Raw genomic sequence first — 461,373 nt, 5'->3', positions numbered from 1 at the left:
GTAAAGAGCGCGTACTTGCCGTCAATCGAGAAGTCGGCATGGTTGATTCCCTTGCACTGCGGTACTTCAAGGCTAGATCTGAGTGCCATCGTGTGCGAATCGCGAAAATCGAGTCGCGCTTGCGCCTCCGCCACGATGATCGCTTCCTTGCCGTCCGGCATGAAGTACATGTTGTATGGATCGTCGACCCTCACCTCCTTGCCCGGCCTCCCGCTCTTTGGATCGATCGGGGTCACGCTGCCGTCGGGCCGGCCTTCGGCATTGTTGGTCACCCACAGCGTGTGAAGATCCCACGAAGGGACGACGTGCTGCGGCCGGTAGCCGACACGAAACTTGTCGACCACCTTGAACGTCGCCGGGTCGATGACATAGACGTCGTTCGAGCGCAGATTGGGCACATAAACCCGCGGCAACGCCTCAGCCACCGCCGGGCTGAGGTGGTCGGCTCCCGCCTCGCTGTAGAGATTGCTCGCGTTCACGACGGGCGGCATGCCTGCCACTGTGGCTACAGCCGGCGCGGCGAATGCGGCGCCGGCGGCGATTAAACCGGCCAACGCGCGGACAACAGACGATCCGAGGCGCGACAGACGACAGGAACACAAATGCATGGCGACTTCCTTCCGTTAGCGGGTGGAGCGGTGCAGAAAGGCGGGAGGGGAATGCTGGCGAACCCTTCAACGGCCGCGGTCTCATTCCTGATGGCAGTGATGGTACGCAACACGATCGCATCGATGCCCAGCTGACCGAGTTCGGCGCTCGCGCGATGCGGGTCGCCGCCATAGACGCCATCAGCAGGTCCGAGTTTCGCGCCATTTCTCAGTCGCTCCAGCCGAACCATCTGCGGCGCCACTGCGAGCAGCAACGATGTGTCTGCGAGTCCGGCGTGCGTGCCAATCCCGTCGTCCCGGTAGCCGTGCTCGCGCAGGATTTGGGCGTAACCATCCGAGCTGGTGCCGTAGTACTCCGGCGGGACGAACGCGCGGGCGCCCGAGTCGACCCATGTCTTGTTAAGTCGAGCCACTACCCGCTTGATGTCGTTCTGATAGCCGCCGTGATCACCAAGAAAGACGATGTTCGTGAATCCATGGAGCTTGAAGCTGTTGGCGGCGGACTCCAGTGTCTTCTCAAACGCATCGTCCGACACTGTGATGGTGCCGGGGAAACGCATATGCGCTGTTGGCGGTTGGTAGCTCTCTCTCGGGCACATAAGCGATCACTGGCGCGACGAGCGCATTGCCAAGTCCTTCCGCGATTCGTTGATAGAGCCCCCTTACCCGGGCGTTATGCTTGCCGAGCGCAACATGAGGACCGCTTTGCTCGGTCCCGCCGATGGGGATGATGATGGTGCACCTGCCCGCTTGAATCTGGTCACGCAGTTCGGTCCAGGTCAGATCCTCAAGCAACACGGTTTTCGGCGGTTGTGCAAAGGTGGATTGGAAGGCGATGAGTAAGATGACGGGAGCGAACGCCCTTCGTATGAGAAAACCCATGACAAGCCCTCGTGAACGAGCATATCCGGGCTTTGGGAGCGCGGATGCGGGTACCCATTGATACAGCATCGGAGCGACACGCCAAGATTCCGCGTCATCTGTTCGGCCGACACCCTCGCTGATCATGGGTTCCCTAGCGGAGGCAATCTTACTCCATTAACGCTTCCAGCAATTCCTGCTTCGCTTCGATTATAAATACACGGTCGTATGCCTGGTCGCTGTTTTATTGGAGGCTGTGTGCGGCGACTCAAGGTGCCGCTCCAATCTGCCTATGTAGGCTCAGCCGACAAGCGTCGTGGGCGGGTCAGCGGGGTGCCGCGCTCCCTTCTTCCCCTCTTGTCGCACCGCCCATCGCGCGCTATATTTTTGTCGTCGGAACTTCATGTGCCCTCCGCCCATGAACACCTACGTCGCACACAGCCGAGCCAACGCCATTGAGCGCATCAGTTCACGTGTCGAGGGCATGGTTGACCTCGACTACGAAACGGGGTGGGAAGACGCCCTTTAGCTCCGGAGACTGGGGAAAAAATTCGGCGTTCTCGTCCACTTCAGAAGCCTTGAGCACATCGCCGTCCGATCATCCGAAGCCCTACTACGTGGATTTAAGGAACCGAGGACTACCTTCAGACAGCATCACCTATATTGTCTGTTCGATTTGGCAATGCTGACGGAAGCGACCTTGGCAGAACTGGAGAGGGCACTGTCACGTTGGTGGGGCGGTCGCGTAGGATGGCGCGATGACGAAGACGAAATCGCTCTACCACGGCCACCGCTTCCCGGCGGTGGTCATCAGCCAGGCGGTGCGCTGGTACTTCCGGTTCAACCTGAGCCTGCGCGACATCGAGGAATTGCTGTTCGAACGCGGCGTGACGGTGACCTACGAGACGATCCGTCGCTGGTGCGACAAATTCGGCGCCCGCTTTGCCCATCGCGTCAAGGCCGCGCGCAGCAAACCGGGCGGCACATGGCACCTGGACGAGATGTTCGTGACACTGCGCGGCGAGCCGTACCTGCTGTGGCGGGCGGTCGACGAGCACGGTGCCGAACTCGATATCCTGCTGCAGAAGCGACGCGACAAGGCTGCCGCCAAACGTTCTCAAGCGCGTGCTGCGTTCCTGCCCAGTGCCGCGCAAGATCGTCACCGATCAGTTGCGCAGCTATCCGGCGGCGAAAGCCGAGATCCCGGAGCTGGCGAACGTCAAACACGTGTTCGTCAAAGCCGCCGCCCGGGTGAACAATCGGGCAGAGAACAGTCACCAGCCGACCCGCGAACGGGAGCAGCGCATGCGCGGCTTTCGCGCCCCGAAGCGCACACAGGCGTTCCTATCGAGCTTCGGCCCCATCCGGCAGCACTTCGCGCTCAAGCGACATCTGCTGCGACGCCTCGCTTTATCGCAAACAGCTTGCCGCACGCTTCGTTGCCTGGCGCGAATTGACCGAACACTCCCAAAATCCGCTGGCCCCTATCTGAACGATGCTCACACCTGCCGCCGGCACGTCTCACTCTCGGTAACCGGTGTGCGGCCTGGATGCTCGATCGATTTTCAATGAAGCGCATGGCGGAGAGCGTGGACGGCATCGTGACGAGATCATCGCGATTTCTTTTCTTCTTGTGGTTCGCTGAATAACGGGCGTGATGTTCAATGCACCAGCGAACAGGCCAACTGTTGCCGCTTGACGAACCGCTTGCTTATTATCTGGTTGACGGCCGACTCGACGAACTTTGGTGCACTGGGAAGCCGGTATGCCGGCGCAACCCGGCGCAGACCTCAAACGGCCGCCCGGCCTGCCCCCTCCCACGGCAAGCGAGCCGATTCCGCCCACTCATGCCGGGCCGTCGCCGCCGCTGGCCGTAATGGCGCGCGGAAAAGGAAGTAGGTCTTGTACAGGCCCAGGCGCGGAAGGTAATCCTGCACCACGCGGTCGGGCTCCATGCCGGGAATCTCGAAGTCGTGCGAGACGACGCGCGCGCCCGGGCGCAGCCGTTGCAGTTGCGGGATCAACCGGCCGTTGAGCTGCGGCAGCAGGTAAAGCACGACGATGTCAGCCGTGCCGAGGTCGATGCCGAACAGGTCACGTTGCTCGACCTGCACCCGGCTGCCCAGGCCCGCCGCCTCGATGCGCTCGTGGGCCTCCCGTACCCGCTGCGGGTCGACATCGTAGCCCAGTGCGATGCAGCCGTAGCGCTGCGCGGCCGCCACGAGGATGCGGCCATCGCCGCAGCCCAGGTCGACGAGTGTTTCGCCTGGGCGCGGCGATGCCAGCGCGAGTATGGCATCGACAGACTCCGGCGGCGTCGGGATGAAAACCACGTCGGGCCGCACGTCCTTGTTGTCCGCCTCGAGCGCGGCCGCCTTGACTGTGCCCTTGGCAGGGTCGGCTTTCGCCGGGTCGCCGTCCTTCTTCTTTGCGACCGGCGCCTCTTCCTTCTTCTTGGCTGCGGGATCTTCCTTCTTCGCCGCCTCCTTGCGCGCTTCCTCCGCATCCTTGACGGTGCCCCGGTCACCAGGCTTGCCGGGCGCAAGCGGCGCCGGCCCGGGCGGCAGCGCCTTGGCGATGGACTCGCCGCGCTTTGCCTCGGCCTCGCGGCTTACCCTGTCGCGCGTCGCGCGCGCATCGCTGACCGCCTTCACCTCGGCCTCCGGATTGAGCGTGTGGACCTTGATCCGTTCGATCTGCGCCCCGCCGGCCAGCCGCTCCAGCGGCAGGTAATCGGTCTTGAACACCAGTTCGACGGATGAATCGAGGTTCAGGTCGGTGTTGATCTCCTCGGTATTCTGCGAGCGCTGCGTTGACACGTAGCTGATCGTGTTCTCCACCTCCGCGCTGGCGCCCCACGGACCCACGCCGAAGCTGCCTCCCGCCTTGACGCGGTTCTGCATGCCGAACTGGCTGCCGCGGTCTTCGCTGGCGGCACTGCGCGTGTCGATATGGAAGCGCATCGAGGCATTGATGCGTCCGCTGTCGATCACGATGCGCTGCATGCCCAGCATCACCATCGTGGCGAGCATCTGCTGCCGCTGCCGCGCGATGTGGCGCCGCGCCAGCGGCACCAACTGCTCGGGGTTGCTCGCATCCACGCTCTCCTCCGGCCCCAGACCCAGCACGGCGTGCAGCTCTTCCTGGCTGGGCATGCTGGCGTTGGGCTTCAGGCACAGGCGGATATTGGCCACCTCCTCCGGGTCCGGCGGCTCCTCGCCGGGCTCGACCTCGGGCAGGTCGTACTCGATCTGCTCCGGAAAATGATCGGCCACCCATTGGCGGATCGCACCGGTGCCGAACTGCGAGCGCTCGAAGCCCTCGGCCGAGGCCGACACGTTGTTCAGCAGCTGGACATACATCTGCATCTGCTGCGCGCTCGAATCGAGCATGGACTTGAACACGCCGTTGACCAGGTCCGTCACGAAGCGCGGAAACGACACCGCGTTGAGGACGCTGTGCGTGATGCCGGCGATGCGGTCGACCGAGGTGCCGAAGGGCGGGGCGTCCTGAGCGCGCGCCAGCAGCTGCCGGGAGTGTGTCGCGGAGGCCGCCGGGGCCTCCAGCGCCGCCGCGTGCGGTGCCGGCAGCGACGCCTCGGCATCGCACTCCTCCGCAACCAGCGCGGCGGCGATCGTGCTCACCTTCACCATCGCCTGCGCCAGCAAGCGCCGCTGGTGCGCCGGCATCTGGTGGTAGCCGGGCGACCGCTCCAGCACGCCGCGCACGGCGTGCCGCAGCCAGTCCGGCGGCGAGGCGGCGGGCGTGGTGAGGTCGGGCATGGAAGGAAACACCGCCCCGCGTCAGGCGGCCGGCAGGCCAACGGCCGCGGGCAGCGGGTTCCCCGCGCTGGCCGGCATTCCGGCCTGGGAACTGCCCGGAACGCTGCCCCGGACGCGCTCCCAGGTCATCCGCCAGGCATACGCGGCGGCCATGAGCTGCCGCCCCTGCGCGCTGGCCGGGTCAAAGGCATAGCCGGCCGGTACCGCGCCGGCCAGCCAGGCCAGCACCGTCGTTCCCTGCCGGCCCAGCTCCACGTGCTGGCGGATGGCGGCAGTCCCCTGCCCTTGCGTGCTTCCCACGGTCTCGAGCAGGCCCCATAGGTCATGTACGCCGAATGCCGTCAGCAACAGCCGGTCCCGCAGGAAGTGCGTGGCCTGCGACAATGCATGCACGATGTCCTGCGCCGCGAAGGCTGCCATGCCCACGGCACGCGGCACGAGCCAGCCGCCGAGCGCTTCGGCGGCCTCGTGCAACACAACCTGCGCGTGTACGTCGCTCGCGCGCGGCGGGTTGCCGAGCTGGTCCGACAGCGCGCCGCACAGCGCCTGCATCAGCAGATAGAAGCCCTGTGGCTCGAACACCTGGGCGAAGAGCTGCTGACGCTCGGCCTCGGAAAGGCGCTCGCGCCGGCCCCGCCAGAAGTCGGCGATCAGTTGCGCGGATGGCCCCAGCGGCTGCGTGATCGCCCCGCTGGCGAACAGGCCCGCGACCAGCTCCGCGGTCCGCAGCAGCCCCGCCTGTTCCAGTTCGTGCGCCAAGTACAGCGGCGCGATGGCTTCCAGGTGCTGCGCATCCTCGGTGGTTGGCGCGGTATCGGGCAGGTCGATATCGCCCAGCTCCGTTAGCGCACCGGCGCGGGCGGCATGGCGCGCGGATAGCTGCCACACCGCGTCCATCGCCTGCGCCAGCGTGCGCAGCAGCGCCGGATCGATGCGGTGCACTGCGCGGGTGGTCGGCGGGAAGATGCGGGGAGCGGGCATGGTGTCATCCGAAGACGGGGCGTCGCGGCGCGCCCCTTATCGCGCGGCGGGCGCCGCCGGCGCGGGCGACGGTGCGCCGGCCGCGGCGCCGCGCGCCGACGGCGTGACATTGGGGTCCACCGGCAGCGAGTTGCCCTGGATCGCTGCGATCATGCCAGGCGTGGCGAGCTTCTCCATCGGGAAGTAGTCCGACTTGAAGTTCACGCGCACCTCGCCGCTCAGCTTGGCCTTCACCTCGGCCTTCGATTCAGAGGTCTCGTCCACCGCGGAGCCTACCGTGGTCACGTGGCGCTGCTCGTTGACATTGGCAGTAGCCGCGCCCCAGCCGAGGAAGCCGCCCCCGGCCACCGTGGTATTTCGGTTCGCGCTCAACTGGCTGTCGTAGAGCGAGGCCCGCGCACGGCGCTGGGCCTGGTCGCTGGCCTTCAGGTCGAACACCACCTTGGCGTTGATGGCGCCGTCGGTCACCACGATGCGGTTGATGCCCAGCACCACCATCGAGGCGAGCAACTGCTGCCGGCTGCGCGCCATCTGCAGGCGCGCGGCGGTGACCAGACGGCTCTCCTGCTCAGGGTCCGAGAGGTCGGTGATGGGCTGCGCCATGCCCATCTCGGTATTGATGCCCGCCAGCGCGGCGTCGCCGTCCTCCGCCTTCATTGTCAGGCGCGGCTGGCCGCCCTCCTCTTCGGCGCCTTGCTCATCAAGCCCGATCTGGTCGGGATACTTGTCGATCAGCCAGTCGCGCGCATTGTTCATGCTGATGTTGTCCTGCGCGAACTGGTCCACCGTCTGCGCCACCGATTTCAGCAACTGGCCGTACGCGTTCATCTGCTGGATCGAGGCGTTGACGATGGCCTGGAATACGTTCTGGATCAGGCCGCCGACGAAGTTCGGGAAATTGACCGTGCCGACGAGATTCCTGAACTGCTCCACGCCCTGGCGCAACGCGCCGGCCTGGAAGTCGGCGCCGGCGAAGGTGCCCACCTTGTCCGAAGCCTTGCCCTTGGCCGCATCGACGCCGCTGTCCTGCGCGCGCGCCAGCACCGCCCGTCCCGGCGTGAGCTCCTGCTTGGCGAGTCCATCCGGGTTCGCCATGTACGACGCCACGCGCACCATCGTGCGTGCCAGGTCGCGCTGCTGGTTGGGCGACAGCGCGCGGAACCCCGGCGAGCGCTGCAGCAGTTCGCGCACCTGCGGGCGCACGACGGCAAGCGTGTCGTCGTCGAGCCAGGCGGGCTCGTGCGGCGTGGAGGCGGCTGCGGCAGCCATGGCGTCGCCCCGCTCAACGGACCGGCGTGGCCGCGGCCGGCGCGGGAGCCTGGGCCGCAGGCGCCGCTGCAGGCGTTGGCGCGGCCGCGCCGGACTGCGGCCGTGCGGCCAGGTTCTTCACCATGCCGGGCTGCGCGTTCATCTGGATCGCCGCAATGTTCTCCGGCGTCGCGAGTTTCTCCATCGGCAGGTAATCGCTCTTGAAGTTGATCTCCACCGCGCCGGCAAGCTGGGCCTTCGTCTGCAGCGCGGAATCGTCCATGAGCTGCTTCGTGCTGGTGAGCTTGACGACCGGCTGCTCGGAGTACTTGTAATCGCCCTTCGCGTAGTAGCTGGCGTCGCGTGTGCCGCCGTCGTACTGGGAGCCGTCCTTGCTGTAGGAGTAGGAGCCGCCGCGCGCATGATCCTCGCCTTTCTGCTCGATCGTCCCCTCGCGAGTGGACGTGGTGGCGAGGCTGCCGTCGGCATTCTTCTCGTGGTCGAACTTGGTCGCGCTGAAGCGGTACCTGCGGTTGTCCTTTGCCTGGAAGTCGAACATGACCTTGGCGGAGATCTTGCCGTCGGTCACCACGATGCGGTTGATGCCCATCATCACCATCGTCGCCAGCAGCTGCTGGCGGCCGGTGGCGACACTTGTGCGCGCGGCCGGCACCAGTGCAGCCTCCACGACATCGTCATCGAGGCTCGTCAGCGGCCGCTCCAGTGGCAGCGAGCGGTTCAGCCGCTCCAGCGCGGATTTTTCGTCGACGCCCTCGCGCAACACGACGCGCGGTTGCGGCGGAGCATTTGAATCGCCGCCGAAGTCCGAGAACGGATCGTCGCCGGTGCTCAGCTGGAACAGGTCCGGGAACTGTTCGACCAGGTGGTCCCGGCCCTGGTTGTCGGTGGTGTTGTCGTCGCGGAACTGGTTCAGGCTCTTGCTGACGTCCGCCACCAGCTTGGCATACGCCTCCATCTGCTGGATCGAGCTGTCGACGATGGAATGGAACACCCCCTGGACCAGCCCGGAGACGAAACCGGGAAAATTCACTCCCTGGACCAGGCTTACCATGTTCTCCACGCCCGCCTTGACCGCCTGGCCGAACTCCTGCGGCTGCTCGGCGGCCGTGTCATCGGCCAGCGCGCGCACGGGCGGACTCTGCCGCTTCAAGCGCATGCCGTCGGGCTCGGCGAGATAGCTGCCGATCTGCACCAGGTCGTGGGCGAGCTGGCGGCGCTTGTCCTCGGGCAGCGCGTTGAACGCCTGGCTGCGTTGCAGCAGGCTGCGCACCGCGTGTCGCGCGGCCTCCACTGTTTCGCGGCTCGCCGGCAACCGGGCGGCGGGCGGTCGCGCGACGCCGGACGGGAAGATCGATGCGGGCATGGCGGGCTCCTTACTGCAAATCGCGCGATTCCTCGAGCGTGTCGCGAATCTCGAACTCGATCGGCCGCACGTACAGGCTGATGCGCGCCTGCGAATGCGGCGTCACGCGCACCGACAGCACCGAGAAATGGCCCTGCTCGCTGGCATCGTCGACGCCGAACGCCGACAGCCACCGCTCGAGCGCGGCCACCTGGCGCGGCCGCTCGGCGAGGCCCAGGCGCAGCAGGTCGACGAAACGCGCCGGCAGGTCAGGCAGCGCGGCCAGCAGCACCTCGAGCTTCATCTCCACGCCGTTCGGTGTGTCGCGCAGGCCGATCAGCACGCCGCCGTTAGGCAGCTCGAAGCGCCCGCCCAGCGCCACGCCCACGATGCGCATCAGGCTCGGCAACTGGTGCCCGATGCCCAGCCGGTTCATCAGCGGCCCGAGCGCCGCCAGCGCGAGCGGCCCGCGATGCATGAAGGTCACGCGCTGGCTGCCGGCGTCGCGCTTGCAGCCGATCGACGTGAAGATCGGCATCAGCCCCGGCATCTCCGCCATCACCAGCCGCGTGAGTCGCGCGAGGCCGGGCGCGAGCGCGTCGATCTGCGTGGGTGCGAGCTCGTAGTAGATCTTCGCGGCATACAGGCCGTCTTCGTCGAAGGCGCTGCCGAACCAGGCGCCGTAGGACATCCAGCCCAGCCCGCTCATGCCGCGCCACTCCTCGCTGCGCGCATCGAACCAGTGCAGCGCATCGCGGCCGAACAACGGGGCAATCAGCCGGCGCATCTCCCGCGTGGCCTCGTCGCGCCGGTCAACCGGCGAGGCGCCGGGGCCGAGCGGCTCGATCGTGAAGCGCAGCATGTCGGGCTCGGCCTCCGAGAACGAGGGTTCGAATGGCACGGCGCCTGGCGTCAGCCGGTTGTCGGCGTACGAGACGTCGTCGTCAGGCCGGGAGAACGTGCGATCGATCAGCGAGCCCATGATGGGCAGCGGATCGCGCACACCCAGGGCCCGCGATGCGTCCGACAGCGACCGCTTCACATGCGTGGCCATCGGACGCTTGGCAGTTTCGATATAAGGCATGGCTGTCTCCCGCACATCAGAAGGTCGGCATGCTAACGCCGCCCGCCAGGCCGTCGCCGTTCAGGCCCACACCCATGCCGCTCAGCACGTCGCGCGCCACCTGCGGCATCTCGATCGGCCGGCTGGTCATCGTTGGCGCCTCGATCGGCTGCGAGTACTGCTCGATGCTCTGCTCCTGCACGCCGCCAACCGCCAGCCACTGTTCGCAGGCGTTCACCAGGTCCCAGTCGGTCGGATCGACGGTCGGGTTGTTGCTGCCGCTGGCCGCCCGCAGCTGAGGATTGATGATCTGCTCGACGTAGATCACTGGGCCGCCCACGTTGGCGAGCCGCTGCACGTTGTTGGCGATCCAGCGGACGATCACTGCGCCGGAGCGGCTTTGCGTGCGGTACCGGTGCGTGTTGCGTGCGCCGCCGAGGTAATTGACGTTGACCTGGTCAATCACCTGCCACATGTCGCGTGCGCCAAAGGCGTTGCGCAGCTCGGCGTTCTGCAGCACGTCGCGAAACTCCAGGATCGTCTGCTGCAGCTCGGTGGCCGCAAAGTAGGCGATGCCGTAGCCGTTGCGCGAGAGATTGGCGCCGAGGTCGCGCCCGGCCTTGCGCACCTGCTCCTGCGTCACGGCCATGGGCACGGCATTGCGCAGCATGCGTTCCACCGTGAGCTGGCGTGCGAAGCTGGAAACGGCCGACACGAAGCGCAGCCACAGCTCGTTGAAGTCGCGGTTCGGCTCGTTGGACGGATTGCCGCCGGGCGCGCCGAACACGCGCATGTACAGGTCGCGGCGCTCGCCCTCGGTGATGCGCTCGCCTGCCTTCTTGTAGTAGTTGAAGAGGTAGTCGCCGGCGAAGCCCTTGCCCAGCGGCAGCAGGCCTTGGCGGAACAGGTCGACGATGCGCTCCACCACCTGGAACAGGCGCATTTCCTCGAGCTGCCACGTGAAGTAGATGGCCTGAACCGCGTGCAGGTTCTCGGTGATAATCTCGATGTCGACCTGCTCCTCGAGGTCCGGCAGCATGATTTCCATGGCCGACGGCGAGCCGCCCGACGTCGCGCCCGTCTGCATGTTGAAGGCGCTTTCCAGGCGGCTGCTGATCCACGCGTCGTCGGCCGTCACGCCATTGGCGGTGAGCTTGCGTACCACGGCGGCAATGTTGCGCGCCGACATCACATTGACGCGCTCGTTCGGCGCCGGCGCCCACGTGTAGCCTTGCGGAAGCGGGCGCAGTTGTCCCTTGCTATCGCGGCGGTAGGGTTGCTCGGGATCATTCGGGTCCGCGTAGATCCGCCACCCAGGCTCGATGCAGCCGATGATGTCCGGGTCGAGCACGCCAGTGTCGATCTGGCTCTGCACCGTGGCCTCGAAGCGCCGCGCAAAGGTCTCGTAGGCGGCATTGAACAGGGCCTCGTTCTGGCGGTACTCGCCCTGCGCCTCGCTCACCTTGCGGATGAAGCCCGGCGCGCCGGGGACCGTGGTACCGTCCAGCTCGAGCAGGCCACAGACGAAGGCAATTTCCTGCTCAATTGTGCCCAGCCCCCCGATCACGTGCGTCAGCTGCTGGGAGCCGAATAGGCCATGCTCGAGCATGTAGTCGGGGCTCGATACCAGGTCGTCCCAGTCCCGGCGGACCACCGCCGAGGCGACGGCCTGGTAGAACGGATCGACCGGCAGGTCGCTTGCCAGCTCGGCGTTGATGCGCTCAAGTTCGATTTCCTGCTCGGCGGAGAGGCCGCCGCTGGCCTCCTCCGTGCGCTTGACGGCTTCGAGCCGGTCGGCGCGTGTCCGCAGCCGTTGGCGCTCCTGCAGTTCCCGCTGGCTCAGGTCGATCACCAGGATCCGCCGCGCCCGGGCGCCTGGCACTGGCGGCCGGTTGTGGCCGGTAGTGGGGTCGTTGCGCGTGGTCGCGCTGCGGACGGCGGGCCGGACAGTCTTGTTGTTACGCGTGGTGGCCATGGCAAGGTTCCCTCCTCAAGATTCAAGCGCCGCATCGATGCGTCGATCCAGCAGCGTCAGTGCGGCATGAACGTCGAGCACACCGGCGCCGCAGCCCTCGGTGCCCCGGATGGAAGCAAACGGGCGTGCGCTCTCCACCAGGATCTCGCGCGCGCTGTGCGGATCCAGCGGCCAGGCACGCGATTCGGCGTGCGACACCAGCAGCGCGCACGCCGCGGCGACAAACGGCGCGGCAAAGCTGGTCCCGCTGACGCAGGCATAGCCATCGAGCCCGCAGGTCCAGATGTCGCGCCCCGGGGCGCACAGCGCCACGTGCGCGCCCCGTGTGGTGAAGCTGCACGGCTCGAGCGAGTCCTCGACGGCGCCCACCGCGATCACGCCGTCATGCGCGGCCGGGAAGTAGCGCTCTCCCGCGCCGGAATTGCCACTCGCCGCCACCAGCAGCACACCGCGCGCGAGCGCGTAGCGCACCACTTCCTCGTGCGGCAGTGGATCGCCGGCGGCGAGCGCGGACTCGGGCGTGCCAAAGCTCATGTTGATGACCCGCACGCCCAGGTCGATCAGCCGCTTCATGCCGGCGTCGATGTTCGCCAGTGCGCCGATCCCCACGCGCCGCCCGCCCTGCAGGGCCGCGCCGAGCACGCGCACCGGCGTCAGGCCGCACAGGCCCGCGCCGCCGCCTGGCATCCCGGTGCCGCTGGCGCGCAGGATGCCGGCGCAGGCCGAGCCGTGGCCGACCTCGTCGTCGGGCTCTTCGTCGCGTGCCGCGTTGTCGCCCACCAGCGTCAGGTCGCCGATGGTGCCCGCGTCCAGATCGACCGTGTCAAAGCCGCGCCGCATGCGGCGTGCGAGTTCGGCATGGCAGTGGGCCACGCCGGTGTCGGCGAGACCGATGACCACCGAGGGGTCGCCGCATTCCATCGCCAGGGCCTGCGGCAGACGGATCAGCGTGCGCGGGCGCCGCGATGCGGCGGGGTCCAGCCGTGCCGGTGCCTCGGCCGGCCGGTTGTCGAAGGGCGTGGTGCAGACCCGGTCCGGCGCCACGCGCTCGACCTGCGTCACCTGCGCCAGCGCCTGCACGAGCGACGGCACGGCCGCGTCGTCGGCCACCTCCACCCGCAGCACGCGCGCCACGCCGCTCAGTTGCTCGGCCTCGTCAAAGCGGCGCGCGCCCGGCGTGCCGGGGCGCTGCTGCCGCGTGACGCGGGCGCTGTGCAGGCGGGCCGCCCGGGCGGCTCCACCATGGTGCGCCAGCAACCGGTCGATGGGGCCGCCATCGATGCGCGCGGCCATCTCCACGCCCTCGCGGCGGACCTCGCGCAGGCTGGGCAGGTGCTCGGGCATCTCCCCGAGCCGCAGCGTCAGCACGAGACGCCGCGGCACGCGAGGCATGTCGATCCGGCCGGCGTTCATGGACGCTCTCCCCGATCTCCCGCCCGCGGCGCACCCGCCGCCCAGCGGCCGATGCTGCCCTCGGCCAGCGGCACGTGCGCGACCTCGCCGTCGCCGAAGTCGATCTCGGCATCGAGTCCGAGTTGCATCGCATGCGGCGCCAGCACCAGGCGCCCTTCATGCGACTCAACCACCGGCACGTCTTGCCCCGCCGCCCGCACATACGGGACGCGTCCGCTGCGCAGGCCCGGCGCCTGCAGGTGCACGCGGGAGCCAGCCTGGCCGCCGGCTGGCGCGGCCTCGATGCGCATCACGCGCGGCGCGCTGGCGCTCAACAGGGCCTGCTGGAGCCGGTTGACCGGCATGCGGGCCAGTCGCGCCACCACATCGGCGCCGGCGGTCTTGCGCAATTCGGTCAGCTGCTCAACGGTGCGCACGCCGATGCGCTCCAGACGGCGCTGGTCTTCGTCGCTCAGCTGCCCCTGCATCGCCTCGCGCAGCGAGAACTCGGGGGCTTCGGCCTTGAAGTCGACCGCGTTCTCCTCGACCATTGAGCGCGTGATCGTCGTCAGCGAGAGCCGGATCGTGCTGGCCTCGGTGTCGCCGGGGCCGGCGGGACGCACGAACACGTCGTCGTCCACCATCTGCACGAAGGCGCGCAAGTCCAACGAGACGTCCTTCACCGCGAAGGTTAGCGGCAGCTTGGCGACGCGCGCCTTGAGGGCCATGGCGGCCTGGGCCTTGTCCAGTTGCTCCGTGAGCGACTGGATGAAGACGTCGAACGGGACGCCCGACTCCTGCATCAGCGGCGGCAACGCGGCGTTCATGGCAACTCCTCGGTGGGTATCTCACCCCAGCGCAGCACGAGGCGCGAGGCGGACTCGCGCCACGACGCATCGGCCGGATTGCGCGCCACGTCGGCCAGCAGCGTGCAGCCGCTATCCGCTAGCACGAGCGCGCAGTCCATCGGCAGCGTCATCTCGGCCTGTGCGATGCGCACGCCGTGGCCGGCCCGCCGCGTCGCGGCCTGCATGCCCGCATGAAGGTCTTCGAGCACGGTGGAGAGGCTGCGCAGCATCAGGCGCCGCCTCCCGTCGGTGTGCCGGGCGTGGCCGGTGCGGTAGCGAGCTTTGCGGATGCCACGGGCGCGGCGGCAGGTGCGGCGGCGGGTGCCGATTGAGGCGCGGGCGCGCGGGCCACCGCCGCATTGCGCTGCACCAGCGCGATCTTCGCCGCATCGGCCAGCTTGTCCAGCGGCAGCGTCTCGCTGACGAAATTAAGCTTGACCTCGCCGAACAGGTCGGCGCGCAGGCTGGTGTCACTCTGGGCATTGACGCCCAGCGTCGAGATCATCGTCGAGCTGCCGCCGCTGTATGTCAGGCTGCCCCGTTCGCCCCAGTCCGCCACGCTCTTCGGATCGCTGCCGGCGGCGTAGCCAACCCGCGCCACGTCGTTAGCGGCGGCGCGGAACATGACCTTCGCGGTGATGGAACCGTCCTTCACCGCGACGCGGTTCATGCCGAGCATCACCATCGTGGCGAGGAGTTGCTGGCGCTCGGCGCCGACATGCGTGCGGACCTGCGGCAGCACACGCTCCTCGAGCAACTCGGAGGTCAGTTCCTCGCCGCCGGCGCCATAATCGGCCAGCCACGAAGGCGTGAGCCCCTCGGCCGTCGGCACGAGCTGCGGCGAAGGCTGCTCGGCAGTGGGCGGCGCCACGCGCACGTCGCCGGGATAGCGCTGCGCGAGCCAGTCGCGCGCCTGATTGGGTGAGACATTCTCCTCGGTGAACTGGTCGACCGTCTTCGCTACCGCCGCCACCAGGCCGGAGTAGCTCTCCATCTGCCGGATCGAGGCATCGACAATCGCGTCGAAGGTGCCGTGCACGAGGCCGGCGACGAAGCCTGGAAAGTCGATCTCGTTGACCAGCGCGCCCGCGCGGCCGGCCAGGGATTCGGTTGCCGGGGGTTTCGGCGCGGGCGCGGGCGCCGGCGCGGCGGGGGTTGGCGCGGCCTCGGCCAGGCCGCGCGCGTGGGCGCCGCCGCTCACGTGAGGCGGAAAGATCGAGCCGTGCGTGCGTTGTGTCATGGCCGCCCCGCCCCGTTCATTGCCAGCTGCTGTCCAGGTCGTAGCGGCCGTTGCCGATCAGCCGCAGCTTCACGCGCGCCGAGGCATCGCCGCCCGGCGCGCCGGTGAAGTCATAGTCGATCGTCACGCGCAGCGCCGCCTGCGGCGCATGCAGGCCAGGCAACGACTGCGCGTCGTCCTCGATCGTCGCGGTCACGGTGACGTCGTAGGCGGTATCGGCCGCGGTGCCGGCGCCGATGCGCACGTTGCCCACCGCGCCGCCGCCCGCATCGAAGCGCACAGTCAGCGGCAGCGGCACCGCATCCTGGCCGATGCAAGGCCATTGGGCCAGCGTGATCGTCGTCGGCACCAGCGCCGGCACCGCCATGGCGGCGGGGTCGGGCAGCTTCACGCCGTCGAGCTGATCCAGTGCCCACGTCACGCGCCCGTGGCTGCCGCGCTGGCGGCGCATGGTGGTGCCCGGCACGCGCGACGGGTCGATCGGCTCATCGGCGGGTGGCGTGTCCTCCAGGCTCATCGCGCGTACCGGCCGCGGCGGCGGCGCGAGCCTGTGCGCCGGTGAGATGGTGCGATGCGCATTTCCGCCATAGGCGAGCCCCTGTGCGCTGGCGCCCTGCGCGGGCAAATGCAGCACGCGCCAGTTGCCGTAGTCCGGCTCGGCCATGTTGCCGAAGTCGGACGTGAACTGCTGGAACGACAGCCAGTCGGCATAGCCCTGGTTGGCCGGATGGAACTCAGTGGGATCCTCGTCGAAGCTGACCCGCGTGTCCCACGGGTTCAGGATCCTCACCTGGCAGGCGTTGGCGTCGCCGGTATTGCCGCGCAGGCCGCTGACGATCACCGCGTGCGGCATGCCGACGATCACGACCCACAGCGGGCCGAAGTCTCGCAACCATTGGGCCCATTGCGCGGGCGAGAAGTACAGGCTGGTGTTCGAGGGCATCTCGATCGCCGCAAAGCCATAGCGGTCGCGCACCGCCTGCAGCAACTCCATGCCGTAGGAGGTCATCAGCGAGCTGCCGACCTCGCGCGCCAGTGTCTCGGGATCGATGGACTGGTGCCGGCGGAACGACAACAGCATCGCCATCGCGGCGGCCCAGCAGGCAAGCTTGTTTGGCTGCGGGATCAACGTGATCGGGTAGTCGGTGGTCTCGTCGGAGAGCGCGCGGGGATGGGTGGGCGGCCTGGCCGACGGCACCGCGCGCAGCACGGGCCGCACGGCGTCACGGGCTTCGCCCGGCGCGCGGATCTGCGAGGCCGCCAGCGACAGCGAGAACGGCGCGGCGGTAGCCGGCGAGCGGCCCTGGGCGCCGTCGGCATGCAGGATCTGCACGTCGACCACGCCGCCGGTCGTCGTCATGCGGCCCTCGTAGAGCTGCACGAACTCGCCGAATGCCATGCGGATGCGCCCCGGCGTACCCGGCCATGGATCGTAGAGGAACATCGTGGTGTCGGAACCGTCCTCCGCGCCGCCGCTCTCCATGCCGACCAGCACGCGGGCATGGCCGCCGCCCTGCGCGCTGGCGCGCATGCCGACATAGAGCGGCCCGTAGTTGGCGAGCATCTGGCGGAAGCCCTCGATCGAATAGGAGGCGGGTGGCTCGGCCACCAGGTTCCAGGCCTCAGCCAGCGTGATGCGGTTCGACGGCGGCAGGCCGTTGTTGAAAGCATCAAACACCGGCACCATAGCTGCGATCTCGCTGTCGGGGATGCAGACGCGATCGCGCCAGCCGACCACCATCGCGCCGGTGGCGGCCCAGCACGAGTTTTCGGTGCTCTGCGGCTGGTAGGGTGTATCGTCCCAGTGCAGCGAGAAGGACTGGCTCAGTGCGCGCGCCGCGCCCCTGCCCTGCGCCAGAGACAGCGGAATCCCGAACGGCACGTCCTCGCCCTTCAGGTGGCCCACGTACTGCAGCAGACCGCTGGTCAGGCGCACGATGTCGTCTGGCGTACTGGCTCCCGGCGCCGATGCCACCAGCGGCAGGCCACCTTGCGTGAACGACTCGAACACCAGTTCGGAGCAGTAGGCGGCGCCCGCCTGGCCAACCTCCGTTCCGAGCCGACTGGCAAGCGCGTCGATAACGCGCGCCGGCAGCGGATTGGTGATGCGATAGCCGGTGAAGGCCACGCCGGCGTAGTTGTACGGCGAGCCGACGCGCGAGCGCGCGTGGTCGACGATCTCCTGCGCATGGCTGGCATCGACCGACGGATGCCGATAGGCCACTGCCAGGATGGCGTCGCCGATCGCCGTTGCGAGCGGCACCTCCCGCACGCCGCTGCCAATCGCCTCGATGACCTTGCCGTCGCCCACGTACAGCATCGCGTGGCCGATGGCCGAGATGGTGCCGAGGCGGATCGCGTACGAAACCGGATGGCGAGCGGTCGAAACGATGATGTCAGCGGGCTGCAGCGCGTCGAGGCCGATCGAGCGGCCACCTTCGCCCGGGTCGAGCGGCACGTCCAGCGCGCGGGCCGTGCCGAGCGCGAAGGCGGTCGCACGGCCTTCGATCCAGTCGATCTTGTTCGGCGTGATGAAGCAGCCTCGGTTCAGCCCCTGCGCCGCCGGTTCGCCGGTCACATGCACCGCGCAGACCAGCGCGCGCAGCGTGCCGCTGCTGTTGTCCAGGTGGTAGACCGGCGAGCCGCTGTTGCCCTTGAGCGTCAGGATCGGGTACTCGATCACCTCACCGTTGCTCTGGCTGGCCGCATAGCCGCCGTGCAGATGCTGTTTGTCGCCGTCGATCACCTGCGTCAGCTCGGGGATCGTGACCGAGCGTTTTGCATAGCCGCAGACGACGATCGGCAGCCGGTCCGACGGCGTCGCGTTCAGGTATTCGAACCATTGCCCACCGGGCGCGGCGAGCGGCACATTGTCGATCACCGCGAGGTCGTTCTCCCAGTTGCCGTCGCCCGTATATGGCGGCCGCGCGATGCGCCACTGGTTCACCGTGCATTCGCCGAAGGGATTCTCCGCACCATTGCGTCCAGGGATGATGGTCACGCTCTGCATGCCATCGAGGTTGTGCGCGCACGTCAGGATGCGGTTGGCGCCGATGTAGAAGCCGGTGCCGATGTAGCGGCTGCCGTCCGGCGCGGTCATGCGCAACTGGCAAATCGCCGAATGCGGGAACAATGTGGTGTTGGGCACGCCGGCGAACCATTCCTCGCGCGCCTCGCTGAAGGCGTCGTTCTGGCACGTGAGCGCGCTGGCCGGGTCGGCCGGGTCGTAGTACGGCTGGATGATCTCCTGCGCACGGGCATAGGCAAGCCCGTTGGGGCGTCCCAGGCCCTGCGCGGTTGCCGGGGCGGCCGCGGCCTCGCGCACGCAGTCCATATAGTGGTCCCAATCCCACACGGCATTCGGGCAGTCCGTATGGGTGGTATGCGTGTCGGCCTCCGCGTGTCCCAGCACGTGCACGCGGTCGATCGGCAGGCCATACTGCCGGCACAGCCAGGCGGCCAGCCTCGCCGAAGCAGCGTATTGCTCTTCGGTCGGCAGCAGGCCGCGGGTGTTGGCCACGTGCTCGATGCCGATGCTGTGGGCATTGGCCACGTTGGCGTGCCAGGCGACGTCATTGTTGCGCACCATCTGCACCACCTCGCCGTCGCGGCCGACCACGTAGTGCGCGCTGACGTGAATCGGGTTGCCGCGCGCATTACGCTGGTTCGGGTTCTGGAACCAGCCGATGGTGCCGGCGATCCGGCTGCCGCCGTCTGTGATGTGAATGACGATCTGGTTGACCTCGCGCGGCGCGCTGACCGCGCGGAAGTTCGACGGATGCGCGGGAGCGAAGCGGCTCGCGCCGAGGTATTCCGGCGTCGGCGCCTCCAGCGCATGGGCCGCCTGTGCCTGGGCCTGTGCCGTGGCCTCATCGTCGGGCACCGGGCCGTCGATGCCGTGCGCGTCGTCCTCCGCCTCCAGTGCGCGGGGATGGCGCGCATATGCCTGCGCCGTGGCGTGCCCGGCGCCCGCGGGCGGGACGGGTGTGGCGGCCGGCGGGTGCTCGGCCTTGGCCGCGGGGAAGTCGCCGAAGCCGTCGTCATAGGGTGCGCTCGCAACCGACGCAACCGACGCAACCGGCGCGGCGGCCTTGCCGTTGCCGGTGGTTGCGGCGCCGTTGCCGGGCCGCGTGGCAACAGCCACCTTGTTCGTCGCGGGCGCTTGCGCCTGCACCGGGTGAGACGCAGGGGGCTGTATCTGGGGCTGCGCATCGCCGCCCCAGTCCAGGCTGGGATCATGACCGTTGACCGCGCCATAGGCGCCAGCGCCGAAGGACCGGCCGGCCACGCGGCGCAGTCCGCGCTCCGTGAGCCCGCTCAGGTCCACGTACATATGGCCCTCGGTGGGCGACTGCACCCAGTCGGGCACGCCGCCGCTGTTCTCGCGATAGGTGGCGAGGCCGAAGTACAGCCGGGACCGGCCGACGAAGTTCGCCAGCACGTCCGGCGGCACCAGGTACACGGCCTCGCCGCGGCGTGCGCGCAAGGCGCCCACGCTGCGGCTCGAGTAGAAGTTGCGCCGCGTGCGGTGCGCGCGGTTCTCGGCCTGGAACAGCGCCGGATCGGTGGCGATGCCGATCTCGAACAACGGACTCTCGGTGCGCACGGTGAAGCCGAGCACGCTGAAGCGGTCGTTGACGGACTCACGATTGACGCGAATGAGGGGCATGACCTTCTCCTGGATGCTTGGCCCGGCAAGACCCTGGCTTCAGCGCTTGCGCCGCCCCGCTGCCCGTGCAGGCCGCGGCTCGGGCGGGTTGTCTGGCGGCCCGGCGGCGTCGGACGGATCGAACAGGTCGGATGTCATCTGCTCCCAGAAGCGCATCGGCGCCTCGATCCCGAGCTGTTCGAGATGCGGTCGCATGAAACGCGCGATCGCGCCCAGGTCCCGGAAGAACGACCGCTGGCCGGATTGCACGTGCTCGATCGAGCCGCGCCACTCCTGCGACACCGCCTGCCCCTCACCCCGCTCGCGCCAGACGCGGACGATGAATGAGGCGCTGTGGTCTTCCAGCAGTGACATCGAGAGCAACTCCCTGCGACGACGGTGGACTGGAATCCAGTCTTGGCGCGCGGCGTCACCCCCCGATCACGCCGGCATCACGCCGATATCACGTGCATCACGCGCGGCCGTGACGCGACGTGATACCGGTGTGATGGAGGTGATGCGCGTGATGCCGGGGCGGCAGCAGGCAGCCGCAGGATGGCACGCGACGGCACAGGAGAGGACCAGCGCGCCGGGACAGCGCAAGGCGGGACCGCAGGTGTAGCGGAACGACAGCGCGATGACAGCGGAACGACAGTGGGATGACAGCGGGAGGACTACAGGAACGGCAGGCTCAGTTGAAGCTGCGCGTCGGCGCGCGCCAGGTGTAGCCGTGCCGACTCAATCAGCTCGCGGGGCGACAGCGTGGTGCGCTGCACGGGCGGATCGATCAGCGCCGGCAGCCTCAACACCGCCGTCGGCATGCCGTGGGCAGGCGCTCCGCACTCGGCGCTCAGCGCGCCTTGGACGATGGTCTGGTACAGCACGAACGTCTCGGGCATCGGCTGTATCGCAAGTTCCTGCCGGAGCGCGGCGCGGCATAGTTCGAACTGGCGCAGCGCCAGCGCCCGCTGGCCGCTCTGCATGAACAGCCGCATCAGCTCGCGGTGCACGTCCTCGCGCAGCGCGTCGCGGTCGAGGACCGCCTGGGCGTAGCGAATGGCCGAGGCATAGTCGCCGGCCAGCGAGCAGACCTGCATCATGCGGCCCAGCGCATTGAGATAATAGCGCCGGTGCTTCTCGCGCTCGCGCAGTGCCCACTCGTCGGCGAGGTCGGTGAGGATGTCGGCGGTGTAGAGAGCAATGGCGGCACGCAGTGCTTCCACGTCGGCTTCGGACATCCGCTCCAGCGGCCTGGACAGCACCGGCAGCACGCGTTGCGCGAACGCCTCCACGTCAAGCTGCACGGGTGCCTGCAGGTGCATCCCGACGGCACCGCGCCGGTCGCAGGCGATCAGCGATCCCGGCGACAGCGGCGGCCGTTCGATCAGCTTGCGCAGGCGCCATAGCACGGTGTTGAACGTGCCGTTGCCCACCGAATCGGCCTGCTCCGCCCACAACACAGAGACCAGTTCGCTGCGGCTGAAGTACCGGCCCCGCGCCAGCGCCAGGTAGGCCAGCAGGCAGCCAGGACGTCCGCTCACATGCGTGGGCATCACGTCGGCGGCGGCATCGCCAGGGTCGACGCTGTACGATACTACGCCGAACAAGTGCAATTGCAGCATAGTGGGGGTATGAGAAATCCGGTAGCCGGAAGCAGCGGATCAGCGCAGGAACCGGCGTGGTCGACGGTCCACTGCAGCCGGTGCCGGCCGGCTTGGTGAACGGTCTGCCAATGCTTGAGCGGGGAAGCGCGGGTAGACACTCTTGTTCATCGCGGACCTCCACGGTTGCTTCTCGGCCGACCTCGTTCGTGCAACGCCTGTGCCTGAGCGCCAGATGCCCATCGTCTTGCCGGATCTCCGGCAAGACCACGGGAAGACGGTGATTGCTCCACCTTGCATAACTCTATCGGCCAACCCATTGGCGGCAAGTAAAAAAAATACAGATCAGAATTTCGAGAGGTTTTAACTGCGAGGCGAGACTCGCGTGCCCGGGTCGGCCGGCGAACGGCTGTTATGACGCTGGACACGCATCAGCGTCGCCTCGCGCGGCCATGCGCACGCTGATCGCCACTAGCCCCGACGCCGTGGCCAGCCCCGTCACACCCATCCAGCCAAACCTCGACAGCGCGGCTCTGCCGAGCGCGGCGCCCCGGGGCCACGCCGGTGAGCATGCAGCAAACAGCACGGCGTTGAGGCGGTTGCGCGCCGCCGGTGGATGCCGCCTTGAATTGATGCGGGTCTCAGCGGTGTGCCGGGCGGCTGATTTGCCAGTGCCGAACTACACGGCTTTGATAATCATATAGCCGGCCTCCCCTCCGTTCGGGTCGAACGGCTGGCGTAGAGTCGAGATGCGAACACCGACGTGACGCACAGGAGGCCGGCATGAACAAGTTTAGTGGAATCGACCTGCACTCGAACAACAGTGTGGTTGTGGTCAGCGATGAAGCTGACCGGGTTATCTACCAGCGGCGGTTACCAAACGATCCGGTCCAGATCCGGACGGCCCTGGCGCCGCATCGTGACGAGCTGGTGGGGGTGGTAATCGAAGCCACGTTTAATTGGTACTGGCTGGTTGATGACCTGATGAAAGATGGCTACCAGGTGCATCTGGCGAACCCCGCAGCGATCAAGCAGTACGAGGGGCTGAAATATAGTGGGGACTTCGCGGATGCAGCCCATCTCGCACAACTGCTGCGTCTGGGGCTATTGCCAGAAGGCTACATTTATCCAGCAGAAGAACGTCCGGTGCGCGATCTCTCGCGCAAGCGCATGCAACTGGTGCAGTGTCGTACGGCCCAGATCCTCGCGATCGAGAACCTGTTCTCACGCCACACTGGTGGGCAGATGCGGGGTGAACAGGTCAAGCATCTGGATAAGACACAGGTCAGCGAATTCGGCTTTGCACCGGACGTAGCGCTCGCGATGAAGGCCAATCTGGCGGTGATGCAAACCTTGCAGGAGCAGATCGGAATCCTCGAGAAGCGTCTCATGGAGCGGGTGAAACTGCAACCCGACTACGTGTTGCTGAACTCGGTGCCTGGCATTGGTCCGGTTCTCGCAACCACGATCATGCTGGAAACCGGAACCATCTCGCGTTTCACCGAGGTTGGTGATTTCAGTTCGTACTGCCGCTGTGTGGACAGCCGGCGCGAAAGCAACAGCAGGAAGAAAGGCGAAGGCAACACAAAGAACGGCAACAAGTATCTGGCGTGGGCATTTGTCGAGGCGGCCAACTTCGCCATGCGTTCGTGCCCGGAAGCTAGACGCTTTTACGAGCGCAAGAAACGCGCACGTAACGGGATTGTCGCGATCAAGGCGCTGGCGCACAAGCTGGCGCGCGCCTGCTATCACATGCTTCGGGAGCACAAGCCATTTGACGTAACCCGCTGCTTTGGCTAAAAGGCGGTGCAAGGGGAACGAGCCCGGTAACGTGACTGGTGAAAAGCCATGGTTTTGATTGGGTCCTCCCTTTGCCCCGCCTCCTGTTTGCAGATAGCCGGGTCGCCTAGACAATGAGCCACGCTTGACTGGCGTTGCGCAGGCAACAGCCACGGTTTTGAAACCCATTGGACCTTGTCTGGCACCAACGTTTCTCTGGGGCGGCACCGCCGCCAGGGTGATCGACAATTCATCGCCGATCGCTTGATCCCGATGGGTGTCTGGTGCGATCCGGTTCGCAACCAGCCGCGAGAAAACGGATGCGATACCGCCCCTGCAGGCAGCCGCGACAGGATAATGGAAGGAATTTCGCCAGATTGCCATGATGATGGTTATTTTCATCATCATGGCAATCTGGCGATGGGGAGGATTTGCACCTTGACTTCGGCCGGCTAATGGGTGTCACGTTGGCATAACGAAGCCGCAATGCGTGGAGGGCGTGAACTGCCGCCTCATGCGGGGGACGGATTTTGAGTGACTTCGGTAAATTCGCGCCAGGCCAAGAATCGGGCGGTGAGGAGTTTTCGGTAAAGCGAAGCGCGCAGCAGATGTCGCTACAGGGCGAAATGCTGACGGATCGGCCCGAAGCTTGAGAGGAAGGCCTGGGTGCGCTTCGGGTCGCGGAATCCGCGCATGCGCCGCTCGCGTTCACGGGTTGGCTGGTGGCTGTTCTCGGCCCGATTGTTCACGCGTGCGGCTGCCTTCACGAACACATGTTTGACACCTGCCAGCTCTGGAATCTCCTCCTTTGCGGCCGGGTAGCTGCGCAGCTGGTCAGTGACGATCTTGCGGTGCCGGACAGGAACGCAGCACACGCGGAAAAAAGCGTTTGGCCGCGGCCTTGTCGCGCCGCTTTTGCAGCAGGATGTCGAGCTCGGCGCCGTGTTCGTCGACCGCGCGCCACAGCAGGTAGGGCTCGCCGCGCAACGACACGAACATCTCATCCAGATGCCACGTGCTGCCTGGCTTGCGACGTGCAGCCTTGACGCGATGCGCGAAGCCCGCGCCGAACTTGTAGCACCAGCGGCGGATCGTCTCGTAGCTGACGATCACGCCGCGCTCAAACAGCAGCTCCTCGACGTCGCGCAGGCTCAGGTGGAAGCGGTAATACCAGCGCACGACCCAGCTGATGACGGCCGCCGGGAAGCGGTGCCCGTGGTAGAGCGATTTCTTCTTCATCGCCTCATCTTACGCGACTACCTCACCAACGTGACAACGCCATTGCGGGGAGTCCGGCAATTGACGACACTGCCCGAAGCATCACTGCGACAGCCAGTTTTGGTGTGTTGGTTATAAATTTCGCGACGGCAGGGAAGACCGTCACCGAGAAATCCCTGTTCGCTGCCGCCGACGCCCTACTCTATGAGGCCAAGAACTCCGGGCGCAATACTAGCAGGGTTGAAGAATGGTCCGACGCGCCATCCATTCGGAGGATTCCTTTGCCTCAATCAGGATAATACGATGCAAGCGACGTGGCTTGAATATGGATGCATTTCACGACAACCTGAGTAGCAGCTTCCTCACGTTCCAGGGGTGGCAGAAAGGCTGCCATGTATCTAGTTCCATACTTTAATTGGATTTAGATGCTGTGAAACTCATACACGAAGGGTTACGGGGGAAGTAGCGCGAGGGTCCTTGGTCACGTTGGCGGCAAAGCACCGCTGACGGCCAAGGAAGCCGACAGTTGACGGGGGAGCAGCATGAAGAACAACAACGAGCCACGGACAGCGTGGCCGCACCTGCAAAGCCTTGACCAATGCATGGGGTGGAAGGACACCATTGCGGCGGCAGACCTCGCACTCGGGGAAGCCACCCGCATCCAGCATGGCGTGCGAGCCAATCTGAAACTCCACCAACAAGTGCGAGAACTAAAGGAAGAACTGCGGAAGGCATACGCCGATCTGGACCGCTATCGCCATACGCACGCCCGGGCAGTGACCAATCTTCGCCAGCTTGAAAACGAGAACGCTGATCAGGGCAGCAGGCTGGAAGCGAAGATCGAAAACCTACAGCTTCGCCATCGCGTCTACAAGCTGATGACGGAGCACTATGCACGTACGGCCTTGCGCTTGGACCCCGCGACATTCGCTCTGCATCGTGATCGCGTCGTGCAGCATGTCCTGTTACAGAAAGGCAAAGGGGTGCCGATTCCCAAAATCGGCTTGGGTGGTGTGGGGTTGCAACTGCTGTAGTTGCTTGGTTACGCTGCCGACGCTTCCTTCGCGTCATGAGGTAAGAGAGAAACCGCACGGAATGGCACATCTGCTTCTGGCACTGTCCCTATAACGAAATGGGACGTGGTCCAGCTTGTGCAACTGTGCCGCCGCTGTTCAGCGCCTTTGCCAATTGCGGACCCGAGTTTGACTGAACGCAAGGGGGCGCGGTGGATGACAATTTCAAGATGGGCTTGATGGTGTTGGCACTGCTCACGGCTGTCATCTATGCGTCAGCCAAAGCGATGGGCATGGAGATGGGCGTCGGCGATGCGGTGGTGCAAGTGGTGCAGACTGCCACCGATCTGCTGCGCCGCCTGTTCTAATAGTTGCGCGGTGCATTATGCCTATTGCATCACAGTTAGCCGCCATGATGGGTCAGCCTGATTTTGACCTCGTTGAATCGAATCGGAAGATCAACGATTCCACGATGTCGAACCCTCGCAGTTGTTCCAGCCAGCGCGCCGGAATACCGGCCAGACCGAACTTGACGCCCGCCAGTCCGCCTGCAATACAAGCAGTGGTGTCCGTGTCATGACCGAAGAGGATCGCAGTTCGAACAACATCTTCGAACGACGCTTCTTCTAGTGCCCGACGCGCCGACCATAGGCAGTCCGGTACGTATCCGGTCCCGCTTGGCTTGTCGGTCGTCGGAAAGCTGCGCAGCACGTCCAGTTCGGCGAGAAGCGCCTTCCGTTCCCGATGTTCGGGCCAGTCTTCGTAGATGTCGGCCAGACGACTGTCAGCCCATCTCCACGGTTCGTCCAGCTTCCGCAGATAGCCTCTCGCGACCAGAACGTAGAACGCACAAGCCCCCAATGAACGGGGATGTGCATGGGTTGGCAAGGACTGAAGGTGTGCGTCCTTGACAAGCTGTTCGTCGCTGCCGGTATGCCACAGGGCCAACGGCAGAACCCGCATAAGGGAACCATTGCCGTTGCTGCGTTCATCGGTCCCACCCGATTCGTGCGGCGAGACACCTTCGCGAAGGTAGCCCAACGCCTCGGCAGTCTGGATACCACAGTCAAAGACATCGCCATCGACAGCCATGTAGCCATCGTCCAGCCATTGCAGCAACCGGGCGGCGAAGTCCGTCAGTGAGAACTTGCCCTGTTCCAACAGGCTGGCAAGCAGACACAGGGCTTGGGCACCATCATCGGACCATGTTCCGGGCAGCACTCCGGCATGCGCCGGTCTGAAGCCAACCGGTGGCTGCATTTCGATCTGCTTCTGGCTTGGCAAGTCTTCGGGGGTATGAAACTCGTATGGCACGCCGAGTGCATCGCCAATCAGCAGTCCGACCAGTCCGCCGATCACTGGACTGGACGCATGGGCCTTCAATAGTAATGCGAATCCATTGTTTTTCTCCGTCAAATCGCTCTCCCCGGTTGGTTGTCCGCCAATGGAAGCAACTGGTGCGACCAATGGTGTCAATGGTACCGATCAGCCCGGTACTCACCAATGACTATTGGAACAGTTCCAGTGCCACTGTTCCGACCATTGGGACATACACAACGGTTGACGCGGCGATCCGTTTAGAGGGTCGGCGCTTCTACCCAGGCTTCATATCGCTAGGCTGAACATCGTTGAGCCCAGCACTACCACGACCAACGCACGCCGAGGTTGCCGAACCAGCCTTCGCGCGGCGGCCCGCCCAGGCTGGTCAGATATCCCGCCGTGGCATAGACGCTGCCATGCCGCCCCGACTTGCCGACGACGCCGAACTCGAAGCGCGCGGCGGTGTAGTCTTGCCCGGTCGGCACGGTGGTGGTGCCGGCAAAGATGGTCTGACCGGTGCTGTCGAACATGTGCATGACATCCGCGCGGAAGTACGGCTGCCAGGTTGCGCCCTGGTATGGGATCACCTTCTGCACCCGCACGCCGGCGCGCATCAGCGTGCTGTTCGCGTTGTCGAACGCGACCGTGGAAGCCTGATCGGTCAGGTCATTGACCGACAGGTGCTGCCACACCACCTGCACTTGCGGCTCGGCGGTCACCGTCGGCGATAGAGTAAGCGGCAGTCCCGCCTCCACCGATACACTTCCCGAGGAAGAAGCGATCGCCGCCCGGACCAAGCGGGCAAAGGAGAAGGTCGATCTTCTCGTTTATGCCCACGACGGCCACATCAGCATGTGAAATTTCTTCAGTAAGGGTCCGCGCAAGATCAAGGAGTGATGCATTTGCGCGACGCCCCACTTACTCATAAGTCAGGAATTTAGCGGACAAATGATCTATGCTTGAGCAATAGACATTGAGGGGAGCGTTCATGAAACGGGACGGTCGTAGTCTGGCTCACAATACGCTTGAAGAAATGCGCATCCTAGCGGTGCAACGCATGGCAGAGGGAGAGCATCCGGATGATGTCGCTGCATCGTTCGGGATGAATCGGTCGTGGGCATACAAGGTTCGCGCCCAGGCGCACGGCCGAGGTGTACGGGCGCTGCGCTCGACCAAAGGCACGGGTCGCCCCCGTGCGCTCACGTCTGCGCAGGAGCAGCGGGTGCTGCGATGGATCAACGGCAAGAATCCGATGCAGTATGGGTTCGATTTCGGCCTCTGGACACGCAACCTGGTTCGCGAACTGGTACAGCAAAAATTCGACGTGAAGCTGAGCCTGGCATCGATCGGTGCGATGCTGGCACGCCTAAACCTAACGCCGCAAAAGCCACTGCAGCGCGCCTACCAGCGCGATCCGGAAGCAATTGATCGCTGGCAGCACGACACGTATCCGGCTATTGCCAGGCAGGCTCGTGAGCAGAAGGCGGATATCTTCTTTTGGGATGAATCGGGCTTTCGAGCTGACTCGGTGCATGGCAAGACCTGGGCGCCGCGCGGCGAAACGCCGATTGTCGAGCGACCGGGCCAGCGGCAAAGCATGAGCGCGGCGTCCGCCGTCAATTCAAAGGGGGCCTTCTGGTTTGCTACGTACGAAGGCGGGCTCAGCGGCGAGTTGTTTGTCACGCTGCTCAAGAAGCTGATGCTCAATCGAAAGAAGGCAGTACATCTGATCGTAGACGGATTGCCAGCGCACAAGAAAGCCATCGTCAAAGCCTACGTCGCCAGTACGCAGGGCAAACTGACCTTGCATTTCCTGCCCGGTTACGCACCTGACCTAAATCCAGATGAATTGGTGTGGAGTCACGTGAAGCGCAACGGCGTCGCGCGACGTCCTTTGCAAAAAGGCGAAGAGCTGGGCCCGCGAGTTCACGAGCAGCTTGCAAAAATTCGACGCAACCCGAAGCTCGTGCGCTCGTTTTTCAGGCACCCATCTGTCCGCTATATTTCTGACCTATGAGTAAGTGGGCTTATCCGCCGCCAGACACATAAGACAATATAAGACAAGTCAAATGCGTTCACTTGTTCGGCGTTCGTGACGCCCGCTCTAAACAGCGGGCGCCTTTTTTCTCGGGTGCCAAGGAGTCTTGCAGATGCGTACGCGAATCGTTCGCATTGTGCCTGCTTATTATGGCTGGGCACTCGAAATAGAAGGTCCTACGGAAAGGCTCCAGATCTATTCATCCCTTGAGGCTGCAATAGCTGCCGGATGGCACCGAGCGAAGCGCGAAAACGCCGAGCTGCACATATACCGTCAAGACGGAACGGTTCGCTTGCGCAGCGGCCTCGCTAAGGATCCGCTCGGAGTACAGGAGTGATGCTGTGGCCGGCCGGCACCAGCCTACGCTCAGCCTGTCCAAGACAGGGCGTCGACGATGAGGTTAAGGAGATACACGTGAGCGATCCGCGCGAGATTCCTGATTGATGCACCGGTCATCGCACGCTGACGCAATACTGAGCCTTTGTAGGATCCCGCCCAATAACCTGCGCCTTCGCACCTGACCTATGACAGAGGCATAGGCACCAGCATGGAGATCATCATGCAACCCGGATTAGAGGTCACGCGCAGCATAGAGGAGGATCTTAAGGATCTGGACGAAACGGATCTGGCCATCGAGCGTTTGGGGAAACGCATCGCTGCGCAGGAACTGCGGACTGCGCAGTTGAAGAGGGATCGTATCGACAGTGACACTGCCGAGAAGATGCTGGCCAACATGCGCGACAGCCTCAAGAAACTCATCATGCACCGCGCGCTTATCGTGCATGCCATCGCCGGCTCTGTCGCAATAAGCCTCCGGTAGAATGGGCCGGTGTCGAACTCAGCAAGTGTTGGCAGCGGTCATGAACTTGGAAGTTGCGAAGGTATTGAAGCGTCTGCACTACCCGCTGGACGTGATGCTGACCTGCGTGCGGTGGTATGTGGCCTACCCGCTAAGCCTGCGTCATCTCGAGCAAATGATGGCCGAGCGTGGCATCTCGGTTGACCATTCGACCGTGCACCGCTGGGCGCTGAAATTGCTGCCGGCGCTGAACAAGATCTTTCGCTCTCGCAAGCGCCCGGTGGGAAAAAGCTGGCGCATGGACGAGACCTACATCCTGGTACGCGGTCAGTGGAAGTACCTGTACCGGGCGGTCGACAAGGCGGGCCATACCATCGACTTCCTGTTGCGTGCCCAGCGCGACAAGGCTGCGGCGCGGCGCTTTTTCGAGAAGGCCATCGCGCACAACGGCCAGCCCGACTCAGTGACCATCGACGGCAGCCCGGCCAACCTGGCGGCCCTGCGCGACATCAACGCCGAGCAGGAAGCTCCCATCGCCATTCGACAGGTCAAATATCTGAACAACCTCGTCGAGGTGCGACACGAAGTCGCTTACAGAAGTTGTTCGCCCTTCTCGCCGTATAGAAGGAGTGAACCACCGGTGTCACCCGGTGAATCCAGGAGCCTGAATCAAGAGCGGCTCTGACAACGTAACGAAGCGCCGCAAGGCGCGGGGTATCAATCGCGAGAGGCGTACCCTTCTGGCAGCCATAAGCCGGATGAGTGCCAGATAGTCGGTATGGTGAAAACATTTGAATCTGCAACAGGGTCGTTATGTTGAACGAGCGGAAATGGCTATTGCGCTCGAACCAAACGGTACTGGAGGTGGGAACAGCGTTTCTCGATTACGCGTTCGTGACCCATATACCTTCCGGCCCAGAGCAGGCACCTAACCCGACGTACTTCCGTAAGCGGAACGTGGAAACCCCGTATCGCTCCCTTCGGGGACAGCAGGCTGCGAGGCCTGCCCATGGCGGTGCGGGCACAGGATCGGGGAAAAAGCGAATGCCCGACTGTAATGGACGGGATACGGGTTGCAACATCACCCGACGCGAAAGCGGGCAGACTTCCTCATGGTCTCTCCTCACCAGAGAGTTTGCAGAATCATCTATACGGAAGGAAAGCAAATGAGTGCAGCAACACGGGCGCGTGCACCTTCTGGCGTGGCGTGGGACGGCATCAATTGGGCCGATGTTCAACGTCAGGTAAGAAGGCTGCAGTCGCGTATGGTGAAGGCGGTACAGGCCGGCCGCCATAACAGGGTGAAAGCCCTGCAATGGCTGCTGACCCACTCGTTCAGCGGCCGTGCATTAGCCGTCAAGCGGGTGACTGAAAACAAAGGCAGGAACACCCCCGGTGTGGACAAGGTAACGTGGAAAACACCGGCGGCAAAGGCCAACGCGATTGCGTCGTTGAAGAGGCGGGGTTATTCGCCCCTTCCGCTTCGGAGGGTTTTTATTCTGAAGAAAAACGGCAAGACGAGGCCCCTCGGCATCCCCGTGATGAAATGCCGCGCCATGCAGGCGCTACATCTGCTGGCGCTGGAACCCGTTGCGGAAACCACTGCGGACCTGAACTCTTATGGGTTCAGGCCGGAACGCTCAACTGCTGACGCTGGAGGACAATGCTTCATTTCTCTGGCGAAAAAGGCGAGTGCGGAATGGGTGCTGGAGGCTGACATTCAAGGCTGTTTCGACAAAATTTCCCACGACTGGATGATCGCCAATCTCCCCACGGACAAGGTGATCCTAAAGAAGTGGCTCAAAGCGGGCTACGTGTATCAAAACGAACTCTTCCCCACTGACGCCGGCACCCCGCAAGGGGGAATCATTTCACCGGTGGCAGCCAACATGACGCTCGATGGCCTCGAAGCTAGGCTAGCGGAAAAATTTCCGCGAGCCAGGCAGAGAGGACTGAAAATTAACATGGTGCGTTACGCGGACGATTTCATTATTACCGGCCACTCGAAAGAGTGGCTGGAACATGAAGTCAGGCCGGCAGTAGCTGAATTTCTGGCGGAACGCGGGCTGGTCTTATCCCCAGAAAAAACCAGGATAACGCACATCAAGGAGGGGTTTGATTTTCTCGGATGGAACATTCGCAAGTACAACGGCAAGCTACTGATGAAACCGTCGAAAGCGAACGTCAAGGCGCATCTTGACAAAATTCGTGAAATCATCAAGGCCAACAAGACGGCTAAACAGGCGAGCCTGATAAGGCTGCTCAATCCTGTTTTACGAGGATGGGCGAATTATCACAGCCATGTAGTCGCCAAGAAAACCTTCGATCGGGTTGATCACGAGGTCTGGTCAATGCTATGGCGATGGGCGGCAAGAAGGCACCCTAACAAAGGCGCCCGATGGATAAAAACGAAATACTTCAAAACCAAAGGTCTCCGGGACTGGGTATTTGCCGCCACAGAAAAAAAAGAGGATGGCACGACAAGAGAGGTCACCTTGCTGAAGGTATCGGACACGCCAATCAAACGGCATGTCAAGATCAAGGCGAGCGCCAATCCGCACGATCCGCACTGGGCGCCGTACTTCGAATCCCGATGGGGCCAGAAGATGCTGAACTCGGCGCGAGGGCACGGTAAGCTGTACCGTGTCTGGCTAAGGCAAGATGGCATGTGTTCCAACTGTCAGCAGCCCATCACAATGAACACCCGCTGGGATGTTTCGCATATTGTGAAGCAAACTGACGGCGGGACGGATGCAGCAAGCAACCTTCAAGTGCACCATCTCAATTGCCGTAGAACTCCGCAATACGCCTGAAAAGAAGTTGTGCCACCGGGTGTCGACAGATGCCTTTGTAGAGGCTTGAGCCGTATGCTCCTAAAGGCGCACGTACGGTTCTTAGGGGGCCGTACCGCAGCAATGCGGTACGGCTACCCGACCAGGACCACCGGTCCATCAAACGCCGGGTCAGGCCGATGCTGGGATTCCAGAATTTTCGTTGCGCCCGCATTATCCTGGGTGGCATCGAGACCATGCACATGATCCGCAAAGGGCAGGTGGTCACCCCAAAGGGGAGCAGTCCGTCCGCTGCCGAGCAATTTTACTCGCTGGTCGCATAAGCGCAGCACCTCGGCGATCCCCGGCTGGTACTACTCCTTATCGCGACAAAACCCGAAGTCCTTGACCGGGTCGTAGGGCATGCTCCGGAACACCGCCACATTGGTCACCATCGACGAGTTGCTGCCGACGAACAGGGTGTAGCCGTCCGGCGCGGCTTCGGCCACAGCGCGCGCGCCGATGAAGCTGTTCGCCCCTGGGCGGTTCTCCACTACGAAGGGCTGTTTGAACTTTTCGCTCAGGTGTTGGGAGATGAAGCGTGCCGTGGTGTCAGCGCCGCTGCCCGGCGGCAGCGAGACAATGACCTTGACCGGCCGGTTCGGAAAATCGGACTGCGCCGCGGCCGGCAGCCCGGTCAGCGCCAGCGATGCCGCGAGCAGGCAATGCTTCAAGGGGTGGAATGCCATGTCGTCTCCTTGCTGTCTTTCGCCCGGCCGGGCCAAGTGCCGCGGCCGGGGTACCGCCATCGTCCGGTCAGACGCGCCGCTCGAGGAAGGCGTCCAGCGCGGCGTCGTGTTCGGGCGTGTTGTGGGCCAGCGCCTGGAAGCCCGCCGACATCTCCATGATGGTGTCCAATCGTGCATGGACGGACTCGCGCAGCAGGCGCTTGGTCATGCGCAGCGCATGGCCGGAGTTGCGCGCGATGCGCTGGCCCAGCTCCATGGCTGTCGGGAGCAGGGCGTCGGGGGCCACCACTTGCGACACGAGGCCCCATTCGAGCGCCTGGCGTGCGTCGATGGCGTCACCGGTAAAGGCCAGCTCGCAGGCGCGCGACATGCCCACCGCCTGGGGCAGCAGCCATGCACCGCCGTCACCCGGGATCAGCCCGAGCTTGACGAAGGTGGCGGCAAACGTCGCGTGCTCGGACGCGATGCGGATATCGCAGGTACAGGCGAGGTCATTGCCGGCGCCCAGGGCGGGGCCGTTGACCGCGGCGATGGTCGGCACCTCGAGGTCGCACATGGCCAGCGGCACGCGCTGGATGCCGTCGCGATAGCCATAGCGGCTCAGCACGGGCTGGACCAGCCCGCTGCCGAGCTTGCTGCGCAGCGTTTTCAGGTTGCCGCCGGAAGAGAAGGTCGGCCCCGCGCCGGTGAGGATGACGGCGCGCACCGTCAGGTCCCGGTTGATGGTCTCGCACATCTGCACCAGGGCCTCGATGGCGTCGTCGTCCGAGATCGCGTTGCGCGTCTCGGGGCGGTTCATGGTGACGATGGCGACAGCGCCTTCGCGCTGGATATCCAGAAAGCTGCTCATGTCTAGGTCGAATAGAAGGACAGGGGGAGCCGGCGCGAAAACGTGCACGGCGATTTCCATTCGATGCTACGGACTGAGCGGCGCTGTGAAAAATACTTTCGGTATGTCGCGCAATACATCGGCTGTATCGCGCCATGGCACCGGGCGCGGCAGCTATGCCTTCTCCATCAGCGCATCACGCACCTCAATCAGCGCGGCCAGGTAGGCGTCGTGGTACTTCTTCATCCGATCCGCCGGGCCTGCCACGGAGATGCCCGCCGGTTGGCCGCCCAGCAGCCCGGTCACCGCCAGGCCATACACTCCCTCGCTGCCTTCTTCGCGCGCCTCATGCCAGCCACGCTTGTGGCCACGGGAAATCTGCGCCATCAGCGTGTCGACGTCGACAATGGTGTGTTGCGTGAGCGGGCGCAGGTTGCTCCTGGCCAGTGCGGCGCGTGCTTCCTCGGGCGGCAGCAGGCTTAGCAGGCCCTTGCCCAGCGCGGACGCATGCAGGGCGGCCCGCGAACCGACTTCGATGATGTAGCGCAGTGGCAGGCGGCTGGGCTGGGCGGCGACGACCTTGACCGCGGCGGTATCGAGCACGCCGAAGAAGACGCTTTCGTTTGTCTTTTCCCCTACCTGTTCCACGGCTTCCTGCGCGACGGTGCTGAGCGGATCGTTCTCTGCGATTTGGCGCGCGACCTCGAACAGGCGTCCGGTGGGGTAGAAGCGCCGGCTGCGGGTGGTGCGCATCAGGTAGCCGAGCGAATGCAGCGTATGCAGCAGGTCGGAGGTGCTGCTCTCTGGCAGGGAGAGCAGGCGCGCCATGTCGGAATTGGACAGCTCGCGCCGTTCGCGGGCGAAAACTTCGAAGACCGCCATGGCGCGGCCGGCGGCTGGGATCAGGGTAGGCATGGATTGGCAGGTGGAAATTCGGATACCGGCAGTACTATACGAAATTTCGTAAAGCACCGGAAGCCTGCCGTGCAGTGCTACCGCACCACGCCGCCCTGCCGCAAGCGGCGGATGTCTTCCCCGGCATAGCCCGCCGAGCTCAGCACCTCATCGGTATGCTCGCCGAGCAGCGGCGCCCGCCGGTGCACTCCGCCCGGGGTTTCGCTTAGCTTGATCGGCACGCCGGCGATCCGCACAGCCCTGGCCGAGCCCGGTTGCTCGACTTCCACCAGCACCTCGCGCACTGCGTAGTGCGGATCGGCGAAAATCTCGGTTGAGGTATAGACCGGCCCGAACGGCACTTTGCCGCCCAGCGCTGCCGCGATTTCCGCCTTGCTTCGCACCGCGGTAAAGGCCTCGATCGCATCGATGACCTGCTGCTGGCGCTGCACCGGGCGGCATTGGTGGCAAAGGCTTCGTCGGTGGCAGGGCGCGGCTACGGCCGCCTCCAACCCGGATGACGGCAGCGATAGCAGTGACGACAACGATGACAGCCAACCATGAGCGGGCGGCGGCGATCCGCTGGATCCAGGACCAGATGGCCGACTATGGGCTGACGATGGACGAGTTAAAGGCGGCGGGGTGCTTCGACCCACCTCCACCCCCACCCCCTCCGCCACCGGTCTGATACCGGAACGCCAAGGGAGTGAGTTGGGACGGGCAGGGCGAGATGCCCGATTGGCTGCGGCGGGCGGTCAATGCAGGGCAATCGGTGGAGTTTTTCCGGGTCGGATAGGGGCTCAGGGTTATCCCTGCTTCAACAGCGGGCCGGTCTCGGGCCGTACCCCTTGTGATAGCGGATTCCCCTATCTTGGCCTGGCCCCAGTCTGGGTCCACCAGGTTGACGATTGGCAGGTCGTGAAATGGCGCAAACTGCATGAGACCGCGCAGCATCAAGGCGCCGCCGCGCTGTGCCTGATCTTGCGCCTATCCTGGGCCGCGCCTAGATTTAGCGCATGGGGGGCAGTCCTCGGGCTGGCGTGGACAAAGGAAATCGTGAGCGCGGAAATTGCGGTGGTACTCGGGCTTGTGGTCTACAAGCTCGCCTGCCTGGCGGTTGGCACGCTGTTCGCTTGGCTCGGGTATCGCCTTTTCATGGCCGGAATCTGGGGGGCCGCCGGAAACCTGGAGGCCAATTTCAAGGATTGGAGACTGATGCTCAAGAGTGCGGCACCCGGAACCTTCTTTGTTGTCCTTGGCGCGGTCGTCATCCTCTACGCAGTATTTACCGGACTGAAACTTGGCGCCACCAAGAACATTGGCGCCGTGGAACGCGTCGTCCCATTCGACAAGGCGCCGTCTCTGCCTAAGCAAGGCAACGGCCAGGAAGCCGCGCCGGCCAAACCGGCGCGGCAATGACTTTAACGCAAGGCAGAGGGCGGACGGAGAAAGGGAATTGCCGTGAGAGTCGTCCCGAAAACTTCCTATTGCGGGGTTGCGTGCGGCCTCGTCCTGTGCGCGATGCCGGTGGTAGGGCGAGCCGATCTGAATGATTCCAACTTCGTCGCAGCCACGCACGCGTATGACATGCGAGACTGCGAGGGCACACTCAAATACTTGGCGATTTACCGACAAAGAGATGCGGCGTTTCTGGCCAGCAACCCACAGATTGATGTACGAATTCGTCAGACGGAAAGGTTCTGCGCCGAGCACCTCCGAGGGCTTCGCACCCCTTCGGAGAGCGTGACCGTCGGTGGTCAGGGCGCACCACCTCTATTTCCTGTGTTCGGCTCGTCGCTGCCCGAAGTTACTGGGGCACCGCCGCCGGTAACGCCCCCTGGCCCGCCATCCAGGCTGCCGCCGCCTCCGCCCCTTGGCCCGGCACCTTCAAAGCCTTGATTGGATCGAGCGAGCGTGATCCGCGCGCGAAAGGCGGGAAGGGGGCGGAGCCTTGCTGGAAGCGGCTCTCCAGTTGATTGCCGCCACTTTTCGCGGGCCGGACCTTGGGGGCGCTGTGCCTTATGAAGCCAGGGAATAGAACTGCTGCGCAGCCGACGGATTGCTCCCATCGTGGCACTGCATCTGGCCCTTGGCGATCATATGCGTGAGCTCGATGCCGGCCAGCAAGATGCGCGCGCAGCGGAAGTCCTTGAAGCCAAGCATTGGTCGAGTCTGGCGCTTGATGGCCCGATGGTCCTGGTCGGGTAGCCGTACCGCATTGCTGCGGTACGGCCCCCTAAGAACCGTACGTGCGCCTTTAGGAGCATACGGCTCAAGCCTCTACAGAGGCATCTGTCGACACCCGGTGGCACAACTTCTTTTCAGGCGTATTGCGGAGTTCTACGGCAATTGAGATGGTGCACTTGAAGGTTGCTTGCTGCATCCGTCCCGCCGTCAGTTTGCTTCACAATATGCGAAACATCCCAGCGGGTGTTCATTGTGATGGGCTGCTGACAGTTGGAACACATGCCATCTTGCCTTAGCCAGACACGGTACAGCTTACCGTGCCCTCGCGCCGAGTTCAGCATCTTCTGGCCCCATCGGGATTCGAAGTACGGCGCCCAGTGCGGATCGTGCGGATTGGCGCTCGCCTTGATCTTGACATGCCGTTTGATTGGCGTGTCCGATACCTTCAGCAAGGTGACCTCTCTTGTCGTGCCATCCTCTTTTTTTTCTGTGGCGGCAAATACCCAGTCCCGGAGACCTTTGGTTTTGAAGTATTTCGTTTTTATCCATCGGGCGCCTTTGTTAGGGTGCCTTCTTGCCGCCCATCGCCATAGCATTGACCAGACCTCGTGATCAACCCGATCGAAGGTTTTCTTGGCGACTACATGGCTGTGATAATTCGCCCATCCTCGTAAAACAGGATTGAGCAGCCTTATCAGGCTCGCCTGTTTAGCCGTCTTGTTGGCCTTGATGATTTCACGAATTTTGTCAAGATGCGCCTTGACGTTCGCTTTCGACGGTTTCATCAGTAGCTTGCCGTTGTACTTGCGAATGTTCCATCCGAGAAAATCAAACCCCTCCTTGATGTGCGTTATCCTGGTTTTTTCTGGGGATAAGACCAGCCCGCGTTCCGCCAGAAATTCAGCTACTGCCGGCCTGACTTCATGTTCCAGCCACTCTTTCGAGTGGCCGGTAATAATGAAATCGTCCGCGTAACGCACCATGTTAATTTTCAGTCCTCTCTGCCTGGCTCGCGGAAATTTTTCCGCTAGCCTAGCTTCGAGGCCATCGAGCGTCATGTTGGCTGCCACCGGTGAAATGATTCCCCCTTGCGGGGTGCCGGCGTCAGTGGGGAAGAGTTCGTTTTGATACACGTAGCCCGCTTTGAGCCACTTCTTTAGGATCACCTTGTCCGTGGGGAGATTGGCGATCATCCAGTCGTGGGAAATTTTGTCGAAACAGCCTTGAATGTCAGCCTCCAGCACCCATTCCGCACTCGCCTTTTTCGCCAGAGAAATGAAGCATTGTCCTCCAGCGTCAGCAGTTGAGCGTTCCGGCCTGAACCCATAAGAGTTCAGGTCCGCAGTGGTTTCCGCAACGGGTTCCAGCGCCAGCAGATGTAGCGCCTGCATGGCGCGGCATTTCATCACGGGGATGCCGAGGGGCCTCGTCTTGCCGTTTTTCTTCAGAATAAAAACCCTCCGAAGCGGAAGGGGCGAATAACCCCGCCTCTTCAACGACGCAATCGCGTTGGCCTTTGCCGCCGGTGTTTTCCACGTTACCTTGTCCACACCGGGGGTGTTCCTGCCTTTGTTTTCAGTCACCCGCTTGACGGCTAATGCACGGCCGCTGAACGAGTGGGTCAGCAGCCATTGCAGGGCTTTCACCCTGTTATGGCGGCCGGCCTGTACCGCCTTCACCATACGCGACTGCAGCCTTCTTACCTGACGTTGAACATCGGCCCAATTGATGCCGTCCCACGCCACGCCAGAAGGTGCACGCGCCCGTGTTGCTGCACTCATTTGCTTTCCTTCCGTATAGATGATTCTGCAAACTCTCTGGTGAGGAGAGACCATGAGGAAGTCTGCCCGCTTTCGCGTCGGGTGATGTTGCAACCCGTATCCCGTCCATTACAGTCGGGCATTCGCTTTTTCCCCGATCCTGTGCCCGCACCGCCATGGGCAGGCCTCGCAGCCTGCTGTCCCCGAAGGGAGCGATACGGGGTTTCCACGTTCCGCTTACGGAAGTACGTCGGGTTAGGTGCCTGCTCTGGGCCGGAAGGTATATGGGTCACGAACGCGTAATCGAGAAACGCTGTTCCCACCTCCAGTACCGTTTGGTTCGAGCGCAATAGCCATTTCCGCTCGTTCAACATAACGACCCTGTTGCAGATTCAAATGTTTTCACCATACCGACTATCTGGCACTCATCCGGCTTATGGCTGCCAGAAGGGTACGCCTCTCGCGATTGATACCCCGCGCCTTGCGGCGCTTCGTTACGTTGTCAGAGCCGCTCTTGATTCAGGCTCCTGGATTCACCGGGTGACACCGGTGGTTCACTCCTTCTATACGGCGAGAAGGGCGAACAACTTCTGTAAGCGACTTCGTGTCGCACCTCGACGAGGTTGTTCAGGTACTTGTTTTGCCGGATCTTGATGGGAGTTTCCCTTTTGGCATTGATGGCCTGCAGGGCAGCCAGATTAGCGCCACTCTTGTCCACCGTGACCGTCTGTGGAACTCCGTTGCCGGCGATGGCCTTCTCGAAGAAGCGCCGGGCAGCGGCCGTGTCACGGCGTGCACACAACAGGAAATCAATGGTCTTGCCGGCCTTGTCCACGGCCCGGTAGAGATACTTCCATTGCCCCTTGACCAAGATGTAGGTTTCGTCCATGCGCCAGCTGGCGCCCACCGAACGATGATGCCTGCGAAATGCCTTCTCGAATACCGGCAGCAGCTTGATCACCCAGCGATGCACGGTGGAATGGTCCACCGGGATGCCGCGTTCGGCCATCATTTCCTCCAGATCGCGCAGACTCAGTGAGTACGCTACGTACCACCGCACGCATAGCAGGATCACGTCCAGCGGGTAGTGCAGGCGCTTGAGCACCTTGGCAATCCCTGCCGGCAGGCTCTTCCGTGGGCGCTTGGTCTGATGGCTCATCTTCTGGCTTCGCGGTTCGAGACCCCACATTCTACGTCGACACCCTTACTGCGACGGAACCCTTGCGTTTGCCTCTCCCGCTTGTCGCGGCTCGGTCACGATCCTGGCGCCGGCGTCCTTCAGCAGCCGCTGAAAATCGGGCGATGCCAGGACGATCTTCCCTGCGGCGGCGCGCAGGCGGTCGACGGCCTCGGGCGGCAGGGAAAACGACGTGGGGAGTTCATTCAGGTAGGCCAGTTCCGCCTTGTCCTCCAACTGGGCGAACGACACATCGATGGCATAAATGGTCGCGTCCGGCGTGCGTAGCGCGGTGGCAACCGCTGCATCCTTGTTCGCGGCAAACGCGGTGGACTGGCGCACCTGGCGCATGGCTTGCCAGCGCGCCTGGCTGTCCTTCAACAACTCGGTCGCCTCGTAGGAGTAGTGGTCAATCGGCACGCCCGCGGCTTTCACCAGTATCGATATCGTGCCCGGCGAGGATTCCGACTTGTCCCATGCCGTCTTGGGAACGGACAGCGAATTGACGACAAAGACGACAATCCTGCGCAACTGATCGAGCGGTGTATGTTGCCCGATCAGGTGCAGCGCTTCCATGAGCTCCAGCGTATCCAGTACGCTACGCATGCCCAGGTTGTCCGAGACACCCCCATCCACGACATGGAGATAGGGCCGGTTGATACTGTCGCCGAATTCCGCCTCTTCCTTGATATGGCGGGTCGCGCGCGCGGCTGGCCTGGGCGGTTCGGCGGCGTCGATAAATGCCTTGATCCAGCTCGGTGGCGCGTAGCCGCAATTGCCACCGTAGTTGTTGAGCGTGATCGGCGTGAGCACCACCGGCACCGCGGACGATGCGGCCGCTGCACGCGACAGCCGCACCGCATTGAGGTCCGAGCAGAGCACATCGAACGTGGCTTGCGTAAAGGGCAGGCGCGCGCCTGTGGTGATGTCGGTAGCCGAGGCGACGATGAACGGGCCGTTCCCGCGATCGAGGTCGCCGAACGTCGCACCATGGAAAAGAATCTCGTCGTACAGATCCGCCGCCAGCTCCGAGCGGTCCCAACCGCTAGACCACAGTGATGGCCAGTAGGCCGGATTGAGCGTGCGGAAGGTAATCTCGCCCTGCACGTCGCGCTTGAGGAAGCGCTGTTCGTAGTCGTCGAACAGCTTCTCGCCGTAGAGGCCATAGGCGAGCGCCGTAAAGCTGCCGCCCGACACGCCGGTGATGACGCCCACATGATCGAGCAGGCTCGACCTGCCCCTCGGTCCCTCGACCTGGGTGTTGCGCAGGAACTCGAGGACGCCGTACGAGAAAGCGGCGGCGCGAGTGCCCCCGCCCGAGAAGGCCAGGATCACCAGGTTTTCCTTGTCCGTCGAAAATTGCGGGCGAGTAAAGAAGCGATAACCGGTATTCTGGTCGGCGTGGGCCAGCGGCGGATTGACGGGCCGGCTCGCGCAGCCGCCGAGCAGAAGCAGGAACGCAAGTACCAGCCATGCAGGCGTTGATGATCTGGCCATAGCTTTCTCAGGATTTCCGATTTAGACCGAGATCCTTCCAGGCGTCGGCGTCAACAACCAGCCGGAATCCGAGGTGCGACATCGGGTTGAACGGATCGCAACTGCGACGTGCGCTTGGCCGGTAGCTCAGGCAATAGTCAGCGTTGCACAGAAACGAGCCGCCGCGGATCACGCGTTTTGGCGCGTTCGCCGGCACGCCCGGCTCGTCCGGATCGTAGCTCGAGGATGGCCCGCGCGGATTGAGTGCCTTGCCTTCCCGTGCCTGCCCGGCCCCTGCCGGGCACGACTTGCGCTGTGAGTGCTTTTGCTGCGCCCCTCCCGAAGGTAGGGGTAACCCCATTTTGCGACCATTTTGCGCGTGGGTCATTGGCGGTTGGCCTGGTGCAGTGAAGGAATCCTGCCGCTCCGGTTTTTCCAGGCTGACGGCCTGGTCGCAAATCGGCGACCCAAAAAAAGCACCTTTTACAGGTGCTCAGCGCTTTCAGCCCTCCACACGTGGGTCCGAACCGGGTCAGCAAACTCATGATCCGGTTCGGACTTGCAGGCCTATTAGACCTACACAACCACGCTCCCATCTAGGAAGGCGTGATCGTTTTCGCTGACGTACCTTCGCTTTGCTACGGCGTGTCTCAGTCAGCACTAGAAGTATAGGGCAGCCGACGATCAGATCAACCTGGCGGCTACGCTGCTGCGCGCCCGCCCGCACTTCACGATGCAAATTTTCAGCGTAGGTTTTGGCGTAGGTCGCGCCGGAATCCCTTATTTCCATTCTCTCAAGACTTGGAGCCGGAGGCCCTGAGTCCGGAACTTGGTTCGGATGATGAGAGGTTCGTCGATAGCGGAGCCTTCTGCAAAACCCGGCCGTGCATCCTGGGCCCACTACTTCCCGCACCGGTTGACGCCACGCCGTCCCGCTCACGACCACCGTGATGGGCGATGCTGCGGCAAGTACCGTCAAGCCCACTGCGGCGAACGAGTAGATGCTTCGTCCTCCGAGACGATGGGACGAGACGGCGATATCGGCCGCGCTTTGGCAGATCGTCTTGCTCACCGAGGCCACCAGGTAGTTGGCTTGGCTCAGCTTGATCAACGCGCGCAGCTTCGACCCTGGCCCCCTACCGTTCGACATTGCTGTGCGGCCGATCCAGTTCGACGGCCTGCTGCGTCAGGTCGGACTGATACGAAGGGCCGGCTACCTATCCCCGATCGCCCAACGCGCTCAGGAAATTTTGCGCAAGGCAGCCCAGGAGTTGTAAGCCTATACGCCTTGAACCGCGACTGTCAGCTCTGGTCGAACACTTACCGTCCGAGTCGGCTGCTTGAATGTCCGTTGTACCTCGTGGACCTGCCGTCGAAGTCGCGCCCGGCCGAAGGGCGGATTAGGGTCCAGCCTTCGACCGTCTCGAAGCGGATGCTCGTCGCCCGCCTCCACCAATCTTCGCTACGCCGCGTGTCTGGGCGCGACCCGGTATGGGCTGGAGACCGCGCCAAACCGGGTGCTGACTAAGCGGCAAGGCGGTGGCCTTCTTCGCCAGCGATGGACGGATACCATCGTTCAACGTAAGACCGGAGCTGGTCACTGAGCACGGCCGGCCTGATTTGAAGCAGGTTGTGCGCGTGCCGAGGCCGCCAGGCCATCTGCTGCCGTTTGACGAACCGCTTGCTGACCACTTGGTTGACGGCTGACTCGACAAAACCTGAGGCAATGGGCTCGCCATGTCGATAGCGGTCACCGTAGTTCACGATGAAGTGCCGGTTGTTGTCCAAGTAGACAATGAACTCCTCGAGCTTGCCAAGGAGTTTGGCCTCTTCGGGGCTGGCCTCAGCGTCCAGATCCCAGCCCAGGCTTTCCAGTCGGCGCAACGCCGGATAGGGGCAACCGTGCCACAGGTGCCACTTGGCGCCATGCAGATCCTTGATCAATGCCGCGTTGGTCGGGCCGTCGCAGTGGGCCGGCCGGCCCTTGATCATCTGTTCGAGGTTCTGTACCCGCATGGCGATGTGGAACCAATCGAGAACGTACTCACCGCGGTCACCAAAGCCGAGTTGGGCAAACCGTACGGTATCCCCGCCGTCCGACAGAAAGGTCACCGGCTGACAGGGTTGCACACCCTCACGAAGAAGGAAATTCCACATACGATCGGCCGGTCGGCGCTCCAGTTTATGCACGTAGGCAAAACTATGCCCGCCATCCTGATCTCGCAGGGACTTCCCGACAATCACTTCAAACCAGCCGTCCTGGCGGCGCCGGTGTCCGGCCCGCCGAAGGAAGCCGCCGTCAATGCCAACCGCGCGGACCGGACTGGGCTCGGGGATCTCGGGCGAGCGCACGCTCGCCTCCACCTCCGCCTGCTGCCGCACGTCGGTTGCCTGCTCCGCTTCCAGCCGGCGACCGACCTTGGTGACCTGGCGCCGGATCGAGCTGGCTGCCAGTACATGATCGAGCGGCAATACTTCCTGCAGGACGTTGACGGTCAGACCATACGACATCAACGCTGCAAACTTCACCTCGAGATACTGCAGTTCTGGACTGACCCGCTCAGGCAAGCAGTTAGCGACCGGACTGAAGCTAGGGGCGTCGCCCTGGCACTGCCGGCAGGGGTACAGCCTCGGACTGTCAATCGACAGCCGTCCGAACGCGCTACGGAAAACCAAGTGATGGTGGCCCTTGCAAGCCAGCTGCGCCCCGCACGTGGGACAAACGCTGGTCCGGGCAACTGCCTCGGCCACCTGTGCCGTGACCATCGTGCGCTGCAGCCGGCCCAGCAATGATTTCGCCTCCTGCAGATGCAGCCCCAGCGAGCCCACATCAAGGCCATCTCTCTCGAACTGGGCTATCTCGGTGACGGTGGCTGGCGCGCCTCCATCGTCCTGCACGACGAGTTGCAAGCTGATACGCATGGCCGCCCTCCTTCCTTCGAAGCTGCGGCGACCAGTCTACCCCTCGAGCTCTCGCAGCCGATCATTGACGATCCGACGATCAAAGCGACGATCCAGCCAAATCAGCCACCCATCGACCTCGTCGCGCAGGTCTTCCAGCACGATTGGCCCTTCGCGCAGTGACTCGATCCAATCGACGAACTCATATTCACTGTGTTCGTCCCTGGCCTCCAGATACCTCTCGATTCCGCCAATGTCCTCGGGCGGGCATGGCCCGCAACCCGCCACGCAACGGGGCAACTGGCCAGGCCGTTGCCGCAGCATACGCCGCTCCAGGCGTATCTCGTGGCGCCACCACGCGTTGAAGTCATACACATAGACGAAGCCTTCGTGTTCGCGGAGATGAAACGCGGTCAGCGGCAGTTCGCTGGCGACTGTGCAGAACTGCAAGACGCCCTCCTGAGCTTCGCCGTAACGCCTGCCACGAATGCTGAACGTGTGCAGGTGTTCGTCGGCCCAGCCCATGACGACCTGGATGACATGGTGCAATCGCCCGAGTGTCAAGTGCTCGGGAACGAGGACGCGCCGCCAAACCGGCGGACTCAGGCCGCGCAGAGCAATTCGAAGTTGAAGGACGGAGATCGCCGGTCCAGGATCGGGAGCCATGCGCGCATTGTAGGTGCCTCATTGGCCTCTTAGTAGCGGTCCGGCCGTCAGCCCCCGTTTTGGCGCGCTTTCCTTTCTTGCCTGCTTGCCCTAGCCAATATCGATCGTGCGACTCGCGGATCGCGCCGCCTCTGATTTCGGCACGGTCAACGTGAGCACACCATTGTCAAACTTTGCCAGGGTGTGATCGGGGTCGGCGTTTTCCGGCATGGGAATCGTGCGCACGAAGTTTCCATAGGCGCGCTCTAGCCGGTAGCAGCCATCTTCCTCGCTGCGCACGTCCTGCTTTTTCTCGCCGCGCAGCACGATCGCCCCGTCCTCGACGCTCACGTTCAGGTCTTCGCGATCCATCCCTGGCAATTCGGCGGTCACGCGCAGCACCTGCCCTTCGTCGACCACGTCGATGCGCGGCTGGAAGCGCGATGAACTGAAGTCGCCAAACCATCGCTCGAGTGCACCACGGCCGGCAAACGGGTCATGAAAGAACTCCTCCACTGCGCGCCACGGTTCGCGTGAGAACAGTCGCGGAATGTCAGGCAAGGAGGCGCGCCATTGTTCGCTCGCCGGCGTGCTTTCCGGGCTGTCCCCATCGGACTTGCGGGCCGCCCCGCGAAGGAACTTGAAGAGATTCCACTTTTTCGGGTCGGTGTTCATCGTATCCTCCTCTAAGAGGTCTGGCAGGAGAACCGGATTCCAGTTGGTGTCAGCCGCATCGTCGATGATCTATTGACCGTAGGAACCCCCTGATGTGCGGTTTCCTGACGGTACATGAATAGCGCACGGGGAAAACTCCCTGAAGACATCTCGCAGATGGCAGTTGCAGAAAGCAGGACCGGTATATTTTCGGTACGTTATGACAGCCGTAGGGGTTGGTCTTCGGTTCTATGCGAAGGCGTCAGTCGTTGCTAACCGGTTTGACAAGCCCCTGGCTGTCGCAGCCACTTAGGCGTGTTCTTCGCCGTATATGCCGGCCGCGAAATCATTACAAGAAACCCCGACAGAGGCCGCAAACGTACGAAAAAAACCGTTTCTTGAAGGCACCCCAAGTTTGACGGACGTCGGCTAATTTACTGCTTGGCGCCCGCTTCTTTGAACTCAACATCCTCCACGTCCTCGCCTTTCTTCTCGGCGCTCGCCTCTTTCGCGTCCGCGGCGCGACCGGAGCCAGTGCCCGGCTGAGCCTGGATGTCCGCATAGACCTTTTCACCGAGTTTCAGCGAGGCCGTGGCCAGGGCCTGCGTCCTGGCCTCGATCTCGGTCTTGTCGGAGGTCCTCAGTGCCGCCTCAAGGTCCCTGATTGCGGATTCGATCTTCTCCTTCTCGCCCGCATCCAGCTTCTCGCCGTATTCGGCTAACGCCTTACGCGAACTGTGTGCCAGCGCGTCACCGTGGTTGCGCGCATCGACCAACTCCCGCTGTCGATGGTCTTCATCAGCATGAGCCTCGGCGTCATGTACCATGCGCTGGATCTCGCCTTCAGACAGGCCCGAGTTAGCCTTGATGGTGATCCGGTTCTCCTTGCCGGTGGCCTTGTCCTTCGCCGACACGTGCAGAATGCCATTGGCGTCGATGTCAAACGTCACCTCGATCTGCGGCATGCCCCGCGGCGCCGGCGCAATGCCCTCCAGATTGAACTCGCCCAGCATCTTATTGCCCGTAACGATCTCGCGTTCGCCTTGGTACACCTTGATGGTTACCGCCGCCTGGTTGTCGTCGGCCGTAGAGAAGACCTGAGAGAACTTGGTCGGGATGGTGGTATTCTTGGTGATCATCTTGCTCATCACGCCGCCCAGGGTCTCGATCCCGAGCGAAAGCGGGGTGACGTCGAGCAACAACACATCCTTGCGCTCACCGGTTAGTACCGCACCCTGGATCGCCGCACCCACTGCCACCGCCTCGTCGGGGTTGACGTCCTTGCGCGGCTCGCGGCCGAAGAACGCTCTGACCTTCTCCTGCACCCTGGGCATGCGGGTCATGCCGCCCACCAGAATCACGTCGTCGATTTTTTCGACCGCGATACCGGCATCCTTGATCGCGATACGGCACGGCTCCATCGTGCGCTCGATCAGGTCTTCGACCAGAGGTTCGAGCTTTGCACGTGTGAGCTTCAGGTTCAAATGCCGCGGCCCGCTGGTGTCGGCCGTGATGTACGGCAGGCTGATTCCGTCTGCTGACTCGACGAGAGCTCGATCTTGGCCTTCTCCGCGGCTTCCTTCAGACGTTGCAGCGCCAGCACGTCCTTCGACAAGTCGACCCCTTGGTCTTTCTTGAACTCGCCGATGATGTAGTCGATGATGCGCTGGTCGAAGTCTTCGCCGCCCAGGAAGGTATCACCGTTCGTCGACAGCACTTCGAACTGCTTCTCGCCTTGCACGTCAGCGATCTCGATGATGGAAATGTCGAAGGTGCCGCCGCCAAGGTCGAACACGGCGATCTTGCGGTCGCGGCTTTCCCTCTTGTCCAGGCCGAACGCGAGCGCCGCCGCGGTCGGTTCATTAATGATCCGCTTGACGTCCAGCCCGGCGATGCGCCCGGCATCCTTGGTCGCCTGGCGCTGGCTGTCGTTGAAGTAGGCGGGCACCGTGATGACGGCTTCGGTGACGGGCTCGCCGAGATAGTCTTCGGCGGTTTTCTTCATCTTGCGCAGCACCTCAGCCGAGACCTGCGGCGGGGCGAGCTTCTGGCCCTGCGCTTCGACCCATGCGTCGCCGTTGTCGGCCTTCAAGATCGTGAAGGGCATCAGGCTGATATCCTTCTGCACTTCCTTTTCCTCATAGCGGCGGCCGATCAGCCGCTTGACCGCAAACAGCGTGTTCTTTGGATTCGTGACGGCCTGTCGCTTGGCGGGTGCGCCGACGAGGATTTCCTCGTCGTTCACATAGGCGACGATGGACGGTGTCGTGCGTGAACCTTCGGAGTTCTCGATCACTTTGACCTGGTTACCTTCCATCAGCGCCACACACGAGTTCGTAGTGCCGAGGTCAATGCCGATGATCTTGCTCATGATGTCCAAGCGCCTGGGCGCTGTCTTGGTTGGAAACGTGAATCGAAAGCCGTGCGCTGCACCACCCCCGCGCGCCTATGCGTCCCTTCAATACTCCAGCTCCGGTGACGCTGCAGCGGCTTTGCCCATGTCTCTCGGTACTTCGACCACGGACGCGTCCGTGGTCAGAATCAGCCCGGCGACGGACGCGGCGTTCTGCAGCGCGGTACGGGTCACCTTGGTGGGGTCGATCACCCCCATCTCGAACAGATCGCCGTATTCACCGGTGGCCGCATTCCAGCCGAAGTTGCCGTCATGTCCGAGTACCCGGTTCAGCACCACCGACGCTTCCTCGCCGGCATTGGCGGCGATCTGCCGCAGCGGTTCCTCCAGGGCACGCAGCACGATTCGGATGCCGGCTTCCTGATCGGCGTTGGCGCCTTGAAGCGGCTCAAGCTGGGTGCGGGCGCGCAGTAGCGCGACGCCGCCGCCCGCAACGATGCCTTCCTCGACCGCGGCCCGCGTGGCATGCAGGGCGTCTTCGACGCGCGCCTTCTTCTCCTTCATTTCCACCTCGGTGGCCGCGCCAACCCGGATCACCGCCACGCCACCGGCCAGCTTGGCGACCCGCTCCTGCAACTTCTCCTTGTCGTAGTCGCTGGTGGCCTCGTCGATCTGCCGCCGTATGGCCTTGATGCGGGCCTCGATTGCTGCGGGTTCGCCCGCGCCGCCGACGAGGGTCGTGCTCTCCTTCTCAATTTCGACGCGCTTGGCGTGCCCCAGATCTTCCAGCACGACATTCTTTAGCTGCTTGCCCGTCTGTTCCTCGATCAGCGTGCCACCGGTCAGGATGGCAATGTCTTCCAGCATGGCCTTGCGCCGGTCGCCGAAGCCCGGTGCCTTCACTGCGGCGGCCTTGAAGGTGCCGCGCAGGGAGTTGACGACCAGGGTCGCAAGTGCCTCGCCTTCCACGTCTTCGGCCACGACGAGCAACGGCTTGCCGGTCTTGGCCACGGCCTCGAGCACCGGCAGCAGATCGTGAATCGCCGATATCTTCTTGTCCTGCAGCAGGATATACGGCTCTTCGAGCATGACGGATTGCTTCTCGGGCTGGTTGATGAAGTAAGAGGCCAGATAACCGCGATCGAACTGCATGCCTTCGACCACCTCCAGCTCGCTCTCCAGCGACTTGCCGTCTTCAATAGTGATGGCCCCGTCCTTGCCGACCTTGGCCATCGCGTCAGCGATGATCTTGCCGATCGTCTCATCAGCGTTGGCGGAGATCGCGCCGATCTGGCCGATCTCCTTGCTCGTAGTGCAGGGCCGGCTCAGCTTGCGCAGCGCCTCGACGACCGCGCTCACGGCCAGGTCCATGCCGCGCTTCAGATCGATCGGATTCAGGCCCGCCACCACGTCCTTCATGCCCTCCTGAACCATCGCCTGGGCCAGCACGGTGGCGGTCGTGGTGCCGTCACCGGCCACGTCGGATGTCTTGGCCGCAACCTGCTTGACCAACTGGGCCCCCATGTTCTCGAACTTGTCGCGCAGTTCGATTTCCTTGGCGACCGACACCCCATCCTTGGTGATCAGCGGGGGCCCGAACGATCGCTCGAGGACCACATTGCGCCCCTTGGGGCCGAGCGTGACCTTGATCGCGTTGGCCAGCAGGTTGACTCCCGCCACGATGCGGCGGCGCGCGGACTCCTGAAATTGGATCTCCTTGGCTGCCATGATGAGACTCCTTGCGAAACGCTAGTCTTCTGTTCCTTCCTCTATTCAACGACGCACAGAATGTCCTCGTCACGCATCACCAGCACCTCCTCGCCTTCAAGCTTGACGGTGGTGCCCGCATACTTGCCAAATAGCACGCGCTCGCCAATCTTCACGCTCGGCGCGCTGACATGGCCATCGCCCAGGCGCTTGCCGGGGCCGACAGCCAGGACCTCGCCCTGGTCCGGCTTTTCGGCGGCGGTATCGGGGATGACAATACCGCTGGCCGTCTTGTGTTCTGCGTCCAAGCGTTTGACGATGACGCGATCGTGTAGTGGACGGATGTTCATAGCCTTGCTCCTCGTCCCATCACTGTGATCATGAGTTTGTCCGGCCGATCGGGTCGTGTCCGGGCCGCCGTTCAGGACATTCACGTGTCAACGCCGGCGTGTGGATTCAAACCACAAGCATTATTGGCCAGGCACCGATCCTGGCGCTTCACTGAATGGCCGGCACGGTGCCGAGCTTCTCTGCCAGCATCCGCTCATATACGCCAAAATGCACATCCACCTCTGCCTGACTGACGACGACAATGTCAATCGTGATCTGCTCGGGCGCCAAGCCGAACATCGTGGCCAGTGCCACTTCCAGGTGGGGGGCCGCCACTCTGTCCTTTTCGAACGTCGTGCCGATGCTGATCACGTAAGCATCGCCTTGCGCCGTGACGTCGACCAAACGGGCCCGCGCGCTGAGGTTGTTATCGATCGCGACTGTGACCAACTCCGCTACGCGCCGCGTCCGCTCGGTAGGAAAGCCGCGCGTGCACTTGAGCCGCACCCGATGCCTGCCTAGCGTCACCCACTCAGAATCGAATTCCATCGAAGTCTCCATCTCGGGAAGTGTTTACCGGCGGAAATAGAGGCCATTCCGGCGATTTCAAGACCTCAGCGTCGCACGTGGATTCGCTGCGGTTGCAAGCCAGCACCGCGCGTTCCGAGCGCCGCCTATGCCAGAAAGGGCCTCGGACGCGCTACCTTGCATGGCCAGCTGGAATCTCCCAGCTGAGCGCAACAGACTCACGCGAGTCTATGCCCTTGACGCAGCTCGCCATCTTCCACTCACTTCACCTCGATCTTCCTCACCGCAGATTGCCGCGCTCCGGTCTTGGGTAGACGCAGCGTCAATACGCCTCTGTCGAACTTCGCATCGATGTGATCGAGGTCGATGCCATCGGGCAGCGGGATACTGCGCATGAAGGCGCCGTATGCCCGCTCCAGGCGGTAGCAGCCGTTTTCCTCGCTCCGAATGTCCTGCTTCTTCTCACCTCGCAATACCAGGGCGCCATCTTCGATGGTAGTCTGCAGGTCCTCGCGATCCATGCCGGGCAGCTCCGCCGTGATCCTCAGCGCCGTGCCATCATCGACTACATCGATGCGAGGTTGGAAGCGCGACGAACTGAAGTCACCGAACCATCGATCCAAGCCGCCAAAGCCCGCGAAGGGTTCATGCAGAAACTCGCCCATCGCACGCAGGGGATCGCTTGAAAACAGCCGTGAAACGTCGGGCCAGTCCGGTGTCCAGTGCCTTGGCGCGGGAACATTCGACGACTCGCCCGTCGGCTGCCTATCCTCTGTCGATTTGCGTAGGAACTTGAATGGGTTCCATTTGCCCAGGTCTGTTTTCATCTTGTCCTCACCGACGTATGTCCAGCCCATTTCCGCGGGTACTGCGGTGGCGCCCTTGCAGACGCCACCGGTACCCGGCGGCGGCAACTCACGCCACGTTGACTGCAATGCGGCGTGGACGCGCTTCGTCGCGACGCGGGATTGTCAGTTTGAGCACACCGTCCTGCAAGTTCGCCTCGATCTTCGACGCGTCAAGGTCGGCACTCAGTGAAAAAGCGCGTGCGAAGTGTGGCTGGCGAATCTCCGCGTGCTGGACCCGCAATCCGGAGGGGGTTGGCACGACCGCTTCCGCCTCGATATGGAGGTTGCCGTCGTGGACATTCACCTCGAGCTTGTCCTTCGTCACGCCCGGAAGGTCGGCCCAGAGGGTGACGCCATTGGCGTCCTCCATAATGTCAACCGCGGGGAGCAGCGTCATCGTCGGCGACGACCTGTCCTCCTGGCTCTTTGCCACCGCGTTCTGGTTGCGCTCAACCATTTGGGTAGTGTCGTTCATGGCTTTCTCCTGGCGTTACTGGACCGTGATCGCCCGGGGCTTTGAGGCTTCGCGCTTGCCAACACTGATAGACAAGCAGCCGTTGGCATAGCGCGCCTGGACTTTGTCGGGGTCGGCGCTCTGCGGCAATTCGACCACACGCCGGAACGTGCCGGTGAACCGCTCTTGCGCATACAACCGGACCTCGGGATCTTCCGCAGCTTGCGCCGCTTCGCGCTGGCCGCTGATGGTCAGCAAGCCCTTGTCGATCGACACCTCGAACTGGTCTGGCTTGAGCCCGGGTGCGAACGCGACAATCTCGATGGAATCGTCCGTGGCACCGATATTGACCGGGGGAAATGCCCCGAAGCGGCCGGAGCGGATGCTGGATGGGAAGCCGCCGAACAAACTCGCCATCTGCCTTTGCATGCGGTCGAGTTCGCTGAAGAGGTCGGTTCCAAAGAAAAGATCGCTCATGGTCGTATCCCTCCTTCGATGCAGCAAGGAGGCGAAGGGGCATACGCGCTCCCATCCACCTGCCAAGCTGCTGGCAAACAAACAGAAACACGCAGCGCGCAATGGTCGCGACTGCCTGAGCGAAAATAAAATAGTAATTGCGCAGCCAAATTTCAAGGGGTCCAGCTTGCGCCGTTCCGCGAAAGGACATCGGCCGATTCGTGCTGCCCCCGGTCACGGTTGGGCAGATACGCTTACATTGCATCACCGGGGTTGCTTCCGTTACACGGCGCCACATCTATGTGCCGCATGGAGTGTATTTGTCGCGCGCAGGGCGTTGGGGTAAGTGCCGTACCTGACGCTTGCTTTCGCAATGACGCCTTTGACGCGTTGAAGGCCAAGCCGCCTCAGCAGAGAGGCACAGTTCGACTGGGGCCTGCCTTCGTGGCGTGCCTCGCTGGACGAGAGGCAAGCCGACGCCGGGCATAGTCCAACGAGTGGCGTTCGTAACACATGATGCGGCCCGCCCAACGGGTAATCGGTGCCTATGGTGACCGTGTGGTGATGGAGAATGCGTTGGACGAAACCATCGCGGCGCTCTTCAAGGAGGCCGGCCCCATGGCTTCACCTGCCGGTGGTTCGGCGGACGCGCGCGCGAGACGCTCTCGCACACTATGGTCGCGCCATCGAGCGCCTGAAGGCAGGTGACTGGAGCGGCTTCGGCTCAGAACTCGATGCACTCAAATCGCTGCTCGAAGAGCTTGGTGCCGGCCGCCCCGAGGATCGAAGGTGACGTTCTTCTGGCAGGCCAAAGTCCCCTTCGCGGCCATGAGGGGACCGTCGTCCGCCGCGCCACTAGGAGAACTGGCCTCTGTGCGAGCGGCCTCGTTCGCGACATGACATGTTTGCGCCGGTCTCGCGTTGTAAGAGCCTCAATGTGCCCTTTTCCTCAGGCAGTGCCTTAATGAGCCGCCCGACAAAGTTAGACCTGAACGGTCGAGGTAGGAAATACCAAGCATGCTCCAGATTCAAGTGGAAACTGCCTGGTTCTCCCGGCAAAAAAGCACCTCCTTAGCACTGATCCCAATAGACTTATTTGTACTTGTCCACCTGTAGAGAATTAACCAAATGACATACAAACCGAAATTCATCAGCTTCGATTGTTACGGCACTCTCATTAACTTCGAAATGGGGCCGACAGCCAAAAAGATTTTCGAAGATCGCGTTCCGACTGATCAGATGCAGGCATTTCTTGACAGCTTCCGATTTTACCGCCTCGATGAAATATTAGGCGAGTGGAAACCTTTCTTTGACGTTATTGAAAATTCCATTCAACGGGCGTGCCAGGCACATGGCGTTGAATATCGCGCATCTGATGCGGTCGCCTTGTACGACGCGGTCCCAACTTGGCAGCCCCATCCGGACGTAGTTGAGGTGCTTGAGGCAATTGCTCCGCACATCCCGCTGGTGATTCTCTCGAATTCGATGGTCGATTTGATTCCGCATAGCGTCGCGCACCTCAAGGCGCCCTTCCACGCCGTTTACACCGCGGAGGAAGCACGCGCCTACAAACCGCGGGCCCAGATATTCGAATATATGTTCGATCAGCTCGGTTGCGGACCAGACCAGATGATGCACGTCTCGTCGAGCTTTCGTTATGACCTCATGACGGCGTCCGATCTGGGATTCATGGCCAAAGCGTTCATCGATCGGGGTCACGAGCCCACTTCCGATAGCTATGGTGTCAACAGGTTGACCGATGTTCGCCAACTTCCCGGTTTGCTTGGACTTGAAGGCCTGTTTCCGACCGCGATGGTGAAATGAGACGCATGATGCCGGAGAATCGCCCGATTACGGCAGCGGCGTTGAGCACAGCGGCGCCCAGCCTTGTTCTAGACGAAGTGGGAGCCTTGGTCAGTCGTCTCTACGGTATCGATGGCAGTGTCAAATCGCTGGCCGGTGAACGCGACCAGAATTGCTGCATAGAGACAGCGGATGGGACTCGTTACGTTGTCAAGATCAGCAATCCATCGGAGCCGGTTTCGGTGGTCGATTTCCAGATCGCTGCGCTCGACCACATCGCCCGCGTATCGCCCGACCAGCCAGTGCCCCGAGTCGTGCGGACGCTTAGCGGACGTACGCGCGACACTGTGGCATTGGCCGATGGGCTTCAAACCACCGTGCGGATGCTTACCTATCTCGACGGCGTCCAGATTCGGGAGACTCCCCGGACCGCCGCACAGCGTCGGGCCATGGGGACAGTGCTCGCCAAACTAAACCTCGCGTTGCGCGATTTCACGCATCCTTCCGCGATGCACAATCTGCTCTGGAATGTTTCGGCGGCGCACCGGCTGACAGCGAAGCTCGATGGCATCGTGGACGCCTCGCGTCGCGCGCTCGCTGAGTCGTTCATGTCGCGCTTCAGCGACCATGTCCTGCCGCGTCTCGCCTCGGTGAGGGCGCAGGTAATCCACAACGACTACCATCTCTACAACGTTCTGGTCGCACCCGACGATCATGAACGCATTTTGGGGATTATCGACTTCGGCGACATGCTGTATGCGCCGCTGGTCGGCGAGGTCGCTACAGCGGCGGCCTTTCATATGACTGGCAACGCCGATCCGTTCGAGGGGCCTGCGCAGTTCGTCGGTGCCTATCACGCGACGCTGCCGCTTACCGAAATCGAGCAGGAGATCATCACTGATCTCATGGCGACACGCCACCTGATCACAGCGCTGATTTCCGAATGGCGCGCCGCCCGCTACCCCGAGAACCGGGCCTACATCATGCGCCACAATCCCGCAGCATGGGAAGCGCTCTCTCAGATGGCCGCTCTTTCCCGCAATGAGGCGCGCGACCGACTACTAACCGAAGTACGAAAAGGATAAGTGAATGAAAAGTACCACTGACCTCAACATGGTCAACGCCTATATCCCCGGACGTGCCAACGTGGGACCTGTCACTGCGGCGATGATCGATCGGCGCGATGCATTGCTCGGGCCGGCATATAGGCTGATGTACGAACATCCGCTTCACATCGTGCGCGGCGAAGGCGTGTGGCTGATCGATCCGGAAGGTCGGCGTTATCTCGACGTTTACAACAACGTCGCGTCACTTGGACATTGTCACCCGGCGGTGACCGAGGCGATATGCAGGCAAGTGCAGACCCTCGCGACCAACACCCGCTATCTGCACGACACGATCCTCGAACTGGCCGAACGCCTGCTCGCGAGCGTGCCTGAGACTAACCTTGCCCATCTCATGTTGACCTGCACGGGCAGCGAGGCAAACGACCTTGCCTATCGCATCGCAAAGGTGCGCACCGGTAGCACGGGCGTGATCGTGACCGAAACCGCCTATCATGGCTTTACCGACGCAGTGTCGCAATTCTCGCCATCACTCGGCGTGACAGTCGATCTCGGCGCCCACGTTCGCCTGGTTCCAGCACCGCGTCTCTATCATGCTGAGGGTGCTGACCTCTCAGAACGCTTCACGCGCGATGTCGAGGCGGCGATCGCCGATCTTCGGCGTCACGGCATCAAGCCTGCGGCACTGATTGTCGATTCCCTGTTCACGAGCGACGGCATCCTTCCTGAACCAGCGGGCTTTTTGAAGGGCGCGGTCGACGCGATCAAGCGGGCTGGCGGCCTTTTTATCGCCGACGAGGTCCAGCCAGGCTTCGGCCGGACCGGCGAGCATATTTGGGGTTTTCAGCGTCACGGTGTCATCCCCGACATCGTCACCCTCGGCAAGCCGATGGGCAATGGACAGCCTGTCGCGGGGCTGCTGGCCACTGCTGACGCGCTGGCAGAATTCGGAAAGAACTCAAGATACTTCAACACATTCGCCGGCAATACCGTATCGTGTGCGGCTGCGCTGGCGGTCTTGGATACGATCGAGAAGGAAAGCCTGGTGCAGCATGCCGCCAGGGTAGGCAACATCCTGCGTGACGGCATCGCCGATCTCGCCACCCGACATGAGGCCATTGGTGACGTGCGTGGCGTGGGCCTGTTCGTCGGCGTTGAACTTGTCTCGGACCGCGCATCGCGAACGCCCGATCGCGAGCTTACCACCCGGGTAGTCAATCGAATGCGCGACAAGGGCGTCTTGCTCAGCGCCTGTGCGATGGGGCACAATGTTCTCAAGATTCGACCACCACTGGTGCTATCCTCGGAACAAGCCGGCATCGTCATCGAAACGCTCGACGAAGCGCTAACACAGTGCAATCCGCAAAGCGGAGGTAACTAGGGCCGACACTGACGGTAGTATCGACTCATGCGAGCTTCAGCTTCCCTCGACCAGTTTGACATCAAGATTCTTGTGCATCTTCAGCGCGAGGGACGCTGTTCGAATGTCGACCTGGCCGCAGCCATTGGCCTCAGTGAAAGCCCATGTCTTCTCCGCACGAAACGGCTTCAGGAAACCGGCGTTATCCGTGGCTACCGTGCGGAGGTCGCACTGGAGAAGCTGGGCAGCCACGTAATCGTGTTTTCCGAGGTTACTATCAGCAGCCATCGGCCCCAAGACTTCCGCAAATTTGAAGCAGGGGTTGAGAAGTACCACGAAATCGTCGAATGCTACAACGTCAGTGGCGGTTACGATTACCTTCTGAAAGTCATCGCACCTAATATCGCTTATTTTCAGACACTAATGGAGCAGTTGTTGAAAGACGATATCGGGATCGAAAGATTTTCCAGCCGGATCGTATTGCGCAAGCCGCTTGAACAACGGGGGTATCCGCTGCGAATTATTGCAACCGGAAGGCCGGACTGGGATTAATGAAATGCGCACTGCCCATAAAAATCTCGCGCTGGTGCCGACGTAGTGGTCGCCGGCGCGATGCGTCGTTGCGACACTGCCCCTACCAGGACCGCCCAACTATAGGGGTAATCGTCCTTTTGCAGCAGATTGATACGGTCAGGCTTGAAAAGACGTTCCAAAACAATGACTCATTGATTCTTCGTTTCGCGCTGCACCGTCCTTTCTTTGCGGATTGGTACGCGGTTGGCAGGCGCTGTCTCGCCAAAGTTTGCCTGGCCAGCCTGCGAAGCTGCTGTCGTAGCTACCGCTGCGAAGGTACTGCCGTATTTCGGTCTCAAGCCACTGCGGTGTGCCAAGCTGTGGCAGATTTTGCTCTGCGGCGTTCGATGGCAGTTATGCCATAGCCTGTCGGGTTCTTGCGCCACTTCCTTGGATCAGCGCGTCAATGTAGGAGACCGCGCCAAAACGGGGGCTGACTAAGCGGCAAGGCGGTGGCGTTCTCCTCCGGCGACGGAGGGATACCATCGCTCAATGTGCGATCGGAACTGGTCATTGAGCACGGCCATCCGGATTTGTAGCAAGTTGTGCGCGTGCCGAGGCCGCCAGGCCATCTGGGGGCGTGGCCAAGATACGGGAATCCGCTATCACAAGGGCTACGGCCGCAGTTCTATCCGCGGCCGATGCCGAGTTAACCGACATCGCTACCCGACGCGGAAAAACTCGACGCTCTGCCCCGCATGGAAGGCCCGCTTGAGCCACGACGGCATCTCGCCCTGCCCGTCCCAGGTCAGCCCCTCCGCATTGCGGTAGCAGACCACCGGCGCCGCTGGTGCGGGCGGTGGAGGTGGAGGCGGCGGCGCGAAGCACCCCGCCGCGTCGAGGTCTTCGAGGGTGAGCCCGTAGTCGGTCTCCCTTTGTTTTCGCTGCAGTTTACCGGGGTAGCCGCCCCTCGTAGCCACGCGCGTTTCCCGGCGGCCATCTAAAAAACTTCCGATAAATCAATAGGTTGCTGTCTGCCCCGTTCCAGTTTTTGAAGTGCTGTAAGCGACATATTATCGTGCTGAACGTTGCGACCATCTTTCATTGCCGCTACCCCCCGGCGTCAGAATAGTTGTCGTGTTACCTGATTTCGATTGACCCAGTCTGGGGGCGGTAGAGTCAGAGTGAATGAGAGCCTATTCAGCAGAGCGAAAGGAAGCGCTGTTGCGCCGCATGATGCCGCCCGAGAACGCGTTGGTGTCGGCGCTGGCAAAGCAGACGGGGATCACTGAGCAAACGCTGTATGCTTGGCGTCGACAGATGAAAGCGCAAGGAGTCCCGGTGCCGGGAGATGGAAAGAACCCCGAGGCCTGGTCCTCGGCAGACAAGTTTGCGGTGGTGCTGGAAACCGCGCCGCTCAATGAAGCGGAATTGGCGGAGTATTGCCGCCGCAAGGGTCTTTACGCGGAGCAGATCGCTGCCTGGCGAGAGGCCTGTCGATCGGCCAATGCCAACGCCGGTGAACAGGCGCGAGAACAACGGCTTCAGTCCAAGGGTGACAAGAAGCGCATCCAGCAGCTTGAGAAGGAATTACAGCGAAAGGAGAAGGCGCTGGCGGAAGCGGCCGCGTTGCTGATTCTGAGAAAAAAAGCCCGGGCGATTTGGGGAGAAAAAGAGGACGACTGATCAGCGTCCCAGATCGCCGGTTGTGTATATCGTTGATTCGAGAGGCAGAACGCTCAGGCTGCCGACTGGCCCAGGCTTGCGACGAGTTGGGTCTGAGCTTGCGCACCTTCCAGCGCTGGGTTCAGGAGGGCGATGAGGTGGTCGCAGATGCTCGCACCACCACTGAGCGGCCAGCGCCAGCCAACAAGTTCAGCGAGCCGGAACGCCAGCTAATTCTTGAGGTAGCCAACAGCGTGGAGTTTGCCAGTTTGCCGCCCAGCCAGATCGTCCCGACGCTGGCGGACCGCGGCCAGTACGTGGCCTCGGAGTCGAGCTTCTATCGTGTCTTGCGTAGCGCGTCGCAGCAGCATCACCGCGGTCGTGCGCGCAAGCCCTCGGCCCGGGTGGTGACCAGCCATTGCGCCACCGGGCCCAATCAGGTGTGGAGCTGGGACATCACCTGGAGTACGCCCAGCCAGCGTAGCCCGCCCGTTTGGGGGTGAAGCTGCTTGAGCATGTTTGGAATGCAGGACCCGGTGGAAGTGACATTGCAGTACCGGGGTATGCCCTTCCTCTGCTGCGAGGGGAAGTGAGCCGAAGCGGCGGTGACCTGCTGACACTGGCAGGGTGACGTAGTCCGTGGGAAACGGGGCTTGCGGCGAAGCGGTTACGCCAAGATGAGTCTCTAGGCTGAGCATGGGACGGTTGAGGAACACGAACCTGTTGAAACGCATCTGAGGGTTGAAATGTCACCCCTGCCCACACCGCTTTATGGGCAGGACGCGGGCTGTTTCCGGGCACATCCATGGTCCGGGGGCACGAGTACTGACTGGACAAGTATGCTGGTCAGCATGGAACCACGGGGAGCGCGCAGCTAGATCGTGGTGCCCGCGACGACTTGCGGCAAGCAAGGATAAAGACTGCGACAGGCAACCTCGCTCATGCGGTGAGTCCAGCATGTGAACTGGGGAAGGTTTGCACAGATGCCAAGGGAGTGTGCCCCCGATGATGTGCAAACTGGCGGAGCCTCCGTAGTAGTCCGAGGTCGGGAAAGCCGGCCACATGGCGAAGGGAGGCAGTTGAAGTGGTTTGTTTGGTTGACTAGCTGACCCTAGTGAGGTGAAGACCTTTGATAATCAGTGAAATGCAAAGCAAACTGGCGACATGGTCGACGGAGAACAAAGAACGCAAGTTCGATCGACTCCTGAGGCTGATTGCCAATCGGGATTGGCTGAGCGAAGCGGCTCGCATTACACTGGCCTCCAGTGGAGCCGGCACGCCGGGCGTGGACGGGGTCAACAAGTGCATGATGGAAGCGAATCTCCAGCATGAACTGGCGACGATACGCGACGAGTTGCTGACGGGTTCATATAGTCCGTTGCCTGCGCGACGCGTGTACATACCGAAAGCGAACGGCAAGCTCAGGCCGCTCGGCATACCGACGGTGATCTCATAATGCACCTCTCACAGTTGAGTGTGGGAATGTTGCCCCCGAAGATGCCCTGAAGTGCGCACCCAGTCCCGCAGTTGCTGTTCCTTGACGGGATCCAGCGTGATCCACCATGGGCCCCGCCCGTCGAGCTTACGAGCGTGGACCACCTGGCGCTCAATCCAGTAATACACGACGTGTGGACTGATGCCTAGTCGGTGAGCGAGTTGCTGGACCGTGAGTTCGTCGGGCCGCATGAAGTTGGTCGCCGCAATCCCGTACCGGTAGCGGATCCATTTGACCATGGAGAGCGTGAACGATTTGCCAGTTGGGCTGCGCAGGCCTTCCTGATTAAGGTGCGCAACGATTTGTGGCTCGGACAAATGTTGCGACAGTTTGCGCACGTGCTCGACGGTTGCAGTGGGATAGCGCACCGCGTCGGCGACCGGCTTGGGCAAAGTCACGGTGGTGTCGGTACATTTGCCTCCCTGCCAACGCACGTGTAGGACCACCTGTCTGGTTGCGGGCAGTTTCTCGACCGTAATGTCCCGGATGAGCAGTCGCAGCATGCGCTTGCGATCCTTCGCCGGGGTCGCCGGAGCACGCCAGAGGCGCGGCAGATTGTGCGCCAGTGCGAGGATCTGGGCCTTCTGTTCGGGTGTGGCAACGCGCGCCTTCTGGCTCTGGAACTGGGCGGCTTCCGTCTTGATCGCTTCGAGGCGAAGCATCGCGTCATTCCAGCGCCGCTCGAGGGTGCCCGTGACCAGACGGTTGGCGGGATCGCATTCCTGATAGCGACGCTCGGCAAGAGCGACTTCATACTCGGCGCGTTCGATGCGCATATGCCACTGACGCATGATGGCGTGATCCCGCTGCTCGAGTTCGTTCAGGGCGGTCACGGCGAGTTCGAATTCGGCTGGCCGCAGGGCCGCGAGCATTGCTTCGCCGATCGCGTTGTCGAGCAGGTCGCTGCGCACGCTCATGCAATCTCTGGTCGCTAAACCCTGGCGGCGCTGCGCATTGCACAAGTACATTGGGTAGATGCCACCGTTACCCTGGTAGCGCACGGTCAGCGCCCGACCGCAGCAGCCACATAGCAGCAGCCCCTGAAGCAGCGCCAATCCTTCACGCGCCGCACCGCTGAGCACGGTACCTTCGCCGTTGGTTCGGTTGCGCGCCAGGCGTGCCTGGTTGCGCTCGAATTGCTCCGGGGTGATATACCCTTCGTGATGGTCGGGCAGATGGACACGCCAGTCCGCCTTGGGTACCGGCTGCACGCGCTTTTGGACCTCTCCCTGTGGCGTGATGCGTTGCCGGTACTGGTACCGTCCAAAGACATAAATGCCCGCATACGAAGGATTCTTGATCAGGCCGATCACGCGCTCATGGCTCAGGCGCCCCCAGATGAGCCGGCCCGCCCAAGCGCCGCCATAGGCGCGCTTGGGAAAGCGCAAGCCACCTTCGGCAAAGCGCTTGACGACCGCGTATGCGCTGCCGGTCTCTCGAAAGAGATGAAACACCAACTGCACGGCGCCGCGTACCTCGTCATCGGGGTCCAGGACGATGCGGCCGTCGTCGTCATAGCACAAGCCGACTGGCAGTGGAAAGCGCAACTCACCCTTCTGCGCCTTGTTGAGCTTGCCGCCTTGGAGGCGCCCGCGCAAAAAGTGCAATTCGGCCTGTGCCATCGTGCCTTTGAGGCCCAGCAGCAGGCCGTCGTTGAAGTCGCCCGGGTCGTAGCACCCATCGGCGTCGACGACCAAGGTACCGGTGAGCGCGCACAACTCGAGCAGGCGATGCCAGTCCAGATTCGAGCGCGCCAGGCGCGAGACCTCCAGCGCAAACACGGCGCCCACGTGCCCCATCGAGACATCCGCCACCAGCGTCTTGAAATCCTCGCGGCCCGTCATCTGCGCGCCTGACTGACCGAGGTCCCGATCCAGGATCCGGATCGACGTTTGTGGCCAGCCCAATGCCAGCGCCTTGTCGCGCAACGCATACTGGCGCTCCGTGCTCTCCTGATGGTGTCGCACTTGGGCCAGCGTCGATTGGCGGATATAGATGTACGCCGGCTTGCTCTGATGTTGGGGGGTGATCTTGGTGTTCATCGACGGCCTCCTCGGTCAACTCCAGCGCGGGCTCTGCGGTGAGCCAGGCTTCGAGCATGTTGGCGATGAGTACGCCGGCCGATTGCAGGTCGATGGAGTCGGTGAGCGACAGCGGCCACTGGCTCACCGACGCCCCTTATAGCGCCTCGCGGCGGCGTAATAGTTCGCGATTGATCTCGCAGATCTCCTCGATGATCTCGCGGACACGGTGATAGCTCGCCAGGCGTTCGGTGACGTCGGCGAAATCGGCTTGTGGCACGTAGTCCATTTGTGGTCGGCGCCCGGGAAAACTCACCGACAAGTAGTACTTGGGGCCATGACCTGGGCCATCGGCGCACTTGCAGCCAGGCTTGCCACAGCGCTTGTAGCGTTCGATGAGCGAGCCCCGCAAGAGCGTGTCCAACGCCGGCATTTGCTTGAGCAATTGCGCGCGACGCCTGCGTAATGTTGACGACGGAATATCTTCCATTGGCGGACCACGTTAAAAACTGGTCTGATAGTAGGGCAATGAAATGCATTGATCAAGCTCCTTTGGTTGATGACTTCTTGGAGGACGAAGCGGCAAGCTGATCGATCAACGCGATCAGCTCCAGCAGCATGCCCAGATCGAAGCGAGACACAGGGATCTCGCAATCGTCTTCGACAGCAGGCGCGCCCCAGTCGGTCCATTCGCGGGCAATGCTGAAGCTGCCGCGCTCGACATGACCCAGCAGCAATGTGTCGACGCCCGCCACCCGGCGCGTCTTCAGGACCGGATAACGCTGGCCCCGGAGCGGATGAAACGGATGGCGGATCTCAGCCCATCCCAAATGCTCGTTGAGCGCTTGTGCAGTTCGCGCTGACCGTCCCGAGCCTGCGGGATCGGATCGTGCAACGGGCAATGTTGATGGCGATGGAGCCGATATGGGAGAGCGATTTCCACCCGGCTTCATATGGCTTTAGGCCTGCCCGTAGCGTACATCACGCGATTCGCGCGGTGAAGCTCCAACTACAAGACGGCGGTGAACAAAGTACTGCGGGACGTTGGGTTATCGAGGGCGACCTCGCCAGCTACTTTGATACGGTTCATCATCGCCTACTCATGAAGGGGATTCGCAAGCGAATCGCCGATCAGCGCTTTCTTGACCTGCTCTGGAAGTTCATCAAAGCGGGCTGTGTTGATCGCGAACTGTTTCGTGCAGCAAGCGAAGGCGTTCCTCAGGGCGGTGTCATCTCGCCCCTCTTATCCAACATCATGTTGCACGAATTCGATGCGTGGATGGAGCGGAACTACCTGAGCAAGAAAGTGCGGAAGGATCGGTGGGCGTGGAACTTCGCAATTCTTAAACAGCGGCCTATTGCTGTTCGAGAAGATCGGCAGTGGAAACCAGCGGTATCCTATTGTCGGTACGCGGATGACTTTGTGATCGTGGTCAAGGGGACGCGTGAACATGCTGAGACAGTACGTGAAGCATGCCGTGGGTTCCTCGAAGGCGAGCTGAAGCTAACGCTGAATATGGAGAAGACCCATATCACGCATGTGAACGACGGCTTTGTCTTCCTCGGTCACCGGATCATTCGCAAGCGTGGGCCACGCGGCCGCATGCGGCCTGTGACGACCATACCGTGGGAGAAGTATCGAGGCTTTGCCGGGAGGCTCGTCAAGCAACTTTCGGGCAACTACGGCATGAACCGGATGGACCTGATGGAAAGCCTGAATCGGCAGATCGCTGGCTGGGCTGCCTTCTATCAATACACCGACTACACGACTACCATGTTCACTAAGCTAGACCGAACAGTCTTCTGGAAACTCGGACACTGGCTCGCGCGCAAGTATCGGCGTGGGTTCAGGTCGCTGATGCGCGACTATATCCGAGCGCCGGAGCCGGGACAGGCTACAACATGGGTGTTACAAGGCCAGAACAGTCGAGGGTGGTATGGGGTGGTGGCGCTTCGGCGCCTGGTTACCAGCCGCAAAGGTCGTTTTACCTGGCGTACCCCGACGGAAAATCCGTACATCCTGCGCGATGAGACACGCCGTACCATCGAGTCGCGCTACCCCGTTGTCGCCTTTGCTATGAGCAACACTTGAACGGAGAGCCGGATGCGCTGAGAGGTGCAAGTCCGGTTCGGGGAGGAGAGACAGGGAAATAGTCCGACTACGCCCTGTCTCTTACTCCACTGCCAGCGGAAATCAAGGGCCAGTATTACTACTGGTACATGATGCTGGACGTGTTCAGCCGCAAGATCGTCGGTCATGAAGTGCATCGGGCGGAATCGGCGGAGTTGGCGGCGTTGCTCATGCGGCGAGCCAGTTTGGCCGAAGGTCTGGCTGGACGTCCTCTGGTTCTGCACTCGGATAACGGCAGTCCAATGAAGGGCGCGACGATGCTGGCCACCCTGGAAAACCTGGGGGTGGTCGCTTCGTTCAGCCGGCCGCGCGTGAGCAATGACAACCCCTACGCGGAGTCGCTGTTCCGGACCTGCAAATATCGGCCAGACTACCCGCGCCAGGCGTTCGACAGCGTGGACGAGGCACGCGCATGGACGCAGCGATTCGTGCGTTGGTACAACCACGAGCACAAGCATAGTGGACTGAAATTCGTGACACCGGTGCAGCGCCACGGTGGCGTAGCCGCCGCGGTCCTGGCGCACCGTGAAGCGGTCTATGCTGAGGCTAAGGCCAGAACGCCCGAGCGTTGGTCCGGGCCGACGCGGAACTGGAGATTGGACGACGAAGTCTGGCTCAATCCGGAGCGGATTGAGCCAGCAGAACTAAAGCAGGTTGCGTGAGGTGACGGTCGAGTGGCCCGAGGGAACTGCCCCCTCAGGCTCTCACAGATCCGTACGTGAATCTCTCGATTCATACGGCTCCTCTTGTCCGCCGTTCTTCGAAACAGAAATCCCAGTGCGCGAATAGCTGAGGAAAACTTTCCCGACATCGTTTGAGCCACGCCCAAGCTCGTCGTTTGTGTCCTCTCAGCTTCTTGTACTTGTTTCGCGCCCACCCGCCAAGCCGTAAGTCTATTCTGATCAGGAACCGTTTTAGCGGCTCCGGATAGAAGACACCGTAGTAATTCACCCATCCCCGTACCATTGGGTTTATGCGCCGCGCCAGTTCGGGCAGCGTCAATGAGGTACTTCGATTGAGACTCATGCTTCTGATGGCCTGAGACATTCGCGTTAGCGCCTTTTGACTTACCGCAGGTCCGAATCCCGTGAACAAGTTTCCCTCTCGGTCTTGTACCGTCCGAGCGTGAAAGCTGAATCCAAGGAAGTCGAACTTAGTGTGGGTATGTTCCTCTCGACGTCGTCCATCTTTGCAATAAACCAAGCGTGTCTTCTCCGGGTGTAGCGAAAGCCCACAAGCGGTGAGCCGTTCCCTCAGGACAGACAGGAACTTTTCCGCCTGCTGCTTCGTTTTGCAATGACAGACCACATCGTCGGCATACCGTTCAAACGGCACCTCCGGATGCTCAGTCTGGACGCATCGATCAAACGCATAGTGAAGAAAGAGGTTGGCCAACAACGGACTGATCACCCCGCCTTGCGGAGTACCTCGATCCCGACCAACCAACTCCCCGGTTTGCTTCTGTACCGGACTCTCTAGCCAGCGTCTAATGTAGAGCCGTGCCCATGGCTCCGTGACGTGCTTTTCTACCGCACGCCACAGAAGCCCGTGGTCGATTGTGTCAAAGAAGGATTTCAAGTCAATATCGACTACCCAGTCGTAGCGCCAACAGTTTCTTCTCGCTTGCGCCACAGCTTGCTTCGCCGATTTGTTAGGACGATAACCGAACGATGATGAATGAAATATCGCATCGATTCTCGGCTCAACCATTAACTTTACCGCCATCTGAGCCACGCGGTCCGTGATAGTCGGCACCCCGAGAGGGCGAAACCCGTCCCCCTTCGGAATCAGCACCTCTTTGACCGGCTGGGGAAAATAACTCCCCGAACTCATTCGATTCCACAGGGCGTATAGATTTCTCGCCAAGCGATTTCGGAATAATTCAATACTTTCCCTGTCCACGCCCGGCCCTCCTTGATTGGCGGCCACGCGCTTCCAGGCTTCCCAGATCAACCGCTTGGGTATCTCGAACGACTTGGCGTCGACCCTGGAATCCTCCCGCGACGCGGTTGTTCTATGATCTTCGCCAGACAAGGTCATGCCTTCGCTCCAGAGGTCATTACAACCCTTTCAACGCTACTACGCATGACTCCGCCCCTGTGCCTCGCATTGGTACTCTGGCTCTCACGGGTTCTCCGCTTGAGTTTCTCCCTTAGCATCGAGACGACAGGTTCCCAAGTTCCGTATCCATGCCTGCAGGAAGGTCGCGCCATCTCTATGCCGGATGCCGTCAGACCCACTTCCAGGTCGCCGTCTGACTGATCCCGAGGAGATGTCGAATCCTCGGTTTTGACATCATTGCAATTATCGACACTTCTTCGATGGTTCACTTTCGTTCGCCTCCTTCCTGCCTACCTGACGAGATTCATCTCGCCTTTTCCCTAGACGCTCACCACAACCGCTCTTAACGGAAGCAGCTCTGGGTGGTTTGGTATCACCGCCTGATCGGCGAAACCGAGGGGCCTACCCTCATCACGAATACAGCATGTACGGCGACAAACTGTCGCTTTCCTTCTTGGCACACCGACAACTACGTTGACAACCGCCGGCTCCGAGACAGCTATCTCCAAAGCGGGGCCGGAATTCAAGTCCATGGGCAGGAACTCATTCACGTTGGCCCGACAGGTGCCGGCCAAGTGCCAAGTGGCCAAGTGGCCTAGCCGGGTTGCTAGTATACTGCGTCAATTAAATGGCACCGGGCGAATTCGCCGAGTTGGGTCGTTGTACTTCCACTTGATGGGTGCCGGATTCTCGTTGTGCTGACGGATTTAGCGCATCAGCTTCCGGTCTAGGTCCTTCACGGAAGTAAAGATACCGCGACTGATTACGTCACGCTGGATACGGGAGAACCAATTCTCCACCTGGTTCAGCCACGACGAATATGTGGGCGTGAAGTGCATGTGCACGTGCCGATGGGCCCGCAGGAATTCCTGGACGCGCGACGTCTTGTGGCTGCTCACGTTGTCACAGATCACGTGGATTTCCTGACCATCTGGCTGATGGGCCACGATATCGGTCAGAAACACCACGAACTGCTCGCTGGTGTGGCGCGCCGCGGTCTTGCCTAGCACTTCTCCGGTGGCCGTGTTCAACGCGGCAAACAGGCTCAAGGTGCCGTTGCGCTTGTACTCGAATCCATGGCTTTCGGCACGCCCGGGCGACAGCGGCAACATGCGGTCTTTGCGGTCCAATGCCTGGATCGCGGTCTTCTCATCCACGCAGAACACCACCGCATGCGCCGGCGGGTTCAGGTACAAGCCAATGACGTCGGCAGCCTTGGTCTCGAAGTCCGGATCGTTGGAGATCATGTGCTGTGCCAGTCGATGGGGACGCAGACCATGTTTGCGCCAGCGAGTAATGCCAAGGGGCGGCAAAAGACATCCCGGTTGCGCCGCGCATGGATGACCACCCTGGATTGCTCTCCGGACCTCCACTAAGCCGGGTTCGGATGACGGGATCTAGGCCATCTCGTTCATCGACGATCGGAAGCCGACTGACTCAAACGGGTCGGTCTCGGTCGTCGTCCACCGCGGAGCGAGAGCCATCGTAGGATGGCTGTGGCGAATGCCGGAGTACGCCGCGGTGCTGGCGCGCTATGCCCACGGGCAGGAGAAGCTGGCCGGCTGCAAGCGGCTGGCGATGTACGCGCGGCGGTTGTGCGGCATCACAGCCGGCACGCTACTGCTGGACCTGACCGCCCGACACTACCTCCGAAGCAGCAGCGCCAGGACCTGACCAACATAGCCGCCATCGCTGCGACACTGGAAGCTGCGTGCGATCGAACGGCATGGTGGCGCCCAGATCCTCGAGCGAGCCTTCACCGGCTTCACCGCCCTACCGTCGCCCGGCGCAGCGCGCACGTGGCGCGAGGTGATCGGCGTGCCGACTGGCGAACGCGACCTGGATGCCGTCCGGGCGGCGTTCCGGCGGCGCGCTCAGGCGGCGCATCCCGACCGCGGGGGCTCGCACGATGATATGGCTGCCCTCACCGTGGCGATGCGGCAAGCGGAGCAGGAGCTGTCTTGACCGGGTTCATCATCAAACCAAAGTGTCCGACCGGCACGGGTTGGATCATGCTACCTGCCACGTTCGGCAGCTTCGCCGAGCGACACATCGACTACCCGTTTCGCGCGAGAAAGCGAGCGACCTACCACAGCTTCGACGGTGCCCGCTTCCTTTCCCGTCCAAGACGAGACGGGCAGATGCCCTTCTGCCGCACAAGCAATCTGGACGCTCAGCGAGCAATTCCCGCCCTTTTCAGTTACCGCAATTTGAATCGCATGGCCGCGATACTGGTACGTACTGACTTCGCTCATGGTGGCGCCCTCTCCGTTGCAAGGATCGTAGCATGAAGCACATGACAACCCAGACCCTCGACGGCGAGGCCGGCTGCGTCCACTCCGACTGCGAGCAATACCGCTATCGCCTCTGGCGCTACTGGGATGCCAGCCGGCCGACGCTGGGCTTCATCATGCTCAACCCATCGACGGCCGACCACCAAGTCAACGACCCGACGATCACGCGGTGCCTGCAGGGGTGGCTTTGATTTTGATCTCGCCAAACATGTGTTCGTGCGACCTGCAAGTCGCGTGAGTTTCTGTTTCACTGGAGCATTTATGACCTGATGAAACCGGTTGTTCCATCAACCGTTCCCTACCCAGACACGCGGAGCCGGTAACAGCTCGGCGTGAAGCTCTGGGGACAACGTAGCCGCCGGATACCCGGTACGCCCAGCCGCAAGGTGAAGCGGAATCTGCCAGCACGAGGGCGGAGAGGAGCAAGGGACGAGTGGGTACGACCAACATATGTGAACTTCGGTTAAACGTCGTGAGTTTGAACAAGCCAAACGTGCTGATAGGCTTGAACCAAAATGGTATGCGGTGAGGAATGGTCTCTGAATACTGGGCCATCATGGACAGCACACCGCCGGCGAAGACGAAGGGTCCGCCCCACTCGGAGACTCATGTGGAACAGGGCAAGCCCATAGCGCCGCCGGCGACGGCAGGCGAACCGCAAGGAACGCTGTTGGCACTGTGGGTAAAGGAATGCGGAAAAAGCGAACGCCCGGCTGTAATGGACGGGATACGGGACTAACCGCTTGTCGCCGCCGGCCTGGTGCTCGTCCGCATCGTGATGCCTGGACGCAACCGGCCACTGAGCATGACCGGTTCCCAGGACAGCGGCTTGCACGCATCGCCGGCGTCGTGCGGCCTCACTCAGCTGACGTTCACCCCTTTGCACACAGGGGACCTACGATGGACCAGTGCAATGTTCATCGCCATGGGAGCAAGCACGCGGCGCGGCGAACCACTCCGTTTTACCCACTGCGAACTACGGCGCAGCCTTCTGCGACGCCTGTTCGTCGGAAGGCTGGCTGGCACTGGCGACAGCGTCGGCGGATGCCTTAAGGCTACTCTCAGCAGCTTGCGTCATTTGCTTCGCGGCATTCCGCATACCTTCGAACAGCAAGTCGGTCGCCCTGATTGCGGCTTGCAATACAGCGTCTGCAGTTCCGGAGTCCCATGGCTCGGCAGCGCTTTTGACCAAGTTAGTCATCTCGTGCTTGTTCGCCTCGTATTGAGCTTCGGCCACCTTGTCGAGCGCTGCCTGTGTATCGGCCGCGATTTTGTACAGATGGCGCTGATACGATAGCGCCTTGTCAGACATCGGACGAAGCAAGTCGGTTTCAACTGCAATCAACTCCTGTGTGTCCTTAACTGACAGCGCTTTTTGTGCCCCCTCCTGTGTTTCGACGAGCGCCGTCTTCACAGTCTGCATATTCAGATCGAGCAATTTCTCGAATCCCTCGAAGGCGTTGTTGGCCAGCCCCACTAAGGCGTCAAGGTTCGCCGTCTGCACATCAGCGATTTGCTTGGAGGACGATTGATTCATTTGCAACTCCTTACTTGTCGAGCGCCCAACTCTGCCATTGACGGCACATCCGAGGAGGGCCTGGTGAACCGACTGGTGCGGCATGACCGGTGGCGGAACTTCCCAATGTGCTCGGGGTTGAACATACGGCCCCACCGTGCGTGGGGCCCCGCCATCGCACTAGGAGCCTGACAAACAGGTTCTCCTGCGGTCGGAAGACTATGAGATAAATCTAAGCTCGGACTGTGACAGAAAGGCGACGGCAGGCCTGTTCTTGCGCTACGTGACGGTTGACTTCTAAGACTCACCCCTTTCAAGGTGACGAAAATTGGGGCACCCTCCGTGTTCTCGAACAGAAACCGGAGTCAATGGCGTGGTACTGGACGCAGTGGTGGAACGCTTTATCGAACACAGCCCGATCAGCGTGATGGCGCGCCTGGGGTTGCAACGCGCCCTTGATCCGGCCTGGATCGACGAGTTGTTCGAGCAAGAGCGTGAAACGCAGTACACGCGGGAGTTATTGTTCTCGACGACGGTGGAAATCATGTCGCTGGTCGCCGTGGGGCTGCGCCCGTCGGTGCATGCGGCAGCCAAGGCCAGTCCGGCGCTGCCGGTTTCCATCACCGCGCTGTACGACAAGCTCAGCCGGACCGAGCCGGGGCTGGTTCGTGCCCTGGTGCAAGGCAGTGCGCAGCGATTGGGGCCGGTCGTGCAACCGATGTTGCGCAAGCAGCCGCCATCGGTGAATGGCTATCGCCTGCGCATCGTGGATGGCAGCCATTTGCCGGCGAGCGAAAAGCGCCTGAAACCATTGCGGGGGTTTCGGGGTGCGGCCTTGCCAGGGCAGTCATTGGTGGTCTATGACCCGGACACGGCGATGATCGTCGATCTGGTGCCCTGTGAAGATGCGCATGCCCAGGAGCGGGCCATCATGGAAACCCTGCTCGCATCGGCCCAGCCGGCCGAACTGTGGATCGCCGATCGCAACTTCAGCACCCGGGCGATTCTTGCCGGGTGGCAGCGTCGCGGCAGCGCCTTCATCGTGCGGGAGCACGGCCGCAATCCGAGCCCCAGCGAGCTGGAGCCGTTACGCGAAATGGGCCGGGTCGAAACCGGCATCGTGTACGAGCAAGCGGTCAGCATCCCAGATGAATCGAACGCGCCGCTGGTGCTGCGGCGCATCGAGCTGCATCTGGATGGCGCCACCGAGGATGGTGACACCGTCATCCGCCTGCTGACCAATGTCCCGGCCGCCCATCTGACGGCCGAGGCAGTCGCCCGGCTATACCGGCGACGCTGGAGCATAGGTGTGTCCAGATAAGGACACGTTATCCAGTCGGTGAAAGTCCGACCGAGGCAAAAGACTCAAGCCTCGTAGCTTGGGAGGCGTCATGGCGCGAAAGCAAGATGACGGAGCCCTCCGACAGTATGCTCAGAAAGGAGTATATGCAACGCACCAGGTTGCAACGTGCAGTGAACGCAGATGTAGCCTCGTCACACGAAAACCCGGTGGCTGAGACGGTCTATAACGCGCGAAAGCAGCAAGAGTTGTCCGAAACGAGTCCGATGCGGCAGCTCTCACCGGCGGGGTATCAGCGGCGACATGGTGTGAAGGATAACGTGGAAACTGGAGAAGCCCTCGGCACCCGGCGGAGAAAGCCCGTCGAGGAGATGCTCGTTATAACCGCGAGTGGGAAATGCGGGCATAGGTGTCAGGGTGACGGATCGGGTCGTAGTACTGTCGATGGACGTGCAGCAAAACGCGCCCGGAGGGAAGGGCCCGGACCGGTGAGTATTCCGTCCAACAAGGTGAGGCAGGGATGAAATGACAAAGGCATCCGGCAGTCTGCAGGAACTGAGAAGGCGGATCTATCGCAAGGCGAAGTCTGACAAGACCCATCGCTTTTGGGGGCTCTTCGTGCATATTGCGAAGAGTGAAACCCTAGACGAGGCCTACCGTATCGCCAAGAGGAACGGCGGTGCACCGGGAATCGATGGTCTGAGCTTTAATGACATCGAGGCATCGGGACGCATTGTATTCCTTGCGGAGATTCAGGCAGACCTCAAAACCGGCAGGTATGAACCCAAGCCGAACCGCAGGGTTGAGATCCCGAAGAGTAACGGCAAGGTCCGCGTTCTCCAGGTTCCTTGCATCCGCGACCGCGTGGTGCAGGGCGCGCTGAAACTGATCCTCGAAGCGGTATTCGAGGCGGACTTCTGCCCGAACTCCTACGGATTTCGACCGAAGCGGTCCCCACACCGCGCGCTGGCGGAAGTCAGACGCAGTGTGCTGCGGCGCATGTCGACGGTGGTTGACGTGGATTTGTCGCGCTACTTTGACACAATTCAACATTCAACCCTGTTGGGCAAGATCGCGAAGCGCATTCAGGATCCCCAGGTCATGCACCTGGTCAAGCAGGTTATCAAAGCAGCGGGCAAAGTTGGGGTACCGCAAGGTGGCCCATTCAGCCCACTCGCTGCGAACATCTACTTGAATGAGATTGACTGGATGTTCGACGAGATTCGACGCAAGACGGCACAGGGCCCTTACGAGGCAGTGAACTATCACCGGTTTGCTGACGACATTGTCATCACCGTCAGTGGCCACCACACCAAGCGCGGCTGGGCTGAACGTGCCCTACAGCGTCTGCGGGAACAACTCGTGCCCTTGGGCGTCGAGTTGAACACGGAGAAAACCATTGTGGTGGATACATTGACGGGGGATGCCTTTGGGTTCCTGGGGTTCGACCTGCGTCGCGCGCGCAAACGAGCGGGGAACGGGTCCTTCGTCCTAATGACCCCCAAGAAGAAGGCTCGCCAAGCCATCAAGGCGAGGATCCGCGACATCATCCGGCATGGAGGCTCGACCCCAGCCGTGAAGCTGATCGCGAAACTCAATGCTGCGGTGGCGGGATGGGTCAACTACTTTCGGGTCGGCAACGCCAGTCGCGCCTTCAGTGAGGTACGCGACTATCTGGAAATGAAGGTCCGAACTCTGCTAACGCGGCGCAAGCGACGCAAGAAGAGGAGCGTCGGGTGGCGACGGTGGAGTAACGAGTACCTCTACGGAGTCCTGGGCTTGTACTGGGACTGGAAAACGCGCCCGCTGTCTGGCGCGGAGGAGTTCGCGTGAAAGCGGCCGCCATACCGACAGGACACATAACCCTTGCGATGAATCTCCCTGGGTGAGCTGCTTGAGGGAAAACCTCACGATCAGTTCTTATGGGGAGGGGCTGGAAACGGGCCGGGGTCGCCGAGCACCGCGCCAGTCCTTTACCCGCCAGAATCTGTTTCAGCGGCTGGAATCGGTGCTCAACAGTGAGATTCGTTCGTTGAGCCAACCGCGCGCGGCGCTGCTGGCCTTCGGCGTGGCGGCGCTCGCGTATAACGTACTGAGCGTGATTGCGACTGCGGTGAGAATCCGGCATGAGCTGGATACCAGCGACATCGAGCTCTCACCGTATTACCTCGCCAGCGAAATCCGGGCAACTTATGCCGGCATGATGATCGCGGTGCCGCCCGAGGTGTGGCAGGCCTATGACCTCCTCACCCCAGCTCAGCTCGGTCGCGAGTTGATCAAGATGGCGACGCACGTTGATCCCCGCGCGATGCGCAAACATACGCGGGGACCGAAAGCGCCGAAGAAGAAAGGCTATGTGGCCGGATGCGTAGCACGGCGGCATGTTTCTACCGCCCGTGTCATCAAGGCTGGACGTGTCGTCTAATCACCTTGAAAGGGGTGCTTCTAAGCCTGCCTCATCTGGAGACCAGATGGCTTCCTCTGCCGGTCGCGAATTCACGGTGCCCCCAAGAGGCCTATGCGAGTCGGTACTTGAGAGTAAGCACTAACCGAAAAGGCCCGCCACTATCCCGCTTTACTCACAAAGCTCCCACATTTGCTCCCGAAGTTGAGTAGAGTGGTTATTCGTCCCGAGCGGCAGTGCACGGTTCAGGAGCCGTCCTCGAAGCAGTGCTAGCGCAGACGTGACGTCGACAACATGCACACGAATAGCCACCAGTGCCGTCACCCGCGCAAGAAGAGAGTGGAAAGGGGGAGCGATGAGAACAGAGGACCAAGACCACGTAGTTGCGAGGATTGCGATGGAGACTGGCTTCCCTCTTGAGGTCGTTCGGGAATTCTACCTCGCAGCATTCCGAGACCTCAGCGCAGATGCCCGTGCTCATGCCTATCTGCCGCTATTCGCCGCAAAGCGGGCAATCGCTCAGCTGCGCAGTGCAGATTCTGAGTCCGGAACTCAAACTCGCTCGCTCGACCCGGATGCTGAGCGGGATGCCCCTCAGGCGGCATTATCGACCGAAGCCCAAGACTTGCGCATACACGCCTCTTGGACACGACAACCTACGGCTATCGCGAGCCCAATCATCGGGTAGCTGCCGGGAACAGGAATTTTTGGTCTCTGCCCCCTGAGTGAGGGTGCCTTCGCCTGCCATCTACTACGAGCCTCTATGAGCCGGGAGGCTCGACGATTATGTCGACCACCAGATGACCCTTCGATGACAGCCACGCCTTGTACCAACGACCAGGCTAGCGTCCCTCTGGATGGCGCCGAGCACACGCTGGTAGTCCTGCTCTAGTGCCCTGCCCTCCCGAGTCCGAGTTGGCAGTGCCCGGCATCCACGGGTTGAATCCGCAGGCCATTGTCAGGCTCTCCTATCCGGGCGCGGATTAAAGCTCAATTCCCGCGCCATGGCTTCATAAAGCTCCCGCGCTTTGGTGGTGTTTGCCGGCGGCAACACCACCTGGATGTCCAGCAGCAGATCGCCCGGTGGATTAGCGGGAATGCCCTTGCCGCGCACACGTAGCTCGCTGCCGCTCTGGGCGCCAGGGGGAATGCGCACCTTCAGTTCGCCCCCAGGTAAATCGACGGGCACCACCGCCCCCAGCGCCGCCTCCCATGGCGCCACCTGCAGGGTGAGGTGTAGATTTCGCCCCTTCACTTTCAGTTGGTCGTGCGGTTTGAAATGCACCTCCAGAAAAAGGTCCCCCGCCGGCGCACCGCCGATCCCCGGCGCCCCCTGCCCGGCCAGACGGATGAGCTGACCTTCGCGCACGCCTTTGGGAATTTTCACGCTGAGGGTCCGGCTCCTCGACTGCGCTCCGCCCTGAGCGTCCATGCTTGGCACCCGCAGCGAAAGTTGACGGGTGGCGCCGGTAAAGGTGTCGTCCAGGTCCAGCAGCACCTTCGCGTGGTGATCCACACCGCGTGACTGGAAGCTGCCACCGTGCGTATGGAAGCCGCGGTGTCTGCCCCCCACATGGCCAAACAGCTCGGCGAAGAAGTCGCTGAAATCGGCCTCTTCCTGAGGCGAGAAGCTCCGACTCGAGAACTCGAAGCCGGTGTCCCAGCCCGGTGGCGGACGGAACTCCTGGCCGGGCTGATTGCCTCGTCCCAATTGATCGTACGCGGCGCGCTTTTCCGGGTCGGAGAGCACGGCGTAGGCCTCGTTGAGCTGCCTCATGCGCAGTTCGGCATCCGACTCCTTGGAAACGTCCGGATGGAACTTGCGCGCGAGCTTGCGGAACGCCTTCTTGATGTCCTCCGCCGTGGCATCGCGTGCCACCCCCAGCGTTTTGTAGTAGTTCTGGAACTCCATGCGTGTTCCCCTTTTCCAGTCTCGAGGGCTGCTCTTCACCTCGGAAGAATGATGTCGAATACCAGTCAAATCAAGAACTTGAAATCCCCAGGCGAAGCCTTACCATTGCAACCGGGGGCGTCCGAATATGGCGCCCGCGCGAAAGCGAATGGAGGCAAACATGATGTATCGATCGTTGTTTCCCCGTGACGTATTCTCAGAACTGGAACGGCTACAGCGCGAATGGCAGCAGCCATTCGAGCTGTCTTCCAGCATTCGTGGTCGGGTCAGTTTTCCGGCCATGAATGTAGGCGGCACACCCCACTCGGTGGAAATCTACGCTTTTGCCCCTGGCGTCGATCCGGCCAGCATCGACGTGCAGCTGGTGCAGAGCGTGCTGACCATTGTCGGCGAGCGCAAGCCCGATCTCCCCGACAAGGACGAGCAAACCTCCGTGCATATCGATGAACGCTTCGCCGGCCGCTTCCGCCGTGTGGTGAGCCTGCCAAACGACGTGAATCCCAATGCGGTGGAGGCCAAGTACCGCGACGGCGTGCTGCACATCAGCATCCAGCGCCTCGAAGCCGCGCAGCCGCGCCAAATCAGCATCCAGTGAGCGAGGAGGATCAGGCCATGAGCGAAAATACTGCTGTCACCAAGCAAGCCGACACTGACAGCACTGAAGCGGCCCTAATGCCGCCAGTGAACGTGTACGAGGACGCCGCAGGCATCACCCTGTACGCCGATCTGCCGGGTGTGCCCAAGGACAAGCTGGTTGTGCAGGTGCAAGGCGATATCCTGACCATCAAGGGCGAAGTCGTCCTGGACCTGGCGGAGGGCATGGAAGCCAGTTACGCCGAGGTTTCCCTGCCCCGTTACCGGCGCGTGTTCACGCTATCCAAGGAACTAGATGCCGAAAAGGTTGTCGCCGAGTTCAACCACGGCGTGCTCAAGCTGCGCATCCCGAAAGCCGAACACACGCAACCCACCCGCATTGAGGTCAAGGTGGTGTGATGTACGCCGAGCGGGCCGTGGGCATCACCCATGGCTGCCCACACGTAGGAGGGCTGAAATGAAACGGAATCTTGAAAGAGAGTTTCGGTATTCGCTCCTTTGAACAGCGAGAGGCCGACGATGCGACTGATCGAACCGGATGAACAACAGGACTTTCTTGCGACCTTGCAGCATAATGGTCTGGCAGCAGATGATTTCGAACTCCTGGAAACGGATACGACTGACCCAAAAGGCGACGAGAACATCGGTTTACAGGGCTACGTCACGGTAACCAGACTATCGACACAAGTTACAAGGGAATACCCGATCGGCGATGAAACCGATTGGGTTCAGCATTTCAGCAAAGATCTCGAAGCCGGCATCTTCGATAAGTCGGAATGAGATCCTGCGTGCTATTGGGGCCGCGGGTGAAAGATGACTACCTGCCTGAATGGATGCTCGCCTGGAGGCCGGCATATCCAGACGATACGCATGTAGCTGGAGGAACAGATTCTCTTGCCACATTGCTTCCAGTCTTCCTTTGGGCGAGATCCCTGTGGTGGGGTTTAAATGGTTGCTGCCGGTCGTGCCGTTCAGATGACTTCTATGTTGCGATGAAGGACGGCGGAGCTGGGATAAGAATCCACCCTTCTGCGTCACTCTGTTGCAAAGCGGCGGAAGAACCATTGTTTCATGCCCTCCACCGCCAACAGATAGAAGAGCAGCATGGCAGCGAGGATGATAAAGAAGAATGCCGGCGGCGCGACGAAACCGAGACGCACGCCAGCAGGGGTGAACGGCAGCAGCACGGCCACCGCCACCACCGCCAGTGAACAGGCAATGAGCCACGGATTCGGGTAGCTCCTGAAAGGATTCCTACGGGTGCGGATGACGAAGATAACCAGCACCTGCGTGGCCATGGACTCAATGAACCAACCGGTATGGAAGAGCCTCTCGCCGGCATGAAAGACCGTCAGCATAATGTAGAAGGTGAGGAAGTCGAAGATCGAGCTGACCGGGCCGATAATCAACATGAAATTGCGGATGAAATTCATGTCCCAGTGACGGGGATGGCTCAAGTAATCATCATCTGCCCGGTCCATTGGAATGGGCAGTTCGGATACGTCGTAGAGGAGATTGTTGAGCAGGATCTGCACCGGCAGCATCGGGAGGAAAGGGAGAACAAGCGAAGCGCCGGCCATGCTGAACATGTTGCCGAAATTGGAGCTGGTTCCCATCATGATGTATTTCATGATATTGCCGAATGTGCGCCGTCCTTCCTGGACCCCGGCATGGAGGACTACCAGGTCGCGTTCCAGCAGGATCATGTCTGCCGCCGCTTTCGCCACGTCCACGGCACTGTCCACTGAAATGCCCACATCGGCGGAATGGAGCGAAGGCGCGTCATTGATCCCGTCGCCGAGATACCCGACTACATGACCGCGCTGCTTCAGCGCCAGGATGACCCGGTTTTTCTGGGTAGGCGCCACACGGCAGAAGAGGTTCACTTGCTCCACCCGCGCTGCGAGCGCCGGGTCATCCATTTGCTGGATCTGCGCACCGGTAAGCACACCCACTACCGGGAGCCCAAGCTGTGTGACCAATTCATTATCGCCGGTGATGATCTTGACCGCGATCCCATCGGCGGCGAACTCTGCCAGGGCCGCCTTGGCGCTCTCCTTGGGGGGATCGAGGAAGGCCGCGAAGCCAGCAAAGACCAGTTCCGTTTCATCGTCCACCACGGCATGGGGGTGGCCCATCCCCACCTGCCGTGAGGCGATGCCCAGCACCCGGAAGCCCTCTTTACTGAGACCCTCAAATTGCCCGGTGATCCCCTTGAGCGCCGCTTCATTCAGGGGCCGCAGGCCGGCCTCTCCATTCAACCCGTAGCTGACCGACAGACGGAGGATGTCTTCAGGCGCCCCCTTGACCACGAGCAGTAGGGTCGTCCCATTGTCGAGGAGCACCGATACCCGGCGGCGCTCGAAATCGAACGGCACCTCATCGATCTTGCGCCAGCCGCTCACGTCGATTTCTGTGTGCTCCAGGATGGCGTCATCGAGGGGGCTTCTTAGTCCTGTTTCAAAAAAGCTGTTGAAGTAGGCCAGTTCCAGAACCCGCTGACTTTCCCTGCCAAGGGGGTCTAGGTGGCGCTCCAGGTGGATCCGGGCCTCGGTCAGCGTGCCAGTCTTGTCGGTACAGAATACGTGGTGGATCGAGGCGAGCCTCTTAACGATCACCTTGCTCGCTGCCATGCGCAGTGCGCCTCGCGACAGCGTCACGGAGACCACCATGGGGAGGAGTTCAGGCGTCAGCCCGACGGCCAGGGCCACGGCAAACAGGAACGATTCGAGCCATGGGCGATGAAAGAAGGCGTTGACGAGAAGGACGAACAGGACGAGGAGGATCGTCATGCGCATGATGAGATTCCCGAAGCGGTGGGTCCCCTGCTCGAAGGCGGTGGGCGGGGCCGTGACCAGCAGGGTGTCGGCAATCTCACCAAGCGCCGTATTCTGCCCGGTGCGGCACATCAGCACCCTGGCCGTGCCGCTGATCACCGATGTCCCCAACAGCACGGTATTGCTGGCCGAGAGTATCTCTGTCTCTCGCGGCAAGTCACCGGGGGTCTTTTCCACCGGATATGGTTCGCCGGTAGGAGGGCCTGGTTGACGAAGAAGTCCTTTGCCTCCAGCACCCTGCCGTCGCAGGGAATCAGGTCGCCGGCGGTAAGGAGCGCCACATCGCCGGGCACCAACTCCGCAAGCGGTATCTCAAGGGGCTGGCCATCCCGCAGCACCTGCCCCCGTACTGCCACCGACTGGCGTAGTCGCTCCGCCGCCTGACCAGCCCGGTATTCCTGGACGAAATCGAGGGACACGCTGATGATGACGATGGTACCGATAATGAAGAAGCTGAGGGTGTCGCCGGTGAAAGCGGAAAGGGCGCTGGCAGTGAGGAGAATGATGACCAAGGGATTGTGGAACTTGGTCAGAAATTGAAGGATCAGCGCTCTTATTCGCTCCCCATGTATCAGGTTTGGGCCGAACTGTGCCAGGCGCGCAGCCGCCACCGCGCTGCTCAGTCCGTCAGGGCCTGTGGCCACCTGTTCCAAGAGCGCCGCGACAGGGAGCTGCCAGAATGCGGAATCCGTTTTGACGGCGGGTGTAGGCATGATGGATTCCTCCGGCGAACTTACGCATCGCGGTACCAGCATAACGGGCGTGTCCATGTCAATGAAGTTGCTCCGCAGCCAGTAGCTGGTCGCGCCCTGTCACGGCGAAGCGTCAAGGACATGCGCGGGCCAGGACAGGCGATTCGTTCAAAAAGCAGCAGCAGTGTCGCCCACTAGGTGAAAAGGCTTGAATGCAAAGCGCTGCTCCACCCGATCAATCATCGTCCTGGTCGAGTTCGCCTCGTTCGTTCGATTGGCCACCGTCCTCGACATCGACGATGATTCCTGCCTGGAGGTCAATCAGACAATTTGTTGAGTAGGCGTAGAAAGCATGGCAGCCCGTGGCCGCGCTACTGTCGGAAGGCGTGACGACGGTGCTGTCAACGGGCAGCTCGCCATCGCGCATGGCAAACAGGTACGGCTGCCGACCGGCCGCTGCTGCGGAGCCATTAATCCCCATCTTTTCTCTGAGCGGTTGTCTAATGGCCTAGAACGTCGAGACGTCCTCTCGAGCCTTCGCCTCACCATAGTCGAGTGCAGCCTCGGCCGTGGAGAAGAGATCAGTGCCTACGTTGAGTTCGTACGATTGCACTGTCACGAAGCCTTCTCTAACTGGCCGCCCGTCCGTGCGAGTTATCTTGTACCGAACTGAATACCCGGCGACATTCGCCGGTCTCTGTGGATCGTGTTTGGGCTCTGCCAAGATCGAAACGCGATGGTCTCCAACGATGACATCTCGACGCATCTTCGTCTCCATGGAGTACAACCATTCCGCTGTTGCAATTTCGATACCGCACCCGCAAAAGCGGGTTGGTGCGACAAATCACTCATCCACACCCAAAATCACATCCACTGCAGCCCTGCCTGCAAGCTCCGCGATGAGATGCGCCCAGCGTCGGCTAAACGGTCCTCCGTGGACTTTCACTCGCTTGCCAATCGCAGCGACCCCAAGCGGCTTCATCGGACCTTCAATCTGAAACCAGGCGTCGAACATATCTTCGGACGTGTTCACAAGGGCAACACGGATTTCGAATCCTCGGTACTCAGTAAGCCAATCCATAGTAGAGCCGAGATCATTCACCATTCGTTTCACCCCCAAAAAAATGCGCCCCGGCTTTCGGCATAGCAAAAACACACGACCCCTGCGAACTCGCTACAGTGGATATCGACTCGGCGCGACGTAAGAGGTACCTCACCGGCGCTCATAGCCATCTGAAGTTGGATTGGCGGGCTGGTTGGCGCGAGGATCCGGCGCTTCGGTCTGGCGTGCCGCCAAACATGAGGCCACCCACGAAGGTGACAACGCTCGCAGCCGGGCCGGCGGAAACCCCGTACGCGAGTATCACCGGCACTGCCGCGATAACACCCACAACAAAGCCACCGATCGCTGTTTCTTCACGATACGTGGTCTGGCTAATTTCCGTCCTCGGCAGCCCTTCAACGGGCTGATTGTCGCCCTGGACGAACCACGGTCCTCCGACGAGTTCAGACCTGTTGAACAACTCGCCGAGCCGCACCTGTGCCAATTTTGCGGTGGCCACATCATTCAACGTGAAATATAGAAGAGTACGCATAGAGTTACCTCACTCCGGCCTGGCCGTTACTCCCCTCGATCCGTCGAAACCATGCAAGGATCTCGGCACGGGGCCCGACTCCCTGGAATTGTCGCGAGTGCAGGTCGGGCCACCCATCATTGACGGCGCGATCCCAGTCGACAACTGGCATAACTGCTGGGGGCGTCGAGTGGGTGTCAAGCGTGCAAAGCCAAATCTTTGCGCACGGTGTCGTAGCGCTTGCATGGCAAGCATGGCCCTGTGAGCCGCTTTCCCAACGGCAACCGACACGATATCCCCCTCATTGTTCATGTGGCCAGCGGTGTTAATCTATTCACCGATCGGTGCGAAGGACAAGCGCCTCTGGCTTTCCGGGTAGCTGGCAACGAAAAGGCGCGACCCGCAGCCGGCATGAATACGCCCCCCCGACGGTGAATTCATGATGCCTGGTCCAGATACGTTGACGGAGGGAAAGATCGATACGAGTGGTAACCTGACAGAAGCGCACATGTATTCATGTCGTAACTATCAGTCTAGATGTCCACAGCATCTCATTCCAGGACCTATAGGATGCTCGACAGGGGCGCGCCGTGTGGGCGGCGCCTCTGCAATCCACTTCTTCGGACGGGATCATTGCCAGTATCGCCGTTGACGCAAGGTGGGTAGTGCCAGACATCGAACGGTAGTTCGGCGACAGGCACTTCTGACAATCGATCGCTGTCGTCCAGTCGATGATCGATATCGATGAGTGCCTCATACTGGATGACAAGGCGGCCCCTTGGGGGTGCGCATTCTAAGCGGGCGGTTGCACAGCACCGGATCTGTCTAGTGAGTGGTCTGAATTGACGGGGGAGGTCAATCGCTCGGAAACGACGAACTGCCGGAAAGTCCTGGCTGCTTCAATGTTTAGCGGAAGTCCGCCATGGGATCCATGACCTCGTAGGACAGGCTCACCGAGTATTGGAGACGGTTCATCTCAAGCCTTGCGTTGACGACGATCTGAAGAAAAGGGAAGAGATCCGGACAGCAAAGATTGCTGTGGGTTGCCATTTCAGTGTAGTGCCAGCGGTGGACGACCGGTCTGCGTTTGCGGGCACCGCGGCTGCGCGGCGCAACGCCTGCCAGGCCATTTTGTAAGGCCGTTGGGCTGAGATACAACGGACACCTATACTAATAGTTGCGGCGTCCCTGAAGCTACGTGCTTCTGGTTCGCCTACCACTCGTTTCCGGGCCTTCCCCCTCGACAACGTCTTTGGACTAGTGACTCCTGAAGTCACTCACGGGGATTCCTGGAAATTTCATGCAAGATGCCACGCGGCGACCTCTGCTCGCTCACTCCTCCAGTAACCAAGGAAGCCGGTCGTTCGCCAGGATCGATGCAATCGATGTCCGGCGATTGGGATCCTTGGCCGCAATACCGATTGCCAGGTTGATTGCCGCCTTCTTTGCTGCTCTTCCGCGTTTCGGGCCGGCCGGGCCGCGATCTCATCGTGACGATGATGCCGTAAAGATCCTCGGCAATGCGGGACGGATGGAAACGATTACCCGTTCGCAATGGAAGATCGGAGCCCACAGCGGTGGCGCTTGGTCACAACGGCCCCACACAGTCAGCCCTCCAAGCAATGAAGGAAATATCGTGCCGAACAATTCTGCGAAAACCACCTACCGGGCCATTCCCGCCACGCGCCTACTGCGCGAACGCCAGGTCGGCCAGTTGCCGAAGGGAAGCATCCAAAGATTTGGATTCATACGATTGGTGGCAATCCAATGGCATCAGGCAGCCATGCTACTGATTGACTGGGATCGCGCTGTCAACGAAGGCTGGCCTAACCTGCGGTCACCATCCTGCCCCAGAGTCAAAGGGCTCTGGAGCCTAGGGCCTAGGCGGGAATCATTCCGCAAACTTCCGCCGATTCGCCGAAGTTGAAATTGAGATTGAGATTGAGTGAGGTAACACCATGCGTACGCTGCTATATTTCAGGCTGAAAGACGCCATCACGGCGAGGCTGGCGCAAGCTCGATTAGGCGAGCTGGCCGGTACATCAGCACTTGTCGCGGGACCGTGGTTTGTCCAGCGCGACAATCAGCCAGTTGACGGATTGCCGAAGATTGACCCCGGCCAGACTACGTATCGCGAAGAAGCGGCGATCACCGGGATTTTCGTGGGCGCGATCGTCGCCGCGCTGGTAATTTTCAGATACGGAGTCTCCGCCGGTACGGGCGCCACTGCCATTGCGTATGTTGGCGCTATCATGCTTGGCGCGATGATCGGCTGGTGGATCGGCGGATTGGTCGGCGCCAAGATTGGCCGTCTCGGCCTGCGGTGGCAGAAAGCGCAAATGGCACCGGGCCAGTTGCTGATGATTGCCAGTTGCGACTCGAAATCCAAGGAATCCATGAAGCAGATGATCAACGAACTGGGCGGTGTCAGTATCGACGAGCACAGCGACCTGATGCCGAACTTCAGGTGGGTATGATTGCCGGAACGGATCTGCCGATGCGGTCCCGGAAATATACGGTACCAGCTAGGAAAAGAGGGCCACTCCGAACTGGCCCCCAAGAAGTTGGACAGTTAAATCGCTAGGCGCCTAAGGGCTGAATCCTGTATTCCACGGGACTCGGCCACTTTTTTTTTGGGGCGTGGGCCGACCACAAGAGCTTTGTACGCAAGGATAGCGGCGACAATGACGATAGCGACGGCGCTAACTTCAAGGGTCGCAAGCGCAGCAACGAGACGCACGAGTCCAAGACCGATCCCGATGCCAAACTGTACCGCAAGGCCAAAATCGCCAGTGAACCGCGCTATATGGGTCATACCCTGAGTGACAACCGCCACGGCCTGGTGGTGAGCGCCATGGTGACCAATGCGGACGGGCGCGCCGAGCGCGAGGCCGCGAAGGTCATGCTCAACGACGCCAGGCAGATGACTGAAGACCTGAATGTGGAAGTCACCGTGGGCGCGAAAGGGCTACGACGCGCAGGAATTCATTCAAGCCTGCCTGAAAATGAGGGTGACGTCCCCACGTGGCACAGAACACCTCGGGGCGACGCTCGGCCGTTCCCGATGCCATTGCTTGCAGCGCCGGTTATGCCATCTCGCAGCAGAAGCGCAAGCTGATCGAACAAGGCTTTGGCTGGGCCAAGACCGTGGGCGCATGCGCCAAATGATGGTGCGCGGACTAAAAAAGGTCGACCAGATGTTTGTGCTGAGCATGGCCGCCTACAACCTCGTGCGCATGCGTTCACAGGGACAAATCCGTCCGCAGTTGCAGTAATCGCGATAATGAGGCCGGAGACGGGCGCAAAATCAACGAAAAAAGTCGATGACGTGACGCGCGACTTCCGGATTGTGAAATATCGCGAACCCACCAGCCTTGCAGGGGGAAGCTTCACCTCTTGCGCCGTGAGTACTTCAGCAGCCGGCCTGTTAGTGGTGTTCAAAACTCGTGCGTCCGCGGGCACTCATAACGAAAGCTTCCAGCGACAATAGGCGCATGAAAAACTGGCGTTGAGCTAGACCTGAGCAACCGCCATGAGATGTGGATTCGCTCCCCTCGCAACGACACATCACAAACCGTTTGCTATGCCGGCATTTAGGTAGAGGATGCGCTTTAGATAGCCTGCCTGCCAGCGAGGTTCCGCTCGACGGCTATCATCGGCCTGGCTCCTGCCCCCATCAGCTCCAACATGCGAAGTTCGGCCGTTGCAGCCGTTCCCACGCTAGGAGGATGGTCCGAAGAAGGGTCGAGGATATCAGGCATTATCCGTTTGTTAGAAATGCGACACGACCGTCCTCCCGCACATACAAGTCTGAGAACGACAGCACAACGTTCAGTTCATCCCTGCACCAATGAAATCCGTCGGGATCACGAGTGGCTTGGTTGATTAACATAATTAAATGATTACCGACCCGAAAGCGATTCTGTGCACTCGCCAGTGCCTTGAATAAACGCTTCCATTTGGTCATGGTATGGCACGGATCAGGAAGTCCGATTTCCTGAAGGAGCCTCCCTATTTGCGGTCCTGTAAGGCCGCGTTCTGCATCTCCGAGGACACGGCATGCCGCTTCGAGGTGCTGCACATTGAAGGGGACGAGGTGCGTCACGAAAATATCTCCTTGCAGTGCTATCAGCCAATCCTGGCTTCCCGCCGCAGATTTGGCCTTCCCGAAGACACCCTGGAGGATAGCTCCGCGTAATCGTGTTGAGGCGACGACTGCCGGTCAGTACGAGCAGGACGGCGCGGCCTCACCAGTTCGGGCCTGCAGGCGGCCTGGTGACCTACATAGTCTCCGCAGCAGCCATGGCGAACTATCGAACCTCGGCCACGCCCAGTCGGCGGACCCCACCGGTGGCCATTATTTTCCAGCGTACCTTCACCCGGAGAGTCCTTTGGTGACTAGTAGGCGAGCTTATCGAGCTCGCGATGCAACGGTCTTGTGATGACTCTGACTATCGGTGTGTCGACACACCTCACCGCCGATTTCCATTCATGCTCTCGCCTTCCATCGCGGCACGCCATTCCTCGTGCGCCTCGATTGGCTCCAATTCCTGGTTGACGAACGAGGTAGCGCGTTCTGCGGCAGAGGAGGCATTGAAGGGGAAGTCACCCTGGCTGTCTTCCAGTACTTGCTCCGCCGGACCGACAACGTCAGCATACGCGCTAAGGAAATGCTGATCAATTCACCCACAGGTCATCTGACGGAAAGCATGGCGCGTTGAAGGTGAAGGCGTTGAAAACAAAGACAAGGATGAAACAAACGAGCTTTGCCGATGTTGAGTTCGCGAAGAAGAAGCGCGTGACACGGCGCGAGAAGTTTCTCGGTGAGATGGATCGGATCGTGCCGTGGGCACGGTGGACCGCGTTGATTGAGCCGCTGTATCCGACGAGCGGCCGTGTTGGGCGGCAGCCGATTGGCGTGGAGAGGATGTTGCGGATGTACTGTCTGCAACAGTGGTTCAGTCTCAGTGACGAAGCCGTGGAAGACGCCCTCTACGACAGCCAGGCGTTGCGTCAATTCGTGGGTGTGGATCTGTCGCAAGAGTCGGCGCCGGATGCGACTACGCTGCTCAAGTTTCGCCGGTTGCTCGAGAAGCACGAGTTGACTGCCGCGATGTTCGATGAGGTCAAGGCCGTGCTCAGTGAGCGGGGGCTGCTGATGCGAGAGGGCACGATGGTCGATGCCACGCTGATCGCGGCACCGAGTTCGACCAAGAATAAGGACAAGTCGCGCGATCCGGAAATGCACCAGACGAAGAAGGGAAACGAGTGGCATTTTGGGATGAAGGCGCACGTCGGCGCCGACGCCGACTCGGGACTGGTGCACAGCTTACACACGACGGCGGCTAACGAAAGCGATATCGCTCACACCCATCACCTGCTGCATGGCGAGGAAAGCCAAGTGCATCTTGATGCGGGTTACACAGGTGTGGAGCGCAGGGATGAGATCAAACAAGCCCAAGGGCAAGGGACGATCCGCGCTGACATAAGCTGGCACGTAGCGGCAAAGCGCAGCAAGGTTGAAAAGATGCCGGCAGGTCGGTGGAAGGACCTGACGAAGGCAGTGGAGCGCAAGAAGGCCCAGATTCGGGCGCGGGTGGAACATCCCTTTCACGTGGTGAAGAACTTGTTTGGTCACAAGAAGACCCGCTACAAGGGCTTGGCCAAGAACACCGCACAGATGTTCAGCCTGTTCGGTCTCGCAAATCTGGTGATCGCCAAAAAGCCGTTGCTGGCGTTTCAGGGGAGCAATCCGTCTTGAACAAGCAAATCGAGCCCGAAAGGGCACGAGATGAGGGGCATGCGGCGCGAAATGAGGCTCAGATCTCTCTCTTCTTCCGCATGGTGAAAATCAGGCACCAAACATCCGTCGACCTCCAGCGCCGCTGCTATTGATCAGCAATTCCCTAAATCTCTGACAAAGGAAATATTTTTCTTGAAACACCGGTAACGACGAATTCCGAAAAAACTCAAGCTTTTCCTCGCAAATAATCCAACCACATAAAAGAAGGCTGTGCGAGGCCCGCCAAGTCGCCACCAGAGGTGCAAATACAGAACCCATGTTGAGGATAAAGAGCGCATACTTGGGTTGGCAATACCTTTCCATGAACCATTGGTTTCTATGCGGCAGTAGGGAGGGGAACTAGCTCCTGGCCGAGTTGTTTGGCCAGGTGCCTGAGTGCCCGCCGTTTGGTTTCGAGGACGCGGGCCTCGTAGTGTGCCAAGCCACTTTCGACGTACTGCATTCCCTTAACCATGACGCGCCAGAAGAGGATGGCCAGCTTGCGTGCCAACGCAATGTTGGCAATCAGTGCGCCGCGTCGTGCTGCCATGCGTCGGTAGAAGCCACCCAAGGCGATGTCCTTGCTACGCGCCAGACTCCGGGCCATCAGGCAGAACAGTCGACCGGCGCGATTGCGGTGGCGTTTGACGCTGCCGCGGCGCTTGCCGCTTTGGCGGCTTCCCGGTGCCAGGCCCATCCATGCGGTGAAGTGTTTCTCGGTAGGCCATCGAGTTAAATCGGTGCCGACCTCGGAGATCAGTTGCAGCACGCTGTATTCGGTGTGGGCTGGCAAGGTGGTCAAGTCCTGCCCGTGGCATATCTGCGTGAGGATGTGACGCAATTGCCCGATATCTGGGGCGTTGGGACCCGGACGTTTGCGTGGCTTGGTGTTGGCGGGATCGGTTGGAGGCTGTTTGTCGTTGGCCTGAGGTAATAAGGCCTGGATCTGGCGGTCGCACTCGGTGATCTGGTGTTGGTAGTGTTCCCAGCTTTGCAAGGCCTGGCGTAGCGCGAATAGGTGTTTGGCATCCCAGGTGCCGCGCAGTGACTCCTTGACCCGCTCGGCCTTGGCGCGCTGAATCTGGATGTCGCATAGCGACAGCAGTCGATCGGGATTGCGCTCACCGTCGAGGATGGCTCGCACCACGGCCAGGCCGCTAGCACCGGTGAGACTGCTGATGACGTCATGCAGCTTGACGTTCATGCGTTCTAGCGCCTTCTGCATGTGCTGGACGTGGCTGGCGGCCAAGGCAATGTGGTCGGCCCGTAGGCGCATATAGTCTTGCAGGTCGCGAATGTGGGCCGGTGGCACAAAGCCGGCGCGCAGGAGGCCGTGGGCGTGCAGCGTCGCTCCCCACTGGCAGTCGAGCATATCGGTCTTGCGGCCGGGCAGGTTCTTGGTCTGGCGGCCGTTGACCATTACCACCTCCAAACCTGCGGCTTCCAGTACGCCATACAAGGGCAACCAGTACACCCCGGTGGCCTCCATGGCGACCGAGCGCACTTGCTGCGCCAGCAGCCAGTCGCGCAGGGCATGCAATTGCGTCGTCACCGTACCGAAGACTGCTGGTGGCCCCCCTGCAATCGACACATGCATTTGTTCGCTGCCCACGTCTACGAAGGCTGCGTGTGCATCCAGAACTGGTAAATCGCTCATGAGTCACTCCTGGCAAGGTGCAAGTCATGGCGTGTCTTGCCGCCAGCCCGGCCGCGTTCAGGGCATGACAAATCTTTCCAACGGGAAGCAGGTGCTCACCAAAATGCGCAATCGTCCGCGAACGGAGCCAATCTACCCACCGGGCAGCTAGCACCAAAGGGAATGACGGCTACGCTGCTTGCGGCATTCCACGTCCTTGATAACACTACACGGTTCATGGTCCGTGCGCAGTTTTGGACGAAACAGGCAGCTACCCATGTGCACGCTTCGGTGCGCCCGGCGCATCTCAGCGCAGGATGTGGCAGCGCTATGTCAGGCCGCGTTGGTCGCCTTGGAATGCACTCCTTCGCGGATTCTGCTGATATTACTTGCCCGATATGGAGGGCTACGACGTCGCACGTTCTCTGCGAAGCAGCCCTGGAACGGCAGAGAGACTCTGAACGAGGTGCTGATTGCTGACATCGATGGATTTACGGGAAGCGCAGTAGTTCACCTCATCTGCAATAGCCTGAAGCAGCCAATGAAGCGGCGATCTTGAGCGTACGCCACCCCAACTTCGTCGGGGCTGAATCTGGCGCGTCACCTGGAACGCTTCCCGCTGGGAACCTCCCGATCGCCGGCCGGCTTATGCGGTCCGATGGCGGTCCGATGCTTCCTCGCCCAACGCCCGAACCGCTCGTCCCCGACGGCCCCTTCCCGGCCGGCCATGAGCGGCCCTTCCACTTGACTACTACGCGCACGTTTGAAGGTTGGCTCCACGCTGACAACGGACGGTTGACTTTCCACGTTGCAAGAACTGACGTCGACGATATAGTCACACAGTCTCTTTTCCTTCTACGAGAGGACCGCGTGCCCATGTTCAGTCGCCCGACGCGGCAGTGTGGACTTACGGGGGGCAAGTGCCGCTACCTCTGCGAGGAAATAAACAGGCATAGTTCCTTCGATGAGCGTAGCGATCTGGAGTGTTTCGCAAGACCTGGGATACCAGCTTGGAGCCGGTGTTCGCCTTTCAGTACCCCTGCCCCGCTTCGAATATTGTTTCCACAAGACTACGACCTGCTGTTTAGCGACGATCCTTGGGGCGAACGAGAAGGTGCAAGCGTCCAAAGCCAGAGAGGCATTGCATGTGCGTCAATGCCACAATCAAGGGCCTTATAGCGCGGACCAAAGTGAAGTGGCGAGCTAGGGTGGTCATACTTACGTCATTTTTTCAACCGCTGTTCCGGGAACAGCCTTTACAAAAGTTCCCGGATAGCCATCTAGTTACGCACCGTCGGTGTACCCGTCGCGGTTGGTGATTCGCGCCCCATCGGAAAATACATTTCGCCTGTCCGTGACCGCAGCGCCATCGGTGTAGACGTCAAACTTTGTAGCTTTCCCTCCATCGGTATAGGGGTCACGTGGCCCCACCGGTCCGGCATACGCCCCCGCGGCGCCAAGTGCGGTACCCAAGACAGCGGACAGTACGAGTTTCTTAAGCATGATTCCACCTCCTATTAGGTGGTTACATTTTTTCCCCCAGCAAGTTCAAGTTCCAGTATAGGTGCGCTTTGACGAATTTTTTGCATTGCACAAATTTATACTTGGCACGCCCCGCCCGTTTGCGAACGATGAGCGGCCCGGCACGGACAGCCAGGCGAATTTCTTCCGCTATGCACCACGGGGTCTGAAATGCTGGAAAGAAAACGTTCTTACAAGGGATTCCACGTTGGAGACCGCGCTAAAGCGGGGGCAGACTAAGCAACAAGGCGGTGGCCCTTCTCCCGGGCGATGGAGGGATACCATCGTTCAACGTGAGATCGGAACTGGTCATTGAGCACGGCAGTCCGGATTTGTAGAAGTTCGTGCGGGTGCCGCGGCCGCCCATGTCGGCAATGGCCTCGGGCATGGCCGCCCGGCCGCCGCCAAGGAAGGCCAGACCGGACAAGTCGCGCGTATCGATGCCGGAGAAGAAAACCATCGCCTTGCCGCTTAGTCAGCCCCCGGTTTGGCGCGGTCTCACAGGGACTTCCCGACGATCACTTCAAACCAGCCATTCTGGCGGCGCCGGTGGCCCGCTAGCCGAAGGTAGCCGCCGTCAATGCCGACCGCGCGGATCGGACTGGGCTCCGGGATCTCGGACGAACCGACGCTCGCGGCCACCTCCGCCTGCTGCCGGGCGTCGGTGGCCTGTTCCGCTTCCAGCCGGCGACCGAGCGTGGTGACCTGGCGCCGGATTGAGCTGGCTGCCAGCACATGATCGAGCGGCAATACCTCTTGCAGGACGTTGACGGTCAGACCATACGACATCAACGCTGCAAACTTGACCTCGAGATACTGGAGTTCGGGACTGACCCGCTCAGGCAAGCAGTTGGCGACCGGACTGAAGGTGGGGGCGTTGCCCTGGCATTGCCGACAGGGATACAGCCTGGGACTGTCAATCGACAGTCGCCCGAACGCGCTCCGGAAGACCAAGTGATGGTGGCCCTTGCAAGCCAGCTGCGCCCCGCACGTGGGACAAACGCTGGTCCGGGCAACTGCCTCGGCCCAGGATCGGAAGCCATGCGCGCATTTTAGGTGCCTCATTGGCCTCTCAGCAGTAGTCCCATCGTTTGCCCCCGATTTGGCGCGCTCTCTACGCGCGAGGATGGATTGCCGGAGGGACGCCTATTCAGCGATGCGTTCATCACTGCGGCCAGTGGCGCGAAGTACCTGTCTAGAGACTTGTCAGCGGGAGCGTCCACTGGCCATTCCGATTCTTCCGCAATGACTGCAAGCCTACCTTCGTAGACCTTCATGCCGCTCTTGCCCTACCCATACACATACGCATGTGTATGCGTATGGAGTGAGCTAACTTAGGTCAAGGCCGGTTATCGGCCAGAGTATTAGGGTTTACGCGCAACGTAGCCGACCCCACCTCCAGGTATCGTCACATTGACCGCCTCTTCTCGGGCGCGCGTTTGACGCTCAGCTCGTAAGGGCCGCCTTTGTGCGTCATGATGGAGGCACGTCTGGGGCATCAGACCGCGATACATGCGACGGTCCATCGCAGCGCCCTTGTCATTCGCCCACTGTAATTCGATGTAGCCTTCCAGGGCCGCGACTGTCTTCGGGTGGCTCAAATAGATGCAGCGCTGGCGGCACCCGTTGTGATGGCGCCCAGCAGGCTCACTTCTTCGCGGATTTGGCCTGAGGGTTGAAGCACGTCAGCCACCTTTTTCCGTTATCTAGTGCGCGAGCACCGCGCCGAGATTGAGTTCATCGGCAACTTTCTTCAATCGCTTGTCGCGCGTCCAGATGGTGATGCCTGGTTGTAGGCGCGCGGACGCCAACAGTGACGTGTCGACATATCCTATTCCACGATTGAACAAACCTTCGCGCTCGATCAAATAAAACGTCTCCTCCGGCGTTGCAACTGGCGCGCGCGGCAGATCGAGCAACGCGCCAAGCACGACGTCACGGTCACGCAGACTACCGAGCGAAATCTCGCCTATCACATATGGATGAGCCAGCACGCACTCCTCGGCAAGCAGGCTAATCAGCATAGGATCAGAAGCGTTGATGTGGTCAATCCAGACCGACGTGTCGACAAGAATCATTCGATGTCCTGCCGGCGACGCGGCGCCCCCTTGATGCCCGGTTGGCTACCGCCAAGATTCGCGAGTCGTTTCGCGGCTTCACGCTGGATCAAGGCCTTTAGCGCTTCGCGCACGAGTGCCGTTTTCTCCTCCAGGCCCGTATAGGCTTGAGCCTTGGCGATCAAGTCGTCATCAAGCGCAATAGTCGTACGCATGGGAATCTCCGTAAGTATGCACTAATGATAGCATCGTTTGATGATAAAAATAGTGCATTGCGAAGTCTCGTAATGAGCGCTTTTTGCCGCGACATTCCGATGCAGTTGCACGCGAGAACGGCGAAAACCGCCCGCGAACACAGACGAGATATCGCATCCTCGGAAAAATCCAAAGGCGGTCAGCAGAAATTCCGGCTTATAGAAGACGACCGCCCCAAGCTAATCCGCGGTCGAAGCTATCCGATCCGGAAAAACTCCACGCTCTGCCCCGCATTGACCGCCCGCCGCAGCCAATCGGGCATCTCGCCCTGCCCGTCCCAGCGCATTCCCTGGGCGTTGCGGTAGCAGACCGCGGCCGGCGGCGGGGGCTGCGGCGGCGGTTCAAAGCACCCCGCCGCCTCCAGTTCCTCCATGGTCAGCCCATAGGAGACCGCGCCAAACCGGGGGCTGACTAAGCGGCAAGGCGGTGGTCTTCTTCTCCGGCGATGGAGGGATACCAGCGTTCAACGTAAGAACGTAGCTGGTTATTGAGCACCGCGGTCCGGATTTGCAGTAGGTTGTGCGCGTACCGAGGCCGCCAAGCCATCTGCTGCCGTTTGACGAACCGCTTGCTGACCACCTGGTTGACGGCTGACTCGACAAAACCTGAGGCAATGGGCTCGCCATGCCGATAGCGGTCACCGTAGTTCACGATGAAGTACCGGTTGTTGTCCAAGTAGACAATGAACTCCTCGAGCTTGCCAAGGAGTTTGGCCTCCTCGGGGCTGGCCTCAGCGTCCAGATCCCAGCCCAGGCTTTCCAGTCGGCGCAACGCCGGATAGGGGCAGCCGTGCCACAGGTGCCACTTGGAGCTATGCAGCGCCTTGATCAATTCCGCGTTGCTGGGGCCGCCGTGGGCCGGCCGGCCCTTGATCATCTGTTCGAGGTTCTGTACCCGCATGGCGATGTGGAACCAATCGAGAACGTACTCACCGCGGTCACCAAAGCCGAGTTGGGCAAACCGTACGGTATCCCCGCCGTCCGACAGGAAGGTGACCGGCTGACTTGGTTGCACACCTTCTCGTAGCAGGAAGTTCCACATACGATCGGCCGGTCGACGCTCCAGCTTGTGCACGTAGGCAAAACTATGCCCGCCATCCTGATCCCGCAGGGACTTTCCGACGATCACTTCAAACCAGCCATCCTGGCGGCGCCGGTGGCCGGCCCAGCGAAGGTAGCCGCCGTCAATGCCGACCGCGCGGACCGGACTGGGCTCCGGGACCTCGGACGAACCGACGCTCGCGGCCACCTCCGTCTGCTGCCGGGCGTCAGTGGCCTGCTCCGCTTCCAGCCGGCGACCGAGCGTGGTGACCTGGCGCCGGATCGAGCTGGCTGCCAGTACATGATCGAGCGGCAATAATTCCTGCAGGACGTTGACGGTCAGACCATACGACATCAACGCTGCAAACTTCACCTCGAGATACTGCAGTTCTGGACTGACCCGCTCAGGCAAGCAGTTAGCGACCGGACTGAAGCTAGGTGCGTCGCCCTGGCACTGCCGGCAGGGGTACAGCCTCGGACTGTCAATCGACAGCCGTCCGAACGCGCTACGGAAAACCAAGTGATGGTGGCCCTTGCAAGCCAGCTGCGCCCCGCACGTGGGACAAACGCTGGTCCGGGCAACTGCCTCGGCAACCTGTGCCGTGACCATCGTGCGCTGCAGCCGGCCCAGCAATGATTTCGCCTCCTCCAGATGCAGCCCCAGCGAGCCCACATCAAGGCCATCTCTCTCGAACTGGGCTATCTCGGTGACGGTGGCTGGCACGCCTCCATCGTCCTGCACTACGAGTTGTAAGCTGACACGCATGGCCGCCCTCCTCCCTTGGAAGCTGCGGCGACCAGTCTACCCCTCGAGCTCTCGCAACCGATCATTGACGATCCGACGATCAAAGCGACGATCCAACCAAATCAGCCACCTATCGACCTCGTCGCGCAGGTCTTCCAGCACGATTGGCCCTTCGCGCAGCGACTCGATCCAATCGAGGAATTCATACTCACTGTGTTCGTCCCTGGCCTCCAGATACCTCTCGATTCCGCCAATGTCCTCGGACGGGCATGGCCCGCAACCCGGCACGCAACGGGGCAACTGGCCAGGCCGTTGCCGCAGCATACGCCGCTCCATGCGTATCTCGTGGCGCCACCACGCGTTGAAGTCATACACATAGACGAAGCCTTCGTGTTCTCGGAGATGAAACGCGGTCAGCGGCAGTTCGCTGGCGACTGTGCAGAACTGCAAGACGCCCTCATGAGCTTCGCCGTAACGCCTGCCACGAATACTGAACGTGTGCAGATGTTCGTCGGCCCAGCCCATGACGACCTGGATGACATGGTGCAATCGCCCGAGCGTCAAGTGCTCGGGAACGAGGACGCGTCGCCAAACCGGCGGGCTCAGGCCGCGCAGAGCAATTCGAAGTTGAAGGACGGAGATCGCCGGCCCAGGATCGGAAGCCATGCGCGCATTGTAGGTGCCTCATTGGCCTCTCAGTAGCGGTCCGGCCGTCAGCCCCCGTTTTGGCGCGCTCTCCTACACGGGCTGGTGTCAGCAGCTGCGCGTCGTGCATCTCCATACATTCGGTCGATAAGGCCTGCGTCTGAGTCTGTGGCAAAAAATTCGACATGACACACCAGCCATTGACGGCGAGCGCACTTGTCGCGATGTCGAATTCGCTGGATCGGGAATTCGTCGAGCCATCGATTGCCTGGTCCGGAGCGGCGTCGCCGATCAGGCAATCAACCAGCCGTTCGATTTCCGCTTCAGTCAGGGGGTGTTCCAGAAACGCATTCCTTCTTATTTGCTCTTCCGCTCGCGGCGAGATCGAGTACTCGCTCGAGTCTGCTACAAGCTGGTCAAAACCATCAAGCGTTGTTGGGGTCGCGTCGAACGCGGGCATTGACACGCCCCGGACCCAGGAGGAAGAGCCGGGTCGAGATAGTCGATCTGTCGGGACAACGGCGCAGTCTACACGAGTGGGACAAACCGACCGTTGATCCTCGGCTCGAGCGATGGCCTGGGCCGACGCCTATTACGTGACAACGGCCATTGGGGCAACGTCGGACCTAACGGCGGCATCGGGTCGCAAGCGGAAGTCGGCGTTGCCGGATCTCGGCCAAAGCGGCCAGTCAGCTTCCCCGAAAACAGCCGACCGCGGGTGTCCGGTTTCAGATTTCACGAAGGGGCCTCCGACACCCGCGAATCGAAACTGGATGGCGTATAGCACCTTGAGCAACGCCATCTACAGGCGGCGGCACTGCCGTTCCCCAAGGGCGGCCTCTTCTATGGTGCGCGCCAAGGCGCCTGACGGACCCCTTTGGCCGCCTTGCGCAATGAATCGAGAGGTCGCGTCGACGACTGTTTCGTCGCTGTTTTCATCGAATACGTCAAAGACTGGTGCAACGACCGACTCTACAAGGGCAAATTGCTGCTTTTCAAATCTGCCTGGGTCGATGCGGCCTTCGGCATCGAAACTGAGAATGGAAAACGTTATTCGAACGACGCCCACCGGGTCTCTGGCCACGCATTCAACGACCACGTCGGCCATTCGTAATCGTTGTCCCGCAAAAACGGGCACACAGTGACTTGCCGGATCTCGCAGCATCCGGTCGAACTTGGTGCTCGACAGCCGCCAGAGGGTATCGTCCCGAGCAATGAGAAACCTTCGGCAGGAAAAGCCCATGGCTGTGCCGCCCGTGCATCAACTATGAAGCTCACCACGCTCGGTGAGCTTCCATAATGGGCCTTGCCAGTGGAAGCTTCTCCCCAGCACCCCACTCCGCGAGCATGACCAGAAGATTGTGTCCTCGTGGTCGATGGCCGGCCCCACTGCGCCTTTCTTGCACGTGAAGTGCGTCGCAGCCATCACGCGGGTGTCGTCGAAGTCAGTGGCGTGGCCGATCACGTCGCATGAGACTCCGCCACGGGCTTGCCCGAGCCCCGCTGAGGACCAAGGGCGGCGCCTCTCATCCAGAAGGTGTCCTGCATTGGTGATGTACATGCTGAATTGGATTCAAAGAATGACGTAGGCCTGTCCGTATCTCGTCGCGCGTTCCACTTCTACTGTCGGAATCAGACATGGAAGGCCTCGGCGAGACGCAAGGGCTGGCTTTGACGCCTCACTTGATGATCTCGCCGCTCCATCGATCACGGTTGGCCCAGAACGAACACCGCGGGCATTTTTCGCCTTCCGGATAGTCAACGCCTTCCTCATGCGGGCACCCGATGATGCGATCGACGGCCACCACCGATTTGGCACCATGCTGGTCAATGAATCGAATGATTGCTTCGGTAACTGCTGGATCCGTTCTCACATCAGTGGTTTCGCAGAACCACCGCTCAAGGGGGTCGGCGTCATCACCTTCGTGCGCGATGATGCCAACGGAGACTTTCGTCGCTCTCGTGTCGTCGGGCCCGTAGAAGGCAACCGTTGCCACCGGGTAGCCGCGGAAGCCCTTGTTGCGTTTTTTCGCGAACTTGTCTCGGTACCACTGAGCCTTGAATGTCATGACCACTCCTCGCATGCACTGCTAGTGACGTAAGCGGCGCCACCCCTTAATGAAGCTTACCTACTTTTCGCGCTCTTGACCGGAGCCAGTTCCGGCATTTGCCACGCCACAGCGAAGCTGCTCGCCGCCAAAGGGGCCAAGGGCAGCGCCATATCGATAAGAGCGGTTATCGATATAGGGCACGAAATATGAGCCTGCGCCACATGGTTTCCATCCACCACTCATCGGCTAGAATGCGCACAGCCTTCGCTTTCCACCGCTTTTGCGCGCAAATCCCCCACATGGCCAGGAACAACCACCAGTCTGTCAGCATCGCGCCCGACCACAACCGACCCATCCTGTCGAAAGGGCAGAAAACGTTCAACTCGCTGATCAAGCAGATCGAGAAGCGGCGCATGCGCCTGCGTGCTTGGGAAACCGTCACGCCCTCCTTCCAGCAGCGGTACGTCAACGACCTCCTGCCCCTTGAACAAACCTTGACCGATCTGCAGATCCGGATGGTGCATCGCCTTGACCGGGCCTACGAGCAAAAGGAACTGACCAAAGCAGAACGTCGCAAGCTCGCTGCAGTGATCACTGATTTGGCGGGCCCGCTGGCAGGTGAAGACGACGGCTTGAAAGCCATTTACAACAAGTACAGCGCGACCGACTACGACAGTGAAACCGCTGCTGAAATCGACGGCATGAAATCCATGCTTGAGGCCGTGCTTGGTGTCGAATTGGGCGACGACCTGGACATAAGCTCACCAGAGGAGTTGCTCCAGCACGCCCAGGCACACATCCAGCAAAGGCAAGCGGAAGAGGCCACAGAAGCCGTCGCGCGGGAAGCGCGTCGCGCCAAGCGGAAAAAATCGCCCAGACAGCTTGCGGCAGAGGCGCGCGCCCAGGAAGAGCAGGCTCAGATTAGCCTCTCCATCCGCGAGGTCTATCGCAAGCTGGCCAGCGCCCTGCATCCTGATCGCGAGGCCGATCCGCAGGAGCGCGACCGGAAGACCAAACTGATGCAGCGCGTCAATGAGGCCTACAACAAGAACAACCTGCTGCAGTTGTTGGAGCTACAACTGGAGTTGGAACACATCGACCAGCATTCGATCAACCACATCAGTGAAGATCGGCTGAAACACTACAACAAGATCCTGAAGGAGCAAATTTGCGAACTGGATCAGGAGATCCTGCATGTCGAAACCGCGTTTCGGTATAGCTATGGAATCGAGCCTTTCGAGGCTCTATCGCCCGACACCGTCCTGCGCAACCTTGCCGCTGATATCAAAGATCTCCGGCTCAACATTCGAGCCCTTGAGCATGACCTTGCGGCGTTCGAAGACATTAAGAATCTGAAGGGCTGGCTCAAGACCTTCAAGCTCGCACCGCCTGCGTCCGCTTTCGATGAGATGATGCCTTTCTAGCGCCGGCGCTGCCACTGCTCGAGCTCTCGCTGTTGGCGGCAACGATTGCTTCGCAGGCCTGGCTTCGCGCTCACCGCGCCCGTTCCCGCGCATCACGAACGGCTGATTTTCTATCAAAATCAGTTGGTTAGCGGAGATGTGGCGGATTTTTCACGAATTGCGACCAACCCTCACTAGCCGACCCGGAAAAATTCCACACTCTGCCCCGCATTGACCGCCCGCCGCAGCCAATCGGGCATCTCGCCCTGCCCGTCCCAGCTCATTCCCTGGGCGTTGCGGTAGCAGACCGGCGGCGGAGGGGGCGGGGGTGGCGGCGGATCAAAGCACCCCGCCGCCTCCAGTTCTTCCATGGTCAGTCCGTAGTCGGCCATCTGCGCCTGGATCCAGCGGATCGCGTCCGCCCGCTCATTTTCACTTGCCTTCGTTGCCATCAATCGGGTTGAGGGAGGGCGTCGGCGCAGCCTGATCTTTGCCCTGATCTTTGCCCTGCTCTTCGCTCTGTGCTTGCTTCTCGGTCGGCGCCGGGCCCCCGGCCTTGCGCCGCCGCCCACCACCACCCTCCCGCTCGGGCGGCGCCACCCGCAATTCTGCCAGCAGCTGGCGCGCCAGCGCCGCTTCGGCTTCGGCGCGCTCGGCCCGGCGCTGCGCCGCGGCCAGCTCCGCCTGCGCCGTGTCCAGGTCGCTGGCCGACCTGCGCTGCGCCTCTCCGGCGACCGCGAGCCGATCAGTGAGCGCCGCGGCCTGGGCTTCGAGCCGGGCGCGGGCTTCGGCCTGGGCCACGGCCACATCCCGGGACTCGCTGCGCGCCGCCGCCAGTTCCGATCGCAACTCTTCGGCGGCGCGCTCGCTCTTCTGGCACGCGGTGCGCTCCGCGTCCAGTTCGCGCAACGCGCGTCGCTCGCTGGCCTCGGCGCGCTCTTGTGCGATGGCCACCTGCTCGCGGGCGCGCTCCAGCTCCGTCGAGAATTGGGTACGCAGCTCCGGCAGTTGCCGGCCGGCGGCGTCCAGCTCGGCCCGCCCCGCCTCGAGCCGCGCCTGCGTCGCGGCGTGGGTCTGACGCTCGGCGGCCAAGTCTGCCTAGCTTTCCTCTAATACTTTCCCTGCCTCGGCGAGTTGGGCCGAGAGCGCCGCCACCTCGTCCCTCGCTGCCGCGGTCTCGGCCTGCGCGGCGTCGCGCTCGGCGTCGGCGGCACTGGCCGCGTGACGGGCCTCAGCGCGCAGCGTGGCCAGCTCGCTGGTGGCCGCTTCGTTGGCGGCCTGCCAGATCGTCCGCCGCACCGCCTCGGCGGCCACCTGCTTGAGCGCTTCCGGCAGGTCCGGATGCTCGATGGTGACGCGCGTGCGTCCGCGCAGCTCCTGCCAGAACGCCTGCAGCACCTCGGCCGGCGTGCCCATGCTGCCCTTGCGCACCAGGCTGTAGAGCTTGTTGGAAGCACCCCGTAATCGAACCTTATCGCCGCACCCGGCCAACGCCGGCGTCACTAGCATCCTGACCACGCGCGCAGCGCCCCTTGTTTGCGAGTTCGGCGGAACGCAACGGCAGTAGCCGGCCACTTTGGGCCGTTCAAGAACTCCGCACCTGATGACTGCGTCGGCCGATGAAGAGTCGCTCACCGACCCCGCCTTGGATGACTGCTCATAGGCGCCCACCGGACCTCCGCAGGCAGAGCCTGGATGCCGCTTCGTCGGCCAATACCGAATTTGTGGTCCGGAGCGCAGTTTCCGAGTCCGTTTCACCGCCGATACGGCGTTTGTCAACGTACATGTCGCGTCACCTCACGCAACCTGCTTTAGTTCTGCTGGCTCAATCCGTTCCGGATTGAGCCAGACTTCGTCCGCCAAACTCCAGTTCCGTGTCGGCCCGGACCACCGCTCGGGCGTTCTGGCCTTAGCCTCAGCATAGACTGCTTCACGGCGCGCCAGCACCGCTGCGGCTATGCCACCGTGGCGCTGCGCCGGTGTCACGAATTTCAGCCCACTATGCTTGTGCTCGTGGTTGTACCAGCGCACGAATCGCTGCGTCCATGCGCGCGCCTCGTCCACGCTGTCGAACGCCTGGCGCGGGTAGTCCGGCCGATATTTGCAGGTCCGGAACAGCGACTCGGCGTAGGGGTTGTCATTGCTCACGCGCGGCCGGCTGAACGAAGCGACCACCCCCAGGTTTTCCAGGGTGGCCAGCATCGTCGCGCCCTTCATTGGCACCCGCCGTTATCCGAGTGCAGAACCAGGGGACGTCCAGCCAGACCTTCGGCCAAACTGGCTCGCCGCATGAGCAACGCCGCCAACTCCGCCGATTCCGCCCGATGCACCTCGTGACCGACGATCTTGCGGCTGAACACAGTCAGTCCACAATCCTCCAACCGTGATGCAATGTCCCGCATCACTTCTTCGGCCTGCGCCTGGCTACGGCAGTGAACCACCGCATCATCGGCATAGCGCGCCCAGGGGCATTGTGAATGGGTCCGCCTCATCCAGCTATCGAACGCATAATGCATGAACAGATTCATCAAGATCGGACTGACCACCCCGCCCTGGGGTGTCCCCCGAGTCCGAGGCAGGGCCCCATCTTCGGTCTCGAACGGCGCAGTCAGCCACCGCTCGATGTACAACAGGATCCAGTCTTCCTTGATGTGGCGTCGCACTGCCTTGAGCAACAAAGCATGATCGATTTGATCGAACGCCGCCTTGATATCAAACTCAACAACCCAGTCATTCTGCCAGCAACGCTTGCGCGTCACGGCAATCGCCTGTTTCGCCGACTTGCCGGGCCGGTAGCCATAGGAATCTTCATGGAATACCGGATCGAGTATCGGCTCGATCATGAGCTTTACGACGGTCTGCGCGGTCCGATCCGACACAGTAGGCACGCCCAGCTTTCTCGTGCCGCCCTTGGCCTTCGGAATTTCAACCTGCTTCACCGGCGGCGGGAAGTACGATCCCGATGACATCCGGTTCCACAGCTTGTACAGATTTCCCGAGAGGTTCTGCTCGAACATGGCGATGGTTTCATCATCCACGCCGGCAGCGCCGCGGTTGGCCTTCACCAGCTGGTACGCCTCCCACACTGTGCGCTTCGCAATGCGATAAGGTTTTGTTGATGTCATGTCACTCATCCCCACAGTGTGGGTTGATGACCTTCGTCAACGGGATAACGCTGCCCCTTCGCTCCACCCTCATTACAAAGGTTTCAACACTACTACGGGCAGCTCCGCCCCTTGCTCCGGCCTCGGTATTCTTCCTCATGGTGTCTGCCACTTGTTCATTTCCCTTAACATCCGAAGCAAGGTTCTCACGTTCCGTACTGAAGCCTGTATTGAGATCATGCCGCCTATACACCGGCTGCCGTCGGGTCCATAGACAGGTGTCGCCCCGACTGGTCCCGAAGCTGGGGAGCAGCCTCGGTTTTGACAGCGCCTTATCGATTTGACGATGCGTCATCGGACGGTTTGCTTGCGCTCATCTTCTCAACACGTACCTGACACCTTGACGATGCCTTTTCCACAGTCGCTCACCACCACACCTTTTGGGCGCAGCAGCACTGGGCGGTTTGAAACCTGCTCCTGCAAGCCGATTTCGGGAGGCCTACTCCCATCTTCAGTACAGCATCGCAGACTCACGCCTGCGTTCGTGACACACCTCCCCAAATCGCCTGGGCTTTTTTTCTCAGAATCAGCAACGCGGCCGCTTCCGCCAGCGCCTTCTCCTTTCGCTGTAATTCCTTCTCAAGCTGCTGGATGCGCTTCTTGTCACCCTTGGACTGAAGCCGTTGTTCTCGCGCCTGTTCACCGGCGTTGGCATTGGCCGATCGACAGGCCTCTCGCCAGGCAGCGATCTGCTCCGCGTAAAGACCCTTGCGGCGGCAATACTCCGCCAATTCCGCTTCATTGAGCGGCGCGGTTTCCAGCACCACCGCAAACTTGTCTGCCGAGGACCAGGCCTCGGGGTTCTTTCCATCTCCCGGCACCGGGACTCCTTGCGCTTTCATCTGTCGACGCCAAGCATACAGCGTTTGCTCAGTGATCCCCGTCTGCTTTGCCAGCGCCGACACCAACGCATTCTCGGGCGGCATCATGCGGCGCAACAGCGCTTCCTTTCTCTCTGCTGAATAGGCTCTCATTCACTCTGACTCTACCGCCCCCAGACTGGGTCAATCGAAATCAGGTAACACGACAACTATGCTGACACCGGGGGGATAGGAAGGCCGCCGGGAGCCCGGGCCAAAGCAAAACAGGGAAGGCGTCGATGAGCAGGACGGGCGATACAAGGGCGGGTACGTTTCCACCTTGAGCATTTAAGGTCATAGGACGTGCCCTAAAGCTCAATGCTTGTGGAATCATCGGACGCGATTCTCTCACATGCTGGAGATCCGGATATCCACTTTAGAACCCATTTCAAAAGCCGGGCCTGAGCGCTTAATGGGGCAGCCATTCAATGCTTGCAGACTTGCCCATGAGGAAATCGGCGTTTGCGTCGGCAACTCGTCGGAGGTAGTCCCATAACGCCTTGATTCGGGCGAGCTCTCTTCGTTCCTGCGGTGCGACGAGCCAAAAGGTTCTAGTGATGTCAATTTCGGCGGGAAGGATGGGAACGAGACCTTCGGTAACGGACCCTAGGAAACACGGCAAGACGGCCATACCGAGCCCGGAGCGGACGGCCTGGAGTTGAGCGATAACGCTAGTGCTACGCATGAATGGCTTTGCCGCGGGCAGCCACTTGTGCAGACTGAACTGCTGTTTTGCGAAGACCAGATCGTCCACGTAGTCGATCCATCGGTGACCGGGAAGGTCTGCCAGACCACCGATCGGCGGGTGGCGGCGTAAATAGTCGTGAGTCGCATACGGAAGCAGGCGGTACTGTGCAAGCTTGCTGGTGACAAAGGTGTCAGTGGTAGGCCGATCGACGGTAACGGAAGCATCGGCTTCGCGCTTGGACAAATTGACGTTCCTCGGCATCGGCAGCAAGTCGACAGTGATCCCAGGATGGCGTGTGCAGAAGTGCGCCAGATGCGGCGCGAGAAAGTAGCTGCCGAACCCCTCCGTGGCGCCCAACCGTATCTCGCCGCTCAGCGCCCGGGTATCGCCAAAGACTTCGGATTCGACGGTCGCGAGCGTGCTCTCCAGCTTCTCGACATGCTCCAGCAGGCGGTGACCCGCGCTCGTGAGACGATGGCCTTGCGAGCTCCGGTCAAACAGTTTCGATCCAATGTCCTCTTCGAGTCGCGCCAGCCGACGTGAAATGGTGGACTGATTCATGTCGAGCGCATGTGCCGCCTCCAACGCGGATTGCGCCCGCGCCACGCCGAGAAATACCCGCAAGTTGTCCCAGTTGAACTGATTCAAGGCGCCTCCAAATAGGCAAAAACGCATAGCTAACTTGCATATTTTGCCACACAAAATGCATAAATAGCGATGTAGCATCGGCCCCGGCGCGCGTCAAGGTAGATGTCGCCTCATTCATGCAGCCAAACGCTGGTTTTCGGCGCCTGGCTTGATACCGGTGGGCACGGCAATCTCGCGCTCCGGATTGAGCGTGACCGTGTCGATTGGCGACCAGTCTCGCGTGTGGCGTGACCAACGACGCGGGTTGCGCTCACGGGCCTGGGCGTACAGCTCATGGCGCGCGGCCAGAATCGTGTCATCTTGTCCGGCGTGGCGCTGTGCCGGGCTCACGTAGCGGATGCCGCTGTGGCGGTGCTCATGGTTGTACCAGTGGACGAAGTGGGCCGCCCACGTACGTGCCGTGGCCAGATCGGCAAAGCCTGTAGACGGGAACTCCGGCCGGTACTTGGCTGTGCGGAAGAGGCTTTCCACAAACGCGTTATCGTCGCTCACGCGGGGACGCGAATACGAGGGCTTGACGCCCAGCCAGTGCAACATCGCCAGCACCGTGGTGGCCTTAAGCGTGGCGCCGTTGTCACCGTGCAGCACCGGCTTGGCCGCCATGGCGTGAATGCCCTCGGCCAGCGCTGTGCGTTTGACCAGATGCGCCGCGTGGTCGGCGTCGTCGCGATCGTGGACCTCGAAGCCCACGATCTTGCGGCTGTAGACGTCCAGGATCAGGTACAAGTAAAACCAGCGCCCGGCGACCTGGGCCGGCAAATAGGTCATGTCCCAGCACCACAGTTGGCGCGGCCCCGTGGCCACGTGCGTGGTAGGCGGACGGCTTTGGCGCGGTGCCTTGGCGCGTCCTCGATGCCGGGTCTGCCCATGGGCGCGCAGCACCCGACCAAAGCTCGATTCGCTGGCCAGGTAGACACCCTCATCGGCCAGCATGGGCACGATGCGCGCCGGCGGCATGTCGGCGAAGCGCGGCTCGTTGGCAACGGCCAGAATGCGTTCGCGCTCCTCGATGCTCAGCGCATGCGCGGGCGTAGGCCGCTCAGCCCCGGGGCGGCGGTCGCCGACCACCAAGCCATCGTGGGCCTTCCAGCGTTGCAACGTGCGCACCGTTATGCCAGCTACCTCGCAGGCCAGGCGCAGGCGCGCCCCGGCTGCGTGAGCGGTTTCGATATGGCGGACCATCGTGTGGCGATCTTCCAGGCCGATCATGCGTCCTCGTCCTTGTCCTTCGGGAAGATCCCCTCGAGCTTTTTTGAGAGTATCAACAGGGCGGCGGCTTCGGCCAGGGCCTTCTCCTTGCGGCGCAGCTCGCGCTCGAGTTCCTTGATACGGCGCCGATCGGCCTTTGTCTCACGAGGGGTGGCGCGCGCATCCTCGGGCTCAGCCAGCGCCTGCGTGGCGGCAGTGCGCCACTGCTCCAACTCCTGCGGATACACACCGTTCTCACGGCACCAGGCGTTCTTGCTGGCCTCGTCCATCGCAGCCGTCGCCAGCACCGCCTCAAACCTGGCCGCCGCCGTCCATGCCCGCTCGCGAGCGGGCATGGACATAGCGTCCGCACGCCAGCGCTCAAGCGTGGCCACTGCCACACCCAATTCCCTTGAAACCACTTCCACCGCCGCACTCTCCGGCGGTAACAACCGTACTACCGCCCGGTCCTTGAATTCTTTTCCGTAACGAGCCACTTCTATCTCTTTTCGCCCCCAGGGTTCAAATTCTATCGGGGCGACATCTATTCTGCCGCGGGGGGCTATTTCACGTCATTACCCTGCTGCAATCAAATATCGCCCCGGCTTTTTCCCGAGCCAAGCCGGAGCTCTGCCGCGGCCAGACCACGTCTTGCCGGTCTTTGGGTCGCGGTATCTCGCCGGCAATGCAGCTTTAGATTGTTGCACGCCCGTACCGACAGAGCGGCCACGGCGAGGCTTGACCGCAATGTCGTCGATGCTTAGGTCGTACTCCCGCATCAACCGCTGAATCTTCTCGACCACACTTGGCAATTCCGCTCGCAACTTCTCAAGTTGTGCGTTGACAGTTGCCAGTTCAGCGAGCAATTCTCGAGGAGTTGCCGCCCTGAGAGCGCGTGGCTTTTCCGTAGGCATTTCGGGTGCTACGGCTGTCTTGAGCGCTTTGGGTGTCACAGCCCTCATGCGCCTTTCCGGTGCCACGGCCTGCTTGCGCGCTTTCGGCGCCACTAGCTCCTTGTGCGCTTCCGCTACTTCAATCTGTACTTCCGGCGCCGCGGCTTGCGTCGGCACTTCCGGTGCTGCGGCGACAGTTGGCGACTTCCGACGCTGCGGCTTCTGCCGGCGAAGTTCCGGCGTCGCGGCTTCTGTCGGTACCTCCGGTGCGGCGGCTTGGGTAGGCACTTCCAGTGCCGTCGCTTCAGTCGGCGATTTCCGACGCCGCTGCTTCTGTCGGCGGACTTCCGGTCCCGCGGCTTCTGTCAGTACTTCCGGTGCTGAGGCTTGGGTAGGCACTTCCTGTGCTGTCGCTTCAGTCGGCGATTTCCGATGCCGCTGCTTCTGTCGGCGAACTTCTGGTGCCGCGACTTCTCGAGGCAAGTCCGGTCCTCTGACTTCAATCGGCGCTGCCGGTGCCGCGGGCTCTGTCGGCCCGCCCGGGGACACGGTTTCAGTCGGCGCTTCCAGTGCCGCGGGTTGAGTTGGAACTTCCAGTGCCGCGACCTCCGCTGGCACTTCCGGTGCAACGGCTTCAGTCAACACTTCCGGTGCCGCCACCACAGTCGGCACTTCCCGTGCCACAGGGAGCCGCCGCCTACGCCGGTATGACACCGTCGCCGCCGGGCCGCTATCCCGGGTCAGTGACCAGAAGTCCCCGCTGCCCACCGGGCGCCGGGGACCTACGGCATCGGCATCAACTTTGCCAACACTTCCGTCGCCGTCATTCGCTTGACCGTTGACGCGATGAACGCCGGGCTTCACGTTACGGCCTGGACCTCCTGCCTGCGTAAATCCCTGCGGCGCCTCAGGCGTGACAAGGACATCAACTCGCTGCGGATTGGGGACGAGATCGGCTTCCTTTGTCGGACTCACAGCATCGGCGAATGGCGCCTCATCCGTTGGAACATGAGCCTTCGCCTCCTGCTTGACGCCAGCTTCCCCCCTGCTCCAAGCCTTCTTCAAGAATTCGCGAGCCCACTCCACACTGAACGACTCCGAATCAACCTGCTCTTGCAGGTATTCGGACAAACGCTCCGCCGCATCGTCCAGTTCATCGTCCTCGGGCTCAGGATAAAAAATCGGCTGAAACGCTTCGTCGGCTTCTCTCCTTGTCGACACGGTGTTGAAATGCGACCAGTGTTTGAACCCGATAGCTCTTGATATTGCGTCTTGCGCGCGTGTAAGGCGAACCTCGCGGTCGGTCATGTTCCGTAGCAGCTTTGCGACTCTTTGTACATCACGACGAGTAACGAAATACAAGTCTCGGGACATCGAATTTAACCCTCTTGAATTATGAATTCGGTGGCAAGCGGCAGCTGCTGGCCTTGGCGTCAGCTCTTACGCCCACGGCGCTTTCCACCTCATGTTTTCCGGCTTGACGTCGAGTAATCTCCAACGACTCTTGCGCCGCGCGAACTTCTGCTGCCACCGCGGTGGCTTGCACGGCATTCGCTCGATGAGCCTGCTCATCCGCCAGCGCCTCTCGGAGCATTGTCAACCCGTCTTCCGCCTTCGCCAAGTTTGCCTTCAGTACCGTTATGAGGAGTTGGCCGGGATGGAACAGTGACCGCTGACAACACCGGCGCCTCCAAGCCTGCAGTGAACGCCCCTGACCAAGATACGCCCCTATGCTCTGCAGTGCATAAGGGCGTATCTTGGTGGTAGGCCTGGTGCGGCCGGCTGGAAGCCGCCCCACTCACTTCAGCGTCTTCAACCGGTTGCTCGCCGCACGCGCGCCTTCGGTACTGGGATACTTGGCCACCACCTGTTCCAGCGTTTTGCGCGCGGCAGCCTTCTGGCCTGACTCGAGCTGATTATTGGCAACCGCAATCATTGCGTCCGGCACCTTGGGATGCGTCGGGTTGGCATTGATCATTTTCTGCAGAGTCCAGGTGGACCCCTTATAGTCGCGCTGCGCGTATAGCGAGTTGCCGAGCCAGTACTGCGCCAGCGGCAGGTACGAGCTCTGTGGATACTTCTTGATAAAAGACGAGAACGAATTCCCCGCGCTTTTGAAATCGCCCGCCTGGAAATGCTTGAGCGCGGCGTCGTATTCGGGCTTCTCGCCCGGCTGCGACGTGCCCTGGCGGTCTTCGACCGAAGCCTGCTGCGGCTCGAGCTTCTTCAGGCGCGCATCCAGGTCGGCGTAGTAGTCCTTCTGCTGCTTCTGCAGCGTTCCCACCGTGTTCTGCAGCACTTCGTTCTGGCCGCGTAGCCGCGCCAGTTCCTGGCGTAGGCCTTCGAGCTGGTTCTGCATGTCGAGCGTGGTGCGGCTGTTCTGCTCAATGCGCTGGGTCGCAGTCGCCTGGAAACTGTTGAACTGGTCGACGCAGGTTGATGACGGTTCTGCGCGCCTGGTCATCGTCGAACACTCCGGCATGCGCCTGCGTGGGTGGCAGCATGCCGCCGCTAGCAATGGCAGCGAGCCACAACAGGGTGAAAACGCGTACTTTCATGGATGGGTCTCGTTGGTTGTGTCGGTTAGCCCTCGTCGCATTGCGGTTGGGCAGAGGGCCGAATTTATCTGCGGGCCTATCCAACCCGGTAAAACTCCACGCTCTGCCCCGCATTGACCGCCCGCCGCAGCCAGTCGGGCATCTCGCCCTGCCCGTCCCAACTCTGCCCCGCGGCGTTGCGGTAGCAGACCACTAGCGCTGGCGCTGGTGCGGGTGGCGGCGGGGGCGGTGGCGGATCGAAGCACCCCGCCGCTTCCAGCTCCTCCATGGTCAGCCCGTAGTCGACCATCTCATTCTGGATCCAGCGGATCGCCGCCGCCCGCTCAGTTTTTGCTGTCATTGCTGTCGTCACTGCTGTCGCTGCCGTCTGCCGGGTTCAAGGCGGTGGCTGGCGCGCCCTGCTTGTCGTCTTGCTGTTCGTCCAGCTGTTGGTCCTGTTTTGCGCCTGGCGCCGCCTGCCCGGTCGGCGCCGGGGCGCCGGCCTTGCGCCGCCGCCCGCCACCACTCTCCCCCCGCCGCTCGGGCGGCCCCATCCGCAATTCTGCCAGCAGCTGGCGCGCCAGCGCCGCTTCGGCCTCGGCGCGTTCGGCCCGGCGCTGCGCCGCGCCCAACTCCGCCTGCACCGCGTCCAGGTCGTGCGCCGCTTTGCGCTGCGCCTGCTCGGCGCTGGCGAGCCGATCGGCGAGCGTTGCGGCCTGGGCTTCGAGCCGGGCCCGGACCTCGGCCTGCGCCACGGCCACGTCGCGGGCCTCGCTGCGCGCCGCCACCAGTTCGCCGCGCAACGCTTCGGCCGTGCGCTCGCTCTGCTGGCGCGCGGTACGCTCGGCGTCCAGCTCGCGCAAGGCGCGGCGCTCGGTGGCCTCGGCCCGTTCCTGGGCGAGGGTCACCTGCTCGCGGGCGCGCTCGAGCTCGGTCGAGAATTGGGTGCGCAGCTCTGCCAGCTGCCGTCCGGCGGCGTCCAGTTCTGCCCGCCCCGCCTCCAGCCGGGCCTGGGTCGCCGCGTGGGCCTGGCGCTCGGCGGCCAGCTCCGCCTGCACGGCGGCGTGCGCCTCGCGCGCCTCGGCCAGCTGCGCCGAGAGGGCGGCCACCTCCTCCCGCGCGGCCGCAGTCTCGGTCCGCGCGGCGTCGCGTTCGGCCTCGGCGACGCTGGCCGCATGGCGGGCCTCGGCGCGCAGCGTGGCCAGCTCGCCGGTAGCGGCCTCGTTGGCCGCCTGCCAGATGGTCTGGACCGCCCCGGCCGCAATGTCCTTCAACGCCTCCGGCAAGTCGGGATGGTCGATGGTCACGCGCGTGCGCCCGCGCAGTTCCTGCCAGAACGCCTGCAGCACCTCGGCGGGCGTGCCCATGCTGCCCTTGCGCACCAGGCTGTAGAGCTTGTTGGCGGTGGGCGTGACGCCGTAGCGGAAGAACAGCAGGCCGCAGACTTCGCGGTAGAGCGCGCGGGTCTCAGGGAAGCGTCCGCGCAGTTCGGCCAGGTCGGCCTGTAGCGCGGCGTCGGTCAGATCCAGGTCGGCAGCGGGCATGGGGCAAGAAGACGGAAAATTGATGATAAATATTACTACGTAATACGATCAAAATCTAATTTTCATCGCACGACTTTAGACATAACTGCGCTTATGTCTAGAGAGATGCATCGGAACGCCGGCAGGCCCGCGCGCGTTGGTTAAACTAACTTTGGGTCTCCCGCACTTTGTGTGACGGCCGCGTTGGGGGCTTGATTTCGGGCCGATCTGGCTTTACGTTGATCGTTACCATGAGCCAAGTTCTCGGTGGGATCGATCGTATTCTCGCCCGCGTGGGTAAGCGCTTCGTCTCCAGCGACGCGCGAGGGGATACCATTACCGTAGAAGCCTGCAGTACGGTTCGCGCCGCACCGTGTCCTGCCTGCCATCGTTGGAGTAACCGACGCCACGGCCGCTATGTGCGCAGGCTGGAAGAACGTCCGATGCTCGACCAGCGGGTCGTTCTCGCCGTTGAGGTGCGTCGCTTCAAGTGTGCAAACGCCGGCTGCCCGCGTCGTACGTTTGCCGAGAGCATCCACGCCCTGGCCGGTCGGCATCAACGTCGTACGCAATCGCAGGCTCGGGCGTTGCACGCGCTGGGCCATGCCCTCGGTGGTGAGGCGGCAGCTCGGCTTGCTGACGTTTTGGGCTTGCGCACCAGTGCCGACACCGTGCTGCGGGAGTTGCGCAGAGCTCCTGAGCGCAAGCGCAAACCACGACCGCGGGTCGTCGGCATCGATGACTGGGCGATCGCGCGCGGTCACCAGTATGGAACGATCATCGTCGACCTGGAGCGACGTGAGCCGATCGAAGTGTTCGCGGGCAGGGAAGGAACTGGGGTGGCCGCGTGGATGCGTGCGCACCCATCGATCGAGATCGTTGCCAGGGACCGGGCCGGGGCCTACTCCGAGGCGGTCGACATCGCGCTGCCGGCAGCCACGCAAGTCTCGGATCGCTGGCATCTACTGTGCAACTTGCGCGACAACGTCGAGAGACTGCTGTGCCGACTCGGACCGCAACTGCGCCAAGCCGCGCAGCAGGTCGAGGTCGGTGGCGTGACCCTGGGCCGGCAGCGGGAGCTGAGCCGCAACTCACTGTGGTCATGGCAGCGTCTGAGCGATCAGCGACGCGCCTCGCGGGTGGAGCTGTACGAGCGGGTTATGGCGCTACACGCCCAGGGCGGCACGATGAAAGGAATCGGGCAAGAGCTCTCAATCGACCATCGAACCGTGCGCAACTTCATCACCGCGGGGGCATTCCCCGAGCGCGCCCCCAGGGCGCGGGGGCCGACGCCTTTAGATCCTTACCTCAGCTATATAGAGGAACGAATCGCACAGGGCTGTCGCTTTCCTGAGCTGATCTGGCAGGAACTCAAGCAGCGAGGTTATACCGGCAGTCGCGCCGCCGTTCGGAATTGCGTGATTCGCCTCCTTTTTCCGCAGGGCAAGAAGCCTCTTTTCCAGGCACCCGTGCGCACGATGCCGTGCCCGTCGGCCCGGCGCGTGTTCGGATGGCTTATAGGATGGAGGAAGCTCGCGGTCGCGGAGCCCAGGAACGCGGACCACGAGCGCTTCGTGCAGGCGCTGTGCAAGATCGAACCCGTAGTGGGCGACGTCCGCAGCCTCGCGCGGGAGTTTCTCGGGCTCATGCATCGGCGATGTCCGCGGCAGTTCGATCGATGGTTGAAGCGTCTGTCGCGCTGCGACGCTGCGGAAATGCGGAGGTTCGCGCAAAGCCTGCGCGCCGACTTACCGGCTGTGCGTGCGGCCTTCAAGCTGCCATGGAGCAATGGCCAGACCGAGGGTCACGTCAACCGGCTCAAGTTCCTCAAGCGCCAGATGTATGGCCGCGCGAACATCGAGCTTCTGCGGCTGCGGGTATTGAAGCCAAGCTGAATCGGCCCGCCTTGTCCTACTGGACCCGCTAGCCCGTTCGCCATCGCAGAGGAATGAGCTCGTGGGGCGTGGGCGAGGCCGACGGGGCTCGCCCAGGTTCGCGAAAAAGCAGAAGAATGGTGGTGGGGGCGATGGAGACGACGGCCGTTCCACGCGACAAGATCCTCCACGCCAGTTCGCCGTCGTCACACAAATTGCGGAAGACCCCTAACTTTGTATCCATTTCTAAACTAATTTTGTTCCTGGCCCCCCGGAGCAAAATCCATCTGGATATTCAGACGGTTCTTGGCTGGTACGGCCGTCAAGACGCCGGGCGCCTCGATGGCGGTGCGTGCCGGCGGCAAGGACATTGCGCTGTTCAATGTCGACGGCACCGTCCATGCGATCGAGAACACGTGCCTGCACGCCGGCGCCGCACTCGCCGGCGGCAGCTTGTGCGGACGCATCGTCCAGTGCCGTGCGCACGGCTGGCGCTACGACGTGACCACCGGGGCGCTGGTCGTGGCGCCGTCGCTGTCCGTCGCAACGTTTGCGGTGAAGATTGACCAGAGGCGTGTACTAGTCGGGGTGCCGACATGAGCCGCCCTTGTTCCGATGCCGACGTCGTCACCTGTCGCCACCTGCTGGTTCCGGTCGACGACACGGACGAATCCATGGCCACCGTCATCGGGGCCATCGAACTGGCACGCATCGCGGCCGCACGGATTACGTTCGCCTTTGCGCCGCTGCTGGCCGCAATGCCTCACGGCCAGCGTAGCCGCAGCCGCGAGCTGCTCGGCAAGGCCGAGTCGGTGGCGCGGGCGCAAGGGATGCCATGTGCGTCGGCTGGCTCAATCGGCGGCGACGCGCAAGCGACCATCCCCGCAACCGCGCGCGAGGCCGGCTGTGACCTGGTCTTCATTGGCGCCCACGGACACGGCGCGATGACGGGGCCGCTGGTCCAGGCTGTGCTCGCGGCGGGCCTGCCCGTGTTCGCCGTGCCGAATCCCGCGCCGGCGACGCCGGTGCCGGCGATCCGCGGCATCCGCGACGAACACCGGGCCCTCAGTGCCGTATTGCGCGCCTGGCTGGACATGCTCATGGCCGCGAATGACGACGGCGCCCGCGCGGACGTGCCAGTGATGCGGAGCATGATCCGGTTTATCCAGACCTTCCCGGTCGCGCGCCACCATCCCCGCAAGCAGGCCTGCCTGTACGGCAGGCTGCGCCGGCGCACGGCCCGGGCCGATGCCGAACTCGACGAACTGGAGCGCCAGCATGAACGCGATGCGCAATGGGTCGGCGCACTCGCCGAAGCCGTGGAACGGTTTGCGGCGGGCGGCCCGCTGACCGAACTGCTGAGCAAGGTCGATCACTACGCGCAGTTCGCCTGGGCGCTCATGGGGCGCGAGGAAGGCGTCATCCTGCCGGCGGCGCAGCGCTTTCTGACCGACGCGGACTGGGACAAGATCAACGCCGTGTATTGCATGGCGAACATCGGTACCGCGCGCGCCGCTGGGCATGAGGATCGCCCGTTCGACATGTTGCTTGCCTATCTCGCCGATCTTCCGGATGCCGGTTGCGTCGCCCGCATTTGCTCGCACGCGGAAAGCGGATCACCACGGCTCAACTAAAAGCGCGGGCACATGCATCGAATCGTGGCCATTGGATCAAGACTGTCAAACGGGCGCGTGGACGCGCCACTCACCACCAGGAGGAGACCATGCAGTTTCTCGACGATTCCCTGCACCCGGAAAACCAGGACAAAGTGGTAATCACCGTGGCCCCGTACGGCCCCGAGTGGATGCCGCAGGACTTCCCGGAAGACATCCCGGTGACCATGGAAGAGCAGGTGCAGAAGGCCGTGGACTGCTATAACGCCGGCGCCACCGTGCTGCACCTGCACGTACGCGAACTCGACGGCAAGGGTTCCAAACGCCTGTCCAAGTTCAACGAGCTGATCGCCGGCGTGCGCGCCGCCGTGCCCGACATGATCATCCAGGTCGGCGGCTCGATCTCGTTCGCGCCGGAAGACGAAGGCGAAGCCGCCAAATGGCTGTCGGACGACACCCGCCACATGCTCGCCGAACTCACCCCGAAGCCCGACCAGGTGACGGTGGCGATCAACACCACGCAGATGAACATCATGGAGCTGCTCTATCCCGAGTACCTGAAAGGTACCTCGCTCGAGCATCCCGCCTACCAGGCTGCCTACCGCGAAATGACCGTGCCGGCCGGCCCGGGCTGGGTGGAAGAGCACCTGCGCCGCCTGAGCAACGCAGGCATCCAGCCGCACTTCCAGCTCACCGGCATCCACGCGATGGAAACGCTGGATCGCCTGGTGCGCGCAGGCCACTACAAAGGCCCGCTGAACCTGACGTGGATCGGCATCGGCGGCGGCTTCGACGGCCCTAACCCATTCAACTTCTTCAACTTCGTGCATCGCGCCCCGGACGGCTGCACGCTGACCGCCGAGTCGCTGCTGAAGAACGTGCTGCCGTTCAACATGATGGCCATGTCCATGGGCCTGCACCCGCGCTGCGGCATCGAGGACACCATCATCGACCAGCACGGCAACCGCATGACCTCGGTGCAGCAGATCGAACAGTGCGTGCGCGTGGCGAAGGAACTGGGCCGCGAGATCGCCTCGGGCAAGGAAGCGCGCGAGATCTACCGCATCGGCACGTGGTACGACAGCGTTGAAGAAACGCTGGCCGCCCACGGCATGGCGCCCAACCGCCAGGCCGGCATCAGGAACCTGCCGCTACGCGCCGCCTGATGCGGAAGGCCGCCCGGACGCAGCGACTCGACTGCGGCCAAGGCGGCCGGCCATCCTGTTCTTGACGGAGTCCAACATGTCCCATCGCCCCGCCCTCTTCGCATTCCGCAAGGTGGCCGTCGTAGTCATCCTGGCCGCAGCGATGCCCCCTGCCATGGCCTGGACCAACAAACCGGTGCGCATGCTGGTGCCCGCCCCGGCCGGCGGAACCATGGACGTTATCGCCCGCGTGCTGGCCGAGCAGCTCACGGCAGACCTCGGCCAGGCCGTGGTGGTCGACAACAAGCCGGGGGCCGGTGGTGGCATTGCCATCAATACCCTGCTGGCGGCGCCGGCTGACGGCCAGACCATCCTGGTCACCCTGACCAATGTCTTCACGGAAGTTCCCCAGGTGATGAAGGTCTCCTTTGATCCGGTGAAGGACGTGAAGCCCGTGGCCGCCGTCAGCAAGGTGACCATGGTGCTGGTTGGATCGCCTGACCTGCCGGCCAAGGATCTCCCAAACCTGATTCGCTATGTAAAGGCCAACTCCGGCAAGCTGAGTTTCGCCTCGCCCAGTGCCGGCACGGTTGGCCACTATGCCGGCATGATCATGAACCAGAAGGCCGGCATGGATCTGCAGCACGTGCCGTTTGCTGGCTCGCCGCCGGCATTGACCCAGGTAATGGGCGGGCAGATCGCCGTGATGTACGACGGCATGGTGACCTCGCTGCCCATGATCAAGGCCGGCAAGCTCCGACCCTACGCGCTGGCGGCAAAGAAGCGTTCGCCACTGTTGCCGCAGGTTCCGACTTTCGCGGAGCTGGGCTATCCGGATATCGATTTCAGCAACTGGGGCGGTGTCTTCGTATCCGCCAAGGTGCCTGCCGACGTCAGCCAGGAGATCCAGGCAGCGGTCTACAAGGCGGCATCAAAACCCCACGTGCAGGAACGGTTCGCGGCGCTCGGCATGGAGCCTGTGCCGGCGCAGGGCCTGCCGGAACTCAGCCAGGCGCTGCGCACGGAATACGAGCGCAATGCCGGCATCGTCAAGACCTACCACATCCAGCCATGAGGTCCACGGCCCTGGCGGGCACCGGACCGGCATGAACTTTCTTCAGGAGACCTGAATGGCAAAAGCAATCCGCTTCTACGAAACCGGCAGCGCCGACGTCCTCAAGCTTGAGACCGTCGAAGTCGGCGATCCCGGCCCGGGCCAGGCCCGTGTCCGCCATACCTATATCGCCGTCAATTTCATCGACATCTACTTCCGCACCGGCCACTATCCGCTTCAGCTGCCCAACGGCCTGGGCTCCGATGCGGTTGGCGTGGTCGAGGCCGTCGGTCCGGGCGTGACCGACATCCGCGTCGGTGACCGCGTCGGCTACCTGCTCGGGCCACAGGGCGCTTACTCGGACGTGCGCGTCATGCCGGCGGAAGTCCTGATCCCGCTGCCCGATGGCGTCTCCGACCGGACTGCCTCGACGCTCATCATGAAGGGCATGACGGCCCAATACCTGTTCCGCCAGGTCTACCCGCTCAAGGGTGGCGAGACCATCCTCTATCACGCGGCGGCGGGCGGCGTCGGCCTGATCGCGTGCCAGTGGGCACGCGCGCTTGGCGTGACCATGATCGGCACGGTCAGCTCCGACGAAAAGGCGGAGATCGCCAAGGCCAATGGCTGCACGCACACCATCGTCACGTCGCGCGAGGATATTGTCGAACGTGTGATGGAGATCACCGACGGCAAGAAGGTGCCGGTCGTCTTCGACTCGATCGGCAAGTCGACGCTAGATGCCTCGCTGTCCTGCCTGCAGGTACGCGGCACCCTCGTCAGCAACGGCACGACTTCCGGGCCGGTGGAAATCGACAGCCGCACGCTCGCCGCCAAGGGTTCGCTGTGGGTCACGCGTCCGGCCATGGTGCACTACGCCACGCCGCGTTCGCACATGCTCGACATGGCCAGGGAGGTGTTCGAGATGGTGCTCGCCGGCAAGATCACAAGCGAGCCCAGGCAGAGCTTCGCACTGGCCGATGCCGCCGAGGCCCATCGCGCGCTCGAATCGAGGAAGACCAGCGGCGCCACCGTACTGGTGCCGTAACCGCTGCGTCCTGGCGCGCGGGCAACACCGCCTGTACGCCTTGGCGCATGAGCATCACGGGGCGACGTGTTCATGGCACGATCGCCCCGAACCCATTGCTGGAACATTGCTGGAAATCGGAGAAATCATGGACCTGAGGTTAGAAGGCAAGCGCGCAATCGTGACAGGCGGCAGCCGCGGCATTGGCAAGACGATTGCCCTGCAGCTCGCACAGGAAGGCGTTGATGTCGTGCTCGCCGCGCGCGGGAAAGAGGCGCTGGATGCGACAGCCGCGGAGCTCGCGGCGCTGACCGGCCGCCGCATTGTGCCGCTGACGGTCGATACCGCCGACAAGGCTTCCGTCGACGCCATGGTGGAGCAAGCGATCGAAGCTCTGGGTGGCATCGATATCCTGGTCAATGCCGCGGCTCTGCCGGGTGGCATCTCGCCGGCCACGCAACTGGACCAGATCGTCGATGCGCAAGCACTCGAAGATATCGACATCAAGGTCATCGGCTATCTTCGCACCGCACGGGCGCTGGCACCGCATCTGGTCGCAAATGGCTGGGGACGTATCATCAATATCGGCGGTCTGGCGATCTACCATACGGGCCGGCCCATCGCCACGCTTCGTAACGTCGGCGTGGCGGCAATCACCAAGAACCTCGCGGATGAACTTGGCCCGAAGGGCATCAATGTCACGGCGGTCCATCCCGGACCCACGCGCACCGAGAAGACCGATGCGACAACCGAGGCGTGGGCGGCGACCAAGAGTAGCCTCGGCCGCATGGTCGATGCCAGCGAGGTCGCCTGCGTGGTGACCTTCCTCGCTTCACCGCTGAGCGTGGCAATCAATGGCGAAGCCATCCCGGTCGGCGGCGGAACCCCAGGCATCATCCACTATTGAACTCACCCTGAACTGCCGACGGCAGCCTCGCCTTGCTGGCCCGCTTCAGGTTGGGCCAGGCCAGCAGGTTGCCAGTTGCGACGAAGTCAATGGCCCTGTTCTTCCTGGAGCCGCTGGCGCAGCACCGCGCGGAGATCCTCGCCATATCCGGTGAGGGTGCCGCCATCCACGGCCAGCATCTGGCCCGTGATCATGTCGGCACGGTCGCTGGCAAGGAACGATACCGCTTCCCCGATCTCCTCGGGCTTGCAGAACCGGCCCAGCGGCACCGTCCGCCTGATCAGCGCATCGCGCTTTTCCGGACTTGCATACGCTTCAATGGCAGGCGTCAGGATGCCGCCGGGGCACACGGCATTGACATTGATGCGCTGGTCCGCCAACTCCCATGCGAGGTGTTGTGTCAGTCCCGTGACCGCATGCTTTGACGCGGTGTAATCCACACTGCTGAAGTAAGCCATGCGAATGCCGGCGATGGGGTCGATATTGACGATCTTGCCCTTGCCCCGCGCCTTCATGGCAGGAATGACCGCCTGGCAGCAGAACAGGATGCCCTTGGCGTTCACCCCCATCACGCGGTCCCAGTTCTCTTCCGTGACATCGCACACCAATGCGGAGGCGCCGCCGACGCCGGCGTTATTGACCAGGATGTCGATGGCGGCAAACGCCTCCAGCATCTGGCGGGCCATGGCCTCCGTGTCGGCCTTCTTGCTGATGTCGGCGCGGATGGCGATAGCATGCTTGCCGTCCGGATCAATGCTGGAAGCGACGCGTCTGGCGGCGTCAAGGTTCAGGTCTACCACGGCAATCCTGGCCCCTTCACGTGCCAGCACGCGCGCGATGCCTTCGCCGCCGCCCTGCCCGCCGCCCGTAATGATTGCGACCTTGTCCTTAAGCTCCATTCCCATCTCCTTGCGATCTTGCGTCGGATGTCGATACCGTGGGCCTTTGCGGCCAACCTCACCAAGTATCTAGCAACAAAGCGGAGCGTTTTGACAATTTGGGGCACCAAATTGACATTTCGGGGTAACTAGGGAAACCACGAAGCCCGACCCATCAACGCACTTTGTCCCCCGCCTCCCTCCCACAAAACGCCGCAATGGCGTCAGCATGAAACATGCGTAGCCGAAGCCAACCTCTGCGCCCGAGTCTCGAGTTCAATCATCGTTTCATACGACGTCTCGAACGATCGATTCAGCGTAATCGGCCCGCCGTCCCACCTTGCAGGTCGAGAGCGATTGTGAGAGCGCAGACGCACTCAGCGTGCGGGATGCCAGTTGTGGGGAAGCAGCTCGTCGATGCGGCTGTCGTATACCGCAGCAAAACTGGGGCTTCCGCACTTTGTGTGACGAGGGCGTTGGCGTGGAGGATGTTGTCGCGTGGAACGGCCGTCGTCTCCACCGCCCACCACCACCATTCTTCTTATTGACGAACGTGGGCGAGCCCGCCAGCCTCGTCCTGACCGTACGCGAGCTCACCCGCCTGCGATGGCGATCGGACTAGCGGGTCCAGCAGGACAAGGCAGGCCGGTCGTTCAGTTTGGCTTCAGTACCCGCAGCCGCAGAAGCTCGATGTTCGCGCGGCCATACATCTGGCGCTTGAGGAACTTGAGCCGGTTGACGTGACCCTCGGTCTGGCCATTGCTCCATGGCAGCCTGAAGGCCGCCCGCACAGCCGGTAAGTCGGCGTGCAGGCTTTGCGCGAAGCTACGGATTTCCGCAGCGTCGCAGCGCGACAGACGCTTCAACCATCGATCGAACTGCCGCGGACTTCGCCGGTGCATGAGCCCGAGAAATTCCCGCGCGAGGCTGCGAACCTCGCCCACCACGGGTTCGATCTTGCACAGCGCCTGCACGAAGCGCTCGTGGTCCGCGCTCCTGGGCTCGGCCTCTGACCAAGATAAGGCCGAATTGCTATCATAAGCCGTGGGGTTATGATAGAGGCCTGAAAGGCAGGTATCGGAATGCACCCGCCGGTTCGGTCGAGTCGTCCGGCCGGGCTGCAGAACTATGGCCATATTCGAGGCGGAGTAGTCGAGCCCGTCGCCCGATCGCCTCAGTAATGGATGTCGCCGGGTATCCCACCTCCGACCGGTATGGCATCGCCGTTGATAGCGACACTCAGCGGCGAGGCGAGGAAGGTTATGACGCTCGCCAGTTTTGCAGCGGGCATCCGTCCGAGACCGGCCATAAAGGGTCATTCGCCTTCACCGACGCGTGGACGTTTGTGCGTCCGCTTCGCTCAAGCAACAGACCCTTGTTCGCAATCGCTTCTGTCGCCTCTGTGGCGCTACGACACGCTGACGTCCGCGACAATCCGCGAGGAGCGCGAGCTGCGCCGCCTCCGACACATATACACAAAAAGTGTCAATGACGTACCAATAATATATTGGACGTGATCTAGTTACGGCCATATTCTCCAGCAGACCCCCAACAACGGGCGCGGAAATTATCATGGCAAGCAATCTCATTCTTGAAACCGTCGGACTGCGGAAGGAATTCAAGGGATTCGTCGCCGTAAACGACGTCAGTCTCAAGATCAGGCGTGGGCACATCCACGCGCTGATTGGTCCGAACGGTGCAGGCAAGACCACCTGCTTCAACCTCCTTACTAAGTTCCTCGATCCCACGCGCGGCACCATACGGTTCAACGGTTACGAGATCACCGGCGAAAAGCCAGCGCAGATCGCACGCAGGGGTGTGGTGCGCTCCTTCCAGATCTCGGCGGTGTTTCCGCACCTGACCGTGCTCGAGAACGTACGTATCCCGCTGCAGCGCAGGCTCGGGATTTCCTTCCAGTTTTGGCGCTCGCCGAAAGTCCTCGCATCGCTCGATGACAGGGCCATGGCATTGCTCGCCGACGTCGGACTGGAGGACTTCGCCGACATGACGACCGCCGAGATGCCCTACGGTCGCAAGCGCGCGCTGGAAATCGCCACCACGCTGGCCCTCGATCCCGAGCTGATGCTGCTCGACGAGCCTACGCAGGGCATGGGCCACGAAGACGTTGACCGCGTCATGCAGCTCATCAAGAAGGTCTCGGCCAATCGCAGCATCCTGATGGTGGAGCACAACATGAAAGTGGTGTCCGGCATCTGCGACGCCATCACGGTGCTGGCGCGCGGCAGCGTGCTGGCCGAGGGCACATACGCGGAAGTCTCCGCCAACCCGCAGGTCATCGAGGCCTATATGGGCAGCGCTGATGCCGCGCTCGCTGCGCCGGGAGGGCATTGATCATGGCGACGGAATACCTGCGGGTCACCGACCTCCATGCCTTCTACGGCGAATCGCACATCCTCCACGGCATCGACTTGCTGGTGAACGAGGGAGAGTGCGTGACCCTGCTCGGCCGCAACGGGGCAGGCCGTACCACTACCCTGCGCGCCATCATGGGCCTAACGGGGCGTCGCGCCGGCTCGGTCATGATCGACGGCCGCGAGGCAATCGGCATGCCGGCCCATCGCATCGCGCGTCTCGGCGTCGGCTTCTGCCCGGAGGAGCGGGCGATTTATTCCAGCCTCTCGTGCGAGGAGAACCTCCTGCTCCCGCCGCAGGTGGGTGGCGGCGGGATGAGCCTCGACGAGATCTACGCGATGTTCCCCAACCTCCACGAGCGGCGGCATAGCCAGGGCACGCGGCTATCGGGCGGCGAGCAACAGATGCTGGCGATGGCGCGCATCCTGCGCACTGGAGCGCGGTTGCTGCTGCTGGACGAAATCTCCGAGGGACTGGCGCCGGTGATTGTGCAGAAGCTCGCCCAAGTCATCCGCGACCTCAAGGCGAAGGGCTACACGATCGTGCTGGTGGAGCAGAACTTCCGGTTCGCCGCGCCGCTGGCCGACCGCATGTACGTGGTGGAGCACGGCCAAATCGCCGCGGAGATCCATCAGCACGAGATTCACGAGAAGCAGCACCTGCTCCAGGAACTCCTGGGTGTCTGAGACCGCTGCGGAGGAGACAACATGACAACGATTCTGGGAGTCCCGCTACAGGGGCTGTTGGGGCAACTCGTGCTCGGGCTGGTAAACGGCTCGTTCTACGCGATTCTCAGCCTCGGGCTTGCCGTGATCTTCGGCATGCTCAACATCATAAATTTTGCCCACGGCGCGATGTTCATGGTGGGCGCATTTGTCGCCTGGGCGGGCCTGGAGTATCTCGGCATCAGCTACTGGTGGTCGCTGCTGGCGGCGCCGGTGCTGGTAGGGCTGGCGGGTATCGCCATCGAGCGCGGCCTGCTGCGGTGGCTGTACAAGCTCGACCACCTGTACGGGCTGCTGCTCACCTTCGGGCTGGCGCTCATTATCGAAGGCCTGTTTCGCTTCCAATTCGGCGTCTCGGGGCAGCCCTATTCGATTCCCGACGAGGTGGCGGGCGCCTTCAACCTCGGCTTCATGATCCTGCCGAAATACCGCGCGTGGGTCATCGGCGCCTCGCTCACAGTGTGCCTGCTGACCTGGTTCACGATCGAGAAGACCCGCCTCGGCGCCTACCTGCGCGCCGCCACCGAGAACCCAAGCATTACCCAAGCTTTCGGCATCAACGTGCCGGTGATGGTGATGATGACCTATGCCTTCGGCGTGGGCCTGGCCGGGCTGGCCGGCGTGCTGGCAGCACCGACGGGGCAACTAAGTCCGCTGATGGGGTCGAACCTGATCATCGTCGTGTTCGCGGTGGTGGTGATCGGCGGCATGGGTTCCATCTTTGGCGCGATCGTCGCCGGGCTGGGGCTGGGCGTGGTGGAAGGACTGACCAAGGTGTTTTATCCAGAGGCGTCGGCCACGGTGGTTTTCGTGATCATGGTCATCGTGCTGATGGTTCGGCCGGCAGGCCTGTTTGGCAAGGAAAAGTGAGGTCGCGTATGAAAATGAGAAATCTTGGCTACGGTGTCCTGCTGCTGGGCACGCTGGCGGCCCCGGCCGTGCTCTATCCGGTGATGCTAATGAAGGTGCTGTGCTTCGCCTTGTTCGCCTGCGCCTTCAACCTGCTGCTCGGCTATACCGGCCTGCTCTCGTTCGGCCATGCGGCATTCCTCGGCACGGCGGCCTATATATCGGGCTATGGCATGAAGACCTGGGGGCTCACCCCGGAACTCGGCCTGCTGCTCGGCACAGCCGTCTCGGCTGCCGCGGGCTTTGTCGTCGGGGCGCTCGCTATTCGCCGGCAAGGCATCTACTTCGCGATGATCACGCTTGCCTTGGCACAGATGTTCTACTTCTTGTTCCTGCAGACGCCGTTCACCGGCGGCGAGGATGGCATGCAGGCCATTCCGCGAGGCAGGCTGTTCGGCCTGTTCGACCTAGCGTCGGACTTGCGCATGTACTACTTCGTGCTGGCGATCTTCCTGTTCACCTTCTGGCTGATCCACCGCATCATCCATTCGCCTTTCGGCCAGATCCTGAAGGCGATCCGTGAGAACGAGGCGCGCACCACCTCGCTGGGCTACGACGTCGCGCGCTACAAGCTGCTGGCCTTCGTCCTCTCGGCGGGCCTGGCTGGCCTTGCCGGGGCCACCAAGACCCTGGTCTTTCAGTTTGCCACGCTGACCGACGCGCACTGGCACACCTCCGGCGAAGTCGTGCTGATGACGCTGTTGGGCGGCCTTGGCACTGCCTTCGGCCCGGTGGTGGGCGCGGGCATCGTGGTTGCCATCCAGAACGCCTTGGCGGACAAGGTCGGTTCCATGATCACCGTGATCATGGGGAGCATCTTCGTCGTGTGCGTGCTGACGTTCCGCCGCGGCATCGTCGGCGAATTGAATGCGTTGTGCCAGAGCATCGTGGGCAACCGCCGCGGCCGGCCCGCACCGCGCCACGCTGCCGTGCCGGCACCAAGTTATGAGGAAGCGCCCGCTGGAGCAGGCGTGCATGCCCGGCGCGTGGAAGGAAAGGCATGAAATCGACCGCTGAACGGAACACCCCATTTATATCCCCACAGTAGAGGAGACACAGGATGAACAATCGCATCAAGCTACTTGCGCTCGCCGCGCTGCTGGCGGCCTCGACGGCGCAGGCCGAGATTACGGACGGCGTGGTCCGGATCGGTGTGCTCAACGATCAGACCGGCGTTTATGCTGGGCTGGCCGGTCCCGGTTCGGTCTGGGCCGCGAAGAAGGCGGTCCAGGACTTTGCACCTGAAAAGCATGGTCTGAAGGTGGAGATCGTGGCCGCCGATCACCAGAATAAGCCGGACGTCGGGGCGAGCATCGCCCGCCGCTGGTTCGACGTGGACAAAGTGGACGCTATTGTCGACGTGCCGACCTCTTCAGTCATCCTGGCGGTCAACCAGGTGGTCAAGGAGAAGAACAAGGTGATGATTGTTACCGGCGGCGGCACCTCTGACCTCACCGGCAAGGCCTGCACGCCCAATGCGATCCACTGGGCCTACGACACGTGGGCACTGGCGAATGGGACGGGTAAGGCGGTTGTCAAGGCGGGTGGCAAGAGTTGGTTCTTCGTGACTGCCGACTACGCCTTCGGTCACTCGCTCGAACGCGACACCGAGGCCGTTGTCGTCAAGAACGGTGGCAGGGTCCTCGGCAAGGTCCGGCATCCTTTCCCGGGCAACGATTTCTCCTCCTACCTGCTGCAGGCTCAAGCCTCAAAGGCGCAGGTGGTGGGCCTGGCCAACGCCGGGGGCGACACCATCGGCGCGGTCAAGCAGGCCGCCGAGTTCGGCGTGACCGCCGGCGGTCAGAAGCTGGCAGGCCTGCTCGTCTTCAGCAGCGACGTCCAGGCGCTCGGTCTCAAGGCTGCGCAGGGCCTGTTGCTGAGCGAGACCTGGTATTGGGATATGACCGACGAGAACCGTAAGTTTGGCAAGGAATTCGCCGCTGCCAACAACGGTAAGTTCCCGACCATGGCGCAGGCGGGCACGTACTCGGCTGTGATCCACTACCTGAAGGCAGTGACGGCGATGAAGGCGGATGGCGACGGCAGCGCCGTGGTAGCGAAGATGAAGGCGATGCCCACCGACGACAAGCTGTTCGGCAAGGGCAGCATTCGCGAAGACGGCCGGAAGATCCACCCGCTCTATCTGTTCGAGGTGAAGAAGCCGTCGGAATCGAAGTATGCGGGCGACTTCTACAAGCTCATCGCCTCCATTCCCGCCAACGAGGCGTTCCGGCCGATGGACGAAGGTGGCTGCCCGCTGGTTGGGAAGAAGACGTCATGAAGATCACCTGACGCATGCTGATCGGGCAGGAGGGGCAGCGGCACCACCCGCGCGTTCAACGCCTTTTCTCCGGCGGCTTGCCGCGGACATCGAACCCGCGTTGGGTCGGCGCCGCCCGACGACACCGACCTGGCCTGCCGCCTCGCTGTTAGCTAGCGGATTTGCGAGGTATCGCGAGCGATGCCCGAGGCGAGCGCCATCTTCCTGGAGGCCATTGATCTCGGCATCGAAGGGCTGGGCGGCACCCTCACCGAGCGCCATGGACGAGACCGCCCTGTTATCAGAGCTTGCTCTCACGCCTGTTGCGGGCCGCTCTGGCCGACGGCAACTCGCTGGCGCTCGACCGCCACGTACGGCTGCTGCCTATTGCCGGGCGCGACTGAACGTCCGCGCCATTCTCCGGCCCTCGCCAACGTTACAGCGAGGCCCGGGGAACCTTCACAGCACGCTTTTCGCCGTCTCGATGAAAGCCGTCATCAGCGGCGTTGGGGTACGCTGGCTATAGCCGAGCATGATCTCGACTGTTGGTTGCCGGCCTTTGATCGGCTTGTAGACGACGTGGTCGAACTTCATCTGCCGGACCGATGCCGGTACGAAGCCAATGCCCGCACCGGAGCTGACCAACCCGACCAGCGTGTAGACCTGCCCCACTTCAGACACGACCTTCGGCACGAAACCCGCCGACGCGCACATGCGCATGTTCATGGCGTGGAAGTCCGGCGCCGCCTCGGGCATGTACATGATGAAGGGCTCCTGCGCGCAATCCTTCAGCGAGATCGACTCCGCGTTCGCGAATGGGTGCCTTGCCGGCACTGCCAGCACGAACGGCTCTTCGAGGATGGTTTCCCACGTCACGTCCTCAAGGTCGGGCACGGGCCGCATGAAGGAGATATCCGCGTCACCCCGCCGCAGCGCTTCTGCCTGCTCTACGACCGGAAACCAGCGCAGCAGGATTTCCACGGAGGGAAAACGCTCCCGATAGGCGCGCAGGATGGGCGGCAGTAGCGTATAGGACGTGTGCTCGAAGAAGCCGATCGTCAGCCGGCCAGTCTCACCGCGATGCGCGCGCTGCGTCTGGATGACCGCACTCTCGGTAGCGCGCAGGATCTGCCGCGCCTGCTCCAGGAAAATCCGCCCCGCCTCGGTCAGCTCCACGTGCCGACGCGAGCGGTTCAGCAGTGTCACATCCATCTCCTCCTCGAGTTGGCGGATCTGCAGGCTCAGCGGCGGCTGGGCGATGTGCAGGCGCTCTGCCGCCCGCGTGAAGTTGAGTTCCTCGGCGACGGCGATGAAGTACCGGAGGTGGCGAAGGTCCATCGTTATATCCAGAGGGTATAAAAGAGCTATCAATTATATATTGGACACTAGTTTGCGCAATCCCTACGATTCCATGCATACCCCGCTCCGCGCTCCACCCCTGTCGGTCCGCAAGGCTGGCACCGAGCCCGGACAAGCCAATGTACGCATGGAGACAAACATATGGATTCCAGACTGATTGAAGATGCGCTAGATCGCATTCTGCAACGCATCGATGCAACGATCGCGCAGGACGAGGCGGGCTTTCCGCACTATGGCAATCCGGCCGACGGCACCTGGACACGCTCCCCCGCCGGCGACTGGACTGGCGGCTTCTGGGTCGGGATGCTGTGGCTGGCTGCCTTGCGCACTGGCGAGCAGAAGTACCGCGACAGCGCCCGCATGTGGTCCGCACGGCTGGCGCCGCGGGTGGTGTCGAAGTCGGTGTTTAAAGGATTCCTCTTCTGGTACGGCGCGCAACTCGGCGGCTCGCTGCTGGCCGATCCCCAGGCCGCGGGGCTCGCCCTCGACGGCACGCGTGGCCTCGCGGAAATGTACAGCGAAGCAGCCCGCCTTATCCCGCTCGGCACCGAGGCCGAGGAGGCCTCCAGCGTGGGGACGAGCGAGGCCAACATCGATGCGATTCCGGGCACAGTGGCGCTGCTGTTGCGGCACCACGCCGCCCTCGGCACGGGAGAGATCGGCCGCCAGCACCTGCGCCAGCACATTGCCCTGTGCGTGCGGGAGGATGGCTCGGTTTGCCAGTCCGCCACATTCAACGCCGCCGATGGGTCGCTCGTGAAGCGCTACACGCACAAGGGCATACATGACAGCAGCACCTGGGCCCGCGCCCAGGCGTGGGGCATGCTCGGGCTCGCGCAGGCGCTGTCGTGCGGCGAGCAGGCGTTCAAATCCGACGCGATCCGCGTGGCGGATTGGTGGGTCGCGCACGTGCCCGCCGACCACGTGGCCTTCTGGGATTTCGACGATCCCGCCATCCCGCACACTAACCGCGACACCTCGGCCACCGCCATCGCCGCCGCCAGCCTGCTCAAACTGGCCGCGCTTGCCCCGGAGCGCGCGGCGGTCTACCGCCAGGCCGCCGTCGACAGCATCGAGCAACTCGTGACCCGCTTCCTGACCCCGGTCGGCCCAGGCGATGTACGGCAGCCTGGCATCCTTACCGGCGGCTGCTTCAACAAGCGCAATAACGTCGCCATAGACAACGAACTGGTTTGGGGCGACTACTTTCTCCTCGAATCCCTGCTCATCCTCGCGAGCAGGATCGACGCCACCCAGGTCTGAACCCCAACCCACTTCCGGAGAACCCAAATGTCCGACATCAAGATCCCGCACGAAGGCAACGTATCCACCCTTATTGGCACGCACACCAGCTACACCCGCACCCTCGGCGAGTACGACATCTATGCCTTCGCCGGCATCAGCGGTGACAACCACCCCAACCACATGGACGACGAGTACTGCAAGCGCATGGGCTTCGGCGGCCGCATCGCGCAGGGCGCCATGATGGTCGGTTTCATCGCCGGCGCCGTGACCAAGTATCTCGACATGATCCAGCGCCCGGCGGTCTCCTACGGCTACGACAACGTCCGCTTCACCAAGCCCGTGCGCATCGGCGACACCCTCACCGTGAACTACCGTATCGCCCGCGCCGACGACGAGAAGAAGCGTCTGTGGGCCGAGGCGACGCTACTCAACCAGCGGGGCGAGACGGTCTGCGTCGGCACCCACATCATCCATTTCCAGGCCTGAGCCCGGGCTGCGAGCGGGTGAGAAAGGTGAGAGATCGCATGAGCAAGATCTGTACTGCGGCGCAGGCCGTTTCGGATATCCGGCCCGGTCAGAGCGTGGGCAGCGTCGGCGTGATCGGCTGGCTGACGCCGGACGCGTTGTTCCAGGCGCTGGCGCAACGCTTCCACGAGACTGGGTCGCCTCGTGACCTGACCTTCTTCTTCCCGGTCAGTGTCGGCGACGGCATGGGCATCCGCGGCATGGATCACGTGGCCGTCGAAGGGCTGATGAAGCGGATCGTGTCGGGCAACTTTACCAATGCGGTGAATCCGGCTACCGGCAAGCGCCCCGAGTTCATGCGCCTGATCCGCGAGAATCGGGTGGAGGCCTACTGCTGGCCGATCGGCGCCACCATGCACTGGCTGCGCGAAGTCGCCCGGCGCAGCCCAGGCTACCTGACCCGCATCGGCCTCGGCTCCTACATCGACCCGCGCCAGCAGGGCGGCAAGTACACGGCGCGCGCCACCGACGACCTGGTGCGGATGCAGGAGCTGGACGGAAAGGAATACCTTTTCTATCCGAGCTGGCCGCTCGACGTGGGGTTCCTGCGTGCCACCAGTGCCGACGAGGACGGCAACCTGAGCTTCGAGGACGAGCCGATCACGTCGTGCGCGCTGGCCATGGCGCTGGCGGTGAAGGCGTCAGGCGGCACCGTGATCGCACAGGTGCGCAAGCTGGTGCCGCGCCACGCCCGGCCTGCGCACGCGGTGCGGATTCCCGGAGTGCTGGTGGATCGCGTCGTGGTGGAACCCGACGCCATGATGACCACCGACATCCGGTACGACGATGCCTATCTCGGCGGCCAGCTTTTCGACGGCCGCGCCTCGGACCGCCTGCCGCCCGGCGCCGACAAGGTGATCGCCCGGCGGGCAGCCCGGGAGGTCAGGCCCGGCGAGGTCAGCATCTTTGGTTTCGGCGCTTCGTCCGACGTGCCCACGGTGATGATGGAAGACGGCCTGTTCGCCGACGGCGGCCTGCATCGCTACAGCTTTACCACCGAGCACGGCCCCTTCGGCGGCGTCGTGATGAGCGGCTGGCAATTTTCCGCCAACAAATATCCGGAGGCCTTGATCGACGGCCCTTCGCAGTTCGACTTCATCGACGGCGGCAACTGCCCGATGGCGGCGCTGGCCTTTGCCCAATTCGACCGGGCCGGGAACATCAACGTCAGCCGCTTCGGCGCGGCCAATCCGGGGCCGGGCGGCTTCATCGACATCGCCTACAACGCGCGCAAGCTGCTGTTCACCGGCACCTTCACCACGGGTGGCCTCGCCGCCGACGCTACCGACGGCTTCCTCTCGGTCGGGCGTGAGGGGAGCGTGCGCAAGTTCGTCGAGCGCGTGGACGAGATCACCTATCCGCTCGGGCGCAACCTGGCCGAGCGCGGCCAGGAGGCCAAGGTCATCACCGAGCGCGCAGTCTTCTCGGTGGTGCCAGACGGACTGGTGCTGGAGGAGGTTGCGCCCGGCATCGACGTTAGGTCGCAGGTGCTGGACCTGATGGCCTTCCCTCCGGTGCGCGTGGCGGAGCCGCTTCCGCGCATGGACCCGACGCTGTTCCGCGCCTGACGCATCGACATATCTACGAGGAAAACATGGCTGTCATCAACTACCTGACTACCGTCCACATCGACTTCGGCGCCATCCGGATGCTGGGGGCCGAGCTGCAGCGCCTGGGCATCCAGCGACCGCTGATCGTCACCGACCGCGGCATCCGCGCCGCCGGGATCGCCGACAAGGTACTCGACGCCCTGGGCCCGGATTGCTCTCCCACCGTCTTCGAGGACACCCCACCCAACCCGACGGAAGCCGCCGTGTCCGCCGCGACCGGCCGTTACCTCGGCAATGGCTGCGACGGCATCGTGGCCGTGGGCGGCGGGTCGCCCATCGACCTGGGCAAGGCCACTGCGCTGCTGGCGACCCACCCGGCACCGCTGCAGACCTACGCGGCGGTGGAGGGCGGCGCGAGCCGGATCACCAGCCGGGTCGCCCCGCTGGTGGCCATCCCGACAACTGCGGGTACCGGCAGCGAAGTGGGCCGGGGCGCGGTCATCGTCATGGAGTCCGGCCGCAAGCTCGGCCTCCTTAGTCCGTTCCTGCTGCCGAAGCTCGCCATCTGCGACCCGGAACTGACGCTGGGCCTGCCGCCGGCCCTGACCGCCGCGACCGGCATGGACGCCATCGCCCACTGCATCGAGACCTTCCTGTCGCCGGCCATCAACCCGCCCGCCGAAGCGATCGCCCTGGACGGTCTGCGCCGCGGCATAGCCAATATTGGCAAGGCCACCGCGGACGGCTGCGACCGTGACGCGCGCTGGAACATGATGATGGCCGCCATGGAAGGCGCGTTGGCCTTCCAGAAGGGGCTGGGTGCGGTGCATGCCCTGTCGCACCCGCTGGGCGCGGTGCCCGGCGTCTCGTTGCACCACGGCACGCTGAATGCCGTGCTGCTGCCGGCCGTGCTGCGCTTCAACAAGCCGGCGATCCAAGCCAAGCAGGCCGCACTGGTACAGGCCATGGGCCTGCCCGCCGGCGGGGACCCGGCTCAGGCCATCAGCGAACTCAACGCCCGTCTCGGCTTGCCGGCTGGTCTCAGAGCCATGGGCGTGCCGCGCGACGTGTTGGAGGACATCGCGGTCGCCGCCACGAAGGACCACTGCCACGCCACCAATCCCCGCACTGCCACGGTCGACGACTACTTGGCGATGCTGCAGGAATCGTATTGAGGAGAAAGACGATGTCATACATCGCAGAACACCACGAGATTATCCGGCAGGCGGTGCGCCGCTTCGCCGAGGAAGAGATCGCACCGGTCGCCCTCCGGTTGTGGGAGGAGGAGAGTTTTCCCTACGAGATCTGGCGCCGGGCCGGCGAACTGGGCTATATCGGGCTGCCGTACCCCGAGGCCTGGGGAGGCAGCGGCGGCGACTGGCTTGGCTTCGCCATTGCGCTGGAAGAGATCGCCCGCGTCGATTGCGCCGTGGCGGTAGCAATCATGGCCAATTCGACGGCGGCCAGCCTGCTCAACAACTACGGCACCGATGACCAGAAGGCGCGCTTCCTGCGACCGATCCTGGCGGGCACGCAGGTCGGCTGCATTGGCCTGACAGAGCCGAACGCCGGCTCCGATGCCGCCAATATCCAGACCCGCGCAGTGCTGAAGGATGGCTGCTGGGTTATCAATGGCGCCAAGACTTTCATCAGCAACTCGGGTTCCGATATCACCGGCCCGATCGTCATCGCGGCGGTGACGGGAATCCGGCCCGACGGGCGCAAGGAGATATCGAACTTCATCGTGCCGAACGGTACGCCCGGCTTCAGCCATGGCAAGAAGCTGCACAAGATCGGCTGGCGCGGATCGACCACATTCGAGCTGTTCTTCGAGGACTGCGCCATTCCTGCCAACCACCTGCTCGGCGAGGTCGGGGCCGGTCTCCGGCAGACCTTGTCACAGGTGAGCACCGGCCGCATCCTCATCGGAACGCTGGGCTTGGGCATCCTGCAGGGCTCGCTGGAACGCTCTGTCCGCTACATGAGCGAGCGCACAGCGTTCGGCAAGACCCTCGACCAGTTCCAGTCGCTGCAGTTCAAGCTGGCCGACATGGCGACCCACGCGCACGCTGCCCGCCTGATGCTCTACGACTCTGCGGTGGCCAAGGACGAGGGGCGGCCCTACGATCGGCAGGCCTCGATGGCAAAGCTCTTCGCAACCGAGAAGGCCATGGAGGCGGCCCACCAGGCCGTGCAGATCCACGGCGGCAACGGGATCATGACGGAGTACGCGGTATCCCGCGCGTTCGGGGATGCCAAGGTGCTCGAGATCGTTGAGGGGACCTCCGAGATCCAGCGGATGATCATCTCCCGCGACGTAACGCGCTGACGCACAGCTCCAGCCAGTGAGGCAATCCATGGAACACGTCGTACACAGCGGGGATGGGCTGGAGCGCAGCCCGGTCAACTTCGTGCCCCTGACACCGATCTCCTTCCTGCGCAGGACGGCCGAGGTCTACCCTGAGCGTACAGCCATCGTCTACGGCGAGCGCCGCACGAGCTGGCGGGCAATGCTGGACCGCAGCAGCCGCCTCGCGTCGGCGCTGGTGGCCGCCGGCGTCAGGACTGGCGATACGGTGGCAGTGATGGCCGCCAACACGCCGGAGATGCTGGAGATGCATTTCGGCGTGCCCATGAGCGGCGCCATGCTGAACACGCTTAACGTGCGCCTGGACGCGGCCGCCATCGCCTTCATGCTCAGGCACGCGGATGCGAAGGTGCTGGTCACCGACACGGAGTACGCGGACGTAGTTGAAGCCGCACTGGCGCTGCTCGACTACAAGCCGCTGATGATCGATATCGTCGATCCTGCCGTCGAAGGGGGCCGCAGGCTGGCGGAGATCGAATACGAGGGCTTCCTGGCCGGGGGCGATCCGCATTGGGAGGGCGGCGAGCCCGCCGACGAATGGCAGGCCATCGCCCTCAACTACACCTCCGGCACCACGGGCAACCCAAAGGGCGTGATCTACCACCATCGCGGCGCCTATCTGGCTGCGCTGTCGAACATGCTCGACTGGGGCATGCCCCGGCACGCCGTCTTCCTGTGGACGCTACCGCTGTTCCACTGCAATGGCTGGTGCTTCGCCTGGACGCTGGCGGCCAACGCCGGTACCAGCGTCTGCCTGCGGCGGGTGGATGCTGCCGCCGTGCTCGATGCGATTCGCGAGCACCAGGTCACGCATTACTGCGGGGCGCCGATCGTGCATGCGATGCTTGCCCACGCACCCGAAGCGTGGAAGGCGGGCATCGACCATCCGGTCCACGGACTCATCGGCGGCGCCCCCCCGCCGATCCCGGTGATCGAAGGCCTGATGCGCATGGGGATCAGGATCACCCAGATCTACGGGCTGACCGAGGTCTACGGCCCCGCGGCGGTTTGCGTGGAGCAGCCCGAATGGGAGGAACTCGGCATCGGTGCGCTGGCGGAACGAAAAGGACGGCAAGGCGTCCGCTACACCGCACAGGAAGGCATGGCCGTGCTGCATCCCGAAACCCTTGTGCCGGTGCCGGGGGACGGGAAGACCATCGGCGAAGTCATGTTCCGCGGCAACATGACGATGAAGGGCTACCTGAAGAACCCCGAGGCCACGGCGGAAGCTTTTGCCGGCGGCTGGTTCCACTCGGGTGACCTCGCAGTCGTCTGCCCGGATGGCTATGTACAGATCCGGGACCGTTCCAAGGACGTCATCATTTCGGGCGGAGAGAATATCAACTCACTGGAGGTTGAAGAGGTGCTCTACCGGCACCCTGCGGTGCGCGTGGCAGCCGTCGTCGCCCAGCCGGACGAGCGTTGGGGGGAGACGCCATGCGCCTTTGTCGAAGTCGTCGATGGCGCTAGGATCGGCGAGCGCGAACTGATCGAACATTGCCGCGCCCATTTGGCGCACTTCAAGGCGCCGAAGAAAGTAGTCATCGGCCACCTTCCCAGGACGTCGACCGGCAAGATCCAGAAGTTCCTCCTCAGGCAACGAGCAAGCTCCGGCGCTCCCTGGCCCGGCCACGTACAGGCGTGAGTTCCCCCGTGAATGTGTTTCGGTGGCCGGCCGAGCCTGCTCTCCACATTCGGGATATCCGAGAGCGCCCGGTCGTGGCGGAGCAGAAGACTTGTGTCCGGCATCGCATTGGGAGCGAAGACCGGTTGATCGACCGCCTTGGCGACATCTTGCGCGAGATGCATGACTGGCGCGGTGCTACAGCACGGCAGGCACGGCACCTGTCCAGGCGTCACGGTATCGGCTACCAGGCCGCGCTGCTCTTCCTCTATCGCGCGGAGATGCGTTCAGCGTGCCCGAGGCGCATGGTGATCTGTCTAGCTGCGGCGGTGGAACTTGGCATTGACTTGAGCGGCTTCCCACCTGGATGCAGGATCGAAGAGGCGGAGTTGTCTTCGGAACTTCGGGTCATGTATTGGGCGGCCTTACGGAGGGGCGCAGGGCGGAAATGGAGGCAGTGGCCGGGTGATGGCGCCGGACAAGTATGAGTACAGGGTAATTTCGGATAGTGGTCGGCTGAATCCGCGGTGGTAGGCGGCCGTAGTCATGGCAACCTGTGAAGTTGCTCCGATCCTTTTCTGCCGTTGACGCGCTGATTGCCGAACGACTGAAATGGCGACCGTCTACCGAAGCAGCATTAGGGCGGATGACCGTTGGACTCGGATAGCCGTCATCGTGTTGAGGAAGATTCGAATGGCGCAGAAGGGTCGCTCTGAGACCCTCGCCTCAGGATCAGGAGCGCCGACACTGGCTCCCACGTATTGGCGTGGCCCGCCTTTGGCTCCGCCCCGCCCGCGATTGTCGTCGGGGCTCCGGGGGCTGGAGTGAACGCCAGAACCGGTGCTGTCTATCCCGACGTTGGAACAGGCTACATCGTGCCTAGCACCGGCCAATTCGTTCGGAAGGTCGAGCAATAGCCCCGTGCACCGTCGCCCGGCCATAAGACGAGCGGGTCATCGCGTCGGTACTTAGGACGTGAGTTAGCCGCCAGCTTTCCGGCGCTGTGCGCTCCAGCGCCGGAAATTCGTCTCGCACGCCTCCTAAACGAACCATGCCCGTGCCACCGACGGCGGCTGGCGCGATCGGGCTAGGCCCTGGGCGGGCACGATGGACAAACTGGTGTGGCCGCCTACGCTGGTCATCAGGATGCGGCGCGCGCGGCGAAGGTGATACGAGGTGCGAGGCGGTTGATGAGCCAATCTCCACGGTCACTGCATGCCAGTTCGCATTCCACGTCAGCCAACAGGGCTGGCACTACTTTGTCCAAGGGGAGCGTTGGCGCTGCACCCTGGTCGGAGCGATAGACCGTCAGACCGAAGGCCACTTTAGCCACGGATCCGCCATGCTCCAGGACAACAAAATGCTGACATAGTGTCGAGTGAACAGCGTTGCGGACCGCTTGCTCAGGGAAGCAAGGATCTGTTCTTGCCCGAGCAGTGCATGACTGCCATGATCCCAAATGCCATCTGGCATGAAGCACTCGGATACGCCAGGATAGTCTTGTCGGTCGAGGGCGTGATACATGCGGATCACCGTTTGCTCGCCGCCAATGACAAGGGAAAGATTCTCTGGGTCGTTCATGGTTCCATTACCTGAAATGCCACGCCGAAGCCGAACGGCGCCAGCATGACCCGTCCGGAAGAACGCACGACTGGCGCGCAAGAACTGTGCTTTGGGGAGGCGAAGCCCCCCAGGACTGACGCTTGGTTAGGCCACCTTCTTCAGGAAGCCTTGTTGCGCGCCCTTGCGATTGGGCGCGAAGCCGTTTTCCTGCAGTGTTTCCTCCACCGTGTCATAGAACACGCCGATCTTGCACATTTCGCGCGCTTGCTGGGCGGTCGCGATCGGGCGACTCATCTCTCGCGAGATACGCACCAGTTGCTCGATCTGGGCCACCGTACCCATTTTCTCGGTACGGGTCTGGTTCCAGAGCGTGTCTTCCGTGCCGCAGCGAACATGCAGCCCCATCGCAATACCAATCGTGTTCACCGGGAGTACATTGAGTACCGAGCTTTCCACCGTCAACACAGCGCCATCCGGCACGGCGCGCACGAAGTTGGCCAAGCTATAGATACTCGGCGAGTCCATGCCCCCGCCGATTGCTACCCAGTTCATGACCAACGGGCCCTTGTAGATCCCGCGGCGCATCAGTCGTTCGACCGACTCGAAGCTGTTGATGTTGTAGCACTGGAACGCACTCTGGATGCCCGCCGCGCTCAGGCGGCGGATGTGCTCCTCCGCCCAGCCCGGCTGCGCCGGCACGGTCATCTCTTTGTAGGCATTGAAGACCGCCGGGTCTTCCATTGAACTGCCCACGATGTCGCGATGATCAAACTGCTCGAGGATGTTCATCTGTGACGTATTTACGGTCACCGTAACCTGGTCGGGCGTCGGGTCGAGTTCGGCCAGCATGTGGCGCGTATCGTCCGACAGCCACTTTGCCGCCGCGCCTTCCGTTTCCGGAGCGAAGCTGATCGAGCCGCCGACCTGGATGACCCTGCGCTACAGCGTCTCCGAAATTATCCGAACTGCCAACGACGTGGAGAGCAGCAGGCCGAGGTAGATTCCTCGGCCCCTCTTCAAGCGAGTAGGGATATGCGCGCCAACGCGCGTCACCAGGTCCATGTAGGCACCGATATTTACCTTGTGCCGGCCATCACTGGTGGCTTCCATTTGCAACTCCACTGAAGACACAATTCACCCCCATCCTCTGATTGCTTCACGCTCGGACTTTTTAGGCCTCGACCTCTGACACATTCGATAGCGAATATATGCGAAAATAAACCTAATTCATTGTGAACCACTTAATAACGCATCTTTTATTCAGAAGTAGCCGTTCTTCGCGGGCAACATTACCTGCCCTATTTCCGAGCATTGCGACTGCACCACTTGCCAATATCGTCCTCTGAAAATTCGCCTGGCGGAGTTGTGTCGCGCTTCTGGACGTTGGTTCGGTGCTTGGCTTTATTAAAGATTGATCTTCAGAGACAAGGCGGCCTTATATTCCCCCATGGATTCTCCATTTCAAATGCTGATGCCGCTCGGAAAATGTCAGTCTCAGAATTGATCCTCGATACCAATTGAAGTCCCACTGGCAAGCCTGCCGATGTGAACCCTACTGGTAGTGACGCGGCTGGTTGCCCGGTGAGGTTGAACGGGTATGTGTAGTACTGCCAGGTGCAGGGATTTCGTCCCGCAAACTGAGGCGGTACGTCCACATTCACCGGGAACGCCGGCACGGGCGCTGTAGGCGTGAGGAGCAAATCGAACGACTCGAACATCGCGCGGATCCTTTCGCGAAACTCGTAGCGCGCGAACACTTTCGTGTAGTACTGCAGTAGCGTCTGGTCGAGCGCCTTGTCGAGAAGTGATGCCACGGCCGGATCGAGGATCTCCCGCGACTCGCTCAGTGTGCCGTTCAACCGTGTCCCCACTCCCGCATAGAATTCCGCCATCCAGAGCTGGTCCGGGTCTGGGCCAATTCCTTCCGGCAGTTCGACAACCTCGCATCCCAACTTCTCAAAAACCCTCACCGCGGATTCGCAGAGACTCAAGACCTCTTGGTCGGGCTTCGCGTAACCGAGCGTGGGGCTCCATGCCAATCGCATGCCTTTGACTGGGAGATCGCAGGCTTGAAGCCACGCCGGCACGGGAGCGGCGACCGAGAACGGATCGCGCCCATCTTGCCCAGCGATTGCCGACAATAGGAGAGCCGCGTCTCTAACGGTACGCGCCAGAGGACCGACATGCGCCAGCGTTGGTGTGGCTGAGGCGGGGAACACCGGCACGCGCCCAAACTGAGCCTTGATGCCAAACAGGCCGGTAAGTGCCGCAGGCTCGCGGATCGATCCACCGCCATCGGTACCCAGTGCGAATGGTGTAACGCCAGCCGCCACGCTGGCAGCCGCACCGCAACTTGATCCGCCCGGCGTACACTCAGTATTCCACGGATTTCGCGTCACGCCCGTGAGCGGAGAATCCCCGACAGCCTTGCACCCGAATTCGCTCGTAGTCGTGGTTCCCACTATGCACGCGCCCGCCTGCTTGATGCGCCCTACGGCCGGCGCATCCGTCTTCGCAATGTTGCTGGCCATCGAGCGCGAGCCGAACGTCTGCCTCACACCGCCCACGGAGATGAGATCCTTGACCGAGATGGGCAATCCGTGGAGCAGGCCCACGGGCTCCCCGGCCATCAGAGCCCTTTCTGCCGACCTGGCAGCGTCCATAGCCAGGTCAGGCGTTCTGGTCACGAAGCAGTTCAACAGCGGCTCGACCGCTTCCAGGCGTGTCAGACACTCCTTCATGACCTCGACCGGTGAAACAGCCTTGCTCAGGATTGCCTCGCGCAGATGAAGTGCCGAGGAATATGCGTAGTCCTGCATGGTTAGCTTTCTCTTCGACTTAAATCAGACCCAGCGCTCGATCAAGCTGAGGCTCCGTACTCGCGACGCACTGTTCGAATTGCGCCAGGATCTGGTCCTTTGCAAGGCTGCGACCGATGAGCACGACACGGGTTTCCGCCTCGCTACGCGGCCAATCCTCTGCATAGGTCAGCGGACTGAATACACTTTGAACTCCCTGCAGAATGACCGGCTTGTCGATCTCAAAGAAATTTAGCAATCCCTTTACCCGATACAGGTTGCTGCCGTACGTCTCTACCTGATGAGCGAGGAACCTCATCACCTTGTCATAGGAGAGTGGACGCGGCTCTCGAATACTGATTGAGGCAATATCGGCAAGGTGAGATAGACTCGGATCATGCTCATGCACATGCCCGGTTACGCACTCTGTGCAGGAGGCGTCGTGCTGATGCTCATGGCCGCCATGACTGGCGTGGTGGGCACGCTCTGCGCCAATCCATGTTGCGATCGCGGACTGCTTGGTATTCGGATCAAACAAGTCGAGGCCAAGGAGCGCGTTCGCCCGCAGGTTTCCAAAGGAAGCGACCTCCTTAGGCGACAACGGATTCAGGCGATTGACAATCTCATGGGCGCGCTTTCGCTGACGATCAGTAGCCAGGTCGCTCTTGGTGAGCACCAGCTTATCGGCGAGAGCAACCTGCCTCATCGCTTCCTGCGAGCCTTCGACCTGGCTCTCGATGTGCACCACATCCACCAGCGTCACGATTGCGTCCAGACGGTAGGTCAGACTTAGCGACATATCCGTGTAGAAGGCCTGCGCAAGCGGGGTCGGGTCTGCAAGGCCCGTGGTCTCAATGATAATGCGCTCGAAGTCGACTTTTGGTTCTACGAGGCCCGCCTTACGCATATAGAGCTTGTACAAGGCTCCGATGAGATCGTCCTTACTGGAGCAGCAGATACAGCCGTTGCTGAGTTCCAGCATATCGTCTGACGACCTGGCGATCAGGTCCCCATCGATTCCAATCTCGCCAAACTCGTTGACAATGACGGCGATGCGACCGCTCGAGGGATCTGACAGGATGCGATTGAGCAGCGTTGTCTTGCCTGCACCTAGAAATCCTGTCAGCAGCGTGATGGGAATCCGCTGGTCGTTGTTGCTCGCTTCGGTCATGGTCTTGTATCTCCGCTGCTTGGGAGGCAGCAAGCGATTTGCTGCCTCCCCTGTCATTTAGACTGTGTTCCTATGCTCAGGCATCGAGAACGGCCCAGGCCCGGACCGGCGAACCGCTGCCCTGATGGATCTTGAGAGGCGGGCCATAGAACATGAATTCCTTCTTTCCGACCAGTTCCTCGAGATTCACGAGCCACTCGTAGTGGGTAATGCCACGATCTCGGCAAACGCGATGGCTAGGGAACAGGTTATGAGAGGGCTTGTCGGTGGACGGCCCCTCGACGCCGTGCAGCTTGGATCCCCGGTCAGCCAGCCAGTGCGTAGCTTCCGCGGTCAGGCCAGGATTGGTCCAGACCACCTCAACATTCGGGTAGTGGCGCTTATGGAGGCCGGTGTTCATCAGTACGATATGACCGTCTACCTTCACCCCTGCCTTCTCTTCCGCTTCCTCCAAATCCTTAACGTCAATATCGCCAAGGTCCGGGATGTGGGTCAGATCGAAGCAGACTGCCTTCCCCATGAACATATCCAGAGGCATTTCGTCCACGGGCAAGCCGTCCGGATTGGTGTGATAGAACGCATCCACGTGCGTCGCGATATGATCGATCGTAGCGATGAACGTCGTGGCGAACGTCATCTTGTCTTCCGGCACGCCCAAGCCAAAGGACTGTGTCTTTTGATGCGTCAGATGCGGCGTGACGATCGGACGCTGGAACAGCTTGTGCGCCGGCATGTTGTCAGACAGCGTCAGCGTCAGGTCAACGATACGTTGTGGCATTTCCCTTCTCCTTTCTTACTCTCAGTGAAAACACGTGAATTCCTCTTACCGACCGGTCGGCCGATACAGCGGTGATTCGACAATCCAATAGGACCAATAGGGCGGCAGACTTCAAGCTGCCTTTCCCAGGTATGCCTCCATCACCGCCGGGTTTCCGGCGAGTTGTGCCGACGGACCACTCATGGTGATGCGACCGTTCTCCATCACGTAAGCACGAGTGGTTACGGAAAGTGCCTGCACGGCCAGTTGTTCGACGAGCAGAATTGCCAAGCCCTGCCGGTTCAACTCTTTCAAGACCGGAAATAGAAAGTCGAGGACCTTGGGCGCTAGACCGAGAGATACTTCGTCGATCATCAACAACCTGGGCTTGGACAATAGCCCCCGACCAATCGCAAGCATTTGCTGCTCGCCACCCGAGAGGGAACCTGCAGCTTGCAATCGCCGTTCCTTCAAGCGTGGAAAGAGGTCGTAGATCCTGTCGATATCTCCCCGCAGGGACGCGACGCCCTTTCGCTGAGCGTGTATGTAGCCACCGAGGATGAGATTGTCTTCCACGGTCTGATCCGCGAAAACGTAACGCCCCTCTGGTACCATCGCGATTCCGCACGCAACCATTTCGTGCGGACCACGGCCATGCACCTGCTTCCCTGCAAAAGTAATGGCGCCGGCAACCGGCTTCACGACCCCCGCGATGGCCTTGAGAGTTGAGCTCTTGCCAGCGCCATTTGATCCGATGATGCCGACGAACTCGCCCTCGTGAACTTCGAGGGAAACCGCACGTGCCGCTTCGATCCGTCCATAGTTCACGGATACGCTATCAAGTTTCAATAAGGGGTTGCTCATGACCGCACCTCCAGCGCAGGCTCAGGATCTTCCTGTGACTTGCTTGAGCCAAAATAGGCTTCAATCACGGCAGGATTGTTTCGGACTTCGGCCACCGGCCCCGACGCGATTACTTTTCCGTAATCCAGGACGGTCACATGGTCCGAAACAGCCATGATCATGTCCACATGGTGCTCGACAAGAATCATCGTCATGTGACGTGCGGCAAGGTCCCGGATCAGTCCACTGAGGCTTTCGATTTCGCCGTGCGTAAGGCCCGCTGCAGGCTCGTCAAGCAAGAGAAGCTTGGGTGATAGAGCAAGCGCTCGCGCAATCTCCAGCCGTCTCTGGTGACCAAACGGGAGGTTCTTGGCCAGTTCATCTGCAAAGCCCGCGAGTCCGACGTACTCAAGTAGAACCTGCGCCTCGTCCTGGAACCGCTTCTCATCACGAAAGAAGCTAGGCATCCTGAACAAGGTCGAGAGCAATCCGCTTTCAAAGCGCGTGTGATAGCCGACCAAAACATTCTCGAGAACTGTCATGTTGCCGAATAGCTCCGTGTTCTGGAAGGTTCGTGCCAGCCCCATTCTTGCGAGTTCGTGGCTCACCTTTCTAGTGGCTGAGACACCCAGGAATTCAATCTCCCCGCCGGTTGGTGCGTAGAATCCGGATACACAGTTGATGAACGTCGACTTACCTGCACCATTGGGGCCAATGACGGCGTGAACCTGCCCTGCCCTGAGAACTTCACTGACGTTATCGTTGGCAACCAGGCCGCCAAATGCCATCGTCAGTCCCTTTGTCTTCAGGCAGACCGCGCCTCGTTGCGCATCGACCTGCAGCATTGTGTTGATACGCGTGCCGAGCCGCGGCCACTCCTCGGATGCACGGCTAACGGAAGCGCGAAACCGACCGCGAAGATTGGAGAGGGTACCGACGACGCCCAACGGGAGACAGAACATGACCAGCGCGAGAAGCGCGCCGTAGGCGAAACGTTGCCACTCCCCGAAAGCCTGCAGGTACTCCGGAAGGAACGTCAGAACGCTCGCGCCCAGTACCGGCCCAACGATGGTTCCCGAGCCACCGAGAATAACCATCAGGAGGAATCGGACCGAGTCGTCAAATCTGAACGTGTCGGGGTTGACGTACAGATTCAGATAGGCATACAGACCGCCAGCCATTCCGGCAAAAGCTGCAGCAATGACAAACGAGAACGTTCGAATGGCAATGGGATTGATGCCCATCGATCGAGCCGCAATTTCGCTCTGACTGACCGCACGCATCGCTCGCCCGAAGCGCGACTTCATAATGTTGTAATGCAGTACGTACGCCGCGAGGAACAGCACTGCAAGTAGATAGAAGTATCCCGTATCGTCCAGCGCTTTACCCAGAAAGGCTGGCCCCGGAATTGCCGAAATCCCGTTTGTTCCACCTGTTACGCCCTGCCACTCAATGGCAACGTTCTCAACAATAATGCCGAATGCGATTGTGATGACGGCAAGATAAACGCCCTTGACACGTACCGTTGGGTAGGCGAGTAATGCGCCGAACAGGGCGGCTACTATCGTCGCAATTACGATTGTGGCGGCGAATCCGACGCCAAGCTTGGCGGCCAGAATCGCGGCTACATAGGCACCGATGGCAAAGAGTCCTGCCTGCCCCAGACTCACCAGTCCCGTGAGGCCTACCAGGATGTTTAGACCAAGTGCGACAAGCGCGTAAATGGTTAGAAGCATCCATATACGCAGCTCATAGGTGTTCGACACAAACTGGGGCAACAAAGCCATCCCTACGCCGAGCGCGCCTACGAGCGAGGGAAACAACAAGGATCTGAGTTTTTCGGCTTTCATACCTTCATGGCCTCCTTCTTGCCAAACACGCCTTGAGGGAACGCGAGCAGCACGAGAATCATGATTGAGAATCCGATGACTTCCCGTGCCGCTGTGCTGATGTAGCCCTCCACGAATTTCTCCATGACGCCGTAGAGCAGACCCGTAATCACTACGCCACGTGCACTCGTGATGCTTGCCATGATCGCAACGGCGAAGCCCTTGAGGCCAATGAGCACGCCCATCGTCGTAGAGACCTGTATGATTGGTCCGACGAGAACCCCTGCGGCACCCCCGAGACCTGCGGCCAAGCCGAAGGAAATGGCAGTGATGCGATTTACGTTGATGCCCATCAGACCCGCTGCCACTCGATTAAATGCAACTGCCCGCATGGCACGACCTAGCACGGTCCGTCGATAGAAAATGTCCAATGCAAGCATGAACAAGACGGCAAAGGCCGGAATGAAGAGCTCTTGAGCGTAGATGCCGGCGCCGAGAATTGAGATGGGCTTGTCTACCCCGGGGGAAGGCAAGGCTCTCGCGAACGATCCGAACTTGATCGTGGCATACGACTCCACCATGATGCCGATCGCAATCGTGGTTAGCATCCAGCCGATCGCCGTACCGTCCTTGTTGAACGGACGAACGGCAAATCGCTCGATTAGCACGCCATAGCCGATGCATACAAGGATTGCTGCAGGGATCCCAAGCACTATTGGGATATTCGCGTCCATAGAGACTACGGCGATCACAGCTCCGACCATTAGGACGTCGCCGTGGGCGAAGTTCACCGATCGACAAGCTGACCACATGATGCAGAACCCCAACCCGATCAGGCTGTAGATCGCCCCGATGGACAGTCCGCTGAGGATGTATTGCACAAAGGAGCTCATTGCAGATCCCTCCTCTTATCCTTTCGGATATACGTTTTAGGAAACTCGGGCAAAAAGAGATCCAGCAGAAGCATCCGAATCAATGCTTCTGTTATGGATAGTTAATGCGCGATTACTTGTAGGGAGTCTGGTCTACCGGCAACAGTGAACCGTTGTACCAAGCAGTGAGCTTGTAGTATTTCTGCTTGATCGCATCGTGCTGCTCTTGCGCCTGTCCGAACGCCGGATCGTAATTCGCCACCAAGCCCTCATATTTGACTCGGTAGAGTGCGTCGCGGACCTTCACACGGTCATAGCTTCCGGCTCCTGCAATAGCCTTTGCGAGGATATGTACGGCGTCGTATGCATTCGCGGTGCCACTCCCCATTTTCAGGTCAGCAGGGCTCTTGACCTTGTATTTGTCGGCGATCTTTTGATACACGGCGGCCGTCCTGGGCTCTTGCTTGCCCATCCAGGAAAAAGTCTGGAAGACCAGCACTCCATTCGCCAACGGGCCGGCGAGTTCGCCCAGGTTCCCGGCCAGTCCCCAGGCGCTGGCGATTACCGGCTTGTACTTGAGCTTGTCCATCCCCCGGAGAATTTGGTTGCCTTCCCGGTCCAACGCAAACATGACGATCGCATCGGCGCCTGCATCCCGCGCCCGGATGAGTTGCGCCGTCATATCCTGGTCGCCCCAGTTGAACGTCTCCATGGCAACGGGACTGATGCCCTTAGCCTGCAAGGCCGCCTTCACGTCGGGAGCGGCCCCATTTCCCCAGCCTGTGTTTTCATAGAAGACAGCAATTTTCTTGCTCGCGGATTTTCGCAGCGCAACATCTGCGAGGTATTGCGCAACCCAACGGTCCTTGGCCGAGACCCGGAACATCCAAGCATTTTTGCCCGAATCGTGCTCGATGATTTTCGTTCCCGCCGCCATGACGCCGACGTAAGGGATGCCGATCTGTTCAATAGGCTCACGCATTGCTAGGGCAACGCCACTATGGTATCCGCCGAGTATGGCGATGCAGTTGTCGGCCATGGCGATGCGCCTGACGTTGTCGACGCCTTTGGGCGGTTGACCGCCGTCGTCATACACCTTGAGCACGAACTTCTTGCCGAGCACACCGCCGCTTGCGTTGATCTCGTCGATCGCGATCTCGGCCCCCATCCGAGCCGCCAGTCCAGTAAAGGCCTGCGGGCCCGTCAGTGCGCCCGACAAGCCAATGCAGGGCTGGCGCTCCTGCGCATGGCCGATTTGGGCGGCCGTCGTACAGATTACAGCGCATGCAACTGCTGTCACTTTGCGAAACGAACTTTTGAATATCGACTTCATTGCAGACTCCCCATTTGTCTCATAACGGTGCAGGAAACTTTCTTTACGCACTCTTTTAAGGCGGTTATTAATGAAACAGTATCTTGTATCCCCGGTTTGGGGCGTCCATGTTGTGGACTCTTTTTAATTGCCACAAAGTTGTTAAAAAGATATCCTTAGGATCAAAGAGTTACAACGCTTCTTGGTAAAAATAGAAGTCCACGATATGGACCATGTGGTTGCGAAAGCATCGAAGGAGACTCTTTAGATGAAAAAGGTGGCCCCTACCCCAGCATTTTCTGAACGTAGTAAAACGTCCGGCACGCAGAGCATCGAACGCGCGGCAAGGATCCTTCGCGAGATCGCTTCCTATAGCGTTCATGGTTTACGCTTAGTTGATTTGTCCAAACAACTCGGTATCGAACGCCCTACCGTCCATCGGATGCTCAACTGCCTGATTCGGGAGGGGTTGGTGATGCAACATGCGACGTCTCGGCGGTACCTGCTGGGATATGGTCTCTTCGAGTTGGGTCTGACCGCGGCCTCTCACTTCAAGCTCTGGCAGCTTTGCGAGCCATCGCTGAAGCGTTTGGCAGACGAGACTGGCGGCATTGCCTTCATGACGATCCGGAGCGGGGCGGACGCCATCTCCGTCGCTCGTGCGGAAGGACGGAACGCCATCAATATCCCGAGTCTGGAGATCGGCGTGCACCGGCCACTGGGAGTCGGGGCGGGAAGCCTTGCGCTGCTCATGTCCCTGCCGGACGATGAAATCGAGCGGATCGTGTGCGCCAACGCGAGGCGTTTGTTCGGCTACGGCAAGCTAAGCGTTCCGCTAATGCTCGAGATTGTCAGAGCCTCCCAGGAGGTTGGGTATGCCGTGCACGATAGCCGCCTCATCGAAGGCGTGAGCGGAGTCGGGATCGTTGTGCATGACAGCCATGGCGCGCCACTCGGAGCAATCAGTATCACGGCCTTGGAAGAACACCTACCTGTCAGCCGCCAGATTGAATTTCTTGCCCTGCTCCGGAAGGAGTCGCGCAAGATTCAGAATCTTGTTCATCAATCGAACTTTGACATGGCCCAATATGCTCATTTGCTCGCAGAAGGTGAGCTTTACAGTACTCGCGCGTTAGAGGTGGAATCCACCATAGCCCACCGCTGAGCGACCGTCTGGTTTTGGAATGGCAACCCGCTACCGTCGGTGCGTCCCACCTGGCCGCCAAGCAGATCGGTGACCATCGGGGCGCTGCCCTTGTAGGGCACCTGCGTAAGGTCGATGCCTGCCAGGCTCTTGAAGTACTCCATGGTCAGGTGATTCGACGTGCCATTGCCCGCCGACGCGTAGTCGAGCTTGCCCGGCTTTGACCTGGCCAACGCCACGAAGTCCTTGAGCGAGCGGATCGGCGAATCCTCGCGAACTGCCAGAAGGTTCGGCGAATAGGCGCCCAGCGCCACCGGCACCAGGTCCCAGGCCGTGTCGTAAGGCAGCTTCTTGTAGAGGTTCCCTTTGACGCGCCGGCCGCGCGGCGCCGCAGCGCCTTGCGGCCCAGCCACCTTCACTCGCCGCGGAAGGCCGGCGTGCGTTTGCCGTGGAACGCCTCGACGCCCTCGCGGAAGTCCGCCGAGCTGCGCAGCCGGCTGTAGCAATGGCCTTCCAGTTCGATGGCGATCGACAGCGGCGCGTCCTCGGTGTCGTTGAGCAGCTTCTTGGCGGTGCGCTGCGCCAGCGGCGAGAAGCCGCGCAGCTCGTCGACCAGCGCATCGGTAGCGGCGGCCAGTTCACTGTCAGCCACGCAGTCGACAGCAAGGCCCCAGTCATAGGCCTGCTTGCCCGGGATGCGCCGCGAACGCATGACGATGTCCTTGGTGCGACCAATGCCAACCATCTTCTGCAGGCGTGCCGAGCCGCCCGAACCGGGGATCTGGCCCAGCTTCTGCTCGGGCAACGCATATTCGGTGCTTTCCGTCGCGATGCGGAAATCGCACGCCAGCGACAACTCGAAGCCCACGCCGAAGCAGTAGCCCTGGGTGGCGGCGATCACCGGCTTGCTGCACCGCGCCGGCGCCGCAACGTTCCATGCCAGCTTCGACACATGCTCGGGCGAAGCTTCGAGGAAGCCCTTGATATCGCCGCCGCTGGAAAAGTGCTTGCCCTGGGCGCGCACCACGATCACGCGCACGCGCTCGTCGTCGTCAAGCGCCTCGAAGGCCATGCGCAGCTGGTCGCGGGCATGCATCGAGATGACGTTGTACGGCGGGCGATGCAGCACGATGTCGGCGCGCTCGCGCGCGGCGTCGACATCGACGGAAAAGCCGTCGAGATCCTTCAGCAGGTCCTGGCCGCGGTGGGTCAGTTGGGTCATGTCTTTGCTCCTGGTTTGGTTTTGCTCGGGAATTCACGCCGCGCCGTCCGGCGGCAGCAGCACGTCGCAGGTGTACTCGCCCGCGGACAGCTTGCGCCGCAGGATCTTGCCCACCGGCGACTTCGGGATATCGGCGACGAAGACGTAGTCGCGTGGTCGCTTGAAGTTGACCAGATCCGACGCGCGGCAATGGCCGTCGAGCCCGTCGGCGCTGACGAAGGCCTTGCGCTTGACAAAGGCCACCACGCGCTGGCCCCAGCGTGGATCGGACACGCCTGCCACGGCCACTTCATCGACCGCAGGATGCAGCGACAGCACCGACTCGATCTCTACCGGCGAGATATTTTCACCGCCGCTGATAATCATGTCGTCGACCCGCCCGGTCACGTAGAGGTCGCCATCGGAATCGAAGTACCCGGTGTCCCCGGTGAAGTACCACCCGTCGCGCAGCGACTTCCTGTTGGCGTCGTCGCGGTTCCAGTAGCCCTCGAAGGCCTCGTCGCCAAGCAGGTCGGCGATGATCTGCCCTTCCTCGCCCGGCGTGGCCAGCGCATCGGGCGAACTGGCATCGAGCCGCACCACCCGCAGCCGCGTGTTGAGCCCAGCGCGGCCCGCGCTGCCCGGCTTGTGGGTGGCATGCTGGTCGACGCTGAAGGTGTATACCTCCGACGAGCCGTAGTGGTTGACGAACAACTCCGGCCTGAAGGCCTCGGCCAGGCGTTGCAGCAAGGCATCGCTCATCGGTGCGCCGGCAAACCCCAGTTTGGTGACTGAACTGCTGTCCACGGCATCGAACTGCGGGTCGCCGAGCAGGTCGTGGTATAGCGTCGGCACCAGGTAGAGGCAGGTAAGCCGGAGGCGGGCGATCTCAGACAGCGCCTGGGCGGCATGCCAGCGGCGCAGGCAGACGAACAGCCCGTCAACGAGCGCCATGGCCAGGAGCGAGCGCACCCCCATGGTGTGGTACAGCGGCATCACGCCCAGCGTGCGCTCGCCGTGCCGGTACAGGTTTTGCGCCACGTGCGCCAGCGCCGCGGCGCGTTCCTGCCGGTGCCTGCGCGGCACGCCCTTGGGCTTGCCGGTGGTGCCGGAGGTGTAGAGCATCAGCGAGACATCCTCGGCGCCGGCCTGGGGGATGCCGCTGTGCGGCACACTTTCCAGCAGCGTGTCGAAGGCGAGCGTTGCACCGGCAACGTTGTCCAGGCCGATCCGCGGCATGGCCTGCGCGGCCGCGCTTGCGGCCACGGCCTCGGCGCTCACGGGTTCGTACACCAGCGCACGAATCTCCGCATCGCCAATGCAATAGTCGATCTCGTCGGCCTTGGCACGCCAGTTGAGCGGCACCATCACCACGCCGGTGAACTGGCAGGCCCAGTGGAGCGTGGCCATCTCCCAGCGGTTCTGCAGCACGGCAAGGATCCGCTGGCCACGCCGCAGGCCCTGCGCTTCCAAACCCGCGGCCACCCGCAGGATGCGTTCGTGCCATTGGAGATAGGTCAACCCCAGGTCCCCATCGACGATAGCGAGCGCGTGCGGGCTGCGCTCCACGCTTTGCAGGAAAGTGCGTCCCAGGTCAAGCATGGCTTGCCTCCTTCGCGGGCTGCGCGCCGGCCCGGCGTGCCTGTGCGCGCGCGGCCGCCACGTCCAGCACGGCAGCCACGATCGGCGTGTAGCCGGTACAGCGGCAGATATGGCCGGACAGCATCTCGCGCACCTGGGCTTCGGTGGGGTCCGGCACGCGCTGCAGGTAGTCCGCGCATGACATCAGGATGCCCGCGGTACAGAAGCCGCACTGCAGCGCATGGTGGCGACGGAACGCCAGCTGCAGGTCGCCAAGCTGGTGGTCCGGCGCCAGTCCTTCGACCGTGTCGATGCGGCGGTCTTCGGCCTGCACAGCGAGCATCAGGCAGGAGCGCGCGGCCACGCCGTCGACCTGTACGGTGCAGGCGCCGCAGACGCCATGCTCGCAGCCCACGTGGGTGCCGGTGGCGCCCAGTTCATGGCGCAGGAAGTCCGACAGCAGTTCGCGCGATTCGCACCAGCCGCTGCGCTGCCGGCCGTTCAGGGTTACCGAGATACAGCGCCGCTCGTCGCGACGCATCACGGCAGCGGGCAACTCACCCGCGGCGATGGTTCCTTTGTGTTTCACTTTGCCTCCTCGATCACCCGCATGCCCAGCTGCCTGACCAGGTGGCGGCGATACTGCGCACTGACATGGGCGTCATCCTGTGCGCCCAGCTTCCAACTGAAATCGTTGATGGCCTCCGCCAGCGCGCGGCCTTCCAGGCGCGGCCAGGTCTCCAGCACCGGCCGGTCGGCCACGCCGCCCACGGCGAGCGCGATGGCGTCGTCGGTCACGATGGCGGCGCACGCGACCAGCGCGAAGTCGCCATGCCGTGCCGAGAACTCCGTGAAGCCGTAGCGCGCACCCGCGCGGCGCAGCGGAAAGCGCACCGCTTCCACCAGTTCATCCGGCTCGCGCGCCGTCATCAACATGCCCTGGAAGAACCGCGCTGCGGGCAGCACGCGGCGCCGGCGCGAGGAGCGCAGCACCACTTCGCCGCCCAGCGCGAGCAGCACCAGCGGCAGTTCCGCACTGGGGTCGGCGTGGGCGATCGAACCGCACACGGTACCGCGGTTGCGGATCTGGAAATGCGAGATGTACGGAAACGCCAGTGCCAGCAAGGGAACCTCGTCGGCCAGCGACGGGCGCCACTCGACGCTCCCCTGCGTGGCGGCGGCGCCGACCACGAGGTGGCCCTGCTCGACCCGTACGGTATTGAGCTCGTCAGTGCGCGAGATATCGACCAGCAGCTGGGGCTGCGCCAGCCGCATGTTGAGCACCGCCATCAGCGACTGCCCCCCGGCCAGTACGCGGGCCCCCTCTCCGCCGCGCGCGAGCGCCTCCAGTGCTTCCTGCGTGGTCCGCGCACGCACGTAATCGAATGCCGCGGGTTTCATCGGCGGACTCCCAGGCGGGCAAGCAGGCGCGCCAACCAGCCCGGCGCCTGCGCGGGCTCGCCGGCGGCCTGCCGCCCCAGCGATTCGAACAATTGGCGCAGCACCACCTTGGCCGCGCCCTCCAGCATCCGCCCGCCGACCGCGGCGACCTTGCCGGACACCTCTGCCTCATAGTCGTAGGTCAGGCGGGTACCGCTGCCGTGCGGCACGAGCTCGACCACGCCGTTGCCGCTTGCACTGCCCAGCGACGAAATGCCGGCGCCGGCCAGCCGCAAACGGTGCGGCGGGTCAAGATCGGACAGCGAGATCTCGGCGGCGTAGCGGGCCTTGATCATGCCCACGCCAACGGTCACGTCGGCGCGGTACTGGTTCTCGGCCGTGCGCTCCAGCGCATGGCATCCGGGCACCACCCGGGCCAGCGCCTCGGGATCCAGCAGCACCGCGAAGATGGCTTCCGGGCTGGCCGCCAGATCGACCGTGCCGCGCGCGGTGAGCGCCTTGCCCCCGCGCCCGCCGGCAGCCGGCTGGCTTGCGCGCGCCGCCTCCAGCAGTTCCGGGCGGGAGGGTGGCGGGTCGTCGATGCCCAGCAGCGCCATCACCCGGGCGGGCGTCAGCGGCAGCCTGATGTCGGGGATCCCGAGCGCGTCGGCCACGGCATTGGCGATGCACGGCGGCGTGCTCATGTTGTTGCCTTCGCCCAGGCCCTTGGCCCCCAGCGGCGTGAACGGGCTCGGCGTCTCCAGGTGGACGATGACCGGGTCCGGCACTTCACAGGTGGTCGGCATCAGGTAGTCGGCCAGCGTGCCGGACTGGAAGCTGCCGTCCGCCCCGTAACGGAACTCTTCCATCAACGCCGCGCCCAGCCCCTGCGCAAAAGCGCCCCGGATCTGCCCGTCGGCCAATGCCGGATTGAGCAGCGTGCCGGCGTCGTGCGCGGTGACATAGTGGTCGATGCGCACGCGCCCGGTGGCGCGGTCGACCTCTACCCCGCACATGTCGAAGGCAAAACCGTACGTGGCGGAGGTATTGATGCGGTCGGCCTCGTCCGGCGCCTCCAGGTTGGGCGGCGACCAGAACACGGTCTCGCGCAGGCCCGGCTCCTCGCCCGCGGGCAACAACTGCGGCGACCAGTGCGGCGCATTGCTGGCCGCGCGTCCAAACGGCAAACCCGCGTCGGCGGCGCCTTGCACGAAGACGCGACCATCCCCGAACACCAGCGACTCGGGTGCGCAGCCAAGCTGCGGTGCGACAATGCGCGCCAGCTTGTCGCGCACCCGCATAGCGGCCAGGTGGACCGTACCGGCCACGGCGCCCGCGAAACGGCTGGAGTAGTTGCCGGAAGCTACCGACCAGGCATCCTTGTGCGTATCGAACTCGACGTTCACGACCACGTCGGCCGGCTCGATGCCCAGTACGTCGGCAACCACCTGCGCGCAGACGGTCATATGGCCCTGGCCCGCGGGCGTCGACGCGATCGTCACCACCACGCCGCCCAGCAGGTCCACGCTGACCGTCGCACTGGCGATCGCCCCGTTCTTTGGACCCGACTTCTTGCGGGCCTCGGCTGGCATCGCCGTGGTGATATACCCCATGTTCGACACCGACGGCTCGACGATGGCCGCAAAGCCGATACCGTACAGCCGCCCTTCACTGCGCGCCTGGTCACGGCGCCGCACCAGCGCTTCGTAGCCACCCTCGGCCTGCGCGCGCGCCAGCGCCAGCTGGTAGTTGCCGGAATCGAGCAGCGCGCCGGACGGCGTGCGGTAGGGGAAGGCATCGGCGGCGACGAAGTTGCGCCGGTAGACATCGAGCGGGTCCAGGCCCAGTTCGACCGCGATCCGCTGCACCAGCCGTTCCAGCGCAAAGTACACCTGCGGACCGCCAAAACCGCGCACCAGCCCGGTGGGCGTCTTGTTGGTGAGCACGACGCGGTTGCGCACCAGCAGGTTCGGGATCGCGTAGGCACCCGTCAGGCAGCCATGCATGCGGTAAAAGGTGGCCGGTTCCGGCGCCCGCAGGTAGCCGCCGCAGTCCTCCACCTGGTCATAGGCAAGTGCGACGATGCGGCCATCGGCCTCGACCGCGGCTTCCAGCGTGGTCAGGCGGGCGGTCGCGGAGGTGGCCGCGCTCAGGTGCTCGAGCCGGTCCTCCACCCACTTCACCGGTGCGCCGGCCTTGCGTGCGGCCAGGCACATCAGCACCACGTAGGGAAACACGGCCTGCTTGACGCCGAAGCTGCCGCCCGAGTCGCGTGGCGCCTTGTGGCGCAGCCGATTCGCCGGCACCTTGAGCGCCATGGCCATCACCGCATGAAGCGAAAACGGCCCCATGAAATTGGAGGTGACGTCGTAGCCTTCCTCGCCAGCCAGGTATTCGGCGATCACTACGCCGCACTCGATTGGCGCGCAGGTATTGCGCGGGTAGTGCGCGGTCAGGCTGACCTTGTGCGGCGCCGCCGCGAACGCGGCTTCCGGCTCGCCATAGCGAAAACTGCGGTCACTGACCACGTTGGTGCCGACTGCCGGATGCAGCACGGGCGCGCCGGCTTCCAGCGCGCCCTCGATGGAGACCACCGGTGGCAGCACACGGTACGACACCTTGACCAGGTCCAGCGCGTCCTCGGCCAGCGCCCGGCTTTCGGCCACCACCACCGCAACCGGCTCGCCGACGTAGCGCACTCGATCGACGGCAAGCGCCCACTGCTCCATCGGCGACTTCACGCCGACCACGAACGGGCGCGACCACGCGGCAAGGTCCGCACCGGTCAGCACCGCATGCACACCGGGCGCAGCCAGCGCGGCGGCGGCATCGATCTCGCCCAGTTCCGCATGAGCATGCGGCGCACGCAGCACGGCTGCATGCAGCGTACCGGGCTTGATCGCAAGGTCGTCTCCATAGCGGCCGCGGCCGCACAGGATCGCCGCGTCTTCTAGCCGCTCCATCGAGCGGCCCACATGCGGCTTGCGGACCGGCGCGGTGTCGCCAGGCGCGACGCGGGGCGGCTCGGCCCGGCCCTGGCGCAGCGCATGCTGGTCGCCGCTGCCGGTGCGCGCCGCCGGGGCGCCATTAAGCAGCGCTGTATCGCTCATTGCGGCGGGATCCTTGCGTCCCGGACGACCTTCTGCCACTTGCCCAGTTCCTTGCCGATAAAGGTTGTGAAGTCCGTGGCACTGCCGCCCGCGGGCGCGACCCCCTGCTCCTGGAAGGTCTTGCGCACGTCCTCCATCTTTAGGATCTTGTTGATCTCGGCGTTGAGCCTGCTGACGATGGCCGGTGGCGTACCGGCCGGCGCGACAAAGCCGTGCCAGGACGAAACCTCGTAGCCCGGCACGCCCGCCTCCGATACCGTGGGCAACTCCGGCGCGGACGCCGCGCGATGGTGGTCGGCAACGGCAATGGCGCGGATCTTCCCTGCGCGCACCAGCGGCAGCACATGCGGCAGCGCGTCGAACGCCACCTCCACCTGCCCGCCGCCCAGGTCGGTCAGCATCGGCGTGCTGCCCTTGTAGGGGACCTGCGACAGGCTGATGCCCGCGGTGCGCTCGAACAGCGCCATCGCCAGGTGGTTCGACGAGCCGCTGCCGGAGGAGCCGTAGTTGATGCTGCCCGGCGCGGCCTTGGCCGCGCGCACCAGGTCCTGCACCGAGCGGATCGACGAACCGCGCGAGACCACCAGCGTCATCGGCGACTGGCCGGCCAGGATAATCGGGGCGAAGTCCTTGCTGGTGTCGTAGGGCAGCGATTTGTACAGCCAGGGATTGGCGGCAAACGGGAACTGCACCACCAGCAGCGTGTAGCCGTCGGCAGCGGCCTTGGCGACGAAAGAGGTGCCGATGATGGTGCCGGCACCCGGCTTGTTGTCGACGATCACCGGCTGGCCCCAGGCTGCGCTCAGCTTGCTGGCAACCACGCGGCCGAGGGTGTCGTTGAACCCGCCGGGCGGATAAGGGACCACCAGGCGGATCGGCTTGGCCGGATAGGTCTCGGCCGCCACCGCCGTACCGGCCAGCAGCGATGCGAAGGCGAGGCCGAAGGCCACGCGAAGCGTTTTGCGAATCATCCCTGTCTCCATGCTTGTATTGGTATTTACCGCGATCCGGGGCCGCCGCACCGGCTATGTCGTAGTCAGTCGGCTGCTATCCGCTTCTGGCGGCTCGGCGTTGTCGGCCCGTGCACTGCGTGCAAAATCGTCCGCCAAGCCGCTCCACCGCTGCGGCAACTGGTCGTGTTCGATTGAGAACAGGTCGAGGATGCGGCCAACCGTGTGATTAACGATGTCATCCACGCTCTGCGGGTGCGCGTAGAAGGCTGGCACCGGCGGCATGACGATGGCCCCCATCTCGGTGACCGCCGTCATATTGCGCAGGTGCGCCAGATTTAGCGGCGTTTCGCGCGCGACCAGCACGAGGCGCCGCCGCTCCTTCAGCACTACATCAGCGGCGCGCGTCAGCAGGTTGTCTGCAAACCCGTTGGCGATGCTGGCCAACGTTTTCATCGAACACGGCGCGATCACCATGCCCTGCGTCACGAACGACCCACTCGCCACCGCGGCACCGATGTCGCGCACGCTGTGCGCCACATCCGCCAGCGACTCGACCTCGCTGCGCCGGATGCCGAGTTCCTGCGCGGCGGTCAGCGCACCGGACGACGACACCACCAGATGGGATTCGACCGCGTCGATACGTGCCAACGCCTGCAACAGGCGCACGCCGATGACCGCGCCGCTCGCGCCGGAGATGCCAACGATGATCCGCTGCCTTGCAGTCATGATGCTAGGCCTCCTGGCCAAGGTAGGCCTGCCATGACGGCGTGCCGGAATCGGCCAGCAGCGATTCGAGATGCACCGCGTCCTCACCGGGAATGCGCACGCGGGTGAACACGTGCGAGTCGTAGGTGACCGGCCGCGTGGCGTCGATGCCCATCTTGGCGCTGATGCCCTGCAGGTGCGGGGGAGCTTCAATGCCGGCCTGGCTGGCCGCCACCGTGGTGGACGGATCGAGCACCGAGCCCTGAGCCCCGGGTACGACCACCAGGTCCCGGTCGGCCTGGAAGCGCGTGGCGACGGCCCATTCCACCTCGGCCGGATCGTGCACATCCACGTCGGTATCGACCACGGTGACCTGCTTCAGGTCGTAGTGGGCCCCGAACGCACAGAGGATCACGTTCTTCGCCTCGCCTTCGCGCTTCTTGCTGAACTTGACGTACAGGTGGTAACGGCACACGCCGCCTACCGACAGATGCACGTCCAGCACGCCCGGATGGCTGCGCCGCAGGTGCGACAGCAGCGTCGCCTCGCGCGGGATCGCTCCGAGCAACAGGTGCTCCATTTCGGCAGGCACGATAGTGTGGAAGATCGGATTGCGACGATGGGTCACGGCATCGACCGCGATGACCTCACGCGGCTCGCGCGCGCTGTAGTACTTCGGAAACTCGCCGAACGGGCCCTCGGGTTCGCGCACGCCGGGAAGGATGCGCCCCTCGATGACGATCTCTGCATCCGCGGGCACCACTACGCCATTGGTCAGGCACTTGGTGGCGCGCAAACCGCTGCCGTGCAGAGCGCCGGCGATCTCGAGTTCATCGCAGTCGATTGGCGTGATCGCTTGTGAAGCCAGCATCGTCAGCGGGTCCACGCCGATCACCACCGCCACGGGGAGGGCGTCGCCCGCTTCTTCTGCCGCCTGATAGAAGGCGTGCAGGTGGCGCGGCAGCATCAGGATCGCCATGCGGTCCGGCCCATGCACCTGGATCCGGTTGATCGACACGTTCTGGATGCCGGTGCGCGGGTTGCGCGCGATCACCAGTCCGGCGGTGATATAGGGGCCGTTGTCGTGTTCGCTGTGCGTCGGGATCGGCAGCAGCCGGTGCAGGTCAAGGTTGCCATCTTCGCGGCGGTGGACCACCTGCTGGCAGGGTGCCTCGCCCGGGCCAAGTTCGGCCACCGGCAAGGGATTGTCCACGGCATCGCTGAAACGCGACAGCAGCGCGGTTTCCGGCACGCCCATGGCTTCGGCCAGCCACGCACGCCGCGACATGAAGCCGCTGACCACGGGGATCTGGTGCCCACTCGGCCGGGAGAAGAACGCGGCCTGTCGGCCATCCAGCCGCTTGGCGATGGCAGCGAGCTGGTGCTCGAGCGACACCGGGACATCGATGGAAGCCAGCCGCCCGGTATCGGCAAGGTGCCGCAGCCAGCTGCGCAGCGTCAACGGCCCGTGTTGCTGGCCGGCCGCTTTGGAGTCGGCGCCGCGTGCGATGTCGGCCTCGAATTCATACATGGAGATGCTCCTGTGGATCCCGCTTGTCGCCTGCCGCGTTCCGCACGGGCGAGGCGTAACGGTGTGAAGTTGTGACAAGCGTAGCGGCTCTATCCCATAAGCTCTAATATTGTTTTCTGATGCAAAAAATCAGTTTTTATGATGTCCGTGCTTGTACGGATTCGTGGCGTGTGGGAATGATCTTTTCACGGCGACGCAATGCCAGGCGCACATGACCGCTGCCGCGGGGAGCCAAATGATCCGTGGCCTATCATCCGGTGTTATAAGGTCCCGTATATCATCATCAGTTATGATCCATAGGGACCCATCAAGCACATGGACTTGCGCCAGGTTCAATACTTCATCGCCTTGTTCGAGGACGGCTCCGTCACGCGTGCCGCCAAGCGCCTGAACATCGTCCAGCCGGCACTCAGCATGCAGATCGCCAAGCTGGAGGATGAACTGCGCCAGCAATTGTTCGAGCGCACTGCTTATGGCATGTCGCCGACCGCGGCGGGGCGGCTGATGTACCGCCTGTTCCTGCCGGTCATGCGGGACTTCACTGCGGCGCGCGAGCAACTGGTGCAACGCGACGAAGTGGTCACGGGCAGCGTGGCGATCGGGCTGATCGCGTCGGTCACCGAGGGGGTGCTGGTGGAATCCCTGTCACGCTTCAATGCCCGCTATCCGCAGGTCGAGGTGACCGTTGCGGATGGCTACAGCACGACACTGATCGACTGGGTGGCCGGCGGCCGGCTGGATGCGGCGATCGTCAACAAGCCGCGCGAGCGCATCTCACTGGAGGCGAAACCGCTGCATGACGAGGAGATGGTGCTAGTAACCAGCGCACTGCACGGCCCGGAACTGCCCCCGACCATCGAGCTGTCGCGGCTTCCCAACCTGGAGCTGGTGCTGCCAAGCAAGCACCACGGCTTACGAAGCGTGCTGGATACGGCGGCGCAGCACGAGGAGATCGTGCTCACCCCGACATTTGAGATCGATGTCCTTGGGACGCTCGTCAACTTTGTCAAAGCGACGCGGTTTGCAACGATCCTGCCCCACATCGTCGTGCGCCGCGCCGTCGAGCAGGGCGCGCTGCGCGCGTATCCAATCCTGGCCCCCCGGATCGTACGGCACATCATCGCCGTCACCCATCCACGCCGCCCGTTGAGCAAGGCGGGCGAGTTACTGGTCGGCATCATCGCGGACGAGATTCGCCGCTTGTCGACCAACAGCGAGGCGACAGGTCCGACGCAAACTCAATGATTCGAACCGCGGGCGTCTGTGAGCGCCCGGGCCGCTGTCCTGGGCGCCAGCGTCTCGGCCCACTGACTGCGCCACACTGCGGGCTCGCGCATAACGGACCAGCAGGTCGACTTGCGTTTTGACAACTTTGGCCGTGCCTCGACCGCCGCCACCAGCCCTCCTCGCTGTGCAGGCTGGGGTACGAAGAAATAGCGGGGCGGGAAGGTTATTTCATGATCGTGAATCAATGAGGGACTCTGTTCTTTGCAAGCTATTGGTTTGGTTTTCCATCTCGGCGGGTGGTTAATCGTGAACTGTAGTAAACGCGGTACGTTTACGTAGGAATGTTGCTCCGCGCCATGGGCTGTGCAGGTTTCGTCTCTCACGACTCAAGTTTTTTCACTGCAGCAATTCGGGCAGCAATGCGACGACTTTCCTATCGGCCCTCATCACAGCGACGAGCCGGCGGCTTTTCCGTTCGACCCACCCCACCCTCTCCGCGAGCTTCTTCAGAATCTCTGGCGAATGCTCATGCTGTTCGACAACGTCAAAGCTGCTGAGCCAGCGCACTACGCCGGTTAGAGGATGCAGTGGCTTGCACCACAGGGCGTTGGGATGCCGACAACCGTTCCAGTGCATCGCCGCGAGCAGCCACGCCGCAGCGTTGATCTGCGTTGCTGCCACCTTGATGGCAGGCTTATTTGGATCGAAACCTCGAACCGCGCGACGAATCAGCCGCCGTTGGCGACGCGGCAGGTTTGCCCACGCGCGGCGCAGCAATAATCTCGTCAGTTGCTCACCATCGTGCAGCAATTCACTCGAGTCGCCGCCAGCCATCACCTTAGAGGTCCAGATGTTAAAGGCAGGGGCCTTACAGCGCCTCCGATTGGCATTTGGCGCTAAGAGGCCCAGGAGCTCGCGCCAGGAGCGGATGAGTTCATCGCGCTTGCTCGTTGGCAGCGGCTGCGAAACTGCCTCGCGTTTGCGCGGTATCGGCACGTACACGGCATCGGGCTCAGACAGCTCCAACACAAGGATCGGCAAGACCATGGTCTATACTTCCAATCGCCCCTCTGCTACGTGGCGACGTACGCGGACTCTGGCACTGCTCTCGGCCTCCGCTTGCCGATGGGCGGCCCAGCGTCGCGAAATGGTGGCCCTGCTTGGAGGACTAACATTTGCCCCTGCGCATCGCTTCCGGATTTCAATGCAGAGCTCGGAACGCGGATGCGCGAGATGACCCTGTCGCGGCAGCCAATCGGTAAGCACCTCTCCCACGATTTCCTCGACCATCGCGGCGAGGCGCAGTTTTCCCACTTTGGGGCCTCGATCATAGGGTATCAATGCACTCGCCACAGGATCCGCGAGGAAGCGCCGGCGCAAGTGATAAACCGTAGCCCAATGGATTCCCAGCAATTTTCCAGCCTTCTCAGCCTGCTGACGCGAGAGAGGACCAGTCCCCAGCGGACGTAAGACCCTCACGATCGCCCGTTCGCGCTCCGTTGCAATCCTCCCGGTCTTGCACGTCCGAGACAATTTACTGGGCGGAGGTTGGACTCTAGCACTGCTCGTCGCCGCTTTCCTATGGGCAGCCCAGCGTCGCGAAATGGTGGTCCTGCTTGGCGGACTAACATTTGCCCCTGCGCATCGCTTCCGGATTTCGACAACGATCTCGAAAAGCGGATGCGCGAACCGACCCTGCCGCAGCAGCCAATCGGTAAGCACCTCTCTCACGATTTCCTCGACCGTTGCTTCCAGGCGCGGACCCGCTTTGGGACCTCGGTCATAGGGTATCAACGCGCTCGCCACAGGATTCGCGAGGAAGCGCCGGCGCAAGTGATAAACCGTAGCCCAATGGATTCCAAGGGATTTGCCGGCGTGCTCTGCCTGTTTACGCGTAAGCGGGGCTGTCCCAAGCGGGGTTAAGACCCTCGCAATCGCCAATTCGCGCTTCGTGACAATCCTCGTGTTCAAGACCGTAGTCGTACGCACACGAGGTTTACTGAACGGAGGACTCTGCTCGGCGGAACTTGCGAACGCGCTCGGCATCCGCCCGTTCGCCTGGGTGGGCTCAGTCGTCTCCGGCACAAGGATCGGCAAGACCATGGTCTACACCTCCGGTTGGACGGTCTGTTGCGCGGCGACGTAGCCGGACTCCCGCACTGCTCGCTCCCAATGCGCCGAATCTAGTACCAATCCTGCACTGTCCCACTGAGGACCGTTCAGTAGCACCGACTCAACGGCACGGGTGAAGTAGTCCATATGCAACTCTACCGGTCCAGCCAGTTGCGCGACCGTGTGGGCGTTCACGAAGCCATTCCACAGCGCCGCGGCCGATTGCTCCAGTCTTAAGCCGGCGGCGTACGCGTCGGGATAGAAAAAGGCCGTGAAGGTGCTCCCGGTGTCCTCTGGATAGCGAGTCATATCGTAACTAGCCAGGCAGGTTGCTGCTTCAACGGCGCCTGTAATGCCTCTGAAGTGCATTTGCTCGATCATGAAGCGAGCGACGATTTGCTCGTCACCGGACAGCTGATATTGCGCCTTCTGCTCCATCAGCTGCGGCTGCCCTACCAGAAAGGTGATCAGGCGCACGCCGTGGTGGGCAAGCTGATCATGGACATCGCGCAGCCATTCCAGTGCATGCTTGGACAGTCGCTGTGCTTCGTCGCAAAAGAGCACCACAATGTGACCCGAGCGCTTTTGTAGTTGCTCGTTAATCCGACGCATCAAGGCGAAGCGCTTGTCGGCAATGCCCCTGGGCTGTGGGTCCCTGATACCAGCGGCGCTCAACAATGCACTGAAGAACGCCCCCTCGTAGTCGCTGCGATGATATTCGCAAGACATCCTCATCACGAGAATGTCACCCCGATTCCTGCCAAGATGCAATGCCAAGTAATCAATGGCGTGAGTCTTGCCCATACGAGGACGGGCGTAGATTAGCGCGCCCGGGATCAATACGCGCACGCAGTGTTCGACGAGGTCGACGAAACCTTCGATCGCTGCCGTCGCCACCCGATAGTGACGGCGAGCGAGCGGGTGATTGTGTACCGTCAGGTCTGCCGGATTCACCGTCGTTGCGTGAGGCGTGCGGCTGGCTGAGCGGACTCGGGTCGCCCTGACGCGTGCACGCGGTGCGCCTTTCGGAGCCGTGGTGGTCTTCTCGTTCATGCCTGCTCCTTGCCGGCGAGATCAGTTCCTCCTCGCCCTTCATGGCCGGCAATAGTCGGGCCCGGCCAGCGCCCGTTTTCGCGCGTGCCCCAACGATCAGCGGGTGTACCCCCTGGTAATGCGCAACGCCTTGCCTTTAACGGGACCCTTGGCCAGCAGCGAAGATGGCTGTGCCGTTGTCACCGTTTCATTTTCGGCAGATGAGGGAGGAGGCTTTGCTGTCCGGCGCTCGCGCTGCACCTGCGCGATATCACTGGCCGCCCTCCTGCGCTTTGCGGCCTGCTTGCGTCTGAGGGCAAGGAAGACCTCGATGGGATTGTCGCCTGGGCCGAAGTCGAGCTCGCGCGCCCGCTTGGCCTTGAAGATTTGCTGGCGCACCCGCAGCGAATGCGGTTCGTCACGCCACTTGCCGCTAGCGAACAGACTGCCCAACATGTGGCCGTCTTCAGTACTGGCCCACAGCTGCCGCAAGTCTGACGGATCATAGTGGATGCGCAGCCGCTGGCCGATCAAGCCACTGCTTCGGGCAAGCTTCTCGCTCGTGTAGCGCACGTGATAGAAGGTTATGTATGGTCGTTCACCGCGGCCGAGGTTTCCATGGACGCGGCACAGTACCGGGTCATGCAGCTGTTCAGGATGTTCCCGTAGCGGCTTGGGGATCAGACGCAATCGGATCGCGTCGCGACCGATGCCAAGCACGTGCCGGTGCATCATCTCCAATGGGGTGAGCCCCCCCAGACCAGCGTGAGGCGAGCCGTGGTAGTTCCACACCGTCACATGCAGCAGCTCCTCCAGTTCCTGCGTGGTGACGAGCAGCCGCAGAGTGTCGTCCGGGTCGCGCAGACGTTTCAGCATGGCCTTTGCCGCATCCTTTCCTCGTATCGCCCCCGGGAGCCGCCGCGAAAGTGTTGCGGTGACCGTGCCAAAGTAGCGCTCGATGAATGGTCGGTCATCGGGCTGATACGCCGGACCGAAATCGGCCACGCAACCCAACGCCTCACAGACGACATCGAGGCTGGTGGCCGCCAAGTGCGCTCGCGCATTGTCTAGCCGGATCTGTCGCCAGCAGGCGTAGCTGGTTTGCTCCAAGGCCTGCGAGACGAACCCACCGGTAGGCAGCAGGCGTAGGCCCGGCAACGTGAGTTCGGGGACCTTCGCCGGTGTCACGGCGCGCTTGAAGGTTTCGATGGCGTCAAAGCGATTACATTCCCGACCCAACGACATGGTGTAGCCCAGGAGACAGCGCGTGGCAACGTCGATGATGGCCAGCAACCAGACGCGCTCGATCTCATAGCTTTGTTCGCCGCCCAGAGGATCGTTATCGATTACCTTCAGGCGCACGTCCATCTTATGGGCGTCAAATTCGACGGTATCGAACGCGTCTGCGCTACCCCGCTCAGGCAGCTGCCGCAGCGCCGATGCGGGCTTGATCCTTTGGCCGGCAGCGCGCGCAGCTAAGTCGAAATCATCCTGAAGCCACTCCCTGAGTGTGCGGGCCAGTGAACGAACAGCTTTGTCATGCTGGTTCAGCGGATAGTCGCCAGCGCCGAGACCCAATTCACGGCAGGACTGGTGGAAGCGTTGTATCACTGCCTTGAGGCCAACCAGACGGCCTTTCTCACCGGGCTGCAAATGGACCTTTCTCGTTTCGATCTCTTTCCGCAACTGCGTGGCCAGATTACGGTGACGCCGCAGCAACTGTCCGAAGGCCCCTGCGTTTCCCGCTTTGCCGTGCGCAATCGCATGAGGCGCCTTGCTTCGTTCATAGGCCTGTACGTGGACATGCGGCACCAATGCGCGATAGCCCCACAGGCGACCGTCCGGGTGTGCGCTCAGTGCTCGACGGACCAAACGATGTAGCGTGGAACGGTGGATGCCCCAGGTCTTGTAGATATGCAGAAGGGAGCTACCGCTGGTATAGGCCTCAATCGCGTCGCGACGCTGTCCAAACGTCGTCCGCGCTTCGTCGTTGAGAGCTCGGTCGTCCAATTGGGGCCAATCCGACAAACGAATTGCGTTCGGATCGATTCGGCGAGACGGCTCGACCATTTGCACTCCCCTATGCCCTTTGAAACGAAGTCGCTCCGCTCAGTGCCGCTACCACCAAGTCAGGACTGACTACGCGGCCGGATGCCAACAAGGCAAAAAGTGAAGCCTCCACGCTCCCCGGGTCGTGTTCGGGGAAGCGCTCAAGGATCGCATCCAACTCCCTCGGCTTATTCAGGTAGACCACGATGGCCTGCTCGAGCACAGGGGCGCGAAATTGCCGGTAGCTGACGAGGTACGGGACAATGCGCGACCAGTTGGCGATCGGCACAGACAAGGTTTGCAGTTCAGATTGATGAATGACGCGGACAGGGAGACCATGCAAGGTATTGGTTTCAAACAAGAGTTCATCAGGTTCTGGCTCGCTACCATCCTCGGCACGACGGCGCTCTATCAGCCAGAACTCCCCAGCCGTCGCGTCTCGGGATCGAACCCAGAAAGCAATCACTGCGCTACCGTCATCGCCGACCCAGGCCGGACGTTCCGTGAACGTTTCGATTGCAGGATTGGCTTCGATCATCAGCCAGGTCCGATAAGCGTCATAGCTGCCGAGGCTCAACCGACGCCCAAGCTTTGGGCTGAACACCTCAATGCGCCGCCGCCATCCATTGCGGGCGAAGGCTAGTGGACGGCTGTACTGGCGTGAGGGATCCGGGTCGACATCAGACACAGTAGTAAAGATGCTACGAAGCAAGCGACAAGCGAGAGTTTCAACATTACTTCGCGCAGTCATAGAGTAGCAAGATTGCTACTCGTAAAATCGTCGCAATGTTGGTACGGACGCCCACACAAGAAACTCTAACTTATTGATCTAATTGGCCTTGTGGGTCAGTCCCTGAGTTACCACTGTTATTACACTTCACGTGTGGTACCAGAAGATGCTCAAGATGGATTTCGTTTTGGCCATCGCCGAGGACCAAGTGCCCTCGACCAAGGCCTTGGACCCCTACATGCACATCTTTCTCGACGCGGGACAGGGTAACGTCCTGGCCTTCTTCGAGCTGCCGTCGCAGCCGGCGATGGGGCGTGACCCGAACACGCCAGAGTGGGTCCAGCACATCGCGTTTCGAGTCAAGGATCGAGCCGAATTGCTGGAGTTTCGTGGGCACCTGGAGTCCAACGGCGTTCCCGTGCTAGGCGTAACCGATCATGGTGCCTTCCATTCCATCTACTTCTTCGACCCGAATGGCCATCGGATCGAACTCGCGTGTCCGGATTCCGACGAAGAGGCGATGATCCGCCGTCTTGATGCCGTAAAGTGGGACATGCTTGAAGAGTGGTCGAAGACCAAGCGCGCGCCCAAGCACGCCGCCTTCCTCCACGCAAGGGAGTTTGCGCACTGAGTCGTGCGCTGGGCGACTCGCTGGGGCAGGCAGCCGGGAAGCGAGACTCATCGCGCAAGACCAGGCATGAGCCTTTTTGCTCCCGATTGCCAGAAAAAGAACCGCGCGACCGCCGGATCGTGGCGTCGGCGCGCCGTTCAGAGGTAGTTTCAGGCCGGTTCGGATTTGCGCTGGCTGATTTTTGTTGTACTTCAAGCACTTAGCTCTACCTTTCCCCATGGCTCAAGACCTCGAAAAGCTTGCCGCCACCAAGCTCACACGCACAGAATTTGCCGTGGTGCGTGCTTACGCTCAGGGTATGCGGCCCGTGGACATCGCCAACCGCTATCTGCTGGACCCAGATGTCGACGAAGGCTTAAGCGAACCGGAAGCGATCCAGCGCATCCTGTTGCTGCGCGACCGGTTGGTGCAGTTCGCCCTGCAGCATAACCGGCCCGAGATCGCAGCCATGTTCGAGGCGCTGCGCGCGCGCTCGGACGTGGGTATGACCCGGCGCGTTGACGCCCTGTCCTCGCTCGAGCAGCTTGGTCAAGGCTACCCGCAAGCCCACCATGAGGTTTCACTGTGGTTCAAACCAAGCTTGGCGCGCCGACTGAAGGCGGCCAACCTCCGGCAGATCTCCGATCTGACGGCGTTGGCAAACCAGCGCGGCAGCAGCTGGTGGCGCACGGTGCCGCGTATTGGGGCACAGTCGGCGGAGATCATCACCAATTGGCTGATGCGGCAACGCCAACCATTGGGCGAGGTGGCCATCCGCGCCTACGTCCTCCCCCCTTCGGCGCACGCGCAGCGGGAGGCGCTCTTGCCGCTGACCTTGGGCCCGCGCATGCCCTATCCGGTGCCGCTTGAGCGCATGCTTGCGCCGGATCCGGATACGGTGGTCAAGCGTGCGCTGACGGCTGACCTGGTGTTTGTGCAAGGTTGGCTACAAGCCCGCGCGCCGCATACGCGCAGCAGCTATCGGCGCGAGGCTGAGAGGCTACTGTTGTGGAGTGCCGGGCGTGGCAAAGACTTGGAAATGCTGGAAGCGGAAGATTTTGATGCGTATGAAGCATTTCTAGCGGATCCCCAGCCCTCTAGCTTCTGGTGCGGACCCAGTGGGCCGCGCGACAAAATGCACTGGCGGCCATTTGAAGGCCCCTTGGGCACCGGTTCGGTCGCTGCTGCATTGCGCGTCATTCGCGCGTTGTTGCGGGCGATGGGCAAGGCCGGACGGCGGGTGCGCCTGCCAGCAGTGGCTGAGCGTGCTACGCGGGCGCAAACTGCCCGGGAGCGGCCTTCGCTTGCCGCTCCCGACATTGCAGCTTTCCTGGACTGGCTGGGAAATACTGGACAAAGCGCGCAACACCGGGCTGCGCGGGCCGTGGCGCTGCTCCTGCATGTTGCAGACATGCAGCTGACAGACTTGGTTGGGCTTCGCTGCGCTTGTCTGGAAGTCACAGAGCAGGCGAAGAAGCTCAAACTTCCCGGTTCGCGCCGGCGCCCGTTGACGCTAGACGGAGCGACTTGGAAGGCTTTGCAGGCGCATTGGGCTGATCGCGGCTGGACGACGACAACTCCCCCCGCACAGGCCGCCCTGCTTGCTCCCGTTGTACTTCCCGCCACCACGCGCGGGCTTGATAAGCGCTTGGCCGGAGACACGGCAGGCTACTCGGCCAGCGGGCTGGATCAGTTGATACGGCGCGTATGGCGAGGCTTTTGCGAAGCACGCAGCATGACGTCGGAGGGTTTCACACCAACCCAGCTGCGCGTTCGCACGACCGATGAGGACTGATTTACTTCAAAGTGTTCCGGAGCAAGCTGCTTTTTTGTTCTGGTCTTAAAGCCTGTTGTCTTCGTTCCCGCCCACCCAAGCTCAACCAGCGGCTTCCGGACAAGATTGTTGCTGCAGACGAAATTTGTTAAGAATCAGTATCTTATCGTGACGACGGAGGGGTGCCCTCCGCGCAACGTCAATGCGTGCAACGGCTGTCTCGGCCTTCAGCTGTTGAAGATCGAGGTTGATGCGACCCGCGCTCCAAGGTTCATGTTGCAGAGCGCTATTTCCGCCAATGGCGGTCACAATTTCCGCCAATATCGGGATCTCAACCCTCTTGCCTACCTCTTGCGCTGTCGCTTGCCGATCGCACGGAGCACCGCAGTGAGGTTGCGGCAGATGCGCAGCGTGCATGGCGGAAGCGTATTCAGTCTGTGGCCAGGGACTTGGCAGACAGCCGTGTGCGGATCCAGCCAATCCCGCTTCCAGCGAGGCGAGAAAACGTCGACGGGATTCAGAACCAGGCAGTCGAAGCAGTATGGGAGCTGATCTCGGTCTGACACCCACGCCATAGGTGTTTGAAGTGCCTCGAGCCTTGGCATACCAATATGAGTCAGCATCGCAAGGCGGCACAGTGCCTGCTCGTCCATCGGGGGAAATAGCAGCCAGCCAGAATTGGTCAACGCCGGAAACGCACCAAGGTCGCCAATCTGCCACAACTGGTCAACACTGATCTGATACCTTGCGGCCAGGCGACCGAGCCAACCGCCAAACGCTTCGTCATCGAATGGACGCGGAGCAACGGGCCAAGGCCTGACACCCTCAGGAGAGCAGGGTTCGCGCTGCATTCTCTATGTGACCCAGGTCGATGGCCTCCTTCCCATCCCGGATCGCGAGTTCTGCGGAAACAGTCAAGACACGCGACACTTCCCCGGTTAGCCCTCCACTTGCAGTCAGAATGGCATGTACGATCTCTCGCCGTGCGAGATTCGACGGACGTCGAAGCGGCAAAATCATCTCGAAGGCTGCGAGAAGAGAACGAAATGCCTCCGTCTCCTGCCATCTCGGCACCTCGAAACGGGCGAATCGACTGACCATCTGAGGATCCGTTTGGAGCGCCAAGACGGCGTCTTGAGTGCCAACGAGGACAACCGCGATTTTCAAGTCATTGGCGAGGAACTTCAGCAGATTCAGGGATGCACGCTGCTCCCGATAGTTGCCTGCCAACAAGTGATGAACCTCGTCGACGATCAGCATGCGCGCCGAGACTTTTCGAAGCAAGGCACGACTCAGGTTCTCAAGCGCTGATAGCCTTGCCGCCGCGTTGAAGGGAGCACCCAGTTCGAAGAGCAACGAAGAATAGAACCTCGGCTGCTCCGGTGTCGGTGGCATCTGCATGGCAACAATACTTCGCAACTCGACGCCCTTCCCTTCGTCGTACTCGGGTGGATGACGACGCTGGAACTTGGAGACAATCTGCGTCTTACCGATGTTGGAATCTCCGTGCAGCAACAGACACGGCATACGCTCCCGCTGAGGTGTTTGGAGGAGACGCTCGAGAATCTCCAGTGCCTGGGTTGCGCGCGGGTAATCTATCCAATGGCTACGTGCCAAGCCTTTAATTCTGACACCATCGTCGCACATAGCCAGCTCTCTCGCGGCCGGGAGCAGATGTGTTAGCAGCGGGCGCATTGCAATTACAGCGGCTCGACATTGAACACTGGGGGCGGCTTGTTGTAGTCCACTGCCGGCTCAGATTGCTTGTCCAATGTGTTTGCACGTACCGAGTTTGGCGCCTCGCCAAGGCTCTGTGGCGACAGTTCCTTCAGAGCTTCGCCTTGACGATTTGCTCCTAACGTTTGCGATCTAGCGTGGGAGACAATCCGACGTTGCTCATCAATCGCGTCAAATACCTTCGCTTCTGTGACATACTCTTTGCCTTGGGATCGTAAGCGCCGTAACGCACTGCGCTGCTCCCACAATGACACCCGGCCACGACGCAAGTCCGCAAATGTTGCTTCAACGTAGTGCTTTCCGTCGACACTGACAAAGATTCTGGAGAGATCCTCAGGGTGGTATCTTGTAATGACTTTCTGCTTGGTCGCCCGCCAGGCGGCAAATATTGGATGCCAGTACCGCAGGTAGAACAGCGTCAGCCCATCTGACTGCACGGTCCGATAAGTCATCGGCAAGAACTGGATTAGAAAGCGCAATGGTTCAGGCGCCGCATTGGGCAGTAAGCGTGGAGGCGTCTTTTGGCCCGCCGTCGCCCACTCCGAAAATGGAGTGGCGCCCTGCAGCCCGCGGTGAGCGTTGTGGTGATAGCGTTCGGCAATCTCGAGAACTAGCCACCGCTCAAACTCCCGGATCGTCAAGGAAGCTTCTTTCTCTGGCGGTCTGGCCTTGCGGCCCTTGGGTGACGAGCCAGTCGACCCTGGCAAACTGTGGACACGTTCCATGATGGTCCTCATCAAACGTTCGATATGGCCCCCGAAGTACGGTCTCCCCGCAGGTCGGTACATCAGTTCGACACCGTATTCCCGACACCCCGTTCGCAATGCCCTGCTTTTGAATTCCGCCGCGTTATCGAGGTGAAGTAGCTGTGGAATGCCGTGCATCGGCCAATCGACGCTCACATCGAGGCTGGCGAGCCAGCCATCCTTCGGCAAGACAACGCGGGTCAATAGCAATGCAACCGTTGCCGCGTTGGGGCGGTCCATCCCAACGTATACTCCGACGACGCATCTTGTCGAAACATCAAGGGCTATGCTTAGCCATGGCCGGCCTATTGGGCGTCGGCTCGCGTCATCCACCAGCATCAAATCGGCCAGCGTGTGATCAATTTGCACAATATCCATCGGACAGCGCGCCACCAGATGACCTGGCGGAATCTCAGAACCCGGCAGCGTTGCGAGCCGAAGGGCCTCTTCTTTTCGATGGGTGGCCCAGCGTCGCGAAATGGTAGATCTGCTTGGCGGACAAACGCTTGCCGCTGCGCATCGCTTCCGAATTTCGACGACGAGCTCGAAGAGCGGATGAGCGAGATGACGCTGTCGCGGCAGCCAATCGGTCAGGACCTCACTCACGATTTCCTCGACAGTCGCTGCTAGACGCGACTTTCCTACTTTGGGTCCCCGGTCATAAGGTATCAACGCGCTCGCCACAGGATCCGCGAGGAAGCGCCGGCGCAAGTGATAAACCGTCGCCCAATGGATTCTAAGCAATTTGCCAGCCTTCTCAGCTTGCTTAAGCGAGAGGGGAGCAGTTCCAAGTGAACGTAAGACCCTCGCAATCGCAAGTTCGCGCTTCGTTGCAATCCTCATCGCCATGTTCAAGACCGTGGTCTTACACACATTAGGCGATTTACTGAACGGTCGACCTGGGTTGGCGGTATTAGTGGACGCCGCGCCCCAAAACGCGTTGCCTACGAGCAACAGCGGTAGACGTCACAAACGCGGTAGAAATCGATTATGAATCAATCAGTTAGATCGATTTGATCATTGGCGGATATAGCGGTCACCCTTGGCCGATTTAGCGATCGGCAACATCAGCATCCCGAACTCGGCTTCCAGGAACATCGCACCAGCGACGCTGTCGCGAAATGCCTGGTGGAATGGGGCTACCAAGTCGAGCGCGGCCTGGGCGGCACTGGCGTGGTCGGCAGGCTGCAGCGCGGCAACGGCAAGCGCCGGCTTGGCCTGCGGGCCGACATGGATGCCCTGCCGATCGACGAGGCGAACGGGCTGCCCCATGCCAGCCGCCACGCCGGCGTGATGCATGCCTGCGGACACGATGGCCATACCGCCATGCTGCTGTGCGCCGCCGAATACCTGGCGCGCGAGGCGGCGTTCTCGGGCACGCTCAACCTGATCTTCCAGCCGGCCGAGGAAGGCCTGGGCGGCGCGCTGCGCATGATCGAGGAAGGACTGTTCGAGAAATACCCCTGCGACGCCGTGTTCGCCATGCACAATATGCCGGGCATGCCGCAGGGCAAGCTGGTGCTGCGCGAGGGGCCAATGATGGCCTCGTCGGACTACGCGACCGTCACCCTCCGGGGCGTGGGCGGCCACGGCGCCCTGCCCCACCGCGCGGCCGATCCGCTGGTAGCAGCGGCCGGCGTCGTGCTGGCCTTGCAGACCGTGGTCGCGCGCAACGTCGATCCTCTGCAGATGGCGGTGGTAACCGTCGGCGCCATGCACGCCGGCCGCGCCAACAACGTGATTCCGCAGGAGGCCACACTGGAGATCAGCGTGCGTGCGCTGGACCGGGAGGTGCGCGCCATGCTGGAGCGGCGCATCAAGGCCCTGGTGCAAGCGCAGGCGGAAAGCTATGGCGTGCGCGCAGAGATCGACTACCGGCAAGGCTACGCGGTGCTCGTCAATACGGCGCAGGAGACCGAATTCGCACGCCGCACGGCGCTCGAACTGCTGGGAGCGGACGGTGTCGTGCCGCAAGGTCCCGCTCTGCCGGGCAGCGAGGACTTCGCCTTCATGTTGGAACGCTGCCCGGGTAGCTACCTGCTCATCGGCAATGGCGATGGCCACAGCGCAGGCGCCTGCATGGTGCACAACCCCGGCTACGACTTCAACGACGACAACATCGCCATCGGCGCCGCCTACTGGGCACTGCTCGCGCAGCGTTTCCTGACGGACTGAAGCAGCAACCGGAGCCGACCGGCTGTCTGCACGCGGAAGTCATGCCGATGCCGCGCCCTGTCGAGAAGAAAAGCGACGCACCTGCGCTTGCAATTCCGGCCATACCGAAGGAGCTGGGCCGCAGGCACTGCCGGTGATCGGCACAGTGCTGTACGCCGTTGGCTGGAGCACTTGCATAAGACCACCCGTTCAATCGTCAGCGGCGCTGCTTAGCACGTGGAGGCCGCCGGGCTCCCACGACACGTGCTTAAAGGCCTCCACCAGATAATCCACCAGCCGCCGTACCTTCAGCGGCAGCTGCTTGCGCGTGGGATAAACCGCGTACACGCCGATCTCGGCAGCGCGAAACTGAGGCATCACCTCCACCAGCGCGCCACTGCGCAAGTCCTCGTACAGCATGAAGCTGGGCTGCAGCATGATGCCCCCATGCCCGAGGGCAATGCCACGGCAGGTGTCGCCGTTGTTGGTGTGCACGCGCGCACGCGTGCGCACGCTGACCTTGCCGTGCGGGCCGTCGAAATGCCATTCGTCGCGATCGGACCAGTTCGTGTAGGCCAGCACGCGGTGGTGCGCGAGGTCGTGTGGATGCAGCGGCGTGCCGTGCCGCTCCAGATAGCGCGGCGTGGCGCATAGCAGCATGCGCGTGCTGACCAGCTTGCGGCTGATCAGGGCGGAACTGGGCATGTCGCCGATGCGCACCGCGAGGTCGTAACCTTCGTCGACGAGGTCGACCACGCGATCGTTCAGTGTGATGTCGAGGTCCACTTGCGGATGTGCCTCCATGAACGCGGCCCACAGCGGCGCGAGGTGCAGGATGCCGAAGGTCAGCGGCACGTTGATGCGCACCAGTCCACTGGGCTCCAGTGTGCGCGAGCTGACCTCGGACTCGGCGTCGTCCAGCGCCCCTAGCACTTCCTTGGCGCGCTCGTAGAAGATGCGTCCCTCCTCGGTCAGCGACAACCGGCGGGTGGTGCGCTGAAGCAGCCGCACGCCCAGGCGCTGCTCGAGCGCATCCACATGGCGCGACACCGCCGCCTTGGACATGCGCAGTCCCTCCACGGCGCCGACGAAGCTGCCCGCATCGACCACGGCGGTGAACACAGTCATTTCCAGGGCTCTATCCATCACGTTTTCATAGATTGTCTCGATTATCGGGATGATAAATCACAGAATAGGCGGTTTATCGGCCGATGTGAAACTAATAAACTGCCTGCGATCTTTCTCGCCGGCTGGGCGCGCTGTCGCGCGCCTCGCGTCGCGACGATCCAGGAGATACCGTCATGTCCGCTACCGCCACCGCCCCCCGCACCACTCTGCCCGTGCTGTTCATCTCGCACGGCGCGCCCACCTTCGCCATCGATCCGGGCATGGCCGGCCCACAGCTCACTGAACTGGGGCGCGCGCTGCCGCCCGCGAAAGCGGTGCTGGTGGTGTCACCGCACTGGATGACGCCGCGCGAAGTGCACGTGAGCACCAACGCGCAGCCCGATACCATCCACGATTTCGGCGGCTTCCCGCGCGCGCTGTATGCGCTCCAATACCCGGTGGCCGGCCATCCGGCACTAGCCGCGCGCACAGCCGAACTGCTGAAGGCATCCGGCTTCCCCACGCGGCTGGACCCGCAGCGCGGATTGGACCACGGCGCCTGGGTGCCGCTGCGCCACCTGCTACCCGATGCGCACGTGCCGGTGTTTCAGGTGTCGCTGCCGCATCCGCTGGACCCTGCCGGCGCGCTGGCGCTGGGTCGCGCGCTCGCGCCGCTGCGTGACGAGGGCGTGCTGATCGTCGCCTCCGGCAGCATGACGCACAACCTCAACGAGTTCCGCGGTCATGGCGGCGGCGAGGCGCCCTATGTGGCCGAGTTCACCCGCTGGGTGCGCGGTGCGGTGCAGGCCGCCACGCGGCACGGTAACGTGCAGCCGCTGATCGACTACCGCAGCCTCGCGCCGCATGCCGTGCGCGCGCACCCCAGCGACGAGCACTTCCTGCCGCTGCTGGTGGCCGTGGGCGCGGCCAGCACGGGCGAGCCGCTGCAGGTGATCGACGGCGGCATCACCTATGGCGTCCTGTCGATGGAGTCGTATGCGATCGGCGCGAGCGCGGCGGCCTGAGCAACGGCTTCGCCCCCAAGCCTTGAACACAGGAATCGAGATGAACACCACCCCACAAGACATCGGCCCGCTGCAGCAGGATGCTGCCTCCGGCCTGCGCTATCGCTTGCGTGATACGGATGGCGTCCCCGCCGGGCGTCTTCTGCTGCTGCACGGCGTCGGCAGCAACGAGACCGGCCTCGCTCCCCTGGCGAGCTACATCGACCCGCGCGTGCAGATAGCGTTGGTACAAGGCCCGCTGGCCTTCGGCCCGCGCCAGCATGGCTTCTTCGAAGTCAGCTTCCAGAGCGGCGCACCGGCCATCAACGCAGCGCAGGCCGAGCGCAGCCGCCAGCAACTGATCACGCTGGTGCGCAGCTTCCACGCGCAGGATGCCAAGGCTGCAGCGCAGCGCGTGCCCACGGTGATCGCCGGCTTCAGCCAGGGCGGCATCCTCAGCGCCAGCGTGTCGCTAACCGCGCCGCAAGAGGTGGTCGGCTTCGCAGTGCTGAGCGGCCGTATCTTGCCCGAGATCGAACCGCATCTCGCGCCGCGCGAGGCACTGTCCAAACTGTCGGCGCTGATCGCCCACGGTGAGTTCGACGACAAGCTGCCAGTGGCCTGGGCCGAGCGCGCCAAAGAGTGGCTGACTGCGCTGGGCGTGCCCAACCAGAACCGCCGCTATCCGATCGGCCACACCCTGAACCAGCAGGTCGTCAGCGACTTCGCGCGATGGCTGGCCGGCCCGCTCGCGCTGGCCTGATCGACGCAACCCACCGCCTCAGGCTAACCCCACACCGACCTCTCGCCCTTCGACTTTGGGCCTGTCGCCGTGCTTGGCCTGCTCGCCTCCGTCGTACTGACGATGCACCGCTGAGCCGGAGCGCGGTGCTTCCATTCGCCCACTGTGCCGGCGCGGCCCACGGCAGCCGCCGGCAGACACCAGATTCCATCATCCCTGTCGCATGTATAAAAAAGGCACCGCAGTAGAAATCCAGTTTTCCCCCCAACGCTTGAACAATGGCGCCGGCGATCCTTATTGGATCGACCTGACCACCGAAGAAGCTCACGCCCTGTACACGCACTTGCAGGCGCGCCTGCGCAACAGCGAGCAGACGCCGTCGTCGCCGCTGGTGTTCAGTCTGGAAGAGCAGGAAGACGCGGTGACCAAGTCCGCCAGTGCCGCCGACGCCAAGCCCGCAGCAGAAGCCGCCAGCAACGAGTTCAAGCAATGGGTCTGCATCATCTGTGGCTGGGTCTATGACGAAGCCTCCGGCTGGCCTGAAGACGGCATCGCGCCGGGCACTCGCTGGGAAGACATTCCGGCTGATTGGCGTTGTCCCGAGTGCGATGTGGGGAAGGAGGATTTTGCGATGGTGGAGTTTTGAGGGTGGGCAACAGTTGTCAGGTGCCTGGCGCATTCGAATCTTTTGAATGATTCGGGAACGAGTCGCGCCCGTCAAGACCCTGCCGACGGATGCCCGCTGCTGCCATGCTGGCGCTGCGAAAATTGATGCACCAGCTACGCTTTATGCAGGCCACGCTTCAACCGGTGAGGAATCGTTATCTTGGAACTCGGCATTTACACCTTCGGCGACTTGAGCGCCAATGCGCGCGGCCCGCAAGGAGCACAGCAGCGTCTCAAGGAAATTGTGGCCGCCGCCAAGCTGGCCGATGAAGCCGGCCTGCACGTCTTTGGCGTGGGCGAACACCACCGCTCCGACTACGCCGTATCGGCCCACACCGTGGTGCTGGGTGCCATTGCTGCGGTTACCCGCAACATCCGCCTGACCAGTGCGGTCACCATCCTCAGCTCTGCGGACCCGGTGCGCGTGTTTGAGGACTTTGCGACATTGGATTTGTTGTCATCAGGACGTGCGGAACTGATGGCAGGCCGCGGCGCGTTCATTGAGTCGTTCCCGCTCTTCGGATTTGCGTTAGACGACTACGAAGCGCTGTACAACGAAAAGCTGGATCTGCTGCTCAAGTTGCGCCAAAACGAGCGCGTCACCTGGGAAGGCAAATTCCGCCCTTCCTTAGATGGCGTGGAAGTGGCTCCTCGCCCCGCCTCGCAGCATTTCCCCATCTGGATCGGAGCCGGTGGCACGCCCCAAAGCGCAGTGCGCGCGGGTCAGGCGGGGCTGCCTTTGAATCTGGCCAATATCGGCGGCGAGCCCGCACGCTTCAAACCCTTTATTGACCTTTATCGTCACACGGGCCTCGCAGCCGGGCATGCACCTGGCGAGTTGAAGGTGGCGATCTCCGGGCACTTGCATGTGCAAAAAGACTCACAACGCGCCCGCGACGACTTCTTCCACCACTATACGCATTACATGCGGCACAACCTGCCGCAGCGTGACCGGGGGTGGGAGATTTCTCGGCGGGATTACGAGCAGCTGGCCAGCCCGCGCGGCTCGCTGTTTGTGGGCAGCCCGCAGGAGATTGCGGACAAGATTCTCTATGAACACGAGTTGTTTGGCCACCAGCGCTTTCTGGCGCAGATTGACATTGGCGGTTTGCCCTATGCGAAGGTGGCGCAGGTGATAGAGCTGCTGGCGTCTGACGTACTGCCCATTGTGAAGCGGGCGTTGGATGGACAGGGGAATTCGGGATTGGTCGATACATCGCACAATCGTTGATGGAATTCCCCGTCTACATTAGAAGGAAGCGAAAACATGTCAATTGCACCTGCCAAGACGACTGAAAGAATGCCCGCCTGGTATATCCCACCTCATTACACACAAGTCATGCCCCATGGGGTGCCGCGAAAAGTCGTTTACGGTCAATGACATAGCGGGTGGGGTTGTAAACTCCTTCGGATTGTCGTTCACTCTTGCATTTTGGGCGGCACATGCAGCGAGAGGCAACGAGTTGGGCAGCGGCAGAATTCAAGGACATTGACTTGGGCGACCAGCGCCTGAACAAACGGGCGGTGCTGCTAGCGGAGCGGCTCGCAGAGAAGCCGACGGCAAGCATACCCAGCGCATGCGGCGGGTGGGCGGAAACGGCTGCGGCGTACCGCTTCCTGGCTCAGGATGAACTGGACTGGCGCGATATTCTGGCGCCCCACTGGCAGAGTTCGGCCGAGCGGATGCGAGCTTGCGAAGTGGTGCTATGCATCCAAGACACCACGGAGTTGGACTTTAACGGCCAGACCATCACAGGCTTGGGGCCGCTGTCGTATGAGGCGCAACGCGGGCTGTATCTGCACCCGACTTACGCGGTAACGCCATCGCGCGAACCGCTGGGCGTGCTTGACGCCTACATGTGGGCGCGCGAGCCAAAGGGTGCGGATGGCGTGCGCCCCGGCATCAAGGAAAGTACCCGCTGGACCGAAGGATATGAGCGAGTCGCCGAACAGGCGGCCGCACTGCCTGCCACGCGACTCGTCTATGTGGCTGACCGGGAGTCGGACATCATGGCGCTGATGGTCAAAGCGAAGGAGTTGGGCCACCCGGCGGATTGGCTACTGCGCTCGCAGCACAATCGCACCTTGCCTGGCGGCGGCAAGCTGTGGGACCAAGTAACTGCGGGTGAGCCAGTGGGCAGGATTCACTTTACGCTGGCAGCCCGTCAGGCTCAGCCAGCGCGCGCGGTACGGCAGCAGGTGTGGGCACAACGTGTCGCGTTGCCTGATGCTGCAGGCGGCGTGGTGAGTGCCACGTGTATCGTAGCCCGGGAGGTCGACCCGCCGGCCGGCGTCAAACCGATTGAATGGCGACTGCTGAGTAATCGCGAGGTGGACGACCTTGACGAAGCAGCACAGCTTATTGACTGGTACCGCGCGCGCTGGGAAGTGGAACTATTCTGTCACGTGCTCAAGAACGGCTGTCGGGTCGAGGCGCTGCAACTCGCATCGATGGCACGGCTTGAGCGTGCCTTGGCGCTGTTCATGGTGGTGGCATGGCGCATCGCTCGGTTGATGCGACTGGGCCGAACTTGCCCGGACCTGGATGCAGGGCTGTTGTTCGAGCGCGATGAATGGCGCGCGGCATTCATTCTCAACAAGAAGAAGCCGCCGAAGACGTCACCGCGTCTGAACGAGGTCGTGCGCTTGGTCGCTATGCTCGGCGGCTTCCTGGCGCGCAAAGGCGACGGCGAACCCGGAGTCAAGACCATCTGGCAAGGCCTGCAGCGAGTGGTGGATTTCGCCGCAGGCCTCAGGTACGCCCGTGAACTTGACGACTGAGATGTGTGTAATCAAATGGATTGAACCAGGCTACCCATTCCAGCGTGGCCAGTTCAACGGATTCACGCGTCTTCCAGGCAGTACGACGATGGATCAGCTCAGCCTTGTACAGGCCGTTAATCGTCTCAGCCAATGCGTTGTCGTAGCTGTCGCCGCGGCTACCAACCGATGGTTCGATGGCCGCCTCGGCCAGGCGCTCGCTATAGCGAATGCTGACGTGCTGCGAACCCCGATCGGAGTGGTGGATGAGAGATCCATCATTGCCAGGCTGGCTAGCGTAAAGCGCCTGCTCAAGTGCGTCCAGAACGAAATCCGTGGTCATCGACGAGCTGACACGCCAGCCGACGATGCGTCGGGCGAACACGTCAATCACAAACGCAACGTACAGCCAGCCCTGCCATGTCGAAACATAGGTGAAGTCCGAAACCCAGAGCTGGTTCGGCCGCTCGGCCCTGAACTGACGATTGACCAGGTCCAGCGGGCGCGCTGCTGTCGTATCTGGAGTTGTCGTGCGAACCCGCCTGCCGCGAATCACGCCGCGCAAACTCTGCTGCTTCATCAGCCTCTCGACCGTGCAGCGCGCCACCGTGATGCTCTCGCGGTTCAACTGCTTCCAAACCTTATCGGCCCCGTACACCTGCATGTTGGCCTGCCAGACTCGCTTGACCTCGGGTCGCAGCAATTCATCTCGTTTGGATCTTGCAGAGCGCCGCGACGGATCACGAAGCTGCGCAGCATGGCGCCGATAGCCCGACGGGGAAATCCGCAAGACTTTGCAGATCGGCTCGACCCCGAAGACGTCGCGATGCTGATCGACAAAGGCCTTCAGGACTTCAGACGGCGGTCGAGCTCCGCCTGGGCGAAAAACGCGCTCGCCAACTTCAAGATCTCGTTGGCTCGGCGCAGTTCCTTTACCTCGCGCTCCAGCGCCTTGAGGCGTTCACGCTCCGACGTGGTCACGCCGTCGCGCTCGCCGCTCTCGACTTGCTCTTGCTTGACCCACCCTAGCAGCGTCTGGCTCGTGCAACCGATCATCGGTGCAATGGATTCGACTGCCGCCCACAGCGACGGATGCTCGCTACGCTGCTCTCGAACCAGACGTACGGCCCGCTCTCGGACCTCGGGGGAATACTTGGTTTGCTTGCTCATAGGCTCCATTCTCTCAAGAGTTGGAGCCTCCACTAAACCCGGGGCGGTTCAGCATCGAGTTGATGCATATGATCGCCAAGGGACAGATGCAGTACCCCGATGGGAGCACTCCGACCGCTGCAGAGCAATTCTATTCCTTGGCCGCTTGAGCGACTTTTTGACTCGCCCACTTCGCTCGTCACCACGCCCTTATTGCGACAGAGACACACCTTACGTCGCCGCAGACCTCTCACTGACTGACATGTTCCGCCGCCTGCGTGCCACAAGCCATTTCCCTGAGGCAATGACCAGCAGTGCAATGACGATTTCTACAGTCAATTTGAGCATTGAACTGGGCTGACCCAAGTGCTCGACAACAACGACGTCAGTTATCAGCATGCCACCGGCAATCCAGCCCAGCAATCCTGCACCCAATGTCACGACCACCGGGAAACGATCTATCAGTTTCAGTACCAGCGTGCTGCCCCACACAATGATCGGTACACTCACACACAGGCCAAAAATCACGTAATACAGATGATGATCCGCGTGGGTATTCTGGGCTGCGCCTGCAATGGCAATAACGTTGTCCAGACTCATCGCAAAGTCGGCAACAATAATGGTTTTGACGGCAGACAAAACCGATGTACCACCGGTTGTTATCTTCCCGTGCTCATCTTCCTCAGGCGCAAGTAGCTTGATTCCTATCCACACCAACAGGACACAACCCACCACCTTAAGGAAAGGAATTTCCAGCAGCGTGAGTGCAAACGCGATGAGCAAGACTCGAAGCAAGATGGCACCGACCGTGCCCCAAAGTATGCCTTTAATCCTTTGCCTGACTGGCAAGTTGCGACAGGCCAAGGCGATGACAACAGCGTTGTCGCCACCGAGCAAAATATCAATCAGAACGATCTGGAATACGGCGCCCCAATGGAGCGTCTCGATGGATTCGAGCATAAACGTCCAGTCCAAAAATGAAATCCAACATCGGCATAACCCGGAGAGACCGCCCGTGGAGAGGGCCAAAACAGCTTCCACAATGCGGTCACAGCGCTCTTCTGCAAATGAGAATGCATCTTCAAGCGCGACATCCATTTGCACGGGACAGCGCTTCGCGCAAGAGTTCGCGCGCACGGAAGAAAAGCAGGTACGCACCGTGGCCTTGGGAATTTCGACACATTGCGCAACCTCTTCGACGCTCGACTCATCAAGTGCCCGCAACGAGAACACTTGCAATGGGGCTCGACTATCTTGTAGCGTTTGGCCTTCTGCCCGCTTCCATGCCCAGCAAATCCGCGGAAGGTCCTAGCGATAGACGAGGACCGGAATCGTGCAATGCGTGAGGACCTTCTGCGTTTCACTTCCGACCAGCAGACCGGCAAGGCCCCGTCGGCCGTGGAATGCCATGAAAATTACATCGCAACCGTGTCGGGTGGCTGCCGTCACGATGTCCCTATATGGTGTGGTCGAGGTCGTCAAATCGGTGCCACAGGCGACACCCTCCGCCTCTGCAACCGCGACGATCTGGTTCAGGCGAGCACGCGCGTCCGCCGCAGCGTGCTCCTCGAATGTCTTGCGTGTCTGGTGACTCGCATCGCTCGATTGCAGGAAGGGATATTCATCCATGCAAGTGAAGGCGGTGATCTTCGCGCCGCTTGACTTCGCAAATTCGATGGCAGCCGCCGCAGCTTTCCTGGAGAGATCGGATCCATCGGTGGGTAGCAGGACGTGCTTGAACATCTTATAGCTCCTTCTATTGAATGCCGCGGGTGGCTATCTCTAAAGGATAGACTTGTTTCTCCGCGGGACATCGTTTGAGATCTCGGCATTGCCCATGCATCGCAAGCAAATGCGTCCATCCGGCCAAAAGAGGCTAGGGTATCGACAGTTTTGCTATCTTGAAAACCGAACCCAATGACTTGAGCTCGATTTTGTGAAGCGCTGCCAGATGCATCAGGCAACGCTCACCTCGCGCCACCAAATGCACTTCCACCTGGCGGTGATCCGCGTCACTCTGCAAGCGGGTCACCAACCCTGCCGCCTCGCAGCGCGACACCAAGGCGACGACGCCGTTTGGGGCGGCTTGCAAGCGTTCTGCCAATTCCCCAATCGTTGCCCAATCGCGATCGCGGAAGCCTTTGATATGTAGCAGCAGCAGATACTGTAAGAGCGTGATGCCCTCCGCGCGCGCCGCTACTTCGGAAAATCGCAAATAGCGGCGCAGTTCGTACCGAAACTCGGACAGCGCTTCGAAGTTCTGCTTTGTTACGTCGTATCGCGTGTCAGGATTCATACTCTGCTCCCTGGACATCGCCGGTGATTCTTGGTCGGCCCAACATTGGACTGCTATTGCAGCGAAGCATGTGCCTTGACCAACCAAGTCCCTGTCAAGCTGGCGTCACCTCTTGGCAGGCGTCGTGACACGGTTGTCGAGCTTACGCTCTAGTTTCATATAGGTAATGGCAACCACCAGTCCGAACACGAGATGTGTAACGAGGCTAGCAGCGCCGCGCGCATCCCCGAACCACGGAAAAACTCGAGTCATGCCGTAGAAGTCCAAGCCGAGCTAACGTCAAGAGTGGTGTATGGGCATTTGATGGCGGTCGATTTCAAGCGGCGAGTTTCTGCTGAGCCGGTCGATCGTCTTGTACCGGTTCGCCGTCCTTGAAGGCAATGCCTTCCAGCAACGGCTTGATCTGTTCAGCGCCGTTGATGCGGCGCCAGGTCTTCTCCGCTTCCTCGATCAGCTTGAACGCCAGGCCGAGGAAGGTCGCTCGGGACACGCAGTTGCGCGTGCGCGTCGTACGGTGGCGCACCGTCGCGAACGTCGACTCAATCGCATTCGTGGTTCGGATGTGCTGCCAGTGCTCGGCTGGGAAGTCGTAGAATGCCAGCAGACTATCTCGATCCTTGCTGAGCACACCCACAGCCTTGGGGTACTTGGCACCGTAAATCGTCGCAAAGCGGTCAAACGCCACATAGGCATCCGCCCGGGTAGCCGCCATCCAGATCGCCTGCAGATCCGCTTTCGCGCGCCCCTGTTGCGACTTCGGCAGCACGTTGAGGACGTTGCCCATCTTGTGGAACCAGCAACGCTGAGGCAGCGTGGCAGGGAACACTTCCGAGAGCGCCGCCCAGAAGCCCATCGCGCCATCGCCGACCGCCAGCAGCGGGCCCGCTTGCAGACCGCGCGCTTTCAGATCCAGCAGCACTTCCTTCCAGGAATCCTTCGATTCCCGATAGCCGTCACCGATCGCAATGCGCTCCTTCTTGCCTTCCGGCGTGACCCCGATGATGACCAGCAGGCATTGCCCATCCGAGCCCTCGCTACGCAGACCCGTGTGGATGCCGTCGGCCCACCAGTACACGTAGCGCGACTGCGCCAGGCTTCGCTGCCCCCAGCGCGTATGCTCGTCTGCCCACTGCGCCTTCAGCCGGCTCACCACATTGGCCGACAGTCCCTTGGCTTCCTCACCCAGCAGCACCGACAGCGCCTCGCTCATGTCGCCTGTCGAGATTCCCTTCAGATACAGCCAAGGCAACGCCGCGCTCACCCGCGGCGACTTCCTCACATACGGCGGCACGATCGATGAGTTGAATTTCACGCCAGACCCGGATCGGTCGCGCACCTTGGGCACCTTCACCGCAATCGGTCCGGCTGCCGTCAGCACCTCCCGTTCCGGGAGGTAGCCATTGCGCACCACAGCCCGCTGCCCACGCAACGTCCTGACGTTACCGAATCGCTCAAGCAATTCCCCAAGCTCCAACTCGATCGCCTCCTGGATGACCTGCCGGGCCCCGCGCCTGATCAGCTCGTCGAGCCCCAGACCGATTTCCGATAGACCGACAGCCTGCTTTTCCTTATCCTTACTCATGGTGGAGCGTTTCCTTGTGCTGGTTTCTGACTTCGACAATCAGATTCTCAGTTGAAACCTTCACCGCCTTCAACTCCCTGCCTCAACTCCCCGCCCGTACACCACTTTCAACTCTAGCTCATAGACAACCAGTCCAAAGATGACACCCGCTAGAGCGGCCATACCGATACTCGAGACAAAACTAAACGACGCCATGATTGCTGCCAGGACCAGTCCGAAAATGACGGACAGCGCAAAGTGAACCACTAACGCCACCAGCGAAAGGTAGGCTGTAGCGAAACAACACTATGCCCCATGACTATGGCTGCCGTCATTTGCAACGGTACCCACGGGCTTGTTCCAAAGATCCACGTCGCCAGCACTTCCAGTAGCAGAAAGATCACCCCCGCAGCAAGTCCGGCGATGACGGCGACGCGCCAGTCTGGCGTTCGACGCGCTAAGTGATGCGATTGCGTGCGAAGTTCCATGATGTCCTCCTGCAGTGAGCGAGGCCTGGTGACACCGTCTCCGACGACAAACTTGGCAAGAAGCACGGCAAACCCAGCCTAGGCAGACAGATGCAGCCGGACCGAACGCGAACAGCGTGTTTCCTGGACCCGGTAGAGCATGTCCTCATACCTAAATTTATATCATACTATGATATATTCAAGCCGATAGCACTCGATGAACCACGCCGGGAACCCCTTGTGGTCCACGCAGAATATTCGTGGAAGTGCGGCACCACCCGCAGATACGGCTTTAAGGTCTTGCCTGCGGATATCGGACGATATGTTTCTGGTCATAGACCCGATCAGCATGGGTCCGAGATGGCTTGCGCAGTGGGCGGCCCGACATCCCAGGACCGTAGGCGAACAGGACAGGGTCATTTGCGATGGCCTTCCCCATCGTTCCAAAGGCCATCTGGAAATCGACGTGCACGTGTAGGGCGGCATCGCCCTCCTGAACCTACTCTCACGACAGCGACCTGATCGGCGCCCAGGCTTGTTCCTCGAGCGAGCGCGATCTCATTGCGGCGCGCATCCCTCTATGCTGGCAATGCCAGGGGCGAGCGGTGCTGATGATGAAACGCATGCCTTCCTTCAATTGAGCAGGACCTGGTGGCGAGCGTAGCGGCGCGCTGTGGCGCGCCTGCGATTGGTGTAAGGCCGGCAGTGCGCGCTGGTTCTCGAAAGTGCCGTGTCCGGTGATCGATCCTGATGCGAACGAGTCATGGAACACCGACCATGGTCACAACGATTTCAGGTACTCGATACCTACGTGCCTTCTTCAATCACGGCTGCCTGGCTCGATGCCCGACTGCCCCCACCGTCTCCCGAAGAGCTGCCACAGGCTGCAGCAGTCAGCACCGCGACGGCGGCCGTTATCGTATTGAGCAAGCCTCGCCACGCCGTCGCTGGATGCGGCTGCGGTGCAGGCAGGGATTACGGTTCAGGCATGAGCACCGGCAGTATCTTGTTCATGGTTCATATCCTTGCTGACGGGTGAACGGACGGCAACGGACGAACGGCAGGCAATCTATCGCCGGTGGCAACGGTCTGTGCTTCCGGCGACAAACCACCGAAGCCAGAAGGAATGCCGATGTAGGCGCGACGACGGGCTCGCCCACGAGTTGTCTGATCAGACGCTCAGACATAAGGAAGCTGTCTGCTCGCTTGCCGATGGCCGTTAGACGTGCACAGCAATGAAAAGGTGACAAGCCGCACGAACTCACTGCACGGTGTGAGGCAGTAGGAGCCATCGACTATGATGGAAAGATCCGGATATGTGACCAAACCTTGAGCCGCGCCAAGGTAGGGGCTGCCATGAAAATCGCACTACTGTCGGACCTGCACCTGTCCCTCCATCCGATGGAGCCGCCCAGAACGGGCGCCGATGTGACCGTGCTCGCGGGCGATATCTGCCGCCCAGAGGCGGCGATCAACTGGGCGAAGCAGCTCCGCCAGCCCGCGCTGTTCGTAGCCGGCAATCACGAGTTCTACGGGACGGACCTAATGACGACCATGACACAGCTGCGGGCTCACGCTGATGGCAGTTCAGTGCGCGTGCTGGAGCGCGCCGAAGCGCTCTGTGGCAACGTGCGTTTCCTAGGTTGCACGCTCTGGTCCGACTACCGGCTCTACCGGCGTGCGGATGAGAGGGAGCTTGGCCTGCGACAGGCCACCGAACTTGTGCGCGATTTCTCTCATATTCAGGTTGCCCCCGACTTTGAGCAGAAATTTACCCCAGCGCTATCGCAGTTGCTGTTCGACGGCTCGGTCGCATGGCTGGAGCAGAAGTTTCGCGAGCGGCACGACGGCCCAACCGTGGTGATCACGCACTTTGCTCCGTCGCGCGACAGCATTCACCCCAGGTTCTCCCACTCGCTGCTCAACGCGTGTTTCGTTTCGGATCTCAAGGCCCGCATCCTGCGATGGCAGCCTCAGCTCTGGATGCACGGCCATACCCACGACAGCTTTGACTATCGAATAGGCGACACGCGCGTCATTGCCAATCCTAGAGGCTACGTACGCAATGGGGTGGCCGAAAACCCGTCGTTCGACCCCGAACTTTTGGTCGAAGTGACCTAGATTGCTGGCCGTGCTCCCCCCTCCTCTGTCACCTTCATGCAACTGCATGCGTCGAATGACCAGAAGCCGGAAAAGGAGCCTCACGCCAATGGACCTGGCCGAACAGATGAAGCCCCATTTGCACAACAAGTTCAGTTTTGCCGGCCAGCTCTGCGACGCGGTAGTCAGCCATGTTCTCGGCGAGCTCCACCAGCGAGGACTGATCCGGTCCCACGGTTTGACCTTCGCCCATCGCGTCAAGTCGGCATGCGGCAGGGATGCGCAAATCATTCGCTTGGCTGCCGCGATGAACTTTGCCGAGCCAAAGCCGCAAGTGTGGTTGCAAGATGATCCAGACCGACAACCGGATCGCGTCGCCATGCGCTCGGAAATCCGCCAGCTGATGGAGGCGCGCATCGACCTGCTTCCAGACACCTTTCGCAGCATCTTTGTGCTGCGCGCGGTCGAGGAATTGAGCGTCGAGGAGGTTACCCAAGCGCTGGAGATCTCAGAGGCGACGGTGCGCCCACACTTTTTTCGCGCTCGCAACCTGCTGCGCGAGGGCTTGTCGAGTGACATCGACGCGTTCATTGGCAATGCGTTCGCCTTTGACGGAGAGCGGTGCTATCGCATCGTTGTGGCCGTGCTGACACGGGTTGCAGCGGATCGGGAATCCCCCATGGGGTCACCCCTCTGCTCAAGAGGGCGCGAATGAACGCGCTGCTCGCGTTCATTGGAGCGCACCTGGCGGAATACCTTGGCGCGCCGAAGCGACAGGGCTCGCTGGTGGCGACCGTCGCGCCGGGGTTGCTTGCCGCGGCACTGCGTCCTGGCGACGTGCTTCTGGTCGAAGGCAATACGCGCATCAGCGTGGCGATCAAGTACCTGACGCAATCCACCTGGTCGCACGCGGCGCTGTTTGTGGGCGATGCGCTACCGCCTCCGGCCAGCGGCGGGGAGCGCCCAACCTTCGTCGAAGCAGATCTGCGAGGCGGCGTGCGCGCGGTGGGCCTGAGCGTGTTCGCCGGCTTGCACACGCGCATTTGCAGGCCCGTCGGGCTGTCGACGCAAGACGTGCAGAAGCTCGTCGCGCATACGATCGGACGCATCGGCCAGCAGTACGATCTGAGGAATGTGATCGATCTCGCGCGCTACCTCATTCCGACGCCGCCCGTGCCGGCGCGATGGCGGCGGCGCTTGCTTGCCCTGGGCAGCGGCGAGCCAACGCGAGCGATCTGCTCCACCCTGATCGCTCAGGCATTCCAGACGCTGCGCTATCCGATTCTGCCCGATGTGACCCGGTCGGGCTCCGCCGATCCCGCCTGCCAGCACTGTCATCGCGAAATTCTGCACATCCGTCACCACAGCCTGTACACACCACGGGACTTCGACCTCTCGCCCTACTTCGATGTGGTGAAGCCGAACCTGCTCGCTGACTTCGACTACCGCGCGCTGGCCTGGGCCGACGATACACCCGCCGTGCAGGATGCTGGTAGTAGCCGGCGCGCCAGCGCTTAGCCTGCCCATCTATCCCATCACCCGGGAACCCAACAATTGGACAGCGACGTGTGTCTCGGCCCCTGGCAACGAGCATCCCGGGCTGTTGCAAAGGGCGCGGTGGGTTACACTCGGGTGGCCTGTATATATCACGATATGATGTATTATTAATAGTGTAAAGTTTTCGCTGGGGCCACCTCACACCATTGGACGGACCTCCCGGCCTTCACCCGGCCGGGTGGAAAACTTGTAGTCCAACGCAGCAGGCAGCTCATTCGCCAAGGCACGAAATTCAAATTTCGAATTCTGCTGTAGGAGGGCCTAACAAACTGACTTCCTGAGGTGGCGCCAGCAGATGATGCAGCAGGCAGGCGAACTTCAAGAAGGCTTCGTCGATGACGGCGAGGCACTCGAATTGGACGCGCAAGCGCTTGAAGTTGGGCAGCCAGGCAATCGTTGACAGACCAGCCGCTCACGGCGTGGAGTTCCCTCTGCCGAAGAGTGAGGTCTTGATCCGACCCGGCAAGCCGCCTATCGTGACACAGGGATGGTGTGTGTCACGCCTCAAACCTTCAAAGGAGCGCACGATGAGTCAGGATAAGGAAATTCCCGGCTACCTCTACGGTTCGTCCGACATCCCAAGTTCCCCCATCACGATGACTGAGTTCGAGTTGATGAAGAAGAGCGTGTTGTTCGGCGACGAGGATGCTAAGTTCCTTCGGCTATCGCATGATGTGCTCAAAGAGCAAGTCGAGGCAATTCTAGATGTCTGGTACGGCTTCGTCGCCTCGAACCCGCATCTGGTCTCGACCTTCGCGAGTCAACTTGACGGAAGTCCGCTCGGTGACTATCTTGCTGCGGTGCGCAAACGCTTTGGCCAGTGGATTCTCGATACGGCGCGTGCCGAGTATGACCAGGCATGGCTTGACTACCAGTACGAGATTGGCCGGCGGCACCATTGGATTGCGAAGAACCGTACCGACGGCGTGGCCGCGACTAGCATTGTTCCATTCAGGGACCTGTTCTTGCTGATCTATCCCATTACGCATACGCTCTGGCCATTTCTAGCCAAGCACGGCCATAGCCGTGAGGATGTAGAAGCTATGCATGCCGCATGGGTCAAGACTTGTTTGCTCCAGGCGACGCTCTGGAGTTACTCCTATGTCATTACCGGGGACTTTTGAGTCCTTCCTGGCTGACATCGCCAGCTCGAGCACGCGGAAAGTTGGAAAGAGGTGAGGAATTCCGGAGGCTGTTTTGTTTGAGCCACGCCGCCATGCGGGGCTCGGGGGCGCTTCTGATTTGATAGCGCGCTTCAGCAAAACGCAGTGGCCGTAGATCTGAGATCACGACGTTGCACCGACGAGGCACGCTATTGGAGGGCAGTCATGTTCCTGAGTACACAACGCTCTGTCCACTTCGGCCCGTGATCCAGTACAAGGCCGAGTCTGTCGCCGAGCGGATCAGGGAGCTTACCGCCGGCCGCCATTGTCGACATGGACTTCTCGGTCGTGTCCTCAGGCAGCGCTACGGCCTGCGCCAAAGGCAGCACGATATATTTCGCGGCGGTGCCCATCGGGCGCTGCCGCTGACATGGTTTTGTTAGCCGCTCTTTTACTCCCGTCGGCGCCGGCCTACGCCGTCTGCTGGGCTATGTCGATGGTTGGCAGGATCACGTCCTCCTGCTGATCGGTCAGCACAAGTTCGTACGCTGCGATCCCGCTGACGTCCAATACTAGGCAAAACTGTTAGATGTCCAAGATTGTTTCCACGCTCAAGAAACTCTATGACGTGATCGACGGCTTTGTTCTGATCATGCTGGCCGCCATCGGCATTGCCCTGCTGGCCTCCGAGGTGGGCAGCAGCAAGGGCCCGCTCCACCTGGGCGTGGTGACCAGCCTGGGCGTGGCGCTGGTGTTCTTCCTGCACGGCGCGGCGCTGTCGCGTGACCAACTGGTGGCCGGCGCCCGCAACTGGCAGCTGCATGTGTTCGTGCAGGCCTTCACCTATGTCGTCTTCCCGATGATCGGCCTGCTGCTGTTTCTGTCACTGCGCAACGCGCTGCCGGCGGATCTGCTGCTGGGCGTGTTCTTCCTGTGTGCGCTGCCGTCAACGGTATCGTCGTCGGTGGCCATGACCTCGATGGCGCGCGGCAACGTACCAGGCGCCATCTTCAATGCCACCATCTCCGGTCTGATCGGCATGGCAGTGACGCCAGTGCTGATGGGCCTGGTAATCAGCGCCAGCGGCGCCGCGATGCCGCTGGGCAAGGCCCTGACCGGCGTGGCGCTGCAGCTGCTGCTGCCGTTCGCACTGGGCCAGCTGCTGCGCCCGCTGATCGGTGGCTGGCTGGCCCGGCGCAAGCAGATCACCAACAAGTTCGACCGCGGCGTGATCGTGCTGATCGTCTATTCATCCTTCTGTGACGCCACCGCCGCTGGCCTGTGGCACCAGTACCGGTGGCAAACCATCGCCGCGGTAATGGCGCTGGCCGCCGTGCTGCTGTTCGTGGTGCTGGGCACCACCACCGTCGTGGCGCGCCGCCTGGGCTTTCCCGTGGAGGACGAGATCCCCGCTGTCTTCTGCGGCTCCAAGAAGAGCCTGGCCAACGGCATCCCGATGGCCAAGATCCTGTTCGTCGGCCACCCGGCGCTGGGCCTGCTGGTGCTGCCGCTGCTGGTGTACCACCAGCTGCAGCTGATAGTCTGTTCGGTAATGGCCTCGCGCTATGCCATGCGCGAATCGGTGCAGCGGCAGGACCCACGCGCGCGCGCCTGACACCAGCGTCGTGGCGAAAGCCCAGCCCGTGCCGCCACGGCGCAAGCCAGAGCCGGGGCCGGCGCAGCGGCCGGTTCAGACCGAAGGGTTCCTCGCCGGCGGCGGGTTGCACGCGAAATAGCTGCGGGGAGCGATGATAACCACGAACGAGCATGGACTCATTAGGAGAATCTCGCAGAGACAGGAGTGCCTTTGGCGGTCGTCACACAAATCTATATGGAAGCTCAGTCTCCGGGATTCCCGGCGCGGTTCATACCTTGTGACGAGCTGACAACAGTCTCGCCGATGAACTCTTCGCATACTGACCGCGCTCGGTAAGCTACGGCTGCACGGTAAGGCACGCCTCGATCCACCGGGCTGCTTCGCGAGTCTAGTGGAACTGATGAAATCAGAATGACGCCGGCTCGGGCAACATTTCACTTTGAGGTCTTTCTTTGCTAAGAAGACGATAATGCTAAAAAAGATCACAATGGCCGTCCTGATACTTGGGACCTCCGCCTACACGCTCGCCGTCGACGCTGTGGAATACTCCGTGGGTCAGCATGTCGAAGTTCGCGGACGATTGTCGTTACGTGGCAACGCACCGTTCACCTATTGGGTGATCCATACACGCAGTGGAGTTGTTTGGGTTCTGGACGGTGTTGATCCAGACGCAGTCAAACCTATGCTTGGGGAACAGGTTCAGGTAGGGGGTGTGGTGTCCAGAGCGGACGAGGATCAAACAAGGCTCCCGGTAATTGAGGTCGACACGATGCGCTCGGCGCAACGGACCTGTCAGAAATTTTGTGTTTAGGGCATAACATGTCGCCAAGGAGCATGTATGCCACGCAAGACGAAGACCAGCCAAGCCGCAGACCGTGAACTGCCGGCCATTCCCGAGGACCTGATCGCTCATTTCGTTAAGGGTCCGATGACTGCCGAAGCGGTTCAGGACGCCTCGATGGCATTCAAGAAGGCCCTGATCGAGCGGGCCTTAGGCGCCGAGCTAGGTCATCACCTGGGCTACCAGCCGGGCGCGGAGCGCCCGGCCGGCACGGCCAACCAGCGCAACGGCAAGAGCGCCAAGACCGTTCTAACCGAGGATGGCCCGCTGCGGGTCGACATCCCGCGCGACCGCGACGGCAGCTTCGATCCGATCCTGATTCCCAAGCACGAACGGCGCTTCACCGGTTTCGACGACAAGATCATCGCCATGTACGCCCGTGGCATGACCGTGCGCGAGATCCAGGCGTTTCTAGCCGAACAGTACGGCACCGAAGTCTCGCCCGAGTTCATCAGTTCGGTGACCGATGCAGTGATGGACGAGGTCACCGCTTGGCAGGCCCGCCCGCTTGAGGTGCTGTATCCGGTCGTGTTCTTCGACGCGCTGCGGGTCAAGATGCGTGAGGACGGCGTGGTGCGCAACAAGGCTGTCTACCTGGCCTTGGGCGTGCTGCCAGACGGCACGCGCGACATCCTGGGCCTGTGGATCGAGACCACCGAGGGCGCCAAGTTCTGGATGAAGGTGTTCAATGACCTGAAGACCCGCGGCACCCAGGACATCCTGATTGCGGTAACTGATGGGCTCAGGGGCATGGAGCAGGCTCTGAACGCCGTGTTCCCGAACACGACGCTGCAGACCTGCATCGTGCACCTGATCCGGAACAGCCTGGAATACGCCAGTTGGAAGGAGCGCCGGGCCGTGGCAGCGGCGCTCAAGCCCGTGTACACCGCACCCAACGTGGAGGCGGCGCTGGCTGAGTTGGAGACCTTCGAGCAAGGGGAATGGGGTGAGCGGTACCCCCCGATCGCCGCGTCGTGGCGCCGCGCCTGGGATCAGGTGATCCCATTCTTTACGTTCCCGCCGGCGATCCGCAAGATCATCTACACGACCAACGCGATCGAGAGCATCAATGCGCAACTGCGCAAGATCATCAAGACGCGGGGCCACTTCCCCAGCGATGAGGCGGCGACCAAGCTGATATGACTCCCCGTGTCAATCGAGATTGTTTTGATTCAGTTTCACAGTTGCATGTTGTTCTCCCCCCCCCCCCGGCCAATTTCCTGAAGGCGACGTAGCAGTAAGTCTCGACGGTGGATCACGCTGATATCCGCGGGTTGGTTACCGCATTACAGAGGTCCGCCCAATGAGCCTTCTATGAGGGCGAGGGTGTCAACCCCCCTCCAATATTGGATTTCAGCATCGAGGATGTCTGACGCGATACTCTCTCCTTGCAAGCCATTTCTTTTCGGTGACGGAACTGAAGCGGCGTGAAATCGAGGTCGGGGGTTCGGGTCAATGCCGGGCTTGCTGCCCCGGGCTACCTTCTATCCGTGCCCGGCGAGGCCGGGCACCACATACCACATGCGCAAAGCGCTGGAACTACCCTGTTACCCGCGCGCCCCATCTGCACGGACGGCTACCCGAGGGGGTAGCCCGGCTCATTGTCGGGCGCGCTGACCTGCTTTCGTTACCGCTTCACTTTTCCACGTTTAGATCTGGGCATCACGTCGCTACTGGTTTAAGGTTTGCGCCAGTGGGAATCTCGCCGTCCTCGAGATAGCGCCACAGGGCAATGGCTAATCGCCGGGCAAGTGCGACAATGCCGACGCGACGCGTGCGCTTGCTGCCTGGCGCGAAGCGCGCATTGAACCATTGCGTGAGCTGACTGGTTGGCTGGTGGCGTAGCCAGCCCCATGCCAGTTCAATCATCAACGAGCGCGCTCGTTTGTTGCCCGCCTTACTGATGCCTTGTTCGACCTCACTTTCACCACTGCTATAGGGGGTCGGTGCCAGTCCCAGGCAACCTGCGACTTCGCGCCGATTGTGAAAACGGCGCCAGCCAAACAGTTCCTTAACCAGAAGCCAAGAGCTGCCCACGCCGATCCCGCTGAGCCGGGCGAGCAAGGCGATGGCTGGCTGCGTGCCAGCCTTCACGGCCTTGCACTGCTGGGCTTCGATGGTCTTGATCTGCGCTTTGACCAGCGCCAGTCGCATGACTTCACGTTCGATCTCGGCACCCAAGCCAGCAGGCAGTTGCGAGCCATGAGCGTTCCACCATTGCTTCCACGAGCGGTCACCAATGTGGGCGACCCGCAGATTGTGCAATACCAGCAGCGAGCGAACACGGTTGCTGTGGGCGGTGCGTTCCTGTTTGAGTCGGCCGAGCTCGCGGTGCAAACGCCGCTCATCTTCCTGCTCTTCAGTTGGTACCCGTGCGACTGCCCACACCCGCCGCTCGCCGGCGTGGTAGCGCATCAACATCGACAGTAGCTTGTCACAATCGAGGCGGTCGCTCTTGGCGTGCCTTGCGCGGCGGTTGACTTCGATACTGGCCGAATCCACCACGAGGTTATGGATTCCTTGCTCGGCCAACCAGCGATGCAGCCAGAAGCCGTCGCGCCCAGCTTCGTAGCAACTGCGCACCGGAGCTTGCGGCGGCAGAGCGAAGCGTGCCTTGGCTTTGGCGATGGCTTGCAGGACTGCATTCAGGTCGCTAGCTGCCAGCGTATGCCGGCTCGGTCCATGCACGCCGTCCCCCAGCGACAGCTTCCAGCTCTTGTCGCCCAGTTCGAAGGCTATGTACAGCCAGCCGGTGATCGGCGTATTCTGCCCATGAAGGGCTGTGTCAGGCGCGTCCATTTGCGTGCTCCTTTTCGGAAAACGAGACTCCGAATCCTCGTTTTACTCCAGGGGGCTTGCCTCCGCAGCCCTTCATAGTATCTGCCGCTATCTACGGCCGGAAGTCGGATGAAATCCGTTGCCTAGCTTGGTCGCGGGTTGCTCGTGTGCCGGGCTACGCCGCCTTCAGGGAAACTGGCTCAGCAGTGGTGTCAGATAGGTTGGTACCTAAAGTGTCCCGTTACGTTGTCTGGGCCGCGTTCGGTACGGCGAGCGACATCGCGAGCTGGCTGATGTCCCAGATGAACCCGCTCAGTTCGCGGGCGACCGCGACTACCGCAATGTTCGGGTTCTTGCCACGTGCGGCAAGTCTCCGATAGCGCCGGCACAGTCGAACCTGGGCGTCCCAGGACCGGTCAACGATGGCCTTGGGGATGCCTTCGTGCCGGCGCTGAATCTCGGGGCTCACGCGTGCCGGGTGCCGGTAACTCCAGGCGGCCTCGATCAGTAGCTTTCTTGCGTAGCTATTGCCGTTCTTGGTGATGCTGCCCTGCCGCCGTTTTTCTCCCGATGAGTGTTCAGCGGGCGTCACCCCGAGCCAGGCCATCAGTTGGCGCGGATGGACAAAGCGCGAGAGATCGCCCAACTCGGCGAGCATGCCTATCGCCGTGGTGAACTGCACCCCGCGCATAGTCTGCAAGCCCAGTACAGCCGGGTAGAAGCGCCAGTTGATCACGGCCTCGCGCAGGGCTGCTTCGAGACGGCTGCATTGCGCGAGCCGGTCCTCGATAGCACGTCGATATTCGTCAAAAGCAAGTTGCTGCCACGCGCTATCGAAGGCAAAGGCACTGATCCAGCGCCGGTGTGCCGGCCCCCAGTCCGCTCTGCCGCTGTAGCGGACACCGTGCGAAAGCAGAAAGGCCTTCAGCCGTTGGCGGGCGCGCTTCAGATCGTCCTTGGCGCTGACCCAGGCGCGTGACAGATCCCGGAATGCTTCGTCTTCGACGCTGGGCACGAACACGGCCGAGAGGTCACCGGCGCGCAGCGATCGCACCAGTTTGACCGCATCGCGCCGATCGGTCTTGACGCGCTCACCGGGCTTCTTCGGGATCAGCGACGGCGCGCACACCATGCAGTCGAATCCCTTCCCTGCAAGCTGCCGGTAAAGGCCATAGCCACAAGGGCCTGCCTCGTAGACGATGCGGATGTGGCGCGCTTTGGACTGCAGGCGCTTGCACAGGCGATCAATATCGGTCTTCGAGGTACCGATCTTGCCAAGCAGCTCGACCTCACCCATGCCGATTGCATAGGCGACCGTGATCGAGTCCTTATGGACATCCAAACCGACATACAAAGTGCTATCGTGTTCCATGCTGGCCTCCGCGCTGGAAATCGCCGGGTGTGGCACTGTCCACACCATGCGGCTCTGGCAGTCATGCTAACCCGCGTTTGATTCCTCACGGCGGGCCAGCCTTTGCCCCAGGGGAGTCATACTGACTACTGTGGCTGGCCCTGCGCAACATTACCGGGAAGTGGGGCAGTTCAACGCATGACTGGAAGGCTGCCATGAACCAGTTTGCGATCCTCTACGAGGAACGCTTCACCCATCCGCATCGTTGAGATAATGCTGGCTCACCAGTCGAATTGACGGTGAGCCTTTACCTGCCCTGCACACAAAAAAACTGACAGGCCCGGCGCAACCCTAGCCTGACGCCCGCTTGCCTCGTATCCAACGCCGAACCGACGCGACAGGTCATTCTCTCTGGCCGGCTCCAACTCCACAATGCTGCCACTGGGAAGGCAGCAACCACTCGCATCCAGCAGTACTCAGTCAAGGCGACGGCACATACAGTACGTTCTTGCACTGAAGCGCCGCTGTAGGGGTTTTTGAGGCCGTTCGTCGTCCCCAAGACGTATCATTGAGGCCCCACCTCTCGGGTGCCGGCCAACAACTAGAATCTGCCCCTCATGCTTTGCCCCACCTGCAAGAAGATCCCCTTGTCTCCCGTCTGCCTTGAGATTGATTCGCCGGAGTCTGGCTCGTCCATCGTACTGAATTTGTTGAAGTGCCCTCATATAAGAACCAAAAAAAATGGCCCTCAGCCAGAAGGCAGAGAGCCCAGGAAAGTCCACGAAGAAAGTGTCGGGCAACGCTCGCAAGTTACCCACCATCAGTATCTACCACCCCTACGTAGTCCGCAACTCATTCGCCAGTGCTCCCTCCGAGGTTGAACCGAAAATACCAGCCCACTGCGCAACTGATGACGGCGGCGGGAAGGCGATGACCGTGATAGAGCGTTCTTGTGTTCTTCATCGCTCCATCTGGCGCGACGGGATCGGCAACCTGGCGCTGCCGATCCGGCCGACAAGGTGGGCAATCCCCACCGCATATGGTATAAGTGAACACAGTCTCCACGTTCGGGCCGGGCAAGCCGAGTGGCAAGACTGATATAGGGGCACTTAGCCCCAGCGGAAGCCGGCCAACCGTGGTTCGGCACACCAGCCCACCCTCCCACAAACATAGCGACCGAATGCACTCTGTACAGATCCGCACCGCCAACCGCCAGCATGCCACGCATGTTGCGGCTGCGCGCGCCTGTGCACAGCAACGCGGCCTCGCCACCCTGCAAGTCAGCGTCGCCCAACAGTTCCATCTTCCCGCCGTGCTTTTCTTAGCCGTGCGGGGAATCAGGGACTAGCCCACAGTCCGGATCTGATCTTCCTGCACGGCACATTGCCCGGGGGCCGCAAGCATCGATGGCGGCCCACTGTTCAACGTGCAAATGGGAGAGCGCATGCCGACGATCCGCCGCAAGACCTTAGTCATCTATCGCAGGGCACTTTGCGCGATGGGGGCCATGGCCGTCCTCTACCTCGCCCTCAATCTCGACTAATCCGACCCCGATCAGATTCCGATCGGACGGGATCGGATCTAGGTGCGCGCCGGGCCGCTCCGGCGCGAAGCCGCGTTGCACGATTTCCTGCCGGCTAGCGCCGGGTCGGGCTGCAGCACAGCGGGGAAACCAGCCTACAGGCTACGTCTTCATGGTCATGGAACTCACTCAGAATTTTGTCAAAGCCAAGCGTCCCTGTGCGGATGGCTACAGATGGTTCTTGCGCAACCGCCACGACGGCACCGACTACCAGCGTCTGCTTGACGCCCTGGTCCAAGCCAACCGCGTGAACGATGCCTGCTGGCTGCTCAACCAGTTCGGCCCGACCGACGCCGTGCTCACGCTCGATAAGCTCGACGCCAAGGCGCTGGTCTTTGCCGGCGCCGTGATCGTGCGCGGCTGCATCGATGTCGAGTCGGTGGTCCGGGCCGGGCGCAGCATCCGCGTCGGCGCGGGCATCCGGGCCGGCACCGCCATCGTCGCCGGCGAGAACATCGACAGCGCGGGGAATCTCTACAGCGGCGGCACCATCCAAGCCGGCGGCGACGTCAAGGCCAACTGGGGTATAGAAGCCGAGACCGAGATCGAGTGCAAGGGCAATATCCGCGCCGACTGGGATGTCACCGCCGGTGGGCGCATATCGGTGAGCGGCAACCTGCAGGCCGGGCAGAACATCGTGGCGCAAGGCGCTATCCGCTGCGGCCATGGTATCAAGGCAGGTGGGAATATCGAAGGCCAGCACGATATCGTCGCCGGCTGCGGCATCGAGGCTGGCGGCGCGATCCGTGCCGGCCAGCATCTGGAGGCGGGCTGGGGCATCAAGGCCAGAGAGACCATCGCCGCCGAAGGCGCCATCAAGGCGGGCGAAGGCGTGCAGACCGAGGAAGACATCCTGACCGGGCCGGGCTACGGCATCTATGCCGGCCTGAACGTGCGCGTCGACATCTGGGAAGATAGCGCCCGCGTCGTCGCCAGACAGAAGCCCGCCAAGCTGGTGAGCGGAAGCTGGCAGCCGCGCTGAGGCGCGGCTGCTGACCCAGGGGCGTGGCGTGCGCTTGCAGGGCATGGTGGTCGAGCACGACGGTGTGCTGGCCGCACTGGGCGACTTCCGTGAGCGGAACCTACGCCTGTCCGTCAGCAGTAAGCGCCATGTGCAACTGACGTTCACTGAGAAAGTGGGTCCTGATCCGGTCACCCTTGGACCGCGATCGCAGTAGCCGCGGGATTTTGCAGAATCATAGGAGCAAGTAATCGTTATGGTAGGTATAGAGTGTGTATTGGCCGGAATGGGCCTCGCTGCACTCGTCGCGGCGGTACAGGCAAGGCGAGCGGGCGAGGCGTTCCGAGATGTGCGACTGTTGGCTGGCGTGTCGGCAACCTGTGCTTTGGCGGGGCTGGTGCTCGCGCTGGACCTGATGGTGTGGAACGCGTAGCTGGCGTTCAGTCCGCGGCATAGACCTCCCTGCCGACAAAGCTTGTGGACAGCGCTCTGTTGTAGCCCATCTCGGCCTCGGTGACCTGGAACAGTCCAACATCCCCATTTCCGCATGCCTGCCGAGCTATTGCCGCCGAAACGGCCAGCCAAGTTCAGCACGCGCGCGGCGTGGATGGTGATTGCATCGATGGCATCCTTCCGCGGGATCCGCTGCTCCTTGCCACGTGCTTTGGCCCCTACGAACACGTGCTCGACCATCGTGAACTCCCGGATCTCTGGCTTGACAGCCGGGTGGCTGCACAACTGTCCCGTGATGATCCTGCTTGGCGCCTTGGAGCAAGCGGCCCGCACGCGCTTGAGGAACCACTTACTCAGCAGTCCGAAATATAGGCGACAGATGGCGCCTCAAAGAATGAGCGCACGAGCCGACGGTTCTTTTTCACATCATGCAGATGCTGCTCAACGCGGATCTCCAATTTCTCGCCCGCTCGCAACGGGTTGCGCGCCACGCCAGTGCGCTTGAGATGACTCCACACGAGTTCATCGGGATTCAGATCCGGCGCATAGCCCGGCAGCACGTGCATCGTTAGTTTCCCCTTGGTCGATTCGATGTAATCGCGCACATTGGCCTTCTTGTGCGCTGGCAGTCCATCGACGATCAGATGCACTGGGCGGCTGCGGCCTTTCATCATCTTCTTGAGCAATTCAATGAACAACTCCGCGGTCAAGGCTCCTTGGTAGGTCGCAAACCAGAAGGCACCTTTTGCGTTCACCGCGGACGCGGCGGAAATCGACTGGCGCTGTCCGGGGCGTTCAATAACTGGTGTCTTGCCTTTGACCGCCCAAGTCTTGCCATGGACCGCGTCGGCCCGAAATCCCGATTCGTCCCAGAAGTAGATGTCCGCACCGCTTTGCTTGGCCGCAGCCGCGATGCCCGGATACGTTTCACGCTGCCAGCGCTCGACGGCCTGCGGGTCGCGTTGGTAGGCCCGCTGCAATGGCTTTTGCGGACTCAACCCCAGTCCCGCCAGCAGCCTGCCTACCGCCGTGACACCCAGCTTCACACCAAATTTCTGCTCGATGAGCGTGGCCACAATCTGGCGTGTCCACAGCCCAAAGTCCAGGCCGTACTGCCGAGGATCCCGGCCATTGATCCAGCGAAAGACCTGAGCCTGTTGCGCTGGTGTGAGCTTGCATGGCCTCCCTGTCGCTGTACGCGAGGCCAGCGCCCGCTCGCCTTTGCCTCGGCCCGAGGCCGCCTTGAGCCAACGGTAGATCGATGTTCGGTTCATGCCCAGCGACTTCACCACCATCGAAGGCTTCTCGCCTTCGCGCACTCGGCGTAAGGCAAGCCGCCGAAATTCCTCCTGCGTCGCGCGGTCCAGTGTACGGCCATCTCGTTTCATGCTGAATGAGACCAAACAATCGCCACCAGGTTCCATCTTTTGTCGCTTTATTTACGGACTTATGAGTAACTGTTGTACCCTTGTCCCGGCTGCTTCTACAGAAGGATGTCGAGTTCGGATACCGTGCTGAGCGATCGCGCTCCACAGCACAACACATAGGGCTCGTCGCGTAGCGTGACGAACATTTCGTCCCTGATGGCAGTTGGAACTGGGCTTGCGACGTTCGGCTTCGACGCAAGTGGGCGAACGTTGCCCAGCACCTGTCACATCAGTGGCGGATCGTTTCGTAGCTGACGACCACGCCGCGCTCGAATAGCAGCGCCTCAACATAGCGTGGTTCAACTAAAAACGACCAGCAGATCGCATGAGATGATTGCCGCCGAGAATCGGTGGCCCGCGAAAGCGCAGTGCGGCCTCATCACTGCGCCATTTAATCCCTCCCGCCCCCTAACTCGACAATGCTCCCCTTCTGCGCCACGCCTGCACTGGTGCCGAGTGCGATCTCCTCTGACGGTCAAGTCCCCACCTGCGCAGGGACCCAAGCCAGAGGGGCGCTATCCTGATCGTAGGAACGTTCAATGGATGCGTTCAGACTCCAGGATTTTCTCGACCGTGATTTCGAGAACGTTCAGGCTCTCCGGTACCGCGACACGGACATGCTGGCCCTCGTGCAAACCAAACAGCGCCATACCCGCCGGCGACAGGATCGACAGCTTGCCTTGGCGATAGTCGGCGTCTTCAGGGTACACAATGCGCCAAAGCAGATGCTCACGATGGTGCGCTTCGATGCATAAAAAGGGGGTATGCAGCGTTATGGCCTTGGCCGGCAGGCTGGTGTGCGTGCAGATGATCGCATGCTCGATCATGTCACGCAGGCACTGCCGCTTATGCGTCGGCAACCCCTGATCCAGCACAAGAGAACTGAGCCGCTCGATATGGGCCGTTGTAAGGAAAATCGTCTTTCGCATCGCAATCTCCGCGCATCACTTTGAATCCATTCACCAGGCAGGCTGTCCATGGCGTCAGGGAAACGAGTTTCGGCCCGGTGCTCTGCAGACGGTCCAAACGAGGTCAGGCAGAGCGCCGGGCGGCAGGGAGCATTGCGGCAGTCGCCGCGCGATGGAGCGGGAAGGTGCGTTTCACGGGAATTCAGATGCGAGAATGACAATCCTCACAGTCATCATTTAAACAGGGTTCGCGTCTCAAGGGAAGCCTGGGCGACCGGCCGACTGCCGCACCAAGGCTAGGATACCGGCCGCCGGTTTGCCTTTTCCTGGAAATTGGATAAGATGATCAAATAGTCAACAGACTCGTTTTCAGTTTTCTGCTTGAGGAACTAGGCAATGGATACGATGGAGAAGTATTTTTGCCAATTCGGGTTATCAGGCGTGAAGCGACAGCCGGTATCGCAGATAGTAGCCTTACCGTCACAAGTTGACGCTGCAACGAAGGTTTCGCACTTCTACAGCACGAAGCAGCCGCGATATGGAGTGAGTCGCGCCTGCCTCTAATTTTTCCGGAGCTCGTTGGGCACGCGACTGAAGCGCCCAACAAGCTCCGGATTCCCCCTCACCTTGCACTTCTTTTCCGTATTGGTCATCCAATCAATGGGGTCGCCCTGTTGAACTTCGATTGACCATTGGCTTGCGGTCAGAGATGCGCGTTGCTGCCATGCAGCGGGCACATGTGCGAGCGTTCAGCTTTTTCCCTGGCAATCGGGCAGCAAGCCGGCTGAATCCGGCTTTCGCATGGCGGGCTCGCATGCGGCCCCATCCCCCTCAGCACGCAGAAAAATCGCGTGTGCTTACAGGAGTGTGATCATGAATTCTCTAGCCATACACCATATTTCCGTAGCGCAGCGGACGAACCTTGAAGTCTTGCGGGGCATGGCGGACATGGTAGGCCTCATGGGGCACGCTTTTGCTCACTTTGAGAAGCTGCTCGAATGGAATCTTCAATTGGTCCCTATTTCGATGCAAGGATCCGGTGAGTGCACGAAACGGATGTTCGCAATGGGCAGGCCTCAGGATCTCCTGGCAATGCAGATCGTTCTGATGCAGTTGGCAAGCGGGCAAGCTTTCTCATTCCAGCATGATCCAAGACCGGCATCGTGAAGCACCAGGGTCGAAGCTACGAAGCCGCAGCGCCGCATGTGCCTGCATCCGACCTACGCCGTCACGCCGCAACGCGAGCCAATTGCCTTCACCATGGGATCGCGCCATGACGGCAAGGCGCGTACCGTGCGTCAGCAACTGTGAGGACAACGAGTTGATCTGCCGGCAGGTAAGGGCAAGACGCCTGGCTGGCCCTACACGAATCGACCGAGACCGAGCGCGCCTGCCGCAGGGAAGCCGAGCGCCAGGCGCCGCATCATCGCGCCTACCCGGGCTAACAAAGGCCGAACCCGCCCATCATGCGTTGATGCATCACGAGCATGCCTACCGCGCCAAGGGATGCGAGCACGCCGATCACGGCGAACACGATCAGGAGGACTCTCCATATCAACGATTTGTTCACGCGCAACCTCTCATCTTCGCTGGCGGCCTGGGCACGCATCTGCTGCGCGTGCCCTACGACCTCCGACCGTCCAGTTACTCCTTGATGCGAAACGGATCGGGCTTCTGCGCTGGCAGGTGCTCGGTCATCGCGCTCACTTGATCATCGTGCGCGCTCATGCTCGTCATCATCAGCCACATCGACAGCGGGCAGAGCAAGAGCAGAAAATACGGTGTCCAGGACAAGCGCATGGACCGGCGGCTATACAGCATAGGCGGCGGCAGCCAGCATCGCCAGCAGGCCGATGCCCGCTGTGATCAGCGTCTTCGTATTGCATTTCATTTGCGGTACTCCTATCGGGAAGGTTTGAATCGGAACGGCGTCCTTACTTCGTTGGTGGCGTCTGGATCTTGTCCGCGTACTTGCGCATGATTTCGCCCATCGCTTGCATCATGTCCGCGTGCATCTGCATCGAAAGCTTCTCGTTTCCAGGAGGCAGCCCCATCATGGGACAACTGCCCATCATGCCGCCACCCATCATGCGGCCCATCATCATGTCGTGCCCTTTGTCCTGCGCACCGGACTTGGGGCCTTCGCCACCATGGCTTGAGCTGGCCGCCACGGACCAGCCGCTCGCACCAAGCATCACAAAGGCTAGAGTTGTAGCGATTAGCGACTTCCTATTCATTTCGATCTCCATGTCGATGGTGGTGCAATAGTCCCGCACCAATCCTGCGCCAGACGCGCTGGCAAAGACGGTCAGCCCGGCTCCACCCCGTCGATTCCGCGGTCGGATCGCGCGGATGCGTGCGCCTCGCCTGGTCGGCGGCCGAAGCGCACTCGATCATTTGGACTCTGGCGAACCTTTTGGGCTGCCGCTGCCTGTCTCGCCGGAATCCATCTGCTTCATCATTTCGTCGCAGCGCGCCAGTTGTGCCTCCTTTTCGGCAGAGGCGCTCGCGGTTGCATGTTGCGCGACAATCCATCGCTTCCTCCATACCCATTTCTGCGACGGCCAGCAGGAATAAGGTATCAAAGATTGGTCCCGGCTTGCGATGCCCACTGACAGTCAGTGGCAACACAGAAATAGACACTGTGAAACAAGCTATGAAACACCACAGAAAACAAGTATTCTAGATGCATGTTATGCTGTGCCGGGGAGATTGGCAATCGTGTCTTGCAGACGAAGACACACAGCCGCGACAACCAGCCAGTGAAGATGCAGATGAGACTGACGGAGTACACTGACTACAGCAGCCTGCGCGTGCTTCTTTATGTTGCCGTGCACCCGGATGAATTGGTGACGGGCCAGCGCAATGCCGAAACCTTTGGTATCCCCAAGAATCATCTGACAAAGATTGTCGCGCACCTGGGCCAACTCGGATTTCTCAAGACCGCCCGCGGACGATCCGGCGGCATTACGCTTGGTATGACATCGCAGCAAATCAATCTCGGCGCGGTGGTACGCGCCACCGAGCCCGACTTCCGGCTCGTCGAATGCTTCGCGTCGGAAGGGAACCAGTGCATCATCACCAGTGCCTGTGGCTTGCGTCATGTCCTGGCTTCCGCGCTGGCTACCTACTTTGCCGTCCTGGATTCGTACACGCTGAAAGACCTGGCCAAGCGACCTGGGGCGCTTCAGCGTGCGTTGTCCGGCGCCAGCACGCTCCCGGTCACGATCGAACGGCGCGCGGCGCAGGCTCACTGAACCCTAGTAACGACGGTCATTGACGCCGCCTGGCAGACCTAACACTAAAAGTCAGTATGACTCCCCCTGGTGAAGCAAGAGGCTGGCCCGCCGCGAGGAATCAAACGCGGGTTAGCATGACTGCCAGAGCCGCATGGTGTGGACAGTGCCACACCCGGCGATTTCCAGCGCGGAGGCCAGCATGGAACACGATAGCACTTTGTATGTCGGGTTGGATGTCCATAAGGACTCGATCACGGTCGCCTATGCAATCGGCATGGGTGAGGTCGAGCTGCTTGGCAAGATCGGTACCTCGAAGACCGATATTGATCGCCTGTGCAAGCGCTTGCAGTCCAAAGCGCGCCGCATCCGCATCGTCTACGAGGCAGGCCCTTGTGGCTATGGCCTTTACCGGCAGCTTGCAGGGAAGGGATTCGACTGCATGGTGTGCGCGCCCTCGCTGATCCCGAAGAAGCCTGGTGAGCGCGTCAAGACCGATCGGCGCGATGCGGTCAAGCTCGTGCGATCGCTACGCGCTGGCGACCTCTCGCCGGTGTATGTGCCCAGCGTGGAGGACGAAGCATTCCGGGATCTGTCACGCGCGTGGGTCAGCGCCAAAGACGATCTGAAGCGCGCCCGGCAACGCCTGAAGGCCTTTCTGCTCTCGCACGGTGTCCGCTACAGCGGCAGAGCTGACTGGGGACCAGCGCACCGGCGCTGGATCAGTTCCTTTGCGTTCGACGCCGTTTGGCAACAACTTGCCTTTGATGAATATCGACGTGCCATCGAGGATCGGCTCGTGCAATGCAGCCGTCTCGAAGCGGCCTTGCGCGAAGCCGTGGTCAACTGGCGCTTCTATCCGGCTGTACTCGGCTTGCAGGCCATGCGCGGCGTGCAGTTCACCACGGCGATAGGCATGCTCGCCGAGTTGGGCGATCTCTCGCGCTTTGTCCATCCGCGCCAACTGATGGCTTGGCTCGGCGTGACGCCTGCCGAACACTCGTCCGGTGAGAAGCGGCGACAGGGCAGCATCACCAAGAACGGCAATAGCTATGCAAGAAAACTGCTAATCGAAGCCGCCTGGAGTTACCGGCACCCGCCACGTGTGAGCCCCGAGATTCAGCGCCGGCACGAAGGCATCCCGAAGGCCATCGTTGACCGCTCCTGGGACGCCCAGCTTCGACTGTGCCGGCGCTATCGGAGACTTGCCGCGCGCGGCAAGAACCCGAACATTGCGGTGGTTGCAGTGGCTCGCGAACTGAGCGGGTTCATCTGGGACATCAGCCAGCTCGCGATGTCGCTTGCCGTACCGAACGCGGCCCAGGCAGCGTAACCCACCCCCCCCCCCCGGAATCAGTCTATCTGTCACTACTATGAGACCAGTTTCCTGAAGGCGGCGTAGCCCGGCACACGAGCAACCCGCGACCTAGCTAGGCAACGGATTTCATCCGACTTGCGGCAAAAGATAGCGGCAGGCTCATTGGGCGGACCTCTGTAATGCGGTAACCAACCCGCGGATATCAGCATGATCCACCGTCGAGACTTACTGCTACGTCGCCCTCAGGAAATTGGGGGGGGAACAACATGCAACTGTGAAACTAAATCAAACCAAATCTCGATTGACATGGGGGAGTCATATCAGCTAGGTGACAAGAATGCTACTAACCTTACTGAAAGGAATGTCACATAGCGGCATACTTGCATTCGGGCTGGCAAAAGAACGATTTGACCAGGCTCGGCAATTTCTGGATGCGACGCAAAGCGCCGAGCGCCAGTTTCTTCATGTCGTTCTTGTCCTGCACCAGTCGCTTCGATACCTGTCGTTTCACGTGCGCCCAGACCTGCTCGTCTGGATTCAGGTGCGGCGAGTACGGCGGTAAGTAGAACAGCTTGAGCTGCCCCTTCAGGCTCGCGATATACGCCTTGACCAGCTTGGCCTTGTGGATCGGATGCCCGTCCACGACCACGAAGACCGGCTTATCGGCACCAACCATCAGCCGCTGGAGGAACTCGCAAAAGACCGTGCCAGTTACCGCACCGTCATGCAGCATGAAGCGGAATTCGCCTTGCGGGCTTACAGCCGAGATCATGTTCAGCGAAAAACGCCGCCCGGTCGCCTCGACCACCGGGGTCTGGCCGCGCGGCGCCCAGGTCGTCCCGGTGTGGTAATCGGAGCGGATTCCCGATTCGTCGGCGAAGTAGATCCTGGCTCACACTTCGCGCGCTTCGGCGCGGATCGCAGGATAGACCTCCGCCTCCCAGCGGCGCACCAGCTTGGCATCCTGCTGCCACGCCTGATACAGCGGCTTCTGCGCACTGAAACCCAGCAACTTCATGACCCGGCTCACCGCCGAGAGCGACAGCTCCTTGCCAAACTGCCGATGGATCAGTGCACGGATCAGCGACAGTGTCCACAGCCCAAACTCGAACTTGTATTGCTGCGGTGTGTTGTCTCGCACCGCTTGGGCAAGCCAGCGCATCTCGTCGCCGCTGACTTTGGACGGACGCCCCGGGATCGGTTTGGCGAGCAGCGCACGCTGGCCACCGCTAGCATAATCGGCAAGCCACCTGAAGACGCTTCGCACATTCACGCCCAGCGCCGCCGCCACGCTTTGCGCCGTTTGACCCTCACGAACTGCTTTGATCGCCTGTTGGCGCATCACCTGAAGGGCATGATGATCGATCGCTCGACCGTCCGAGTTCCGTTTGCATTTCATTCCCGTATTGTCTCATGACATGACAATACTTTCGAGAAGGTTAGTAAGTCATCATGAAGTGGCAACCCTCATGCTGATCAAGGACGACCCACATCGCACCGAACTGGATCGCGCGGATCTTGACTCGCTCGTCGAACGCCAACTTGTCAAACTGGAGGATGTCGTCTGCGGTCACCGACGTCCCCGTATCACGGCCAGGGGTAACGCCGTCCTCAACGCCATCGCGCGCATCCGCTGAAGGCCGGAGGTGCAAGCGCGTCTCATGTGACGCGGCAATCGGGTGTCGCTTTAGCGTTATTCCTGGGGAGGCTAAGTGCTTGCGATTCGCGCGAATTTGCATTGCATAGGCGATTCCCATCCTAGTCCATCAACACAACCTGTCGCATGAGCATAGACGTCCGGTTCGCCGAACACGCGTCGGGTTGAAATTCAGGAGATCCACGATGACTCCGTTTCCACCCGAGCAAATTGCAGTTGTTCAGCAAGCCAACCTTGCCATCCTCTTCGAATCGGCAGACCGCGCCTGCGCAGGGTTCGGGAAGCTGGTCGCGTTGAATCTGCGGGTGATGAGGTCGGCGCTGATGCACACGCAGGCCAACACGCAGAAAGCATTAGCAGTCAAAAGCCCGCAAGACTTACTCGTGCTCCAAGCCAGTCGGCTGCAACAGCTCGGCGAGCAGGCATTGTCGTACCGCCGCCATCTGTACGACATTGGGTCGGCCGCCCAAGCCGAATTCGCCAAGATCGCAGAGCCGCAATGCCAAGCGCACAACCGCACGTTGCAAGGGCTTGCGGACAACCTGGCGAACAGCGCGCCGGCGGGGTCCGAAGGTGCCGTGAGCGCACTGACCTCGGTGATTACTGCCACTAACTGTGTGCAAGCGTGTACCAGACTGCGAAACAAGCGGTAGCTGTTGCCGATAGCAATTTCCACAGAGCAAGCACGGTGGCATCGAAGGCGACCACGCAAGCCGCCGAGCAGGCGTCGCGCACTGCCAGGACGTAGCAGTAGGGGTCTGCCGCGGTGCGCGCCCTCCCAACGCGGCGCGGTGGGCAAGTCATCCTGTCGGCGTCGCCGTGAGATATTGTCAAATCTGCGTACGAGGGCTGATCGCGGCCGAAAAGTTCTTTGTTTCTCTTAAATTGGAGAATGACATGACGACTGGCCTTGTGAAGTGGTTCAACAGCGAGAAAGACTACGGGTTAATTACCTCACATGACGGGGGGAAAGACTTGTTTGTACATCACAAGGAGATTCAGGGTGCAGGGTTCAAATCCCTCGAGGAAGGTACCAGGGTCGAGTTCAAGGTCACTCAAGGGCAAAAAGGACCGCAGGCTTCGCAGGTTCGCGTGCTTCGATAGTGCTTGCAAGCGCCCAGTCTGTGTACTCACTAGAGCTCGTCGTCGCCGCAGACAACTTTGTGTTGGGCGCGCCCGGCGACCCAAGCTTGGCCAGCATGGGCGGCGGCGTCCCCCGCCGGCGCGTCAGTGCAGCGAGATGTGTGCTGATGCCAACCTCCACCAGTGGATTCGATCGGTCAATGCACAAGCGGTACGCGTTCCGGCAGCATCCGGTCAATGGCATTGAAGAAGCATGGTTGACAGGATCAGCAATCAGGAGATCGGCTTTGATCACGTCGGACATCATGAACTGGGTGCGGTTGACGACGGACTCCGACATGCCCCGCCCGGCAACAGCTAATGTAGCGTTCTGTTCTTGACGGAACTTATATGAATCCGGCGCCTCCCATGCTCTACTGCGACACAGTGTGGAGAGAGCGAGTGCGAGTTGCCCCCGAGATCATGTTGACCGACGAGGAGCGAACCAAGTTGACGACGCTGGTTCGGTCGAAGCTCACGAGCGTAAGGCTGGCGCAGCGCGCGCGCATCGTGCTGCTGGCCGCCAACGGAATGCAGAACAAGGACATCGCTGAGCAGTTGGGAGTCGGACGCGTGCAGGTCTCGCGTTGGCGTGAGCGGTATGCGCAATCGCGGCTGGCCGGTATCGAACGCGACTTGCCGCGCGGTGCGCCGCCAGTGAAGGTGGACACGGCGCGGTTGGTGGAGCTGACCACTCAAGCCAAGCCCGTGGCGGCCACCCACTGGAGCACACGCAAGATGGCCGCCGAGTTGGGCGTGAGCGCCAGCACCGTCATGCGCCATTGGCACGCCCACGGGTTGAAGCCGCACATCGTGCGCGGCTTCAAGGTCTCGCGCGATCCGAAGTTCGCCGAGAAGCTTGAAGACATCGTTGGCCTGTACATGTCGCCACCCGAGCACGCGCTGGTGCTGTGCTGCGATGAGAAGAGCCCGGTGCAGGCGCTGGATCGCACACAGCCCGGACTGCCACTGAAGAAGGGGCGCGCGGCCACCATGACCCACGACTACAAGCGCAACGGCACGACCACGCTGTTTGCCGCGCTCAACGTGCTCGATGGCCAGGTCATTGCCCAGTGCCAGCAGCGCCACCGCCATACCGAGTGGTTGAAGTTCCTGCGCAAGATCGACCGCGAGACGCCCAAGGATAAAACGCTGCATCTGATCGCCGACAACTACGCCACCCACAAGCATCCTGCGGTGCAGGACTGGCTGACCAAGCATCCGCAATTCAACATGCACTTCACGCCCACCTCGGCATCATGGCTGAACATGGTCGAGCGGTTCTTTCGCGACATCACGACCGAGCGACTTCGCCGCGGCGTATTCACCAGCGTGCCGGAACTGATCATCGCCATCAATGAGTACATCGCTCACCACAACACCAACCTCAAGTCGTTCATCTGCACCAAGAGCGCTCGCGACATCTTGCAAAAGGTCATTCGCCCCAACCGCCGCTTAAGTTCAAAACAGAATGGAACACTGCACTAACATCACGCCGGCGCAAAACCCGGTAATGGCCGCGGCGAACGGCGCCCTCCGTCGCGCGTTCGCGCGGACGGATAGAGGTATTCTGAAAATGGGGGAAACGGGCCAACCCATCCGACTACCTGCATCCGAGGCCGTAATAAGCCGGCCGATAGACGACGTCGATGTCAGGATCCCCGTTGCCATGGCCAGCGCGAACGCTCGCGCGGCCATACCGTTTTTTACTATCGGCCACTCAACGCGCCCAGTCACCGATTTCGTCGGCCTGCTCCGAGTCGCCGATGTCGACGTACTCGTCGACGTCAGAACGGTTCCCCGATCGCGCACCGATCCCCAATACAACCAAGAGGCGTTATCTGCCGCTCTTTCGGAATTTCGGATTGATTACGTGCACATTGCTGAGCTCGGAGGGCTACGGGGAAAGCAACGCAACATCGCAACCCATATGAACGCCTTCTGGGTTAATGCCAGTTTTCACAACTACGCAGACTACGCGATGACAGAACCGTTTCAACGGGGCCTGACACGCCTTCGCAAGCTTGGCCATACGCGGCGCTGCGCCATCATGTGCGCCGAGGCCCTATGGTGGCGTTGCCACCGGCGAATCATTGCGGATTACCTGCTCAATGCTGGAGAGCGCGTCTTCCACATCCTTGGGGAGAACCAGATTGAAGTGGCTCGGCTCACCTGCACTGCGCGGCGCACGTCCTTCTCCACGCTGGCCTATCCAGCGTAGCATCGGCAATGAGCCACTCTACTGCTGGTGCATGGGGCGCCGCTGCTGCCGGCACCGCGCCAGATCACGCACTCAATCCGGAATATGGCCGGAACGCTCCAGCTTGGCTTGATGCCGTACGTCTTCCCACAGGCGAGCAAGGCGGCCGAAGTGTCTAGTCCAGGCTGCAGGGTCAGCGAGAGACATTTGCCCACCCAACACGGCCAACCTGAGGCGCTTGTCCGCCGGGGTCGGGTGTGACCTCCACATGCGATCGGGCAAAGGTGATTATTCACCGACTACGCCCCGACCGTCGACATCCGACCCTATGTGGAATGCCTGATGGCCGCCGAGGCCGCGCTGTCGCAGGTCTGCCATATTCAGTTTGCATGCGCTCAATGACCGTGGACATGCGGCATCTCTTCCGAATTTGAATTTGCATTCGCATTCGCCGCGATCGTGTCGAGCGCCAGGGCCGAATGGGCATATGCAGCGCCTGCACGCATCTCCGCCGCAACCCAGATGGCCTCCATGATTTCCTGCCCTGTCGCGCCGCTTTTTAGAGCGGCCGCCGTGTGGCCGCGTATGCAATAGGGGCACTGAGTAACATGAGCGACTGCTACCGCAATCAACTGCTTCGTCTTCATAGGCAGCGCGCCGTCGACGAAAACGCTGTCGCTGAATGCCTTGAACGCCGCGAGCGGTCCGGGCGCGAGCTCCTTGCGCCTTGCCGTGACTCCCGCGTCCGACGGCGGATACATTGCTTTTTCCATGGCATTGCTCCTGACTGTTTCATTTGACGGCGCCATACGTAACGCCGAACACACCCGGCGACAGAATGCAGGCGACACTGGAAAGCAGTTGGCCAACAGCCCTTGCCCGTCGAGCGCCGGGATAACATACAAGCGATCAAGCTGAAGCCACTGCCACCTATCCGGATGGCGACATTTTCACAATTGAATTAAAACTATATCACAACATGATATATGCTGAGATGCAGGAGAGCAGTTGCTTTTGCTGTTGAATGCGTGACGTGTCTGCGCGATTCGCGGCATCACTGCACTTGGCATCGAACAGGGGCATCTATGATGACAACAAGGCTCAAGGTTGGCGATCACGTGACCTGGAACTCGGAGGCTGGTCATGTCAGCGGCAAGATCATCAAGGTGCATACGAAAGACATCGATTACAAGGGGCACACTCATCACGCCAGCGTGGAGGATCCGCAGTACGAGATCAGGAGTGACAAGACCGACCATATCGCGATGCACAAAGGTGGCGCGCTGAAAAAGATGCATTCCTGAGTGGCGTTGACTGCAACGAGCCGCTGACGAATGTGAAACCTGGCCCTGCGCGGAGCGCATTGGCCATCTGGGGATCGCTCCCGTGAGGTTTGCATGTGCGTACAAGGAGCGGGTACAACAGACTTGGCGCTGGGCGTGACAGGACATCAGATGCCGTAATCCGTTTCGCCCGGCTACGCGGAATCCCACACTGGCGGCTGCGGCCGCGCTACTTTCCGGCCTGGTCGCCGCGGCGCCCGCGCTCGCCGGGCCGCTGAACAAAAAGCCGGAGGCAGGGCCGCAAGCACGGCCAGCCTGACGGTACATGCGGGAGCAAGGGCCTACAAGTCCGGTTCGGACCATTTTCAGTGCCGGGCATCACGCCGGCAGTTCAGCAAGAGGGCGGGCAGGAGACATGAACCAGCAGGAAACCATCCTGGAAACGCGGAACCTCACCAAGGAGTTCAAGGGGTTCACGGCGGTGAGCGACGTCAATCTGCGGGTGCGCCGCGGATCGATCCATGCGTTGATCGGTCCCAACGGCGCCGGCAAGACGACCTGCTTCAACCTGCTCACCAAGTTCCTGGAGCCGACCACCGGCACCATCCTTTTCAACGGCATCGACATCACCCGTGAAAAGCCCGCGCAGATCGCGCGGCGCGGCGTGATCCGTTCGTTCCAGATCTCGGCGGTGTTTCCGCACCTGACGGTGATGGAGAACGTGCGCATCGGGCTGCAGCGGCAACTCGGCACGGCATACCAGTTCTGGCGCAGCGAGCGCTCGCTGGACGTGCTCAATGACCGCGCCATGGAGCTGCTCGAACAGGTCGGCCTGACCGAGTTCGCGCAGACGCTGACGGTGAACCTGCCGTACGGCCGCAAGCGCGCGCTGGAGATCGCCACCACGCTGGCAATGGAGCCCGAGCTGATGCTGCTCGACGAACCCACCCAGGGCATGGGCCACGAAGACGTGGACCGCGTCACGCAGCTGATCAAGAAGGTCTCGGCGGGCCGCACCATCCTGATGGTGGAGCACAACATGAGCGTGGTCTCGTCGATCGCTGACAAGATCACCGTGCTGCAGCGTGGCGCGATCCTGGCCGAAGGGCCGTATGCGGAAGTGTCCAAGGACCCGCGCGTGATGGAGGCCTACATGGGCACCGTCGACGCGGAACTGCAGGGCGCGCACTGAGACGGCCGGGGGAACGACACATGACGACATCCAACACACCCGCGCTCGAGATCAAGGACCTGCACGCCTGGTACGGCGAATCGCACATCCTGCACGGCGTGGACCTGACCGTGAACCGCGGCGAAGTGGTCACGCTGCTGGGCCGCAACGGCGCTGGCCGCACCACCACGCTGCGCGCGATCATGGGACTGACCGGCGCGCGCAAGGGCTCGATCAAGGTCAATGGCCACGAGACCATCAGCCTGCCCACGCACAAGATTGCGCACTACGGCATTGGCTATTGCCCCGAGGAGCGGGCGATCTTCTCCAGCCTCTCATGCGAAGAGAACCTGATGCTGCCGCCGGTGCTGAAGGGCGCCGACACCAGCAAGGGCATGAGCGAGACCGATATCTACGAGATGTTCCCGAACCTGAAGGAGCGCCGCCAGAGCCAGGGCACGCGTCTTTCCGGCGGCGAGCAGCAGATGCTGGCGGTCGGGCGCATCCTGCGCACCGGCGCCAACCTGCTGCTGCTCGATGAAATCTCGGAAGGATTGGCACCGGTGATCGTGCAGGCGCTTGCGCGCATGATCCTGATGCTCAAGCAGAAGGGGTACACGGTGGTGATGGTGGAGCAGAACTTCCGCTTCGCCGCGCCGCTGGCGGACCGCTTCTACGTGATGGAGCACGGCAGCATCGTCGAGCGCTTCGCGGCCAATGAGCTGCAGGCCAAGATGCCGGTGCTGCACGAACTGCTCGGGGTCTGATCCGCACGGATCATGGGTTGATGTTTGGCAGGAACGGGTGGCGCGCACGCCGCCGCAAATCAGGAGACATAGAGATGAAAAAGACTCGGCTCGCGGCCGCGATGGCGGCCATTGCCATGGGTGCGGTTTCCTTCAGCGCCGTTGCCCAGGTGTCGGGCGACACCGTGAAGATCGGCTATATCACCGACATGTCGGGCCTGTACGCCGACATCGACGGCCCCGGCGGCCTGGAAGCCATCAAGATGGCGGTCGAGGACCGCGGCGGCAAGGTGCTGGGCAAGTCCATCGAAATCGTCTCGGCCGACCACCAGAACAAGGCCGACATCGCCGCCTCGAAGGCGCGCGAATGGATGGACCAGCAGGGCCTGGACCTGCTGCTGGGCGGCACCAACTCCGGCACCGCGCTGGCGATGAACAAGGTGGCTACGGAGAAGAAGCGCGTCTACATCAATATCGGCGCCGGCACCGCGCGCCTCACCAACGAAGAGTGCTCGCCGTACACGGTGCACTACGCCTATGACACGGTGGCGCTGGCCAAGGGCACCGGCAGCGCGGTGGTCAAGCAGGGCGGCAAGTCGTGGTTCTTCCTGACCGCCGACTACGCCTTCGGCCATTCGCTGGAAAACGACACCGCGGCGGTGGTCAAGGCCAGCGGTGGCACGGTGGCGGGTCAGGTGCGCCATCCGCTGTCGGCATCGGATTTCTCTTCGTTCCTGCTGCAGGCACAGTCGTCCAAGGCGCAGATCCTGGGCCTGGCCAACGCCGGCGGCGACACCATCAACGCGATCAAGGCGGCCAAGGAATTCGGCATCACCAAGTCGATGAAGATCGCCGGCCTGCTGATGTTCATCAACGACGTGCACAGCCTCGGGCTGAAGAACACCGAAGGCCTGCTGATGACCGACAGCTGGTACTGGGACATGAACGACGACACCCGCAAGTTCGCTAACCGCTTCTTCGGCAAGATGAAGAAGATGCCGAGCAGCTTGCAGGCGGCGGACTACTCGGCGGCCAGCACCTACCTGAAGGCGGTGGAAGCAGCCAAGACCGACGATCCGGACAAGGTCATGGCCGAGTTGAAGAAGATGAAGATCAACGACTTCTACACCAAGGGCTATATCCGCCAGGACGGCCGTGGCATCCACGACATGTACCTGATGCAGGTGAAGAGCGCGGCAGAGTCGAAGAAGCCGTGGGACTACCTGAAGGTGGTCGCGACCATCCCGGGCGACCAGGCCTTCACGACGGTGGCCGAGTCGAAGTGCGCAATGCTGAAGAAATAAGCTGATGTGAGATCTGCCGGCGGCGCGCCACCTGCGTGCCGCCGGCATCGGACGCGGTTCTTTGCTGCGGTGTTCGCCAACGGTGTTCGCCGCAGCGTTCGCATTACCTGGCACCAACCGCAGCAATCCCCGCCATACAACGGCGGTATCAACGGCACTCCGCGATGGACATCTTCGGAATCCCCTTGCCGGCCATGCTTTCCCAGCTATTGCTGGGGCTGGTCAACGGCGCCTTCTATGCGATGCTGAGCCTGGGCCTGGCGGTCATCTTCGGCCTGCTCAACGTCATCAATTTTGCGCACGGCGCGCTCTTCATGCTGGGCGCGGTGCTGGCCTGGATGGGCATGGAGTACGCCGGGCTGAACTACTGGATCATGCTGCTGCTGTCGCCGCTGGTCGTCGCCGCCTTGGGTGTGGTGATCGAAAAGACCATGCTGCGCTGGATCTACAAGCTCGACCATATCTACGGCCTGCTGCTGACGCTGGGCATCACGCTGGTGATCGAGGGCATCTTTCGCTCCATCTACGGCGTCTCCGGGCTGCCGTACTCGGCGCCGGACGCGCTGCAGGGCGCGACCGACCTGGGCTTCATGATCCTGCCCAACTACCGCGCGTGGGTCGTGGTGGCGTCGCTGGCGGTGTGCTTTGCCACCTGGTACGTGATCGAGAAGACCAAGCTGGGCGCCTACCTGCGCGCCGGCACCGAGAACCCCAAGATGGTCGAGGCCTTCGGCGTCAACGTGCCACTGATGGTGACCCTGACCTACGGCTTCGGCGTGGCGCTGGCCGCGTTTGCCGGGGTGCTGGCCGCTCCGGTGATCCAGATCTCTCCGCTGATGGGGCAGAACCTGATCATCGTCGTGTTCGCGGTGGTGGTGATCGGCGGCATGGGTTCGATCATGGGTTCGATCCTGACCGGCCTGGGGCTGGGCGTGGTCGAGGGGCTGACCAAGGTGTTCTATCCGGAAGCGTCGTCGACCGTGGTGTTCTTCATCATGGTGATCGTGCTGCTGCTGCGCCCGGCCGGGCTGTTCGGGAAGGAGAAGTGATGAGCGCACCCTCCACATCATCGACGCCATCCACGGTGGCGGCCAACGCGGGCAACGCAGGAAAGGGACAAGGCGTGCAGAAGAAACTGTTGTACGGATTGCTGCTGCTGGCACTGGTGGCCGCGCCGCTGGCCGGTGCATATCCGGTGTTCGTGCTCAAGGTGATGTGCTTCGCGCTGTTTGCGTGCGCCTTCAACCTGCTGATCGGCTATACCGGGCTGCTGTCGTTCGGCCATGCGGCCTTCTTCGGCGGCGCTGGCTATGCCGCCGGCCATGCCATGAAGGTCTGGGGCGTGACCCCGGAAATCGGCCTGATCCTGGGTACCGCTGCGGGCGCGCTGATCGGCTACGTGGTGGGCTCGCTGGCCATCCGCCGGCAGGGCATCTACTTCTCGATGATCACGCTGGCGCTGGCGCAGATGCTGTTCTTTATCTGCCTGCAGGCGCCGTTCACCGGCGGCGAGGACGGCCTGCAGGGCATTCCGCGCGGCAAGCTGTTCGGGGTGCTGCCGCTGTCGGACGACCTGACGCTGTACTACGTGGCGCTGGCGATCATCGTGGCCGCCTTTGCGCTGATCGTGCGCACGGTGCATTCGCCGTTCGGCCAGATCCTGAAGGCGATCAAGGAGAACGAGCCGCGCGCGGTGTCGCTGGGCTATGACGTCGACCGCTTCAAGCTGACCGCCTTCGTGCTGTCGGCGGCGCTGTCGGGGCTGGCCGGCTCGATCAAGGCGCTGGTGCTGGGCTTCGAGACGCTGACCGACGTGCACTGGTCGATGTCGGGCTCGGTCATCCTGATGACGCTGGTCGGCGGCCTGGGCACATTGTCGGGCCCGATCGTCGGTGCCTTCGTGGTGGTCGCGCTGGAGAACAAGCTGGGCGACATCGGCAACTTCCTGGCGTCGGTCACCGGCATCTCCTGGTTCGGCACGCTGGGCGAGTCGGTGACGATGGTGACCGGCGTGATCTTCGTGATCTGCGTGCTGACTTTCCGCCGTGGCATCATGGGCGAGCTGCTGGCGCGCTTCGGGGGCCACGCGGGACGCAAGCAGGAGTGACCGCGGCAGGGCGCTGTCACGTTGCTGATGCAGTCGCGTAAGATTGCGCGATGAAGAAATCGAAATCGCTCTATCACGGCCATCGTTTCCCGCCGGTAGTCATCAGCCATGCGGTGCGCTGGTACTTCCGGTTCAACCTGAGCCTGCGCGACATCGAGGAGCTGCTGTTCGAGCGCGGGGTGATCGTCAGCTACGAGACGATCCGCCGCTGGTGCGACAAGTTTGGCGCGGGCTTCGCGCATCGCGTCAAGGCTGCGCGTCGCAAGCCAGGCAGCACGTGGCATCTGGATGAGATGTTCGTGACGTTGCGCGGCGAGCCCTACCTGCTATGGCGGGCGGTCGATGAGCATGGCGCCGAACTCGACATCCTGCTGCAGAAGCGGCGCGACAAGGCCGCGGCCAAACGCTTCTTTCAGCGTGTCCTGCGTTCCTGCCCGGTACCGCGCAGGATCGTCACCGATCAACTGCGCAGCTACCCAGCCGCAAAGGCCGAAATCCCGGAGCTGGCCGGCGTCAAGCACGTGTTCGTGAAGGCCGGCGCCCGCGTGAACAATCGCGCCGAGAACAGTCATCAGCCGACCCGCGAACGGGAGCGGCGCATGCGCGGATTCCGCGACCCAAAGCGCACGCAGGCCTTCCTGTCGAACTTCGGCCCGATCCGGCAGCATTTCGCGCTCAAACGGCATTTGCTGCGCGCTTCGCTTTATCGCAAACACCTCGCTATGAGACTCTACCTGGCACGAATTCACCGAAGTGGCCCAGAATCCGTCAACCGCCTCCTGACCAGGGGGCACGCTCGCCACGGCCTTGTCTCGCTATCGGCAAGTTGACAGTGCCTATCGCGATGCACAAAGGTGGCGCGCTGAAAAAGATGCATCCCTGAGTGGCGTTGACTGCAACGAGCCGCTGACGAATATGAAACCTGGCCCTGCGCGGAGCGCATTGGCCAGCTGGGGATCGCTCCCGTGAGGTTTGCATGTGCGTACAAGGAGCGGGTACAACAGACTTGGCGCTGGGCGTGACAGGACATCAGATGCCATAGTTCGTTTCGCCCGGCTACGCGGAATCCCACGAGCATGAGTCCGGGCATGAGCACGCCGGCTCCGCTTTCGATCGCCGGTGTCAATCTTTGTTTCAGACTGGCTTGGCGGCCAGATGATGCCCTCTACAGTGTCATCAACGTGCGCGGAAATCGCTGCAAGATATACCGGACCGCCCCCTCCGCTGGCAAGCGAGATCGCAGGCCTTTCGGCACTGCTGCGGCCCGCCTTATCGATTCGATTGTGATTTGCTAGTAGCCGAAAAATTCTTCACTGCGGATCGCATCCTCATTGACGCCAAGATCAATCAGGACGTCCCGTATCGCTTCCACCATGCCCGGTGGCCCAGCCACATAGTAGACCGGTGCGTCAAGTTCGCTGCAGGCCCTTCTGAGCATATCCTCGTCAATCTGGCCAGCTCTGCCGTCCCACGGAAGCGCGGACTTTGTTGCCTGCGTCATTGTCGCAATCAGGTGGAAGTACTTGTATCTCTGCTCAAGCTGCCTGAGTTCGACGAGGAATGCAGCATCATCCGGGCGGCGATTGGCGTAAAGCAGCAGAATGCGTTGCGGCAACTGCTCCCGCGCCGCCTGCCGCAGCATGCTGACAAAGGGCGTGACACCAATGCCCCCCGCAACCAGGACCGCGGGCCGTGCGCGATCGCCGTGCAGGGTCAGGGACCCGAACGGCCCTTCCAGCCTAACGATGGCACCGGCTGACAAGGACTTGAGTGCCCGCTTGAACGGGCTGTCGCGCATTCGCGTCGCAATGACCAGTTCATCCTGGAACGGTGCACTAACAAGGGAGAACGTGTGTCGCGCGAGGTACCGCCCCGAGGGCGGCGCAGGATCGGGGAGGACCAGGTCGATCGCCTGGCCGGGCTTGAAATGGAAACCGGACGGCTTTTCAAAATGGAAGGCGAAGGTGCCAGCCGCGACTTCTTCGCATCCTTTCAGCCTTACTTCATAGGAATTCATCATATGCCCTCGAGAGTGGGTTGCCCGGTCCGGATACTTGCGCCTTCCCCTACCGCCTGGTCAGCCTCACGTGACCCGGATGCGTGATGCGTGCGAAAGCCGAGTGATTGTGAATCGATTCAAAGTTCTCCGCCTCGACCTCGAATTCCATCACGCGCGCATCGCTACCCAGCGCAAGCGCGACATCGCGCACCAGGTCTTCGACAAACCTCGGGTTGTCGTATGCATGCTCAGTGACGTATTTCTCGTCTGCGCGCTTCAGCAGGCCATACACTTCACAGGAGGCGTTGCGTTCGGCGATGGCAATCAGCTCCTCGACGGCCATCTCTTCCGCGAGCCTGACCCCGATGCAGATGTGCGAGCGCTGATTATGTGCGCCGTATGCGGCGATCTCTTTCGAGCATGGGCACAGGCTGGTAGCTGGTACCGTAACGGACATCCAGAATCCATACTGCCTGTCTTCCGCCACGGTACCTAGCCAACGCACTTCATAGTCGAGCAGGCTCTGCACGCCCGAGACCGGAGCGGATTTCCTGACGAAGTATGGAAACCGCATCTCAAGTTCCCCGCTAGGTGCATCCAATCGCTGCAGCATGGCGAACAGGAATGCCTTGAACCCGGCCTGGTCGAGCGCTTCTTTCTCAGCCTCCAGCACCTCGATGAAGCGGGACATATGCGTACCCCTGGCGGTGGCCGGCAGCCCCACGGTCATCGACAATGTTGCGATGGTCGACAACAGTCTCTTGCCCGCACGCAAGGTAACCGGATACCGCAACCCCTTGACGCCAACGCCGTCGATGGCCAGCTTCCGCTGATCTTCAGTCGCCTGCACGTCCGGAAGGAAAGCGGTTCTCTCTGGGGCGTTCATATTCGTCCTTTGTTTGTTTGCGCAGGGTAGATACCCGGGCTTGCCAGCGGTATTGGCATCAGTGCGGCCTGATCAGGCCGCGCCGGTTCAGTTCGCTCAGCACATGGTTGACCACAGCGTCGCAGCGCGATCCGGCAAACGCGAAGGTGGCATGCAAGTATGGCGTTGCCTGCTCAGCCAGGATGGCGCGCAGCATCGTGCGCGCCCGCAGGAAACGCGTCTTGACAACATCATTGCTGACGTCAAGGCAGAATGCCGTTTCCTCGACGCTCATGTCTTCGACCGCGCGCAGAATGAAAACGCTGCGGTAGATGGCCGGCAACCGCTCGATCGCCCCTTGCAAGATCTCGCGCATCTGGCCCCGTTCGGCCAGGGCATCGGGCGATTCGCTGTCCGCGGTGCGCAATGACATCAAATTCTCCTGCGAAGGTTCGGCCCCCTGTTCCTCACTGTCTTCCATCTGGATGAGCCGCCCTCTCTTTCGTTGCGTGCTCATCGCGACATTGATTGCGATGCGCACCAGCCAGGTACTCAAGGCAGCGTCGCCGCGGAACGAATCCAGGCTGATAAAGGCGCGCAGATAGGTCTCCTGTACCACGTCCTGAGCCTCGGCATCATCAGACACCACACCCCGCGCTGCACGGAACAACAGACGGTTGTTGCGGCGCATGATGATCTCGAATGCACTTGCATCTCCGGTTCTGGCGCCCGTCACAAGGTCGGCATCCGGGCGGGCGTCAAGGGTCGGCGGTGGCTGCTGGGCACTCACTGTATTAGGCATTCTGGATACCGCTCCTTTGTCCGGCTTCTGGCAATTAGACGCGTGACGTCCCACAAAGGTGACAGGCAATTTGACTACGGGGCAAGCAATTGACGCCAGTTGGTCCGCGTCGATTTCCACCACAGATTTCACGCGTGTGCTCGCGGCCATGCCGTCCTGACGATAACTGCCCGTTGGCGAGGAAACGCTGAGCCGATCTTCGGCATTAGGATTGTCAGGGGCGTGGCCATGCATCCACGGGCGGTGGCCACAATTCCAGGCGCATGCCTTCACATTCTGGGAAAAAGCGCGCCTTCATCCATGCATCCGGAAACCTGCGATGGATCTTGCGGCAGCGGAACGGGAAACGATCGACGACCGCATCCGGTTCATCCTGTGGCTCGCCAGCATCTTCCTCCGGCCCTGCCATCAAGTGGTGGAGGCATCTTTTTGCTTCGCAGCCGGCTTGAGCCTTCTCTCGAAGCAGGGCCATATCTTTTTTTATGTCCGCTTTCATCATAGGCGATCTGTCCGGCGAGTTCATGGGCAGTGCTCCGGTGCTGCGCCATTTGCCAAACCTCGGATGGAACCTTGCAGCTCATGGGTAGCGCGTGGTCTGTCACCTTTCGGCGACTTGGTGCGTCTAATGTCCAGACCAGTAGAACGGGTGGATGTCATGTCAGAGCGCCCCCTCAGCCGCACGCCCACGAGGCCAATCGACCCGCCGTCGGAACGATGCCCCGATCGTGCTCGCGCGCCGGCGAGCCCGCGCGGCGTCCCGCCCGTCATGCATTGACACCATCGCCTACCACCCTGCGCTGCTGCGCCGCGGCTCAATCGCAGCGGTTTCATCCACAACGAAGGAGACTGATCATGAAACAGGTTCCGCACGTACATCCACCCGCGACCCAACCAATGCGCAGGCGGCAGGTGCGCTCAATGATCACCTGCCGGCGCTTGCTGACCACCATGACGACAGGCGCCGCCGTGGCGGCTGCCGCGGCTTGCGGCGGCTCGTCGGGCGAGACTGTGGCAGTCAACGAGGATGCCACAGCGAAGCAGGCAGCGCTGGTCGAACAGGGCAAGCAGATCTTCCGGTTCGACACATTTGGCGATGAAGCACATTGGACCGATACACTGAAGATGCACGAGGTCATCGCCACGGCAGTCGACCCCGTGACCGCCCTGTCGGTCGGTCTGAAAGTGGATGCTGAAGCCTTGCCCGCGGCAGTCGTGGACGGCATCAGGAATGGCACCGTCGACCTGAAGAGCCCGGCCACCACCGTGGCTCTGCTGAAACTGAACGCGGTCGTCGGCGTCAAAGGCACTGTCGAAACCATTAACGGAGTGGACAAGCTGGTCCGGGTCGGGGTCACCTGCGCGCTATGCCATTCGACTGTCGACAACTCGTTCGCGCCCGGCATTGGCAAGCGCCTGGATGGATGGGCCAATCGCGACCTCAACCCGGGCGCAATCATTGCGTTGTCGCCGGCAGTGGATGCCGCCATGAAGAAAGTCCTCAATGCGTGGGGCGCCGGCAAGTTTGATCCCCGGCACAATATCGACGGACTCAGCAAGCCGGTTGTGATCCCGCCCGCCTACGGCTTGGCCGGCATTCATCGCATTACCGTTACCGGCGACGGCGAAGACATCGCCTACTGGAACCGGTATGTCGCCGTGGCAGAAATGGGCGGTCTTGGCTCCGTGTCCGAACCGCGGCTGAACCTGTCCATCACGCATGGCACGGAGGATCTTGTCACCAGCAAGCTCCCCGCCCTGCAGGCCTACCAGCTATCCCTGAAGGCCCCGCCGGCACAGGCCGGCAGTTTCGACGAAATCGCGGCGCAGCGGGGAAAGCTCGTTTTCGAAGGCGCCGGGAGATGCGCCACTTGTCATAGCGGAACGACCTTCACGGACGCCAATTCGCGACTACATCCGCCCGCCGATTCGATGGCCGAACCCGAATCGCCAAGCTATGCATCCCGCTCGGCGACCAAGCAGTATCGGACCTCGCCGCTGAGCGGAGTATGGCAGCACCCGCCCTACTTCCACGACGGGTCGGCTGCGACGCTGACGGATGTCGTGCAGACCTACAACACGAAGCAGGCACTTGGCCTGACCAGCCAGGAGATCGCCGACCTGGCCGAGTACCTAAAATCCTTGTAGCGTCGCTTGAGCCAAGATCGTGTGTGAACGCACAATCCGTGACCGTGACAGAGCGAATCCCGATCCCCAACCTATCCGCGGCATGGTCGTGTAATTCGCGGATTCTATGCGTGAGTTTTGCCCCTACAAAGATGCTCACGCAACGAATGCAAATTTCGGTTCAAACAATCGAGGTGACTCCTATACTGATCGGACGTATTGCAAACCAATGAGGACACGAAGCCATGAAAATCACAAACATCATCCTTGCCAGCGCTATGTTTCTCTCAACCGGCGCAGCAGTGGCCGAGGAGGCCGCACCAAACGACGCGCAAATTGCCGCCATTGTCGTCACGGCGAATCAAGTTGACATCGACGCCGGAAAACTCGCCAAATCACGGGCATCCAGCAAAGACGTAAAGGCATTCGCACAGCAGATGATTACCGATCATACCGGCGTCAATAAGTCTGCAAGCGCACTCGTGAAAAAACTTAAGGTCAAACCCGAAGACAGCGCGACGAGCACGGGCCTCAAGACGGGCGGCGACCAGAACTTACAGAAACTCAAAGGCCTAAAGGGAGCCGAGTTCGACAGCGCCTACATCGACCACGAGATCACCTATCATCAGACCGTGATCGATGCCATGGATAAGACGTTGATACCAAATGCCAAGAACGAAGAACTGAAAGCGCTGCTGGTAAAGGTTCGGCCTGCCTTCGTGGCGCACCTGGAGCATGCCAAGGGAATCCAGGCTTCGCTCGGCAAGAAGAAATGATGACGCGTATGGCGATTCTTGCCACCCGATATCTGGCTGCGGCGGCGCTGTGGGCGACGGCAGGATTGCTATTGGTGCAGCCGATCGTGACGGCGAGCGCTAGGCCAGTCGTGCACACGGTGGTGATTGAGGGTACCCGTTACGAACCGGAAGCCCTCACCATACGGGCGGGCGACACCGTTGTGTGGATCAACCGGGACTTCTTCCCACACACAGTGACGGCGCAAGCCGGCGGATTCGACTCGAAGACCATCGCAAGTGGGAAGTCGTGGAAATACGTGGCCAGGAAGGCCGGCGTATTTCCCTATATCTGCACATTTCATCCGACCATGAAAGCCACCCTTCGCGTCGAATGAAACCGGGCTTCGTTTGGACCATTGCGGCGTGTGGTCGAGCTCAGGAAGCCTGCCCCGCCGCCGCGCCACGTCCTTGTCGTATCGTTATGCATTCCTCCATGGCAAGGAGCATGACGGGTTCGGTGATGCCGACTACCGATGGGTCCAAAAGCATGCCTTGGTCAAGCGACGCCGTTGGGGAAGCGGCACGATGAACTTGAGCACGTCATTGCCCGTATCCGCGCCGAGGTCGAGCATTTGTTTCGCACCTGATCAAGTGCCCGTTCTCCTACCTCCGGGTGCGTTACCGTGGCTGGGTGAAGAACAAGCGGCAACTGCCGACGCTGTTTGCGTTGAGCGATTTTTCAATGATGCGCCTTCGGCGGGAGCCGGCAGCCAAGAAATGAGTGCCCGGACGTGGGCCAACGAGGCAAAACACGGGTGAGACTGCCTGTTGCCAACGCCGAACCTGGCCGAATTCTGGCGAAAGACTTCATCGAGTTCATCTGGCAATGCTTACATGATCGGCTCGTTCGCGCTACCGTTGTTTTGAACACCCCGGGCTACAACCTGCTCGAAGTCCCCAAAGCAACGATGAGCCAGAGCGGCACCGACAAGCCCGACTCGTAGTCTCGCAGCGAACGACCGGCGGCAAGGCCGGTCAGGTCTTCGTGGACGGGGCGCAGTTACTGCAGGTGCTGGCCGCCGTTGATGGCTAGGTTGGCCCCGGTCACGAAGGCAGCCTCGCAGGAACACAAGTAGGCGACCAGCGCTGCCACTTCTTCGGGTTTCCCCAGGCGACCCACCGGGATCTGCGGAATGATCTTGGTATCCAGAATATCCTTGGGCACCGCCGTGACCATCGCGGTGGCAATATATCCCGGCGAGATGGTATTGACGGTCACGCCCCGCTTCGCAACTTCAAGCGCAAGCGATTTGGTGAAGCCATGTATGCCGGCCTTGGCGGCCGCGTAGTTGGTTTGACCGAAGCCACCCTTGGAGCCGATGATGGAAGAGATGTTGATGATGCGACCCCAACCCCGCTCCACCATGCCGTCGCATACCGGCTTCGTCATATTGAACACCGAGTCCAGATTGGTGCGGATGACCGCATCCCAATTGACCTTGTCCAACTTTTTGAAGCTGGCATCCCGTGTGATGCCGGCATTGTTGACAAGGATGTCGACCGGACCGACTTCAGATTGGATCTTGCCAATGCAAGCCTGGCACGAGTCGTAGTCGGCAACATCGACCGCATAGGCCTGAAACTGACGCCCGTCCGCCGCCATCCGGGTTAGCCAGCCCGCCACACCAGCATTGCTAGGGGAATGGGTAACCACCACCGTATATCCCGCGTCATGGAGCTTGGCACTAATGGCTTCGCCCAGCCCACCCATGCCTCCAGTCACCACTGCAATCTGCTTTGTCATTGCACTCAACTCCTTGTGATCGAGTTTAGGTCACTACGCTTGCTTGGTGGCGCGCGCCCCCCAGTTATTGCCCGCCGATCGCAGGTGCTTATTCAGTCCCGCCGCAGATCAGTTGCTTGATACGCACGCGAGATGTCATCCTTGCATTTCGTTCCAGGCCGAGGCCGCAACGCAACCGACCGGCTAAGTATGGCAGGCGGTTCGATCTGACCGCGGGGGCCGACCCGCTCCTCGGGATCGGAGTTTCTGTGGGGAGCCCGTCCTTTGCCAGCCGACGGGTGGCCATAGTCCAGCACCAGAGGCAGGCGGACGGCGGCCCCGACAGGACGACTGGCCCACCGCGCCGCGTTGGGAGCGCGCGCACCGCGGCGGACTCCTACCGTTACGTCCTGGCAGCGCGCGAGGTGTGCTCGGCGACCTGCTTAGCTGTTTTCGACGCCGCAGTGCTTGCCCTATTGAAGTTGCTCTCGGTGACTTCGACCACTTGTTTCGCGGTCTGGTACATGCTCTCGCACAGGTTGTTGGTGGCAGTAATCACCGACGTCAGTGCGGTGACGGCGCCCTCGGACCCCGACGGCGCACTGGTCGCCAAGTTTTCCATGAGCCCGTGCAGCCGGCGGTTGTTTGCTTCATATTGCGCCTCCGCGGCCTTGGCAACTTCCGCTTGGGCAGCCGACCCGATCTCATACAAATTGCGGCAGTACGCCACTACCTGCTCGCCAAGCGGTTGCATCAGACTGGCTTGTAGGGCGAGTAACTCGTGCGGGGTTTTGGCCTCCAACGCTTTCTGCGTGTTTGCCTGCATCGCCGTCAGAGTCGACCTCATCACCCGCAGATTCAACTCGACCAATTTCTCGAAGGCGGAGAAGGCGTGGTTCGCCAATTCGAACGAGCTGGCGAGATTGGCTTGTTGAGCGGCCGCGATTTGCTCGGGGGGAAACGGATTCATTGTGAAGTTCCTGAGAGATTAACCCGACGCGTGTCAGCGGATATCGGACGATTACGTTTTCGCGACAGGTAGTGTTGACGGACTACTGCGGGCACTACATAGGCAATGCGAACTCACACGAGTTGCAGGCGCTTCGACACCCACCAGCAATCGCGCTCAAATGAACCACCTGCTTGCTGCGTCATCGAGGGGCGTTCGCGCCTTCGGCCTTCAGCGGATGCGCGCGATGGCGTTGAGGACGGCGTTACCCCTGGCCGTGATACGGGGACGTCGGTGACCGCAGACGACGTCCTCCAGGTTGACAAGCTGGCGCTCGACGAGGGAGTCAAGATCCGCGCGATCCAGTTCGGTATGATGTGGGTCGTCCTTGATCAGCATGAGGGTTGCCACTTCATGAGGACTCAGCATTCTTGTCACCTAGCTGATATGACTCCCCCATGTCAATCGAGATTTGGTTTGATTTAGTTTCACAGTTGCATGTTGTTCCCCCCCAATTTCCTGAGGGCGACGTAGCAGTAAGTCTCGACGGTGGATCATGCTGATATCCGCGGGTTGGTTACCGCATTACAGAGGTCCGCCCAATGAGCCTGCCGCTATCTTTTGCCGCAAGTCGGATGAAATCCGTTGCCTAGCTAGGTCGCGGGTTGCTCGTGTGCCGGGCTACGCCGCCTTCAGGAAACTGGTCTCATAGTAGTGACAGATAGACTGATTCCGGGGGGGGGGGTGGGTTACGCTGCCTGGGCCGCGTTCGGTACGGCAAGCGACATCGCGAGCTGGCTGATGTCCCAGATGAACCCGCTCAGTTCGCGAGCCACTGCAACCACCGCAATGTTCGGGTTCTTGCCGCGCGCGGCAAGTCTCCGATAGCGCCGGCACAGTCGAAGCTGGGCGTCCCAGGAGCGGTCAACGATGGCCTTCGGGATGCCTTCGTGCCGGCGCTGAATCTCGGGGCTCACACGTGGCGGGTGCCGGTAACTCCAGGCGGCTTCGATTAGCAGTTTTCTTGCATAGCTATTGCCGTTCTTGGTGATGCTGCCCTGTCGCCGCTTCTCACCGGACGAGTGTTCGGCAGGCGTCACGCCGAGCCAAGCCATCAGTTGGCGCGGATGGACAAAGCGCGAGAGATCGCCCAACTCGGCGAGCATGCCTATCGCCGTGGTGAACTGCACGCCGCGCATGGCCTGCAAGCCGAGTACAGCCGGATAGAAGCGCCAGTTGACCACGGCTTCGCGCAAGGCCGCTTCGAGACGGCTGCATTGCACGAGCCGATCCTCGATGGCACGTCGATATTCATCAAAGGCAAGTTGTTGCCAAACGGCGTCGAACGCAAAGGAACTGATCCAGCGCCGGTGCGCTGGTCCCCAGTCAGCTCTGCCGCTGTAGCGGACACCGTGCGAGAGCAGAAAGGCCTTCAGGCGTTGCCGGGCGCGCTTCAGATCGTCTTTGGCGCTGACCCACGCGCGTGACAGATCCCGGAATGCTTCGTCCTCCACGCTGGGCACATACACCGGCGAGAGGTCGCCAGCGCGTAGCGATCGCACGAGCTTGACCGCATCGCGCCGATCGGTCTTGACGCGCTCACCAGGCTTCTTCGGGATCAGCGAGGGCGCGCACACCATGCAGTCGAATCCCTTCCCTGCAAGCTGCCGGTAAAGGCCATAGCCACAAGGGCCTGCCTCGTAGACGATGCGGATGCGGCGCGCTTTGGACTGCAAGCGCTTGCACAGGCGATCAATATCGGTCTTCGAGGTACCGATCTTGCCAAGCAGCTCGACCTCACCCATGCCGATTGCATAGGCGACCGTGATCGAGTCCTTATGGACATCCAACCCGACATACAAAGTGCTATCGTGTTCCATGCTGGCCTCCGCGCTGGAAATCGCCGGGTGTGGCACTGTCCACACCATGCGGCTCTGGCAGTCATGCTAACCCGCGTTTGATTCCTCGCGGCGGGCCAGCCTCTTGCTTCACCAGGGGGAGTCATACTGACTTTTAGTGTTAGGTCTGTCAGGCGGCGTCAACGACAGTCTTCACAAGGTTCAGTGAGTCCGCGCCGCGTGCCGTTCGATCTTAGCCGGGAGCATGCTGGCGCCGGACATCACGCGCTGAAGCGCCCCAGGCCGCTTGACCAGGTCTTTCAGCGTGTACGAATCCAGGACGGCAAAGTAGGCAGCCAGCGCGGAAGCCAGGACATGGCGCAAGCCACAGGCACTGGTGATGATGCACTGGTTCCCTTCCGACGCGAAGCATTCGACCAGCCGGAAGTCGGGCTCGGTGGCGCGTACCACCGCGCCGAGATTGATTTGCTGCGGTGCCATACCAAGCGTAATGCCGCCGGATCGTCCGCGGACGGTCTTGAGAAATCCGAGTTGGCCCAGGTGCGCGACAATCTTTGTCAGATGATTCTTGGAGATACCAAAGGTTTCGGCAATGCGCTGGCCCGTCACCAATTCATCCGGGTGCACGGCAACATAGAGAAGCACGCGCAGGCTGTAGTCGGTGTATTCAGTCAGTCTCATTTGTGCGTCTCCACTTGCTTGTCGTCGCGACTGCAAGACTTCGGCTGCAACCTGCGTTTGCCAATTTGGCAGTGACCGCATAACATGCATTCAATATACTTCTTTTTCTGCGCCATTTCACACCTTTTCGCTGCCCCCTCCTTGGGGCTTTTCCCCTATTGTCATGGCGCGGGAAGCCAGAACGCAATTTCTAGCAGTCTCCGGCGTCGGAAATTTTGAGCGCTGGTTCGCCAAGATGCGTATTGGCATGCATCGCTTATTGCGTCGCGCCCGCTCGGAATGAGCCAGTTCGCATCGCCGGACGGATCCGTTCTCTAACGTTGAAATCAGCCACCTAACCGCTTGAGAATTGCGATGTCCTAGGACCAATCGACAAACCGTGATTGGTGGCGATGGTCATCGATTCCTCCACTGACGCCGATTGTCCGCCGGCGCCTGCCGCCGGGTCGCTCAATGCGCCACGATCGACTCATACATACAGCGCTCCCGCAGATCACGCGCGGCGTCTCGCCTGATGCGTTGGGTCTGGCAGGATTGGACTGGGCGTGGCATCTGGCCGCACCTGGCAAGCAGATGGCGCTGCGCCAGCAAACTCCATGGCGAGACCAAGTCGCTAGACTTGCCTCTTCCTCACGGAAGTCGGCGACCCGCGCTTTGCTGGCCGGCGTGGGAGCGGTGGCCGTATGCCCTTCTGCGTGATATGTTTCTTCACACAGAGGGCTGCTTGCAGGCCGCCACCACCGATCTGCGGGGGTTTCTCCATATCATGAGCAGCAGCTCGGCAATGGATGATTAACCCTCGCCGAGCAACTGTTTGTAGCTGAACCCTGAGGTGCTAAGGGTGACGTTTAAGACGGGGGGGACGAAACTTACTCGCTGGCGGAACCTGCGTGAGGAGACCCACCGTCGGTCGATTTCGTTGGCCGATCCCAAGTTGCCCATCTTTGTGGTCGGCAAAAAACGCGACCCCGTGTCGCCCTGGCGTTCGGTCAACAAACTTCACCTGCAGACACTTAGGGCAGCTTCCTGCTCACGTCTGGGGGGGCGGGCATCGTCTCGGAGCCAGGCAATGCCGGGCGGCACTATCGTCTTGGCCTGCAGGCCAAGAACAATCCCCTATCTCAGCCCGAACGAATGGTTTCGCCAACACGCCGGTATGTGAAGGATCGTGGTGGCCGCGGTGGCAACGATGGCTCGCACATCATCCCAGCGAGAAGACGATGCCGCCTGCCTTGGGTGCTTGTGTGTCGTATTGGCCAATGCGCCCGGCTCTTACGTACTCGAAGCCTAAGCGCGCGCCGGTGGCGCATCCAAATGGAGTGGGTTGGGGAGAGCCCGTCCGCGGTCGTAACCGTCGCGGACGCTCTCACTGCAGGTGCTGATCGCCATTGATGGCAATAGTTCGCATGCGTCTGCAACGCCTCGGCTGCAATATGCGTTGCCAATCTCGCAGTTACGGCATAACATGCATCTTAGATGCTTATTTAGCAACCAACACCGAGCTCGGCAAACTTTGCGAATCGAATCAGCGCGGCACGATGCTATGGTGGGCCAACGACGGCAAACGTGTGACGAGCTCCGTGCGGGCCAAACTGAAGCCGTATGGCTTTTAAAGTTGGAACGCCCTCGCCAGTCCCCGATTTCTTCGCATGCATTGGACCCTGTTTCATAAGTTCTTCATTTTGTGGCCCACATGGATAGGGCTGCCGATTCACACTACTTTACACCCGACCATCCTCAAGCGTGGTCGCAGTGCTTCGGCAATCCCGATTCCCTGTGACGTCGGGCCGGAAGAAAGAACCGTCGAGGGACGTCGAATGTCCTGGCATTGAGGAGGTGACGGTGCGTACGCGCTTCTAACGGACGCGAAGTCTCTTGCGCGAAGTGCGCGGAAGATTTTCCACATGAAGTTGCTTTTTTTGCGGGAAAGCGCTCCGATCGCATCGTCGAAGTCCTTGCTCCGCTTGCAGTGCAGGCGAAAAGCAGTTCGTCGTGAAGTTAGGTAAGACACCTGTCAAGGAGGCAGCCATGTCATCGATTCAACGTCTAACTACTCCTTTTGCGCAAGCCGACACGCGCCGCACTTTCCTCCACCAGTCCGGTCTCTTGCTCTCAGGCACGGCGATTGCGTTGCTAACAGGTAGGAGAGCGCTTGCAGCCGCAGGGGAAGGCTCGCCGGAGAACGACGTCCGCGTTCTGAATACCGCGCTCGGAGCGGAATTTGAAGCCATCGCAGCTTACCAGGTCGGGGCGCAAAGCGGATTACTGAAAAAGCCAATACTTGATGTCGCTGTGACGTTTCAGGGCCATCACAAAGAGCATGCGACCGTGCTTTCTCAAACCATTGCGAAACTGGGCGGTAAGCCAGTTTCAGCAAAGGAAAAGTACACGTTCCCGACCGACTCGCTCAAGACCCAGAACGATGTCCTCCGCTTTGCGGCATCCCTGGAGAAGGGAGCGGTCAGTGCCTATCTTGGAGCGGTGCCGATCTTCCACGACCGTGACCTCGCCAAAGCGGCCGCCAGTATCCTTGGCGATGAGGCCATGCACTGGGCCGTACTGCGCCATGTTTTGGGCGAAACGCCGGTGCCGTCGGCGTTCGTCTCGTAAATGTACAGAAGCCTCGTGGTGAGTTTCGGCCTCATCACGGCCTTGGCCGGGGCGCCCGCGTCCGGCGGCGGCGTCTTGCGCGGTAACCCGGCCGCCGGCGTAGCAATCTATGATCGCTGTGTGGCCTGCCACACGTTCACCTACGACCGCACAGGGCCCAGGCATTGCGGCCTCCTTGGACGACGTGCTGGTAGCGAGCCCGGCTTCGCTTACTCCGACGCGATGAAGCAATCGAAGCTAGTATGGGATGAACGCACTCTGGATCGTTTTCTGGCCGATCCGCTGAAGGTGGTCCCGGGTACAAACATGGGGTACGCGGGAGTGAAGGACGACCAAGAACGCGCAGACCTGATCGCTTACCTGATGCAGAGGAGCGAGGCTCCCGAGTGCAAGTAATTATCGATTGCCTCTGTCGGAGACCTATTCCGCTACCAGTGGCGGCTCATACCTGTTGGATGGCAGCGGAGCGTGAGCCGTCATTGCATGCAGGTGCTCCAACACTTCGAGCCGGCATGCGGGCACGGTCGGCCTGTATCGTACTCATGGCCGGGGCCACGTCAGCGGCAACCACGGGGCCAACTCGCGGTGCTAATTGACACATGTCCCGCTTCATTGAAGTGCTTGAGGCGCAGCGAGGACCTCGGACGGATTCTGTCCGGAGATATTCCAACTTTTCATTCGTGCGTTGAAGACCTTGTAGTTGCTTCATACAGCGGAGTTGGTGCGGGAACGGCAGGCGGAAACGCAATTGCTGGCTGTCCTCGACAATGCCGAGATGAAGTCCTTGAAGTGAAGTCTACCGCCCATCCTTATCCAGGAATGGACTCTCCCAGTTGCGAGGCGTCGTCCCTCACAGCGCTCACCGAATAGAGGCAAACCATGGGAAAAAGTGTCGCCCAAAAGCTGATTGACGCACACCTCCTCAGTGGTCGTACGCAGCCTGGCGAGGAGATTGCTCTGCGCATCGACCAGACGCTGACCCAGGACGCCACCGGTACGATGGTCATGCTCGAGCTTGAGGCGATGCAGCTGGACCGCGTCAAGACCGAGCTTTCCGCCCAGTACGTGGACCACAATCTGCTGCAGGAGGACTTCAGAAATCCGGACGATCACCTGTTTCTGCTCAGCGCCTGCAAGCGCTTCGGCGTCTGGTACAGCCGGGCTGGCAATGGCGTCAGCCACCCCACCCACATGCAGCGGTTCGGTTGTCCGGGCAAGACGCTTCTCGGCTCGGACAGCCATACCTGCGCGGCCGGCTCACTAGGCATGCTGGCGATCGGAGCCGGCGGAGTGGAGGTTGCCATGGCGATGGCCGGTGAGCCGTTCTACCTGAAGATGCCGGAAATCTGGGGCATCAAGTTGACCGGGGAGTTGCCGGACTGGGTCAGCGCCAAGGATGTGATTTTGGAAATGTTGCGGCGATACGGGGTCGACGGCGGCATCGGCCGCATCATCGAGTACCACGGACCGGGCCTGGACAAGCTGTCGGCCATGGATCGACATGTGATCGCCAACATGGGTGCCGAGCTCGGCGCGACAACCAGCGTCTTTCCCGCCGATGAAGCGGTGCGGCGTTTTCTCGCGTCCGAGGGTCGCGAGGATGCTTTCACCAGCCTGCTGGCCGATGCTGACTGCCGCTATGACATGGAGGCAGAAATTGCCCTGTCGCTGCTCGAACCATTGATTGCCAAACCGTCCAGTCCGGGCAACGTCGTCCCGGTGCGAGAAGTGGCCGGCGAAGAAATTTATCAGGCCTATATCGGGTCCTCTGCCAATCCAGGCTACCGTGACTTCGCAGTGGCGGCCCAGATCGTCCGGAACGGCACGGTGGCGCCACATGTCTCGTTCGACGTGAATCCGACCTCTCGCAGTATGCTGGAAACCTTGATGCGCGACGGCCACGTGCTTCACCTGCTACACGCCGGTGCGCGCCTGCATCAGGCCGGCTGCAACGGCTGCATCGGCATGGGCCAGGCTCCGGCCACCGGGAAAAACAGCCTGCGCACCGTGCCGCGCAATTTCGCGGGCCGCTCAGGCACGCACGAGGATCACGTCTGGTTGTGTAGTCCGGAGACAGCTGCGGCCTCGGCCCTGACTGGGAGAATCACGGATCCGCGCGCGTTGGACATGGACTACCCGCGTATCAAAGAACCAGACGATCCAGTAATTAACACGCAGAACCTCGTGGCGCCGTTGTCATACGAACAAGCCCGCGAGCAGACCCTACTGAAGGGCCCGAATATCCATTCGCTACCGGATTTCCAGCCGTTACCGAACAAGCTCAGCTTGCCGGTACTGCTAAAGGTCGGTGACAACATCTCCACCGATGACATCATGCCGGCCGGTGCTCGCGTGCTGCCCTACCGCAGCAACATTCCCGCGATCAGCGAGTTCGTCTACGAGCAGCTCGACGAACACTACGTGCAGCGCGCTAAGACCGCTGGCGACCACGCCATCGCGGGCGGGCTGAACTACGGCCAGGGCTCAAGCCGCGAACACGCGGCTATCGCGCCGCGATATCTGGGGCTGCGCGTCGTCATCGCCAAAGGTTTCGCACGCATCCACTGGCAAAACCTGATCAACTTTGGGGTGCTGCCACTGACGTTTAAGCACGCCGGCGACTATGACAAACTGGCGCAGGGCGACGTGCTGATGCTCGAGCAACTCGACGTCGCCCTGGCCGCAGGATCCGAGATCGAGGCCAGCATCGACGGCGCCGGCGAGCGCCTGACACTGACCCACCAACTCTCGCCGCGTCAGGTCGCGGTGCTGCGCGCCGGCGGCCTGATCAATTGGATGCGTCTGCGGCACTGAACGCAGGGGAAATCGTCCGCTCGCGTTGAAAACAAGTCGTGCAGCTGATGCTACAGCGCCAGTTCGGTGAGGACGCGCCAGTCGATCCCGCAAACGCGCCACTCCACCTTTGGGGTGTCGTACCTTTCGTTCACTCTGGCGGGCATAGCCTTGAAAGTCGCCGACTTTTCGGAAATCTCACCGCCGAAACGCATGTCACCTGACGCATCGCGCGGCCTAACCCTTGCTTTGACACACTCTCCTTGAGGGAGTCGTGACAATCGGTTATCCCGTAGCGTTCGGCCTCGGGTCCGTTCCATGCCCAACTACTGGCGGAGAAGCCCTAGCGGTAGACTAGGACCGGAATTGTGCAATGCGTGAGGACCTTCTGTGTTTCACTTCCGACCAACAGGCCTGCGAGGCCGCGACGGCCGTGGGATGCCATGAATATCACATCACAGCCGTGCCGGGTGGCAGCCTCCACGATGTCCTTGTACGGCGTGGCAGAGATCGTCATATCGGTGCCACAGGTGACACTTTCCGCCTTTGCCTCCGCGACAATCTGGTTCAGACGGGAACTCGCTTCCGCTGCTGCGTGCTCCTCGAATGCCTTGCGTGTCTGGTGGCCGGCATCGCTCGATTGCAAGAACGGATATTCATCCATGCAAGTGAAGGCGGTAATCTTCGCGCCGCTTGACTTCGCAAATTCGATGGCTGCAGCCGTAGCTTTCCTGGAGAGATCGGAACCGTCAGTGGGGAGCAGGACGTGCTTGAACATATTATGTCTCCTTTATTCAAATGGGGTAGGCGGCTGTCTTTAATAATAGGTTTATTTCTCAATATTTTCGAATAAAAATACTGCATCCGGCCTTGATTTCAAGGGGCGTTAATGGGATGGACGCTCCCGTGAAGGTACACGAGTGCCAAACTGGTGAGCCTGGCAACCTCTCAAACAGGAGCATCCCACATGAAGGTCACGACCTTCGGCATCGACTTGGCGAAGAATGTGTTTGTGCGACCTGCAAGTCGCCTGAATTTCTGTTTCACAGGAGAACGTATGGCCTGACGAAACCGGTTGTTCCATCAACCGTTCCCTACCCAGACATGCGGAGCCGGTAACAGCTCGGTGTGAAGCTCTGGGGACAACGTAGCCGCCGGATAACCGGTACGCCCAGCCGCGAGGCGAAGCGGAATCTGCCAGCACGAAGGCGGAGAGGAGCAAGGGATGAGTGGGTACGACCAACATATGTGAACTTCTGATAAACGTCGTGATCTTTGACAAGCCAAACGTGCTGACAGGCTTGAACCAAAACGGTATGCGGTGAGGAGTGGTCTTTGAATACTGGGCCACCATGGACAACCAGCCGCCGGCGAAGAGGAAGGGTCCGCCCCGCTCGGAGATTCATGCGGAACAGGGTAAGCCCATCATGCTGCCGGTGACGGCAGGCGAACCGCAAGGAACGCTGTTGGCGTGGTGGGTAAAGGAACGCGGAGAAAGCGAACGCCCGGCTGTAATGGCCGGGATACGGGCTGCAACATTGCCCGACACGAAAGTGGGCAGACTTCCGCAGGGTCATTCATGGCGAGAGAACCTTGACCAACCGTTATACGAGGGAAAGCAGATGACGGCGTACGATGCGAAAGTGTCGGGAGCTGGTGCGTCCTCGCACGCTGCACAGATGTGGGATCAGGCGAACTGGCCCCACATTGAGGCAGAGGTGAAACGGCTTCAGGTGCGTATCGCCAAGGTGGTCCGGGAAGGCCGATGGGGCAAGGTGAAAGCCCTGCAACGTCTGCTGACCCGCTCGCATAGCGGCAAGATGTTGGCCGTGAAGCGTGTGACGGAAAATCGCGGTAAGAGGACGCCGGGGGTGGACGGCAGGATATGGTCGTCCCCGGCGGCCAGATGGAGCGGAATGGTGTCGCTACGTCATCGCGGCTATCGGGCGATGCCGCTGCGGCGGGTTTACATTCCCAAGAGTAACGGCAAGAAGCGTCCGTTAGGAATTCCTTGTATGCGGTGCCGGGCGATGCAGGCTTTATGGAAGCTCGCTCTGGAACCCGTCGCGGAGACTCTGGCGGATGCCAATTCCTACGGCTTTCGGTCCGGACGCTCGACCGCCGATGCCATCGAGCAGTGCTTCAACGTTCTGGCTAAGCGTGCCTCGCCAGAATGGGTTCTGGAGGGTGACATTCGAGGCTGTTTCGACAACTTCAGTCATTCCTGGTTCCTGGAGAACGTACCGATGGATAAGGGGGTTCTGCGAAAGTGGCTTCAGGCCGGATATATCGATGAGGGAACTCTGTTCGAGTCGCGGGCGGGTACACCCCAAGGGGGTGTCATCTCGCCCGTAATCGCGAATATGGCGCTGGATGGGCTTGAAGCGGCAGTCCATGCAAGTGTAGGAACATCCAAACTTGCTCGCAGCAAGGCTCAGCTCAACGTCGTCCGTTATGCCGATGACTTTTTGGTGACTGGCGTGTCGAGAGATGTGCTGGAATCCCGGGTGCTTCCCGCGGTCAGGCAGTTTATGGCCGCCCGAGGTCTGGAACTCTCGGAAGAGAAGACCAGGATCACCAACATAGCGGAGGGTTTCGATTTCCTTGGCCAAAACGTGCGCAAGTACGGCGGCAAACTGCTGATCAAGCCAGCGAAGAAAAGTATCAAATCGCTGCTCGACAAGGTCAGGGAAGTCATCAAGGACAACGCGAGTGTCACCCAAGAGGCGTTGATCCGTAGGCTGACCCCGATCATTCGGGGTTGGGCTATGTATCATCGCCACGTCGTGGCAAAAGCGACCTTCTCAACGATCGACTCGCACATCTGGCACCTGCTCTGGAAGTGGGCAAGACGTAGGCACCCCACGAAAGGAGCCCGGTGGGTCTGGAAACGTTACTTCCGGTGTGACGGACATCGGTCCTGGGATTTTGCAACGAAGGGTTCGACCGAGGATGACACCTGCGGCCTGCAACTCTTCCGCGCAGCGACGGTCGCCATCCAGCGCCACATCAAAATCCGGGGACTGGCCAATCCATTTGATCCGGCATGGGACATCTACCTTGCCCGCCGTCGAACCGCGAAACGTTCCGCCGGGCTGTCCGGTGCCACCCAATGGCGCTGAAGAAATGGCTTGAGCCGGATGCGGGGCGACCTGCACGTCCGGTTCTGAGGGGGCGGCGGCGCAGTAATGCGTCGCTGCTACCCGACCAGATCCACGGTGTGAATGAGCCTGGCAAAGCGACGTTGAGGAAGCAGCTCAAGCGTGCCGAGGTGGCCGAGTTCTTTGCGACTCTGCCGCCGAGTGTGATTGGGATGGAGGCGGGTGGCAGCGCTCACCACTGGGCCCGTAAGCTGCAAAGCTTTGGGCACACGGTGCGGCTGATGGCGCCGCAATTCGTCAAACCGTACGTCAAGCCCAACAAGAACGATGCGGCCGATGCTGAGGCGATCTGCCAAGCGGTAGCACGACCGAACATGAGATTCGTGCCGATCAAGAATGTTGAGCAGCAGGCGGTGCTGGCATTGCACCGTGCGCGTCAGGGCTTCGTGAAAGCGCGTATCTCGCAGGCCGACCAGATCCGCGGATTGTTGGCTGAGTTTGGGTTGGTTGTTCCCCAGGGCATTGGGAACATTGCCAGGCAGGTGCCGGAGTTGATCGAGGATGCGACCAATGATCTGCACGGCTCGTTCCGTATGCTCATCCAGCGGCTGCTGGAGCATCTGAAGGAACTGGACCGTCAGGCCGATGAAATTGGCGCGCAGATCGAGGCATGGCATCGGGATAACGAGTTGAGCCGCAAGCCGATTACCGCCTCTTAAGTCCCCAGGTAGGCGCGCCGAACCTCCGGGTCGTCAATCAGCGCCTTCGCCGGGCCGCTGCGCACAATGCGCCCCGCTTCCAACACGTAGCCCCGGTCAGCCAACGATAACGCGAGGTGGACGTCCTGCTCCACCAATAGCAACGTCACGCCTTCGCGCCGTATCGCGGCGAGTACGCCAACCAACTGCTCGATCACCACGGGCGCCAGTCCGAGGCTCATTTCGTCGACCATCATCAGGACCGGCGCGGCCATCAGCGCGCGTGCCATGGCACACATCTGCTGCTCACCGCCGGACATGCTCCCGGCCAACTGATGCCGCCGCTCGGCCATCCGGGGAAACAGCGCGTAGACCCGGTCCAGGCCGCGCGCCACGGCCGCCTTATCGCGGCGGCGGTATGCGCCCATCAGCAGATTGTCCTGTACGGTCATGCGCTCGAATAGCTGGCGCCCTTCCGGTACCTGCACCAGGCCTAGGGCAAACGCCTGGTCAGGCGTCATGCCGGCCAGGTCGCGGCCGTCCAGCACGACCTGTCCCCTGCAGGGCAGGACGCGCGACAGCGCCCGCAGCAACGTGGTCTTGCCCGCACCGTTGCTGCCGATCAGTGCGACGATCTCGCCCGCGCGAATGGCGAGCGCCACGTCATGCAGGACCAGCATTTCACCATAGCCGGCACTGAGTGCTTCGACTTCGAGCAACCAGGCCGGTCCATGGGCATCGTTCATACACGCCGCTTGCCCAGATAGGCCAGGATGACCCCGGGATCCGCCAGCACCGCGTCCGGGGTGCCATCGGCGATCTTCTCGCCGTGGTGCAGCACAAGCAAGCGGTCCGATAGACTCTTGATGGCCTTGATCACATGCTCGATCACCAGGATGCTGATGCCCTGGTCGCGCACCTTGCGAATGACATCGATCAGCGCCTCGATCTCCACCAGGTTCAGGCCCGCCATGACTTCATCGCAAAGCAGCACCGCGGGCCGCATGGCAAGCGCCTTGGCCAGCTCAAGGCGCTTGCGGCCAGGCCCGCTCAGCTCGTCGGCGAGCCGGCCGGCGTCGCCGCCGAGTCCGACGAAATCCAGGCTGGCCCGGGCTTGCTCCCGGGCCTGGGCCAGGCTGGCGACGCCGCCGTGGCCAAACAGCGCGCCCACCGAGACGTTATCCAGCACCGACATCCCGGGAAAAGGCCGCATGACCTGGAAGGTGCGTCCTATCCCCAATCGTGCGCGACGGTAGGCCGGCAGACGGGTGACCGGCACCCCGCGGAACAGTACCTCACCTGTGCTCATCGCCAGGGTGCCACTGATGATGCTGACCAGCGTGGTCTTGCCCGCCCCATTGGGTCCGATCAGGCCCAGGATCTCGCCGGGCGCCAGTGTCAGGCTGACATCGTTGACGGCGACCAGGCCATTAAAGCGGCGGCTTGCATGGCGGACTTCCAGGATCGGGCTCATATCCGGTGCGTGAGTATGTTTTCGATGAAATAGCGCCAGCCCGTCTTCCGGAGCCGCCGCAGCAGGTCGGCAAGGCCGCGTGGCATCAGTACCACCGCTGCGATAATGACCACACCAAAGAACAAGCCAGCAACGCTGGTGACTTCGCTGGACAGCATTTCGGCGATCACCGACAGCGCGAACGCGCCCACGATCGGACCCAGCACAGTACCCGGACCGCCGAACACTGCCATGATGATCATCATGACGTTGAGGCTGATATCGAATGCACTTTCCGGATCCAGAAACGTGATCCAATAGGCATGGATGCCGCCGGCCAGCGCGCAGTACGCACCGGACAACGCAAACGCCAGCACCTTGTATAGCGTCGTGTTCACGCCCATGACGGCAGCGCCCTCCTCGTTCTCGCGGATGGCGATCAGCCCGAAGCCGAAGCGGCTGCGGGTAAGCCAGAACACCGTCAGCGTCGCCAGCACCAACAGACCCAGGGACAGTTCATAGAAAAGCGGGTCGTTGTTCAACGGTGGCAGTACCAGCCCGATATTCTGTCCGGCCAGCGGCACGTTCGAGACGATGGCCGTCATGACCTGTGCCAGCGCCAGCGTGGCGATAGCGAAGTAGTGGCCCTTGAGGCGCAATACCGGCAAGCCCAGCAGGATGGCAAAGACCACCGCCAGCGCCATGCCGAAAGCCAGGCCCGCGGCAAACGGCCAGCCCCACTGCACCATGCCGATGGCAACGCCATAGCTGCCCAGCCCGTAGAAAACGGAATTGCCGAACGAAGCGTAGCCGGTATAGCCGCCAATGATGTTCCACCCTTGCGCCAGCACGGCCAGCAACAACGCATTGATGCCGAACTGGACCAGAATGTCCGAGCCGTACCACGGCACACCCGCTGCCACGGCCAGCACAAGCAGGATCAGCACCGCGCGCGCCATCGTCATGCAGTCCTCCCCAACAAGCCGCCAGGCCGCAGGACCAGTACCAGCACCAGGATGCTAAAGCTCGCCACGTTGGCAAAGGTCGCGCCGATGTAGAGCGTGGTCAGCGCTTCGATCACGCCGAGGAACAAGCCGCCCACGATGACGCCAAGCGGATTGTCGAGACCGCCGATGATCGAGATGGCGAACGACTTGGCCGTCAGCGCCGCCCCAATGTAAGGATTGATCTGCGAGACCGTGCCATAGAGGCCGCCGGCGGCGCCGGCCAGCGCAACACCGAGGCCGAAGGTCACGGCGTACAGGTGACGCGGTTCCACGCCATACAGGCGTGCTGCGACCAGGTTCTGCGCGGTCGCGCGGATGGCGCGTCCCAGGCGCGAATGCAACAGGAACAGCCACAGGCCGACGGTCAGCACGATCGCCACCGCGAACGCCGCTAGCCGCGCCAGCGGCACCACCACGGGCCCGAGTGCGAGGCTGCTGCCGGCGTACGAGGGGTTGATGGCGCGGAAGTCTGCCGAGAAAAACAGTTGCGCCAGATAGGTCAGCACCACCTCAAGCCCGAAGGTAATCAGCAAGGTGTTGAACATGGGCGCGCGCACGACTAGGTTGAGCAAGCCGCGCTGCAGCGCATAACCCAGGCAGAACATGCCAGCGCCGGTGAGCGGCAATCCCAGAAACGGATCAATATGCAGGTAGGTGTATAGATACCACGATGCGTAGGCGCCCAGCATGATGAAGGCGCCGTGCGCAAGATTGACGATGTTGAGCACGCCCCAGACCAGGGCCAGCCCGAGCGCCATGACAGCGTACAGCCCGCCCAGCAACACGCCGTTCAAAAGGATCTGCGCGAGCAAGTCCATGCCGCCTCCCGATCAGCGCGCGGTCCAGGCAGGCATGGGATACTTCGGCGGCCTGACGAACCGGTTCGCCTCATAAACCTTCGCAAGTACGTCGCCCTGCACCTGGATCACCACCTGGGGCAGATCGATCTGGCCATGCGCATTGAAGGCGACGGGGCCATACAAACTGTCGAATCTGATGCTCGCTAGTGCGTCGCGCACCTTCCGCGGATCGGCCGATCCGGCGTTTTCCATAGCTTGCACCAGCGCCTCCACATCAGCCACGCCAGAGGCGGCGTGATAGTCAGGCTCGTAGCCGAACCTGGCCTTGTACTCCTGCGCGAACCGCTCGGCGTCGCCGAACCAGCGGTCCTTCAGTTGCGCAGACGGCAACCAGGCCGTCATGCCGAAGGCGAAGTCGGCATCCTTGCCCAGGGCCTTGCGGAAATCCTCGCTGGGCACGCCCACGGTGAACGAGTACATGGCCGGCGATACGCCTAGGCTCCTGGCCTGCCGCACGAAGTTCAGGATCTCGGTCTCATGCCCCGCCATCAGCACAGCGTCAACCCCTTTGCTTTTGATCTGCGAGAGCAGCGAACTGAAGTCGCTGGCATTGGTGCTGTAGCGCTCGTCCATTACCAACGACAGCCCCGCCTGCTTCAGCTTCGGGCGGGTACCCTCGGCAACCGACACGTCGAACGCGTCATCAGCGTAGAGCAGCGCAACGGCCTTCGGCACCGGCTTGAGTGCCCTGAGCATCTCGATGGTGCTCCCAAAGTAGTTGCTGGCCGGCGCCAATGTCCCGAAGATATAGCGGAATCCGCGCGAGAAAATCTGATCGGAGGCGCCGCCGCCCTGCACCATGGGTATTTTGTACTTTTCCGCGACGGCGGAATCGGCCAGCGCAAAGTTGCTGGCGAACGGACCCAGCAGCAGATTGACCTTGTCCTGCGTAACCAGCTGCGTGTACTGCCGCACGCTCAGATTCACATCGGACTGGTTGTCGTAAAGCTTGAGTGCCAGTTTGTGCGACTGCGCACCCAGCTTCACGCCGCCAGCGGCGTTGATCTTGTCGACTGCCAACTGGTAGGCATCACGGTAATACCTGCCGGTGTTGGCCAACGGTCCGGTTAACTGGATCGATGCGCCCAGCACAACGTCCTGGGCCACGGCCATGTGCCAAGGCGACGATACAGCAAGCGAGGTCAAGGCGGCCAGAAAACCCGGGCGCAGGCGGGACCAGAGTTCCGACATTATTCGGCCTCCAATTATTACTCTCTACTTCTCGATAGTAGCTTCTTCCCAGAGAATGGCAACTTCCATTGGCTTCACTCCACCCGATCTTTTCATTCCACGACAGAATTCCACAGAACGGCATTTCTGTCGCGAAAAAAATATATCACGATGTGATATATTGCTCACGTAGCTTTGCCTATTCAGATCGGCAGGGTCCGTCTTTTTGACTAGGGATCTTCGACACCTATACTTCCTTCGAGTGCAGGGTACCGGAGGATCAGTACGGTGCATCGGCAGCACGGTTGACTGTGCCGGCCGGGTGCATGAGGAGTCAGGCTCATGTCATGACCATTCACCCAACCAGTGGACCCAACCGCCGAATCAGCTACCGGCTGGCGGGGCTTGGTGGCAGACTGGTCCACCGACCAGCAGGCGTTCAAGATATCGTGGGGGAAGGTCATGATGTGGATCTTCCTGGTATCCGATACCTTCATCTTCAGTTGCTTCCTGATTGGCTACATGACGGTACGGAGGATATCGACCACAGCGAACTGGCCGAATAGCGCTCATGTCTTCGCGCCCGACATGGCTCGACCGGTCATTCAAGACGTTCTTTCGCACAAGTTCGACATTTGGGGATCAGCACGAAATATGCGGGTTAGCGACTATATCGTGAGCCGGAGTTGCATCGGTCACAGGCGTCGGCCGCCTAGGGCTTGTGTAGATATAGCAGCGTGACCATGGCAGCGTGGACGCTACCTTTCCTGCCTTGTGGCACACCACCTGGAACAGCGCCATTCGATCGGTTTCAAAAGCGTGCGCGCAGCCGACCAGGTAGACACGCCAAATGCGGTACTTCCCTGAATACTGCCAGCATGATGCCGGTGTACTGGGGATGGCGGACTATCGCGTAAGGCCCCTCCTGGGCCATACGCCCTTGCCGGCTAGCCCAGTAAACTGCCGTCCACCCCCGGACCAGCAGAACGATGCCGACGAGAATGAAGATGGCACCGAGCATCATCTCGATGATGGCGCCAGTGAGACCATAACCAAGTAGTTTTGCCCACAGGTGCCCACGGTAGGCGGTGCGCGGGATGTCGAGCCCGAGGAACCCCGACAACAGGTAGATCGTAAGAGGAAATCCATACATCTCGGCGTACAGCGCGATGATGAATGCCTGAACCAGACCAGCCCCGGCCCATTCTCGCCAGCTTCGCGGTGCCACATATCAATACAATAGCCATGACACCACCCCGACCACGACCGCTACGAGGTCCCAATGGCCGTAGTGCGCCCTGAAACTCCCCATGTCGCTCACGAGACGTCTCCCAAGGTAGCGTGGTTAGCAGAGCTTGCAGTCTTTGCACCTGGGCATGCATCCCTATGCGACTTGTCTTCCCGGGTCGGCGGCTTGCGCTCGTCGCGCGAGTTCATTTCCCTCATCCCGAAGAACATCGCCAACGGGCATGCCAGGATCAGCAGGATCGGCGCGAAGGCGCGAATGGCGGCCTGGTACTGCGGGAAAGCCACGTACACGACGACAAGCAGCACGGCGAATCCAATGGCAATCTTGATCATCGTCTTGACGCTGCACATGATCGTTTCCCTCCTTGCATCAATGTTCCACACGGTTGTGAGCCCCCTTTGCTCACCATGGCAGGGGGGCACGCTCTTGCCCGCGTACTTAGGCGCTGCTCCAAAGCTTCGGGCTTAACAAAGGCTGAGCCCGCCCATCATGCGTTGATGCATCACGAGCATGCCGACCGCGCCAAGGGTTGCGAGCACGCCGATGATGGCGAACACGATCAAGAGGACTCTCCATATCAATGATTTGTTCACGCACACCTCTCGTCTTCGTTGGCCGCCTGGGCACGCATCCGCCACGCGTGCCCTACGATCTGCCGTCCAGTCACTCCTTGATTCGAAATCGAGGGGGCTTCTGCTCTGGCGCTTGCTCGGTCATCCCGCCCACTTGATCGTCGTGCGCGCTCATGCTCTTCATCATCAGCCACATCGACAATGGGCAGACCAAGAGCAGGAGATAGGGCCCAATACCCAGGACAAGCGCTCGGACCGGTGGTAATAGGGCATAGGCGGCAGCCAGCATCGCCAGCGTCGCCAGCAGGGCGATGCCTGCGGTGAACATCGCTTTCATATTGCATTTCATATGCGGTACTCCCATTGGAAAGGTTCGAATCGGAACGGCACCCTTACTTCGTCGGCGGCGTCTGGATCTTGTCCGCGTACTTGCGCATGATCTCGCCCATCGCCTGCATCATGTCCGCGTGCATCTGCATCGAAAGCTTCTCGTTGCCAGGTGGCAGGCCCATCATCGGACAGCTTCCCATCATGCCGCCGCCCATCATGTGGTCCATGTTCATGTCGTGCCCTTTGTCCTGGGCACCCGCCTTGGCGCTTTCGGCGCCACGGGTTGCAGCGGCCGCTGCGGACCAGCCGCTGGCGCCAAGCATCACAACGGCTAGGGTCGCGGCCATGAGTGATTTCGTATTCATGTCGATCTCCTTATCGATCGCAATTCAATGACCCACGTCAATCCAGCACCAGACGAGTGGGCGGACAGACAGTCAGTCCGGCTCCCCCAAGCTCGGATGCCAGAGGCCGGATCGCACGGAGGCATGCGCTTAGCCTGGTCGGCCGAAGCGCCCTCAATCACTTGGACTCGGCAGCCCCCTTCTGGCTGCCACTGTCGGTCGACTGGGAGTCCACTTGTTTCATCATTTCATCGCAGCGCGCCAGCATCGCTGCCTGAGAGGCGAACGTACTGGAGGTCGCCCCGGGGTGTTGCGCTGCAGTGCGCGCGCGATTGATGACGTCCCAGTCCGGGCCGGCGAGCGCCTGCGCGGTCGCGACGCCGAGTGAAACGAGAACGAGAGTCTTGAGAGTGGAGTGCATGATGGTCTTCCCCAGAATTCGGCTTTGTTTGGCTCACGCAACGGGGTCAGAGCACCCACGCTCGGGTAGAGCCACCAAAGTCAAGCACGCGGCCGAGGTGGGCCACGCGTGGGGATAGATCAGATTCGCAAGCGGGCGGTTGCGAGATAGACCGGACCAAGCGAGTTGTTCGCGCTGTCCGCTGTGTGGAAGATTCGGAAGGTGTACGGCGTGGGCGGGAGAACGTGTTCAAGCCCAGCCGTAGCCGGCAAGACACCGAGATCGGGACCGTGACCGTTGCTATCGGCCCAGTGCCGACCGTCCTGCTGATGGTCCGCGCACAAGGCCGGCTGCGCGCGGTCCATCTCCAGGCAGCTTGTCATGGTGGCCATTGCCGCCGGCCCCATTGTCGCCTCGGTCTCTTGCGGGCATAGGTATCCGGCCACCGCGAGGCGCGCAAAGAGTACCGTCGCCAACAACAGCAGCGCAAGCAAGCGAGTGAAGGGGCTGTGGCTATGCTTCATGAATCACGCCAAGCATTTTTCCTAGTCTAGCGCCGCCCGATCTGGGCAGCAAGGCGAGGAGACACGGGTTGGTAGAGTCGAATCCACACATGACAATAGCTACGCCACGCGGAGTCTGAGCCGTAGCGCATTGGAGATAACTGAAACCGAACTCAAGCTCATGGCCAAGGCCGCGATCATCGGCGACAGCAACCAGCCGGTGAACGGGTACAGCAACCCCGCCGCCAGCGGGATACCCAGCGCGTTATAGACAAAGGCGAAGCCCAGGTTCTGCCGCATGTTGGCGATGGTGGCTTCGGAGAGCTCGCGTGCGCGAGCGATACCGCGCAGATCGCCCTTGACGAGGGTCATCTGGGCGCTGTGCATCGCCACATCGGTACCGGTTCCCATAGCAACGCCCACGTCGGCTTTCGCCAACGCCGGCGCGTCGTTGATGCCGTCGCCGGCCATCGCGACCACGTGTCCTTCCGCTTGTAGTTTGTCAACGAGCGCAAGCTTGTTGGCCGGCGTGACCTCGCCGTGAAACTCGTCGATGCCCAGGCGCCCGGCCACCGCCCTGGCCGTGACAACGCCATCACCCGTCGCCATCACCACGCGCACTCCGGTTTGCCTGAGCGTCGCCAGTGCTTCGGGCGTACTGGCCTTGACGGGGTCGGAAACGGCAAGCACCCCGGCCAATTTCTGGCCCACCGCCAGATACATGACACTGGCGCCTTGCTGCCGGAGCGTATCGGCCTGAGCCGCCAGGGCTTCGACATTGATCTGGTCCTGGTGCATCAGGGCTGTATTGCCCAGCACGAGCTGATAGCCATCGACGCGGCCGCGTACGCCCATGCCCGTGTCCGAGGCGAACTCCTCCGCCTTCGCCAGGGCCAGGCCGCGCTCACGCGCGGCGCTGACGAGGGCTGCTGCCAGTGGATGCTCGCTGCCCTGGTCGAGGCTCGCGGCCAGACGGAGCACTTCGGTCTCATCAAACGGATCGACGCCATAGGCCCGTTCGAAGCTCGGACGGCCTTCCGTCAGCGTGCCGGTCTTGTCCACGATCAGGGTGTCGACCTTGCGGAATTGCTCGATGGCCGCCGCGTCCCGGAACAGAATGCCCTTGGTCGCGCCATTCCCACTGGCCACCATGATGGACATCGGGGTAGCCAACCCCAGCGCGCAGGGACAGGCAATGATCAGTACAGCCACCGCATTGACCAGGCCAAAGACCCAGCTCGGCTCGGGGCCGAAGACGCCCCAGGCGAAGAAGGTGAGCAACGCGATGGTTACGACCACCACCACGAACACGCCGGCGACCCGGTCCGCCATCCGCTGCATGGGCGCCTTGGAACGCTGCGCCTGGGCCACCATCTGCACGATCTGCGACAGCACCGTCTGGGCGCCGACCTTTTCCGAGCGCATCACAAGGCTGCCCGAGGTGTTGATGGTGGCGCCGATCACATGATCGCCGACGCGCTTGGAGACTGGCAGAGGCTCACCGGTGATCATCGATTCGTCGATGGCGCTGGCCCCTTCGGTCACGACGCCATCCGTGGGCACCTTCTCGCCGGGCCGAATCCGCAGCAGATCGCCGACATGCACGTGCGTCAGCGGAATATCGGCCTCGCTGCCGTCCGGATTGAGGCGGCGCGCCGTCTTGGGGGCCAGGCCGAGCAGCGACTTGATGGCTGCCGAGGTCTGCGAGCGTGCCCGCAACTCAAAGATCTGGCCCAGCAACGTCAGCGAAATGATGACGGCCGCGGCTTCGAAATAGACAGCGATCCGGCCGTGCATGAGAAAGGCGCGGGGAAAGAGCTCCGGGGCGACGGTGGCCGCGACGCTATAGACGAATGCCGTGCCCGTACCCAGACCGATCAGCGTCCACATGTTCGGGCTGCGGTTTCGGAACGACTGCAGGCAGCGGACGTAGATCGGGAAGCCTGCCCACAGGACCACCGGTGTGGACAAGACGAGTTCCACCCAGCTTTGCGTCGCAGGTTCGAGTGCCTCCAGACGGCCCCCAAGCATCACGAGCGACACGACGGCGATCGTCAGCGGCAAGGTCCACCAGAAGCGATGGCGAAACGCCGTGAGTTCGGGATTCTGGTCCTCTTCGAGGCTTGGCATGACCGGTTCCAGTGCCATGCCGCACTTTGGGCACGTCCCGGGATGATTCTGGCGGATTTCGGGGTGCATCGGGCACGTGTAGGTCGTGCCCGGCGCCGTCTCGCCTTCATCGGGCGCCGATACGCTTGGTGTCTCGACATAGCGCGTCGGCTCGGCCTCGAACCGCTGCTGGCAACCGGCACTGCAGAAGAAATACTGTGCCCCGGCATAGCTTGCCTGGTATGGCACATCGCGCTTGACCGTCATGCCGCACACCGGATCACGCGCACTGGCCTCAGACATTGGGGCGCCGTAGGTGGGGACACTCCGGTCCCGTTGATCTGACACGTGCTCGTTCGCAGTGCCGTGCCCACTGTGAGCGTGCATGTCGTCCCGCGCTGCTGCCATGGCCGCGGCGTGCCGCTGTCGATCGCTCGTATTCATCGCGGTCAATGCCTCGTTGCATTCGCCAGCCGTTGTTGCTGGGCTGCGCCACTGATTTCATCCAGAATCGGACAGGCAGGACGATCATCCCCTTCGCAAGGCCGCGACAAATACAGCAGTGTGTCACGCATGCCGGTGAGCGCGGAGATCCGTCCGTCCAATTCCTGAATCCGCTGTTCCGCGATCGCCTTCACCGTGCCGCTCGCGCGCCGCTTGTTTTGCCATAGCCCGATGAGCTCTCGAATCTGAGCCATGGAGAACCCCATGGCCAGGGCCCGTCCGATGAAGCGCAGCGTATGAATATCTGCTTCGCCATACATCCGGTAATTCGCGCCGCTGCGCCCCACCGAAGTCACAAGGCCGATACTTTCGTAGTAGCGGATCATCTTGGCCGAGACGCCGGATGCGCTGGCCGCTTCTCCTATGTTCATGCTGTGCCCCTTGCTTCTCATCGAGCCACCTTCCCGTCGGCGCGGCTTACCGTGGGCCGCTTGGTGGTCGCGCTTACCGGGATTCGATGACTTGACGATAGACCTTGCCCCAGTGGGAAGGTCAAGGACGCAATACATGCGGGTCGGGTGCTATCAGTCGTTGCGAGAATGCCTGCGCGGAATAGTCGGGTTGCATTACATGCAAAAAAAAGAGGCACAAATATGATGACGGTAAGAATCCATACCAGCCCCATCCGGTCTGTCATCCACCACGTGTCTGTGATCATCTCTACATCCTAGATTCGCCGGTCTCACGTATTCGCCCTTGCAAGCGCCGCCTTCAAGCTACTCGGTTTGAACGGTACCGAGCGCAGGCGCACTCCGGTCGCATCGAAGATGGCATTACCGATTGCTGACGGCACAACGGCACATGCCGGTTCGCCAGCGCCCCAGGGAACCTCGTGGGGCCGATCGATCAAGTCGACGACCACATCCGGCATATCCGGAAACGTCAAGATGGGGTAGCTAGCCCAATCCAGGCTTGTCACGCGAGAGCGATTGAACTTCAGTTCTTCGAATAGACTGCGGCTTACTGTCTGAATGACACCGCCTTCGATCTGATTGCGAACACCATCCGGATTGATGATCTGACCGCAATCATGTACGACCGAGGCGCGAAGGACCTTAGTCTTGCCGCTCGTACGATTGACTTCGACATCGACAACAACGCCAACGTAGGTGCGCGACAACTCGTAATGAACGTAGCTTAGACCACGCCCTCGTAGGACGTCGCCTCCGTGCCCACGGTTTCCGATCTTGTGCGGCTCCCATTTCGCCAACTGCCCCAGCCTTCTCAACAGCTCAGCGCCGCGAGCATCATCAATATGCTTGAGGCGAAACTCCAGCGGATCGGCGTCGATCGTTGCGGTGATCTCATCCAGGAAACACTCATTCGCGAACGTATTTTGCATGCGCCCCGGAGAACGGATCCACGACGGGCGCAGCGGCGTATTGGCCAATCGGTGACAGATTGTGTGTCTGTTCGGGAAACCGTACGGAATCGCCGAGTTCCGGAAAATACTGCCCGTCTCCAGGTCCTCGCGATGTGGCCGGCCGGCGAGCTGGGCAGCCAGTAGCCATACGGCAGCAGGTCCTCCGATCGGAATGTAAAAGTCGCCCTTCCACGCAACCACGTTGTCGCGCGCGTCGAGCCCCGCCTCGAGATCGATCAGCGTTGGCGGTCCCTTTGGATCCCACCCGTGCTCGTCCCAACGCATCCATTGAACGCGGACAGGACGGCCGACAGCGCGCGCCATCAGCGCCGCGTCGGCCGCGGCGTCCTCGTGGCCGTTGCGTCCGTAGCACCCTGAGCCCTCGAGGTATATGCACCTAACATCATCTTCGGCCATCGAAAACATTTGTGCGAACTGCTTGCGCAATGCATGGGTCGCCTGCGAAGCCGTCCAGCATGTGAGATTGCCGTCCTTGAACTCGGCGACGGCCGCTGAGGGGCCGATCGAGCCATGGGTCTGCAACGCGAAGTCGTAAGTGGCCTTCAGCCGCCGCGACGCCTTCTTAAGCGCGCCAGCGGCATCGCCGGCGTTGCTGGTGGTCTCGTCCTTCGCGACTTGGGTGGCGCGCACGTACGACCAGAGTTCATCCTGCGCCGGAAGAGCAGCCCACGACGTCCAAGTCGCTTTCAGCTGCCGCGCCGCCTTGATCGCGCCCCATTCGGTTTCGGCAACGACCCCACAAAAATCGCCTTCGCGCACGACCTTTACGATGCCCGGGATGCCGCGGAGGGAACTAGCATCGATGCTAAGGAGTCTGGCCCCCATCGCAGGCGGGCGGACCGGACGACCATGGAGCATCCCAGGAACCGCAAAATCTTGTACATACGTGAACTGCCCGGTCACCTTGGCTGGGATGTCAATTCGGGCTATTGGCTTTCCGACGATTGTATAGTCGCCCGGTGCCTTGAGCCGCGCGCTCTTGTCCACTGTGAGCGACAGCGTTTGGTCGGCGACCAGCTCTCCGTATCCAACGTGCTTGCCGCTGCTTTTGGAACGGACGACACCGTTCGCTATTGCGAGTCCTTCGATGGGCGCTTTCAAGCGTTCCGCAGCCATCAGATACAAGGCTTGGCGCGCGGTTGCGGCAGCCTGGCGGATTTGCATTCCCGCACCCTGGATCGAAAAGCTCCCGGAGGTGATACCTTGATCCGCTGTCAAGGCGGTGTCACCTTGAATGACAGTGACACGCTCGAACGGGACATCGAGTTCCTCGGCCGCGATCTGCGCTATCGCGGTCTGAACACCCGTTCCCAGGTCGACGTGACCGCAGTAAACCGTCACCTTGCCGTCACGGTCGATCGCGATGAATGACTCGACGTCAGTAAGCGATACCGGCTTCGCCGCCACTGCTGCATGCGCGGGCATTGCATCGAAGATGCCCTCGAGCGAAAACGCGACTACAAGAGTTCCGCTCACCTTCAAGAAGTTGCGTCGATCGATCTTGCAATTTTCCATGGCCCCGTCTCCTAGGACGTCGCGCTGGCGGCACGTCTGATCGCGCGAATGACGCGCAAGTGACTTCCACAACGACAGAGGTTGCCGGCGAGTGCCGATTTGATCTCCTCGTCGCTGGGATCCTTGTTCACTTGCAAGAGCGCAGCAGCTTGCATAATCATGCCGTTCATGCAATAGCCACACTGCATCGCTTGCTCGTCGATAAATGCCTGTTGCAGTGGGTGCAAGGTTTCCTTCGCAGCCAAGCCTTCGAGCGTTACCACACGCCGATGCGCTACCGTTGACACCGGTGTCACGCAGGAGCGAACGGCCTTGCCGTCGAGATGCACCGTGCACGCGCCACACTGACTTAGACCACATCCGAACCGCGGCCCATGCAAGCCAAGGTCGTTGCGCAGGGCATAGAGCAACGGCATTCGTGGATCATCGATTTGTACGGTTACGGGCCGTCCGTTCAGATTGAACGATATCGCTTGCGCCATGAATGGTCTCCGTTGCCCTCATTGATGAAAACAGTGAGCAGTAAATCCGCCACGCCAGTGACCTGAAGACCTGGTTTGGAACCGGCCGCTCGAGCCAACGGATCAAGTTATATCAAAGCGATCGTCATACAGCCGTCGGGGAATCTTGACACCCGCTGTGCGGAATTCGCGACCTGCGATGCGTGATGGGACTAGCCCGTTCACAACCGGCATTGAGATTATCGGACGTCACTTGTCAAGGTTTGCCTCTATTGGGTTCCCTCACGTCGAGCTAGTGTGTCACTGCAGCGAAGGAGCAGTAGTCCTTGATTGACGCGCGGAGACGAGAAAACCTCCTTGGCTAAACGTGCGTTGGTTCCCGTTGCGTCATTTTTCACGCTAAGGAGCTTCGAATGGAGAGCAAAGTACCGCTTAACCTGGTGTCGAGGAGCGATTGTCGGACTCGCGCTGATGTCGCCCCTGACCTTGCTCACCCGGCAACTTCGGCTGCTGACATCGCCCCTTCCCCACCCGCCACCGTCAAGAAGGTCAGCTCGCTGGTCACGCTTCCCGACTTCGTACCGGGATTGGGAACGCTCTATGTCGATCCGGCGTCCACGGCGGGGAGTTGTTGTACAAGCGAGGTTTGATCATGATCGAGCTCCAACGGGTATACGAGCATCGCACGACACACGGAACGCACTTTCTGGTAGAGCGGCTATGGCCGCGCGGTATCAGGAAGGACTCCCTGCACCTCAGCGATTGGCTCAAAGACGTCGCGCCCAGCGATTCGCTGCGCCGCTGGTTCCAGCACGACGTAGCCAAATGGGCGGAGTTCCAGCGCCGCTACCGAAAGGAATTGGATGCGCACCCGGACGCGTGGGCACCGATCGTGACTGCCGCGCACGGGGGCGACGTGGTTCTGCTATACAGCTCGCACGACACCGAGCACAACAACGCGGTGGTCCTGCGCGACTATGTCAACGAGAGACTTGCTCAGCGATGACCGGACACGCATTTCTAGCTGCTGGTGGGTAACGTCGGTCGGCAACCCCGCATCGATGAATGGTGCCGGGTTGTCATGCAGCTAAACACGAACGCGTGGCGTGCGTTTGTAGCGTGGGCAGTGTGGTACGCGGCCATAGGCGGTGGCGTTCGCCGTCGAGAACAGGAAGGCTACAGCCATCACCAGCGCGCCGATACCGGCACACAGCCAGCCTGCGCATTTCGCACGCCAAGACAACGCCAGTACCGCGCAGACAAGGAGCATCGGGCCAAGGTTGCCGGTAAAGTCGAAATATACGAGCAGAGGATCACGCTGGCAATGCGTGAGCCAAACGCGTTGCGAAACTTGCATAGTGCCAGCTCGACCGCGGCATCAGACGTGAAGTCGGCCTCCAACACCGGGAAGTCGGCGCCTTCTGACTTAAGGTCGAGCCCGACGATCCGATAGTCGAGACAGAGACCTCGCCGAGCAAACGGTTTAGCAACATCCACCAGCGACGCATCGGCGCTGATCGTCGCCAGTCGCGAACGCGCAACCGCTTCGATGCCGCTGACAAGCTTCATATTCATACTTTGTGCTCCTGCGGTGCAAGGTAGGCGCCAAGCGGCTCGTGGCTCGGCGCGATCCGAGCTGCGGCGCAATTGTCTGCAGAATTCCGAATGCGGAGACTCGTCTTAGGTCTCGACAAGCAGATCCTCACCCGCCACTGGCACCAGCCGGGAGCGCACCGGACGCTGGGCGGGGCCCCGAAGGACGGCGCCGGAGGTCACGTCGAATTGGCTGCCGTGGCCCGCACACGTCACCGCCGTGCGATCCAGCTTGCCTGTCGCGAGCGAGCACCCCGCGTGCGTACAGGTGTCATCGAATGCATGCAGATGCCCGCAGGCATTCGCCACGTTCACCTTGCTTTCCCTAACACAAAGACGTGCATCTCTTCCCCGCGACCACATCCTTCGCGTTACCAACTCGTATCATCATGGCTCTCACCGCCGAATTACCCCGGAATCGCGGGGCTCGCGGCTTCATTGCCGGGTTGTGCGGCTAAACCTTGCGGAGCTGCGTTTCAAATCGCTTCAAGCACTCGATCAGCTTCTGCATTTGAGTGCCTGACTGGGGCAGCTTGAGGAATCCGTTGTGAGGCTTTGGCTGAAGCGTTGCAGCGTCCCGACAGAGATTACGCTACGCTTGGATAGAAGAGAATGGAATACAAAAACCTCGATAGCGTGTGTCAAGCTTTCTTGACACTCCTCGAGGTGATCATCGAGGCCGCCCAGCGAGAATACAATGTAGGGAATCATTGGCAGTCGTCCCAGACCACGGAGCGGAGCTGTTGGTGCAAGGAGGCCCAGAATGTCCACGAATGTTGCAGTCAGCGAAAGGGTCGCGCTCGACCTGCATGATTTGTACGAGAACGCGCCCTGTGGGTATCACAGCGTCGGTTCCGACAGGACTATCCTACGGATGAACCAGACGGAACTGGCGTGGCTTGGATTCACGCAGCAGGAACTCGTCGGCAGGAGAAAGTTCACCGAACTCATTTCCACGCGTTTCCACAACGAGTACAAACGCGCGATTGAAGCGCTAATTGTCAGACGAGAAGTTTCTGAGATCGAGATCGAGCTGGTCCGGAAGGACGGGTCGATGTTTGACGCATTCCTGCGGATTGCGGCTGTGCGAGATAGTGAGGAGAGGTTTCTACACACACGCGCCACCGTGCTCGATATTACGGCGCGCAAACGTGCTGACGCCGAAGCAAGGCATCACGCCGAACAGTTGCAGGCAATCTCGCGCCGCGTCGTCGAGATCCAGGAAACCGAACGGCGCAACCTCGCGGCAGAATTGCACGATCGTCTCGGCCAGGATCTGGCTGCCATCAACCTTAATCTGCATCTCATCAAGGATCAACTGTCGGCGAGCTCGCGGACCAAAGTGGGCCCGCGACTGGACGATTCCATCGCGCTGGTGGACCGCTCGGTGGAAGTGGTGCGGGACGTGGCCGGCACGCTGCGCCCGTTGGCGCTCGACGATTACGGGCTGGCGGTCACTCTTCAATCGTACGGCGAGCAGTTCGCGGCGCGCACCGGCATCCGCGTCATTGTCACAGCGAAGGCCTCGGTTCCGCGCCTGCCGCAAGACGCGGAAATGGCCTTGTTCCGGATCAGCCAGGAGGCACTCACCAATGTGCTGAAGCACGCCAAGGCGACCGCGGTGCATTTGACACTTGTGGTCGATGCGGACAGCGTCGCGTTGACCATCGCGGACGACGGCTGCGGGTTTGATCCGCAATCCCGGCTTCGCCATGCCAGCCAAGGATTGGGGTTGCTGATCATGCAGGAACGTTTGTGCGCGGTGGCAGGATCTCTGCGGATCGAGTCGCAGCCCAGCGCCGGTACGCGGGTGCTGGCGAGAGTCAGGAGAGTGTCATGACGATCAGGGTGCTGCTGGCCGACGATCATTCGGTGCTGCGGGACGGCCTGGCGGCGTTGCTCGCGGCCTAAGAGGGCATGACGGTACGACGGACCTGCGCACGGGCGAGCTGATAGTCTTGGATCGAAGCGATCTGGGTCGTGCGGACCAGGCTTCAAGAAGTCTGCCGGGACTCATGGAACCTGTCCGCAGCAACGGCCGAATTTGCATTGATGGCAACCTCAACTCGCCGTGGCGCGACGGCTCGGCGCTCGAAGCGTCATTGGCGTCGACGTCACATTTTCGCCAGACCAGGCTGACCTAGACGATCTATTCGACGCGCTGTTTCAGGGGTTTTCGATCCTGACACGCCGGCTCGCACTCGTCGACCGTGTGGAGGCCGATATGATGATCGAGCCGCCGATACCCGTGCACAACGAAATGTCCGCGGCGACGCTCAGGACGCTGATGTATGTCGGTGAGCAGGCTGCGCTCGCTGCTATGCCGCCATCTCGAGGCTTTTCGCTCAAACCGGGTAGGTGCGAGCACGAGCCAGAGGAGAACCGCCACGACGTCGTTGAGTGTCTCATCACCCAGAAGGCTGAGCGGAGAGCAACCCTCCGGCTGACCCACCCCTGGCCGCGGAAACCGATTTCCAGAACATCGATGTCCAAGTTTCGTGAAGCGCGCGTTCATGCCAAATGCCGTATCCGGCATCGGAAATCCGGGGCGCGGGCAAAAGACGTGAGCGACCGGTCGAAGAAATATTCACACAGCATGTCATTCGCCTGCGCAAACGCCGTCAATTTCGTAATATTTCGGCTCGATCGCGATCGACAATCATCACCACCATATGGGCCAGACCTCGCCGGGGCGGTTCGAGTCAAGAATGCCTTACCTTAGCTGTCGAGGTTTTCCTATTCCTTTCTCATTGACCAATGCTTATCGTCCAAGACGAGGCGTTGCCACGGGCTGAACACAAGGAAACGAAGTAACACTGCGAAAGAGCCAGCGATGCCAAGCTGGACTATCGCAGAGGAAAATAGGCACTTCCTGGCAATCAATAGAGGATAACAAATGCGAACTCCCGCGAGCAACTTTGGGCACCACATCCATCCCATGTTGGTCGCCTTTCCGCTCGGCCTTTGGATATTTTCCTTGGCCTGCGATTTGATACGTCTTGCCGGCCCTCTGGCGACGCGTGGTCCACCGTCGCGTTTTACAGCATGGTTGGCGGCTTCATCGGCGCTCATCTGCGCGGCCGTACCAGGATTCATCGACTTGGTCTTTCACAAGTGGGACGCTCCGTCAGTCAAACAGATAGCACTAATCCACATTGCGATAAATCTCACCGTCGTCGCGCTGTACGCGATCAATATCTGGCTGCCCGCCACCGGTCCCAGCGGTAAAAGTACAAGCATGAGCATTCCCGTTGTGCTTTCGATTGTCGCCGTAGGGCTCCTCTTTGTATCGGGCTGGCTTGGCGGCAAGATGGTCCACGTTCACGGCGTAGGCGCCGAGGCGCGGGAGTAATGGCGCGCTGCAGTGCCAGCCTCCCATAGCCCGGTTCCGTGCAATGCCGCAACGCGCTTTAGATCAGATGTTCAACCCCATCGATGTCAGGAAGATCGTATGAACGAAGCAACGAACAGTCTCAGCGGACCTGATCTCGCCAAGGGCGTGGCGCTCGCGAAAGTCGCCGACGGCGCCATGCTGCTCGGCCACGCGCACGGCGAACCGGTATTGCTCAGGCGGCGCGGCGACGAGGTGTTCGCGATCGGCGCCTTTTGCACGCATTATGGCGCGCCATTAGCAGACGGGCTGCTGGTCGACGATACGGTCCGTTGTCCCTGGCATCATGCCTGCTTCAGTCTGCGTACGGGCGAGGCGCTCCGCGCCCCGGCGATGGACCCGATCTCCTGCTGGCGCGTCGAGCAGCGGGATGGCATCGTGTATGTTCGCGACAAGCTCGCGCGCGCAGAACAGAAACCACCTGCACCGGTGGCCGGCACACCGCAATCGGTGGTTATCGTGGGCGGAGGCGCCGCAGGCAACGCCGCCGCCGAGACGCTCCGACGCGAGGGTTACGTCGGCCGCATCACGATGCTGAGCGCCGATGCCTCGGGGCCGTGTGATCGCCCCAACCTTTCGAAGGGCTACCTCGCTGGCACAGCGCTCGCGGAGTCGAATCCGCTGCGCCCGCCCGCGTTCTACGTGGAGCATGCCATCGACCTGAAGCTGGATGCGTCCGTCGCCACGCTCGACACCAAAAACCGGTTCGTTCAGCTCGTTGACGGCAGTCGCCATGTCTATGATGTGCTGCTGCTTGCGACCGGGGCGGAGCCGGTCCGCCTTGATATCCCCGGGGCGACGCTGCGGCATGTGCATTATCTACGCACGCTGGCTGACAGCCGCGCTCTGGTCGCCAAGGCCCTCACTTCACAGCGAGCGGTGGTGATCGGTGCGAGCTTCATCGGCCTCGAGGTTGCGGCGTCGCTACGCGCACGCAATGTCGGCGTGCATGTGGTCGCCCCGGAGAGAGTTCCCATGGCGAAAATCCTGGGAGCAGACGTTGGAACGTTCATTCGCGGGCTCCACGAGCGCCACGGTGTAACGTTCCATCTCGGCACCACAGTCGCTTCCATAGAAAAGCAAAGCGTCTGTTTGAAGAACGGCGAGATCCTGCAAGCCGATCTCGTCGTCGTCGGCGTCGGCGTGCGGCCGGCGATCGCATTGGCGGAACAGGCGGGCCTCGCCATCGATCGCGGCATTACGGTGAACGAGTACCTGGAGACGAGCGTTCCGGGCATCTTCGCGGCCGGCGACATCGCGCGCTGGCCGGATGCGCTCACCGGGGATCGCATTCGCGTCGAACACTGGGTGGTGGCGGAACGCCAAGGACAGACTGCCGCGCGCAACATACTGGGACGGCGCGAGCGTTTTGACGCCGTACCGTTCTTCTGGACCGAGCAGTACGATTTCGGCCTCGCTTACGTGGGTTACGCCGAGCGCTGGGACCAAGCCGAGATCAACGGACAGCTCGACACCGAGACGCGAGACTGCACGATCACGTATCGCCGCGGTGGCAAGAAGCTGGCAGTGGCTGTCGTTCACCGCGATCTCGAAGGCCTGCGCACGGAGGTGGAATTCGAGAGGATGATCACTGCGGCAGGGTGATTAAGGTCGCATTGCATCGAGATGCCCAAGCCGCAATTACCAAAGGCACCCCCATCATGGCCCCGAAATTCAAAGTTGGCGATTACGTGACCTAGAACTCCGAGGCCGGCCGGGTCAGCGGCAAGATCATCAAGGTTCGTGCGAAAGACACCGATTACAAGGGATACACGCCTCACGCGAGCCCGGAAGATCCACACTATGAGATCAAGAGCGACAAGACCGACCACATCGCGATGGACAAAGGCGCGGTGCTGAAGAAGATACGGAGGCTCCGGCGCACATGAGCAACAGAAGATCGCCTGGTCGGTTATTGGCAGCAAATGCGCACCTGACAATTGCGTCAATGTTTACGCGGCTGGCGGGGGCGCCTTGGGCATCGTCGCTTGCGGCGTGCGTGGGTCTTCTGCAACGGGCGGGTCCGACTCCGCATATGCCCAAGCGAGAACTGCCACATGGGGATTCGCAGCGGACGTATTGGCCGTTCTTCTCGCAGCCATCGAGGTGCACTTCGACTGGGCCACGCCGATTGAGATCAACGTATCCATCGTCTCTGCTTCGAGCTCAACCTTCTTATCGTTTAGCAGCCGGCGCTGCTCGTGTATCGCATTGACGGCGACTATTCTGGCGTGGAGCAAGCAAGCCATAATTAGCAACGTCATCGCAGAAAGTCCGCAGGTAAGTATCCGCGAGGCTGTCGGCTGGTCGGCCCAAACGCCTGCGGCGACGCCGAAGATCCTCGCGCTGACAGGGTTTGCCCGAGCCGGTGCCACGCGTCGCGTTCAAATCCGAAGGCCGGCTGCTGTCGCCGGTCCCGCGCAACTGGCACGTGGCTGGGCGAAGCGACTGCAGGGTCGGCTCGCCGTCTCCATCTTGATCACCGGCGGCGGCGCGCCCACCGAATTGCCGCAGGCGCGCAACTACCCTATCTATTCGGGCAAGCTCGAGCGCATCGGTGTCCGGAGCAGGCGATCGGCTGGACGTATCAGGTCGATCTTGATCGTTGCAAGGATCATCGCCGATGCGTCGCCGCGTGCGGTGCGAACCGAACCGCACTTTCTCATGCACCAGCCGCCACAAGGTTACTGGCGACCCGGTCGCGATGCGTCCGCGCAAGCCGACGCGGTGACCTGAGATTTCCGCGGCTGTCGGTGATTTCGCGAAGCCGAAGTACTTCAACTACAAAGCGCCCATCTGTGCACACAGCCGCTCGCAGCAGCCCGCGAGGCAAGGGGCTGCCCTCGCACGTAATGCCGATCGAGTTGCACCACATGGCCGCCGCCGGCGTCGACCTCTGGCTCGGCGCGCTCGCGTATGACGCGAGCGCGATTGCAGTTCTGGCGACCGGCGTTGAAGCACCGCAGTACCAAGAGTCCATTGCTCAGCAGATGAGCTATGCCGAAGCGATTGTGGAGGCACTAGGCTATCAGGGACGACACTTGCATCTCCTCCGCGCCGCCGACGTTGCGGCACTCGAGTCGCTCGTCTGGACGCTCCAGCCCGCACTGGCGGTGCGCGCTCCCGGCCGGCTCACCTTTCGGCGCCCTCGCCGTTAATCGCGACGCCTTCACCATGTGCCTGGCTTGCGTCGGAGCGTGTCCGGAAGGGGCGCTCCTCGACACCGTGGAGACTCCGCAGCTGCGCTTCATCGAGGCCAAGTGCGTGCAATGCGGTATTTGCGCGGCGACATGTCCAGAGCAATCGATCACGCTCGCGCCGCGCCTATCGCTTAGGCCCGAGGCCAGGCAGCCGCGTGATCCAGGCACGCCAAGCCGGATAGGAATCCGGTGGATCGACAATGGAATGGGCCAGAAAAAGCACGATGAACAAGAGCATGCAAACGGCGGGAACTCGCTGTGCCAGCCACGCACGCAATCCTGCTATAGTTCGCCTTACAGCAACGCTCCGGCGGCCAGCACGGCCACGCCAATTCCACCGAGGTTTACGATCCAGGCGCTGCGGCGGGTGGCCGTCAGCTGCGAGCCGATGTCGATGTCGCTCAACAGATGACGAACTCCAGCGAACAGATGGTGCGCCAGCGCCCAGGTGTGCACGATCGCCAAGTCGTATTGCAATGGCGCCGATACCGCAGCTTCTGGTACCGGTTCGCTTCGGCACTCCGCTGTACAGCAGTAATGAGAGAGGTAGAGATGAGCGATAACGCACCTGGGTCCGAAACTACTTATCGCACATTGAAATCGTTGCTGGCGGCGGTGCGTGGCTGCCGAGCGTGCGAAACCCATCTTCCCCTCGGTCCGCGTCCCGTCGTAAGTGCGACCGCAACCGCTCGGGTGCTCATTGTTGGGCAGGCACCCGGGCTTCGCGTGCATTCTTCGGGTATTCCTTGGGATGATCCGAGCGGCGAGCGTCTGCGCAGCTGGATGGGAGTGGACAAGGATGTCTTTTACGATGAATCCCGTATCGCAATTATCCCGATGGGCTACTGTTATCCCGGCCGAGGCAAAAGCGGTGATATGCCGCCACGTCGCGAGTGCGCGGAACTTTGGCTCGACCACTTACTGGCCAAGCTTCCGCGAATTGAATTGACCTTGCTCATCGGCCAGCATGCACAGCGCCACTATCTTGGCAACCGACGCAAATCGTCACTAGCAGATACAACCAAGGCGTGGCGGGAATACGCGCCGCGATACATCCCGATGCCACATCCGTCGCCGCGCAATACTCCGTGGTTCCAACGCAATTCCTGGTTTGAACAGCAACTCCTGCCGGAACTACGCACGCGGATCGGAGCGCTTCTTGCTTCTGGGTGATCACTGCTTCATTGACAACCTAGCTTGCCCCCGGCGATATTTGAACATGATGCTGGCATGGACGAATCCGCCCATTCGGTGCTCCGTCAGGGCTTCCCGAAGTAGACGAAACCCCCGAGGATGCGACGACGAAGAAGAAGCCGGTTCCCGTTGGTTCTACATCTACCCGGTGATGCAAGTCGCCAACATGCTCACGTTCCGTGCGCATCTCGTACCGGTGGGCGAGGACCAGGTGCCTCTTCTCCCGCCGTTTCAGCGATCCGCCGAGCGCTCCCATCGCGGTGTCGGAGACGATCGCGAATGCGGCCGAGAAACGCGAGAGGTGCTGAAAGTAACGCGCGGCGCATTCGGTGCGCGGCATACCTGCCAGGCGGCTGCCCCTTACTGAGAGTTCCAGCTTTGTCATCGAGAGCACCATACCGGAGCACACAGAATTAATGACATAGTTGGCGTGGTTCATGCCGGTCGGCATGCTCGAACGCAATCCCACGCTTAAGGCAGAAATGGAGGCGCTCGATTTCGGGACGCCTGGCCGATGGCTCGCCTACCTTTACCTTTACCTTTACCTCGCCTCCGCCGCCCTCCAGCGCTATCACGACGAACCCAAGACGGCGGGTGTGGCGGTCATCGGGCCTGAGTTAGCGTCGGGGGATTCGCCGATTGTGCGGCGTCGACAACTCAATTGCACGATCGCGGAGACCACCGGCTGCGCTGAGGCAACGCCGAGGCGTTCGAGACGGTGGTCGTTGATTGATCCGCAAGGCCTTGGCAAGCTTCGACGATCGAGGCACGAATCTATCAGGATCGCGATTTTTCCTTTTCCTCCAACTCCGCGACGCGCGCCCGCAGTGCTCGCTCCGAAAGATAGCGCGCTGTGCAATCGCGACCTACTGCCAACGCGCCTGTCACGACGCCAGCTCTGTCCTTCACCAAACCGAAGCTCAGGTCCACATACAATTTGCTCCTATTCTTGTGAACCGACCGGGTGGTCATCACACGGGTTCCGTATTTCGTCTGACCCGCGTCGATCGCTCGGCGAAAGCCCTCCCAATGGGCAGCACGGAGCCGCTCCGGAATGATTACATCGAGGCTCTCGCCAAGAACCTCGGCAGCAGCAAATCCGAAGACAGTCTCGGCGCCGCGATTCCAGACCCGGATTGTTCCGTCGCGGTCGGCAAAGATGATGGCATCGGGGGCCTGGTCAACGATCGCCTGAGACAGGCTCGATTCTGCATGGTCGAACTCGTTTGACGGTTGCATTCTCAGTCTCTCTTCCGTCCGCTTACAAGCACAGTGAGGCAATTCTGATTTCCAAAAGGCTCTTGGCGCGACTGAACGCAGTCAGATCAGGTACCGTAAATTTGCCCCGCAATGACAGGAGCTGGGCGTTCTATGCAGTCCGTTATTGGCCGGTCTTGTCGCGGGCGCGAGTCGACGGCAAAGCAGGGTGGATTCGCTTCATTCAGTTGTTTCGGATCGCCAGCCCGAGCCTTGGGGGGCTCGCCGAGCTACCTGGATGCGCCATTAAAGTTTCGCTAAGAGCCTTTCTTGGCGCTACTGCATGAACCACCCGTGGCTTACCACGAGTGACTGACCGGTAAGTGCATTCGTCGGGAACGCCGCGAAGAGAAGCGCCACTTCGGCAACATCGTCGACGGTAGTGAACTCCCCGTCGACCGTGTCCTTAAGCAGGATTTTCTTAACGACGTCGTCCTCGGAGACTCCAAGCGCTTTCGCCTGCTCAGGGATCTGCTTCTCTACGAGCGGCGTGCGCACAAAGCCGGGACAGATCACGTTCGCGCGAACGCCATGCGCGGCGCCTTCTTTCGAGACGACCTTCGCCAACCCGATCAGACCGTGCTTCGCGGTCACATACGGTGCCTTGAGAAGCGACGCTTCTTTCGAGTGTACCGAGCCCATGTAAATGATGCTCCCGCCGCGCTTCGCGCCATACATGTGCTTCAGGCACGCCTTTGTGGTAAGGAAAGCGCCGTCGAGGTGTATCGCGAGCAGCTTCCGCCATTGCTCAAACTCCAATTGCTCGACCGGCTTGACGATTTGGATGCCGGCATTGGATACCAGGATGTCGACCGCCCCGAGTTCCTCGACGGTCTTTGCAACGGCCCTTTCGACCTGTGCTTCGCTCGTCACATCGACGGCGACAGCAATAGCAGTGCCGCCGTTTGCAGTGATATCGTGCGCCGCTGCAAGAGCACCGGTCTCGTTGAGGTCGGCAATGGCGATGCTGGCGCCTTCGCGGGCGTAGACTTCGGCAATGCGTCGGCCGATGCCGCTCGCCGCGCCAGTGACGAATGCTACTTTTCCTTTGAGTTTCATATCGAGCTCCTTGTTCGTTGTGATTCGAAGCGCGTGATCGGCGCCCCAGGGAGGGCGCCTAGGTCAGCGATTCGCCGTTCGCAATTCGTGCTCGGCTCCTGTCCGCTTCTCGGGCAGGTGAACGTCGTAGACTCGCACCCCGAGTTCGGGGCTCGAGTCAACAAACCAGTCGCGATGCTCATTGATGCGCATAACATCTGCGTAGCCGGTGCGCCAGCGCTCCTCAATGGAGGCGCGCGAGAACTCATAATCTATCGATACCCGCTCCGCCGCATTGCCGTGGTAGATCAAATGCACGATGTCTATCGTGGGAGTGCTGCAAAGCTTCCGAAGCTGCCGGACAACGGCATCGTCCTGAAGCTTCGCGGGCAGCTTCGCCACGAGTCGGTCGATTTCCTGCGTGAGCTGCTTCGAGGTGACCTCCGAATCGGTGTTATAGCGGGTACGGCTTGATAACACGATTTCCTTATGCCGCTTCATGACGCCCAAGAGGTCTGAAGGCACGGCGCCCCGGGCGCTGAATAGATCGACCTGGAATACCAGTGTGTTCGCACGAGGCTTGTCGTCAAGCACATATTGCAGCGGCGTATTGCTGACGATACCGCCGTCCCAGTACAGCACGCCGTCGATCTCGACTGGGGGAAGCCAGGGTGGCAGCGCACTGCTTGCGAGCACATGTTCAGGGCGAATGGTATGCCGCGAATTGTCAAAATACATGGAGTTCCCGGTGGCGACGTTGACCGCCCCCACGGAGAAGCGCATTTCGCGCGCGTTGATACGGTCGAAGTCAACCAGCCGCTCTAGGGTTGCGCGCAACGGGCTCGCGTCGTAGACGGAGAGCACATCTGCTAGCCCCGCCATCGAAAGCTCCAGCGACGTGTGGGGTGTGAACAGGCCAGGCACGCCGTAGAACACCGCGCGAACGGCGCTGGCGCGGTTGAAATCGCCGCGCAAAGCCTCGAATGGTGGCGGTGGGATCTCGCCAAGCCCCGAGGAAGCTAGCTCCCAGAAATCGTGGAGCCGCTCAATGCGCCGCGCCGGCGGGTTGCCCGCGATCAGGGCGGCGTTGATCGCTCCAATGGAGACGCCAGCGACCCAGTTGGGCGGGTAGCGGAGTTCGACAAGCGCCTCGTAAGCGCCCGCCTGATAGGCGCCGAGCGCTCCGCCACCTTGTAGGACGAGAGCGATGCGCTCGCAACGCGTATCACGAAATAGTTCGTTCTTCATTTTCCACTCTCAAAGCTCAAGTAGGAGCATGCTGATCTTTGGTGAACCACATCCACCGTTTCGTCTTGACAACTCCGCCCTCTGGGCTAAAGACACGTGCGTACTGGTTGAACCGGCGACCACGGCGATGATTATTTCCGGCACTGAGCAGATTCGTTCGCCTGCTTGAGGTACGCGATCAGATCGGTGCGCTGCTTACTATCCGTCTGAGAATGGATCTGGCTTTGACACTACACGAGCATGTAGGAGCGCGGAATAGGCAAATCTCGACAGCACGAGTCAGGCATTCTTGACTCGATGCCCCGCAATTCGTCAAGGAGGCGTCAATCCGCAGGCGATCGCGAACTTGACCAGGCCGGCGAGGTTGTCGATGCCGAGCTTCTGCATGAGGCGGCTTCGGTAGGTGTCGACGGTCTTGGGCGACAGAAACAGCGCCTGGGCGATGTCGGCCGTGCTCTTGCCTTCGGCGACCAGTTGCAGAATCTGGCGCTCGCGGTTGCTCAGCGTGCCGAGCGGGTCGGTCGAGTGATGCTCGCGGATGTAGTCGTCGACCACCGTTTCGGTGATCTTCTGGCTCAGATAGCGCCGGCCGCCGTGCACGCTCCTGATCGCCGCCACCAGCTCGACGCCTGCCGACTCCTTGAGCAGATAGCCTTTGGCCCCCGCCTGCAGGGCCCGGAAGATGTGCTCAATGGTCGAATACATGGACAGGATCACCACTTGCGTCTGCGGCGATGACCGCTGCAGCAGACGCGTGGCTTCGATCCCGTCCAGCTCCGGCATGACGATGTCCATGATCGCCACGTCAGGCTTGAGCTCGGTCACCTTGCGCACCGCTTCCCGGCCATCTTGCGCATGCGCCACCACCGTCATGCCCTCTTGGGCCGCGAGCAACGCCGCCAGGCCGTCCCGCAGCACTGAATGATCGTCGGCCAGCAGCACCCTGATCGTCATGACACTCTCCTGACTCTCGCCAGCACCCGCGTACCGGCGCTGGGCTGCGACTCGATCCGCAGAAATCTTGCCACCGCCCACAAACGTTCCTGCATGATCAGCAACCCCAATCCGTGGCTGGCATGGCGAAGCCGGGATTGCCGATCAAACCCGCTGCCGTCGTCCGCGCTGGTCAACGCGACGCTGTCCGCATCGACCGCAAGTGTCAAATGCACCGCGGTCGCCTTGGCGCGCGTGTTGCACCCGCCTATTGCGTTCCCTCTAGCTCACCATCGCGCCGTTAGCCTATAGTCGCGATCGTCTTCTCAAACTCGACCTCCAACGCAGTCCCTCCAGATCCCGGTGCACGATGGCCACTGCCAGCTGCTTGCCACCGCGCCGATAGGTGACCGGACAGGGCGACTGGCCCACCGCGCCGCGCTAGTACCTGCTTGCCAAGCGGTTGCATCAGACTAGCTTGTAGGGCGAGTAACTCGCGCGAGGTATTTGCCTCCAAGGCTTGATTTGCTGCGGTGCCATACCAAACGTGACACCGCCGGATCGCCCTCGTACGGCTTTGAGAAATCCGAGTTGGCCCAGGTGCGCCACAATCTTTGTCAGATCATTCTTGGGGATACTGAAGGCTTCTCGCTGGCCCGTCACCAATTCATCCGGGTGCACCGCAACATAGCGAAGCACGCACAGGCTGTAGTCAGTGCACTCGGTCAGTCTCATCTGCATCTCCGCTGGCGTAGTTCTCGCGTCTGTGAGTCTTCGTCTGCAAGACACGATTGCCAATCTCATCGGCACAGCATAACATGCATCTAGAATACCTTTTTTTCTGTGGTGTTTCATAGCTAATTTCATAGTGTCTATTTCGGTGTTGCCACTGACTTTCGGTGGGCATCGCAAGCCGGGACCGATCTTTGATGCCTCATTCCTGCTGGCCGTCGCAGAAATGGGTACGGCGGAAGCGATGGATTGTCCTTTTAGTCTTCCGCGCTGGAGAATCGAGTACTGGTTCGCCAAGATGCCTCTTGCTTGTATCGGACTCTATGTCGCGCGGCCGGGTCGGTCATTGTCTCGTTCCGCGAACAGCACTCGCGTGGGGGATTCTGGCAGACAGGCCTGGCGACCGCGTGCCAGAGGTCCACGCCGAGTGGAAGCTCAGCCTTCTCGCGCACGGTCGTCTCGACTGTCGCTTCAATTGGTTGTATGGCGTCCAAGCTGTTCCGGAGTTGGCGCGGCGGCTGCCGCACGAGCCGAGGCCGCTCGAGATAACCGGACGATACGGCGATGCGCACGCTGAACCACGCCGGACACCTTCTTCACTCGACTGACCGAGCACCGCATTGTCGGTGCCATCAAACCACCCCGTCGCCGTCCGAGACACCACGAGACGGCGATCGAGCAGACTGGCATCCGAGCCATCCGGCGCAGACACGGGAAGCCGCGGAGCTTCGGTGCCAAGCGGAATGCGTAAGTGGCGCGCCTTGCTGCCCCCTGGGCCGGCACGCCTGCCTCCGAAGCGCGTGCCGAACCCGTGGTGGCGTTGGTTCAGCGGGCATTGATGCGAGGTCCTATGGTGGGCCACATCGGATCGTGGCTGCATGTCACCGTAGCCATCGTCGCACTGATGGCCGACCTAGCTCTCCAATGCTGACATGCGTGACAGTCATAACCCTGTTGGGGAATTGCGATGACCGAGACTGCGTTAGCACCTTCCGACTACCCGACATCGGTGGCGATTGCCGCCGATTTCTCCACTGGCCACGATTGTCCGCAGGCACCTGCCGACGGGGCGTCCAGCGCGCCAGCCGAGCGCGTCGATCGACTCCTGCACGCGGCGCTGGCGCAGATCACACGCGGTGTCTCGCCTGCCGCGTTGGGATTAGCGTGGCTGGACTGGGCGTGGCATCTGGCCAGTTCACCTGGCAAGCAGGTGGCGCTGGCCCAGCAAATGCTGCAACCATGGCGAGACCGTTCTCCCGACTTGCCTACCCCTCGCATTGAAAATAGTGACCCGCGATTTGCCGGTCCGGACTGGGAGCGGTGGCCGTATGACCTGCTGCGTGATGGGTTTCTGCACGCAGAGGCCTTCTGGCAAGCCGCCACCACCGGTTTGTGCGGCGTTTCTCCACACCATGAGCAGGTAGTCAGCTTCGCAGCTCGGCAATGGACGGACTCGCTCTCGCCGAGCAACTGTTGGTGGCTGAACCCTGAGGTGCTGCGGGTGACGATAGAGACGGGCGGACGAAACTTTCTCGCCGGCGGCGCCCACTGGCTGGAGCATCAGCGAGAGATCTGGTCTGGATACGTCCCCGGCACTTCGCGCCGGCGTTGCGCCCCGTCATGTGTTGGCAAGCATGTAGCAATCACGCCCGGCAAGGTGGTCTATCGCAATGCACTGATGGAATTGCTCCAGTACACGCCGCAAACGCCGGCGGTCTGGCAGGAGCCGGTGCTGGTCGTGCCCTCCTGGATCCTGAAGTATTACGTCCTGGACCTGTCGCCACACAACTCGCTCGTGCGTTATCTGGTGGAACGTGGGCACACTGTCTTCATGATCTCCTGGAAGAACCCACGTGAGGAGGCACGCGACCTAGGCCTGAACGACTACCTTGAGTCTGGTCTGTTTGACGCGCTCGCGCAGGTGCGTCATATTGCCGGCCCGAGCCCGGTCCATGCCGCCGGCTATTGCCTTGGCGGCACGTTGCTGGCAATTGGTGCCGCCGCGCTCGAGCGGGGCGCCGGGCGAGAGCCAGCCCCGCTCCAATCGGTCACGCTGTTCGCGGCGCAGACCGATTTCAGCGAGCCGGGCGAACTTGGCCTGTTCATCGATGCGAGCGAACTTGGCTATCTCGACGCCTTGATGTGGGAACAAGGCTATCTGGATGGCGCACAGATGGCCGGCGCCTTTCAGTTGCTGCATTCGCGCGATCTGGTCTGGTCTCGACTGATGCGCGAGTATTTACTCGGCGAGCACCCTGAGACAACCGATCTGATGGCGTGGAACGCCGATATGACGCGCCTGCCCTATCGCATGCATAGCGAGAATCTGCATCGGCTCTTCTTGCGTAACGATCTGGCCGAGGGCCGGTACTGCGTCCAAGGCCGGCCGGTCGCACTGGCCGATCTCAAGTTGCCCATGTTTGTGGTCGGGACCGAAAGCGACCACGTGTCGCCCTGGCGTTCCGTCTACAAGATTCACCTGCTGACCAGCACCGAAATCAGCTTCCTGCTCACCTCGGGCGGGCACAATGCAGGCATCATCTCGGAGCCAAGCCATGCCGGGCGACACTATCGATTCGGCAAACGGCCAAAAGACGATTCGTATCTGAGTCCGAACGCCTGGCTCGCCAGCAAACCTGCATGTGAAGGATCGTGGTGGCCGCAGTGGCAACAGTGGCTCGCCGACCATTCCAGCATAAAGACAGCGCCACCGGCCTTGGGTGCTGGTACCATCCTGGCCGACGCCCCCGGATCATATGTACTCGCGCCCTGAGCGCGCCCCCGGTCCCTGGCACCCACTCGCCCCTTGCGACCGGAGCGATCGCGCGATGCGGTGGCGCACCCGAATCGGGTGCCCCCGGATATCACTGACTGCGTTCGCAGCGTTTCGGAGACGTGCTCACAGCAAGTGCCGGCCGCCATTGATGGCAATCCCCGTCCAGGTGCCCCACCGGTACGCATTCATAGCAGTCGGTACCTGTCAGAAAGAACAATCATCCCGCTTGCGGATACAGAGGGGAACAGCCCAGCGCACCATCAAGATCAATTGGAATGCCGGCTATATCGCATCACTTCAGATGCGGCGAGCCACGTAAGCGCGACATGCGGCCCTCGATAGCCCAATCCCTTTGATCGGACAGCGCCCCGATATGCGCTGAACTGCGTTAGCCTTTGAGCGGTCTTTATCCCGCCCGCGTCGGGGAACTTGTCAGGCCAATGCTGCCGTCCCGATTGCGTGCGAACTCGTGGATCACGATGCCGGTATTGGGGGGCAAGGGCTTAAGCCAGGCTTTGTGGCTGAGGGCAGCGCGCATGTCTTCGTAGCCATTCCGCCAGCGCCGCTCGATCGTCTGGGCGGAGAAATCGATATCGCTTGTCGGCAGCGGCTGGTCATCGGCCGGCGCGACTAGATGAACGATGTTGATCGTGATCCCTGTGCCTTGCGCGATCAGACGCTGGATCTCCGCGTCTTCCTTGACCGCTGGCGGCAGGCGTTCGGCGAGCGCGCGCACCGCGTGGCGCAGATCATGAATAGTCTTGTGGGTCTTGATCCAGCGCTTGGAGCGGCTGGCGTACTGAATGTCTTTGAGACGCGCGACGGCCTCCAAGATCGTGCTGGGGAGCGTGCCGGCGGTGTTCCACAGGTCGACCGCGAAGCAAACCTTGGCTGGGTACGTGGTGTCGTCGACGACATATTCGAGTGGCGTGTTCGAATACACGCCGCCATCCCAAAATTCGGCACTCTCGACTGGCACTGCTGGGAAGCCAGGGGGCAAGGCGCCGCTCGCCATGATGTGCTCTGCAGTCAGCGCCTGTGCGGCACTGTCAAAATAGCGCAGTTCGCCGCTCGCCACGTCAACAGCGCCGATGCTGAGGCGCGTAGACTTGCTTCGGCGCAGGAGTTCGAAGTCGACCAGGCGCACGAGCGTGCTGCGCAGCGGCGCAGTGTCATAGAAACCGACGCTCCTCTGGTCCCAATTCAACGTCAATGGGATGTTCCATGGAGCCTTGCGGGTGAAAAAACCTGGCACGCCTGCTACGAGACTGCTCGTCATGCTCCAGACTGAGGCGATCGTTTGCAGGGATGGCGGGAGGGGCGGTGCAAAATCGGTAACGCCGTGCCAGAATGCGCGCAGTTGCGCCAGGCGGCGCTCCGGCGGATTGCCTGCTATCAGTGCACCATTGATGGCGCCAATTGACGTGCCAACGATCCAATCGGGCGGCACCCCGGCTTCCTCCATCGCCTGGAAAGTGCCAGCCTGATAGGCGCCGCGGGCGCCACCGCCTTGCAGGACAAGGACGTGAAGCGGAGATGGGATTTCGCCAGAGGCGGGGAACTTGGCGCCCGCGGCGGAGATTATGTTATCCATGTACTCCAATTAAAAGATGATTATCACGACCCTAGCCACTGATCCTCGGACAGTCGCGACGCTCGGGGCAGTCAGCTTTGAGACCTTGAAGACCGAATCTAATGACTTGAGTTCGGTCTTGTGCTGCGCTGCGAGACGCATCATGCAGATCATGTAGGCGTTCTCCCTGCACCCGTAGATGCAGTTCTACCTGCCGTGATCCGCTTCCAGCAATTCTCCGAAGTAGCAGCGCACGCAAAAGGCACATCACCTCTTCGGTGACGTCGCGCTACGGCCGCCCACCTTCCCTTCAAGTTTCATGTAGGTATCGGCAACCACCAACCCGAACACAAGGTGTGTGACGAGGCTAGCTGCACCGCGCGCTTCACCGAACCACGGAAAAACCCGAGTCATGCCATAGAAGTCAAACCAATACACCAAGAGGCCGAAAATGGCCCCCGCAAGCGACGCCATCCCGATACTCGAGTCAAATCTGAACGACGCCATGACCCCCGCCAGGATGAGAGCGAATAGGATGGACAGCGCAAAGTGAACCACCGCTGCCACCACGATGATTCCCAGGGAAAAGGTGGTCGCTTGTGTTGCCACTCCATGCCCCATGACAATGGCCGCCGTCTCGCGCAGCGGCGCCCATGGGCTAGCCCCCATCACCCACGTCGCCGACACTTCCAGTAGCAGGAAGATCACCCCAGCGGCGAGCCCCGCGATGACGGCAGCACGCCAGTCTGGCGTGCGGCGCGTGAAGTGGTGTGAATGCATGTGCAGTTCCATAGCGTCCTCCAACAGTCAGTGTGGCCTCGCGGCAACGAATTCCAGCAAGCGTGATGGGATGTCCGTCGAAACCATCCTGTACAAACGGTTTCAGCCAGCGAACCCGGGACAGCACAACTATTTCCGCCCAAAGCTTGCTCCTTCTTCACATTCGAATTTATATCATGCTGTGACATATTCAAGCTGAGATCACCACGCATCGGCCCAGCGCGATGATGAAGGTCGCTTGGCGTAGCATGCGTGGGGTTCGTCGTAAGCCGCACCCTTTCATGGTGATGGAGGCGATCAAGGCCGATCCCCTGGTTTCTGCCCCTGCGTTCTCAATGTCATTGTCCGTAGCCTGACGATGGGGGCCGTACCGGTCCGATCCTTAGATCTACCACAGAAAGAATTCACGGACGTGGCCGCTTGGCGACACCCTAACCGAACGATGTTCTGTCTGCCCCGCCTAGGTTGCGGCGACCCTATAGTGCCCTTCCGTTAGTGAGACCAACAGGAACGGGCCGCGCGCGCTGGTCTCGAGCACGGTCTTCCCGTGCGCATTGATGATCTTGACTGCCCCCCGCAAGGTACTCGATCCGTAGATGGGTCTCGAGTACCAGCGGGTTGTTTGTAGTGCTTCCTCAGCGACTCACCTCCTCTTATCTACTTTCTTGGCGCAATAGTGGCGTTGATTATTGCGCGATCAGCCTCGACTCAAGCTTTCGATTGAACTCACTTTTTGGGAGGCCTATTCGCGATTGTGTTGTACTTCGGACCTCTACGGGACGACCAACGCCTTCCGTTGGTTTGCGGAGACTCGCGGCGGAGTAACTTTCGCACTACATCTTGTGTTTCGCCTGGTAGTCGCGGATACATATTTCGAACTGGAGTCGAAGGCGGCATCTTGGGGTCGCTCAGGCGCCGTAGGATAGCGCCGCACGACGCTATGTGCGCTGACTGCGAGCGCGACTGGTCGGCCCATGCCTACCCGATCTGAGCCAAAATGCTGCCGCTGATCGCGTAAACTACCCTGCTCGCCAGAATCCCCGCCTCGGGCGGGCTGATGCCACCAGGTAACCCATCATGCTGGGTATTTACCACCCCGTGTCTCCCCCGCGATTATTGCTTCTGTTTATCAGCGGGTATGTCATGAGCTGACCTATTCGTAGGCCGCACTCCAGAATTCACTGATCCTTGCGAAGCGGGGTTTTCGACAACGCTGAGACATTGAAGATCGCCCGGAGGGTTTTCAATTCTGCCTTGTGCAGTGTCGCAAGACGCACCAGACAACGCTCCCCGCGCTGGCGGAGGTGAACTTCCACGCGGCGATGATCAAGAGCGTTTTGCTGACGGCTTACCAACCCGGCTTCCTCACAGCGAGAAACCAATGCGACGACACCGTTTGGCGCTGCCTGAAGACGTGCCGCCAACTCGCCGATCGTCGCCCAGTCGCGCCCCGGAAAGCCTTTGATGTGCAAGAGCAGCAGGTATTGCAGTGGCGTGATTCCTTCGGCTCTTATTACCTCCTCGGAGAACCGCAGGAATCGATGCAGCTGGTGACGAAATTCCGACAACTCCTCGAAACTTCGTTTTGTTACAGCGCGAGAGTTTGCTGAAGTCATGGTATGAACGGATGCTTCGCGTGTGGATATGTCTCACCTAGTTTATGCACTCGCAGTGAGGAATTGCAGGTCGGGCTGCTGCCTCCACCGCAGACACCTTGTCAGAAGCTCACGGCAAAGATGGGCTTGCCGCCCGAAGCTTGGACAAGGCCCGTCGACGAGCCAGGCAAGGGGCAACGATAGAACGCGGCCTGGCAAGCACAGCGCTTAAACGACGTGCTTTCCGGCGTCGACGACCAGTTCATGAAACTGTTACAACGACTTGACAGGCATGCCATTGAGCGACAGGAGGACACCTCCCGCTTGAATGCCGCCCTGAGCCGCCGCTCCGTTGGTATCTTGCACGATCAGTCCCCATGCGAGACCACGGGCACCACACTCAGCCTCGTTGAGCCGGCGCCGCACTAGGCCGAGGCGGCCCCCGTAGCGCCCTCGTCCTGAGAGCGGCCGTGGACGGGTCGTCGAAGCTATCCGTCTTGATTGACACCGTCTGCGGCTTCCGATCCCTTACCACATGGAGCAGCGCTTCCGCGCCTGGCTTGAGACCGGCGCCATATTCTGCCAGTTCTGCCGACCGCTCAATCTCTCTGTTTTCGATATGCGTAACGACATCGCCAGGCTTGAGCCCGGCGGTCGGGGCCGGCGTGCCAGGCTCAACGGTATCGATCAGTGCTCCGGCAACTCGGGGCAATCCGAAAGCTGCCGCCATGCCCTGATCAACATCCTGTATGCCGACTCCAAGTCTGCCCCTGATGATGCGGCGGTGCGCCAGCAGTTGCGCTTCCACCTTGGTCGCCACATTGATTGGGATGACGAAGGAAGGAGGACCCCGGTACCCGCCCGTTCCCGTTAATGCCAGCCACTTCACCATCTCGGTCGAATAAGGGCCCGCCGGAATTTCTGGGATTGACTGCGACATCGGTTTGTATGAAGGGAACGAAGTTGTCCTCCGGCAACGATAGAGCAGTGGCGCTGACAAGACCTGCGGTGGCGCTATTCTCGAAACCATAGGGAGCCAAGCGCCAAGAAGGGCTCGCCTGCGAGTACGCGGGACGAATCACCAACCTTCACGGTCGGCTGATTGCTCGCTTCGATGCGGATCACCGCCACGTCGCTTCGCCGGCCCATACCCAAGACTTTGGCTCTGAACTAACGCGGGTCAGTGAGCTTCACCGTGACCTCGCGAGCGTTGTCGACGACGTGAGCATTTGTCAGCACGCCCTCGTTCTGGTTCGCGATAAATCCCGAGCCTACGCCCCGTATCACATGCGGCAGATCCGATCCGACCAAGGCGGCCATTCTGTACAGGCAGATTGCCCGGAAGGATTTAAGCCTATTTTAAGTTTCCCCCTCTACGCTGAGGGAGGATGGTTCGTTGCCGGAGAACTAGAATGCCAGCAAGCGAGCCGCTGGCTCGCCACAGTCAAGGTTTGTCGCTCGGCAAGCGCCTTGCGCTGCCACTGTCGCGACAGTACCGGCTCTACCTCTTACTCCGGGAGCGCCTCGACATCAGAGTTTTCAAAGAAGGAGTGCGTAATGTTGCCGCAAATCTCGCCGCCGCCCGCTATACACGAGTCGCGTCGTACCAAACCTGGCCAAATGGTGCCAGCTTCCCAGCAGCGGCGGAGGCTGTGCCCTTGCACGGCTTAAGCTCACTGGCATCGCAAGAATCCATTGCGTAGAAGTATCTCCTGGCACCATTCGGTGCGAACTAAGCCCGGATAATCCGACTCCAAGGGACACCGTATCCTTACACCCGCATATGTCACAGTGCGATGTACTGAGTCTTAGAAGAGCTGGAGCCAGGTGGCGACCTAAACTGTATCGCCATGCAAAGGGCGCGTCTTCGCGTGCATGACGAAGGCGCGACTCTCAAACAGCCTTCTCAGGACTGCAGGGAGAACCGTCAGGCCTTGGCACTGCGCCACATAGATACTTTCACGAGACCTTTGTGCACGCGGACCGCGACGATGCGTTATTAGATATACGGGCCGATCATCTGATGACTGGTCACGCTTCCCTGCAACGCAGGGTTACCTTTCAAGGAGAGCATCATGAAACATGCCCCTCTGTTTCTCGCGGCGCTGCTTCCGCTTTCGATGGCAGCATCGGCCTTCGCCGCCGATGCTGCCACTAAGCCTGCACCAGCTCCCTCCGTGCCCCTCGCATCTGCAACGCATGATCACGCAGCCAAGTCCTCGAAGCATGGAAGGCATCACCATGCCAAAGCTATCAGCAAGAGCACTGCTGCAGCGTCATCCATCAAGGCATCCATGAGCGCACCCACTGTCAAACACTAGTCCACAACTAACCCCGCACGGCGGGCTCAGACCGTGATGTGACGCTTCCGTATATAGACTGGTCCGCCGTGCTCGACGTTTAGAAACTGCGCCATCTGCCTGCTTAGGTTGGCTTTGATTAACAGCGAGAACGTCTGGAGGATTTCTTATGCTTGTCACTCTTCACTGCCGGGCCACGCAGGACATCACCATGCTTCGCGATCAAGCACAGTATCTGCTTGGCATTGTCGGAAAGCGAATTGGCATACGCGGCGTGATTGGCTACGACGAATTGCCCGAAGCCATCCGCAAGCTTGAGACGGCCATCCTGATCGATGGATGGGCTGAAAAGAGAGGTGGCAATGCCACCGGCCTAGCGTCGCGGACAAACGGGCATGCGCCTGGTGTCCTCGCACAGCGCGCCTACCCCCTCTTGGATATGATGCGTGAGGCGCGCCGCCGGCATGCGGACATCCTTTGGGGAGTCTGACCGGCCCTGGCGTATTTTTCCGGGACGACCAATGTGCACACACTTGGCACCATTGGGCGAGGCCGGCCCGTGCCCGATCTGAAAACCGGCACGACATCATGCATGCAGGGCAAGTCCATGATGCGAAATTTCTCTATGGAAGGTGTAAAGGCGAGCATGCCGGCTGCCCCAAGCGAATCAGGCTTCTCCGCGCTTGTCCCGCCGATCACCAGTAAGGTCGGCGATGCGAACATGTACCGCGGCACACCCAGGTTCTGCGGTGCGGGCTTGTTCCTGAATACGCGGCCAGCCAGATTGTAGGTGGAACCGTGGCACGGACAGAAGAAGCCTCCGGGCCAATTGTCTGGCAAATTGGCTTGAGCCCCGGGCTGAAAGCGCGCGACACGGGTGCAGCCCAAATGGGTGCAGATGCCCCCCACCACCACCACCACCACCACCACCACCACCACCACCACCACCAGCAGATTCTGATGCTCCTTGCGTGAGCGGTAGTGGTTCCGGCAATAGGTGGGCAAGGCCATCGAGAATGGGCGCCTGCCGCCGGTGTCCGCCACTAAAGGATTGGCTTTTACCACCTCGGCCAGCATGAGACTGGTGCGGTTGACAATGAACACTGGCATGCCGCGCTAGGCAACCGTCATCATCTCTCCGGCACGAAGACTCTCAATGTTCGCCGTGACCGCCCCCTTCAGCACGTGCAAGTGCTGATGGTTCAATGTACTCCACAAAGGAAATGGCGGTGGCAATGCATCCGATGCCACCCTTGACCGAAATCGCGATCAGCCAGCGCCGGCGGCTGGCGTCGATGGTTGGGTTCGGCTTGCTGCTCATCTGAACACCCGCTGTCCGAGCTGCCAGTAGCTCAGATTCCAGGAAGTTTGACCGTGCGACGCCGAAATTGGTTCAGCGCGCATATTAGCCTTGCATATGTCACATCATGATATAAATTCAAAATATAAACACGGGACTCCGCGTGGAGCGAAACTTGGTCGATACAGGCACGCAATCATCGGGCTGATGCTGCATGGCTGGGCCGAGACCGCCGCGCTGCCGTCACGCTTGCCGGACACGGTGCAGCCGGGGCTGCACCCGCGCTTCGGAGGCATACGCGGCGCAACGGGTCTGGTCAAACACCGGGTGTTGGGACCGGTGGTTGCGGATACCCGCATGAAACACGAGGCGAAGGCAGGCGGGTCGTGACGCGACATCCCAATGAGGTGACAAAGTCTGGCTGAGCGTTGGTTCGTCAAGGAACGTGCTCTGCCTTGCAGCAGGGCAACGTTTGAGCGACCAAGGATCGCTGGACGCACTGGGAGCAGATATGAATCCTGCAATTCGAGACAACGAAACGAAGCAGCGCTTTGAAACATTGTCCGAGTTCCGCTATGAACTGCGCCGCTTCTTGCGATTCTCCGAAGTCGCCGCGCGCGCGGAAGGTATCACGCTCGTGCAGTATTTGCTGCTGCTACATATCAAGGGGTTCCGAGGCCGTGAATGGGCCACGATCGGTGAGTTGGCGGAACGCCTGCAGGCGGCCCCGACTGGCGTTGCGGCGCTGGTGTCGCGTTGCGAGGCTGCCGGGCTGGTTGCACGCATGCCAAGCCAGGCGAACCACTACGAGGTGGAAGTGCATCTTGAAGTGCGGGGAGAACGCTGCCTGACGCGTCTGGCAGCCCTGCACAAGAACGAACTCGAGTCATTGGGTTCGGTCTTCAAGGTCTCCAAGCTGGCGCGGCCATAGCCGTATGCTCATGGAGCGTCATGTTGAATTTTTTTCTGCCTCAACCTCTGCGCGTATCAGACAGCCGTTCCTGCTTCACAATGTATTCTGGAAGCGCCTTGGGATCGCGGGCACGCGCGGATTACAGACGAGGAGAATAACGATGGCGCTGTTTGCTCGAATCCTGCTGTGTTACGACGGAACACGAGAAGGACGCAGGGCGCTCCTCTATGGCGCGGAGTTGGCGCGGGAACGTCAGGCGGAAACGCATCTGCTCGCGGTGCTCGACAATGCCTACTGGATCCGTGGCTTCGATGCCGTGGCGGCAGACGCGTCTTCGATCGAGGACGAGTCGGCAACGTTCGCGAACGCGCAGGCCAGGCCCACCAACCCGGCATCGCCCCAGTAAAGGCAGAGGCGAAGAATCGCCGGCGCGGAAGCGTCGAGGTGAGAATGGTTTCACTCATTCTGCGTAAACCTGGTGCTTTACGGTGAAAGCGGCGTGCTCATGAGGAGTCAGGCTCAGCTGTTCAATTTTGTCCACAAGCGAGGGACCGTGGACCGCCAACGTTCGAGCTCGCCACCTTCGGCTCGACTGTGATGTGTGCAGCAGGGCGAGGGGGCCTTGTGCCAGCCGCTGCAAAGACAGGAGTCTGGTGCATGCTATGCAGTTCCCTCCTCAAGCGAAGGCATGCCGATGACGTCGCGCCACCAACCGCGCCTGTGCAAACGGTTTCCGCCAGCGAACCCGGGACAGCACAACTGCTTCCGCCCAAAGCTTGCTCCTTCTTCTTTTAATTTATGTCATGCTGTGACATATTCAAGAATGGGAACTGACACCATCAAGCGCTTCCGGTAGCGTCTATAAAGGGACCGAGCATTGCCGCACCTACCCGAGAACGCCGCTCGAATGAGCCGGCCGGTTGCCTGTAACGATTCCTCCTTTGCAGTCGAGGATACACCTGCCTGGCACGGCCTGTCGGCCAGTGATGCGGCGATACGTCTGCAGAGCGATGTTCGCACCGGACTGAGTGCCGACCAGGTACGGCTTTGCGCCCAACGCTGGGGCCCCAATCGGTTTTCCGGTAAACCGCCACGTTCGCCATGGTCGGTGTTTTTCGCTCAGTTCAAAAGCCTGCTGATCATGGTTCTGATCGCCGCTGCGGCGCTGGCGGCAAGCATCGGCCATGTGAGGGATGCGGTGGTCATTCTCACCGTCATCCTGCTCAACGCCACCCTTGGCTTCTATCAGGAATACCGCGCCGAGCAAAGCCTTGCGGCACTGCGCAACATGTTGCCGGCAATGGCACGCGTGCGGCGCGACGGCAAGGCAATGACGGTGGCCGCGGAACAACTAGTGCCGGGCGACATTGTTCTGCTGGAGGCGGGCGACCGCGTACCGGCGGACGGCCGGCTTGTCGCTTCCTTTAGCGTGGAGGTCGACGAATCAGCTCTGACGGGTGAATCCGTGCCGGCTGGCAAGCATATTGACGCCTTGGCAGAGGATGTGCCGCTGGCTGAACGGATCAACATGGGGTACATGAATACGATGGTGACACATGGGCGCGCCGAACTGCTCGTCACCGCAACCGGCATGCGCACTGAGATGGGGCGGATCTCCAGTGAGCTGGCCAACACTGAAGACGGCCCCAGTCCTTTACAGATGCAACTGGACCGGTTTGGCAAACGCCTGGCGATGATTGCTGGCTTGCTTGTGACGTTGTTGTTCTCGCTACAATTGCTGCGCGGCGAGGCGCTCACCACAGTGATTCTGGACGCCATTGCCTTGGCAGTAGCGGCTCTCCCGGAAGGGCTCCCGGCCGTGGTGACCGTGACATTGGCGCTCGGTATGCGCAAGCTGGCCAGGCAACATGCCATCGTCAAGCGGCTTGCGGGTGTAGAAACGCTGGGCTGCACCACGGTCATCTGCTCCGACAAGACCGGCACGCTGACGCTGAACCAGATGACCGCCCGAGCGCTCTTCTACCGAGGACAACGCTACATCATCACGGGTGAGGGCTACCATACGGACGGAGAGGTTCGCCACGCGAGCGGTGACATGGCGGCGATACCGGACCTCGCTCCTTTGCTGTGGCCGGCTACCGCATGCAATGACAGCCAACTGAAGGACGGTAAAGTCATGGGCGACCCAACTGAAGGTGCCTTGCTAGCGCTCGCCGCAAAGGGTGGAATCGAAATCGAGCATGTACAACGCACGATGCCACGTATTGCCGAACTTCCCTTCGATTCCGCCCACAAATATATGGCAACCTTCCATCGCGAGGGCGAACATGTGCGGATTTTTCTCAAGGGTGCTCCCGATGTGTTGTTGGCTCATTGCAGCCGTTTCGCGGGGCCACAGAACGAGACGGCACTGAACAGCAGCCTGACAGCTGAAATCGAAGCGGAGTACCACACCCTCGCCGGGCAGGGACTTCGTGGTCTCATGATTGCGACCCGCACAGTACCGGCCGCCGACTTCAATCCAGCGTGCGACCTTTTCGTCTATGTCAACGAGCTGACTTTCCTTGGGCTGATAGGACTGGTGGATCCGCCACGTCCAGAGGTGAAGGAGGCCATCGCGCTATGCAGGCACGCGGGTATCGAGGTCAAGATGATCACGGGCGATCACAGGGACACGGCAGCCGCTGTCGCGAAAGAGCTGGGACTGACAGGCAGAGTGGTCACTGGCGTGGAACTGAACGCCATGCAAGCGCACGAACTCGCCGAGATCGTCGAGGACATCGTCGTTTTTGCCCGCGTGGTACCCGAGCATAAGGTAAAGATCGTACGGGCGCTCAAGGAAAAAGGGCACGTGGTGGCCATGACGGGCGATGGAGTCAACGATGCGCCGGCGCTCAAGGCGGCCGATATTGGCGTGGCAATGGGCATTACAGGAACCGAGGTGGCGAAAGAAGCCGCTGCCATGGTGCTGACAGATGACAATTTCGCCACCATCGTCGGCGCGGTAAGGCAGGGCCGAACTCTCTACGAAAATATCATCAGCTTCGTCCGCTTCCAACTCTCTACCACCACCGGTGCAGTGATGACCCTGCTGGTGGCCCCGCTGGCCGGTCTGCCGGAGCCCTTCAATGCCATCCAGGTGCTGTGGGTGGCCATGATCATGGACGGCCCGCCGGCGGTTGCGCTGGCGCTCGATCGGCCAAGGCCAGGCGCCATGCACGAAAGGCCGCGCCGGCGTGGCGATGACATTCTCAGCCGGCGCCGCTTCGGCAAGCTCATGGCGCTGGGCGCGACCATGATGGCTGGTACAGTGGGCGTGCTGTATTACGGGATGCAGAACGGCTCCGAAGCACGTGCGCTGACCCTGGCGTTCACCACCTTCGTGCTGTTCCAGTTCTTCAACGTCTTTAATGCCCGCGCCGAGAAGGGATCGACGTTCAATAGCCGCTTCTTCGATAACCCCATGTTGTGGGCATCGCTCACTGCGGTCCTTGTTTTGCAGGCGGTGGCGGTGCACTGGGGGCCGGTTCAAAGCATTTTCCATACCGCCGACCTGACGGGCAGCGACTGGCTCATTGCGGTCGGCGTCGCCTCCTTGGTGCTGCTGCTCGAGGAGATGCGCAAGTTGCTCGCTCGCCTCCGAATTTTTCGTGGCAGCACGCAGGCGGCACGAGCATCGGTCTGAACCCGAGGGCGGCCGCATGCACCGGCGTAGAACAAAGGAAAGTCGTCCTGCAGGCTTCGACAGTAATGGTCTCCCCTCGCGCGTCGCTGGAGACGAAAGGGTGACGAAGCGCTTACCCACACGTAGAACAAAGGAAAGTCGGGTCTTCCGCAATTTGTGTGACGACGGCGAACTGGGGTGGAGGATCTTGTCGCATGAAACGGCCGTCGTCTCCATCGCCCCCCCCCACCATTCTTCTGCTTTTTTCGCGAACCTGGGCGAGCCCCGTCGGCCTCGCCCTGGCCCCACGAGCTCATTCCTCTGCGATGGCGAACGGGCTAGCGGGTCCAGTAGGACAAGGCGGGCCGATTCAGCTTGGCTTCAATACCCGCAGCCGCAGAAGCTCGATGTTCGCGCGGCCATACATCTGGCGCTTGAGGAACTTGAGCCGGTTGACGTGACCCTCGGTCTGGCCATTGCTCCATGGCAGCTTGAAGGCCGCTCGCACAGCCGGTAAGTCGGCGCGCAGGCTTTGCGCGAACCTCCGCATTTCCGCAGCGTCGCAGCGCGACAGACGCTTCAACCATCGATCGAACTGCCGCGGACTTCGCCGGTGCATGAGCCCGAGAAACTCCCGCGCGAGGCTGCGGACGTCGCCCACCACGGGTTCGATCTTGCACAGCGCCTGCACGAAGCGCTCGTGGTCCGCGTTCCTGGGCTCCGCAACCGCGAGCTTCCTCCATCCTATAAGCCATCCGAACACGCGCCGGGCCGACGGGCACGGCATCGTGCGCACGGGTGCCTGGAAAAGAGGCTTCTTGCCCTGCGGAAAAAGGAGGCGAATCACGCAATTCCGAACGCGGCGCGACTGCCGGTATAACCTCGCTGCTTGAGTTCCTGCCAGATCAGTTCAGGAAAGCGACAGCCCTGTGCGATTCGTTCCTCGATATAGCTGAGATAAGGATCTAAAGGCGTCGGACCCCGCGCCCTGGGGGCGCGCTCGGGGAATGCCCCCGCGGTGATGAAGTTGCGCACGGTTCGATGGTCGATTGAGAGCTCTTGCCCGATTCCTTTCATCGTGCCGCCCTGGGCGTGTAGCGCCATAACCCGCTCGTACAGCTCCACCCGCGAGGCGCGCCGCTGATCGCTCAGACGCTGCCATGACCACAGTGAGTTGCGGCTCAGCTCCCGCTGCCGGCCCAGGGTCACGCCACGGACCTCGACTTGCTGCGCGGCTTGGCGCAGTTGCGGTCCGAGTCGGCACAGCAGTCTCTCGACATTGTCGCGCAGGTTGCACAGCAGATGCCAGCGATCCGAGACCTGCGTGGCTGCCGGCAGCGCGATGTCGACCGCCTCGGAGTAGGCCCCGGCCCGGTCCCTGGCGACGATCTCGATCGATGGGTGCGCACGCATCCACGCGGCCACCGCAGTTCCGTCCCTGCCGGCGAACACTTCGATCGGCTCACGTCGCTCCAGGTCGACGATGATCGTTCCGTACTAGTGACCGCGCGCGATCGCCCAGTCATCGATGCCGACGACCCGCGGTCGTGGTTTGCGCTTGCGCTCAGGAGCTCTGCGCAACTCCCGCAGCACGGTGTCGGCACTGGTCCACACAGGAGCGGCACCGGATCGGCTGGACCAGCAAGACGTAGGCGCGCGAGCATGCCAATCCATGGCCTTTGCCCACGGATATGCGCCGCACCTGCGGCTCAGCGCAGGATACGCGGCTGCTAAAATCGCTCCACGCGATCCACCACTAAATACAATGGGCTTCGAACAACTGGCGGCACTCAAAGCACAACTGGCAGCACAGGCAAAGGCTGAAAAGGCCGCAAAGGCTGCCGAGGTTCCGAAGCGGGCCACGCCGCCCCGCGCACGGGACGCTGCGCCGGCCAATCCGGCAAAGCCGGTCGATCCGGTGGTCCACACTATCGCCAGACTGCAACGGCATTTTCCGCTAGCCTTTCCGAAGCACCCGGCGCCCAAGGTGCCGCTCAAGATCGGCATCTTCGAGGATCTCCTGCCGCATGCCCAAAAGCTTGCCCTCACGGAGGCCGAATTGCGCGAGGCGATCAAGACCTGGTGCCGCGGCGCCCGCTACTGGGCCTGCCTGATCGAAGGCGCATCACGGATGGATCTGGCCGGCCAGGAGGCGGGGCAGGACGTGAACTGTAGTAAAGATGGGTCTCCCGCACTTTGTGTGACGGCCGAGTCAAGGCCTTGATTTCCAGCCGAATTGGTCTACGTTGATCGTTACCATGAGGCAAGTTCTCGGTGGGATCGAACCTATTCTCGCCCGTGTGGGCAAGCGCTTCGTCTCCAGCGAAGTGCAAGGGGAGACCATTACTGTCGAAGCCCGCAGTACAGTTCGCAGGGCACCGTGCCCGGCCTGCCATCGCTGGAGTCACCGACTCCACGGCCGCTATGTGCGCAAGCTGGAAGAACGTCCAATGCTCGAGCAGCGGGTCGTTCTCGCTATTGAGGTACGTCGCTTCAAGTGTATGAACGCCAACTGCCCTCGTCGTACGTTTGCCGAGAACATCCACGCCTTGGCCGGTCGGTATCAACGTCGTACGCGATCGCAGGCTCGGGCGTTGTACGCGCTGGGCCACGCCCTCGGTGGTGAGGCAGCAGCCCGGCTTGCCGACGCCTTGGGCTTGCGCACCAGTGCTGACACCGTGCTGCGAGAATTGCGCAGAGTACCTGAGCGCAAGCGCAAACCACAACCGCGGGTCGTCGGCATCGATGACTGGGCGATCGCGCGCGGTCACCAGTACGGAACGATCATCGTCGACTTGGAGCGACGTGAGCCGATCGAAGTGTTCGCAGGTAGGGACGCCATTGCAGTAGCTGCGTGGATGCGTGCGCACCCATCGATCGAGATCGTCGCCAGGGACCGGGCCGGGGCCTATTCCGAAGCGGTCGACCTCGCGCTGCCGGCAGCCAAGCAAGTCTCGGATCGCTGGCATTTGCTGAGCAACCTGCGCGACAACGTCGAGCGGCTGCTATACCGACTCGGGCCACAATTGCGCCAAGCCGCCCAGCAAGTAAACGTCAGTAGGGTGACCCTGGGCCGGCAGGGTCTGCGCCGAAGCTCACAACGGTCATGGGAGCGTCTGAGCGCTCAGCGACGCGCCAAGCGGCTAGCGTTGTATAAGGAGGTGATGGCGCTACGCGCCCAGGGCGGCACGATCAGAGGAATCGCGCGCGAACTCTCAATCAGCGCAGCAACCGTGCAGAAGTACGTCAAGGCCGAAGCATTCCCCGAGCGCGCACCCAGGGCGCGGGGTCCGACGCCTCTGGACCGCCAGGGGATTCCGCGCCGAAACTCACAACGGTCATGGGAGCGTCTGAGCGATCAGCGACGCGCCACACGGCTGGCGTTGTACAAGCAGTTGATGGCGCTACGCGCCCAGGGCGGCACGATCAGAGGAATCGCGCGCGAACTCTCAATCAGCAAAGCAACCGTGCGGAAGTTCGTCCATGCTGGGGCATTCCCCGAGCGCGCACCCAAGGCGCGGGGTCCGACGCCTTTGGATCCCTATCGCGACTATATCGAGGAACGAATCATCCAGGGCTGTCGCTTTCCTGAACTGATCTGGCAAGAACTCAAGCAGCGCGGCTATAAGGGCAGTCCCGCCTGCGTGCAGAGTTGCGTGACCCGCCTCCTCTTTCCGCTGGGCAAGACCCCGCTTGTCCTGAAGCCCACGATGCCGATGCCGTCGGCCCGACGCGTGTTCGGATGGCTAGTCGGATGGAGGAACCTCGCCATCGAGGAGCCAAAAAGCACGGACCACGAGCGGTTCGTGAAGGCGCTGTGCAAGATCGAACCCGTGGTGGGCGAGGTCCGCAGTCTCGCGCGGGAGTTTCTCGGACTCATGCACCGGCGAAGTGTGCTGCATTTCGATCGATGGTTGAAACGTTTGTCGTGCTGCGACGCTGAGGAAATGCGTCGGTTCGCGCAAAGCCTGAGCTCCGACTTACCGGCTGTGCGGGCGGCCTTCAGGCTGCAATGGAGCAATGGCCAGACGGAGGGTCATGTCAACCGGCTCAAGCTCCTCAAGCGCCAAATGTATGGCCGCGCCAATATCGAGCTTCTGCGGCTGCGGGTGTTGAAGCCAAACTAAACCGGCCTGCCTTGTCCTACTGGACCCGCTAGTCCGGTCGCTATCGTCGGCGCGTGAGTTCGTGCGGCCAGGACGAGGCTGGCGTGCTCGCTTACGTTAGTCAGTAAGAAGAACGGTGGTAGTGGGGCGAAAAAGACGCCGGCAAGGGTCCTCCACGCGAATTCGCCGTCGTCACACAAATTGCGGAAGACCCATCTTTACTACACTTCACGCGTGGAGAAGGCAAGCCAGCGTGGAGGCTGCCTGGTCAGATTATTTCATGATAGTGAAACTATAATCCGAACTGACGAACGAAACGAGGCGTAGGCCTGCCGCTCGGAGCGATGCTGGAATGGCATGCCGGACAATTTTTTTGCCTGCCGTTGTAAAAGTGGCCGAACAGATTTCCAGGGGCAACGCAGGCCCCCGCCAAGGGTCGGGCTGTCAAGCGTTATCCATTTTCCAAGTACGCGACCCGACCGTCCTTGCGCACATACAAGCCTGAACACGCCAGCACAACGTTCAGTTTATCCGGGCACCAACGAAATCCGCCGGGGTCACGAGCGGCGTTACTGATCAGCATGACCAAATGATTGCCCACCCGATAGCGAACCTGTGCACTCGCCAGTGCCTTGAATAAGCGCTTCCACTTGGTCATGGTCTGGCACGGATCGGAGAGTCCGATTTCCTTGAGCAGCCTCCCTATTTGTGGTCCTGTAAGGCCGCGTTCTGTGTCGCCAAGAACCCGGCATGCCGCTTCGAGATGCTGCATAGTGAAAGGCACGAAGTGCGTCATCGAAACTCCCGCTAGTAAATCGGAAACAAAACCACCGTCTCGCCAAATCTAGTCATCCCCGCCCAAAATCACATCAATTGCAGCCCTTCCGGCCAACTCGCCGACAAGATAGGCCCAACGCCGGCTGTACGGCCCCCCGTGGACTTTGACAAGCTTTCCAAGCACGGAAACTCCCGGCAGCTTCATGGGCCCCACTATCTTGAACCACGCTTCGAACATGTCCTTAGCGCTGGCAATAAGGGCAACGTGAATTTCATATCCACGGTACTGGCTCAACCGCTTGTCATCGATATCCATGTCCCGGGCCCGTAAGGCCATCCCAAATGCGCAAAGTCGTTAATGCAGTCTAACCTCTGTCGGGCAGGGTATTACCCGCTCGTGGAGGCATCTTCCGTCAGATTGGCCGCGTTAGCTGACAACGATGAAGGCGTGAAAGTGAGCCATAGCATGGACGACGCAAAAGAAAATCATGCAGCCAAGGCCCGAGCCCGCCATGCCGTCAGAGACGGAGAGACGCCCTAAAAAAATTCTCGCAGCGCTCGCAACGCGGTTCGGCAAAAGTGTGGCCAGCCCCTATCGCGACGGACAGGCTCTCCAAAAGTCATGAACCGGGTCTGGGACCCATACGGCCAACAAGGTCGTCAGAGCGCAGCAGGCATGCAAGCGTAATGGCGTCGCGGTGATCGTTCTTGACGCGGCCCTTGATGTCCGGCAGCCGAGACGGAGCGACTACGATACAGTGAATGCCGGCAGCCAAGAGTTTGCGATACAACGTATAGACGCACGGCCCGGCCTCGTAGGCACATTCGATGGCCCGTGACGTACCTCGAGACGCCGCAACTGTTCAATGATTGCCGAGCGGCGACGAACGCGCGGCTGCGATGAACACGCTCATCGGGACGGCCAAGCTGAACGGCATCAACCCTGAAGCCTGCCTGCGCCACGTGTTGGACCGCATTGCCGATCACCCCGTCAACCGCATCGCAGAACTCCTGCCTTGGGCCGTAGCCTCTCAACTGCCGCCTCTCCCCCGTACTCATCCTGAACTCAGCACGGTCGGTCGCCTGCTCAGTCAAGACGGCATTGATCGGGCCGTTACGGAAGGCGTGCGCGGCTTCTCGCCTCAGATTCACACCGAAGTGACTCAGGCCATTGGCGATTCTGCAGTCAGAATGAATCGCATCCCGGTTTCAGGGTAACTAGCGCATACTATGATTGACACCACTGTTTGGATGCCTACAAGCAAACAGCGCCGCGGTGCCATCTCACGTGGGCTAGGCGATTCCGCCAGTACCGAAGCGAGTACTTCGCTTTGTGAAGCACCGGCTTACCGTGAATTTCCACACGAATGATAAAGGCGTAAAACGCGATCAACACCACCAGGAAAGCAAGCGGCCAGATGATCATTAAAACTCCTTGCTACGAGCTAAGCCCGTGTGGGCGCGCCTTCAAGCGCCGCCCGACTGCGAAACTACCGGTGTGCCGACACACCTCACCGCCCTTTCATACTCTCGCCTTCCATCGCGGCGCGCCATTCCTCGTACGCCTCGATTGGCTCCATATCCTGGTCGACAAACACAGTAGCCCGTTCCGCGGCGGAGGATGCATTGAGGGGAAAGTCACCCTGGCTGTCCTCCTCGTCAGTACTTGGAGGCAACAGCATGTCCTCGAGCATCCCGTCCAGCTCGGGTGTATTCCATGGCTGGCCCAGCCTAGCCTTCCTTTTAAAATAGTGACGGATCTCCGAGTTTTGTTCGGCGGTCAGTGGAAGCCCTCGGAACGAAGTGGTCGCGTTGTAATGAGTCATATGCATCTCCCAAAGCAGTCTGCGCTCCAATGTAGGTGTTTCGAATCCGAGTGGAACGTCACTGGCTGCCAGGTGACAAGATCCTTCATTTAGGTACCCAAGCTCTCACTTCCTCTTCTTAGCGCCAGCATCGCTTCCAGCACGAGACTGAAGAGTGCTGAACGTGGTAGCAGGCACCGACGGCTTCTTTGGTTGCTTTGGTTTCTTAGCTTCGCGGTTGCCGCGTAGTTGACTTTTGGCCATCTTTGTACTCCTGTTGGCTTGCTCCGCCAGACTGGCAACCCCAGCATACGCGCTAATTCCCTGACACGGAAAAATCTTTTCCGGGACCCGGGTAGCGGCGAGTGCCGGAAAAATTTTTTTCCAGTTGTCCTTAAAAAGGCCGACAAAACAGGAGGTTTGTGACGCCCGCCAACGCCGGCCGAGGAGCGAATACGCAACCTATGCTCGAGAAAACGAGCGCATACTGGGGTTGGCAATGCCTATTGCTGTGAACGCTTCGCTGCGCCCGGCGCACCTACGCGCGGGTATTAGCAGCGCTCCATCAGGTCGCGTTGGAACGTGGTATATCGGGGACGTGCCTGAAGGATTGAAACGACTTGCTTTTCCGGCATCTCTGCCAGTTCCCATACTCTCGGAGTCTTGGATGTTCAGGAAGGCGCGCGCAGGCACGGGGAGGGATAAAGCGGCGTCGCACATGGACGGCATGGCAGCGGCTCCATTTCTGAGCTTCGTGGTGCCGTCGGTTGGTTTGGAACGCATTTTTCCCGGCTTCTGCTATGAAGTGGCTATCTGAATACCGCATCCCCCCGGGCGCAACCTCGGTGCAGCGCGCTATATCTTGCCCATCAACCACAGTACGAGCAGGATTACCAACACCAGCCCAAGACCACCGCTGGGACCATAGCCCCACCCCCGGCTGTGCGGCCAGGCTGGAATCGCGCCAATCAACAGTAGGATGATCACGATCAACAGTATCGTTCCCAATGTCATTCGATGTCTCCCAACGGTCAGGCGTAGCAGCGGAGTTTCCAGGAAAACTCCTGCAGCGCATCGATGCCGCTCTCATCGGCGCGCCGGCACCAGTCTTCCAGTTGTTTGACCCACTGCTCCTTCGAGGTGGCGGAATTGCTCCACAACGCGGTGAGATCCTGGCCCATCGCATAGATGGTGCGCAGCAACTTGCTGGAATGCAGTGCCTGGTGCAGGACTACGCGTTCACACTCCGGTAGCGCCCCCACCTCCCTTTGCAGCCAGTGCTTGAGCGCTCTTCCTGCGCCTTGGCCTCATTCAGACCCGGTAGCGCACGCGCCCGCAGGGTTCGGATTTCCTCCAATGCGGTTTTCCGCAGGATGCTGGCGAATCTGGCCAGTACGTCGTAGCGATGCGTGCTGATGGCCTGCAGGATCTGCGCATCGTAGCCTGCCCTGGCCGGATTGAAGCGGATCTTTGGCGCCACCCTGCGTACGCTGGCTAAACGGAGCGTCACCAGCAGACGGATGTACACCCAACCAAGGTCAAGTTCCCACCACTTGCTGGACAGCCTGGCTGAGCTGACGTAGGCATGATGGTTGTTATGCAGCTCCTCGCCACCGATCGAGATAAAGTCAAATCTGGTGTATGAAGGTTGATCGTGGCCGGTCGTCAGGCGGCGAGTTTCTGCTGAACCGGCGGATTGTCTTGCGCCGGGGCACCGTCCTTGAAGGGGACGCCCTTCAAGAGCAGTTCGATGTGTTCGGCACCTTTGATGCGGCGCCATGTTTTCTCGGCTTCCTCGATCAGCTTGAAGGCCAGGCCAAGGAAAGTCGCTCGTGACACGCAATTGCGCGTGCGCGTCGTGCGGTGACGCACGGTCGCGAAGGTCGACTCAATCGCGTTGGTCGTGCGGATGTGCTGCCAGTGCTCGGCCGGGAAGTCGTAGAAGGTCAGCAGGCTGTCTCGGTCCTTGGTGAGCACGCCGGTGGCCTTGGGGTACTTGGCGCCGTAGATCGTCGCAAAGCGATCGAAGGCAGCATAGGCATCTGCCCTGGTGGCCGCCATCCAAATCGCCTGCAGATCTGCCTTGGCGCGGCCGTGCTGGGACTTGGGCAAGGCGTTCAGGACATTGCCCATCTTGTGGAACCAGCAACGCTGGGCGCGCGTGGCCGGGAACACCTCCTCCAGGGCAGCCCAGAATCCCATGGCGCCATCGCCGACCGCCGCCAGCGGGCCAGCCTGCAGGCCGCGGGATTTCAGGTCCAACAGTACTTCCACCCACGATGCCTTCGATTCCCGATAGCCGTCACCGATCGCCACGCGCTCCTTCCTGCCGTCTGGCGTAACGCCGATGATGACCAGCAGGCATTGCCCGTCCGATCCCTCGCTACGCAGACCCGTGTGGATGCCGTCCACCCACCAATACACATGGCGCGCCGCCGACAGATCACGCTGATTCCAGCTCGCATGCTCGTCTGCCCACTGCGCCTTCAATCGGCTCACCACGTTGGCCGATAGCCCTTTGGCATCCTCACCAAGCAGCACCGACAACGCCTCGCTCATGTCGCCTGTCGATACTCCCTTCAGATACAGCCAGGGCAGCGCTGCACTCACCCGCGGCGACTTCCTCACATACGGCGGCACGATCGCCGAGTTGAACTTCACGCCAGACCCGGACCGATCGCGCACCTTGGGCACCTTCACGGCAATCGGGCCGGCCCCCGTCAGCACCTCGCGCTCCGGGAGGTAGCCATTGCGAACCACGGCGCGCTGCCCGCTCAACGTCTTGACATTACTGAACTGCTCAAGCAGCTCTGCCAGCTCCACTTCAATCGCCTCCTGGATGACCCGCCGAGCCCCGCGCCTGATCAGCTCCTCGAGCCCAAGCCCGATTTCCGATAGACCGACTGCTTCTTTCCCTTTATCCTTGCTCATGGTGGACCTTTCTTGTGCTGGTTTCCGATCTCGACAATCAGATTCTCAGCGGAAAGCTCCACCGCCCTCTACTCCGCGCCTCAAATTCCCCGCCCGTACACCAGTTTCGACTTTAGCTCCCACCGATCAGAATGCCCCATGGCACGATATTCTTGGAGGTGTCATTTGGAGCGTACGTGCGGTAGCCCCAGTAGTGGCCGATGCCGTTGATCACGCCCGCGGCGAAAAGCGGGACCCACAGCATCTGCACTGCCCAGATGCTCAGTCCGATCGGACCGAACAGCACCAGGTCGATCGCCAGCATGAAGCCAATCCCTAGCCCGACGTGCTTCGCATAGAGATTGCGCTCAATCCAGTCGTCCGGGGTGCCGTGTCCATACCTCTCCAGCGTTGCGGCGTTCCTGGCCTCGCTGCGATAGAGTTCCCCACCTTCCAGCAGCACTTGCCTGATGCCGTAGAACTGCGGGCTGTGCGGGTCTTCCGGGGTTTCGCGCTTGGCGTGGTGCTTGCGATGGATCGCCACCCATTCCCTGGTCACCATCCCGGTGGTCAGCCACAGCCAGAAGCGCAGGAAATGGCTGGCGATGGGATGCAGATCGAGGGCGCGGTGGGCCTGGTGACGGTGCAGGAAGATGGTGACCGACGCGATGGTGACGTGGGTCAAGCCCAGCGTCACAAGTGCGTAACCCCACCAGGGGAGACTAAGCAGGCCAAGGTGCATCGCCGGCTCCTTCGCAAGATCAGAATGCGTAAGAGACAGATACGCCTAATATCTTCAGTACGCTGCCGGACACGCGCGGTTACGCCGCAAGGCCGGCAAACGGCTACTGGGCAATACGGTGATTGATATCCATCACGATCTGCCCGTTCAAAACGCCCCCTCACATGAGAAGACTCCTGAGCTTCACCCCGGTAGAAGTCGCACGCACTGTTTCTGGTCGGATCTGGGCGCAATCAAATAAATAACACGGACTGTGCGCTGGCGGACGGCGCTCTGGCCAAGTGTGAACTATATATAAAGGGCGACGCGTGACCGCTGTCGACTGGACGCACTGGAAATCTGCAGGAGTCTCTCGGTCGGCGACATTCCGCTATTCCACTTCCGGATTAAGCGGTCCGACTTATTTGCTAGCCTTTCCTTGCGATGTGAAGGGATGTTTGCTTCCGGGGTTGCCGGGGTATCGCACCGGCTTCATTGAAAGGCGAGGAAAATGCCAGCAGATTATCCCACCACCGTCATTGTCATTTATCACGGCAGCCCCAGCAATTGGTATTTTGCGGAGGTTGATCCGGCGGGATGCATCTGTCGCTTTGGCCCGTTTGGCAGCGAACAAGCGGTCCATGAAATTCTTCCTGTCATCTATCCCGCCGATCTGCCCCGTGAAACCTTCGACGCGCCGGCCGACTGCGACGACGTCACGCTCCTGCGCGCAGCAAGAGGGGCAAAGGATGCACCGCTAGTCAGCCTTTGCCCGACTGGAGACGCAGGGTCAGGGACATCATCTTCGTGGTGGAAACTTTTCTTCGGCCGCAACGCTCCCGCGCGTGGTTCTCTGCGTGCACTAGGATCGAATAACTAGAACCCATCAGGACCGTTTTCCAGGCATTGAGGTAATGGCGGCTGGCTTGCCGAGTGGCGAGGTCGCCTGAGGCCGCCCTGCCTGAAAACTCAAATCGATGACATGTCCGGCAACAACCGGTCGAACTCCCGCTTCACGACCGAGTAGCACTCGCACACCCGCTTTTCCAGCCCCGCCCGATCGAGTACCGCAATGTGCCCATGGCTGTAGCGGATCAGGCCCGCGGCCTGGAGCTTCAGGGCGGCCTCGGTCACGCCGGAGCGCCGCACCCCGAGCATGTTGGCAATGAGTTCCTGCGTCATCGTCAGGTCGTTGGAGGGCAGCCGGTCGATGCTCAGCAGCAGCCATCGGCACAGTTGCTGGTCGATGGAGTGATGGCGGTTGCATACCGCGGTTTGCGCCATCTGCGTAATGAGCGCCTGCGTGTAGCGAAGCAACAGGCGCTGCAGAGGTCCGCCCCGCACGAACTCCTGCTTCAGGATCGCTGCGCTCAGACGGTATCCCTGCCCGGCGCTTTGTACGATGGCGCGGCTCGGCGTCGTTTCGCCCCCCATGAAGATCGCAATCCCGACCATCCCCTCATTGCCCACGATTGCGATCTCGGCGGACGCGCCATCTTCCATCACGTACAGGAGCGAAATGATTGAATTTGTCGGGAAATAGACGTTGCCCTGTTGATCTCCTGACTCGTACACGACATGGCCCAGCGGCAGCTCCACCAGCGTCAGGTGTGGTGCGAGACGCTCCCAGTCGACCGCCGGCAGCGCGGCGAGAAGGTGGTTGGACTTCGGATCATGCGTGACGCTCATGACTGCATCTCACCGGTCAGAACAGGTTGAATCAGCGACGTCGACCTTGCCAGGGCCCCTGGAAGCAGACCACGGGACGGTAGGGGATCACTTGCCTTCCTAAATATAGGTCGGCGGGTCGACTAGGCAAATGCCGGGAAACAGTGCGCCGAAGTCACGCGCACTTCATCGGATACGCGCGCTCGGGTTCCGCCCTGCCCGCTCGGGAAATCTGACTGCAATGGAATAAATGTCCCGATCCGTACGCCTGCGGACGGCAATCGTCCCGTCTCTGGCTCATATTTCGCAGTGGTGCGCCCCTTTCCACCATCGTGAAGTCAAATAAGGGATGACGAGCGTGCCCACGGGAACAATGATGCCATGGCACTTTTCGCTTCCCTGACCGCTGAATGGGCCTGTCCATGAACCTGAATCTCACATTCCCGCTGCGCGCATTCGGCGCGCCCTCCGTGCCGTCACCCTGGGACAGCATGGCGCCGGTACGGGAGGAGTTGTTCGGCATCGAACGGCTGGAGCAGCACGCGCAAAGCCTCGCCGCAGCCCAGCCGGTGACAGCATCGCCGCCACGCGTGCCATCCCTGCGCAGCCGGCTCAGCGACAATGCGACTGTCCTGCTGGCCGCCTATCGGGCGAGCGCCGCCGAGGTGGAGAGCGGCGCCGAGGTGGCGCCGGCGGCGGAATGGCTACTCGACAACTATCACATCGTCGAGGAGCAAATCCGCGAGATCCGGGACGACCTGTCCCCCGGCTACTATCGCCAGTTGCCCAAGCTCGCCGACGGTCCATTCGCTGGCTATCCGCGCGTTTTCGGGGTGGCGTGGGCCTTTGTCGCCCACACTGACAGCTACCTCGACCCCGACATCCTGCGCCGCTTTATCGCCGCCTATCAGCGCGTCCAGCCGCTGACGATCGGCGAGTTGTGGGCGGTTGCGATCACGCTGCGTATTGTACTGGTCGAGAACCTGCGCAGGCTCACCGGCCAGATCACCGCCGGCCGGGTTGCCCGTGCCGATGCGGATGCGCTGGCCGTGCGGCTGCTGGCCACAGGGGGCGCCCGCACGGCACTCGAAACAGATATTGCCGCACGCCCCGCTGCGCCGCTGTCCGAGTTGTTCGCCGCGCAACTTGCCAGGCGCCTGCGCGACCAGGACCCGAGAACCATGCCGGCACTGGGCTGGCTGGAGAAGCGCCTCGGGCTGCAGGGCACTTCGGTCGATGAGGTGGTGCTGCACGCGCAGCAGCGGCAAGGCGCCTCCAACGTGACGGTGCGCAACATCATCACGAGCATGCGGCTGATGTCCGATATCGACTGGGCCGAGTGGTTCGAGAGTGTCAGCCTGGTCGACGCGCGGCTGCGCGCGGGCAGCGCCTTTGCCGGGATGGATTTCCCGACCCGCAACCTGTACCGCAACGCAATCGAGGAGCTCGCGCGCGGCGCCTCGTGCCCGGAACTCAGGGTTGCCGAGCTGGCGCTCGGCGCCACGCCAATACCGGCGTCCACCTCGCCCTCACCGGTCCAGGTGGACGACATGACCGACGCGACCGAGGCCGGTCGCCGGGTCGATCCGGGCTATCACCTGGTCGGCCCGGGCCGCTGCGCGCTCGAACGAGCCATCCGGTTTCGCCCCCCGCCCCGCCTGTGGATCAGCCGCTTCAGCAAGCACCTGGGCATCGGCGGCTACGTCGGCGCACTCCTGCTCGTCACGGCCGGCCTGCTGGCGTTCGCGCTATGGATCTTGCCGGCTGCCAGCCTGACGCCCGGCTGGCTTGCCCTGCTTGCGCTGATCTGGATTGTACCGGCCAGCGAGGTCGCAGCAACGCTGGTCAACCGCGCGCTTGCAGGGCGACTGGGTGCGACGATCCTGCCCGGCCTGGAGCTCAAGGCGGGCGTTCCGCCCTCGCTGCGCACGCTGGTGGTCGTGCCGACCCTGCTGACCGGCGAGGCCGACCTGAGCGAGCAGATCGACCGGCTGGAGGTGCATCACCTCGCCGGCGCAGGCGGCGACCTGAGCTTTGCCTTGCTGACCGATGGCGTCGACGCGGACCAGGAGGAGCTGCCTGGCGACGCGCACCTGCTTGCCGTCGCCAGCGCGGCGATCGCCCGCCTGAACCAGCGCCATGGCCCGGGTCCGGCCGGCGACCGCTTCCTGCTGCTTCACCGACGGCGCGTATTCAACGCGGCGCAAGGCCAGTGGATGGGATGGGAACGCAAACGCGGCAAGCTGCTCGAGCTGAACCGGCTGCTGCGCGGCGCGACCGACACCAGCTACGTCGCCGTCGACGGTCAGGCGCCGCAGGTGCCGGCCGGCGTGCGCTACGTCATCACCCTCGACGCCGACACGCGGCTGCCACGCGACGCCGCGCTGCGGCTCATCGGCAAGATGGCCCATCCGCTGAACCGGCCATGGTTCGATGCGGCCCGGCAGCGCGTCGTGGGCGGCTACGGCATTCTCCAGCCGCGTGTTACGCCTTCGCTGCCGATCGGCCGTGAGGGGTCGCTCTTCCAGCGGGTCTTCTCCGGGCCGGGCGGCATCGACCCCTACGCGGCGGCCGCCTCCGACGTCTACCAGGATCTCTTTGGCGAAGGCTCCTTTACGGGCAAGGGCATCTATGATGTCGATGCTTTTGAAGCCGCGCTCAGCGGCCGGGTCCCGGAGAACGCGCTGCTCAGCCATGACCTGTTCGAAGGCGTGTTCGCCCGTGCCGGGCTGGCCTCCGACGTTGAGGTGGTCGAGGAGTTTCCCCCGCGCTACGACGTGGCGGCCAGGCGGCAGCACCGGTGGACGCGTGGCGACTGGCAACTGCTAGGCTGGATCTTCAGGCACCACAAAGGCATACACGCGGTGCCGGCCATCGGCCGCTGGAAGATGCTGGACAACCTGCGCCGCTCGCTGCTCGCGCCCCTGTTGCTCCTGAGCCTTGTGCTGTGCTGGTTCCTCCCCTGGCCGGCGGGGCCGCTGGCGACTATCTTGCCGCTGGCTGCGATTGCCATTCCGGCCGTCCTGCCGGGCATCTTGTCCGGTCTGCGGCACCGCAGCGGCATGCGCCTGCGCAACCATGTGCAGGCGCTGTTCGCAGACCTGCGGCTAGCCGCCACGCAGATCTTGCTGGGGCTGGCCTTCGTGCCCGACCAGGCCTGGCGCACGGGTGACGCCATCGCCAGGACGCTGGCGCGGCTGTTTTACACGCACCGCCATCTGCTCGACTGGACCACGGCCGCGCAGTCCGCCACGCGCCCGCGGCTGGACCTGGCCGGCTTTTACCGGCTGATGGCCGGCGGCACGCTGCTCGCGCTGTCGATGGCCGCCGCCGGGGTGGGCCTGGTGCCATCGTCATGGCCGCTCGTGCTGCCCTTTGCCCTGCTATGGCTGACGGCGCCAGCCCTTGCCCTGTGGACCAGCCGTGCGCCGGCCGTTGCGCGCCGGCTCGCGCTGCCGGCGACCGACGCGCTTGCGCTGCGCCTCACCGCGCGCCGCACCTGGCGCTTCTTCGAGACCTTCGTCACGCCAGTGGACAACATGCTGCCGCCCGACAACTTCCAGGAGACGCCAAAGCCCGTGGTGGCGCACCGGACCTCGCCGACCAATATCGGGCTCTACCTGCTGTCGGCCATCGCCGCGCGCGACTTCGGCTGGGCCGGGACCACCGAAACTGTCGAGCGCATGGAAGCGGCGTTCGCAGCGATGCGCAAGCTGCCGCGCTACCGGGGCCACTTCCACAACTGGTACGAGACGCTGGGCCTGCAGCCGCTGCATCCCGCCTACGTCTCGTCAGTCGACAGCGGCAACCTCGCCGCGCACCTGATCGTGGTCGCCAATGCCTGCGAAGAATGGACCAGCACCGCCGCGCCAGATCCGTGTCGCGGCCTGGCGGACACTGCGCGGCTGGCAAACGAGGCCCTGGCTGCGCTGCCCTTCGCACACAGCGAACCCGGACGGCAGCTTGGCGGACTACTGGCCGAGATCGACACCATGCTCGCTGGCTCACTCGACATGGCAACAGGGGCACCAGTGCTCAGGCGCCAGACGGAGAAGGTCGCCACGCTGGTGCAGGACATCCCGCCCGCGGCTGGCGACGACAATATTGCCGACCTGGTCTTCTGGACCGGGGCGCTGCAGCGCGCCGTCACCGAGCACGAGCGTGACCAGCTGCAGCAGGCTGAAGCCCCGCAGGCGCTGGCCGCCAGGCTGACGGCGCTCGCCCACACTGCGCGCGAACTGGCGCTGGCGATGGACTTTGCCTTCCTGCTCGATCCGGCGCGCAAGCTGTTGTCGATCGGCTATTCGCTTGCCGACAACCGGCCCGATGCCAGCTGCTACGACCTGCTCGCCTCCGAAGCGCGGCTCGCCAGCCTGTTCGCGATTGCCAAGGGAGACGTGTCGACCCCGCACTGGTTCCGGCTGGGGCGCATGGCGACGCCACTTGGCAGGGGCTCGGCACTGATCTCGTGGTCGGGCTCGATGTTCGAGTACCTGATGCCGTCACTGGTGATGCGCGCCCCCGCCGGCAGCCTGCTTGAACAGACCGCGCGCCTGGTGGTGGCGCGCCAGCGGGGCTACGGGCAGTCGCTGGGGATTCCCTGGGGCGTATCCGAATCGGCGTACAACGCCCGCGACAGGGAGTTCACCTACCAGTACTCGAACTTTGGCGTCCCCGGCCTGGGGCTCAAGCGGGGCCTGTCCGAGAACGCGGTGATCGCCCCCTATGCCACCGGGCTGGCGGCCATGGTCGATCCGCAGGCCGCACGCGACAACTACCGTCGCCTTGCCGAAGCCGGCGCCCTTGGACGCTACGGTTTCTACGAGGCGCTGGACTATACGCGCGCGCGCCTGGCCGAGAGCGAGACGGTCGCCATCGTACGCAGCTTCATGGCGCACCACCAGGGCATGACCATCGTTGCCATCGCCAACGCCCTCGACGGGGGGCGCATGCGTGAGCGCTTCCATCGCGAGCCGATGATCCAGGCCTGCGAACTGCTGCTGCAGGAACGCATGCCGCGCAACGTCGCCGTGGCGCACCCCCGCGCCGAGGAAGTGAAGGTCTCGGCAACGGCGGTACAGCCGCAGGACGCTGCGGTGCGGCGGTTCACGGCGCCGGCAACTGGCAATCCGGTCACCCATCTGCTGTCCAACGGACGCTACACCGTGATGCTGACCACCACGGGAATGGGCTACAGCCGCTGGCGGGACCTGGCCGTGACGCGCTGGCGGGAAGATGCCACTCGCGACGATTCGGGCTCCTTCATCTTCCTGCGTGATACGCAAAGCGGCACCACCTGGTCTGCCAGCACGCAGATGGCAGCCGATGGCGAGCGCGGCGGCGAAGTGGTGTTCGCCGAAGATTGCGCCGAGTTCGTCCGGCACGACGGCGGCCTGACAACCATCCTGGAAGTCCTGGTTTCCGGCGAGGACGACGGCGAGGTCCGCCGCGTGTCGCTGGTCAACAACGGGCGCCGCCCACGCGAGATCGAGCTCACTTCCTATGCCGAAGTCGTGCTCGCCGCGCGCGCGTCCTATGACGCGCATCCGGCCTTCTCCAGGATCTTCATCCAGACCGCACACCTGCCCGAGTCCGGCGCGCTGACCGCGACACGCCGCCTGCGCTCGCCCGAGGAGTCGCCGGTGTGGGCTGCCCACTTCTGCGTGGTGGAAGGCGAGCTTGTCGCCGATCCGCAGTACGAGTCCGACCGCGCGCGCTTCCTGAAAGACGGTCGCACGCCGGCTGCGTGCGCAGTCGTCACAGCCGGGCTGCCGCTCTCGAACACGGTCGGCACGGTCCTCGACCCGATCTTCTCGCTCAGGCAGCGCGTGCGGATTGCGCCTGGCGGCAGCGCGCGGGTGGCGTTCTGGACCGTCATTGCGTCGTCGCGCGCCGACCTGCTCGACCTGATCGACAAGCACCAGGACCGCAACGCCTTCGACCGGGCCAAGACCCTGGCCTGGACGCAAGCCCAGGTCGAGCTTCGCCACCTTGACGTCGACGCGGCGGAAGCGGCCGACTTCCAGCGCCTCGCGGCTCCGCTGCTCTACGCCGATGCCCGCTTCCGGGCCCCGCCCGACGCCATCCTGCGCGGCGCGGGTCCGCAGTCAGGACTATGGCCGATGGCGATTTCCGGCGACTTGCCTGTTGTCCTCCTGCGCATCGACGAGATCGAGGATATCGTCCAGGTGCGCCAGTTGTTGCGCGCCCACGAATACTGGCGCATGAAGGGGCTTGGCGTCGATCTGGTCATCGTCAACGAGCGCGCCTCGTCCTATATCCAGGACTTGCAGATGGCGATCGAGACCGCGGTTCGCAGCAGCCATGCGCAAAGCCAGACGGGCGAAGAAGCGGTGCGCGGATCGGTCTATACCTTGCGTGCCGACATGATGACTCCCGAAGCCCGCGCCCTGCTCCAGTCGGTCGCGCGCGTCGCGCTGATGGCCCGACGCGGTTCCATCGCGGACCAGCTCGCCCGACTGCCCGGCGCGGCGGCCCCGCTTGCCGTACCGGCCCGGCGCCGCCAGCGCGCGGCACCGTCAGTGCCGCCGGTGCCGGCGCAGCCCGGGCTCGAGTTCTTCAACGGCCTGGGTGGCTTCGATCAGGACGGCAGGGAATATGTCGTGGTGCAGAACGCAGAGCGGTCGACCCCTGCCCCATGGATCAATGTGATCGCGAATCCCTGCTTTGGCTTCCAGGCGTCGGCCAGCGGCAGCGGCTGCACCTGGGCGGAGAACAGTCGCGACAACCAGCTGACGCCCTGGTCCAATGACGCTGTCGCGGACCCGTGCGGCGAGGCAATCTATATCCGCGACGAGGACAGTCTCCAGGTCTGGAGCGCCACCGCGCAGCCGATCCGGGACCAAGGCACCTACACCGCACGCCATGGCCACGGCTACAGCTGCTTCACGCATGAGGTCGACGACATCGCGCTGGCGTTGCTGCAGTACGTTGCGCTGGACGATCCGATCAAGATTTCGCGCCTGACGCTGCGCAATCTCTCCGGCACCCCGCGCCGGCTTTCCGTGACGGCCTATACGGAATGGGTGCTCGGCACCTCCCGGGGTGCTTCGGCGCCGTTTATCACGACGGCGCCGGACCAGGCCACCGGCGCCATCCTGATCCGCAATCCGTGGAGCACGGCGTTTGCGGGTCGCGCGGCCTTTGCCGATCTGGGCGGCAGGCAGACTGCCTGGACCGCCGATCGTACCGAGTTCCTTGGCCGGAATGGCGGCCCGGACGCGCCCGCGGCGCTGCTCGGCAAGGCACCCTTGTCCGGCACGACCGGGGCCGGGCTCGACCCCTGTACGGCCTTGCAGTGCAAGGTCGAGCTGGCAGCCGGCGAAACCGTCGAAGTCGTTTCGTTCATCGGACAATGCGCCTCGGCCGCCGAGGCCAGCGCGCTGATTGCGCGCTATCGCCAGACGGATCTCGACGCCACGCTGGCGACCGTCACCCGGCACTGGCAGCGCCTGCTTGGCGCGGTACAGGTCAGGACACCGGACCGCGCCATGGACATCATGCTCAACGGCTGGCTTCTCTATCAGACGCTAGCCTGCCGCATCTGGGCGCGCGCGGCCTTCTACCAGGCAAGCGGCGCCTACGGATTCCGCGACCAGTTGCAGGACCATATGGCGCTCACCCTTGCCAGTCCCGACGCCACGCGGCGGCACCTGCTGCGCGCCGCCGGGCGGCAGTTTGTCGAAGGCGACGTCCAGCACTGGTGGTTGCCGCATTCCGGGCAAGGCGTGCGAACCAGGATTTCCGACGACCGCGTGTGGCTGGCGTTCGCTACCGCCAGCTATATCGCCAGCGCCGATGACACCGGCGTGCTGGACGAGATGGTGCCGTTCCTGGATGGCCAGCTGCTGGGCCCCACCGAGGCGGATGCCTTCTTCCAGCCAATGGTCTCGGATGTGTCAGCCTCGCTGTTTGAACATTGCGCGCGCGGGATCGACGGCTGCATCGCGCATACCGGCGAGCACGGGCTGCCGCTGATCAGCAGCGGCGACTGGAACGATGGCATGAACCTTGTCGGCGCCGGCGGCAAGGGCGAGAGCGTCTGGCTGGGCTGGCTGCTGGCACGCACCCTCGACATGTTTACACCGTTGGCGCAGACCCGCGATGCCGGGCGCGCCAACCGCTGGCGCGCGCATGCGGCCTTGCTGCGCGAGGCGCTGGAACGAGTGGCCTGGGACGGCGACTGGTATTGCCGTGCGACCTTCGACAACGGCACCTGGCTCGGCTCGAAAGACCGTGAGGAATGCTATATCGACGCCATCGCGCAGTCATGGGCCGTGCTGTCGGGCGCGGCCGATCCCACCCGTGCCCGTGCCGCGATGGCGTCGCTGGAAAAGTATTTGGTGCGCCGCGAAGACGGGCTGGCATTGCTGTTCACCCCACCCTTCGACAAAGGCGCCCTCGACCCCGGCTACATCAAGGGCTACCCGCCCGGCCTGCGCGAGAACGGCGGGCAATACAGCCATGCCGCGATGTGGGCAGTCCTCGCATTCGCCAGGCTGGGCGAGGCCGGCAAGGCCGTCGAACTGTTCTCCCTGCTCAACCCGATCAACCATGCGCTGACACCCGTAGCCGTCGAGCGCTACAAGGTCGAGCCCTATGTGGTGGCGGGCGACGTCTACTCGGTAGAGCCCCACATCGGCCGCGGCGGCTGGACCTGGTACACGGGTGCCGCGGGATTGATGTATCGCGCCGGTGTAGAGGGCATCCTGGGGATCCGGATCGAGGGAGGCCAGTTGGTCGTTGCCCCTTGTATTCCTGCCTCGTGGCCAGGCTTCCAGGCCACAGTGACCGTGGCGTCTACCCGCTATGAGATCAACGTGGAAACGTCATTGCACCGTGCCGGCGGTGTCTCGCAGGCGATCCTTGACGGCGTCAGCATCCCCTGTAAGGACGGCCAGGCCAGCATCCCTCTTGATGGGGGCGAGCACACGCTGCTGGTCCAGGTCTAGCTCCCCCGTATCCGGGCAGTCAATCCATGCCGGTGCCCCGTCAAGCGTACGGCACCGGACTGAAACGACATCCCATCCGGACTAGGCTCTGATCAGGATAGAGCTGTCTCTATCGATACGACGTACCGGCGACAAGTACTTCAGCGAATCCCCCGAATCGGTGCTCTGGATTCCATGGCATGGCCATCGACAACGCGATCCGCTAGAACGGCCGCCACCCGCCTGGCAGCATCGGCGGAGGGCATGTTTTTGCAGAATCAGGAGCGCATCATGTCAATTGGTCTCTTGCTGTTGATTGTCCTGGCTATCTTCTTCGTTGGGGCAATTCCCACCTGGTCGTACAGCAGCGGTTGGGGCTACGCTCCGTCCGGCGCACTCGGGGCGATTCTTGTTGTGGTCCTTGTCCTGTTGCTGCTAGGCAGACTCTAGGGCAGGCATCGGGAATACTCCCGACATCGCAAGCACGCTGTGCCGCGGCCGAATTGCCTCAGCATCCGGCACGCAACACCAATGAAGAGGAATACATCATGAACAAGGATCAAGTGAAGGGCCGGGTCACGGCGGCCGCCGGGAAAGTCAAGGAAGCCTTTGGCAGGATGACTGGAAACAGACAAACGCAAGTGGCGGGAATCCTGAAGAAGGATATCGGCAAGACGCAGGCAGCGTATGGCGACGTCAAGGCGGATATCAAGAAGGCGGAATAAAGCGATACGGAGTGAGGGCGAGCACCCGAGCCAGCGCACCGCCGGCGGGATGGGATAGGCGACCAGTCGGCTGGTCGCCTTCTCCCGATTCGGCTTTTCCTCGTTACATGCCGGCGCCAGGAGACACCCATGCTGGACACGATGCTGAATCAATTCCCTCCCATCGAGCAGGAGGCTTTCCGCGAGACCTGCCTGCGCAATGGAGTCGCCCCCGACGGATTTACCGTGACAGCGGTTGAAGACGCGGCAGGCGCTGTGCCGGCTCACGGCCGCACCATCTCGGTAGGCTTCGGCAGGGAAATCCGCCAGTACGACGGAAACCTGGGTGCGCAATGGACTGTCGATTTCGAGGACGACCTGAGATCGCGCGTCTTCGGCTGAGGTTCTCGCCGAGGCAGGTACCGCGGCGCTGCTGATGTCAGGTTTCAAGTCGAGGCAAGAGCAGCGGCACGCTGTTCGCTGCCTCCGTACGCTGTCGTACCGCTTTCCCACCCGCTTTGGCGTACGCTGAATCATTGCCAGATCAGCAGGCTGACCAGCCTGTAGCCACCGGCAGGAATACCGCCCGAGCACGCCAATCAGATGGAGCCATCGTGAACATCATCACCAGCGCCGGCCCTCTCATATCGCTGATCGCTGGCATCCTGATTCTTGTCATGCCGCGACTGCTCAATTACATCGTCGCCATCTACCTTATCGTCATCGGCCTGCTCGGACTGTTTGGCGGACATCTGCGCTGAGCGGACGGGGTGGCCTGCTTCGTTCCAGCTGTCCCTCAGGAGGCATTTCCGCAATCCAGAGTTTCTCCCCGTGGCGCCTCATCTCCATATGCGGCCGCCCGGTTTAGTCCTCGCCGCCCCATGAAAACTGACGTCGCGGTAAGGATCCACCTTCCGGGCACCAGCACGCCCGGGCAGTCGAGTACATCATGCGTACCCTGCTCTGTCTTCGCTTCAAGAATGCCGCTGCCGCCCGCAACGGCTGGGCAAAACTGCTTCCCCTAGTGCGCGCGCCGGCCTATGTGACCGGCCCGTGGTTCATTGGCCGGGGCCTGCGGCCGGTCGAGGGTTTTCCGGGCGCAGACCCCACGCACACCACCTTCCGGCATGAAGGCTCGATCGCAGGCTATGCCGCCTTTGCGATACTTGGCCTAGTGCTGGCGGGCTATTACGGCGACCATTCCGCCCCCCTGAGTGGCCTCACCACCTTTGGCCTTGGCTTCGTAGCCTTCGGCGTTTGTGGCTGGCTCCTTGGTGCGTTGTTCGGCGCCACGTTGCCGCGACAGCGGCTGGCGCGGGCTGCCGCACTCTTGTCGCAGGGCGAACTCATCATGATCGTCGGATGCAGATCCTCCGAGAAGGAAACGATCAAGACGCTGCTATACGAGCTGGGCGGGGTAGGCATTGACGAGCACGGCGACTTCTTGCCACATCTGCGCTGGACCTAAGCGTGACCGTCCCGCGGCACCAGGCGGTGCCGCCGGTGAAAGATAGGCCTGGTGAAAGCCAGATGTCCGCTTTCAGAGATTGATCAGACCTGCTGCCACGTTTACGCACAGTCCCAGTACAGCGATATTGAAGTAGAACGAGAGCACGGACTGCGCAAGTACCGCTTTGCGGATGGGCCGCGATCTCAGTGCCACGTCCGACGTTTGCGAGGTCAACGCGATCGTGAACGAGAAGTACAGGAAGTCCCAATAATTCGGCTCAAGCGCGCTATCCGGAAAGCTGAGTGCCGATTCATCGGTACTCTCCTGCGCTGAGCCGTAGAAGAGCCGCGCATAGTGCAACGCGAACATTGCCGGAATCAGGAACCAGGCGCCGAACAGCGTCGCCACGGTGAAGGCAAGATGCCCCAGCCCCGCGCCGAGCCCCAAATCTTTCACCGTGGCCAGCTGGCGACCGCAGCAATGCAAACGACTAGCAGAAACGTAGTGGCCGTCTCGTCCTCGCGAATGGCAATTTCCCTGACCATGTCTTGTGGCGCCCTGGCCATCAGCCACCAGATCAGCACGAGATACGACCAAACGGCGATGTCCCAACCGAAGATGACGCGCACTAGCGGGCGCAGCGACACCGGCGCCATGGATGCAGCGATGATGCCGATCACTAGCGCGATGGCGGCGCGCGGCCGGAATCGAATGAGCTTCGGGACAGGGAGAACGGGGAGCATGAGCATCAGATGGTGGGTGGAATGGCCGCTTGCGCAGGCCGCCCGATCTGGCGCCGACGCGCGTTCCAACGAAGCTCCTCGACCATCAACGGCTCGCCAGGCTAGGCTCGCGCTCCGGGCCGCGCCGACCCTTTGCACGAGGGTGGCCTATGCCTGACAGCAGCTATGCGGTGAGAACCTATGCCAGCGTAGCGCGTTCCAGTCGCCCGCTCAAGCTGCCTTCACCGGTCTATCGAGTTGGCTTTCATGCCTCAATGAATGCCTTGAGCGCTGTCGTGAATGCAGCGTTCCCGATGCTCTCGTGAACATCGCGGAAGTCGTCCAGTTGGAAGCGAGGGATGATCAGCGCTTTGGATCAATCTTGTGAGACGGCAATATGCTGAGGAGCATTGGTGTGCATCCACGGGTTGAATCCGCAGGCCAATCCGGCGGTTCGGCGTCTGTCACCAAACCGCCGAGATTGCTCAAGAGAAGCCATCTCGGGCTAGCCTGATATTTCCCAGAGTCAATTCACGCGGTTGCTAGTGGATGGCAAAGGCAACTGCAAACTGCTGGGCTCGTTGCCATTTCGGCCTCGCGGTAGCCGCCCGAACATCCAGCGTGAACTAGTTCAAAGCGAGGGCTTTGTTGTTGACGCAAGCATCATCAACGCATCCGCGCTTGCAGATCATCCATTTCTTCCAGCAGGTCGGCCACCAAAGCGGCCAGTTCGGGTATGGCGTCAAAGTCACGCTCCAACTGACGCATGCGCCGCGCCCGTCGAAGGCTGGCGCTGGAAAACCGCCAGACGCCAGCGACACTTACAGCATGGGGGAACAAGCCCTCATTTACATGCCGCCTGAGCCACTCTGGTTCTACCATGCAGGCTGCCGCCACTTGCTCCAGAGTCAGCCAGGCATCTTCCATCAGGCAGCCGATCAGAACGTCATTATCCGGCATGGGTCAGGCTCTCCTATCCGGGCGCGGATTAAAGCTCAATTCCCGCGCCATGGTTTCATAAAGCTCCCGCGCCTTGGGGGTGTTTGCCGGCGGCAACACCACCTGGATGTCCAGCAGCAGATCGCCCGGTGGATTAGCGGGAATGCCCTTGCCGCGCACACGTAGCTCGCTGCCGCTCTGGGCGCCAGGGGGAATGCGCACCTGCAGTTCGCCCCCAGGTAAATCGACGGGCACCACCGCCCCCAGCGCCGCCTCCCATGGCGCCACCTGCAGCGTGAGGTGTAGATTTCGCCCCTTCACTTTCAGTTGGTCGTGCGGTTTGAAATGCACCTCCAGAAAAAGATCCCCGGCCGGCGCACCGCCGATCCCCGGCGCTCCCTGCCCGGCCAGACGGATGAGCTGACCTTCGCGCACGCCTTTGGGAATTTTCACGCTGAGGGTCCGGCTCCTCGACTGCGCTCCGCCCTGAGCGTCCATGCTTGGCACCCGCAGCGAAAGTTGACGGGTGGCGCCGGTAAAGGTGTCGTCCAGGTCCAGCAGCACCTTCGCGTGGTGATCCACACCGCGTGACTGGAAGCTGCCACCGTGCGTATGGAAGCCGCGGTGTCTGCCCCCCACATGGCCAAACAGCTCGGCGAAGAAGTCGCTGAAATCGGCCTCTTCCTGAGGCGAGAAGCTCCGACTCGAGAACTCGAAGCCGGTGTCCCAGCCCGGTGGCGGACGGAACTCCTGGCCGGGCTGATTGCCTCGTCCCAATTGATCGTAAGCGGCGCGCTTTTCCGGGTCGGAGAGCACGGCGTAGGCCTCGTTGAGCTGCCTCATGCGCAGTTCGGCATCCGACTCCTTGGAAACGTCAGGATGGAACTTGCGCGCGAGCTTGCGGAACGCCTTCTTGATGTCCTCCGCCGTGGCATCGCGTGCCACCCCCAGCGTTTTGTAGTAGTTCTGGAACTCCATGCGTGTTCCCCTTTTCCGGTCTCGAGGGCTGCTCTTCACCTCGGAAGAATGATGTCGAATACCAGTCAAATCAAGAACTTGAAATCCCCAGGCGAAGCCTTACCATTGCAACCGGGGGCGTCCGAATATGGCGCCCGCGCGAAAGCGAATGGAGGCAAACATGATGTATCGATCGTTGTTTCCCCGTGACGTATTCTCAGAACTGGAACGGCTACAGCGCGAATGGCAGCAGCCATTCGAGCTGTCTTCCAGCATTCGTGGTCGGGTCAGTTTTCCGGCCATGAATGTAGGCGGCACCCCCCACTCGGTGGAAATCTACGCTTTTGCCCCTGGCGTCGATCCGGCCAGCATCGACGTGCAGCTGGTGCAGAGCGTGCTGACCATTGTCGGCGAGCGCAAGCCCGATCTCCCCAACAAGGACGAGCAAACCTCCATGCATATCGATGAACGCTTCGCCGGCCGCTTCCGCCGTGTGGTAAGCCTACCAAACGACGTGAATCCCAATGCGGTGGAGGCCAAGTACCGCGACGGCGTGCTGCACATCAGCATCCAGCGCCTCGAAGCCGCGCAGCCGCGCCAAATCAGCATCCAGTGAGCGAGGAGGATCAGGCCATGAGCGAAACTACTGCTGTCACCAAGCAAGCCGACACTGCCAGCACTGAAGCAGCCCTGATGCCGCCAGTGAATGTGTACGAGGACGCCGCAGGCATCACCCTGTACGCCGATCTGCCGGGTGTGCCCAAGGACAAGCTGGCCGTGCAGGTGCAAGGCGATATCCTGACCATCAAGGGCGAAGTCGCCCTGGATCTGCCGGAGGGCATGGAAGCCAGTTACGCGGAGGTTTCTCTGCCCCGTTACCGGCGCGTGTTCACGCTATCCAAGGAACTAGATGCCGAAAAGGTTGTCGCCGAGTTCAACCACGGCGTGCTCAAGCTGCGCATCCCGAAAGCCGAACACACGCAACCCAGCCGCATTGAGGTCAAGGTGGTGTGATGTAAGCCGGGCGGCCGTGGGCATCACCCATGGCTGCCCACACGTAGGAGGGCTGACATGAAGCTGGAATCGTTGAAAGAGAGTTTCGGTATTCGCCCCTTTGAACAGCGAGAGGCCGACGATGCGACTGATCGAACCGGATGAACAACAGGACTTTCTTGCGACCTTGCAGCATAATGGTCTGGCAGCAGATGATTTCGAACTCCTGGAAACGGATACGACTGACCCAAAAGGCGACGAGAACATCGGTTTACAGGGCTACGTCACGGTAACCAGACTATCGACACAAGTTACAAGGGAATACCCCATCGGCGATGAAACCGATTGGGTTCAGCATTTCAGCAAAGATCTCGAAGCCGGCATCTTCGATAAGTCGGAATGAGATCCCGCGTGCTATTGGGGCGGCGGGTGAAAGATGACTACCTACCCGATTGGATACTCACTTGGAAACTCGAGCTGGACGGCCTGAGCGATCAGGCCTGGCGCGAGCGCATAAGAATCTGTTCCTCCAGATACATGCGCATCGTCTGGATATGCCAGATATTCCTCGGGCTCAACGAGGGACTGCAGGCGGGCCAGTTCCAGCGGCAACGCTGTGCCGCAGGACACGGCGCGCGCGATCGCGGAGGTGATGGGCACCAGCCTGCTGCGGGCCGAGTCAGGCGAGACGTTGATGCCGTCAGCCACACCGGTGTGGGTACGGCCGGTGGCAGTGGCGCTGTCGGTGGCACAGCCTGCGGAGGTTATGTAATGGCCTATTTTCCGACCAAACCGGCCACGGCCACAAATGCGGAAACGATAGCTATACCGAGAGCCCATTTCGAAATGCGGAGCGCTTGTCGCGCAGTCTCGACTTGGTCCTGCGGCGCCCCCGCTGCCTGCTCCGTCGCCAGAAGCGCTCGTTCCTTGCGTATCTCCGCTCGCTGGCTGTCGATCCTATCGAGATATGCACGAGCGTTCTCTAAACGCCTGTCGCCGAACGTGTGGCGCTCTACGTGTTGCCGGAATTCGTCCTCGCTGTGTTTAGCAATCCACTCGAGTATTTCGGCATCGGTTTCGAAGTTCGCCATGGCTTGCCCCTATCGTTCCAGAGGATCGTAGCACGCGAAGGAAGCGAGGCGGATGGGGATGGGGATGGCGGGGTGAGCCTGTTCCTCCACGCCAAGAATTACATCCACCGCGGCTCTGCCTGCTACCTCGGCGACGAGATATGCCCAGCGACGAGAGAACGGGCCGCCGTGGACTTTGATTCGCTTGCCGAGTGCAGCAACTCCCGGGGGTCTCATCGGGCCCTCGATCTGGAACCAGACATCGAACATGTCATCGGATGTGCTCGCAAGGTCAATATGGATCTCGAATCCTCGATATTCGGTAACGCGGTCCATGGCTATCTCCCAATGCTGCCAAGGATCCTAGCATGGCCAATGAACGCCCCATCCTCTTCAGCGGCGCCATGGTGCGCGCCATCCTGGACGGCCGGAAGACGCAGACGAGGCGCGTGGTGACCGGCGCCGGGCTCGGCATGTTGAACGACGGCTTCACGCCTGACTATGTTGCACTTGGGAGCGTTAAAAACCTTGGGGTTCGGCTTCAGCAATTCGCCCTAATGGTCGAGGAACTCCGCCACCTCAGCGGGTAGCTCCTCCATGCGCCGCCTGGATTCGCCCCAATCGGTAATGGTCTCCAGGCGAATGATGACTTTCGTCTCGCACCTCGGCTGGCGGTCAACTGTTGCAGATCGCTAATTCCGGGAGTGGAACGAAGTTGGGGGATGCGCCCGTCTACGTGCTCAGTTGGATCTACGGCGACCGAAAGTGCGGGTACTTGTAGATGAATTGCTCCTCCAGCTTGCCATCCAGCAGTTCGACTCGCGCCTGGAGAAGGTAGTGCGCACCGTTGATAGACCACCGCATCTGCTGTCGTTTGGACAGGCGACGGTTTATCAAATGATTCATCACTGATTCTGCCGGAGCGGTAGAGATTCGCCTCCCCGCCCGCCGTGCGCGCGCATAGTCAACAAGGATGGCTGCGTTGTGTTGGAGAAAGTCGAGGAGTCGATTGGCAGCACCGAAGGTAGTCGCTGCGGTAGGGCCATAGAAGCTTTCACGCTTCAACGCCTCCTCTTTCATGGAAGCAGCCAACGTCCTAGTCAACTCTATACCTATTGCCGCTCAGCCTCTCCACAGTGCCCCTCGTATTTTGCGCCATATTTTTTCGCACCGTGAGAAGATCTCTGGGCGCGGTAGGAAGTAGTGGTGCGAGAACAGCGATGATCGTATCGCGTGAAGTTTCATCGCAAGGTGGAACCAGTCGAGCATTGGTGACGCTACTCGAGGCGCGATTTGGGTCACCAGGCTTCGCATCCCGCTTGCACCGTCGTTAACGACGTCCACGAACGTCGACGGAGACCAACCGCACTGCTTCAAGGCTGCGCTCACTAAAACACGCGCCAGGGTTCGGCGAGGAATTGCGCAGGCGAATCGCCTTGCCATCCTACCCTCTCGTTCGATTCGGCCTGCGATCATCTCAAACTTCGAGATCTCCTCGAATGGATAGGCTGTAAGCACAGTACTGTCAATTGCCATCGAGAGTGATTTCGCCCGTTCCTCGCACTGAGGATCCGAACCCCATCCCAGAGCGAACTGGCGGTCTTCAATGTACTCACCGATCTTGATTGTCTCGCGTCGGACACGCATATGAGACAGGCAAGAAACCGATGTCAGCGCAGAAACGACGGCCGCACAGACCTGTATGATCCTGTTGCTCCGTGACGCGCACACAGGTAGGCCAGCTCAGGGGTAGTTCGTGAGGGAAGAAGCCGTTCGATGGGGCACAACGTTTCCCTGTAGTCTTCTATATCGCCGTTCTCATCAAGCGGCTCCGGCAGGCACATGCAAGCCACAACCCGTGGAACGCGAATGTGAATTGTGCCTAGTGCAGTATCGAACGTGCGTGGTCGCCAATCTTTGATGCGGCGATACGCTCCGCAATGCGGGCACCTTCTCTTGGCGCGATCGTAAGCGTAGATCTGCTGCTGTGCCACAGTCTGTTGAAGCGCGAGAGCCAGCAGCCGCAGTTCTCACAGCGAAAGACCGAAGTCTGCAGGCTCCGCGTTACACGTTGGTCGCTCTACTGTCCCGAGTTGGATAGTTTCGACGCTCCCATCGTCCGCATGGGATTGTAGGCAAAGAGTCCAGCGTAGTGACATGGTGGCCCCCGATACTCATCTGGAAACATCATCACTTTAGTCGCAATGTGACACCCTCCCCCAGTTTCTTTCCACTCCCTGGCTCGCACGAACCTCGTTCTTCTACACGTGTCGGACCGGCTGCATTCGCTGACGCAGGACGGCTTCGATGTCGCAATCCGCCACACGACCACCGCGCGCCGCAGACGCATGTGGCGTGGACGCTGTGCCAGACGCGTTCGCTGCTGGTGGCCAGCTGCGACTACCTTGAGCGGCGCGGAACGCCGCCGCACCCGCCTCAGCCATTGACAGCGATAACGCTGTGGTACGGTAGAGGGAACAGCGCAAGACCGCCTACACCCCGCCCCTTACGGTGCGCAGCACGCGCAGCCCCCCGGGGCTCGAGTACATGAAGGATCGAACCCGAAGGGGCGAGAATTGGAATGATGCAGGGGCAACGCCTGAGGTGACGTTGCCCCTTGTCGGTTACAGCTCAGCTCTCAAAAGCGACTATCCACCGGGATACCGGAAGTCGCTCCCCAGAAGTTGCAATGATGTGCCGTCTCGTAATCAGTTTGCCTCTGGGACTTGGGGCCGATTAGACGAATGTACCTGTCTTGCGCGGTGAGGCTCTGCCATTCTTTGCTTCCGCCAACATTGGGATCCCCACTTCGCGCGAACTGCCCAAAGATCTGGCGAATACTTTTTCCTACATCCGTTTCCGCCTTCTTGGACCATGACACGTCAAAGAGATACTCGACGTCAGCGTAATGACCGGACGCGTACGTTTCGTCAGTAGCCTCATCGAACTCGTAAGCATAGACTGGTGTGCGCGAAGCCATCGCCAAGTCGCTCTGCAAAGCGGGGCAATTGAAGGCAGCATCCGTCACAATGGCACTTGCGGCCTCGAAAGGCGTGGGAAAACTGGCCAAGGGGTACACCGCAATAACGTCCTCGGCGCTCTTTGAAGCGGCCGTGGCATAAGCCCGGGCCACAACCTCATATTGGCTAGGGGGTGAGTCAGGACTCTGCGAAGGAATGGCGCGCCCCTCATACCGCGTGACTCCCTGCATGACGGGCATTTTCTGAAATTTTCCTTCTAGAAGAGCCATTCGCTGTGCTTGGGGAATCGTTGTTCCGTCTATGGTTGACTGATTGAATGCACTCGATGCCGTGTTGGTTTTGCCCTGACTTGCAAGGACATCCGCCAACGCCTTCCCTCGCAGGCATGTAGTCGATTGGTCCGTGCACCCCAATCTCTCAGCAAAGCTAGTACCCCGTGTCTGAGAAACGCCCAACGTGGGTGTAAACGGTTGGTATGCGCCGCTTTGAACGATCGCCTTCTGGAACAAACCTGAAGACGATCGTGCAATCAGATGATTGAGGATGTTCAGCCCACCCGAGGACGCGCCGAATACGGTGACGTTGTTGGGATCCCCGCCAAAGGACTGGATGTTATTCTGTACCCAGGCGAGGGACACCTGTTGGTCGAGAAGTCCATAGTTTGCGGCCGGATGGCCCTCCTTGTCGATTGCGGGATGAGAGAGAAAGCCCAGAACTCCAACCCGGTAGTTGGTCGAGACGACGATGACTCCTTGCTCCTTCACAAGGCGACCAGGATCATAATCACTTGCACTGCCGCTCGCGTTTGCACCGCCGTGGATCCAGAACATCACCGGCAGATTGCTTGCCCCCGCCGCTACGTTATCGGGAACGTAGATGTTCAAAAACAGGCAATCTTCACTCGTCGACCTTTGAACGCCTTCAGGCGTTTCGTTGATTACTGGAATCTGCGGTGACGTCCACACTGGGCCTCTCAGCAGCTCGACCTACGAGCAGTTGAGCAAGTTTGAGATTTGCGCGATCACCCAGGGCGCATGCGGCGCGCTGTCGCTGGGTGCTGACGGCGCTCTATCTGGGTGGGTTGCGCGCGTCGGAACTCACGGGCACGCCCATGGGGGCGTTCTTCTGCCGGCGCGACGCCCAGAGCATCGAGCGCTGGTGGCTGGAAGTGAGCGGCAAGGGCAACAAGACCCGGCTGGTACCGGCCACCGATGAGCTGATCGCCGAACTGGCGCGCTACCGCCGCGCCCACGGACTGCCGCCCACGCCACAGCTGGGGGAAACGCGCCCGCTGCTGCTGCCGGTGACCGGCCGTGAGGCGGGTCGCGACAAGGCCCTGTCACGCGGGGCGCTGCACTTGATCCTGAAGGAGGTGTTCGGCCTGGCGGCCGGGCGCCTGCGGGCGCGCGGGCCCGAGTGGGAAGCCCAGGCCGATGTCCTGGCCAGCGCCTCGGCCCACTGGCTGCGCCACACCGCCGGCTCGCACATGACCGACCAGCAGGTCGACCTGCGTTTTGTGTGCGACAACTTTGGCCATGCCTCGATCGCCACCACCAGCGCTTACCTGCACAGCGAAGAGGATGCGCGGCACGAGGCCACCCAGGAGCGACATCGTATTGGGTGGACCGGGAAGACGTAAGGCGCACCCCGCGTGGCAAGCCCCGAAGGGGACGCGGCTGCTAAAATCGCTCCACGCGATCCACCACTGAATTCAATGGGCTTCGAACAACTGCCGACACTCAAAGCACAACTGGCAGCACAAGCAAAGGCTGAAAAGGCCGCAAAGTCCGCAAAGGCTGCCGAGGTTCCGAAGCGGGCCACGCCGCCCCGCGCACGGGACGCTGCGCCGGCCAATCCGGCAAAGCCGCCCGTCGATCCGGTGGTCCACGCGATCGCCAGGCTGCAACGGCGTTTTCCGCTAGCCTTTCCGAAGAACCCGGCGCCCAAGGTGCCGCTCAAGATCGGCATCTTCGAGGATCTCCTCCCGCATGCCCAGGCGCTTGCCCCTCACGGAGGCCGAATTGCGCGAGGCGATCAAGACCTGGTGCCGCGGCGCCCGCTACTGGGCCTGCCTCCTCGAAGGCGCATCACGGATGGATCTGGCCGGCCAGGAGGCCGGGGCAGGTTCGCCCGGAGGATGCAAAACGGGCGCAGCAACTGCAAGCGAGGCGTTCGCGGGGGGCACCATCCAAATCGGCGAAGGCGTCGCACCCCGTTGATGCGGCTCGATAGGTTGAGGTTTTGGCATGGACAGCCGGCTCAGGGAAGGCGCACAGCAATCCATCTCCGCGCCGCGGCGCCAGGATGGCAGCCTCGCTTAGGACGCTAATCCCACGCTGCCGGTTCGCCAGGCTTGGCCGCATGGGCCGCAGCCTGTTCGAGCCAAAGTGCATGCTCCTTGGGCACGACCAGCATCGTCAAACCCAGTCCGTCCAGCACGCGCAGGGCGTGCTCGAGATTGACGCCCTTGCCGTTCTCCAGCTTGGACAGCATGCCGACAGAGACCCCGCAATGCCTCGCCGCCTGGTCAATGGGCACCCCGCCCCCTGCCCGGGTGGCTCGAATGCGGCCGCCCAGTTGCTGAATGGTGCGAATTGTCGCGCGCGAAGGAGGCGTCGGATCAGGTAGTGGTCGCGGCATGGAGGCCCGTCCCGTGAAGAAGGCAAGCCAGCGTGGAGGCTGCTCGCCAAATTATTTCATGATCGTGAAATTATACTAGACACGGAAAGATGGCCCCCTTCTAGGTCGGGCCGTCAAAGCCGGTCAAGCTGAACCGCTGAAAGTAGTGACGGCCGACGACTGCCCCACCCCTTGTAAGCCAGCATGTCTGAGCTTGTAGTTTGAGCCAGGCGATTAATTGCGTTTTATCCCATAGCAAGCCTACCAAGAGACTTGGCAATGCGAGCGCCCTCCAAGGGGGCAAAACGTGCTTTGACCTTGGCGATCACAGTCAACGCCGCCTCCTTGTCACCCGCTGCCACGGTATAACGGCTCGGCCCTTGCACGGCGTCACTCAGCGATAGCTACGGCCTTGCGATAGACGGCAATGGGGCATCTAATGGACTGAAGGAGGTCCGAAGGAGGCTCCCATGGCGCAGTGCACAAAATGCGCGTTCGAAAATGCCGTTGGCGCCAATTTCTGTCAGCAGTGCGGCAACAGGCTGGTGCGCGTTTGCCTGCGTTGTGGCCATGCACTCGATCCGACGGCACGCTTTTGCAATGCGTGCGGCGAGCCCGTCAGCGAATTACCGCAAGCATTACCTGTTGCCCCTATTCACTACACCCCTCCCTACCTGGCCGAGCGCATTTGGGCCGAACAAGCCGCCCTGGAGGCCCGAGGCAAGACAGCCGGCGAACGCAAGACCATTACCGTTCTGTTTGCCGACATGGCGGGCTCGACTGCGCTTATTCACGACCGGGACCCTGAAGAGGCCTACGGCCTGATCGCCCCCGTTATCGAGATGATGATGGAGGCCGTACATTACTATGAGGGCTACGTCGCAAAGTCATTGGGCGACGGAATACTAGCGCTGTTCGGCGCGCCCATTGCCCACGAGGACCACCCGCAGCGGGCGCTGTATGCGGCGCTGCGCATGCAGGCGGCGATGCACCGGCACAGTGACCGGCTTCGCCTGGAGCAAGGCATCTCACTGCAGATCCGGGTGGGCGTCCACACGGGCGAAGTAGTGGTGCGCTCGATCCGCAAGGACGACTTGCACACTGACTATGACCCGGTAGGACACACGATCCACATTGCCTCGCGGATGGAGACCATGGCCGCGCCCGCGTCCATCCTCGTCAGCGAAGCGACGCACAAACTCGCCGAAGGGTATTTCGAGTTCAAGGCGCTGGGCGAGGCTCAGGTCAAAGGTATCCCCAAGCCACTGGCGGTCTACGAAATGCTGGGACTGGGCGCGGTGCGCACGCGCTTGCAAGTGGCGGCGCGCCGCGGCCTGGCCCATTTCGTGGGCCGCCAGGCCGAACTGCAGGCACTGCACCGAGCGCTAGATCTGTGCACGGCCGGACACGGGCAGATCGTTGCGGTGGCGGGGGAAGCGGGGGTTGGCAAATCGCGGCTATTTCACGAGTTCAAGGCGCGCTCGCAGAGCTGCCTGGTGCTGGAGACCTTCTCGGTGTCGCACGGCAAAGCCTTTGCGTATTTGCCGCTCATCGAACTCTTGAGGAACTATTTTCAGATTACCGCCCAGGACAGCGAGAAACAGTGTCGCGAAAAGGTTACGGGTAAGGTGCTCACTCTAGAGCGCAGCCTGGAAGACCTTTTGCCCTACCTGCTTCAACTGCTGGGTATCAGCGAAGGCGACTCTGAACTGGCGGACATGGGTGCCGCTCTCCGGCGAGAGCGGACGTTCCACGCCATCACGCGCCTGCTAGTGCGCGAGAGCTGCAATCAACCTGTCGAAGTCCTATTTGAGGACCTGCAATGGCTGGATAGCGAGACCGAAGCATTCCTCGCTTTCCTCATTGATCGGGTAGCGGACGCCCGAATCCTCCTTCTCGTAAACTACCGGCCCGAGTATTGGCTCGCCTGGAGGCACAGGGACAATTGCACTGAAGTCAGGCTCATTCCTTTGGGTTCAGGCGAGGCGCAGGACTTGCTCAGTGTCTTGTTGGGCGATGACTCCGGCCTCGGGCCGCTCAAGCAGCTCATCATGGAAAAGACCGAGGGGAATCCCTTTTTTATGGAGGAGGTCGTCCAGACGCTGGCCGAGCAAAATGCGCTGCTCGGTACACCGGGCCATTACCGCATCGAAGAAACCCCAGCCGCGCTGCATATTCCGACCACAGTACAGGGCGTGCTCGCCGCACGCATAGATCGGCTGCCACGCGCGCAGAAGGAACTGCTGCAAACCTTGGCCGTGATCGGCAAGGAGTTCCCTTTGAGCTTGATCCGGCAAGTTGCCGGACAGTCGGAAGAGTGCCTGTATCCTCTGCTGACCGGCCTGCAGGCCGCGGAGTTTATCTACGGGCGACCTGCCTTCCCCGAGGTCGAGTATGCGTTTAAGCACGCCCTCACACAGGAAGTCGCCGGCAACTCCTTGCTCTTGGAACAGCGCTCTGCGTTGCACGAACGCACTGGCCGGGCCATCGAAGCCCTTTTCCATTCTCAGCTGAAAGACCACTGCAGCGAACTGGCCCATCACTACAGCCTCAGCCGCAACATCCCCAAAGCCGTGGAGTATCTGCATTGCGCCGGGCGCCAAGCCGTCGACCGGTCAGCTAATCTTGACGCTGTCCGTCACCTAAGTACAGCTCTGGATCTGCTCAATTGCCTGCCTGACACGTCTGAACGAGCGCCCTTAGAGCTGAATTTACGCTTCACGCTCGGGCAGGCCTTAATTGCCGTGCGGGGCTATGCAGCGTCTGAGGTAAAGTCCAACTATACCCGTGCTCTTACTCTGTGCGACTCAAGTAGTGAATCCCAGCAGCTCTTCAAGGTAAAGTCGGGATTGCGCATGTTTTTTCTATCTCACGGACAGCATGAAACAGCATACAAACTAGCCCAGGAACTGCTTGACCTTGCTGTGCCCACACAGGATCCGGTGTTGCTCGCGCAAGCACATATAGCATTGGGAGCATCCTCGTTTTTTTTGAGCGAGCTTCCCATGGCACGCACTCACTTGGAGCAAGGGCTTGCTTATTATGACACCGAACAACATCCCACTCATGTCGCATTATATGGGACCGATCCCGGGGTGCGCGGCCTTAGCTTGTTGGCATGGACATTGTGGCTCTTGGGCTTCCCGGCTCACGCCAGCAAACAAGCACAAGAGGCGCAGGCACTAGCGAATCGGCTTGCTCACCCATTTAGCCTCGCAAGCGCCCTCATTTTCGCAGCTGGCATTCATCAATGGCGACATGAGGTAAATCTGGTCCGAGAGTGCGCTGATGCGGCCCTCGCGCTCTCCGCCGAACAAGGATTTCCGTTCTGGAACGCATGGGGAACCATCCTAAAAGGCTGGGCGGTTGCTGAGATGGGAGGGCGTAAGCAGGGCATCGCGCAAATACGCCAAGGTTTGTCCGCATACCAAGCAAATGGCGCCGAGTTGGCGCGGCCATATCTCCTAGCCCTATTGGCCCAAACGTATGGGAATGCGAGGCAGCCACAGCCAGGACTAAAAGTGTTGACCGAGGCATTTGAAATCGCTGATAGAAATGGGGAACGCTACTACGAAGCGGAGCTATATCGCCTGAGAGGCAAATTGCTTCTCGATCAATCTAATCAGCGCCACTTGTCCATCGATCCCGAAGCGGAAGCCTGTTTTCATCAAGCAATAGAGATAGCTCGCCGGGACAGTGCTAAGACGCTTGAGGTTCGCGCAGCTCGGAGCTTGGCACGCTTATGGCGGCAAATAGGCAAAAATGAAGCTCACTAGAATGATGCTCGACGGGCTCGACTGACGATTTCCGACGGAGAGCACTCCGCTGACAGTCAGGCGCGTCTTCACCAGGGCATCGGCGTCGTAACCCTTGTCGGCGATAACCGCTCCGGTGCGCCAACTGCACGACCTTCTCCGGCACACGAGATGTGGCAACCAATCCTTCGGGGATGATCAGCCGCAGTGGACGGCCTGCGCCGTCAACTGCCAGGTGCGTGCAGCACGGGACTCAGTCCGCCACGGGAACTGCGAAGCGAGCGCGGGCGGCAGGTCACGTCGCAACTCCAGAAGGAATCAACCTAAGGCACCGAACAGGCCCTGGTGCAAATCGGCGATCCTATGACATCGAGCGGGAGATCCGTGGACAACTGCCAAACGCATCGGAAGATCCTGCAACCGCGAGGCTGTGTTGCGACTGACGATGGCCTGGCGATCCACTACGCAATCGTGTACGGGCCCAGGTTGTTGCCAATGATCTTGTAGGAGACCATCAAAATGCGCGTGCTCTCGTCCGTCGAATGCGCATCGAGGCTCGCGCTCGGCGGGTCGGTTTCCGACGCGGTTTCGAGTCGTGGTGGAGTCGAATGCCTCCATATCCCTTACCGAGGCGAAAAAGAGCCCGACATCCCGGGTACGATGCCGGACCGGTGAAATCCCGCGCTGGGGGTCTATCAGCGCAGGCGAGAAAGGTCTTTACAGAGCGTCCGTATCGCTCATCGGCCACGGCGCCGAGGCGCACTCGGCGGGAGTAGCGAACGGACTGCCACGATGTACACCGTTCACCTCACCTGCGTCAATACCAACGCCTATTCGTTACTGCACGGAGATGTGCGGCAGACTACGCGCGAGTCTCGGAATCAACTCCAGCACCGGTACGTTGAACGCCTCAGCTAGTTCATCAATGGTGATTTCCTGGCCTCCATCCGCCCCGAGGAACGTGACAATGCTTCCGATGCCGGCCTGCGGAATGTCGGTGAGATCGACGACGGTATGCTGCAGCGAGCGGCGCCCCATCACAGGCGCCTCCCGACCTTGGACCAATACTCGTCCCAATGGCGGGACGTGATTGAGTCCATCACCGAAGCCGATCGGCACGACGCCCACTCGCACAGTTCGTTCCAGGCGGATAGGCGCTGAATACCCGATGCCTAGCACTGATCCAGCGGGGTGCTCCTGTACATGAATGACGCGACCCCGAATGGCGTGCATCATCGGTGTAAGATCCGCGCGGCTCATCCATTCATGGTCAAGGGCACCGTACAGGAGACGGCCGGGATCCACCGCCCGATAACTCAGTTGAGGATGCGCGATCATGACTCGCGAACTCGCCAGCATCGTCACCACATCGTTGAAGCCGGCCGCACTCGCGTCCGCCAGCGCAGCGTTGAAGACGCCGGCCTGCCTCTCCGTTACGACTTCATCGCCCGGCGAACTCAAATGGGTGTAGATGCCCTTGAGCCGTACGGTCGACTGCGCGGCAAGCGCCCTGAGCGCTACACCCCATTGCGACGGAAGGAAGCCAAAGCGACCGAATCCAGGATCGATCTCAAGAAAAGCATCTACCGGGACCCCAGCGGAGATGAAAGCTCGCAGGCTCTCCATGCTCTGGATCGTTACCGTCAGCCCCAGCGACGCTACGCGAGCGGCATCCTCGGGAAGCGTAGACGCAAAGAGCAGGATTTCCTTCTCAATACCGGCCTTGCGGATCGCAAGGCCCTCCTCCGGACTTCCGACACAAAGCGCGTCAACACCCGCCTCCGCAGCCAGCTTTGCTACACGAGCTGCGCCAAAACCGAAGCCATCGCCCTTGCAAACAAAGTAAATCTCTACGTCGTTGCCTACCAGCTTACGGGCGACCGCCAAATTGGAACGCAATGCTCCCCAGTTGATCTCAGCCCAGGCAGGCCGTAACAGCTGCACCTCGCGTTCACTCAACTCAAACTCTCGCATGGTCACCCTATTCAAAGCTGGGACGAGATAGACGGAGGAATGCCATTCGCCTCGAAAAACTGCTCGTCCTGTCGATCAATTAGCGCATCCGTCGACAGCGTCTGCAACGAGGCCCGCAGGGCAGCCGTCTGTGCCAAGTTGACCTCCTTCAGGCCGCTGTCGACCACAACGCCATAGACGTCCTGAGCCATGCGCACGGAGATCCGATCGTCCAGAACATCCTCAAGGACCGCTTCCGCGTCCCGCTCCAGGGGATTGCCATACCCAGCACCGCCAGCGGCGATGTGACACACCTGGTCCCCGAGGTCGAGTTTCGAAACAGAGTTCGGCATGCTTGGCAGCAGGGTCGAGTTTCCATTTCGCGTCAGAATATTGAGCGAGGGGGTACCGTTGAGTCCCCCCTTGGCGCCAAGTGGTCGATGAATGCGACGGTCAGACCGCAATCCGAGCTGTACATCGTCAGCAAGCATTTCATAGGTTCGCCGCATAGCAAGGCCGCCGCGGTGCTTACCGGCGCCACCCGAATCATTCACGAAGCTGTAGTCAGTAATCTTGATCGGCAGTCTGGCCTCGATCAGTTCGATCGGTTGGTTCGACAGGTTGCCAAGGGGATTGGCGATCCCTTCGATGCCATCGCGACGCCCGCCGCCGCCCCAGCTTCCGAGGACGCCGTCCGTAATGAGCCAGTTACCGTCGGTACCCCGTCCCGAGATCGAGATCACGGATGGACCGCCCTCGCCCGGTGCTGGAATGATGTCGGGAACAATTTGCGCAAACGCACCCTGCAAGACATCGAACATGCGGTAAGCCATGATACCTCGCGCCGCACAAGCTGCCGGTTCAACCGGGTTGACGATGGAACCTTCCTCCGCATATACCTTGACAGCCCGTGAGAAACCCTCGCAGTTCGGAACATCCACACCGATCGCCGTCCGAACCGCCGCATAGGCAACGGATTGGGTGGTGGCGAAGGGACCGTTGATCGCACCCTGAACCTGGCCCGCCGTACCGGTCCAATCGATCGTGACTTCATCCCCCGCCACTGTGATCTTGACACGGAACAGGATAGGATCGGGATGGTTTCCGAGCCCATCGATGTAGTCCTCGTAATAATAGTCACCGTCCGGCATGGCAGAAATCGCTTGCCGCGTAAGGCGATCCGCGTAGCTATGCAGCGCCTCCACGAGCTCATTGAAGCCGTCGTAGCCGTACTTCTCCAACAACTGCTGCAGCCCACGCGACCCTGCCCTGCACGAAGCAATCTGGGCGCGAATGTCCCCACGAAGCTGGTCGGGCATACGCGAATTGGTTTCCAGCAGGGTCATGAGTGTCTCATTCACCTCCCCGCCATCGACAAGCTTCATCAACGGGATACGCAGGCCTTCCTGGAAGATCTCGGTCGCGCCGATCGCCATGCTGCCGGGAGCCATGCCACCGATATCGGTATGGTGGACGATCGTAGCAGCGTAGCCACCGATCCTTCCATCATGAAACACCGGCTGAATCAGATACACATCCGGCAAATGCATACCACCGGAGGTGTACGGATCATTCATGATGTAGACGTCGTTCGGCTTGCCGGACTTTCCATAGCGTTCCACGACGTTTCGCATCGCCGCCGGGAATGCGCCCAAATGGATAGGCAGCGTCAGGCCCTGGGCGATTGCCCGGCCAGCGTGGTCGAACACCGCCGTCGAGAAGTCCATGGAATCACGTACGATCGGCGAATAGGCGGATCGCAGCACTACGAGAGCCATTTCGTCGGCAATCGAGCTGAGCGCGTTCTTGACGATCTCAAGGGTGATCGCGCTGTCGGCCGAAGTAGAGTTGTCGGCGGTCTTCATGCTTTTTGCTCCGGGAGGGTGATGACAATGTTTTCGTTCTCGTCGACGAACGCGGTCGCGCCTGGCGGAATCACACAGGTCGAGTCGTATTCCTCAACGATGAGCGGGCCGACGCTGACACCACTTCGCAGCACGGTGCGCGAGATGACCGGCGTATCAATAAAACCGTCCTTCTTCCCGAAGTACGCGCGACGCGAGCGACGTTTTGCATCGGGGGCCCGGCTGCCGCCCGCTCGCCGTGCGTCATAAGAGCGGGCCTTCTCTGAAAGAAGACTCGCCGCGGCGCGCAGATTCACCAACTCGACAGCGTCTTCCTTCGACGCATGCCCGTAGGTACGCTCATGCTCGGCGTGGAAAGCGGCTGTGATCTCGCTGACATTGACCTTGTCGCCCGGCCACCAGCTAATCGGAACAGTCAGTTCGTATGCCTGCCCTGCGTAGCGTAGATCCAGGGAGCAGGCCACTTCAATATCGCTTCGTGCCTTGCCTTTCGCGACCAGATCATTCGTAGCCACGGCGACCAGATCTTCCAGGGCGTTGCCGATCTGCGCACCTGCGGCCTCGCCAAGCCGGCAGAACATCGTCTGGGTGAACTCATGCTGGGTGGTGGAGAAGAGAAGCCCCAGTGCACTAAACACGCCCGGGCTGGGAGGCACGATCACAGTACGCATGTCAAGCAACTCGGCAATCGCGTGGACGATGATTGGGCCATTGCCACCGAAGGCGAACAGTGCAAACTCACGCGGGTCGCGACCGCGATATGTCGAAACGGCTTTCACCGCACGTGTCATCGTCGACGCTGCAATCGAGAAGACTCCGTAGGCGGCCTCATGCAGTTCGGTGTTTGTCGGCTGCGCAATCTGCGTCAGTAGAGCGTCCCGGGCCTTCTGCTGGTTTACCGGAAGTTCACCGCCCGCCAAGTACTCGGGATTGAGATAGCCCAGGGTAAGCACCGCATCGGTGAGCGTCGGTGTCGTGCCGCCTGCGTCGTAGGCCACCGGACCAGGAACCGAGCCTGCCGAGTCCGGTCCGACCTTCACCAGACCGCCCGCATCGATACGGACCATGCTGCCGCCGCCCGCCCCGATCTCGGACACATCGATGAACGGCAGCTTCACTGCGTGGCCACCACCCTTCACGAGCTTGCTGCTGACATTGATACCGGCCCCCACTTCGTACTCGGTGGTACGAGCTGGCTCACCTTGTTCAATGATTGCTGCCTTCGCCGTGGTGCCGCCCATATCCACCGTGATGCAGTCAGCATAGCCGGACGCCTTGGCGACCGACGCACCCGCAATGACGCCAGCTGCTGGGCCCGACTCGATGATCGCCGCCGGCTTTTGCATCACGCTTTCCGCACTCATCACGCCGCCGTTGGAGTGCATGATCTGGACCGGCCCCTTCATCCCGATCGCGCGCAGCTTGTCGATCAGCGAATTCAGATAGCTCACCACCACCGGCCCGAGGTACGCATTGACGACAGTCGTGCTGGTCCGCTCGTACTCACGAATCTCAGGCAGAATCTCGTGCGAGCATGTCAGATAGACCTTGTCCTCCAAGGTGCTACGCAGAAGATCGCGCACGCGGATCTCATGCTGCGGATTGGCATACGCGTGAATGAGGCTGATGGCAACCGCTTCGATTCCTTCGCTCGCGATCTGGAGTCCGATTTCCAGTACAGCCGCTTCGTCCAGAGGCGTCTCGACCGAGCCATCGGCACGCAGGCGTTCATCCACCTCGTAGCGGTGCCTGCGCTTGGCCAAGGGCGTGGGCTTCTTGTACGCGAGGTTGTAGAGCATCGGTACCCGCAGTCGACCAATCTCCACCACATCACGGAAGCCACGCGTCGTCACCAATGCGGTTTTTGCGCCTTTTCCTTCCAACACTGTGTTGGTCGCTACCGTCGTCGCGTGCACAAGTTCTGTCACTTGACCAGGGTGCGCACCCAGGGACGCCAGAAGAGCCTGTAGGCCCGTCACGATCGCGAGACCGTAGTCGCTCGGTGTCGAAGACACCTTCTTCGTATGAACTACGCCGTCGTCGCTGATTAGCACGATATCCGTGAACGTCCCGCCGATATCGACACCTGCCCGAAACTGTCTTTCAGCCATTACACACCTTGCTCAGTAGTTAATGCAGTACCCCGTTGACAAGTAGCTGCGTCGCTCTAACCCACACTCCATACACCTCACCATAGCATCGGTGAATCGATTCATCAACTGAATTTTTTAAAGCGCCGTGATGGCGCTTTGGGATTTTCCTGATCGCCTGCATGCCCCACCCGGCGCGTCAGAAGGCCTCGGTCTTGAGGGCTCCGCGCGTCTAATCCAGTCCGCGCAAAGCCTGTGCTGCATATGTCCTTACCGCCTAAAAAATCACCGTCAGCCTGCACGCCTCTCTTCCAGGGCGTGAATGCCTCGCGGGATGGCCGACAACAACTCAGCCGTATAACGATCCTTCGGCGCCGACAGGATATCTGCTGCATTGCCCTCCTCAACAATGCGTCCATGCTGCATGACGACAACGCGGTCACAGAGCTCGCCCACCATCGCCAGGTCATGGCTGATGACGACAAGCGTCACACCTGCACTTTGATGCAAGTCCCGCAGCAGCCGGATGATTTCCGATTGAATCGACACGTCGAGCGCCGATGTCGGCTCATCTGCCACCACGAGTTCTGGGCGTCGTGCCAATGCTCGGGCAATCCCGACACGTTGGCGTTGCCCCCCCGAAAGCTGATGGGGCAATCTTCCAAGTACCGTACGCGGCAGACACACCATATCCAACAGTTCATCGACCGGGACACCATTCTTCCCGATTGCCTCACGTAGGGAGGTCAAGATCGACTTGCGTGGATTCAGCGAATTCATCGTGCTCTGGAACACCATCTGCACGTGCTGCCGATAGTTGTGCCGTTGACCGGACGACATCTTTGGCAGAGGAACGTCTCGATAGGAAATGCTACCGCCGGTTGCCTCCGTCAGCCCCACCATCAGACGCGCCACGGTCGATTTCCCGCTGCCGCTTTCGCCAACGATCGCCAGGGAATCACCCTTTGCGACCTCGAGACTCAGGTCAGACACGGCAAAGAAGCGCTTTCTGTTGAAAAGCCCTTCGAGATGGGATCGTGCCATCGGGTAGGACTTCTCAACATGCTCGAGTCGAAAAAGGACTTCTTCAGTCGACTTCATAGTGGTCACCGCCACCCTCCGTAGTTAGCTCAAACGTGCCGTGCTGACGCTGGGCAGCCGCGGAATGCTCGCAATAAGCTGGCGCGTATACTCATGTGACGGACGCAGAAAAATGTCACTCACATCCCCTTCCTCGACCACGCTCCCGTGTCGCAATACCACCGCTCGGGAACACAACTCAGCCATCAGATCGAGATTGTGGGTGATGAACACAAGCCCAAGGTTCAAGTCCGAGACGAGAGTTCTTAGCAAGTCTACGATCTGCTTCTGAACGGTCACGTCAAGTGCCGTCGTGGGCTCGTCCGCGATGAGCAGAGCTGGCTTGCACACGATCGCGGCAGCGATCATCGCTCTTTGCTTCATCCCTCCACTCAGCTCATGGGGATACGCCTTCATCGCTCGCCGTGGATCTCTGAATCCGACCTGCTCGAGAATTGACTCCACTTCCCTGTCGATTGCCGAGCCTCGCAACTGCCGATGGGCACGCACGACATCAGACAGCTGCGTGCCAATGGTAAACACAGGATTCAGCGCTGTTGCGGGATCCTGAAAGATCATCGACAGCCGACTGCCACGAAGCGTCCGCATACGCAGTTCATTGACCTGAGCTAGATCCTCTCCCTCGAAAGAAATCCTTCCGCCATTGATCCAGCCGGCATTGCCAAGCAGCTTCATCACTGCCAGGGATGCGACACTCTTTCCGGATCCAGATTCGCCGACAAGACCAATAGCTTCGCCGGCTCGGACGCTAAGATTCAGACCGTGCAGCACTTCCGTTGCATCTCGGCCTCGGCCATACGTCACCCGCAGATCTTCAATAGACAGAAGCGTCTTGCTCATTGTGCCCTCCCCGGTGCGTCGAAACCACGCTGGCGGCGACGCGGGTCCAGGATCGTCCGCAAGGAATCACCGACCAAATTGAACGCAAACACGCTCAGGAAGACTGCGGTGCCTGGAAAGATAAAAACCCACCACGCGTCAGAGAAAATCTGTGCGCGAGCGTCGGACAGCATCGCTCCCCAACTCGGCGTCGGCGGTTGTACGCCAAGGCCAATAAAGCTGAGAGACGCCTCAACGATGATCGTGACGCCAAGCAGTAGCGTCGCCTGGATCAGTACCGGTGAGATGACGTTTGGCAGAATGTCAGTCGCCATGATTCGCAGAGAACTCGCCCCTTGCAGCTGACGCGCAGCGACGTACTCTGCCTGGGCTTCAGCCTTGGCCAGGCTAAACGTCAGCCGCGCAAGGCCTGGCGCATACAGGACGCCGATCAGGAGCACGAGCTTTGCTTCATTCGTCAACGAAATGTTGCCTAGCTCCAGCGTGCCTGTTCCCGTGATACCAACCAGCGCGATCGCCCAGATCAACAGTGGAATGGATGCGAATACTTCCATCAGCTTCATCAGCAACTCTTCTACCCAAGTCCCTGCCTTGTAGCCCGCGATAATTCCAACCATTGCTCCCAGGACCAGTCCGATGGAGACTGCACAGACACCGATCGACAACGACGCCCGCGCCCCCCAGATTGTGCGGCTCAATATATCACGGCCTACATGGTCCGTTCCGAACCAAAACTGAGCACTTGGCGCCTGCAAGCGATGCTCGACGTAAAGTTGCAGCGGGTCCTGGAGCGGCAGAATGGGTGCGCAGATCGCCAACGCGAGCAGCAGCATAATCAAGACCAGTCCCGCGAGCCCAGATGGCTCTCGTGCGAGCGTACGGGCTGCGTTGGTGACCCGCCGGACGATGCCAGGGGTAGCCCGGGGGCTTTCCGATGTCGTGGAGCAAGACGAATTGGCCATCATTTTCTATTTGTCCTCGGATCCAGATAACCTTGGAGAACGTCGGCGCAAGTGTTCGATACGATGAAGATGGTCGTGATGACGAGCACGATGGCTTGTACCGTTGGATAGTCGCGCTGAAAAATTGCCGTCAGCAGGGCCCGTGAAACGCCAGGGAGGTTAAAGATCTGCTCGACGATCAGCGCCCAACCAAACATGTAGCCGTAGCTCATCGCAGCGGTACTGACCAACGAGGGGAGCGCGTTCTTCAGTGCATAGGAGCGGATTCGGGATTGAGAAATCCCAAGCGCCCGTGCCGTTCTCACGTAGTCCTGTGAAAGGACATCGACCATGTTGGCCCGAACCAGCCTGCTGAGTACCGAGATATAGTAGACGGAAATTGTCAGCATTGGCAGAACAAGCGCAATCATGTGCTCAACTGCCCCATCGCTCCATGGGCCAATGCCTCCTACAGGAAACAGGGACGTTTTCAATGCGACATAGCGAATCAATATCAGGCCGAGCCAAAATGACGGTATCGATAGTCCGACGATCGCGACAATGCGCAAGATATGATCCGTCAAACTCTCCTCTTTCAATGCCGCGATAGTGCCGAGCGTAACGGATACGAGAACCGTGAATATGAATGATATCGTTACCAGCTCGACCGTCCGCGGAAGTGTTTCGGCGATCTGCGGCCCGATGTTCTCATTGGAAACATAGGACTTTCCAAAGTCGAGCTGCAATGCGCTGCCCAGCCAATTGGTAAACTGGACCACCACGGGCTTGTCAAGGCCATACTGCTGATTGAAGGCCGCAATTTGCTCGGAGGTGGCATCGCTGCCAAGCGTCAGTCGCGCCGGTGAAACAGGCGTTGCGCGACACATTGCAAAGAGCAAGGCGCTTACAATAAGCAGTAGCGCCGCGGACGAAAATAGTCGTGAAAGCACTCTCATTTTTTAGCCCCGCACTTCTGCGTCCCGTAGAGCCAGCGAGAAGCCGGTATTGACCTTGAAGTTCTTCACCTCCCTGCGCAAGAGATTCTGGACCTCTAGCACACCAATCCAAACGGCGGGGCAGTCGCGAGCGATCACCTGCTGCAACTTCGCGAAGATTGACTTGAGCTCGTTCGGATCGTCGGCCAGGTAGCTTTCATCGATCAAGTCAAGGAACTGCTTGCTCTCGTATCCGCTTGACTTCCATAGGCTTTCCGTAGGGCGGAACAGCGCGTTGATAAGATAACTGGGTTCCGGAGGAGCGATGTAAGCGCTCAGAACAGCCTGGTGATTGCCCACCATCATTTGCGAAATCATCTGACCAAAATCAAGCGGTTTCAGATTCGCACGAACACCGATGGAAGCCAACTGCGCCTGTACAAACAATGCGGTCGATGATGTGTCAATCAGGTACGCCGGCTGAACATACATCAGATCGAACGAAGCCCCACTTGAGTACTTGGATGCCTTGACCGCGGCGCGGGCCTTTTCCATGTCGAAGTTGATGCTTGCCGCTGAGCCGGCGTCAAACCACGGTGAGTCCGAGGAGAACGGCATACTGCTGGGCTTAACCGCGTTGTAACAAAGGTCGCGGCAGATTTTTGTACGGTCGAGAACGTGCGCGATTGCCCGGCGGAACGAAGGATCGTCAAACGGCGCCTTGCGTGTATTCAGCGAGATCATCAAGGGACTTGTCGGCGAAGGACGGCTTTCCCCGACGATCCCTGGAGCGTTCCTGACCTGCTGGAAAGTTTGGGGCGGCGGTGCGGTGATGATCTGTGTCTGCGAAGACATCAGCGAAGCGAGCCGTGACGACTCTTCTGGGATGATGCGGAAAATGACCCTTTCCCAGTTCGGGAATCGCTTGTCCCAATACGCGGGATTGCGACGGAGCTCGACAAAATCGTTTGCCTTAGCCTGCACGAAGATTCCAGGCCCCGTGCCCACACCCACGGGCGACTGCTTGAAGTGCTCGGGGGAAAGCTTGTCACGACTACCCACCGGGAAGATCCCCATGTACTTCGACATATAGTCCAGCAAGGGCCGGTATGGGCGTTTGAGCTTGATGACCGCGGTTTCGGCGTTCGGGGTCGACACCGACTCGATGACCGTCCAGAAAGGGCGCCGAAAAGCCTTGTTTGCGGGGTCCCGCACGTAATCGAAGCTGTACTTCACATCTGCCGATGTGAATGGCTGGCCATTGTGGAAGGTAACCTCGCGTCGCAAGTCGAAAGTGTAGGTCAGCTTGTCAGGCGACGTTGACCACGCCCGGGCTAGCTGCGGAATACGCTGGCCGTTCACGTCTACGCCAACCAGATTCTCGAAGATGAGTTGGTTGATACCCATCACATCGTGGTTCGGCTGATTGATGGGGTCAAAGGTCTGAGGGTTGCTCGGAATCCCAACCGTCAGCACGCCACCCTTGGCGGCGATGGCCTGGTCTAGAAACGCAAACGGTAACGAGAGGCCTGCGGCGCTCGCGACGCCCGCACGTAAAACGTCTCGTCTCTTCTTGTCGATACTCATGGGGGATTTTCCTTAGCCATCGCGGTGAATCGATTCACCTAGAATAGTTGGACCGGCTGCGCGAGTCAACGGAGCGGGCGGTAGCGAAAACCCTAAGCTCCCCCGGATTTCTGGTGATCGCGGGGTCTCACCTATCCTTCATGCATTGTTTTGATGCATGTACACGCTCGAAAACGTTCTCCAACGTGCCTAGCTAGTTCCTTTCGTGCATCGGACAACATCGCGCTGATCTAACCCCACTCTAGGTGCGCGCGCAGGAGGGCGAAAGGTCAAGGTCGACACGGTACGGCTATAATTTGGTGCATCGATTCACGCGCGTCGGGCGCTACGAAATCCTTCCCTCTGTCACATGACCAACACAAAAAGAACGAAATCCGAGCCTGCTGCTGTACGAAGCCGCAAGTCTCCGCAAGGTGCTCCTACAGTGCAGGACGTCGCAAGGCTAGCCAAAGTCTCGGTCGGTTCGGTGTCCCGTGTGCTGAACAGCCGAGACAATGTGGCGCCGGAGATTCAGGAAGCGGTGCGGGCTGCGATGGCACAGCTGAACTTCGTGCCTAACGTTGTCGCCCGCAGTATGCGCAAGGGAAGCTCAAGCACCATTGGGTGTCTGATCTCTGACATCGGCCAATACACGGCTGCGCAGATGGTGAGTGCGGCGGAGGAACGGCTACGGGAGCGTGGCTTCGAAGTGCTTATCGCGAACTCTCACTTCGACCTGCAGCGCGAAGGAGCGATTCTTGCTGGCCTGAAGCAACGGCGCCTCGATGGCTTCATTGCCGCAATCTCTGATGACGAAACGCCTGAGTATTACGGCATTCTCCATAAGCTGAATATTCCGGTTGTGCTATGGGAGCGCGATGCACACGGGGAGTTCAACTGTGTCTTGACGGATCATGCTGATGGCTGTCGCCAAGCCACTCGCTTCCTTGCATCCCTTGGACACCGACGAATCGCCCTTGTAGCTGGCCATACTAATACATGGGTGGGACGTGAGATGGTTCGCGGATTTTCGCGTGAGTGCGCCAACCATGGCATTGCCGCAGATCCTTCGCTGATACTGCGGACCGGGAAGTTCGATGCACAGGCATGTCACGATTTGCTAACCAGCTCCACTCGACCGACTGCGGTGATAGCGCCGCTCAACGACGCGGCTACCCTGCTCGCGGTAGCGCATGAGCTTGGGATATCTGTACCTGGCGATCTCTCTGTCATCTCGATTGGTGACCATCAGTACGCTAGAATTTCCTCACCCGCGCTGACAGTGGTTACGCAGGATCCGCGAGCGATTGGTCGGGAAGCTGCTGACATGCTCCTTTACCAACTCGACGGCACACCTCTTTCTGGAATTAAACGATCCATACATCCCATGCACATGATCGTGCGTGAATCATGCGGAGCCCCCCGCACCTCTCTACGGCGAAACCAAACGCATGCGGCATAGCCTTGCTCTTTTCCCGAATAGTTTCCCAATCAGGATTAAGGTCGGCGTAATCAACGCCATCCCGGAACAATGAGGTAAGCGGCGGTGAGTCTTGAGCCAGGTGCGGCTCTTGCGCATCCGCGTGCAGCGCCACTGCCGGCGCTCTCGTCGTGTGCAACGACCGCAAGCTCGTTCGCCTGTTGCAGCGTACCTGCCTCAAGTGCCCCCACGCCGCCGTCGAAGATCTCGATGCCCTCGCCAGATGAGGCATTGATCACAAGCAGATCACCAACTTTGCCCCGTCGGACTGGATCGCAACCGGACACCCCTTAATCGGTTCGCCGACCGGCGTCGGCGAGACCTGCTGGCCTGCAGACTAGCGCAGTACGCCGGCCGCCGCGGGCATTCGGTCGCCTACGTGGCCGGCAGTGTGGGCTGAGCAAACCAGCACTCCTGTGTACGTATTCCGTGCAGATCATCAAAGTTGTCCGATGGACGATGCGTAGCGGTGGCGAGGTATTCACGCTCTTGGCTCTGGCGCATCACCACTGAAAAAAGGCCCGTACCGCGCGGCAGGGCCATGAATTCCCGGTGAGGTCACGATTGCGCCCCTCAGGGATGGAGACTCATCGGCACTCAGAACTTATGTCGAAGGCCAGCGGCTACGCCGACTTGGCTATTGTGCCCCGGCGACAGGAAGTAACCGTTCGCGAAGCCTGTTGCTGAGGTGTCGAAATTCAGCCCCGAATTCTTCACATAAGCCATTGTCAGATAAACATCCGTGCGTTTGGACAGGTTATAGTCCATCACGAAACTGACTTGCCACGGATTGGCGGGATTGACTGCCGGCGCGGCAGAACTGACCCGTAGTGTCTTCAAGTTGTCGTAGTAGTACCCCAGATTCAGAACTAGTGTCGAGGTCGCCTGGTAGCTCGCGCCAACCCAGTAATAGTCGTCCCTCACTAGCGTGGTGTCCGCTGAATTCTTGGTGTCGCCCCAGCGGTAACCTGCCATGAGCTTTGTCGGGCCAAGTGTATAGCTGATAGCGGCGCCAGCCTTTTTGGCTTTCCCCGCATTGCCGGTCGTCACCGCGGGATTCCATTGGTCATACGCAACAGTTACGCCGAATGGGCCTGAAAAGTACGACACACCCGCACCATAGCCGGTGTTATCGCGGAAATGTCCGGGGACTTCACCCCCGCCTCCTCCTGCCAGAGGGGTTGAAGCAATGGCACCGACACCGGTACCGAAGCTCCAGTGCGCTTCGGCAGTAAGGCCACCGAAGACACCGACATACTTGAGCATATTGTCTTCCCGGAACGCTGGGCCCAACTGCGCCACCGAGGGTTCATACAAGTTCGCGTAAGTGAGTGGTCCGAAATTCGCGAAAACGTCGAACATCGGCGTATATTGGCGGCCAAAGGTCAGAGTGCCGAAACCAGTTTTCTTAAATCCAACATAGGCCGCACGCCCGAACAGTCTTCCCCCTTGTTGCGAGACGCCGTTGTCAACACCGAAACCGCTCTCCAAAGTGAACAGCGCCTGCAGCCCGTTACCCAGATCCTCCACACCACGAAGGCCCCAACGCGGGCCAGCCATTGCGCCGCCGCTCACTATCGAAAAGCGATTGCCACCAGGTTGCTGCGTGACAGCTCCCGTCACGGCATTGACTGTCGGCGGGCTACTCGCCATGTGATTGACATACTCAATTGGTGTATCAAGCACACCATACAGTGTCACACTCGACTGCGCCTGTGCAGTCGCCGCGGAAACGGTACACAGCGCCGTCAGCGCGATCTTTGTTTTACTCATCTCTATGTTTCCTCCAGTGAAATGCCTTCACCGGACAAGACACTGACGTGTCATTCCGGTCCAGCCGCCGTCTTCGAGATTCCCCTCTTGCCCCCTCCTATCGCAGGGAATGGCGGCGGGACAGCGCCCTAGTCGCCGCCCTGGCGACAGGCGAGGCACCAGCCTCATAGAGGCTGGGCGGGGCGCAATTGGGGACTTAAGGGCTCGGCGCCCACGTCGGCCCTCCCTACCTGACTCCTAGTAAGAATTTCCATGAATCGATTCATCGCCGGAAAGATAGGAGGAAGCCGATCCCATGTCAAACGGTATTTTTCCTTAGGAAAGCGAAGTTGCGCGCTGGCACCCATGTCTTGCCCTGTCAATCGCGGCGGCAAGCCGCCCGATGAATGGCGATGGCCGATGGGGTGATGGTGTGAGCGTTTGGGGTGCACGCGGCTCCTTTTCTGTTGCCGTTTACCCGAATAGCTCCCTTGGACCTTCGCAGCTATAGTTTCGTGAATCGATTCACTGCGACGAATCTGATCTACCAGTCCTTGGGCGGTGCACGTCCAGGCGCGCGCAGTTGATTCCGTTCGAGAGCCTCTGACACCCCAGCGTTCCCGGACTCAACCACGAGTCCGGGAACGGAAGCGAAGGGCTGGGTGACGAGTTCCAAGATGTTTCGATCGTATTGCACACACTGGCAGTGTCGCTGCATTTACGACGCGCAGTACGATCATCCAGTCGAGTGAGCTTGATCGCTATTTCCGACAACAGCAGATGAGGACACAATCCACTCTACTACCGTCCCTCATCCGACTTGCTGCGTCTTTCGAGAGCGCTAAGGACGATGTGTAAGCGGTGATTGACATCCAATCCCACGGAAGAGGCGATCGGGATCGTTGGATGACGAATCTGGGTTTTTCCTCGAGGCCAACTTCGCAGTACGGAACTACTGTCTCTGCCTCAGGATATCTCGCAATTGGCACTTGCCGTACGACCGCGACTAACGGAGAAAAAATGAGTAATGATGGCGGGTCGAAATTCTCGATCGAAAGAAGTCTGACCCCAGTGGCGGCTGGTGAGCGTGCGCAGCTACTTAAAAACCCGATCTTCGGTCGGGTGTTCACGGACCACATGGCTACCGCGCGGTACAGCGCTGAGCGCGGCTGGCATGACGCCAAGATCGGGCCGCGTGGTCAATTCAGTCTTGATCCTGCGACGCTTGTGTTCCACTACGCACAAGAGATCTTTGAAGGCATGAAGGCCTATCGTCTGCCTGGTGGAGGTGCGGCGCTGTTTCGCCCGCACGCCAATGCAAGCCGCTTTCGCAATTCCGCGAATCGCCTCGCGATGACTCCGCTGCCTGAAGAACTCTTTCTCGACTCCGTCCGCGAGTTGGTCCGTCTTGACCGAGAGTGGATTCCTACTACGGAAGGCGCGGCCCTCTACCTGAGGCCATTCATGATCGCTACGGAAGTGCTCGTGGGCATGAAGCCCTCGGCCGACTACCTTTACTGTGTTGTGGCATCGCCTGTGGGCTCCTACTTCAAGGGCGGCGCGCCGGGAGTGACCCTGTGGGTATCTGAGCACTTCACGCGAGCAGCGCCTGGCGGTACCGGTGATGCCAAATGCGGCGGCAACTACGCGGCGAGCCTGGCCGCTCAGGCTGAAGCGGCCCGAGAAGACTGCGACCAGGCAATTTTCCTCGACGCTGTGGAGCGACGCTGGGTCGAGGAACTGGGTGGAATGAACGTGTTCTTTGTCTTCCAGGACGGATCGCTCCAGACCCCACCGCTGACAGGCACAATTCTGCCCGGCATCACGCGTGAGTCCCTGATCCTTCTCGCTCGAGACATGGGGTTAACTGTGCGCGAAGAACCGTACGCGATTGACCAATGGCAAGCCGACGCCGCGAGCGGGCGCTTGCGTGAGGCCTTTGCCTGCGGAACCGCTGCCGTTGTCGCTCCCGTTGGAAAAGTGAAAGGGCGAAACTACAACTTTACTGTTGGGGATGGGGGGGCTGGTCCTATCACTGATCGGTTGAAGGCGGCGCTACTGGATATTCAGCAAGGGCGGTCGCCGGACACTCGCGGCTGGATGGACCGGCTGTTCTGACGGCTTTGCCATTCTCCAACAGGTCGCAGCTTGTGCGTGAAGGAGAGCGTGCAAATGTTGGGGAGGCGAATTTAGTCAGGCACCCGGACTCTCCGCAAGCATGTCACGGCTTGCTTTGTTCGGCGACCGGTGCGAGTTCGGCGATGGTGGCCTGGTGGATTGGCTGTGACGCGAGACAGCGAGCTCAAGCGCCGAGATGCGGTTGGGTGAGAGTTCCCCGTTCAAAACCGCGACCCTGACCTGCACCAGGCAATGCGCTCCTTGGTCCGTCCAGCGCATCTGTCGCTTCTTAGCCATGCGATGGCTCACGACTTGGTTCACCGCGGACTCCGCGATGCTACTGATGATTGGCAGGCCCTTTCGATGCCGTGCGCCGTAGTTGACCAACGTAGTTGAGTTGTTCCTCAGGTAGTAGGAGATTTTATGTAGGTGCTCACACAGAGTGCTGGACTCATACCCTGTCCGCGTCAGCAGCTGAGCGTCCAGTGCCTTGATGCGCTCCAAGGCTTTGCGGCCCTTGCCATGCCAGACTAGAAACTTGGCGTGAGTTATTTCAGTCTCTATCGATTCTCGTTCCTCTCGCTCCAGTGCGTCCATCATCTTGCTGCCGAAGACGGAACGCTGCGCTGCGTTGAACTGCATGGCGATGTGGAACCAATCGAGAATCCTGCCGCGAGCAAGTCGACTACCCTGTACGGTCTTCTCAAATTCACCGGCGTCGTCGCTGATCACGGTCACGCATTCATCGGCCGCCACACCGTTTCGACTGAGGAAATGATCGAGTCGCGCTGCAGCCGAGGTGACTTCCCGATGCACATAGGCCTCGCCCTCGCTCGCCGCCGGCGCGCCCCCGCCCAGACGCGCATCACGCGCTATCTAAGCCACGACCTGTGGGAGTCAAAGACACGGTCGCAGCAATGCCGACCGAGACGGCGCGGGAACGCCTGCACGCGGCGCGCTGCCGCTGGGTGCTGACCGTGCTATATCTCGGCTAATTGCGGGCGTCTGAGCTGACGGCCAACCACCATGGGCGCGTTCTTCTGGCGGCGCGATGCCCAGGGAACCGAGCGCTGGTGGCTCGAGGTGACCGGCAAGGGCAACAAGACCCGGCTGGTGCCGGCAACCCGAATTGATCGCCGAACTGGCACGCTACCGCCGCGCCCAAGAGCTGCCGCCGACCCCGCAGTTCGGGGAGGCGCGTTCCCTGGTACTGCCAGTGACCGGAAGAGCGGGCAGCGAGAAACCGCTGTCACGCGGCGCGCTGCACCTGATCCTGAAAGAAGTCTTCGGCAAGGCGGCCGAGCGCCTGCGCGCGCGCGGCCCGAATGGGAAGCACAGGCCGCGATGCTGGCCAGTGCCTCGGCCCATTGGCTGCGCCACACCGCTGGCTCGCACATGACCGACCGGCAGGTTGACCTGCGCTTCGTGCGCGACAACTTCGGGCACAGCTCGCTGTCGACGACGAGCGGTTACCTGCACAGCGAGGCAAAAATCTTTGCGGCTCTGAGCTAGCGCTGCCGCCCGTCGCACGCCTCTTTCGTTCGTTGTTCGATTATAGAAGAATTGCCAACTAAATTCTTGAAATTGCGGCCGTCTCACGCTACTCGTAACATAATAGCTAATATACAGAATGATTACAGAAAACAACACGAAAACTCATTGAGATATAGGAATCCATATCCTATGCTCGAATCTCCGAGTGGGGCGGTGTATATGGAACAAAATTCTTCGATTAAGAACGGCGGAAATACGATCAAACGCCTCATCCGTACGCGAGACAGACAATGCTCGCTGGAAGATCTGGTCGTAAAGCTGCAAATCGAGGTGAGAGATCTGCAAGGTCGATTGCGTGCTGAGCGGAGGCTGATCCAAGAAATGGCCACGCGGTGCCGGACTTTACCTTCCATATTCCAAGGGAGAAGAGGCGAGTATCTAATTGCCGATACCACAAAAGTGTCCCTTATGCCATATGCCGCGAAGTTTGATGTGCGAACGCCGGAAAGGGCTAGAATCGAAGTTAAATTTAGCCCAGCATATGATAAATCAAATGAAGATTACTCTGAATGCCGTGAGCGTTATAGTAAGACATTTGTATGGCTATGGCCCAACGTGCTCGGGTCAGCTGCGAGGCCGAAGAGGTATGACTTTCTCGTTCTGATTGGGGAAATGCCCGGCTCTGCCGGCGAAGACCTCCCCCCGCTAGTCTATTTCTTGCTGCATCGCAGTGAAGTTGAGCCCCTAACTACCGTCATTGGCGCAGGCGGGCGCTTGGGGATTCAACTAGGGACGAAATTCGATAAGGTGAAGTCAACAGCTCGCCCTCTCATCCAGCGTCAGGTGAAACTAACTGATTTGGAAGGCTTTGACTGGAAGAAGCTTCGCAGCTAAATGACCGCCGCACCACCACCAATTCGACGGTTTATTTGGCGCTAATGGGAACCGCAAGCGCAGTGCTGGCCAGCCGCCTCGGCGCACTGACTGCGCCACGCGGCTGGCTCGCACATGACCGACCGGCAGGTTGACCTGCGCTTCGTGCGCGACAACTTTGGCCACAGCTCGCTGTCGACAACGGGGCGGCTACCTGCAAAGTGAGATGGATACACGCCCATGAAGCCACGCTGGAGCGGCGCTGGAGCGGCTTGGGCAGCGAAAAAATCGCGAGCCGGCGGCTTATTTCACTATCGTGAAACTATGGAGGCCCCCATAGTTGGAAGCAATGTGTTCATGTTTGGGAACTGCTGGAATGAAAAGCGCAAACCGCGGTACTGGCCAGCGCCTCGGCGCACTGGCTGCGCCACACCGCTGGCTGCATGACCGACCAGCAGGTCGACCTGCGCTTCGTGCGCGACAACCTCGGCCACAGTTCGCTGTCGACGACGAGCGGTTGGGATCCGGCAGAACGGGCCGCCCGTCACTGGCGCGCCGATGCGCCCCACCTCCTTTGACGGCCGCCGCAACCGCCCGCGCCGCACCGCGTACTGACCAGGAACTCCATCTGTCTGACGGTGCGCGAAAGCCACACGATTTTCAGTCTCGCTCTCGTCGGTCATTTGCAAACCTCGGCGCGTCATATCCACGGATAGACTACGAAATCACACCGAGTAGTCGGGCCGCGATCTCGCTTACGCTACCAAGCCCCGCAACTCTCCGAAAAATGGGCGCCGACGTTTTGGACTGCACATCCCCGCTAGCTGCCCATTGCGAGTAGTAGTCGACCAACGGACGGGTCTGCTGCGAGTAGATGTCCAGGCGCTTGCGGACCGTGTCTTCCTGGTCGTCATCGCGCTGGATCAGCGCCTCGCCGGTTTCGTCATCAACGTTCTCCACCTTCGGCGGGTTGTACTTGACGTGGTAGGTGCGGCCCGACACCACGTGCACGCGGCGGCCGCTCATGCGCTCGATGATGGCATCGAACGGCACGTCAATCTCCACCACGTAGTCGATGGCCACGCCGGCTTCCTTCATGGCCTCGGCTTGGGGAAGCGTGCGCGGAAAACCGTCGAACAAGTACCCCTTCTCGCAGTCTGGCTGCTTAAGACGGTCCTTTACTAGGTCAATAATGATGTCATCCGACACCAGTCCGCCCGCGTCCATCACCTTTTTGGCTTCGATGCCCAGAGGCGTGCCGGCTTTCACTGCGGCGCGCAGCATGTCGCCTGTGGAAATCTGCGGAATGCCGAAACTTTCGCAGAGGAACTTGGCTTGCGTGCCCTTACCAGCGCCAGGCGCTCCCAACAAAACAAAACGCATCACGGGTCCTTTTTATCGTCAAAAATGCGGGGCGGACTCCAAACTCGGTTGGCTCCGTGTCCTCAGCACATCGATGTCAAGCCGTCCATTGATCCACTCCCGCGGGCCTGTCAGTTTTGCCCCTTACTGAAGGGCAGTCGGACGCGGATCACTGGCTGTCGCAGTGACCGAGTCCGAATCGATCTCCCGATCGGCCGCCGATGCCGATCGGCCATGATTCACAAACGCGGTCGCCACCATTGCGATAATGGCAGGCACGGCAATCACCAGGAAGTTCTGTTGGAGGGGCAGCTTCATACTAACCAGTGTGCCGATCACGATCGGGGCGAGAATGGCGCCACTCCGTCCAATGCCGGAGGCCCAGCCAATCCCCGTGGAACGTACAGCCATCGGGTAGAACTGGCCAACGTATGCGTACGCCAGGATTTGAGTACCAATGGTGGTCGCGCCCGCCATCCCGACCAGGAAATAGAGGACCGTCGTTGGCACCGGTTGGCCAAGCATGGAAATGGACACAGCTGCCAGCGCAAAGAAGCCCATCAACACATATTTGATGGGGAAGCGATCAGACAGCCAACCACCACTGATCGCACCGATCACGGCACCGAAATTTAGCACCAGTACAAAGGTAAGAGCGGAACCGAGGCTGTAACCAGCGCTTGCCATCAGTTTAGCCAGCCATGAACTCAATGCGTAGATCATGAACAGGCACATGAAGAACGCAACCCAGAACATGAGAGTGCTGATGCTGCGTCCGTCCTGAAACAGGTGGCGGATAGGGGCATCGTCGGCGTTGTCTGCAACCGGCAACGCAAAGCGATCATCGGCCAGCGGCCGGTACGACGGCTCAAGCCTCGCGACCGTATGACGCAGCTCCTCAATCCGTCCCGATTTGATGAGGAACGGCATCGATTCTGGCATGGCCTTCGCGATCATCGGAATCAACACCACAGGCAAGCCGGCGGCGATAAAGACCGATTGCCACCCATACGATTCGATCAACCCTTTCCCAAGGATTGCCGCCAACATGCCCCCTACGGCGTAGCCACTGAACATCAACGTTACCATTGTGCTGCGGATACGCTTCGGGGAGAACTCTGTCATTTGGGCAACCACGTTCGGCATCACCCCTCCGATACCAAGGCCCGCCATGAACCTCGTCATGCTGAATAGAATCGGATCCTGGGTGAACCCTGCCATCGCTGTGAACACGCTGAACAGCCCGATACAAATCGCAATCGCCTTGCGACGTCCGATCCGATCCGCAATCGTCCCAAGGAAGATTGCCCCGATCATCATCCCGAACAGCGCGGAGCTAACCATGAAGCCGGCGCTTGTGGCGTCGACGCCCATTTCCTTCATGATCGAGGGCAGCGCGATGCCCGCCACGGCCAGGTCATAGCCATCGAACACGATAATGAGTGCGCACCAGAACAGTACGACCGCATGAAATCTATTGAAGCGGGCGTCATCCGCCAGCTTGTGAACATCGATGTGACGCATTGCGTGTCTCCTATGTATGTATGTTATGTATCGACCCGTGAGTCGAGCAAATTTCTCAAAACGATGAAGGGCTGATCGGAAGGACTCGCCACCCTCGGCATGATGGCAAGCAGCTCTCTCGCCAGGCGTGACCGCTTGCTCGACTTCACTGATCGCAGTGCACTGTCCCTGCGACCGCCTCCTCGGCAGACCTCAGGTATGCGGCTATCTGCCTGTGCTGCATGCCGGATCATCCTGATACAACCAAGGCATGAAACACTCCGCGACAGCGAGCCTTGCTCCTTTGCGACAGAAGACTGAGCGTCGCGCCCAGAGGCGCGAGGCGTGCATCTCTGGAACGATGCGACGCGCAAGTCGGAACAGGCGATGTTCACGACCAAGCAGCCCGTACTCAAAAGGCGAACGCTGTACGTTCACGTCGTGGTACAAGAGTGTTGCAAGAGGGCAGTCCCGTAGGCCCTTGATTGCCCGCCACACCCTTACACTGTCCTTGGCTTCAACCAAGGTCCGCGCCACAATGGCGGGTCGACCATCAACGCAAAGCGTGACATCCCGCGCCCACATCGTCGTTGCAATATGCCGGCCCATGACGCTCGCGCTTGCACCAAGTTCGATAAAGTCCTCGAAAAGGACCTCAACCCGGACATCTCCCAGTGTTCGAAGGTGAGCCGTGAGCGAACCCGGACGTCGCAACCAATGCCACGCCGCTCCGCGCCCGTGCCATGCACGCTCAGTACGCCATGCATGTGTTCGTTCCCTGCAGACTTCCAGCATTTGCTCTATTCCTATTCAACCACTGGGACGTTGCGCTCGACACGCGTACTTCCTCGCCTCCGTGTTGATGGCTCATCCCACGAGCAGCAAAGATCGATGACAGTCGGCCGCCAGCACCTGGTAGCGGCGTGTCGCCGCCGCCTTACTTTTAATCTCGACGTCGCTGAGTGCTCGGATCACCGTCGCAGGAAGTCCCCCTACTAGCGAATTCGGCGGAATCAGCATGCCAGCTTTGACAAATGCGGATGCAGCGACAATCGAGTTTTCACCAATGGCGACATCGTCCATCACCACGGCGTTCATCCCAATCAGGCAGTTCTGCTCAACCTTCGCGCCGTGAACGATCGCCCCATGACCGACGTGTGAGTTCGCGGCGAGCCGACAAGCTTCTCCAGGCTTTGCGTGCAAGGTGCACGATTCCTGAATATTGCTGCCCTCTCCCACTTCGATTCCACCAAAATCGCCACGTAGCGACGCAAACGGTGCGATGTAACAATTCGCCCCGACGATGACCTGACCGATCAAGCACGCCAACGGATGAACGAATGCTGTCAGGTGGACCTGCGGCCTGACGCCGTTAAACTCGTAGATCGCCACGTGCGGCTCCCAAGAACACTTACGGTGCGTCTGGAAGGGTTCAGCAGACGTGCGCGCGGAAAGGTCGTCATTGCAATATGGCGACCAATCCACCGGCCGGACGGTACCCAGACAGGCCATCGAGGACCTGCCTGGGACGGCCGTTAGACCCCGCCCATGCAGACGTACTTCACTTCGAGATAGTCTTCGATCCCATACTTGGACCCTTCTCGCCCGAGGCCGCTTTCCTTCACCCCGCCAAACGGAGCGACTTCTGTCGAGATCAAGCCTTCGTTGACGCCGACGATGCCGTATTCGAGCGCCTCGGCGACCCGCCAGACACGACCGATGTCACGGCCGTAGAAGTATGATGCGAGACCGAATGGCGTGTCGTTCGCCATTTCAATTGCCTCCTCCTCAGTCTCGAACCGAAAGATTGGAGCAACCGGCCCAAATGTCTCCTCGGCAAAGATGCGCATATCGCGAGTCGCATTGGCCAGCACAGTAGGAACGAAGAAACTACCGCCGCGCGCATGGTAGTCACCACCAACTACGACGCTCGCGCCGCGTGAGACGGCATCGGCGACGTGCTCCTTGACCTTCTGCGCTGCGGCGACGTCGATGAGTGGACCGATCGTTGTCTCGGAATCCCTTCCGTCGCCGACCACCATCTTGCTTACCTCTTCGGCCAGCCGAGCTACAAAGCGGTCATAGATGCCGTCCTGAACAAGAAGCCGGTTCGCACACACGCAGGTCTGGCCAGCGTTCCGGAACTTGGAGGCCAGCGCTCCCTTCACTGCGGCCTCAATGTCTGCGTCATCGAAGACGATGAACGGCGCATTGCCGCCCAACTCCATTGACGCCTTCTTGACAGTCGCCGCGCATTGCGCGAGCAAAACCTTGCCGATTTCGGTGGACCCGGTAAAGGACAGTTTCCGAACTATCGGGTTTCCCGTGAGCTCCCCGCCGATGGCACTCGCCGATCCGGTGATGCAGGACAGGACCCCGGGAGGCAAACCTGCTCGTTCGGCCAGTACGCAAAGGGCTAGCGCAGAGAACGGAGTCTGACTGGCAGGTTTCAGCACCATCGTGCAGCCGGCGGCAAGCGCTGGACCCACCTTGCGCGTAATCATCGCCGCGGGGAAGTTCCACGGAGTGATCGCTGCGCAGACGCCGATCGGCTGCTTCAGCACCACAATACGCTTGTCGGCCTGATGCCCGGGGATGGTGTCTCCATAAACGCGCTTTGCCTCTTCGGCAAACCACTCAAGAAAGCTCGCCGCATAGGCAATCTCGCCACGGCTTTCGGCCAGTGGTTTGCCTTGCTCCAAGGTCATCAGAAGGGCCAGATCGTCCTGGTGAGCCACCATGAGTTCATACCACCGACGCAGAATCTGCGCCCTTTCCTTGGCGGTCTTTCTGGACCAGGAGCGCAACGCCCGATTGGCTGATTGAATTGCCCGGGCGGTTTCGGCAGCCAACATCCGGGGCACGGTACCGACCAACTCGCCGGTCGCCGGATTGTTGACGCTGAGCACCGTGGCATCATCGGCATCGACCCACTCTCCGTTGAGATAGCACTGCTGCCGGAACAGATCCGGATCTCTTAGCCCCAGCACTTCGCCGGTAATGCTCTGTTGCATGCGTGACTCCTAACTGAAGTTGTTCGCTGGCATTTACACGCCAGCTCTCTTGCAATGCTTACTTGGCGGCACCCATAACAAGGTCCCGCAGCTTGAAGCGCATAATCTTTCCTGAGCCGGTGCGCGGAATGCCCTCAACGACCTGGATGCTAGCTGGCAGCTTGTATGCCGACAGACGACCGGCGCAGTGGTCTTTAAGCGCTTCGGCGTCAACGCGTTCCCCGGCACGGACAACGACGAACGCAACTGGCACCTCTCCAAGCATGGTGTGCGGGATTCCGACAACCGCGCAGTCCGCCACCCCGTCGTACCCCATGATCGCCTCCTCCACTTCCGCTGGTGCAATGTTTTGCCCTCCGCGGATGATGACCTCCTTGAGTCGACCGGTGATGATCAAGTAGCCGGCGGCATCGTGTTTTGCGAGGTCACCGGTGTGGTACCAACCGTCCTTCAGCGCCGCGGCGGTCTCTTCCGGCTTGTTCAGGTAACCCTTCATGACGTTGGGTCCTCGGACAATCAGTTCGCCCTCCTTGCCAACATCCACGTCCTTCCCATCCACCGGATCGACGATGCGCGTCTCCACCCCGGGGATGGGTAAGCCACAAGATCCCATGACACGCGTCCCAGAGTTCCAGTTCATCGTGACCATTGTGGAAGTCTCCGTGATGCCATATCCGTCGAGCAGTGGAGCGCCAAAGCGACGTTCAAATTGCTCGTTCACCGCACCAGGCAGGATGGCGCCCGCACTAAGGCAGACACGCAGACCTTCGAATCGCAAAGTGGGAAGTTCGCGGGTCGCCTCCAGAAGGTAATGGAACATCGTTGGCACACCTGGGAATACGGTGTACTCGCCCGTCTGGAGTAGCCGCAAGGCTTCCGCTGTGGAGTACTTCTCCCCGATGTATTCAGTGGCTCCCACCGCCAGGATGCCTAGGACGGTCAGATTGAGTGCGTACGAGTGAAACAGCGGCAGGAAGGATAGAACCTTGTCATTCTCGTTCAGACCCGCGATAGGGGCCCAGCAAGCAGCTACCACCCATAGCATGCTGCGCGAGGTCAGAAGTACGCCCTTGGCCTTCCCAGTCGTTCCGGACGTATAAACCACGAAAGCTGGCCCATCAATATCGACGGGGTCACGCGGCGCATATCCTGTCCCTTCATGAAGCAATTGCACAAAGGAATTCTCGGACGGTTGCTCGTTGGCGTCCTGCACTTCGATGATCAGTGGCCGAGTGGCGAGATCGCGGGACAGCGCCTCGAGTTGCCCCACCTTTGCAGATATTGCGATTGTCAAGACACATTGTGCGTCCGTCAGGCGATATCCGACCTCCGCGTCCGTGGCCTCAATGCTAATTGGCACTGCTACTGCGCCGGCCCGGAGAATCGCCAACACGCTCACCACCCAGTTGACCGAGTTGGGCAGCATGACCGCAATGCGATCTCCCTGGCTGACGCCGAGGCGTTCGAGGTGGCTCGCCAGATTGGCCGTAGCCGCGTTCAGTTCCGCGTAAGTTATCGCGCTTGCGGCGTCCTGAAACGCGATCTTGTTGCCCCGTTGGGCGGCATGCCGGCGCAGAAGTTCCGATACCGGAACAATCAGTTCTGTATGAATCATGGTTGTCTCCCCAATACTGGGACGGCCCAGCCAGCTTGCCAGCCGCTGAGCCACCCTCCGTCAGACCATGCTGAAGCCACCACTGACACTGACGACCTGGCCGGTGATCCAACTGCCACGTCCAGAAGCGAGCAGGACTACCAGGGGAGCCACATCTGCTGGCTGACCGAGACGACGCAGCGGATAGAGCTTCGTGAGTTTTTCCCGGTTCGCCTCGACGAACTCCGGATCATGAGCTGTCTCGATCAGACCAAGGGCAATCGAATTCGCCGTGGTCCCGGCTCGGGTCTCCCGAGCGACGGACTTCATGAGTGCAATGTTTGCAGCCCGGGCAGCCGCGCCGATAGCCAGGCCGGACTCGCCCACGCGAGAAGAATCTCCCATGATGCTGATAATCCGGCCTGCGCCCTTCTGCTCTTCGAGGTAAGGAAGCGCTGCATGCGTGCAGTTCAACGTCCCATACAGGCAGACGTCAATCTGCTTGCGCCATTCATCGGGATTGGTGTCGGCAAACCGCTTCCGAATCACGAGTCCCGCATTGTTGACGAGAATATTGAGCGCCCCAAAAGCGTCGACAGTCTGGGACACCATCGCATCCACTTGCTTCCGATCGGAGATGTCACAGCCAATTGCCAGTGCGCGGCCGCCAAATTCTTCGATTTCCTTTACCACTGCCTCAGCCGCGGCCTTCGAGCCGTGGTAGTTCACCACGACGCTAGCGCCTTCCTTCGCCAACCCCAAAGCGATCTCGCGACCAACGTCGCGGGCACCGCCCGTGACGAGGGCTACCTTTCCTTCTAGTTCGAACTGCATTTCTCTACTCCTCGTTGGATTCAAACCGGGATTGATGGATCAGCCGAAACATCCGCTCCGGCGTTATTGGTAATTCGGAAATCTCGATGCCGAGTGGGCTCAATGCGTCGGCAACTGCATTTGCAATTGCCGCCGGCGAGCCGATCGTGCCCCCCTCGCCCATGCCACGAAAGCCGCCCAGAGTATTGGGTGCCTCTGTCTTGAGGTGGACCATCTCAAGCGTCGGAACCTCGGGCGCGGAAGGCAACAGGTAATCGACAAGGCTAGCGGTGAGGAGCTGCCCATCGTCGTCATAGACCACCTCTTCGAGCAGTGCGGCACCCACACCTTGCGCGAGCGCGCCACGGGTCTGTCCCGTAACAATTAGCGGATTGATAATGCGACCGCAGTCCTCAGCAATGACGTATTTCTGGATATGAATCGCATAGGTCTGGGGGTCGACTTCAACCTGCACCAGATGCGTCGCCGAGCTGGTTGTTCCCACTACTGGGTCATACACGCGGCTCACACACATCTCTTCTCTTACGTCTGGGGGTACCCGCCCCATCTGTGAGTACAAGGCCCGCGCCAGCTCCACAAAGGACAGCTTGCCATCGCCCAGTCGGACCCGAACGATGCTATCGACAACTTCCAGCTCGTCCACCGTGACATCCAACAGATACGCTGCTACCCGGAGCATGCGCTGCCGCAACTCCCTGGCGGCCAGGATGCCGGCGCCGCTGCTGATCACAGCAGTACGGCTGGCGTAGCTGCCGGTACTATGGGGGACCGCTGCACTGTTGCCGGTCACCACGCGGAGGTCTTCGAGCTTCGCACCCAACTCGTCGGCAAGTACCTGCGCCAGCGTGGTTTCGTGTCCCTGCCCATGCGAAGCGCAGCCGAAAGACGCCGTGATCGCACCCGTGGAATCAAGCTGGATCACGCAGGTGTCGGTTCCCGTGTTGATCGGCATTCCAGGCGAAGCCGAGATGCGCGAGCCGATCCCAGAGAGCTCGGCATAACACGCCACACCGATGCCGACCCAGCGTCCTTCCGCGCGGGCCTGTGCCTGCGCTTGCCTGGCCTCAACGTACCCGAATCGCTCCATCGCCGAGGCCAAGCCTTCGGTAAACGCCGATTGGTCCCAGACAATGCCGACTGCCGTCTTATAGGGGAACTGGTCCGGTTGAACCAGATTCTTGCGCCGGATCTCGGCAGGGTCCATCGCAAGACGCCGGGCAGCCATGTCCATCAGGCGCTCCATGGCAAACGTGGACGTCGGCCGGCCCACACCTCGGTAGGGGCCGGTGGGCGACTTCGGCGTCGTCACCCCTCGGACATGACCGTGATAACAGGGGACTTGATAGGGCCCAGGCATGAAGCTGATGACCTGTACTGGCTCGATCCCGGCTGTCCATGGGTAGATCGAGTACGCCCCTACGTCGCCAATCACGTTGGCGCGCAGGCCCAGGATCGCTCCGTCAGCATCGAGCGCCAGCTCGGCTTCCACACGCTCGTCAAACGCCTGGCTGGTGGAAAGCAGGTCCTCCAGCCGATCGCCAGTCCACTTCACGGCGCGACCAATCTTCCGCGCCAGCGTGCAGACCAGGATCTCCTCCTGGTAGAGCGAGGTCTTTCCGCCAAATCCACCACCAACATCGGGGGCGATGACTGTCAGGCGGTTGCCAGGCATCCCCAGCAGATCTGCCATGGCATCGCGCACAATTCCCGGCACTTGACTCGACGTGTATAACGTCAACGCATCGCGCCCCGCGTCCACCTCCGCGAGATAGCAGCGTGGCTCCATGGCCGCGGACGTCTTGCGATGGAATCGGAATTTCCCTGAAACGACCAGCGCTGCGCTGTCGAAAGCGTTGTCAACTTCACCACGTACGAAGGCTCGCTCGACAAGTACATTGCTCGCGAATCCCTCATGCAGGAGCGGGGCGTCGGCCTGCGCGGCAGCCTCAGGATCGGTCTCGACAGGAAGAGGTTCATAGACAATTTCGATTCCGTCAATGGCGTCCTCGGCCTCATAGCGACTGCGCGCGAGAATCGCCACAACCGGCTCACCGACAAAGTGAACGACACCATTGGCCAGCGCATGGATCGGTGTCGGCTGGTAGCCGCTCATGCGTGAGGTTGCCACTGCGGGCTTGACCAGGGTCGCCAGGTCCGCCCATGTATAGACGCCATGAACGCCCGGCATGGCCCGGGCCGCATCTGCCCGGATCTCCACGATGCGCGCATGTGGTTGGTCGCTTCGGACAAGCGCCATGTGAAGGGCATGCCCTGCCGGCAAATCGTCGACGTAGCGCCCGAGTCCTGTCAGCAGCCGCGCATCCTCGACGCGACGCACAGGCTGCCCCACCAGCTTGCGCCCGGGTCTCTCGTCGATATCCGTGCCGGGCACTTCCGGTTGAACGATGCTGCTGTCTTGGTCATTCATACGCGTCAACTCCCTTGCGGAGTTCCTCCCACTGGGCAGCATCATGGCCAAAAAGTACGGTGCTCCCTGCGCGCTCCAAGCGCTGGATTTCCCGAATCGAGCCCATGGCCAAATCCGGATCCCAGGTGTTGCGCGGCATCACTTCGCGATCGAGGTTCTCTCGCAGCGCGACCGCGTCGGCGGCCAGGAGGAAGCTTCCGTCGCGCGCCAGGTTCACCACGGCGCCGAGCGTACCTGGCGTATGGCCTGGCAAGGGCAGCAGCGTCAGCCGGCCGTCACCGAAAAAGTCGCGCTCCGTGTCAATCGTCACCGTGGGCATTGCGTGCTGCCAGTCCGCCGGGATGTAGCCCCTCTGTAGCGCATCACTGCCTTGCGCTGTTTCAAGCTCCTTGCTATGGCAGAAGATGGTTGCTCGTTTGAAGAACTCGTTGCAGCCACAATGATCGGAGTGGAAATGCGAGTTAACGACAACGTCGATGTCCTCTGGTACCAGGCCAAGTGTCGCGAGGCCTGATACGACGTTTTCCTGGGGCCCTCCGATCGGCACCATGGCCTTGGCCATTGCGCCCCAGCGGGCCGCGCTGTCTTCGATCGTGCTAGGGTGACAACCTGTGTCGAACAGAACATTGCCCTGGCTATGACGCAGCAGCACACATGACACCGGTAGATCGATGGTGTCACCGCGCTCCGCCTCAGGCAGGTATACGTTTTTCCTCATGCGCAGCCGACCGCCGCTCAGAATATGCATCTTCATGGGTGGTCTCTTCACGTTTCCTGATTGGTATCTGCTGCCGCATCGCGCAGTGCATTGCGGGCAGCAACGCACACCCGTACTGCGTCAACAATCCCCTGGTAGCCGGTACAGCGACAGAGGTTGCCGGAGAGGACATCACGGATCTCCTCGTCCGATTCGAGGGGGTACTTTCCAAGCGCATCGGCACAGGTGGCCAGCATTCCAGGCGTGCAGAACCCACACTGCAGGCCATGGTGTTCCCGGAAGGCTTCCTGCAATGGGCTCAAGGCATCGACACTGCCCATGCACTCCACCGTGCGCACGTCGCACCCGTTTGCCCGCACCGCCAGCATCAGGCAGGAGCGCACGCTGTCGCCGTCGACGATCACGGTGCAGGCCCCACACACGCCGTGCTCGCAGCCTACATGCGTGCCCGTCAGACCCAAGTTGTGCCGCAGGAAGTCGGATAGCAGCAGCCGTGGCTCGACCTGACGCTCGCAGACTTCGCCGTTGACCACCATCCAGACCGGCTTGAGGGGAATGTTCGATTCGCTCATGCTTTCACTCCAACTGCACGCTGCCACGCCTTGCGCAGCACGCGTTCCATGAGTACACCGGCAAGATGCCGGCGGAATTCCGGGGATGCATGCAAGTCGACGCTGGGCTCGAGCGTTGCGCAAGCGGCGCGCACGGCCTCGGCGATGACCTGATCAGACAAGGACTTCCCCGCCAGCACTGCCTCAGCCTCGGACCGCCGCAAAGGTGTGTCGCCGACCCCCATCATTGCCACGCGGGCTTCATGAATCGTGCCGTTGCGCACGTCCAGCAGAATGCCCACAGCGGCGAGTGCGAAATCCCCGGCGCGGCGGGCGAACTCTTGAAAGCACCAGCCCATGCCAGGAGACAGGCCCGGTAACTCGACGCGTATCACCATTTCGTCTTCCTCGAGTACGCTGGTTAGCGGTGCCAGGAAGAAGTCATTGGAAGCGATCGTTCGTTCGCCCCGCACGGATCGCGCGACGATCTGCGCGTCCAGCAATCGGGTGAGCATTGGGAGTTCCGCCGCCGGATCGGCATGCGACAGGCTGCCGCCAATCGTTCCGCGATTGCGTATCGCTAGGTGCGCCACATGCACCATCGTCTCTGGGACGATCGGAAACCTGCTCGCGACCAGCGCCGAGGTCTCCAACTCCCGATGGCGGGTCAACGCCCCGATGGTCAGGCCGCCATCCGCGCGCGCCCGCACATAGTCGAGCTCGATCAGCCTGCTGATATCCACGATCAGGCTCGGGCGCACCACCCGGAAATTGAGCATCGGGGTCAGGCTCTGCCCGCCGGCCATGATCTTGGCGTCGCCGCCGTGGGCGGCGAGCAGTTCAACTGCCTCGTCTATGGAGTCCGGCGCGCAATAGTCGAAGGGAGCAGGTTTCATCTCAGTTCTCGTCAGCGGCCCTGGAACTTCGGCTCGCGCCGCGCCGCAAATGCCTCACGGCCTTCACGGTAGTCATCACTGGCGGCGGCCGCTGCAATCAATGCCTCGGCCCGCCCAAGATCGAGTCCTCCGGTGCCCGTAACCATGCCGTTGAGCAGGTACTTGGCACCAGCGATGCTCAGCGGTGCATTTCCGGCCAGCGACGCGGCAAATGCCCTGGCCTCGGCCATCGGGTCACCGCCCTGGACCGGCCGTGCCTTGGCACCCAGCAGTCTTTCCCAGATGGAAAGGGCCGCTTGTTGATTCGCCAATCCAGCAACCCTGTCGACAAAGCCAATGCTCAGGGCCTTGGCAGCGTCGAAGCGCTGAGCGCCGTACAGGATCGTCTTCGCCTCTGAGACCCCAACGAGCGAAAGCAGCTTGCGTGTGCCCTTGACCCCATAGATGATTGACAGCTTGGCTGCCGGGATCCCGAACACGGCATCCGCAGCGGAAAAGCGAAAGTCGCAGGACATTGCGAGATGGGCCCCACCTCCCAGGCAATACCCGCGGAGCACTGCGATCGTCGGCTTAGACAGCCTGGTGATCGCATCGCAGCATGCATCCACGGCAACCTCGTAGGCCGTTGCCTGCGCGGCATCCGCGCGCACTTTCTCGAACTCAGCGATGTCGGCTCCAGCACAGAAATCTTTATCTGCTCCCGTCAGCAATACCGCTCTTACATCCGGATTCCGGTCCAGGGCAGCCAGGATCGCGGGAATCGCCAGCCACATCGCATAGGTCATCGCGTTGCGGCTGGCGGGCCGGTTCAGCGTAACCACGGCGATCTCGTCCGAGATCCAGACCTTGATCTTTTCGGACATCAGCACGTCCATGACTTCGGCCTGCTGCGTAGTGGGACTTGGCGCTGTCTGTGGCGGCGCAGGGGGCGTATCCGTGTGGACTCCGTGCACCGGTTCTGCCGCTGCCTGTCTGGCAGGCTCGGCCTTTTCGGTAGCGCTGCCCGACCCCAGCGGGTGGCTCGCGCCAGCGTGGGCGGTCTCCACCGTCTCCTTCGGCGCGGTGAGCGCTAGTGCGCTGAGATCGAACGTCGCTCCATTGGACACGGGCGCAGCCTTCTCCGCGCGATCATTGACCTGCTTGCCGAACAGTTCGAAGAAGTCATCTGCCGACTTGCGTGCCGCAGCGTCGATCATGCGCGAGCCGAGCTGGGCGAGCTTCCCGCCCACATTGGCTTTGACGCCATACCGCAACATTGTCACGGTAGGCTCCAGCGCATCAAGGGATACCTCGATATCAGCCTTGGCGAACCCTGCCGCTCCGCCGGAGCCTTCACCGGTCAAGGTATAGCTCCTGGGCGGCACCATGTTTGACAGAGTGACCTTGCCGGCAAACCGCGCCTTGATCGGCCCGACCTTTGACACCACTGTCGCTGTAAACTCATTGTCCGCAGTCCGCTCGAGCGATTCGCACCCAGGAATACTCGCCTGCAGCACATCCGGATCGTTGAGCGCCTCCCATACCAACTCGCGCGACGCTGTTAGGCGAGCCTCGCCAACCATTTCCATCTGTTGTCCCTCCTAGGGTTGCCTGTTCTTTCGCAATCAATCCGCCAATGACTGAAGCACCGCACGGACCGCCTCTGGTATCGGAGCCGGCCGGTTCGTGGCGCGGTCGACGTAGACATGGATAAACTGCCCGAACGCCGAGCATTCCTTCTCATCGTTCCGAAAGAGAGCGATCTCATAGCGGACACTGCTCTTTCCCAGGTGCGCGACCTTGAGGCCGACATTGACCATGTCGGGAAACCCCATCGACGAGAAAAAGGTGCAGCGCGTCTCAACGACCAGGCCAACGGTCTCGCTCTTGGCGATATCGAGGACACCATGCTCAATAAGATGCCGATTTACCGCGCTGTCAAAGAACGCGTAGTACACGACGTTATTGACATGCCCGTACGAATCGTTGTCACCCCAACGCGTAGGCATTGCGCAGAAGTGCCGGTACGATTCACGGCCAGTAGGTGCGGGCTTCTCGCTCACAGCGCCTCCTGATACAGGGAGACCGCATCGTCAAAACTGACTTCACGCGGATTGTTGATAAGCAGTCGTGTTTGTTTCATCGCGTCGTCCGCAAGCAGCGCCACATCCGAGGCGGCGATCCCCACATCGCGCAAGCGTGTAGGTAGTCCCAGATCCCCAGCCAGGTCGCCGAGGTACTTGGCGAGGGTGAGCGCCTTCCCCTGCTCCCCGCCCGTCGCGCCAGGTACGACGACAGATGCCAGTTCCGCGTACAAGCTAGCCGCATTCGGCAAGTTGAATCGGACTACCGGCGCAAGAACGAGTGAATTCGAGAGGCCGTGAGGCACGTGGAACCGTGCCCCGATCGGATACGCGAGTGCATGCACCGCGGCCACCGGCGCGTTTGCGAAGGCCATTCCCGCCAGACTAGCGCCGATCAGCATGTTTTCACGCGCCTGCAGGTTAGTCCCCTCGGCACACGCCCGGCTGATAGATCCTGAGAGCAGTCGAAGCGCTTCTCGCGCGAGACAGTCCGAGATTGGATTCTTCAGCCGCTTGCTTGTGTACGCCTCTACCGCATGGACCATGGCGTCGATACCGGTTGCCGCGGTGACATGCGATGGAAGACCCAGCGTCAGTTCAGCGTCAAGCAACGCGATATCCGGAAGCAGTAGCGGTGAAACCACCCCTTTCTTCTCGCCGACACCGGTGGTCACGATCGAGATCGGTGTGACCTCCGAGCCGGTCCCGGCAGTCGTCGGTACCAGAATCAGCGGAAGGCGCGGGCCTTTCGCCTGGTTGATGCCGTAAACCTCCTCGATCGCCTCGCCGCTGCAACCCAGCAAGGCAGCAAGCTTCGCGGCATCCATCGAGCTACCCCCGCCAAAGCCCACCACGCATTCCGCCGAGCAAGCTTGCGCAGCGGCCACGGCCGCCAGGATCACGGCCTCCGGCGGATCGGCCTGCACATCCGAGAACACCGTCGCACGCAGTCCGTGTTTCGCGAATCCATCCAAGGTCTTCTGAAGCATCCCGGCAGCAAGCAGGCCCGGGTCGGTAACGATCAGCACGCTTCTGCAGCCCAGCGCTGCAACGCGCTCATGCAGCTTTGCTGCGCCGCCACATTCAACGACCACTGACCGGGTGTTGTGAAATTCGAAGTTCTTCATGGTGGGATTAAGGTGCGAGTCAGATGCTTTTGTAACTTGCATTATTAGACTATTCGAGTCGGTATGCAAGAAATTTTGTCGCCTGCAGGCTGAGTCATGACCGAAGGTGCACTTGCATTACTACTGAATTCTGAAGTTGGTGCCGGGTCTGTCCCGCCTCACTTCATGGACGTAGGACCGCCCACGCATAGGGGGTACCGAGCATCTTGAGTGAGCGATCCGAGCGCCAGAAGTGAAATGCCGTGGCTAGACGGAGTTGCAGTGCGACCCGGACGTTCTTCAGCACGGTGAGATGCGGAAACACCGCGGATATTTGTAGGGACCGTATCAGGTCGCGCCGGGCAACCCTGGCCGGCGCGACCTGCGTGATATCGACGCCATCGAAGACAATGCTTCCCGCCCTGGGATCGAGGAACTTCGTCAGCAGATTGAAACATGTGGTTATTCCTGTGCCATTGGGGCCGATCAGCGCATGGATCGAACCGCGTTGCTCGAAGCTGACATTGTCGACAGCGGTGGAGCGCTTGAAGGTTCTGCTCAGGTTTCGCACCACCAGGATGGATGAGGACATCATGAATTGACGAAAAATGGGTGACTGGAGTCCCCGCCCGATTGCACATAAGCAATCAGCGTATGGGTCGGGAGCGGCAATTGCGCCGCTCTTGATCGGACAGCTAGGGAGTCGTTACTTCCGAACCAGCGGGCACTTGCTTTCAGCAAGCGGTCGAAAGGCTTGGTCGGCGGGAATGGTCTTCAGCAAGCTCAGGTAGTCCCATGCGTACTTGGACTCACCGGGCCTCTTGACCTGGTAGACATACATGTCATGAACCATGCGCCCATCCGCACGAATGCGGCCATTCGTCGCAAAGAAGTCGTTGATGGGCGTATCCCTCATTTTCGCCATGACAGCGCTTGCCTGGTCAGTACCCGCTGCCTGCACTGCCTTGAGATAGTGCATGGTCGAGGAATAGTCCCCGGCGTCGCCCATATGCGGCATGCGCTTCATTTTGTCGTAAAAGCGCTTCGACCAGGCACGCGTTGCCTCGTTGTAATCCCAATAGAACGCGGTGGTCAGGACAAGTCCCTGCGCTTGTTTCAGGCCAAGCGCGTGCACGTCCGTGTCCCATACCAGCAGCCCGGCAATCGTCTGCTTGCCTTGCGTCAGGCCAAACTCCGATGCCGCCTTCATCGCATTGACAAAGCCCTTGCCCGACCCCGCCAGCGCGACAACCTTTGCCTTGGAAGCCTGCGCCTGAAGCAGAAATGACGAATGATCGCTAGCGTCGACGGGGTAACGAATGGCACCGACAACGTTGCCGCCATCGGCTTTGACGACCTGCACCGCATCGGCCTCGAGCGAATGACCGAAGGCATAGTCCGCGGTGAGGAAATACCAGGAGTCGAGCTTCTGGCCAATCAAGGCCTTTGCCGTACCTGTTGCCAGCGCATAGGTGTCATATGCATAGTGGATGCTGTTTGGCGTGCACGCATCACCGGTAAGGCGGGACGATCCTGAGCCATTTATGATTGCGATTCGGTTCTTCTCCTTCGCGACACTCACAACAGACAAGGCGACGGCGGAATTGATCAGGTTCGCAACCATGTCGACGCCACGCGTATCAAACCATTCACGCGCGCGCGTAGCAGCCACGTCGGGCTTGTTCTGGTGATCGGCAACGACGACTTCGATAGGCTTTCCAAGCACTTTCCCCCCGAAATCCTGCACCGCCATCTTTACCGCGCTCACCGAACCGTCTCCAGATTCGTGCGAGAACTGGCCCGACATGTCCGTCAACACACCGATCCGCACGACGTCGTCTGACAGCTTGGCTTGGCCCAACGCATTGCCGCTTAACGCGCAGACGCACAATGGCACGATAGCGCCTCTAAAAGCACTTTTAATCACTGTTGTCCCCTCTTCTGAAATCCCTCAATGCAAGTAACTAACCTCTCGCAGATACCTATACGGGCCTATCTGTTGGCGTAGCGTAGTCATTTACATCCAGTTATGCAAGTAACATTTGCCCTAGACTCAAGGCCGGGGTGAAGGGTGACGAGGAGCCGTCGCACAGGGGGATTGGAGATCGAATCGTCTCGCTGCCCACGAAGTGGATTGGTTCTTCGGGGCCGGGAAGTCGAATGCGGGCGATTAGTGGTCGCGCGCTCTTCTGAGCGGACAAGTCCGGCAGGGGTGCCGGTGTTACGCAGCAGCGGGGACAGCGGTCTCCAGTTGATAGCGCAGCGTATAGGATGTGTCGCGAGGATCCAGTTCTTCGCCACACTGGTCGCAGACCACCTTCGCGTGGAAATCATGGTCGCAGTTGCCATGGCGCAGGGTCAGCGGAGGCTTACCCCCAGATAGCCATTTGTCCCCCCAATGCATCATCACCAGCATGGACCCGTAGAGGTCGAGCCCCATCTCGGTCATAACGTACTCGAATCGGGCAGGACGCTCCTGGTATTGGCGCTTGGTCGCGATGCCCTCTTCAGTCAGGCGTTGGAGCCTGTCCGCGAGGATATTCGTGGCGATCCCCAGGCGAGACTGAAATTCGTCAAAGCGCCGGACGCCGTAGAAAAATTCACGAATCACTAGGAAAGACCATCTGTCACCGATGATCTGCAACGTGCGGGCAACGGAGCACGGGCGCACACGCTCCAAGACGCCAGGATCCGAGGCCCGCCGCGAACGCTTCCGGGCTTCCGCGCGTACTTCGCTGCCAGCGCCAGGGCCATCGCGGTAACGTACACGCTTGGCTTCGATGTCCTGATTACAGTGGGAACACGCAATGCGTGGAGAGCATGCGGACCCGCAGGTCCTGTGTATGAGTTGCAGCGGCGGCGGCTCTCCGCCAGCGAGCCATTTGTCTCCGAACGCAAGCAGCGCAAGCATGGTCGGATACAGGTCACGGCCCTTGTCCGTAAAGCGGTACTCATGCCGTCCACCGACCGGTACCTTTCTCAGGATATCCAATTCAGTAAGCTTCGTAAGGCGCTGCACGAGCGTAGTGCGAGGGACCTGGAGCAGCGACTGAAACTGCTCGAACCTGCGAACGCCGAAGAAGCACTCCCGCAAAACCAGGAAGCCCCAGGCATCCGATAGGATTTCCACAGTGCGCGCAACCGAGGAATAACGCTCGATCGATGCAAACCTCTTATCACCTGCATGGTGCTCGCCACGCGTTTTTGCCGGTTTCGCCAGTTCCATGATCCTTTCCGCAATTCGCCGCCCAGACAAAGGCAGCAAGCCATCCTGCCATCATGGAAATTATAGTTCAGTTCTGCAAGTGTCTCTCAAGCATCGTGAACGCTACTCTTTTTGGCCTGCTGCCTCATGGCTCGCGATACGCGTCGTCTGACCGAAATGTCGGCAGTGCAGCCATTCGACCTGCCCAAGCCGAATAGCCGAGGGTCGGAAAATGCCGACGATGGCATACCAGGCGAAGGTTCCCCGGCCAGTTACAGCCGGTCGAGCGGCCGGCCCCGACCGGGGTTCGGCAAAAAGCAGAAGCTGAAAGCCTAACAGCGAGAGCGGCGCACGCGTGACTGGCTGCATGGGAAACGGGCTGCGCCACACCGCCGGTTCACACATGACCGACCAGCAGGTCGACCTAGACTATGTGCGGGACAATTTTGTCATGCCGCGATCGCGACCACCCGCGGTGCCTGCACAGCGAAGAGGATGCGCGACACGAGGCAACACAGGAGCGCCTCCTGCAAGCCGACTTCGAGGGGCCGTCCCTCATCTTCAGTAAAGCATCGCGAACATCGGTCATCTGATGCTCACGTTCTTGGCACACATTTCATGTTCGTGAAACTATATTCGGGTCTGTTGATAGTCGCCTGCCGGCAGGACCGGAGGGCACTGGCGAGCATTCCACTGGCCGCGGCCCCATTGCTAACGCCCAAGGTTGTTGGCTTATGGCTCTGGCGATTAATTGCATTTAATTAAGCGTGTATGGCACGGCGGGGCAAGCAGTTTGGCAACTACAGCTCGATTTGAAGCGACTCCGGAGCCACGGCCCAAGAAATTCTGCGGTGCTGGGTGAAGCCAAATTACCGCATTCATCATCAATTTTCTCGCTTTGTCGCGCTTTTGTCCGCATTCTGCCGCCTATTTGCCCCCTGAGCACTAACTTGCCGGACATGAGAAGGCCTCACTAACATCCACACTCCTATTCATACAGTGCTGGCCTTCCCATGAGGCGACCGAGCCGAGGATGATCGAAACAGGAGTTGACGTGGGAAATGCATCCACTTGGGGCCCGAGTGCCAGCATGCTGAAATGCACGCGACGTGCTGGCTGTGCTAACCGCGTAGCGCAGGAGTTCGGGAATTGCTAATTGACCAACTGAACCAGGCCGCGACCGAGCGCGCCGCAGGTGCATTGACGCGCAACCGCCGCACCGCGCACACCGGTTGCGCACCTCACCAGACGGTTAGCGTCAAAGACGGTGAAGCACGTCCTCTGCTGGGCTTTTGCAGCAACGACTACCTCGGGCTGGCAAGCCACCCGGCGGTGATCGCGGCTTTCGCGGAGGGGGCCCAGCGCTACGGCGCGGGTAGCGGCGCTTCCTCCCTCGTCAATGCGCCTTCGCTCGCCCACCACCAACTGGAAACCGAGCTGGCCCGGTGGTTCACGCCAAATATTCCCAAAGTGCAGGCGCTCTACTTCTGCACCGGATACATGGCCAACCTGGCGGTGCTGAGCGCGCTGGGAACGGCCGACGCCACCCTATTTTGCGACAAGCTCATCCATGCCTCGTTGATCGATGGCGCACTGCTGGCTCGCGCTACGATGAAAAGGTACCCACACTGCGACATCACCGCCCTCGCCAGGCAGCTTGCTGCCTGCAACAGCCCGCTAAAGCTGATCGTGACCGACAGCGTGTTCAGCATGGATGGCGACATGGCTCCGCTCGCCGAAATGCTGGCGTTGGCCGAGCACCATGACGCCTGGATCGTGGTGGACGATGCCCACGGCTTTGGCGTGCTGGGGGAGCGAGGCCGCGGTGCCCTGGAGCACCTGGGGCTGACCTCCGAGCGCCTGATCTATGTCGGCACGCTGGGCAAGGCAGCGGGCGTGGCGGGAGCGTTTGTCGCTGCGCACCGGACGATTGTGGAGCATCTGGCCGACGAGGCCCGTCCTTACCTCCACAGCGCGGCTGCGCCGCCGGCCATCGTCCATGCGCTCCTGAGCAGCCTGGCGCTGATCGCAGGCCATGAAGGACGCGAGCGCCGCTGCCATTTGGTGCAATTGATCGGGCAGTTGCGCAACGGCCTTCAAACCCTTCAGGTCCGGCATCCGCATGCCGGCTGGCAACTCGCCGACAGCAGTACACCCATCCAGCCCCTGATCGTCGGCGACAACGAGGCCGCGCTGTCGCTGTCTCAAGCACTTGAGAACGACGGCATCCGCGTTACCGCGATCCGCCCGCCCACCGTGCCCAATGGGACGTCGCGCCTGCGCATCACACTGTCGGCGTCGCATACCGCAGCCGACGTGACACGCTTCCTGGACAGCCTGTCCGCCATCATGGCCCGGCGGGGAGAGGCATGAAAAATCTCTCGCCTCATTGCCAGCGCTTCCGAACTGAGCCAGACCGAAACCCGACAGTGTTTGGCTGCCAAGACAAGATCCCACGATGACCAGCATTGCCGATAGCACGACTGCTACCAAGCAGACCACCACTCTCACCTCGAGGTCTCTACACCGGTCCAATAGCCAGGCATCGATGGCCGGAGCGTTGAGCACCTGCGACCGCCTGGTCGACAGCGCCTTCCTGCGTGACCCCTACCCGACCTACCACGCGCTGCGCGCGCTTGGCCCTATTCATTGGAGTGAAGAGTTTTTCGGTGGTGCCTGGCTACTGACCCGGCACGAAGACGTAGAAGCCGTGCTGCGCGACCCCCGGTATTCGGCGCGGCGCACGGGAGGCTGGGTGATGCGTGGCAGCGAAGGCGAGCGCCAGGAGCTTTGCCCCTTCCAGCGCTTGTTCAGCCGGGCCATGCTGTTCCTGGACGCGCCCGATCATACGAGGCTGCGACAGGTGCTCAATGCCGGCTTCCGTCCGGCTGCCCTACGCGCTTTCGCCGGCACCATCGAGCAAATGACCGCCGGGCTGGTAGAGCGGCTGGCAGAGTTGGAGGCGTTCGATTTCATGGAATCGGTCGCCAGGCCGCTGCCGGCGATGGTCATTGCGAGGCTGCTCGGCATGGACGCCGAGAACCAGCCGGACTTCCTTGCCTGGTCCGAAGACCTGGCCGCCTTCATCGGCGCACCGGATCCGAACGCTGCGCTGAAACGACGCGCCCAGGTCAGCTTGCTCAAAATGGCGGCAGCATTTGAATCGATGCTGGCACGGCGCAAGGCACAGGACACGGATCTCTCGCAGCCACAACAGCGGGACCTGATCGGGCATCTGCTGTACGCCGAGGCCGAAGGCAAAATCGAGGCTGGTGCCGAATTACTTGCGCAATGCGCGATGCTGCTGTTTGCCGGTCATGAAACGACGCGCAATCTGCTCGGCAACGGACTTCATGCACTGCTGAGCCATCCCGAGCAATGGCAGCGCCTGCAGCAGACCCCGGAACTGCTGCCCAATGCCCTGCGCGAGTTGCTGCGCTACGAGAGCCCGGTCCAGTACACAGGACGTCGGGTTGCCATAGACATGATGCTGCACGGGCGGCAGCTGCGACGCGGCGATCTGGTCGTTGCCCTGATCGGCGCCGCCAATCGTGACCCGGCGCGCTTCCGCAACCCTGACGAGTTGGACATCACTCGACGCGACGGCTCCCACCTTTCGTTCGGGCATGGCCCACATGTCTGCATCGGCGCCGCGCTGACACTGATGGAGGCAGAGATCGTATTCCGGGCGATTCTGCGCCATTTGCCCGCGCTTTCGCTCATAGACGCCGAACCGCACTGGAACGGTAACCCGGTCTACCGGGGTTTGGCCAGACTTACGGTACAAGGGCGGAGCCAGCCTGCCCAACGGACGTAGGCAGCGTGCGCCAGGCGACGGTGATCCTGAACGCTCTGTTCGTTGGGCTGACCGAGGCGGGCTACCTGGCCGGCAACCCGCTCGCCCTCGCGCGCCGCAGGCGCGCCCCCAGCCAGGCGCACATCAGCCGCAATCTGAGCCTGGGAGACGGTCAAGAACGCCGTCGCGGCGATACCGGCCGAGGCGGGCCGGGAAAGGTTGCACACGGCCCGCTGACCTGACCCTGAAAGACCGATTTGGCATTGCGACGGCGCCGTTGGCGCCCCGAGGAAATCGTCGACACGCAGCCGTCGGCCCCGACCGCGACGCCCACCTCGCCTTGCATGGCGGTCAGCAAGCCGACGTAAGTGTTTTCTTTGGCTTTCGGGTTACGTACCGAAGCCGCTGGGTCCCACCGCGAACGGCTTCATGACATGCAGGCCGGCCCGTCAAACCCTGGCGGCCTTTGCCGCTTCCCCTAGCACGTCAGCCGCCGCGCGAATGAACTCGCCGGTGCGTTCGGTGCTCAGCTGGCCGCCGTTCCAGTTCAGCGTGAGGCAGAATGTCACCGGCACTGCGGCCACCAGCATCTGCCCGGCGAAGCACAGGCAATGGAAATTTTCCCAGTCAATGCTGCCGCCTTTGCCGAAGCCCTGCACACCGGCCGGGACAGCCATCCACACAGCATCGGCCATGGCCTGGATGCGCCTGTATTCAGTCAGCGTTGCCGGCTGCGTGAAGTACTTGCCCGCCAGCGACTGCCGGTACCAGTTCACCATCTCGGTCGCGGTGCTCAGCATCGCCTGCTTGTCGTTGATGACATCGGTGCGGGACTTCAGGCCTAGATCCTCGCCGTTGTCTATCCTGACCATACCGTCCCAGCCGAGGTCGACGCCGGATTCAGCCCCGGCCAGGTAGGAAAACAGCTTGCGGGTCGAATCCGGAATACGAGTCTGTGCCAGGCCCGCTTCGGCGATCAGCGTGCGCACACGATCAGGGCCGACGGCCGCGAGCGCGATATCGGTACCGGTGTTGTCGCTGTGCGCGATCATGGCTTCGAGCGCATTGCGGTACGGTGTCTTGCCTGTCAGGCCCACGAACACCGGACTGCCGGGAGAGCGGAACGTATCGCTAACGTCGCAGGCGAGGCTCTCACTCAGTCCGTCGCGGCCGGCTTCGGCGTCGCGCAGGAACTGCGCCAGGATGAAGGTCTTGACGGCACTGCCGACGAACAGCTGCCGGTCCGGATGATAGCCGGCCGACCACGCATTGGCGCCGCTTCCGGCCGGTTCGGCGCGCACCAGGCAGCTAGCCGTATCCGGGGCCAACGCAGCAAAGCGCGCAATCGCGGCCTCAACGTCCGCCGGCACCGCGGCTTCAGCGCTGCCACCGCAGGCGGCGATGGCAGGTAATACCAGGGACGTGGCGGCGAGCTTGAGCGTGCGCCGCTTAGCGAGGTGGAAGGCAGACATGCGAAGGTTCCCGTTCAAAAGACTGGCTGGCAACGCCGGCACGTTGATATGGCCTGTAGCGGCACGAAGTTCCCGCACCAGCACAGGCTGGATGATTTTGAATCAGCCATCCAAAGTAATCAACAGGTCTCGTATACCGAAGCAAGAGTGTCAACCAGTTCGCAAGCAAAAGTGCCACCTCAGTCCGGGAGCGTTAAGAACTTGGGGGGTTGGCTTCAGCCATCCGTCCCAACCGGTCGATCGATACTGCACCGCACCATCGAGTTACACTTCAGCCCATGCACCGGATGGGAGGGAAGCGTTCGGCCTTACCGCCACTTGTCTCCTTTTATCCCGGGACTGTCTTGCATGTATTGCATCGGACATCTGGAATCACTAGCCGAAGACGAAGAGACACAGAAACATGAGCGCCGACAAACAATTGCAGTTCACTGTGGAGCGTCACCCCAACCCCACGCCGGCCGACAAGATCGCGGCCGCGCTGGTCGACCCCACCTTCGGACGCGTGTTCACCGACCACATGGTCACAATCCGCTGGACCGAGGGGCGCGGCTGGCATGACGCCAAGGTGGAAGCGCGCCGTCCGTTCCAGATCGACCCGGCCTGCGCCGTCCTGCACTATGCGCAGGAAATCTTCGAAGGCATGAAGGCCTATCGCGACGCAGACGGCAAGATTTCGCTGTTCCGCCCGCAGGAAAACGCCAAGCGCTTCCGCGCCTCCGCCGCCCGCATGTCGATGGCCGACCTGCCGGAAGCCGATTTCCTCCGCGCCGTCGAAGCGCTCGTAGACATCGACCGCGACTGGATCCCGGGCGGCGGCGACGGCAGCCTGTACCTGCGCCCGTTTATGTTTGCTACGGAGACCTTCCTGGGCGTGCGCGCCGCGGCCGAGTATGTGTTCTGCGTGATCGCCTGCCCGGTCGGCCCGTACTTCAAGGGCGGCAAGTCGGCGGTCACGGTGTGGGTGTCGGACCAGTACACTCGCGCTGCGCCTGGCGGCACCGGCGCAGCGAAGTGCGGCGGCAACTATGCGGCCAGCCTGATCGCGCAGACCGAGGCATCGCAGAAAGGCTGCGACCAGGTGGTCTTCCTTGACGCCGCTGAACACCGCTGGATCGAGGAACTAGGCGGCATGAACGTGTTCTTCGTCATGGAGGACGGCTCGCTGCTGACGCCGCCGCTGTCCGGCACGATCCTGCCCGGCATCACGCGCGCATCCATCATCGAACTGGCCCGCCGCGAAGGCCTCAAGGTGTCGGAAACCCCATACGCGTTCGACGCATGGCAGGCTGATGCCAACAGCGGCCGCGTCAAGGAAACGTTCGCCTGCGGCACCGCCGCCGTGGTGACCGCCATCGGCAACGTACGCCATGCCGGCGGTGAATTCACGATCGGCAACGGCGGTGAAGGCGAAGTTACCCGCCGCCTCCGCACGCTGCTGACCGGCATCCAGCGCGGCAAGGAGCCAGACACCCTCGGCTGGGTCCACTACGTCGCCTGAGCCCGGCGCCCTGCCCCGGACTGACCGGGGCAGGGCCGGCCCGGCAGCGAGGACACCAGCAAGACCAGGCCTGACGGGCGCTATCATCAGCGAGGTGTTGCGATGGAGCGAAGCGTGCAGCAGATGCCGTTTCAGCGGGAAGTGTTGCCGAATCGCTTGAGGGCTTACTAGGCGCGCCCTGCATCCAAATGGATAGTCACCCCTTCGGGAGTCCGATCATTTCCAGAGACCCTCTGGGTGGTGACCGCTCTGCAGGCGCGGCATCCGCTCTGATCGCATAAAAGCTTCGTTCTTTACTACTTTCCGGCTTATGTGTCATTTCCGGCCTTATCCCGGCATGACCTCGGCTGAGCCCGTGCAATACGGAACTCAGCCCTCCGCTTTCTAGCTCGCCGAATAAATGTGCGACTTTCTGGGGTCACGAAGGCGGCCTAGCAATGAGCGGGAACGCCTCACAGGTCAGCGGGCTGCCGCGGGCGGATGATAAGCTCGCTGCCGCCGCGGATGACGTCGAAAAACTTGTCGGCGCCGGTGTCCGTGAAGATGCGCTTACGGCCATCAAAGGTCGAGACCTCAAGCTGGAGCGACTTGAAATCTTGCGGGATGGGCAAGCGCAGGTCCTCCGTCCAGGTCATCAGACCGGCTTGTGCAGGCAGCTTAGCCTTCACAGTAACCATTCGATAGATGGGCCCCGTCACCGCGCAGTTTTGCCATCCAGGACCCCATTTGATCTCAGGCGGGAAGCCTTTGACAGACTTGATCTCGTCCAGGTGAGCTGAGTGGACAATGCCATCTGCGGTGGATTCACTCTCTTTTACCCCATTGCAGCTGCCGGCCTCACCACCGCCACCGACTTGTTTGAAGGCGGCGACGCCCTGCTCCCAATCCCAACGCCAGCCGGCCTTCGGTGTGGCGACTTTCCTGACATTCTTATTCTTTCCTTCGAACTTCTGCTGCTGTGCGGTCCATATCGCGACTTCCTTCTGTTGCGCTTCAGTTTCGACTACGAAGGTAAATTTCCCTAAGTTTGAAGGCAATGTCACGATGGGTAGTTGCCGCTCCACGGCTTCGCGGGCACCCACGAGCTGATTCCAGAAGCCTTCCTTGGGCGCGGTATAGGTGAGCTTCAGCGGCACAATGGCCAGCTTGTCTGCGTCCCCCTGCAAAGCAGTGACAGGAACGGTGTACAGAACCTCCATCGGCCCCACCACCATGCGGGTTGCGGACCCTTGATTGAGCGCCAGCACTGGGTCTGCCTTGTCCAGATTGACGCCATTTACCCGCAACGTCACGGCATTCTTGGACTGAGCCGGTTTTACGCGTGGGGAATAGCGGGTGACGTAAGTATTGTTACTGAAGGGGATGCTCTCGACCAGTTGGTTAGCCTGATTGACCAGTAACTGGGTCGTTTCCAGGCGGTTCGCTACGTCCTGGTTGGCACGCTCAGTCAGTTGCCGGGCATTATTGAAGGTCTGGCGTTGGGTCTCGCTAAGCTCCGAGAACGCTTTGTCCAGGAGTTCTTTGTTTGCCTCTTTCCAGGTTTCAATGACACCTTTCGCTTCAATGGCGGCGCGCATGGTTAGGTAGTCGCCGGCGTCCTGAGCGGAACTGATGAGCTGATCCAAACCACTGAAAATCTGGGAAATGGTTGCGCTCGTTGTCAGCCCCCCCACTGCTGCGGCGACCTGGGCATGAGCTGCCGGCATGGCCGTCAGTGCAAGCGCCAACGATACTGCGGCGCCAATTCGTTGATACCTCAAAATACCCGTCATGATTCTCCCTTCTTATTGATGTTTGAAAAATGCGCGCCTAATGTACCAAGGAGTTCTTTGAGTTGGGTAGCCGAGTGCGTTCTTACAACAATGCCGGTAATTGGAAAAGCGGGCAGCGAGAAAGCGCTGTCACGCGGCGCGCTGCACCTGGTCCTGAAAGAAGTATTCGGCATGGCCGCGGAGCGCTTGCGGGCGCGCGGGCCGAAATGGGAGCCGCAAGCCGCGGTGCTGGCCAGCGCCTCGGCCCATTGACTGCGCCACACCGCCGGCTCGCACATGACCGACCAGCAGGTCGACCTGCGTTTTGTGCGCGACAACTTTGGGCACAGCTCGCTGTCGACGACAAGCGGCTACCTGCACAGCGAAGAGGATGCGCGGCATGAAGCCACGCAGGAGCGGCACCGGATCGGCTGGACTGACAAGACGTGAGGCGCATTCGCCTGCTACGCCTCAGATTGACTTGCCGACCCAACCTCTAAGCGGAAGCACTTTGGGCTGCTAGCGTTGTACACTGCAAGTCCCGTAAGTTCGGCGTTTGAGCGGGATGCGAGCGCACCGGCAGGAACTCCCGCGGCGCGCGAGCACCATGCAGCTTATTCGACGAGCCTTTGCCCGTCCTGATAAGATTTACTTGTGATTCTTGCTGGCCGGAAACGGGGTTAAGCCCTATGCGCTGTGCAAGCTGTGGGTTCGAAAATCCGACAGGCGCCAAATTCTGCGAGGAATGTGGCGCCAAGCTTGTTCGCGTCTGCGCGGCCTGCGGGCAAGAGGCGGCGGCGAACGCCAAGTTCTGCAGCGAATGCGGCGCGGCGTTGAGCGCAACGCCGCCCGTCACGGCACCTGCACCCAGCACCCCCATCGACTACACACCGCCTTATCTGGCAGAGCGCATCCGCGCGGCGCAGGCGGAGATGGAAGCCCGCGGCGCTGCGGACGGCGAGCGCAAAATGATCACGGCACTGTTCGCCGACATGGCCGGCTCGACCGCGCTGATCCATGATCTTGATCCCGAAGACGCGCGCCGCCTGATCGACCCGGTGCTGGCGTTGATGATGGAGGCCGTGCATCACTATGAAGGCTATGTGGCCAAGTCGATGGGCGACGGCATCCTGGCGCTGTTCGGCGCGCCCATCGCCAACGAAGACCATCCGCAGCGGGCCTTGTTGGCGGCGCTGCGCATGCAGGAGGCCATGCGCCAATACGCTGACGGCGTGCGTACCGCCCAGGGCATCGCACTGCAGATCCGCGTCGGCATCAACTCCGGCGAAGTGGTGGTGCGCACGATCCACATCAAGGATTTGCACACCGACTACGATCCGGTGGGCAATTCGATCCACATTGCTGCGCGCATGGAGGGCATCGCCGTGCCCGGCTCGATTATCGCGAGCGTACATACCCACAACCTGGCCGAAGGCTATTTCGCGTTCAGGCCGCTCGGCGCAATGCCGATCAAGGGGCTGCCCGAGCCGCTGGCGGTATTCGAAGTCTTCGGTCTCGGCCCGCTGCGGCACCCGGCTGCAGGTGTCAGCCAGCCGCGGGCTGGCGCGCTTTGTCGGCCGCGCCAGTGAACTAGAGTTGTTGCGCGAAGCGCGGGCGCGGGCGCAGGCTGGACGTGGCCAGATCGTCGGCCTGGTCGGCGAGCCAGGGGTCGGCAAGTCGCGGCTATGCCACGAGTTTAAGCTGCTCGCGTCGCGCGATTGCCTGGTGCTCGAAACCTTCTCGGTTTCGCACGGCAAGGCCTATCCGTATCTACCGCTGATTGAGTTGCTACGGAACTACTGCCAGATCACGGCGCAGGACGATGAGCGCCGGCGGCGCGAGAAGCTTACCGGCAAGGTGCTAACCCTGGACCGCGCGCTGGAAGACAGCCTGCCTTATCTGTTCCACCTGCTGGGGGCCGCCGAACCGAGCTCGGCGCTGGCGCAGATGGACGCCCAAGTCCGCCGGCAACGCACGTTCGAGGCGATCAAGCGGCTGCTGGTGCGCGAGAGCCTGGCACAGCCGCTGGAATTGATCGTTGAGGATCTGCAGTGGCTCGACAGTGAGACCGAGGCCTTCCTCGGCGTTCTCGGCGAGAGCGTGGCCAGCGCCCGAATCCTGCTGCTGGTCAATTACCGGCCCGAGTACCGGCACGACTGGAGCCGCAAGAGCTACTATACCCAGCTGCGGCTGGACCCTCTGGGCGAAGCCGAAGCTCGGGAACTGCTGCGCGCCCTGCTGGGCGACGCCGCCGGACTCGCCCCGCTCGCGCACCGGATCCTGGCGCAGACCGAAGGCAATCCTTTCTTCATCGAGGAAGTGGTTCAGGAACTGGTCGAGGGGCAGGTGCTGCGCGGCGAGCGCGGGCATTACCGGCTCGAACAGGTCCCGGGCAAGCTGCACATCCCGGCCACCGTGCAGGGGGTTCTCGCCGCCCGCATCGACCGCCTGCAGCCGGCCGAGAAAGTCCTGCTGCAGACCCTGGCGGTGATCGGCAAGGTATTTCCCTGGAGCCTGCTCGCGCGCGTCGTCGAGCAGCCAGAGGACACGACGAAGAGCCTGCTGGCGCGGCTGCAAGCCGGGGAATTCATCTACGAGCAGCCGGCGTTTCCGGAGGTGGAGTACAGCTTCAAGCATGCGCTGACCCAGGAGGTGACCTACGGCTCGTTGCTAAGCGAGCGGCGTCGTGCGCTGCATGAGCGCACGGCCCAGGCGATCGAGGCCCTGTTTGGCACCCAGATCGAGGAGCACTGCAGCGAGCTGGCGTATCACTTCAGCCGCAGCGGCAACGCGCCCAAGGCAGTGGAATACCTGCACTGCGCCGGCCGCCAGGCGGTGCAGCGCTCCGCCAATGCCGAAGCGGTCACCCACCTGACCACGGCCCTGGCCTTGCTCAAGACCTTGCCCGATGGTCCCGAGCGCACACGGCAGGAACTCGCACTGCAGATCACCCTCGGCCCGGCCTGGATGGTCGCCAAGGGATTTGCTGCCCCGGAAGTGGAGGCGACCTACACCCGCGCCCTGACGCTGTGTCGGCAGCTCGGGGAGGAGACGATCCAGGTTTTCCCCGCCTTGATGGGGCTGCGCAATTCTTTCTTAGCCCGTGGGGAGCTGCAGACCGCACGCGAGCTGGGGGAGCAACTCCTGACGATGGCCCAAAAGGCGCAGGACCCTGCGTTGCTGGTACAAGCGCATCGGGTGTTGGGAACCAGCTTGCTCGCTCTCGGCGAGCTGGGCGCTGCCCGTACGCAGCTGGAGCAGGCCTTGGTGCTCTATGCCCCTGGGCAGTACCAGTCGCCAGCCGTCTTCCTGGAGCCCAGCGTGCTGGCGCTGGCCATCGTAACCATGGATCTGTGGCTGCTCGGCTATCCGGATCAAGCTCTTAAGCGCAGCCAGGAGGCGCTCGCCCTAGCGCAGACCGTGTCCCACCCTCCTGCCTCGGCCACTGCCCTGATCTACGCCACCGAGCTTCGTCTGCACCGTGGCGAAACCCAACCAATGCGTGAGTTGGCGGAAGCGCTCCTCGCCCTCGCGACCGAGCACGGCTTCCCGTTCTGGCTAGCAAACGGAACCATCCTCTCGGGCTGGGCGCTGGTCGCGCAGGGACGCACGGCGGAAGGCATCGAACGGATGCAACAGGGCTTGAGCGCCTTCCGGGCCACCGGGGCGGAGATTTGGCGAACGCATTTCCTCGCGCTGCTGGCCGAAGCCTACGGGAAAGCTGGACAGGCCGACGCAGGGCTGCAGATGCTGGCCGAGGCGCTGGCCGTGGTAGAGCGAACGCAGGAGCGCGTGTTCGAGGCGGAGCTGAATCGGCTCAAGGGGGAACTGATGCTGCTGCAGCCGGGCGGCGGGGGCGAGGCGGGCGCTGGCCGGGACGAGGCAGAGGCCTGCTTCCAGCGGGCGATTGCGATCGCTCGCCGCCAGGACTCCCGATCGCTGGAGCTGCGCGCGGTGATGGCCTTAAGCCGACTGGGGTTACCCCGTTTCATCGGACAGATTCGCATTGGAATTTTATGTCGATGGGTTTCCTCCTTGTGATGGGGCAGTGTAGGCCCGGTGTAGCGCCGGATTCATGCCATTGACAGGCAGCTTTTCAAATTCCTGCGGGGAACGATAGCCCAGGGCGCTGTGCAAGCGGTGCGAGTTGTACCAGCCCTCAATCCAAGTGAACAACGCCTGTCGGGCGTCGTCGTGGGTGGCGAAGTGCGAGCGGTTCAGCAATTCGCACTCGAGCGTGGCAAAGAAGGCCTCACACATGGCGTTGTCGTAGGCATCGCCCACTGAACCCATGGAGGGGCGTACGCCCGCATCCCGACAGCGTTGGCCAAAGGCCACCGACGTGTACTGGGCACCCCTGGTCCGAATGGTGGATCACCGACGTGGGATGTCGCTGCGCGAGCGCCATGTCCAGCGCCTGCAACATCAGCGCGGTGCGCAGGTGGTTGTCCATGGCCCAGCCCACGATGCGTCGGCTGTATACGTCGAGGACGACAGCCAGATAGTAAAAGCCGGCCTTGGTCGGAATGTACGTCGCATCGGCAACCCAAAGCTGGTTGGGGGCCTCAGCACGGAAGTGCCGCTGCACCAGATCGGCAGCGGGTCTGGCCCGCGCTGCGCGGTGCGTCGTGCAGATGAAGTGTGGCCGGCATGCCCCGCGCAGCCCGGCCTCACGCATCAGTCTCGCCACGCGCTTGCGCCCCACCCGGATGCCCTGACGCAGCAGAGCCGCGTGTACCCGGGGCACGCCATAGGTGCCGCAGGAGTGCGAGTGAATTGCTCGGATCTGCACCAGCAGCAGCTTGTCACGCACGACACGGGGGCTCGGGCTACGCCCGTTCCACGCATGGAACCCACTGCGCGAGACCTTAAGCAGCCGGGCCATGGTGGACAGCGGATAACGAGCTTGGTTCGCCTTCATGAATTCGTACCCTTGTCGGGCAGCGAGTCGGTCTCCCGGGCGAACCAAGCCGCGGCTTTTGCAAGTATCTCCCTCTCCATTTTGAGCTGCCGGTTCTCACGGCGTAGCCGTGTGAGCTCCTGGTGCTCGGCACTGGTCAGGCCATCATGACGTGTGCCTGCGTCACGCTCGGCCTGTGCAACCCAGTTGTAAATGGTCTGAGCCGTGGGTTCGAATTCTTTGGCCAGATCTTCGGGGCGGCGACCTGCATGGACCAAGTCAACCATTTGCTGACGGAAGACAGTGCTGTACGGTGGGCGCGTTTTCGGCATAGTGCACCTCCTGTTTACTCAAGATAGGCACTGTCCGAAAAAGCGGGTCACTTCCAGACTATGGCGGCAGCAGGGCAAGGGGGCCGATGCCCGCAAGCTGCTGGCCAAGAGCTACGGCCGGTTCACCGAAGGCTTCGACACTGCGGATCTACAGGAGGCTAAAGCGCTGCTCGCCGAGCTCGACTGAAGTGGTCCCAGCTGTGCAGGAGGTGTAGAGGATCGTTAATTCTGGGAGTGGAAAGAAGTTTGGGGGAGTCGGATGCAGAGGTCTAAGGTGACGGTACCGCCGAGGCCGCACGCGCGGTGGAAGAAGCGGTGGCAGGACTTGGCGGCATCGACATTCTGCTGACCTCCGCCGGCGCGGCCAAGCGCCGGCCGCCGGACGAACTGACCCCACAACTGTGGCAGGAAGCCATGACCGCCAAGTACTTCAGCTACATCAATGTGATTGACCCGGTGGTCAAGCGCATGGCGCAGCAAGGGCGCGGCGCCATCGTCAACATCGTGGGCATGGGTGGCAAGATGGCCAACCCTGCCCACCTGGCAGGTGGCGCAGCTAACGCTGCACTGATGCTGGCCAGCGCCGGGCTGGCCAATGCCTACGGCAAGCAGGGGGGTGCGCGTTAACGCTGTCAATCCGTCGGCTACGCATACCGAGCGCCTGCAGCAAGGCATGGAAGTGGATGCGCGTATCGGCAGCATGACAGTGGAGCAGGCGCTCGCGCGCGCCCACGCGCGCACCGGCCTGGGCCGCCTGGCCACGCCGGAAGAGGTGGCGGACGCCGTGCTGTTCCTCGCCTCGCCACGCGCCAGCTATATTTCGGGCTCCATCCTGTCGATCGATGGCGCTACCACGCCGATGGTAGTCTGAGGCTGCCACCCTATCGCGTAGGGGCGCGTGGCCGCGCAGGCCACGCAGGAGCGGCACCGGATCGGCTTGGGAACGCATCGCTAATTCAGGCTACCGCCTTCGATCGGAGCCTGCTCCATCCCAGAAACCCGCCTGATTTCCTCGGTCACGATGGCGATAAACGCCTCAGTGGCCGTGCTTAACGGCCGTTGCGGATGGCTCACGCAGACCAGATGCCGGACGATACGCGGCGCGACGATGGTATGCATGCGCAGCCGGCCATCTTCCACTGCGCGCTGCACCACGATGCGCGGCAGCACCGTGACAAAGCGCGTGGCTTGCACGAACCGCACGATGGTGCCGAGGATGTCGATCTCGAACTTCGGCGCAAGCGTTACGTCCTGCGCCTGCGTGGCCGTGTCCAGCACGACGCGCAGGCCATGGCGCTTGGTCGGCAGCACCAACTCCAGTGCCGGTAGCTTTGCCATCTCCACGGATTCCGGCAGGTCCGGGCCGTGCTCTGCGCTGGTCACCAGCACCATTTCCTCGTCGTGCATCGGCTGCACCTGCAGCGCCAGCCGGCCGCGCTGGCGATGGACCACCGCCGCGTCAAGCTGGCCGGCAGAAACCAGATCGATCAGAGCCGTACTGAAGCCGTCCGCGACCGATACCTCTACGTTCGGATAGCGCGCGTTGAAACGCGCCAGCGAATCCACCAGCACGCTCTCCGTCTCGGACGCCACCATGCCAAGCGTGATGCGGCCGGCCATCTGCTCTTCTCGCTGCATCATCTGCTGCCGAGCGCCGGCGATGTCACGCACGATGGGCAGGAACAGACGGTACATCATGCGACCTGCAGCAGTCGGCACCATGCCGTGCGGGATGCGCTCGAACAGCTTCTGACCGAATTCTTCTTCCAGCCGTGCGATCTGCATGCTGAGCGCCGGCTGCACGATGTTCAGCCGCTTGGCGGCGCGCGTGACGGAGCCGTCCTCGAACAGCGCGATGAAGTATTGGATTTGCTTGAGGTCCATGTGCAGGCAGATATCAATAGAAGTACGGCAACCACATCAATTTCCATGATGGCAGACGCAACCGTGGCGCTGCGCGAAATCAGTTCATTTTCTCGCTCTCCGGGGTCATCAGGCGGAAGTCTATTTATCTAGACATCATAATATTTGATTACGCGGATCAAAAAACAATATTAGTCGTTATATCGGAATCTCTCTAATCTCCGTTTGACGTTGAACGGTTCCGCTGGCCTCCCGGCCCGAGACCGTCTCGCAACACGGAGTCGCAAATGAAGAGATTCGATGCTGGCGAAACGACCGGCACGGTTCAGGAGACACAGGAGATCCGGCGTGCGCCCCACGTTGGCCGCCCGATGCAGCGCGTCGAGGACGCCGCCATCCTGACCGGTCGTGGACGCTATGCCGACGACCTGGGCGTGAGGCCCGGCACCCTGCACGCCGCCATCCTGCGCTCGCCGCACGCGCACGCTGAACTTGGCGCCATCGACTACGCCGCCGCGTTGAAGGCGCCGGGCGTGCATGCCGTGCTGACCGGGGCCGATCTGCCCGGCTGGTCGAGGCCCTTCGTGGTAGGCGTGAAGGCGCCGATGGAGCAGTGGGCACTGGCCATGGAGCGCGTGCGCTATGTGGGCGAGCCGGTAGCCGTGCTGGTGGCCGAGAGCCGCGCGCTGGCGGAGGATGCGCTCGACCTCGTGCGGGTGGAGTACCGCGTGTTGCCGCCGGTGGTGTCGATCGAAGCCGCCGTTGCCGACGACGCGAGCGTGCTGCATTCCGGCCTCGGCAGCAACGTGGCCAGCGACCGCCATTTCCGCTATGGCGACCCCGAGGCCGCCTTTGCCGCCGCGCCGCACCGCGTGGCGCTGACCGCCCATTACCCGCGCAACACCTGCACGCCGATCGAGTGCGGCGTGGTGATTGCCGAACACTTGCCGGCCAACGAGGGCTACCAGGTCACTTCCAACTTCATGGGGCCGTTCTCGCTGCACGCCGTCATGGCAATGGCGCTGCAGGTCCCGGCCAACCGCCTGCGCCATGTCGCGCCGCGCGACTCGGGCGGCAGCTTCGGCGTCAAGCAGGCGGTGTTTCCCTACGTGGTGCTGATGTGCCTCGCCTCGCGCAAGGCGGGCGCGCCGGTTAAGTGGGTGGAAGACCGGCTCGAGCACCTGAGCGCCGCCACTTCTGCTACCGCGCGGCTTTCTACCCTGGAAGCCGCGGTCGAGGCGGACGGTCGGATTGTCGCTCTCTCATATGACCAGCTTGAGGACTGCGGCGGCTACCTTCGTGCCCCGGAGCCCGCCACCTTCTACCGCATGCATGGCCTGCTGACCGGTGCCTACGCGATTCCGAACCTGCTGGTGCGCAACCGCGTGGTGCTGACCAACAAGACGCCTACCGGGCTCGTGCGCGGTTTCGGCGGGCCGCAGGTGTACTTCGCGCTGGAGCGGCTGGTGCAACGGATCGCGGTGGAGCTGGGCCTGGATCCGCTCGACGTCTACCGCCGCAACTTCGTGCCCGCCGATGCCTTTCCTTATCGCGCCGCGGCGGGCGCGCTGCTCGACTCCGGCAACTACCAGCTGGCGATGTCGCGTGCGCTGGACGCGGGTGGCTACGGCGAGCTGAAGCGCCGTCGCGACGCCGCGCGTGCCGAGGGACGGCTGTACGGCATCGGCTTTGCGGCCATCGTCGAGCCCTCGGTGTCAAACATGGGCTATATCACCACCGCCACGCCGGCCGAGGCGCGCCGCAGGGCGGGCCCGAAGAACGGCGCCATCGCCAGCGCCACGGTCAGCGTGGACCTGCTCGGCGGCGTGGTGGTGACCATCGCTTCCACGCCGGCGGGACAGGGCCACATGACCGTGTCGGCGCAGGTCGTAGCCGACGTGCTCGGCATCGATCCGGGCGAAGTCGTGGTCAACGTCGAATTCGACACGCACAAGGATGCCTGGTCCGTGGCCGCCGGCAACTATTCCAGCCGTTTCGCCGGTGCCGTGGCCGGCACCGTGCACCTGGCGGCCACGCGCGTACGCGACAAGCTGGCGCGCATCGTGGCCTCGCACCTGGGCTGCGACCCCGCCGAACTGGCCTTCGCGGATGGCCGCATCCAGCGCCGGGGCGCGCCCGATACCGCCCTGCCCTTTGCACGCGCGGCCAGCAATGCGCCGCACTGGTCGCCGCAGCTGCTGCCGGCCGGCGAGGAGCCCGGCCTGCGCGAAACCGTGTTCTGGTCGCCCCCCAACCTCGACGCCCCGGACGAACAGGACCGCGTCAACACCTCCGCCTGCTACGGCTTTGCTTTCGACCTGTGCGGCGTGGAGATCGACCGCGCTACCGGCCGCGTGCGCATCGACCGCTACGTGACCGCGCACGATGCCGGCAAGCTGCTCAACCCGGCGCTTGCCGACGGCCAGATCCGCGGCGCCTTCGCGCAGGGACTGGGCGCGGCGCTGATGGAGGAATTCCGCTACGGCCCGGACGGCAGCTTCCAGTCCGGCACGCTGGCGGACTACCTGATGCCGACTACGTGCGAGGTGCCCGACCCGCTCATCGTCCATCTGGAGACGCCGAGCCCGTTCACACCGCTCGGCGCCAAGGGGCTGGGCGAGGGCAACAACATGAGCACGCCGCCATGCGTCGCCAACGCGGTGGCCGATGCGCTCGGCGTGCGCGACATCCGCCTGCCGCTCACGCCCGCCAGGGTGATGGCGATGATCGGCTTCGACGACCCGCCGCCGTCGCGTCCTGAACTGGCCGAGGCAGCAAGTGCAGCCTCGGCGAGCGGTAAGGGTGGGGGCAAGAGCGGCAAGGCCCTGAGCGCGCGTGGCACGGTCGACCTGGACGCCACGCCCGCGGCCGTCTTCGCCGTCCTGCTCGACCCGCAGGCGCTGGCCAATGTCGTGCCGGGCTGCCACGCGCTCGTGCCCATCGGCGACAACCGCTACCGCGCCGATGTAACCGTGGGCGTGGGCATGATCAAGGCCCGCTACGAAGCCGAGATCGCGCTGTCCGACCTGGAGCCGCCGCACCGGCTGCGGCTGGCGGGCGCCGGCCTGTCGTCGCTCGGCAGCGCGCGCGGCGCGGGCCTGGTCGAGCTGGCCCCGCACGGCGCCGGCACCCGTCTCACGTACGACTACGAGGCCGAGGTGTCCGGCAAGGTCGCCGCGGTCGGCGGCCGCATGCTCGAAGGCGCGGCCAAGGTGGTGTTGCGCCAGTTGTTCGAATCGCTCGGCCGGCAGGCCGGGGGCAAGCCCGTGCGCAAGCCGGGGTGGATCGCGCGCCTGCTGGCGCTGCTGGGAGTCCGTCATTGAAACCCGCCGCCTTTGACTACCTGCGCGCCGAATCCGCGCAGCATGCGCTGGAAGCGCTGGCCCGTGCCGGCGAGGATGCCCGCGTGCTGGCCGGCGGCCAGTCGCTGATGGCCGTGCTGAACATGCGGCTCGCGCAGCCGCAATTGCTGGTCGACATCTCGCGCACCCGTGACCTGGATACCGTGCGCATGGAAGGCGGCCATCTGGTGGTGGGCGCCGCCGCCACGCAGGGCAGTGTGGAATGGCGCCCGTCATTGGCCGACGAGGTGCCGCTGCTCGCGCTCGCCTTCCCGCACATCTCGCATTTCCAGATCCGCAACCGCGGCACCGTGTGCGGCTCCATCGCCCACGCCGACCCCAGCGCCGAGCTGCCGCTGGTGCTGACCGCGCTCAGCGGCGAGGTGGTGCTGCGCTCGCTGCGCCGCCGCCGCGTGCTGCCGGCCGCCGAATTCTTCCGCGGCATGCTGATGACGGCGCGCGAGCCCGACGAGCTGGTGGAAGCTGTGCGCTTCCCCCTGAGCCGGCCCGGCGCGCGCTACGGCTTTACGGAGTTCTCCGCCCGCCATGGCGACTTCGCGCTGGTGGCCTGCGCCGCCATCGTCACGGACGACGCCATTGCGCTGGCCGTGGGCGGCGTGGCCGACCGGCCGGTGCTGGAGACCTGGCCACGCCTGAAGGGCAAGGCGCTGGCCGAGGCGATCAACGATTACAGCTGGAAGCTGGGCGCGCAGGACGACGCCCATGTCAGCGCGCAGTACCGCCGCCACCTGGTGCGGCAACTGGGCATGCGCGCAATCGAGGAGGCAAGATGAGCAAGACCCCCAATGGCGCACCTCAGGGTGCGCGCCCCGTGATGCAGCGCGACGAGCGCCACTGCATCACCCTGACCCTGAACGGCACCGAACGCAACGGCCTGTGCGCCCCCCGCGAGCTGCTGTCCGACTTCCTGCGCCATGAACTCGGCGCCACCGGCACCCACGTCGGCTGTGAGCACGGCGTCTGCGGCGCGTGTACGGTGCGTGTGGACGGCGTGGCTGCGCGTTCCTGCCTGATGCTGGCAGTGCAGGCCGATGGCCGCGCCATCAATACCGTCGAAGGCCTGGCCCCGCGCGAAGGCCTGGGCGACCTGCAGGAAGCCTTCCGCCGCCACCATGCGCTGCAGTGCGGCTTCTGCACGGCTGGCATCCTGATGTCGTGCGCGGACTACCTGGAGCGGGTGCCCGAGCCGACCGAGGCGCAGGTGCGCGACATGCTGTCCGGCCACCTGTGCCGCTGCACGGGCTACACGCCGATCGTCGCTGCCGTGCTCGACGTGGCTGCCAGCCGCGCGCGGACGCGCCGGCTCGCCGCCCCGGTTGCCGAGGAGCGCTGCCATGCTTGACCTCGGCCGCACCTTCCTGCAGAGCGTGGAGCGCAGCCCCCACGCCCCCGCCATCGTCGACGGTGACTTGCTGCTGACCTACGAGCAATGGCTCGCGCGCATCCGCAGCGTGGCCGCAGGCTTGCTCGACCTGGGCCTGCGGCCGGGCGACCGCGTGCTCGCCATCCTGCAGAACCGCTGGGAGATGGCCACACTGCACTGGGCCTGCCAGTTCGCCGGCGTGGTCATCGTCCCACTGAACTGGCGCGCCAAGCCGGACGAGCTGGACTACTGCGTGCGCGACGGTGGCGTGAAAGTGCTGGTGTTCGAGCCCGTCAGCGCCGACGCCGTGCTGGACAGCCCCGCCGCGCAGGACATCCCCTGCATCGCACTGGACGGCGCGCCGGGCGGCTCGCTCTCGTTCGACACCCTGCTCCACGCCACGCCCCGCCGGGACAGCACGCAGGCCGAAGCCGGCGACATCTCGCTCATGCTGTACACCTCCGGCACCACCGGCAGGCCGAAAGGTGTGCCACGCCGCCACCGGCAAGAACGCGCGGCCGCGCTGGCGCATGTCGCGCAGAACCTGTACCGGCGCGGCGAGCGGACGCTGGGGGTGATGCCGCTGTACCACACCATGGGCGTGCGGTCCCTGCTGGCCATGGCCCTGGTGGATGGCCTGTTCGTCTGCGTGCGGCGCTGGAGCGCGCCGCAGGCGCTGCAGGCCATCGTCAACCATCGCGTGAGCTGCCTCTATCTCGTGCCCACGCTCTACCATGACCTGCTGGCCGAGCCGGGTTTCGACAGCATGCACGTGCGCACCGTCACCAAGCTCGGCTTTGCCGGGGCCGCCATGAACGACGGGCTGCTCACCCGGCTCGAGCAGGCGTTCCGCCCGGAGCTGTTCGTCAACCACTACGGCTCGTCCGAGGTGTACACCTTCAGCGTCGACCAGCACGCGGCGCGCAAACCCGGCAGTGCGGGCCGCGCCGGCCTCAACACGCGGCTGCGCGTGGCGCGGCTTGACGCGGCCTCACCCGACGAGCTGGCCGCGCCCGGCGAGGAAGGCCAGATCATCGCCGACCTGCGCGGCGACGAGGCCTTCGAGGGCTACTGGAACCGCGACGACGCCAATGCCAGGTCTCTGCGCGACGGCTGGTACTTCACCGGCGACATCGGCTACCTCGACGCCGACGGCGACCTGTTTGTCACCGGGCGGGTCGACGACATGATCATCAGCGGCGGCGAAAACATCTCGCCCGCCGATATCGAATCGGTGCTGTCCCTGCACCCCGCCGTGGATGAGGTGGCCGTGGCCGGCGTGCCCGACCCCCGCTGGGGCCAGAAGGTGGTGGCCTTCGTCAAGCCGCGCGGCTGCGTCGATGCCGGGGCGCTGGACGATTACTGCCGCGGCTCCGACCTCGTCAACTTCAAACGCCCGCGCGACTACGTATTCGTCGCCGACATCCCGAAATCGCCGGTCGGCAAGATCCTGCGCCGGAAGCTGTCGGCGGGCGAATACGACGCGCTTTCCTCTCTTCCCCACAGCGACCCCATCAAGGAGTAACGACATGACCCAGCCCTTCGCATTGACCCATCCCGACCAGCAGCGTCTGCAGGATCTCGACGGCTTTTCCGTGGAGATTGATCCGGCCCGCGAGCGCGCGGACATCATCCTGCATCGTCCGCCCTACAACGTGATCTCGATGGCGGCCCGCGACCAGTTGCGCGCCGTGTTCGAGGCACTGGACGCCGATGACCGCGTGCGTGTCATCGTGCTGCGCGCGCAGGGCAAGCATTTCTCCAGCGGCGGCGACATCCGCGGCTTCCTGGAGGCGTCGCCGGAGCATGTGTCGAACCTGGCGTGGAACGTGGCAGCGCCGGCGCGCTGCAGCAAGCCGGTGATCGCGGCCAACCGGGGCTACTGCTTCGGCGTGGGCTTCGAACTGTCGCTGGCGTGCGACTTCCGCATCGCCACTGCCACCACGGAATACGCCCTGCCCGAGCAGAAGCTCGGCCAGATTCCAGGCTCGGGCGGCTCGGCGCGGCTGCAGAAGATGGTGGGCGTGGGCCGCACCAAGGACATCGTCATGCGCTCGCGCCGCATCGCCGGCCGCCAGGCCTACGAGTGGGGCATCGCCGTGGACTGCGTGGCCGACGCCGAGCTGGAAGCCGCCACCGACGCGCTGGCCGACGAGCTGCGCGCCTTCTCCCCGCTGGCCCAGCGCACCGCCAAGAAGCTGCTCAACGATACCGAGGACGCACCGCTGTCGATCGCCATCGAACTCGAGGGGCACTGCTACAGCCGCCTGCGCAGCTCAGATGACTTCCGCGAGGGCGTGGAAGCGTTCCACGCGAAGCGTAATCCCGAATTCCGCGGCAGCTGACCGCGGGCGCAGGCGGGGCTGACCCGCCTGCCGAGCCCGAGAGACGGACGCGTCGACGATGCCCCCGGTGGGCATCGCGGGGAGCCGTTCACTCAAAAAGATAAGGAGACAACGATGGAAGTGCTGGCAAATGACAAGGTGCCGACCAGCGGCGCCCCCGTGGCCGCGAACAACCGGCAGGTGCTGGGCGCGGTGACCGCTTCGTGCATGGGATGGGCGCTCGACCTGTTCGACCTGTTTATCCTGCTGTTCGTGGCGCCGGTGATCGGCAAGCTGTTCTTTCCGTCCAAGCATGCGATGCTGTCGCTGGCGGCGGTGTACGCGTCGTTCGCGGTGACGCTGCTGATGCGGCCGCTCGGCTCGGCGATCTTCGGGGCCTACGCGGACCGGCACGGGCGCAAGGGTGCCATGGTGGTGGCCGTGACCGGCGTCGGCCTGTCGACGGCGGCGTTCGGGCTGCTGCCGACGGTCGCCCAGATCGGCCTCTTCGCGCCGGCGCTGTTCATCCTGCTGCGGCTGGTGCAGGGCGTGTTCGTCGGCGGCGTGGTCGCTTCGACGCATACAATCGGCACGGAATCGGTGCCGCCGTCGTGGCGCGGCGCGGTGTCCGGCCTGGTGGGCGGCGGCGGCGCGGGCATCGGCGCGCTGCTGGCGTCGATCACGTACATGGCAATGACGGCGCTGTTCCCCGGCGACGCCTTCGAGGTCTGGGGATGGCGATGCATGTTCTTCGCCGGCATTGTCAGCTCGGTGCTGGGGCTGGTCATCTTCAACTCGCTGGAAGAGTCGCCGCTGTGGAAGCAGCTGCAGGCGGAAAAGGCCGCCAGCGGCCACGCCAAACCGCAAGCGCATCCGCTGCGCACGCTGTTCTCGCGCGAGTATCGTGGCATCCTGCTGGTCAACATCCTGCTGACCGTGGGCGCAGGCAGCACCTACTACCTGACTTCCGGCTACCTTCCCACCTTCCTCAAGGTCGTGGTCAAGGCGTCCCCCGGCGAGTCCTCGGCCATCCTGATGCTGAGCAGCCTCGGTGTGATCGTCGCGTCGGTGGCAGCAGGGCATTTCAGCACGCTGGTCGGCCGCAAGCGGGCCTTCCTGCTAATCGGCGCGGTCAGCCTGGTGCTGATGCCGTTGCTCTACCAATGGATGCCCGCCGCGCCAACCGCCACCCTGCGCGGCGTCTACGCGGTGGCGCTCAGCATGCTCGGGTGCGCCGGCTTCGCCCCGATCCTCATCTTCCTGAACGAGCGGTTTCCCACCAGCATCCGCGCCTCCGGCACGGGCTTGTCGTGGAACATCGGCTTCGCCATCGGCGGAATGATGCCGACGCTCGCCTCGCTCGCCGCAGGCACGCCCGCCGACCTTCCGGTGATCCTTGGTGTTTTCCTTGCGGTCGTCACGCTGGCCTATCTGGCAGGCGCCGCAATCGTGCCGGAGACACTGGGCCGTCTCGGCGAAAAGTAGACATGCCACGCTTGAGCGGGAATCTATGACGGCCGTGCTGGTGGTCTAGGCAACGCTGGACCGAAACCCGTTGGGGCGCTCGCGGGCGGTCGATCAAGGGATTGGCCGCGGAGTCAACCATCAACGTCAAATCCGCCACGTTGGGATCAGCAAACTGCCGAACGGTGCCGTAGAACAAAGGAAAGTTGGGTCTTCCGCAATTTGTGTGACGACGGCGAACTCGCGTGGAGGACCTTGCCGTCGTCCCCTCACTACCACCATTCTTCTGCTTGTTGAAAACGTCGGCGAGCCCGCCAGGGTTCGTCCTAGCCGTACGAGCTCACCCGCCCGCGATGGCGACCGGACTAGCGTGTCATGCAGGACAAGGCAGGTCTATCAGTTTGGCTTCAATACCCGCAGCCGCAGAAGCTCGATGTTCGCGCGCCCATACATCTGGCGCTTGAGGAACTTGAGCCGGTTGACGTGACCCTCGGTCTGGCCATTGCTGCCATGGCAGCTTGAAGGCCGCCCGCATAGCCGGTAAGTCGGCGCGCAGGCTTTGCGCGAACCTACGCATTTCCGCAGCGTCGCAGCACGACAGACGCTTCAACCATCGATCGAACTGCCGCGGACTTCGCCGGCGCATGAGCCCGAGAAACTCCCGCGCGAGGCTGCGGACCTCGCCCACCACGGGTTCGATCTTGCACAGCGCCTGCACGAAGCGCTCGGGTCCGCGCTCCTGGGCTCCGCGACCGCGAGCTCCTCCATCCTATAAGCCATCCGAATACGCGCCTGGCCGACGGGCACGGCATCGTGCGCACGGGTGCTGGGAAAAGAGCTTCTTGCCCTGCGGAAAAAGGAGGCGAATCACGCAATTCCGAACGGCGGCGCGACTGCCCGTATAGCCCCGCTGCTTGAGTTCCTGCCAGATCAGTTCAGGAAAGCGACAGCCCTGTGCGATTCGCTCCTCGATATAGCTGCGATAGGGATTTAAAGGCGTCGGACCCCGCGCCCTGGGTGCGCGCTCGGGGAATGCCCCCGCGGTGATGAAGTTGCGCACGGTTCGATGGTCGATTGAGAGCTCGTGCCCGATTCCTTTCATCGTGCCGCCCTGGGCGTGTAGCGCCATAACCCGCTCGTACAGCGCCACCCGCGAGGCGCGTCGCTGATCGCTCAGACGCTGCCATGACCACAGTGAGTTGCGGCTCAGCTCCCGCTGCCGTCCCAGGGTCACGCCACCGACCTCGACTTGCTGCGCGGCTTGGCGCAGTTGCGGTCCGAGTCGGCACAGCAGTCTCTCAACGTTGTCGCGCAAGTTGCACAGTAGATGCCAGCGATCCGAGATTTGCGTGGCTGCCGGCAGCGCGATGTCGACCGCCTCGCAGTAGGCCCCAGCCCGGTCCCTGGCGACGATCTCGATCGATGGGTGCGCACGCATCCACGCGGCCACCGCAGTTCCTTCCCTGCCGGCGAACACTTCGATAGGCTCACGCCGCTCCAGGTCGACGATGATCGTTCCGTACTGGTGACCGCGCGCGATCGCCCAGTCATCGATGCCGACGACCCGCGGTCGTGGTTTGCGCTTGCGCTCAGGAGCTCTGCGCAACTCCCACAGCACGGTGTCGGCACTGGTGCGCAAGCCCAGGACGTTAGCAAGCCTGGCTGCCGCCTCACCACCGAGGGCATGGCCCAGCGCGTGCAACGCCCGAGCCTGCGATCGCGTACGACGTTGATGCGGACCGGCTAAGGCGTGGATGTTCTCGGCAAAGGTACGACGCGGGCAGCCGGCGTTTGCACACTTGAAGCGACGCACCTCAACGGCGAGAACGACCCGCTGCTCGAGCATCGGACGTTCTTCCAGCCTGCGCACATAGCTGCCGTGGCGTCGATTACTCCAACGATGGCAGGCAGGACAAGGTGCCGCGCGAACCGTACTGCAGGCTTCGACGGTAATGGTCTCCCCTCGCGCATCGCTGGAGATGACGCGCTTACCCACACGGGCGAGAATACGATCGATCCCACCGAGAACGTGGCTCATGGTAACGATCAACGTAAAGCCAGATCGGCCCGAAATCAAGCCCTTGACGCGGTCGTCACACAAAGTGCGGGAGACCCATCTTTACTACACTTCACGGCAACACGACGGGAGTCAATTGCAAGGCGACCGTCGCCGCATTCGGGCGAGCTATCCCCACCTACACTCCCACGACGCATCGTGTAGTAACGTCGATCGCCGACTTAGCCATGGCCGACCGATTGGGCGCCGATATACGTCATCCACCACGATCGCATCGGCCTGAATGATCGACCTGGATGATGCCCATCGGACAACGCGCCACGACGTTGCCGGGAGGAATGCGCTGTTCCGCCTGCCGAAGCGCTTCCTCCTCTCAAAGAGATGCCCAGCGTCGCGAAATCGTGTCCTACGTCGGTGGCGCTAACGCCGGCCTCCGCACAGCGTTTATGAGGCATGCCACCGGCTGCGACATCCCGCCGGCTTGCACGTGAGCGACCAGCATGTCGACCTGCGCTATGTGTACGACAACTTTGGCCATGCCTCGATCGCCACCACCAGCGCCAACCTGCACAGCAAGAAGGGGTTGGAACCAGGGTTGATTTTGGCTTCCCGCTTACAAACGCGCTGTGCGGTCAAGCACGGAAGTCACTCCGCGATCGCGATAATCTGGTTTAGCTGCTCGCAAACGGCAGCAAAAACCTCCAAGGGCGCCTGCTTCCAGGGGTGAGCCCTTGCGTTTCGGGCTCGCCAGTCAAACGACTTGGGTTGATGGGCCAGAACGTAGCTGTCCTTTCCCTTCGGGCCCTGAAACTTGATCGCAAACGGATTGGTCTCATTGTAGGCTGCCGTAGTCATCGGCAAGCCAATCACGATACTAGTCCTTTCATTAAACGGCCGCGGTGAAAGAACAAGCATCGGATGCATATCCTTCATCTCGCGGCCGGCTTGCGGATTGCAGTCGATCCAAATAATGTCTCGTCGTTCAGGCGCCCATAGCTTGCCCGCCATTACATGGCCTCCGCGCCGACACGCCGCGTGGCCATGGCTTCGCCGCCGTGCTTGATGGGGTCAAACAGGGCAAGCTTTTCCGCGAGAGTGAGGGCACGACGACCAACTGGTCGAACAGTTACGCCAATCTCATCGACGGATACCTCCACTTCCTGACCCTCGGCGAAATGTGCAGAACGAGCCACCGCAGTGGGGATTCGAACGGCCAAGCTGTTGCCCCACTTCTGAATCGTCAGGGTTGCGCTTTTTCGCATGAAGATGCCTCCAAACAATGTTGATACAAGTATAAACATAACATATCTATGTTTCAACGCGTATCTACTTCTCTCCCTCGACGTTGCTCGCCATCGCTGCCAACCAATGATTTTCTCCGCCCTAAAATACACTTGGGCGGCGCCATACCGATGCTGCACTTACACTGCGATAGGCTGCGCGAGCCCCCGGTTTCACCCCAGGCCACGTCTGTATCCAGTATGCGCCCGGCCTGTCGAAGCAACCCACGAGCGCAGCACGCACCCCCTGCAATACGTCGACATGGGCGCCGAGCCGGTCGGCTCCGCAGGAGCGGCATCGAATCGGTTGGGGCACCCCGAAGAAGGAAGAACCGTGATTCAACGCAGATCTCGTTCGCGCTATTCCGGGCAGCGCCGGCTATGGCAGCATCCACGGCGACATCGTAGCCCCGCTGGAAGCCACCGGGCGCGCTGATGACTGCCACGACAGGGAAATCGGTCGCCGCATTGTCGAGTTTGAGCAAGGCAGGCCAGGACCGCACGGCATGGGCAAGCCTTGCTCAAGCGACGATCACTGATCTTTCGAGGAGGTTCCGGCGCGGCGCCTCTTGGTCCGTCGACCACATTCCGCAGACACCGCCTGCGAAATTGCCTAGCCACGTGACTTCGCAGACATGCCGGTAACGAAAATTTCGAAGCCCCCCCCCGGAACACCGTCCACCGGTCCGCCCTAGGCAAAGCCTTCTCAGTGCCCTAGTCGGCTTTCGGCTGTCTGCGCTCCCAGTGCGCAACGAGATGGCGCGCAAGCAAACAGACAGGATTCGTGCCCTTCTTGATTAGATGCTATATTTGGTGCAAAATTACATCAATTTTGAGGCAAGGAACATGTTATGCGCACCACCGTCACCATCGACGACGCCCTCTATGAACAAGCGCTAGAGGTGGCCGACCCCGGCATGGACAAATCCGACCTTTTTCGTGAGGCCATCAAGACTTTCGTCCGGGTACAAGCGGCCAAGCGCCTCGCGGCACTGGGTGGCGCCGCTCCAGGCATGCAAGATGTGCCACGTCGCCGTATGGAGCCTGAAGCGAAATGAGCGTCCTCGTCGATACCTCTGTATGGGTCGATCATTTTAAGAACCGCAATGACGCACTGGTCAATTTGATCGTGTCGGATCAAGCACTGACCCACCCTATGGTCTTGGTTGAATTGGCTTGCGGGACGCCCCCAGCCCCACGTGCCCGGACACTCGGCGACATCGGACTGCTGCAGCCAGCCAAGCAGGCGAGCCTGGCAGAGGTAATGGCGTTCATCGAGCACGAGAAATTGTATGGGCTGGGTTGCGGCCTGGTGGACGTCTCATTGCTGGCTTCCACTTTGATCACACCAGGCGCACAGCTATGGACCCTCGACAAGCGTCTCGGCGATTTGTCAGTGCGTTTTGGTGTGGCGCATCGACCCAAGCTTCACTAGGACGCGTGAAGCGCCACCACATGCAGCAACGAGGCCCACTCCGCGCGGGAGGGCCTGCCAACAAGGTGCTGGCCACGGAACTGACAGGACACGTGCGCGAACCGGTGTCCGTTCGCGCTACAACTGACGACGCTGGAGAGGGGGCCACAGTGGAGACATTCCGATGCATGTAATGAAGCCAAAAGCCGCGCGCAAAGCCTCGCCGTCTTGGAGCCATGTCAAAGCCAGGCTGACCGACTTCGAGCGTGCCGGCCTGCTGGGGCTAGTGCAGGCCCTGTACGAGGCAAGCAAAGATAACCAGGCCTTCCTGCACGCCCGGTTTGCGTTGGGCGGCGATGTACTCAAGCCATACAAGGTGACCATCGACCGCTGGCTGTGGCCGGATGTATTCAAGAACCAGGACACGTCGGTGGCCAAGGCGAAGAAGGCGATCTCGGACTACAAGTGGGCCATTGGCCGGCCTGATGGGTTAGCCGAACTGATGGTGTTCTATTGCGAACGGGCGTCCGGCTTCAGTGCTGACATTGGTTTCCAGGACGATGGCTATTTCGACGCCTTGGTACGGATGTTCGAGCAGTCGCTGAAAATGATCACTGCCTTGCCAACTACACAGCAGCCGGCACTTTGGGCACGCCTGACCAAGGTGCGATGCATCAGTGACGATTTCGGCTATGGTGTGAGCAATGACATGGACGAATTGCTGGCCGAGTATGGAGTCGATGGCTGACGATGCGCTCGCCGCGCTGCAAGTCGAAAACGCCCGCCTGATCGCGCTGCTGGAAGCGCATGGCATCGAATGGCGCATGCCACCGAAGCCGGCGTCTTGCGTTCAGGAGGCGGAACAGCGCCATCTTTCCACGGGCGAGAAGGTCGCGCTGTTCCGCCGGCTGTTTAGCGGGCGCACGGATGTCTACCCGATCCGCTGGGAGAGTAAATCCACGGGTAAGTCTGGTTACGCGCCAGCTTGCGCCAACGAATGGCACGCCGACGTTTGCGAGAAGCCGCGCATCAAGTGCGGCGACTGCGGCAACCGATTGCTGATTCCGCTCTCTGATCAGGTCATCTACGACCATTTGGCCGGTGAGCATACTGTGGGCGTCTATCCGCTGCTCGAAGACGACACCTGCTATTTCCTCGCCGTCGATTTCGACGAGGCCGAGTGGCAGGACGATGCCCGTGCCTTCGTGAAGTCCTGCGGTGAGCTGGGTGTGCCGGTCGCGCTGGAAATTTCTCGTTCCGGCCAGGGCGCGCATGCTTGGGTCTTCTTCGCGGGCAAGGTCTCGGCGCGCGATGCGCGCCGCCTGGGCACGGCCATCATCAGCCACACCTGCTCGCGTACCCGGCAACTCAAGCTGGCCTCCTATGACCGTCTGTTTCCCAACCAGGACACGATGCCAAAGGGCGGCTTCGGCAATCTGATTGCCCTGCCACTGCAGAAGCGATCGCGTGAGCACGGCTGCAGCGTGTTCGTCGATGCCGATCTTCATCCCTATCCCGACCAGTGGGCCTTCCTGGCCTCAATCCAGCCGATGGCGCCGCACGACATCGAGCCAACCATCTTTCGTGCCACGGGTAGCGTCCACCCGTTGGATGTCACCTTCATCGGCGATGAGGATTTGGTCACGCCATGGAAGCACGAAGCTTCGGCGGCAAAGAAGCTCACAGGCAAGATGCCGGAGTCGCTGACCGTGACGCTGGCCAACCTGATCTATTTTGAGAAGGCGCAACTGCCACAGCCGCTGGCCAACCGCCTGATTCGTCTGGCGGCATTCCAGAACCCCGAGTTCTATAAGGCGCAAGCGATGCGGATGTCGGTGTGGGACAAGCCACGCGTGATCGGCAATGCAGAAAACTATCCGCAGCACATCGCCCTGCCGCGCGGCTGTCTCGATGCCGCGCTGGAACTGCTGCGCGACCATGGCATCCGCTGTGATCTACGCGACGAGCGCTACTCGGGTGAGCCCATCGATGTTGGCTTCGTCGGCACGCTTCGCCTCGACCAGGAGGCCGCCATTGCCGGGATGTTGCAGCACGATGCCGGCGTGCTATGCGCACCGACCGCCTTCGGCAAAACGGTGACGGCGGCCGCCATGATCGCCCGTCGCGGGGTCAATACCTTGGTGCTGGTGCATCGCACGGAACTGCTCAAGCAATGGCAGGAGCGCCTGCAAGCCTTTCTGGGCGTCGGCAAAGGCGTGGTTGGCACCATCGGCGGCGGCAAGGCCAAGCCTTCCGGCCAGATCGACATCGCAGTGATGCAATCTCTGTCGCGGCAGGGCGAAGTCAACCCGCTGGTCGAGCACTACGGTCATGTCATCGTCGACGAATGCCACCATATCGGCGCCGTGTCGTTCGACGCGATCCTGAAACGGACCAAGGCAAAGTACGTGCTCGGCCTGACCGCCACGCCGCTTCGCCGGGATGGCCAGCAGCCCATCATCTTCATGCAGTGCGGGCCGATCCGGTACACGGCGGCGAAGCCGGCCAGCTCACCTCACGCCCTGGCTGTCGTACCGCACACCTGCCTTTCACCAATTGAGCTGCCGACAGAGTCGGGAATTCAGGACGTATTTCGGCATCTGGTCCACAACCAGGCCCGCACTGACGCCATCGCCGCGGAAGTGCTCGAGGCCTTCAGGCAAGGCCGTAAGATTTTGGTGCTGACAGAACGCACCGAACATCTCAACGCCATCCAGGCTGCGTTGGACGGGAAAATTTCCCCACTCTTCGTGCTGCACGGACGGATGTCGAAGCCGCAACGTACCGCAATGATCACGGCGCTCGACGCCCTGCCAGCCGACGCGCCTCGCGTCTTGCTGGCGATCGGCAAGCTAGTTGGTGAAGGCTTCGACCACCCGCCACTCGACACCCTGGTGCTGGCGATGCCTGTGTCGTGGCGGGGAACCCTGCAACAGTATGCGGGCCGGCTGCACCGGGAACATGCCGATAAGACCGACGTACGGATCATCGATTTTGTCGACACTGGTCACGCGGCCTTGCTGCGGATGTGGGACAAGCGCCAACGAGGGTACCGGGCAATGGGGTATCGGATGGTGGGAGGGGCCGGGACAGAGTGATTGTTTCCCAGCTGGGTTCCTACGAGCGCTTCTTCGCCGATTCCCCCACACGCATGGGTTGCCGCCCACGCCACAGCCTGGGGAAAGCCGGCCGCAGGAGCGGCACCGCTTCGTATGGACCAGCAAGCCATAAGGCGCGTCCGCACGCCAAGCGAATGGCATTGCCGCACCGATCAAGGACCGCATCCGAGAATGACGCCCGTCCTGATCGCGCCTCTACGCTTCCAGCCAGGCATGCTGTTCCCTGGCCGTATCCTCGCCGATCTTGGCCGCATGGGCCGCTGCCTGTTCGAGCCAAGGCGCATGCGCCTTGGGAACGACCAGCATCGTCAAACCCAGCCCGTCCATCACTCGCAGGGCGTGCTCAAGGTTGACGCCCTTCCCGTTCTCGAGCTTGGACAGTATGCCGACAGAGACACCGCAATGCCTCGCCGCCTGGTCAATTGGCATCCGTTCCCCTGCCCGGGTTGCTCGAATGCGGTCGCCCAGTTGGTGAATGGTGCGAATCGTCGCGCGCGTCGGTGGCGTCGGATCAGGTAGTGGTCGCGGCATGGAGGCCCGTCCCGTGAAGAAGGCAAGCCAGCGTCCAGGCTGCTGGCCAGATTATTTCATGATAGTGAAATAATATCCGAAACGGAATTGGTTGCCCTCTATGCCGAGGGAAACTGCCTCATGCCAGCCAGCGATTGACGGTTGTAGGCGAAGCTTGGCGATTAATTGCATTTAAACTCCGGCGTAACGGCTTCGGTTGAATCACCGATTGAGATTGCATCGCCGAGGAAGCCAAACATCGCCCTAGAGGGATCGGCAAGGCGCCCACTAGGCAAGCCGGATACATGCATGCAGGGCGTTTCGACATCACCGACAAGAAGCTTGCAAAAGGCGTCGAGTCGATACACGCACCAAAAGTGCGATCACCCCATAGCCGGTGCAGCGACTAAGGCAAGGCCTGTGAGGTTTGCTCGAGCGGATCTGCAGCAGTCGTGTCGATGCGCTGCATCTTGTTGCCCTCAGTGATGTCCTGACGCATCACCGCGCCAGTGACCGGGCAGAACCAGTCGGTGACTTCCATGTGCGAAGGCTCGGACAAGACTTGCTCGCCTGCGATGATCATCGGACCGATCGAAGCCACGCGTATGTAGTGAATCGGCACGCATTCCGAAGGGCCTAGTGCGGTCTGAATCACCTGGCGTTTGCCCACTCGGCGCGAGGCTACTGTGACAGTCGCATGTGGGGCAACTAGCTTGCCGACTTCAACGCCCGAGTCACGGGCATAGATAGTGAAGGAAACGCTGGATTCGACTGTGGCCCCACTAATGACGTCGCCCTCTTGTAGCGGCAAACCGCGGTATTGATAGTCCAGCAGGCCAAGACCATCAATGGTAGTCGTGCCATACAGGCGCGTGTAACGCGCCCAGGCGTTGACCGTGCCGCTGCCAGTTATACCCGGCGGTGCCCCATCTTCAGCTGGCCGCAAGAGTAAGCGCTGCCTCTGCTCCGTGATGACAGGCGGGCCCATCAGCGCCGCCAGTGCCGTCTTGGATTGGATTTCCAGGTCGGTCTGGCATCCTGAAGCTGTGGGCAAGGGAGCCATCTGCGTGGATCGGCGTGACATGGGCATTTCGCCATCGGCTTCCATTTGCAGTCGCATTCCTCGCGGGAACCAGCTCGAGCTACAGACGTTTGCATCCCCTGCCGCCTCCGGCTGGTCGCCCGATGCTGCCATGGCCGCAGTCGCCACGCCCAAAAAGAGACAGGCGATGAGCCAGCTAGCTCGCCACTGCCAATAGAAGGGATCGCGGACTAGCGAGCGACGTCCGCGCCCGGCGGCGCAAACAAGGCATGCAGGCTCTTTGGAACCCAACACGTAACGCAAGCCATGCTCGGACTGCATTGCCGCTCCAGAATGTCGAGATCTGGTGAAAAGCAGCAACGTTGGCTTGGCTGCTTTTCTCCTGGCACTATATCTTGTCAGTCTAGTCCGTCGTGGTCCTCTCGTTGACGACTTGGAGTGTAAAGCCAAGGTCCGGGCTCAGTTCCGTATAGAGATCAAAAACGGAAAGTGCGAAGTCCGTCGGAGTATGGATTGAACTTCTCGGGCGCGCCATCGGCACATGGGTTGAACTGGCCGCGGGCTCCGTCGGCGTAAGGGTCGGCAGGTAGATCGCAAGGGCCAATCCGCCCATGCCGCGCTGGAAATGGCGGCGGCTCTCGTTCTCAATATGAGACCCGTTATCTGAGCCACGACCTGTGGGAGACGGAACATCTAGCCAACGTGGCCCGTCCTTCCATCCACAGCGCGGCTGCGCCGCCGGCCATCGTCCATGCGCTCCTGAGCAGCCTGGCGCTGATCGCAGGCCGTGAAGGACGCGAGCGCCGCGACCACCTGATGCAATTAATCGGGCAGTTGCGCAACGGCCTTCAAACCCTGCAAGGCCGGCATCCGCATGCCCTTTGGCAGCTCGCCGACAGCAGTACACCCTGCAACTGGAAACGGCGAGGATCTCCTCGCCGTTTTTATGCTGCCTTGCCTTCCGCGCCGCGCCGGATGTCCTTCTCCAGCGCCGGACTCGCAATGTCCGAGAGGCTTCGGATGGCCTGCTCGAGCGTGCGGATCAGATCCGGCGTGGCTCCCAGGCCTTCAAAAATGTTCTTCCAGCCCCGTACGGCACCCCATACCCGGCGAATCACGTCGAGCGCCGTAGGCCGGTCCGCCACGAAGGCAGAGAACTCGCTCATCGCATTATCGAGGGTTGCAAGCTTCCCCTGCGTGCCCACGCTCAGGTGCAGGCGGCGCTCCATGGAAACGGACGCCCGCGGCACGACGTCATACAGCGGGCTCAGGCGCCAGCCCTGCAGCTGCGTGTCGTAGGCAAACGCGTGGTTGCGCAGGTGGTCATCGTCGTTGGTCAGGAAGATGTTGAGCACCATGCGGGCAAACAGCTCCTCGTTGTCGGCTCTCACGCACGACGCCACGACCTGCTCGCGAATCGTCTGGGCCAGATCCTTGTAGCCCTTGGCCATCGACTCCATCTCCGGGCATCCCATGAGGGTCAAGGCGCTGACCTGCGCAATGCGGCCCTCCGTATAGCCAGACATGGGCTCAGTGTCGTAGCCGCGCGCCATGGCCGCGAGCGGTTGCCCGGCCGGCGCCCAGTACCGGTCGAACCGACGGATCATCAGCACCGGCTTGCCCCCGACCGCGATCACCTTCACCGGCGGAACGGAAAACCCAGCGGCACGCGCGATCTCCAGGGCGCCAGCCTCGAGGACTGCCATGTTGAGCGTGTCGGTCTTGGACGGGAACTTGGCCAGCCACAGGACGCCGTCGGCCTCCCGCACGGAAGCTTTCGGGCGGGCGCCGCCGGCCGACGGCACGCCGCCGAGGTATGGCAGCAGGTTCGCCGGAATGGGCTCGCCGTTCTCGACCGCGTCAGCCACCTGCAAGAGGTATGGCAGATCGATCAGACCCCCGGCCCCCTTGTGAGCGAGGCTCTTGGTGTCCTCCCGCACGTCCAGCGCACCAACGCGGTCGCTGCCGGCCTCCAGCAGGTAGGTGAATTCGTCGAGCGAGTTCGGCGCGGCGTTGAGCCCGGCCTCGATGACGCGGCGGCCCCAGGCGTCGGGCGCAGCATCGCGGATCCCCCCAAATTCGTTCACCTCGGGCAGCGGGTACCACACCGTGCCGGGCTCGGCCTGCCGCGCCTGCGCCAAGGTGAGCGCGCGAGGGTCTACCTCAATGGCGTTCGGCCGCTGCAGGTAACGCGTGCCATAGGCGAAGCTGACGGTTTCCCGACCCGCGGACGTCTCGCGACTGAGCAGTCCCGCGGGCACGAAGTGATGCCCTTCCGCCTGATCGGCGATGTGGGCGAATACCGCTACCTTGTTGGGAGCGCGACGAGGGGCCAAGGCTTTTCCTTAGAAATCGAGTTCACGCAGTTCCGCCTTGCTTGCCGAGCGAATGCGCTGTGGCAGCTTGCGCGCATGCAAGGCGATCAATGCCGGCACATCCCCTGCCAGGAGCGCCTGCAGGGTGACTTCCGGCGCCAGGGCATGAACATAGCGCAGGATCTGCGTAAGAGTCCGTCCCGGATCACCTTTTTCGATCAGGATCGCTGTTCCCCGGGAGACCCCGGCGCGCGCAGCTACATCCGCCTGGCGTAGCCTCAGGCCTTGGCGCAGCTGGGTGATACGCGCACCGAGTTGCTCGGCTTCGGTGAACCGGGAAAGAGGCAGAAGTGGAGATTCGTCTCGTTTCATGATGTCCGTAATCCTGAACTATAAGACGATGTAGGTCTGTGATTACGAACATGTTAGCGGTGGTGGCGCTGGTGGTCAAGACCGGCATATGTTCCCAAACTTAGACTTTATCCCGCTTAACGTCCATGATTGTAAACATCTTAGATCGTTTCGATCCTTCCGCCTCACTCAGCTTGACGGATATGACGCAAAAGGCATAAACCTTCTCATCGAGTTGGACCCGGGGAAGGCTTCCTGGACGGCGCTTGCCGAGGAAGTCATGCAGGGCGTTGAAGATGGCCATGCCCTTGCCTGCGTCGGGGAAGCGCGCCTGTTGGCGGTGTAGCCCATACGCCATCCCACCGGCATAGCGCTGGGGGGTTTCGGGTTCCTCAGTGGGCAACAAGACCTGGCTGGTGCCGGCGACCGACGAGCTGATCGCCGAACTGGCGCGCTACCGTCGCGCCCACGAGTTGCCACCTACCCCGCAGTTCGGGGAGACGCGCCCGCTGGTGCTGCCGGTGATTGGAAGCGAGGGTCGCGAGAAACCCCTGTCACGCGGCGCGCTGCACCGATCCTGAAAGAGGTATTCGGCATGGCCGCGGAGCGCCTGCGGGGCTTGCTCGAATGCGGTCGCCCAGTTGGTGAATGGTGCGAATCGTCGCGCGCGACGGTGGCGTCGGATCAGGTCGTGGTCGCGGCATGGAGGCCCGTCCCGTGAAGAAGGCAAGCCAGCGTGGAGGCAGCTGGTCCGACGGTTCAAGCGGCGGCCCTAGCCCCTCCCGCTGGCTACAGGCTGCCACACAGAGCAGTGGGGCCAGCCAGGGGAACACCGGCGCCCCTGCTCACCCGAGACCCAGTATCTCCGAGAATTTGGCCCTCTCGGTACCGTGAATGCGCCAACCGCCGAACTACTTTGCAGCTGCCGGAGACGCCTGCGCTGTACGATGCCGCGCGCCTTTCGAGGCTGCCGCCGCAGCCGTATTGAAACTGTTCTCGGCGACTTCCACGGCCTGCTTTGCCGTCGACTGCATCGACTCATAGAGCGTAGTGGTCGCCTTTACGGCCTCCTGCCAGGCGGCCAGCGGAGCCGTCGAGCCTGATGGGGCGTTGCTCACCGCGCTATCAATGAGACTCTGCAGTTGGCCCTTGCCTGTTGTGTATTGGACCTCGACGACCTTCTCGAACTCCGCCCGCGTTGCAGCAAGGATGTCCTGCAGTTGACGCCGATACGCCAAAACGTTGTCGGCTGCAGGTTGAAATAATTCGATTTGCAGTTCGACGAGCTCTTGTGGGTTCTGGACTGAGAGGGCTTTCATTACGCCCTCCCGGGTCTGCTCCATGGTCGTCTTCATTGTTTGGAGGTTCAACTCCATCACTCTTTCGAAGCCCTCAACCGCCTTGTTGGTTAGTCCGACCAGGGCTTCAAGGCCCGCCAATTGCGTTTTCGTGCATTGTTCTGCTGTCCACTGAGTCATTTTGCATCTCCTAAGTGCGGCCCGTCCCCCGAACTAACCGGTGGCAGGGCGTTATGGTGGGAATCGAGTGAATGACAATTGCAACGTCGCGACCCTTGCGGCGGAGGCCGACAGGGAAGCCCGTGAGAGCGCCAGCGCCGGCAGTCTCTACGGGTTAAAGGAATGAACTCATTGCGAGGCCCGGCATGGCCAAGAATCGCTTGCGCGAACACGCCCGACGGCTCGGAGAAAAGCGTAGCCTTCGATTGTGACCTGAGGTCGGCTGTGGTTGGACCCAAAGCTCTCAAGCCTAATCAGATGATGCGCGAGCAGCGCCTCCACATCCGCGCGGTCTAGCTCCGTTGGGCCAGAGTTGTCGTCTACCAGCATCAGCGTGGCAAACTCATGATGGCTCAGCACAGTCGTGTCGTCTCCTAAGCTGTAGGTCTATTTTTGCTACGGGACATTTCACTGCCATCCGTGACAGCTGGCCTGGCGCATACAGACCGCTTCTTTCCTCTCGGACGCGAGGTTCTGGCTGGTGAGCGCTTGTATTCGCGCTCCGAAAGAACATCCTAGCTCCTCGCCACCGACAGTTCAATACGAATAGCGGTTATGTTCGGGATAATCCCTAGTGCTCTTTTTGTTCGCCTACCACGTGCGAATTGGTTCGAAATTGATATATCACAACTTGATATGAATTCAAATTTCATGTCGGATGTTTTTCCGACCGACCGGACGGCATGTTTTAGCGCGATGGGCGAAGTCCAGAGAGCGATTGCGCTACGAAATTCGTCGCAGCGGTTAGCCATGCCAATAGGCTACGGCGACCACTCGAGCTTCTGTAAAAAAAGCAGCTTCAAGGCCGCCAGGCCTCTACGAATCACTAGGACGCAGAGACGGTTTGCAGCTGTGGCCGCCGGGGAGAGAGCCCGCGTTGCCGGGTAGTCACGCGCAGGACTTCAGGGCCAACCCATATTGACTTAGAATTTTCTTACGTCAGAATTAAGAGACACTTTGACCAAAATCTTGGGCGAGACTGAACGCTCCCTGTGGTTGCATACGGGGTGGGCGAGGCTGGCATGGGCAACGGGCCTTGCCATTGGTCCAAGTGACCAGAATAACAATGAGTTGAACTCAGTGCGACATAGAAGCGAGCTGGCGGGCCGTGCGCCGGTAGACTTGAACTTGAACGGGGACAAAAATGACGACGGCTCGAGCTGGAACCAAAGGCGAAGCGATTAGACTCCTGGAATCAGCTGGGATAGCACTAGTCGAACTAGACTACGAATCAGGTTGGCAGGATGCCATCGAACTCGGGCGCTTGGGCCAGAAGGCAGGCATCCGCGTGGAGTATCGCGGACATGAGAGTATCGCCGTTAAGTCGCACGCGGCGCTCATCGCCGGGCTCAGTCGACCGAAGGTGTCCTTCAGGCAAAGGAATCTTTACTGCCAGTTCGCATTGGTCGAGCTGCCAGCCGAGGAATTGGCAACCTTGGAGACAAGGGCGTTGAAGCTTGGAGACTACATCCTGGCCGGGCATCTACTGCGGAACGTCGATACAGTGTGGGGCTGACTAGCGCGCTCATCATCGGCGCGACCTTACGGCTTTCAGCTACTTATCGCCAATCTTCACTGAGGTGACGGGCTTTTCGGTCAAGGCCATTCCCTGGCTGCTAATGGCTATGGCCTAGCCAACGTCGTCGGCAACCTCATCGTCGGGCGTCTGGCCGACCACGGTCCGCCAACTCATTGAGCTTGCGCTGCTCCTGGGCGATCGCCCCTTGTACGACACCCGCAAAGCCAGCATTAACGGCAGGATGGCAACGATGATGCCCGCTGCTACGGCACTTGCTATCAGTGTCTTCGTCGCATGTACGGAATCTTAGGGCGATAGTGACCGGCAGCGGAATTTCGCTCTATCCTCCCTGTTGGAACGCCCGCCTGCAGGCCGCCATCTTGGCATTACTGCGTGCGTCGTGGGGTACATAATCTGACAACGGCGACACGCCACTAAAGCAAAACCGGACCTCGGCGGGTGTCGAGATCCGGCTCCAGCGCACCGAACGCCAAACCACGCAGCAATCCGCTTCGATTCTGTACTTCGGGATTGTTTAACTACTGCGCTTCCCGGACAATTTCGTCCGCCCGCGCGCAATGAAACACTGCAGTACATCCCCGTGGTAAATCCCCAAACAGTGCTCGCGGGAGCCCCTCTTTTCTGCCCTCTTTGAGCATCTACTCCAATCCGTCGAACCTGCCCTCCTCCCGTGCGTACCTCACCGCGATGGCACCAACAGAACAATTGTGGTAACGACCCTGCCGATGGCGCAAATGCAGGGTGGTGGATAGCGCAACCACAGCGGCGATTTGTGTGCGCCAAAAAGGACGTTATCTTGCGCAAAGGACACACGCCACAAACCCGCACAAATGCTTCCAGAAGCGCTGGCATGAGTCGACGCTTGGCTTAGCCGAAGCGCCCCCCGCTCACATGCAGTACCTCGCCAGTGATAAAGCCCGCACGCTCCGAGGCTAGGAAAGCGACCGCGTCGGCGATATCTTCCGGACGACCCACGCGCTTGACCGGCTGCATCTGCACTGCACGCTCCTTGATGGTCTCGTACGTCGGCAACGCCTGCACCATCTCCGTCTCGATGAAACCTGGTGCAACGCAGTTCACTGTGACACCATAGCGCCCTTCCTCGATTGCCAGCGCCTTCGCCATTCCGATAAGCCCCGCCTTGGCAGCTGAGTAGTTGGCCTGCGTAGGATTGCCCAGGTGCGCGCGCGAGCTGATGTTGATGACGCGGCCCCAGCCCTGTTCGATGAAATGCGGCATCACTGCCCGGGTCGCCAAGAACGCCCCTTTGAGCATAACCTCCATGACGAGGTCCCAATCTTCCTCGCTCATCTTCACCAGAAACTTGTCCCGCGGGAAACCGGCGTTGTTGACCAGGATATGTACCCCGCCGAACTGCGCAATCGTTTCTTTCACCAGACGCTCCACCTCTTCAGCCTTGGTGATGTCAGCGATCACGCAATGGGCTTGCAGGCCATCGGCACGCAGCGCCGCGGTGGTCTCTTCCGCCCGCTCGCGCAGTACGTCTGTCACTACCACTCGCGCGCCCTCTTCAGCCAGCCGGCGAGCCGTTGCTGCACCAAGGCCTCGCGCCGACCCGGTGACGATCGCGACGCGATCTTTGATTAGCAGATCCATTTCCATTCCTCTCGTTAAGCCGTAGCGGCGGATGCCGTCGCGGCGGGGTCCTTTTCTAACCAACGGCTGTGCTGCTGTCTGCAACGCATTGATGGATCAAGTCCATCATGCAACGTCGATTGATTTTTTGAAGCAGTGGTGTATCGGCCGCGAGACTATGATCACAATGAAATTCGCAAGATTGCGAGAGGCCCGATGCGGATGCCGCCATGACGGTACGCGCTGCCTGGGACAGAGCTCCTCATCCGATCACGCCCAGCCGATACGGGTGGAAAAAACACCAGCACCTGCCGGCCTTCGCCAGTCGCCTGTCAGAACGACCGCGGCAGGCCCAGGACGTGTTCGGCGACGAAGGAGTAGATCAGGTTGGTGGAGATCGGCGCCACCTGGTAAAGGCGCGTCTCCCGGAACTTGCGCTCCACGTCATATTCGCAGGCAAAGCCAAAGCCGCCGTGGAATTGGAGACACGCATTTCCGGCCTCCCAGCTCGCCTTGGCCGCAAGGTATTTGGCCATGTTGGCCTGGGCGCCCATGGGCTCGTGCTGGTCGAACAGCTCACAGGCCTTCCAGCGCATCAGGTTTGCCGCCTCCAGCTCGATGAAGGACTCGGCGATCGGGAACTGCACGCCCTGGTTCTGGCCGATGGGGCGCCCGAATACCTCGCGCTCCTTGACGTACTTGGTCACCCGGTCCATGAACCAGTAGCCGTCGCCGATGCACTCCGCCGCAATCAGCGTGCGCTCGGCGTTCAGGCCATCGAGGATGTACTTGAAGCCCTTGCCCTCTTCACCAATCAAGTTCTCCTCGGGGATCTCGAGGTCCTCGAAGAACAGTTCATTGGTCTCGTGGTTGACCATGTTGGGGATCGGTCGCACGGTCAGGCCTTTCTTCTGCGCCTCGTGCAGGTCCACCATGAAGATGGACATCCCCTCGCTCTTCTTCTTCACCTCGGCCAGCGGTGTGGTGCGCGCCAGCAGGATCATGAAGTCGCTGTGCTGGACGCGGCTGATCCACACTTTCTGGCCGTTGACGACGTAGCGGCCGTCTTTCTTGATCGCAGAGGTCTTGATCTTGGTGGTGTCGGTGCCGGTGGTAGGTTCGGTCACGCCCATGGACTGCAGGCGCCATTCGCCCGAGGCGATCTTCGGCAGGTACTTGTCCTTCTGCGCCTTGGAGCCGTGCCGCAGCAGCGTGCCCATGTTGTACATCTGGCCGTGGCAGGCACCGGAATTGCCGCCGCAGCGGTTGATTTCCTCCATGATGACTGAGGCCTCGGTCAGGCCCAGCCCGGAACCGCCGTACTCCTGCGGGATCAGCGCCGCGAGCCAGCCAGCGTCGGTGAGCGCATTGACGAACGCCTCGGGATAGGCGCGCTGCTCGTCCACCTTGCGGAAGTATTCGTCCGGAAACTCGGCGCAAAGCGCGCGCACGGCATCACGGATTTCCTGGAAGTTGTTCGATTGGGTCTGTTCGATCATCGGCGTCGTTGGCGGTCAATGTCATCAGCGCTTGCCGGCAGCAGCAGCGCTCGGTCGGCTATTGGACGGTGTTGCGGCGCAGTGGAATGCGGGTCCTCGCGCCGATCGGTGAGAAGCGCCCCCCGGCAATGTGGAACGGCCGCCTCCTTGTCATGGCCGCAATGGTCGCTGCGTCCGCCCCGCTCGGCAATCAGCCTTTTCCAAAGCGCGCCTTCGATTGCGGTTAAGCCCCCGCTTTCGCAATCGCTAAAGCCCTCCATTAGCATTGTCAAATAGCGCAAAACCTGCTTTGGAGCCATGCTTTGCGCAATTTCCTGACGATGACATTGGGACAAAGGACATGGCAGTCAGCTACCACCACCTCAAGCAGCGTCCGTTCTCCCCGGTTCGCCAGCACTACACTGAGCGCGACACCATGCTGTATGCACTCAGCCTGGGGCTGGGCAACGATCCGCTGGACGCGGCTGCCCTGCCCTTTGTCTTCGAAGGCGCTGCCGGGGGGCTGCGCACCCTGCCTGCGCAAGCCGTAGTGCTGGGCTATCCAGGCTTCTGGGCGCGCGAGGCCGACACCGGCATCGACTGGGTCAAGCTGCTGCACGGCGAGCAGCGCATGCGCCTGCGCCGCCCCCTGCCGGCCAGCGCCGACATCGTCGGTCACAATCGCATCACCCACCTGACCGACAAGGGCGAAGGCAAAGGCGCCATCATGGTCACCGAGCGACGCCTGGAAACGGGGCAAGGCGAGCTGCTGGCGACGGTGCAGCAGGTAACGTTCCTGCGCGGCGACGGCGGCTACAGCCAGCTGGATGGCGGCCAGCCCAGCGATGCGCCGCTGCCGGCGTTGCGCCCGACGCCGGAGGACCGTGCGCCCGACTTCACCGACACCCAGGCGATCCGCCCCGAGGCCGCGTTGCTGTATCGCCTGATGGGCGACTTCAACCCGCTCCACGCTGACCCGGCGGTGGCGAAGGCGGCGGAGTTCGAGCGCCCCATCCTGCACGGGCTGGCGAGCTACGGCCTGGTGGCGCACGCACTGGTACGCCAATGCGCGGGTTACGACCCGGCCAGGCTGCGCGCGCTGGACATCCGCTTTGCCGCGCCTGTGTTTCCCGGCGAAACCCTGGTCACCGAGATCTGGCGCATGCCGGAGAACCCGTCCCACTATCAGCTGCGCGCCAGGGTGCTGGAGCGCGACAAGATCGTGCTCAGCCACGGCTGGGCCGAAATCGCCTGAAACAAGAAAGCGCCGCCTGCTTGCCGACTGACTTTTGCCCCGTGGATATGCCCACCCTCTCCTCCCGTCTGCAAACCCTGATCCGCCCCGGAGACCACCTCTGGTGGGGGCAAGCAACCGCCGAGCCGCTGACGCTGACGCGCGCGCTGGTGGAACACCGTCACGCGATCGCGCAGGGAGGACGGCTCAGTGTCTTTGTCGGCATCGGGCAGTCGGAGACATTGCAGCCGGGCCAGGCCGACGTGCTCGACTTCTTCGGCTACGCCGCCAGCGGCCCGCACCGGCTGCTGGCCAAGGCCGGCGTGCTGGACATCGTGCCCAGCCACTATTCCCACCTGCCAGGGCTGATTCGCCAGGGCAGCCTGCGCGCGGACGTGGTGCTGGTGCAGGTTTCGCCCGCCGACGAACAGGGGCGCCACAGCCTGGGCCTGGTGCATGAATACATACCCGCGGCACTCGACCGGGCCCGTATCGTCATCGCCGAAGTGAACCCGGAGGTGCCATGGACCCACGGCAGCCGCTACCTCACCGCGGACGATATCGACCTGCAGGTCGAAGCGCTGCACGCCCCGATCAGCCTTGACCGGAGTGCGCCCGGCCCGGCCGAACAGGCCATCGCCAGCCACATCGCCCGCTGGGTGGAGGACGGCGCCACCTTGCAGATGGGCATCGGCAACCTCCCGGAGGCCGTGGTGGCGGCGCTGCATGACCGCCGCGACCTGGGCCTGCACAGTGGCGCGGTCGGCGACGGCATTGCGGCGCTGGCTGAAGCCGGCGTGCTGACCAACGCGCGCAAGAGCATCGATACCGGCGTCGGCATCGCCGGCATCCTGATGGGCAGCAAACGGCTGCGGCGCTGGGCGCACCGCAATCCGCAGCTGCAGCTGCGCGAGACCAGCTATACCCATCACCCCGAGGTGCTCGCCAGCATCGACAAGCTGACCGCCATCAACTCCGCCATCGAGGTCGACCTCACCGGCCAGGTGAACGCCGAAGTCGCCGCTGGGGTCTATGTCGGCGCCGTGGGCGGCGCAGTGGACTTCTTGCGCGGCGCGGCGCGCAGCCGCGGGGGCTTGCCCATCGTCGCCCTGCCGGCGACCGCCAAGGGTGCGAGCCGCATCGTCGCGCAGTTGTCCGGGCCGGTGAGCACGCCCCGTAGCGACGCGGGCCTGATCGTCACCGAGCACGACGTGGCCGATCTGCGCGGCCAGACGCTGTCGCAGCGCGTGCGCCGCATGCTGGATATCGCCGCCCCCGAACACCGCGAGGACCTGGAGCGCCAGGCCCACGCCTTGCTGCGCCAGTGCGGCGCCGCTTTTGTTGCCCTTCCGGGCACGCATTGACCAATTGCCCTTCGTCGCCTACCCAAGACAGATTTCCAAGGAGACTTACATGCGCCGAGCCGCTATCGTCACCCCCCTTCGCACCCCCGTCGGCACCTTCGGCGGCAGCCTGCGCCCCGTGCCTGTCGAGGAACTGGCCGCCACCGCAGTACGCGCCGTCGTGCAGCGCAGCGGCATCGACCCCGCGCGCATCGATGACGTGGTCTTTGCCCAGTCCTACGCCAACAGCGAAACACCCTGCGTGGGCCGCTGGGCCGCGCTGCAGGCCGGCCTGCCTGTGGAAGTGCCGGGCATGCAGCTGGACCGCCGCTGCGGCGGCGGCCTGCAGGCCATCGTCACGGCCTCGATGATGGTGCAAAGCGGCGCTGCCGATGTGGTCATCGCAGGCGGCGTCGAGAGCATGAGCAACATCGAGTACTACACCACCGACATGCGTTGGGGCGCGCGCTCGGGCAATGTGCGTTTCTACGACCGCCTTGACCGCGGCCGCGAACGTTCCCAGCCGGTCGAACGCTTTGGCAAGATCTCCGGGATGATCGAGACGGCCGAGAACCTGGCCCGCGACTACGGCATTACCCGCGAGCAGGCCGATGCCTTCTCCGTGCGCAGTCACGAACGCGCTGCGGCAGCGTGGGAAGGCGGCCGCTTCGACGCCGAGATCGTGACGGTGCAGGTGCCGCAGCGCAAGGGCGACCCCGTGACGTTCGCACGCGACGAAGGCTTCCGCCCCGGCACGTCGTTGGAAAGCCTCGGCAAGCTGCGCGCCCTGATGCCCAACGGCACCGTCACCGCCGGCAACGCAAGTCAGCAGAACGACGCCTCGGCGGCCTGCCTGATCGTGGCCGAGGACAAGCTGGCCGAGCTGGGCCTGACCCCCATGGCCACGCTGGTGGGCTGGGCCGCCGCCGGCTGCGAGCCGTCGCACATGGGCATCGGCCCGGTACCCGCGGTGAAGAAGCTGCTGGCGCGCCTGAACCTGACGCTCGACCAGATGGACCTGGTGGAACTGAACGAAGCCTTCGCCTGTCAGGTACTGGCCGTGCTCAAGGGCTGGGATTGGAACGACCAGGATGCCATCGAACAAAAGCTCAACGTGAACGGCTCGGGCATCTCGCTGGGCCACCCGATCGGCGCCACTGGCGTGCGCATCCTGGCTACGCTACTGCACGAACTGCAGCGCCGTGGCGGTCGTTATGGCCTGGAAACCATGTGTATTGGCGGCGGCCAAGGCATTGCCGCAGTATTTGAGCGCTGCTGATCCGGGCACTGCTGTCAAGCAACCGTCGTCCCCGCGAAAGCGGGCATCCGGTGACTTCTAATGACGCCTGGCTCCGGCTCACGTGCCCCAAAGGGGTATTCGTGAGAATGAAGGTAGCGATTGAGCTACCGAACTGTAATTGGGCTGTGCCTGCATTTTCGCATTACGTAGGAGAGTATTATGATTTCCACCTCACGCCGCCACCTATTCTTGTCCGGACTGGCTCTGTGCGCCACAACGCTGGCCAGCGCTCCTGCCACCGCGCAGGGCAACGGCCAGCCGGTCCGCCTCGTGGTCGGCTACGCCGCGGGCGGCCCCGCCGACCAAGCCGCGCGGCTGTTCGCGGTGGCGCTGGGCAAGACGCTGAACGCCAATGTCATCGTCGACAACAAACCTGGTGCCAATGCCACGCTGGCCGGCTATGAAGTGGTACGCGCCAAGCCCGACGGCGCTACGTTGTGGTTCGCCGCCAGCGCGGCGCTGACGGTTGCGCCCAACATCATGAAAAGCTTGCCGTACGACCCGGCCAAGGACCTCACACCAGTGGCACCGGTGGCGCGCTACTACAACATGCTGGTGGCCAACAACAAGGAACCCTTCAAGAGTACGCAGGAACTGGTCGCCTACGCCAAGGCACACCCCGGCAAGCTCAGCTACGGCTCCTCCGGCGTGGGCAGCTCCAATCACGTCGCCATGGCGCTGTTCGCGCGGCAGGCGCAAGTGGAGTTGAACCACATTCCCTACAAGGGCAATGCGCCGGCCATGACCGACACCATCGGCGGCCAGATCGACATGATGTTCGACATCATCAGCACCGCCAGCGGCTATGTACAGAGCGGCAAGGTCAAGCCTATCGCCGTAGGTTCACCCAAGCGCAACCCGTCGCTTCCCAACGTGCCGACCTTCCGCGAAGCGGGCATTCCTGCCCTGAAGGACTATGAGGCCGGCGGCTGGTACGCCATCTACGCGCCCAAGGGCGTGGCGCCGGAGCTGACGCAGAAGCTGGCGGCGGCGGTGCGAAAGGCCGTGGAAGACGCCGGGCTCAAGAAGCGCTATGCCGAACTCGGCTACGAACAGTGGAGCGGGACCACGCAGGACGTAGTGAACACCGCAGCGCGCGAGCGCACGCAGTGGGCTAGCGTGCTCAAGGGCGTCACGCTGGACTGAGCCCCTTCCCCGGACACCGACCCGACATTTAGGAAGACCTGACATGATCCGCGATAACGACACCCTGGAAGCCTTGCTCGACAGCGTGCGCCGCTTTGTGCGCGAGCGCCTGGTGCCCGCCGAGGCACTGGTCGCAGAAACCGACGATATCCCGCAGGATATTGTGCAAGACATGCGCGAGATGGGACTGTTCGGCATGACCATCCCCGAGCGCTTTGGCGGCCTGGAACTGACGATGGAGGAAGAGGTACGCGTGGTCATGGAACTGTGCCAGACCTCGCCGGCCTTCCGCTCGCTGCTCGGCACGACCGTGGGCATTGGCTCGCAGGGCATCCTGATGGATGGCACGCCGGAACAGCAGGCCGCCTGGCTGCCGCGTCTGGCCACGGGCGAAATCCTGGCTTCGTTTGCGCTGACCGAACCCGACGCCGGCTCGGACGCCGGCTCGCTGCGCACCACCGCCATCAAGGATGGCGACCACTACGTGGTCAACGGTACCAAGCGCTTTATCACCAACGCGCCTCAGGCCGGCATGTTCACACTGATGGCGCGCACGAACCCCGACATCAAGGGCTCGGCGGGGGTCTCCGCATTCATCGTCGACGCCAAAACGCCGGGCATCAGCTTCGGCAAGCGCGACGCGAAGATGGGCCAGAAAGGCGCGCACACCTGTGACGTGATCTTCGAGAACGTACGCGTCCCGGCCGCCAACCTGATCGGCCTGAAGGAAGGCCAGGGATTCAAGACGGCAATGAAGGTGCTCGACAAGGGCCGCTTGCATATCGCGGCGGTCAGCGTCGGGGTGGCCAAGCGCGTCCTTCGCGACGCGCTGAACTACGCGCTGGAGCGCCAGCAGTTCGGCCAGCCGATCTGCGAGTTTCAGTTGATCCAAGCCATGCTGGCCGACAGCCAAGCCGAGCTCTATGCGGCCGAATGCATGGTGATCGACGCCGCGCGCCGCCGCGACGACGGCAGGAACGTCTCCACCGAAGCCTCGTGCTGCAAGATGTTCGCCACCGAGATGGTGGGCCGCGTGGCCGACCGCGCGGTGCAGATCCTGGGCGGCTCTGGCTATATCTCCGAGTACGGCATCGAGCGTTTCTACCGCGACGTGCGCCTGTTCCGCCTGTATGAAGGCACCACCCAGATCCAGCAGGTCATCATCGCCCGCAACATGATCCGCGAGGCGCGCGGCGCCTAAGGGCCGCGCCAACATTCAGCAGTACCGCTACCCGTCCTCGTGACAGGGCAGCTAGAAGGAAACACCAGCATTCTCATGACCGATTCCGCCGCTACCCCCATCCCAGACCTGCCGTCCCCTTCGCCGCGCACCGGCGCGCTGAGCCACCTCCGGGTGCTCGATCTCTCGCGCGTGCTGGCCGGGCCATGGGCCACACAGAATCTCGCGGACATGGGCGCCGACGTGATCAAGATCGAGAAGCCCGGCGAAGGCGACGACACCCGCCACTGGGGTCCTCCGTTCTTGAAAGGCGAGGATGGCGCGCCCACCCGGCAAGCGAGCTATTTCACCGCGGCCAACCGCAACAAGCGCTCGGTCACCGTGGACATTTCCAAGCCCGAGGGGCAGGAACTGATCCGCGAACTGGCCCGCCACAGCGACGTGGTGGTGGAAAACTTCAAGACCGGCGGGCTCAAGCGCTACGGGCTGGACTATGACAGCCTGAGCGCGATCAACCCGCGCCTGATCTACTGCTCGGTCACCGGCTTCGGCCATACCGGCCCCTACGCGGCCCGCCCCGGCTACGACCTGCTGATCCAGGCCATGAGCGGCCTAATGAGCATCACCGGCCAGGCCGACGGCGAATTGGGCGGTGGCCCGATGAAGGTGGGCGTGGCCGTGATCGATCTGTTCACCGGCATGTATGCCACCACCGCGATCCTGAGCGCACTCGAAGCGCGCCACTTCACCGGACGCGGTCAGCATATCGACATCGCGCTGCTGGATGTGGCCATGGCGGTGCTGGCCAACCAGGGTGCGGGCTTTCTCAACGCTGGCGACGTGCCCCAGCGCCAGGGCAATATCCACCCGAGCGTGGTGCCCTATCAGGACTTCCCCACAGCCGATGGCAATATGCTGCTGGCCATCGGCAACGACGGGCAGTTCGCGCGGTTCTGCGACGCAGCGGGGGTGAATTGGGCTGGCGACGAGCGCTATGCCACCAACACCGGCCGCGTCAACAATCGCAAGGTGCTGATCCCGATGCTGACCGAACTCACGCGCACCCGGCCCACAGCGGAATGGATCACGCTGCTGGAATCCAATTCCGTGCCTTGCGGCCCGATCAACGACGTCGCCCAGGCCTATGCCGATCCGCATGTGCACTCCCGCGGGCTGCGCATCGAGCAGTCGCGCTATCCGGGCGCACAGCCGCCCACAGGCCAAAGCGTCAACAAGGTGATCACCGCGGCCAGCCCGCTGCGCCTGTCGGAGACGCCTCCCACGCTGCGCTACGCACCGCCGGCGCTGGGCCAGCACACCGAAGAGGTGCTGCGCGACTACCTGAAGCTCGACCCGCAGCAACTGGAAGCGCTGCGCGCCAAGGGCGTGGTCTAAGGCGCCACGCCGCCGCCCCGGGATGCCACAAGCCATGCGCGTCCAACTGCAAGCCGCCTCGCACGTCCACCTGTCATGCCTGCTGCCGGCCTTCCCGCTGGTGATCGCGGCGACTCGCGGCAAGACCCTGGTGCGGCGGCGGGGATTCGAGCGTTTGGTCGTTCCCGGACAACCAGTGGTGGTGGCGCCGTTCGAGGCGGTCGACCTGCACTTGGACGGCGGCGCGGTGCAGCCGGCCTGTTGCAGCCTGGAAATCCAGCTGCAGCCCGCGGGCGCACCCAGCGTGTCTCTGCATCACCGACTATCGCAGCGTGTCTTTGTGCAGCCGCAGCACACGTGGAGCGCGGCCTTTATCGCCGACTTGCTGCGAGCTTCGCCCACCCAGGTGCGCCGCACGCTGTTCTCGGAAGGCGCGGCCCTGAACGAGCTATGCCGGACCCAGCGGCTGATGCGGGCGCTGTTCGAGGCCCTGCACGACGGTGCCGGCGCTGGCGAACTGAAGCGCCGCATCGGCTGGCCGCAGCGCAGCGACCTGGAGGCCGCGTTCTACGACTGCGTCGGCCTGTCATTGCACACCCTCAGGCGCTTGGGCTCGGGGCGGACGACCCTCGCCAGCGCACGGGCCGACGCGTTCGTGCCGCAGTGGCCCGAGCAGCAGCTGGCCTGACCCCGCTGGCACAGCCGCCGGCGCGTTCGGCAATCGAGAAATCTCCTTTGCCGATAAGCGATTGCAGCGCACCAGCGGCGCACATAAACTGGCGTCGTTCGGCTTGCCGAACGGCTTTCTACCCCGCACAAGGATTTCCGCGAGATGCCCCCGGACCGAGACACCACCAAACGGATCAGCGACATCCCACGCCACTGGGCCGCCCAGACCCCCGACCATGCGGCCGTGTTCGAGGACGGCCGCACCGTTACCTTCGCGCAGTTGTGGGCAGGGATCGAGGACGCGCAACGCTATCTTGAAGCGCAGGGCGTCGGCACCGGCGACCGGGTGCTGGTCGCGGCCGAGAACTGCCTGGCCGTGATCACGCTGGTGTTCGCCTTGTCGGAGCTGGGCGCGTGGCCGGTGGTGGTCAACGCCCGCGTGTCGGAACGCGAGATCGAGGTGATCCGGGCGCATTGCCGACCGCGCCTGATGCTGTTTACCCATGCCGCCTCGCCTGACGCGCTGCGGCACGGCGTGCGCTACCGGGCTCGGGAAATCGCCCCCGCCGGCCTTGGCCCGCTGATGGCCGGCGCCGTCGACGCGGCCAGCGAGCGTGAGCCGGAAGCGCTGGCGCGCGAGGTGGCCGCGCTGATCTACACCTCCGGCACCACCGGTCAGCCCAAGGGCGTGATGGTCACGCACCGGGGCCTGCTGCACTTTGCCCGCGTCACGGTGGAATCCCGCCGCATGCAGGCCGACGACTGCGCCTATGCGGTCATGCCGATGTCGCACGTGTTCGGGCTGGGCACGCTGCTGGTCTCGACCTTCCAGGCCGGTGCCAGCCTGTACCTGAGCGCGCGTTTCAATGCGGCCGACGTCACCGCGGCGATCCGCCAAGGTGCGATCACGCTGCTGCAGGGCGTGCCGACCATGTTCAACCGCATCGTCGCGCACGTACGCGCGAGCGGCTTGCCGCTGGCGCCGTCGCCAAGGCTGCGCTACCTGTACACCGGTGGCGGGCCGCTCGACCCGACGCTCAAGCAGGAAGTCGAGGCCATGTTCGGCCAGCCGCTGCACCATGGCTACGGCATGACCGAGTATGCCGGCTCGCTGTTCGTGACGCGCATGGACCGGCCGCGCAGCGATTGCTCGGCGGGAGAGATCGTCGAAGGCGCCCAACTTCAGGTGGTCGGCCCTGACGGCATGCCGGTGCCGGAGGGCGAACCGGGCGAACTGTGGGTCAGGGGACCGGGCGTGATGCGCGGCTACTATCGCGCACCGGAACTGACCGCCGAGGCGCTACGCCCCGACGGCTGGCTCAACACTGGCGACCTTGGCCGGCTGGGTCCTGACGGCGCGCTGTTTATCGTCGGCCGCACCAAGGACCTAATCATCCGTTCCGGCTTCAACGTCTATCCGATCGAGATCGAATCGGTCATCAACACCCATCCGTCCGTGCGCCTGTCCGCCGTGGTCGGCCAGCCGACCCCAGACGGCAACGAGGAAGTGATTGCCTTCGTCGAAATCCAGGATGGTGAGAAGTTTGACGCGGCGGCGCTGCACGAATATCTGATCGATCGCCTGTCGCCATACAAGCGTCCGGAGAAGATCCTGCGCGTGGCCACCATCCCCACCACGGCCAGCGGCAAGCTGCTCAAGCAACAGCTCAGGCAGCTGGTCGCGGAACAGAAGTAGCGGCTGCGGCTGAGGGGGCGCCGTCAGTCCTGGCGCCCGAGGCCGTCCTCGACCAACAGGTCGACCAGCTTGCGCGCAAACAGCGGCAAGGCGCCGAGTTCGGCCACGCAGATCTGCAGCTTGCGCTCGGCCCATTCGTCGTTGAGCTTGACGATGCGCAGCGCCATCGTATTGGCGTGGCGCGCGGCGGTGCTCTCGGGCAGAACGCCGACACCGACATTTGCCTCGACCATCCGGCACGCGGTCTCGAAGTTGCTGACCTGGACGCGCCAACGCAGTTCGCGCTGCAGGTCCGCCGCAGCGCGCTTGAGGAAGTTGTGGATCGCGCTGGCTTCCGGCAGGCCGATGAAGTCATAGTCCAGCGTATCGATAAAATCGACGCCATTGCTCTCGGCCAGCGGATTGCTCAATGCGGTGGCAAGCACTAGACGGTCGCGCCGGTAAGGCATCGCTTCCAGCCCTTCGGTACGCACATTGCCAGCAATGATGCCGATGTCGACCATCCCCTCCTGGACGGCGCGCACGATGTCCGGGCTCAGCCGTTCATGCATGTCGATGGTCACGTCGGGATGGTTGACAAGGTAGGTACGCAGCACGGCAGGCAGGAACTCGCTCATCGCGGTCGTGTTGGCAAAAACGCGCACATGGCCCTTCACCCGCCACAAGGGGAATCCCTAATATGGCACTCATCGAATGCCGCGGTGCAACAAGCACTGAACCAAAGGAATGGCATTCACCAGTTTGAAGAAAGGGGTGAGCCATGAATACCAATCGCCGTGCCCTAGTCGCTGTCGCCGCACTCGCTGCCACCCTAGCGGCCGCTCCGGTGTTTGCCAAGAGTGGCAAATTCGATACTTACACTGACGGCGCGCGGTCTGGGAAGTACGATGTTTATACTGACGGCTCGGGGACACCTCCCCCAACCCGCTTCCGCTCTCCCGAACCCTACACTTCCCCAGAGTGTGGGGATTTTACTTTTCGGGAACCAGAACTTTCAGACACCCGACACGGGGGCGTGCCGGGAGAAAGCCTGGAAATGACACATATTCCCAGAAGTAATAAAGAACGTGGCTTTTATGCACGCGACGGCAGCTGCTCGGGCGCGCGCTTGGCGCAGCTAGCCGTACTGTCCCGGCTGCTGAAGCAATCGGAGTGACAGCGAGGCGCGCCCTGCATCCATCAATGGATACTCACCCCCTTGAGGCGTGCGATCATCTCCAGAGACCCACTGGTATTGGGTGCTGGTGCTGACCGCTCCGCAGGGCGCCCAATAGAGAAGGCGATTGATGGTCATCAACGGGCAGCGGCGACGTCGCCAAACGTGTCGGTCGGGGCCCTCGGCCAATCCGCATCCGTCCGATCCGGCATAATGCCCGGCGCACCATGGCGCTAAGGGATTGAACTGGGTGATGCAAATGAAGCCGGACAGCTCTCGCGAAGAGTCCTCAAAAAGCACGGACGGGGGCGACGACTGCCCCTTGCGCTGGTTCGACGCGGATCGGGGTGCATTCGAATCGCTCGAGCGATTGATCGCCGAGCATCCGGCGGATTTCTTTGCGGGCGAGCGTTTTGATCCGGTTGGCGCGTGCGGCACACGCGAGGCGGTGTTCGCGTCGGTTGAGCTGCCCGAGACTCCGACATCGCCGCAAGCGCATGCCGATCATCTGCTCAACGACGTGTTTCGGCACGTGATGCCCGTGGCATCTCCAACTTTCGTCGGACACATGACGTCGTCGCTGCCGTCGTTCATGCCCTCGCTCGCCAAGGTGGTGGCAGCGCTCAACCAGAACGTCGTGAAGCTCGAGACTTCGGGCGCGCTGACAGGGCTCGAGCGCCAGGTCATCGGCATGCTGCACAAGCTGGTGTTTGGGCAGGACAGCGCGTTCTATGCGAGATGGCTGCACGATGCCGACCACGCGCTCGGCGCGATCTGTTCTGGCGGCACGGTCGCCAACCTCACCGCGCTATGGGCGAGCCGCAACAACTTGCTGGGCGCGCGTGATGGCTTCGCCGGCATCCATCGCGCCGGACTGATGGCTGCACTACGCCATTACGGCCATGACGGGCTTGCAATCGTCGTCTCGGAGCGCGGACACTACTCGTTGCGAAAGGCAGCCGATGTCCTTGGCATCGGGCGCGACAATCTCGTGCCGGTCGGGGTCGATGCAGACGGTCGCATGCGCATCGACCTGCTGCGCGACACCCTGCGTGACCTGCAGCAGCGCAACATCCGGCCGATGGCGATCGTTGGCATAGCGGGGACGACGGAGACGGGCGCGGTCGATCCGCTCGATGCGATTGCGGATGTTGCTCATGAGGCCGGCTGCCATTTCCACGTGGATGCCGCATGGGGCGGCGCAACACTGCTGTCGGAGCGCGAGCGCTGGCGCTTCGCGGGCATCGAGCGCGCCGATTCCGTCGTCATCGATGCGCACAAACAGTTCTACGTGCCGATGGGTGCCGGCATGGTGCTGTTCCGGAGCCCGGCGTGGACGCAGGAAATCATCCAGCATGCGAACTACATCGTGCGCAAGGGCTCGGTGGACCTGGGGCGCCATACGCTCGAAGGATCGCGCGGGGCGGCGGCAGTCATGCTCTATGCGAACCTTCATCTGCTCGGTCGCAAGGGGTTGGCGCAGTTGATCGATCGTAGCATCGATAACGCCCACTACTTTGCATCCCTGATTGCGCAGCAGCCGGATTTCGAGCTCGACAGCCACCCGCAGCTTTGCATCCTGACCTATCGCCATGTGCCCGAGACCGTGCGTGCCGCGCTGGCAACGGCTTCGGCCGACAGGCGCGAGAAGATCCTGGACGCGCTGGATGCGCTGACCATCAACATTCAGGAAATGCAGCGCGATGCCGGCCGCTCGTTCGTATCGCGCACGCAGTTGATGTCGACACAGTGGGGTGGCCGCCCGATTGCCGTTTTCCGCGTGGTGCTGGCCAACCCGGATACGACGCATGCCATCCTGCAGGGCATCCTCGACGAACAGCGCGCGCTGGCGGCGGCCAGCCCTTGCATGGCGCCGCTGATTGCGCTGATGGGGGCGCCGGACGCCGCGTGAGGCATTTGCAGCTGGCGGGCGCCATTCGTCGACCGTGTGTCGCTGGTAACGGTCCGCCGAGTACCGTCATCGACTGACTCGTAGATTCGGTGGGCTCTTCGGTAGTTAGGCGAATGCAGTGTCAATGGGCGGCTGCAGTTCTGTAGCGACCGGCCAAGGCAGGAGTTCGTTGATCCGGTTGATGGGTGAGCGGCGATTCGCACCAGAAATAGCATTCTGGGTTGAACCCGTTGAGTGTTGCCGTACCAATGACCGTGTACATGACCATCATGACCACGCTCACCTTCACTATAAGCGTGAAGTGTAGATGGAATGGTCGCCTCCCGTCGCGCGTCGCTGGGGACGACGCGCTTACCCACACGGGCGAGAATACGTTGGTCCCACCGAGAACCTGGCTCATGGTAACGATCAACGTAAAGCCAGATCGGCCCGAAATCAAGCCCTCGACGCGGCCGTCACACAAAGTGCGGGAGACCCATTTTTACTTTTACTACACCTCACGTCAGCGATGCGGGAATGGGTGGTTCAGCACAAATTCAGGATCTCGCGAGCCTGGGCTGCGGTCGCGACGGGGCGACCGTACTCCTCGCAAAGCTCGGCAACCTGGCGCACAAGCGCGGCGTTGGACGGGGCGAGCGTATTCTTGTCCATCCGCACATTGTCCTCGAGCCCGGTGCGGCAGTGCCCCCCTAGTTCGAGAGACCAGCGAGCCATCGTCAGTTGATTTCGACCGATGCCTGCGCCGGTCCATGTCGCATCGGGCGAAAGGCGCTTAAGGGTACGAACGTAGAATTCAAGCACTTCGCGATCAACAGGCATTGCGTTCTTGATGCCCATGACAAATTGGATATGCAGGGGACCGACGATCGCGCCGGCTGCCTGCATAGCTGCGGCCTGGAAGATCATCGACAGGTCAAACGCCTCGACTTCGGGCTTGATGCCGTAGGTTTTCATTTCGGCGGCGAGCCAGTCGACCAGGTCGGGCGAATTGTCATAGACCCGGGTCGGGAAGTTGACGGAGCCGGTGGCCAAGGATGCCATGTCCGGTCGCAGGGATAGCATAGCACCTCTTTCATTGCCGGCCCCGGAGCGGCCACCGGTGGACACTTGGGTGATCATGCCCGGCGCGTGCTTGCGAATGCCTTCTAGCACAAGGGCGAAACGATCGGGATTTGACGTGGGAGTTTCGTCATCGTTGCGTACGTGGAGATGAACCAGAGTCGCCCCGGCTTCGAATGCCGCCTGGGTCGACTCCACCTGCTCGCTTACCGTGATTGGTACAGCCGGATTGTCTTTTTTGCGAGGCAGTGATCCCGTGATCGCAACAGAAATGATGCAAGGCTTGCTCATGCTTGATCTCAGTAGATTAGGTAGCGCGGACGCAGTATTTTTAGGTGCCTTCAGGGTCACCGATAAGGCGACCTCTGCACTGGTTTGGCGCCGTCTAGAACGACCGTCCGTTCTGAATCCGCTGCGCCCTGGCTCGACCTGCTGTCGATCAGAGATGCCGACCGATTATGGTCGATCAGGAGCACAGCCAGCACGGCGATGACAGCAGGCACTGCCATTGCGGCGAAATTCTGCTGGAGTGGCAGGGACATGCTTACCAGCACGCCGATGACAATGGGCGCCAGGATTGCGCCGCTTCTGCCGACTCCGGATGCCCAGCCAATGCCCGTGCCCCGGACGGTAGCTGGGTAGAACTGCCCTGCATATGCGTACGTCACGATTTGCGTGCCGATCGTGGAGGCTCCGGCAAGCGCGACCACGAAGAACAAGGCCCCGGTCGGCATCTTGTAGCCAAGCAGCGTGATCGATATCGCGGCGAGTGCGTACATGCCAACCAGCACGTATTTGATATTGAACTTGTCTGCCAGCCAACCACCTCCGATTGCGCCGGCCATCGCGCCAAAGTTCAACACCAGGACGAACGTCAATGCCGAGCCGAGGCTATAGCCCGCGCCAGCCATGAGTTTCGCGAGCCAGGAGCTCAATGCATAGACCATGAACAGGCACATGAAGAAGGCGACCCATAGCATCACGGTGCTGAAGCCCCGGCCATCACGGAACAGCATACTGATGGGAGCGCTGGCCCCTTTCTCGGCCTGCGGCAAGTCGAACCGGTCTGTCATCTGAGCGCGGTAGGTGGGGTCCATCTGGACCAGTACCGCTTTGAGAGTGTCCAGACGATTGCGCTGGATCAGGAAGGGCAGTGACTCCGGCATCAGCTTTAACACAGCAGGGATGATAAGTACGGGAACGCTCGCAGCCAGGAATACCGATTGCCAACCGTACGTCTCGATCAGTGATTTGCCCATGATTGCTGCGAGCATCCCCCCTACGGAATACCCGCTAAACATCAGCGTGACCATGGTTCCGCGGGTCTTGCGCGGAGAGAACTCTGTCATCTGAGCGACGACATTGGGCATCACACCGCCGATTCCCAATCCGGCAAGGAAGCGTGTAATGCTGAACGTGATCGGATCATGCGTCATTCCCGCCGCAGCAGTAAAGACGCTGAAGAGTCCGATACAGACTGCGATGGCCTTGGGCCGGCCAATGCGATCGGCAATGGTTCCCATGATGACTGCGCCGAACATCATGCCGAACAGCGCGGAACTGATCATGAAGCCGGCGCTGGTCGCATCGACGCCCATGTCTTTCATGATGGATGGGAGCGCGATGCCCACGACGGCCAGGTCATAGCCATCAAAGATGATGATGAGCGCGCACCAGAACAACAGGCCAGCATGGAATCTTTTGAAGCGCGCGTCGTCGGCGAACTTGTGAACATCAATATGACGCATGATTTGTCTCCTCCCTTATTCTAGGAATGGTCGCGGCATCCCTGCGGCGTCTGCGGTTCCCACAGGGTTGGCCTCCAGCTCTCTGAGCCTGAAGCGTTGAATCCTGCCGGTCGCCGTCTTGGGCAGCGTGAGCAGAATGTGAATGTGATGGTGCGCGGATACTTGTAGGGAGCGAGACGGTTCTTTACGAAAGCCTTTATGCTCGGATTAGCGCCACGATCAATCTGGCCAGAGACGGACACAGCGCTCCCGACCTTCACAGCAGGCGCGTACCGAATCTCTTTGTGAACCGCTTCCATCCCAGCAGGAACAATGGCTCTACGTTCGTTCACTGTCGCGTCCCCTACCGTCACCTCTTCGACGAGTTCTAGCCGTTGTCGCCGCCCGCAACCGGCAGCACGGCGCCTGTGATGTAGCCTGCTTCGTCAGACGCAAGAAAGAGAATCGGCGCGATTTGTTCGTCGAGTGTGCCGTAGCGTTTGAAGAAGGTGGACTCAGTAACTTGTGCCACCGCCTCGCTCATCCACGTCTTCTCCTGCTCGCTATCTCCAGCCGCGTTGCGAGGCACGCGCCGGGGAGGCGCCTCGGTTCCACCGGGTGCCGCAGCGACCACACGGATGTTGTGCTCGCCATACTCCATCGCAAGCGACTGGGTTAGCGCGTTGACGCCGCCCTTTGCAGCCGAATACGGCACGCGACGGATGCCGCGCGTTGCATTCGAGGAAACGTTGACGATGGTTCCGCGTCCTTGAGCGAGCATGTGCGGAAGCACCGCGTGGCAGCCGTACAAGGTCGGCATGAGCGAACGGCGGATTTCTGCATCAATCTGAGCCGGTTCGAACTCGGCATAAGGCCGCATACGAATGGCCCCGCCGACGCCGTTTATCAGAATGTCAATTCGACCAAACTTCTCCACAGCGAAGGCCATCGTGGAGGCTGCGCCTTCATAGGTCTCGAGGTCGGCAATGAAGCCGGCAGTGTCGGCCCCAACTGCTTCCGCTGCGACCTCGGAGACGAAATCGGCGCGGTCGACAAACAGAACCTTCGCACCTTCAGCCGCAGCGCGTAGAGCGACGCCGCGCCCGATACCTTGGGCGGCACCGGTGACCACCATCACCTTGCCTTCGAATCGCTTGGCGCTCATGGGGTCACCGGGGCTGCGTTGGGCGTGAACTTCTCGTAATGGAAGCTGTTGGGCTTCACACCGTTGTCGTCGAAATACTTGCGCACCGCGTCGACCATCGGCGGAGGTCCGCACAGGTACACGTCAACATCACCATCGTTCAGACATTCAGCCGGCATATGCTGGGTCACCCAGCCCTTGCGGGGATGGCTCGATTCCGCTTCTGCGACCACGGTGCTGAACGTAAAGTTCGGCAACTTCGCGACGTACGCCTCGATAGCCTCAACCTGGACAAGATCGAGGTCTCGTGTCACGCCGTAGATGAGATGCACCTTCTGCTCGGAGTTCGCGCGAACCAGGACTTCCAGCATCGACAGAAATGGGGCCAAGCCCGTGCCGCCAGCCAGGAACAACAAGGGACGCTCCACTGCCCGGAGGTAGAAGCTGCCCAGGGGGCCCGTCAGTTGCACCTTGTGGCCTGGCTGCGCCGATTCGAGCCAGGTGCTCATCACGCCGCCAGGGATTTTCTTGATCAGGAAACTGATTTTCGATGCGCCCGGCGCGGACGAAAATGAGTATGACCGATGCTTTCCGCTGCCGGGGACGTCGATGTTTACATACTGGCCAGCGAGGAAGACCGGAGGGATGCTGTCCACGTCCAACTCAAGGACCACCGCCGCATCATTGTGCTGTGCGACTTTCGTGACCGTCGCAGTGAATTTGCTTTGCTCGGTTTTGCACATCGTCGACGATGCCGGAACTGCGATGACGCAGTCACTCTGGGGAACCATCTGGCACGTGAGCACGAGACCGCCAGCTTTCTCGTCGTCGCTCAACGCGTCCTCAATGAAGTCGTCGCCCAAGTCGTAGCTGCCACTCTCGGCGCGGCACTTGCAGGTGCCACACACGCCGTCGGAGCAATCCATCGGCAGGTTAATCTTGGCGCGAAAAGCGGCATCGAGAACCTTTTCGCCGGCCTTACATTCGACAAAGCGGGTCACGCCGTCTTCAAAGTTCAGTGCGATGTTGTAGCTGGACATGTTACCTCCTGCGTCCTTTCTCATTCCAACCCGTGGCATCAGACGTGGTAGACGTCCAGCACCTGGCGGATATAGTCGTTCTTGAGCGCAATCTTCTTGCTCGAAATCAGCAAACGGTCGTCAACTTTGCGGAAGGTGACGTAGGCGGTGCCGAAATACTGATCCGTGACCTTGTAACGATGGCTCAACGTGTTGAAGTTGTATCGAACGTCGACTTCGTTATCCCGCTCCGCCAGCACTTCGATATTGGTAACGTGGTGGCTGGTGCGCGGCTCCGGCATCGACGCGCTGCTGCGCTCGGTTCTGATACGGAACACCCGGTCTTCCAGGCCGCCGCGGTCCGAGTAGTACATCAGAGAAATTTCGCTTTGCGGGTCTTCGGTGAGCTTGTCATCGTCATCCCAGGCCGGCATCCAGTAGGTGACGTCTTCGGTGTAGCAGGCCAACCACTCGTCCCACTGACGATCATCCAGAAAGCGTGCCTCGTGAAAGAGCGCGCTACAGATCTTTTGATAGTCGATGCTCATACGGCTGCCTCCGCCTGTTCTTTCCGCAGGGCTTCGCGCATCACCTGCATCCAGTATTCGTGTTGAACCACAAAGAGACCTTCATCTTCGCTGCGCTCGCCCGAGATAAGCGGGTTCAAGCCCATGCCCTTCGCATTCGCGTCAGGTCCATGGACCCACAACGGCGCCCCGCGCGACATGTCGTTCCACATCGACGTCGTGCTGGCGTAACCTGCCTGGCACGCACGGAACTCTTCGAGGTCGTCGCTGGTGCCCATGCCCGAGACGTTGAAGAAGTCTTCGTATTGACGAATGCGGATCGCGCGGCTTTCTGCGCTTTCGCCCTTCGGTGCGAAGCAGAAGATGCTAACTTCCGTCTTGTCAACACTGATCGGACGGACGACGCGAATCTGGGTACTGAACTGATCCATCAGGAACACGTTCGGATACAAGCACAGGTTTCGTGTCTGATTCACGATGTACTTAGCCTTGTCTTCGCCGACACGAGCAGCGATTTCGTCGCGATTCTGATAGACAGGACGCACTTCAGGATTCATCGTGTTGGTCCAAAGCAGGATATGGCCATGCTCGAAGCCATACACGCCCGCAACCGACTTGCTCCAACCATTTGCATCGACGGCCTTGGTGCCTTCGACATGGCGGCGGCCCATCGTTGCGGCATAGTTCCAGTGCACGGTGCTGACGTGATAGCCGTCACAACCGTTTTCCATCTGCATCTTCCAGTTGCCGTCGTAGATGTACGAAGAGTTGCCTCGCAACACTTCGAGACCATCCGGCGCCTGCGAGACGATTTGATCAATGATGACCTTCGTCTCGCCGAGATAGTCCTCGAGCGGCATCACGTCTTCGCTCAGGCTGCCAAACAGGAAACCGCGATAGTTCTGGAAACGCGCGACCTTCTTCAGGTCGTGCGAGCCCTGCTTGTTGAACTGCACCGGATACTCGGTGGTCTTCTCGTCCTTTACCTTCAGAAGCTTGCCGGCGTTCGAGAACGTCCAGCCGTGGAACGGGCAAGTGAAGCTGCCCTTGTTGCCGTGCTTGCGACGGCACAGCATGGCGCCCTTGTGAGCACATGCGTTGATGACCGCGTGCAACTCACCGGTCTTGTCACGCGTGATGACAATCGGCTGACGACCAATCCACGTCGTGTAGTAATCGTTATTGTTCGGTACCTGGCTTTCGTGCGCGAGATAGACCCAGTTGCTCTCGAAGATGTGCTTCATCTCGAGTTCGTACAAATCGGCGTTCGTGAAGATGTCGCGGCGACAACGGAAGACGCCATTTTCCTTGTCATCCTGAACGGCGTTGCTCAGCAAGTCGTCCAGTTTCCGTGCTTTATCGATAGTTGCGGACATGAGTCGTCTCCCTATGCGAGCTTCGTGGTCAAGCCCTTTGGCCTCGGTTCAGATAGTTCGTGCGGAGAAGTCGGCGGCCTGGCGAGAGAGGCCGCCGCGTGAGAGGTTATGCCGTGGCGGATGCGCGAGGGCGATTCACAAGCTGGTTGTCCTTGCCTTGCACCAGTGGAGTCAGCTCGATGTTGAATTCGATTTCCTTGTACGCGTTGCCCTTGAGGCCGAGCGCAGCGCCGCCCGTCTTCTCGACAACGTGCGGCACAAGCTCTTCGCGAGTCGCATAAGCGAAGTCGTCCCAGATCAGCGGATCGCCTTCGATGTTGATCTGCGTCGTGAGCTTGCGAGTCTTGTCGCTCGTTACGAAGAAGTGTACGTGCGCCGGGCGGTTGCCGTGGCGGGCAATCACGTCAAGCAACTGCTGCGTGGCGCCGTGCGGCGGACAGCCGTAGCCAACGGGCATCAGCGTGCGGAACTCGTACTTGCCGTCAGCCCCGGTCTTCACCGCGCCGCGAAGGTTGAAATCGTCTTGCGCGCCGGTCGGATCAAAGTGCGAGTAAAAGCCCTTGGAGTTGGCGTGCCAGCATTCGACGACCGCATCGGCCACGGGCTTGCCGTCCGGTCCGGTCACCGTGCCACGGATGATGAGCGGACCCGCGTCTTCGTCGGCATTGAGATCAATCTTAGAGACGCCATCGCGCACCGGGGCGCCAGCAACATACAGCGGGCCTTCGATAGTGCGCGGCGTGCCACCGTGGATGTCAGCTTCACGGTCCTCTGCATCCATGCGGATGTCGAGATACTTCTCGAGACCAAGGCCAGCGGCCAAGAGGGCCGCCTCACCATCTTGTCCGAGCTTGTTGAAGTAATTCACACCGTCCCAAATCTCGTCGGGCGTCATGTCCAAGTCGTCGATGGCCTTGAAGAGGTCGCTCAGCAGACGATGAGTAATCTGCTTGGTACGAGCGTTGCCATCCTGGCTTCCCAGATTAGCAGCGGCCTTCAGCAGGTCCTGCACTTCCTTCGAGTCGAACACTTTGACACTCATGTCTGCTCCTAAACTTTCTGTGTTTTGGTGGGGTAAACCCTTGTTTCAGGCCGGTCTGAGTGTACTCAGAAGGTATAATGCGGCGACGAAACAGAGCGTGATGGCAGAATAGAGGATGGCAAACAGGTCAGTCCAACACCGTTTTAGTATCGGATCATATCTCGGAGGTATTGTATGGAGCTGCGACATCTCCGCTATTTTGTAGCGGTTGCCGAAGAGCGAAACTTCACGCGCGCAGCAAAGCGGCTCCACATTGCGCAGCCGCCGTTAAGCCGCCAAATACAGCAGCTCGAAGAATCGCTGGGGGTGCAGCTATTCGAACGAAGCTCTCGTCCGCTCAAGCTCACCGAGACAGGCAAGTTTTTTTACTCGCACGCAGTGCATCTCATTGCGCAGACGAACGAGTTGGAATCAATGACAAGGCGCGTTGGCAGCATCGAGCGCAGTCTGTCCGTCGGCTTTGTGGGGTCCACGCTCTACGGCATGCTTCCAAAGATCATTCGGCGATTCCGGGACGAGAACAAGTCGGTCGAGCTCAGCCTCCACGAGATGTCGACGATGGACCAGATTCGCGCCCTCAAGGACGGACGCATCGATGTAGGGTTTGGTCGGATTCGACACGAGGATGCGAACATCCGCCGGGTGATTCTCCGCGAGGAGAAAATGATCGTTGCACTTCCCGTCGGTCATCCGCTCTCAACGTCGAAGCCGGTGCTCGCGCTTCGGGACCTCATCTACGAAACACTCATTGTTTTCCCCAAGGCACCGAGGCCAAGCTACGCGGACCAGGTTCTGTCGGCTTTCCAGGAGCGAGCCCTTACGCCTCGGCGCATCTATGACGTGCGCGAGTTGCAGATTGCATTGGGGCTTGTCGCGGCGGGAGAAGGGATTTCAGTCGTCCCCAGCAGCGTCTATGGGCTGAAGCGCGACGACGTGAGCTACATGGAACTGGACGACCCAACCCTCACCTCGCCCATTATCATGAGTATGCGTGCGATGGATGAGTCGCGTGACATCAAGGAAATGCTGGAACTGATTTATCAACTCTACGAGGAAGAGGCGATTCCCTATGTGCCTCGCACGGACAAGGGGTCATAGAAGGGTCATACCTCCGGGAGGTATGATGGTTTTGGACTGCCAAATATTGCCGGCGCAATACTGCAACCTTCAAATTCGTCGTTCCAGGCACGAACGCCTGAATCACCTCCGTCGAAGCACAGTTCTAGTCGACTTCATGGCGACAATGCAGCAACTAACCATTGGTCAACATCCGCCTGCTTTCGAGCAACGGCTTTGAGGGCATTTGCGAAGACCGGTCGAACAGCCTTTTTAGACCGATCGCGAGGATGCACGCGCCGGCCACGTAGAGGGCCCAACTGCGTCGCTGACATGCATCCCCGGGAAAGAGCGTCACAAGTAACGCCGTTCCCGGGTAGACCAAGCCGTGATGATGAGTTGCTTCTGCCCAGCTAAGCGTCAGGTTGCGCAAAAAGTCGACCTGTTCCCTGCAAGCAGCCGTATGATGAGGCGGCATTCCTATCTGCCGCCGACCCAGAACTAGGACACTATGCTTGAGGGGGCTCCGCGTGCTGCAACACCCATTCCACCGCCGTAGAACAAAGGAAAGTCGGGTCTTCCGCAATTTGTGTGACGACGGCGAACTCGCGTGGAGGACCTTGCCGTCGTCTCCCCCGCCCCACTACCACCATTCTCCTGCTTGTGACAAACGTGGGCGAGCCCGCCAGGCTCGTCCTGGCCGTACGAGCTCACCCGCCTGCGATGGCGACCGGACTAGCGGGTCCAGCAGGACAAGGCAGGCCGGTTTAGCGGTATAGCTTGGCTTCAATACCCGCAGCCGCAGAAGCTCGATGTTCGCGCGGCCATACATCTGGCGCTTGAGGAACTTGAGCCGGTTGACGTGACCCTCGGTCTGGCCGTTGCTCCATGACAGCTTGAAGGCCGCCCGCACAGCCGGTAAGTCGGCGCGCAGGCTTTGCGCGAACCTGCGCATTTCCGCAGCGTCGCAGCGCGACAGACGCTTCAACCATCGATCGAACTGCCGCGGACTTCGCCGGTGCATGAGCCCGAGAAACTCTCGCGCGAGGCTGCGGACCTCGCCCACCACGGGTTCGATCTTGCACAGCGCCTGCACGAAGCGCTCGTGGTCCGCGCTCCTGGGTTCCTCGACGGCGAGCTTCCTCCAACCGACAAGCCATCCGAACAAGCGCCGGGCCGACGGGCACGGCATCGTCCGCACGGGTGCCTGGAGGAGCGGTACCTTGCTCTGCGGAAAGAGGAGGCGAACCACGCAATTCCGCACGGCGGCGCGACTGCCCGTATAGCCTTGCTGCTTGAGTTCTTTCCAGATCAGTTCAGGAAAGCGACAGCCTTGGGCGATTCGTTCCTCGATATAGCTGCGATAGGGATCCAAAGGCGTCGGACTCCGCGCTCTGAGTGCGCGCTCGGGGAATGCCACCGCGGTGACGAAGTTGCGCACGGTTCGTTGGTCAATTGAGAGCTCGCGCGCGATTCCTTTCATCGGGCCGCCCTGGGCGCGTAGCGCCATCACCCGCTCGTACAGCGCCAGCCGCGTGGCGCGTCGCTGATCGCTCAGGCGCTGCCATGACCACAGTGACTGCGGCTCAGCACTCGCTGCCGGCCCAGGGTCACGCCACCGACCTCGACTTGCTGCGCGGCTTGGCGCAGTTGCGGCCCGAGTCGGTATAGCAGCCTCTCGACGTTGTCGCGCTGGTTGCACAGCAGATGCCAGCGATCGGAGACTTGCTTGGCTGCCGGCAGCGCAATGTCGACCGCCTCGGAGTAGGCCCCGGACCGATCCCTGGCGACGATCTCGATCGATGGGTGCGCACGCATCCACGCGGTCACCGCAGTTGCTTCCCTGCCGGCAAACACTGCGATCGGCTCACGTCGCTCCAGGTCGACGATGATCGTTCCGTACTGGTGACCACGCGCGATCGCCCAGTCATCGATGCCGACGACCCGCGGTCGTGGTTTGCGCTTGCGCCCAGGAGCTCTTCGCAACTCCCGCAGCACGGTGTCGGCACTGGTGCGCAAGCCCAAGACGTTAGCAAGCCGGGCCGCCGCTTCACCACCGAGGGCGTGGCCCAGCGCGTGCAACGCCCGAGCCTGCGATTGCGTACGACGTTGGTGCCGACCGGCCAAGGCGTGGATGTTCTCGGCAAACGTACGACGCGGGCAGCCGGCGTTCGCACACTTGAAGCGACGCACCTCAACGGCGAGAACAACCCGCTGCTCGAGCATCTGACGTTCTTCCAGCCTGCACACATAGCTGCCGTGGCGTCGGTTACTCCAACAGCGGCAAGCAGGACAAGTTGCCGCACGAACCTTACTGCAGGCTTCGACAGTGATGGTTTCCCCTCGCGCGTCGCTGGAGACGACGCGCTTACCCACACGGGCGAGAATACGATCGATCCCACCGAGAACTTGGCTCAGGGTAACGATTAACGTAGGGCCAGATCGGCCCGAAATCAAGCCCTCGACGCGGCCGTCACACAAAGTGCTGGAGAGCCATCTTTACTACACTTCACGACAGAAGGCCAGCTCTCAGCAGCGTCCGGGACTTAATCTGCACGAGTGCGAGGCGGCACGATGGGCGGAGCGATAGGGTTGGCCGTCTGGCTGCCGTTTGCTCCGGCGACCAGAACAGGCTGTGCTGCCCTCTTCTTCCCCAATCAGCCAGACGTAGATTGTCGCCGGCACCGAAAGATCGCCGAGAGCCACGGAAAGGTTGGACTGTCTTCCATGCGGCGCTGAAATATGTCGATCTGGGCCGCGGTCGTCTTGAATCAGACTGAAATAGAGTATGCAAGTTCGCTCCAACACACGCGCCTCCAGCTTGGCCGCCGGGCGCTTGGGCGCCCTGCCAAGATGGAACGACACCAGACCGGCCAGCCCTTGCGCCTCTTACGCCGACGTCCATCGCGAGATGAATCCGTCGTTGCAAGCAAGCTTGGAGCGAGTATTACCCGGCGTTCTCCATCGGCCCAAAGCAACACACAGAGTGCGCGTCACGCAAGGGCCGCATTGCCGTGGCGCTCGCGCATGACGGCCTCCAGGTCAGTACGTTGTCCGCTCGTCCGCATCGTTGTTTGCATGCCCAAGCATGTGGTCACGATACATCCAGTGATTCAATGGACTAGAAGATGCACGCCGCCAGCGCGATGCGCCGCGCTGCCCTCCGAGGTCTTCAGCGTCGGCGTCTGCCTCCGGGCATGAAGCTTCCTTGTAAATGAGCGGTTCATTTGATGGGCGACAGCATGACTGCGCCGAATGAGACCGGCAGCAAGAAAGCCGGACGGCATGGATACCGATTTATGATCGATGGAAAACGGTTGCCGCAGTGGTATGCGTCGATGGCGGCAGCCTGCGGGGCGGGAAACTCGTCTCGGGAGGGCGGGTGGAACCCCGTGGACCGCAGTGGAACTATCCCCAGGGGATAGCCCAGGATACGCCGCAGGTGAATCGCCTCGGCCTGTGCCATGTTGCTAGCGCATTCCTTGGCGTGGCGGGCGATGCTGTGGGTCAGGCTGATCTGCATGTTCAGCGCGATGCGCTGCAGCTCCATCGCGTACAGGTCGTCGATCAGCGAGGCCGGTATTGCGGGGTGGCCGAGCAGCGATTCCCACAAGGCCACGCCCGAGGATGAGCGGTCAATATTGCGCCAGCGCAGGACGGTCGTCCCTGCGCCAGTGGTTTGCAGGGCCAGTTGCACATCGAGCAGGTTGAAGGGGTAGGCCCTCGCCTGGGGCAGCACGCGCCGCTGTGCCAGGACGATCAAGCTGTCGCGCAGCGCCAGGTACTGGCTGGCCCAATGCCTCCAGACTCCCCTTACCTTTAAAAGGTTGTAAAAGGCCTTTTAGGTAGGCTGCGTGTTCCAGTCGCTGGAAGTCCGCCTGTTCCAGCGCCGTGAAGCGTGTCGGCTGGACGGGCATGGAAGGCTTGGTGTGCCAGCTATCCCGTGGGGATAGCACGGCATTGTTCGGCTAGTTCATGTAGGGCTGTGGGCGCCATACCCTCTCGAGCTCTGTACGTGGCGGCCCGCTTACCATCCACGTTTCGGCAGCGAAGCTCGAACAGTCGAGCATCATGTACCGCCTGCCCGCTGGCTGCCGCATCCGTACTTGGCGGCAGTTGCGCGGGATGCCGTTTGGAGATTCAACTTACGGCCGCGGCAATGGGCGTCCATCCATCGTACGGCGAATCGCCAGGGCGGCTTAGAGCGGCGCTGGCAAGCGTGAATCTTGGCCCTTCAGCCTACAGACGAATATCAACGGAAGTTGGCGTGGCGAATAGCTTGGGTTCCTTGCCGAGCGGAAACCCGATCACGTACAGGACGTTAGCTGGCATTGGCCTGTCCGGGTCCGAGCCCCCCTTCAGCAGCACTTTGCGCTCGGCATAGCATAGCGAAACGCCAAGGGTCTTGAGCACATCGATGTTGGCTTGCATCGTGTCAGACGCCTCGCGCTTCTGCGCTTCGCTGTAGGCGTCCAGGCCATCCCGGTAGTTGCGGAAATATTCCATCAGCGCGGCGAAGCGTTTATCCGCTTCGCCGCCCATCTCGAAGGCCAGCTGCGACATGTCCATCGTGCTGGTCTGCGCCAGCTCCGTCAACTGCTTACCCGTGGTCAGCGGAATCGCCGCGAAGGTGACGTGCTCTTGGTCGAACTGTTCCTGCGCAGCCTTGAGTTCGTCTTCCGGTGGAATCGCGAATGGCTTGTTGAGCGCGTCGATGTCCAGGAAATCGAACGCGCTGGCCAGCGCCCGGCAGGTGTCGGGGCCGGCGGGCCAGCCTTGTTCGACGCGCTGAACGGTTCGCACGTTGAGCCCGGCGATCACGGCCAACTGCTCGTGAGTCCATTGCCGGGCGTCGCGGAACACCTTGATGCAGACAGCCAGCTCGGCGGGGGTCAGCAGGCGTACTGGTGGCGTGTTTTCCGTCGCGTTCATATCGTTTCTCCTTCGTTATCGACCGGCGTGGCCAGCTGTGCTGGCCACGCCATTGCGCATGGCATGGCCGCACCTGGCGAGGGGCCAGAGCGCAAGCGAAAACCCGAAAGCGGCCAGTACTGCCACATAGTGAGCAGGCGCCATGGTGTCGTGCTGTAGCCAGAGCGTGAGGATCATCGGCGTGAGGCCGCCAAAGACTGCGTAAGACATGTTGTAAGCAAACGAGAGACCCGTGAAGCGCACCGGTGCGGGAAAGGCGCGCACGCCGGCAATCGGCACGGTGGCGATGGTGCCGACGAACAGGCCCAGCAGCCCGTAATGCCAGAACAGCGTGGCAGGCGTGCCGGGCAGGCTGCCGTAGAAGAGGTAAGCGGTCATGAAGAGTCCGCCCCAGCCGATCAGCATGACGGCACGGATGCCGATGCGGTCGCATGCCCACCCGACAATCATGCAGCCGATGGTCAGCGTGAGGGTGGCGAACGCATTGGTCTCGAGCGCAAGCGCGGCGGGTATGTGGTGGACCTTCTGCAGGTAGGCGGGTGTATACAGCACGACCACGACGATCGAGGTGGAAAGTACCCAGGTCAGCAGTGCGACGAACAGACTGGCCGAGCGGTGATCGCGCAGCACGGTGCGGATCGGCAGTTCGCGCGCCAGATTGCTGCGCTCAGCCAACTCGCGGAACACGGGGGTCTCATGCAGGAACCGGCGCAGGTACACGGACACAAGCCCGAAGACACCGCCCAGGAGGAAGGGAATGCGCCAGGCGAAATCGCTCACCTGCTCAGGCGAGTAATGGCGATTGATGGCGACAGCAACGAGCGACCCCAGCAGGATGCCGCCCGTGATGCCAGCGGTCAGCGTGCCGATGCCGAAACCGTAATGCCGGCTCGGCACGTGTTCGCCGACAAACACCCAGGCTCCGGGCATCTCGCCACCGATGGCCGCGCCCTGCAGCACCCGCATCGCCAGCAGCAGCAGCGGCGCCGCTACGCCGATGCTGGCGTAGGTGGGCAGCAGGCCGATCATCAGCGTGGGCGCGGCCATCAGCAAGATCGAGAGCGTGAACATGCGCTTGCGGCCAAGCCGGTCACCAAAGTGCGCGATCACGATGCCGCCCAGCGGGCGTGCCAGGTAGCCCGCGGCGAAAATGCCGAAGGTCTGCAGTTGTCGCAGCCAGTCAGGCATGTTGGCCGGGAAGAATAGCGCCCCCAGCACCGTGACGAAGAAGACGTAGATGACGAAGTCGTAGAATTCGAGCGTGCCGCCAAGGGCAGCCAGGGCCAAGGTCTTGTAGTCGCGAGCAGCCAGCGTGCGTGCCGGAACGGGAAAGACGCCGCCCGGTGCGTTCAGGGGTTTCAACTGCGGTTCTTGTTGTGGATTCACGTTCAGTCCTCGTCGGGTAGTGATCAAACGGACTTCGATTAGGGCTCGCCTTCTGAGGCCAAGACCCGGACGGTCGCCCGAGAGCGATGCCGCCCCGGCATCGTCCGATGCGCCACGCCTGCATGGAAACGGCCAGCCGCTGAGTCATCAAGCCGTATCTCAGGCGGGGGCTCTTCTCACAGCAGCTCTACCAGCTCGTCAACGAGATATCGCCTAGAGGCGTCAGGCTTTGGATCTTCCGGGGCTAGAGCAAGCGCCTCAGGTCCCGCCTTATCGGTCTTTCCATGTTCTTTGCTCTGAGCAGCAGCGGCGGCCCATGGTGCAACCAATGAGGCGGCGCAGGGCCTCTCGGGCCGGCCTACCAGGGTGTGCCAGCCGGTTCGGTCAGTCGGGGATCGAACCGTCGAGCTGCGCCAGCTGCGCATACGCCGATAGCGGTCGCGTAGGCCGGAAGTACCGGTCGCGAAGAATCGGCCTTTTAAGCGGCCCAACGATGGATGCGAGGTCGGACAGCTTCACATGGCTCAGTTCGGGCATGCCGATACCCACGTCGCACAGACCGTAGGCGGTGTCACCGTCGGCCGCGTCGAGCGCGGCCAGTAGCCAGCTCGCATGCGCGTCCGGCGTGAACAGCCGCACCACCGGCAGGTGGTCGACAGCGTAGCCGTTGTGGCCGTTGGCGAGCAGCTGCACACGTTGCTCCTCGGTGATTAGGGTTGGGTTCATTGATGCTCCTGAAAAATTCACGCCACTGCCGGGGCAAGGCGATACAAGGGCTGGGCGCTCGTCACTCTGAACTTGGCGCACCGTAGTTCGCGTATAGGGACCGTGAGGGCCACGGCCGCAACAGGTTCGTTTTTTGGGTATCCTATCCCGTGGTATCGGATCCGTCAAATTGCGACCATTGGCGCATGGCGAGACCCTCACCGAAACACTCTGGCAATCCCGTGCTTGCATCCATTGGCAAGACGGTCCGTGCTATTCGGAAGGTCCAAGGGTTTTCCCAAGAGGAATTGGCGCTCGCGACAGATATGGACCGCTCTTACATCGGCGGCATTGAGCGGGGTGAACACAATCTGACAGTGCTCAACTTGGCTAGGATCGCGAGCGTGCTCGGCACATCTGCCGGAGAGCTGCTGACTCGGTCAGGCGTGTAAGGAAGAAGGCAAGCCAACCGCAATTGGGAAGGGCCCTCCACTGTTTCCCGGGAGCGTTAAAAACCTTGGGGTTGTAGCTCCGAGGTAAGGCCCAATTGCTCCAAGAACTCAATTGTTTCCCTTGTCAAGGGTTCCGTTGGTGGCTCATACCTTGAAAGTCTAAAAGTCTCTCGACGTGGTCACCGCTGATCACGCCACATCGTAACTGGGCGAGCAAATCGACACCGTTCTGCGACCAGCGCATTTGTTGACGCTTGCCCATACGCTGGTTCAGTACTTGATTGACCGCAGACCCGGAAGTGCCGACATGCCGGGAAAGGCTGCACGCGGCGCGCTGCCGGTGGGTGCTGACGGTGCTCTACCTGGGCGGCTTGCGTGCCTCCGAATTGACGGCCACCACCATGGGCGCGTTGCTCTGCCGCCGCGATGCCCTGGGGATCGAGCGCTGGTGGCTGGAGGTGACCGGCAAGGGCAACCACGAACGCCTATCTGCACAGCGAAGAGGATGCGCGACACGAGGCCACGCAGGAGCGGCACCGGATCGGCTGGACCAGTAAGTCGTAGGCGCGCTAGGGAGTCAGGTCGCAGTTCATCACCACGATGTAGGATATTGTAGAAAGCTCGACCAAGATCGCCGACAGCATCACAACGATCGAAAGCTTCGGTGGACTCGGCGAGTGTCGCGGAGTTATCGGCGTTCTGTTTGACCGTATCGCTGAGTCGCTTAAAGGCGTAAACGTGGGCCAGGCGACCGATCCATTGCCTGGCGCTCTGGCCCTACACGGCCGTTGCCGCTCGGCCTTGCCTCACTTTCGCCCCGATCAAAGGCGGTGCGGTCACGATAGACGTTAGCGCAGGCACGGCCGGCTCGAGCATGGCCAGGTCCGGCAGCGGTCGGCGCAGCGTGGGAATGCCAGCGAATGCCTGCTCCATCGCGTAGGAAATGCCGAGCGTCTCGCGATCCTTGCGGAAGCCGCCTACGATCTGCAGGCCGAACGGCATGCCCGCATGGTCTCGGCCGCACGGCAGCGACAGCGCCGGATGCGTGGTCAGCGTGACCACATAGGTCAGCGACAGCCAGCGGTAGTAGTTCTCCTGCTTCACGCCGTTGATCGATTCTGCATAGAGCGACGTCCACGGGAACGGCGACAGAGGCGTGGTCGGCGACAGGATCACGTCGTAGTCGCGATACAGTTTCTGGAAGCGCTGCAGGATGCGCGTCTGTTCGGCCTGGGCCCAGGCGCTGTCCACCAGCGACATGCGCGCGCCCATTTCGTAGTTGGCGCGCGTATTGGGGCCGAGCTTCGACGGATCGCGTTCATAGGCATCGCGCATGCCGGCAACGAAGCTCTCCGCGCGCAGCACGTCGAAGCAGCGGTGCGTATCGCCAAGATCGATGTCGATGGCATCGCAGCTGCGGAACAGGTGGCGCATTGCGGCGATCTTCTCGCGGAACGTGCGCCGGATGCCGTCGTCGACATCGCAGCAGCCGAAGTCCTCCGTATAAGCCACGCGCAGGCTGCCCAGGTCCACCGGCATCGGCGTCAGGAACGACAGCGGGTCCAGCGGGTACGTCAGCGGGTCGCCGGCCGAGACACCGGCCGATGCGGCAAGCTGCAGGCAGGCATCGGCAACCGTACGGCCCATCGGGCCAACTACCGAGATCGGCGTCCAGCCCAGGGGCTTGCGCGAACTCGGCACCACGCCTGGTGACGGGCGGAATCCCACAACGCCGCACTTGGCCGCGGGAATGCGCAGCGAACCGCCAGTATCCGATCCGGTACACACGGGCAACAGATCGGCCGCAAGCGCGGCGGCGGAGCCGCCCGACGATCCACCCGCATTGAGATTCGGGTTGAACGGATTGCCCGTGGCGCCCCAGACATCGTTGCGCGAATTGGCGCCTGCGCCCATCTCGGGGATATTGGTCTTGCCCGTGACAATGGCGCCGGCGGCGCGCAGGCGCGCCACCAGTACATTGTCTTCGTCCGGCACGTTGTCGCGATACAGCGGCGATCCGTATGTGGTCAGTAGACCGGTCGTGGCCTCGAGGTCTTTCACGCCCAATGGCAGGCCGTGCAACAGCCCGAGCGGCTGACCATCGAGCACCGCGCGTTCGGCGGCACGCGCTTCCTCGCGCGCGCGATCGAAACACGTAGCCGTGACCGCGTTCAGGAACGGATTCACCTGTTCGATCTGTGCGATGCACGCATCGAGTAGTTCAACCGGAGAGATTTCCTTGCTCCCGATCATGCGCCGCAGCTCGGTGGCCGGGCGCGCTACCAGCTTCCTTTGTTCTTCCATGCCGCTGTCTCCAGGTAAGACGATGGAAACCATTAATTCGCCGTGATGCTCGCACGCTGTGCGGTGGCGCGCATCAGCGGCAGTTCCTTGCTGATCATGGCGCTGACCTGCCCCGGGCCCGCGTAGTTCGGCTCCAGCCCGTTAGCCAGCAGCTTTTGCTGGACCTCGTGGTCTTTCATCGCCTGCGCTACCGCTTTTTCCAGCCGGGCCTTGACGTCGGCCGGCAAGCCGCGCGGCGCCGCGATGGCTACCCACGAGTCGGCGTCGAAGCCGGGATAGCCAGCTTCCGCGACAGTGGGCACGTCAGGCAGCAGCGTGGCGCGGCGGGCGCCCGTGACCGCGATCGGCTTGATCTTGCCGCTGCGGATATGGGGCAACCGACGCGGCGACCGTATCGACCGAGAACGGAATCTGCCCGCCGATCAGGTCGGCCACAGCCGGCGCACTGCCCTTGTACGGGATGTGCTGCAGCTTCATGCCCGTGGCGCCCAGCAGCATCTCGCCTGCGAAATGCCCGGTGGTGCCGGTACCGAAAGACCCATAGACATACTTGCCCGGCGCAGCGTTGACCGCTGCAACCATCTGCGGCAGCGTATCCACCGGCACCGCCTTGTTCGCCAGCACAATCAGCGGTACGCGCGCCACCAGCCCGACGGGCTCGAAGCTCTTCACGGGGTCATACGGCAGGCTCGCGTTGATGGCCGGATTGACGGTGAATGTCGAGCCCGAACTGATAAGCAGCGTGTAGCCATCGGCCGCGGCCTTGGCCACGTAGCCGGCACCTACGATGGTGCCGGCACCGGCGCGGTTCTCGATCACCACCGGCTGGCCCAGCGCATCGCCGAGGCTCTTGCCGACGAGCCGGCCGATCATGTCGACCGCCCCGCCGGCCGGGAACGGCACCACGAGCGTGACGGGCCGGACCGGATACGCCGATGCCGCGTGGGCCCCGACGGCGGCAACCGCCAGCGCTGGCAGCGCCAGCGCCCGGGCCGCCACGAAGGCTCGGCGCAGGGACGAATGTAGAGTGGGATTCATCGCAGCACCTCCGTGCGTCGGTCAGCCGTTGCGGAACAGGAAGCTGTAGGCGTTCAGCGCCGGTGCGCCGCCGAGATGGGCATACAGCACGCGCGAGCCTTCGGGGAATTCGCCGCGCCGGACCATGTCGATCATGCCCTGCATCGATTTCCCCTCGTAGACCGGGTCGGTCATCATGCCTTCGTACTTGGCGCTCAGGCGGATGGCCTCGAGCGTGCCTTCGGACGGCAGGCCATATTCGGGGCCGCCATAGCGCTCGTCGAGCACCACGTCGGCGTCGACGATGTCGCGGCCCAGCTCCACCAGCCCCGCCGTGTGCTTGGCGATGCGCAGGATCTGCGCGCGGGTCTGGGCGGGCTTGGCGGAGGCATCGATGCCGATCACGCGATCAGCCCGGCCGTCGGCGGCAAACCCCACCACCATGCCCGCCTGCGTGCTGCCCGTGACCGAGCATACGACGATGTAGTCGAACTTGAAGCCCAGTTCGGCCTCCTGCGCGCGCACTTCCTCGGCAAAGCCGACGAAGCCCAGGCCGCCCAGCGGATGCTCCGAGCAGCCGGCCGGGATCGGATACGGCTTGCCACCCTCCTTGTGCACGCTCTCCATGGCCTCTTCCCAGCTCTTGCGGATGCCGATGTCGAAGCCGTCAGCCACCAGGCGCACGTCGGCGCCCATCATCCGGGACATCTGGATGTTGCCGACCCGGTCATAGACCGCATCGGAGTAATTGACCCAGTTTTCCTGGACGAGCACGCACTTGAGTCCCAGGTGCGCGGCCACGGCGGCCACCTGGCGCGTCTGGTTCGACTGGATGCCGCCGATCGAGACCAGCGTGTCGCAGCCTTGCGCGAGCGCGTCCGGGATCAGGTATTCGAGCTTGCGGGTCTTGTTGCCACCGAAGGCCAGGCCACTGTTGCAGTCCTCACGCTTGGCGTACAGCTCGACTTTGCCGCCAAGGTGGGCAGAGAGGCGCTTTAGCGGCTGGATGGGCGTGGGGCCGAATGTCAGGGGGTAACGCGCGAAACGCTTGAGATTCATGGTGGCAACTCCAGGGTTAGGGTGTTATCCCGTCATCGGTGTGCCTCTCAGCAAGGCCAAACGATGCGGCGACGGACTCTATCCTAGGAAAAAAGCCACGAAACGTGCTTGCAAAGAAGCGTGCTTTTGAACACTATTAATAAGTCTCCAAAAATGAAAGCCGTCTAAAATTCTTTCGTAGACCAAATGAAAGAAATAAAATTTCGCACCAAATCCGCCCGCGATGCACCAGTTCAGGCCGCGTCGCAAACGCTGCCATCCACACCCCATGTGGAATCGCTCGATCGCGCCGACAAGGCGATCCTGCGAGCCCTGCAGCAGGACGCATCGATCTCCAACGTGGCCTTGGCCGCAAAGGTCAACCTGAGCCCGCCCGCCTGTCTGCGGCGCGTGGAACGGCTCAAGGAATTGGGGCTGATCCGCGGCATCGTGGCGCTGCTCAACCCCTCAGCGCTGGATGCGGGAATGCTTGTGATGATCGGCGTGGTGCTGGATCGCTCCACGCCAGAATCCTTCGCGCTGTTCGAGTCTGCCGCGCAAAAGGTATCCGGCTGCATGGAGTGCCATGTCGTGACCGGCGAATTCGATTACTTCATGCTGGTGCGCACAAGAGATAGCGAGAGCTTCAACCGCCTCCACGCGGAATAATTGCTCTACCTGCCGGGTGTCAGGCAGATTGTTCATGGTGCTCAAGCAGGTGCTATCGACGACGCAGTTTCCAATCTGATGGACTTGCCGCAGCGGAGTGGCAAGTCAACGACATGTCGGTAGTCCCGCTGGCACGACCCGAGCCCGTGGTCGAAATCAAGGTCACCGCAGCCACGCGCCACGCGTAAGCCTCGCGCGTGAGCGCGAGGCCTTCCGCAACGACTGATCAAGCGGCAACGCGTTGGTCGTAGAACGGATAGTCGACATAGCCGATGTCCGTACCGCCGAAGAACGTCTCACGATCGTACGGATTCAGCGGCGCCTTGCGGCGCAGTCGTTCGGGCAGGTCAGGGTTCGAGATAAAGTCGCGGCCAAATGCAACCAGGTTGGCGTCGCCTGCCGCGATGATCGCTTCCGCGGTGTCGCCCTTGAAACCGCCTGCAGCGATGATCGTGCCGGGGTAAACCGAGCGGATCAGCTTCGCGGCCACAGGGTTCGGGTCCCTGGTGTCGTCCTCGACATTGCCCCGCACGCGCGGTTCGATCAGATGCAGGTAGGCGAGATCGAGCTTGCCCAGCTCAGTGGCAACGTAGGTGAACAGGCCTTCCGGATTGCTGTCGGCCATGTCCCCGAACGAACCGCTCGGGCCCAGGCGCACCGCAACCTTGTCGCTTCCCCAGACAGAAATCACCGCGCGTGTGGCTTCAAGCAGGAAGCGCGCGCGGTTCTCGAACGAACCTCCGTAGCTGTCCGTGCGCTTGTTGCTGCCGTCCTGCAGGAACTGGTCGAACAGGTAGCCATTGGCAGCGTGCAGTTCGACGCCGTCGAATCCGGCTGCAAGGCCACGTTCGGCGGCACGGCGGAAGCTCTCAACCAGTTCCGCGATTTCCTGGGTCTCCAGTGCGCGATTCGGCGTGTTGGCAACCCAGCCCGCCTTCGTATATGCCACACCGCCGTGGGCAATCGCCGACGGGCCTACCGGCTGGCTGCCCTCTGGCTGAACTTCCGAATTCGACTGGCGACCGGCGTGGTACAGCTGCAGGAAAATCCTGCCGCCCCTTGCATGCACGGCATCGGTGACCAGACGCCAGCCCGCGATCTGACTGTCGTCATAAAGCCCGGGTGCGCCAAGGTAGCCATTGCCATTGGGCGCAGCGATGGTGGCTTCACTGATCAGCAGCGCACCAGGCGAGGTGCGCTGTGCGTAGTACTCGGCCATCAGCGGGCCGGGGATCGCACCTTCACCGGCACGCATGCGTGTCAGCGGCGCCAGCACAACACGGTGCATGAACTCGTAGGCGCCAACCTTGATCGGTGTGAACAACGTGGACATCAATAACTCCTGCTTATGATTGAATTGACGTGCGCACCATGGAGTGCGCGACAAGGACAAGGTACGAAAGGATGGGATCGCCCGACTCCGGGCGATCCCGTGATCAACCGGCAGCCATCGAGTCGTTGAACTCGTTGACCCCGGCGTGCTCGTTTGGTCCCGGATTGGCGCGCATGTCCACGGCCGGACCCACCAGGATCTCGTTGGCGTCCGTGCCCAGTTGCTCGATCGCGCCCGCGATGAATGTTTCGAGAGGCATCGCGCGCTCCTCCTCGCTGCTGTTCAACAGCTCGGTGCGGACCCATGGTGGCGCGATCTCGAAGACGGAGACCTTGCTGTCGCGAAGCAGAAAGCGCTGGGACAGCGTGTATGAGTGCAAGGCCGCCTTGGTCGCGCTGTACACGGCCGTGATGGCCAGGGGCACGAAGCCAAGTACCGAGCTGACATTGGCCACGACGGCGCCTTCCCGCGTCTTCAGGTGCTCGATCAGCGCCGAGGTCATGCGGATCGGCCCGAGCAGATTGGTCTCGACGGTGGAGGTCAGCAGCTCGTCGTCGACCGGGCCGGCAGCGCCATCCGGCAACATGATGCCCGCGTTGTTGATCAGCACATTGAGCCCGGGATGCTCGGCAATCAGCCTGGCGGCGACCTTCTGGATATCCGCCGGATCGGTGATGTCGAGCGCTTCCGCCTGCATGCCGGGATTAGCATCGATCGTCGCTTGCAAACGCTCCGCGCGGCGGCCGGAGATGATGACCTGGTTGCCAAGCTTGTGCAGCGCTTCGGCAAGACCGCGGCCGATGCCAGAACCGCCGCCCGTGATGAATATGGTGTTACCGGTGAGTTTCATGATGACCCCGATGGAAACAAGGGGGTGGAATCAGCGCGGAAAGCTGTTACCGAACATGGGCAGGCCGCTCTGCGAATCGGCCTCGGTGGCCTCGTCCTGCAGCACGTCCCAGTGCTCGGCGAGCACGCCGTCCGCAATGCGCAGGATGTCGGCAGCGATCCATGCCGCGGGACGCCCATGGCCTGAAAAGCGCCCGTGCACGATCACGTAATCGCCATCCGCCACGATCACGCCGGGCTCATAGCGCAAGGTCGGCGGCAGCGTCTTGATGAGGTTGAACAGGCCGTCGCGCCCCGGTGCGATATGCGCGCTGTGCTGGAGGTAGTCAGGCGACCAGAAGCGCTCGGCGGCGGCGTAGTCGCGTTGATTGAAGAGCGTGTCGAACGCTTCGAGCACGAGGGTTTTGTTCGCGGCTTCGGTGGGGGTGGTCAAGTTGATGCTCTGGACGGGTGACTTCCGATGTACTTGCCTGGCTTCTGCGAGATGGGCGCGGCCAAATCACGATGGTGATTGACATTGAGTTTTGGCGATCGGCGCCGGAAAGTCAAGGTCGATCACCATCGTGTTTGCGGGGGGCAGCTATAATTGCACTGTCAACGGCTGGGAGGAGTGAGCGATGGGCGTCTCAAAGCAGCAGGCGGAAGAGAATCGGAAGGCCATCCTTGCCGCCTCGGAAAAGCTGTTCCGCGAGCACGGAATCGATGGTGTCGGGCTGAGTGCACTAATGAAGGCCGCCGGCTTTACCCAGGGTGGCTTCTATAACCATTTCGAATCGAAGGAGGCGCTCGCCGCTGAAGTCGTGGCCACCGCGATGGACAAGGTCAACCACGACCTGAAGGAAGCCATCGCGGCGCCGATTGCACCGGGTGGCAACCGCATGAAGCGGCAGGTCGACTATTACCTGTCCGGCGTGCACTGCAGCGATATCGAGCAAGGCTGCGCCGTGGCCGGCCTCACGGCGGACGTGCGGCGGCTTGGCAATGCGGCGCAGTCGCACTTCGCAAGCGGCCTGGAGGTGATGATCGAAACCCTGACAGCGCTGGTTGCGCAACAGCGCCCCGATGCCGACCAGGATGAGGCACGCCGCGCGGCAATTGCGTTCTACAACCAAATGGTGGGGGCGCTCATGCTGTCCCGGGCGATAGCCGGCGCCGATCGCCGGCTGGCGGAAGAAATCCTGGACGCGAGCCGCAAGATGCTGATCAGTAATTTCGCGCTGGACGAGGGGCCGGCGTGAAGTGTAGGCCCAGTTTTACACTTCACGCCAGGCGCACGCCCGCGAAAGTGCGCATCACCCGGTATCTGAGCCACGACCTGTGGGAGACGGTCAAGGACGCCGTCGCGGCATGCCGGCGGAGGCGGCCCGGGAATGGCTGCACGCGGCGCGCTGCCGGTGGGTGCTGACCGTGCTCTATCTGGGCGGCTTGCGGGCGTCGGAGTTGACGGCCACCACGATGGGCGCGTTCCTCTGCCGACGGGATGTCCAGGGCATCGAGCGCTGGAGGCTGGAGGTGACCGGCAAGGGCAACAAGACCCGGCTGTTGCCGGCGACCGACGAACTGATTGCCGAACTGGCGCGCTACCGCCACGCCCACGAATTGCCGCCTACCCCGCAGTTCGGGGAGACGCGTCCCCTGGTGCTGCCAGTGATTGGCAGCGAGGGTCGCGAGAAGCCGCTGTCACGCGGCGCGCTGCACCTGATCCTGAAAGAGGTGTTCGGCATGGCCGCGGCGCGCCTGCGGGGGCGCGGGCCGGAATGGGAGGCGCAAGCCGCGGTGCTGGCGAGCGCCTCGGCGCACTGGCTGCGCCACACCGCCGGCTCGCACATGACCGACCGACAGGTCGACCTGCGCTTTGTGCGCGACAACTTTGGGCACAGCTCGCTGTCGACGACAAGCGGCTATCTGCATAGCGAGGAGGATGCGCGCCACGAGGCCACCCAGGCGCGGCATCGGATCGGCTGGACCAGCAAGCCGTAGGCGCGCGGAGCATGCCAATCCATGGCCTTTGCACCCGGATATGAGCCGCACCTGCGGCTCAGCGCAGGATACGCGGTTGCTAAAATCGCTCCACGCGATCCACCACTAAATACAATGGGCTTCGAACAACTTGCGGCTCCTAGATCTCGCACACTCTCCTTCACGGTCGACGATTCGCCGAGGCGGGAGGCGACCATTCGATCGACACTTTACGCCAAGCAAGCGCACCTCCTACGACAACGACGCCAACAACTCTTCTGCCTGACGCGCATCCACGGTATCTGCCCCGTCCGTGAATGCTGCCCGGATCTCGAGGAGTAATTGCCGCGCAGCGGCATCCTTGCCTTGGCGTAGCCATAGCCGCACGAGGCTCAGCACGCATTGCAACTCGATAGACTTGGCTTCGTGGCGACGTGCGAGCGCAATGGCCGTCTGGAACCGCGCCTCGGCATTCTCGTCTACGGCGGACGCGGCCGAAGTGCCCGCATTCTGGCCAGGCAACTGCAGCATCAATTCGCCTTGTAGGCGAATCAGCGTCGCTTCATCGAAGCGCTCTTCCGTCTTGCCCACTAGCGCCAGCGCGTCATCCAGGACGCGAAGCGCGGCTTCAGGCTGCTCTGCCCTGCCATAGGCGTCGGCGAGTAGTCCCAAGAGGGATGGTCGTCCCAATGCGGCACCGGTCGCTTCATGTGCGCCAAGTCCTTGGTGGATATGTGCGATGCCCTCCGCGTGGCTGCCTTGCCTGGCCAGTGCCCAACCCCTCAGGATCGTTGCCCATGCCAAGTACATTGAGAACCCCTGCTCGCTCGATAGTTGGAGCGCGGCATTGGCGAACTCCAGCGTCGCTTCAGGCTCGCCGCGTCGCTGATGCAGTTCGGCCGCAAAGATCAGGGCTAGCGCAAGGCCGAACGGGTCGGACGCATTTCTGGCCATCTCCAGTGCCTCTTCGCTTCTGGACAGCGACTGATCGGGCAAGCCCAGATACCAGAGGACCCAGCTCAGGCTGCTACGCATATGAACCGCGGGATTTCGCACATAGCGCAGCAGATGCCCGTAAGACTGTCGCTCAGGGCGGTGCAAGGTCAGCGCCTGCTCCATGTGGGTACGGGCCTGCCGGAACTCGCCCAGGCGGAATACAGTAGAGCCAAGCACGCGGTGCGCCTCTGCAAGCTGTTCCGGATCCTGTGCATCCTGCGCGAGTCCGAGCAGCCGCTCGGCCAGCGTCTGCGCCGTCTCGAGTTCGGAGCGCAACAGATAGAACGACCACAAGCCGAGCTGTGCAGAGAAGAGCTGCGAGGTTTCCCCGCCTTGCTCGCTGAGGACTAGGGCCCGGGTATAGTTCGCTTGCACCTCCGGTGAACCATAGCCTCGCACGGCCATCCAGGCCGGACCAAGGGTCAGCCGCAACGTGAGTTCCTCGCGACTGCGTTCGGGGGTATCAGGCTGGTTTTTCAGGAGATTGAGGGCGGCGCTGAGATGTGTAATAGCCTCGGACTGGGCGGAGCGCTGCAGCGCCTGCTTTCCCGCCAGTTGCAGGTACTCGACCGCCTTCGGCACATTGCCGCTCTGACTGTAGTGGTGCGCCAGCTCGCTGCAATATTCGCTCAGCCTGTCGGGAAACAGCGCCTCAATAGCTTGGGCGGTACGCTCATGTAAAAAGCTTCGCTGTTCCGAGAGCAAGGAGTTGCTCGCTACCTCTTGGGTCAGCGCATGCTTGAACGCGTACTCCACCTCAGGGAAGGTGGGGCGCTCATAGATAAAATCGCCGATCTGTAGGTCAGCCAGCAGCGGGTGAAGCGATGCTTCAGACTGGCCCGTGACATGCCGGATCAAACTGGACGGGAACTCCGCGCCGATGACCGCCAGCGTCTGCAGCAGTTCCTTCTGTGGCAGCGGCAGCCGGTCAATACGCGCCGCCAACACGCCTTGCACGGTCGTCGGAATATGGAGTGCCAACGGCGCGTTCTCGACCCTGTAGTTTCCGGGCGGGCCGAGCAGCGCGTTTTCCTCGGCCAGGGTATGGACAACTTCCTCCATGAAGAACGGGTTCCCCTCGGTCTTTGACAGGATCAGCTGCTTCAGTGGCGCAAGGGACGGGTCTGCGCCCAGCAGTGCAGTAAGCAAGCCCTGCGCCTCCGTCTGGCCCAGCGGTTCCAGATGCAACTGGGTGTAGAAGGTGTGTTGAGCCCAGTCATGCCGGTACTCGGGGCGGTAGTTGACCAGCAGCAGGATCTTGGCGCGCGGCACCTCGGCGATGAGCACATTCAGGAAAGCTTCCGTCTCGCTATCCAGCCATTGGAGATCCTCGAATAGGACCATGAGCGGCTGGTTCTGGCTCTCGCGCACCAGCAAGCGCGCGATCGCCTCGAAGGTGCGCTGACGCCGGATGGCCGGATCCATCGTCGGCAATGCCGAGCCCGGCTCAACGATACCCAGCAGGTAGAGCAAGTAAGGCAGTTGATCCTCCAGGGCGCGGTCCAGAATTAGGAGTCTGCCAGTGGCCTTCTCGCGATAGCGGCGCTCGTCATCCTGTGCCGTAATCTGGAAATAGTTGCGCAGCAAGTCGATTAGCGGCAAGTAAGGAAACGCCTTGCCATGCGACACCGAGAAGGTCTCGAGCACCATGCAGCCTTGCTGCGCGCGTGCCTTGAATTCATGGAACAGGCGCGACTTGCCCACGCCCGCCTCGCCCACCACGCCGACGATTTGCCCCTGTCCCGCCCGGGCCAGTTCGAGCGCCTCGCCCAGGCGCTTCAGTTCGGCCTCGCGACCGACAAACCGGGCCAGGCCACGTTGCGCGCCCACCTGCAGCCGCGTGCGCAAGGCGCCCAGCCCGAGCACCTCATACACGGCCAGCGGCTCGCGCAGGCCCTTGATCTGTGTGCGCCCCAAGGCCTTGAACTCGAAATACCCCTCGGCCAGTTTGTGGGTCGATTCGCTCACGAGGATCGATGACGGGGTCGCGACCCCTTCCATCCGCGCGGCGATATGGATTGTGTGGCCGACCGGGTCGTAGTCCGTGCGCAAGTCATCCTTGCGGATCGAGCGCACCACCACTTCGCCGGTATGGACGCCAACCCGGATCTGTAGCGGGATGCCCTGCTCCAACCGGATCTTGTCGCTATGGTGGCGCATGGCCTGCTGCATGCGCAGCGCCGCAAACAGCGCCCGCAGCGCATGGTCCTCGTGGGCGATTGGCGCGCCAAACAGGGCGAGGATTCCGTCGCCGAGGGATTTGGCCACGTATCCCTCATAGTGATGCACGGCTTCCATCATCAGCGCCACGACCGGATCGATCAGGCTGCGGGCTTCCTCAGGGTCCAGGTCTTGGATCAATGCCGTCGAGCCGGCCATGTCCGCGAACAGGGCGGTGATGGTCTTGCGCTCGCCACCAGCCTCCCCGCCCTTCGCCTCCATGGCGGCCTGCTCGGCGCGGATCCGTTCGGCCAGATGGGGCGGTGTGTAGAGAATCGGTGCCGGCAAAGGCGACACCGTGGGCGACAGGCGCGGGGAGGCTGCCGCCGTGTCCGCCAGCAGCGCGCCGCACGCGCCGCAGAATTTTTCAGTGGGACTGGATGCGTGGCCGCATTGCGAGCAGATTAGCGCAAGCCTTTGCCCGCACTCCTGGCAGAACTTGGCTGCCGAGGGGTTCTCGAACTGACAATTTGTGCAGCGCATCTCGTCTCCCAACTGCCTGTGCCTGCCACGCAGCCATTACAGGCGCATTCCCGGCGGTTGGCAAGGCGGCGGGCAGCCGAAACTGCCCTCTAAGAAGATCATCACCGATTGGGGCGAATACGACACCCAGGATAGACAATACCCGCTGAATTGGCCGACGGTTCGAGCATCCCCTGGTGGCACATTCGCTTCGCTCTATGGCAACCGGCTGAGCGCTGGGTGCTGGCCGGGGACAAGAAGCTCGGACTGGCGCCCGTTTGCCGGGCCGCGCCGCTGTCACCCGGCAGCGTCCGCCAGGCGCTCGTGATCCTGAATGCATTGTTCGCCGGGTTGACGAGGCGGGCTACCTGGCCGGCAACCCGCTCGCCCGCCGCCGGCGCGCCCCCACCCAAGCGCGCATCACCCGCTATCTGAGCCACGACCTGTGGGAGACGGTCAAAGACACCGTCGCGGCAATGCCGACCGAGACGGCCCGGGAACGCCTGCATGCGGCCCGCTGCCGCTGGGTGCTGACGGTGCTCTATCTGGGCGGCTTGCGCGCCGCCGAATGGACGGCCACCACCATGGGCGCGTTTTTCTGCCGGCGCGATGCCGAAGGATCGAGCGTTGGTGGCTGGAGGTGACCGGCAAGGGCAACAAGACCCGACTGGTGCCGGCGACCGACGAACTGATTGCCGAACTGGCGCGCTCCGCCGCGCCCACGCGTTGCCCCTGGCTCGACGCCTTTGCGATCGTCGATGACTTGATCTGGAATGAGCGCGGCACTTACAACCTGCTGCCCCCGAATCCAAGGCTGGAACAGAACGGCGGCACGGTGTATCGCGCTGACACGCTCGAGGAGTTGGCCACCAAAGCGGGATTGGACCCTGCGGGCTTCGTGGCCCAGGTACAGGCGTACAACGCCGCGGTAAAGGCCGGCACGCTGTCGGACCTGGTGCCGGCGCGCTCGACGCACAAGTTCCGCGCCTATCCGATCGAGAAGCGGCCGTTCTACGTATTTCCAGCCGTGGCGGGCATCACCTACACGATGGGCGGCATTGCCATCGATGCCGACGCGCGCGTGCTCAAGCCCGATGGCGACGTCTTCCCTGGACTGTACGCGGTGGGCTGCGCAACCGGTGGACTCGAAGGGGGCCCCAACAAGGGCTACGTCGGCGGTCTGGTCAAGTCCAGCGTCAAAGGCCTGCGCGCGGCCGAAGCTATTCTGGCCTCTGCGTAGCCTGAAGCGGCGAAGCCGGTCCCGTCGGACCGGCCTTATTTGCGCTTGCACAAGGCGATACGTATTTCCGGAATCCGTTAAAAAGCCTTGGACGCCGGCGTGGGTCGGACCGTCCCGGGCTTTTTAACGGCTTACCTCAACACAAGCTGATCGAACGTAAGCGCGAAATTAAGCGCACCTGACTTTTGCGGCTGAGAGTGGGCAGGCTTGCGTCCGCAACCACTATTTGCGGACGCAAGCATGATCGAAGCCGAATGTGAAGTTCCGCCGCTGAGAGTGATCCGTGTTCGCTCCAACGGGAAGCGCGACTTTGACGCCAGGGATAAGCGCCAACTGGTCGAGGCGTGTCTACGGCCAGGGGTATCGGTAGCTGGGATGGCACTTAGGGTCGGCATCAATACGAACCAGTTGCGCAAGTGGATTCGGCTGCACCAAGTGGCAACTGAAGCCGCTGCGGCCGACAGTGCGGAGCCTGCATTGCCCGCGTTCGTACCGGTCGTCGAGGTTAGCGGCGCAACGCGCGTTCCGGAATCGCCGGTGGCGCTGGAATGTCTGCCGGCCCAAGCGCCTGCTTGCACCCAACCATCGCCGCGTCCATCTCTGACGCCTGCTGTACTCACGGCGCGGTTGCCCAACGGCGTGACGGTCGAACTCAAATGCGGCGGGCAGGACGTTGCCCTGGTGAAGGCGATGATCGAAGCGTTGGGAGCGCGTTGATGTTCCGGCTCGACGCTGACCTGCGGGTCTACCTGCACCGCAACGCGGTGGATTTCCGCCTCGGGATCAATGGGTTGGTTGCCCTGGTCGAGCAGTCGATGCAGCTTGATCCGTTTGCCAGCGCCGTCTACGCCTTTCATAACCGTCGGCGCAACCGCATCAAACTGTTACTGTGGGACCGAAACGGGTTCTGGATGCTTTTGAAGCGATTGGAGGAAGACCGTTTTGTGTGGCCGCGGCGTGAGCACGCGGTGATCGAGCTCACGACCGAGCAGCTGCACTGGCTACTGGACGGTATCGACGTGGACGCCGTGAAGCGGCACCCGTCGCGCAAATATCAGCACACGGCTTGACGGTCGTTCGGTGTGACGTATACCCGATTGAGCGGTGGCTGCACTATCGTGTTCAGCATGAACGAACACGACCTCTCGCAATTGCCGCCGGCCGCCCAGGCCTATATCCGCGAACTCGAAGCGCGGGCAGCTGCCAACGCTCAGCACATTGCAGAGTTGAACGATCGCATCAAGCTCCTTGAGGAACAGTTCCGGCTTGCGCAATCCAAACGCTTCGCGCCAAGCAGCGAGAAGATCAAGGACCGCGTGTTCGACGAAGCCGAACAAATGGCCGCTGCGGAGCCGGCCAACGACGATGAGGATGAAGCGCTCGCGCCGCCGGACACGGGGCTGCCAGAGCCCGATAAGCCCGCAGGCCGCAAACGTGGCCGCAAGCCGCTGCCGGCGGAGTTGCCGCGCCAGCGCATCGAGTATGACCTGACCGAAGACCAGAAGATCTGCCCGTGCTGCCAGGGCTCGATGCACCGCTTGGGCGAGGAAGTCAGCGAGCAGTTGCACATCGAAGCAAAGGTCTCCGTACTGCAGCACGTCCGCTTCAAATACGCGTGTCGGCACTGCGAGCGCAATGCCGAACGCACGCCGGTGGTGACCGCGCCGATGCCAGCGCAACCACTGCCGGGCAGCAACGCAAGCCCGGCAATGCTGGCGACGGTGACCATCGGCAAGTACGTTGACGGCACGCCGCTGTATCGCATGGAAGATGCGCTCGGGCGCGCTGGCATTGAAGTTGGCCGTGGCACGCTGGCCAACTGGATCATCCGGCCTGCCGAGTTGCATTACAGCCGGCTGTATGAGGCGCTGCGCCGCACGCTGCTATCGCAGCCACTGATCCATGCGGACGAGACAACGGTGCAGGTGCTCAAGGAGCAGGGCAAGGCCGCGCAGAGCAAATCATATATGTGGGTCTACCGCAGCGCGGAGGACTGCGGGGAACCCGTGGTGCTGTTCGATTACCAGCCAGGGCGCGGACAGGAGTACCCGCAGGCGTTTCTCGCCGGCTACGAGGGCATGCTGATGACCGACGGCTACAGCGCGTGGCGCACGCTTGAGGGCGTGACCCACTTCGGCTGCCTGGCGCATGCGAGACGCGCGTTTGTCGATGCGCTCAAGGGGCAGAAGAAGCTTGGCGGGCACGCCGCGCAGGCGCTCGAATACTTCAAGGCCCTCTACCAGGTCGAGGCGCTCGCCAAGGCTGAGTTGCCCGAAGGACAATCGCGCGCTGACTACACGTATCGGCTGCGCCAGCAGCATAGCGTACCGCTCCTGACGGCGTTCAAGGCGTGGCTGGACGAGCAGGCCCCGCGGGTGTTGCCAGAGAGCCTGCTGGGCAAGGCGATCGTCTACACGCGGAACCAGTGGGAATACTTGAGCCGCTATGTTGTCGATGGGCGTGCGCCCGTGGACAACAACGTCATCGAACGAGACGTTAGGCCGTTTGCAACCGCGAGAAGCTATCGCTACTTTAAAATTATGGAAGGTACGTCATGGCCCAGTCTCATAGACATCTCAGGATCGACGTCGCCGCCATTCGCTCGCTGGACGACGACATCGATTTGGAGGCGTGAGCTGCAGCACACCCAGCTGCGAACAATCCATAATCATAGAGTCTGCAGAAAGCGAAGGACGTCATCCTTGGGCCGATATCGAAGCGGCTTGCGTGACGGCGCCTGCAGAGCCTTCAATGCTCGTTCCTTCATTTGTAGGTCGGCCTCAACATAACGATGTGTTGTGACGGGGCTTTCGTGCCCCAGCCACAGCGCGATGACGGTAATGTCAACTCCGGATTGCAGCATATGCATGGCAACCGAATGGCGGATAGTGTGCGGAGAAACTCGACGATGCGCAAGTTCCGGAAACTGTTGCGATGCCCGATGAACTGCGAGCTTTAACCGTTCGGTGAAGCCGATGCGCGTGAGCGAAGCGCCGGATCGGCCAGGAAACAATGACTCCTCAGGCGCGCGTGGATATTGCCGCAGCCAGCGTCTGAGCTCTTTGGCGGTATCGGGCCACAGCGGGACTGAGCGATCCTTGCGCCCTTTACCGTGGATACGCACCCACGATGTGGACCCTAGCACGAGATCGGAGACGCGCATTTCGGTGAGTTCCGAAACGCGGGCGCCCGTGTTGTAGAGCGTTTCCAACATGACGTGATCGCGCTGTCCGGTCCATGTGTCGGTATCAGGAGCGGCGAGGATGGCCTCGATATGCTCGCGCGACAGAAATCCGATGAGTGGCTGCTCAAACCGCTTCGTGGGGATTGCCCGTACAGCCTGTGTCAATGCGAGGGCTGACGGTTCCTCGAATGAAACGTACTCCATGAAGGACCGGATGGCGGCGAACCTCGCGTTCCGGCTGCGGATGGAATTGTGCCGGCCATGTTCGAGATACCCGAGGAAATCGAGGATGAACGGGGCATTCAGGTCTTCGATCGCGATATCGCTGGGGCGTTTGTGCAAGTGCTGATGGGCAAAGGCCAGCAGCAGCCGGAAGCTGTCACGGTAGGCCTCCACCGTGCGAGGGCTTGCGTGCCGCTGCTGAACGAGACGTTGCGTAAAGAACTTCTGCAGCAGGACTGGAAACGACTGCACAGCTGACTTGCTCATGGCGAACCTCCACGGCAGCGCACAAAGCGGCGGGCTGCGATTGCTAGCAGCTCGGGCGTGGCTGTCTCATACCAATACGTGTCCGTGACCTTGGCGTGCCCAAGATAAGTCGACAGGGAAAGAATGCTACGGTCGACGTCCAGCCCGCGGGCGTACCAGTCCTGCAATCGGTGGCAGACGAACGAATGTCGAAGATCATGTAGCCGGGGAGCAGGATGGTCGCCGCGAGCGTGCCACTTCAAGGCCGCGCAAAGTACCTTGAAGGCGTACTCGACGCTTCTGGTAGAAGCGGGTCGACCGTAGTCGAACACAAAGAATGCGCTGGTGTTGCCAGCGAAGGGATCGTGGTCGCGCTTCCTGACATAGCGCCGCAGAGCTTCAGCCGTAGTGAGGTGTATCGGCACCCAGCGCGATTTGCCATGCTTGGCGCATCGGATATGGAGCAGTCGTTGCTCAAGATCGACGTCCAAACGGGTCAAGCCCGTCGCTTCCGAAATGCGAAGGCCTGTAGCTGCGATTAATCCAAAGATCGTCTTGCAGCTCGCACCACGAAGGCCGCCGGGCGGATATAGGTCATCGCAGGCGGCTAACAGATCCAAAACCTCTTCGTCTGTGAAAATATGCGGCGTCAGCCGACGATGGGAATCTCCGAAGAGCCATCGCGGCGGAATCTCGGCCGCGGGATCGAACTGCCGGCAGTAAGCGGCAAAGGGCCGGAGTACCTCGATCCGGCGTGCAGCCGTCAGCTGCCGCCCACTGCTGGTGGCCCACTGAACGGCAAGTTGGACCGTCAGCGTGCCATGGTGGCCGGCCTGTTCCGCAAAGCGTGCAAGCTGTCTGAGCTGCGCGCCTTCTGCTTTAAGCGCAAAGCCGGCCCGACGACGAACCGCTAGGTAATCGTCGATCCAGGTTGAGAAGGAGGTGTGAGTGCTCATGAGCGCCTCCCTGGCCATGGGAGAGCCACGCGCCGGAGCGAGGGAAGATCGACCTTTGCGTATATCGTCGTCGTGTCGAGGCTACGGTGGCGTAGCATGTCGGCGATCTCTTTGAATGGAGCCCCACCTTGTGCCATCCGACATGCCATGGTGTGCCGGAAAATATGCGTGCCGCGCACACGCTGCTGCAGACCGCAGCGTTCGGCCGCATAGCGAATCGCGTTCCGAACGATGTCCGGACCGGCCGCAGCATTGAGTGGCGGTCGATGGCGAACGAAGACCTCTCGCCGTGTGGTCTGGGGACGTCCGCACTGAAGATACTTTGCGATCGCCCGGCCGGTCAACCGTGGAAGAGGTACGACATCAACCCGATTGCCCTTGCCGTGAATCCTCAACATTCCACCCCGCCAATCGATGTCATCCAGGCGCAGCTGTGCTACTTCCGTGCGTCGCAGGCCCAGGTCCAACAGACAGCGCATGATTGCGTAGTCGCGTAGACCAGTAGCACTGTCGCGATCGAATGCGTTGAGCAACTGCCTGATCTCCGCCGGCGAGAGCATCTCAGGCAGCCTGGCGAGACGCCACACGGCGACCCGCGGCAGTGCCGCGATGAGAGCCGTGGTTGGGATTCCGCTACTGGCCTTAAACAAGAAGTAGCTGCGCAGTGAGATGCCGAGGCTCTTGACCGCGCCGGGTACAAGGCCGCTCGTTCGGCGCATGACAAAATGAACTACATTAGCCGGAGTGAGCTTCGAAATGCGCACTGCGCTCTTGCCGAATCGATCGACAAGAAATTCCAGTACGTGCCGCCGCCGAATGGTGCACGTACTATCGGAAAGTCCTCGAACTTCAACCAAGTGATGATTAAACTCGTCCAGTTCCTTTGTGATTGCTTGGGGAATGCCTGGCGTCTGTCGTGATGTCGTTTGGCCGAGCATGGCAAAAAAGTGCTTCAGTGCCGCATGGACGTCAGCTCTCGTGCGACGGCATCGTGGAGCGCATCGGCAATGAGGCAGATGCCCGTCGAGAAACCGGTTGATCACCGCCTCGTCCATCTCGCGAAGAACGACGCCTCGCAGCGAGTTCCAGTGAACGAAGTGGGCAACACTCCTGAAATAACACTCCACAGTCTCCCGAGCATAACCACGCTCGGTCAGGTAGTGAACGTACGCATCTGCGTGCGCTCCCAACGCAGCCTTGGCAAACCACCTCTCGCTGAGCAGATGGCCAGGTTTGATACGCGAGTATGTGGGCATGGCAACTCTCCTCGAAAACACGAACAGCACGAGGAAAGTACTGCAAATTATGGAAGGTTGCTCAGTTCCCCACGGAGCTAGCGGAACCTGGAAATGGCTGCTGTTTGCTATCGTCAGCGGCGCTGAGCTTCCATAATTTCAAAGTAGCGATAGCTTCTATTATGAAAGTGCTTCCATAAGAGAAGGTCCTGGCTGTTCAGCGACACGGTCGCCGGCGCGAAGGCCAGCGCGATGGTCTATAGCCTGATGCTCACGTGCCGGGCCTGCGGCGTTGAGCCGTACGCCTATCTGCTGCACGTACTAACCGAATTGCCGCAGCGCGCCCCGGACGCGGACGTCATCGACCTGCTGCCGTTCAGCTTCGTCGCAGCGTCTGCCGCCTGAACGACGACCGACCGCACCCGAGGCGCCGATCGGCCATATGGGAGCACTCGCCCGTTACCCGGTAACTGGCAAGCCTACCGGCTCGCCTTGAAATAGTGATCCCATTGCTCCGAATCCGGATCGAGCCGACGCACGATGGCGTCGTCGGCTCGCGCGATCAGCCGCTCCAGCATCTCTCGCTTCGTTACGGCGTAACGGCGTGCCAGCCGCGCGAGCGCGAGATCCGCTTCGCTACCACTTACCCACATGTCCAGCCGACGTTCTCCGTTGCCGTCCTTGCCCGCCGTCGCGCGCCTTGCCCGATAGGCCGCCTGCCGCTGAGCTGTCGTCTGCGCCATCCCATCCACCCGTACCCGCGCCCGACGCGGGGTGCGTGAGGGTGCCATGCCGCACGGAATTGCACCGGCCAGCGGTGGTCTTGGCCCAGCCAGCCTTGTTCGATCGTAAGCGCTAAATTCAGCGCACCTTGTTGAGTCGAACCGTTTCCCGGTAACGTATGCAAGACGGGAACGCGTTACCGGGTAACCATGACGATGGGAGTGCAGGGAACGAAGGCTGTGATCTGGATTTTCCCTCCAGACGCAGTTTGGCGAGAGTTCTGGTGAGCCGCAGATTTCTTAAGGGCAGCAACCGGGGCCGAGAGATCCGCGAACTCTGCGAGACAAGGCCCCTCTAGCTAGCCAACTCGGCAACCGCCCGATTGAACGCGCCTGGGTTGGCAATATTCATGCCGTGAGAGGCTCCGGCAATTGTCTGACGCTTAGCTTGCACGATCCATTCTTGTAGCTTCTCGACCGTGCTACGGAACATGCGCGGACTCTTTTGCCCATCGATCAGCAACGTTCGACACTGGATTTCACCGGCAGCTTCGCGTGTATAGGCGGGCAACGGGTCACGCAGCTGCTTCGGCAGTGTGAGCGCATTATCGAGCGCCATCCTGCGGAAGCTCTGGGAACTCTTGCTCCAAAAACCAGGCATGGTTACCGAGTCTACAAACAGATTCAGACCGGCATCAAATTCGCCTTGCTCAATCAGTGCAGCGGCCTTCTCTCTCAACGCATGGGTGGCCGGCGGCAATTTGCCGGCCTCTGCTTGCGGCGTTGCCTGAAGTGGGCCGCCTGGATCAGCGAGCGTGAGCGTGTTCACCAAGTGAGGGTATTCACACGCCAGATGAAACGCAATGCAACCGCCACGCGAGTGGCCGACCAGATGGACCGGCCCCAGACCTAGCGCGTCGATGAACTCCGCAATCTCCGCGACGTGCGCCTCCCAACTGAAGTCGCCGCGTCCGAACGCACTGGTTTGCGGCCAATAGTGGCCCAGGCTCGGAGCGAAGCAGTGGAAGTTCTTCGACAGAGAAGCGAGCTGCGGCTCCCAATAGCGGTAGTCGCACAGCGACCCGTGCACGAATACCATTGGCTCGCCGCTCCCAGCTTCCACATATGGAACGGAGGTGCCGGAGGCAGTGGAAACAATAGAAGGTTGTGGCCAGGCACCGGCAAGAGCCAGCGTAGTCAGGGGCGCTCGTGCATTCATGTTTAACTCCTTGCCCAGACTTTGCTGCACCGCACTCAAAAAGAAAATCGAATAATATTGATGGAATCTTTCAGATTTTCTGATAGCTCTACATGTCGCGGGGGCACACAGTCTCATGCAAGTGCGCGTCGCCCTCTTTTTTCACAAACTCGCTCAACGAGATTTTCCCCTTGGATCGGCCAGCGACCTGTGTCATGGCCCCTGGCAGAAACCGTTTCGGGCTTGTTAACGGCTTCCATGGAAGAGGAGGTGCGCGAGATTTTGCGGCGCGCGCTCAGCAAACCGTCTGGCCGTGGCGGCCTGGGCAGCCGTTTGCAACAGCGCTTTGCCACGCTGGCCGATCCGGGGCTGGATCTGCCCTCGCGCGCCGAGCGACCGCGGTCCGCGGATTTGCCCGAATGATCGTGCTCGACACCAAAGTCTTGTCGGAGTTGATGCGGGGCCAGCCTGAGCCGGCCGTCGTCGACTGGCTCGATCGACAGGCACAGGATTCCCTGGTCATCACCGCCGTGACGGTTGCCGAGCTGTTGTATGGCATTGCCCGTCTGCCCGACGGGCGCCGCAAAACCGGGTTACAGGAAGCCGCGCTACAGATGCTCGACCAGGAATTCGAGGACCGGGTGCTGCCTTTCGACGAGGATGCCGCCGTGCACTACGCCGCGTTAGTGGCCCAGCGCGAACGCGCGGGCTGCCCGATTAGCATGGCGGACGCGCAGATTGCAGCCATCTGTCGGCACCACGCCGCCGCTCTGGCCACGCGCAACACAAAGGACTTCGAAGGGGTCGGCATCGTGTTGGCCAATCCCTGGCTGGATTGATACCCGCTGCCTTTGACAGGTATGGCGTTGTCACGCTGGCGAACCCCTCGGATCTGACATGGCGGGACAACGCGGGCCAAGGCTCATATGTTTCGGATCGGCCGGGAAGCGCTGCTGATTCGCAAATCCCAACATTGCCGAACTTGCGCGGCGGCAAAATTATGCTATTGCCACCGTTTCGCCGTTGTCCCACGCCCGCCGGCACGCAGATCGCTGCAGTCGACGATGTCAAGAACCGAGTCGCTCGGGCGCATAGGCGACCAGCCCGCGAAATTGGAAGTAAGAGGAGGGGCTGCCCCCTCTCCGGGGCGCCTTCGTGCATGTGCACTCAGAAGAAGTGGCGAATCGCTGCTCTGATAAGGAGTTGATTCCGATTCGAGGAGACATTGGCCGCCCCGGGGACAAATGCAACGTCAAGCACCGAGCCGGTGGAATCCCCGGCGACGCGTTGGTAGAGGGTCTGAATATAGACATCAGTCCTCTTGGAAAAAGCATAGTCAGCCATCATCCCGAACGAGTGGTAGACAGGATGCTGTTTTCCGGCCGTGGAGTCGAAGCGACCGCGCGTGTAGGTGTACATGGCACCAAGCCAGAATGCTGAGGTGAACTTGTACTTCCCGTTGACCTCGAAGTTCTGGAACCGGAGAGATGACAGCGTACCGGTTGGCGGCACAATCGGCCCTACGTAGCCTGAACTCTGCGGATCATTAACGTTGGTGTTCGAGTAAGTGAATCCCACATCCACCGGACCTGCTTCGTAAATGACCCCCGCGCCGAAGATTCGCAGCTTGCTGCCCAGGAGGTTCTGGTCACCACTGTTGTTGATGGCGCCATACGACGTCGACGATGGATTGTCGGCCTGCAGGTAGGCCGTCGAAACTAGGACGCTACCGGCCTTGTACTGCGCGCCGAAGCTGAACTGCCGATTCTTCGCAAAGTTCGTATCGTCGCTGAAGCTGTACGTCCCGCCAAACTTGAAGCCGCCCAGAGCGGGACTCGCATACTTCACGGTGTTGTTGACGCGGAAAGTGTTGATCAGGTTGTCATTGTCGTACGGGTGAGCAAACGCATATCCCCCCCATGTTCCCCCGACCGACGTCTGCGCCAGGAAATCAACCACCGCGTCATACTGGCGGCCCATCGTAAGCGAGCCCACTGCTTGGTCCGAGAGACCAATATACGCCTGACGTCCGAACAACAGACCGCCTTGAAACGCCCGGCCCGTATCCACGTCGAAGCCGTTCTCCAGCTGGAACAAGGCCTTGACGCCGCCGCCGAGGTCCTCCGTACCCTTCAGCCCCCAACGACTACCGTGCGGAAAACCACTCGCCATCTCGACTTGCCGGTGCCCGCCAACATTGTTGGTGTAGTTGATGCCCTCATCAAGCACGCCATACAGCGTCACCGTGCTCTGTGCAGATGCGGTACCGGACATCGCCACGAGAGCAGCCACCAGCGATAAACGAACTTTCATGTCTCTCTCCTGAATCCTTGTCGCGCTCGACCGTGGCAAGAAGGCGAGCGCGTGCCAGCTGGCCAGTCGAATCTGGCCAGGCTGACCTTTTCAGTGTTGGAATTGGAGCACTGCCGCGGGCAGCGCCGGCCTACTGTTTTTGCAAGCGCTCGTCCGGTTGAGACTGTTTCGACAATGGCGACGGTCTCGTACCCTGCCCTCGTGTTGCAAACCAGCAAAGAATGGAGCCTGCGCAAACCATGGCAGCCCCCTTCCAGAAGGCAAACGAAAGCGGTGCTTGCAGCAGCGCAGCCGCCAAGGCTGCGGAGAACACGGGAATGAAGTACGAGGCGCCCGCAAGGATAGTCACGTTCCCGTGCAGAATGCCGACATTCCATGCGGCGTAGCCGAATCCCATGGCTGCCGCCGCCATCGCGAGGTAGAAAATCCCGTGGTAGGTAACCTCTATCCCGCCGCTTTCTGTCGTGAAGTACTTCAGCCACAACGCCAGCGCCGTCAGCGCGAAAAACAGCGTGATGCCATTTTTTCCACCAGCCATCCTGCTTGTCACGGTGCAATAGGCCGCCCAGATCAGCGCACCAGAAAATGCCAGCCCATAGCTGAGGGGATTGGTCTTGATGTTCTCGACCATGCCAACGATGTCCAGCCCCTGATCTCCGCCCAGTACCAGGCAGATGCCGAGAATCGCTACAGCGAAGCCTGGCACGATCAGCCAATTGGACTTCTGTTTGTTGAACGCAATGGCGGCCAGCATCGTGAAGCTCGGCCAGAGATAGTTGACCATCCCGACCTCGATGGCTTGTCTACCGCTGTTTGCATAGCCGATAGACAGCGACAGGCAAAGCTCGTACGCAACGAAAAGGATGCTGCCCCAGAACAGATATCGCCCGGAGAATTGCCGGACCTTTGTGATTCCGACAGTGAAAGACAGCAATATGGCGCCGACTGTATAGATGAGAGCAGCACCGCCGGTAGCGCCGAAGCTTTCACTCACGCCACGAATCAAACCAACAATCGAGCTCCATAGCAGAACTGCGATCAGCCCAATCAACGTTGCTTTTCTCTTACCTTGCATGACAGCACTTACGGTTGTTCATCGAACGAGAACGCAACATCTGCTTCCTCGACGAGGATAGTTGACGACTGATTAACAAGTCTCGACCAGTATTGCGCCCTGGTTGCCCAGCGTGGCGTCGAGGGCAGCGCCATGGCATTGGTCCATAACGCCCTCCTCCGACTGCCGCCACCTACTATGCCGGCACATCGATCCAGATGGTTTTCATCTCGGTGTATTGGTCATGAGCCCAAATCGACTTGTCCCGCCCGCCGAATCCCGACTCCTTGTAGCCGCCAAAAGGCGTGGTGATATCGCCTTCCCCAAAACAGTTCACCGTTACAACGCCGGCGCGGATTTCCCGCGACAGTCGAATGGCACTGTTCAGATTGCTCGTGTAGACCGAGGCAGCCAGGCCGTAGACCGAATCGTTCGCCAGCGCAATGGCTTCCTCAGTGTTGTCAAACGTCGTCACAGACAGGATCGGCCCGAAGATTTCCTCCTTGAACAGGCGACTATCCTTGCCCACGCCATCCACCACCGTCGGCTCGACGAAGTTTCCTGCTTGCGTACTTCCGCCAAATGCAACAGACAGTTTTTCGTCTGCAGCCTGCTCGATGTAGGAGCGAACCTTCTCGAAGTGCGCTTCGCTTACCAGCGAACCGATGCGGAATTCCGGATCGAGCGGATTGCCCATCTTCCATTCGCGCATATGAACGCCAATGCGGGTCAGCAGTTCGTCCTTGATATCGGCATGAACAATCAGGCGCGAGGAAGCCGAGCAGTTCTCGCCCATGTTCCAGAACGCACCGTTGACGACATGCTGTGCCACGACATCGATGTCCTCGATGTCCTTCATCACGACCGCGGGATTCTTCCCCCCGCATTCGAGAACAATGCGCTTCAGGTTCGATTCCGCGGCATACTTGAGGAAGAGCCGGCCGGTGGCCGTCGAACCCGTAAAGCTGACCATGGAAACGTCCATGTGCATGCCCAACGGTTCCCCTACTTCCTTCCCACCGCCTGGCAGGACGTTGAACACGCCTGCAGGGACGCCAGCCTCATAGGCGAGCTCTGCCACCCGAAGGGCCGTCAACGTGGTTTCCTTGGCCGGTTTGACAACAATGGAGCATCCGGCCGCCAGGGAAGGACCAATCTTCCAGGCGAGCATCAGCAGCGGAAAATTCCACGGCAAAACGAGACCGACTACGCCAATAGGTTCGCGCACGACCAGTGACAGCGCATTCGAACCGACAGGCGCCGTGCTGTCATAGATCTTGTCGATGAGTTCGGCATGCCACCGGACGGTATGGATGGTCTCCGGGACGTCGGTGTTCTGGCACTCTCGGATCGGCTTACCACTGTCCAGGCTTTCCATGACCGCCAATTCGTGCGCGTGCGCCTCGAGCAGGTCGGCGAACCGCAGCAGCACGGCCTTGCGCTCGCCCGGCGAGCGGCGGTGCCAGCGACCATCCTCGAACGCAGCCTTGGCCTTCGCTACAGCGATGTCGACGTCGCGCGCATCGCAGGCGGAGATTTCCGTCAGGACTTCTCCGGTTGCCGGATTGGTGGTCTGGAACGTTTTACCCGACACCGAACGAACAAAGGCTCCGTCGACAAATGCCTGCGTCGGCAATTTCAACTTCTCCGCCAGCGCGGCATATTCGGAAGCAGTGAGAAGTTTTGCCATCAGAACTTCTCCCCGACGATCGCGGCGACTTGCCGCTTGAGTTCGACGACGATTGCCTGCAGCCGGCGCTTCTCGGCATCATCGAGGTCCTGCAGCGGGGCCCTCACCCCACCCGGGCGCAGGCCTGTCAGCGCGCAGCCATGCTTGATCGACTGCACGAATTTTCCACCTTCCAGGAAGTCCATGAGCGGCATCAGGGCAGACATGATGCGGCGCCCCTTGTCGAAGTTCTTTTCAATTACACAGGCTTCGTACAACGCAATATGCTCACGGGGAATGAAGTTCGAGCCGGCGCAAACCCAGCTGCTCGCGCCCCAGGCAAAGAACTCCAGAGCCTGGTCGTCCCAGCCGCACGAGATATCGATGTCGTGGAACTCCGTAGCCAGCATGTGCAGTTGCGACGTCTGGCCGGAGCTTTCCTTGATGGCCACAAAGTTCTTCGACGCAGACGTAACGGTACGGAAGTACGCGCGCCCCATCGACACGCTCATTCGCCCGGGGTAGTTGTAGAGCATGATGGGCAAACCTGCGGCTTTGTCGATAGCGAGTGCGTGGGCGGCATTCTCCGCTTCGGTAGGCAGCGCATAGGGCGGCGAGCCAACGAGAATGGCGTCGGCCTTGATGGCCTTGGCTGCGGTGGCGTATTGAATCGACTCTTCCGTACGCACAGCACCGGTCCCGACGATGAGTTGGGCCCGCGAACCGATGACCTCCTTGGCGTGCGCGGCGAGCGCCAGGCGCTCTTCCGTCGTGTGCGCATAGTACTCGCCCGTCGAGCCGGCAACGATGATGCCGTGCACGCCTGCCTCGATCAGCGATTCCAGCACTTCTGCGTAGGCAGTATGGTCGATATTGCCTTCGGAAGTCAGCGGCGCGATAGCCGGGGTGTAGATGCCTTGAAATTTCATGGTTGCTCCGTAAAACGGGAAGATGTGTGATGGAATGTTCGGACTAGCGGCTCAGGGAGGCGGCTTCCTGAAGACTCAGCGAGCGGGTCTCGGGAGCAAGTGCCACGGACACGAGCAAGCCAACCAGCGTGACGCCTGCAGCGGCGTACATCGTGAAGCCGATGCCGTAGCTTTGCAGCGCGATGGGTACCAGCCAGGTCCCGATGGCGGCGCCGATCCGAGACAGCGATGCCCCCAAACCTACGGCGGCGGAACGGATTTCAGTGGGGAAGAGTTCGTTGGGATAGACCAGTTGCAGCACCTGCGCTCCACCAATGAAGACGGCGTAGGCACCGAACAGGACCAGCACGAGCATTTCCGTGCCATCGGAGAAGGCTCCGAGCCCCAGCAGTGCCAGACCGGACCACAGGAAGCTGTGAATCAACATGCTGCGCCGGCCGATGACATTGATGAGCTTCGTAGCGATATAGCAGCCGACAACGAAGAGCATGGTGATGGCGACTGATCCGTAGGAAGCCCAGGCACCTTTGAGATGCAGCGCTGCCAGCACCGTCGGTGCGAATGCATACACCGCAAACACCGGAATCACGGAGCAGCTCCAGAAGACTGAAACGAAGAGCATGCGTTTGCCGTATCCGGAATGCAGCAGACTGAGAAGAGGTACTTTTTTCTCCGCGGGCTGCTCGGGAAGGTTCTTCAGCGAGAACGAGGACCCATAGACCTTCTTGATGACCCGCTCCGCCTCCGCAGTACGGCCCTTGCTGAGGAGCCAGCGCGGCGACTCAGGTGTACCGAGGCGAACCAAGAGCAGGACAACCCCAATGGCCGCCGGGCTAGCCAGGACCAGGCGCCAGGCGTCGGCTCGGCCGGTATCCAGAAGCGCATTACCGACAACGTAAGCCAATGCCGCTCCTGCGAACCACAAGATAGTCAGCATGGCCAGCCGAGGACCCCGATACTTCTTGGGCATGAACTCCACCAGCAGGGAGCCGGCGACGGGATATTCGAATCCCACGCCAATCCCGATCAGGAACCTAAGCGCGAAAAGCTCGATCCCGGAACTTGCCCAGAATTGCGCCAACGAGCACAGGACGAAAATCGTCGGGCCGAAGAAATACAGCTTCTGGCGTCCAAGGCGACCGGTCAGAAGCCCGCCGAGAAAGCCACCGAAGAAGATGCCGATGAGCGCTGACGCCGCAATCATGCCCTGCCAGAAACTTGTCAATTCCAGGGCGGCGGCCAGCGGCACCATGGCGACACCAATGATGCTCAGCACGTAGCCGTCCAGGACCCAACCACCGCCTGAGCGCACGCAGAGCAACTGATGAAAAGCATTGAGAGGAACGTCCTCGACCGACTGATGATTCGCCACGCTTTGTCTCCTGCTAGTGCCCGGAAATCGCGTTGCGCGCGAATCCGAGTCTCGTCAATGAAATAACTGGTTATCCGGTTCCATGAACCGAACGCTATGCGGCTTGATTTCAAGCCTAGTGAGCCTGGTGCTAGACCTCCCTCCCTGCTCGATGCTGGCCGAGCCAAAGATTGGCGTTCACCCCCAAGGAAAGGAGTGGCTCGGGAGGGTTCTTGTTAGGTTTCGGTGAGGCAAGAAGGAAGTCGATCAGCGGGTCTCGCTTCCCAGCCAGGTGGTCAGCCAGCAGCTTGCCCGTTACGGTTCCGCGGGTCACTCCCAGACCGTTGCAGCAGAGCGCGCCATAGACATTCGGGGCGAGCTGGCCAAAGTGGCCCATGTGATTGCGCGACATCGCCAGTGAACCGCCCCACGTGTACTCAAATGCGACATCCGGCAGCCTCGGAAAGCGCCGTTCAAACGAAGTCCGATGGCATTGGACAAACCGGTCCAGGTACTCCTGTTTGCTACGCCCGTCGCGATTGAAGCTGAAGCTGTTGCGGACCAGGATGCGGTTGTCGTGGGTGCGGCGCAGCGTGGTCCCGAACGGGTCGGCAGGAATCAGCCCCCAGAATTCCTTCCCCCCCAGGCGTTCCTGCTCGGCCGTCGTCAGCGGACGGGTAAGGCTGGCGTAGGTGAAGATGGGCAGCATCGTGCCCTGCAAGAAGCCGAAGCGCTGGCCAAAAGCATTGTTTGCGAGCACCAGTGTGTCAGCAATGATGCGGCCATTCGCATGGGACAGAGCGATCTTGTCGCCGTACTCCACGTCCGTGATGGGCGTGTGTTCGTACAGGCTGACATTCGGAGGCAGGCAGTTCGCCAGTCCTTTCACCAGCGCCGACGGCTGGACGAGCGCCGTTCCCGGCGTGAACAAGGCCTTCTTGTAGAACGAAATCCCAATGTGGTCGGGCAAGTCTGCGCCCTCGATCATCTCGTAGGGCTGACCCAGCTTGTCCAGGCCTCGGCGATACGCGTCCAACACCGCGATACCCCTGTCTTCGACCGCTGCCTGGTACTTGCCGGACGGCCGGAGATGGCAATCGATCTGGAATTCCTCGACCAGCGACTTCAGGATCTTCTGCCCAGTCAGATTGAGGCTCAGGCTCTTCTGCGCGGTTGCGATGTCGCCGATGTAGTCGTCAGCCCCAATGTCGTGGGGCAGGTCAATTGCAAAGCCTGCGTTTCGTCCGGACGCGCCATATCCGACCTCTTGCGCTTCCACCAGGACGATTTCGTCGTGCGGGAAGTTGAGGGCCAGCTGCCGGGCCGACGCGAGCCCCGTGAACCCTGCACCGACCACCACCCATCGCGCCTCGGTCGTCCCGGTATGGGACGGCATGGGCTTGCGCGGAGGGCTCAAATGAAACCAACCGCAGGTCGAATCGTCGGCTGGAAGGGCTGTAACTCGCATGGTCTTTCGTCTCGCTCGGATCGCCTTGATGCCCGTAGACATCCCATCGGCGGTGTGTCTATCATTTGTAGACAGAGAATAGTTCAACGATAGACCAACTCATATCCGGGTTTACGCGCGCAATCTCGCTTCAAATAGTGATGCATTAGCTACTAATTAGATGAATTGCCGGTGAATGCGTGAGGCAGCAGGCAGGTAGCGAAAAGGGCAGCAAGCGCGGCCGGCCACACGGGAGGGACACGGAAGCGGCGTATGGGCCGGGCCGGGCCGCCGCCTAGAATTTGGGTCAGGAGTTGGCCGTCACCCGAACAACCCCGGATTTTTTATATACTGTCTACGATTGATAGACATTGAGCCTCGAATGCCCAAGATCCGAGAACCCTCAGAAGGCGACCCGCAAACGGCGGATAGCTCTGTTGACCGTAAAGCGCTCCTAAGCGAAGCGCTGCGGCGGCGCATTGTCAGCATGGAGCTGGCGCCCGGCGCCGTTGTGGACGAACTGGCACTAAGCGAGGAATTCGGACTATCCAGGCCGCCGGTACGCGAACTCATGCGGCAGATGGCGGCCGAGGGATACATTGAGCTCGAAGCCAATCGGGCTGCTCGCGTGTCCTCGATGAACCATCAGTCGCTGCGGAATTTCTTTCTCGCTGCACCGCTGATCTACGTTGCGACAACGCAGCTCGCGGCCTCAAATGCCACGGCCAAGGAAATCGACGAGCTGAAAGCTATCCAGGCCAAGTTCCGCGAAGCCATTGAGAACAACGATGTCGACAATCGCGTCTTATTCAACGACCAGTTTCACCTGCAGATCGGGAAGATGGCGCACAACCCCTATCTGATGCCCAGCTTGCGCCGCGTCCTGATAGACCACGCCCGGCTGGGGAAACTCTTCTATCGGCATCCAACTTCGACAGACCTGCACCCGGAGATGAACAAGGCTGCGGACCAGCATGACGAAATCATCAGCGCCATCGAACGACATGATGCCGGGGCAGCGGGGGAAATCGTGCGAGCTCATATGGATTTGTCGCGCCGACGAATGACTGAATATGTCGCACCGCCCGCCATGGACGTACCGTTGACGGTCTAGCTCAGGTGTAGTGCTGTTGCAGATCGCCATTTCCGCCAATGGCGGTCACAATTCCCGCCAGTATCGAGATCTGAACGCTTTTACCTACCCGTTGCGCTGACGCTTGCTAATCGCACGTGAGCACCGCAGTGAGGTGGCGGCAGAACCGTAGCGTGCATGGCGGGAGCGTATTCAGTCTATGGCCAGGGACATGGCAGGCAGCCGGGAGTGTGTTAAAAACCTTGCCATCCGGAATGGCGCCTGTTTGCCGGGCCACTGTCGCCCGGCAGCGTGCGTCAGGCGATGGTGATCCTGAACGCGCTGTTCGCCTGGCTGACCGAGGCGGGCTACCTGGCCGGCTACCCACTCGCCCTCGCCCGCCGCCGGCGCGCGCGCCAAGGCGCGCATCACCCGCTATCTGAGCCACGCCCTGTGGGAGACGGTCAAGGACGGGCGATGCCGACCGAGACGGGCCGGCAAAGGCTGCACGCGGCCCGCTGCCGCTGGGTGCTGACCGTGCTCTATCTGGGCGGCCTGTGTGCCTCCGAGTCGACAGCCACCACGATAGGCGCGCTCTTCTGCCGACGCGATGCCCCCGGGCATCGAGCGCTGGTGGCTGGAGGTGACTGGCAAAGGCAACAAGACCCGGCTGGTGCCAGCGACCGACAAGCTGATTGCCGAACTCGCGCGCTACCGCCGCGCCCACGCGTTGCCGCCGACCCCGCAGTTCGGGGAGACGCGTCCACTGGTGCTGCCGGTGATTGGAAGAGAGGGCAGCGAGAAACCGCTGTCACGCTGCGCGCTGCACCTGATCCTGAAAGAGGTGTTTGGCATGGCCGCGGCGCGCCTACGGGGGCGCGGGCCGGAATGGGAGGCGCAAGCCGCGGTGCTGGCCAGCGCCTCGGCGCACTGGCTGCGCCACACCGCTGGCTCGCACATGACCGACCAGCAGGTCGACCTGCGCTTCGTGCGCGACAACTTTGAACACAGTTCGCTGTCGACGACGAGCGGCTACCTGCACAGTGAAGAGGATGCGCGGCATGGGGCCACGCAGGATCGGCACCGGATCGGCTGGACCCGCAAGACGTAAGGCGCATCAGCATGGCATTCCCGCACCAATCGAAGATCGCATCCGAGAATGGCGCACTTCCTGATCAGGCCCAACTCCCCCTACCAGGTAAGTTGTCCGCCGGCCACACCCTCGCAGATTTTAGCCGCATGGGCCGCTGCCTGTTCGAGCCAAGATGCATGCGACTTGGGAACGCCTAGCATCGTCAAACCCAGCCGTCCATTGCACGCAGGGCGTGCTCGAGATTGACGCCCTTACCGTACTCTAGTTTGGAAAGCATGCCGATGGCGACACCGCAGTGCCTCGCCGCCTGGTCAATGGGCATCCCGTCCCCTGCGCGGGTTGTGCGGTCGTCCAGTTGATGAATAGTGCGAATCGTGGCGCGCGATGGCGGCGTCGTTGATCAAAGACCTTGGAAAATGTGCCGCTTTGCAGACCTTAAGGGTTCTGCTAGCAAAATTGCTCAGCACAGACGATGGCAGAGCATATTCTCCTCAAGAGTCCCTCCAGGATGCGCGGTGTGGTTAGCCCATCCGACAAACCTGAGGCAAGGATCCTGATCGCCGACGATCTGGAGGCCGATGTCCGTTTGCTCGCGCAGATACTGCGCGGGCCGGCTACGTTTGCGTCGTCTTAAAATGGATCTGCGTGTGGTTTGCGAGCTTTGAAGCCAGAACCGCTACGATCTGATCGAGCTAGATCTCCCGATGTCCGGCAGGGATGGGGTTCAGGTGATGGAAGACTTAAAGGAAGTCGAGGCAGACCGCTACCTTGCTGTGATCGTGCTCACCGCCCTACTTGATCGCAAGTTGCCCGCACTACCAGGTGCGAAGGACATTTTCCCCTTGGTACGTCATGTCATGCCGATGCACCAGGCCCGCAAGGAATTCGTGCGGATCGTCGAACCGGCCGCCTTGGCGGTATTCCTCGCCTCCGACCACTCGGCCTCGATGACCGCGACGGCGCTGGCCATGAACGGCGGCTGGATCTGGCACTGAGGGAACGAGACATGTCTACCAACCCCGGAACACGCCACGCAGGCGGCGCCAAGGCCCCCGTAAAGCCCATCACGCTCGCATTGCAGGGCGGGGGTGCCCATGGCGCCTTTGCCTGGGGCGTACTTGACCGCCTGCTCGAGGACGAACGGCTCGCCATTGAAGGCATCAGCGCCACCAGCGCCGGTGCAATGAATGCCGCGGTACTCGCCTACGGTTTGCTCAAGGGTGGGCCGCCTTGCGCTCGCACCGCGCTGCACAACTTCTGGCGAGACGTTTCCAGCACCGCGCAGATCTGCAGCCCGTTCCGCAAACTGCCGTGGGAGACTTGGCTGCGTAGTGGTTACGGGCTCGACAGCTCGCCGATGTACCTGCTGACGGACCTGTTGCTGCGCGTACTCTCACCCTACGATTTCAATCCTTTCAACTTCAACCCACTGCGCGACGTTCTTGCCCGCCATGTCGATTTCGACGCCCTGAGCCGACATTGCCCGATCCAGCTCTATCTGTGCGCGACCAATGTCGAAACCGGCAGTTTGCGCGTGTTCTCGCGCGAGGAAGTCTGTCTGAAGGCGGTGCTGGCCTCGGCTTGCCTGCCGTCCCTGTTCCGGGCCGTGGAGATTGACGGCCAACACTATTGGGACGGGGGCTACGTCGGCAACCCCGCCATCTTCCCGCTGATCTATAACTGCGGCACGCGGGATGTGGTGATCGTCCATATCAACCCGATCGTTCGCAAGGGCGTCCCGAAGACCGCGATGGAGATTCTCAATCGCATTAACGAAGTCAGCTTCAATTCCTCGTTGATCCGCGAGCTGCGTGCGATCAGCTTCATCACCACCCTGATCCAGGACGGCAAGGT

At 61.7% G+C, this 461,373-nt stretch carries 368 protein-coding genes, 76 pseudogenes and 1 other annotated feature (2 of these 445 running past the window's edge); of the genes and pseudogenes, 188 read left to right on the top strand and 256 right to left on the bottom strand.

Annotated features, from left to right (window positions below):
- Both AC10V3_RS37335 and AC10V3_RS37330 read right to left on the bottom strand, forming a co-directional pair.
- Positions 1-608 carry the 5' portion of a YncE family protein gene (locus AC10V3_RS37335; protein WP_490924649.1) on the bottom strand. 565 nt of this gene lie to the left of the window's left edge, so the window shows 608 of its 1,173 coding nt (coding positions 1-608); it begins with the start codon at positions 606-608; its stop codon lies beyond the left edge, outside the window.
- Positions 609-682: 74 nt separating this feature from the next.
- Positions 683-1,490, bottom strand: a pseudogene (locus AC10V3_RS37330) (creatininase family protein); the annotation flags it as partial.
- A 737-nt stretch (positions 1,491-2,227) separates the two neighbouring features.
- On the opposite strand from AC10V3_RS37330, the pseudogene AC10V3_RS37325 reads away from it, so the two are divergent.
- A pseudogene (locus tag AC10V3_RS37325) lies at positions 2,228-2,961 on the top strand (IS6 family transposase).
- A 298-nt stretch (positions 2,962-3,259) separates the two neighbouring features.
- On the opposite strand, the gene AC10V3_RS37320 reads toward AC10V3_RS37325, so the two are convergent.
- The 13 genes from AC10V3_RS37320 to AC10V3_RS37260 all read right to left on the bottom strand — a co-directional run bounded on the left by AC10V3_RS37320 (position 3,260) and on the right by AC10V3_RS37260 (position 21,616).
- A complete protein-coding gene (locus AC10V3_RS37320) occupies positions 3,260-5,251 on the bottom strand; it encodes an SAM-dependent methyltransferase (protein ID WP_490924648.1) in 1,992 nt (663 codons plus the stop codon).
- Between the two features lie 21 nt (positions 5,252-5,272).
- The gene (locus AC10V3_RS37315; RefSeq protein WP_490924647.1) at positions 5,273-6,232 is read right to left on the bottom strand and encodes a hypothetical protein; all 960 of its coding nucleotides are present in this window, start codon (positions 6,230-6,232) and stop codon (positions 5,273-5,275) included.
- 36 nt (positions 6,233-6,268) lie between these two features.
- Positions 6,269-7,501 carry a hypothetical protein gene (locus AC10V3_RS37310; RefSeq protein ID WP_490924646.1) on the bottom strand — a complete coding sequence of 411 codons (1,233 nt, stop codon included), beginning with the start codon at positions 7,499-7,501 and terminating at the stop codon, positions 6,269-6,271.
- Positions 7,502-7,514: 13 nt separating this feature from the next.
- On the bottom strand, positions 7,515-8,864 hold the full coding sequence (locus tag AC10V3_RS37305) for a hypothetical protein (protein ID WP_349604988.1): 1,350 nt from the start codon (positions 8,862-8,864) through the stop codon (positions 7,515-7,517).
- Positions 8,865-8,874: 10 nt separating this feature from the next.
- Entirely contained in the window at positions 8,875-9,927 is a 1,053-nt protein-coding gene (locus tag AC10V3_RS37300) for a hypothetical protein (protein ID WP_490924645.1), read from the bottom strand.
- 16 nt (positions 9,928-9,943) lie between these two features.
- The gene (locus AC10V3_RS37295; RefSeq protein ID WP_490924644.1) at positions 9,944-11,881 is read right to left on the bottom strand and encodes a hypothetical protein; all 1,938 of its coding nucleotides are present in this window, start codon (positions 11,879-11,881) and stop codon (positions 9,944-9,946) included.
- 15 nt (positions 11,882-11,896) lie between these two features.
- Positions 11,897-13,294 (bottom strand): S8 family peptidase, encoded by a 1,398-nt coding sequence (locus AC10V3_RS37290; RefSeq protein ID WP_490924643.1) that lies wholly within the window; start codon positions 13,292-13,294, stop codon positions 11,897-11,899.
- Positions 13,291-14,100 carry a hypothetical protein gene (locus AC10V3_RS37285; protein WP_490924642.1) on the bottom strand — a complete coding sequence of 270 codons (810 nt, stop codon included), beginning with the start codon at positions 14,098-14,100 and terminating at the stop codon, positions 13,291-13,293. The genes AC10V3_RS37290 and AC10V3_RS37285 overlap by 4 nt, the downstream gene beginning before the upstream one ends.
- The gene (locus AC10V3_RS37280) at positions 14,097-14,351 is read right to left on the bottom strand and encodes a hypothetical protein (RefSeq protein ID WP_349604997.1); all 255 of its coding nucleotides are present in this window, start codon (positions 14,349-14,351) and stop codon (positions 14,097-14,099) included. Before AC10V3_RS37280 ends, AC10V3_RS37285 begins: the two co-directional genes overlap by 4 nt.
- On the bottom strand, positions 14,351-15,361 hold the full coding sequence (locus tag AC10V3_RS37275; protein ID WP_349604999.1) for a hypothetical protein: 1,011 nt from the start codon (positions 15,359-15,361) through the stop codon (positions 14,351-14,353). Before AC10V3_RS37275 ends, AC10V3_RS37280 begins: the two co-directional genes overlap by 1 nt.
- Before the next feature lie 16 nt (positions 15,362-15,377).
- Complete coding sequence (locus AC10V3_RS37270; protein ID WP_490924641.1) at positions 15,378-20,030, bottom strand: papain-like cysteine protease family protein; 4,653 nt, start codon at positions 20,028-20,030, stop codon at positions 15,378-15,380.
- Positions 20,031-20,069: 39 nt separating this feature from the next.
- A complete protein-coding gene (locus AC10V3_RS37265; RefSeq protein WP_490924640.1) occupies positions 20,070-20,384 on the bottom strand; it encodes a hypothetical protein in 315 nt (104 codons plus the stop codon).
- Positions 20,385-20,683: 299 nt separating this feature from the next.
- Complete coding sequence (locus tag AC10V3_RS37260) at positions 20,684-21,616, bottom strand: AfsR/SARP family transcriptional regulator (RefSeq protein ID WP_490924639.1); 933 nt, start codon at positions 21,614-21,616, stop codon at positions 20,684-20,686.
- Between the two features lie 777 nt (positions 21,617-22,393).
- On the opposite strand from AC10V3_RS37260, the gene AC10V3_RS37255 reads away from it, so the two are divergent.
- Together AC10V3_RS37255 and AC10V3_RS37250 are read left to right on the top strand one after the other, a co-directional pair.
- Entirely contained in the window at positions 22,394-23,410 is a 1,017-nt protein-coding gene (locus AC10V3_RS37255) for an IS110 family RNA-guided transposase (protein WP_374063765.1), read from the top strand.
- Between the two features lie 174 nt (positions 23,411-23,584).
- The gene (locus tag AC10V3_RS37250; protein WP_374063722.1) at positions 23,585-23,845 is read left to right on the top strand and encodes a hypothetical protein; all 261 of its coding nucleotides are present in this window, start codon (positions 23,585-23,587) and stop codon (positions 23,843-23,845) included.
- 56 nt (positions 23,846-23,901) lie between these two features.
- Here AC10V3_RS37250 and AC10V3_RS37245 read toward each other — a convergent pair.
- Positions 23,902-24,628 (bottom strand): annotated as a pseudogene (locus tag AC10V3_RS37245) (IS6 family transposase).
- 521 nt (positions 24,629-25,149) lie between these two features.
- On the opposite strand from AC10V3_RS37245, the gene AC10V3_RS37240 reads away from it, so the two are divergent.
- Together AC10V3_RS37240 and AC10V3_RS37235 are read left to right on the top strand one after the other, a co-directional pair.
- The gene (locus AC10V3_RS37240) at positions 25,150-25,641 is read left to right on the top strand and encodes a hypothetical protein (RefSeq protein ID WP_490924638.1); all 492 of its coding nucleotides are present in this window, start codon (positions 25,150-25,152) and stop codon (positions 25,639-25,641) included.
- Positions 25,642-25,832: 191 nt separating this feature from the next.
- A complete protein-coding gene (locus AC10V3_RS37235) occupies positions 25,833-25,988 on the top strand; it encodes a hypothetical protein (RefSeq protein WP_349604776.1) in 156 nt (51 codons plus the stop codon).
- Between the two features lie 52 nt (positions 25,989-26,040).
- Here the strand turns inward: AC10V3_RS37235 and AC10V3_RS37230 are convergent, their stop codons facing one another.
- Together AC10V3_RS37230 and AC10V3_RS37225 are read right to left on the bottom strand one after the other, a co-directional pair.
- Entirely contained in the window at positions 26,041-26,979 is a 939-nt protein-coding gene (locus AC10V3_RS37230; protein WP_490924678.1) for an ADP-ribosylglycohydrolase family protein, read from the bottom strand.
- Between the two features lie 281 nt (positions 26,980-27,260).
- Positions 27,261-27,749: pseudogene (locus tag AC10V3_RS37225) on the bottom strand (autotransporter domain-containing protein); the annotation flags it as partial.
- Between the two features lie 179 nt (positions 27,750-27,928).
- Here AC10V3_RS37225 and AC10V3_RS37220 point away from each other — a divergent pair.
- From AC10V3_RS37220 to AC10V3_RS37195, 6 genes and pseudogenes are all read left to right on the top strand, one after another.
- The gene (locus AC10V3_RS37220) at positions 27,929-28,957 is read left to right on the top strand and encodes an IS630 family transposase (protein ID WP_374063751.1); all 1,029 of its coding nucleotides are present in this window, start codon (positions 27,929-27,931) and stop codon (positions 28,955-28,957) included.
- Positions 28,958-29,090: 133 nt separating this feature from the next.
- Positions 29,091-29,315, top strand: coding sequence for a DUF2188 domain-containing protein (locus AC10V3_RS37215; RefSeq protein ID WP_349604779.1), 225 nt, complete (start codon positions 29,091-29,093; stop codon positions 29,313-29,315).
- Positions 29,316-29,525: 210 nt separating this feature from the next.
- Positions 29,526-29,798 carry a hypothetical protein gene (locus tag AC10V3_RS37210; RefSeq protein WP_349604780.1) on the top strand — a complete coding sequence of 91 codons (273 nt, stop codon included), beginning with the start codon at positions 29,526-29,528 and terminating at the stop codon, positions 29,796-29,798.
- Between the two features lie 40 nt (positions 29,799-29,838).
- Positions 29,839-30,402: pseudogene (locus tag AC10V3_RS37205) on the top strand (IS6 family transposase); the annotation flags it as partial.
- A gap of 541 nt (positions 30,403-30,943) precedes the next feature.
- A complete protein-coding gene (gene ltrA / locus AC10V3_RS37200; RefSeq protein WP_490924637.1) occupies positions 30,944-32,590 on the top strand; it encodes a group II intron reverse transcriptase/maturase in 1,647 nt (548 codons plus the stop codon).
- 92 nt (positions 32,591-32,682) lie between these two features.
- Positions 32,683-32,892: pseudogene (locus AC10V3_RS37195) on the top strand (DDE-type integrase/transposase/recombinase); the annotation flags it as partial.
- A 54-nt stretch (positions 32,893-32,946) separates the two neighbouring features.
- Here the strand turns inward: AC10V3_RS37195 and AC10V3_RS37190 are convergent.
- The 4 genes and pseudogenes from AC10V3_RS37190 to AC10V3_RS37175 all read right to left on the bottom strand — a co-directional run.
- A pseudogene (locus AC10V3_RS37190) lies at positions 32,947-33,297 on the bottom strand (Bug family tripartite tricarboxylate transporter substrate binding protein); the annotation flags it as partial.
- Between the two features lie 67 nt (positions 33,298-33,364).
- Positions 33,365-34,147 carry a crotonase/enoyl-CoA hydratase family protein gene (locus AC10V3_RS37185; RefSeq protein WP_349604789.1) on the bottom strand — a complete coding sequence of 261 codons (783 nt, stop codon included), beginning with the start codon at positions 34,145-34,147 and terminating at the stop codon, positions 33,365-33,367.
- A 153-nt stretch (positions 34,148-34,300) separates the two neighbouring features.
- Positions 34,301-35,041: an IclR family transcriptional regulator gene (locus tag AC10V3_RS37180; RefSeq protein WP_349604788.1), complete on the bottom strand. Its 741-nt coding sequence runs from the start codon at positions 35,039-35,041 to the stop codon at positions 34,301-34,303.
- Between the two features lie 77 nt (positions 35,042-35,118).
- A complete protein-coding gene (locus AC10V3_RS37175) occupies positions 35,119-35,472 on the bottom strand; it encodes a CoA transferase (protein WP_349604787.1) in 354 nt (117 codons plus the stop codon).
- 95 nt (positions 35,473-35,567) lie between these two features.
- Between AC10V3_RS37175 and AC10V3_RS37170 the strand changes: the two are divergent.
- Positions 35,568-35,816 (top strand): annotated as a pseudogene (locus AC10V3_RS37170) (H-NS family nucleoid-associated regulatory protein).
- Positions 35,817-35,938: 122 nt separating this feature from the next.
- Positions 35,939-36,439: a hypothetical protein gene (locus tag AC10V3_RS37165; RefSeq protein ID WP_349604785.1), complete on the top strand. Its 501-nt coding sequence runs from the start codon at positions 35,939-35,941 to the stop codon at positions 36,437-36,439.
- A 600-nt stretch (positions 36,440-37,039) separates the two neighbouring features.
- On the opposite strand, the pseudogene AC10V3_RS37160 reads toward AC10V3_RS37165, so the two are convergent.
- The 15 genes and pseudogenes from AC10V3_RS37160 to AC10V3_RS37090 form a co-directional block, all read right to left on the bottom strand.
- Positions 37,040-37,222: pseudogene (locus AC10V3_RS37160) on the bottom strand (IS6 family transposase); the annotation flags it as partial.
- Positions 37,223-37,341: 119 nt separating this feature from the next.
- Entirely contained in the window at positions 37,342-38,988 is a 1,647-nt protein-coding gene (ltrA, locus tag AC10V3_RS37155; RefSeq protein WP_490924637.1) for a group II intron reverse transcriptase/maturase, read from the bottom strand.
- A 541-nt stretch (positions 38,989-39,529) separates the two neighbouring features.
- Positions 39,530-40,126, bottom strand: a pseudogene (locus AC10V3_RS37150) (IS6 family transposase); the annotation flags it as partial.
- A gap of 45 nt (positions 40,127-40,171) precedes the next feature.
- Complete coding sequence (locus tag AC10V3_RS37145) at positions 40,172-41,479, bottom strand: patatin-like phospholipase family protein (RefSeq protein ID WP_490924636.1); 1,308 nt, start codon at positions 41,477-41,479, stop codon at positions 40,172-40,174.
- Between the two features lie 169 nt (positions 41,480-41,648).
- Positions 41,649-41,882 (bottom strand): annotated as a pseudogene (locus tag AC10V3_RS37140) (SUMF1/EgtB/PvdO family nonheme iron enzyme); the annotation flags it as partial.
- Positions 41,883-43,144: 1,262 nt separating this feature from the next.
- Positions 43,145-44,542, bottom strand: a complete 1,398-nt coding sequence (locus AC10V3_RS37135; RefSeq protein WP_490924635.1) for an ISKra4 family transposase — start codon at positions 44,540-44,542, stop codon at positions 43,145-43,147.
- Between the two features lie 36 nt (positions 44,543-44,578).
- Positions 44,579-45,187, bottom strand: coding sequence for a plasmid pRiA4b ORF-3 family protein (locus AC10V3_RS37130; protein ID WP_022540314.1), 609 nt, complete (start codon positions 45,185-45,187; stop codon positions 44,579-44,581).
- A gap of 90 nt (positions 45,188-45,277) precedes the next feature.
- On the bottom strand, positions 45,278-45,841 hold the full coding sequence (locus tag AC10V3_RS37125; RefSeq protein WP_490924634.1) for an Hsp20/alpha crystallin family protein: 564 nt from the start codon (positions 45,839-45,841) through the stop codon (positions 45,278-45,280).
- Between the two features lie 413 nt (positions 45,842-46,254).
- Positions 46,255-48,191: pseudogene (gene dnaK / locus AC10V3_RS37120) on the bottom strand (molecular chaperone DnaK).
- A gap of 87 nt (positions 48,192-48,278) precedes the next feature.
- Positions 48,279-49,901 carry a chaperonin GroEL gene (gene groL / locus AC10V3_RS37115; protein WP_490924633.1) on the bottom strand — a complete coding sequence of 541 codons (1,623 nt, stop codon included), beginning with the start codon at positions 49,899-49,901 and terminating at the stop codon, positions 48,279-48,281.
- Positions 49,902-49,942: 41 nt separating this feature from the next.
- A complete protein-coding gene (locus tag AC10V3_RS37110) occupies positions 49,943-50,230 on the bottom strand; it encodes a co-chaperone GroES (protein ID WP_022540319.1) in 288 nt (95 codons plus the stop codon).
- Positions 50,231-50,378: 148 nt separating this feature from the next.
- Positions 50,379-50,759 (bottom strand): hypothetical protein, encoded by a 381-nt coding sequence (locus AC10V3_RS37105; protein WP_020201309.1) that lies wholly within the window; start codon positions 50,757-50,759, stop codon positions 50,379-50,381.
- A 239-nt stretch (positions 50,760-50,998) separates the two neighbouring features.
- A complete protein-coding gene (locus tag AC10V3_RS37100; RefSeq protein WP_041682411.1) occupies positions 50,999-51,565 on the bottom strand; it encodes an Hsp20/alpha crystallin family protein in 567 nt (188 codons plus the stop codon).
- A gap of 88 nt (positions 51,566-51,653) precedes the next feature.
- A complete protein-coding gene (locus AC10V3_RS37095) occupies positions 51,654-52,061 on the bottom strand; it encodes an Hsp20/alpha crystallin family protein (protein WP_022540321.1) in 408 nt (135 codons plus the stop codon).
- Positions 52,062-52,076: 15 nt separating this feature from the next.
- Complete coding sequence (locus tag AC10V3_RS37090; protein ID WP_022540322.1) at positions 52,077-52,517, bottom strand: Hsp20/alpha crystallin family protein; 441 nt, start codon at positions 52,515-52,517, stop codon at positions 52,077-52,079.
- A gap of 507 nt (positions 52,518-53,024) precedes the next feature.
- Between AC10V3_RS37090 and AC10V3_RS37085 the strand changes: the two are divergent.
- The 5 genes and pseudogenes from AC10V3_RS37085 to AC10V3_RS37065 form a co-directional block, all read left to right on the top strand.
- Positions 53,025-53,289: pseudogene (locus tag AC10V3_RS37085) on the top strand (hypothetical protein); the annotation flags it as partial.
- A 335-nt stretch (positions 53,290-53,624) separates the two neighbouring features.
- Positions 53,625-54,320, top strand: coding sequence for a haloacid dehalogenase type II (locus AC10V3_RS37080; protein WP_022540323.1), 696 nt, complete (start codon positions 53,625-53,627; stop codon positions 54,318-54,320).
- 8 nt (positions 54,321-54,328) lie between these two features.
- Positions 54,329-55,384, top strand: a complete 1,056-nt coding sequence (locus AC10V3_RS37075) for a phosphotransferase (RefSeq protein WP_041682412.1) — start codon at positions 54,329-54,331, stop codon at positions 55,382-55,384.
- A 4-nt stretch (positions 55,385-55,388) separates the two neighbouring features.
- Positions 55,389-56,744: an aspartate aminotransferase family protein gene (locus AC10V3_RS37070; RefSeq protein ID WP_022540325.1), complete on the top strand. Its 1,356-nt coding sequence runs from the start codon at positions 55,389-55,391 to the stop codon at positions 56,742-56,744.
- Positions 56,745-56,771: 27 nt separating this feature from the next.
- Positions 56,772-57,275 carry an Lrp/AsnC family transcriptional regulator gene (locus AC10V3_RS37065; RefSeq protein WP_022540326.1) on the top strand — a complete coding sequence of 168 codons (504 nt, stop codon included), beginning with the start codon at positions 56,772-56,774 and terminating at the stop codon, positions 57,273-57,275.
- A gap of 683 nt (positions 57,276-57,958) precedes the next feature.
- Here the strand turns inward: AC10V3_RS37065 and AC10V3_RS37060 are convergent.
- On the bottom strand, positions 57,959-58,216 hold the full coding sequence (locus AC10V3_RS37060) for an H-NS family nucleoid-associated regulatory protein (RefSeq protein WP_490924632.1): 258 nt from the start codon (positions 58,214-58,216) through the stop codon (positions 57,959-57,961).
- A gap of 208 nt (positions 58,217-58,424) precedes the next feature.
- On the opposite strand from AC10V3_RS37060, the pseudogene AC10V3_RS37055 reads away from it, so the two are divergent.
- Positions 58,425-59,365 (top strand): annotated as a pseudogene (locus AC10V3_RS37055) (transposase); the annotation flags it as partial.
- A gap of 680 nt (positions 59,366-60,045) precedes the next feature.
- Positions 60,046-60,348, top strand: a pseudogene (locus AC10V3_RS37050) (group II intron reverse transcriptase/maturase); the annotation flags it as partial.
- A gap of 17 nt (positions 60,349-60,365) precedes the next feature.
- Here the strand turns inward: AC10V3_RS37050 and AC10V3_RS37045 are convergent.
- The 3 genes from AC10V3_RS37045 to AC10V3_RS37035 form a co-directional block, all read right to left on the bottom strand.
- Positions 60,366-62,438 (bottom strand): recombinase family protein, encoded by a 2,073-nt coding sequence (locus AC10V3_RS37045; RefSeq protein WP_490924334.1) that lies wholly within the window; start codon positions 62,436-62,438, stop codon positions 60,366-60,368.
- Between the two features lie 136 nt (positions 62,439-62,574).
- Positions 62,575-62,907, bottom strand: coding sequence for a DUF6788 family protein (locus AC10V3_RS37040; protein WP_349609875.1), 333 nt, complete (start codon positions 62,905-62,907; stop codon positions 62,575-62,577).
- A 52-nt stretch (positions 62,908-62,959) separates the two neighbouring features.
- Positions 62,960-63,247, bottom strand: coding sequence for a DUF5372 family protein (locus AC10V3_RS37035; protein WP_035828052.1), 288 nt, complete (start codon positions 63,245-63,247; stop codon positions 62,960-62,962).
- A gap of 29 nt (positions 63,248-63,276) precedes the next feature.
- On the opposite strand from AC10V3_RS37035, the pseudogene AC10V3_RS37030 reads away from it, so the two are divergent.
- Together AC10V3_RS37030 and AC10V3_RS37025 are read left to right on the top strand one after the other, a co-directional pair.
- Positions 63,277-64,509: pseudogene (locus AC10V3_RS37030) on the top strand (reverse transcriptase domain-containing protein); the annotation flags it as partial.
- 83 nt (positions 64,510-64,592) lie between these two features.
- Positions 64,593-65,210: pseudogene (locus AC10V3_RS37025) on the top strand (transposase); the annotation flags it as partial.
- A gap of 70 nt (positions 65,211-65,280) precedes the next feature.
- Here AC10V3_RS37025 and ltrA (AC10V3_RS37020) read toward each other — a convergent pair.
- Positions 65,281-66,588: a group II intron reverse transcriptase/maturase gene (gene ltrA / locus AC10V3_RS37020; protein ID WP_490924631.1), complete on the bottom strand. Its 1,308-nt coding sequence runs from the start codon at positions 66,586-66,588 to the stop codon at positions 65,281-65,283.
- 641 nt (positions 66,589-67,229) lie between these two features.
- Positions 67,230-67,898: pseudogene (locus AC10V3_RS37015) on the bottom strand (IS630 family transposase); the annotation flags it as partial.
- A 214-nt stretch (positions 67,899-68,112) separates the two neighbouring features.
- On the opposite strand from AC10V3_RS37015, the gene AC10V3_RS37010 reads away from it, so the two are divergent.
- On the top strand, positions 68,113-68,283 hold the full coding sequence (locus AC10V3_RS37010; RefSeq protein ID WP_022540274.1) for a hypothetical protein: 171 nt from the start codon (positions 68,113-68,115) through the stop codon (positions 68,281-68,283).
- 341 nt (positions 68,284-68,624) lie between these two features.
- Here the strand turns inward: AC10V3_RS37010 and AC10V3_RS37005 are convergent, their stop codons facing one another.
- On the bottom strand, positions 68,625-68,864 hold the full coding sequence (locus tag AC10V3_RS37005; protein ID WP_349605987.1) for a hypothetical protein: 240 nt from the start codon (positions 68,862-68,864) through the stop codon (positions 68,625-68,627).
- Positions 68,865-68,896: 32 nt separating this feature from the next.
- On the opposite strand from AC10V3_RS37005, the gene AC10V3_RS37000 reads away from it, so the two are divergent.
- Positions 68,897-69,094 (top strand): DUF1643 domain-containing protein, encoded by a 198-nt coding sequence (locus tag AC10V3_RS37000; RefSeq protein ID WP_022540272.1) that lies wholly within the window; start codon positions 68,897-68,899, stop codon positions 69,092-69,094.
- A 785-nt stretch (positions 69,095-69,879) separates the two neighbouring features.
- On the opposite strand, the gene AC10V3_RS36995 is transcribed toward AC10V3_RS37000, so the two are convergent.
- Positions 69,880-70,440, bottom strand: a complete 561-nt coding sequence (locus tag AC10V3_RS36995) for a phasin family protein (protein WP_349605986.1) — start codon at positions 70,438-70,440, stop codon at positions 69,880-69,882.
- 352 nt (positions 70,441-70,792) lie between these two features.
- On the opposite strand from AC10V3_RS36995, the gene AC10V3_RS36990 reads away from it, so the two are divergent.
- The 4 genes from AC10V3_RS36990 (at position 70,793) to AC10V3_RS36975 (ending at position 74,811) form a co-directional block, all read left to right on the top strand.
- Entirely contained in the window at positions 70,793-71,740 is a 948-nt protein-coding gene (locus tag AC10V3_RS36990; protein WP_490924630.1) for an IS4 family transposase, read from the top strand.
- Between the two features lie 504 nt (positions 71,741-72,244).
- Positions 72,245-73,552 (top strand): group II intron reverse transcriptase/maturase, encoded by a 1,308-nt coding sequence (gene ltrA, locus AC10V3_RS36985; protein ID WP_490924629.1) that lies wholly within the window; start codon positions 72,245-72,247, stop codon positions 73,550-73,552.
- 61 nt (positions 73,553-73,613) lie between these two features.
- Positions 73,614-74,144 (top strand): hypothetical protein, encoded by a 531-nt coding sequence (locus AC10V3_RS36980; protein WP_490924628.1) that lies wholly within the window; start codon positions 73,614-73,616, stop codon positions 74,142-74,144.
- A 334-nt stretch (positions 74,145-74,478) separates the two neighbouring features.
- A complete protein-coding gene (locus AC10V3_RS36975) occupies positions 74,479-74,811 on the top strand; it encodes a DUF3562 domain-containing protein (RefSeq protein WP_490924627.1) in 333 nt (110 codons plus the stop codon).
- A 270-nt stretch (positions 74,812-75,081) separates the two neighbouring features.
- Here the strand turns inward: AC10V3_RS36975 and AC10V3_RS36970 are convergent, their stop codons facing one another.
- The gene (locus tag AC10V3_RS36970; protein WP_490924626.1) at positions 75,082-76,035 is read right to left on the bottom strand and encodes a DnaJ C-terminal domain-containing protein; all 954 of its coding nucleotides are present in this window, start codon (positions 76,033-76,035) and stop codon (positions 75,082-75,084) included.
- A 160-nt stretch (positions 76,036-76,195) separates the two neighbouring features.
- Between AC10V3_RS36970 and AC10V3_RS36965 the strand changes: the two genes are divergently transcribed.
- The 3 genes from AC10V3_RS36965 (at position 76,196) to AC10V3_RS36955 (ending at position 77,409) form a co-directional block, all read left to right on the top strand.
- Positions 76,196-76,630 (top strand): Hsp20/alpha crystallin family protein, encoded by a 435-nt coding sequence (locus tag AC10V3_RS36965; RefSeq protein WP_490924625.1) that lies wholly within the window; start codon positions 76,196-76,198, stop codon positions 76,628-76,630.
- A gap of 17 nt (positions 76,631-76,647) precedes the next feature.
- On the top strand, positions 76,648-77,028 hold the full coding sequence (locus AC10V3_RS36960) for an Hsp20/alpha crystallin family protein (protein WP_490924624.1): 381 nt from the start codon (positions 76,648-76,650) through the stop codon (positions 77,026-77,028).
- A 120-nt stretch (positions 77,029-77,148) separates the two neighbouring features.
- The gene (locus AC10V3_RS36955; RefSeq protein ID WP_022540297.1) at positions 77,149-77,409 is read left to right on the top strand and encodes a hypothetical protein; all 261 of its coding nucleotides are present in this window, start codon (positions 77,149-77,151) and stop codon (positions 77,407-77,409) included.
- 254 nt (positions 77,410-77,663) lie between these two features.
- Here AC10V3_RS36955 and mgtA read toward each other — a convergent pair.
- The 4 genes and pseudogenes from mgtA to AC10V3_RS36935 all read right to left on the bottom strand — a co-directional run bounded on the left by mgtA (position 77,664) and on the right by AC10V3_RS36935 (position 81,753).
- A pseudogene (gene mgtA, locus AC10V3_RS36950) lies at positions 77,664-80,179 on the bottom strand (magnesium-translocating P-type ATPase).
- Between the two features lie 214 nt (positions 80,180-80,393).
- Positions 80,394-80,639 carry a hypothetical protein gene (locus AC10V3_RS36945; protein ID WP_022540298.1) on the bottom strand — a complete coding sequence of 82 codons (246 nt, stop codon included), beginning with the start codon at positions 80,637-80,639 and terminating at the stop codon, positions 80,394-80,396.
- A 363-nt stretch (positions 80,640-81,002) separates the two neighbouring features.
- Positions 81,003-81,263, bottom strand: a complete 261-nt coding sequence (locus tag AC10V3_RS36940) for a hypothetical protein (RefSeq protein ID WP_022540300.1) — start codon at positions 81,261-81,263, stop codon at positions 81,003-81,005.
- A gap of 118 nt (positions 81,264-81,381) precedes the next feature.
- Positions 81,382-81,753: a hypothetical protein gene (locus AC10V3_RS36935; protein WP_022540301.1), complete on the bottom strand. Its 372-nt coding sequence runs from the start codon at positions 81,751-81,753 to the stop codon at positions 81,382-81,384.
- 1,937 nt (positions 81,754-83,690) lie between these two features.
- Here AC10V3_RS36935 and AC10V3_RS36930 point away from each other — a divergent pair.
- Positions 83,691-84,209 carry a hypothetical protein gene (locus AC10V3_RS36930; protein WP_022540303.1) on the top strand — a complete coding sequence of 173 codons (519 nt, stop codon included), beginning with the start codon at positions 83,691-83,693 and terminating at the stop codon, positions 84,207-84,209.
- Positions 84,210-84,370: 161 nt separating this feature from the next.
- Positions 84,371-85,007 (top strand): annotated as a pseudogene (locus AC10V3_RS36925) (transposase); the annotation flags it as partial.
- Positions 85,008-85,492: 485 nt separating this feature from the next.
- Here the strand turns inward: AC10V3_RS36925 and AC10V3_RS36920 are convergent.
- Positions 85,493-85,837 carry a hypothetical protein gene (locus AC10V3_RS36920; RefSeq protein ID WP_349608176.1) on the bottom strand — a complete coding sequence of 115 codons (345 nt, stop codon included), beginning with the start codon at positions 85,835-85,837 and terminating at the stop codon, positions 85,493-85,495.
- Positions 85,838-86,482: 645 nt separating this feature from the next.
- Here AC10V3_RS36920 and AC10V3_RS36915 point away from each other — a divergent pair.
- Positions 86,483-87,493, top strand: a complete 1,011-nt coding sequence (locus tag AC10V3_RS36915; RefSeq protein ID WP_349605742.1) for an IS5 family transposase — start codon at positions 86,483-86,485, stop codon at positions 87,491-87,493.
- 358 nt (positions 87,494-87,851) lie between these two features.
- Here AC10V3_RS36915 and AC10V3_RS36910 read toward each other — a convergent pair whose 3' ends face one another.
- The 10 genes and pseudogenes from AC10V3_RS36910 to AC10V3_RS36865 form a co-directional block, all read right to left on the bottom strand.
- A complete protein-coding gene (locus AC10V3_RS36910) occupies positions 87,852-89,171 on the bottom strand; it encodes an IS110 family RNA-guided transposase (RefSeq protein ID WP_454752418.1) in 1,320 nt (439 codons plus the stop codon).
- Positions 89,172-90,891: 1,720 nt separating this feature from the next.
- Positions 90,892-91,131, bottom strand: coding sequence for a hypothetical protein (locus AC10V3_RS36905; protein ID WP_022540308.1), 240 nt, complete (start codon positions 91,129-91,131; stop codon positions 90,892-90,894).
- A 41-nt stretch (positions 91,132-91,172) separates the two neighbouring features.
- Positions 91,173-91,697, bottom strand: a pseudogene (locus AC10V3_RS36900) (ISKra4-like element ISBte1 family transposase); the annotation flags it as partial.
- Positions 91,698-92,377: 680 nt separating this feature from the next.
- A complete protein-coding gene (locus AC10V3_RS36895) occupies positions 92,378-92,749 on the bottom strand; it encodes a type II toxin-antitoxin system VapC family toxin (RefSeq protein WP_022540310.1) in 372 nt (123 codons plus the stop codon).
- Positions 92,746-92,943: a type II toxin-antitoxin system VapB family antitoxin gene (locus AC10V3_RS36890; protein WP_022540311.1), complete on the bottom strand. Its 198-nt coding sequence runs from the start codon at positions 92,941-92,943 to the stop codon at positions 92,746-92,748. Before AC10V3_RS36890 ends, AC10V3_RS36895 begins: the two co-directional genes overlap by 4 nt.
- A gap of 236 nt (positions 92,944-93,179) precedes the next feature.
- Positions 93,180-93,368: pseudogene (locus AC10V3_RS36885) on the bottom strand (H-NS family nucleoid-associated regulatory protein); the annotation flags it as partial.
- A 26-nt stretch (positions 93,369-93,394) separates the two neighbouring features.
- A complete protein-coding gene (locus tag AC10V3_RS36880; RefSeq protein WP_374063813.1) occupies positions 93,395-94,789 on the bottom strand; it encodes an ISKra4 family transposase in 1,395 nt (464 codons plus the stop codon).
- A gap of 36 nt (positions 94,790-94,825) precedes the next feature.
- Positions 94,826-95,434: a plasmid pRiA4b ORF-3 family protein gene (locus AC10V3_RS36875; protein WP_349608094.1), complete on the bottom strand. Its 609-nt coding sequence runs from the start codon at positions 95,432-95,434 to the stop codon at positions 94,826-94,828.
- 781 nt (positions 95,435-96,215) lie between these two features.
- The gene (locus AC10V3_RS36870) at positions 96,216-96,521 is read right to left on the bottom strand and encodes a hypothetical protein (protein WP_349608092.1); all 306 of its coding nucleotides are present in this window, start codon (positions 96,519-96,521) and stop codon (positions 96,216-96,218) included.
- Between the two features lie 571 nt (positions 96,522-97,092).
- A complete protein-coding gene (locus AC10V3_RS36865) occupies positions 97,093-97,482 on the bottom strand; it encodes a hypothetical protein (protein ID WP_349608090.1) in 390 nt (129 codons plus the stop codon).
- Between the two features lie 281 nt (positions 97,483-97,763).
- On the opposite strand from AC10V3_RS36865, the gene AC10V3_RS36860 reads away from it, so the two are divergent.
- On the top strand, positions 97,764-98,888 hold the full coding sequence (locus AC10V3_RS36860) for a molecular chaperone DnaJ (RefSeq protein WP_454753775.1): 1,125 nt from the start codon (positions 97,764-97,766) through the stop codon (positions 98,886-98,888).
- A 173-nt stretch (positions 98,889-99,061) separates the two neighbouring features.
- Here AC10V3_RS36860 and AC10V3_RS36855 read toward each other — a convergent pair whose 3' ends face one another.
- From AC10V3_RS36855 to AC10V3_RS36810, 10 genes and pseudogenes are all read right to left on the bottom strand, one after another.
- A complete protein-coding gene (locus tag AC10V3_RS36855) occupies positions 99,062-99,319 on the bottom strand; it encodes an H-NS family nucleoid-associated regulatory protein (RefSeq protein WP_349608902.1) in 258 nt (85 codons plus the stop codon).
- Positions 99,300-100,319 (bottom strand): annotated as a pseudogene (locus tag AC10V3_RS36850) (DNA-binding protein); the annotation flags it as partial. The gene AC10V3_RS36855 and the pseudogene AC10V3_RS36850, both read right to left, overlap by 20 nt.
- 345 nt (positions 100,320-100,664) lie before the next feature.
- Positions 100,665-101,992: pseudogene (gene ltrA, locus AC10V3_RS36845) on the bottom strand (group II intron reverse transcriptase/maturase).
- Between the two features lie 531 nt (positions 101,993-102,523).
- Positions 102,524-103,005, bottom strand: a pseudogene (locus AC10V3_RS36840) (transposase); the annotation flags it as partial.
- A gap of 295 nt (positions 103,006-103,300) precedes the next feature.
- Positions 103,301-104,227, bottom strand: coding sequence for a LysR family transcriptional regulator (locus tag AC10V3_RS36835; RefSeq protein WP_490924623.1), 927 nt, complete (start codon positions 104,225-104,227; stop codon positions 103,301-103,303).
- 114 nt (positions 104,228-104,341) lie between these two features.
- A protein-coding gene (locus AC10V3_RS36830; protein WP_490924622.1) for an IS3 family transposase occupies positions 104,342-105,912 on the bottom strand; the annotation gives its coding sequence in 2 pieces (ribosomal slippage) (positions 104,342-105,483 and positions 105,483-105,912; 1,572 coding nt in all).
- A gap of 78 nt (positions 105,913-105,990) precedes the next feature.
- Entirely contained in the window at positions 105,991-107,616 is a 1,626-nt protein-coding gene (locus AC10V3_RS36825) for an H-NS histone family protein (protein WP_490924621.1), read from the bottom strand.
- 490 nt (positions 107,617-108,106) lie between these two features.
- Positions 108,107-108,866 (bottom strand): annotated as a pseudogene (gene ybgF / locus AC10V3_RS36820) (tol-pal system protein YbgF).
- A gap of 76 nt (positions 108,867-108,942) precedes the next feature.
- Positions 108,943-109,206 (bottom strand): H-NS histone family protein, encoded by a 264-nt coding sequence (locus tag AC10V3_RS36815; protein ID WP_490924620.1) that lies wholly within the window; start codon positions 109,204-109,206, stop codon positions 108,943-108,945.
- A complete protein-coding gene (locus AC10V3_RS36810; RefSeq protein WP_490924619.1) occupies positions 109,190-110,389 on the bottom strand; it encodes a DNA-binding protein in 1,200 nt (399 codons plus the stop codon). The genes AC10V3_RS36815 and AC10V3_RS36810 overlap by 17 nt, the downstream gene beginning before the upstream one ends.
- A gap of 230 nt (positions 110,390-110,619) precedes the next feature.
- Here AC10V3_RS36810 and AC10V3_RS36805 point away from each other — a divergent pair, with 230 nt between their 5' ends.
- The 7 genes from AC10V3_RS36805 to AC10V3_RS36775 all read left to right on the top strand — a co-directional run bounded on the left by AC10V3_RS36805 (position 110,620) and on the right by AC10V3_RS36775 (position 117,988).
- Positions 110,620-112,263: an ISL3 family transposase gene (locus tag AC10V3_RS36805; RefSeq protein WP_490924618.1), complete on the top strand. Its 1,644-nt coding sequence runs from the start codon at positions 110,620-110,622 to the stop codon at positions 112,261-112,263.
- Positions 112,264-112,548: 285 nt separating this feature from the next.
- Entirely contained in the window at positions 112,549-112,842 is a 294-nt protein-coding gene (locus AC10V3_RS36800) for a Rieske (2Fe-2S) protein (RefSeq protein WP_490924617.1), read from the top strand.
- On the top strand, positions 112,839-113,876 hold the full coding sequence (locus tag AC10V3_RS36795; RefSeq protein ID WP_490924616.1) for a hemerythrin domain-containing protein: 1,038 nt from the start codon (positions 112,839-112,841) through the stop codon (positions 113,874-113,876). The genes AC10V3_RS36800 and AC10V3_RS36795 overlap by 4 nt, the downstream gene beginning before the upstream one ends.
- Positions 113,877-113,965: 89 nt before the next feature.
- Positions 113,966-115,021 carry a beta-keto acid cleavage family enzyme gene (locus AC10V3_RS36790; RefSeq protein ID WP_490924615.1) on the top strand — a complete coding sequence of 352 codons (1,056 nt, stop codon included), beginning with the start codon at positions 113,966-113,968 and terminating at the stop codon, positions 115,019-115,021.
- Positions 115,022-115,097: 76 nt separating this feature from the next.
- A complete protein-coding gene (locus AC10V3_RS36785) occupies positions 115,098-116,075 on the top strand; it encodes a tripartite tricarboxylate transporter substrate binding protein (RefSeq protein ID WP_490924614.1) in 978 nt (325 codons plus the stop codon).
- Positions 116,076-116,130: 55 nt separating this feature from the next.
- Positions 116,131-117,102, top strand: a complete 972-nt coding sequence (locus AC10V3_RS36780) for a quinone oxidoreductase family protein (protein ID WP_490924613.1) — start codon at positions 116,131-116,133, stop codon at positions 117,100-117,102.
- A 127-nt stretch (positions 117,103-117,229) separates the two neighbouring features.
- Complete coding sequence (locus AC10V3_RS36775) at positions 117,230-117,988, top strand: SDR family NAD(P)-dependent oxidoreductase (protein ID WP_490924677.1); 759 nt, start codon at positions 117,230-117,232, stop codon at positions 117,986-117,988.
- Positions 117,989-118,074: 86 nt separating this feature from the next.
- On the opposite strand, the gene AC10V3_RS36770 is transcribed toward AC10V3_RS36775, so the two are convergent.
- The 3 genes and pseudogenes from AC10V3_RS36770 to AC10V3_RS36760 form a co-directional block, all read right to left on the bottom strand.
- Positions 118,075-118,887 (bottom strand): SDR family NAD(P)-dependent oxidoreductase, encoded by an 813-nt coding sequence (locus tag AC10V3_RS36770; protein WP_490924612.1) that lies wholly within the window; start codon positions 118,885-118,887, stop codon positions 118,075-118,077.
- Positions 118,888-119,519: 632 nt separating this feature from the next.
- Positions 119,520-119,873: pseudogene (locus AC10V3_RS36765) on the bottom strand (transposase); the annotation flags it as partial.
- A gap of 167 nt (positions 119,874-120,040) precedes the next feature.
- Positions 120,041-120,166 (bottom strand): annotated as a pseudogene (locus AC10V3_RS36760) (short-chain dehydrogenase); the annotation flags it as partial.
- A gap of 272 nt (positions 120,167-120,438) precedes the next feature.
- Between AC10V3_RS36760 and AC10V3_RS36755 the strand changes: the two are divergent.
- The 5 genes from AC10V3_RS36755 to AC10V3_RS36735 are packed head-to-tail and all read left to right on the top strand — an operon-like array spanning position 120,439 to position 125,154.
- Positions 120,439-121,218, top strand: coding sequence for an ABC transporter ATP-binding protein (locus AC10V3_RS36755; RefSeq protein ID WP_022538182.1), 780 nt, complete (start codon positions 120,439-120,441; stop codon positions 121,216-121,218).
- A 2-nt stretch (positions 121,219-121,220) separates the two neighbouring features.
- Positions 121,221-121,925: an ABC transporter ATP-binding protein gene (locus tag AC10V3_RS36750; protein WP_029043246.1), complete on the top strand. Its 705-nt coding sequence runs from the start codon at positions 121,221-121,223 to the stop codon at positions 121,923-121,925.
- A 21-nt stretch (positions 121,926-121,946) separates the two neighbouring features.
- Positions 121,947-122,834 carry a branched-chain amino acid ABC transporter permease gene (locus AC10V3_RS36745; protein ID WP_022538181.1) on the top strand — a complete coding sequence of 296 codons (888 nt, stop codon included), beginning with the start codon at positions 121,947-121,949 and terminating at the stop codon, positions 122,832-122,834.
- 14 nt (positions 122,835-122,848) lie between these two features.
- Positions 122,849-123,877, top strand: a complete 1,029-nt coding sequence (locus AC10V3_RS36740) for a branched-chain amino acid ABC transporter permease (protein WP_041681735.1) — start codon at positions 122,849-122,851, stop codon at positions 123,875-123,877.
- Between the two features lie 56 nt (positions 123,878-123,933).
- Entirely contained in the window at positions 123,934-125,154 is a 1,221-nt protein-coding gene (locus AC10V3_RS36735) for an ABC transporter substrate-binding protein (RefSeq protein ID WP_022538179.1), read from the top strand.
- 438 nt (positions 125,155-125,592) lie between these two features.
- On the opposite strand, the gene AC10V3_RS36730 is transcribed toward AC10V3_RS36735, so the two are convergent.
- Complete coding sequence (locus AC10V3_RS36730) at positions 125,593-126,471, bottom strand: LysR family transcriptional regulator (RefSeq protein WP_022538178.1); 879 nt, start codon at positions 126,469-126,471, stop codon at positions 125,593-125,595.
- Between the two features lie 162 nt (positions 126,472-126,633).
- On the opposite strand from AC10V3_RS36730, the gene AC10V3_RS36725 reads away from it, so the two are divergent.
- Genes AC10V3_RS36725 through AC10V3_RS36700 form a run of 6 tightly spaced genes read left to right on the top strand, consistent with a single transcriptional unit; the run spans position 126,634 to position 133,825 of the window.
- Complete coding sequence (locus AC10V3_RS36725) at positions 126,634-127,755, top strand: glycoside hydrolase family 88 protein (RefSeq protein ID WP_022538177.1); 1,122 nt, start codon at positions 126,634-126,636, stop codon at positions 127,753-127,755.
- Positions 127,756-127,782: 27 nt separating this feature from the next.
- Positions 127,783-128,223, top strand: a complete 441-nt coding sequence (locus AC10V3_RS36720; RefSeq protein WP_022538176.1) for a MaoC family dehydratase — start codon at positions 127,783-127,785, stop codon at positions 128,221-128,223.
- Between the two features lie 38 nt (positions 128,224-128,261).
- Positions 128,262-129,830: an acyl CoA:acetate/3-ketoacid CoA transferase gene (locus tag AC10V3_RS36715; RefSeq protein WP_022538175.1), complete on the top strand. Its 1,569-nt coding sequence runs from the start codon at positions 128,262-128,264 to the stop codon at positions 129,828-129,830.
- A gap of 26 nt (positions 129,831-129,856) precedes the next feature.
- Positions 129,857-130,987 carry an iron-containing alcohol dehydrogenase gene (locus AC10V3_RS36710; protein ID WP_022538174.1) on the top strand — a complete coding sequence of 377 codons (1,131 nt, stop codon included), beginning with the start codon at positions 129,857-129,859 and terminating at the stop codon, positions 130,985-130,987.
- 11 nt (positions 130,988-130,998) lie between these two features.
- The gene (locus tag AC10V3_RS36705) at positions 130,999-132,141 is read left to right on the top strand and encodes an acyl-CoA dehydrogenase family protein (RefSeq protein WP_022538173.1); all 1,143 of its coding nucleotides are present in this window, start codon (positions 130,999-131,001) and stop codon (positions 132,139-132,141) included.
- A gap of 28 nt (positions 132,142-132,169) precedes the next feature.
- A complete protein-coding gene (locus AC10V3_RS36700; RefSeq protein ID WP_022538172.1) occupies positions 132,170-133,825 on the top strand; it encodes an acyl-CoA synthetase in 1,656 nt (551 codons plus the stop codon).
- Between the two features lie 1,287 nt (positions 133,826-135,112).
- Here the strand turns inward: AC10V3_RS36700 and AC10V3_RS36695 are convergent.
- The 10 genes and pseudogenes from AC10V3_RS36695 to AC10V3_RS36650 all read right to left on the bottom strand — a co-directional run bounded on the left by AC10V3_RS36695 (position 135,113) and on the right by AC10V3_RS36650 (position 144,970).
- Entirely contained in the window at positions 135,113-135,385 is a 273-nt protein-coding gene (locus tag AC10V3_RS36695) for a nuclear transport factor 2 family protein (RefSeq protein ID WP_490924611.1), read from the bottom strand.
- Between the two features lie 126 nt (positions 135,386-135,511).
- Positions 135,512-136,300, bottom strand: a pseudogene (locus tag AC10V3_RS36690) (beta-keto acid cleavage family enzyme); the annotation flags it as partial.
- A 6-nt stretch (positions 136,301-136,306) separates the two neighbouring features.
- The gene (locus AC10V3_RS36685; protein ID WP_490924610.1) at positions 136,307-136,477 is read right to left on the bottom strand and encodes a hypothetical protein; all 171 of its coding nucleotides are present in this window, start codon (positions 136,475-136,477) and stop codon (positions 136,307-136,309) included.
- A gap of 308 nt (positions 136,478-136,785) precedes the next feature.
- Positions 136,786-138,186: an amidase gene (locus tag AC10V3_RS36680; protein WP_490924609.1), complete on the bottom strand. Its 1,401-nt coding sequence runs from the start codon at positions 138,184-138,186 to the stop codon at positions 136,786-136,788.
- Positions 138,187-138,205: 19 nt separating this feature from the next.
- Positions 138,206-139,336 carry a CobW family GTP-binding protein gene (locus AC10V3_RS36675; protein ID WP_490924608.1) on the bottom strand — a complete coding sequence of 377 codons (1,131 nt, stop codon included), beginning with the start codon at positions 139,334-139,336 and terminating at the stop codon, positions 138,206-138,208.
- Positions 139,337-139,412: 76 nt separating this feature from the next.
- Positions 139,413-140,114: a cyclase family protein gene (locus AC10V3_RS36670; protein WP_135706913.1), complete on the bottom strand. Its 702-nt coding sequence runs from the start codon at positions 140,112-140,114 to the stop codon at positions 139,413-139,415.
- A gap of 111 nt (positions 140,115-140,225) precedes the next feature.
- The gene (locus AC10V3_RS36665) at positions 140,226-140,957 is read right to left on the bottom strand and encodes an ABC transporter ATP-binding protein (protein ID WP_135706914.1); all 732 of its coding nucleotides are present in this window, start codon (positions 140,955-140,957) and stop codon (positions 140,226-140,228) included.
- The gene (locus tag AC10V3_RS36660; RefSeq protein ID WP_135706915.1) at positions 140,954-142,786 is read right to left on the bottom strand and encodes a branched-chain amino acid ABC transporter ATP-binding protein/permease; all 1,833 of its coding nucleotides are present in this window, start codon (positions 142,784-142,786) and stop codon (positions 140,954-140,956) included. The genes AC10V3_RS36665 and AC10V3_RS36660 overlap by 4 nt, the downstream gene beginning before the upstream one ends.
- Complete coding sequence (locus AC10V3_RS36655; protein ID WP_490924607.1) at positions 142,783-143,658, bottom strand: branched-chain amino acid ABC transporter permease; 876 nt, start codon at positions 143,656-143,658, stop codon at positions 142,783-142,785. The genes AC10V3_RS36660 and AC10V3_RS36655 overlap by 4 nt, the downstream gene beginning before the upstream one ends.
- A 112-nt stretch (positions 143,659-143,770) precedes the next feature.
- A complete protein-coding gene (locus AC10V3_RS36650; protein WP_490924606.1) occupies positions 143,771-144,970 on the bottom strand; it encodes an ABC transporter substrate-binding protein in 1,200 nt (399 codons plus the stop codon).
- Positions 144,971-145,217: 247 nt separating this feature from the next.
- Between AC10V3_RS36650 and AC10V3_RS36645 the strand changes: the two genes are divergently transcribed.
- Positions 145,218-146,114, top strand: coding sequence for an IclR family transcriptional regulator (locus AC10V3_RS36645; RefSeq protein ID WP_133092735.1), 897 nt, complete (start codon positions 145,218-145,220; stop codon positions 146,112-146,114).
- Here the strand turns inward: AC10V3_RS36645 and AC10V3_RS36640 are convergent.
- Genes AC10V3_RS36640 through AC10V3_RS36600 form a run of 9 tightly spaced genes read right to left on the bottom strand, consistent with a single transcriptional unit; the run spans position 146,066 to position 156,554 of the window.
- Positions 146,066-146,506 carry a tripartite tricarboxylate transporter substrate-binding protein gene (locus AC10V3_RS36640; protein ID WP_490924605.1) on the bottom strand — a complete coding sequence of 147 codons (441 nt, stop codon included), beginning with the start codon at positions 146,504-146,506 and terminating at the stop codon, positions 146,066-146,068. The genes AC10V3_RS36645 and AC10V3_RS36640 overlap by 49 nt on opposite strands.
- 2 nt (positions 146,507-146,508) lie before the next feature.
- Positions 146,509-147,315 carry an enoyl-CoA hydratase/isomerase family protein gene (locus tag AC10V3_RS36635; RefSeq protein WP_133092737.1) on the bottom strand — a complete coding sequence of 269 codons (807 nt, stop codon included), beginning with the start codon at positions 147,313-147,315 and terminating at the stop codon, positions 146,509-146,511.
- 33 nt (positions 147,316-147,348) lie between these two features.
- Complete coding sequence (locus AC10V3_RS36630; RefSeq protein WP_135706919.1) at positions 147,349-148,896, bottom strand: AMP-binding protein; 1,548 nt, start codon at positions 148,894-148,896, stop codon at positions 147,349-147,351.
- Complete coding sequence (locus AC10V3_RS36625; protein ID WP_133092984.1) at positions 148,889-149,416, bottom strand: (2Fe-2S)-binding protein; 528 nt, start codon at positions 149,414-149,416, stop codon at positions 148,889-148,891. The genes AC10V3_RS36630 and AC10V3_RS36625 overlap by 8 nt, the downstream gene beginning before the upstream one ends.
- Positions 149,417-149,460: 44 nt before the next feature.
- Positions 149,461-150,276 carry an FAD binding domain-containing protein gene (locus AC10V3_RS36620; RefSeq protein ID WP_133092739.1) on the bottom strand — a complete coding sequence of 272 codons (816 nt, stop codon included), beginning with the start codon at positions 150,274-150,276 and terminating at the stop codon, positions 149,461-149,463.
- Positions 150,273-153,365, bottom strand: coding sequence for a xanthine dehydrogenase family protein molybdopterin-binding subunit (locus AC10V3_RS36615; RefSeq protein WP_490924604.1), 3,093 nt, complete (start codon positions 153,363-153,365; stop codon positions 150,273-150,275). Before AC10V3_RS36615 ends, AC10V3_RS36620 begins: the two co-directional genes overlap by 4 nt.
- Positions 153,362-154,336: a tripartite tricarboxylate transporter substrate binding protein gene (locus tag AC10V3_RS36610; RefSeq protein WP_490924603.1), complete on the bottom strand. Its 975-nt coding sequence runs from the start codon at positions 154,334-154,336 to the stop codon at positions 153,362-153,364. Before AC10V3_RS36610 ends, AC10V3_RS36615 begins: the two co-directional genes overlap by 4 nt.
- 54 nt (positions 154,337-154,390) lie before the next feature.
- The gene (locus tag AC10V3_RS36605; protein WP_490924602.1) at positions 154,391-155,044 is read right to left on the bottom strand and encodes a UbiX family flavin prenyltransferase; all 654 of its coding nucleotides are present in this window, start codon (positions 155,042-155,044) and stop codon (positions 154,391-154,393) included.
- A gap of 4 nt (positions 155,045-155,048) precedes the next feature.
- Complete coding sequence (locus tag AC10V3_RS36600; protein WP_490924601.1) at positions 155,049-156,554, bottom strand: UbiD family decarboxylase; 1,506 nt, start codon at positions 156,552-156,554, stop codon at positions 155,049-155,051.
- 315 nt (positions 156,555-156,869) lie between these two features.
- On the opposite strand from AC10V3_RS36600, the gene AC10V3_RS36595 reads away from it, so the two are divergent.
- Positions 156,870-157,799 carry a LysR family transcriptional regulator gene (locus AC10V3_RS36595; RefSeq protein ID WP_490924600.1) on the top strand — a complete coding sequence of 310 codons (930 nt, stop codon included), beginning with the start codon at positions 156,870-156,872 and terminating at the stop codon, positions 157,797-157,799.
- A 378-nt stretch (positions 157,800-158,177) separates the two neighbouring features.
- Here the strand turns inward: AC10V3_RS36595 and AC10V3_RS36590 are convergent, their stop codons facing one another.
- The 4 genes from AC10V3_RS36590 to AC10V3_RS36575 all read right to left on the bottom strand — a co-directional run bounded on the left by AC10V3_RS36590 (position 158,178) and on the right by AC10V3_RS36575 (position 163,512).
- Positions 158,178-158,828, bottom strand: a complete 651-nt coding sequence (locus AC10V3_RS36590; RefSeq protein WP_490924599.1) for a hypothetical protein — start codon at positions 158,826-158,828, stop codon at positions 158,178-158,180.
- A 1,059-nt stretch (positions 158,829-159,887) separates the two neighbouring features.
- Positions 159,888-160,946, bottom strand: coding sequence for an AAA family ATPase (locus AC10V3_RS36585; RefSeq protein WP_490924598.1), 1,059 nt, complete (start codon positions 160,944-160,946; stop codon positions 159,888-159,890).
- A 96-nt stretch (positions 160,947-161,042) separates the two neighbouring features.
- The gene (locus AC10V3_RS36580) at positions 161,043-162,995 is read right to left on the bottom strand and encodes a TnsB C-terminal domain-containing protein (RefSeq protein ID WP_490924597.1); all 1,953 of its coding nucleotides are present in this window, start codon (positions 162,993-162,995) and stop codon (positions 161,043-161,045) included.
- 10 nt (positions 162,996-163,005) lie between these two features.
- Entirely contained in the window at positions 163,006-163,512 is a 507-nt protein-coding gene (locus AC10V3_RS36575; protein ID WP_490924596.1) for a hypothetical protein, read from the bottom strand.
- A gap of 331 nt (positions 163,513-163,843) precedes the next feature.
- On the opposite strand from AC10V3_RS36575, the gene AC10V3_RS36570 reads away from it, so the two are divergent.
- Together AC10V3_RS36570 and AC10V3_RS36565 are read left to right on the top strand one after the other, a co-directional pair.
- Entirely contained in the window at positions 163,844-164,335 is a 492-nt protein-coding gene (locus tag AC10V3_RS36570) for a VOC family protein (protein ID WP_490924676.1), read from the top strand.
- A gap of 217 nt (positions 164,336-164,552) precedes the next feature.
- Positions 164,553-166,109 carry a phage integrase family protein gene (locus AC10V3_RS36565; protein ID WP_490924595.1) on the top strand — a complete coding sequence of 519 codons (1,557 nt, stop codon included), beginning with the start codon at positions 164,553-164,555 and terminating at the stop codon, positions 166,107-166,109.
- A gap of 323 nt (positions 166,110-166,432) precedes the next feature.
- On the opposite strand, the gene AC10V3_RS36560 is transcribed toward AC10V3_RS36565, so the two are convergent.
- The 3 genes from AC10V3_RS36560 to AC10V3_RS36550 are packed head-to-tail and all read right to left on the bottom strand — an operon-like array spanning position 166,433 to position 169,177.
- Positions 166,433-166,939 (bottom strand): TniQ family protein, encoded by a 507-nt coding sequence (locus AC10V3_RS36560; protein WP_490924594.1) that lies wholly within the window; start codon positions 166,937-166,939, stop codon positions 166,433-166,435.
- Positions 166,914-167,783 carry a TniB family NTP-binding protein gene (locus AC10V3_RS36555; RefSeq protein ID WP_011154320.1) on the bottom strand — a complete coding sequence of 290 codons (870 nt, stop codon included), beginning with the start codon at positions 167,781-167,783 and terminating at the stop codon, positions 166,914-166,916. The genes AC10V3_RS36560 and AC10V3_RS36555 overlap by 26 nt, the downstream gene beginning before the upstream one ends.
- A 5-nt stretch (positions 167,784-167,788) precedes the next feature.
- Positions 167,789-169,177: a transposase gene (locus tag AC10V3_RS36550; protein ID WP_490924593.1), complete on the bottom strand. Its 1,389-nt coding sequence runs from the start codon at positions 169,175-169,177 to the stop codon at positions 167,789-167,791.
- A 459-nt stretch (positions 169,178-169,636) separates the two neighbouring features.
- On the opposite strand from AC10V3_RS36550, the pseudogene AC10V3_RS36545 reads away from it, so the two are divergent.
- A pseudogene (locus tag AC10V3_RS36545) lies at positions 169,637-170,746 on the top strand (M20 aminoacylase family protein); the annotation flags it as partial.
- Positions 170,747-170,935: 189 nt separating this feature from the next.
- Here the strand turns inward: AC10V3_RS36545 and AC10V3_RS36540 are convergent.
- Positions 170,936-171,871 (bottom strand): LysR family transcriptional regulator, encoded by a 936-nt coding sequence (locus tag AC10V3_RS36540; protein WP_490924592.1) that lies wholly within the window; start codon positions 171,869-171,871, stop codon positions 170,936-170,938.
- Between the two features lie 155 nt (positions 171,872-172,026).
- On the opposite strand from AC10V3_RS36540, the gene AC10V3_RS36535 reads away from it, so the two are divergent.
- From AC10V3_RS36535 to AC10V3_RS36515, 5 genes are all read left to right on the top strand, one after another.
- Positions 172,027-172,857, top strand: a complete 831-nt coding sequence (locus AC10V3_RS36535; protein WP_490924591.1) for a dioxygenase family protein — start codon at positions 172,027-172,029, stop codon at positions 172,855-172,857.
- A 40-nt stretch (positions 172,858-172,897) separates the two neighbouring features.
- The gene (locus AC10V3_RS36530; protein ID WP_490924590.1) at positions 172,898-173,599 is read left to right on the top strand and encodes an alpha/beta hydrolase; all 702 of its coding nucleotides are present in this window, start codon (positions 172,898-172,900) and stop codon (positions 173,597-173,599) included.
- A 202-nt stretch (positions 173,600-173,801) separates the two neighbouring features.
- The gene (locus tag AC10V3_RS36525; RefSeq protein ID WP_490924589.1) at positions 173,802-174,224 is read left to right on the top strand and encodes a rubredoxin; all 423 of its coding nucleotides are present in this window, start codon (positions 173,802-173,804) and stop codon (positions 174,222-174,224) included.
- 180 nt (positions 174,225-174,404) lie between these two features.
- Positions 174,405-175,475, top strand: a complete 1,071-nt coding sequence (locus tag AC10V3_RS36520) for an LLM class flavin-dependent oxidoreductase (protein WP_490924588.1) — start codon at positions 174,405-174,407, stop codon at positions 175,473-175,475.
- A 212-nt stretch (positions 175,476-175,687) separates the two neighbouring features.
- Positions 175,688-177,025, top strand: a complete 1,338-nt coding sequence (locus AC10V3_RS36515) for an IS4 family transposase (protein ID WP_490924587.1) — start codon at positions 175,688-175,690, stop codon at positions 177,023-177,025.
- Here the strand turns inward: AC10V3_RS36515 and AC10V3_RS36510 are convergent.
- Positions 176,997-178,174 (bottom strand): IS3 family transposase gene (locus AC10V3_RS36510; protein ID WP_490924586.1). Its coding sequence is split into 2 segments (ribosomal slippage): positions 176,997-177,886 and positions 177,886-178,174, totalling 1,179 coding nucleotides; the frame shifts between segments, so codons are not numbered across the junction. The genes AC10V3_RS36515 and AC10V3_RS36510 overlap by 29 nt on opposite strands.
- Positions 177,780-177,896: a sequence feature (AL1L pseudoknot), on the bottom strand. It overlaps the preceding gene by 117 nt.
- Positions 178,175-178,227: 53 nt before the next feature.
- Here AC10V3_RS36510 and AC10V3_RS36505 point away from each other — a divergent pair.
- Positions 178,228-178,323 (top strand): annotated as a pseudogene (locus AC10V3_RS36505) (IS6 family transposase); the annotation flags it as partial.
- Positions 178,324-178,384: 61 nt separating this feature from the next.
- Here AC10V3_RS36505 and AC10V3_RS36500 read toward each other — a convergent pair.
- From AC10V3_RS36500 to AC10V3_RS36480, 5 genes are all read right to left on the bottom strand, one after another.
- Positions 178,385-179,113 (bottom strand): TerC family protein, encoded by a 729-nt coding sequence (locus AC10V3_RS36500; protein ID WP_490924675.1) that lies wholly within the window; start codon positions 179,111-179,113, stop codon positions 178,385-178,387.
- Between the two features lie 348 nt (positions 179,114-179,461).
- A complete protein-coding gene (locus AC10V3_RS36495; RefSeq protein ID WP_490924585.1) occupies positions 179,462-179,896 on the bottom strand; it encodes a universal stress protein in 435 nt (144 codons plus the stop codon).
- A 133-nt stretch (positions 179,897-180,029) separates the two neighbouring features.
- On the bottom strand, positions 180,030-180,449 hold the full coding sequence (locus AC10V3_RS36490) for a MarR family winged helix-turn-helix transcriptional regulator (RefSeq protein ID WP_490924584.1): 420 nt from the start codon (positions 180,447-180,449) through the stop codon (positions 180,030-180,032).
- Between the two features lie 316 nt (positions 180,450-180,765).
- The gene (locus AC10V3_RS36485; protein WP_490924583.1) at positions 180,766-182,031 is read right to left on the bottom strand and encodes an IS256 family transposase; all 1,266 of its coding nucleotides are present in this window, start codon (positions 182,029-182,031) and stop codon (positions 180,766-180,768) included.
- Positions 182,032-182,276: 245 nt separating this feature from the next.
- The gene (locus AC10V3_RS36480; RefSeq protein ID WP_490924582.1) at positions 182,277-182,498 is read right to left on the bottom strand and encodes a hypothetical protein; all 222 of its coding nucleotides are present in this window, start codon (positions 182,496-182,498) and stop codon (positions 182,277-182,279) included.
- 1,335 nt (positions 182,499-183,833) lie between these two features.
- Between AC10V3_RS36480 and AC10V3_RS36475 the strand changes: the two genes are divergently transcribed.
- The 3 genes from AC10V3_RS36475 (at position 183,834) to AC10V3_RS36465 (ending at position 186,095) form a co-directional block, all read left to right on the top strand.
- The gene (locus tag AC10V3_RS36475; RefSeq protein ID WP_490924581.1) at positions 183,834-184,598 is read left to right on the top strand and encodes a metallophosphoesterase; all 765 of its coding nucleotides are present in this window, start codon (positions 183,834-183,836) and stop codon (positions 184,596-184,598) included.
- Between the two features lie 88 nt (positions 184,599-184,686).
- A complete protein-coding gene (locus AC10V3_RS36470) occupies positions 184,687-185,292 on the top strand; it encodes a sigma factor-like helix-turn-helix DNA-binding protein (RefSeq protein ID WP_490924580.1) in 606 nt (201 codons plus the stop codon).
- Complete coding sequence (locus AC10V3_RS36465) at positions 185,289-186,095, top strand: C40 family peptidase (RefSeq protein WP_490924579.1); 807 nt, start codon at positions 185,289-185,291, stop codon at positions 186,093-186,095. Before AC10V3_RS36470 ends, AC10V3_RS36465 begins: the two co-directional genes overlap by 4 nt.
- A 300-nt stretch (positions 186,096-186,395) precedes the next feature.
- On the opposite strand, the pseudogene AC10V3_RS36460 reads toward AC10V3_RS36465, so the two are convergent.
- A pseudogene (locus tag AC10V3_RS36460) lies at positions 186,396-186,531 on the bottom strand (IS5/IS1182 family transposase); the annotation flags it as partial.
- A 130-nt stretch (positions 186,532-186,661) separates the two neighbouring features.
- Between AC10V3_RS36460 and AC10V3_RS36455 the strand changes: the two are divergent.
- The 3 genes and pseudogenes from AC10V3_RS36455 to AC10V3_RS36445 all read left to right on the top strand — a co-directional run.
- Positions 186,662-187,258 (top strand): protoglobin domain-containing protein, encoded by a 597-nt coding sequence (locus AC10V3_RS36455; RefSeq protein ID WP_490924674.1) that lies wholly within the window; start codon positions 186,662-186,664, stop codon positions 187,256-187,258.
- A gap of 568 nt (positions 187,259-187,826) precedes the next feature.
- Positions 187,827-188,852 (top strand): bile acid:sodium symporter family protein, encoded by a 1,026-nt coding sequence (locus AC10V3_RS36450; protein ID WP_490924578.1) that lies wholly within the window; start codon positions 187,827-187,829, stop codon positions 188,850-188,852.
- A gap of 820 nt (positions 188,853-189,672) precedes the next feature.
- Positions 189,673-190,815: pseudogene (locus tag AC10V3_RS36445) on the top strand (IS256 family transposase); the annotation flags it as partial.
- Between the two features lie 522 nt (positions 190,816-191,337).
- On the opposite strand, the gene AC10V3_RS36440 reads toward AC10V3_RS36445, so the two are convergent.
- The 3 genes and pseudogenes from AC10V3_RS36440 to AC10V3_RS36430 form a co-directional block, all read right to left on the bottom strand.
- On the bottom strand, positions 191,338-192,474 hold the full coding sequence (locus AC10V3_RS36440; protein ID WP_490924577.1) for an IS110 family RNA-guided transposase: 1,137 nt from the start codon (positions 192,472-192,474) through the stop codon (positions 191,338-191,340).
- A 220-nt stretch (positions 192,475-192,694) separates the two neighbouring features.
- Positions 192,695-193,825: an IS110 family RNA-guided transposase gene (locus tag AC10V3_RS36435; protein ID WP_490924576.1), complete on the bottom strand. Its 1,131-nt coding sequence runs from the start codon at positions 193,823-193,825 to the stop codon at positions 192,695-192,697.
- Between the two features lie 852 nt (positions 193,826-194,677).
- Positions 194,678-194,767, bottom strand: a pseudogene (locus AC10V3_RS36430) (IS6 family transposase); the annotation flags it as partial.
- A gap of 737 nt (positions 194,768-195,504) precedes the next feature.
- Between AC10V3_RS36430 and AC10V3_RS36425 the strand changes: the two are divergent.
- Positions 195,505-196,368, top strand: a complete 864-nt coding sequence (locus tag AC10V3_RS36425) for a hypothetical protein (protein WP_490924575.1) — start codon at positions 195,505-195,507, stop codon at positions 196,366-196,368.
- A gap of 785 nt (positions 196,369-197,153) precedes the next feature.
- On the opposite strand, the gene AC10V3_RS36420 is transcribed toward AC10V3_RS36425, so the two are convergent.
- Both AC10V3_RS36420 and AC10V3_RS36415 read right to left on the bottom strand, forming a co-directional pair.
- A complete protein-coding gene (locus tag AC10V3_RS36420; protein ID WP_490924574.1) occupies positions 197,154-198,188 on the bottom strand; it encodes an IS630 family transposase in 1,035 nt (344 codons plus the stop codon).
- Between the two features lie 575 nt (positions 198,189-198,763).
- The gene (locus AC10V3_RS36415; RefSeq protein ID WP_490924573.1) at positions 198,764-199,156 is read right to left on the bottom strand and encodes a GreA/GreB family elongation factor; all 393 of its coding nucleotides are present in this window, start codon (positions 199,154-199,156) and stop codon (positions 198,764-198,766) included.
- 852 nt (positions 199,157-200,008) lie between these two features.
- On the opposite strand from AC10V3_RS36415, the gene AC10V3_RS36410 reads away from it, so the two are divergent.
- Positions 200,009-200,302 (top strand): hypothetical protein, encoded by a 294-nt coding sequence (locus AC10V3_RS36410; RefSeq protein ID WP_490924572.1) that lies wholly within the window; start codon positions 200,009-200,011, stop codon positions 200,300-200,302.
- A 274-nt stretch (positions 200,303-200,576) separates the two neighbouring features.
- On the opposite strand, the gene AC10V3_RS36405 is transcribed toward AC10V3_RS36410, so the two are convergent.
- The 3 genes from AC10V3_RS36405 to AC10V3_RS36395 form a co-directional block, all read right to left on the bottom strand.
- Complete coding sequence (locus AC10V3_RS36405; protein ID WP_490924571.1) at positions 200,577-200,744, bottom strand: hypothetical protein; 168 nt, start codon at positions 200,742-200,744, stop codon at positions 200,577-200,579.
- A gap of 35 nt (positions 200,745-200,779) precedes the next feature.
- Positions 200,780-200,935 (bottom strand): DUF2933 domain-containing protein, encoded by a 156-nt coding sequence (locus AC10V3_RS36400; protein WP_490924570.1) that lies wholly within the window; start codon positions 200,933-200,935, stop codon positions 200,780-200,782.
- A 134-nt stretch (positions 200,936-201,069) separates the two neighbouring features.
- Positions 201,070-201,372 carry a hypothetical protein gene (locus AC10V3_RS36395; RefSeq protein WP_490924569.1) on the bottom strand — a complete coding sequence of 101 codons (303 nt, stop codon included), beginning with the start codon at positions 201,370-201,372 and terminating at the stop codon, positions 201,070-201,072.
- A gap of 537 nt (positions 201,373-201,909) precedes the next feature.
- Between AC10V3_RS36395 and AC10V3_RS36390 the strand changes: the two genes are divergently transcribed.
- A complete protein-coding gene (locus AC10V3_RS36390; RefSeq protein ID WP_490924673.1) occupies positions 201,910-202,392 on the top strand; it encodes an RrF2 family transcriptional regulator in 483 nt (160 codons plus the stop codon).
- Positions 202,393-202,573: 181 nt separating this feature from the next.
- Positions 202,574-203,704, top strand: coding sequence for an IS110 family RNA-guided transposase (locus AC10V3_RS36385; RefSeq protein ID WP_454751913.1), 1,131 nt, complete (start codon positions 202,574-202,576; stop codon positions 203,702-203,704).
- Between the two features lie 349 nt (positions 203,705-204,053).
- On the opposite strand, the pseudogene AC10V3_RS36380 reads toward AC10V3_RS36385, so the two are convergent.
- A pseudogene (locus AC10V3_RS36380) lies at positions 204,054-205,088 on the bottom strand (IS630-like element IS885 family transposase).
- A gap of 70 nt (positions 205,089-205,158) precedes the next feature.
- On the opposite strand from AC10V3_RS36380, the gene AC10V3_RS36375 reads away from it, so the two are divergent.
- The 5 genes and pseudogenes from AC10V3_RS36375 to AC10V3_RS36355 all read left to right on the top strand — a co-directional run bounded on the left by AC10V3_RS36375 (position 205,159) and on the right by AC10V3_RS36355 (position 208,689).
- Positions 205,159-205,326 (top strand): hypothetical protein, encoded by a 168-nt coding sequence (locus tag AC10V3_RS36375; RefSeq protein ID WP_490924568.1) that lies wholly within the window; start codon positions 205,159-205,161, stop codon positions 205,324-205,326.
- Between the two features lie 205 nt (positions 205,327-205,531).
- Positions 205,532-206,094: pseudogene (locus AC10V3_RS36370) on the top strand (phasin family protein).
- Between the two features lie 149 nt (positions 206,095-206,243).
- Positions 206,244-206,450, top strand: a complete 207-nt coding sequence (locus AC10V3_RS36365) for a cold-shock protein (RefSeq protein ID WP_490924567.1) — start codon at positions 206,244-206,246, stop codon at positions 206,448-206,450.
- Between the two features lie 420 nt (positions 206,451-206,870).
- Positions 206,871-207,956: an IS630 family transposase gene (locus tag AC10V3_RS36360; RefSeq protein WP_490924566.1), complete on the top strand. Its 1,086-nt coding sequence runs from the start codon at positions 206,871-206,873 to the stop codon at positions 207,954-207,956.
- Positions 207,957-208,137: 181 nt separating this feature from the next.
- Positions 208,138-208,689: a DUF488 domain-containing protein gene (locus tag AC10V3_RS36355; protein WP_490924565.1), complete on the top strand. Its 552-nt coding sequence runs from the start codon at positions 208,138-208,140 to the stop codon at positions 208,687-208,689.
- A gap of 374 nt (positions 208,690-209,063) precedes the next feature.
- Here the strand turns inward: AC10V3_RS36355 and AC10V3_RS36350 are convergent, their stop codons facing one another.
- Entirely contained in the window at positions 209,064-209,441 is a 378-nt protein-coding gene (locus tag AC10V3_RS36350) for a carboxymuconolactone decarboxylase family protein (protein WP_490924564.1), read from the bottom strand.
- Between the two features lie 315 nt (positions 209,442-209,756).
- On the opposite strand from AC10V3_RS36350, the gene AC10V3_RS36345 reads away from it, so the two are divergent.
- The 7 genes and pseudogenes from AC10V3_RS36345 (at position 209,757) to AC10V3_RS36315 (ending at position 216,062) form a co-directional block, all read left to right on the top strand.
- Positions 209,757-209,972: a hypervirulence associated TUDOR domain-containing protein gene (locus tag AC10V3_RS36345; RefSeq protein WP_490924672.1), complete on the top strand. Its 216-nt coding sequence runs from the start codon at positions 209,757-209,759 to the stop codon at positions 209,970-209,972.
- 394 nt (positions 209,973-210,366) lie between these two features.
- Positions 210,367-211,143 (top strand): ABC transporter ATP-binding protein, encoded by a 777-nt coding sequence (locus AC10V3_RS36340; RefSeq protein WP_013958408.1) that lies wholly within the window; start codon positions 210,367-210,369, stop codon positions 211,141-211,143.
- 20 nt (positions 211,144-211,163) lie between these two features.
- Complete coding sequence (locus AC10V3_RS36335) at positions 211,164-211,889, top strand: ABC transporter ATP-binding protein (protein WP_211980434.1); 726 nt, start codon at positions 211,164-211,166, stop codon at positions 211,887-211,889.
- 74 nt (positions 211,890-211,963) lie between these two features.
- Complete coding sequence (locus AC10V3_RS36330) at positions 211,964-213,172, top strand: ABC transporter substrate-binding protein (protein ID WP_490924563.1); 1,209 nt, start codon at positions 211,964-211,966, stop codon at positions 213,170-213,172.
- A 164-nt stretch (positions 213,173-213,336) separates the two neighbouring features.
- Complete coding sequence (locus tag AC10V3_RS36325; protein WP_490924562.1) at positions 213,337-214,221, top strand: branched-chain amino acid ABC transporter permease; 885 nt, start codon at positions 213,337-213,339, stop codon at positions 214,219-214,221.
- Positions 214,221-215,279 (top strand): branched-chain amino acid ABC transporter permease, encoded by a 1,059-nt coding sequence (locus AC10V3_RS36320; protein ID WP_490924561.1) that lies wholly within the window; start codon positions 214,221-214,223, stop codon positions 215,277-215,279. Before AC10V3_RS36325 ends, AC10V3_RS36320 begins: the two co-directional genes overlap by 1 nt.
- Before the next feature lie 50 nt (positions 215,280-215,329).
- A pseudogene (locus tag AC10V3_RS36315) lies at positions 215,330-216,062 on the top strand (IS6 family transposase).
- A 508-nt stretch (positions 216,063-216,570) separates the two neighbouring features.
- Here the strand turns inward: AC10V3_RS36315 and AC10V3_RS36310 are convergent.
- The 4 genes from AC10V3_RS36310 to AC10V3_RS36295 form a co-directional block, all read right to left on the bottom strand.
- Positions 216,571-217,296 carry a ferredoxin--NADP reductase gene (locus AC10V3_RS36310; RefSeq protein WP_490924671.1) on the bottom strand — a complete coding sequence of 242 codons (726 nt, stop codon included), beginning with the start codon at positions 217,294-217,296 and terminating at the stop codon, positions 216,571-216,573.
- Between the two features lie 49 nt (positions 217,297-217,345).
- Positions 217,346-218,164 carry a GTP cyclohydrolase FolE2 gene (gene folE2 / locus AC10V3_RS36305; RefSeq protein WP_490924560.1) on the bottom strand — a complete coding sequence of 273 codons (819 nt, stop codon included), beginning with the start codon at positions 218,162-218,164 and terminating at the stop codon, positions 217,346-217,348.
- A 58-nt stretch (positions 218,165-218,222) separates the two neighbouring features.
- Positions 218,223-218,945: an RNA polymerase sigma factor gene (locus AC10V3_RS36300; protein WP_490924670.1), complete on the bottom strand. Its 723-nt coding sequence runs from the start codon at positions 218,943-218,945 to the stop codon at positions 218,223-218,225.
- A gap of 214 nt (positions 218,946-219,159) precedes the next feature.
- A complete protein-coding gene (locus tag AC10V3_RS36295) occupies positions 219,160-219,468 on the bottom strand; it encodes a hypothetical protein (RefSeq protein WP_490924559.1) in 309 nt (102 codons plus the stop codon).
- 329 nt (positions 219,469-219,797) lie between these two features.
- On the opposite strand from AC10V3_RS36295, the gene AC10V3_RS36290 reads away from it, so the two are divergent.
- From AC10V3_RS36290 to AC10V3_RS36280, 3 genes are all read left to right on the top strand, one after another.
- Entirely contained in the window at positions 219,798-221,090 is a 1,293-nt protein-coding gene (locus AC10V3_RS36290) for a c-type cytochrome (protein ID WP_490924558.1), read from the top strand.
- Between the two features lie 224 nt (positions 221,091-221,314).
- Complete coding sequence (locus AC10V3_RS36285) at positions 221,315-221,845, top strand: DUF4142 domain-containing protein (RefSeq protein WP_490924557.1); 531 nt, start codon at positions 221,315-221,317, stop codon at positions 221,843-221,845.
- On the top strand, positions 221,842-222,201 hold the full coding sequence (locus AC10V3_RS36280) for a cupredoxin domain-containing protein (protein WP_490924556.1): 360 nt from the start codon (positions 221,842-221,844) through the stop codon (positions 222,199-222,201). Before AC10V3_RS36285 ends, AC10V3_RS36280 begins: the two co-directional genes overlap by 4 nt.
- 665 nt (positions 222,202-222,866) lie before the next feature.
- On the opposite strand, the gene phbB is transcribed toward AC10V3_RS36280, so the two are convergent.
- From phbB to AC10V3_RS36255, 5 genes are all read right to left on the bottom strand, one after another.
- Positions 222,867-223,610 carry an acetoacetyl-CoA reductase gene (phbB, locus tag AC10V3_RS36275; protein ID WP_490924555.1) on the bottom strand — a complete coding sequence of 248 codons (744 nt, stop codon included), beginning with the start codon at positions 223,608-223,610 and terminating at the stop codon, positions 222,867-222,869.
- 382 nt (positions 223,611-223,992) lie between these two features.
- Positions 223,993-224,559 carry a phasin family protein gene (locus AC10V3_RS36270; RefSeq protein ID WP_490924554.1) on the bottom strand — a complete coding sequence of 189 codons (567 nt, stop codon included), beginning with the start codon at positions 224,557-224,559 and terminating at the stop codon, positions 223,993-223,995.
- Between the two features lie 210 nt (positions 224,560-224,769).
- Positions 224,770-224,937: a hypothetical protein gene (locus AC10V3_RS36265; protein WP_490924553.1), complete on the bottom strand. Its 168-nt coding sequence runs from the start codon at positions 224,935-224,937 to the stop codon at positions 224,770-224,772.
- Positions 224,938-225,287: 350 nt separating this feature from the next.
- Complete coding sequence (locus AC10V3_RS36260; protein ID WP_454751913.1) at positions 225,288-226,418, bottom strand: IS110 family RNA-guided transposase; 1,131 nt, start codon at positions 226,416-226,418, stop codon at positions 225,288-225,290.
- A gap of 180 nt (positions 226,419-226,598) precedes the next feature.
- Positions 226,599-227,078: an RrF2 family transcriptional regulator gene (locus AC10V3_RS36255; RefSeq protein WP_490924552.1), complete on the bottom strand. Its 480-nt coding sequence runs from the start codon at positions 227,076-227,078 to the stop codon at positions 226,599-226,601.
- Positions 227,079-227,531: 453 nt separating this feature from the next.
- Between AC10V3_RS36255 and AC10V3_RS36250 the strand changes: the two genes are divergently transcribed.
- The 4 genes from AC10V3_RS36250 (at position 227,532) to AC10V3_RS36235 (ending at position 232,502) form a co-directional block, all read left to right on the top strand.
- Positions 227,532-227,777: a poly-beta-hydroxybutyrate polymerase N-terminal domain-containing protein gene (locus tag AC10V3_RS36250; RefSeq protein ID WP_490924551.1), complete on the top strand. Its 246-nt coding sequence runs from the start codon at positions 227,532-227,534 to the stop codon at positions 227,775-227,777.
- 1,329 nt (positions 227,778-229,106) lie between these two features.
- Positions 229,107-229,688 (top strand): ferritin-like domain-containing protein, encoded by a 582-nt coding sequence (locus tag AC10V3_RS36245; protein WP_490924550.1) that lies wholly within the window; start codon positions 229,107-229,109, stop codon positions 229,686-229,688.
- On the top strand, positions 229,689-230,084 hold the full coding sequence (locus AC10V3_RS36240; protein WP_490924549.1) for a c-type cytochrome: 396 nt from the start codon (positions 229,689-229,691) through the stop codon (positions 230,082-230,084).
- Between the two features lie 483 nt (positions 230,085-230,567).
- The gene (locus tag AC10V3_RS36235) at positions 230,568-232,502 is read left to right on the top strand and encodes an aconitate hydratase (RefSeq protein WP_490924548.1); all 1,935 of its coding nucleotides are present in this window, start codon (positions 230,568-230,570) and stop codon (positions 232,500-232,502) included.
- A 322-nt stretch (positions 232,503-232,824) separates the two neighbouring features.
- Here the strand turns inward: AC10V3_RS36235 and AC10V3_RS36230 are convergent, their stop codons facing one another.
- Positions 232,825-233,259 (bottom strand): universal stress protein, encoded by a 435-nt coding sequence (locus tag AC10V3_RS36230; protein ID WP_490924547.1) that lies wholly within the window; start codon positions 233,257-233,259, stop codon positions 232,825-232,827.
- 844 nt (positions 233,260-234,103) lie between these two features.
- Between AC10V3_RS36230 and ltrA (AC10V3_RS36225) the strand changes: the two genes are divergently transcribed.
- Positions 234,104-235,603 (top strand): group II intron reverse transcriptase/maturase, encoded by a 1,500-nt coding sequence (gene ltrA, locus AC10V3_RS36225; protein ID WP_490924669.1) that lies wholly within the window; start codon positions 234,104-234,106, stop codon positions 235,601-235,603.
- 44 nt (positions 235,604-235,647) lie between these two features.
- Positions 235,648-236,298 (top strand): annotated as a pseudogene (locus AC10V3_RS36220) (IS110 family RNA-guided transposase); the annotation flags it as partial.
- On the opposite strand, the gene AC10V3_RS36215 reads toward AC10V3_RS36220, so the two are convergent.
- Genes AC10V3_RS36215 through AC10V3_RS36195 form a run of 5 tightly spaced genes read right to left on the bottom strand, consistent with a single transcriptional unit; the run spans position 236,298 to position 240,809 of the window.
- Positions 236,298-237,026 (bottom strand): ABC transporter ATP-binding protein, encoded by a 729-nt coding sequence (locus AC10V3_RS36215; protein ID WP_490924546.1) that lies wholly within the window; start codon positions 237,024-237,026, stop codon positions 236,298-236,300. The pseudogene AC10V3_RS36220 and the gene AC10V3_RS36215 overlap by 1 nt on opposite strands.
- Positions 237,023-237,754, bottom strand: coding sequence for an ABC transporter ATP-binding protein (locus tag AC10V3_RS36210; protein WP_490924545.1), 732 nt, complete (start codon positions 237,752-237,754; stop codon positions 237,023-237,025). Before AC10V3_RS36210 ends, AC10V3_RS36215 begins: the two co-directional genes overlap by 4 nt.
- Complete coding sequence (locus AC10V3_RS36205; RefSeq protein WP_490924544.1) at positions 237,751-238,698, bottom strand: branched-chain amino acid ABC transporter permease; 948 nt, start codon at positions 238,696-238,698, stop codon at positions 237,751-237,753. Before AC10V3_RS36205 ends, AC10V3_RS36210 begins: the two co-directional genes overlap by 4 nt.
- Positions 238,695-239,558, bottom strand: coding sequence for a branched-chain amino acid ABC transporter permease (locus AC10V3_RS36200; protein ID WP_490924543.1), 864 nt, complete (start codon positions 239,556-239,558; stop codon positions 238,695-238,697). The genes AC10V3_RS36205 and AC10V3_RS36200 overlap by 4 nt, the downstream gene beginning before the upstream one ends.
- A 12-nt stretch (positions 239,559-239,570) precedes the next feature.
- Positions 239,571-240,809, bottom strand: coding sequence for an amino acid ABC transporter substrate-binding protein (locus tag AC10V3_RS36195; protein ID WP_490924668.1), 1,239 nt, complete (start codon positions 240,807-240,809; stop codon positions 239,571-239,573).
- Between the two features lie 327 nt (positions 240,810-241,136).
- On the opposite strand from AC10V3_RS36195, the pseudogene AC10V3_RS36190 reads away from it, so the two are divergent.
- Positions 241,137-241,352: pseudogene (locus AC10V3_RS36190) on the top strand (bb3-type cytochrome oxidase subunit IV); the annotation flags it as partial.
- 60 nt (positions 241,353-241,412) lie between these two features.
- On the opposite strand, the pseudogene AC10V3_RS36185 reads toward AC10V3_RS36190, so the two are convergent.
- The 11 genes and pseudogenes from AC10V3_RS36185 to AC10V3_RS36135 form a co-directional block, all read right to left on the bottom strand.
- Positions 241,413-241,631 (bottom strand): annotated as a pseudogene (locus tag AC10V3_RS36185) (hypothetical protein); the annotation flags it as partial.
- Positions 241,582-241,791, bottom strand: coding sequence for an isoprenylcysteine carboxylmethyltransferase family protein (locus AC10V3_RS36180; RefSeq protein WP_490924667.1), 210 nt, complete (start codon positions 241,789-241,791; stop codon positions 241,582-241,584). The pseudogene AC10V3_RS36185 and the gene AC10V3_RS36180, both read right to left, overlap by 50 nt.
- Before the next feature lie 296 nt (positions 241,792-242,087).
- Positions 242,088-242,369: a DUF2933 domain-containing protein gene (locus tag AC10V3_RS36175; RefSeq protein ID WP_490924542.1), complete on the bottom strand. Its 282-nt coding sequence runs from the start codon at positions 242,367-242,369 to the stop codon at positions 242,088-242,090.
- 313 nt (positions 242,370-242,682) lie between these two features.
- Positions 242,683-242,928, bottom strand: coding sequence for a DUF2933 domain-containing protein (locus AC10V3_RS36170; protein ID WP_490924541.1), 246 nt, complete (start codon positions 242,926-242,928; stop codon positions 242,683-242,685).
- A gap of 55 nt (positions 242,929-242,983) precedes the next feature.
- Positions 242,984-243,286, bottom strand: coding sequence for a hypothetical protein (locus AC10V3_RS36165; RefSeq protein ID WP_490924540.1), 303 nt, complete (start codon positions 243,284-243,286; stop codon positions 242,984-242,986).
- Positions 243,287-243,443: 157 nt separating this feature from the next.
- Positions 243,444-243,686 carry a hypothetical protein gene (locus tag AC10V3_RS36160; RefSeq protein ID WP_490924539.1) on the bottom strand — a complete coding sequence of 81 codons (243 nt, stop codon included), beginning with the start codon at positions 243,684-243,686 and terminating at the stop codon, positions 243,444-243,446.
- A gap of 119 nt (positions 243,687-243,805) precedes the next feature.
- Positions 243,806-244,189 carry a hypothetical protein gene (locus AC10V3_RS36155; RefSeq protein WP_490924538.1) on the bottom strand — a complete coding sequence of 128 codons (384 nt, stop codon included), beginning with the start codon at positions 244,187-244,189 and terminating at the stop codon, positions 243,806-243,808.
- Positions 244,190-244,288: 99 nt separating this feature from the next.
- Positions 244,289-246,580, bottom strand: a complete 2,292-nt coding sequence (locus AC10V3_RS36150; RefSeq protein WP_490924537.1) for a heavy metal translocating P-type ATPase — start codon at positions 246,578-246,580, stop codon at positions 244,289-244,291.
- A gap of 146 nt (positions 246,581-246,726) precedes the next feature.
- Positions 246,727-247,152 (bottom strand): Cu(I)-responsive transcriptional regulator, encoded by a 426-nt coding sequence (cueR, locus tag AC10V3_RS36145; RefSeq protein ID WP_490924536.1) that lies wholly within the window; start codon positions 247,150-247,152, stop codon positions 246,727-246,729.
- A gap of 311 nt (positions 247,153-247,463) precedes the next feature.
- Positions 247,464-249,680 carry a xanthine dehydrogenase family protein molybdopterin-binding subunit gene (locus AC10V3_RS36140; protein WP_490924535.1) on the bottom strand — a complete coding sequence of 739 codons (2,217 nt, stop codon included), beginning with the start codon at positions 249,678-249,680 and terminating at the stop codon, positions 247,464-247,466.
- 11 nt (positions 249,681-249,691) lie between these two features.
- Entirely contained in the window at positions 249,692-250,162 is a 471-nt protein-coding gene (locus tag AC10V3_RS36135) for a (2Fe-2S)-binding protein (protein ID WP_490924534.1), read from the bottom strand.
- 631 nt (positions 250,163-250,793) lie between these two features.
- Here AC10V3_RS36135 and AC10V3_RS36130 point away from each other — a divergent pair.
- Positions 250,794-251,147 (top strand): DUF488 domain-containing protein, encoded by a 354-nt coding sequence (locus tag AC10V3_RS36130; RefSeq protein WP_490924533.1) that lies wholly within the window; start codon positions 250,794-250,796, stop codon positions 251,145-251,147.
- A gap of 179 nt (positions 251,148-251,326) precedes the next feature.
- Here the strand turns inward: AC10V3_RS36130 and AC10V3_RS36125 are convergent, their stop codons facing one another.
- The gene (locus tag AC10V3_RS36125; RefSeq protein ID WP_490924532.1) at positions 251,327-251,716 is read right to left on the bottom strand and encodes a hypothetical protein; all 390 of its coding nucleotides are present in this window, start codon (positions 251,714-251,716) and stop codon (positions 251,327-251,329) included.
- Positions 251,717-251,821: 105 nt separating this feature from the next.
- Positions 251,822-252,097 (bottom strand): Rieske (2Fe-2S) protein, encoded by a 276-nt coding sequence (locus AC10V3_RS36120; protein ID WP_490924531.1) that lies wholly within the window; start codon positions 252,095-252,097, stop codon positions 251,822-251,824.
- Positions 252,098-252,497: 400 nt separating this feature from the next.
- On the opposite strand from AC10V3_RS36120, the gene AC10V3_RS36115 reads away from it, so the two are divergent.
- The 8 genes and pseudogenes from AC10V3_RS36115 to AC10V3_RS36080 form a co-directional block, all read left to right on the top strand.
- The gene (locus AC10V3_RS36115) at positions 252,498-253,574 is read left to right on the top strand and encodes a PAS domain-containing sensor histidine kinase (protein WP_490924530.1); all 1,077 of its coding nucleotides are present in this window, start codon (positions 252,498-252,500) and stop codon (positions 253,572-253,574) included.
- A gap of 231 nt (positions 253,575-253,805) precedes the next feature.
- Entirely contained in the window at positions 253,806-254,456 is a 651-nt protein-coding gene (locus AC10V3_RS36110) for a hypothetical protein (RefSeq protein ID WP_490924529.1), read from the top strand.
- A gap of 174 nt (positions 254,457-254,630) precedes the next feature.
- Positions 254,631-255,086, top strand: a complete 456-nt coding sequence (locus tag AC10V3_RS36105; RefSeq protein ID WP_490924528.1) for a DUF2231 domain-containing protein — start codon at positions 254,631-254,633, stop codon at positions 255,084-255,086.
- Between the two features lie 99 nt (positions 255,087-255,185).
- Positions 255,186-256,730 (top strand): FAD-dependent oxidoreductase, encoded by a 1,545-nt coding sequence (locus tag AC10V3_RS36100; protein ID WP_490924527.1) that lies wholly within the window; start codon positions 255,186-255,188, stop codon positions 256,728-256,730.
- 56 nt (positions 256,731-256,786) lie between these two features.
- Positions 256,787-257,014: pseudogene (locus AC10V3_RS36095) on the top strand (hypervirulence associated TUDOR domain-containing protein).
- 190 nt (positions 257,015-257,204) lie between these two features.
- A complete protein-coding gene (locus tag AC10V3_RS36090; protein WP_490924526.1) occupies positions 257,205-257,861 on the top strand; it encodes a hypothetical protein in 657 nt (218 codons plus the stop codon).
- Positions 257,862-257,977: 116 nt separating this feature from the next.
- On the top strand, positions 257,978-258,283 hold the full coding sequence (locus tag AC10V3_RS36085; protein ID WP_490924525.1) for a hypothetical protein: 306 nt from the start codon (positions 257,978-257,980) through the stop codon (positions 258,281-258,283).
- A gap of 16 nt (positions 258,284-258,299) precedes the next feature.
- Positions 258,300-258,407 (top strand): annotated as a pseudogene (locus tag AC10V3_RS36080) (hypothetical protein); the annotation flags it as partial.
- 212 nt (positions 258,408-258,619) lie between these two features.
- Here AC10V3_RS36080 and AC10V3_RS36075 read toward each other — a convergent pair.
- Entirely contained in the window at positions 258,620-258,781 is a 162-nt protein-coding gene (locus tag AC10V3_RS36075; RefSeq protein WP_490924666.1) for a succinate dehydrogenase, cytochrome b556 subunit, read from the bottom strand.
- Between the two features lie 96 nt (positions 258,782-258,877).
- On the opposite strand from AC10V3_RS36075, the gene AC10V3_RS36070 reads away from it, so the two are divergent.
- Positions 258,878-259,498 (top strand): uracil-DNA glycosylase family protein, encoded by a 621-nt coding sequence (locus AC10V3_RS36070; RefSeq protein WP_490924524.1) that lies wholly within the window; start codon positions 258,878-258,880, stop codon positions 259,496-259,498.
- 19 nt (positions 259,499-259,517) lie between these two features.
- Here AC10V3_RS36070 and AC10V3_RS36065 read toward each other — a convergent pair whose 3' ends face one another.
- From AC10V3_RS36065 to AC10V3_RS36035, 7 genes are all read right to left on the bottom strand, one after another.
- Positions 259,518-259,958, bottom strand: a complete 441-nt coding sequence (locus AC10V3_RS36065; RefSeq protein WP_490924523.1) for an acyl-CoA dehydrogenase domain-containing protein — start codon at positions 259,956-259,958, stop codon at positions 259,518-259,520.
- 338 nt (positions 259,959-260,296) lie between these two features.
- Positions 260,297-260,758 carry a PAS domain-containing protein gene (locus tag AC10V3_RS36060; RefSeq protein ID WP_490924522.1) on the bottom strand — a complete coding sequence of 154 codons (462 nt, stop codon included), beginning with the start codon at positions 260,756-260,758 and terminating at the stop codon, positions 260,297-260,299.
- Positions 260,759-261,052: 294 nt separating this feature from the next.
- Entirely contained in the window at positions 261,053-261,835 is a 783-nt protein-coding gene (locus AC10V3_RS36055) for a 3-hydroxybutyrate dehydrogenase (RefSeq protein ID WP_490924521.1), read from the bottom strand.
- A 63-nt stretch (positions 261,836-261,898) separates the two neighbouring features.
- Positions 261,899-263,062 (bottom strand): patatin-like phospholipase family protein, encoded by a 1,164-nt coding sequence (locus AC10V3_RS36050; RefSeq protein ID WP_490924520.1) that lies wholly within the window; start codon positions 263,060-263,062, stop codon positions 261,899-261,901.
- 312 nt (positions 263,063-263,374) lie between these two features.
- Positions 263,375-264,097: a response regulator gene (locus AC10V3_RS36045; protein WP_490924519.1), complete on the bottom strand. Its 723-nt coding sequence runs from the start codon at positions 264,095-264,097 to the stop codon at positions 263,375-263,377.
- Positions 264,013-264,231: an ATP-binding protein gene (locus AC10V3_RS36040; RefSeq protein ID WP_490924518.1), complete on the bottom strand. Its 219-nt coding sequence runs from the start codon at positions 264,229-264,231 to the stop codon at positions 264,013-264,015. The genes AC10V3_RS36045 and AC10V3_RS36040 overlap by 85 nt, the downstream gene beginning before the upstream one ends.
- Before the next feature lie 232 nt (positions 264,232-264,463).
- Positions 264,464-264,730 carry an Rrf2 family transcriptional regulator gene (locus AC10V3_RS36035; RefSeq protein WP_490924517.1) on the bottom strand — a complete coding sequence of 89 codons (267 nt, stop codon included), beginning with the start codon at positions 264,728-264,730 and terminating at the stop codon, positions 264,464-264,466.
- Between the two features lie 964 nt (positions 264,731-265,694).
- On the opposite strand from AC10V3_RS36035, the gene AC10V3_RS36030 reads away from it, so the two are divergent.
- Positions 265,695-267,500: a PHA/PHB synthase family protein gene (locus AC10V3_RS36030; protein WP_490924516.1), complete on the top strand. Its 1,806-nt coding sequence runs from the start codon at positions 265,695-265,697 to the stop codon at positions 267,498-267,500.
- Between the two features lie 409 nt (positions 267,501-267,909).
- Here AC10V3_RS36030 and AC10V3_RS36025 read toward each other — a convergent pair whose 3' ends face one another.
- The 5 genes from AC10V3_RS36025 to AC10V3_RS36005 all read right to left on the bottom strand — a co-directional run bounded on the left by AC10V3_RS36025 (position 267,910) and on the right by AC10V3_RS36005 (position 272,533).
- Positions 267,910-269,097 carry a patatin-like phospholipase family protein gene (locus tag AC10V3_RS36025; protein WP_490924515.1) on the bottom strand — a complete coding sequence of 396 codons (1,188 nt, stop codon included), beginning with the start codon at positions 269,095-269,097 and terminating at the stop codon, positions 267,910-267,912.
- Positions 269,098-269,343: 246 nt separating this feature from the next.
- Positions 269,344-269,868: a hypothetical protein gene (locus AC10V3_RS36020; protein WP_490924514.1), complete on the bottom strand. Its 525-nt coding sequence runs from the start codon at positions 269,866-269,868 to the stop codon at positions 269,344-269,346.
- 1,166 nt (positions 269,869-271,034) lie between these two features.
- On the bottom strand, positions 271,035-271,472 hold the full coding sequence (locus AC10V3_RS36015) for a MarR family winged helix-turn-helix transcriptional regulator (RefSeq protein ID WP_490924513.1): 438 nt from the start codon (positions 271,470-271,472) through the stop codon (positions 271,035-271,037).
- Between the two features lie 379 nt (positions 271,473-271,851).
- Positions 271,852-272,181, bottom strand: a complete 330-nt coding sequence (locus tag AC10V3_RS36010) for a PDZ domain-containing protein (protein WP_490924665.1) — start codon at positions 272,179-272,181, stop codon at positions 271,852-271,854.
- 7 nt (positions 272,182-272,188) lie between these two features.
- Entirely contained in the window at positions 272,189-272,533 is a 345-nt protein-coding gene (locus AC10V3_RS36005) for a trypsin-like peptidase domain-containing protein (protein WP_490924664.1), read from the bottom strand.
- A 330-nt stretch (positions 272,534-272,863) separates the two neighbouring features.
- Here AC10V3_RS36005 and AC10V3_RS36000 point away from each other — a divergent pair, with 330 nt between their 5' ends.
- From AC10V3_RS36000 to AC10V3_RS35990, 3 genes are all read left to right on the top strand, one after another.
- Positions 272,864-273,154 (top strand): hypothetical protein, encoded by a 291-nt coding sequence (locus AC10V3_RS36000; RefSeq protein ID WP_490924512.1) that lies wholly within the window; start codon positions 272,864-272,866, stop codon positions 273,152-273,154.
- 372 nt (positions 273,155-273,526) lie between these two features.
- Positions 273,527-273,772: a hypothetical protein gene (locus AC10V3_RS35995; RefSeq protein WP_490924511.1), complete on the top strand. Its 246-nt coding sequence runs from the start codon at positions 273,527-273,529 to the stop codon at positions 273,770-273,772.
- A gap of 190 nt (positions 273,773-273,962) precedes the next feature.
- Complete coding sequence (locus AC10V3_RS35990) at positions 273,963-274,241, top strand: DUF1840 family protein (protein ID WP_490924510.1); 279 nt, start codon at positions 273,963-273,965, stop codon at positions 274,239-274,241.
- Between the two features lie 177 nt (positions 274,242-274,418).
- On the opposite strand, the pseudogene petA reads toward AC10V3_RS35990, so the two are convergent.
- Positions 274,419-275,072 (bottom strand): annotated as a pseudogene (gene petA / locus AC10V3_RS35985) (ubiquinol-cytochrome c reductase iron-sulfur subunit).
- Between the two features lie 490 nt (positions 275,073-275,562).
- On the opposite strand from petA, the gene AC10V3_RS35980 reads away from it, so the two are divergent.
- From AC10V3_RS35980 to AC10V3_RS35970, 3 genes are all read left to right on the top strand, one after another.
- Positions 275,563-275,982, top strand: a complete 420-nt coding sequence (locus AC10V3_RS35980; RefSeq protein WP_490924509.1) for a MarR family winged helix-turn-helix transcriptional regulator — start codon at positions 275,563-275,565, stop codon at positions 275,980-275,982.
- 142 nt (positions 275,983-276,124) lie between these two features.
- Entirely contained in the window at positions 276,125-276,370 is a 246-nt protein-coding gene (locus tag AC10V3_RS35975) for a universal stress protein (protein WP_490924508.1), read from the top strand.
- A 501-nt stretch (positions 276,371-276,871) separates the two neighbouring features.
- The gene (locus AC10V3_RS35970; RefSeq protein ID WP_490924507.1) at positions 276,872-279,610 is read left to right on the top strand and encodes a calcium-translocating P-type ATPase, PMCA-type; all 2,739 of its coding nucleotides are present in this window, start codon (positions 276,872-276,874) and stop codon (positions 279,608-279,610) included.
- Between the two features lie 349 nt (positions 279,611-279,959).
- Here the strand turns inward: AC10V3_RS35970 and AC10V3_RS35965 are convergent.
- Positions 279,960-281,197 (bottom strand): annotated as a pseudogene (locus AC10V3_RS35965) (ISL3 family transposase); the annotation flags it as partial.
- A 157-nt stretch (positions 281,198-281,354) separates the two neighbouring features.
- Here AC10V3_RS35965 and AC10V3_RS35960 point away from each other — a divergent pair.
- The gene (locus tag AC10V3_RS35960) at positions 281,355-281,813 is read left to right on the top strand and encodes a ProQ/FinO family protein (protein WP_490924663.1); all 459 of its coding nucleotides are present in this window, start codon (positions 281,355-281,357) and stop codon (positions 281,811-281,813) included.
- A 34-nt stretch (positions 281,814-281,847) separates the two neighbouring features.
- Positions 281,848-283,716 (top strand): ISL3 family transposase, encoded by a 1,869-nt coding sequence (locus tag AC10V3_RS35955; RefSeq protein ID WP_490924506.1) that lies wholly within the window; start codon positions 281,848-281,850, stop codon positions 283,714-283,716.
- 430 nt (positions 283,717-284,146) lie between these two features.
- On the opposite strand, the gene AC10V3_RS35950 is transcribed toward AC10V3_RS35955, so the two are convergent.
- Both AC10V3_RS35950 and AC10V3_RS35945 read right to left on the bottom strand, forming a co-directional pair.
- The gene (locus AC10V3_RS35950) at positions 284,147-284,491 is read right to left on the bottom strand and encodes a hypothetical protein (protein ID WP_349606655.1); all 345 of its coding nucleotides are present in this window, start codon (positions 284,489-284,491) and stop codon (positions 284,147-284,149) included.
- A gap of 48 nt (positions 284,492-284,539) precedes the next feature.
- Positions 284,540-284,788: a hypothetical protein gene (locus AC10V3_RS35945; protein ID WP_349606653.1), complete on the bottom strand. Its 249-nt coding sequence runs from the start codon at positions 284,786-284,788 to the stop codon at positions 284,540-284,542.
- Between the two features lie 563 nt (positions 284,789-285,351).
- Here AC10V3_RS35945 and AC10V3_RS35940 point away from each other — a divergent pair.
- Positions 285,352-285,501: pseudogene (locus AC10V3_RS35940) on the top strand (transposase domain-containing protein); the annotation flags it as partial.
- A gap of 482 nt (positions 285,502-285,983) precedes the next feature.
- Here AC10V3_RS35940 and AC10V3_RS35935 read toward each other — a convergent pair.
- Positions 285,984-286,298, bottom strand: a complete 315-nt coding sequence (locus AC10V3_RS35935; RefSeq protein ID WP_349606649.1) for a hypothetical protein — start codon at positions 286,296-286,298, stop codon at positions 285,984-285,986.
- A 646-nt stretch (positions 286,299-286,944) separates the two neighbouring features.
- Between AC10V3_RS35935 and AC10V3_RS35930 the strand changes: the two genes are divergently transcribed.
- The gene (locus AC10V3_RS35930; RefSeq protein WP_490924505.1) at positions 286,945-287,094 is read left to right on the top strand and encodes a hypothetical protein; all 150 of its coding nucleotides are present in this window, start codon (positions 286,945-286,947) and stop codon (positions 287,092-287,094) included.
- A 38-nt stretch (positions 287,095-287,132) separates the two neighbouring features.
- Here AC10V3_RS35930 and AC10V3_RS35925 read toward each other — a convergent pair whose 3' ends face one another.
- The 5 genes and pseudogenes from AC10V3_RS35925 to AC10V3_RS35905 all read right to left on the bottom strand — a co-directional run.
- Complete coding sequence (locus tag AC10V3_RS35925; protein WP_490924504.1) at positions 287,133-287,291, bottom strand: DUF3309 family protein; 159 nt, start codon at positions 287,289-287,291, stop codon at positions 287,133-287,135.
- Between the two features lie 17 nt (positions 287,292-287,308).
- The gene (locus AC10V3_RS35920) at positions 287,309-287,539 is read right to left on the bottom strand and encodes a DesA/ISL3 alpha bundle tail domain-containing protein (RefSeq protein ID WP_490924503.1); all 231 of its coding nucleotides are present in this window, start codon (positions 287,537-287,539) and stop codon (positions 287,309-287,311) included.
- Entirely contained in the window at positions 287,509-287,805 is a 297-nt protein-coding gene (locus tag AC10V3_RS35915) for a hypothetical protein (protein WP_490924691.1), read from the bottom strand. Before AC10V3_RS35915 ends, AC10V3_RS35920 begins: the two co-directional genes overlap by 31 nt.
- A 137-nt stretch (positions 287,806-287,942) precedes the next feature.
- A complete protein-coding gene (locus tag AC10V3_RS35910; protein WP_022540107.1) occupies positions 287,943-289,208 on the bottom strand; it encodes an IS256 family transposase in 1,266 nt (421 codons plus the stop codon).
- A gap of 118 nt (positions 289,209-289,326) precedes the next feature.
- Positions 289,327-289,929 (bottom strand): annotated as a pseudogene (locus tag AC10V3_RS35905) (fatty acid desaturase); the annotation flags it as partial.
- Positions 289,930-290,419: 490 nt separating this feature from the next.
- On the opposite strand from AC10V3_RS35905, the gene AC10V3_RS35900 reads away from it, so the two are divergent.
- Positions 290,420-290,788, top strand: a complete 369-nt coding sequence (locus AC10V3_RS35900; protein WP_349606640.1) for a hypothetical protein — start codon at positions 290,420-290,422, stop codon at positions 290,786-290,788.
- Positions 290,789-290,877: 89 nt separating this feature from the next.
- On the opposite strand, the gene AC10V3_RS35895 is transcribed toward AC10V3_RS35900, so the two are convergent.
- The gene (locus AC10V3_RS35895; protein WP_349606638.1) at positions 290,878-291,597 is read right to left on the bottom strand and encodes a Crp/Fnr family transcriptional regulator; all 720 of its coding nucleotides are present in this window, start codon (positions 291,595-291,597) and stop codon (positions 290,878-290,880) included.
- Between the two features lie 401 nt (positions 291,598-291,998).
- On the opposite strand from AC10V3_RS35895, the gene AC10V3_RS35890 reads away from it, so the two are divergent.
- The 6 genes from AC10V3_RS35890 to AC10V3_RS35865 all read left to right on the top strand — a co-directional run bounded on the left by AC10V3_RS35890 (position 291,999) and on the right by AC10V3_RS35865 (position 302,699).
- On the top strand, positions 291,999-300,548 hold the full coding sequence (locus AC10V3_RS35890; protein ID WP_349606636.1) for a glycoside hydrolase family 94 protein: 8,550 nt from the start codon (positions 291,999-292,001) through the stop codon (positions 300,546-300,548).
- A gap of 270 nt (positions 300,549-300,818) precedes the next feature.
- Positions 300,819-300,977 carry a DUF3309 family protein gene (locus AC10V3_RS35885; protein WP_349606659.1) on the top strand — a complete coding sequence of 53 codons (159 nt, stop codon included), beginning with the start codon at positions 300,819-300,821 and terminating at the stop codon, positions 300,975-300,977.
- 98 nt (positions 300,978-301,075) lie between these two features.
- Positions 301,076-301,252, top strand: a complete 177-nt coding sequence (locus AC10V3_RS35880) for a CsbD family protein (protein WP_349606633.1) — start codon at positions 301,076-301,078, stop codon at positions 301,250-301,252.
- A 129-nt stretch (positions 301,253-301,381) separates the two neighbouring features.
- Entirely contained in the window at positions 301,382-301,633 is a 252-nt protein-coding gene (locus AC10V3_RS35875; RefSeq protein WP_349606631.1) for a hypothetical protein, read from the top strand.
- Positions 301,634-301,845: 212 nt separating this feature from the next.
- Complete coding sequence (locus tag AC10V3_RS35870; RefSeq protein ID WP_013952956.1) at positions 301,846-301,992, top strand: DUF3096 domain-containing protein; 147 nt, start codon at positions 301,846-301,848, stop codon at positions 301,990-301,992.
- 188 nt (positions 301,993-302,180) lie between these two features.
- Positions 302,181-302,699 (top strand): hypothetical protein, encoded by a 519-nt coding sequence (locus tag AC10V3_RS35865; protein WP_349606629.1) that lies wholly within the window; start codon positions 302,181-302,183, stop codon positions 302,697-302,699.
- Between the two features lie 72 nt (positions 302,700-302,771).
- On the opposite strand, the pseudogene AC10V3_RS35860 reads toward AC10V3_RS35865, so the two are convergent.
- The 3 genes and pseudogenes from AC10V3_RS35860 to AC10V3_RS35850 all read right to left on the bottom strand — a co-directional run bounded on the left by AC10V3_RS35860 (position 302,772) and on the right by AC10V3_RS35850 (position 305,320).
- Positions 302,772-303,424: pseudogene (locus tag AC10V3_RS35860) on the bottom strand (DUF1345 domain-containing protein).
- A 645-nt stretch (positions 303,425-304,069) separates the two neighbouring features.
- Complete coding sequence (locus AC10V3_RS35855; protein WP_349606627.1) at positions 304,070-304,363, bottom strand: chaperone modulator CbpM; 294 nt, start codon at positions 304,361-304,363, stop codon at positions 304,070-304,072.
- A 3-nt stretch (positions 304,364-304,366) separates the two neighbouring features.
- On the bottom strand, positions 304,367-305,320 hold the full coding sequence (locus AC10V3_RS35850; protein ID WP_349606625.1) for a DnaJ C-terminal domain-containing protein: 954 nt from the start codon (positions 305,318-305,320) through the stop codon (positions 304,367-304,369).
- 160 nt (positions 305,321-305,480) lie between these two features.
- Here AC10V3_RS35850 and AC10V3_RS35845 point away from each other — a divergent pair, with 160 nt between their 5' ends.
- The 4 genes from AC10V3_RS35845 (at position 305,481) to AC10V3_RS35830 (ending at position 307,064) form a co-directional block, all read left to right on the top strand.
- Entirely contained in the window at positions 305,481-305,915 is a 435-nt protein-coding gene (locus AC10V3_RS35845; RefSeq protein WP_349606623.1) for an Hsp20/alpha crystallin family protein, read from the top strand.
- Between the two features lie 17 nt (positions 305,916-305,932).
- On the top strand, positions 305,933-306,313 hold the full coding sequence (locus tag AC10V3_RS35840; protein WP_349606657.1) for an Hsp20/alpha crystallin family protein: 381 nt from the start codon (positions 305,933-305,935) through the stop codon (positions 306,311-306,313).
- A gap of 121 nt (positions 306,314-306,434) precedes the next feature.
- Positions 306,435-306,695 (top strand): hypothetical protein, encoded by a 261-nt coding sequence (locus tag AC10V3_RS35835; protein ID WP_022540297.1) that lies wholly within the window; start codon positions 306,435-306,437, stop codon positions 306,693-306,695.
- A 213-nt stretch (positions 306,696-306,908) separates the two neighbouring features.
- On the top strand, positions 306,909-307,064 hold the full coding sequence (locus AC10V3_RS35830; protein WP_349606622.1) for a hypothetical protein: 156 nt from the start codon (positions 306,909-306,911) through the stop codon (positions 307,062-307,064).
- A 4-nt stretch (positions 307,065-307,068) separates the two neighbouring features.
- Here the strand turns inward: AC10V3_RS35830 and AC10V3_RS35825 are convergent, their stop codons facing one another.
- A complete protein-coding gene (locus AC10V3_RS35825) occupies positions 307,069-307,383 on the bottom strand; it encodes a hypothetical protein (protein ID WP_349606620.1) in 315 nt (104 codons plus the stop codon).
- A gap of 9 nt (positions 307,384-307,392) precedes the next feature.
- Positions 307,393-307,698 (bottom strand): hypothetical protein, encoded by a 306-nt coding sequence (locus tag AC10V3_RS35820; RefSeq protein ID WP_349606618.1) that lies wholly within the window; start codon positions 307,696-307,698, stop codon positions 307,393-307,395.
- A gap of 32 nt (positions 307,699-307,730) precedes the next feature.
- Here AC10V3_RS35820 and AC10V3_RS35815 point away from each other — a divergent pair, with 32 nt between their 5' ends.
- Complete coding sequence (locus AC10V3_RS35815) at positions 307,731-307,952, top strand: hypothetical protein (protein WP_349606661.1); 222 nt, start codon at positions 307,731-307,733, stop codon at positions 307,950-307,952.
- A gap of 160 nt (positions 307,953-308,112) precedes the next feature.
- Here AC10V3_RS35815 and AC10V3_RS35810 read toward each other — a convergent pair.
- Positions 308,113-309,521, bottom strand: a pseudogene (locus AC10V3_RS35810) (ISKra4 family transposase).
- A gap of 102 nt (positions 309,522-309,623) precedes the next feature.
- On the opposite strand from AC10V3_RS35810, the pseudogene AC10V3_RS35805 reads away from it, so the two are divergent.
- Positions 309,624-309,841, top strand: a pseudogene (locus AC10V3_RS35805) (LysR family transcriptional regulator); the annotation flags it as partial.
- Between the two features lie 159 nt (positions 309,842-310,000).
- Here AC10V3_RS35805 and AC10V3_RS35800 read toward each other — a convergent pair.
- A complete protein-coding gene (locus AC10V3_RS35800; RefSeq protein ID WP_349606616.1) occupies positions 310,001-311,308 on the bottom strand; it encodes a carboxylesterase/lipase family protein in 1,308 nt (435 codons plus the stop codon).
- A gap of 62 nt (positions 311,309-311,370) precedes the next feature.
- On the opposite strand from AC10V3_RS35800, the pseudogene AC10V3_RS35795 reads away from it, so the two are divergent.
- Together AC10V3_RS35795 and AC10V3_RS35790 are read left to right on the top strand one after the other, a co-directional pair.
- Positions 311,371-311,982, top strand: a pseudogene (locus tag AC10V3_RS35795) (tyrosine-type recombinase/integrase); the annotation flags it as partial.
- A gap of 75 nt (positions 311,983-312,057) precedes the next feature.
- Positions 312,058-312,575: pseudogene (locus AC10V3_RS35790) on the top strand (ProQ/FinO family protein).
- 93 nt (positions 312,576-312,668) lie between these two features.
- On the opposite strand, the gene AC10V3_RS35785 reads toward AC10V3_RS35790, so the two are convergent.
- Positions 312,669-312,983 (bottom strand): helix-turn-helix domain-containing protein, encoded by a 315-nt coding sequence (locus tag AC10V3_RS35785; protein WP_349608165.1) that lies wholly within the window; start codon positions 312,981-312,983, stop codon positions 312,669-312,671.
- A 449-nt stretch (positions 312,984-313,432) separates the two neighbouring features.
- On the opposite strand from AC10V3_RS35785, the gene AC10V3_RS35780 reads away from it, so the two are divergent.
- On the top strand, positions 313,433-316,738 hold the full coding sequence (locus tag AC10V3_RS35780) for an adenylate/guanylate cyclase domain-containing protein (protein WP_490924502.1): 3,306 nt from the start codon (positions 313,433-313,435) through the stop codon (positions 316,736-316,738).
- Positions 316,739-317,554: 816 nt separating this feature from the next.
- Here the strand turns inward: AC10V3_RS35780 and alr are convergent.
- From alr to AC10V3_RS35740, 8 genes are all read right to left on the bottom strand, one after another.
- A complete protein-coding gene (gene alr / locus AC10V3_RS35775) occupies positions 317,555-318,691 on the bottom strand; it encodes an alanine racemase (RefSeq protein ID WP_349606463.1) in 1,137 nt (378 codons plus the stop codon).
- Between the two features lie 11 nt (positions 318,692-318,702).
- Positions 318,703-320,535, bottom strand: a complete 1,833-nt coding sequence (locus tag AC10V3_RS35770) for a hydantoinase B/oxoprolinase family protein (protein WP_349606465.1) — start codon at positions 320,533-320,535, stop codon at positions 318,703-318,705.
- The gene (locus tag AC10V3_RS35765; protein ID WP_490924501.1) at positions 320,532-322,646 is read right to left on the bottom strand and encodes a hydantoinase/oxoprolinase family protein; all 2,115 of its coding nucleotides are present in this window, start codon (positions 322,644-322,646) and stop codon (positions 320,532-320,534) included. Before AC10V3_RS35765 ends, AC10V3_RS35770 begins: the two co-directional genes overlap by 4 nt.
- A gap of 270 nt (positions 322,647-322,916) precedes the next feature.
- The gene (locus AC10V3_RS35760) at positions 322,917-323,726 is read right to left on the bottom strand and encodes an ABC transporter ATP-binding protein (protein ID WP_349606469.1); all 810 of its coding nucleotides are present in this window, start codon (positions 323,724-323,726) and stop codon (positions 322,917-322,919) included.
- A gap of 24 nt (positions 323,727-323,750) precedes the next feature.
- The gene (locus AC10V3_RS35755) at positions 323,751-324,566 is read right to left on the bottom strand and encodes an ATP-binding cassette domain-containing protein (RefSeq protein WP_490924500.1); all 816 of its coding nucleotides are present in this window, start codon (positions 324,564-324,566) and stop codon (positions 323,751-323,753) included.
- A complete protein-coding gene (locus AC10V3_RS35750) occupies positions 324,563-325,399 on the bottom strand; it encodes an ABC transporter permease (RefSeq protein ID WP_490924662.1) in 837 nt (278 codons plus the stop codon). Before AC10V3_RS35750 ends, AC10V3_RS35755 begins: the two co-directional genes overlap by 4 nt.
- Positions 325,400-325,527: 128 nt before the next feature.
- Positions 325,528-326,463: an ABC transporter permease gene (locus AC10V3_RS35745; RefSeq protein WP_490924499.1), complete on the bottom strand. Its 936-nt coding sequence runs from the start codon at positions 326,461-326,463 to the stop codon at positions 325,528-325,530.
- Between the two features lie 3 nt (positions 326,464-326,466).
- Positions 326,467-328,029: an ABC transporter substrate-binding protein gene (locus tag AC10V3_RS35740; protein WP_349606477.1), complete on the bottom strand. Its 1,563-nt coding sequence runs from the start codon at positions 328,027-328,029 to the stop codon at positions 326,467-326,469.
- A gap of 424 nt (positions 328,030-328,453) precedes the next feature.
- On the opposite strand from AC10V3_RS35740, the gene AC10V3_RS35735 reads away from it, so the two are divergent.
- Positions 328,454-329,470: a LacI family DNA-binding transcriptional regulator gene (locus tag AC10V3_RS35735; RefSeq protein ID WP_349606479.1), complete on the top strand. Its 1,017-nt coding sequence runs from the start codon at positions 328,454-328,456 to the stop codon at positions 329,468-329,470.
- A 615-nt stretch (positions 329,471-330,085) separates the two neighbouring features.
- On the opposite strand, the gene AC10V3_RS35730 is transcribed toward AC10V3_RS35735, so the two are convergent.
- Positions 330,086-331,261, bottom strand: coding sequence for a porin (locus AC10V3_RS35730; RefSeq protein WP_349606481.1), 1,176 nt, complete (start codon positions 331,259-331,261; stop codon positions 330,086-330,088).
- Between the two features lie 999 nt (positions 331,262-332,260).
- Between AC10V3_RS35730 and AC10V3_RS35725 the strand changes: the two genes are divergently transcribed.
- Positions 332,261-333,358: a branched-chain amino acid aminotransferase gene (locus AC10V3_RS35725; RefSeq protein ID WP_349606483.1), complete on the top strand. Its 1,098-nt coding sequence runs from the start codon at positions 332,261-332,263 to the stop codon at positions 333,356-333,358.
- A gap of 75 nt (positions 333,359-333,433) precedes the next feature.
- Here AC10V3_RS35725 and AC10V3_RS35720 read toward each other — a convergent pair whose 3' ends face one another.
- Positions 333,434-334,174: a hypothetical protein gene (locus tag AC10V3_RS35720; protein ID WP_349606580.1), complete on the bottom strand. Its 741-nt coding sequence runs from the start codon at positions 334,172-334,174 to the stop codon at positions 333,434-333,436.
- Positions 334,175-334,180: 6 nt separating this feature from the next.
- On the opposite strand from AC10V3_RS35720, the pseudogene AC10V3_RS35715 reads away from it, so the two are divergent.
- From AC10V3_RS35715 to AC10V3_RS35700, 4 genes and pseudogenes are all read left to right on the top strand, one after another.
- Positions 334,181-334,870: pseudogene (locus AC10V3_RS35715) on the top strand (tyrosine-type recombinase/integrase); the annotation flags it as partial.
- Between the two features lie 171 nt (positions 334,871-335,041).
- On the top strand, positions 335,042-335,746 hold the full coding sequence (locus AC10V3_RS35710) for a hypothetical protein (RefSeq protein WP_490924498.1): 705 nt from the start codon (positions 335,042-335,044) through the stop codon (positions 335,744-335,746).
- A 72-nt stretch (positions 335,747-335,818) separates the two neighbouring features.
- Positions 335,819-336,045: pseudogene (locus AC10V3_RS35705) on the top strand (tyrosine-type recombinase/integrase); the annotation flags it as partial.
- Positions 336,046-336,105: 60 nt separating this feature from the next.
- Positions 336,106-336,303 (top strand): annotated as a pseudogene (locus tag AC10V3_RS35700) (tyrosine-type recombinase/integrase); the annotation flags it as partial.
- Positions 336,304-336,442: 139 nt separating this feature from the next.
- On the opposite strand, the gene adk reads toward AC10V3_RS35700, so the two are convergent.
- The 17 genes and pseudogenes from adk to AC10V3_RS35615 form a co-directional block, all read right to left on the bottom strand.
- Positions 336,443-337,108: an adenylate kinase gene (gene adk / locus AC10V3_RS35695; RefSeq protein WP_490924497.1), complete on the bottom strand. Its 666-nt coding sequence runs from the start codon at positions 337,106-337,108 to the stop codon at positions 336,443-336,445.
- A 123-nt stretch (positions 337,109-337,231) separates the two neighbouring features.
- Positions 337,232-338,611 carry an MFS transporter gene (locus AC10V3_RS35690; protein WP_490924496.1) on the bottom strand — a complete coding sequence of 460 codons (1,380 nt, stop codon included), beginning with the start codon at positions 338,609-338,611 and terminating at the stop codon, positions 337,232-337,234.
- A gap of 204 nt (positions 338,612-338,815) precedes the next feature.
- Positions 338,816-339,385: a chorismate--pyruvate lyase family protein gene (locus AC10V3_RS35685; protein ID WP_367576169.1), complete on the bottom strand. Its 570-nt coding sequence runs from the start codon at positions 339,383-339,385 to the stop codon at positions 338,816-338,818.
- Between the two features lie 72 nt (positions 339,386-339,457).
- Positions 339,458-339,982, bottom strand: a complete 525-nt coding sequence (locus tag AC10V3_RS35680) for a DapH/DapD/GlmU-related protein (protein ID WP_490924495.1) — start codon at positions 339,980-339,982, stop codon at positions 339,458-339,460.
- A gap of 143 nt (positions 339,983-340,125) precedes the next feature.
- Positions 340,126-341,604 carry an NADP-dependent succinate-semialdehyde dehydrogenase gene (gabD, locus tag AC10V3_RS35675; RefSeq protein WP_490924494.1) on the bottom strand — a complete coding sequence of 493 codons (1,479 nt, stop codon included), beginning with the start codon at positions 341,602-341,604 and terminating at the stop codon, positions 340,126-340,128.
- Between the two features lie 58 nt (positions 341,605-341,662).
- Complete coding sequence (locus tag AC10V3_RS35670; RefSeq protein ID WP_349606495.1) at positions 341,663-343,219, bottom strand: class I adenylate-forming enzyme family protein; 1,557 nt, start codon at positions 343,217-343,219, stop codon at positions 341,663-341,665.
- Between the two features lie 60 nt (positions 343,220-343,279).
- Entirely contained in the window at positions 343,280-344,032 is a 753-nt protein-coding gene (locus tag AC10V3_RS35665; RefSeq protein ID WP_349606496.1) for an SDR family NAD(P)-dependent oxidoreductase, read from the bottom strand.
- Between the two features lie 4 nt (positions 344,033-344,036).
- Positions 344,037-346,460 (bottom strand): xanthine dehydrogenase family protein molybdopterin-binding subunit, encoded by a 2,424-nt coding sequence (locus AC10V3_RS35660; RefSeq protein ID WP_490924493.1) that lies wholly within the window; start codon positions 346,458-346,460, stop codon positions 344,037-344,039.
- A complete protein-coding gene (locus AC10V3_RS35655; RefSeq protein WP_490924492.1) occupies positions 346,453-347,214 on the bottom strand; it encodes an N-acyl homoserine lactonase family protein in 762 nt (253 codons plus the stop codon). The genes AC10V3_RS35660 and AC10V3_RS35655 overlap by 8 nt, the downstream gene beginning before the upstream one ends.
- 11 nt (positions 347,215-347,225) lie before the next feature.
- Positions 347,226-347,750 (bottom strand): (2Fe-2S)-binding protein, encoded by a 525-nt coding sequence (locus tag AC10V3_RS35650; protein WP_349606501.1) that lies wholly within the window; start codon positions 347,748-347,750, stop codon positions 347,226-347,228.
- Positions 347,747-348,625, bottom strand: coding sequence for an FAD binding domain-containing protein (locus AC10V3_RS35645; protein WP_454754032.1), 879 nt, complete (start codon positions 348,623-348,625; stop codon positions 347,747-347,749). Before AC10V3_RS35645 ends, AC10V3_RS35650 begins: the two co-directional genes overlap by 4 nt.
- Before the next feature lie 11 nt (positions 348,626-348,636).
- Complete coding sequence (locus AC10V3_RS35640; protein WP_349606505.1) at positions 348,637-350,193, bottom strand: enoyl-CoA hydratase-related protein; 1,557 nt, start codon at positions 350,191-350,193, stop codon at positions 348,637-348,639.
- A 36-nt stretch (positions 350,194-350,229) separates the two neighbouring features.
- Positions 350,230-350,667 (bottom strand): acyl-CoA thioesterase, encoded by a 438-nt coding sequence (locus tag AC10V3_RS35635; RefSeq protein ID WP_490924491.1) that lies wholly within the window; start codon positions 350,665-350,667, stop codon positions 350,230-350,232.
- Positions 350,664-351,815 carry an iron-containing alcohol dehydrogenase gene (locus tag AC10V3_RS35630; RefSeq protein ID WP_349606507.1) on the bottom strand — a complete coding sequence of 384 codons (1,152 nt, stop codon included), beginning with the start codon at positions 351,813-351,815 and terminating at the stop codon, positions 350,664-350,666. Before AC10V3_RS35630 ends, AC10V3_RS35635 begins: the two co-directional genes overlap by 4 nt.
- Positions 351,816-352,014: 199 nt before the next feature.
- Positions 352,015-352,389: pseudogene (locus AC10V3_RS35625) on the bottom strand (ATP-binding cassette domain-containing protein); the annotation flags it as partial.
- Positions 352,390-352,500: 111 nt separating this feature from the next.
- Positions 352,501-353,685 carry an ABC transporter substrate-binding protein gene (locus AC10V3_RS35620; RefSeq protein ID WP_349606576.1) on the bottom strand — a complete coding sequence of 395 codons (1,185 nt, stop codon included), beginning with the start codon at positions 353,683-353,685 and terminating at the stop codon, positions 352,501-352,503.
- A 330-nt stretch (positions 353,686-354,015) separates the two neighbouring features.
- The gene (locus AC10V3_RS35615; RefSeq protein WP_349606509.1) at positions 354,016-355,020 is read right to left on the bottom strand and encodes a winged helix-turn-helix transcriptional regulator; all 1,005 of its coding nucleotides are present in this window, start codon (positions 355,018-355,020) and stop codon (positions 354,016-354,018) included.
- A 358-nt stretch (positions 355,021-355,378) separates the two neighbouring features.
- Between AC10V3_RS35615 and AC10V3_RS35610 the strand changes: the two are divergent.
- The 4 genes and pseudogenes from AC10V3_RS35610 to AC10V3_RS35595 all read left to right on the top strand — a co-directional run.
- Positions 355,379-355,592: pseudogene (locus tag AC10V3_RS35610) on the top strand (hypothetical protein); the annotation flags it as partial.
- Positions 355,593-356,148: 556 nt separating this feature from the next.
- Entirely contained in the window at positions 356,149-357,372 is a 1,224-nt protein-coding gene (gene bioF, locus AC10V3_RS35605; protein WP_454754034.1) for an 8-amino-7-oxononanoate synthase, read from the top strand.
- Positions 357,373-357,547: 175 nt separating this feature from the next.
- Positions 357,548-358,816, top strand: a complete 1,269-nt coding sequence (locus AC10V3_RS35600; RefSeq protein WP_349606578.1) for a cytochrome P450 — start codon at positions 357,548-357,550, stop codon at positions 358,814-358,816.
- Positions 358,817-358,821: 5 nt separating this feature from the next.
- Positions 358,822-359,037, top strand: coding sequence for a hypothetical protein (locus tag AC10V3_RS35595; RefSeq protein WP_349606513.1), 216 nt, complete (start codon positions 358,822-358,824; stop codon positions 359,035-359,037).
- Between the two features lie 207 nt (positions 359,038-359,244).
- Here AC10V3_RS35595 and AC10V3_RS35590 read toward each other — a convergent pair whose 3' ends face one another.
- Positions 359,245-360,351, bottom strand: a complete 1,107-nt coding sequence (locus tag AC10V3_RS35590) for a serine hydrolase (RefSeq protein WP_490924490.1) — start codon at positions 360,349-360,351, stop codon at positions 359,245-359,247.
- Positions 360,352-360,670: 319 nt separating this feature from the next.
- On the opposite strand from AC10V3_RS35590, the gene AC10V3_RS35585 reads away from it, so the two are divergent.
- Complete coding sequence (locus tag AC10V3_RS35585) at positions 360,671-361,768, top strand: branched-chain amino acid aminotransferase (protein WP_490924489.1); 1,098 nt, start codon at positions 360,671-360,673, stop codon at positions 361,766-361,768.
- Between the two features lie 452 nt (positions 361,769-362,220).
- Here AC10V3_RS35585 and AC10V3_RS35580 read toward each other — a convergent pair whose 3' ends face one another.
- The gene (locus AC10V3_RS35580; protein WP_490924488.1) at positions 362,221-363,540 is read right to left on the bottom strand and encodes a hypothetical protein; all 1,320 of its coding nucleotides are present in this window, start codon (positions 363,538-363,540) and stop codon (positions 362,221-362,223) included.
- Between the two features lie 90 nt (positions 363,541-363,630).
- Here AC10V3_RS35580 and AC10V3_RS35575 point away from each other — a divergent pair.
- Both AC10V3_RS35575 and AC10V3_RS35570 read left to right on the top strand, forming a co-directional pair.
- Positions 363,631-363,969: pseudogene (locus AC10V3_RS35575) on the top strand (tyrosine-type recombinase/integrase); the annotation flags it as partial.
- 239 nt (positions 363,970-364,208) lie between these two features.
- Positions 364,209-367,494: pseudogene (locus AC10V3_RS35570) on the top strand (adenylate/guanylate cyclase domain-containing protein); the annotation flags it as partial.
- 117 nt (positions 367,495-367,611) lie between these two features.
- Here AC10V3_RS35570 and AC10V3_RS35565 read toward each other — a convergent pair.
- Positions 367,612-368,751, bottom strand: a pseudogene (locus tag AC10V3_RS35565) (IS3 family transposase); the annotation flags it as partial.
- 315 nt (positions 368,752-369,066) lie between these two features.
- Between AC10V3_RS35565 and AC10V3_RS35560 the strand changes: the two are divergent.
- Both AC10V3_RS35560 and AC10V3_RS35555 read left to right on the top strand, forming a co-directional pair.
- Positions 369,067-369,378 (top strand): SDR family NAD(P)-dependent oxidoreductase, encoded by a 312-nt coding sequence (locus AC10V3_RS35560; RefSeq protein WP_490924487.1) that lies wholly within the window; start codon positions 369,067-369,069, stop codon positions 369,376-369,378.
- Positions 369,368-369,622 (top strand): SDR family oxidoreductase, encoded by a 255-nt coding sequence (locus AC10V3_RS35555; protein WP_490924486.1) that lies wholly within the window; start codon positions 369,368-369,370, stop codon positions 369,620-369,622. The genes AC10V3_RS35560 and AC10V3_RS35555 overlap by 11 nt, the downstream gene beginning before the upstream one ends.
- A gap of 80 nt (positions 369,623-369,702) precedes the next feature.
- Here AC10V3_RS35555 and AC10V3_RS35550 read toward each other — a convergent pair whose 3' ends face one another.
- The gene (locus AC10V3_RS35550; protein ID WP_022540364.1) at positions 369,703-370,635 is read right to left on the bottom strand and encodes a LysR family transcriptional regulator; all 933 of its coding nucleotides are present in this window, start codon (positions 370,633-370,635) and stop codon (positions 369,703-369,705) included.
- Positions 370,636-370,901: 266 nt separating this feature from the next.
- Between AC10V3_RS35550 and AC10V3_RS35545 the strand changes: the two genes are divergently transcribed.
- From AC10V3_RS35545 to AC10V3_RS35520, 6 genes are all read left to right on the top strand, one after another.
- Positions 370,902-373,937, top strand: coding sequence for a xanthine dehydrogenase family protein molybdopterin-binding subunit (locus tag AC10V3_RS35545; RefSeq protein ID WP_022540365.1), 3,036 nt, complete (start codon positions 370,902-370,904; stop codon positions 373,935-373,937).
- On the top strand, positions 373,934-374,749 hold the full coding sequence (locus tag AC10V3_RS35540; RefSeq protein ID WP_022540366.1) for an FAD binding domain-containing protein: 816 nt from the start codon (positions 373,934-373,936) through the stop codon (positions 374,747-374,749). The genes AC10V3_RS35545 and AC10V3_RS35540 overlap by 4 nt, the downstream gene beginning before the upstream one ends.
- Positions 374,746-375,318 carry a (2Fe-2S)-binding protein gene (locus tag AC10V3_RS35535; RefSeq protein WP_022540367.1) on the top strand — a complete coding sequence of 191 codons (573 nt, stop codon included), beginning with the start codon at positions 374,746-374,748 and terminating at the stop codon, positions 375,316-375,318. Before AC10V3_RS35540 ends, AC10V3_RS35535 begins: the two co-directional genes overlap by 4 nt.
- The gene (locus AC10V3_RS35530; protein WP_022540368.1) at positions 375,311-376,864 is read left to right on the top strand and encodes an AMP-binding protein; all 1,554 of its coding nucleotides are present in this window, start codon (positions 375,311-375,313) and stop codon (positions 376,862-376,864) included. The genes AC10V3_RS35535 and AC10V3_RS35530 overlap by 8 nt, the downstream gene beginning before the upstream one ends.
- Positions 376,865-376,868: 4 nt before the next feature.
- Positions 376,869-377,684, top strand: a complete 816-nt coding sequence (locus AC10V3_RS35525) for an enoyl-CoA hydratase/isomerase family protein (protein ID WP_022540369.1) — start codon at positions 376,869-376,871, stop codon at positions 377,682-377,684.
- Positions 377,685-377,798: 114 nt separating this feature from the next.
- Complete coding sequence (locus AC10V3_RS35520) at positions 377,799-379,148, top strand: MFS transporter (protein WP_022540370.1); 1,350 nt, start codon at positions 377,799-377,801, stop codon at positions 379,146-379,148.
- Between the two features lie 375 nt (positions 379,149-379,523).
- Here the strand turns inward: AC10V3_RS35520 and AC10V3_RS35515 are convergent.
- Positions 379,524-381,165: pseudogene (locus AC10V3_RS35515) on the bottom strand (ISL3 family transposase).
- A gap of 430 nt (positions 381,166-381,595) precedes the next feature.
- Here AC10V3_RS35515 and AC10V3_RS35510 point away from each other — a divergent pair.
- A pseudogene (locus AC10V3_RS35510) lies at positions 381,596-381,871 on the top strand (hypothetical protein); the annotation flags it as partial.
- Here the strand turns inward: AC10V3_RS35510 and AC10V3_RS35505 are convergent.
- Both AC10V3_RS35505 and AC10V3_RS35500 read right to left on the bottom strand, forming a co-directional pair.
- Positions 381,790-382,152, bottom strand: a complete 363-nt coding sequence (locus tag AC10V3_RS35505) for a type II toxin-antitoxin system PemK/MazF family toxin (RefSeq protein ID WP_022540374.1) — start codon at positions 382,150-382,152, stop codon at positions 381,790-381,792. The pseudogene AC10V3_RS35510 and the gene AC10V3_RS35505 sit on opposite strands and share 82 nt — an antisense overlap.
- Complete coding sequence (locus AC10V3_RS35500; RefSeq protein WP_041682425.1) at positions 382,152-382,406, bottom strand: AbrB/MazE/SpoVT family DNA-binding domain-containing protein; 255 nt, start codon at positions 382,404-382,406, stop codon at positions 382,152-382,154. The genes AC10V3_RS35505 and AC10V3_RS35500 overlap by 1 nt, the downstream gene beginning before the upstream one ends.
- Before the next feature lie 869 nt (positions 382,407-383,275).
- On the opposite strand from AC10V3_RS35500, the gene AC10V3_RS35495 reads away from it, so the two are divergent.
- From AC10V3_RS35495 to AC10V3_RS35480, 4 genes are all read left to right on the top strand, one after another.
- Positions 383,276-383,482 carry a type II toxin-antitoxin system VapB family antitoxin gene (locus tag AC10V3_RS35495; protein WP_022540376.1) on the top strand — a complete coding sequence of 69 codons (207 nt, stop codon included), beginning with the start codon at positions 383,276-383,278 and terminating at the stop codon, positions 383,480-383,482.
- Complete coding sequence (locus tag AC10V3_RS35490) at positions 383,479-383,859, top strand: type II toxin-antitoxin system VapC family toxin (RefSeq protein ID WP_022540377.1); 381 nt, start codon at positions 383,479-383,481, stop codon at positions 383,857-383,859. The genes AC10V3_RS35495 and AC10V3_RS35490 overlap by 4 nt, the downstream gene beginning before the upstream one ends.
- Positions 383,860-384,031: 172 nt before the next feature.
- Positions 384,032-384,586: a hypothetical protein gene (locus tag AC10V3_RS35485; protein WP_041682312.1), complete on the top strand. Its 555-nt coding sequence runs from the start codon at positions 384,032-384,034 to the stop codon at positions 384,584-384,586.
- Positions 384,579-386,936, top strand: a complete 2,358-nt coding sequence (locus AC10V3_RS35480) for a TOTE conflict system archaeo-eukaryotic primase domain-containing protein (RefSeq protein WP_022540379.1) — start codon at positions 384,579-384,581, stop codon at positions 386,934-386,936. The genes AC10V3_RS35485 and AC10V3_RS35480 overlap by 8 nt, the downstream gene beginning before the upstream one ends.
- 216 nt (positions 386,937-387,152) lie before the next feature.
- On the opposite strand, the gene AC10V3_RS35475 is transcribed toward AC10V3_RS35480, so the two are convergent.
- From AC10V3_RS35475 to AC10V3_RS35455, 5 genes are all read right to left on the bottom strand, one after another.
- Positions 387,153-387,386 (bottom strand): XRE family transcriptional regulator, encoded by a 234-nt coding sequence (locus tag AC10V3_RS35475; RefSeq protein WP_349606532.1) that lies wholly within the window; start codon positions 387,384-387,386, stop codon positions 387,153-387,155.
- A 487-nt stretch (positions 387,387-387,873) separates the two neighbouring features.
- Complete coding sequence (locus AC10V3_RS35470) at positions 387,874-388,575, bottom strand: hypothetical protein (RefSeq protein WP_022540381.1); 702 nt, start codon at positions 388,573-388,575, stop codon at positions 387,874-387,876.
- 878 nt (positions 388,576-389,453) lie between these two features.
- A complete protein-coding gene (locus AC10V3_RS35465) occupies positions 389,454-390,845 on the bottom strand; it encodes a type II toxin-antitoxin system HipA family toxin (RefSeq protein WP_022540383.1) in 1,392 nt (463 codons plus the stop codon).
- Positions 390,846-390,854: 9 nt separating this feature from the next.
- Positions 390,855-391,196: a helix-turn-helix transcriptional regulator gene (locus AC10V3_RS35460; RefSeq protein ID WP_022540384.1), complete on the bottom strand. Its 342-nt coding sequence runs from the start codon at positions 391,194-391,196 to the stop codon at positions 390,855-390,857.
- A 100-nt stretch (positions 391,197-391,296) separates the two neighbouring features.
- On the bottom strand, positions 391,297-391,479 hold the full coding sequence (locus tag AC10V3_RS35455; protein WP_349606537.1) for a hypothetical protein: 183 nt from the start codon (positions 391,477-391,479) through the stop codon (positions 391,297-391,299).
- Between the two features lie 91 nt (positions 391,480-391,570).
- Here AC10V3_RS35455 and AC10V3_RS35450 point away from each other — a divergent pair.
- Positions 391,571-391,791: pseudogene (locus AC10V3_RS35450) on the top strand (tyrosine-type recombinase/integrase); the annotation flags it as partial.
- Positions 391,792-392,086: 295 nt separating this feature from the next.
- On the opposite strand, the gene phaP2 reads toward AC10V3_RS35450, so the two are convergent.
- A complete protein-coding gene (gene phaP2 / locus AC10V3_RS35445; RefSeq protein WP_022540387.1) occupies positions 392,087-392,653 on the bottom strand; it encodes a TIGR01841 family phasin PhaP2 in 567 nt (188 codons plus the stop codon).
- A 1,183-nt stretch (positions 392,654-393,836) separates the two neighbouring features.
- On the opposite strand from phaP2, the gene AC10V3_RS35440 reads away from it, so the two are divergent.
- A complete protein-coding gene (locus tag AC10V3_RS35440) occupies positions 393,837-394,208 on the top strand; it encodes a hypothetical protein (protein WP_022540389.1) in 372 nt (123 codons plus the stop codon).
- 891 nt (positions 394,209-395,099) lie between these two features.
- On the opposite strand, the gene AC10V3_RS35435 is transcribed toward AC10V3_RS35440, so the two are convergent.
- Entirely contained in the window at positions 395,100-395,849 is a 750-nt protein-coding gene (locus AC10V3_RS35435; RefSeq protein ID WP_022540390.1) for a beta-ketoacyl-ACP reductase, read from the bottom strand.
- Positions 395,850-396,160: 311 nt separating this feature from the next.
- A complete protein-coding gene (locus AC10V3_RS35430) occupies positions 396,161-397,327 on the bottom strand; it encodes an acyl-CoA dehydrogenase family protein (protein ID WP_022540391.1) in 1,167 nt (388 codons plus the stop codon).
- Between the two features lie 340 nt (positions 397,328-397,667).
- Here AC10V3_RS35430 and AC10V3_RS35425 point away from each other — a divergent pair, with 340 nt between their 5' ends.
- The 8 genes from AC10V3_RS35425 to AC10V3_RS35390 all read left to right on the top strand — a co-directional run bounded on the left by AC10V3_RS35425 (position 397,668) and on the right by AC10V3_RS35390 (position 407,248).
- The gene (locus AC10V3_RS35425; RefSeq protein WP_490924485.1) at positions 397,668-398,561 is read left to right on the top strand and encodes a MaoC/PaaZ C-terminal domain-containing protein; all 894 of its coding nucleotides are present in this window, start codon (positions 397,668-397,670) and stop codon (positions 398,559-398,561) included.
- 47 nt (positions 398,562-398,608) lie between these two features.
- Positions 398,609-399,904 carry an acetyl-CoA hydrolase/transferase family protein gene (locus AC10V3_RS35420; RefSeq protein ID WP_490924661.1) on the top strand — a complete coding sequence of 432 codons (1,296 nt, stop codon included), beginning with the start codon at positions 398,609-398,611 and terminating at the stop codon, positions 399,902-399,904.
- Between the two features lie 49 nt (positions 399,905-399,953).
- The gene (locus tag AC10V3_RS35415) at positions 399,954-401,162 is read left to right on the top strand and encodes an acetyl-CoA C-acetyltransferase (RefSeq protein ID WP_022540395.1); all 1,209 of its coding nucleotides are present in this window, start codon (positions 399,954-399,956) and stop codon (positions 401,160-401,162) included.
- A gap of 180 nt (positions 401,163-401,342) precedes the next feature.
- The gene (locus tag AC10V3_RS35410; protein ID WP_022540396.1) at positions 401,343-402,329 is read left to right on the top strand and encodes a Bug family tripartite tricarboxylate transporter substrate binding protein; all 987 of its coding nucleotides are present in this window, start codon (positions 401,343-401,345) and stop codon (positions 402,327-402,329) included.
- A 43-nt stretch (positions 402,330-402,372) separates the two neighbouring features.
- A complete protein-coding gene (locus tag AC10V3_RS35405; RefSeq protein WP_022540397.1) occupies positions 402,373-403,530 on the top strand; it encodes an acyl-CoA dehydrogenase family protein in 1,158 nt (385 codons plus the stop codon).
- Between the two features lie 75 nt (positions 403,531-403,605).
- On the top strand, positions 403,606-404,904 hold the full coding sequence (locus tag AC10V3_RS35400; protein ID WP_490924484.1) for a CaiB/BaiF CoA transferase family protein: 1,299 nt from the start codon (positions 403,606-403,608) through the stop codon (positions 404,902-404,904).
- A gap of 34 nt (positions 404,905-404,938) precedes the next feature.
- Positions 404,939-405,571, top strand: a complete 633-nt coding sequence (locus AC10V3_RS35395) for a hypothetical protein (protein ID WP_022540399.1) — start codon at positions 404,939-404,941, stop codon at positions 405,569-405,571.
- 144 nt (positions 405,572-405,715) lie between these two features.
- Positions 405,716-407,248, top strand: coding sequence for a class I adenylate-forming enzyme family protein (locus tag AC10V3_RS35390; protein WP_022540400.1), 1,533 nt, complete (start codon positions 405,716-405,718; stop codon positions 407,246-407,248).
- Between the two features lie 23 nt (positions 407,249-407,271).
- Here AC10V3_RS35390 and AC10V3_RS35385 read toward each other — a convergent pair.
- Positions 407,272-407,904 (bottom strand): annotated as a pseudogene (locus AC10V3_RS35385) (LysR substrate-binding domain-containing protein); the annotation flags it as partial.
- A gap of 759 nt (positions 407,905-408,663) precedes the next feature.
- On the opposite strand from AC10V3_RS35385, the gene panP reads away from it, so the two are divergent.
- On the top strand, positions 408,664-410,316 hold the full coding sequence (panP, locus tag AC10V3_RS35380; RefSeq protein ID WP_041682428.1) for a pyridoxal-dependent aspartate 1-decarboxylase PanP: 1,653 nt from the start codon (positions 408,664-408,666) through the stop codon (positions 410,314-410,316).
- A 525-nt stretch (positions 410,317-410,841) separates the two neighbouring features.
- On the opposite strand, the gene AC10V3_RS35375 is transcribed toward panP, so the two are convergent.
- The 9 genes and pseudogenes from AC10V3_RS35375 to catA form a co-directional block, all read right to left on the bottom strand.
- Positions 410,842-411,666, bottom strand: a complete 825-nt coding sequence (locus tag AC10V3_RS35375) for a 3-oxoadipate:acetyl-CoA acetyltransferase (protein WP_041682315.1) — start codon at positions 411,664-411,666, stop codon at positions 410,842-410,844.
- Between the two features lie 56 nt (positions 411,667-411,722).
- Entirely contained in the window at positions 411,723-413,123 is a 1,401-nt protein-coding gene (locus AC10V3_RS35370; protein WP_022540404.1) for an MFS transporter, read from the bottom strand.
- A gap of 15 nt (positions 413,124-413,138) precedes the next feature.
- A pseudogene (locus tag AC10V3_RS35365) lies at positions 413,139-413,323 on the bottom strand (hypothetical protein); the annotation flags it as partial.
- Between the two features lie 9 nt (positions 413,324-413,332).
- Positions 413,333-413,455, bottom strand: a pseudogene (locus tag AC10V3_RS35360) (RidA family protein); the annotation flags it as partial.
- Between the two features lie 35 nt (positions 413,456-413,490).
- Positions 413,491-414,267: a benzoate diol dehydrogenase BenD gene (gene benD / locus AC10V3_RS35355; RefSeq protein ID WP_022540405.1), complete on the bottom strand. Its 777-nt coding sequence runs from the start codon at positions 414,265-414,267 to the stop codon at positions 413,491-413,493.
- Positions 414,264-415,286, bottom strand: a complete 1,023-nt coding sequence (gene benC, locus AC10V3_RS35350) for a benzoate 1,2-dioxygenase electron transfer component BenC (RefSeq protein WP_022540406.1) — start codon at positions 415,284-415,286, stop codon at positions 414,264-414,266. Before benC ends, benD begins: the two co-directional genes overlap by 4 nt.
- A 38-nt stretch (positions 415,287-415,324) precedes the next feature.
- Entirely contained in the window at positions 415,325-415,813 is a 489-nt protein-coding gene (benB, locus tag AC10V3_RS35345; RefSeq protein ID WP_022540407.1) for a benzoate 1,2-dioxygenase small subunit, read from the bottom strand.
- Complete coding sequence (locus tag AC10V3_RS35340) at positions 415,810-417,168, bottom strand: Rieske 2Fe-2S domain-containing protein (RefSeq protein ID WP_022540408.1); 1,359 nt, start codon at positions 417,166-417,168, stop codon at positions 415,810-415,812. Before AC10V3_RS35340 ends, benB begins: the two co-directional genes overlap by 4 nt.
- 106 nt (positions 417,169-417,274) lie before the next feature.
- Positions 417,275-418,210, bottom strand: a complete 936-nt coding sequence (gene catA, locus AC10V3_RS35335; RefSeq protein ID WP_490924483.1) for a catechol 1,2-dioxygenase — start codon at positions 418,208-418,210, stop codon at positions 417,275-417,277.
- Positions 418,211-418,384: 174 nt separating this feature from the next.
- On the opposite strand from catA, the gene AC10V3_RS35330 reads away from it, so the two are divergent.
- Entirely contained in the window at positions 418,385-419,308 is a 924-nt protein-coding gene (locus tag AC10V3_RS35330; protein ID WP_022540410.1) for a LysR family transcriptional regulator, read from the top strand.
- A gap of 736 nt (positions 419,309-420,044) precedes the next feature.
- Here the strand turns inward: AC10V3_RS35330 and AC10V3_RS35325 are convergent.
- The 6 genes and pseudogenes from AC10V3_RS35325 to AC10V3_RS35300 all read right to left on the bottom strand — a co-directional run.
- A pseudogene (locus AC10V3_RS35325) lies at positions 420,045-421,684 on the bottom strand (ISL3 family transposase); the annotation flags it as partial.
- A gap of 805 nt (positions 421,685-422,489) precedes the next feature.
- Complete coding sequence (locus AC10V3_RS35320) at positions 422,490-423,041, bottom strand: DUF3158 family protein (RefSeq protein ID WP_490924660.1); 552 nt, start codon at positions 423,039-423,041, stop codon at positions 422,490-422,492.
- Positions 422,977-423,183: pseudogene (locus AC10V3_RS35315) on the bottom strand (DUF3158 family protein); the annotation flags it as partial. The pseudogene AC10V3_RS35315 and the gene AC10V3_RS35320, both read right to left, overlap by 65 nt.
- Positions 423,184-423,505: 322 nt before the next feature.
- Positions 423,506-424,198, bottom strand: coding sequence for a helix-turn-helix domain-containing protein (locus AC10V3_RS35310; protein WP_022540413.1), 693 nt, complete (start codon positions 424,196-424,198; stop codon positions 423,506-423,508).
- Positions 424,199-424,213: 15 nt separating this feature from the next.
- The gene (locus tag AC10V3_RS35305) at positions 424,214-425,584 is read right to left on the bottom strand and encodes an MFS transporter (RefSeq protein WP_490924482.1); all 1,371 of its coding nucleotides are present in this window, start codon (positions 425,582-425,584) and stop codon (positions 424,214-424,216) included.
- A gap of 384 nt (positions 425,585-425,968) precedes the next feature.
- Positions 425,969-426,310: a DUF2958 domain-containing protein gene (locus AC10V3_RS35300; protein ID WP_022540415.1), complete on the bottom strand. Its 342-nt coding sequence runs from the start codon at positions 426,308-426,310 to the stop codon at positions 425,969-425,971.
- 185 nt (positions 426,311-426,495) lie between these two features.
- Between AC10V3_RS35300 and AC10V3_RS35295 the strand changes: the two genes are divergently transcribed.
- Entirely contained in the window at positions 426,496-426,741 is a 246-nt protein-coding gene (locus tag AC10V3_RS35295) for a helix-turn-helix domain-containing protein (protein ID WP_041682318.1), read from the top strand.
- A 49-nt stretch (positions 426,742-426,790) separates the two neighbouring features.
- Here the strand turns inward: AC10V3_RS35295 and AC10V3_RS35290 are convergent.
- Positions 426,791-427,033, bottom strand: a pseudogene (locus tag AC10V3_RS35290) (ISKra4-like element ISBte2 family transposase); the annotation flags it as partial.
- A gap of 13 nt (positions 427,034-427,046) precedes the next feature.
- Between AC10V3_RS35290 and AC10V3_RS35285 the strand changes: the two are divergent.
- Positions 427,047-427,229, top strand: a pseudogene (locus tag AC10V3_RS35285) (tyrosine-type recombinase/integrase); the annotation flags it as partial.
- A gap of 289 nt (positions 427,230-427,518) precedes the next feature.
- On the opposite strand, the gene AC10V3_RS35280 reads toward AC10V3_RS35285, so the two are convergent.
- The 3 genes and pseudogenes from AC10V3_RS35280 to AC10V3_RS35270 form a co-directional block, all read right to left on the bottom strand.
- Complete coding sequence (locus AC10V3_RS35280) at positions 427,519-429,045, bottom strand: amidase family protein (RefSeq protein WP_041682319.1); 1,527 nt, start codon at positions 429,043-429,045, stop codon at positions 427,519-427,521.
- Between the two features lie 32 nt (positions 429,046-429,077).
- A pseudogene (locus tag AC10V3_RS35275) lies at positions 429,078-429,918 on the bottom strand (Bug family tripartite tricarboxylate transporter substrate binding protein).
- A 186-nt stretch (positions 429,919-430,104) separates the two neighbouring features.
- The gene (locus tag AC10V3_RS35270; protein WP_022540419.1) at positions 430,105-431,121 is read right to left on the bottom strand and encodes a 1-aminocyclopropane-1-carboxylate deaminase; all 1,017 of its coding nucleotides are present in this window, start codon (positions 431,119-431,121) and stop codon (positions 430,105-430,107) included.
- A gap of 186 nt (positions 431,122-431,307) precedes the next feature.
- On the opposite strand from AC10V3_RS35270, the pseudogene AC10V3_RS35265 reads away from it, so the two are divergent.
- Positions 431,308-431,848, top strand: a pseudogene (locus AC10V3_RS35265) (Lrp/AsnC family transcriptional regulator).
- A gap of 147 nt (positions 431,849-431,995) precedes the next feature.
- Here AC10V3_RS35265 and AC10V3_RS35260 read toward each other — a convergent pair.
- From AC10V3_RS35260 to AC10V3_RS35250, 3 genes are all read right to left on the bottom strand, one after another.
- Positions 431,996-433,102, bottom strand: coding sequence for an alkene reductase (locus tag AC10V3_RS35260; protein WP_022540420.1), 1,107 nt, complete (start codon positions 433,100-433,102; stop codon positions 431,996-431,998).
- A gap of 103 nt (positions 433,103-433,205) precedes the next feature.
- On the bottom strand, positions 433,206-433,952 hold the full coding sequence (locus AC10V3_RS35255) for an SDR family oxidoreductase (protein WP_022540421.1): 747 nt from the start codon (positions 433,950-433,952) through the stop codon (positions 433,206-433,208).
- Positions 433,953-433,982: 30 nt separating this feature from the next.
- Positions 433,983-434,384 carry a nuclear transport factor 2 family protein gene (locus AC10V3_RS35250; protein ID WP_022540422.1) on the bottom strand — a complete coding sequence of 134 codons (402 nt, stop codon included), beginning with the start codon at positions 434,382-434,384 and terminating at the stop codon, positions 433,983-433,985.
- A gap of 184 nt (positions 434,385-434,568) precedes the next feature.
- Between AC10V3_RS35250 and AC10V3_RS35245 the strand changes: the two genes are divergently transcribed.
- Together AC10V3_RS35245 and AC10V3_RS35240 are read left to right on the top strand one after the other, a co-directional pair.
- Positions 434,569-435,189, top strand: a complete 621-nt coding sequence (locus tag AC10V3_RS35245; protein ID WP_022540423.1) for a TetR/AcrR family transcriptional regulator — start codon at positions 434,569-434,571, stop codon at positions 435,187-435,189.
- Between the two features lie 29 nt (positions 435,190-435,218).
- Positions 435,219-435,931, top strand: a pseudogene (locus AC10V3_RS35240) (tyrosine-type recombinase/integrase); the annotation flags it as partial.
- 231 nt (positions 435,932-436,162) lie between these two features.
- On the opposite strand, the gene AC10V3_RS35235 reads toward AC10V3_RS35240, so the two are convergent.
- On the bottom strand, positions 436,163-439,609 hold the full coding sequence (locus AC10V3_RS35235) for an adenylate/guanylate cyclase domain-containing protein (RefSeq protein ID WP_022540424.1): 3,447 nt from the start codon (positions 439,607-439,609) through the stop codon (positions 436,163-436,165).
- 201 nt (positions 439,610-439,810) lie between these two features.
- Between AC10V3_RS35235 and AC10V3_RS35230 the strand changes: the two are divergent.
- From AC10V3_RS35230 to tnpC, 5 genes and pseudogenes are all read left to right on the top strand, one after another.
- Positions 439,811-440,320: pseudogene (locus AC10V3_RS35230) on the top strand (tyrosine-type recombinase/integrase); the annotation flags it as partial.
- 31 nt (positions 440,321-440,351) lie between these two features.
- Positions 440,352-440,828, top strand: coding sequence for an FAD-binding protein (locus AC10V3_RS35225; protein WP_490924481.1), 477 nt, complete (start codon positions 440,352-440,354; stop codon positions 440,826-440,828).
- Between the two features lie 240 nt (positions 440,829-441,068).
- Entirely contained in the window at positions 441,069-441,545 is a 477-nt protein-coding gene (gene tnpA, locus AC10V3_RS35220; RefSeq protein WP_490924480.1) for an IS66-like element accessory protein TnpA, read from the top strand.
- A complete protein-coding gene (gene tnpB / locus AC10V3_RS35215) occupies positions 441,545-441,898 on the top strand; it encodes an IS66 family insertion sequence element accessory protein TnpB (protein WP_022540428.1) in 354 nt (117 codons plus the stop codon). Before tnpA ends, tnpB begins: the two co-directional genes overlap by 1 nt.
- A 57-nt stretch (positions 441,899-441,955) precedes the next feature.
- Positions 441,956-443,347 (top strand): annotated as a pseudogene (gene tnpC / locus AC10V3_RS35210) (IS66 family transposase); the annotation flags it as partial.
- Between the two features lie 149 nt (positions 443,348-443,496).
- On the opposite strand, the gene AC10V3_RS35205 reads toward tnpC, so the two are convergent.
- From AC10V3_RS35205 to AC10V3_RS35195, 3 genes are read right to left on the bottom strand one after another with little or no spacing between them, the layout of a single operon-like run.
- A complete protein-coding gene (locus tag AC10V3_RS35205) occupies positions 443,497-444,501 on the bottom strand; it encodes a tyrosine-type recombinase/integrase (RefSeq protein WP_349606109.1) in 1,005 nt (334 codons plus the stop codon).
- Positions 444,498-445,436: a tyrosine-type recombinase/integrase gene (locus AC10V3_RS35200; protein WP_490924479.1), complete on the bottom strand. Its 939-nt coding sequence runs from the start codon at positions 445,434-445,436 to the stop codon at positions 444,498-444,500. Before AC10V3_RS35200 ends, AC10V3_RS35205 begins: the two co-directional genes overlap by 4 nt.
- Positions 445,433-446,692, bottom strand: a complete 1,260-nt coding sequence (locus AC10V3_RS35195) for a tyrosine-type recombinase/integrase (protein ID WP_490924478.1) — start codon at positions 446,690-446,692, stop codon at positions 445,433-445,435. Before AC10V3_RS35195 ends, AC10V3_RS35200 begins: the two co-directional genes overlap by 4 nt.
- 180 nt (positions 446,693-446,872) lie before the next feature.
- Between AC10V3_RS35195 and AC10V3_RS35190 the strand changes: the two are divergent.
- A pseudogene (locus tag AC10V3_RS35190) lies at positions 446,873-447,076 on the top strand (transposase domain-containing protein); the annotation flags it as partial.
- A 74-nt stretch (positions 447,077-447,150) separates the two neighbouring features.
- Here the strand turns inward: AC10V3_RS35190 and AC10V3_RS35185 are convergent.
- Positions 447,151-447,414 (bottom strand): hypothetical protein, encoded by a 264-nt coding sequence (locus AC10V3_RS35185; protein WP_490924477.1) that lies wholly within the window; start codon positions 447,412-447,414, stop codon positions 447,151-447,153.
- Between the two features lie 334 nt (positions 447,415-447,748).
- The gene (locus AC10V3_RS35180) at positions 447,749-448,612 is read right to left on the bottom strand and encodes an alpha/beta fold hydrolase (protein ID WP_022540431.1); all 864 of its coding nucleotides are present in this window, start codon (positions 448,610-448,612) and stop codon (positions 447,749-447,751) included.
- 237 nt (positions 448,613-448,849) lie between these two features.
- Here AC10V3_RS35180 and AC10V3_RS35175 point away from each other — a divergent pair, with 237 nt between their 5' ends.
- Together AC10V3_RS35175 and AC10V3_RS35170 are read left to right on the top strand one after the other, a co-directional pair.
- Positions 448,850-449,014 carry a hypothetical protein gene (locus tag AC10V3_RS35175; protein ID WP_490924476.1) on the top strand — a complete coding sequence of 55 codons (165 nt, stop codon included), beginning with the start codon at positions 448,850-448,852 and terminating at the stop codon, positions 449,012-449,014.
- A complete protein-coding gene (locus AC10V3_RS35170; RefSeq protein ID WP_022540433.1) occupies positions 449,011-449,430 on the top strand; it encodes a type II toxin-antitoxin system VapC family toxin in 420 nt (139 codons plus the stop codon). Before AC10V3_RS35175 ends, AC10V3_RS35170 begins: the two co-directional genes overlap by 4 nt.
- Positions 449,431-449,758: 328 nt before the next feature.
- Here AC10V3_RS35170 and AC10V3_RS35165 read toward each other — a convergent pair whose 3' ends face one another.
- The 6 genes from AC10V3_RS35165 to AC10V3_RS35140 all read right to left on the bottom strand — a co-directional run bounded on the left by AC10V3_RS35165 (position 449,759) and on the right by AC10V3_RS35140 (position 457,375).
- A complete protein-coding gene (locus tag AC10V3_RS35165) occupies positions 449,759-450,904 on the bottom strand; it encodes a porin (RefSeq protein ID WP_022540434.1) in 1,146 nt (381 codons plus the stop codon).
- A gap of 130 nt (positions 450,905-451,034) precedes the next feature.
- On the bottom strand, positions 451,035-451,979 hold the full coding sequence (yddG, locus tag AC10V3_RS35160; protein WP_022540435.1) for an aromatic amino acid DMT transporter YddG: 945 nt from the start codon (positions 451,977-451,979) through the stop codon (positions 451,035-451,037).
- Positions 451,980-452,154: 175 nt separating this feature from the next.
- Entirely contained in the window at positions 452,155-453,648 is a 1,494-nt protein-coding gene (locus AC10V3_RS35155) for an aldehyde dehydrogenase (protein ID WP_022540436.1), read from the bottom strand.
- A complete protein-coding gene (locus tag AC10V3_RS35150) occupies positions 453,648-454,556 on the bottom strand; it encodes a dihydrodipicolinate synthase family protein (RefSeq protein ID WP_022540437.1) in 909 nt (302 codons plus the stop codon). Before AC10V3_RS35150 ends, AC10V3_RS35155 begins: the two co-directional genes overlap by 1 nt.
- 43 nt (positions 454,557-454,599) lie before the next feature.
- Positions 454,600-455,928, bottom strand: a complete 1,329-nt coding sequence (locus tag AC10V3_RS35145; protein ID WP_022540438.1) for an MFS transporter — start codon at positions 455,926-455,928, stop codon at positions 454,600-454,602.
- Between the two features lie 130 nt (positions 455,929-456,058).
- Positions 456,059-457,375, bottom strand: a complete 1,317-nt coding sequence (locus AC10V3_RS35140) for an NAD(P)/FAD-dependent oxidoreductase (protein ID WP_022540439.1) — start codon at positions 457,373-457,375, stop codon at positions 456,059-456,061.
- A gap of 361 nt (positions 457,376-457,736) precedes the next feature.
- Between AC10V3_RS35140 and AC10V3_RS35135 the strand changes: the two genes are divergently transcribed.
- The 4 genes and pseudogenes from AC10V3_RS35135 to AC10V3_RS35120 form a co-directional block, all read left to right on the top strand.
- Positions 457,737-458,468: a GntR family transcriptional regulator gene (locus tag AC10V3_RS35135; RefSeq protein ID WP_022540440.1), complete on the top strand. Its 732-nt coding sequence runs from the start codon at positions 457,737-457,739 to the stop codon at positions 458,466-458,468.
- Between the two features lie 225 nt (positions 458,469-458,693).
- Positions 458,694-459,537: pseudogene (locus tag AC10V3_RS35130) on the top strand (tyrosine-type recombinase/integrase); the annotation flags it as partial.
- A 686-nt stretch (positions 459,538-460,223) separates the two neighbouring features.
- A complete protein-coding gene (locus AC10V3_RS35125; RefSeq protein ID WP_022540443.1) occupies positions 460,224-460,514 on the top strand; it encodes a hypothetical protein in 291 nt (96 codons plus the stop codon).
- Between the two features lie 11 nt (positions 460,515-460,525).
- Positions 460,526-461,373: the 5' portion of a patatin-like phospholipase family protein gene (locus AC10V3_RS35120; protein ID WP_022540444.1), read on the top strand. Its footprint extends 205 nt past the window's final position; the window shows 848 of its 1,053 coding nt (coding positions 1-848); its start codon is at positions 460,526-460,528; the stop codon falls past the right edge of the window.

This window comes from Cupriavidus sp. PB-02 (assembly GCF_058252315.1).
The sequence above is the reverse complement of the archived record's forward strand: the minus strand, read 5'-3'. Positions and strand labels throughout refer to the sequence as shown.

Bases quoted from the DNA above. Each gene is read 5' to 3' on its own strand.
- AC10V3_RS37320 (WP_490924648.1), bottom strand. From the start codon at position 5,251: ATGCCCGACCTCACCACGCCCGCCGCCTCGCCGCCGGACTGGCTGCGG.
- AC10V3_RS37315 (WP_490924647.1), bottom strand. From the start codon at position 6,232: ATGCCCGCTCCCCGCATCTTCCCGCCGACCACCCGCGCAGTGCACCGC.
- AC10V3_RS37310 (WP_490924646.1), bottom strand. From the start codon at position 7,501: ATGGCTGCCGCAGCCGCCTCCACGCCGCACGAGCCCGCCTGGCTCGAC.
- AC10V3_RS37305 (WP_349604988.1), bottom strand. From the start codon at position 8,864: ATGCCCGCATCGATCTTCCCGTCCGGCGTCGCGCGACCGCCCGCCGCC.
- AC10V3_RS37300 (WP_490924645.1), bottom strand. From the start codon at position 9,927: ATGCCTTATATCGAAACTGCCAAGCGTCCGATGGCCACGCATGTGAAG.
- AC10V3_RS37295 (WP_490924644.1), bottom strand. From the start codon at position 11,881: ATGGCCACCACGCGTAACAACAAGACTGTCCGGCCCGCCGTCCGCAGC.
- AC10V3_RS37290 (WP_490924643.1), bottom strand. From the start codon at position 13,294: ATGAACGCCGGCCGGATCGACATGCCTCGCGTGCCGCGGCGTCTCGTG.
- AC10V3_RS37285 (WP_490924642.1), bottom strand. From the start codon at position 14,100: ATGAACGCCGCGTTGCCGCCGCTGATGCAGGAGTCGGGCGTCCCGTTC.
- AC10V3_RS37280 (WP_349604997.1), bottom strand. From the start codon at position 14,351: ATGCTGCGCAGCCTCTCCACCGTGCTCGAAGACCTTCATGCGGGCATG.
- AC10V3_RS37275 (WP_349604999.1), bottom strand. From the start codon at position 15,361: ATGACACAACGCACGCACGGCTCGATCTTTCCGCCTCACGTGAGCGGC.
- AC10V3_RS37270 (WP_490924641.1), bottom strand. From the start codon at position 20,030: ATGCCCCTCATTCGCGTCAATCGTGAGTCCGTCAACGACCGCTTCAGC.
- AC10V3_RS37265 (WP_490924640.1), bottom strand. From the start codon at position 20,384: ATGTCACTGCTGGAAGACCACAGCGCCTCATTCATCGTCCGCGTCTGG.
- AC10V3_RS37255 (WP_374063765.1), top strand. From the start codon at position 22,394: ATGAACAAGTTTAGTGGAATCGACCTGCACTCGAACAACAGTGTGGTT.
- AC10V3_RS37240 (WP_490924638.1), top strand. From the start codon at position 25,150: ATGAAGAACAACAACGAGCCACGGACAGCGTGGCCGCACCTGCAAAGC.
- AC10V3_RS37220 (WP_374063751.1), top strand. From the start codon at position 27,929: ATGAAACGGGACGGTCGTAGTCTGGCTCACAATACGCTTGAAGAAATG.
- AC10V3_RS37215 (WP_349604779.1), top strand. From the start codon at position 29,091: ATGCGTACGCGAATCGTTCGCATTGTGCCTGCTTATTATGGCTGGGCA.
- AC10V3_RS37210 (WP_349604780.1), top strand. From the start codon at position 29,526: ATGGAGATCATCATGCAACCCGGATTAGAGGTCACGCGCAGCATAGAG.
- ltrA (WP_490924637.1), top strand. From the start codon at position 30,944: ATGAGTGCAGCAACACGGGCGCGTGCACCTTCTGGCGTGGCGTGGGAC.
- AC10V3_RS37185 (WP_349604789.1), bottom strand. From the start codon at position 34,147: ATGAGCAGCTTTCTGGATATCCAGCGCGAAGGCGCTGTCGCCATCGTC.
- AC10V3_RS37180 (WP_349604788.1), bottom strand. From the start codon at position 35,041: ATGCCTACCCTGATCCCAGCCGCCGGCCGCGCCATGGCGGTCTTCGAA.
- ltrA (WP_490924637.1), bottom strand. From the start codon at position 38,988: ATGAGTGCAGCAACACGGGCGCGTGCACCTTCTGGCGTGGCGTGGGAC.
- AC10V3_RS37135 (WP_490924635.1), bottom strand. From the start codon at position 44,542: ATGCGTATCAGCTTGCAACTCGTCGTGCAGGACGATGGAGGCGCGCCA.
- AC10V3_RS37130 (WP_022540314.1), bottom strand. From the start codon at position 45,187: ATGGCTCCCGATCCTGGACCGGCGATCTCCGTCCTTCAACTTCGAATT.
- AC10V3_RS37125 (WP_490924634.1), bottom strand. From the start codon at position 45,841: ATGAACACCGACCCGAAAAAGTGGAATCTCTTCAAGTTCCTTCGCGGG.
- groL (WP_490924633.1), bottom strand. From the start codon at position 49,901: ATGGCAGCCAAGGAGATCCAATTTCAGGAGTCCGCGCGCCGCCGCATC.
- AC10V3_RS37110 (WP_022540319.1), bottom strand. From the start codon at position 50,230: ATGAACATCCGTCCACTACACGATCGCGTCATCGTCAAACGCTTGGAC.
- AC10V3_RS37105 (WP_020201309.1), bottom strand. From the start codon at position 50,759: ATGGAATTCGATTCTGAGTGGGTGACGCTAGGCAGGCATCGGGTGCGG.
- AC10V3_RS37100 (WP_041682411.1), bottom strand. From the start codon at position 51,565: ATGAAAACAGACCTGGGCAAATGGAACCCATTCAAGTTCCTACGCAAA.
- AC10V3_RS37095 (WP_022540321.1), bottom strand. From the start codon at position 52,061: ATGAACGACACTACCCAAATGGTTGAGCGCAACCAGAACGCGGTGGCA.
- AC10V3_RS37090 (WP_022540322.1), bottom strand. From the start codon at position 52,517: ATGAGCGATCTTTTCTTTGGAACCGACCTCTTCAGCGAACTCGACCGC.
- AC10V3_RS37080 (WP_022540323.1), top strand. From the start codon at position 53,625: ATGACATACAAACCGAAATTCATCAGCTTCGATTGTTACGGCACTCTC.
- AC10V3_RS37075 (WP_041682412.1), top strand. From the start codon at position 54,329: ATGCCGGAGAATCGCCCGATTACGGCAGCGGCGTTGAGCACAGCGGCG.
- AC10V3_RS37070 (WP_022540325.1), top strand. From the start codon at position 55,389: ATGAAAAGTACCACTGACCTCAACATGGTCAACGCCTATATCCCCGGA.
- AC10V3_RS37065 (WP_022540326.1), top strand. From the start codon at position 56,772: ATGCGAGCTTCAGCTTCCCTCGACCAGTTTGACATCAAGATTCTTGTG.
- AC10V3_RS37045 (WP_490924334.1), bottom strand. From the start codon at position 62,438: ATGAACACCAAGATCACCCCCCAACATCAGAGCAAGCCGGCGTACATC.
- AC10V3_RS37040 (WP_349609875.1), bottom strand. From the start codon at position 62,907: ATGGAAGATATTCCGTCGTCAACATTACGCAGGCGTCGCGCGCAATTG.
- ltrA (WP_490924631.1), bottom strand. From the start codon at position 66,588: ATGACCTTGTCTGGCGAAGATCATAGAACAACCGCGTCGCGGGAGGAT.
- AC10V3_RS37010 (WP_022540274.1), top strand. From the start codon at position 68,113: ATGCCGGAGTACGCCGCGGTGCTGGCGCGCTATGCCCACGGGCAGGAG.
- AC10V3_RS37005 (WP_349605987.1), bottom strand. From the start codon at position 68,864: ATGAGCGAAGTCAGTACGTACCAGTATCGCGGCCATGCGATTCAAATT.
- AC10V3_RS37000 (WP_022540272.1), top strand. From the start codon at position 68,897: ATGAAGCACATGACAACCCAGACCCTCGACGGCGAGGCCGGCTGCGTC.
- AC10V3_RS36995 (WP_349605986.1), bottom strand. From the start codon at position 70,440: ATGAATCAATCGTCCTCCAAGCAAATCGCTGATGTGCAGACGGCGAAC.
- ltrA (WP_490924629.1), top strand. From the start codon at position 72,245: ATGACAAAGGCATCCGGCAGTCTGCAGGAACTGAGAAGGCGGATCTAT.
- AC10V3_RS36975 (WP_490924627.1), top strand. From the start codon at position 74,479: ATGAGAACAGAGGACCAAGACCACGTAGTTGCGAGGATTGCGATGGAG.
- AC10V3_RS36970 (WP_490924626.1), bottom strand. From the start codon at position 76,035: ATGGAGTTCCAGAACTACTACAAAACGCTGGGGGTGGCACGCGATGCC.
- AC10V3_RS36965 (WP_490924625.1), top strand. From the start codon at position 76,196: ATGATGTATCGATCGTTGTTTCCCCGTGACGTATTCTCAGAACTGGAA.
- AC10V3_RS36960 (WP_490924624.1), top strand. From the start codon at position 76,648: ATGAGCGAAAATACTGCTGTCACCAAGCAAGCCGACACTGACAGCACT.
- AC10V3_RS36955 (WP_022540297.1), top strand. From the start codon at position 77,149: ATGCGACTGATCGAACCGGATGAACAACAGGACTTTCTTGCGACCTTG.
- AC10V3_RS36945 (WP_022540298.1), bottom strand. From the start codon at position 80,639: ATGGGGATTAATGGCTCCGCAGCAGCGGCCGGTCGGCAGCCGTACCTG.
- AC10V3_RS36940 (WP_022540300.1), bottom strand. From the start codon at position 81,263: ATGGTGAATGATCTCGGCTCTACTATGGATTGGCTTACTGAGTACCGA.
- AC10V3_RS36935 (WP_022540301.1), bottom strand. From the start codon at position 81,753: ATGCGTACTCTTCTATATTTCACGTTGAATGATGTGGCCACCGCAAAA.
- AC10V3_RS36930 (WP_022540303.1), top strand. From the start codon at position 83,691: ATGCGTACGCTGCTATATTTCAGGCTGAAAGACGCCATCACGGCGAGG.
- AC10V3_RS36915 (WP_349605742.1), top strand. From the start codon at position 86,483: ATGAAACAAACGAGCTTTGCCGATGTTGAGTTCGCGAAGAAGAAGCGC.
- AC10V3_RS36910 (WP_454752418.1), bottom strand. From the start codon at position 89,171: ATGAGCGATTTACCAGTTCTGGATGCACACGCAGCCTTCGTAGACGTG.
- AC10V3_RS36905 (WP_022540308.1), bottom strand. From the start codon at position 91,131: ATGGTTTTCTTCTCCGGCATCGATACGCGCGACTTGTCCGGTCTGGCC.
- AC10V3_RS36895 (WP_022540310.1), bottom strand. From the start codon at position 92,749: ATGATTCTTGTCGACACGTCGGTCTGGATTGACCACATCAACGCTTCT.
- AC10V3_RS36890 (WP_022540311.1), bottom strand. From the start codon at position 92,943: ATGCGTACGACTATTGCGCTTGATGACGACTTGATCGCCAAGGCTCAA.
- AC10V3_RS36880 (WP_374063813.1), bottom strand. From the start codon at position 94,789: ATGCGTGTCAGCTTACAACTCGTAGTGCAGGACGATGGAGGCGTGCCA.
- AC10V3_RS36875 (WP_349608094.1), bottom strand. From the start codon at position 95,434: ATGGCTTCCGATCCTGGGCCGGCGATCTCCGTCCTTCAACTTCGAATT.
- AC10V3_RS36870 (WP_349608092.1), bottom strand. From the start codon at position 96,521: ATGGCCGACGTGGTCGTTGAATGCGTGGCCAGAGACCCGGTGGGCGTC.
- AC10V3_RS36865 (WP_349608090.1), bottom strand. From the start codon at position 97,482: ATGACATTCAAGGCTCAGTGGTACCGAGACAAGTTCGCGAAAAAACGC.
- AC10V3_RS36860 (WP_454753775.1), top strand. From the start codon at position 97,764: ATGGCCAGGAACAACCACCAGTCTGTCAGCATCGCGCCCGACCACAAC.
- AC10V3_RS36855 (WP_349608902.1), bottom strand. From the start codon at position 99,319: ATGGCAACGAAGGCAAGTGAAAATGAGCGGGCGGACGCGATCCGCTGG.
- AC10V3_RS36825 (WP_490924621.1), bottom strand. From the start codon at position 107,616: ATGACCGACCGCGAGGTTCGCCTTACACGCGCGCAAGACGCAATATCA.
- AC10V3_RS36815 (WP_490924620.1), bottom strand. From the start codon at position 109,206: ATGACAGCAAAAACTGAGCGGGCGGCGGCGATCCGCTGGATCCAGAAT.
- AC10V3_RS36810 (WP_490924619.1), bottom strand. From the start codon at position 110,389: ATGCCCGCTGCCGACCTGGATCTGACCGACGCCGCGCTACAGGCCGAC.
- AC10V3_RS36805 (WP_490924618.1), top strand. From the start codon at position 110,620: ATGAGCCAAGTTCTCGGTGGGATCGATCGTATTCTCGCCCGCGTGGGT.
- AC10V3_RS36795 (WP_490924616.1), top strand. From the start codon at position 112,839: ATGAGCCGCCCTTGTTCCGATGCCGACGTCGTCACCTGTCGCCACCTG.
- AC10V3_RS36790 (WP_490924615.1), top strand. From the start codon at position 113,966: ATGCAGTTTCTCGACGATTCCCTGCACCCGGAAAACCAGGACAAAGTG.
- AC10V3_RS36785 (WP_490924614.1), top strand. From the start codon at position 115,098: ATGTCCCATCGCCCCGCCCTCTTCGCATTCCGCAAGGTGGCCGTCGTA.
- AC10V3_RS36780 (WP_490924613.1), top strand. From the start codon at position 116,131: ATGGCAAAAGCAATCCGCTTCTACGAAACCGGCAGCGCCGACGTCCTC.
- AC10V3_RS36775 (WP_490924677.1), top strand. From the start codon at position 117,230: ATGGACCTGAGGTTAGAAGGCAAGCGCGCAATCGTGACAGGCGGCAGC.
- AC10V3_RS36770 (WP_490924612.1), bottom strand. From the start codon at position 118,887: ATGGAGCTTAAGGACAAGGTCGCAATCATTACGGGCGGCGGGCAGGGC.
- AC10V3_RS36755 (WP_022538182.1), top strand. From the start codon at position 120,439: ATGGCAAGCAATCTCATTCTTGAAACCGTCGGACTGCGGAAGGAATTC.
- AC10V3_RS36750 (WP_029043246.1), top strand. From the start codon at position 121,221: ATGGCGACGGAATACCTGCGGGTCACCGACCTCCATGCCTTCTACGGC.
- AC10V3_RS36745 (WP_022538181.1), top strand. From the start codon at position 121,947: ATGACAACGATTCTGGGAGTCCCGCTACAGGGGCTGTTGGGGCAACTC.
- AC10V3_RS36740 (WP_041681735.1), top strand. From the start codon at position 122,849: ATGAGAAATCTTGGCTACGGTGTCCTGCTGCTGGGCACGCTGGCGGCC.
- AC10V3_RS36735 (WP_022538179.1), top strand. From the start codon at position 123,934: ATGAACAATCGCATCAAGCTACTTGCGCTCGCCGCGCTGCTGGCGGCC.
- AC10V3_RS36730 (WP_022538178.1), bottom strand. From the start codon at position 126,471: ATGGACCTTCGCCACCTCCGGTACTTCATCGCCGTCGCCGAGGAACTC.
- AC10V3_RS36725 (WP_022538177.1), top strand. From the start codon at position 126,634: ATGGATTCCAGACTGATTGAAGATGCGCTAGATCGCATTCTGCAACGC.
- AC10V3_RS36720 (WP_022538176.1), top strand. From the start codon at position 127,783: ATGTCCGACATCAAGATCCCGCACGAAGGCAACGTATCCACCCTTATT.
- AC10V3_RS36715 (WP_022538175.1), top strand. From the start codon at position 128,262: ATGAGCAAGATCTGTACTGCGGCGCAGGCCGTTTCGGATATCCGGCCC.
- AC10V3_RS36710 (WP_022538174.1), top strand. From the start codon at position 129,857: ATGGCTGTCATCAACTACCTGACTACCGTCCACATCGACTTCGGCGCC.
- AC10V3_RS36705 (WP_022538173.1), top strand. From the start codon at position 130,999: ATGTCATACATCGCAGAACACCACGAGATTATCCGGCAGGCGGTGCGC.
- AC10V3_RS36700 (WP_022538172.1), top strand. From the start codon at position 132,170: ATGGAACACGTCGTACACAGCGGGGATGGGCTGGAGCGCAGCCCGGTC.
- AC10V3_RS36695 (WP_490924611.1), bottom strand. From the start codon at position 135,385: ATGAACGACCCAGAGAATCTTTCCCTTGTCATTGGCGGCGAGCAAACG.
- AC10V3_RS36685 (WP_490924610.1), bottom strand. From the start codon at position 136,477: ATGGAAGCCACCAGTGATGGCCGGCACAAGGTAAATATCGGTGCCTAC.
- AC10V3_RS36680 (WP_490924609.1), bottom strand. From the start codon at position 138,186: ATGCAGGACTACGCATATTCCTCGGCACTTCATCTGCGCGAGGCAATC.
- AC10V3_RS36675 (WP_490924608.1), bottom strand. From the start codon at position 139,336: ATGACCGAAGCGAGCAACAACGACCAGCGGATTCCCATCACGCTGCTG.
- AC10V3_RS36670 (WP_135706913.1), bottom strand. From the start codon at position 140,114: ATGCCACAACGTATCGTTGACCTGACGCTGACGCTGTCTGACAACATG.
- AC10V3_RS36665 (WP_135706914.1), bottom strand. From the start codon at position 140,957: ATGAGCAACCCCTTATTGAAACTTGATAGCGTATCCGTGAACTATGGA.
- AC10V3_RS36660 (WP_135706915.1), bottom strand. From the start codon at position 142,786: ATGAAAGCCGAAAAACTCAGATCCTTGTTGTTTCCCTCGCTCGTAGGC.
- AC10V3_RS36655 (WP_490924607.1), bottom strand. From the start codon at position 143,658: ATGAGCTCCTTTGTGCAATACATCCTCAGCGGACTGTCCATCGGGGCG.
- AC10V3_RS36650 (WP_490924606.1), bottom strand. From the start codon at position 144,970: ATGAAGTCGATATTCAAAAGTTCGTTTCGCAAAGTGACAGCAGTTGCA.
- AC10V3_RS36645 (WP_133092735.1), top strand. From the start codon at position 145,218: ATGAAAAAGGTGGCCCCTACCCCAGCATTTTCTGAACGTAGTAAAACG.
- AC10V3_RS36635 (WP_133092737.1), bottom strand. From the start codon at position 147,315: ATGACCCAACTGACCCACCGCGGCCAGGACCTGCTGAAGGATCTCGAC.
- AC10V3_RS36630 (WP_135706919.1), bottom strand. From the start codon at position 148,896: ATGCTTGACCTGGGACGCACTTTCCTGCAAAGCGTGGAGCGCAGCCCG.
- AC10V3_RS36625 (WP_133092984.1), bottom strand. From the start codon at position 149,416: ATGCGTCGCGACGAGCGGCGCTGTATCTCGGTAACCCTGAACGGCCGG.
- AC10V3_RS36620 (WP_133092739.1), bottom strand. From the start codon at position 150,276: ATGAAACCCGCGGCATTCGATTACGTGCGTGCGCGGACCACGCAGGAA.
- AC10V3_RS36615 (WP_490924604.1), bottom strand. From the start codon at position 153,365: ATGAGCGATACAGCGCTGCTTAATGGCGCCCCGGCGGCGCGCACCGGC.
- AC10V3_RS36610 (WP_490924603.1), bottom strand. From the start codon at position 154,336: ATGATTCGCAAAACGCTTCGCGTGGCCTTCGGCCTCGCCTTCGCATCG.
- AC10V3_RS36605 (WP_490924602.1), bottom strand. From the start codon at position 155,044: ATGACTGCAAGGCAGCGGATCATCGTTGGCATCTCCGGCGCGAGCGGC.
- AC10V3_RS36600 (WP_490924601.1), bottom strand. From the start codon at position 156,554: ATGTATGAATTCGAGGCCGACATCGCACGCGGCGCCGACTCCAAAGCG.
- AC10V3_RS36595 (WP_490924600.1), top strand. From the start codon at position 156,870: ATGGACTTGCGCCAGGTTCAATACTTCATCGCCTTGTTCGAGGACGGC.
- AC10V3_RS36590 (WP_490924599.1), bottom strand. From the start codon at position 158,828: ATGGTCTTGCCGATCCTTGTGTTGGAGCTGTCTGAGCCCGATGCCGTG.
- AC10V3_RS36585 (WP_490924598.1), bottom strand. From the start codon at position 160,946: ATGAACGAGAAGACCACCACGGCTCCGAAAGGCGCACCGCGTGCACGC.
- AC10V3_RS36580 (WP_490924597.1), bottom strand. From the start codon at position 162,995: ATGGTCGAGCCGTCTCGCCGAATCGATCCGAACGCAATTCGTTTGTCG.
- AC10V3_RS36575 (WP_490924596.1), bottom strand. From the start codon at position 163,512: ATGATCGAAGCCAATCCTGCAATCGAAACGTTCACGGAACGTCCGGCC.
- AC10V3_RS36565 (WP_490924595.1), top strand. From the start codon at position 164,553: ATGGCTCAAGACCTCGAAAAGCTTGCCGCCACCAAGCTCACACGCACA.
- AC10V3_RS36560 (WP_490924594.1), bottom strand. From the start codon at position 166,939: ATGCAGCGCGAACCCTGCTCTCCTGAGGGTGTCAGGCCTTGGCCCGTT.
- AC10V3_RS36555 (WP_011154320.1), bottom strand. From the start codon at position 167,783: ATGCGCCCGCTGCTAACACATCTGCTCCCGGCCGCGAGAGAGCTGGCT.
- AC10V3_RS36540 (WP_490924592.1), bottom strand. From the start codon at position 171,871: ATGGATAGAGCCCTGGAAATGACTGTGTTCACCGCCGTGGTCGATGCG.
- AC10V3_RS36535 (WP_490924591.1), top strand. From the start codon at position 172,027: ATGTCCGCTACCGCCACCGCCCCCCGCACCACTCTGCCCGTGCTGTTC.
- AC10V3_RS36530 (WP_490924590.1), top strand. From the start codon at position 172,898: ATGAACACCACCCCACAAGACATCGGCCCGCTGCAGCAGGATGCTGCC.
- AC10V3_RS36525 (WP_490924589.1), top strand. From the start codon at position 173,802: ATGTATAAAAAAGGCACCGCAGTAGAAATCCAGTTTTCCCCCCAACGC.
- AC10V3_RS36515 (WP_490924587.1), top strand. From the start codon at position 175,688: ATGCAGCGAGAGGCAACGAGTTGGGCAGCGGCAGAATTCAAGGACATT.
- AC10V3_RS36500 (WP_490924675.1), bottom strand. From the start codon at position 179,113: ATGCTCGAATCCATCGAGACGCTCCATTGGGGCGCCGTATTCCAGATC.
- AC10V3_RS36495 (WP_490924585.1), bottom strand. From the start codon at position 179,896: ATGTTCAAGCACGTCCTGCTACCCACCGATGGATCCGATCTCTCCAGG.
- AC10V3_RS36490 (WP_490924584.1), bottom strand. From the start codon at position 180,449: ATGAATCCTGACACGCGATACGACGTAACAAAGCAGAACTTCGAAGCG.
- AC10V3_RS36485 (WP_490924583.1), bottom strand. From the start codon at position 182,031: ATGAGTAAGGATAAGGAAAAGCAGGCTGTCGGTCTATCGGAAATCGGT.
- AC10V3_RS36480 (WP_490924582.1), bottom strand. From the start codon at position 182,498: ATGGAACTTCGCACGCAATCGCATCACTTAGCGCGTCGAACGCCAGAC.
- AC10V3_RS36475 (WP_490924581.1), top strand. From the start codon at position 183,834: ATGAAAATCGCACTACTGTCGGACCTGCACCTGTCCCTCCATCCGATG.
- AC10V3_RS36470 (WP_490924580.1), top strand. From the start codon at position 184,687: ATGGACCTGGCCGAACAGATGAAGCCCCATTTGCACAACAAGTTCAGT.
- AC10V3_RS36465 (WP_490924579.1), top strand. From the start codon at position 185,289: ATGAACGCGCTGCTCGCGTTCATTGGAGCGCACCTGGCGGAATACCTT.
- AC10V3_RS36455 (WP_490924674.1), top strand. From the start codon at position 186,662: ATGAGTCAGGATAAGGAAATTCCCGGCTACCTCTACGGTTCGTCCGAC.
- AC10V3_RS36450 (WP_490924578.1), top strand. From the start codon at position 187,827: ATGTCCAAGATTGTTTCCACGCTCAAGAAACTCTATGACGTGATCGAC.
- AC10V3_RS36440 (WP_490924577.1), bottom strand. From the start codon at position 192,474: ATGGACGCGCCTGACACAGCCCTTCATGGGCAGAATACGCCGATCACC.
- AC10V3_RS36435 (WP_490924576.1), bottom strand. From the start codon at position 193,825: ATGGAACACGATAGCACTTTGTATGTCGGTTTGGATGTCCATAAGGAC.
- AC10V3_RS36425 (WP_490924575.1), top strand. From the start codon at position 195,505: ATGGAACTCACTCAGAATTTTGTCAAAGCCAAGCGTCCCTGTGCGGAT.
- AC10V3_RS36420 (WP_490924574.1), bottom strand. From the start codon at position 198,188: ATGAAACGAGATGGCCGTACACTGGACCGCGCGACGCAGGAGGAATTT.
- AC10V3_RS36415 (WP_490924573.1), bottom strand. From the start codon at position 199,156: ATGCGAAAGACGATTTTCCTTACAACGGCCCATATCGAGCGGCTCAGT.
- AC10V3_RS36410 (WP_490924572.1), top strand. From the start codon at position 200,009: ATGAATTCTCTAGCCATACACCATATTTCCGTAGCGCAGCGGACGAAC.
- AC10V3_RS36405 (WP_490924571.1), bottom strand. From the start codon at position 200,744: ATGCGTGCCCAGGCCGCCAGCGAAGATGAGAGGTTGCGCGTGAACAAA.
- AC10V3_RS36400 (WP_490924570.1), bottom strand. From the start codon at position 200,935: ATGCGCTTGTCCTGGACACCGTATTTTCTGCTCTTGCTCTGCCCGCTG.
- AC10V3_RS36395 (WP_490924569.1), bottom strand. From the start codon at position 201,372: ATGAATAGGAAGTCGCTAATCGCTACAACTCTAGCCTTTGTGATGCTT.
- AC10V3_RS36390 (WP_490924673.1), top strand. From the start codon at position 201,910: ATGAGACTGACGGAGTACACTGACTACAGCAGCCTGCGCGTGCTTCTT.
- AC10V3_RS36385 (WP_454751913.1), top strand. From the start codon at position 202,574: ATGGAACACGATAGCACTTTGTATGTCGGGTTGGATGTCCATAAGGAC.
- AC10V3_RS36375 (WP_490924568.1), top strand. From the start codon at position 205,159: ATGCTGATCAAGGACGACCCACATCGCACCGAACTGGATCGCGCGGAT.
- AC10V3_RS36365 (WP_490924567.1), top strand. From the start codon at position 206,244: ATGACGACTGGCCTTGTGAAGTGGTTCAACAGCGAGAAAGACTACGGG.
- AC10V3_RS36355 (WP_490924565.1), top strand. From the start codon at position 208,138: ATGGCCAGCGCGAACGCTCGCGCGGCCATACCGTTTTTTACTATCGGC.
- AC10V3_RS36350 (WP_490924564.1), bottom strand. From the start codon at position 209,441: ATGGAAAAAGCAATGTATCCGCCGTCGGACGCGGGAGTCACGGCAAGG.
- AC10V3_RS36345 (WP_490924672.1), top strand. From the start codon at position 209,757: ATGACAACAAGGCTCAAGGTTGGCGATCACGTGACCTGGAACTCGGAG.
- AC10V3_RS36340 (WP_013958408.1), top strand. From the start codon at position 210,367: ATGAACCAGCAGGAAACCATCCTGGAAACGCGGAACCTCACCAAGGAG.
- AC10V3_RS36335 (WP_211980434.1), top strand. From the start codon at position 211,164: ATGACGACATCCAACACACCCGCGCTCGAGATCAAGGACCTGCACGCC.
- AC10V3_RS36330 (WP_490924563.1), top strand. From the start codon at position 211,964: ATGAAAAAGACTCGGCTCGCGGCCGCGATGGCGGCCATTGCCATGGGT.
- AC10V3_RS36325 (WP_490924562.1), top strand. From the start codon at position 213,337: ATGGACATCTTCGGAATCCCCTTGCCGGCCATGCTTTCCCAGCTATTG.
- AC10V3_RS36320 (WP_490924561.1), top strand. From the start codon at position 214,221: ATGAGCGCACCCTCCACATCATCGACGCCATCCACGGTGGCGGCCAAC.
- AC10V3_RS36310 (WP_490924671.1), bottom strand. From the start codon at position 217,296: ATGAATTCCTATGAAGTAAGGCTGAAAGGATGCGAAGAAGTCGCGGCT.
- folE2 (WP_490924560.1), bottom strand. From the start codon at position 218,164: ATGAACGCCCCAGAGAGAACCGCTTTCCTTCCGGACGTGCAGGCGACT.
- AC10V3_RS36300 (WP_490924670.1), bottom strand. From the start codon at position 218,945: ATGCCTAATACAGTGAGTGCCCAGCAGCCACCGCCGACCCTTGACGCC.
- AC10V3_RS36295 (WP_490924559.1), bottom strand. From the start codon at position 219,468: ATGAACTCGCCGGACAGATCGCCTATGATGAAAGCGGACATAAAAAAA.
- AC10V3_RS36290 (WP_490924558.1), top strand. From the start codon at position 219,798: ATGAAACAGGTTCCGCACGTACATCCACCCGCGACCCAACCAATGCGC.
- AC10V3_RS36285 (WP_490924557.1), top strand. From the start codon at position 221,315: ATGAAAATCACAAACATCATCCTTGCCAGCGCTATGTTTCTCTCAACC.
- AC10V3_RS36280 (WP_490924556.1), top strand. From the start codon at position 221,842: ATGATGACGCGTATGGCGATTCTTGCCACCCGATATCTGGCTGCGGCG.
- phbB (WP_490924555.1), bottom strand. From the start codon at position 223,610: ATGACAAAGCAGATTGCAGTGGTGACTGGAGGCATGGGTGGGCTGGGC.
- AC10V3_RS36270 (WP_490924554.1), bottom strand. From the start codon at position 224,559: ATGAATCCGTTTCCCCCCGAGCAAATCGCGGCCGCTCAACAAGCCAAT.
- AC10V3_RS36265 (WP_490924553.1), bottom strand. From the start codon at position 224,937: ATGCTGATCAAGGACGACCCACATCATACCGAACTGGATCGCGCGGAT.
- AC10V3_RS36260 (WP_454751913.1), bottom strand. From the start codon at position 226,418: ATGGAACACGATAGCACTTTGTATGTCGGGTTGGATGTCCATAAGGAC.
- AC10V3_RS36255 (WP_490924552.1), bottom strand. From the start codon at position 227,078: ATGAGACTGACTGAATACACCGACTACAGCCTGCGCGTGCTTCTCTAT.
- AC10V3_RS36250 (WP_490924551.1), top strand. From the start codon at position 227,532: ATGCGCCACGATCGACTCATACATACAGCGCTCCCGCAGATCACGCGC.
- AC10V3_RS36245 (WP_490924550.1), top strand. From the start codon at position 229,107: ATGTCATCGATTCAACGTCTAACTACTCCTTTTGCGCAAGCCGACACG.
- AC10V3_RS36240 (WP_490924549.1), top strand. From the start codon at position 229,689: ATGTACAGAAGCCTCGTGGTGAGTTTCGGCCTCATCACGGCCTTGGCC.
- AC10V3_RS36235 (WP_490924548.1), top strand. From the start codon at position 230,568: ATGGGAAAAAGTGTCGCCCAAAAGCTGATTGACGCACACCTCCTCAGT.
- AC10V3_RS36230 (WP_490924547.1), bottom strand. From the start codon at position 233,259: ATGTTCAAGCACGTCCTGCTCCCCACTGACGGTTCCGATCTCTCCAGG.
- ltrA (WP_490924669.1), top strand. From the start codon at position 234,104: ATGACGGCGTACGATGCGAAAGTGTCGGGAGCTGGTGCGTCCTCGCAC.
- AC10V3_RS36215 (WP_490924546.1), bottom strand. From the start codon at position 237,026: ATGAACGATGCCCATGGACCGGCCTGGTTGCTCGAAGTCGAAGCACTC.
- AC10V3_RS36210 (WP_490924545.1), bottom strand. From the start codon at position 237,754: ATGAGCCCGATCCTGGAAGTCCGCCATGCAAGCCGCCGCTTTAATGGC.
- AC10V3_RS36205 (WP_490924544.1), bottom strand. From the start codon at position 238,698: ATGACGATGGCGCGCGCGGTGCTGATCCTGCTTGTGCTGGCCGTGGCA.
- AC10V3_RS36200 (WP_490924543.1), bottom strand. From the start codon at position 239,558: ATGGACTTGCTCGCGCAGATCCTTTTGAACGGCGTGTTGCTGGGCGGG.
- AC10V3_RS36180 (WP_490924667.1), bottom strand. From the start codon at position 241,791: ATGCTCGGTGCCATCTTCATTCTCGTCGGCATCGTTCTGCTGGTCCGG.
- AC10V3_RS36175 (WP_490924542.1), bottom strand. From the start codon at position 242,369: ATGTGCAGCGTCAAGACGATGATCAAGATTGCCATTGGATTCGCCGTG.
- AC10V3_RS36170 (WP_490924541.1), bottom strand. From the start codon at position 242,928: ATGAAAGCGATGTTCACCGCAGGCATCGCCCTGCTGGCGACGCTGGCG.
- AC10V3_RS36165 (WP_490924540.1), bottom strand. From the start codon at position 243,286: ATGAATACGAAATCACTCATGGCCGCGACCCTAGCCGTTGTGATGCTT.
- AC10V3_RS36160 (WP_490924539.1), bottom strand. From the start codon at position 243,686: ATGCACTCCACTCTCAAGACTCTCGTTCTCGTTTCACTCGGCGTCGCG.
- AC10V3_RS36155 (WP_490924538.1), bottom strand. From the start codon at position 244,189: ATGAAGCATAGCCACAGCCCCTTCACTCGCTTGCTTGCGCTGCTGTTG.
- AC10V3_RS36150 (WP_490924537.1), bottom strand. From the start codon at position 246,580: ATGTCTGAGGCCAGTGCGCGTGATCCGGTGTGCGGCATGACGGTCAAG.
- cueR (WP_490924536.1), bottom strand. From the start codon at position 247,152: ATGAACATAGGAGAAGCGGCCAGCGCATCCGGCGTCTCGGCCAAGATG.
- AC10V3_RS36140 (WP_490924535.1), bottom strand. From the start codon at position 249,680: ATGGAAAATTGCAAGATCGATCGACGCAACTTCTTGAAGGTGAGCGGA.
- AC10V3_RS36135 (WP_490924534.1), bottom strand. From the start codon at position 250,162: ATGGCGCAAGCGATATCGTTCAATCTGAACGGACGGCCCGTAACCGTA.
- AC10V3_RS36130 (WP_490924533.1), top strand. From the start codon at position 250,794: ATGATCGAGCTCCAACGGGTATACGAGCATCGCACGACACACGGAACG.
- AC10V3_RS36125 (WP_490924532.1), bottom strand. From the start codon at position 251,716: ATGAATATGAAGCTTGTCAGCGGCATCGAAGCGGTTGCGCGTTCGCGA.
- AC10V3_RS36120 (WP_490924531.1), bottom strand. From the start codon at position 252,097: ATGTGGTCGCGGGGAAGAGATGCACGTCTTTGTGTTAGGGAAAGCAAG.
- AC10V3_RS36115 (WP_490924530.1), top strand. From the start codon at position 252,498: ATGTCCACGAATGTTGCAGTCAGCGAAAGGGTCGCGCTCGACCTGCAT.
- AC10V3_RS36105 (WP_490924528.1), top strand. From the start codon at position 254,631: ATGCGAACTCCCGCGAGCAACTTTGGGCACCACATCCATCCCATGTTG.
- AC10V3_RS36100 (WP_490924527.1), top strand. From the start codon at position 255,186: ATGAACGAAGCAACGAACAGTCTCAGCGGACCTGATCTCGCCAAGGGC.
- AC10V3_RS36085 (WP_490924525.1), top strand. From the start codon at position 257,978: ATGCCGATCGAGTTGCACCACATGGCCGCCGCCGGCGTCGACCTCTGG.
- AC10V3_RS36070 (WP_490924524.1), top strand. From the start codon at position 258,878: ATGAGCGATAACGCACCTGGGTCCGAAACTACTTATCGCACATTGAAA.
- AC10V3_RS36065 (WP_490924523.1), bottom strand. From the start codon at position 259,958: ATGAACCACGCCAACTATGTCATTAATTCTGTGTGCTCCGGTATGGTG.
- AC10V3_RS36060 (WP_490924522.1), bottom strand. From the start codon at position 260,758: ATGCAACCGTCAAACGAGTTCGACCATGCAGAATCGAGCCTGTCTCAG.
- AC10V3_RS36055 (WP_490924521.1), bottom strand. From the start codon at position 261,835: ATGAAACTCAAAGGAAAAGTAGCATTCGTCACTGGCGCGGCGAGCGGC.
- AC10V3_RS36050 (WP_490924520.1), bottom strand. From the start codon at position 263,062: ATGAAGAACGAACTATTTCGTGATACGCGTTGCGAGCGCATCGCTCTC.
- AC10V3_RS36035 (WP_490924517.1), bottom strand. From the start codon at position 264,730: ATGAGACTGACCGAGTGCACTGACTACAGCCTGTGCGTGCTTCGCTAT.
- AC10V3_RS36030 (WP_490924516.1), top strand. From the start codon at position 265,695: ATGACCGAGACTGCGTTAGCACCTTCCGACTACCCGACATCGGTGGCG.
- AC10V3_RS36025 (WP_490924515.1), bottom strand. From the start codon at position 269,097: ATGGATAACATAATCTCCGCCGCGGGCGCCAAGTTCCCCGCCTCTGGC.
- AC10V3_RS36020 (WP_490924514.1), bottom strand. From the start codon at position 269,868: ATGGAACTGCACATGCATTCACACCACTTCACGCGCCGCACGCCAGAC.
- AC10V3_RS36015 (WP_490924513.1), bottom strand. From the start codon at position 271,472: ATGACTTCAGCAAACTCTCGCGCTGTAACAAAACGAAGTTTCGAGGAG.
- AC10V3_RS36010 (WP_490924665.1), bottom strand. From the start codon at position 272,181: ATGGCGGCAGCTTTCGGATTGCCCCGAGTTGCCGGAGCACTGATCGAT.
- AC10V3_RS36000 (WP_490924512.1), top strand. From the start codon at position 272,864: ATGCCAGCAAGCGAGCCGCTGGCTCGCCACAGTCAAGGTTTGTCGCTC.
- AC10V3_RS35995 (WP_490924511.1), top strand. From the start codon at position 273,527: ATGAAACATGCCCCTCTGTTTCTCGCGGCGCTGCTTCCGCTTTCGATG.
- AC10V3_RS35990 (WP_490924510.1), top strand. From the start codon at position 273,963: ATGCTTCGCGATCAAGCACAGTATCTGCTTGGCATTGTCGGAAAGCGA.
- AC10V3_RS35980 (WP_490924509.1), top strand. From the start codon at position 275,563: ATGAATCCTGCAATTCGAGACAACGAAACGAAGCAGCGCTTTGAAACA.
- AC10V3_RS35975 (WP_490924508.1), top strand. From the start codon at position 276,125: ATGGCGCTGTTTGCTCGAATCCTGCTGTGTTACGACGGAACACGAGAA.
- AC10V3_RS35970 (WP_490924507.1), top strand. From the start codon at position 276,872: ATGAGCCGGCCGGTTGCCTGTAACGATTCCTCCTTTGCAGTCGAGGAT.
- AC10V3_RS35960 (WP_490924663.1), top strand. From the start codon at position 281,355: ATGGGCTTCGAACAACTGGCGGCACTCAAAGCACAACTGGCAGCACAG.
- AC10V3_RS35955 (WP_490924506.1), top strand. From the start codon at position 281,848: ATGAGGCAAGTTCTCGGTGGGATCGAACCTATTCTCGCCCGTGTGGGC.
- AC10V3_RS35950 (WP_349606655.1), bottom strand. From the start codon at position 284,491: ATGACGCACTTCGTGCCTTTCACTATGCAGCATCTCGAAGCGGCATGC.
- AC10V3_RS35945 (WP_349606653.1), bottom strand. From the start codon at position 284,788: ATGGATATCGATGACAAGCGGTTGAGCCAGTACCGTGGATATGAAATT.
- AC10V3_RS35935 (WP_349606649.1), bottom strand. From the start codon at position 286,298: ATGACTCATTACAACGCGACCACTTCGTTCCGAGGGCTTCCACTGACC.
- AC10V3_RS35930 (WP_490924505.1), top strand. From the start codon at position 286,945: ATGTTCAGGAAGGCGCGCGCAGGCACGGGGAGGGATAAAGCGGCGTCG.
- AC10V3_RS35925 (WP_490924504.1), bottom strand. From the start codon at position 287,291: ATGACATTGGGAACGATACTGTTGATCGTGATCATCCTACTGTTGATT.
- AC10V3_RS35910 (WP_022540107.1), bottom strand. From the start codon at position 289,208: ATGAGCAAGGATAAAGGGAAAGAAGCAGTCGGTCTATCGGAAATCGGG.
- AC10V3_RS35900 (WP_349606640.1), top strand. From the start codon at position 290,420: ATGCCAGCAGATTATCCCACCACCGTCATTGTCATTTATCACGGCAGC.
- AC10V3_RS35895 (WP_349606638.1), bottom strand. From the start codon at position 291,597: ATGAGCGTCACGCATGATCCGAAGTCCAACCACCTTCTCGCCGCGCTG.
- AC10V3_RS35890 (WP_349606636.1), top strand. From the start codon at position 291,999: ATGAACCTGAATCTCACATTCCCGCTGCGCGCATTCGGCGCGCCCTCC.
- AC10V3_RS35885 (WP_349606659.1), top strand. From the start codon at position 300,819: ATGTCAATTGGTCTCTTGCTGTTGATTGTCCTGGCTATCTTCTTCGTT.
- AC10V3_RS35880 (WP_349606633.1), top strand. From the start codon at position 301,076: ATGAACAAGGATCAAGTGAAGGGCCGGGTCACGGCGGCCGCCGGGAAA.
- AC10V3_RS35875 (WP_349606631.1), top strand. From the start codon at position 301,382: ATGCTGGACACGATGCTGAATCAATTCCCTCCCATCGAGCAGGAGGCT.
- AC10V3_RS35865 (WP_349606629.1), top strand. From the start codon at position 302,181: ATGCGTACCCTGCTCTGTCTTCGCTTCAAGAATGCCGCTGCCGCCCGC.
- AC10V3_RS35855 (WP_349606627.1), bottom strand. From the start codon at position 304,363: ATGCCGGATAATGACGTTCTGATCGGCTGCCTGATGGAAGATGCCTGG.
- AC10V3_RS35850 (WP_349606625.1), bottom strand. From the start codon at position 305,320: ATGGAGTTCCAGAACTACTACAAAACGCTGGGGGTGGCACGCGATGCC.
- AC10V3_RS35845 (WP_349606623.1), top strand. From the start codon at position 305,481: ATGATGTATCGATCGTTGTTTCCCCGTGACGTATTCTCAGAACTGGAA.
- AC10V3_RS35840 (WP_349606657.1), top strand. From the start codon at position 305,933: ATGAGCGAAACTACTGCTGTCACCAAGCAAGCCGACACTGCCAGCACT.
- AC10V3_RS35835 (WP_022540297.1), top strand. From the start codon at position 306,435: ATGCGACTGATCGAACCGGATGAACAACAGGACTTTCTTGCGACCTTG.
- AC10V3_RS35825 (WP_349606620.1), bottom strand. From the start codon at position 307,383: ATGGCGAACTTCGAAACCGATGCCGAAATACTCGAGTGGATTGCTAAA.
- AC10V3_RS35820 (WP_349606618.1), bottom strand. From the start codon at position 307,698: ATGGACCGCGTTACCGAATATCGAGGATTCGAGATCCATATTGACCTT.
- AC10V3_RS35815 (WP_349606661.1), top strand. From the start codon at position 307,731: ATGGCCAATGAACGCCCCATCCTCTTCAGCGGCGCCATGGTGCGCGCC.
- AC10V3_RS35785 (WP_349608165.1), bottom strand. From the start codon at position 312,983: ATGCCGCGACCACTACCTGATCCGACGCCTCCTTCGCGCGCGACAATT.
- AC10V3_RS35780 (WP_490924502.1), top strand. From the start codon at position 313,433: ATGGCGCAGTGCACAAAATGCGCGTTCGAAAATGCCGTTGGCGCCAAT.
- alr (WP_349606463.1), bottom strand. From the start codon at position 318,691: ATGCGAGAGTTTGAGTTGAGTGAACGCGAGGTGCAGCTGTTACGGCCT.
- AC10V3_RS35770 (WP_349606465.1), bottom strand. From the start codon at position 320,535: ATGAAGACCGCCGACAACTCTACTTCGGCCGACAGCGCGATCACCCTT.
- AC10V3_RS35765 (WP_490924501.1), bottom strand. From the start codon at position 322,646: ATGGCTGAAAGACAGTTTCGGGCAGGTGTCGATATCGGCGGGACGTTC.
- AC10V3_RS35760 (WP_349606469.1), bottom strand. From the start codon at position 323,726: ATGAAGTCGACTGAAGAAGTCCTTTTTCGACTCGAGCATGTTGAGAAG.
- AC10V3_RS35755 (WP_490924500.1), bottom strand. From the start codon at position 324,566: ATGAGCAAGACGCTTCTGTCTATTGAAGATCTGCGGGTGACGTATGGC.
- AC10V3_RS35750 (WP_490924662.1), bottom strand. From the start codon at position 325,399: ATGCTGCTGCTCGCGTTGGCGATCTGCGCACCCATTCTGCCGCTCCAG.
- AC10V3_RS35745 (WP_490924499.1), bottom strand. From the start codon at position 326,463: ATGAGAGTGCTTTCACGACTATTTTCGTCCGCGGCGCTACTGCTTATT.
- AC10V3_RS35740 (WP_349606477.1), bottom strand. From the start codon at position 328,029: ATGAGTATCGACAAGAAGAGACGAGACGTTTTACGTGCGGGCGTCGCG.
- AC10V3_RS35730 (WP_349606481.1), bottom strand. From the start codon at position 331,261: ATGAGTAAAACAAAGATCGCGCTGACGGCGCTGTGTACCGTTTCCGCG.
- AC10V3_RS35725 (WP_349606483.1), top strand. From the start codon at position 332,261: ATGAGTAATGATGGCGGGTCGAAATTCTCGATCGAAAGAAGTCTGACC.
- AC10V3_RS35710 (WP_490924498.1), top strand. From the start codon at position 335,042: ATGCTCGAATCTCCGAGTGGGGCGGTGTATATGGAACAAAATTCTTCG.
- adk (WP_490924497.1), bottom strand. From the start codon at position 337,108: ATGCGTTTTGTTTTGTTGGGAGCGCCTGGCGCTGGTAAGGGCACGCAA.
- AC10V3_RS35690 (WP_490924496.1), bottom strand. From the start codon at position 338,611: ATGCGTCACATCGATGTTCACAAGCTGGCGGATGACGCCCGCTTCAAT.
- AC10V3_RS35685 (WP_367576169.1), bottom strand. From the start codon at position 339,385: ATGCTGGAAGTCTGCAGGGAACGAACACATGCATGGCGTACTGAGCGT.
- gabD (WP_490924494.1), bottom strand. From the start codon at position 341,604: ATGCAACAGAGCATTACCGGCGAAGTGCTGGGGCTAAGAGATCCGGAT.
- AC10V3_RS35670 (WP_349606495.1), bottom strand. From the start codon at position 343,219: ATGATTCATACAGAACTGATTGTTCCGGTATCGGAACTTCTGCGCCGG.
- AC10V3_RS35665 (WP_349606496.1), bottom strand. From the start codon at position 344,032: ATGCAGTTCGAACTAGAAGGAAAGGTAGCCCTCGTCACGGGCGGTGCC.
- AC10V3_RS35660 (WP_490924493.1), bottom strand. From the start codon at position 346,460: ATGAATGACCAAGACAGCAGCATCGTTCAACCGGAAGTGCCCGGCACG.
- AC10V3_RS35655 (WP_490924492.1), bottom strand. From the start codon at position 347,214: ATGAAGATGCATATTCTGAGCGGCGGTCGGCTGCGCATGAGGAAAAAC.
- AC10V3_RS35650 (WP_349606501.1), bottom strand. From the start codon at position 347,750: ATGAGCGAATCGAACATTCCCCTCAAGCCGGTCTGGATGGTGGTCAAC.
- AC10V3_RS35645 (WP_454754032.1), bottom strand. From the start codon at position 348,625: ATGAAACCTGCTCCCTTCGACTATTGCGCGCCGGACTCCATAGACGAG.
- AC10V3_RS35640 (WP_349606505.1), bottom strand. From the start codon at position 350,193: ATGGAAATGGTTGGCGAGGCTCGCCTAACAGCGTCGCGCGAGTTGGTA.
- AC10V3_RS35630 (WP_349606507.1), bottom strand. From the start codon at position 351,815: ATGAAGAACTTCGAATTTCACAACACCCGGTCAGTGGTCGTTGAATGT.
- AC10V3_RS35615 (WP_349606509.1), bottom strand. From the start codon at position 355,020: ATGGAACTGGCGAAACCGGCAAAAACGCGTGGCGAGCACCATGCAGGT.
- AC10V3_RS35600 (WP_349606578.1), top strand. From the start codon at position 357,548: ATGGCCGGAGCGTTGAGCACCTGCGACCGCCTGGTCGACAGCGCCTTC.
- AC10V3_RS35585 (WP_490924489.1), top strand. From the start codon at position 360,671: ATGAGCGCCGACAAACAATTGCAGTTCACTGTGGAGCGTCACCCCAAC.
- AC10V3_RS35580 (WP_490924488.1), bottom strand. From the start codon at position 363,540: ATGACGGGTATTTTGAGGTATCAACGAATTGGCGCCGCAGTATCGTTG.
- AC10V3_RS35550 (WP_022540364.1), bottom strand. From the start codon at position 370,635: ATGGACCTCAAGCAAATCCAATACTTCATCGCGCTGTTCGAGGACGGC.
- AC10V3_RS35545 (WP_022540365.1), top strand. From the start codon at position 370,902: ATGAAGAGATTCGATGCTGGCGAAACGACCGGCACGGTTCAGGAGACA.
- AC10V3_RS35535 (WP_022540367.1), top strand. From the start codon at position 374,746: ATGAGCAAGACCCCCAATGGCGCACCTCAGGGTGCGCGCCCCGTGATG.
- AC10V3_RS35530 (WP_022540368.1), top strand. From the start codon at position 375,311: ATGCTTGACCTCGGCCGCACCTTCCTGCAGAGCGTGGAGCGCAGCCCC.
- AC10V3_RS35525 (WP_022540369.1), top strand. From the start codon at position 376,869: ATGACCCAGCCCTTCGCATTGACCCATCCCGACCAGCAGCGTCTGCAG.
- AC10V3_RS35520 (WP_022540370.1), top strand. From the start codon at position 377,799: ATGGAAGTGCTGGCAAATGACAAGGTGCCGACCAGCGGCGCCCCCGTG.
- AC10V3_RS35505 (WP_022540374.1), bottom strand. From the start codon at position 382,152: ATGGCGGGCAAGCTATGGGCGCCTGAACGACGAGACATTATTTGGATC.
- AC10V3_RS35500 (WP_041682425.1), bottom strand. From the start codon at position 382,406: ATGCGAAAAAGCGCAACCCTGACGATTCAGAAGTGGGGCAACAGCTTG.
- AC10V3_RS35495 (WP_022540376.1), top strand. From the start codon at position 383,276: ATGCGCACCACCGTCACCATCGACGACGCCCTCTATGAACAAGCGCTA.
- AC10V3_RS35490 (WP_022540377.1), top strand. From the start codon at position 383,479: ATGAGCGTCCTCGTCGATACCTCTGTATGGGTCGATCATTTTAAGAAC.
- AC10V3_RS35485 (WP_041682312.1), top strand. From the start codon at position 384,032: ATGAAGCCAAAAGCCGCGCGCAAAGCCTCGCCGTCTTGGAGCCATGTC.
- AC10V3_RS35480 (WP_022540379.1), top strand. From the start codon at position 384,579: ATGGCTGACGATGCGCTCGCCGCGCTGCAAGTCGAAAACGCCCGCCTG.
- AC10V3_RS35475 (WP_349606532.1), bottom strand. From the start codon at position 387,386: ATGCCAATTGACCAGGCGGCGAGGCATTGCGGTGTCTCTGTCGGCATA.
- AC10V3_RS35470 (WP_022540381.1), bottom strand. From the start codon at position 388,575: ATGGAAGCCGATGGCGAAATGCCCATGTCACGCCGATCCACGCAGATG.
- AC10V3_RS35460 (WP_022540384.1), bottom strand. From the start codon at position 391,196: ATGAAACGAGACGAATCTCCACTTCTGCCTCTTTCCCGGTTCACCGAA.
- AC10V3_RS35455 (WP_349606537.1), bottom strand. From the start codon at position 391,479: ATGGCCATCTTCAACGCCCTGCATGACTTCCTCGGCAAGCGCCGTCCA.
- phaP2 (WP_022540387.1), bottom strand. From the start codon at position 392,653: ATGACTCAGTGGACAGCAGAACAATGCACGAAAACGCAATTGGCGGGC.
- AC10V3_RS35440 (WP_022540389.1), top strand. From the start codon at position 393,837: ATGACGACGGCTCGAGCTGGAACCAAAGGCGAAGCGATTAGACTCCTG.
- AC10V3_RS35435 (WP_022540390.1), bottom strand. From the start codon at position 395,849: ATGGATCTGCTAATCAAAGATCGCGTCGCGATCGTCACCGGGTCGGCG.
- AC10V3_RS35430 (WP_022540391.1), bottom strand. From the start codon at position 397,327: ATGATCGAACAGACCCAATCGAACAACTTCCAGGAAATCCGTGATGCC.
- AC10V3_RS35425 (WP_490924485.1), top strand. From the start codon at position 397,668: ATGGCAGTCAGCTACCACCACCTCAAGCAGCGTCCGTTCTCCCCGGTT.
- AC10V3_RS35420 (WP_490924661.1), top strand. From the start codon at position 398,609: ATGCCCACCCTCTCCTCCCGTCTGCAAACCCTGATCCGCCCCGGAGAC.
- AC10V3_RS35415 (WP_022540395.1), top strand. From the start codon at position 399,954: ATGCGCCGAGCCGCTATCGTCACCCCCCTTCGCACCCCCGTCGGCACC.
- AC10V3_RS35410 (WP_022540396.1), top strand. From the start codon at position 401,343: ATGATTTCCACCTCACGCCGCCACCTATTCTTGTCCGGACTGGCTCTG.
- AC10V3_RS35405 (WP_022540397.1), top strand. From the start codon at position 402,373: ATGATCCGCGATAACGACACCCTGGAAGCCTTGCTCGACAGCGTGCGC.
- AC10V3_RS35400 (WP_490924484.1), top strand. From the start codon at position 403,606: ATGACCGATTCCGCCGCTACCCCCATCCCAGACCTGCCGTCCCCTTCG.
- AC10V3_RS35395 (WP_022540399.1), top strand. From the start codon at position 404,939: ATGCGCGTCCAACTGCAAGCCGCCTCGCACGTCCACCTGTCATGCCTG.
- AC10V3_RS35390 (WP_022540400.1), top strand. From the start codon at position 405,716: ATGCCCCCGGACCGAGACACCACCAAACGGATCAGCGACATCCCACGC.
- panP (WP_041682428.1), top strand. From the start codon at position 408,664: ATGAAGCCGGACAGCTCTCGCGAAGAGTCCTCAAAAAGCACGGACGGG.
- AC10V3_RS35375 (WP_041682315.1), bottom strand. From the start codon at position 411,666: ATGAGCAAGCCTTGCATCATTTCTGTTGCGATCACGGGATCACTGCCT.
- AC10V3_RS35370 (WP_022540404.1), bottom strand. From the start codon at position 413,123: ATGCGTCATATTGATGTTCACAAGTTCGCCGACGACGCGCGCTTCAAA.
- benD (WP_022540405.1), bottom strand. From the start codon at position 414,267: ATGAGCGCCAAGCGATTCGAAGGCAAGGTGATGGTGGTCACCGGTGCC.
- benC (WP_022540406.1), bottom strand. From the start codon at position 415,286: ATGTCCAGCTACAACATCGCACTGAACTTTGAAGACGGCGTGACCCGC.
- benB (WP_022540407.1), bottom strand. From the start codon at position 415,813: ATGAGCATCGACTATCAAAAGATCTGTAGCGCGCTCTTTCACGAGGCA.
- AC10V3_RS35340 (WP_022540408.1), bottom strand. From the start codon at position 417,168: ATGTCCGCAACTATCGATAAAGCACGGAAACTGGACGACTTGCTGAGC.
- catA (WP_490924483.1), bottom strand. From the start codon at position 418,210: ATGAGTGTCAAAGTGTTCGACTCGAAGGAAGTGCAGGACCTGCTGAAG.
- AC10V3_RS35330 (WP_022540410.1), top strand. From the start codon at position 418,385: ATGGAGCTGCGACATCTCCGCTATTTTGTAGCGGTTGCCGAAGAGCGA.
- AC10V3_RS35310 (WP_022540413.1), bottom strand. From the start codon at position 424,198: ATGAACGCGACGGAAAACACGCCACCAGTACGCCTGCTGACCCCCGCC.
- AC10V3_RS35300 (WP_022540415.1), bottom strand. From the start codon at position 426,310: ATGAACCCAACCCTAATCACCGAGGAGCAACGTGTGCAGCTGCTCGCC.
- AC10V3_RS35295 (WP_041682318.1), top strand. From the start codon at position 426,496: ATGGCGAGACCCTCACCGAAACACTCTGGCAATCCCGTGCTTGCATCC.
- AC10V3_RS35280 (WP_041682319.1), bottom strand. From the start codon at position 429,045: ATGGAAGAACAAAGGAAGCTGGTAGCGCGCCCGGCCACCGAGCTGCGG.
- AC10V3_RS35270 (WP_022540419.1), bottom strand. From the start codon at position 431,121: ATGAATCTCAAGCGTTTCGCGCGTTACCCCCTGACATTCGGCCCCACG.
- AC10V3_RS35260 (WP_022540420.1), bottom strand. From the start codon at position 433,102: ATGTCCACGTTGTTCACACCGATCAAGGTTGGCGCCTACGAGTTCATG.
- AC10V3_RS35255 (WP_022540421.1), bottom strand. From the start codon at position 433,952: ATGAAACTCACCGGTAACACCATATTCATCACGGGCGGCGGTTCTGGC.
- AC10V3_RS35245 (WP_022540423.1), top strand. From the start codon at position 434,569: ATGGGCGTCTCAAAGCAGCAGGCGGAAGAGAATCGGAAGGCCATCCTT.
- AC10V3_RS35235 (WP_022540424.1), bottom strand. From the start codon at position 439,609: ATGCGCTGCACAAATTGTCAGTTCGAGAACCCCTCGGCAGCCAAGTTC.
- tnpA (WP_490924480.1), top strand. From the start codon at position 441,069: ATGATCGAAGCCGAATGTGAAGTTCCGCCGCTGAGAGTGATCCGTGTT.
- tnpB (WP_022540428.1), top strand. From the start codon at position 441,545: ATGTTCCGGCTCGACGCTGACCTGCGGGTCTACCTGCACCGCAACGCG.
- AC10V3_RS35205 (WP_349606109.1), bottom strand. From the start codon at position 444,501: ATGAGCAAGTCAGCTGTGCAGTCGTTTCCAGTCCTGCTGCAGAAGTTC.
- AC10V3_RS35200 (WP_490924479.1), bottom strand. From the start codon at position 445,436: ATGAGCACTCACACCTCCTTCTCAACCTGGATCGACGATTACCTAGCG.
- AC10V3_RS35195 (WP_490924478.1), bottom strand. From the start codon at position 446,692: ATGCCCACATACTCGCGTATCAAACCTGGCCATCTGCTCAGCGAGAGG.
- AC10V3_RS35185 (WP_490924477.1), bottom strand. From the start codon at position 447,414: ATGGCGCAGACGACAGCTCAGCGGCAGGCGGCCTATCGGGCAAGGCGC.
- AC10V3_RS35180 (WP_022540431.1), bottom strand. From the start codon at position 448,612: ATGAATGCACGAGCGCCCCTGACTACGCTGGCTCTTGCCGGTGCCTGG.
- AC10V3_RS35175 (WP_490924476.1), top strand. From the start codon at position 448,850: ATGGAAGAGGAGGTGCGCGAGATTTTGCGGCGCGCGCTCAGCAAACCG.
- AC10V3_RS35170 (WP_022540433.1), top strand. From the start codon at position 449,011: ATGATCGTGCTCGACACCAAAGTCTTGTCGGAGTTGATGCGGGGCCAG.
- AC10V3_RS35165 (WP_022540434.1), bottom strand. From the start codon at position 450,904: ATGAAAGTTCGTTTATCGCTGGTGGCTGCTCTCGTGGCGATGTCCGGT.
- yddG (WP_022540435.1), bottom strand. From the start codon at position 451,979: ATGCAAGGTAAGAGAAAAGCAACGTTGATTGGGCTGATCGCAGTTCTG.
- AC10V3_RS35155 (WP_022540436.1), bottom strand. From the start codon at position 453,648: ATGGCAAAACTTCTCACTGCTTCCGAATATGCCGCGCTGGCGGAGAAG.
- AC10V3_RS35150 (WP_022540437.1), bottom strand. From the start codon at position 454,556: ATGAAATTTCAAGGCATCTACACCCCGGCTATCGCGCCGCTGACTTCC.
- AC10V3_RS35140 (WP_022540439.1), bottom strand. From the start codon at position 457,375: ATGCGAGTTACAGCCCTTCCAGCCGACGATTCGACCTGCGGTTGGTTT.
- AC10V3_RS35135 (WP_022540440.1), top strand. From the start codon at position 457,737: ATGCCCAAGATCCGAGAACCCTCAGAAGGCGACCCGCAAACGGCGGAT.
- AC10V3_RS35125 (WP_022540443.1), top strand. From the start codon at position 460,224: ATGTCCGGCAGGGATGGGGTTCAGGTGATGGAAGACTTAAAGGAAGTC.